This is a genomic window from Ignavibacteria bacterium (assembly GCA_013177855.1).
Classification (GTDB): Bacteria; Bacteroidota; Ignavibacteria; order Ch128b; family Ch128b; genus Ch128b.
The window spans coordinates 749,728-1,211,100 of sequence record JABLYA010000001.1; the positions used below are offsets into that span (position 1 = coordinate 749,728).

378 protein-coding genes, 1 tRNA gene, 1 other RNA gene and 1 pseudogene (2 of these 381 cut by a window edge) are annotated in these 461,373 nt (G+C 32.8%); 151 read left to right on the plus strand and 230 right to left on the minus strand.

Annotated elements, in window-relative coordinates:
- Both HPY57_03185 and HPY57_03190 read right to left on the minus strand, forming a co-directional pair.
- Positions 1–2,667: the 5' portion of a hypothetical protein gene (locus HPY57_03185; protein ID NPV10773.1), read on the minus strand. It extends 873 nt beyond the left edge of the window; only the first 2,667 of its 3,540 coding nucleotides appear in the window; the start codon lies at positions 2,665–2,667; its stop codon lies beyond the left edge, outside the window.
- Positions 2,668–2,689: 22 nt separating this feature from the next.
- Entirely contained in the window at positions 2,690–5,440 is a 2,751-nt protein-coding gene (locus HPY57_03190; GenBank protein ID NPV10774.1) for a TonB-dependent receptor, read from the minus strand.
- Between the two features lie 275 nt (positions 5,441–5,715).
- Here HPY57_03190 and HPY57_03195 point away from each other — a divergent pair, with 275 nt between their 5' ends.
- Positions 5,716–7,572, plus strand: a complete 1,857-nt coding sequence (locus HPY57_03195; protein ID NPV10775.1) for a T9SS type A sorting domain-containing protein — start codon at positions 5,716–5,718, stop codon at positions 7,570–7,572.
- 74 nt (positions 7,573–7,646) lie between these two features.
- On the opposite strand, the gene HPY57_03200 is transcribed toward HPY57_03195, so the two are convergent.
- Genes HPY57_03200 through HPY57_03215 form a run of 4 tightly spaced genes read right to left on the minus strand, consistent with a single transcriptional unit; the run spans position 7,647 to position 10,285 of the window.
- Entirely contained in the window at positions 7,647–8,345 is a 699-nt protein-coding gene (locus tag HPY57_03200) for a tetratricopeptide repeat protein (GenBank protein NPV10776.1), read from the minus strand.
- 14 nt (positions 8,346–8,359) lie between these two features.
- Positions 8,360–9,403 (minus strand): PHP domain-containing protein, encoded by a 1,044-nt coding sequence (locus HPY57_03205; GenBank protein NPV10777.1) that lies wholly within the window; start codon positions 9,401–9,403, stop codon positions 8,360–8,362.
- A 2-nt stretch (positions 9,404–9,405) separates the two neighbouring features.
- Positions 9,406–9,981, minus strand: a complete 576-nt coding sequence (locus HPY57_03210) for a tetratricopeptide repeat protein (GenBank protein NPV10778.1) — start codon at positions 9,979–9,981, stop codon at positions 9,406–9,408.
- A gap of 1 nt (position 9,982) precedes the next feature.
- Complete coding sequence (locus tag HPY57_03215) at positions 9,983–10,285, minus strand: hypothetical protein (GenBank protein ID NPV10779.1); 303 nt, start codon at positions 10,283–10,285, stop codon at positions 9,983–9,985.
- A gap of 281 nt (positions 10,286–10,566) precedes the next feature.
- On the opposite strand from HPY57_03215, the gene HPY57_03220 reads away from it, so the two are divergent.
- The 17 genes from HPY57_03220 (at position 10,567) to HPY57_03300 (ending at position 26,285) form a co-directional block, all read left to right on the plus strand.
- Complete coding sequence (locus HPY57_03220) at positions 10,567–11,250, plus strand: CDP-alcohol phosphatidyltransferase family protein (protein ID NPV10780.1); 684 nt, start codon at positions 10,567–10,569, stop codon at positions 11,248–11,250.
- 65 nt (positions 11,251–11,315) lie between these two features.
- Positions 11,316–11,882 carry an elongation factor P gene (gene efp, locus HPY57_03225; GenBank protein NPV10781.1) on the plus strand — a complete coding sequence of 189 codons (567 nt, stop codon included), beginning with the start codon at positions 11,316–11,318 and terminating at the stop codon, positions 11,880–11,882.
- A 2-nt stretch (positions 11,883–11,884) separates the two neighbouring features.
- Complete coding sequence (gene accB, locus HPY57_03230; protein NPV10782.1) at positions 11,885–12,391, plus strand: acetyl-CoA carboxylase biotin carboxyl carrier protein; 507 nt, start codon at positions 11,885–11,887, stop codon at positions 12,389–12,391.
- Between the two features lie 30 nt (positions 12,392–12,421).
- Entirely contained in the window at positions 12,422–13,774 is a 1,353-nt protein-coding gene (accC, locus tag HPY57_03235; protein NPV10783.1) for an acetyl-CoA carboxylase biotin carboxylase subunit, read from the plus strand.
- Positions 13,775–14,155, plus strand: a complete 381-nt coding sequence (gene gcvH / locus HPY57_03240) for a glycine cleavage system protein GcvH (GenBank protein ID NPV10784.1) — start codon at positions 13,775–13,777, stop codon at positions 14,153–14,155.
- A gap of 81 nt (positions 14,156–14,236) precedes the next feature.
- Positions 14,237–15,775 carry a glutamine-hydrolyzing GMP synthase gene (gene guaA / locus HPY57_03245; protein ID NPV10785.1) on the plus strand — a complete coding sequence of 513 codons (1,539 nt, stop codon included), beginning with the start codon at positions 14,237–14,239 and terminating at the stop codon, positions 15,773–15,775.
- Positions 15,732–17,627 (plus strand): ABC transporter substrate-binding protein, encoded by a 1,896-nt coding sequence (locus tag HPY57_03250; GenBank protein NPV10786.1) that lies wholly within the window; start codon positions 15,732–15,734, stop codon positions 17,625–17,627. The genes guaA and HPY57_03250 overlap by 44 nt, the downstream gene beginning before the upstream one ends.
- Before the next feature lie 15 nt (positions 17,628–17,642).
- Positions 17,643–18,335 (plus strand): DNA repair protein RadC, encoded by a 693-nt coding sequence (gene radC, locus HPY57_03255; protein NPV10787.1) that lies wholly within the window; start codon positions 17,643–17,645, stop codon positions 18,333–18,335.
- Complete coding sequence (locus HPY57_03260; GenBank protein ID NPV10788.1) at positions 18,332–18,610, plus strand: hypothetical protein; 279 nt, start codon at positions 18,332–18,334, stop codon at positions 18,608–18,610. Before radC ends, HPY57_03260 begins: the two co-directional genes overlap by 4 nt.
- Positions 18,594–18,920, plus strand: a complete 327-nt coding sequence (locus HPY57_03265) for a hypothetical protein (GenBank protein ID NPV10789.1) — start codon at positions 18,594–18,596, stop codon at positions 18,918–18,920. The genes HPY57_03260 and HPY57_03265 overlap by 17 nt, the downstream gene beginning before the upstream one ends.
- A gap of 228 nt (positions 18,921–19,148) precedes the next feature.
- Positions 19,149–20,156: a PhoH family protein gene (locus tag HPY57_03270; protein NPV10790.1), complete on the plus strand. Its 1,008-nt coding sequence runs from the start codon at positions 19,149–19,151 to the stop codon at positions 20,154–20,156.
- Positions 20,153–21,049: a hypothetical protein gene (locus HPY57_03275; protein ID NPV10791.1), complete on the plus strand. Its 897-nt coding sequence runs from the start codon at positions 20,153–20,155 to the stop codon at positions 21,047–21,049. The genes HPY57_03270 and HPY57_03275 overlap by 4 nt, the downstream gene beginning before the upstream one ends.
- 1 nt (position 21,050) lies before the next feature.
- The gene (locus HPY57_03280; GenBank protein NPV10792.1) at positions 21,051–21,956 is read left to right on the plus strand and encodes a GNAT family N-acetyltransferase; all 906 of its coding nucleotides are present in this window, start codon (positions 21,051–21,053) and stop codon (positions 21,954–21,956) included.
- 204 nt (positions 21,957–22,160) lie between these two features.
- Positions 22,161–23,291, plus strand: a complete 1,131-nt coding sequence (locus tag HPY57_03285; protein NPV10793.1) for a 5-(carboxyamino)imidazole ribonucleotide synthase — start codon at positions 22,161–22,163, stop codon at positions 23,289–23,291.
- Between the two features lie 7 nt (positions 23,292–23,298).
- The gene (purE, locus tag HPY57_03290; GenBank protein NPV10794.1) at positions 23,299–23,790 is read left to right on the plus strand and encodes a 5-(carboxyamino)imidazole ribonucleotide mutase; all 492 of its coding nucleotides are present in this window, start codon (positions 23,299–23,301) and stop codon (positions 23,788–23,790) included.
- 51 nt (positions 23,791–23,841) lie between these two features.
- Entirely contained in the window at positions 23,842–25,284 is a 1,443-nt protein-coding gene (gene gatB, locus HPY57_03295; GenBank protein NPV10795.1) for an Asp-tRNA(Asn)/Glu-tRNA(Gln) amidotransferase subunit GatB, read from the plus strand.
- Between the two features lie 23 nt (positions 25,285–25,307).
- A complete protein-coding gene (locus HPY57_03300) occupies positions 25,308–26,285 on the plus strand; it encodes an asparaginase (protein ID NPV10796.1) in 978 nt (325 codons plus the stop codon).
- On the opposite strand, the gene HPY57_03305 is transcribed toward HPY57_03300, so the two are convergent.
- Genes HPY57_03305 through HPY57_03315 form a run of 3 tightly spaced genes read right to left on the minus strand, consistent with a single transcriptional unit; the run spans position 26,286 to position 31,087 of the window.
- A complete protein-coding gene (locus tag HPY57_03305) occupies positions 26,286–27,092 on the minus strand; it encodes a glutamate racemase (GenBank protein ID NPV10797.1) in 807 nt (268 codons plus the stop codon). It abuts the gene before it with no gap.
- Complete coding sequence (locus HPY57_03310) at positions 27,092–29,662, minus strand: HD domain-containing protein (GenBank protein ID NPV10798.1); 2,571 nt, start codon at positions 29,660–29,662, stop codon at positions 27,092–27,094. The genes HPY57_03305 and HPY57_03310 overlap by 1 nt, the downstream gene beginning before the upstream one ends.
- A gap of 39 nt (positions 29,663–29,701) precedes the next feature.
- The gene (locus HPY57_03315) at positions 29,702–31,087 is read right to left on the minus strand and encodes a tyrosine phenol-lyase (protein ID NPV10799.1); all 1,386 of its coding nucleotides are present in this window, start codon (positions 31,085–31,087) and stop codon (positions 29,702–29,704) included.
- A gap of 2,237 nt (positions 31,088–33,324) precedes the next feature.
- Here HPY57_03315 and rlmN point away from each other — a divergent pair.
- The 4 genes from rlmN (at position 33,325) to HPY57_03335 (ending at position 37,294) form a co-directional block, all read left to right on the plus strand.
- Entirely contained in the window at positions 33,325–34,407 is a 1,083-nt protein-coding gene (gene rlmN / locus HPY57_03320) for a 23S rRNA (adenine(2503)-C(2))-methyltransferase RlmN (GenBank protein NPV10800.1), read from the plus strand.
- Between the two features lie 14 nt (positions 34,408–34,421).
- Complete coding sequence (locus HPY57_03325; GenBank protein ID NPV10801.1) at positions 34,422–35,309, plus strand: carbon-nitrogen hydrolase; 888 nt, start codon at positions 34,422–34,424, stop codon at positions 35,307–35,309.
- A 69-nt stretch (positions 35,310–35,378) separates the two neighbouring features.
- Positions 35,379–36,437, plus strand: coding sequence for an agmatine deiminase family protein (locus HPY57_03330; protein ID NPV10802.1), 1,059 nt, complete (start codon positions 35,379–35,381; stop codon positions 36,435–36,437).
- Positions 36,434–37,294: a DMT family transporter gene (locus HPY57_03335; protein ID NPV10803.1), complete on the plus strand. Its 861-nt coding sequence runs from the start codon at positions 36,434–36,436 to the stop codon at positions 37,292–37,294. Before HPY57_03330 ends, HPY57_03335 begins: the two co-directional genes overlap by 4 nt.
- Positions 37,295–37,555: 261 nt before the next feature.
- On the opposite strand, the gene HPY57_03340 is transcribed toward HPY57_03335, so the two are convergent.
- The 5 genes from HPY57_03340 to secA form a co-directional block, all read right to left on the minus strand.
- Complete coding sequence (locus HPY57_03340; GenBank protein ID NPV10804.1) at positions 37,556–38,224, minus strand: ATP-binding protein; 669 nt, start codon at positions 38,222–38,224, stop codon at positions 37,556–37,558.
- 2 nt (positions 38,225–38,226) lie between these two features.
- Positions 38,227–38,967, minus strand: a complete 741-nt coding sequence (gene mtgA / locus HPY57_03345) for a monofunctional biosynthetic peptidoglycan transglycosylase (GenBank protein ID NPV10805.1) — start codon at positions 38,965–38,967, stop codon at positions 38,227–38,229.
- Positions 38,964–41,090 carry a tetratricopeptide repeat protein gene (locus HPY57_03350; protein NPV10806.1) on the minus strand — a complete coding sequence of 709 codons (2,127 nt, stop codon included), beginning with the start codon at positions 41,088–41,090 and terminating at the stop codon, positions 38,964–38,966. Before HPY57_03350 ends, mtgA begins: the two co-directional genes overlap by 4 nt.
- 107 nt (positions 41,091–41,197) lie before the next feature.
- The gene (locus tag HPY57_03355; GenBank protein ID NPV10807.1) at positions 41,198–41,551 is read right to left on the minus strand and encodes a P-II family nitrogen regulator; all 354 of its coding nucleotides are present in this window, start codon (positions 41,549–41,551) and stop codon (positions 41,198–41,200) included.
- 14 nt (positions 41,552–41,565) lie between these two features.
- Positions 41,566–44,616 (minus strand): preprotein translocase subunit SecA, encoded by a 3,051-nt coding sequence (secA, locus tag HPY57_03360; protein ID NPV10808.1) that lies wholly within the window; start codon positions 44,614–44,616, stop codon positions 41,566–41,568.
- A gap of 268 nt (positions 44,617–44,884) precedes the next feature.
- On the opposite strand from secA, the gene HPY57_03365 reads away from it, so the two are divergent.
- Both HPY57_03365 and HPY57_03370 read left to right on the plus strand, forming a co-directional pair.
- Positions 44,885–47,716 carry a hypothetical protein gene (locus tag HPY57_03365; protein ID NPV10809.1) on the plus strand — a complete coding sequence of 944 codons (2,832 nt, stop codon included), beginning with the start codon at positions 44,885–44,887 and terminating at the stop codon, positions 47,714–47,716.
- Positions 47,716–49,620 (plus strand): DUF2723 domain-containing protein, encoded by a 1,905-nt coding sequence (locus HPY57_03370; protein NPV10810.1) that lies wholly within the window; start codon positions 47,716–47,718, stop codon positions 49,618–49,620. The genes HPY57_03365 and HPY57_03370 overlap by 1 nt, the downstream gene beginning before the upstream one ends.
- Before the next feature lie 80 nt (positions 49,621–49,700).
- Here the strand turns inward: HPY57_03370 and HPY57_03375 are convergent, their stop codons facing one another.
- The 7 genes from HPY57_03375 to greA are packed head-to-tail and all read right to left on the minus strand — an operon-like array spanning position 49,701 to position 56,876.
- The gene (locus tag HPY57_03375; GenBank protein NPV10811.1) at positions 49,701–50,789 is read right to left on the minus strand and encodes a DUF4837 family protein; all 1,089 of its coding nucleotides are present in this window, start codon (positions 50,787–50,789) and stop codon (positions 49,701–49,703) included.
- Positions 50,790–50,793: 4 nt separating this feature from the next.
- Complete coding sequence (locus HPY57_03380; GenBank protein ID NPV10812.1) at positions 50,794–51,447, minus strand: dolichol kinase; 654 nt, start codon at positions 51,445–51,447, stop codon at positions 50,794–50,796.
- A 4-nt stretch (positions 51,448–51,451) separates the two neighbouring features.
- The gene (locus HPY57_03385; GenBank protein ID NPV10813.1) at positions 51,452–53,530 is read right to left on the minus strand and encodes an ATP-dependent metallopeptidase FtsH/Yme1/Tma family protein; all 2,079 of its coding nucleotides are present in this window, start codon (positions 53,528–53,530) and stop codon (positions 51,452–51,454) included.
- Between the two features lie 12 nt (positions 53,531–53,542).
- Positions 53,543–54,100, minus strand: a complete 558-nt coding sequence (gene hpt, locus HPY57_03390) for a hypoxanthine phosphoribosyltransferase (GenBank protein NPV10814.1) — start codon at positions 54,098–54,100, stop codon at positions 53,543–53,545.
- Entirely contained in the window at positions 54,084–55,484 is a 1,401-nt protein-coding gene (gene tilS / locus HPY57_03395) for a tRNA lysidine(34) synthetase TilS (protein ID NPV10815.1), read from the minus strand. The genes hpt and tilS overlap by 17 nt, the downstream gene beginning before the upstream one ends.
- Positions 55,485–55,486: 2 nt before the next feature.
- Positions 55,487–56,389 carry a serine hydrolase gene (locus tag HPY57_03400; protein ID NPV10816.1) on the minus strand — a complete coding sequence of 301 codons (903 nt, stop codon included), beginning with the start codon at positions 56,387–56,389 and terminating at the stop codon, positions 55,487–55,489.
- A gap of 13 nt (positions 56,390–56,402) precedes the next feature.
- Complete coding sequence (greA, locus tag HPY57_03405; protein NPV10817.1) at positions 56,403–56,876, minus strand: transcription elongation factor GreA; 474 nt, start codon at positions 56,874–56,876, stop codon at positions 56,403–56,405.
- Between the two features lie 334 nt (positions 56,877–57,210).
- On the opposite strand from greA, the gene HPY57_03410 reads away from it, so the two are divergent.
- The 3 genes from HPY57_03410 to clpP all read left to right on the plus strand — a co-directional run bounded on the left by HPY57_03410 (position 57,211) and on the right by clpP (position 59,231).
- Positions 57,211–57,292: transfer RNA gene (locus tag HPY57_03410), tRNA-Leu, on the plus strand.
- 43 nt (positions 57,293–57,335) lie between these two features.
- The gene (tig, locus tag HPY57_03415; protein ID NPV10818.1) at positions 57,336–58,604 is read left to right on the plus strand and encodes a trigger factor; all 1,269 of its coding nucleotides are present in this window, start codon (positions 57,336–57,338) and stop codon (positions 58,602–58,604) included.
- A gap of 12 nt (positions 58,605–58,616) precedes the next feature.
- On the plus strand, positions 58,617–59,231 hold the full coding sequence (gene clpP / locus HPY57_03420) for an ATP-dependent Clp endopeptidase proteolytic subunit ClpP (GenBank protein NPV10819.1): 615 nt from the start codon (positions 58,617–58,619) through the stop codon (positions 59,229–59,231).
- Positions 59,232–59,233: 2 nt separating this feature from the next.
- On the opposite strand, the gene HPY57_03425 is transcribed toward clpP, so the two are convergent.
- Genes HPY57_03425 through prmC form a run of 6 tightly spaced genes read right to left on the minus strand, consistent with a single transcriptional unit; the run spans position 59,234 to position 65,068 of the window.
- The gene (locus HPY57_03425; protein NPV10820.1) at positions 59,234–59,839 is read right to left on the minus strand and encodes a sigma-70 family RNA polymerase sigma factor; all 606 of its coding nucleotides are present in this window, start codon (positions 59,837–59,839) and stop codon (positions 59,234–59,236) included.
- 11 nt (positions 59,840–59,850) lie between these two features.
- Positions 59,851–60,663, minus strand: coding sequence for a hypothetical protein (locus HPY57_03430; protein ID NPV10821.1), 813 nt, complete (start codon positions 60,661–60,663; stop codon positions 59,851–59,853).
- Positions 60,657–62,858, minus strand: a complete 2,202-nt coding sequence (locus HPY57_03435; GenBank protein ID NPV10822.1) for a ComEC family competence protein — start codon at positions 62,856–62,858, stop codon at positions 60,657–60,659. Before HPY57_03435 ends, HPY57_03430 begins: the two co-directional genes overlap by 7 nt.
- Positions 62,848–63,759, minus strand: a complete 912-nt coding sequence (locus HPY57_03440) for a metalloenzyme (GenBank protein ID NPV10823.1) — start codon at positions 63,757–63,759, stop codon at positions 62,848–62,850. The genes HPY57_03435 and HPY57_03440 overlap by 11 nt, the downstream gene beginning before the upstream one ends.
- Positions 63,756–64,226: a D-tyrosyl-tRNA(Tyr) deacylase gene (locus HPY57_03445; protein ID NPV10824.1), complete on the minus strand. Its 471-nt coding sequence runs from the start codon at positions 64,224–64,226 to the stop codon at positions 63,756–63,758. Before HPY57_03445 ends, HPY57_03440 begins: the two co-directional genes overlap by 4 nt.
- Positions 64,223–65,068: a peptide chain release factor N(5)-glutamine methyltransferase gene (prmC, locus tag HPY57_03450; protein ID NPV10825.1), complete on the minus strand. Its 846-nt coding sequence runs from the start codon at positions 65,066–65,068 to the stop codon at positions 64,223–64,225. Before prmC ends, HPY57_03445 begins: the two co-directional genes overlap by 4 nt.
- Before the next feature lie 44 nt (positions 65,069–65,112).
- Between prmC and waaF the strand changes: the two genes are divergently transcribed.
- From waaF to HPY57_03480, 6 genes are read left to right on the plus strand one after another with little or no spacing between them, the layout of a single operon-like run.
- The gene (waaF, locus tag HPY57_03455; protein NPV10826.1) at positions 65,113–66,123 is read left to right on the plus strand and encodes a lipopolysaccharide heptosyltransferase II; all 1,011 of its coding nucleotides are present in this window, start codon (positions 65,113–65,115) and stop codon (positions 66,121–66,123) included.
- A 2-nt stretch (positions 66,124–66,125) separates the two neighbouring features.
- On the plus strand, positions 66,126–67,127 hold the full coding sequence (locus HPY57_03460) for a glycosyltransferase family 9 protein (GenBank protein ID NPV10827.1): 1,002 nt from the start codon (positions 66,126–66,128) through the stop codon (positions 67,125–67,127).
- A gap of 5 nt (positions 67,128–67,132) precedes the next feature.
- Entirely contained in the window at positions 67,133–68,278 is a 1,146-nt protein-coding gene (locus HPY57_03465) for a glycosyltransferase family 9 protein (GenBank protein ID NPV10828.1), read from the plus strand.
- Positions 68,265–69,146 carry a homocysteine S-methyltransferase family protein gene (locus tag HPY57_03470; GenBank protein ID NPV10829.1) on the plus strand — a complete coding sequence of 294 codons (882 nt, stop codon included), beginning with the start codon at positions 68,265–68,267 and terminating at the stop codon, positions 69,144–69,146. Before HPY57_03465 ends, HPY57_03470 begins: the two co-directional genes overlap by 14 nt.
- Positions 69,143–69,958 (plus strand): 4-(cytidine 5'-diphospho)-2-C-methyl-D-erythritol kinase, encoded by an 816-nt coding sequence (ispE, locus tag HPY57_03475; GenBank protein NPV10830.1) that lies wholly within the window; start codon positions 69,143–69,145, stop codon positions 69,956–69,958. The genes HPY57_03470 and ispE overlap by 4 nt, the downstream gene beginning before the upstream one ends.
- Positions 69,952–70,560 carry an N-acetylmuramoyl-L-alanine amidase gene (locus HPY57_03480; protein NPV10831.1) on the plus strand — a complete coding sequence of 203 codons (609 nt, stop codon included), beginning with the start codon at positions 69,952–69,954 and terminating at the stop codon, positions 70,558–70,560. The genes ispE and HPY57_03480 overlap by 7 nt, the downstream gene beginning before the upstream one ends.
- Positions 70,561–70,664: 104 nt before the next feature.
- Here the strand turns inward: HPY57_03480 and HPY57_03485 are convergent, their stop codons facing one another.
- On the minus strand, positions 70,665–73,172 hold the full coding sequence (locus HPY57_03485) for an ATP-dependent Clp protease ATP-binding subunit (protein NPV10832.1): 2,508 nt from the start codon (positions 73,170–73,172) through the stop codon (positions 70,665–70,667).
- A gap of 389 nt (positions 73,173–73,561) precedes the next feature.
- Here HPY57_03485 and HPY57_03490 point away from each other — a divergent pair, with 389 nt between their 5' ends.
- The 15 genes from HPY57_03490 to HPY57_03560 all read left to right on the plus strand — a co-directional run bounded on the left by HPY57_03490 (position 73,562) and on the right by HPY57_03560 (position 98,119).
- On the plus strand, positions 73,562–74,389 hold the full coding sequence (locus HPY57_03490) for a hypothetical protein (protein ID NPV10833.1): 828 nt from the start codon (positions 73,562–73,564) through the stop codon (positions 74,387–74,389).
- A gap of 54 nt (positions 74,390–74,443) precedes the next feature.
- Positions 74,444–74,917, plus strand: a complete 474-nt coding sequence (locus HPY57_03495) for a DUF4783 domain-containing protein (GenBank protein ID NPV10834.1) — start codon at positions 74,444–74,446, stop codon at positions 74,915–74,917.
- A 5-nt stretch (positions 74,918–74,922) separates the two neighbouring features.
- Positions 74,923–78,807 carry a HAMP domain-containing protein gene (locus tag HPY57_03500; GenBank protein ID NPV10835.1) on the plus strand — a complete coding sequence of 1,295 codons (3,885 nt, stop codon included), beginning with the start codon at positions 74,923–74,925 and terminating at the stop codon, positions 78,805–78,807.
- Positions 78,807–82,421, plus strand: coding sequence for a UvrD-helicase domain-containing protein (locus HPY57_03505; protein ID NPV10836.1), 3,615 nt, complete (start codon positions 78,807–78,809; stop codon positions 82,419–82,421). The genes HPY57_03500 and HPY57_03505 overlap by 1 nt, the downstream gene beginning before the upstream one ends.
- Before the next feature lie 228 nt (positions 82,422–82,649).
- On the plus strand, positions 82,650–83,537 hold the full coding sequence (locus HPY57_03510) for a DMT family transporter (protein ID NPV10837.1): 888 nt from the start codon (positions 82,650–82,652) through the stop codon (positions 83,535–83,537).
- Between the two features lie 46 nt (positions 83,538–83,583).
- On the plus strand, positions 83,584–84,561 hold the full coding sequence (locus tag HPY57_03515; protein ID NPV10838.1) for a hypothetical protein: 978 nt from the start codon (positions 83,584–83,586) through the stop codon (positions 84,559–84,561).
- A 13-nt stretch (positions 84,562–84,574) separates the two neighbouring features.
- A complete protein-coding gene (locus HPY57_03520) occupies positions 84,575–86,077 on the plus strand; it encodes a sigma 54-interacting transcriptional regulator (GenBank protein ID NPV10839.1) in 1,503 nt (500 codons plus the stop codon).
- Entirely contained in the window at positions 86,055–87,638 is a 1,584-nt protein-coding gene (locus tag HPY57_03525; protein ID NPV10840.1) for a serine/threonine protein kinase, read from the plus strand. Before HPY57_03520 ends, HPY57_03525 begins: the two co-directional genes overlap by 23 nt.
- Before the next feature lie 14 nt (positions 87,639–87,652).
- Positions 87,653–88,930: a T9SS type A sorting domain-containing protein gene (locus HPY57_03530; GenBank protein NPV10841.1), complete on the plus strand. Its 1,278-nt coding sequence runs from the start codon at positions 87,653–87,655 to the stop codon at positions 88,928–88,930.
- On the plus strand, positions 88,931–89,773 hold the full coding sequence (locus HPY57_03535) for a hypothetical protein (GenBank protein NPV10842.1): 843 nt from the start codon (positions 88,931–88,933) through the stop codon (positions 89,771–89,773).
- A 177-nt stretch (positions 89,774–89,950) separates the two neighbouring features.
- Positions 89,951–92,107 (plus strand): T9SS type A sorting domain-containing protein, encoded by a 2,157-nt coding sequence (locus tag HPY57_03540; protein NPV10843.1) that lies wholly within the window; start codon positions 89,951–89,953, stop codon positions 92,105–92,107.
- Between the two features lie 87 nt (positions 92,108–92,194).
- Positions 92,195–93,052: a WYL domain-containing protein gene (locus HPY57_03545; GenBank protein ID NPV10844.1), complete on the plus strand. Its 858-nt coding sequence runs from the start codon at positions 92,195–92,197 to the stop codon at positions 93,050–93,052.
- Between the two features lie 85 nt (positions 93,053–93,137).
- Positions 93,138–93,917, plus strand: a complete 780-nt coding sequence (locus HPY57_03550) for a hypothetical protein (GenBank protein ID NPV10845.1) — start codon at positions 93,138–93,140, stop codon at positions 93,915–93,917.
- Positions 93,918–94,367: 450 nt separating this feature from the next.
- Complete coding sequence (locus HPY57_03555; GenBank protein NPV10846.1) at positions 94,368–95,735, plus strand: sigma-54-dependent Fis family transcriptional regulator; 1,368 nt, start codon at positions 94,368–94,370, stop codon at positions 95,733–95,735.
- Complete coding sequence (locus HPY57_03560) at positions 95,732–98,119, plus strand: PAS domain S-box protein (protein NPV10847.1); 2,388 nt, start codon at positions 95,732–95,734, stop codon at positions 98,117–98,119. The genes HPY57_03555 and HPY57_03560 overlap by 4 nt, the downstream gene beginning before the upstream one ends.
- Here HPY57_03560 and HPY57_03565 read toward each other — a convergent pair.
- The 14 genes from HPY57_03565 to HPY57_03630 all read right to left on the minus strand — a co-directional run bounded on the left by HPY57_03565 (position 98,116) and on the right by HPY57_03630 (position 111,917).
- Positions 98,116–98,820, minus strand: a complete 705-nt coding sequence (locus tag HPY57_03565) for a response regulator (GenBank protein NPV10848.1) — start codon at positions 98,818–98,820, stop codon at positions 98,116–98,118. The two genes, HPY57_03560 and HPY57_03565, sit on opposite strands and share 4 nt — an antisense overlap.
- Before the next feature lie 7 nt (positions 98,821–98,827).
- A complete protein-coding gene (locus HPY57_03570; GenBank protein ID NPV10849.1) occupies positions 98,828–99,196 on the minus strand; it encodes a response regulator in 369 nt (122 codons plus the stop codon).
- Positions 99,197–99,208: 12 nt separating this feature from the next.
- Positions 99,209–100,441 (minus strand): hypothetical protein, encoded by a 1,233-nt coding sequence (locus tag HPY57_03575; protein ID NPV10850.1) that lies wholly within the window; start codon positions 100,439–100,441, stop codon positions 99,209–99,211.
- Entirely contained in the window at positions 100,438–101,331 is an 894-nt protein-coding gene (locus HPY57_03580) for a hypothetical protein (protein ID NPV10851.1), read from the minus strand. The genes HPY57_03575 and HPY57_03580 overlap by 4 nt, the downstream gene beginning before the upstream one ends.
- Positions 101,331–102,863 (minus strand): hypothetical protein, encoded by a 1,533-nt coding sequence (locus tag HPY57_03585; protein NPV10852.1) that lies wholly within the window; start codon positions 102,861–102,863, stop codon positions 101,331–101,333. The genes HPY57_03580 and HPY57_03585 overlap by 1 nt, the downstream gene beginning before the upstream one ends.
- Complete coding sequence (locus HPY57_03590; protein NPV10853.1) at positions 102,860–104,128, minus strand: PilT/PilU family type 4a pilus ATPase; 1,269 nt, start codon at positions 104,126–104,128, stop codon at positions 102,860–102,862. Before HPY57_03590 ends, HPY57_03585 begins: the two co-directional genes overlap by 4 nt.
- A 2-nt stretch (positions 104,129–104,130) precedes the next feature.
- Positions 104,131–105,918 carry a type II/IV secretion system protein gene (locus tag HPY57_03595; GenBank protein NPV10854.1) on the minus strand — a complete coding sequence of 596 codons (1,788 nt, stop codon included), beginning with the start codon at positions 105,916–105,918 and terminating at the stop codon, positions 104,131–104,133.
- Positions 105,919–107,295 (minus strand): type II secretion system F family protein, encoded by a 1,377-nt coding sequence (locus HPY57_03600; GenBank protein NPV10855.1) that lies wholly within the window; start codon positions 107,293–107,295, stop codon positions 105,919–105,921.
- A gap of 216 nt (positions 107,296–107,511) precedes the next feature.
- Positions 107,512–107,895: a hypothetical protein gene (locus tag HPY57_03605; protein NPV10856.1), complete on the minus strand. Its 384-nt coding sequence runs from the start codon at positions 107,893–107,895 to the stop codon at positions 107,512–107,514.
- 224 nt (positions 107,896–108,119) lie between these two features.
- Positions 108,120–108,503 carry a hypothetical protein gene (locus tag HPY57_03610; GenBank protein NPV10857.1) on the minus strand — a complete coding sequence of 128 codons (384 nt, stop codon included), beginning with the start codon at positions 108,501–108,503 and terminating at the stop codon, positions 108,120–108,122.
- Positions 108,504–108,589: 86 nt separating this feature from the next.
- On the minus strand, positions 108,590–109,717 hold the full coding sequence (locus tag HPY57_03615) for a hypothetical protein (GenBank protein ID NPV10858.1): 1,128 nt from the start codon (positions 109,715–109,717) through the stop codon (positions 108,590–108,592).
- 18 nt (positions 109,718–109,735) lie between these two features.
- The gene (locus HPY57_03620; GenBank protein NPV10859.1) at positions 109,736–110,848 is read right to left on the minus strand and encodes a hypothetical protein; all 1,113 of its coding nucleotides are present in this window, start codon (positions 110,846–110,848) and stop codon (positions 109,736–109,738) included.
- A gap of 8 nt (positions 110,849–110,856) precedes the next feature.
- Positions 110,857–111,429: a hypothetical protein gene (locus HPY57_03625; GenBank protein NPV10860.1), complete on the minus strand. Its 573-nt coding sequence runs from the start codon at positions 111,427–111,429 to the stop codon at positions 110,857–110,859.
- Positions 111,430–111,431: 2 nt separating this feature from the next.
- Complete coding sequence (locus HPY57_03630) at positions 111,432–111,917, minus strand: hypothetical protein (GenBank protein ID NPV10861.1); 486 nt, start codon at positions 111,915–111,917, stop codon at positions 111,432–111,434.
- A gap of 78 nt (positions 111,918–111,995) precedes the next feature.
- Here HPY57_03630 and HPY57_03635 point away from each other — a divergent pair, with 78 nt between their 5' ends.
- Complete coding sequence (locus HPY57_03635; GenBank protein ID NPV10862.1) at positions 111,996–112,454, plus strand: 8-oxo-dGTP diphosphatase; 459 nt, start codon at positions 111,996–111,998, stop codon at positions 112,452–112,454.
- On the opposite strand, the gene glgP is transcribed toward HPY57_03635, so the two are convergent.
- Positions 112,448–115,003, minus strand: a complete 2,556-nt coding sequence (glgP, locus tag HPY57_03640; GenBank protein NPV10863.1) for an alpha-glucan family phosphorylase — start codon at positions 115,001–115,003, stop codon at positions 112,448–112,450. The genes HPY57_03635 and glgP overlap by 7 nt on opposite strands.
- Positions 115,004–115,173: 170 nt before the next feature.
- On the opposite strand from glgP, the gene HPY57_03645 reads away from it, so the two are divergent.
- Together HPY57_03645 and HPY57_03650 are read left to right on the plus strand one after the other, a co-directional pair.
- Positions 115,174–116,229, plus strand: coding sequence for a hypothetical protein (locus tag HPY57_03645; protein ID NPV10864.1), 1,056 nt, complete (start codon positions 115,174–115,176; stop codon positions 116,227–116,229).
- 17 nt (positions 116,230–116,246) lie between these two features.
- Positions 116,247–118,052: a M28 family peptidase gene (locus HPY57_03650; protein ID NPV10865.1), complete on the plus strand. Its 1,806-nt coding sequence runs from the start codon at positions 116,247–116,249 to the stop codon at positions 118,050–118,052.
- An 89-nt stretch (positions 118,053–118,141) separates the two neighbouring features.
- On the opposite strand, the gene nuoF is transcribed toward HPY57_03650, so the two are convergent.
- The 9 genes from nuoF to HPY57_03695 all read right to left on the minus strand — a co-directional run bounded on the left by nuoF (position 118,142) and on the right by HPY57_03695 (position 126,174).
- Positions 118,142–119,476, minus strand: a complete 1,335-nt coding sequence (nuoF, locus tag HPY57_03655; protein ID NPV10866.1) for an NADH-quinone oxidoreductase subunit NuoF — start codon at positions 119,474–119,476, stop codon at positions 118,142–118,144.
- The gene (nuoE, locus tag HPY57_03660) at positions 119,473–119,970 is read right to left on the minus strand and encodes an NADH-quinone oxidoreductase subunit NuoE (protein NPV10867.1); all 498 of its coding nucleotides are present in this window, start codon (positions 119,968–119,970) and stop codon (positions 119,473–119,475) included. Before nuoE ends, nuoF begins: the two co-directional genes overlap by 4 nt.
- Positions 119,971–119,972: 2 nt before the next feature.
- Positions 119,973–121,229, minus strand: a complete 1,257-nt coding sequence (gene nuoD, locus HPY57_03665) for an NADH dehydrogenase (quinone) subunit D (GenBank protein NPV10868.1) — start codon at positions 121,227–121,229, stop codon at positions 119,973–119,975.
- Positions 121,230–121,231: 2 nt separating this feature from the next.
- Positions 121,232–121,714 carry an NADH-quinone oxidoreductase subunit C gene (locus HPY57_03670; GenBank protein ID NPV10869.1) on the minus strand — a complete coding sequence of 161 codons (483 nt, stop codon included), beginning with the start codon at positions 121,712–121,714 and terminating at the stop codon, positions 121,232–121,234.
- On the minus strand, positions 121,698–122,222 hold the full coding sequence (locus tag HPY57_03675) for an NADH-quinone oxidoreductase subunit B (protein ID NPV10870.1): 525 nt from the start codon (positions 122,220–122,222) through the stop codon (positions 121,698–121,700). The genes HPY57_03670 and HPY57_03675 overlap by 17 nt, the downstream gene beginning before the upstream one ends.
- The gene (locus tag HPY57_03680; protein NPV10871.1) at positions 122,213–122,581 is read right to left on the minus strand and encodes an NADH-quinone oxidoreductase subunit A; all 369 of its coding nucleotides are present in this window, start codon (positions 122,579–122,581) and stop codon (positions 122,213–122,215) included. The genes HPY57_03675 and HPY57_03680 overlap by 10 nt, the downstream gene beginning before the upstream one ends.
- A 257-nt stretch (positions 122,582–122,838) precedes the next feature.
- A complete protein-coding gene (locus HPY57_03685) occupies positions 122,839–123,756 on the minus strand; it encodes a hypothetical protein (protein ID NPV10872.1) in 918 nt (305 codons plus the stop codon).
- Positions 123,743–124,951 (minus strand): hypothetical protein, encoded by a 1,209-nt coding sequence (locus HPY57_03690; protein ID NPV10873.1) that lies wholly within the window; start codon positions 124,949–124,951, stop codon positions 123,743–123,745. Before HPY57_03690 ends, HPY57_03685 begins: the two co-directional genes overlap by 14 nt.
- A 317-nt stretch (positions 124,952–125,268) precedes the next feature.
- Positions 125,269–126,174 carry a hypothetical protein gene (locus HPY57_03695; protein NPV10874.1) on the minus strand — a complete coding sequence of 302 codons (906 nt, stop codon included), beginning with the start codon at positions 126,172–126,174 and terminating at the stop codon, positions 125,269–125,271.
- A 239-nt stretch (positions 126,175–126,413) separates the two neighbouring features.
- On the opposite strand from HPY57_03695, the gene HPY57_03700 reads away from it, so the two are divergent.
- Complete coding sequence (locus HPY57_03700; GenBank protein NPV10875.1) at positions 126,414–126,599, plus strand: hypothetical protein; 186 nt, start codon at positions 126,414–126,416, stop codon at positions 126,597–126,599.
- Positions 126,600–126,682: 83 nt separating this feature from the next.
- Here the strand turns inward: HPY57_03700 and phoU are convergent, their stop codons facing one another.
- From phoU to HPY57_03725, 5 genes are read right to left on the minus strand one after another with little or no spacing between them, the layout of a single operon-like run.
- Positions 126,683–127,351 (minus strand): phosphate signaling complex protein PhoU, encoded by a 669-nt coding sequence (gene phoU, locus HPY57_03705; GenBank protein NPV10876.1) that lies wholly within the window; start codon positions 127,349–127,351, stop codon positions 126,683–126,685.
- Positions 127,352–127,360: 9 nt separating this feature from the next.
- Positions 127,361–128,119, minus strand: a complete 759-nt coding sequence (locus HPY57_03710) for a phosphate ABC transporter ATP-binding protein (GenBank protein ID NPV10877.1) — start codon at positions 128,117–128,119, stop codon at positions 127,361–127,363.
- A 20-nt stretch (positions 128,120–128,139) separates the two neighbouring features.
- On the minus strand, positions 128,140–129,048 hold the full coding sequence (gene pstA, locus HPY57_03715; GenBank protein ID NPV10878.1) for a phosphate ABC transporter permease PstA: 909 nt from the start codon (positions 129,046–129,048) through the stop codon (positions 128,140–128,142).
- The gene (pstC, locus tag HPY57_03720) at positions 129,045–130,118 is read right to left on the minus strand and encodes a phosphate ABC transporter permease subunit PstC (protein NPV10879.1); all 1,074 of its coding nucleotides are present in this window, start codon (positions 130,116–130,118) and stop codon (positions 129,045–129,047) included. Before pstC ends, pstA begins: the two co-directional genes overlap by 4 nt.
- A 20-nt stretch (positions 130,119–130,138) precedes the next feature.
- Positions 130,139–130,963: a phosphate ABC transporter substrate-binding protein gene (locus HPY57_03725; GenBank protein NPV10880.1), complete on the minus strand. Its 825-nt coding sequence runs from the start codon at positions 130,961–130,963 to the stop codon at positions 130,139–130,141.
- Between the two features lie 155 nt (positions 130,964–131,118).
- Here HPY57_03725 and HPY57_03730 point away from each other — a divergent pair, with 155 nt between their 5' ends.
- Both HPY57_03730 and prmA read left to right on the plus strand, forming a co-directional pair.
- Positions 131,119–132,114, plus strand: a complete 996-nt coding sequence (locus HPY57_03730) for a M28 family peptidase (GenBank protein ID NPV10881.1) — start codon at positions 131,119–131,121, stop codon at positions 132,112–132,114.
- Positions 132,111–132,965 carry a 50S ribosomal protein L11 methyltransferase gene (prmA, locus tag HPY57_03735; GenBank protein ID NPV10882.1) on the plus strand — a complete coding sequence of 285 codons (855 nt, stop codon included), beginning with the start codon at positions 132,111–132,113 and terminating at the stop codon, positions 132,963–132,965. The genes HPY57_03730 and prmA overlap by 4 nt, the downstream gene beginning before the upstream one ends.
- A gap of 99 nt (positions 132,966–133,064) precedes the next feature.
- Here the strand turns inward: prmA and HPY57_03740 are convergent, their stop codons facing one another.
- From HPY57_03740 to HPY57_03755, 4 genes are all read right to left on the minus strand, one after another.
- Positions 133,065–135,620 (minus strand): T9SS type A sorting domain-containing protein, encoded by a 2,556-nt coding sequence (locus HPY57_03740; protein ID NPV10883.1) that lies wholly within the window; start codon positions 135,618–135,620, stop codon positions 133,065–133,067.
- A gap of 200 nt (positions 135,621–135,820) precedes the next feature.
- Positions 135,821–137,107 (minus strand): hypothetical protein, encoded by a 1,287-nt coding sequence (locus HPY57_03745; protein NPV10884.1) that lies wholly within the window; start codon positions 137,105–137,107, stop codon positions 135,821–135,823.
- Positions 137,108–137,353: 246 nt separating this feature from the next.
- Positions 137,354–138,157, minus strand: a complete 804-nt coding sequence (locus HPY57_03750; GenBank protein NPV10885.1) for an NRDE family protein — start codon at positions 138,155–138,157, stop codon at positions 137,354–137,356.
- Between the two features lie 2 nt (positions 138,158–138,159).
- Complete coding sequence (locus tag HPY57_03755) at positions 138,160–138,942, minus strand: SDR family oxidoreductase (GenBank protein ID NPV10886.1); 783 nt, start codon at positions 138,940–138,942, stop codon at positions 138,160–138,162.
- 76 nt (positions 138,943–139,018) lie between these two features.
- Here HPY57_03755 and HPY57_03760 point away from each other — a divergent pair, with 76 nt between their 5' ends.
- The 8 genes from HPY57_03760 (at position 139,019) to HPY57_03795 (ending at position 146,366) form a co-directional block, all read left to right on the plus strand.
- Entirely contained in the window at positions 139,019–140,209 is a 1,191-nt protein-coding gene (locus HPY57_03760) for a hypothetical protein (GenBank protein NPV10887.1), read from the plus strand.
- Positions 140,210–140,386: 177 nt separating this feature from the next.
- A complete protein-coding gene (locus HPY57_03765; protein ID NPV10888.1) occupies positions 140,387–140,812 on the plus strand; it encodes a MerR family transcriptional regulator in 426 nt (141 codons plus the stop codon).
- The gene (locus HPY57_03770; protein NPV10889.1) at positions 140,809–143,013 is read left to right on the plus strand and encodes a molybdopterin-dependent oxidoreductase; all 2,205 of its coding nucleotides are present in this window, start codon (positions 140,809–140,811) and stop codon (positions 143,011–143,013) included. Before HPY57_03765 ends, HPY57_03770 begins: the two co-directional genes overlap by 4 nt.
- A 1-nt stretch (position 143,014) precedes the next feature.
- Positions 143,015–143,554 carry a 4Fe-4S dicluster domain-containing protein gene (locus tag HPY57_03775; protein ID NPV10890.1) on the plus strand — a complete coding sequence of 180 codons (540 nt, stop codon included), beginning with the start codon at positions 143,015–143,017 and terminating at the stop codon, positions 143,552–143,554.
- A 15-nt stretch (positions 143,555–143,569) separates the two neighbouring features.
- Positions 143,570–144,526, plus strand: a complete 957-nt coding sequence (gene nrfD, locus HPY57_03780; GenBank protein NPV10891.1) for a polysulfide reductase NrfD — start codon at positions 143,570–143,572, stop codon at positions 144,524–144,526.
- 12 nt (positions 144,527–144,538) lie between these two features.
- Entirely contained in the window at positions 144,539–145,114 is a 576-nt protein-coding gene (locus tag HPY57_03785; GenBank protein NPV10892.1) for a YeeE/YedE family protein, read from the plus strand.
- A complete protein-coding gene (locus tag HPY57_03790; protein ID NPV10893.1) occupies positions 145,111–145,716 on the plus strand; it encodes a YeeE/YedE family protein in 606 nt (201 codons plus the stop codon). The genes HPY57_03785 and HPY57_03790 overlap by 4 nt, the downstream gene beginning before the upstream one ends.
- Positions 145,713–146,366, plus strand: a complete 654-nt coding sequence (locus HPY57_03795; protein NPV10894.1) for a rhodanese-like domain-containing protein — start codon at positions 145,713–145,715, stop codon at positions 146,364–146,366. The genes HPY57_03790 and HPY57_03795 overlap by 4 nt, the downstream gene beginning before the upstream one ends.
- Before the next feature lie 78 nt (positions 146,367–146,444).
- Here HPY57_03795 and HPY57_03800 read toward each other — a convergent pair.
- Positions 146,445–146,760, minus strand: a pseudogene (locus HPY57_03800) (carboxymuconolactone decarboxylase family protein).
- Positions 146,761–146,797: 37 nt separating this feature from the next.
- Between HPY57_03800 and HPY57_03805 the strand changes: the two are divergent.
- The 16 genes from HPY57_03805 to HPY57_03880 all read left to right on the plus strand — a co-directional run bounded on the left by HPY57_03805 (position 146,798) and on the right by HPY57_03880 (position 163,309).
- Positions 146,798–147,190, plus strand: a complete 393-nt coding sequence (locus HPY57_03805) for a ubiquinol-cytochrome c reductase iron-sulfur subunit (GenBank protein NPV10895.1) — start codon at positions 146,798–146,800, stop codon at positions 147,188–147,190.
- Complete coding sequence (locus tag HPY57_03810) at positions 147,183–149,885, plus strand: hypothetical protein (GenBank protein NPV10896.1); 2,703 nt, start codon at positions 147,183–147,185, stop codon at positions 149,883–149,885. The genes HPY57_03805 and HPY57_03810 overlap by 8 nt, the downstream gene beginning before the upstream one ends.
- Positions 149,886–150,059: 174 nt before the next feature.
- The gene (locus tag HPY57_03815; protein NPV10897.1) at positions 150,060–150,548 is read left to right on the plus strand and encodes a MerR family transcriptional regulator; all 489 of its coding nucleotides are present in this window, start codon (positions 150,060–150,062) and stop codon (positions 150,546–150,548) included.
- Complete coding sequence (locus HPY57_03820; GenBank protein ID NPV10898.1) at positions 150,545–151,774, plus strand: NAD(P)/FAD-dependent oxidoreductase; 1,230 nt, start codon at positions 150,545–150,547, stop codon at positions 151,772–151,774. The genes HPY57_03815 and HPY57_03820 overlap by 4 nt, the downstream gene beginning before the upstream one ends.
- 1 nt (position 151,775) lies before the next feature.
- Positions 151,776–152,498 (plus strand): DUF1641 domain-containing protein, encoded by a 723-nt coding sequence (locus HPY57_03825; GenBank protein ID NPV10899.1) that lies wholly within the window; start codon positions 151,776–151,778, stop codon positions 152,496–152,498.
- 16 nt (positions 152,499–152,514) lie between these two features.
- Positions 152,515–152,832 carry a TusE/DsrC/DsvC family sulfur relay protein gene (locus HPY57_03830; GenBank protein NPV10900.1) on the plus strand — a complete coding sequence of 106 codons (318 nt, stop codon included), beginning with the start codon at positions 152,515–152,517 and terminating at the stop codon, positions 152,830–152,832.
- Positions 152,833–152,852: 20 nt separating this feature from the next.
- Complete coding sequence (locus tag HPY57_03835) at positions 152,853–153,347, plus strand: hypothetical protein (protein ID NPV10901.1); 495 nt, start codon at positions 152,853–152,855, stop codon at positions 153,345–153,347.
- 459 nt (positions 153,348–153,806) lie between these two features.
- The gene (locus HPY57_03840) at positions 153,807–154,949 is read left to right on the plus strand and encodes an alanine--glyoxylate aminotransferase family protein (protein NPV10902.1); all 1,143 of its coding nucleotides are present in this window, start codon (positions 153,807–153,809) and stop codon (positions 154,947–154,949) included.
- Positions 154,946–155,197 (plus strand): hypothetical protein, encoded by a 252-nt coding sequence (locus tag HPY57_03845; protein ID NPV10903.1) that lies wholly within the window; start codon positions 154,946–154,948, stop codon positions 155,195–155,197. The genes HPY57_03840 and HPY57_03845 overlap by 4 nt, the downstream gene beginning before the upstream one ends.
- The gene (locus HPY57_03850) at positions 155,194–155,700 is read left to right on the plus strand and encodes a hypothetical protein (GenBank protein ID NPV10904.1); all 507 of its coding nucleotides are present in this window, start codon (positions 155,194–155,196) and stop codon (positions 155,698–155,700) included. Before HPY57_03845 ends, HPY57_03850 begins: the two co-directional genes overlap by 4 nt.
- Positions 155,701–155,703: 3 nt before the next feature.
- Positions 155,704–156,786, plus strand: a complete 1,083-nt coding sequence (locus HPY57_03855; GenBank protein ID NPV10905.1) for an N-acetylmuramoyl-L-alanine amidase — start codon at positions 155,704–155,706, stop codon at positions 156,784–156,786.
- 8 nt (positions 156,787–156,794) lie between these two features.
- The gene (locus HPY57_03860; protein NPV10906.1) at positions 156,795–158,411 is read left to right on the plus strand and encodes a spore maturation protein; all 1,617 of its coding nucleotides are present in this window, start codon (positions 156,795–156,797) and stop codon (positions 158,409–158,411) included.
- Between the two features lie 84 nt (positions 158,412–158,495).
- Complete coding sequence (locus HPY57_03865) at positions 158,496–159,455, plus strand: D-glycerate dehydrogenase (protein ID NPV10907.1); 960 nt, start codon at positions 158,496–158,498, stop codon at positions 159,453–159,455.
- 111 nt (positions 159,456–159,566) lie between these two features.
- Positions 159,567–161,714: an HDIG domain-containing protein gene (locus HPY57_03870; GenBank protein ID NPV10908.1), complete on the plus strand. Its 2,148-nt coding sequence runs from the start codon at positions 159,567–159,569 to the stop codon at positions 161,712–161,714.
- 2 nt (positions 161,715–161,716) lie between these two features.
- Positions 161,717–162,631 (plus strand): site-specific tyrosine recombinase XerD, encoded by a 915-nt coding sequence (xerD, locus tag HPY57_03875; GenBank protein NPV10909.1) that lies wholly within the window; start codon positions 161,717–161,719, stop codon positions 162,629–162,631.
- Positions 162,632–162,649: 18 nt separating this feature from the next.
- The gene (locus tag HPY57_03880) at positions 162,650–163,309 is read left to right on the plus strand and encodes a site-2 protease family protein (protein ID NPV10910.1); all 660 of its coding nucleotides are present in this window, start codon (positions 162,650–162,652) and stop codon (positions 163,307–163,309) included.
- A gap of 71 nt (positions 163,310–163,380) precedes the next feature.
- Here HPY57_03880 and HPY57_03885 read toward each other — a convergent pair whose 3' ends face one another.
- The 4 genes from HPY57_03885 to HPY57_03900 form a co-directional block, all read right to left on the minus strand.
- Entirely contained in the window at positions 163,381–163,863 is a 483-nt protein-coding gene (locus HPY57_03885) for a methylglyoxal synthase (protein ID NPV10911.1), read from the minus strand.
- A 210-nt stretch (positions 163,864–164,073) separates the two neighbouring features.
- Positions 164,074–164,913: an SDR family oxidoreductase gene (locus HPY57_03890; GenBank protein NPV10912.1), complete on the minus strand. Its 840-nt coding sequence runs from the start codon at positions 164,911–164,913 to the stop codon at positions 164,074–164,076.
- A gap of 89 nt (positions 164,914–165,002) precedes the next feature.
- Positions 165,003–166,595 (minus strand): T9SS type A sorting domain-containing protein, encoded by a 1,593-nt coding sequence (locus tag HPY57_03895; protein ID NPV10913.1) that lies wholly within the window; start codon positions 166,593–166,595, stop codon positions 165,003–165,005.
- Positions 166,579–167,511: a hypothetical protein gene (locus HPY57_03900; protein ID NPV10914.1), complete on the minus strand. Its 933-nt coding sequence runs from the start codon at positions 167,509–167,511 to the stop codon at positions 166,579–166,581. Before HPY57_03900 ends, HPY57_03895 begins: the two co-directional genes overlap by 17 nt.
- Before the next feature lie 208 nt (positions 167,512–167,719).
- On the opposite strand from HPY57_03900, the gene HPY57_03905 reads away from it, so the two are divergent.
- Entirely contained in the window at positions 167,720–168,613 is an 894-nt protein-coding gene (locus HPY57_03905; protein NPV10915.1) for an EamA family transporter, read from the plus strand.
- A 188-nt stretch (positions 168,614–168,801) separates the two neighbouring features.
- Here the strand turns inward: HPY57_03905 and HPY57_03910 are convergent, their stop codons facing one another.
- Complete coding sequence (locus HPY57_03910) at positions 168,802–171,033, minus strand: adenylate/guanylate cyclase domain-containing protein (protein ID NPV10916.1); 2,232 nt, start codon at positions 171,031–171,033, stop codon at positions 168,802–168,804.
- Positions 171,034–171,163: 130 nt separating this feature from the next.
- On the opposite strand from HPY57_03910, the gene HPY57_03915 reads away from it, so the two are divergent.
- From HPY57_03915 to HPY57_03960, 10 genes are all read left to right on the plus strand, one after another.
- A complete protein-coding gene (locus tag HPY57_03915) occupies positions 171,164–172,570 on the plus strand; it encodes a VCBS repeat-containing protein (GenBank protein ID NPV10917.1) in 1,407 nt (468 codons plus the stop codon).
- Between the two features lie 36 nt (positions 172,571–172,606).
- Positions 172,607–172,816 (plus strand): T9SS type A sorting domain-containing protein, encoded by a 210-nt coding sequence (locus HPY57_03920; protein NPV10918.1) that lies wholly within the window; start codon positions 172,607–172,609, stop codon positions 172,814–172,816.
- 63 nt (positions 172,817–172,879) lie between these two features.
- Positions 172,880–173,248: a thioredoxin gene (trxA, locus tag HPY57_03925; protein ID NPV10919.1), complete on the plus strand. Its 369-nt coding sequence runs from the start codon at positions 172,880–172,882 to the stop codon at positions 173,246–173,248.
- Positions 173,249–173,461: 213 nt separating this feature from the next.
- Positions 173,462–174,157 carry a GntR family transcriptional regulator gene (locus HPY57_03930; protein ID NPV10920.1) on the plus strand — a complete coding sequence of 232 codons (696 nt, stop codon included), beginning with the start codon at positions 173,462–173,464 and terminating at the stop codon, positions 174,155–174,157.
- A gap of 17 nt (positions 174,158–174,174) precedes the next feature.
- Positions 174,175–175,098, plus strand: coding sequence for a diaminopimelate dehydrogenase (locus HPY57_03935; protein NPV10921.1), 924 nt, complete (start codon positions 174,175–174,177; stop codon positions 175,096–175,098).
- Positions 175,099–175,112: 14 nt separating this feature from the next.
- On the plus strand, positions 175,113–175,544 hold the full coding sequence (locus tag HPY57_03940; protein NPV10922.1) for a hypothetical protein: 432 nt from the start codon (positions 175,113–175,115) through the stop codon (positions 175,542–175,544).
- 29 nt (positions 175,545–175,573) lie between these two features.
- Positions 175,574–177,040 carry a hypothetical protein gene (locus HPY57_03945; GenBank protein ID NPV10923.1) on the plus strand — a complete coding sequence of 489 codons (1,467 nt, stop codon included), beginning with the start codon at positions 175,574–175,576 and terminating at the stop codon, positions 177,038–177,040.
- A gap of 175 nt (positions 177,041–177,215) precedes the next feature.
- On the plus strand, positions 177,216–177,455 hold the full coding sequence (locus HPY57_03950; protein NPV10924.1) for a hypothetical protein: 240 nt from the start codon (positions 177,216–177,218) through the stop codon (positions 177,453–177,455).
- On the plus strand, positions 177,452–179,263 hold the full coding sequence (locus HPY57_03955; GenBank protein ID NPV10925.1) for a cobalamin B12-binding domain-containing protein: 1,812 nt from the start codon (positions 177,452–177,454) through the stop codon (positions 179,261–179,263). Before HPY57_03950 ends, HPY57_03955 begins: the two co-directional genes overlap by 4 nt.
- Positions 179,260–180,303, plus strand: a complete 1,044-nt coding sequence (locus tag HPY57_03960; GenBank protein NPV10926.1) for a hypothetical protein — start codon at positions 179,260–179,262, stop codon at positions 180,301–180,303. The genes HPY57_03955 and HPY57_03960 overlap by 4 nt, the downstream gene beginning before the upstream one ends.
- Positions 180,304–180,352: 49 nt before the next feature.
- On the opposite strand, the gene HPY57_03965 is transcribed toward HPY57_03960, so the two are convergent.
- Entirely contained in the window at positions 180,353–181,723 is a 1,371-nt protein-coding gene (locus tag HPY57_03965) for a tryptophanase (protein NPV10927.1), read from the minus strand.
- Positions 181,724–181,853: 130 nt separating this feature from the next.
- Here HPY57_03965 and HPY57_03970 point away from each other — a divergent pair, with 130 nt between their 5' ends.
- Positions 181,854–183,212 (plus strand): YchF/TatD family DNA exonuclease, encoded by a 1,359-nt coding sequence (locus HPY57_03970; GenBank protein ID NPV10928.1) that lies wholly within the window; start codon positions 181,854–181,856, stop codon positions 183,210–183,212.
- On the opposite strand, the gene HPY57_03975 is transcribed toward HPY57_03970, so the two are convergent.
- Both HPY57_03975 and HPY57_03980 read right to left on the minus strand, forming a co-directional pair.
- The gene (locus HPY57_03975; protein ID NPV10929.1) at positions 183,213–183,959 is read right to left on the minus strand and encodes a hypothetical protein; all 747 of its coding nucleotides are present in this window, start codon (positions 183,957–183,959) and stop codon (positions 183,213–183,215) included.
- Between the two features lie 165 nt (positions 183,960–184,124).
- Positions 184,125–186,311 carry a S9 family peptidase gene (locus tag HPY57_03980; protein NPV10930.1) on the minus strand — a complete coding sequence of 729 codons (2,187 nt, stop codon included), beginning with the start codon at positions 186,309–186,311 and terminating at the stop codon, positions 184,125–184,127.
- 76 nt (positions 186,312–186,387) lie between these two features.
- On the opposite strand from HPY57_03980, the gene HPY57_03985 reads away from it, so the two are divergent.
- Positions 186,388–187,497 (plus strand): HAMP domain-containing histidine kinase, encoded by a 1,110-nt coding sequence (locus tag HPY57_03985; GenBank protein ID NPV10931.1) that lies wholly within the window; start codon positions 186,388–186,390, stop codon positions 187,495–187,497.
- Between the two features lie 328 nt (positions 187,498–187,825).
- Positions 187,826–188,200, plus strand: a complete 375-nt coding sequence (locus tag HPY57_03990; GenBank protein NPV10932.1) for a septal ring lytic transglycosylase RlpA family protein — start codon at positions 187,826–187,828, stop codon at positions 188,198–188,200.
- Between the two features lie 52 nt (positions 188,201–188,252).
- Here HPY57_03990 and HPY57_03995 read toward each other — a convergent pair whose 3' ends face one another.
- The gene (locus tag HPY57_03995) at positions 188,253–188,834 is read right to left on the minus strand and encodes a DJ-1/PfpI family protein (GenBank protein ID NPV10933.1); all 582 of its coding nucleotides are present in this window, start codon (positions 188,832–188,834) and stop codon (positions 188,253–188,255) included.
- Between the two features lie 127 nt (positions 188,835–188,961).
- Between HPY57_03995 and HPY57_04000 the strand changes: the two genes are divergently transcribed.
- The 4 genes from HPY57_04000 to HPY57_04015 all read left to right on the plus strand — a co-directional run bounded on the left by HPY57_04000 (position 188,962) and on the right by HPY57_04015 (position 193,869).
- The gene (locus tag HPY57_04000) at positions 188,962–189,807 is read left to right on the plus strand and encodes a hypothetical protein (protein NPV10934.1); all 846 of its coding nucleotides are present in this window, start codon (positions 188,962–188,964) and stop codon (positions 189,805–189,807) included.
- A gap of 89 nt (positions 189,808–189,896) precedes the next feature.
- Positions 189,897–190,862 carry an ROK family protein gene (locus HPY57_04005; GenBank protein NPV10935.1) on the plus strand — a complete coding sequence of 322 codons (966 nt, stop codon included), beginning with the start codon at positions 189,897–189,899 and terminating at the stop codon, positions 190,860–190,862.
- Positions 190,859–193,381: an LPS-assembly protein LptD gene (locus HPY57_04010; GenBank protein ID NPV10936.1), complete on the plus strand. Its 2,523-nt coding sequence runs from the start codon at positions 190,859–190,861 to the stop codon at positions 193,379–193,381. Before HPY57_04005 ends, HPY57_04010 begins: the two co-directional genes overlap by 4 nt.
- 8 nt (positions 193,382–193,389) lie before the next feature.
- Positions 193,390–193,869 (plus strand): hypothetical protein, encoded by a 480-nt coding sequence (locus tag HPY57_04015; GenBank protein ID NPV10937.1) that lies wholly within the window; start codon positions 193,390–193,392, stop codon positions 193,867–193,869.
- Positions 193,870–195,236: 1,367 nt separating this feature from the next.
- Here the strand turns inward: HPY57_04015 and HPY57_04020 are convergent.
- From HPY57_04020 to HPY57_04095, 16 genes are all read right to left on the minus strand, one after another.
- Positions 195,237–196,814 (minus strand): Rne/Rng family ribonuclease, encoded by a 1,578-nt coding sequence (locus HPY57_04020; protein ID NPV10938.1) that lies wholly within the window; start codon positions 196,812–196,814, stop codon positions 195,237–195,239.
- 410 nt (positions 196,815–197,224) lie between these two features.
- Entirely contained in the window at positions 197,225–199,342 is a 2,118-nt protein-coding gene (locus HPY57_04025; GenBank protein NPV10939.1) for a polyribonucleotide nucleotidyltransferase, read from the minus strand.
- Between the two features lie 13 nt (positions 199,343–199,355).
- Positions 199,356–199,622, minus strand: a complete 267-nt coding sequence (gene rpsO, locus HPY57_04030; GenBank protein ID NPV10940.1) for a 30S ribosomal protein S15 — start codon at positions 199,620–199,622, stop codon at positions 199,356–199,358.
- A 66-nt stretch (positions 199,623–199,688) separates the two neighbouring features.
- On the minus strand, positions 199,689–200,633 hold the full coding sequence (locus tag HPY57_04035) for a bifunctional riboflavin kinase/FAD synthetase (GenBank protein NPV10941.1): 945 nt from the start codon (positions 200,631–200,633) through the stop codon (positions 199,689–199,691).
- The gene (truB, locus tag HPY57_04040; protein NPV10942.1) at positions 200,634–201,344 is read right to left on the minus strand and encodes a tRNA pseudouridine(55) synthase TruB; all 711 of its coding nucleotides are present in this window, start codon (positions 201,342–201,344) and stop codon (positions 200,634–200,636) included.
- Positions 201,322–201,678: a 30S ribosome-binding factor RbfA gene (gene rbfA / locus HPY57_04045; GenBank protein NPV10943.1), complete on the minus strand. Its 357-nt coding sequence runs from the start codon at positions 201,676–201,678 to the stop codon at positions 201,322–201,324. Before rbfA ends, truB begins: the two co-directional genes overlap by 23 nt.
- Complete coding sequence (gene infB, locus HPY57_04050) at positions 201,662–204,436, minus strand: translation initiation factor IF-2 (protein NPV10944.1); 2,775 nt, start codon at positions 204,434–204,436, stop codon at positions 201,662–201,664. Before infB ends, rbfA begins: the two co-directional genes overlap by 17 nt.
- An 11-nt stretch (positions 204,437–204,447) precedes the next feature.
- Positions 204,448–205,704: a transcription termination factor NusA gene (gene nusA, locus HPY57_04055; protein NPV10945.1), complete on the minus strand. Its 1,257-nt coding sequence runs from the start codon at positions 205,702–205,704 to the stop codon at positions 204,448–204,450.
- 12 nt (positions 205,705–205,716) lie between these two features.
- Positions 205,717–206,172, minus strand: coding sequence for a hypothetical protein (locus HPY57_04060; protein ID NPV10946.1), 456 nt, complete (start codon positions 206,170–206,172; stop codon positions 205,717–205,719).
- A gap of 86 nt (positions 206,173–206,258) precedes the next feature.
- Entirely contained in the window at positions 206,259–213,158 is a 6,900-nt protein-coding gene (sprA, locus tag HPY57_04065; GenBank protein NPV10947.1) for a cell surface protein SprA, read from the minus strand.
- A gap of 196 nt (positions 213,159–213,354) precedes the next feature.
- Positions 213,355–214,056 carry a diadenosine tetraphosphatase gene (locus HPY57_04070; protein NPV10948.1) on the minus strand — a complete coding sequence of 234 codons (702 nt, stop codon included), beginning with the start codon at positions 214,054–214,056 and terminating at the stop codon, positions 213,355–213,357.
- Positions 214,053–215,399, minus strand: coding sequence for an acetyl-CoA hydrolase/transferase family protein (locus tag HPY57_04075; GenBank protein ID NPV10949.1), 1,347 nt, complete (start codon positions 215,397–215,399; stop codon positions 214,053–214,055). Before HPY57_04075 ends, HPY57_04070 begins: the two co-directional genes overlap by 4 nt.
- 12 nt (positions 215,400–215,411) lie before the next feature.
- Positions 215,412–216,533: an alanine dehydrogenase gene (gene ald / locus HPY57_04080; GenBank protein ID NPV10950.1), complete on the minus strand. Its 1,122-nt coding sequence runs from the start codon at positions 216,531–216,533 to the stop codon at positions 215,412–215,414.
- Between the two features lie 282 nt (positions 216,534–216,815).
- Positions 216,816–219,200, minus strand: coding sequence for a hypothetical protein (locus HPY57_04085; GenBank protein ID NPV10951.1), 2,385 nt, complete (start codon positions 219,198–219,200; stop codon positions 216,816–216,818).
- Positions 219,201–219,358: 158 nt separating this feature from the next.
- A complete protein-coding gene (locus HPY57_04090) occupies positions 219,359–220,057 on the minus strand; it encodes a FecR domain-containing protein (protein ID NPV10952.1) in 699 nt (232 codons plus the stop codon).
- Positions 220,058–220,072: 15 nt separating this feature from the next.
- The gene (locus HPY57_04095; GenBank protein NPV10953.1) at positions 220,073–221,098 is read right to left on the minus strand and encodes a hypothetical protein; all 1,026 of its coding nucleotides are present in this window, start codon (positions 221,096–221,098) and stop codon (positions 220,073–220,075) included.
- 149 nt (positions 221,099–221,247) lie between these two features.
- On the opposite strand from HPY57_04095, the gene HPY57_04100 reads away from it, so the two are divergent.
- The 4 genes from HPY57_04100 (at position 221,248) to HPY57_04115 (ending at position 225,533) form a co-directional block, all read left to right on the plus strand.
- Positions 221,248–222,465, plus strand: a complete 1,218-nt coding sequence (locus HPY57_04100) for a GAF domain-containing sensor histidine kinase (protein NPV10954.1) — start codon at positions 221,248–221,250, stop codon at positions 222,463–222,465.
- 2 nt (positions 222,466–222,467) lie between these two features.
- Entirely contained in the window at positions 222,468–223,763 is a 1,296-nt protein-coding gene (locus HPY57_04105; protein ID NPV10955.1) for a SpoIIE family protein phosphatase, read from the plus strand.
- A 70-nt stretch (positions 223,764–223,833) separates the two neighbouring features.
- Positions 223,834–224,184: an anti-sigma factor antagonist gene (locus HPY57_04110; protein NPV10956.1), complete on the plus strand. Its 351-nt coding sequence runs from the start codon at positions 223,834–223,836 to the stop codon at positions 224,182–224,184.
- A 17-nt stretch (positions 224,185–224,201) separates the two neighbouring features.
- Positions 224,202–225,533, plus strand: a complete 1,332-nt coding sequence (locus HPY57_04115; protein NPV10957.1) for a DUF4147 domain-containing protein — start codon at positions 224,202–224,204, stop codon at positions 225,531–225,533.
- A 216-nt stretch (positions 225,534–225,749) separates the two neighbouring features.
- On the opposite strand, the gene uvrA is transcribed toward HPY57_04115, so the two are convergent.
- The 16 genes from uvrA to HPY57_04195 form a co-directional block, all read right to left on the minus strand.
- On the minus strand, positions 225,750–228,521 hold the full coding sequence (gene uvrA, locus HPY57_04120; protein ID NPV10958.1) for an excinuclease ABC subunit UvrA: 2,772 nt from the start codon (positions 228,519–228,521) through the stop codon (positions 225,750–225,752).
- A 74-nt stretch (positions 228,522–228,595) separates the two neighbouring features.
- Complete coding sequence (locus HPY57_04125) at positions 228,596–229,618, minus strand: rhodanese-like domain-containing protein (GenBank protein ID NPV10959.1); 1,023 nt, start codon at positions 229,616–229,618, stop codon at positions 228,596–228,598.
- A 9-nt stretch (positions 229,619–229,627) separates the two neighbouring features.
- Complete coding sequence (locus HPY57_04130) at positions 229,628–230,440, minus strand: DUF4249 family protein (GenBank protein NPV10960.1); 813 nt, start codon at positions 230,438–230,440, stop codon at positions 229,628–229,630.
- Between the two features lie 10 nt (positions 230,441–230,450).
- Positions 230,451–232,766 carry a TonB-dependent receptor gene (locus tag HPY57_04135; GenBank protein ID NPV10961.1) on the minus strand — a complete coding sequence of 772 codons (2,316 nt, stop codon included), beginning with the start codon at positions 232,764–232,766 and terminating at the stop codon, positions 230,451–230,453.
- Between the two features lie 96 nt (positions 232,767–232,862).
- Positions 232,863–234,509, minus strand: coding sequence for a hypothetical protein (locus tag HPY57_04140; protein NPV10962.1), 1,647 nt, complete (start codon positions 234,507–234,509; stop codon positions 232,863–232,865).
- 11 nt (positions 234,510–234,520) lie between these two features.
- Complete coding sequence (locus tag HPY57_04145) at positions 234,521–235,528, minus strand: glycosyltransferase family 2 protein (protein NPV10963.1); 1,008 nt, start codon at positions 235,526–235,528, stop codon at positions 234,521–234,523.
- Positions 235,529–235,611: 83 nt separating this feature from the next.
- A complete protein-coding gene (locus HPY57_04150; GenBank protein NPV10964.1) occupies positions 235,612–238,242 on the minus strand; it encodes a PAS domain S-box protein in 2,631 nt (876 codons plus the stop codon).
- On the minus strand, positions 238,235–239,476 hold the full coding sequence (gene rmuC, locus HPY57_04155; GenBank protein NPV10965.1) for a DNA recombination protein RmuC: 1,242 nt from the start codon (positions 239,474–239,476) through the stop codon (positions 238,235–238,237). The genes HPY57_04150 and rmuC overlap by 8 nt, the downstream gene beginning before the upstream one ends.
- 61 nt (positions 239,477–239,537) lie before the next feature.
- Complete coding sequence (locus tag HPY57_04160; GenBank protein NPV10966.1) at positions 239,538–240,314, minus strand: hypothetical protein; 777 nt, start codon at positions 240,312–240,314, stop codon at positions 239,538–239,540.
- Position 240,315: 1 nt separating this feature from the next.
- Positions 240,316–241,305 carry a DNA adenine methylase gene (locus HPY57_04165; protein ID NPV10967.1) on the minus strand — a complete coding sequence of 330 codons (990 nt, stop codon included), beginning with the start codon at positions 241,303–241,305 and terminating at the stop codon, positions 240,316–240,318.
- 15 nt (positions 241,306–241,320) lie between these two features.
- Positions 241,321–242,205, minus strand: a complete 885-nt coding sequence (locus HPY57_04170; protein NPV10968.1) for a tetratricopeptide repeat protein — start codon at positions 242,203–242,205, stop codon at positions 241,321–241,323.
- Between the two features lie 79 nt (positions 242,206–242,284).
- The gene (locus HPY57_04175; protein ID NPV10969.1) at positions 242,285–242,782 is read right to left on the minus strand and encodes a (2Fe-2S)-binding protein; all 498 of its coding nucleotides are present in this window, start codon (positions 242,780–242,782) and stop codon (positions 242,285–242,287) included.
- Positions 242,772–243,641 carry a xanthine dehydrogenase family protein subunit M gene (locus tag HPY57_04180; protein NPV10970.1) on the minus strand — a complete coding sequence of 290 codons (870 nt, stop codon included), beginning with the start codon at positions 243,639–243,641 and terminating at the stop codon, positions 242,772–242,774. Before HPY57_04180 ends, HPY57_04175 begins: the two co-directional genes overlap by 11 nt.
- Positions 243,638–246,043 (minus strand): xanthine dehydrogenase family protein, encoded by a 2,406-nt coding sequence (locus HPY57_04185; GenBank protein ID NPV10971.1) that lies wholly within the window; start codon positions 246,041–246,043, stop codon positions 243,638–243,640. The genes HPY57_04180 and HPY57_04185 overlap by 4 nt, the downstream gene beginning before the upstream one ends.
- Positions 246,044–246,065: 22 nt before the next feature.
- Positions 246,066–247,403, minus strand: a complete 1,338-nt coding sequence (locus HPY57_04190; GenBank protein ID NPV10972.1) for an amidohydrolase family protein — start codon at positions 247,401–247,403, stop codon at positions 246,066–246,068.
- Positions 247,404–247,532: 129 nt separating this feature from the next.
- Positions 247,533–248,996: a pyridoxal-phosphate dependent enzyme gene (locus HPY57_04195; protein ID NPV10973.1), complete on the minus strand. Its 1,464-nt coding sequence runs from the start codon at positions 248,994–248,996 to the stop codon at positions 247,533–247,535.
- A gap of 244 nt (positions 248,997–249,240) precedes the next feature.
- Here HPY57_04195 and HPY57_04200 point away from each other — a divergent pair, with 244 nt between their 5' ends.
- The 3 genes from HPY57_04200 to HPY57_04210 all read left to right on the plus strand — a co-directional run bounded on the left by HPY57_04200 (position 249,241) and on the right by HPY57_04210 (position 254,192).
- On the plus strand, positions 249,241–251,469 hold the full coding sequence (locus HPY57_04200; protein NPV10974.1) for a PAS domain-containing sensor histidine kinase: 2,229 nt from the start codon (positions 249,241–249,243) through the stop codon (positions 251,467–251,469).
- Between the two features lie 81 nt (positions 251,470–251,550).
- Positions 251,551–253,527, plus strand: coding sequence for a T9SS type A sorting domain-containing protein (locus HPY57_04205; protein ID NPV10975.1), 1,977 nt, complete (start codon positions 251,551–251,553; stop codon positions 253,525–253,527).
- Positions 253,524–254,192: a hypothetical protein gene (locus HPY57_04210; GenBank protein NPV10976.1), complete on the plus strand. Its 669-nt coding sequence runs from the start codon at positions 253,524–253,526 to the stop codon at positions 254,190–254,192. The genes HPY57_04205 and HPY57_04210 overlap by 4 nt, the downstream gene beginning before the upstream one ends.
- Here HPY57_04210 and HPY57_04215 read toward each other — a convergent pair.
- The 6 genes from HPY57_04215 to HPY57_04240 all read right to left on the minus strand — a co-directional run bounded on the left by HPY57_04215 (position 254,189) and on the right by HPY57_04240 (position 258,365).
- Entirely contained in the window at positions 254,189–254,956 is a 768-nt protein-coding gene (locus tag HPY57_04215) for a carbon-nitrogen family hydrolase (GenBank protein ID NPV10977.1), read from the minus strand. The genes HPY57_04210 and HPY57_04215 overlap by 4 nt on opposite strands.
- Positions 254,957–254,964: 8 nt before the next feature.
- Positions 254,965–255,204 (minus strand): heavy-metal-associated domain-containing protein, encoded by a 240-nt coding sequence (locus HPY57_04220; protein ID NPV10978.1) that lies wholly within the window; start codon positions 255,202–255,204, stop codon positions 254,965–254,967.
- A 12-nt stretch (positions 255,205–255,216) separates the two neighbouring features.
- Entirely contained in the window at positions 255,217–255,372 is a 156-nt protein-coding gene (locus tag HPY57_04225; GenBank protein ID NPV10979.1) for a YHS domain-containing protein, read from the minus strand.
- A 369-nt stretch (positions 255,373–255,741) separates the two neighbouring features.
- Positions 255,742–256,236, minus strand: a complete 495-nt coding sequence (locus tag HPY57_04230; protein NPV10980.1) for a hypothetical protein — start codon at positions 256,234–256,236, stop codon at positions 255,742–255,744.
- Positions 256,233–257,258, minus strand: a complete 1,026-nt coding sequence (locus HPY57_04235) for a hypothetical protein (protein NPV10981.1) — start codon at positions 257,256–257,258, stop codon at positions 256,233–256,235. The genes HPY57_04230 and HPY57_04235 overlap by 4 nt, the downstream gene beginning before the upstream one ends.
- 111 nt (positions 257,259–257,369) lie before the next feature.
- Positions 257,370–258,365 carry a hypothetical protein gene (locus HPY57_04240; protein NPV10982.1) on the minus strand — a complete coding sequence of 332 codons (996 nt, stop codon included), beginning with the start codon at positions 258,363–258,365 and terminating at the stop codon, positions 257,370–257,372.
- Between the two features lie 240 nt (positions 258,366–258,605).
- Here HPY57_04240 and recN point away from each other — a divergent pair, with 240 nt between their 5' ends.
- From recN to HPY57_04275, 7 genes are all read left to right on the plus strand, one after another.
- Complete coding sequence (recN, locus tag HPY57_04245) at positions 258,606–260,312, plus strand: DNA repair protein RecN (protein ID NPV10983.1); 1,707 nt, start codon at positions 258,606–258,608, stop codon at positions 260,310–260,312.
- Between the two features lie 12 nt (positions 260,313–260,324).
- A complete protein-coding gene (locus HPY57_04250) occupies positions 260,325–262,142 on the plus strand; it encodes a hypothetical protein (GenBank protein ID NPV10984.1) in 1,818 nt (605 codons plus the stop codon).
- Between the two features lie 13 nt (positions 262,143–262,155).
- Positions 262,156–263,289: a radical SAM family heme chaperone HemW gene (gene hemW / locus HPY57_04255; protein ID NPV10985.1), complete on the plus strand. Its 1,134-nt coding sequence runs from the start codon at positions 262,156–262,158 to the stop codon at positions 263,287–263,289.
- Between the two features lie 23 nt (positions 263,290–263,312).
- Complete coding sequence (locus tag HPY57_04260; GenBank protein ID NPV10986.1) at positions 263,313–264,800, plus strand: dicarboxylate/amino acid:cation symporter; 1,488 nt, start codon at positions 263,313–263,315, stop codon at positions 264,798–264,800.
- Positions 264,801–264,815: 15 nt separating this feature from the next.
- Positions 264,816–265,604, plus strand: a complete 789-nt coding sequence (locus HPY57_04265) for an SDR family oxidoreductase (protein ID NPV10987.1) — start codon at positions 264,816–264,818, stop codon at positions 265,602–265,604.
- Positions 265,605–265,890: 286 nt separating this feature from the next.
- Positions 265,891–266,058, plus strand: a complete 168-nt coding sequence (locus HPY57_04270) for a hypothetical protein (GenBank protein ID NPV10988.1) — start codon at positions 265,891–265,893, stop codon at positions 266,056–266,058.
- Between the two features lie 412 nt (positions 266,059–266,470).
- Positions 266,471–268,114, plus strand: a complete 1,644-nt coding sequence (locus HPY57_04275) for an IS1182 family transposase (GenBank protein NPV10989.1) — start codon at positions 266,471–266,473, stop codon at positions 268,112–268,114.
- Positions 268,115–269,132: 1,018 nt separating this feature from the next.
- Here the strand turns inward: HPY57_04275 and HPY57_04280 are convergent.
- On the minus strand, positions 269,133–270,890 hold the full coding sequence (locus HPY57_04280; protein NPV10990.1) for a hypothetical protein: 1,758 nt from the start codon (positions 270,888–270,890) through the stop codon (positions 269,133–269,135).
- 93 nt (positions 270,891–270,983) lie between these two features.
- The gene (locus tag HPY57_04285; GenBank protein ID NPV10991.1) at positions 270,984–272,150 is read right to left on the minus strand and encodes a hypothetical protein; all 1,167 of its coding nucleotides are present in this window, start codon (positions 272,148–272,150) and stop codon (positions 270,984–270,986) included.
- A 755-nt stretch (positions 272,151–272,905) separates the two neighbouring features.
- Between HPY57_04285 and HPY57_04290 the strand changes: the two genes are divergently transcribed.
- The 3 genes from HPY57_04290 (at position 272,906) to HPY57_04300 (ending at position 276,529) form a co-directional block, all read left to right on the plus strand.
- Positions 272,906–273,661 carry an ABC transporter ATP-binding protein gene (locus tag HPY57_04290; GenBank protein NPV10992.1) on the plus strand — a complete coding sequence of 252 codons (756 nt, stop codon included), beginning with the start codon at positions 272,906–272,908 and terminating at the stop codon, positions 273,659–273,661.
- A 360-nt stretch (positions 273,662–274,021) separates the two neighbouring features.
- Positions 274,022–274,306, plus strand: coding sequence for a GIY-YIG nuclease family protein (locus HPY57_04295; protein NPV10993.1), 285 nt, complete (start codon positions 274,022–274,024; stop codon positions 274,304–274,306).
- A gap of 525 nt (positions 274,307–274,831) precedes the next feature.
- A complete protein-coding gene (locus HPY57_04300) occupies positions 274,832–276,529 on the plus strand; it encodes a hypothetical protein (protein NPV10994.1) in 1,698 nt (565 codons plus the stop codon).
- A gap of 334 nt (positions 276,530–276,863) precedes the next feature.
- Here HPY57_04300 and HPY57_04305 read toward each other — a convergent pair whose 3' ends face one another.
- The 16 genes from HPY57_04305 to HPY57_04380 all read right to left on the minus strand — a co-directional run bounded on the left by HPY57_04305 (position 276,864) and on the right by HPY57_04380 (position 293,830).
- Positions 276,864–278,624 carry a DNA polymerase III subunit alpha gene (locus HPY57_04305; GenBank protein ID NPV10995.1) on the minus strand — a complete coding sequence of 587 codons (1,761 nt, stop codon included), beginning with the start codon at positions 278,622–278,624 and terminating at the stop codon, positions 276,864–276,866.
- A 48-nt stretch (positions 278,625–278,672) separates the two neighbouring features.
- Entirely contained in the window at positions 278,673–279,401 is a 729-nt protein-coding gene (locus HPY57_04310) for an rRNA pseudouridine synthase (protein NPV10996.1), read from the minus strand.
- An 8-nt stretch (positions 279,402–279,409) separates the two neighbouring features.
- Positions 279,410–279,787, minus strand: coding sequence for a YbaN family protein (locus HPY57_04315; GenBank protein NPV10997.1), 378 nt, complete (start codon positions 279,785–279,787; stop codon positions 279,410–279,412).
- Positions 279,788–279,940: 153 nt separating this feature from the next.
- Positions 279,941–280,654: a SagB/ThcOx family dehydrogenase gene (locus HPY57_04320; protein NPV10998.1), complete on the minus strand. Its 714-nt coding sequence runs from the start codon at positions 280,652–280,654 to the stop codon at positions 279,941–279,943.
- 204 nt (positions 280,655–280,858) lie between these two features.
- Positions 280,859–281,998: a DNA polymerase IV gene (dinB, locus tag HPY57_04325; protein NPV10999.1), complete on the minus strand. Its 1,140-nt coding sequence runs from the start codon at positions 281,996–281,998 to the stop codon at positions 280,859–280,861.
- A 495-nt stretch (positions 281,999–282,493) separates the two neighbouring features.
- On the minus strand, positions 282,494–282,964 hold the full coding sequence (locus HPY57_04330) for a methylated-DNA--[protein]-cysteine S-methyltransferase (GenBank protein NPV11000.1): 471 nt from the start codon (positions 282,962–282,964) through the stop codon (positions 282,494–282,496).
- Positions 282,965–283,148: 184 nt separating this feature from the next.
- A complete protein-coding gene (locus HPY57_04335; protein ID NPV11001.1) occupies positions 283,149–283,376 on the minus strand; it encodes a T9SS type A sorting domain-containing protein in 228 nt (75 codons plus the stop codon).
- A 217-nt stretch (positions 283,377–283,593) separates the two neighbouring features.
- A complete protein-coding gene (locus HPY57_04340) occupies positions 283,594–284,901 on the minus strand; it encodes a hypothetical protein (protein ID NPV11002.1) in 1,308 nt (435 codons plus the stop codon).
- A gap of 70 nt (positions 284,902–284,971) precedes the next feature.
- Positions 284,972–287,107, minus strand: a complete 2,136-nt coding sequence (locus HPY57_04345; protein ID NPV11003.1) for an AAA family ATPase — start codon at positions 287,105–287,107, stop codon at positions 284,972–284,974.
- A 206-nt stretch (positions 287,108–287,313) separates the two neighbouring features.
- Positions 287,314–287,928: a transcriptional repressor LexA gene (lexA, locus tag HPY57_04350; GenBank protein ID NPV11004.1), complete on the minus strand. Its 615-nt coding sequence runs from the start codon at positions 287,926–287,928 to the stop codon at positions 287,314–287,316.
- A gap of 145 nt (positions 287,929–288,073) precedes the next feature.
- Positions 288,074–289,015 carry a DUF72 domain-containing protein gene (locus tag HPY57_04355; GenBank protein NPV11005.1) on the minus strand — a complete coding sequence of 314 codons (942 nt, stop codon included), beginning with the start codon at positions 289,013–289,015 and terminating at the stop codon, positions 288,074–288,076.
- Positions 289,016–289,139: 124 nt separating this feature from the next.
- On the minus strand, positions 289,140–290,972 hold the full coding sequence (locus tag HPY57_04360; GenBank protein ID NPV11006.1) for a T9SS type A sorting domain-containing protein: 1,833 nt from the start codon (positions 290,970–290,972) through the stop codon (positions 289,140–289,142).
- A 26-nt stretch (positions 290,973–290,998) separates the two neighbouring features.
- Positions 290,999–291,292, minus strand: coding sequence for a T9SS type A sorting domain-containing protein (locus HPY57_04365; GenBank protein ID NPV11007.1), 294 nt, complete (start codon positions 291,290–291,292; stop codon positions 290,999–291,001).
- A gap of 9 nt (positions 291,293–291,301) precedes the next feature.
- Complete coding sequence (locus tag HPY57_04370; protein ID NPV11008.1) at positions 291,302–292,048, minus strand: hypothetical protein; 747 nt, start codon at positions 292,046–292,048, stop codon at positions 291,302–291,304.
- 486 nt (positions 292,049–292,534) lie between these two features.
- A complete protein-coding gene (locus HPY57_04375; GenBank protein ID NPV11009.1) occupies positions 292,535–292,849 on the minus strand; it encodes a hypothetical protein in 315 nt (104 codons plus the stop codon).
- 126 nt (positions 292,850–292,975) lie between these two features.
- Positions 292,976–293,830 (minus strand): T9SS type A sorting domain-containing protein, encoded by an 855-nt coding sequence (locus tag HPY57_04380; protein NPV11010.1) that lies wholly within the window; start codon positions 293,828–293,830, stop codon positions 292,976–292,978.
- Between the two features lie 610 nt (positions 293,831–294,440).
- On the opposite strand from HPY57_04380, the gene HPY57_04385 reads away from it, so the two are divergent.
- A complete protein-coding gene (locus HPY57_04385) occupies positions 294,441–295,664 on the plus strand; it encodes an alkaline phosphatase family protein (protein ID NPV11011.1) in 1,224 nt (407 codons plus the stop codon).
- A 50-nt stretch (positions 295,665–295,714) separates the two neighbouring features.
- On the opposite strand, the gene HPY57_04390 is transcribed toward HPY57_04385, so the two are convergent.
- The 6 genes from HPY57_04390 to lysA form a co-directional block, all read right to left on the minus strand.
- Complete coding sequence (locus HPY57_04390; GenBank protein NPV11012.1) at positions 295,715–296,641, minus strand: site-specific DNA-methyltransferase; 927 nt, start codon at positions 296,639–296,641, stop codon at positions 295,715–295,717.
- Between the two features lie 477 nt (positions 296,642–297,118).
- Positions 297,119–298,726, minus strand: a complete 1,608-nt coding sequence (locus tag HPY57_04395; GenBank protein NPV11013.1) for an acetaldehyde dehydrogenase (acetylating) — start codon at positions 298,724–298,726, stop codon at positions 297,119–297,121.
- A gap of 108 nt (positions 298,727–298,834) precedes the next feature.
- The gene (locus tag HPY57_04400; GenBank protein ID NPV11014.1) at positions 298,835–299,920 is read right to left on the minus strand and encodes an LD-carboxypeptidase; all 1,086 of its coding nucleotides are present in this window, start codon (positions 299,918–299,920) and stop codon (positions 298,835–298,837) included.
- Positions 299,917–300,426 (minus strand): TlpA family protein disulfide reductase, encoded by a 510-nt coding sequence (locus HPY57_04405; GenBank protein NPV11015.1) that lies wholly within the window; start codon positions 300,424–300,426, stop codon positions 299,917–299,919. The genes HPY57_04400 and HPY57_04405 overlap by 4 nt, the downstream gene beginning before the upstream one ends.
- Positions 300,419–300,988, minus strand: coding sequence for a thioredoxin family protein (locus HPY57_04410; protein ID NPV11016.1), 570 nt, complete (start codon positions 300,986–300,988; stop codon positions 300,419–300,421). The genes HPY57_04405 and HPY57_04410 overlap by 8 nt, the downstream gene beginning before the upstream one ends.
- A gap of 34 nt (positions 300,989–301,022) precedes the next feature.
- The gene (lysA, locus tag HPY57_04415; GenBank protein NPV11017.1) at positions 301,023–302,288 is read right to left on the minus strand and encodes a diaminopimelate decarboxylase; all 1,266 of its coding nucleotides are present in this window, start codon (positions 302,286–302,288) and stop codon (positions 301,023–301,025) included.
- A gap of 58 nt (positions 302,289–302,346) precedes the next feature.
- Here lysA and HPY57_04420 point away from each other — a divergent pair, with 58 nt between their 5' ends.
- A complete protein-coding gene (locus tag HPY57_04420) occupies positions 302,347–302,712 on the plus strand; it encodes a cupin domain-containing protein (protein ID NPV11018.1) in 366 nt (121 codons plus the stop codon).
- Positions 302,713–302,728: 16 nt separating this feature from the next.
- Here HPY57_04420 and HPY57_04425 read toward each other — a convergent pair whose 3' ends face one another.
- A complete protein-coding gene (locus HPY57_04425; GenBank protein ID NPV11019.1) occupies positions 302,729–303,805 on the minus strand; it encodes a hypothetical protein in 1,077 nt (358 codons plus the stop codon).
- Positions 303,806–303,901: 96 nt separating this feature from the next.
- On the opposite strand from HPY57_04425, the gene HPY57_04430 reads away from it, so the two are divergent.
- Positions 303,902–304,375, plus strand: a complete 474-nt coding sequence (locus HPY57_04430; GenBank protein ID NPV11020.1) for a hypothetical protein — start codon at positions 303,902–303,904, stop codon at positions 304,373–304,375.
- Between the two features lie 424 nt (positions 304,376–304,799).
- On the opposite strand, the gene HPY57_04435 is transcribed toward HPY57_04430, so the two are convergent.
- The 14 genes from HPY57_04435 to HPY57_04500 all read right to left on the minus strand — a co-directional run bounded on the left by HPY57_04435 (position 304,800) and on the right by HPY57_04500 (position 323,174).
- Positions 304,800–305,432, minus strand: a complete 633-nt coding sequence (locus HPY57_04435) for a response regulator transcription factor (protein NPV11021.1) — start codon at positions 305,430–305,432, stop codon at positions 304,800–304,802.
- Complete coding sequence (locus HPY57_04440) at positions 305,429–307,918, minus strand: PAS domain S-box protein (protein ID NPV11022.1); 2,490 nt, start codon at positions 307,916–307,918, stop codon at positions 305,429–305,431. Before HPY57_04440 ends, HPY57_04435 begins: the two co-directional genes overlap by 4 nt.
- Positions 307,885–308,355, minus strand: coding sequence for a hypothetical protein (locus tag HPY57_04445; GenBank protein NPV11023.1), 471 nt, complete (start codon positions 308,353–308,355; stop codon positions 307,885–307,887). The genes HPY57_04440 and HPY57_04445 overlap by 34 nt, the downstream gene beginning before the upstream one ends.
- Positions 308,356–308,510: 155 nt before the next feature.
- Positions 308,511–308,831, minus strand: a complete 321-nt coding sequence (locus tag HPY57_04450) for a hypothetical protein (GenBank protein NPV11024.1) — start codon at positions 308,829–308,831, stop codon at positions 308,511–308,513.
- A gap of 218 nt (positions 308,832–309,049) precedes the next feature.
- Complete coding sequence (locus HPY57_04455) at positions 309,050–309,667, minus strand: hypothetical protein (GenBank protein ID NPV11025.1); 618 nt, start codon at positions 309,665–309,667, stop codon at positions 309,050–309,052.
- Between the two features lies 1 nt (position 309,668).
- Positions 309,669–310,499: a purine-nucleoside phosphorylase gene (locus tag HPY57_04460; protein NPV11026.1), complete on the minus strand. Its 831-nt coding sequence runs from the start codon at positions 310,497–310,499 to the stop codon at positions 309,669–309,671.
- Complete coding sequence (locus HPY57_04465) at positions 310,499–311,026, minus strand: DivIVA domain-containing protein (protein ID NPV11027.1); 528 nt, start codon at positions 311,024–311,026, stop codon at positions 310,499–310,501. The genes HPY57_04460 and HPY57_04465 overlap by 1 nt, the downstream gene beginning before the upstream one ends.
- Positions 311,027–311,029: 3 nt before the next feature.
- Positions 311,030–311,725, minus strand: a complete 696-nt coding sequence (locus HPY57_04470) for a YggS family pyridoxal phosphate-dependent enzyme (protein NPV11028.1) — start codon at positions 311,723–311,725, stop codon at positions 311,030–311,032.
- 134 nt (positions 311,726–311,859) lie between these two features.
- Positions 311,860–314,298: a DNA gyrase subunit A gene (gene gyrA / locus HPY57_04475; protein ID NPV11029.1), complete on the minus strand. Its 2,439-nt coding sequence runs from the start codon at positions 314,296–314,298 to the stop codon at positions 311,860–311,862.
- Between the two features lie 283 nt (positions 314,299–314,581).
- A complete protein-coding gene (gyrB, locus tag HPY57_04480) occupies positions 314,582–316,633 on the minus strand; it encodes a DNA topoisomerase (ATP-hydrolyzing) subunit B (GenBank protein NPV11030.1) in 2,052 nt (683 codons plus the stop codon).
- Positions 316,634–316,638: 5 nt separating this feature from the next.
- Complete coding sequence (locus HPY57_04485) at positions 316,639–316,926, minus strand: DUF721 domain-containing protein (protein NPV11031.1); 288 nt, start codon at positions 316,924–316,926, stop codon at positions 316,639–316,641.
- Complete coding sequence (locus tag HPY57_04490) at positions 316,916–318,031, minus strand: DNA replication/repair protein RecF (GenBank protein ID NPV11032.1); 1,116 nt, start codon at positions 318,029–318,031, stop codon at positions 316,916–316,918. Before HPY57_04490 ends, HPY57_04485 begins: the two co-directional genes overlap by 11 nt.
- A gap of 56 nt (positions 318,032–318,087) precedes the next feature.
- A complete protein-coding gene (dnaN, locus tag HPY57_04495; protein ID NPV11033.1) occupies positions 318,088–319,200 on the minus strand; it encodes a DNA polymerase III subunit beta in 1,113 nt (370 codons plus the stop codon).
- Between the two features lie 200 nt (positions 319,201–319,400).
- Positions 319,401–323,174 carry a PAS domain S-box protein gene (locus HPY57_04500; GenBank protein NPV11034.1) on the minus strand — a complete coding sequence of 1,258 codons (3,774 nt, stop codon included), beginning with the start codon at positions 323,172–323,174 and terminating at the stop codon, positions 319,401–319,403.
- Between the two features lie 143 nt (positions 323,175–323,317).
- Here HPY57_04500 and HPY57_04505 point away from each other — a divergent pair, with 143 nt between their 5' ends.
- Positions 323,318–323,560 carry an NrdH-redoxin gene (locus HPY57_04505; protein ID NPV11035.1) on the plus strand — a complete coding sequence of 81 codons (243 nt, stop codon included), beginning with the start codon at positions 323,318–323,320 and terminating at the stop codon, positions 323,558–323,560.
- A 24-nt stretch (positions 323,561–323,584) separates the two neighbouring features.
- On the plus strand, positions 323,585–323,860 hold the full coding sequence (locus HPY57_04510; GenBank protein NPV11036.1) for a co-chaperone GroES: 276 nt from the start codon (positions 323,585–323,587) through the stop codon (positions 323,858–323,860).
- A 1,098-nt stretch (positions 323,861–324,958) separates the two neighbouring features.
- Here the strand turns inward: HPY57_04510 and HPY57_04515 are convergent.
- The 27 genes from HPY57_04515 to HPY57_04645 all read right to left on the minus strand — a co-directional run bounded on the left by HPY57_04515 (position 324,959) and on the right by HPY57_04645 (position 360,647).
- A complete protein-coding gene (locus HPY57_04515) occupies positions 324,959–325,903 on the minus strand; it encodes a mechanosensitive ion channel (GenBank protein ID NPV11037.1) in 945 nt (314 codons plus the stop codon).
- Position 325,904: 1 nt separating this feature from the next.
- Entirely contained in the window at positions 325,905–330,431 is a 4,527-nt protein-coding gene (locus HPY57_04520) for an AAA family ATPase (protein NPV11038.1), read from the minus strand.
- Complete coding sequence (locus HPY57_04525; protein ID NPV11039.1) at positions 330,428–331,660, minus strand: hypothetical protein; 1,233 nt, start codon at positions 331,658–331,660, stop codon at positions 330,428–330,430. Before HPY57_04525 ends, HPY57_04520 begins: the two co-directional genes overlap by 4 nt.
- A 56-nt stretch (positions 331,661–331,716) precedes the next feature.
- Complete coding sequence (locus HPY57_04530; protein NPV11040.1) at positions 331,717–332,829, minus strand: hypothetical protein; 1,113 nt, start codon at positions 332,827–332,829, stop codon at positions 331,717–331,719.
- 249 nt (positions 332,830–333,078) lie between these two features.
- Complete coding sequence (locus tag HPY57_04535) at positions 333,079–333,972, minus strand: hypothetical protein (protein NPV11041.1); 894 nt, start codon at positions 333,970–333,972, stop codon at positions 333,079–333,081.
- A gap of 13 nt (positions 333,973–333,985) precedes the next feature.
- Positions 333,986–335,326 carry a glycine--tRNA ligase gene (locus HPY57_04540; GenBank protein ID NPV11042.1) on the minus strand — a complete coding sequence of 447 codons (1,341 nt, stop codon included), beginning with the start codon at positions 335,324–335,326 and terminating at the stop codon, positions 333,986–333,988.
- Positions 335,327–335,382: 56 nt separating this feature from the next.
- Positions 335,383–336,243, minus strand: coding sequence for a DUF2520 domain-containing protein (locus HPY57_04545; protein ID NPV11043.1), 861 nt, complete (start codon positions 336,241–336,243; stop codon positions 335,383–335,385).
- 11 nt (positions 336,244–336,254) lie between these two features.
- Positions 336,255–337,085, minus strand: a complete 831-nt coding sequence (amrB, locus tag HPY57_04550) for an AmmeMemoRadiSam system protein B (GenBank protein ID NPV11044.1) — start codon at positions 337,083–337,085, stop codon at positions 336,255–336,257.
- Positions 337,075–337,647, minus strand: a complete 573-nt coding sequence (amrA, locus tag HPY57_04555) for an AmmeMemoRadiSam system protein A (protein NPV11045.1) — start codon at positions 337,645–337,647, stop codon at positions 337,075–337,077. Before amrA ends, amrB begins: the two co-directional genes overlap by 11 nt.
- Positions 337,648–337,655: 8 nt before the next feature.
- Positions 337,656–338,480, minus strand: coding sequence for a DUF4905 domain-containing protein (locus HPY57_04560; GenBank protein NPV11046.1), 825 nt, complete (start codon positions 338,478–338,480; stop codon positions 337,656–337,658).
- Between the two features lie 155 nt (positions 338,481–338,635).
- A complete protein-coding gene (locus tag HPY57_04565) occupies positions 338,636–339,127 on the minus strand; it encodes a cytochrome P460 family protein (protein NPV11047.1) in 492 nt (163 codons plus the stop codon).
- 106 nt (positions 339,128–339,233) lie between these two features.
- Complete coding sequence (locus HPY57_04570) at positions 339,234–340,178, minus strand: nitronate monooxygenase (GenBank protein ID NPV11048.1); 945 nt, start codon at positions 340,176–340,178, stop codon at positions 339,234–339,236.
- A 223-nt stretch (positions 340,179–340,401) separates the two neighbouring features.
- On the minus strand, positions 340,402–341,403 hold the full coding sequence (locus HPY57_04575) for an NAD(P)H-dependent glycerol-3-phosphate dehydrogenase (GenBank protein ID NPV11049.1): 1,002 nt from the start codon (positions 341,401–341,403) through the stop codon (positions 340,402–340,404).
- 2 nt (positions 341,404–341,405) lie between these two features.
- Positions 341,406–342,086 carry a glycerol-3-phosphate 1-O-acyltransferase PlsY gene (gene plsY, locus HPY57_04580; protein NPV11050.1) on the minus strand — a complete coding sequence of 227 codons (681 nt, stop codon included), beginning with the start codon at positions 342,084–342,086 and terminating at the stop codon, positions 341,406–341,408.
- Positions 342,087–342,156: 70 nt separating this feature from the next.
- The gene (gene ispD, locus HPY57_04585) at positions 342,157–342,831 is read right to left on the minus strand and encodes a 2-C-methyl-D-erythritol 4-phosphate cytidylyltransferase (protein ID NPV11051.1); all 675 of its coding nucleotides are present in this window, start codon (positions 342,829–342,831) and stop codon (positions 342,157–342,159) included.
- 85 nt (positions 342,832–342,916) lie between these two features.
- Complete coding sequence (gene queA, locus HPY57_04590; protein NPV11052.1) at positions 342,917–343,981, minus strand: tRNA preQ1(34) S-adenosylmethionine ribosyltransferase-isomerase QueA; 1,065 nt, start codon at positions 343,979–343,981, stop codon at positions 342,917–342,919.
- Positions 343,982–344,105: 124 nt separating this feature from the next.
- Positions 344,106–346,907 carry a pyruvate, phosphate dikinase gene (locus HPY57_04595; GenBank protein NPV11053.1) on the minus strand — a complete coding sequence of 934 codons (2,802 nt, stop codon included), beginning with the start codon at positions 346,905–346,907 and terminating at the stop codon, positions 344,106–344,108.
- Between the two features lie 4 nt (positions 346,908–346,911).
- On the minus strand, positions 346,912–347,610 hold the full coding sequence (locus tag HPY57_04600) for a gamma-glutamyl-gamma-aminobutyrate hydrolase family protein (GenBank protein ID NPV11054.1): 699 nt from the start codon (positions 347,608–347,610) through the stop codon (positions 346,912–346,914).
- The gene (lpxK, locus tag HPY57_04605) at positions 347,592–348,635 is read right to left on the minus strand and encodes a tetraacyldisaccharide 4'-kinase (GenBank protein ID NPV11055.1); all 1,044 of its coding nucleotides are present in this window, start codon (positions 348,633–348,635) and stop codon (positions 347,592–347,594) included. The genes HPY57_04600 and lpxK overlap by 19 nt, the downstream gene beginning before the upstream one ends.
- Positions 348,628–349,251, minus strand: coding sequence for a lysophospholipid acyltransferase family protein (locus HPY57_04610; protein NPV11056.1), 624 nt, complete (start codon positions 349,249–349,251; stop codon positions 348,628–348,630). Before HPY57_04610 ends, lpxK begins: the two co-directional genes overlap by 8 nt.
- A 1-nt stretch (position 349,252) precedes the next feature.
- Positions 349,253–350,374: a lipid-A-disaccharide synthase gene (lpxB, locus tag HPY57_04615; GenBank protein ID NPV11057.1), complete on the minus strand. Its 1,122-nt coding sequence runs from the start codon at positions 350,372–350,374 to the stop codon at positions 349,253–349,255.
- Between the two features lie 173 nt (positions 350,375–350,547).
- Complete coding sequence (locus HPY57_04620) at positions 350,548–351,132, minus strand: isoprenylcysteine carboxylmethyltransferase family protein (protein ID NPV11058.1); 585 nt, start codon at positions 351,130–351,132, stop codon at positions 350,548–350,550.
- A complete protein-coding gene (locus HPY57_04625) occupies positions 351,133–351,855 on the minus strand; it encodes an MtnX-like HAD-IB family phosphatase (protein NPV11059.1) in 723 nt (240 codons plus the stop codon). It lies immediately after the preceding gene.
- Positions 351,852–353,759 carry a hypothetical protein gene (locus HPY57_04630; GenBank protein NPV11060.1) on the minus strand — a complete coding sequence of 636 codons (1,908 nt, stop codon included), beginning with the start codon at positions 353,757–353,759 and terminating at the stop codon, positions 351,852–351,854. The genes HPY57_04625 and HPY57_04630 overlap by 4 nt, the downstream gene beginning before the upstream one ends.
- A complete protein-coding gene (gene smc, locus HPY57_04635; protein NPV11061.1) occupies positions 353,752–357,333 on the minus strand; it encodes a chromosome segregation protein SMC in 3,582 nt (1,193 codons plus the stop codon). Before smc ends, HPY57_04630 begins: the two co-directional genes overlap by 8 nt.
- 3 nt (positions 357,334–357,336) lie before the next feature.
- The gene (locus HPY57_04640) at positions 357,337–359,805 is read right to left on the minus strand and encodes a hypothetical protein (protein ID NPV11062.1); all 2,469 of its coding nucleotides are present in this window, start codon (positions 359,803–359,805) and stop codon (positions 357,337–357,339) included.
- An 80-nt stretch (positions 359,806–359,885) separates the two neighbouring features.
- Entirely contained in the window at positions 359,886–360,647 is a 762-nt protein-coding gene (locus HPY57_04645; GenBank protein NPV11063.1) for a triose-phosphate isomerase, read from the minus strand.
- Positions 360,648–360,733: 86 nt separating this feature from the next.
- Here HPY57_04645 and HPY57_04650 point away from each other — a divergent pair, with 86 nt between their 5' ends.
- The 16 genes from HPY57_04650 to HPY57_04725 all read left to right on the plus strand — a co-directional run bounded on the left by HPY57_04650 (position 360,734) and on the right by HPY57_04725 (position 376,053).
- A complete protein-coding gene (locus HPY57_04650) occupies positions 360,734–361,399 on the plus strand; it encodes a hypothetical protein (protein NPV11064.1) in 666 nt (221 codons plus the stop codon).
- Positions 361,396–362,184 carry an alpha/beta hydrolase gene (locus tag HPY57_04655; GenBank protein NPV11065.1) on the plus strand — a complete coding sequence of 263 codons (789 nt, stop codon included), beginning with the start codon at positions 361,396–361,398 and terminating at the stop codon, positions 362,182–362,184. The genes HPY57_04650 and HPY57_04655 overlap by 4 nt, the downstream gene beginning before the upstream one ends.
- A gap of 129 nt (positions 362,185–362,313) precedes the next feature.
- On the plus strand, positions 362,314–362,538 hold the full coding sequence (locus HPY57_04660) for a hypothetical protein (protein ID NPV11066.1): 225 nt from the start codon (positions 362,314–362,316) through the stop codon (positions 362,536–362,538).
- Position 362,539: 1 nt separating this feature from the next.
- A complete protein-coding gene (locus tag HPY57_04665; protein NPV11067.1) occupies positions 362,540–363,307 on the plus strand; it encodes an ABC transporter permease in 768 nt (255 codons plus the stop codon).
- A gap of 5 nt (positions 363,308–363,312) precedes the next feature.
- Positions 363,313–364,041: an ABC transporter ATP-binding protein gene (locus tag HPY57_04670; protein ID NPV11068.1), complete on the plus strand. Its 729-nt coding sequence runs from the start codon at positions 363,313–363,315 to the stop codon at positions 364,039–364,041.
- Positions 364,042–364,055: 14 nt separating this feature from the next.
- Positions 364,056–365,105 (plus strand): MCE family protein, encoded by a 1,050-nt coding sequence (locus HPY57_04675; protein ID NPV11069.1) that lies wholly within the window; start codon positions 364,056–364,058, stop codon positions 365,103–365,105.
- A 79-nt stretch (positions 365,106–365,184) separates the two neighbouring features.
- Positions 365,185–365,394: a 50S ribosomal protein L31 gene (rpmE, locus tag HPY57_04680; protein NPV11070.1), complete on the plus strand. Its 210-nt coding sequence runs from the start codon at positions 365,185–365,187 to the stop codon at positions 365,392–365,394.
- 60 nt (positions 365,395–365,454) lie between these two features.
- On the plus strand, positions 365,455–366,198 hold the full coding sequence (gene nagB / locus HPY57_04685) for a glucosamine-6-phosphate deaminase (GenBank protein NPV11071.1): 744 nt from the start codon (positions 365,455–365,457) through the stop codon (positions 366,196–366,198).
- A gap of 11 nt (positions 366,199–366,209) precedes the next feature.
- Positions 366,210–367,472 (plus strand): glucose-1-phosphate thymidylyltransferase, encoded by a 1,263-nt coding sequence (locus HPY57_04690; GenBank protein ID NPV11072.1) that lies wholly within the window; start codon positions 366,210–366,212, stop codon positions 367,470–367,472.
- A gap of 213 nt (positions 367,473–367,685) precedes the next feature.
- On the plus strand, positions 367,686–369,041 hold the full coding sequence (rsmB, locus tag HPY57_04695) for a 16S rRNA (cytosine(967)-C(5))-methyltransferase RsmB (GenBank protein NPV11073.1): 1,356 nt from the start codon (positions 367,686–367,688) through the stop codon (positions 369,039–369,041).
- A gap of 68 nt (positions 369,042–369,109) precedes the next feature.
- The gene (locus HPY57_04700) at positions 369,110–369,910 is read left to right on the plus strand and encodes a DUF4115 domain-containing protein (GenBank protein NPV11074.1); all 801 of its coding nucleotides are present in this window, start codon (positions 369,110–369,112) and stop codon (positions 369,908–369,910) included.
- Positions 369,891–371,936 carry an NAD-dependent DNA ligase LigA gene (ligA, locus tag HPY57_04705; GenBank protein ID NPV11075.1) on the plus strand — a complete coding sequence of 682 codons (2,046 nt, stop codon included), beginning with the start codon at positions 369,891–369,893 and terminating at the stop codon, positions 371,934–371,936. The genes HPY57_04700 and ligA overlap by 20 nt, the downstream gene beginning before the upstream one ends.
- Before the next feature lie 13 nt (positions 371,937–371,949).
- The gene (locus tag HPY57_04710; GenBank protein ID NPV11076.1) at positions 371,950–372,471 is read left to right on the plus strand and encodes a hypothetical protein; all 522 of its coding nucleotides are present in this window, start codon (positions 371,950–371,952) and stop codon (positions 372,469–372,471) included.
- Between the two features lie 9 nt (positions 372,472–372,480).
- Positions 372,481–372,831 carry an STAS domain-containing protein gene (locus HPY57_04715; GenBank protein ID NPV11077.1) on the plus strand — a complete coding sequence of 117 codons (351 nt, stop codon included), beginning with the start codon at positions 372,481–372,483 and terminating at the stop codon, positions 372,829–372,831.
- 13 nt (positions 372,832–372,844) lie between these two features.
- Entirely contained in the window at positions 372,845–374,281 is a 1,437-nt protein-coding gene (locus HPY57_04720) for a sodium/solute symporter (protein NPV11078.1), read from the plus strand.
- Between the two features lie 23 nt (positions 374,282–374,304).
- A complete protein-coding gene (locus tag HPY57_04725; GenBank protein ID NPV11079.1) occupies positions 374,305–376,053 on the plus strand; it encodes a Na+:solute symporter in 1,749 nt (582 codons plus the stop codon).
- A gap of 164 nt (positions 376,054–376,217) precedes the next feature.
- Here HPY57_04725 and HPY57_04730 read toward each other — a convergent pair whose 3' ends face one another.
- The 11 genes from HPY57_04730 to HPY57_04780 form a co-directional block, all read right to left on the minus strand.
- Positions 376,218–377,015: a YIP1 family protein gene (locus HPY57_04730; GenBank protein NPV11080.1), complete on the minus strand. Its 798-nt coding sequence runs from the start codon at positions 377,013–377,015 to the stop codon at positions 376,218–376,220.
- A gap of 431 nt (positions 377,016–377,446) precedes the next feature.
- A complete protein-coding gene (locus HPY57_04735) occupies positions 377,447–381,028 on the minus strand; it encodes a T9SS type A sorting domain-containing protein (GenBank protein NPV11081.1) in 3,582 nt (1,193 codons plus the stop codon).
- A 447-nt stretch (positions 381,029–381,475) separates the two neighbouring features.
- Positions 381,476–382,318: an alpha/beta hydrolase gene (locus HPY57_04740; GenBank protein ID NPV11082.1), complete on the minus strand. Its 843-nt coding sequence runs from the start codon at positions 382,316–382,318 to the stop codon at positions 381,476–381,478.
- A 1-nt stretch (position 382,319) separates the two neighbouring features.
- The gene (locus HPY57_04745; GenBank protein NPV11083.1) at positions 382,320–383,270 is read right to left on the minus strand and encodes an alpha/beta hydrolase; all 951 of its coding nucleotides are present in this window, start codon (positions 383,268–383,270) and stop codon (positions 382,320–382,322) included.
- 9 nt (positions 383,271–383,279) lie between these two features.
- On the minus strand, positions 383,280–384,815 hold the full coding sequence (locus tag HPY57_04750; GenBank protein ID NPV11084.1) for an alginate export family protein: 1,536 nt from the start codon (positions 384,813–384,815) through the stop codon (positions 383,280–383,282).
- 172 nt (positions 384,816–384,987) lie between these two features.
- Positions 384,988–385,488, minus strand: a complete 501-nt coding sequence (locus HPY57_04755) for a hypothetical protein (protein ID NPV11085.1) — start codon at positions 385,486–385,488, stop codon at positions 384,988–384,990.
- 12 nt (positions 385,489–385,500) lie between these two features.
- Positions 385,501–387,027 (minus strand): long-chain fatty acid--CoA ligase, encoded by a 1,527-nt coding sequence (locus HPY57_04760; GenBank protein NPV11086.1) that lies wholly within the window; start codon positions 387,025–387,027, stop codon positions 385,501–385,503.
- On the minus strand, positions 387,024–388,493 hold the full coding sequence (locus tag HPY57_04765) for a sodium:solute symporter (GenBank protein NPV11087.1): 1,470 nt from the start codon (positions 388,491–388,493) through the stop codon (positions 387,024–387,026). The genes HPY57_04760 and HPY57_04765 overlap by 4 nt, the downstream gene beginning before the upstream one ends.
- Positions 388,494–388,504: 11 nt before the next feature.
- Complete coding sequence (locus tag HPY57_04770; GenBank protein ID NPV11088.1) at positions 388,505–389,527, minus strand: ketoacyl-ACP synthase III; 1,023 nt, start codon at positions 389,525–389,527, stop codon at positions 388,505–388,507.
- Complete coding sequence (fabG, locus tag HPY57_04775; GenBank protein NPV11089.1) at positions 389,527–390,270, minus strand: 3-oxoacyl-[acyl-carrier-protein] reductase; 744 nt, start codon at positions 390,268–390,270, stop codon at positions 389,527–389,529. Before fabG ends, HPY57_04770 begins: the two co-directional genes overlap by 1 nt.
- 48 nt (positions 390,271–390,318) lie before the next feature.
- Positions 390,319–390,813, minus strand: a complete 495-nt coding sequence (locus HPY57_04780) for a MarR family transcriptional regulator (protein NPV11090.1) — start codon at positions 390,811–390,813, stop codon at positions 390,319–390,321.
- A 165-nt stretch (positions 390,814–390,978) separates the two neighbouring features.
- Between HPY57_04780 and HPY57_04785 the strand changes: the two genes are divergently transcribed.
- Positions 390,979–392,400: an aldehyde dehydrogenase family protein gene (locus HPY57_04785; protein ID NPV11091.1), complete on the plus strand. Its 1,422-nt coding sequence runs from the start codon at positions 390,979–390,981 to the stop codon at positions 392,398–392,400.
- Positions 392,401–392,585: 185 nt separating this feature from the next.
- Here the strand turns inward: HPY57_04785 and HPY57_04790 are convergent, their stop codons facing one another.
- Complete coding sequence (locus tag HPY57_04790) at positions 392,586–394,520, minus strand: PAS domain S-box protein (protein ID NPV11092.1); 1,935 nt, start codon at positions 394,518–394,520, stop codon at positions 392,586–392,588.
- 105 nt (positions 394,521–394,625) lie between these two features.
- Here HPY57_04790 and HPY57_04795 point away from each other — a divergent pair, with 105 nt between their 5' ends.
- Together HPY57_04795 and rsmI are read left to right on the plus strand one after the other, a co-directional pair.
- Positions 394,626–395,708 carry a branched-chain amino acid aminotransferase gene (locus tag HPY57_04795; protein ID NPV11093.1) on the plus strand — a complete coding sequence of 361 codons (1,083 nt, stop codon included), beginning with the start codon at positions 394,626–394,628 and terminating at the stop codon, positions 395,706–395,708.
- A 3-nt stretch (positions 395,709–395,711) separates the two neighbouring features.
- Complete coding sequence (gene rsmI / locus HPY57_04800) at positions 395,712–396,398, plus strand: 16S rRNA (cytidine(1402)-2'-O)-methyltransferase (protein NPV11094.1); 687 nt, start codon at positions 395,712–395,714, stop codon at positions 396,396–396,398.
- A gap of 1 nt (position 396,399) precedes the next feature.
- Here the strand turns inward: rsmI and HPY57_04805 are convergent, their stop codons facing one another.
- The 6 genes from HPY57_04805 to rlmD form a co-directional block, all read right to left on the minus strand.
- Positions 396,400–396,780 carry a response regulator gene (locus HPY57_04805; GenBank protein NPV11095.1) on the minus strand — a complete coding sequence of 127 codons (381 nt, stop codon included), beginning with the start codon at positions 396,778–396,780 and terminating at the stop codon, positions 396,400–396,402.
- Positions 396,777–398,291, minus strand: a complete 1,515-nt coding sequence (locus tag HPY57_04810; protein ID NPV11096.1) for a hypothetical protein — start codon at positions 398,289–398,291, stop codon at positions 396,777–396,779. The genes HPY57_04805 and HPY57_04810 overlap by 4 nt, the downstream gene beginning before the upstream one ends.
- The gene (locus HPY57_04815; GenBank protein ID NPV11097.1) at positions 398,292–400,187 is read right to left on the minus strand and encodes a glycosyltransferase; all 1,896 of its coding nucleotides are present in this window, start codon (positions 400,185–400,187) and stop codon (positions 398,292–398,294) included.
- Entirely contained in the window at positions 400,138–400,974 is an 837-nt protein-coding gene (locus HPY57_04820; protein NPV11098.1) for a hypothetical protein, read from the minus strand. Before HPY57_04820 ends, HPY57_04815 begins: the two co-directional genes overlap by 50 nt.
- Positions 400,967–403,069, minus strand: a complete 2,103-nt coding sequence (locus HPY57_04825) for a hypothetical protein (protein ID NPV11099.1) — start codon at positions 403,067–403,069, stop codon at positions 400,967–400,969. The genes HPY57_04820 and HPY57_04825 overlap by 8 nt, the downstream gene beginning before the upstream one ends.
- A gap of 63 nt (positions 403,070–403,132) precedes the next feature.
- The gene (gene rlmD / locus HPY57_04830) at positions 403,133–404,545 is read right to left on the minus strand and encodes a 23S rRNA (uracil(1939)-C(5))-methyltransferase RlmD (GenBank protein ID NPV11100.1); all 1,413 of its coding nucleotides are present in this window, start codon (positions 404,543–404,545) and stop codon (positions 403,133–403,135) included.
- Between the two features lie 579 nt (positions 404,546–405,124).
- Here rlmD and HPY57_04835 point away from each other — a divergent pair.
- Positions 405,125–410,494 (plus strand): T9SS type A sorting domain-containing protein, encoded by a 5,370-nt coding sequence (locus tag HPY57_04835; protein ID NPV11101.1) that lies wholly within the window; start codon positions 405,125–405,127, stop codon positions 410,492–410,494.
- 118 nt (positions 410,495–410,612) lie between these two features.
- Here the strand turns inward: HPY57_04835 and HPY57_04840 are convergent, their stop codons facing one another.
- The 4 genes from HPY57_04840 to HPY57_04855 all read right to left on the minus strand — a co-directional run bounded on the left by HPY57_04840 (position 410,613) and on the right by HPY57_04855 (position 416,354).
- Positions 410,613–411,059, minus strand: a complete 447-nt coding sequence (locus tag HPY57_04840) for a hypothetical protein (GenBank protein NPV11102.1) — start codon at positions 411,057–411,059, stop codon at positions 410,613–410,615.
- 181 nt (positions 411,060–411,240) lie between these two features.
- A complete protein-coding gene (locus HPY57_04845) occupies positions 411,241–413,097 on the minus strand; it encodes an MFS transporter (GenBank protein ID NPV11103.1) in 1,857 nt (618 codons plus the stop codon).
- A gap of 83 nt (positions 413,098–413,180) precedes the next feature.
- Positions 413,181–414,140: a hypothetical protein gene (locus HPY57_04850; protein NPV11104.1), complete on the minus strand. Its 960-nt coding sequence runs from the start codon at positions 414,138–414,140 to the stop codon at positions 413,181–413,183.
- Positions 414,141–414,221: 81 nt separating this feature from the next.
- Positions 414,222–416,354: a carbohydrate binding family 9 domain-containing protein gene (locus HPY57_04855; GenBank protein NPV11105.1), complete on the minus strand. Its 2,133-nt coding sequence runs from the start codon at positions 416,352–416,354 to the stop codon at positions 414,222–414,224.
- A 457-nt stretch (positions 416,355–416,811) separates the two neighbouring features.
- Between HPY57_04855 and HPY57_04860 the strand changes: the two genes are divergently transcribed.
- From HPY57_04860 to HPY57_04895, 8 genes are all read left to right on the plus strand, one after another.
- Positions 416,812–417,288 (plus strand): hypothetical protein, encoded by a 477-nt coding sequence (locus tag HPY57_04860; protein ID NPV11106.1) that lies wholly within the window; start codon positions 416,812–416,814, stop codon positions 417,286–417,288.
- A gap of 27 nt (positions 417,289–417,315) precedes the next feature.
- Entirely contained in the window at positions 417,316–418,677 is a 1,362-nt protein-coding gene (locus tag HPY57_04865; GenBank protein NPV11107.1) for a T9SS type A sorting domain-containing protein, read from the plus strand.
- A gap of 409 nt (positions 418,678–419,086) precedes the next feature.
- Positions 419,087–419,530: RNase P RNA component class A (gene rnpB, locus HPY57_04870), an RNA gene on the plus strand.
- Positions 419,531–419,551: 21 nt separating this feature from the next.
- Positions 419,552–421,282: a single-stranded-DNA-specific exonuclease RecJ gene (gene recJ / locus HPY57_04875; protein ID NPV11108.1), complete on the plus strand. Its 1,731-nt coding sequence runs from the start codon at positions 419,552–419,554 to the stop codon at positions 421,280–421,282.
- 14 nt (positions 421,283–421,296) lie between these two features.
- Complete coding sequence (locus HPY57_04880) at positions 421,297–422,028, plus strand: YebC/PmpR family DNA-binding transcriptional regulator (GenBank protein NPV11109.1); 732 nt, start codon at positions 421,297–421,299, stop codon at positions 422,026–422,028.
- 2 nt (positions 422,029–422,030) lie between these two features.
- Positions 422,031–422,567 (plus strand): crossover junction endodeoxyribonuclease RuvC, encoded by a 537-nt coding sequence (gene ruvC / locus HPY57_04885; protein NPV11110.1) that lies wholly within the window; start codon positions 422,031–422,033, stop codon positions 422,565–422,567.
- 3 nt (positions 422,568–422,570) lie between these two features.
- On the plus strand, positions 422,571–423,173 hold the full coding sequence (gene ruvA, locus HPY57_04890; GenBank protein NPV11111.1) for a Holliday junction branch migration protein RuvA: 603 nt from the start codon (positions 422,571–422,573) through the stop codon (positions 423,171–423,173).
- Between the two features lie 1,151 nt (positions 423,174–424,324).
- Positions 424,325–425,179: a cation transporter gene (locus tag HPY57_04895; GenBank protein ID NPV11112.1), complete on the plus strand. Its 855-nt coding sequence runs from the start codon at positions 424,325–424,327 to the stop codon at positions 425,177–425,179.
- Positions 425,180–425,195: 16 nt separating this feature from the next.
- Here the strand turns inward: HPY57_04895 and HPY57_04900 are convergent, their stop codons facing one another.
- The 3 genes from HPY57_04900 to HPY57_04910 form a co-directional block, all read right to left on the minus strand.
- Positions 425,196–427,055, minus strand: coding sequence for a DUF2723 domain-containing protein (locus tag HPY57_04900; protein ID NPV11113.1), 1,860 nt, complete (start codon positions 427,053–427,055; stop codon positions 425,196–425,198).
- A gap of 63 nt (positions 427,056–427,118) precedes the next feature.
- Positions 427,119–430,508 (minus strand): hypothetical protein, encoded by a 3,390-nt coding sequence (locus tag HPY57_04905; GenBank protein ID NPV11114.1) that lies wholly within the window; start codon positions 430,506–430,508, stop codon positions 427,119–427,121.
- A 15-nt stretch (positions 430,509–430,523) separates the two neighbouring features.
- Complete coding sequence (locus tag HPY57_04910; protein NPV11115.1) at positions 430,524–431,180, minus strand: DUF4159 domain-containing protein; 657 nt, start codon at positions 431,178–431,180, stop codon at positions 430,524–430,526.
- Positions 431,181–431,331: 151 nt separating this feature from the next.
- Here HPY57_04910 and HPY57_04915 point away from each other — a divergent pair, with 151 nt between their 5' ends.
- Positions 431,332–431,934, plus strand: a complete 603-nt coding sequence (locus tag HPY57_04915) for a sigma-70 family RNA polymerase sigma factor (GenBank protein ID NPV11116.1) — start codon at positions 431,332–431,334, stop codon at positions 431,932–431,934.
- A gap of 3 nt (positions 431,935–431,937) precedes the next feature.
- Positions 431,938–432,753 carry a hypothetical protein gene (locus tag HPY57_04920; protein NPV11117.1) on the plus strand — a complete coding sequence of 272 codons (816 nt, stop codon included), beginning with the start codon at positions 431,938–431,940 and terminating at the stop codon, positions 432,751–432,753.
- 2 nt (positions 432,754–432,755) lie between these two features.
- Here the strand turns inward: HPY57_04920 and HPY57_04925 are convergent, their stop codons facing one another.
- The 3 genes from HPY57_04925 to HPY57_04935 are packed head-to-tail and all read right to left on the minus strand — an operon-like array spanning position 432,756 to position 435,201.
- Positions 432,756–433,436 (minus strand): hypothetical protein, encoded by a 681-nt coding sequence (locus tag HPY57_04925; GenBank protein ID NPV11118.1) that lies wholly within the window; start codon positions 433,434–433,436, stop codon positions 432,756–432,758.
- Between the two features lie 8 nt (positions 433,437–433,444).
- Entirely contained in the window at positions 433,445–434,281 is an 837-nt protein-coding gene (locus tag HPY57_04930; protein NPV11119.1) for an ABC transporter permease, read from the minus strand.
- Positions 434,281–435,201 (minus strand): ABC transporter ATP-binding protein, encoded by a 921-nt coding sequence (locus HPY57_04935; GenBank protein NPV11120.1) that lies wholly within the window; start codon positions 435,199–435,201, stop codon positions 434,281–434,283. Before HPY57_04935 ends, HPY57_04930 begins: the two co-directional genes overlap by 1 nt.
- A gap of 426 nt (positions 435,202–435,627) precedes the next feature.
- On the opposite strand from HPY57_04935, the gene HPY57_04940 reads away from it, so the two are divergent.
- On the plus strand, positions 435,628–437,016 hold the full coding sequence (locus tag HPY57_04940) for a hypothetical protein (GenBank protein NPV11121.1): 1,389 nt from the start codon (positions 435,628–435,630) through the stop codon (positions 437,014–437,016).
- 11 nt (positions 437,017–437,027) lie between these two features.
- Positions 437,028–437,396 (plus strand): sulfite exporter TauE/SafE family protein, encoded by a 369-nt coding sequence (locus tag HPY57_04945; GenBank protein ID NPV11122.1) that lies wholly within the window; start codon positions 437,028–437,030, stop codon positions 437,394–437,396.
- Here the strand turns inward: HPY57_04945 and HPY57_04950 are convergent, their stop codons facing one another.
- From HPY57_04950 to HPY57_05045, 20 genes are all read right to left on the minus strand, one after another.
- On the minus strand, positions 437,397–438,776 hold the full coding sequence (locus tag HPY57_04950; GenBank protein ID NPV11123.1) for a ferrous iron transporter B: 1,380 nt from the start codon (positions 438,774–438,776) through the stop codon (positions 437,397–437,399). It lies immediately after the preceding gene.
- Positions 438,773–439,555, minus strand: coding sequence for an iron transporter FeoB (locus HPY57_04955; GenBank protein NPV11124.1), 783 nt, complete (start codon positions 439,553–439,555; stop codon positions 438,773–438,775). Before HPY57_04955 ends, HPY57_04950 begins: the two co-directional genes overlap by 4 nt.
- Position 439,556: 1 nt before the next feature.
- The gene (locus HPY57_04960) at positions 439,557–439,790 is read right to left on the minus strand and encodes a ferrous iron transport protein A (GenBank protein NPV11125.1); all 234 of its coding nucleotides are present in this window, start codon (positions 439,788–439,790) and stop codon (positions 439,557–439,559) included.
- Positions 439,787–440,446, minus strand: a complete 660-nt coding sequence (locus HPY57_04965) for a metal-dependent transcriptional regulator (GenBank protein NPV11126.1) — start codon at positions 440,444–440,446, stop codon at positions 439,787–439,789. The genes HPY57_04960 and HPY57_04965 overlap by 4 nt, the downstream gene beginning before the upstream one ends.
- A gap of 124 nt (positions 440,447–440,570) precedes the next feature.
- The gene (locus HPY57_04970; protein ID NPV11127.1) at positions 440,571–441,494 is read right to left on the minus strand and encodes a YihY/virulence factor BrkB family protein; all 924 of its coding nucleotides are present in this window, start codon (positions 441,492–441,494) and stop codon (positions 440,571–440,573) included.
- Positions 441,491–443,716: a phosphoribosylformylglycinamidine synthase subunit PurL gene (gene purL, locus HPY57_04975; GenBank protein ID NPV11128.1), complete on the minus strand. Its 2,226-nt coding sequence runs from the start codon at positions 443,714–443,716 to the stop codon at positions 441,491–441,493. Before purL ends, HPY57_04970 begins: the two co-directional genes overlap by 4 nt.
- Positions 443,713–444,411: a 3'-5' exonuclease gene (locus HPY57_04980; protein NPV11129.1), complete on the minus strand. Its 699-nt coding sequence runs from the start codon at positions 444,409–444,411 to the stop codon at positions 443,713–443,715. Before HPY57_04980 ends, purL begins: the two co-directional genes overlap by 4 nt.
- The gene (locus tag HPY57_04985) at positions 444,408–444,866 is read right to left on the minus strand and encodes an acyl-CoA thioesterase (GenBank protein NPV11130.1); all 459 of its coding nucleotides are present in this window, start codon (positions 444,864–444,866) and stop codon (positions 444,408–444,410) included. The genes HPY57_04980 and HPY57_04985 overlap by 4 nt, the downstream gene beginning before the upstream one ends.
- A 31-nt stretch (positions 444,867–444,897) precedes the next feature.
- Positions 444,898–445,938: a low-specificity L-threonine aldolase gene (gene ltaE / locus HPY57_04990; GenBank protein NPV11131.1), complete on the minus strand. Its 1,041-nt coding sequence runs from the start codon at positions 445,936–445,938 to the stop codon at positions 444,898–444,900.
- Entirely contained in the window at positions 445,913–447,562 is a 1,650-nt protein-coding gene (gene lnt, locus HPY57_04995; GenBank protein NPV11132.1) for an apolipoprotein N-acyltransferase, read from the minus strand. Before lnt ends, ltaE begins: the two co-directional genes overlap by 26 nt.
- Positions 447,537–448,163, minus strand: coding sequence for a DedA family protein (locus tag HPY57_05000; GenBank protein ID NPV11133.1), 627 nt, complete (start codon positions 448,161–448,163; stop codon positions 447,537–447,539). Before HPY57_05000 ends, lnt begins: the two co-directional genes overlap by 26 nt.
- A 6-nt stretch (positions 448,164–448,169) precedes the next feature.
- Positions 448,170–448,658 carry a 2-C-methyl-D-erythritol 2,4-cyclodiphosphate synthase gene (locus HPY57_05005; GenBank protein ID NPV11134.1) on the minus strand — a complete coding sequence of 163 codons (489 nt, stop codon included), beginning with the start codon at positions 448,656–448,658 and terminating at the stop codon, positions 448,170–448,172.
- Positions 448,655–449,326, minus strand: coding sequence for a hypothetical protein (locus HPY57_05010; GenBank protein NPV11135.1), 672 nt, complete (start codon positions 449,324–449,326; stop codon positions 448,655–448,657). The genes HPY57_05005 and HPY57_05010 overlap by 4 nt, the downstream gene beginning before the upstream one ends.
- Positions 449,323–450,606 carry a hypothetical protein gene (locus HPY57_05015; protein ID NPV11136.1) on the minus strand — a complete coding sequence of 428 codons (1,284 nt, stop codon included), beginning with the start codon at positions 450,604–450,606 and terminating at the stop codon, positions 449,323–449,325. The genes HPY57_05010 and HPY57_05015 overlap by 4 nt, the downstream gene beginning before the upstream one ends.
- Positions 450,607–450,612: 6 nt before the next feature.
- Positions 450,613–450,885: an acylphosphatase gene (locus tag HPY57_05020; protein NPV11137.1), complete on the minus strand. Its 273-nt coding sequence runs from the start codon at positions 450,883–450,885 to the stop codon at positions 450,613–450,615.
- Positions 450,882–451,358, minus strand: a complete 477-nt coding sequence (locus tag HPY57_05025) for a SnoaL-like domain-containing protein (GenBank protein ID NPV11138.1) — start codon at positions 451,356–451,358, stop codon at positions 450,882–450,884. The genes HPY57_05020 and HPY57_05025 overlap by 4 nt, the downstream gene beginning before the upstream one ends.
- The gene (locus HPY57_05030; protein NPV11139.1) at positions 451,348–452,271 is read right to left on the minus strand and encodes a DMT family transporter; all 924 of its coding nucleotides are present in this window, start codon (positions 452,269–452,271) and stop codon (positions 451,348–451,350) included. Before HPY57_05030 ends, HPY57_05025 begins: the two co-directional genes overlap by 11 nt.
- A gap of 12 nt (positions 452,272–452,283) precedes the next feature.
- Positions 452,284–453,195 (minus strand): GTPase Era, encoded by a 912-nt coding sequence (era, locus tag HPY57_05035; GenBank protein ID NPV11140.1) that lies wholly within the window; start codon positions 453,193–453,195, stop codon positions 452,284–452,286.
- Between the two features lie 160 nt (positions 453,196–453,355).
- On the minus strand, positions 453,356–453,838 hold the full coding sequence (locus tag HPY57_05040) for a peptidylprolyl isomerase (GenBank protein NPV11141.1): 483 nt from the start codon (positions 453,836–453,838) through the stop codon (positions 453,356–453,358).
- Between the two features lie 97 nt (positions 453,839–453,935).
- Positions 453,936–455,372: a DUF5009 domain-containing protein gene (locus tag HPY57_05045; GenBank protein NPV11142.1), complete on the minus strand. Its 1,437-nt coding sequence runs from the start codon at positions 455,370–455,372 to the stop codon at positions 453,936–453,938.
- A gap of 142 nt (positions 455,373–455,514) precedes the next feature.
- Here HPY57_05045 and HPY57_05050 point away from each other — a divergent pair, with 142 nt between their 5' ends.
- Positions 455,515–456,246 carry an SIMPL domain-containing protein gene (locus tag HPY57_05050; GenBank protein ID NPV11143.1) on the plus strand — a complete coding sequence of 244 codons (732 nt, stop codon included), beginning with the start codon at positions 455,515–455,517 and terminating at the stop codon, positions 456,244–456,246.
- Positions 456,247–456,255: 9 nt separating this feature from the next.
- Here the strand turns inward: HPY57_05050 and HPY57_05055 are convergent, their stop codons facing one another.
- From HPY57_05055 to trxB, 7 genes are all read right to left on the minus strand, one after another.
- Positions 456,256–456,690 (minus strand): hypothetical protein, encoded by a 435-nt coding sequence (locus tag HPY57_05055; GenBank protein ID NPV11144.1) that lies wholly within the window; start codon positions 456,688–456,690, stop codon positions 456,256–456,258.
- 3 nt (positions 456,691–456,693) lie between these two features.
- Positions 456,694–457,239, minus strand: coding sequence for a toxin-antitoxin system HicB family antitoxin (locus tag HPY57_05060; protein ID NPV11145.1), 546 nt, complete (start codon positions 457,237–457,239; stop codon positions 456,694–456,696).
- Positions 457,236–457,532, minus strand: a complete 297-nt coding sequence (locus HPY57_05065; protein NPV11146.1) for a hypothetical protein — start codon at positions 457,530–457,532, stop codon at positions 457,236–457,238. The genes HPY57_05060 and HPY57_05065 overlap by 4 nt, the downstream gene beginning before the upstream one ends.
- 51 nt (positions 457,533–457,583) lie before the next feature.
- Positions 457,584–458,033 carry a CBS domain-containing protein gene (locus HPY57_05070; GenBank protein NPV11147.1) on the minus strand — a complete coding sequence of 150 codons (450 nt, stop codon included), beginning with the start codon at positions 458,031–458,033 and terminating at the stop codon, positions 457,584–457,586.
- Between the two features lie 27 nt (positions 458,034–458,060).
- On the minus strand, positions 458,061–459,155 hold the full coding sequence (locus HPY57_05075) for a DUF362 domain-containing protein (GenBank protein ID NPV11148.1): 1,095 nt from the start codon (positions 459,153–459,155) through the stop codon (positions 458,061–458,063).
- Positions 459,156–459,257: 102 nt separating this feature from the next.
- Positions 459,258–460,673 (minus strand): DUF5010 domain-containing protein, encoded by a 1,416-nt coding sequence (locus HPY57_05080; protein ID NPV11149.1) that lies wholly within the window; start codon positions 460,671–460,673, stop codon positions 459,258–459,260.
- A 93-nt stretch (positions 460,674–460,766) separates the two neighbouring features.
- Positions 460,767–461,373, minus strand: partial view of a thioredoxin-disulfide reductase gene (gene trxB, locus HPY57_05085; GenBank protein NPV11150.1) — the 3' portion only. It continues 344 nt past the right edge of the window; the window shows 607 of its 951 coding nt (coding positions 345–951); its start codon lies beyond the right edge, outside the window; the stop codon is at positions 460,767–460,769.

The following is a 461,373-nucleotide window of genomic DNA, read 5'->3' on the forward strand; positions in this document are numbered from 1 at the left end:
TTCGCCTCTTAGATATTGACTTTGATAAACTGGATAATAACGATATTGAACTGTGTACTTCTTATTCAAGCTCATTGAGCTTGTTGATGTTCTTCGAATAATTCCTCTTTCAAAGTCAACAACAAAGTCAACATTTTTTACATAAACATTGCCCTGTTCATCTTTTACTTCTAAATAGCTGTCATCACTTATAAATGGATGTGAAAGTTTTGTAAAATTCGTATCGTAAAAAGTAATGTTTCTATCTATCACTGGAGTGAGTTTCAGGACAGAATAATTTTTACCGGCTGTCCATTTTTTGTTGATATAAAGGCTGTCTCTAAAATAAATCCGATACTCTGAATTCTCTTCAACTTTTAAATCATTCAAAACTTCCAGAGTAACTTCACCATTTCCAATTCCGCTTTCATGAACTAAACTTTTTGTACTGGTAGGTGTGATAATATATCCATTTACTCTTGGTCCTGGAATTACCATTACAGTATTTACATCAAATTGAAGTTTATTGGTGATTGGATCAACTGTGATTTTCTTACTCGTTTCAGTTGGTGGAATTCCAAGTGAATCTCCGTGATCATAAGCAACAACAGCATAATAGTATGTTTGCCCATTTATTACATTATTGGAATCGACATAAGAGTGAACTAATCCTCTATTATTTCCAAGATAGTAATGAATACCTCTGCCTTGAAATTCAACTGGATGATAACCTTTCCAGTAATCAGGTGCCTCAGGATCCCACTGACCATTTCCATTCATATCCACATAAGGTTCGCCAACATCGTATTTGAAGTTTGAGTTTAAATCAGTATAAGGTTCGGGGCGAACTGAAACATCCCATTTGCATTCGTTACCATAAACATCTTTAAGCGGCTCATACAAAAATTTAGCTCCCTTGCCGTCGGTAATAGTTTGGATATCGTTAAATGTTGGATCTGTACTTCGATAAATCACATAACCTTCAAAATCTTTTCCTGTAATTGGATCAATACTTTCTTCTGCTCGAGTATCCCAGTAGAGTGTAACTTTTCTATCACCAGGGACAGCAACAACATTTGGTTTTAATGGAGGTCTGAAAAATCTGTAATTAGCATTGTAAATTCTTTGAACAGTTTCAGCTGTCGTTAAAAGATCATCAAAGTTTTCACCAAGTAAAAGAGCTATTGAGAATCTTTTAATTTCACCTTTAGAAAGAGAAATAGGACCACTTCCATAAATAAAGACTATATCTTCAAGTTGTCGTATCTCACCAAAGTTTCCGGCTTGAATTCTAAACCACATTGACTCATCATTCGCGACTTTATCAGTATTCCAGGTCCAGCTGTTGAAACTCGTTAATCCAATTTGATCTGATTCATCAAGGTCAGTTAATTCAAAATTCGGTTCACCAGGATAAAGCGGATCCAGTGAACCATCAGGTAGTCTTTTACCAGCAGTTGGAACTCCATCTCCTTCACCATAATCGCCTGTATTTGGAATACCATCAATTCCGACATCATCAACCAGAGGATTCCAGTCTTTATCATTATCAATTCCATCATCCTGTCGTTCATCTATCATTCCATCACCATCATCATCAAAATTATTTCCCGGATTGCTTGGGCTTTCAAGATATTTACAGCCCAAGTAACCTACAGGCAATCCGAGATGACCTTTTCCATCATCATCCCAGAGGTACATCATACTTCGTGCGTAAACAGGTACGGAATAATTATGTGGATCAATAAAAAATCCGTGATCGTCACGAACTTCATCACCGGGATCAGCAGGCAATCCACCACCAACATCTGGATCACCATACATTCCAAAATAAACTGAATCAAGATTCTTATCACTCACATTTGCAATTGTGTAAACAAAGAAGATTGTATTTTCTGCAAGAGCGTTACTCCATTGCAAAGCTCTTCCATCAACCTGAACTCCTAATCCTCTTCGTGTTGAATCATTTATGAATGGCCAGTAAGGAAATTCAGAATTATCTCTGTCATCCATTGCCCAGAATACTTCAAGATCTGCATTTGTTGCATCTTGAGCCAGATAACCAGGCCAGACATATTTACCTAAAGTCGGATTATACCATTCACGAGGCCAACTGTCGGGCTTACCATCGTTATTTTTATCTTCAGCAGGATTTGAAGCCATAAATTCTTGATCAGGATCTGCATAACCTGGGAGAGGCTGCCATGCCCAGAGTGTATCGCCAGTCGGACTTACATCTCGCAAATTCGGATAATCCCATACACCATCAGAAACAATGTGAAGTCTTTGCGTTGAATCATAACCACTCGGAACCGATGCTGCAACAAATGGACAGAAAGTGAAAACATAAGATACACCACGCCAGACAACATTATTAACATTTCTTAATAACCCATAACCTGGAGCAATTCCACCGTAGTTATAAATCTCTGTGCTGATCTTATTTCCATTCATAAAGTAATGTTTTCGATCAGCGTGGGTTTTTGTCTTTTCAAGCTTTTTAATTATGCCCTTTTGAAAATCATAAATTGTTGTCTCGGTCTTATAATTTTTTGAACTATTTAATTTCGATTGAATTAAATCCTTAACCTTTTGATGTTCCTGTTCTCGCAATGAATTATTTTGCCCGAATGAATTTTGTAAAAGTAAACTTATTAACAGAATTGAAATGAATGAGAATGTTCTCATAATTTTTCTCCTCTCAACGATTTTAGAAGTCAATTTCAAATCCAAGTCTCACCTCTCTTGGAGGTTGATAGTAATGAGGACGGGTAAAGTATTCCTCAGGTGAGTGAACGAGAGGAATTCGCTGTGAAAGTTCTTCTGCAGATTTTGCACCACCACTTGTGTATAGCAATGTATATGTTGCGCGGCCCGTATCGTCGTAAACCAGTCTTTCAATTAAGTTATCAAATAGATTAAAAACTTTTGCAAAGGCTGTAACTTTAAAGCCAAGCAACTTAAAAACTTTTTCTGCAAATAAATTCACAACAAATTGAGATGGTCTTCTTCCACTGTTTGTTCGTACATAAACTTGTTTTCCAGTAATCTGAGGAGTGTATGGCAAACCTGTTCCAATTTTGTTGACGATGGTTACAGTCCAGTCATTAATTTTACCAAAAGTCACTGTTGTATTTAATGAATGAGTTTGATCCCATGCAAGGAATACAGGAATTTTTTCACTTTGTCTTCCTGAAGATAGATCGAGGAAGAAAGCATCTGGATCTGTATCGTTTCCTTCGGCAATTTGAAAAGTATAATCAACAGTCACGCCCACCGGACTTGAAGGGCTTCTCCTTTTAACAAGTGAAAGAGTTATCCCTTTAATATTGCCATAATCTTTGTTTACATACTTGAGATAAGTTCGATCACCGCTAACACGAATTGTTTGAAGAGCTAACAAATCACGAACATCTTTATAATAACCGGTTACATTCATTGCTAAATCGTCGAGTAAAAGCTGTTGCAATCCAATTTCGTAAGTAACTGTTTTCTCAGGATTAAGATTTGCATCACCGAATATTGGAGTTCCTGTTGCATAACTCGATTTGAAATTTGGATTTGTATAAAGGTATTGGAATGGGGGCATCTGGAAAAAATGTCCATAACTAAAATGAATGATTCCCCGATCAGTTATTGGGAAAGAAAAACCAAATCTTGGACTCAGTTGATGTTTTGGTGTTGCATCTGCGAGTATAGAATTTTTATCAACATAAGTTGGAAGTGACGGATCATTTGGTGATGGCCACAATGTGTTGGTTGAATATTTCGATCTTGAATTAAAGTAATCGTATCTCAAACCAATATTCATAATAAAATTTGCATACTCCATCTTATCTTGAATGTAAAATGAAAATTGAACCGGTTTTTTAGTATAAAGATCGTGGTCTGGTGTGTTTAAGTCTGGTATAGTTGGAACTAAATATCTGACTGTGTCCCTTTTAATCACAAAGCTTTCATAATCCAGAATGTGAGTTTTATTCTCTGAACCAAATTTAATTTCATGTTCATTTGAAAGCTGGCTTGTGAAGTCAAACTTCAGTCCATAAGTTTTTGCTCTTTCGTAGCTGTGGCCATTTCTCGTTCCGCCAAAATAAAATGTGTAAGTAACTGGTCGGGTTAATTTTTCAGTTGGTTGGTATCGAGGATCGGGCTTTAAGTTTGCAGTCCCCATCCCGGGGTAATAATCAACTGGATTTCCATTTTGATCTAAAAGTGGATAAAGATATTGTTTGTAATCATTAAAGTTATACATCAATTTTAATGTGTAAAATGTGCGTGAGCTTAAAGCATGTCTGAAATCAATTGAATTAACATATCCTTTTTCATAGTAATTATAATCTGCATCGGGGTTGTATTTGAAATCATGTGAATAATATTTGAAGTAATTATTCGAGTAAAGAAGATCATAATTAATTTTTATAGTTGAAGTAGGTTTAATTGTAAGTTTGAATGTTCCGCTAAATTTTCTACTTGGATTCATTGGAACGATTGCATCATCTCCCGACTTAGCAATTCTGATATCATTTGGATTTGCAGGATTAATATAAACTGAATCCCACGGATTGTGTTCTCTTACTCCAAACAACCATCCTTTGTTATCTTCATTTCGAGCGGAGATAAAGAAATTCAGTTTATTACTTGAGAATGGAACAGGTCCACTGAAGGTCAATTCCGTTACATTGTTACTTAAAGGATTTACATCTTCGACATTAAAAAAGATATTTTTTCGTGTGCTTAGAAAGTCGCCAGTATAAAATGAGATATGTGCACGATACTCATTTGTTCCTTCTTTTGTAATTGTATTAACAACGCCGCTTAGTGCATTTCCATATTCAGCGTTGAAAGTCCCGCTAACAACGGAAATTTCTTGAACAGCATTTGTGGCTATTTCAACCATTGGAGTATTATCAAAAGGATTTGAGATTGCAACTCCATTCACAGTATAAGCAATTTCATTTGTTCGACCACCACGAATATGAAGCTCACCGCCCACACCTTGAGTTATTCCAGCCTGAAGTGAAAGTATCTGATGAATACTTTCAACTGGTAAAGCTTCTATTTGACTTGCATCTATTGTAGCCTGAGTTGAAGTTAGGTCTTCACGAATCAATGGTGATTGAGCTTCAACTACAATTTCTTGAAGTTCAACTGCTTCTTCACTTAATTCAATATTTAATTTCGTTGTAAAATCTGCCGAGACTTTTACATTCTTAATTATTTTCTTTTCATAACCAATTGCGGAAATAACTAGCGTGTAAACGCCGGGTGGGACATTATTAATTACATAAAACCCATCGATGTGTGATGCAGTGCCAAAGTTGGTTCCTTCAATAATGATATTAACTGAAGGAATTGGCTCTCGAGTTTTAGCATCAATTACTCTTCCCGTAATCTTTCCTGTGGTTCCAGCAAATAATAAATACGGGAATAAAATAAGAAGGTAAATAATTCTTTTCATAAGTCCTCATATTTTTTGTGGTGGGTTGAATATGTTTTAATTAAATTCATCCTAACCGAAATTTTTATTTCAAAATATTAATAGAAAAATTTTAAATCAAATCACAATAGTCAAGCAATAGATTGAATAATTTAGAATTCTTGATATTCTTTTAACAATTTTTTTAAGTTTGTAATAAATTACAGTTTGAACAAAACAATCATCCTGTGAGGTGATAACTAAATGAAAAAACCTTCTAAAAAAATCAAATCAATCAACAAATCATTGGAGGTAATATGAAAAAACTCACATTACTAATTGCGTTGCTTTTAATCGGAGCAACAGCTTACTCACAGGTTCGCCTTTCAACTTACTATAACTATCCACTTCTTTCAGCAGGTACCTATATGGACTCAGTCCTTAATGGTTTAAAAAGTATTCGAGGCTGCTGGTTTGATAAAGATCTGGATGGTGATGGTAAAGCAGAAATACTTGTAACTAACTACAATGATCTTGGTCATGTTAATGTTTTCGAAGTAGTTGGGAATGACTCAATTGAACTTGTCTGGACATCACCTAAGGTTACAACTGGTGGCGGTGGTTCAACTCCAAGATATGTTATTACCGGAGACTTGGATAATGATGGTAAAAAAGAAATAATATTCCAATCTAATAATAATGGAATCTTCATTTTCGAATGGGATGGTGTTCCTGGAAGCAACAATTTTGGAACTTTGCCTTCACAGGTAATTAACTCAACTACTTTACCGGAAATGACAGGAATCTCTGGAAACACTGAATATATGGAAATTGGTGACCCAGATGGCGATGGACAAAATGAATTATTAGTCTTCTACAATTCAACACCAAATGCTAATGATAAATTTTATATAATTAGCGCAATTGGTGATTGGAGTACTGGTGATCCTGGCTTTTCAGGGTTCCAGGCTGAATATGCAAAGAGCAGAATTGATCTGGCAACCTGGGATATGAACGCTGGAACACCTTACTCAATGCATATCGCAAATTTTGATGGTCAAGGAAATCCAGAGCTTCTTTTCCAGGCTTGGAACTTCAAAGCTGTTACTCCTTTGAGAGTTCCAGCAGCTAATACTTATGTTGAAGCCGATACAACCAACGGCAAGCAAAGCTTAAGATTAAGCAATGCAGATGATGTCGCTCTATTCGGCGGTGGAACATTTGATATTGATGGTGATGGCAGAGAGGAAGTTTATCTGCCAAATTATCATTCAACAGGTAGTAATTATGTAGGATGCATCCATGTCGTTCATTATCCTCAGGGAAGTTCTACTGCTGAAATTGATTCTACAAATGTTTTTGTCTTGAACTTTGCTCAAGCTGGTGTCCTTGATGAAGGACTTGTAACTTTTGGTTTTGGTTATGGTGATATTGATAAAGATGGAAAACCCAATATATACACATCAAGCACTTATGGTACAACTGGATGCAATGTAGTAACAGCAGAATTTCAAGGCGGAGATAAAACTAACCCAGCAAACTGGACTTTCTCAAAACTTTATCCAGGTGACCCATCAATTTATACTCAAAGAGTAATTAGAGATTCAGCTGGAGTAGTTGATACTGTATTTACAATTGATAATTCATTTGCTTCTAAAATTTATGGCAGATATACAGATATTGATAAGGATGGTTTCGAAGATATTATTCTTCCATACCAGGCTTTATCTGATAGCGTAATTCATAAATCAATTCAATGGAATAGCTCCACAAATGAATGGGTTACGGTTGATTCTGGCAAAGTTGCAAATCCAAAGAGATGGGGTTTAAGAGTAATTGAAGGTACAATCGGAACCGGTGTTGAAGCAAAAGATCTTACAATTATTACTCCTGATGATTATAAGCTTTATCAAAACTATCCAAATCCATTTAACCCATCAACCAAGATCTCATTCTATCTCCCAGTCGATAAGAAAATCTCTCTTAAGATTTACAATCAACTTGGCCAGGTTGTAAAAACATTAATTAATGATCAAATGTATGAAAGAGGTTCTCATGAGTTAATCTGGGATGGAAAGAATGATGCAGGTAAACCGGTCTCGAGCGGTATTTACATTGCTCAACTCAAGTTTGGAAACTTCTCAAAAGAAATTAAGATGATGTTGGTTAAGTAAGATTTGCATTAACAGAACAAAAAAGGCTGTCACTTCGACAGCCTTTTTTGTTTTAAAGATATGAATTGTAAAAATTATTCTACTGGTATTTGGAATTCAACAATATATCTTTCGTAATCTCTGGCTTGAGCAGAGTTTTGATATTCTTTTTTGATCAAATCAAGTAATTTTTTAGCTTCATCTTTTTTGCCAAGTTCAGCATTTAATCTTGCCGCATAAAGCAAGTATTCAGGTGTTGAAACTTCACTCGCAGCAACCTTTGCAGCTTTAACATATAATTTTGCAGCTTCTTCCTTGTTACCTTTTAACTCATAACAAGCTGCAGCACCGGCCAGAGCAGTTGCCTGAAATAATTTATTATCTCCATCATAATCTTCATAATATTTCAATGCTTCATCAATTTTTCCTAATTGATAATATGAATTTGCCAGAAAAATTTTTGCAGCCTCTCCGCTTTCTGTATTTCCATACTCATCGGCGATATATTTTAAACCTCTAATTTTCTTTGCAGGTACACCATCAATTGCTTGTTGGTATTGTCCCTGATCATAAAGATTAATGACATTACCAAGCATTGTAGTAGCTTCAATTTCCCGCTCTCCGGATCTTCTTACAAAATAAATTATAAGAAAAACTATTACTACAAAACTTCCCAATCCGATAAGGATGGTTTTCTGATTTTCTTCAAAAAAAGTTTTTGCTTTGAAATAAGTTTCAACAAGTTTATCCTGTTTAATCTCTTTTTTTGAAATTTTTTTCTTTGGTGCTAACATAGATTACTCCTTAATTAAATAAATCTGATATGATTTGAATAAATCCAGGGCTTATCTTCAAAGTAAACTTCAACTCGATAAATACCTCTGTTAACAACATTCCAGGTTGCTTCATCACCAATGACAGTATCAATTAGTTCTCCATTTTTAATCAATCGAATTGAAGCAACAACTTCAGGGATTTTAACTCTCAATCTCAATTCTGAAATATCAGATGGGATTGTATCGCCCATGTGAAAAACTTTACCTTTAGCTTCAGCAAAAAATCGAAATCCTTTTGGATCGGCATGATAAAAATTTGAGACATAACATCTTCCAGATTTCAATGCTTCGTAAACGAGTTTTTTGTTGTATTCGAGCTTGCTTTCATCCCTAATTAAAGGTTCAGATGTAAATAAATTGGTACGTACTGATTTAAATAAAACTTTGTAAGGGAAAATCTCTACTTCAAAAAAACCAAACATATTCTGTTTGTAAGCGTGAGCATCCACACCACCAATTCCAACGACCTTTCTTTCAAGTGATTTTTTGTCCCAGAGTTTTAATGCTTCTTCATTTGGTCCTTCGACTGTTCGCAATGGATGCATAAATCTTTGAAGTTTATTTTGCTCGGTCAATCCTTCCATCCATTCTGACATATGATTCCAAATTTCAATTCCATCATAATCATCGGTTGACCAATCAGTCCATGGATAAGGTGGATGCTCTTTCATATGTTGTCTTTTTTCAAATGGATGAGCGATAAATCCAATCCCACCCTCTTCTTTAACTTTTCTCACATATTCTGCTGCAGTCAAACGATTATCAAATGTGTTGTTTATCCCAAAAGCCAGATAATGATTTTGATTTTTTTGATCGTTTATTTCTGTACCAATTAAAACAAGGGTCGATCCATACCAACCTTCAAGTCCATCTTTTAAAGGTCTTAATGTATTATGGTCAGTCATCAGTACAATATCAACACCCACTTCGCTTGCATAACGTGCGATTTCCGGAATTTCACCTGAGCCATCTGAATAATTGGAGTGAACATGAATGACTGAGCTATATTCGTACATTCTTACTGCAAACCTTCAAGCGATTCCTTTGCCATCTTGCCAAGATCTGAGTTAGGATTACTTTTCACTAATTCTGTCCATACTTTCCTTGCCTCATCCTTCTTACCTTGCATCACATAAACAACACCAAGGTTGTATTTTGCAACCTCATTATTCTTTTCAAGTCTGATGATTTTTTTAAGGTAACTTTCAGATTTGTCAAACTTTTGAAGGTTAAAATTAACCTCAGCTAAAACATTTAATACATCAAGTCGATCAGGATTAATCTTCAACAAGTTCTCAAAATAAGTTTCAGCTTCATCAAATTTGTGTGCCTGCAGCAAGAAAAATCCGAGATGATTTAAAGCAATTGTATCCTTGGGATTATTATTTACGATTTGTTTGAGTGAATCAATCTTGCTAAGCAATTCCTTATCCATTTGCATTGATTGCTTATTTCTTAAACCTCGATGTATCTCATCATCAGGTATTTGAGTTTGGTTTGATTTTTCAGCTTCTTTTGAAACTACGAAATATGCTATCATTCCTACTACAACCAAACCAAGAATTAGATATAAATATTTTATCTGGAATTTCATTTTAGTCTTCTACCTCAACAAGTGTTTTATAGTTTAGTTTTTTATTTACTACATAATTATTTGCAATTTCAAAAATAATGCTGCTTGCTTCCTCGTTTGCTGCATCGTCAAATGCTTCAAAATCCTCTTCAGAATCAAAAACATAAATTTCTTCAAATTCGTAAGGATTCTTTTTATCTCTATAAACTGAATACTGATAGCTCTCTTCTGATAAAAGCGCCTTTAGATAAGAAATTTTCTTAAGATACTTATCAATTTTATCGGAATATACAGAATAACTTATACTAAAAATTACTTTAGGCATTGATATAACTCCTTAATAATTTGGTTTAACTCTACAAATTTACAAAGGACTAATCTCTAAGACAATGAAATTTTTAGGTTTTTCATTTTTTTTAAAAAATCATCAACAAATTTTAATATTCTTTTTACCTATATGAATACAACCCTTTGAAAATTACGAAGTCTTTCCAAGTTGCTTTTTTCCTTCCATTTTTGAATACAATTATTCAAAATCAAAAACTCATAGGTTTTTTAAATTCAGCGCATATTAGTTACATTTGAATATCTATTAAGGAATTTTGAATGAGTAATGTTGAAACACATAAAAGAGAAACTCAAACTTTATTATCATTTATCGAAAAACCAGCCTTAATTTGGCTTGCCAAAAATCTGCCTTCTTACTTTACCCCTGATGTGCTTACTGTTTTAGGTTTGATTGGTTCATTACTAACTGGACTTGGATATTTTTTAACCCTCTATAATAATTATTACCTCTGGCTTGCAAGTTTCGGATTGCTCGTGAATTGGTTTGGCGACTCTCTGGATGGAACAGTTGCTCGTTTCAGACACATTGAGAGACCTAAATATGGTTTTTTCATAGATCACACACTTGATTCAGTGAGTATGATTTTAATTGGTTTTGGTGTTGGACTTTCACCTCATGCACGGTTTGACTTCGTACTTCTGGCATTAGTTGGTTATTTATTAATGTCAATTCTTGTATACATTAAAACAGTTGTTCATGGTGTATTTAAAATTTCGTACTTCGGGTTCGGACCAACTGAGGTAAGATTATTTATCATTTTAGTGAATATTATTGTCTTTTACTTTGGTTCAGGTGATTTTCACATTTTTGGTTTCGAATTAACATTCATAGATATTGCTGCAGCATTTTTTGCAATTGTTTTATTTATTTTCTTCTTTGCATCATTAATAATCGAAGGTAAACAACTAAAATTAGTCGACGAGAAAAAACTAAAAGCTTAATTCTTGTATTTCTAAGGTTCAAAAATTAAATTGTCCCTTCGAAGTTCAACAAAAAGAGAGAGAGTATGGGATCAACACAAGATTTTAGACCAGGGTTAATTATAAGATTTAATAACGAACTATATCAAATCGTAGAATTTCAACATGTAAATCCCGGTAACTGGCGTGCATTTGTCAGAACAAAATTAAAGAACATAAAAACAGGACGAGTTATTGAAAATCGTTTCCGCGCTGGTGAAAGCGTCGATATTGTTCGTGTCGAGCGTCATCAATTTCAGTATCTCTATAAAGATGGCGATATGCTTGTATTGATGAACACCGAAAATTTCGATCAGATCAATGTTCCTGAGGAAATTTTAGGCGAAGGCACAAAGTTTCTTAAGGAAGGGATTACTCTGGATCTTTTAATGGATGGCTCCACAATTGTATCAGCAGAGCTGCCGATCTTTGTGGATCTGGAAGTTGTTCAAACAGAACCTGGAATTAAAGGCGATACAGCAACAGGTGGTTCAAAACCAGCGAAATTGGAAACTGGAGCAGTTGTATCTGTGCCTTTATTTATCGATGAAGGTGATATAATTAAAATTGATACCAGAACAGGTGAATATGTCGAACGAGTAAAAGAGAGGTAAAAATGGATTTAAATTATCTTAAAAAATTATTAAAGATTGTTGATGATAGTGGCGTGGATGAAGTTGAAATTGAAGAAGAAGGAACTCGAATAAAAATTAAAAAATCACCAACTTATAAAAGTGACTCGCAAAATGTTTATCCTTATGTATTTCCACAGAATTTTCAAATTCCAGTTCAACCTCCAGTAACTCAAACACAAGTTCAAATTCCTCAAGCTGCAGTAACAGAGGAGAAAAAAGCAGTTGAGGAGAAAAAACCAGAAAAGAAATATCATGAAATCAAATCTCCGATAGTTGGAACTTTCTACCGAGCTCCATCACCAGATGCTGAGCCATATGTAAAAGTTGGTGATACTGTTCAAGTTGGACAGGTTCTTTGTATTGTAGAAGCGATGAAACTAATGAATGAAATTGAAAGTGATGTGAATGGAAAAATTGTTCAGATACTGGTCGAAAACGCCCAGCCGGTCGAATATGGGCAAACTTTATTTTTAATCGAGCCATTATAAAAATAACTTGAACAAATCGGGTAAAAATAAGTGTTCAAAAAAGTTTTAGTTGCGAATCGAGGTGAGATTGCACTTAGAGTTATTCGTGCTTGCAAAGAATTAGGTATCAAAACAGTTGCAATTTATTCCGAGGCTGATAGATATTCATTACATGTTAGATTTGCTGATGAGGCAATTTGTATCGGACCTCCACCAAGTAAAGAAAGTTACTTAAACATTCCAAGAATTATTGCAGCTGCAGAAATAACTGGCGCCGATGCAATCCATCCAGGTTATGGTTTTTTAGCTGAGAACGAAGATTTTGCAGAAATTTGTGAATCCTCTGGCATTAAGTTTATCGGTCCATCAGCTGAAAGCATTCGTCTGATGGGTGACAAAGCGACTGCAAAAGATACGATGAAAAAAGCTGGTGTGCCTGTTGTTCCAGGCAGCGAAGGAACAATAAGTAATTTAAATGAAGCATTGCATGTTGCCAATAAGATAGGTTTTCCCGTCATTATTAAAGCAACCGCTGGCGGCGGCGGCAAAGGAATGCGTGTAGCAAAATCCAGCGAGGAATTTGAAAGATTATTCATTCTTGCAAGAAACGAAGCTGAAGCCGCTTTTGGCAATCCCGAAGTCTACATCGAAAAATATATTGAAGAACCTCATCATGTTGAAATTCAAGTTCTTGGTGATCAGTACGGTAATGTAATTCATCTTGGTGAGCGTGATTGTTCAATCCAGAGAAGGCATCAAAAATTAATTGAAGAATCACCATCCCCTATTGTTGATGAAGAACTTCGTGAAGCAATGGGTGCAGCTGCTGTTGCTGGTGCAAAAAGCGTAAACTATGAAGGCGCCGGCACAATTGAATTCCTCGTTGACAATAAAAAGAATTTTTACTTTATGGAAATGAACACGCGAATTCAGGTTGAGCATCCTGTGACTGAGGAATTGTATGGGATAGATTTAGTTAAAGAACAGATTAAAATTGCCGCCGGTGCTCGAGTAAAAAAATTTAAAGTCAAACCTAAAAACTGGGTTATCGAATGTAGAATTAATGCTGAAGACCCAGATAAAGATTTCAGACCTTCTCCCGGTACAATCACAGTTTTTCACCAGCCCGGCGGAATTGGTGTAAGAACCGATACTCATGTTTACGCGGGATACACTGTGCCTCCTTTCTATGATTCTTTAATTGCAAAGTTGATTGTTAAAGGCTCAGATAGATTTGATGCAATTAAAAAAATGGAAAGAGCTCTTGAAGAATTCATTATTGAAGGAGTGAAAACTACTATTCCATTTCATCTCAAAGTTATGAGAGATGAAAACTATCGAAATGGTAAATTTGACACTCACTTCATTGAACATTTTAATTACAAAAATTCGGAGGAAAAATAAATGCTAATTCCAGAAGATCTTAAATACACAAAAGAACACGAATGGGTTCGTGTTGAAGGAAATATCGGGACAGTCGGAATTACGGACTTTGCCCAGAGTGAACTTGGTGATATTGTTTTTGTCGATTTAAATAAAAACTTAACAGAAGTTACTCAAGGTCAAGTATTTGGTACTGTTGAAGCAGTAAAAACAGTTTCCGATTTATTCGCACCAGTTTCTGGTAAAATTATTGAGTTTAATAATGATCTTGAATCAAATGCCGAAGTAGTTAACAAAGATCCTTACGGTAAAGGATGGATGATCAAAATTGAAATTACCAATCCTTCTGAACTGGATAACTTACTGGATGCCAATGCATATAAAGCCCTTATCGGCAAATAATTTATTATTAGAACATAGAAATATTTAGAGAGACGGACTAATTCCGTCTCTTTGTTTTTTAAACAAATCTGAAATTTAGAGATGAATGTAGATAAAATTTTAATTATAGATTTCGGCTCTCAATATACTCAGTTAATTCTGAGAAGAGTTAGAGAGAACAAAGTTTTCGCAATTCTAAAATCGAACGAAATCTCAGTGTCAGAAATTCTTGCTGAGAATCCAAAAGGAATAATCCTGTCAGGTGGACCCTCATCCGTTTATGATATAAATGCACCTCAAATTACACCCGATATCTTGAAATTAAATATTCCAATTCTTGGGATATGTTATGGCTTTCAACTAATCTCAAAATTATCAGGCGGAATTGTAGAAAGATCTGAAAAAAGAGAATTTGGTTTAGCTAAAATAAATATTAAAAATAGAAATCAGTTATTTGATGGTTTACCTGAAAGTTTTAATGTTTGGATGAGTCATTCAGATAAAGTAATTCAACTGCCCCCAAATTTTATCACCCTTGCTTCAACAATTAATACTGAATATGCTGCGGCTTGTAATCCTGATCAAAAAGTTTATGGTGTCCAATTTCACCCTGAAGTATTTCACACTGAATTTGGAAATGAAATAATTAAAAATTTCCTATTCAAAATTTGCGATTGTCAACCTAACTGGCAGATGAAAAATTTTGTTCAAGAAAAACTTAAAGAGATAAAAGAAAAAGCAAATGATAATTTGGTTGTCTGTGCTTTAAGCGGTGGAGTTGATTCGACAGTTGCTGCTGTTTTGGTTCACAAAGCTATTGGAAATAAGCTTCATTGCATTCATGTTGATACTGGATTGATGAGAAAAAATGAAAGCGAAAATATAATCAATTTCTTTACTCAGAATTTTAAATTGAACTTGCATTTCATCGAAGCATCCAAAATTTTTCTGGAGAGATTGAAAGGTGTAATTGATCCCGAAGAGAAAAGAAAAATTATCGGTAAAACTTTTATCGAAATCTTTGAAAATGAGATCAAAAAAATTGGGGAAGTGAAATTTTTAGTTCAGGGTACTTTATATCCCGATGTGGTCGAGTCAGGTGCATTTTCAAAACATTCAAGCGTAATTAAAACACATCATAATGTTGGTGGACTCCCAGAGAATTTAAAATTTGATTTAATAGAACCACTGAGGGAGTTGTTCAAGGATGAAGTAAGAGAACTCGGTAAAGAATTACAAATTCCAGAAGAATTTTTAAAGCGTCATCCGTTTCCTGGTCCTGGTCTTGCAGTAAGAATCATCGGAGAAGTCAATTACGAAAATTTGCAATTACTTCGTGAAGCAGATTCAATTTTTATAGAAGAATTAAAAAAGCATAATCTTTATGACCGCGTCTGGCAAGCTTTCGCTGTTCTTTTGCCAGTCAAGAGTGTCGGAGTTATGGGAGACGAAAGAAGTTACGGAAATACAATTGTCTTAAGAGCCGTCACAAGTGTAGATGGAATGACAGCTGATTGGGCAAAATTAGATTACGACTTTTTGAATCTTGTTTCTAACAGAATCATTAACGAAATTAAAGGTGTTAATAGAGTTGTTTATGACATTACTTCAAAACCTCCAGCAACTATTGAATGGGAATAAATTAATACTGTTCTTTTCCATTCTTATTTTCCAACAAATTTTTGCTCAACAATCTGATTTCGAAAAAGGAATAAATTATTTCAACGAAGGGAAATACGCTGAAGCTATAAAATTACTCGAAAAATTCGTAATCAAAGAAAATGATCATTCTGAAACAGCAAATCTGATTTTAGTTTTAAGTTTTTTCAAATTGAATAACTTTGAAAAAGCTTCAATCCTTACCCAAAGATTTATTACAAATTACCCTGCTTCTAAATCATTACCTGTAATTTTAGAGACACAATTAGCAATTGCTATAAAAGAAAAGAACTTCTCAGAAATTGAATCTGCTCTTCTAAAACTTGATAAATTTAATCTCAGCAAAGACCAGCTTGATGAATTCTATGGCGTCTTTACCCAATTACTTACCGTACTCAATCAAAATCAAATGGAATATCTTGAGAATAATTTAAGAAATCCTCTCTTGAAATTTGCTTATCATAAAGCTTTGCTTGTTAAATCTATAAATGAACTGAATCCAAGCTCGATTAAAAAACATTACAGCTCATTAATCCAGACTGGATTACATTCTGACTTGCTTACGATTAGGAAAATTGGAGTTTTAATTCCAGCCTCACAAAAAACAGCAGCGACTGAAAAAAGTATAATCGATGGTCTCAAGTTAGCGGTTCATAAATTTAATAACGAGGAAGAAAACAAAATCGAAATTAAAATCTACAAAGGTGACGAAAAGTTTTTAGAGAAAGCTCTTATCGAACTGGCAAAAGACCCTGAAGTTTTATGTGTAATTGGTCCGCTTTATTCGAGTCAGTTTAAAAATATTGCGATCCTTGCTGATAAATTGAAAATTCCGCTAATAAGTCCAACAGCAACAGCAGCAGATATCTCAATAAAATCCAAATTTATTTTTCAATTTAATCCAACTCTGGATGTTCGCGGTTCAGCAATGGCAAAATTTGGAATTGAAAAATTAAATTCATCACGAATTGGAATTTTAAGCTGCGATAATTCGACATATAAACCAATTGTAAATGAAATCAAGAAAAAATTGAAATCTTCGAAAGCTGAGATTCTAATTGATTTAAACTGGAATGAAAATAAAAAATCATTACCAGCAAAAATTAAAGAAATTAGAAAAGCTGCTGTCAATCGTGATCTCGTCTTAAGATTTAATCAACTTATGGATTTTGAAACCGAACAAAAATTAATTGCACTTGGACTTACCCATGAAATAATTGACTCACTAAAAAACATCGAAGCTGAAGTCAGTATCTTTGAAATTTTTGGAAAAGATGCAGAAAAAGTTTGTAAGACAAACAAACTATCATATTACAAAAGAAGTCAATCAATAATTGACGATTTAAACATACCTGTCTATTCTTTAGATGCATTGTTAATTACAATTTCAAATCCAGACTTAATTCCAGAAATTACAAACGAACTTCAAAGACAAAATATCATCACACAAATTATTGGTAATGATCTCTGGAATTCTTTAGATGACTTATTAAGAGGCTATCCATCAACAGATGGAGTATTCTTTACATCAGATTATTTCGTAGATCAGGAGTCAAAAGAAATAAATGACCTGATATTTGAAACTCAAAGTCTAAAGATTTCTCAACCCAACAGAAACTTTTTTTATGGTTTCGAAACTATGAATAAAATTCTTCACAATTGGGATTCTAATATCAACCGAGAAAATTTTTACGATTATCTGATTGGTGACAGAGATTATGAAGGATTTAGTTCAGATATAATTTTAAATCAAAATGGAGTGAATTGCTCTGTTTTTATTCTACAATATAAAAATCGAAAAATCAGAAAGATTGACAGAATAATTTCAAATTAATTAAAGGAGGGCGCTATTAGAGTCAAAGATTTACCCATCGACGATAGGCCAAGAGAAAAATTAGAACTCAAAGGTCCAGGAGCATTGAGCGATGCTGAATTGATGGCTATAATTTTAAGGACTGGTAAGAAAAACAAATCGGCAATTGAAATAGCAAAAGAACTCCTGAGAAAATTTGGCAATTTGAAAGAACTTGCAAAAAAAGACTTTCGAGAAATCTTAAATGAATTTAAAGGTGAAGGAATTGGTAAAACAAAGGCGATAACTCTTCTCGCTGCAATTGAATTAGGAAAACGAAGCACTCAACTTGATTTCAAAAACGAGGAAGTTCAAGTCCGTGAGCCAAGAGTAATTTTTGAAATTATGAATCCTATACTCTCCCATTTGAATGTTGAAGAGTTTCATATAGTCATCTTAAATCGGAAAAATGTCGTGCAAAGTCATCAGCTTGTCACCCGAGGAATTCTTGATTCGAGTTTGGTCTCTCCACGAGAAGTTTTCAAGATTGCAATTGATCATAGAGCTTCCAGTATAATTCTGGTTCATAATCATCCGAGCGGCAACCTCGAACCAAGCAAAGAAGATATTAAAGTAACTGAACAACTTTATCAGGCTGGGAAATTACTCGAAATCCCGGTACTGGATCACATTATTATCGCTAATAACTCATACACAAGTTTTCTTGAACGAAATTTAGTTTTCAAATGAAAAATTATTTCAGTCCCGCTCAATTCTTTCTAAATGTAAAACTTCTTATCACAGTTTTTTGGTTAATATTTTTCTCTGGATGTTCATTCTATGCCTCCGATGAGGAGATAAAAAATCTGGAAAATTTCAAAAAAGAAGTATTCACACTCGAAGAAGAAGTCAAAAATTTGAAGTTACGGCAGTTAGAATTGTTTAAGGAGAAATCCGAACTGACAAAAAAACTCAATGAATGTCAAAAATTAAGAGATTCACTGGCAAATGCAGGTAAAAATTAGAAACAGGAACAAATCAAGCCAATCTTTGATTAAAACTTGTGGAATTTTCTTTTTATTCATCCTTTTTTTGACTATAAGCGGCTGTTCAAAATCTGAAAGATTATCTAAAAAAGACTGGTTTTATTTGATGGAAGATTTAAGATTACGAAAAAACAACCTTGAACTTGAAAAAAGTTATCTGAAAGAAGTATTAAAAGATTCTTTGTTAGTTGACTCGCTTAGAATTGAACTTAAAAATTGTAATGACGAAATCGAAAAGTTCAAAGAATTTGATTCAAGTCAGGTAGGAAAAGGATTTTTCATTGACTGATTTTCAAAATATTTGCTCAAGTGCAATCGGAAATTTTAATTGGTTTAACTAATTTGCATCAGGTTTTAGACAAAATTCATTTGATTTTTTATATTAAACTATGATTGATAAAATTTTCAAAACAAACTGAAAGGAGCTAAGTCAAAGACAGATGTTAAATTTAATCGATACTTTTTATAATCCTATTACCCCATCCTTTACTAATGGGGTATTTTTGTATTTAAAAAGATGGAGGGCAGAGAAAAAGTGACAGCGATCGAGAAAAAATTGAAATTAAGCAATGTCGATATGATGACTCTCTTGGGAGTTAATGACCAGAATATTTCATTAATCGAATCTTATTTTACTACAGTTATCTCAGTTAGAGGAGAAAACATTTTACTAAGAGGAACTCCTGAGGAGATCGAAATTCTTGAAAAAGTTTTTAATGAGCTTGCTTTCCTGGTGAATAAAAACAGACAACTGACTCAGCAAGACATTGAACTTGTAATTCAACTCGCAAAGAATGGGAAGGAAGTTGTTTCAGATACTGATATTGATGCGGCTATTCTCTTTACGAAAAATGATGTTATAAAAGCAAAAACACCCGGCCAATTTGAATTCATTAAAGTTGCAAGGAAAAATGATATAGTTTTTGCAATTGGACCAGCGGGTACAGGCAAAACTTATTTGTCAGTTGCTCTGGCAGTTGCGGCATTTAAAAATCATCTCGTCAGTAAAATAGTCTTGTGCCGTCCAGCAGTTGAAGCTGGTGAAAGTCTTGGATTTTTACCTGGCGATTTTCGAGAAAAAATTGATCCATATCTGCGTCCGCTTTATGATGCTCTCGAGGATATGATGCCTTACGAAAAATTAAAATATTATCTCGAAAGAAACCAAATCGAAATTGTTCCACTCGCATATATGCGTGGAAGAACTTTGAACAATGCTTTCGTAATTCTCGACGAAGCTCAAAATGCAACTGCACTTCAAATGAAAATGTTTTTGACAAGACTCGGTGCAAATTCAAAAGCAATCATTACCGGTGATGTTACACAAATTGACCTGCCGAGTAAAAAAGAAAGCGGATTAGTTCAGGCACAAACAATTCTTGCTGGAATTGATGGCGTCGCATTTGTTTATTTCACAAAACAGGATGTTGTTCGACACAAACTTGTCAAAGATATTTTAAATGCTTATGAAAAATATCAAAACGGGAATAACAACGAAAAACAAAATTCTGAGGTGAACAAGTGAAATATCTAAAATTAATCTTTATTGCTTCGGCTTTTTTCTTTACAAATGTTTTTTTGTTAGCTCAGGAAGAAGATGTCTTTGAAGACTCGGTACAAACCGTCGAAGTTTATTTAATTGATAACTACTTGAAAAGCGATAATGAAAAAGTGCTTGTCCTAAGCTGGATGACAAACCTTCCTGTGAAATCGCAAGTTGAAATTGAAGACATAGGCTTATTCAATGTAAGCGATACTCTGACAGACTTTCATCAAACAAGAATTGATTTAAGCAGCTATCAGTTCAAAAAAGAAGAATATTACTTTAAAATAATTTCTGAACTCGAGGATGGAACCAAACAAGAAAGCGAAGAATATTCTTTCCTTGTTCCACTCAAAGAAAAGATTACAACTCAAAGCTCTACAACAACTTCAACAAAAACATCAAGCTCTTATTATTTGTACAATTTTGTATTAGGAATGTCACTCTGGCTTTTGCCTTCTCCAGCTATTGCAATTGAAGATGGTCAATCAAAATTTGCAATTCTAAAAGACTTTCCTCTTGTCAGTATAGGTTCTTCTTCTGCATACAAAACTTTTCCCTATGTTTATTTTTATGCTGGTTATTTACACATTCCAGATGGTTTCATTAAAAATTCTTTTCGATTAGGAACAAAATATTTGTATGAAATTTCCAACCTGAAACATTTTGTTAGTGTTGGAATTGGAGGATTTACAAACTTCAAAGGGAAAAACGGAATTAATGGTGAGATAGGTTTCAGTTTCCTAAAAATACTGAGAACTTTTGAGCTGACAGCAAATTATTCTTATAACTTTCTTCCTTCATCAAAACACCACTTCCATTTATTTAGTATTGGACTATTCACCTCATCCTTCTCACTAAATTTGAATTACTAATATGAACATACAACTACTAAATCCAGCCGATTTGAAAGAAGCAGCTAAATTTTGTCGTATTAATATGAAATACGACATTATGCCTGATTTTCTTTTCAAAGAAAAAGCATTTGATGACCCGGATTTTGATCCAGAACTTGCTTTAGTCGTCAAAGAAGGTGAAGAAATAATCGCCTTTATGATGGGAGTGATTCGTAATCATAAAAAAATTGGTAAGATAGGATACATTAAATTGATGGCGGTAAAACCATCAGAAAGAAGAAAAGGAATTGCAACCAAACTTTACAAAATTTTAGAAGATAAATTCATCAAAGAAGGTTGTGAAAAAGTAAGAATTTATGAATCACATCCAAATTATTTTCAACCAGGAATTGATCCCTTATACACCGAAGCAATATGTTTCGCTGAACGACTTGGCTTCAAAAAATTCAACGATACTGCAAATATGATTTGCAATTTGGTCGGACAAAATTTCGATACCTCGAATGATGAACAAAGACTGCTCAATGATGGGATTATTATCAAAAGAGCTGAGAAAAACGATTACGAAAACACAATGAAATTTATCCTTGAAAATTTTGAACTCTGGGAAAATGAAGTCAATATGGCTTTCAAGAACAACCCGATTTCAATTCATATTGCAATTTATCAGGATCGAGTGGTTGGATTTTCAGCTTATGACACAAATAATTTGAACACAGGTTGGTTTGGTCCAATGGGCACAAGTCCAGAAATGCGCGGAAAAAATATCGGCGGAGTCTTGTTAAAAAGATGCTTGAAAGATCAACAAGCTCAGGGACATCAATTTGCAATTATACCGTGGGTTGGACCAATTCCATTTTATTCACATTATTGCGGAGCAAAAGTTCAAAGAGTTTTCTGGAGATATGAAAAGTTGCTGAAGTAGTAAATTTTTATTACGATAAATTAAGCTTTTAGATAATCGAACACTTTTGTTGAAATCAATTTTCATTATCCTTTAAAATTTTAGAAAAGGATATTTGAATTAAGTGATTATTTAATTTAAATCACATCCAGCGTCACTTCTTCGCTCAAAGTGATTTTTTCATTAATTTTGCATCAAAATCTGATAAGATTGAAAATCTGATATATGTCTTATACAATTGGAATTTTAGGTGGCGGGCAGCTTGCCAGAATGTCTGCTCTCGCAGCATATCGATTGGGCTTCAAAATTAATATCCTCGAAAAAGAAAAAAACTCTCCTGCCGGTCAAATAACGTCAAATGAGTTTGTTGGTTGGGTCGATGACAAAAAACTGCTCAAAAAATTTATTGATAGTTCAGATATAATTACCCTCGAAAATGAATTCATCGACAGCGAGCACCTCAGCTGGATCGAAAATCAAAATAAAAAAGTTGTCCCATCAGCAAAGACAATTAGTTTAATTCAAGATAAATTAATTCAAAAGCAAACTTTCAAGAAATCAAATCTACCAGTACCAGAATTTATTGAAGTAAAAGCTAATTCAACTTATAACGAGTTGAATAAAATTTTTGGAAATAAGTTTCTTCTTAAATCAAGAAAATTAGGCTATGATGGATACGGCAATGCAACAATCAATAATGAGTTTGACTTCTCAAATGCAATAAAAAAATTGACCAATCGTCATTACGACTTGATGGCTGAAGAATTTATTGATTTCAAGAAAGAACTTGCAATAATGGTAGTTAGAACCAAAAAAGAAATAAAGACTTATCCTGTAGTTGAAACAATTCAGAAAAATCATATCTGTCATCTTGTAATCGCTCCTGCTCAAATTGAACCATACCTGATTGACGAAGCAAAAGAGATAGCTGTTGAAGCTGTAAAATCAATTAAAGGTTACGGTATCTTTGGAGTTGAATTTTTCCTTACAAAAGACAATAAAATTCTAATCAATGAAATAGCTCCAAGACCACATAATACTGGACATTACACAATTGATGCCTGCATCACATCCCAATTCGAAAATCATATTCGAAGTGTTTTGAATCTTCCACTGGGTTCAGCTGAAATGATATATCCTTACGCTGTAATGATCAATCTTCTTGGTAAAGTTAATCGAGAAAACAAAAAAATTAATCTCACCAGAGTTTTAAAATTTGAAGATGCCCATCTTCATATTTATGGTAAAAGGTTCTCACGAGTTGGCAGGAAAATGGGACACATCACATTCTGCGGAAAAGATCTCAATTTAATTTACAAAAAAGCACTTGAAGCAGAACAAGAAATAATCATATAGGAGAAATATGAAAAAGAAACCTCAAGTTGCAATAATTATGGGTAGCGATTCTGATTTTCCAATAATGCAGGAGGCAGCAAATGTTCTAAAAGAATTTGATGTTGAATATGAGTTAAAAATTGTTTCAGCTCATCGTACACCTGGATTTATGGCAAAATACACAAGCACAGCACACAAAAGAGGAATAAAAGTTATAATAGCTGGTGCTGGAGGTGCAGCGCATTTACCTGGAATGTCAGCTTCTTTTTCTCCCCTGCCAGTAATTGGTGTTCCAATTAAAACAAAATCGATGGATGGTCTTGATTCCCTCCTTTCAATTGCTCAAATGCCTTCTGGAGTTCCAGTTGCAACTGTTGCAATTAACAACGCTCGAAATGCTGGATTACTCGCTGTTCAAATTCTGGGAATTTGTGATAAAAAGCTTTTCAAAAAAGTCGTTGAGTACAAAGAAAAACTTGCAAATGAATCAATGAATAAAAATAAAGTTCTCGCTAAATAAGTCTAAATTTCTTAAACAAATTTCAAACAGTGAAAGAGAGAAAAATTTTTGATGAACTTCGAAGCAGTAATTGGACTTGAAATTCACGCACAGCTTCTGACAGACTCAAAACTTTTCTGTGGATGCTCAACAAAATTTGGCAATCCGCCTAATACAAATGTTTGTCCTGTTTGTATGGGCCATCCCGGAGTTCTGCCAGTTCTGAATAAAAAAGCTGTTGAATACACAATTAAAATGGGATTGGCTACCAATTGCACGATTAACAGAAAATCTGTCTTTGCGAGAAAAAATTATTTTTATCCTGATTTACCCAAAGGTTATCAAATTTCTCAATATGAATTTCCTCTTTGCTCAAATGGTTATCTTGAATTAGAAATCGAAAACGAAAAAAGAAAAATCAGAATTAACAGAATCCATCTTGAAGAAGACGCTGGCAAATCCATTCATGATCAAGGTCCTTATACTTTACTTGATTTCAATCGGTGCGGAGTTCCACTAATCGAAATTGTTACTGCACCTGATTTGAGAAGTCCAGAAGAAGCCGGAAAATTTTTAACTGAAATTAGACAAATCGTCAAATATCTGGGCATTTGCGATGGAAATATGGAAGAAGGAAGTTTGAGATGCGATGCGAATGTCTCTATCCGCGAAAAAGGCTCTGATATTTTAGGTACAAAGACAGAAGTAAAAAATATGAACTCAATTCGATACGTTGTTGAAGCATTGAAATGTGAAATCGATCGACAGATTGAAATTTTATCAAATGGTGGCAAGATTGAACAACAAACACTTTTGTGGAATTCGGATAAACAAACTGTTGAACCGATGAGGTCAAAAGAAGAAAGTCACGATTACCGTTATTTCCCCGAACCTGATCTGCCACAACTTGAACTTGATGAAATCTGGTTAGAATCAATTCGCAAAACTTTGCCAGAACTTCCATCAATTAGAAAACTGCGATTAAAATCTCAATACAATCTTCCCGATTACGATGTTGAAATTCTGACTACTGAAAAAGAATGGGCTGATTACTTCGAGGAAACAGCCAAACATACAAATGATTATAAAGCCATTAGCAACTGGTTTATGACGGAAATTTTAAAAATCATAAATGAAGAAAAAATTTCTATCCAAGACTTTGTGATCAAACCAGAATGGCTCGCAGAATTAATTAACTCAATAAATAATCAAACCATTAGTGGTAAAATTGCGAAGGAAGTCTTTAATGAAATGTTGAGCAATCCACAACCTCCTCAGGAGATAATTAAGAATAAAGGGCTAGTGCAAATAACAGATGAAAATGAAATAATTAAAGTTGTTGAAAAGGTTTTAAATGAAAATCAAAAACAGGTTGAACAATATTTGAGCGGTAAAGAAAAAGTGTTTGCTCATTTTGTCGGACAGGTAATGAAAGAGACAAAAGGTAAAGCAAATCCAGGTCTTGTAAATAAAATTCTAAACGAAAAATTAAACGCCTTGAAATCAAAAAATTAATTCAAATCAATAAAGAAATTCCAATGAAGAAAAAAGTAGCTTTGATTTTTACCGGCGGAACAATCTCAATGAGAATTGACGAAAACACCGGCGGTGCAGTTCCTTATCTCAGCGGCAATGAATTAGTTGAATTAATTCCTTCGCTTCGTGATTTAGCAGAAATTGAAATCTATGACTTTGGTAAATATCCAGGTCCACATATGACATTGGACTTAATGATGCAATTGAAGGATGTCGTAAAAAATTATTTAGACCGTGAAGACATTACTGGTGTTGTAATCACTCATGGAACAGACACACTCGAAGAAACAGCATACTTGCTCGACTTAACCATAAACTCACCTAAGCCGGTTGTTTTGACCGGTTCAATGAAAAACACATCTGAACCTGACTGGGATGGCGAAAAAAATTTAATTGATTCAATTATAGTATCGATGAGCGAAAATTGTAAAGATTTAGGTGTACTTGTTTGTATGAATGGAGAAATCAACGCAGCCAGCGAAGTTTCAAAAATTTATTCAGATGAAATTGAATCTTTCAAAAGTCTTGATTTCGGTTCACTTGGATTTGTTTCTAAAAATAGAGTAATAATCAATCGATTGCCAAGAAAAAGAGAATACATTCCATCAAATAAGATCGAAAAAGATATTGATATAATTTTAGTTCATGCAGATATGAGCGACAAATTTTTCCGTTTCAGTGCTGATAGCGGTGCAAAAGGAGTTGTGGTTGAAGCACTCGGCGTCGGCAATGTTCCTCCAAAGGCATACGATGGAATTAAATATATTCGTGAGAAGGATATTCCAGTAGTTTTAACATCTCGCTGTCCAGCTGGTGAGACGATGGACATTTACGGATATTATGGCGCTGGCAAGTGGCTAAAAAAAATTGGAGTGATCTTTGCCGATTACTTAAATGGTCAAAAAGCAAAAATCAAATTGGGTCTTTTACTTGGAATGGGCTGTTCATATGAAGAATTAAAAAGATGGTTTGAGGAATAATTATAGATCAACTTTGACAAGATTTTCAATCTGTCTTCCCAGAAACATTTCCCCAACTTCTCTAAACTTTTGAGGCAGGTCACTTACAAAAAATGAGTAATTCGGTTTCAAAGTTGATTGATTGATTAAATTTTCTTTTTCAAGAATTTGTTTTACTACTCGAGCAGTTTCGACTCCGCTGTCTACTAAGATTACATCTTCACCGATCACTTTTTGAATTGTATCTTTCAATAGTGGATAATGTGTACATCCGAGCACCATTGTATCAATCGATTTTTTCTTAAGTTCACTTAAATACTCTTCAGCTGCGAGTTGAGCAATTTTATGATTTGACCAACCCTCTTCTACAATTGGAACAAACAAAGGACAGGCTTTCCCATAAACTTCAATTGATGGATCAATCAATTTAATTTCTTTTTCATAAGCTTTGCTCTGAATTGTAGCAGTTGTCCCAATTACAGCAACTCTTTTATTCTTTGTGTTCTTTACTGCCGCTTCAGCTCCTGGTTTAATCACACCCACAACAGGCAATTCAGTCATAGATTGAATTTCACTCAATGCAACTGCCGAAGAAGTATTGCAGGCAATTACAATCAATTTTACATTTTGAGAAAGTAAAAATTTTGTGTTTTGAATTGAATACTCTTTTATGGTTTTTTCTGATTTTGTCCCGTAAGGTACTCGAGCTGTATCGCCAAAGTAAACAATACTCTCATTAGGAAGGATTTGCATTAATTCTTTTACAACAGTCAATCCACCAATTCCTGAGTCAAAAACACCGATTGGATTTTGAGGAGAAATTTTCATCAAGAACTAAAAGCCCTCTCAAAATTCAATAAAGTATCTATTAATTCTTTTTTTATTTCATCAAATTTGTAGGACGGAATTTTTTGATAATTTGAATCCAGAACATAAAAACTATCGAAAGCACCATTTAATTTTGTTCCGATCTTGGCAAAGTAGATATTCAAACCAAGCTCTGTTAACTTTTTAGTTATCAGGTATAAAAGCCCAATTCGGTCAGAAGCGTGAATATCTATTATAGTATAAACTGGATGTGTTTCAAATTTAATTTCAACATCGATTGATGCAAATTTTCTTTTATCCAATCTCTTCCATTTATCTCTGTGTTCTTCAAACGCTTTTTCAAGATTATAATTTTGCAAAAGGACACGAGTAATTGTTTCCGCAAGAATTTCAAAATGATCTTCCGTCAAAGGTTTTTGTGTAACAAAATCGGTGATCTTAAAAGTATCAATAATTATGTTGTCCTTTCGAGTAAAAATACTTGCATCGTGAATGTTGCAATCACTTATTGAAATGGAGCCACAAATTTTTGAAAGCAAGCCTCTCGAGTCCTGAGTGATAACTGTAAGCTGAGTAAAGTCTTCAGTATTGTTGTGAAGAATTGAAAGAACATTGCCTTTTTTAATTTCATTAATGTGTGAAGCAATCTCTTCTTCTGAGAATGTGTATAAATAATTTGTATCATTTATTTTTTCGATATGATCAAGATAATCTTTTTCATCAATCGTAAATTTTGCAAAATCAAATTTTTCAATCTTGGGACTTAAGAGTTCTTCAGCGGTAATACCGTATAAAATCATTTCCTTCGTTTTAGTATAAAGTTCATTCAATAAAGAACTTTTCCAGGTTGTCCACAAACTTGGATTAACTGCAGAGAGATCAGCATAAGTCAAAAGGTAAAGAAAATCGAGCTCTTGAAGACTTTTGAATTTCGATCGGAATGAATTCAATATGTTAACATCATTGAGATTTCTTCTAAATGCTGTTTGCTCCATCAAAAGATGATTTTCTACAAGAAACGAAACCATTTCTATTTCATCTTCAGAATAAGTAAATCTTTGCATCACATTTTCAGCTATTTGAGAACCAATTAACTCGTGGCCAGAGTGTGTAATCGGTTTTGCGATATCATGAAAAAGAACAGCAAGGATTAAAAGCTCTTTGTTCTCATATTTCCTGAAAATTTCTCCGATCAAAGAATTGTCAAATTCAAGATTATATAGATTTTTTATTGCCATCAAAGTATGTTCATCAGTAGTGTAAATATGATATGCATTAGGCTGGAAAAACAATTTTAGAGCATCGAATTCGGGAATTAAAAATCCGAGTACTCCGAGTCGATGCATATTTACAAGTGCATTACTCAGATTTTCAGATCTCTGGAAAAACTTTCTAAAAGATTTTTTCACATTAAAATCTATTACCTCAGTACCATCAAAATATTCAAGACTATTTTTTATGCGCTCATCAAGTTTGTTATCAAAAATTGCATCGTATTGCGCTTGAAAATGAAAAGCATCTAAAATTTGCGGTAAAGTTAACCTCTCATCTTTCTGCTGGAAGATAAATTTTCCACAAAGAATAAAATCTTCATTAAGCTGATAAGCTTTATAACTTGAACAAGGATGAATAAATTTCAAAGCTTCTTTTCGGAATGAATCAAGTAAAGAATTCAATTTCAGGGAAGACTCAAAATACTTTTTCATCATCTCGATATGATTTTCATCGAGTTCTGAACCTTCGGGATATAAATACCTTACAATATTCAATTGAGCCTGAAAATCTAACCTATCCCTTGAGTTCGAATTAACAATATGAAGTGCATTTCTTACTTTTATCAGGTAATCATAAGCATTGTAAATCGCTTCTGCTTCTGATGTAAAGAATGAACCGGAATTAACAGCGCTTAATAAGAATTGATTAACCGCTGTATCAAATTTCTCAAGTACTGGTATCTCATTTTTCAGAAGGTAGTAAATCCACGCAGCTGAATGTAAATCTCTAATTCCACCTCGAGTATTTTTTATATTCGGTTCAAGAATTAATGGTGAGTTCCCGTAAGAACTATGCCTCTTTTCAATATCACTTAAATATGAATCCAGAAGATTTCTTTTGAGTTCTGAATTAATGATGTTTCGAAGGTTATCCAAAAATTTCAAAAATATTGCTTGAGAACCGGATATAAATCTCATTTCAAGTAATTGAGTAAAAGAGAGCAAATCATTCTCAGCAAATTGGTAGATCTGATTAAATGTCCTGATCGAATGAGAAACATTAATTCCTGTATCCCATAACTTTTGAATAGTTCTAATGATGTAATCTTTATGCTCGTCAATAGAATTAGTAATGAAAATTAAATCAATATCTGAGAAAGGCGAGAGTTCCATTCGACTCAATCCGCCAATTGCAGCAACTGCTAACTCATCGGGGCAATCTTTTGTCAGACTTTGAATTTTATCGTTGTAGATTTGGGATAATTTAAGTGAGAATTCTAATCCAGAATTAAAATTCTTAAAATCATCAATTAATTTATTAATGTTCTTTATAAAAGATTCCTTTGTCTCTAACATAGTTCATCAAAAATGATTTGTTTCGTTCAAATTAAGGATTTATTTCAATCGTTCAAATCTTGCCTGGAAAAATCTCAGATACTTAGGCTCATAAACCATTTTCAATCCTTTGATTTCTTTTCTTCTGTTATAAACTTCAACAATCGATTCAAATGTTACATCCATATGAGCCTGAGTGTAAACTCTCCGTGGAATTGTCAATCTTACAAGCTCAAGTTTTGGATAGTTATGATCGCCTGTCTCTTTATTTCTTCCAGCAGATACAATTCCTCTTTCCATTGCTCTCACACCTGAATCAATGTAAATTTCTGCAGCAAGAGTTTGAGCTGGGAATTGAATTTGTGGAATATGAGGTAAGAACTTTTTCGCATCAAGGAAAATTGCATGACCACCAATTGGTTTTACTATTGGAATTTTAGCTTTGATCAATTTATTACCGAGATACTCAACCTGACCGATTCTAGCTTTAATATGATCAAGCTGAACCATCTCCTCAATTCCACGAGCCATAGCTTCCATATCACGACCAGCAAGCCCGCCGTAAGTATGAAGTCCTTCATAAACAACAACAAGATTTCGAGCTTCTTCAAAAACTTTCTTATTTCGAGTCGCTAAAAATCCTCCAATATTAACAAGACAATCTTTCTTTGCACTTACCCAGATTCCTTCAAAGTGAGAACAAAACTCTCTTAAAATTTCTTCAATTGATTTATTCTGATAACCTTTTTCACGGACTTTAATGAAATAAGCATTTTCAACTGCACGTGTTGCATCACACCACATTTTGATACCGTGTTTCTGGCAGAAAGCTTTTACTTCACGAACATTTTCCATAGAGATTGGTTGACCGCCTGCCATATTCACAGTTGCTGCAACTGAAATGTATGGAATTTTCTTTGCACCAACTTTCTTAACTAAAGCTTCAAGTTTGTTCAAATCAATATTTCCTTTGAATGGATGTTCATTTTCAGGATCGTGTGCTTCATCGATAATTACATCAACAAAAGTTCCGCCAGCAAGTTCTTGATGTAATCTTGTAGTTGTAAAATACATATTGCCTGGAATGTAATCGCCTGGCTTAATTAAAATTTTTGAAATAATATGTTCTGCACCCCTACCCTGGTGAGTAGGGACAAGATATTTAAAACCATAATATTTTCTTACAGCATCTTCAAGATGATAATAATTTTTACTGCCAGCATAAGCTTCATCGCCTAACATCATTCCAGCCCATTGATAATCGCTCATTGCGCTTGTTCCGCTATCGGTTAACAAATCAATATAAACATCTTCAGATCTTAAAAGGAAAGTATTGTAGCCAGCTTCTTTAATTGCTTTTAATCTATATTCTTTAGTTGTCATTTTAAGTGGTTCGACCACTTTAATTTTAAATGGCTCGGCCCAGGATCTTCTTGTTAATTTCATTTTTGACCTCTCATTTGTTTAAAAATTACCTACAAAAATAGGTAAAATGGGGATGGAATTAAATTAAAATTTGTAGTGAAAGTGTTTCGATTGATGCTGAAAAAATAAGAATTGCATATTCTATAAATACTTTTACCATATTACACCATAAAATAATTTATCAAGGCTTTCAGTACTGATGAAACTTCTTTTCGGAATTACTCTCTTCTTTATTTACTTTGTGTATCTTTTGATTAGATTATTTGACCTTATTCTTCTTGAGATACGCTTTTCAAATTAATGGAGAATTAAATTAATTGAACTCCTCGATTAGACGCCTACAACCACGAAGTGGTGAAATTATTGTAGAATTTCATTTACACATAAAACAATCAAAACTCTGAAGGAGTGATATTCTAAAATCAATGATAAAATTATATCAATTAAATATTTCAATCATTTCTTTGTTTTAAGATAATGTCATCCCTTCAGGATTTTGCAATTTTTTGTGCCTGCAATTTTATCTATAATAATTTCATCCCTTCAGGATTTTGCAATTTTTTGTGCCTGCAATTTTATCTATAATAATTTCATCCCTTCAGGATTTTTTTATTTAACGTGAGTTCTTTTTTATTTATAATAATTTCATCCATTATGGATTTTATAATTTCTTATGCCTGAAATTTTATCTCAATTAGATACCTACAACCACGAAGTGGTGAAATTATTATAGAATTTCATTTACACATACAACAATCAAAACTCCGAAGGAGTGACATTTTAATTTCAATCATCGAATTCCATTGATCTGAAATTTTGTGCTTTTATTATGTTAATAATAATGTCATCCCTTCAGGATTTTGCAATTTTGTGTATCGGTAATTTTACCTATAATAATTTCATCCATTTTGGATTTGATTCTAGGTTTCCTTAAATAATTAGGAATTCGACTACAATTATTTTTTTATCATTAACTCCGAAGGAGTTTAATTTGATTGGCCCCGAGTTGCACTCAGGGAATATTGTCAAAAGAAAATTACAACCCTGAAAGGGTTGAATTTGGGTTAATATTTTTGTTTGATGTCTGTTCTGCAATTGAATTTATAGGATCGTTTAGAACAATTTCTGTTATAATTGAACCCTTTCAGGGTTCTTTGTTTCTTTGTTCTCATTTACCCCCAATGCGATTGAGGGCTATCCATATTTAACCCCTTCGGGGTTTTTGTATTTTTTTGTGTAATTGTTTTTTCTATTACAATTTCATCAATTCTGGATTTGTTTTTTGCGGAACATAATTCTTTCTACAAATAGGTCGTCGCTACGCGACTTTTAACTTTGGCTGTTAAATATTTTTCCTACAAATAGGTCGTTGCTACTCAACTTCATATTTTTATAGCTCATCATTTTGGTTTTCAAACAGGTTATCGCTATGCGATTTCTTTAAAAAATCTTTAACAAAATTTTAGACGATTGCTATTAAAGTTTTTGTAGATATTTTTTTGTTTTTATTGAACTTAAAAAAGCTTTGTTAGAAGCGACATATTTGTAGAGAAGACAAAAGAAAAAGAATTATCAAAGCCCCATCGAAGCGACCTATTTGTATAATTAACCACGAAGTGGTGAAATTATTGTAGAATTTCATTTACACATAAAACAATCAAAACTCCGAAGGAGTGACATTCTAATTTCAATCATCGAATTCCGTTGATCTGAAATTTTGTGCTTTTATTATGTTAATCATAATGTCATCCCTTCAGGATTTTGCGACTTTTTGTGCCTGTAATTTTATCTATAATAATTTCATTCATTCTGGATTTTTTAACCATTTGAAAACTAACCAAATCTTGTTTTAATTGATTTTTGTCAATTTCGTGGGAGATGAATATGATCAGTCTCGAGTTAAATTCATGAAATAAAATTTCAAAAGAAAATTCCAATCCGGATGATTTTAAATTTAATTCATTTATCCCTCAATTCGCTATTGAGTTTTCTTTATTTATCCCCATACTCCCCATTCCTTCGAAATAAAGAATTATGTTTAACTCGTTGTTTTGATTAGTTTATGTTTTTCAGCTAAAAAAATTCTGCAAATTCATAGTTAGTTTCCCTCTTAAATTTGAATTTATGATCATAATCAAATCTTCAGATGAAACTTAATGCAAAATTCTCAGGGGAATCAAGCTAAACATTAAAGATTAATTTGGGGAAACAAACTCTAAATTTGTTTTCTTATTTTTGCATCAAATTTAGCTGAGACTATGAATATCAAAAAGATCAATCTAAAAGGAAAGACTTTAGAAGAACTTCAAATATTTTTTGAAGAGATTAATGAAGATAAATTCAGAGCCACTCAGGTTTTTCAGTGGCTTTATCAGAAACGCGTCTCTTCATTTGATGAAATGACAAATCTTTCCAAATCCCTCAGAAACAAACTAAAACAAATCGCAAGTATTGATCAATTGAAACTTGTTGAGACGCAGACTTCATCTAAAACTTCGACAACGAAATTTGTCTTTCAATGCGAAGATGGTTCATTGATTGAATCGGTTTTAATTCCAGATCAGGATAGATTAACATTATGTTTATCAACGCAGGTCGGTTGTCCTCTTGATTGTCAATTCTGTGCAACTGGTCAGATGGGTTACAAAAGAAATTTAAGTGTTTACGAAATTATTGATCAATTTATCCAGACAAGTAATTACTCAGATCGTCCTATAACTAACATCGTTTATATGGGAATGGGTGAACCTTTCCTGAATTATGAAAACACAATCAAATCACTTTCTATTTTCTCTTCTGATCTAGCGTTTGATATCTCAGCAAAAAAAATCACCGTTTCAACTGCTGGAATTCCTGATAAAATAATTGACTTTGCTCATCAACCATTTAAAGGCAAACTTGCATTTTCTCTCCATTCAACCGATGAAGAAGTAAGATCACTTATAATGCCAATCAACAAAAAGTATTCACTTAAACAAAACATCGAAGCTCTTGAATATTTTTACAAACAAACGAAGCGACGAATAACTTTTGAATATATTTTGTTAAAAGGAATTAATGACTCTGATAAAGATATTCAAGGATTGGTTAAACTCTGTCGAAGAATTCCAAGCAAAATAAATATCATTCCTTTTAATTCAATTGCCCATACAAATCCAAAAGGACTCGGCGCAACACTCGAACCAACTTCTCAAGAAGAGTTTGATGAGTTTGTTGAAAAATTAAGAAGAAATAATATCACCGTTTTTGTTCGAAACACAAAAGGCAGCGATATCGCTGGCGCCTGCGGACAACTTGCAACAAAAATTATTCGCAAATCTCAACTAAAACAATCAATTTGATTCAGGAGAAACAAATGGAAAAAGAGAAGACTCGAATTGCTCTGATTCAAATGTCAATGGAAGAGAACACCTCAAAAAATTTAAACAAAGCAAAAGAATTTGTTACTCAAGCTGCAAAAAATGGTGCAAAAATTATTTGTCTCCCAGAAATGTATAAGTCACTTTATTTCTGTCAGAAAGAAGAACACGAGTTCTTTAAACTTGCTGAAAAGCTTGAAGGCGAATCTTTTGAAGTTTTTTCAAAAATTTCAAAAAAATTTAAAGCCATTATAATTGTTCCAATTTTTGAAAAAAGGACAAATGGATTGTATCACAATAGTTTGATTGTAATTAATGAGAAAGGCGAACTGACAGGATTTTACAGGAAAATGCATATTCCTGATGATCCGCTTTACTACGAAAAATTTTATTTCACTCCTGGAGATACAGGCTTCAAGTCTTTTAATACAAAGTACGGAAAGATTGGAACATTAATATGCTGGGATCAATGGTTTCCTGAAGGAGCGAGAATTACTGCACTAAAAGGTGCCGAAATTTTATTGTATCCAACTGCAATTGGCTGGCATCCTTCGGAGAAAGAAAAATACGGTCAAGCACAAAGAGAAAGCTGGATGATAATCCAGAGAAGTCACGCAATTGCAAATGGAGTTTTTATTGCAGCAGTTAATAGAGTAGGATTTGAAAAAGTTGATGAAAAAAGTGATGGAATAATTTTCTGGGGCTCTTCATTCGTCTGTGATCCACAAGGGAAGATCATTGTTCAAGCATCTGAAGATAAAGAAGAGATAATTTATGCTGATGTTGACTTCAATAAAGTTGATGTCTTTAGAACTCACTGGCCCTTTCTTCGCGACAGAAGAATTGACGCTTATGATGATATAACAAAAAGATTTGTCGATTAAATGATTAATAAGAATTTCTGAATTCTCTAATTTCTTTTTAAATCATCATATCAATTATTGAAAACTTACATGAAGGTAAAAAACATGAAATTTCGATTACCAGCAGAGTGGGAAACACACGAAGCAACCTGGATAGGTTGGCCCTACAATAAAAATGATTGGCCCGGTAAATTCAGTCCAATTCCTTATGTGTTCGCCGAAATCGTAAAAAAACTAGTTGAAGGTGAACAGGTTTATATAATTGTTCAAAATGAAAATCATAAAAAATCAGCAATTCAAATTTTAAAGAAAGTTGGAGTTGATTTCTCTCAAATTTCCTTTGTAACTGCAAAAACTGATAGAAACTGGCTGCGTGATGCAGCACCTTTTTTTGTAAAGAACGAATCCGGTAAAGTCGTTCCAGTAAAATTTAATTTTAATGCCTGGGCTAAGTACAAAAATTTCAAACTTGATCGAAAAATTCCTGAAGTGATTTCAAAAGTTATCGGTAAAGAACTTGTTGATGCGACTTACAAAAACAATTTAGTTACCCTTGAAGGTGGTGCAATTGATACAAATGGTAGAGGGTCTCTCATCACAACTGAAGAATGTTTGCTGGATAAAAAAACGCAAACAAGAAATCCCGGCTTTACAAAATCCGACTATCAAAAAGTTTTCGAGAAATATCTTGGTATAAAAAACATCATCTGGCTAAAAAAAGGAATTGTTGGTGATGATACACACGGACACATTGATGATGTCTGTCGCTTTGTTAATGAAAAAACTTTACTTCTCTGCATTGAAAACAATCCCTATGATGAAAATTATAAAATCTTAAACGAGAACAAAGAAATTTTGCAAGATGCCCGTCTCGAAGATGGAAGCAAAGTAGAAGTGATTGAATTACCTATGCCAGAACCATTATATTTTGAAGGACAAAGACTTCCTGCAAGTTATGCAAATTTCTACATCTCAAATTCTTATGTCTTAGTTCCCACTTTTAATGATGTAAAAGACCGAGTTGCGCTTGGAATTTTAAGCGAATTATTCCGCGATCGAAAAGTTGTGGGAATTCATTCAGTAGATTTGGTCTGGGGACTTGGAACAATTCACTGTCTTACTCATGAACAACCAGCAGTATTAATATGATGTGGATACCATTAGCATTTGGTGTTGCACTTTTTGATTCTCTTAAAAATGTTCTTGCAAAACACACATTAAAAGATATTGATGAATATACAGTCGCCTGGGCAAATTCATTTTTTTCTGCAATATTTTTAATCCCAATTCTATTCTTCGAACTTCCTGAAATCAAACCAATGTTTTTTGTTGGGCTAATTGTCAGCGGAACACTCAATATTTTAGCTTTGATTTTTTTTATGAAGTCGATTAAAAGTGGAGACCTTTCGAATACTGTTCCGCTTACAACTTTATCTCCTCTTCTGTTGTTGATCACATCACCGATCATTGTTGGGGAATTCCCCTCGTTTCAAGGTATGCTGGGAATGATAGCAATTGTAGTTGGTGCTTATCTTTTAAATTTCAAACAAGATCAAAAAGATTTTTTGAGTCCCTTTAGATCAATCTTTAAGGAGAAAGGTCCGAGATATATGCTTTTGGTTGTTTTAATCTGGGCAATTACTGCAAACTTTGACAAGATCGGCGTTGTGAATTCTTCACCTCTTTTCTATTCATTTTCTGTTCAGTTGTATATTGGTGTTTTAATGTTGACTGTAGTAATTCCACGATTCGTAAGAAATCCAAATCCGATAAATAGAAATCTTAAATCTTTAATTGGAGTTGGTTTCCTTTCTACATTAACAATAATCTGTCATATGCTTGCGATCAGTTTGACAATAGTACCGTATGTAATTTCAATCAAGCGGACGAACTCTATCTTAAGTGTCGTTTTCGGTAGATTATTTTTTAAAGAAGGATACATGAAGGAAAGATTTTCTGCAGCTGTTTTAATGTTTATTGGGGTTTTATTAATTACATTTTCTTAAGATTTGAATTTTCACTCTTCATCATTAATTATCCAGATGGATAAGCGCAAAATTTTCAAAGTCGATTTAAGCAACCCGCCTGAAGTATTTTAAAGAAGGAAATTCAGAATAGTTAAATGGGATTAATTTTTTTTAGTTGGTTGTACATTAGACCTTTTATAATTATCGCTTAAATCTTTTGATAGGAATTAAAAGAAATTCTACTTAATACATTTCAGGGAAGAATGGATCGGACCGGTCTAATCATTAATCAATCAAGCTTCACTCATTCAAAGAAAAATAAATAGTACCATTTTCTTCTTGATGCAAAAACAAAACACCCAGTCTGACAAGTTTAACTAAAATTCTTTGAGCTCTTCTTTCAGAAATATTAACAAGCCGGCAGAATTCCCGTGTATTAATTCTTTCATTTTTTTCAAGATAATCAAACAACGCTTTCTCTTTTTTACCGAGACGGAATTCTGTTTCATTATCATCATTGTAACTTGTATGCAAAAGTTTGATCATCTCCTTAGATGCTTGAACCGATTTCGATTTCATTCTTATAAAAACTTTCGCAGTCCTGTAATTCAAGTTCGGTTGATAGTCCTGAATACGATGCGGCTTTTTTAAGCTTTCTTTTACTTCACCAATTACAACATCTTTACCGTCTATTTCAAGGACATAAACTCTCAAATCGATCTCTGGTTCACAATAATTTTTAGTTGTTTCGAGTAGCAATTCTTCCGTCTCTTTTTCACTTTTCACACCAACTATTTCACCGTTATCATCAACACCAAAGAAAATTAATCCACCTTTTGAATTGGCAAATGCGATAAGCTCTCGAGCAATTTTTTCAAAGGTGGTGAATTTTCTTTTGAATTCAACTTTTGAACTCTCACCTTCCGAAATTAATCTTAATGCTTCTTGTTCGTTAAGTTCGATATTCATTTTCATTCTGGTAAAATTGCTGATGACATTCGACTTAAAGCTAAATTCTTTCTTCTAATGACAAAACGACTGTTATCATTTGGTTTGTGTTTTAATGGTGAAGGTAAAATTGCAATTATTCTTGCAACTTGATCACGATTTAATTTATCTAAATCAGTATTAAAAAATTTTCTACTCGATGCTTGAATTCCGAAAATCCCCTCACCAAGCTCTACTATATTAAGATAATGTTCAAGAATAGTTTGTTTAGGAAGCTCTTTTTCCATTCTAATTGCAGCTAAAATTTCTTTTGCTTTTCTAAAATAACTTCTTTGCGTGGTGAAATAAATATTTTTTGCAGTTTGCATTGTGATTGTACTTCCGCCGCGTACAATTTTACCTCGTCTTAAATTAATTCGAGATGCAAGTTGAAGGCTTTCCCAGTCAATTCCTCGATGAGATGCAAAACCATCATCTTCCATTACCAGTGCTGCTTGTTTGAATGAAACTGGAATTCTATCGTAGGATATCCAATGTTGTGCTGGATAAAATATCAAAAAATTTTCTAATGCCCGTTGTTCCATTACTCCCGAAATCCTTGTCCTGGTAATTTCAAGTGAGGGGATATGAAATGAAGGAATAGCGATGTAAAAAATAAGAATAGAAAAAATTACTAAAAATTTTAATCGCGACTGTTCAAATTTCTCTTTCAAAAAGAGATAAAGGAATTCAATCTCAAGTTTTTTGTCAAAATACTCATTCACTTTCGTCTTATTCGATTATTTTCCTGTTCTTTTCGAATTGTTGAGTCTGGTTTAATTTGTTCTTCAATTTTTAGTTCTGGGTTCTCTTTCTTTTCGTCATTCTCTAAGATTTGATTCTCATCTGGTTTTGTTTCAGGTTTTTTATTTGAATTTTCAATACTATCCTGAATAGCTTTTCGCTCCATTTCTTTGCGCTGTAGTTCACTTTCATAAGCGATTAACTTTGAATTGATTCTCTGAGTATATAGAGATTGTGGAAATTTTTCCTTCAGTTGTTTATAAACAGAGTAAGCCGAATCAAATTGAGATAATTTATTTTCATAAATGTAACCAATCATTAAAAGAGATTTTGGTGCATAATCTGTTTTTTCGTACTCATTATAAATTTCTTGTAATTTATTGATTGCTTCTTTGTATTTCTTTTGCTCAACTAAATTTTCAGCTTCTCGATATTTTAGATCTGGTAAATCTTTACTTCCAACTTTTATCGGTAGCTTCAATTTTTTTGCAGCTATTTTAGAAATTTCGGTATCGATAAAGTTTTCATAAATATATTGATAAAGACTATCAGCTTTTTCTTTTTCACCTTTGATCTCATAATAACTAGCTAAAGCATAGATAGCTCTCTCACTAAAATCTTTATCAGGATATTTTTCAACTATTGATTTTAAATGGACATAAGCAGAGTCGGGCTTTTCATAATCAATCATAAATAATGTAGCCAGATCAAATTTCAATCGAGCTATGTTGACTTCGAGTGAGTCTGCTGTTTTTAAATTAGCCTGATATGTGAGTGAATCTCGTTTCAATTTTTCAGCATACAAACTATCTGCTCGTTTTTTTTCAGCAAGATATTCTTGCAAATCTGCTAGATACGCTGAGTCGTTAAGCATTGATGAATCAATTTCAATTTCCTGAAATTTCGGATAAGTCGTATCCACGGGGAATGTTCTAAGTATTGGAATTTGTTTCTCCAGATTTCGAATTGATGTCCATAAATTTTTATAACGATTTAAAATATTTGATTTAAACTGAGCACTCTTTTTCAAATTATCGGGCAGCTGGGAACGAAGACTTTTATCATAATAATATTTTGCTGAATCAAAAATACCAACAACATTTTCTAAATAATTGGCAATCTCGTACTGTGCGATACCGGCTGTCTCTCTGGTTTGATAGGTTGTGTCAACTTTCACAAAATAATCAAGAGCTTTTGCGGTATCCTTCTCACTTAAGTACAAATAAGCATATTCAAGCTCGATATAATCTTTATATTCATCAAACAAAGATTCAGAGTAAAGATCCTTTAATATTTTCTTTGCCTCATCAATTCTATTCTTTTCTCTCAAGATTTTTGCAAACTCCAGTTGAGATTTGAAAATATAGTAATAGTCAGATGTATATTTTTTAACTTTTGAATAATTTTCAAGAGCTTGATCGAGCTGACCTAATTTTGCGTACGAATTTCCTATTTGCATCAAAACTTGAGCTCTTGCTTCATCATCATCTGAAATTTTTACAAATTCCTGACCAAGATTAATTATACCTTCATAATCATTCCGCTTAAAATAAATCTTAATTATTTCAAGAAGAGCAAGGCTCATAACCTCTTCTTCTTCTTGATCTTTTGCGTCTAAATAAATTTCGTTCAGAAGTTTTAATGCTCGGTCTGTTTCAATTGTTTGAGCATATGAGCGTGCGATCCATAATTTCGCTTCAAGTGCGTATTTACTATCAGGGAATGTTGCCAGCAGCTCAGAGAATTTTCTAATCGCACTTGGATATTCCCGCTGGTAATAATAAGCTTTGCCAATCATAAAAAGTGCATCATCAACCAAAGAGCTATTTTGATGATATTGAAGAATCTTTGAACATTTTTCGATTACTTGAACTAATTTGTTTGTAACATTTCCTGAAGGTGCAATTACTTTTGTGGTAAAAATGTCCTTTTGCTGTTTTAGTAGTTCTTGTTCAGCCTCAGAAAAAATTTTATTTGCATTATAGTAAATGTTGAAGTAAGTCGTAAAATTTTCAAATCCTTTTTTCAAAAAGTCTGTGACAGCACAGGAGCTAAAAAATAGTGATAATAAGAAAATTGGAAGGAATGATTTTAATCTATTCATTAATCGAACCAATATTTAATTATTTTGAAATAGAGTATCCAGATCGCATTTGTAATTAAGCATAATTTCAAAAAGCAAAAAGGTCCTTTTTATTGAATATTTAAATTTCAAAGTGCATTTTTCCCTGACTCTTCAGTCCTAATTCGAATTGCATCCTCAATAGTTGAAATAAAAATTTTTCCATCACCAATTTGACCAGTTTTTGCTGCACGAATAATTGTATTTACAACGGTTTCCTGCTGGGATTCAAGACAAACAATTTCAATCTTAATTTTTGGAACGAATTCAATTCTATATTCACTGCCACGATAAATTTCCGAGTGCCCTTTCTGTCTGCCGTAACCTCTAACTTCGGTGATTGTCAATCCCTGAATTCCTTCTTCAAGTAATGCATCTTTCACATCATCCAATTTAAAGGGTCTGATGATTGCTTCAATCTTTTTTAACTTATGAGACTGCATAAATTACCTCTCAATTATCTACCATGACAATGTTTATATTTTTTACCGCTTCCACAGGGACAAGGATCATTTCTTCCAATTTTTTCACCAACTCTGACCGGTTGTGGTTTACCGGCTGTCTGCGGTGACGATTGCACTGCTCCCTTTTCCTTCGCAACCTGTAAACCATCAACAGATTGATGAATTGTTTGAATTCTTTCAGGAACTCGTCTTCTTCTTTGCAGCTGTTCTGGAACTTCAGGGAACCATTTAAAGACGAATTTCAAACTTTCATCTCGAATTGCTACAAGCATATTCATAAATAATTCATAAGCTTCTGATTTATATTCAATCAATGGATCACGTTGACCGTAAGCACGAAGTCCAATTCCCTCTTTCAAATCGTCCATATCACGGAGATGTTCTTTCCATTTCTCATCGATTACACTCAGCACTGCAAATCTTTCAAGATTAGCCATTAATTCACTGCCGAGCATCTTTTCTTTTTTATTATAAAAATCAACCGCAGCTTGATAAATTTTTTCAGTCAAACCATCTTCACCAAGTTCTTGAAACAGCTGGGGAGTAATTTGAATATCAATTAAAAGATTTCTGATCAATTCTTCTCGTAACTGATCTATTTCTGCTTTTTCATAATACTTATGAACTGTGTCAGAAATAAATTCAAACAAATCTTCAAGTAATCTTCCTTTTAATCTTTCGCCCTTCAATGCCTGCATTCTCTTTGCGTAAATAACCTCACGCTGCGAGTTCATCACATTATCATATTCAAGGAGTCTCTTTCGAATGGCAAAATTATTTTCTTCAACTTTTTTTTGAGCTCTTTCAACGCTTCTTGTGATTAATGGATGAGTTATTACCTCACCTTCTTTGACACCTATTCGTTCCATAATTGAAGCAATTCGATCGCTGCCAAAGAGTCTCATTAAATCATCTTCAAGTGAGAGATAGAATTTCGAAGAACCTGGATCGCCCTGACGACCGGCACGACCTCTCAACTGACGATCAATTCTTCTTGATTCATGACGAGTTGTTCCAAGAATTGCAAGTCCACCGAGTTCTTTTACACCAGGACCAAGTTTAATGTCAGTTCCACGACCCGCCATATTTGTTGCAATTGTAACTGCGCCTCTCAATCCAGCATTAGCAATTATCTCTGCCTCACGTTGATGATGCTTTGCATTCAAAACATTATGAGGAATTCCTTTTCTTTTCAGCATTCTGCTCACGGTTTCAGATGCTTCTACCGAAGTTGTACCTACAAGGATAGGTCTGCCGATTTTGTGAAGTTCTTCAATTTCATCTAACAATGCATTGTATTTTTCGCGCATTGTTCTGTAAATAACATCATCATAATCAATTCTAATGCAGGGTTTATGGGTTGGAATAACTACAACATCAAGTTTGTATATTTCCCAGAATTCAGCGGCTTCTGTTTCTGCAGTACCGGTCATACCCGCAAGTTTTTTATAAAGCCTGAAATAATTTTGAAGAGTAATTGTGGCTAAAGTTTGAGTATCTTTTTCAACTTTTACATTTTCCTTTGCCTCGATTGCTTGATGCAAACCATCTGAATATCTTCTTCCTGGAAGTAAACGACCAGTAAATTCATCTACAATCATTACTTTGCCATCATCAGTCACAACATATTCAACATCTTTTTCATAAAGTGCATAAGCTCGGAGTAATTGCTGAACAGTGTGAATTCGATCGCTTCTTTCTGCATAAAGCTGATAAAGTTTATCTTTTCTTTTTGCTTTCTCTTCGATTGTTAGACTTTTATCATTTTCAATTTTGCTGATTTCAGTTCCAAGATCAGGAAGAACAAAAAAGTCTTTATCTTCATTGATGTTCGTAATAAACTCTCTACCTTTTTCTGTTAAATCAATAGAGTGATTTTTCTCATCAATTCGGAAATAAAGCTCATCGTCAATTTCGTGCATACGTTTTTCCTGCTCGCGCATATACTCGAGCTCGGTTTCCTGCATTAACTTTTTATTTGAAGGCTCGCTTAAAAGCTTCATTAATTTTTTGTTTTTTGGGTAACCACGATGAGCCCTTAAAAGCAATACTCCAGCTTTGTGATAGTCAGGTTCAGGTTTGTTTAATTCATCTTCTGCTTCTTGAACAATCTTAGCAACAAGTTGAGCCTGAGCACGGACAAGTCTTTCAACCCTGGGTTTTAATTCTGTGAATTTTTGTTCAGAACTCTCAACAGGTCCGCTGATAATCAAAGGTGTTCTCGCTTCATCAATTAAGACCGAATCAACTTCGTCAACGATAGCGTAATTATGTCCGCGTTGCACAACCCCATCTAATGAAATTGCCATATTATCTCGGAGATAATCAAAACCAAATTCGTTGTTGGTTCCGTAGGTTATATCGCACTGATACATTTTTTTTCTTTCTTCAGGCGACATATGATTAAGTATCACACCAACTGTTAAACCATGAAACTCAAAAATCTTACCCATCCATTCACGGTCACGCTGAGCCAGATAATCATTAACCGTTACAAGATGACAGCCGCGACCTGTCAATGCATTTAAGAACAAAGGCATCGTAGCTACAAGCGTTTTACCTTCACCAGTTGCCATTTCAGCAATCTTTCCCTGATGAAGCACAATTGCACCCATCAATTGCACATCGAATGGGATCATATCCCATGTGATTTTTCGACCAACAACTTCCCATGATTTACCAACGAGTCTTCGGCAGGTATCTTTCACTATTGCATATGCACGAGGCAGAAGTTCGTCGAGGACTTCTTCATAAGTTGCATCAAGCTCTTCGTTTAATTTTTCGAGTTCGTCGTAAATTTTTTGTTGTTCGTCAGCAGGCAGGTCTTCTTTAAGTCTTGCCTCAAGAGATTCAATCTGATTTCTTAAGTCCTGTGTTCTTTCGTTAATGATTTGTTTTAATTTTTGAGTTTCTGCTCTTAATTCATCATCAGTTAAATCTTTTAATGTCTCATAAATTTGATTAATTTCAGCAACAATGGGTTTTAATGCTTCGATATCTCTTTTATGCTTATCGCCAAAAATTTTCTTCAATAACTTTAACATTTTACCTCTTCAATATTTTGTTAAAACTAATTAAATGGGTTTTGAAAAACAATTTAAGTATAAAAATAAATTGACTGAATGCAATTTAAACCTATTAAACAAAAAGTTGAATGGAACTTTTGAGTTTTCAAATCTCAAAGCCCCATTTTTATTAATTTTTGCTCTATTACTTAGCAGATTAAAACAAAGTTTCATAAGCTCTCAATAAAACTTGATTTAAGAATATTTCGCTCAATGTTAGAAAAGTTTTCTATCACAATTACTAAATTTGCACGTGTTTAAAAAAGAGCTAAAAAAATATCTTTTAGAATTATCAGCCAGGTATTTTTCATCAGGCAAAGAAAAGTTAATCGCTCAAAACATAGATAAATTGCTTGATTCAATCTTTGTTTCCCAAAGAGTTATCAATAATCTTAAAAGAATTTCTGAGAGCGATTATTATAAGTCTGTTTATGCTGAAAAAGTTGAATCCTTTCTGATCTATCTTGAGGTCATTCTAAAAATCTCGGCTTATTCAAATTACTTAACCGATATCGTTGTTCGTAATCCTGAATTCCTAACAAGATTTCTATCATCAGATGAACTACAGAGAAATTTTTCCTCAGAAGATTACAGCGATGAGCTAAAATCACAGCTTCAGATTTTCAAATCTTTCGAAAAGAAAATTGATGCAATCAGGCGATTTAAAAGAATGCATATTCTAAGAATTGGATTGAGAGATATATTGAGACTTTGTGATATAGAACAATCGATGCTTGAATATTCTGAATTAACAAGAACAATTTTGGAAAATGTTTTTGAATTAGTCCTTTATCAACAAAAACAAAAAACGAATTTAGTATCGATACCCGAATATACACTGATTGCTCTTGGAAAATTTGGCGGTAATGAACTTAATTATAGTTCAGATGTCGATTTGATTTGCGTTTACGACAATCCAGAAGAAAAATTTAATTCAGAAGTGCTCGAATTTTATGATAAAGTTATTAAGGATTTCATTCAAGTTTGCAGTGAATTGAAAGATGGAAGCTCGCTTTACCGAATCGATTTTAGATTAAGACCTGATGGGAAATATTCACCTCTTGCTCGTTCGCTCGCTTACTATCAGATTTATTATGAAACTTATGGTCGAGACTGGGAAAGGCAAATGCTCTTAAAAATGAATTATTGCGCTGGGAGTAAAAAACTTTTTGATAAATTTTATTCAATGCTCCAAAACTTTGTTTCTCCCCGAACACTATTTGAGCCACCCCAATCTTTCGTTAAAAAATTCAGAGAAATTCAAAAAGAAAAATTCGATCAGGAAAGTTTATCAAAAAATTTAAAACATTTTGAAGGCGGAATTCGAGATGTAGAATTTTCAATTCAGGTAATTCAATTACTTCGAGGCGGGAAATTAGTTGAATTACGAACGCCGAATACAATTGAAGCAATTCAAATGCTCCAGAAAAATAAACTAATTCAGCCAAAACAAGCCAGAGAGTTGATTGATGCTTACAAGTTTTTAAGAAGAATTGAAAATTTTATTCAATTGATGGATGATCGTCAAACTCACTCAATTCCAGATGATGAAGACAAATTGCAAAACTTAATCAAATTTCTTGGTTTCAAATCCATAAGTGAGTTTAATAAAAAGCTTGATCAAACAAGGAAACTTGTTAGAGAACACCACGATCAGGTATTTGAATTTTATGGTGACGAAGAAGATACTATTAAAATCAAATCCAGCATAAAAACTTCGAACTTTATTGATTTTCAAAACAAATTATTTATGGTTAAAAATTTAATTCTTAACAATATCACCTTTAGAATGTTGCAAGTGAGTGATGATGCAATAAAAAGTTTTGAAAACACATTGGCTAAACATATTGAAAAATCACAAGACCCCGACCAGTTTATTTTAAATCTGCTGAAATTCTTAATGCAGGTAAAAACTTCGAGTCACATAAGCGAGCTTCTAAATAACAAACCACTCGCAAAATTGCTTTTTGAAATTTTAGAAAATTCAGAGCCTCTTACTAATAAATTAATTTCCAATCCTCTGATTTTTGATTTCTTTTTTTCTGGTAGAGCCTTCGATAAAATAATTGTAGATGAATATTTTAATTCTTTCGATGAAAATGAAGTTGAGCGTTTTCTTTTTTCATTGATGATTAATTATTTCAATCAAACGATTTCGCCTGATGAAATTGGAGAATTACTTTCTAAATTTATTGATGAGCTAATTGTAAATATTGTGTCTCGAAATTTGAAGTCACTCAAATTGAAAGAAGATGATTTTCTTATCGTTGGTCTTGGAAGTTATGGTACAAAGGAAATGCATTTTAAATCAGACATTGACCTTCTTTTCGTTTTTGACCCCAAAATTAAAATTGATAAATCCGAGAATTTTTCACGAAAAATTTTAGCTGCCATTCGAGATAAATTCAAACTTTACGATTTCTTCAATGCCGATTCGAGACTGAGACCCGAAGGCTCAGTTTCTAAGTTAAGCTGGACAATAGATGAACTCGAAAAGTACATAAGTGATAGAATGAGAATCTGGGAATTTCAATCTTACACCAAGATGAGAATGATTACCGGCAATCAAATGCTTTTCAAGAAATTAAAAGATGTTTTAATGAAAAAGATTTCAATGCTGGATAAAGATTTTGTTGCACTGGAAATTAAACGAAATAAAGATCTTATAAAAAAAGATAAAATCCAGATTGAACCAGATGAAATTGATTTAAAGAACTCATCCGGCGGATTAATGGACATTCAATTTTTCATACAATATCTGATACTTAAAAATCCAACCAAGTTTTTTATGAATGGCAGAAGCAACAATGAATTGCTTGTTCTTGCAAGCAAAAATTTAAAGGAGTTTAGCTCCAGCTTAAAGATTCTTCAAAAACACTATTTGTTAATCCGGAAATTGATTCTATATCAACAAGTTTTGAGTGGAAAAAGAAGTTTTATTCTAAGTAAAAAAGTTAACTTGAAAATTTTAGACAAAATCTTTCGCATTAAAAAATCACACAATATATTTGATTACTTTCATAATTTGATGAAACAAAACACTGAAATCTTGAAACAAATTAGTCCGGAGATTTTCTGATGAATAAAAATTTATTGTATTCGATTTCGATCATTTTCGTTTTCGTTGTTTATTTAATAACGCTTGCCCCAGGAATTGTTCAAATTGACTCGGGTGAACTTGCGGCAGTTGCCTCAACTCTTGGAATTGCTCATCCGACAGGGTATCCTCTATTTACAATTATTGGTTATTTATTCACAAAGCTTGTTTTCTTTACATCAAAAATTTTTGCATTAAACTTATTATCAGCTATTTACACTTTAGTCGGATTTTACTTTATCATAAAGATCAATCAAATTGTTTTAAATCAGTTAAAAACAAAAACTTCGGGCGGGAAAAAATCGAAAAAGAAATTAAGCACTTCTGTTGAATTTTCTAAAGATCAAATTTTAGTTATCGCTGTTACCGGCTCTTTAACAATTGCATTCAGCAAAACATTCTGGCTTCAATCTACTTCTGTGGAAGTTTACTCACTTCACATCCTTTTGATTAGTTCTTCAATCTATCTTTTTCTGAAGGCATTTTTCAACGAGAATGATTCCAAATCAAAGGAAGTCAAAACAGTTACAATTGACTGGTTAAAATTTGCTTTTGTTTTTGGTCTTTCGTTTACAAATCATATGACCAGCATTTTATTAATACCTGGATTTACCTATCTCTATTTTTCAAAATTTGGTTTTAATAAGTCTGCATTCAAAAATATTCTTATTATGTTAATCCCTTTTCTTTTTGCATTATCAATCTATATTTATCTTCCTCTTTCTGCTGCTAAAAATCCAGCGATAAACTGGGGAAATCCTGTCACATGGGAAAATTTTAAAAGACACATAATGGGCTGGCAATATCAAAGCTGGATTTTTTCATCAACTGAATCTGCTTCAAAACAATTCAAATACTTTACCCAGATTTTTCCAATTGAATTCGCTTATATCGGATTGATTTTAATTCTACTTGGATTAATAGAACTTTCAAGATCAAATAAGAAAGTTTTGACTTTTTATCTCGTTTTGTTTTTCACCTGTCTGCTTTACTCTATTAACTACGACATCAATGATATCGATTCTTACTTTTTACTTTCTTTTATTTCAGCTGGATTAATTGCCACTGCTGGTTACTTTTACATTGCTAATATTTTTCTTAAAGAAGGGAAAAATAAAATTTATGCTTTTCTAATCATTCCGCTTGTGATTCTCGCCATTAACTTTGAAAAGGTAAATCAGAATGACAATACACAATTTCAGGAGTATTCAGTTTCAGTTTTAGAATCAGCCGACAAAAATTCTATAATTATTTCATATCTATGGGATTTTCTGATTTCACCTTCTTATTACTTACAATTTGTTGAGAACAAACGGAAAGATGTTTCAATAATTGATAAAGAACTTGTGAGAAGGAGCTGGTATTTCAATCAATTAAAAACTAATAATTATTTGATTTATGAAAGATCAAAGGAATTAATCGAAGGATTTTTGCCTGAACTCGCAAAATTTGAGCGAAACGAAAATTACAATTCACAAATTCTTGAAAAATATTACAGAGAAATTATACAAAGTTTTATAATTAGAAATATTAACGATCGCAGTGTTTACTTAACACCTGAGATGGTTTCAGTAGAGTTAAAAAATGGCTGGCTTGTTTTACCAGATTCGTTAAGAGTAATTCCAGATTTGTTTCTCTTTAAAGTCGTGAAAGATACTGTTTACCATCCTCTTAATCTTAAAGATTACTCTATCAACTTCAAAGAAGATAAAAGTTATTATACAGAGACATTAAAGAATTTAATTGTTACTGCTCACATTAATCGAGCATTCTATGAAATACAGTTTGGAAAGAAGGAAGAAGCGAAGAAGTTGATCGAAAAAGTTTTGAAGATAAATCCTCAGATACAATTACCAGAACAATTGCTCTCTATTCTAAACGAATGAAATTATAGGGAGCTTAATTTAAATTTTTGATTATTAAAATAAACTTGAAGAAAAAAACTTTGATTTTTTTTACTGTCAGATCACTTCAAATATTTTAATAAATCATTTATTTCTTCTTTAGTTAGCTCGTCAGCTGTTTTGAAAGTTTTGAGAGTAATATCTACCTGTTGGATTAAAGATTTCTTTTCGTAACGAGGCGAGAAGACTGATCCATCTAACATATACAGACGATTCTTTTTAGTATCGAGGAAGAGATAATTAACAAAAGGTCCACCCATACTGTAATCATTCATTCTCCACAAGCCTTGAGTGAATATTGCATACTTACCATTGAAATTAATTTCAGTTTGGTTCAGATATTCTTTTGCAATTTCAACATAGGCTTTGTCATCTGTTGTTCTTAAGAATTTTTTTGTAATTCGGTTTCTTATTTCAATCACGCTGTCTTTGTTCAACCATTTCGCATCAACAGAATCGATCCAGTGAATGAAAATCCATCTTTCCATATCTGAATTGGGTGAGCGTCGCAGCCAGACAAATTTATCTTCCTTATTGTTAATTGCTTCGAGAAAATCAGCCTGAATATAAAGTTTCCAGCCATATTCTTTCAGATATTTAGCTTCCAGATCCTTCTTTTCATAGGTTGGATTGTAAAGATTTTTCATTACCCGTTCATCAGATGCTGATTGGAAGTAATACAATAAATTATCTTTATTCTTTAATGCTTTTATTCTTAACTCCTCAATAGTGTTTGAAACTAAAATTACCAAGACTTGATTTTTTGCCCATACATCTTTTTTCTTGATTACAAATTCTTCACCATTTTTAATCAAATTCAGAACAGAACTGTCTAAAATTGCTTTCACATATTTTGTGACTTCATTATCTCTATCAAGAGTTGTAACAATCAAGAGGTTCTTTCTATTTTGATATTTCTTAAAATCTGAGAAATCCTTTCGAGTAAGATAAAACAATTGCTCAGGTTGCGGTGTGATTATTTCCTTTTCAAAAATTGCTGAAAGAAAATCATAATACTCATTCCATTCAGTTGAATCAGCGAAAACAATTATCTCATCTTCTTTTCCAAATGCTGGTTTTAAATTACTTTGACAGCCAGTGTTAACAATCAAAAAAATAAATAGTGGAATTAACAAGTATAAATTTTTCATATCCTCACCCGAAATAATAAACATTTATTTGTGGTAGAAGTAATGTATAGAGTATCCACATTACTGTTCCAATTGTTATTGGTATTGATAAATTATCATCGATCTCAAACGACATACTCTCAGCAATTGTTCCAAAAAAGGCAGAGATAATTGCAATCACATACTCAAGGAAATGATGTTCAACTTTTGGAGTGAAAAAAATTACAATTACAGCTGATATAAAAAACGCAGCTGATCCTTCGAGACTTTTCGCAAAGAATTTTCTTTTCCCAAATTTTCTTCCAATCAATGCTGATGATATATCTGAAATGATTAAAATAGAAAATGCTGTCACAAAAATTAGTTTTGGAAAAACAATAACGCAGAATAAAGCTGAAAGCAGAACATTCGTTGCACCATTCAATCTTTTCTTTTTATCGTCTTTTTCTTTTTTCCTAAGAAGAAAACCAAAAAATTTATAAAACCAGTCAGCTACCTGCGGATTATAATAACGAACTATATCGACCACAAGAAATGCAAAGGTCAATGGAATTAGAATAGTTAGAGCGAGTTGTTTTTCAATGTGATAATAAATAATTGGAATAGAGAGAGAATTCAAATGGATTAATTTTCGAATTACCTCATATTTATAATCAATTGTTGCAGCTTCGTGAAGCACAGGGTCAGTTTCCTTCGGGACTTCCACTATCCGAAGTTTTCGCAGTGTCTGTTTCACCATCGTTCTTACCTTTTCTCATTTCCATAAGCTTTTGAACATGCTCAGGAATTTCTTCGTCTTTTGTTCCATTATTATTTTTCTTAATTGGAGGCAGCTCCTCTCCACGAATTATCATATCAATCTCTTCATTATCAAGAATTTCTCTTTCGAGCAAGTTCTTAGCAAGCCGATGTAAAGTATCAATATTTTCACGCAGAATATTTTCCGCTCTTTGCATACAACTGTTAACAATATTCTGAACTTCTTCATCAATTAATTGAGCTGTTTTCTCACTAATTTCTTGATGACGAGTAATTTCTCTTCCGAGGAACAATTCTTCTTCTCTGCTGCCATAAGCGATTGGACCGAGTTTTTCGCTCATTCCCCATTCGCACACCATTTTTCTGGCTATTTGAGTAACTCGCTCAATATCATTACCTGCGCCTGTTGTTAATTCATTAAATATTAAAAGTTCAGCAGCACGTCCGCCAAGCGCATAAGTCATCATCGCAAGCAGATATGATTTAGAATAAGTATGTTTTTCATCCATTGGCAAGTATGTTGTAACTCCAAGAGCTCGGCCTCGTGGAATAATAGTTACTTTATGAACCGGATCAGCTTCAGGAATCATTTTAGCAACTAAAACATGGCCACTTTCGTGATAGGCTGTCATTTCTTTTTCTTTCTCGGAAATAATCAAACTCTTTCTTTCCATTCCCATCATTACTTTATCTTTGGCTTCTTCAAAATCTTCCATATCAACATATTTTTTATTTTTTCTGGCGGCTAAAAGTGTAGCCTCATTGACAAGATTTGCTAAATCAGCACCTGAAAGTCCTGGAGTTCCTTTTGCAATTACAGCTAAATCAACATCTGGCGCCAAAGGAATTTTTCTTGTATGAACTTTTAGAATCCCTTCTCTTCCTTTAACATCAGGTCGATCAACAACAACCTGACGATCAAATCTTCCTGGTCTTAACAAAGCTGGATCAAGAATATCAGGTCTATTGGTTGCAGCAATAATTATAATTCCATTGTTTGGTTCAAATCCATCCATTTCAATTAATAATTGATTGAGTGTTTGCTCTCTTTCGTCATGACCACCGCCAAGTCCTGCACCTCTCTGTCTTCCAACCGCATCAATTTCATCAATAAAAATTATACAAGGTGCGTATTTTTTACCTTGTTCAAATAAATCACGAACACGGCTTGCTCCAACACCAACAAACATTTCAACAAATTCGGCACCTGAGATTGAAAGGAATGGCACACCAGCTTCGCCTGCAACTGCACGAGCTAAAAGTGTTTTTCCGGTTCCGGGAGGTCCAAGCAAGAGAACTCCGCGTGGAATCCTTGCACCGAGTCTTTGAAATTTCGATGGCTCTTTCAGGAATTCAATAATTTCTTGCAATTCTTGTTTTGCTTCATCACAACCGGCAACATCTTTGAAAGTAACTTTTGGAAGGTTTTCAGTAAAAATTCTTACACGACTTTTACCGAAGTTAAAAATTCCTTTTGTTCCACCTGCACCACCCTGCATTCTTCGCATAAAGAAAATCCACAAACCAAAGATAATGACCCAGGGAAGCAGAGTTAATAAAGCATTCCACCAGACTGAATCTTTTTCTTCGAAAGTAAATTTAATGCCTTTCTCATTCCAAACTTTAATATTCTCAGGTGAACCTGCTTCGGGTAAAAACACAACGAATTTTTTTGTTCTAATTGTCCTTCCTGTTCCGACGCTTAATGACTCTTCCGTTTTAAGTTTGCCGTGAAAATAATAGTTGTTGATCTCGGACTTTTTTATCACAGCACTTTCAATTTTGCCTTCATTTAAAAGTCTTTGATATTCGTTGTATGTAATTTCGACTTCAGCCATATCGCCAGAACGAAACATTTGCATTACAATAAGTGCTGCAATAATTACACCGCCCCATCCGAAAACCATTCTTAAAATTTTTGACCAGTCGAATTCTTCGTTGTTTTTATTTGGCTTTTTATCGTCAGGATTAAATTTTATGTTTTTTTGTCCTTTGTCTTCCATAATTTCTCCAATTCAATTTTTAAGTGCGTAAATCGATCTCAAATTTCTATATTTCTGAGTATGGTCTAGACCATATCCGATTACAAATTTATTTGGAATTTTAAATCCAATATAGTCAAGTTTGATATCATATTTTGTTGCATCAGGTTTATGAAGTAATGTGACTACTTTAATGCTCGCTGGATTTTGAGATTGAAGCAGTCCCTTCATATAAACGATCGATAATCCAGTATCGACAATATCCTCTACAATAATTATATCCCGATCTTTGATATCTGCATTTAGCTCTTTAATCAATTTTACATTTCCACTTGAAATTTTGGCGTCTCCATAACTTGAAAGTTTCAGAAAGTCTACTTCACAATTAATTGAAATGTTTCTAATCAAATCAGCGAAGAAAATTACAGAACCATTTAGAACACCAATAAAAATTGGAATTTTACCTTCATAATCGCGACTAATTTCTTCACCGAGCTCGGCAACTCTTTTTTGAATTGCATTTTCATCAATTAGAATTTCAAAAGTTTCACCATTAACCTGAATTTCTTTTGCGTTAAATTTCGAAATCATAATTAATTCTCGCTTTAATTACTTTCTTTGTTTCACTTGTAACTTTGTATTTTTCAGAAAGTCTGACACCAACCAACCAGATAATTTCTGGTCCATCACAGAGGACAAGAATTTGTTTTTTGAAGATCGAAGGAACCTTTACATCAGTCAAAATATCGCTGACCTTCTTAGAATATTTCATTCCAAGAGGAATAAACTTATCACCAGGTTTCCAATTCCTTAAAATTAATTTATGTTTAATTTTATCCGCATCGAAAAATTCTACCAATGGATTGTCAGATAACTTTGCTTCTTTAACAGAGGCACTGCTAATTTTAAATTCAAAATAACTGCCATAATATTTTTGAAGCTTTGAATCAAAAGTTACAGTCACATTTACTTCTTCGAACTCGGGTTCTACTAAAATTAAAATTGAATTGCTTTCTCTTAATGCAATTATCTTTTCATTTATCTGGATTGAGGTTCCTTTATCTTGCTTTATGAGATTTATAATTTCTTTAGTTTTTTCATAACCAATTTGAATGTTGAAAACTGAATCAATTTTCTTACGAATTAAATCCATCATCAGGTAATTTTTATAATCAATATTTGATTCAATTTTGATGCGGAGGAATTTTTCAGACTTCTTTGTTAGGAATAATTTTTCAAACTTTGTTTCTTCAGTTTGTATGTACTTTTCGAGTAATCTTAAAAGGTCAGAAGTGTAAGATAAAGTTTCATACAAATTTGGATTTAGCTCGAGTAACAATGGAATGACTTTGTTTCTGATAAAATTTCGAGAATAATCTTCTTCAAAATTAGTTGTGTCGATTCTAAATGGAATATTTTCTTCTTTAAGGAAATCTAAAATCTCTTCTTTGGTCAATCCCATCAAAGGTCTAATAATATTATCTCTCTTCACCGGAATTCCTCTTAAACCCGAAACACCGCTTCCTCTTATAAAATTGAAAATCATTGTCTCAATGTTATCGTTTAATGTATGACCAGTTGCAATCTTATTTGCTTTAAATTTTTGTAAAGCTTCGTTGAAAAGTCGATACCTTTCTAATCGTGCAGTCTCTTCGATGCTTCTTTTAGTTTCCTGTGCAATCTTTTTAATATCACTTGTTTCAATCAAACATTCAATTTTATTTTTCTTGCAGAATTCTTTTACAAACTCCTCATCCTCATCTGATTGCTTGCCCCTTAGTTTATGATTTAGATGGGCAGCATAAATTTTAAGATTAAATAAGTTTCGGATGATTAAAAAAAATTGAATCAAAAATGTCGAATCGGGACCACCGCTAAATCCTACTACAATAGAATCCCCATTTTTCAAAAGCTCCTGATCCCTAACAAACTTTAATGCCTTTTGCACAATAGCTGTAGAGATTAACTTTTTCATAGTTATTCTGTCATATAATCATAAATGAGTTTGGAAATTCTGGCGATTGTTTCTATACCTTTTTCATTATTATCAAGATCTTTCGATAAAATAACCAGAACATACTTCCTGCCATCGGGCAAAAAGATAACCCCGCTGTCATGTTCAACTTTCGAAATGCTTCCAGTTTTGTGAGCTACTTTCACATTGTCTGGAAGATATCTGGGAATTTTTTCTTTGAATTTCTGATCAAGTAAAATCTTAATCATTTCTTCACAACTTCGATCGGTCAAAATTTTGTTTGTTGCAATTAATTCATACAACTTCATCAAATCTTTTGCAGTCACGGTATTGTTCAATCCAAGTTCGTAAGCCTTAATATCTTCAACACCTCTTAAGACTTTTATCCCGTGCAGATCATATTCTTCCATTGTCTTTGTCACATTAGCAGGACTTACCAGATCAATGAGCAAATTTGTTGCAAGATTACTGCTGACTGTAATCATATCGTAGACTAAATCGTAAATTCTTCGTTTCTTACCAATCAATGAATAAATCTGATCGTCACCATCAGCTTTGACATCAAGTGAAAAAACAGAGCCATCAACGATACTCTTAAATTCGTTACGAACTAATAGCGAATCATCAAGTGAAACTTTACCAAGAATAGCTTGTTTGAAAACCTCAACCATCACTGCTGTCTTCATTGTACTGGCAGCATGAAAAACTTCATCACCATTTATTAATAGTTGATTTGCATCATTGTTAATTTCTTTAAAGGCAACAGCGAAAGTACCCTTTGAAGCTTGAATTTCGCTTTCAAGTTTTTCTTTTAATCTGGAGAGTTTAGAATTTTCTTTTAAGTTTTGTCCGTTCACCGCAATTCCAATGAAGAAGAAAAAAATTATTAAAATGAAATTTCTCATGAATAAAAAAGCTCTATCTGGAAATTTCTAAAATCTCAAGTTCAATCATTCCTGCAGGAACATTAACTTTTACAATATCACCAACTTTTTTTCCTAAAAGCTGTCGACCAATTGGACTATTAATTGACATTTTACCGTTTTCAAAATCAGCTTCTTCGGGTGAAACAAGATGATATAATTGTATTTTGTTTGTCTTTAAGTTTTTGACTTTTACTTTTGTTAAAACTCTAACTTCATCAGTAGAGATTGAGTTTGCATCAATAATTTTTGCTCGCGCAAGCATACTTTCAAGTTTGGCAATTTTAAGTTCAAGTAATCCTTGTTCTTCTTTTGCTGCATCATATTCCGCATTTTCGGAAAGATCGCCATGGGCACGAGCTTCTGCTATTTTTTGAGCAATTTCTTTTCGACCGTTAATTTTTAGATCATTTAATTCTTTTTCTAATTCTAATAATCTTTCGCGGGTCATATAAATATAGTCGTTCATAATTACCTCATTAATGTTTGTCGTTAATTTTGATTGGTTATTATATAAAAAAATTAGCCACTTCCGTTTAGGGAAATGGCTAATTCTTATTACAAACTTAGTGATTGATCGGTTCTCAAGCAAATGATTTTGAAGCCCCCAGATGTACCTGAATTAAAAATGTAAATCTGAGTTACAATTATTGATATTAAAATAATGAATTAATTGAGCAAAAGGGATAAAAAAGTTTAATGATATACTTGAAATTGAAATGATGTGATTTACTCTCAACTTACAATCTGTTTTTCAAATTTTTTCGAGCAGTTAAATTTTCATATTTTTGCATTGCTTTTGAGCGGAAGTGGCGGAATTGGCAGACGCGCTAGACTTAGGATCTAGTGAGGCAACTCGTGGGGGTTCGAGTCCCCCCTTCCGCACAACAATTTGAAATCAAACCCATAACTAATCAGAGGATTAACATTGAGCAGTCAAATTCAAAATATTAACGATTCGGAACGCAAAATATCCATTGAAATGGCTAAAGAAGAAACTGAAAAATATTTCGAAGAAATTCTTAAAGAAGAATCAAAAAAAATAACAATACCCGGCTTCCGAAAAGGTAAAGCTCCGCTGTCGCTTGTTCGAAAAATGTATGGTGAAGCTTTATTCTTCGATAATCTCGATAAAATCGCGCAAAATCGCTTCTGGGACGAAATCGATACGCTCGGATTAGAAATTATTGGTGTCCCTAAAATTACAAATCTCGACCTCACTGATGACAAAGGTTTGAAATTCGATATTGAATTCGAAGTCCTACCTGAAATCGATTTATCCAACCTTGATGAAAAATTAGCTGATGCGTCAATTGAACAAAAAGAATTTGAAATTTCGGATAAATATTTAGAACAAGTCCTCAAGGAAATTCAATTTCAAAATAGAAAAGAAGAAGTTGTAGAAAGTGTTGACTCAAATGAGATAATAATTGAAGTCAGCAGAAAAGAGAAATCAGATGCACCTGAGGTATCACCTCAAAATTTTGCTATATATCTCAATTACGAGAAGATAAATCCGCAGTTCAGGGAATTATTCCTGAATAAAAAAGAAGGTGATAAAGTTGAAACAGATTTATCTCCATTTGTTGAAGATGAAAGCAAAGAGGATAAAACTCTACCAGTTTATGAATATGAAATTAAAAAAATATTAAAAGTTAACCTGCCTGAGTTGACAGATGAAACTGTTAAAGAAATTACAAAAGGTGAATTTGAAACCCTTGAAGCATTCAAAAAATATTTAATTCAGGAAGAATTAAATTACTACCACTCTCAGGAAGAAAAGTCACTCAATAAAAAAATAGAAGATCTCTTAATTGAAAAATTTAAGGTTACTCCACCTCCATCAATGGTTGAAAAATCAGTCAAAGGTTATGTTCAAGAATTGAAAAAACAAGATACATACAAAAATTTAAGTGATGAACAATTGATAGAATTGGTTAAACCCATTGCCGAAAAGAATGTAATCTGGTTTCTTCTCAAGAAAGCTGTAATGAAGCAATTTAATATTGATTTAACTGATGATGAGATTAATGAATATGCTAAGAAACTCTCAGAGAAATATCAATTACCCTTAGATCAGGTTGATAAATATTTAAGAACTCGCGGAGTAAACTTACTTGAAGAATTGTTAGAAGAAAAAATTTATAATTTCTTTAAACCCAAAATCAAAATCACAACTAATAAGGTTGTTTTATAAAAGGAGTTGAAAATGAAAAATTTAGATTTTTATAATCAGCTTGTTCCATATGTAATTGAGCAAACTGGACGCGGTGAAAGAGGAATGGATATATTTTCTCGTTTATTACGAGAAAGAATTATTATGATCGGAACACCAATCGATGATCATATTGCAAGCTTAGTAATTGCTCAATTAATCTTTTTAGAATCAGAAGATCCTGATAAAGACATCAATCTTTACATTAATTCACCTGGTGGAAGTGTGAGTGCAGGACTTGCCATTTATGATACAATGCAATATGTAAGATGTGATGTCGCTACTATTTGTATTGGAATGGCTGCAAGTATGGGAGCAGTCTTACTTGCTGGCGGGACAAAAGGTAAAAGAACGGCACTCCCAAATTCAAGAATTATGATTCACCAACCCTGGGGTGGTTTTCAAGGTACTGCGACCGACATTTCAATTCAAGCAGAAGAAATTTTAAGAATAAAGAGAAGATTAAACGAGATACTCTCATTTCATACCGGAAAAGATGTTGAACAGATTGAAAAAGATACAGATCGTGATCGTTATTTCAGCCCCGAAGAAGCCAAAGAATACGGATTGATTGATAATATTTTAGTTAGAAAAGAAAAGAGAAAATAATCTTAAAGAAATCTTAACTTATCTTTGAGATATTTGTTCAAAAGCTCGCGTGCTCTGAATAAGTGAGCTTTAACCGTCCCAATTGGTAAATTCAATATTTCAGAAATTTCTTCGTAAGAGAGCTCTTCCTTATGGCGGAGCTCTATTACTTTTTTATACTTTTCAGGGAGTGAATTTATTGCATCATTAATTATTTGTTGCCGTTGTTCCAGAATAATATTTGCATCAGCAGAATAACTTGAATCTGGAATTTCAAATTTTGGTCTGTCATCATCCTCTTCGCTATCAATATCAATTGAGAAAGTTTCAAGTTTCTTTTTTCTTAAGTAATCAATTGTATTGTTGATTGCAATTCGATATATCCAGGTTGAAAAAGCATATTCCTGACTGTAATTTCTAAGAGAGTTAAAAGCCTTTATAAATACTTCCTGTATTAAGTCTTCAATTTCATTTTTATCGCTGACCATTTTGTATATCAGATTTTGTAATGGTCCTTTATATTTTTTCATCAACCACGCAAAAGCATCCTGATCACCGCTTAGTGCTGCATTGATATGACGAATATCTTCGGCTTTGGAAATCTCATTTGCTTTTTCGCGTATCTTCATTTTCTCTAAGATTATTTTTCTTGAAATTTATTAACCTCTATCGTGAAGTAATATTTATAAAAAATGATCATTACAAAATATTGAAATGGGTTTGTAATCAAAAATAGTATAAATGTTAATAACAACCAGATTTGAAATTCAAATAATCGATTAGCAATAAAGAAAAACACTTTTCCAGTAATCAAAATTTTCACGAACTCATATACGATAAAAAATGAAAATGTTGCAAAGACAGGAATTAAAACAGTTATAAATCTCGAAAGAGCAGAAAGAAGCAGTGCTCGTAAATTCAATTTCAAAGCTTTTGATAACTTTAAATTACTTTGAATTCCCTGAAACTTGTCTATGGCTGATGTAAAAATATCGTAATAGAAATATTCATTCAGTATTATAAAAGTCAATAAAAACAAAATGAATGCGTTTCCCCCAAATATGGAAGCGATCATTAGAATAAAAAGAACAAATCTTAATGTTGAAAGAAAGATTAATGAGATTTTAAATTTCCAATCACTTAATTCAAGACCATTAAAAATTAAAATTTTAATTGATTGATAATTGGCATTAGAAATATTGCCAACCACTAATAAGAATACAATTAAAATAAGAATTTTCCCTTCAATAGAAAGAAAATAGGTTAGATTAAATTCACCATAAAGACTGATATACAAAAAATAAACAAGTCCGATTGAGATAAATTGTGGGACTAATATTCTTTTCAAAATAAGTCTGAAGTTCTTTAAATAGGTTAAAAATGAATAAGCTAAAAAGTCAGTAAAACTTTTTAAGTAAAGATTAGTCATCAAAAAATTTGTTTCTCTTACCATTTGATTTCTTTCAATTCTTCTGATGCAATTTCAAAAATCTTCATTCTTTGATTTTTAAAATCAAGAGGAATGGTATCAGTTATCACATCATTATTTTTTACAAACATTGTATCAAGTCTTGGATTAATATAGACGAACTTAGAATTTTTGTTAGACTGTTTTTGTATAAATTTTTCAAATCTTACAGGGCTGATGATAAAGTTAACTTCTCCTAATCTGATTAATTCAGTAAATGAGTTTGGAATATAATTATAGTGAAATGAACTCATATTTTTATTCATTTCATTTTGACCGATATCACCAAATAACCAAATTTTTTCATCAAGTCTTTTTATCTGTGATTTATTCAACTTACTCATTAAGTTATTACTTAAAAAAATTGCAGGGGACGAAAAACTCGCAAGTTGAATTTTATCAAAATTATAATTCTCCAATATTTGATTTAGTTTATTTAGATCTTTCCTAATATGAAGCAGCGAATCACTTCGTTCAAATAATTTTAAGAAAATCTTATTATCAAAATGCGCAACAATTCCATTTGAATTACTCATCTGAAGAAGCAGTAAATAATTCTTATTTCCATCAACCAAATTATCATCAACTAAATCATAATGATAGACATAATTAAAAACTATCAATGCAATTGAAATAAATTTAAATGCAAGGCTAAACCTTGATTTAATTAATAACAATGCGGAAAAAACAACTCCATAATAGAAAATGGAATTTAATAAAGAAAAATTTCTAATAGTGGTGTAAGCAAAGGGCAAAGTCCCAAAAAAGTTTACAACGCTGAAATTTAAATTTATAATACTTTCAAGTGCGATCTTATAAATTGGAAATAATGATGGAACTAGGTTAAGAATCACAAGATTCAAAATTATTCCACCAAGAATGATCCCTGTGAGTGGAATTACAATCAAATTTGCAATTAATGAAACAACAGAGAATTTTTGGTAATAACTTGCAACAAAAGGAAATGTACCAATTGATACAGCAATTGAAATCAAAATCAAATCAATCAAATATTTTTTGAAACCTGATAACTGGAATTTCTTTAAATAGTCATTAAAAACCGGATAAATTAATGCAATTGATAAAACTGCAGAAAATGATAGTTGAAAACTTGGATTCAAAATATCAAGTGGATTCATAATTAGAATAATCAAACCAGCAATTGATATTGAGTTCAATAAAAAAGTTTTTCGCTCAGTTAACAGGTTTAATAATACAATAACGCTCATCAAACTTGCTCTAATAACAGATGGAGATAAATTTGCTATATGAGCAAAAATGAAAAGTCCAATTGAAACCAGAATTATTTTTATCGTTAATTTCATCCTTCCAAACAAAGCCAAGAGTATTAAGACAATGTAACCCGTGTGCAATCCAGAAACTGCCAGAACATGAATAACTCCAGAATTAATAAAATCACTTTTAATATTTTCTGGAATGTCGCTCCTTTCGGCGATAAATAATCCTTTAATATAAGCTGCCTCAAGTTGACCAAAATTTTGTTCGATCTGAAATTTAATCTTTTGACGAAGTTTGCTTAGATACCTTTGATAATTAAGTATTGATTTGTTTGCTTCAATCAGATTTAGTTCATCAAAATTATTTGAACTAAGAATGTAGCTGATATTTTTGGACTTGAGATAAACTCTCAGATTAAAATCACCAGGATATAATGGCTCAGATGGTTTAGATAACGTTCCACTTATTCTGATTACATTCCCAATCGAAATTATCGCATCAAAATAATTCAAAGAAAATGAACTTTCTCTCAAGTCTAAATTTACAAGGAGTTTTTGTTTTACTGGAAATGAAACTTTTCGATAAACAACTGAATCAGAGTTGAACTCAAAAGAAATTTTATCTTTATCAAAGTATTCAATATTTGAAACTCTTCCATAGAGCAAAACTTTTCTTTTTTGCAACACATCAAGAATTTTCATTTCGTTTTGATTGCTGAAAAAGCTCAGTGAAATTATAAAAGCACCAAAAGTAATTACTGTCAGAATTGAGAATAAATTTCTCAATGATTGATTTTGTTTTTGAAAAATTAGAACCAGGGAAATGCATAGAATTAAAATAGTCAAAAGGATATATAAAGGAATCTTTGCAACATACCCGAATAAAAAACCAATCAGAAAGAGAGACAAAAATTTTATGATTGGATAATCACTAACTCTCAATGTAGCTGATGATATTCTTTTTTAGTTGATAAAGATAGTTAACCTTTTGATAAAATATTTTATGAGCAGCACCGACAAAAACCCCAATGGCTGGATTTCTTGTATGACCTTTAACTGACAAATCTTCAATATTTCCATGATCAGAGATTACAATCAATAAATCTTTCTTCAAATTCATATTCGAAATAACTCCTTGAAGAAAACCATCAAGTTTCACTAAAACATCTTGAGCATAATTAAAATCCTGACTATGTCCAGCGTAATCAGTTAAAAAATATTCAAATAAATTAAAATGATAATCCTGACTTATTTCATAAAATTTTTTACCAGCCTTTTGTGGACTTACGACCGGTAAATCGTAACCAAGTTTTGAATTCCATACTTCATTTGTGATTTCGGCTGTGATTGCTTTACCGTCAAGCAACGTTTGCAGGTCATTTAATTTTTTACCAGCTGCTAGATAAGAAAAAGTAGTTACGCTTAAAGTTCTTTTCCCATCTCTCAAGTAATCAAAAAATCTTTGAGGATAAGCATTTGAAAAATAAGTTTTGAATTTTCGATTTTCCAATTCAGTAAAAATATTTTTTTTATGAACCAGTGGCTTGAGTGTTGAATAGATATAAGGACCAAAATGTCTACCAATAAATTTTGACGCATTAAATCCACAGAATATTGCCGTTTGTCCGGTGCCGCTTTGTGGTAAACCTTCAACTCCCATTGTTGCATTTATAGGTCGAATGCTAAAATATTTTTTTTCTATTCTACAATTTCTAAGAGTTGGGACCTGTCCAAAAAAATCATTGAAAAATTGCATTCTAAATCGAACAAGCGGATTAATCTGAGGATTATTTTTACCGATGCCTAGCCCATCTACAAAAATCATCATTACACGTTTTGTCATTTTTCAGACAAAGTTTTGTTGTAATCAGTGTGAACAATAATTGTAACTGGACCTTCGTTGATTATTTCAACTGTCATCATTGCACCAAAAATACCTGTCTTAATTCGATCTTCTCCGAGAATATTTTTGCACTCTTTAACAAACATTTCATAAAGTTCATTTCCCTTCTCTGAATTGGCTGAATCGGTAAAACTTGGTCTATTACCTCTTTTGCAATCACCATAAAGTGTAAATTGAGAAATGATAAGTAATTCACCATTAATATCATTAATAGAAAGATTCAATTTTTCATTTTCATCGTTGAAGATTCTCAGGTTACAAATTTTTTCTGCCAATTTTTTTGCATCAGCTTCAGTATCATCTTTGTGAACACCAAGAAGCACAACCAATCCTGCACCTATTTCTCGATAATAATCTTCCCCAATCTTCACACTTCCTCGACTAACTCGTTGAACGACTGCTCTCATTTTTCTTTAACTCCCCAAATAATTCTGTTTAGATTTGCAAAATCTTTTTTGATTGAAATAGAAGCAAAATTTTTTTCTTTCATCAAATCAAAAACTTGCTGCGATATCTCATTATCAATCTCTAAAAATACTCTTCCTTTATTCTTTAACGAACCATCACTTAACTCAAGAATTCTTCTATAAAATTTTAATTCATCGTCAACAAACAAAGCTATTCGTGGTTCATAAAGTCGAACTTCTTTTTGAATTTCATTTTGCTTTTCAATTGAAATGTATGGAGGATTTGAAACAATCACATCATAAACTTCAGAGAGTTGTTGTTTCAAAATATCAAGTTGGATAAAACTCACATTCTTTACATTTAATCTTTCTGCATTCAATTTCCCTATTTCAATTGCTTTCTCGGAGATATCAATACAATCCACTATCGAATTTGGAAAAAATTTTGCCAGAGTTATTCCAATATTCCCACTGCCCGAACATAAATCAACTATTTTTAAGCTCTCATTTTTATCAAATGAATTAATCACTTCTTCAACAAGGAGCTCGGTTTCTGGTCTGGGAATTAAAACATCTGGAGTCACTACAAATTCAAGTCCATAGAAATATGCCTTGCCGGTAATGTATTGAACAGGTTCACCTTTTGCTCTTCTCAAAAGGAAATCACGAAATTTTTGAATTTCTTCATCCTTTAGAGGTTTTTCGAAATTCGTGTATAATTCAAGTCTTTTACAATTCAGAATTTCTGAAAGCAAAAGTTCGGCATTTAATCTTGGATTCTCGATTTGGTGTTTTTCAAGATACTCTTTGGCAAGCTTTAGTGACTCAAGAACTGTAATCATATTTTAGTAACAAAATCGTTTTTTTTAATTTAGTTAAAAATTGTATGACTATAAACAAAAATACAATCAAAAAGATTTTAATCATCAAGCCTAGAGGAATTGGTGACTTAATTCTTTCCACAATCGTTTTAAAGAATTTGAAGAATGAAATCCCTGATTGCAAAATTCATTATTTAACCGAAAGTTTTGCTTCTCCAATTTTAAAATTTAATCCTTACATCACTAAAATCTATGAGTTCAAAAATTCTTTTTTTGAAAATTTAAGATTGATCAATCGATTGAGAAAGGAAAACTACGATATAATTTTTGATTTCTATTCAAATCCAAGAACGGCTCAGTTCACATTTCTGACAAGAGCTAAAATCAAAATTGGATATGATAAACGCGGTAGAAAATATGCTTACAACTTGAAAGTGAAATTGACTGATCCAAATTTACACAGTGCTCTGGCGCATCTTGAGTTTTTGAAGATTTTAAACTTTCGAAGTGATCAGAAAGAATTACTGTATTTTATTACTGAAGAAGAGAGAAATTTTGCTGATAAATATTTTGTTTCGAATCAAATTTCAGAAAATTGCATCGGCATAATTCCCGGAGGCGGTTGGAGTTCAAAAAGATGTGAACCAGAAAAATTCGCTGAAATTTGTCAGCTTGCACATCAAAAATTCCAATCTGAATTTTTAATACTTTACGGAAATGAAGATAAGCAAGACGCACAAAAAATTTATGAATTGACTTCCAATATCTCTCATCTCGCTAAGGAAACATCAATTCGAGAAATGGTGGCTCTAATATCAAAATGTCGAGCAGTTATTGCAAATGATTCTGGTCCAATGCATTTATCTGCTGCAATTGGCATCCCAACTATTGGAATTTTTGGTCCGACAAATCCTTATGCACATGGTCCATTTGGTAAAAATTGTTTTTGGGTCAGAAATGAAAATTTGGAATGCATTCAATGTAATTTGAGAGAATGTAATCGCAATCATGAATGTATGATTGATCTAAATCCAGAGCTTGTAATTGAAAAACTTGATCTAATTTTTAAGAATTAAAAATGATTAAAATTAACTATAATCAAATTAACAAAGTTTTGATTTTAAGAATTGGTAGGATCGGTGATATAATAATTTCATCCTTTGTATTCAGAGTTTTGAAAGAAACCAATCCTGAGATAAAGATTGAATTAATAACGCTAAAAAAAAATAAAGATGTCCTGCGATGTAATCCTTTTTTAGATAAAATTTATTTTGTTAACAAAAATGTTTTTTCATTGCTAAAAATTTTACCCTTGTATTTCAAGAATTACGATTTAATAATTGATTTAAATGACAATCCATCAACAACTTCCTCAATTTTATTGTCAATAACCCGAGCACAACACAAACTTGGATTTGATTTTAAAAAGCAAAAAAGATTTTTGACAATTCCAGTTGCTTATCCTGGCAAAGACAAAATGCACCTTATTGATAGATATGCTTATTTACTCAGTTCAAGCGGACTTGAAATAAATCCAGAGCAAATAAAACTTGAGCTCTATCTTGATCCTGAAATCAATAATTCAATCAATCAACAATTCTCAAAAATTAGAGAGCACAGCAAAATTATCTCAATTAACATATCGGCAAGTGCGGATATAAGAAAATATCCTTCCACAAAATGGATTGAATTAATACAATCACTGAAAACCAGATTCCCTTTTCTCAAATACTTGATTCTATACGATCCAGCTGATAAGTATGAAGCTAATTCAATCATTAATTCAATCGATAAGCAATTTTTAATTTTTTCTGAAGGTACATCATTCCAACATTTTGCGGCAAAGATCAAAAATTCTGATCTCCTTATTACTCCCGATACTTCTGCTGTACATATTGCCTCAGCATTTCAAGTTCCTGTAATTGCTCTCTATCCGAATGTGGATTGGAATTTTATTAGTTTTGCACCTTACAAGACAAAATTTAGAGCGATTAAATCATCATCTGAAGAAATAAAATCAATTTCGGTTTCAGAAATTGAAAAAGCACTCGAAAGTTTAATTCAAGAACTAAACTGGTGATATGAATGGAAAAAACTCGTTTTGAAATTCCGAAATGCAAAAATTTTTCTGGTTATAAACCTTGCTTTCCTTACTACAATTGTCTTGAAAATGGATGCAAAGAAAATAATCCTATTGGAAAGAATATTTTAATCATTAACCTTGATGCAATGGGCGATGTGATAATGACAACCGCTCAATTACCTGGATTAAAAAGGAAATATCCAGAATCAACTATTTTCTGGATCACACTCAAAAATGCTTTCCCGCTTCTGTTACACAATCCACTAATCGATTATCCACTCGAATGGAATTTTGAAAATATACTGATACTTCAACAAATGGAATTTGATATTGTATTAAATGCCGACAAATCTCAGAGATCGTGCGGTTTGCACAAATCTATCAATGCAAAAGAAAAATATGGTTTTACTCTTAATGAAGATGGAAAGATAGTCCCAGAGAACGCTTTTGCTGATTATAATTATTTACTCGGCATTGATGATTATTTGAAGTTCAGAGTCAATCAAAAAACAGGACAGGAAATTTTAGCCGAAACATGGAATAACGATTATCAACGTGACCGTTATATTCTTAATCTCACTGATGAAGAAAAAAATTTCGTGAGAGATTTCCGAAGTAAAATTTTAGATCATCCTGATCAAACCATCGTTGGATTTAATACTGGTTGTTCAAATCTTTATCCAAATAAGAAAATGACAATTGAACAACACGTCTATCTGATTAATGAATTATCAAAATTCCCTGAATACAAACTGGTTTTATTAGGCGGACCTGAAGACACTGAACGAAATCAAAAAATCAAAGAACTTGTTGGAGATAAAGCAATTTTAACTCCAACAACAGAAGGTTTGCGTAAAGGACTATGTTATATCGATGCTTGTGATGTTGTTATAACTGGTGATTCATTTGGAATGCATGCATCTATCGGGCTCGGGAAATATGTGATTGTCTGGTTTGGTGTCAGCTGCTGGACTGAAATTGACCTTTACGACTATGGTAGAAAATTTTATCAAGAAGATCTTGAATGTTCGCCCTGCTGGAAAAAAGTCTGTCCTTATAATCTTGAATGCATTCAAAGAATAGATCTCGAAGGAATGATTAGAGAAGTGCATAAGTTTCATCGAGAAATTAAAAATGCAGCTCGATAGAAATTTCTTTTTGAATTTAAATAAACCGTTAGTGCTTGACGGACCAATGGGTACATTACTGATTGAGAGAGGAGTAAACTTAGGCTCAAAATTGTGGTCTGCTCTTGCATTGATAAATAATCCAGAAGAAGTCAAAAAAATTCATAATGAATATATCCAATCAGGCGCTGATATAATTACAACAAACACATTTCGAACAAATCCTTATGCTGTTAAATTAAGCGGCACAAATTATTCATCTCAGGAATTAGTTAGAAAAGCTGTTCAGCTTGCAAAAGAAAGTATTAATGCGGCTAATAAAAAAATTTTAATTGCAGGCTCAAATGCCCCAGCGGATGATTGTTATCTTACGAAAAGAATAATGTCAAAAGATGAACAAATCGAAAATCACTACTTACACATTCAATATTTAATCGAAGCCGGTGTTGATTTTATATTAAACGAGACATTTGGTGATAAAGAAGAGATTGAGATTGTTTGTTCTATTTGCAAAGAGTTTCATTTTCCCTTTGCCGTGAGTGTTTTAATCAACTCTGAATTAAAAACTTTTTTCGGTCAGAATTTATTAGAAACTATTGAAATGATTTTTAATTATGAGCCGAATTTTATTTCACTAAATTGTTCTCGACCTGAGTTTATCCTTCAAGCATTAGAAATTTTAAATGAATTCAAGCCATTTGGAGTTTATCCTAATTTGGGATCGATTGAATCATTTCAAAGCGGAAAACTTGTTCGTGATTTTACTGATAGTCAATTGAATGATTTTGTAAAAAAATTGATTGATAATGGTGTCAGAGTAATTGGTGTTTGTTGTGGTGGTAATCCAAACGACATAAAACTTATAAGAAAAATTGTTGACAGTTTATGAAAGAATATCTTTCCCCTGCCAAAATTAATATCGGATTAAACATCGTTTCGAAAAGAGATGATGGATACCATAATATCGAAACAATTTTTTATCCCATCAATCTCTTTGATAGACTGATATTCAAGGAATCGAAAATTTTTGAAATTGTTTGTTCAGATCCATCAATCCCTGTTGATGAGAAGAATCTAATTTATAAAGCTAAAAATGTTTTGTCTGAATTTGTTCAAAAACCTTTGGATATAAGAATTGAACTCGAAAAAACAATCCCTGTTTTTGCTGGTCTTGGTGGTGGAAGTTCTAATGCTGCCATCACACTCATTGCCTTAAATGAAATTTTTGAATTGAAATTATCAAACGAAACTTTACTAAGTCTCGCTTCAAAAGTTGGAAGTGATGTTCCATTTTTTATCTTAAAATCACCTGCTTATGCTGAAGGTCGAGGTGAAATTCTTCAACCATTACCAGATTTCAAATTGAACTATAAAATTATATTAATTATTCCAGAAGTGAAAATTTCAACAGCCTGGGCGTATTCTAATTTCAAATCATCGAAAAAAGCAATTGAACTCTCTCTGATCAAAACAGCTCAGGATTTCGAAAAACATAGAGATAAAATTACAAACGATTTTGAAGAAATTGTCTTTCCAGTTTATCCTGAACTAAGAGCAATTAAAAATCAGCTTCTTGAATTAGGAGCTGTATTTGCTTTATTATCAGGGAGCGGCTCAGCAATTTATGGTTTATTTGAACCGAACTCTGAGGTCGATTTGGTAATTAATCACTTTAAAAACTTTCGAGTGTTTATATGCTAAAAAATTTATTCAAAACAATATTCATTTTATCTTTCATTCTTTATTCGGGATGTTCAACTAACTTTATTGCGAAAGAAAATAAAATCATTATTCATCCAAGAAATACTTGGGGAGCCAATTATCCTAAACCTTTCAAATCACATACAACAGTTAGAATAACCATTCATCACGAAGGAACATATTTCCCGCAGGATAGCCTTGCTTTTAGACACATTAAAAATATCCAAATCTGGGGAATGGGAGAAAAGAAATGGGCAGATGTACCATATCACTTTTTTATCGATGGATTTGGAAATATTATTGAAGGCAGAAATATTTTTACCGCAGGAGAAACAAATACTTCATACAATCCTGAAGGGCATATTTTAATCTCGATTATTGGCGAATATCATAAAAGCCAAAAATTAAACGCTGATCAATACAATTCACTAATAAATCTAATTACTCATCTCTGTAAAAAATATCAAATAAGTCCTGATTCGATTCGTGGCCACAGAGATTATTGCAAACCCAATGAAACAGATTGCCCTGGAGATAATATCTATCAATTTATTGAAAGTAGAAAAATCATTGACGATGTAAAGAAAAAAATTAAAGAATAGATTTGTTCGAACTAATCAAATAACAAATTTGGATTCCTGTTTCAAATGATTTAAAACAAAAAAGGCTGCCAGATTGGCAGCCTTTTATTCGCAGAGGTCAACACTCAGGGATTTATTTTTTCCTCAATCTCTTTATCCTCAGAAGGTAATTCCTCCGAGTTTGTCATTGTAAATGTTAATTCGTCTTGACCACTAATATGATCAACAAGAAAGATTGAGGCCCCCTTAACAATTCCCTTAAGCATTACCTCTGCAACAGGATCTTCAAGATATTTTCTCAAAGCTCTGTTCAAAGGTCTTGCTCCAAATACAGGATCATAACCTTTTTCAACAAGGAAATTTCTTGCTGCATCAGTCAATACAAGCTTGAAGCCCTGATTTTTTAATCTTGCCGTTATATCGCGCAACTTAATATCAATAATCTGGTTAATATGTTCTTTCGTTAATTTATGGAATATGATATAATCATCGATACGATTAAGGAATTCGGGATTGAAAAGTTTTTTCATCGAATCTTCAATTGTTTCTTTCATTTTTTCATAATCATCATCTTCAACTTCCTTTTGACCAAATCCCATTTTCCCAACTTTTTTAATATCTCTTGTTCCAATATTTGAAGTCATAATAATGATTGTATTTTTGAAATCGACTCGTCTACCAAGTCCATCGGTCAGAATTCCATCATCAAGAACCTGGAGTAAAATATTGAAAACATCGGGATGAGCTTTTTCTATCTCATCAAGTAAAATTACAGAATAAGGTTTTCGTCTGACTTTTTCCGTTAACTGTCCACCTTCTTCATAACCAACATATCCCGGAGGTGCACCAATTAATCTACTCACCGAGAATTTTTCCATATATTCTGACATATCAATTCTCACAAGAGCATCTTCGGAATCAAACAAATATTTAGCAAGGACTTTGGCAAGTTCAGTTTTACCAACACCAGTTGGACCTAAGAAAATAAAGCTTCCAATTGGTCTCTTAGGATCTTTTAAGCCTGCTCGAGCTCTTCTTATGGCTTTTGAAATTTTTTCTATTGCTTCATCTTGACCGACAACATATTGCTTCAAATAATCTTCCATATGCAGTAACTTTTCAGACTCAGATTGAGCAACTCTTGTTACAGGAATACCTGTCATCATAGAAACAATCTGTGCAACATCTTCTTCGGTTACTTCATGAACAATTGTGCTTGATTCAATTTCCCATTGTTCTTTTAATCTCTCAAGCTCAGCCTGCAGTCTTTGTTCCATATCTCTCAATTTAGCAGCCTCTTCGTAATTCTGACTCTTCACAACCTGAATTTTTTTCTGTTTAATTTGAGCTATCTCCTCTTCCAGATCCAAAATTTCTTGAGGCACAACAATATTATTTAGTCTTACTTTTGCTCCTGCTTCATCCAGCACATCAATTGCTTTATCTGGAAGATGGCGGTCAGTAATGTATCGATCACTTAGAATTACACAAGCTTTAATTGCTTCATCGGTATAACGAACATTGTGATGTTCTTCGTATCTGTATTTAATGTTTCTTAGAATTTCAATAGTCTCTTCGACAGTAGTTGGCTCAACTAAAACTTTTTGAAATCTTCTGTCTAATGCACCATCTTTCTCAATATATTGCCTATACTCGTCAAGAGTTGTTGCACCGATGCATTGTAAATCCCCTCTTGCAAGTGCCGGCTTAAACATATTTGAAGCATCAAGTGAACCAGAAGCTCCGCCAGCACCAACAATCGTATGCAATTCATCAATAAATAAAATTACATCTTTAGCTTTTTCGAGCTCATTCATTAAGGCTTTCATTCTCTCTTCGAATTGTCCACGATATTTAGTGCCTGCAACAAGAGCAGCTAAATCAAGCGTAACAACTCGTTTATCATACAAAACTCTCGGAACTTTCTTTTGAACAATTCGAAGAGCAAGTCCTTCGGCAATAGCTGTTTTACCAACACCCTGTTCACCAATCAAAACTGGATTATTTTTCTTTCGTCTGCTTAAGATTTGTACAACTCTTTCAATTTCTCTTTCACGACCAATAACTGGATCAAGCTTATCTTCAGCAGCCAGTTTTGTTAAATCTCGTCCAAAATTATCAAGAACAGGTGTTCTTGTTCTTTCAACTTTTTTCTCAGCTTTTCCCATAGGTGGTATAAAATCATTATATCCTGATTTACCGCTAATTATATTATTTAATTCAGCTCTAACTGCTTCATAATTAACATTAAATTGATGTAAAATCTGGCAGGCGATGTTCTCTTCATCACGAAGTAATGAGAGTAGAAGGTGTTCTGTTCCAATAACTTCTGATTTATAAATTTTTGCTTCAATCTGAGAAATTCTTAAAACTTTCTCAGCAGATTTAGTAAATGGAATATTTCCAATCGTTAAAGTTCCACCAGTTGATTTTACTGTATCTTCAATAGCTTTTTTAAGTTTATGTAAATCAACACCAAGATTTTTTAAAATCTTTATCGCAATTCCTTCACCTTCTTTAATAATTCCAAGAAGCAGATGCTCGGTTCCAATATAATCATGACCGAGCCTCAAGGCTTCTTCTCGACTTATTCTAATTACATCGTGTGCTCTATTTGAATAATTCGGTTCCATATCTGAATTTTTCCTTTCCTCTAAAATTAGTTTGCAAATTATCTATTGAAATTTAGTCAAATAGTAATAACTATTCAAGCATATATTTTATTAGTTCTAAATCTTGACCTTTTTTACTCATTAAATCTCGAATTGTTCATATTTTCAAGGCTTTATCAAAGAATTTCACACTATTAAACAATAATTAATTTATTAATGTTCGACCTTCTGGACTTTATTTTCGAAACATTTCTTTAATTGATAAATTCTTCTACTTAATAATGAGTCAGTTCCTTCGAATTTGTCCAAAAAAATGTACTGAGCCTTTTACAATACATTCAAAAATAAGCTAAAAATCACAAAAATTTAAGGTATAATCTTTGCTGATTTTTGGGAAAAAGGTTAGAAAAATGAAAGCAAAATCTTTAATAATCCTGATTTCCCTTTTATTCTCTGGCTGCATTATCGAAACTGATATTTCTAATTACCGTGATAACATTCCGCCAAGTCCGCCCAAAAATATTTATTCAATTACTGGTGATAACATAGTCGAGCTTTACTGGCAGCACAATTCTGAAAAAGATCTGGATGGTTATAATATTTACCGAAGTTTTTCCTATTATGGCAGATACGAGTTCATTGGTTTTACTTCAAACAATTACTTTGTTGATTATACTGCAAGGAATGGAAATACTTACTACTATGCTCTTACGGCTGTAGATTATTCTGGGAATGAAAGTGAACTTTCAACCGATATTGTTTATGATACGCCTCGACCTGAAGGATACAATCAAGTGATTTTTGACTTTAGAAGATTTCCAAACAATTCGGGCTATGATTTTTCAAATTACTCGGTTGTGCCTTACAATGATGATAACTGCGATATGTTTTTCGATAACGACAATGGTAAATATTATATGGTCGTTTACGATGATACCGATATTCAGGATATGGGATATACAAACGATTTATACGAGATTGATAAAGCTCCTATTTCTGGCTGGAGTCCCACTAAGGATGTAAGACTTTATGTCGGACATACTTATGTAGTATGGACATATGATAATCATTTTGCAAAATTTAGAGTAAAGTATTTAAGTAATGAAAGAGTAGTTTTTGATTGGGCTTACCAGCTTGTTGAAGGGAATCGTGAACTGAAAATTTCACCAAATCTAAAAACTGGTCAGAGGGATATGAAGAAACAAAAAACTTTCGATAGAATTAGCAACCGCAATTAAATTTTTCTGTTTTGATTTCTAAATAATTCTAAAATTATATAACTTAAAAATGGTATGAGAACGAAAATTTATTTAATGATTATCTGTTTAATGTTTACACAACTGGTCAGTGACCTGGCCGCACAGAAAAGGTCTAAAATTATAAAACAATTTTCTCAGGAAAATCAGAAAATCGAAAAGTCATTTCCTCTTCCTGAAACTGAATTTGAAAACATAATTAATGGTTTAAGCAGCGGCGATATCAATAAAATCTCAAGGCATTTTGCTCCTCAAATTTATCTCAGCTTAAGGTCGGGTGAACGGGGATATCATTCAAGCAATCAAGCTTATTACTTAATTGATAATTTTTTTAGAATTTATTCGCCTATTAATTTTCAAATAATTTCAAGAATGATGGAAGGATCGATGCCTTATCTCTCTGGCAAATTATTTTGTCGTTTCAAAGGTTCAATTGAAACATATCAAGTTTATTTGAATCTGAACTGGAACGGCTCGAAATGGGAAATCACTCAAATTTCAATTAACTGAATTTAATGAGAAGTTACTTATCTCGACTATTTCTTAAAGAAAACAGACTTCAGCTATTAATCATTTCTGGTTTTTTGCTTCTCATTTTATCCGCTTTAATTTTCCCTTATTATCAAAGTTATGTTGATGAAAATTGGGAAACATTTGTTGAGGATAAAATTGAGAATTCTGCTAAAACAATTCAGAAATATTTTGATGAAAAACAAAACGAGTTAATAAAAGAAAATAATTTTATAAAAGACAAATTATCCCCTATACTGCTCGACCATAGTATATCATTCTTTAAAAAGCAAGATGAAGTCTTTAAAATCTTAATCCAACTAAAAGACAACGACTTTTCGCATCAGATTTTTGACTCGAGCTTCAATTCATTTGCCTGGTCTGATTTCCTAAAAACTCTGGACAAAAATTTAATTATTGATAATCTGAATAACATTCAATTAGTCAAAGAAAATTTTAGAACTTATCTGGTTTATGGTGAAAAAATCGCTGATGAGAATGATGTCTTTTATCTTTTGTCATTCGAAAAGCTTGAAGAAGATTACCAAATCAGGAATGAATTTATTCAACAAAATTCTCTTGTCAATTTTTTCACTCAAAAACTTAATCTAAAAGTTTCTATTCTTCTGGATACAATTTATTTTTCATTCAAGACAGATCAGCTTTCGAATAGTGCTTTAACTTTCAAACCAATTAAATTTCTAAATGGTAAAACAGCGTTTTACGTTTCTATTCAAAAACCTGAAAAATTAATTTACCTTCAAAAGCTCAGCTCAGATTTCGGACAAATTCAAAAAATTATTTTTCTCATCATTCTATCAATTTTAATCTATTCACTATTTAAAGATTTAGCTTCAATCCAATCACGATTGATTCAAGCGTTAGCAGTGAGTGTTCTATTCTGGCTCTATCGAATTGTCTTATTAATTTTAGATTTTCCAGCTTCAATTCTTGAAGGGAATATTGTTAATCCATCGATTTATGCATCGAGGTTTTTATTTGGTCTTGTAAAATCCCCACTCGAGTTATTTATCACAGCCTCAGTCCTCTCACTAAACTTAATAATCATTCTTGTTCTTTATAAAATGCATTTGCTGGAACAAAACAACAATCACCAAGAAACGAAATTTCGAAATAAAATTTTAGCCATCTTTCCAGCCTTGATTTTTGTAATTATTAGTCCTGCGGTATTAAGAGGTTTCGGTGCATCTTTTAGAAGTTTTGTGTTTGATTCTACAATCAAATTTTTCGAACAACCTTCCCTTATCCCAGATCCAATTCATCTGATACTTTATTATTCAGTATTTGCAACAGGAATTTCACTCGTGCTTTATTTAATGTTCGTTGTTTACATAGTTTATAGATCGCTCAGATTTTTGAATGTTCAAGATAAATTAAGAACAAATCTAATTATTCTTCTTGCATTAATTATTCCTGTTTTGATTTTTTATCTCTCTGATAGTAATCCTCAATACAGCATACTTACAAGTTTTTTGCTTATTATTACTGTAGTTTTAATTGCATACTACTCACTTAAAGAAACTACAATCTTTACTTTTCGAACTATTTTTTTGATTCTCATCTGCTCATCGATTTTTTCATCAATTTTTATTTATGAGAAAAATGAAGAACAGAAGAAAGAATTACAGAAAACTATTGCAAGTGAACTCTTAAAACCAAGAGAAAAAATTATAAACTTTGCACTCAATCAAACCTTAGCGCAAATCGGGACAGATATAGAACTGAGTAAACTTTTCTACATCGAATCTGGAGCAGGCTACAATAATTCTGATTTTAATTTCTTAGCCTATCGTCTGTGGATTAATAGTATCTTAAGCGACGAGGGATTAAACTCTTATCTATTCCTATTTGATAAATATGGCAAACCACTAGGCTCATTTGGTTTTGGAATGAGTGAACCCGATTATCTTAGCGAATATTTTGAGCCAAAGCTTGTAAATGAACTAACAATCTTTTTGATAAAATCTCATTCACCAAATGATTTGTTTGGGGTGATCCCAATAAAGTTTAAAAATACAATTGTTGGTTATTGTGGAGTTGTAATCAGACTAAGTCAGGAAAATTTTCAACCCGCTGTATCGAATACACTTTTCAAAAATATCAAGTATGAAAAAAACCCGTTTAATCTTTTACCTGATGCTGTCGTTTATGTATATAAAAACAATCAACTCGAGCTTTTGCAAGGTGATGAACTTCCTCTAACAAGAGAAATAGATGCAGGTTTAATCAACAACGCATTAACTGACAACAAATTCGAGTTGTGGCTTGAAGAACAAATTGATTCAAAAAAATATCAAACTTACATTTTAATTTATAACTCAAACCAACCAATAGAATTAATTACGGTAAGCATTCCAAAGGACAGTTTTATTTTAGTATTGTTTACCCTTTTCAAATTCATACTTGTTCATATAATTATTTCGCTGATTATTTTAATGATTGGAACTTTAATTCTTGTGATAAAAGGTTACAGGTTCATATTAAAATTTAAGACCCGACTTTTCATCGGCTTGTTTTTTGTAACTCTAATACCAATTATAATTTTAGCTTATTTCACCCGTGAATCTGAAATGACGAGATGGAAAAATTATCTTTCTAATGAATTGAAAAAAGATCTCGATATCTTGAGTCTTCAATTAAATCCTAAAACTAATTTCAATGAATTATCTAACTTAAGTCAAAAAATAAATCTTGATTTCAATATCTATAAAAATTATGAGCTTGTTTATTCAACTCAAAATAAACTTTATCAGATTGGATTTTTCCCCAATTCAATATCCGCAAGTGTATTTGATGGTTTAATTATAGAAAATAAAAATTACACTTTTGATTTTGAGTATATTTCAGATTATCAATATCTGGTTGGTTATAAAAAGGTAAACTCTGAAAATGAAAATTTAATTATTTCAGTTCCGACTCTTTATCAACACGAAAAAATTCAAAGAGAGCTTGGACAAATTGATACTTTCATTTTTGGTGCATACTCATTAACGCTTTTATTAATCTTCCTTTTTGGGAATTTATTCTTCGAAAAATTAACCCGACCAATTTCGGAATTAACTGAAGCAACGAAAAAAGTTTCAAGCGGCGATCTTAGTGTTAAACTCGAGCCAAAAGAAAGCGGTGAAGTTGGCGATTTGATTGAAGCTTTCAATAAAATGATTTCTGATTTAGAAGAATCTCGTAAAAATTTAGCCCGAATTGAAAGAGAGCAAGCGTGGAAAGAAATGGCAAAGCAAGTCGCCCATGAGATTAAAAATCCGCTTACCCCAATGAAATTATCACTACAACATCTTCAGTTTCTCTATAAAGAAAACCGCAAAGAATTTGCACGAATTTTTGGAAAAGTCTCAACTACTTTAATCGAACAAATTGAAACTCTTACAAAAATCACAAATGAATTTTCTCATTTTGCCCGAATGCCAGAAAGAAAAATCATCAAATGTGATCTTGAAGAAATTTTGAAAGAGGTTATTAATTTATTCTCTGCAGAAACCAAAGTTGAATTTGAATCAGTTCCGAATGAAACATTCTTTGTTAATGCAGATAAAGAAGAGCTTAAAAGAGTTTTCATCAATATTATAAAAAATTCTGTTCAGGCAAATTCGACTGAAATTAAAATAAAACTTTACAAAGACGCTAATTATTGTTTTATCAACATTGAAGATAACGGCTCAGGTATTCCTGAAGAACTTTTGGACAAAATTTTCGATCCTAACTTTTCAACTAAAACAGAAGGAGCTGGATTGGGTTTGCCAATCGTGAAAAGAATTTTAACTGATATCAATGGGACTATTGAGATCAAGAGCGAAGTTGGAAAAGGCACAATTGTGATGATTGCAATTCCACAAATTAAATCAGAAAACTAATGCACGTTCTAACTCAACAGCAGCTCAAAGCACTCAATCTGAATATTTATACAATCGTTACAGCAAATGCTGGTTCAGGCAAAACATTTATCCTGACCAGAAGATTTATCGATACAATTCTCAATAAAGATATAAAGTTCAAAGAAATTGCAGCAATTACTTTTACCGAAAAAGCTGCTTCTGAACTTGTCTACAAAATTTCAAATGAGCTTGATAAAATTTTAGAAACCATAGATCCGAGACATCACAAAAAATTAAAAGAATTCAGAGAGCATATCCTTTCCGCAAAAATTTCAACAATTCATTCTTTTTGTTTTGATCTTTTAAGAGAATTTCCAATTGAAGCTGAAATTGATCCTTCCACAGAAATTATTGATGACTTACGAAAAATAGAATTAATCGAAAAAAGCGTTGAGGACACTCTAATTGAATTTTTAGACAGAGATGATCAGGGAGTTCGTGATCTACTACGAATGTTTGGGAAAGAAAATTCGATTGAATTTTTAAAGAGATTAATTGAAAAAAGATATTTCACCGATCAATTAATTGAAAAAATTTATTTAAGTAATGGTCAATTCGATTTTCAAGATTATCTTAAAAAAATTAAACAAGAGGCAGAAACTTATTTTAAGTCGATTTATGAAGGAAAAATTCGAGATGCTCTAAAACTTCTACCATTAATCAAGAATGAAATAACGGCAAATAAAAAACAAGAAATATTGGATGGGATTGATGAAATCATCTCAAGTTTGAATTCATTTCTAAATGATTACGATTTTTCGAAGTTACAGAGGATTATAGGATTAATATGCTCTATAATTCTCACTCAAAAGTTTGAAATTAGAAAATCTGTTTTCAAAAATTTCGATGAAAGTTCAGCAGTTTTTCAATTTCAGAAAATCATTTCTGAGATTTCTGATTTTTATGATAAAGTAGACTTTTCTGTTAACCTTGAAGAAACGAGATTTAATCACATTAAATCTTTGATTGATATTTATAATACTGCAAAAAAGAAATTCTCAGAATATAAAATCCTGGAAGGCGTTTTAGATTTTGAAGATTTATTGATCCTTGCTGACAAACTTCTTGAGAATGAAAAAGTTAAGAAAGAGATATCCAATCGTTTTAAATTTATTCTTGTAGATGAGTTTCAGGATACCGATTCAATTCAATTTAACATTATTAAAAAAATCACAAATGACTTTGACGATGAACATAATGTCTTCGTCGTAGGTGATGAGAAGCAAAGTATCTATGGTTTTCGAAATGCACAGTTAAGTGTATTTCAGAATTTCAAAAAAGAAATTTCTGATCGTTACACTCAGTCTGGTGAAAAAGGTGTCGTTACACTCAGCACAAGTTTTAGATCAACACCTTCCATTGCTTCATTTGTAAATGAAATCTTTTCAAGATTATTTATTCAACAAACAAACTCTCAGATAAATTATCATCAGGAAGTTGAATATTCTGAATTACAGGTAGGGCGAGAAACTTTTTCTGATGAAAATATTCTTTTTTTAGTAAGCAAGCTTGATAAAGATGATAAAGATAATCTATTTCAAAGTGAAAATGTCGCTAATTACATTCTTGATTTAGTCAACTCAGGAAAAGAAATTTTTGATCGCCAAACACAGAAAACAAGAAAAATAGAATTCGGCGATATCGCCCTGCTCTTCCGAACAAACCGAGAAATGAAATCTTATGAAAATGTATTTATTAAAAAAGGAATTCCTTTCGTTGTAAGCGGTGGAAGAGGATATTTTCAATCAGAAGAAATACGAGACTGGTTAAATTACTTGAACTTCCTTGCCAATCCTAAAAACGATGACTCACTAATTGCAATTCTTCGTTCACCATTCTTTTCTTTAAGCGATAATTTGATTCTTGGTTTAGCTCTTGAAAACAATAGACTTTCTTATTTTGAAAGGTTGAAGATTGCAGCGAATAATAATGACAATAATCTGATCAAAGAAGTTTACTCGCTACTAAATCACCATATTCAAATTGCTTCAAGATATAGTTTACCTGAGTTATTGCAGAGAATTTTAATTGATACAGATTACTACGGCAAGATCGATGGTCATCCAAAAAAATTTCAGATCATCGCAAATATTGAAAAGCTTATTAATTATGCTCACAGTTTTATTTCAAGCGGATTAGAAGATTTGCGAACTTTCTCTGATTATTTTAAAGAAGCATTTGAAAAGGAGCAAACAGCTGAGGCGGTAATAAGTGAAATTCGTGGCAGTGTTCAATTAATGACAATGCATCAAGCAAAAGGTCTTGAATTTCCAATTGTCATTCTTCCTAACTTTGAAAATAATTTGAAACGGCAGAGTGATCGGTTCGGTGAAATCTCTATCAATGATTACTTTGGCTTTTGCTTTAAAATCTTCAATAAAGAATTAAACGAATCAAAAGAAAAGGACAAAGGCAAAAACATTCATACACTTTCATCTTTCTTTGGAACAAAAATTAACGATGGTATTGATTACAATGAACAATTGAGATTACTTTATGTAGCTTTAACTCGTGCGACAGAAAAATTAGTAATTTCATTCAGACATAATTTTGAAAGCAATGAATCCGATAAAACATTTAGCTTTAAGAATATCTTATTAAGCAATCTTCCACCAATGAATTTTAATGAAAATAATAACCTGACAATTCCAACTAAATTGAAATTTCTAAAAATTGAAAACGATAACCCAGTCGAGTTCGAGCAAGCTTTCGATCTTAAAATTGAAGTTTTGAAAGATTTGCCAGTTCAAACAATCGAAACTATCGGACAAAGTAAAAATGAAATTTCGCAGCAAAAAAATTTAATAATTCAAATTGATCCAATTCAGACAGGATTTAATAATGAAATTTTCACAGCAACTCAATTAAATGTCTATCAATTCTGTCCCGCAAAGTATCTGCTAAAATTTATCATTGGCTACAATCCACATAAAACTTATCTCTCAGAAAAAATTGAAGATGATGAAATTTCAGGTGCTGACTTTGGACTTATATTTCATCAACTGATGGAAAAATTGAACAAAGCAGATTTAAAAGAAGCTGAAAATATACTTCAAGAAATTCTATTACCTTATCCCGAATCGATCAGGGGGAAATTTAAGTCCGAAGTTTTAGAAAAACTTAAGAAGCTTTTTGATGAAGATAATTTTGTTAATATTCTTAATCATCAAAATTCATATAGGGAATTCGAAATAAAAGTAAAATTTAAGAATCACATTTTACTCGGAATAATTGACAGACTGAATTTGAATGATAATGAAATTACGATCATCGATTACAAAACAGACAGTTTCGAAGAAGAAGACTACAATGCAAAAGTCAGAGAGTACTTAAACCAGATGGAATTTTATGCTTTAATATCTTCAATCTATTTCAATACTGATAAGATCAATTTGATTTTATATTTCATTAATTATCCAGAGAAACCTTTTGAAAAGAAATTTACACAAGAAGAATTATTACAAATAAAAATGAAGTTTGAAGCGTTACTTGAAAAGTTAAATATTAACAAATTCGAACTTAATGAAAATAACTGCCCCAAATGTGAATACTCCATCAATTCAAAATGTATCTTAAAGAGAACCAGTTCTTAAATGGCTTCAACTTTTGTTATTTAATTGCAATTTCTTTCTTCACTATTTATAAGCAAATGTTTCTAAGAATCAAAAAATTAAGTTGATAATCTTTCCTGTTTATGATGAAAGAGTGAATAAATGTATTTTGTCATTTAAGCATCATTAAATATTCGCATTTCTTATATCAATAAAATCTGAACTTCAAAAAAATTAAATTGCAAGTCGATTAATTAAAATTGGTAGAGTATGATAGGTGAACTTTCAGCATTATTAACAGCATTCTTATGGTCAATTACATCATTATTATTTGCAAATGCAGTTTCACGAATTGGAAGCGTTCAACTTAATGTTTCAAGACAAATTATAGCTTTAATCTTTCTTTCAACAGTCATTTTTTTATTTGGATTTGATTTATCACTTACCGCACGACAAATTTTATTTCTCGGTTTAAGCGGTTTTGTTGGATTGACCTTCGGCGATACATTTTTATTCCTTGCTTATAGAGAAATTGGTGCAAGAATCAGTATGCTTATAATGTCGCTTTCCCCTGCAGTTGCAGCGGTACTGGCATTTTTTCTTCTTAAAGAGAAACTAAGTTTTTTAACAATTATAGGAATGACTGTAACTCTCTCAGGGATTTTGCTTGTAGTATATGACAAAAACGGAAAACAAGAAAATGGAATTAATTATTTAGGATTATTTTTTGCATTTCTTGCATCAGTCGGTCAGGGTATTGGACTTGTCCTGGCGAAAAACGCTTTTTTAGAATCAAATAATTCATTGAATGGATTCGTCGCTACCTTCATACGACTTTTTGCATCAATTTCAATCTTGTTGCCAGTTTCGCTTATAATGAAAAAGTTTAAAAATCCAATAATTGTATTTCAAAAAGATCCGAAAGCTTTTCTGTTAACTGTCGGCGGTTCAATCGCAGGACCATTTTTAGGAATTACTTTTAGTTTGATAGCTGTCTCGCACACAAAGGTAGGAATTGCATCAACTATAATGGCTTTACCGCCTGTTATTATGCTTCCTTTGGTAAAATATTTTTATAATGAGAAATTAAACTTTCGTGCGGTGGTTGGTGCGTTTATAGCTGTCTTTGGTGTTGCGATATTGTTTTTAAGAAATTAATTAAATGAATAAATTATATTTGATATAATTTTGAACTACAAACAAAATGTCTAAGATTTACAAATTTCTTTTTACGATTAATACAATTATTATTTTTTCATTGCTGAATTTTAGCTGTGATGCACCACATATAAACCCACTTGATCCGCAAAATCCTTCAAAAAAATCTTACAGCATAGAGGGTTATGTTTATTCCTATTCATTACCAAGAATTTCAATCCCAAATGCTCTTGTAATATGGCAAAATGAAAACAAAGCTACTCTGACAAATTCCAATGGTTACTTTAAAATTGATGTAAGCAATCTCAAAGATGGCTGGTTAAAAGTAATAATTAATGGATACAAACAAGATTCAGTTTTTGTAGTCTGGAATTCAACTAAGTTTTATAAAGAATTTTTTCTCAATCAAATTCCTGTAATTGATAGTATTGAATTTTACTCTGTTTTATTAAACCAATATCCAAATTTACAGTCAACTACCTTGAACATTAGAGTTAAGATTAGTGACCGTGACAATGATATAGACTCAGTATTAATCGAAAATCCACTGACTAAATCTAAATTTTCATTGATATATAATTCACAATCCAGATTTTATGAACGAACCTTTGACGAGCTCGATTTTAATGTGGACGATTTCTCTGAAATTATTGGGTTAAAATTCAATATCTATGTAAAAGATTTTTCGGAGGATATCTTTAAAGTCGGAGAAGAAAAACTTAATCGAATTATAAAAAATGAAATTATTCTTGAAACACCTTTGAATAATGATACTGTCTCATCGAAACCTTATTTACAATGGAGGAGATTTAATCCAGGATTTAAATTTTCTTATTCAGTTGAGATATTGAATGACGAATTTCCTCCACGAACAATTTGGTCAAAAGATAATATTTCAATGGAAGAAACAGGAGTTCAGGTTGATGCGAATTTACCAGCTGGAAACTACTTTTGGGTTGTCTGGTGTGTTGATCAATTTTTAAATAGAGCTCGTTCTAAACCTGGTTCATTTGTTGTAAAATAAATTTAAAATTAAGATGGCATTAGTTGAAGAAATTAAAAAGATAAAATCTATAACTCGAGAGCAATTCGAATTGCTTTATAATATTAGTCGAAAACTTAATTCTCTCGAGTACGAAGAAGGTCTGATAGATGAAACATTGGATCTTGTCATAAATGTTGTAAATGCCGAAAGAGGTTTGTTTGCAAAATACGATACAGCGAAAAATGATTTTGAAATTATTGCTGCAAGAAATGTGAAGAAAGAATCAATTCAAGATTTATCATCATTTTCGTCTGGAATACTTCAAAAAGTTGTTCAAAACAAAAAACCATTTCTTTACCACGATGTTCAAAGTGACCCTTCTCTCTCACAATTTGATAGTGTTCAAATTCATAGAATAAAATCAGTACTTGGTGTTCCAATTATTAAGGACGGTAATGTTTGGGGAGTTATTCTTGTCGATAGTCAAATAAATCGTAAAGAGTTTACGGAAGAGAATCTTATCTTTTTAGATTTCTTTTCTAATCTTGTCTCTCTCGCACTTGATAAAATTTTGAATCTGCAAAAACTTGAAAAAGAAAATCTTTATCTTAAAAATCAGCTGCAATCAACACAAAAAATTCCTGAGATTGTTGGTGATAGCCCCGCAATTAAAAAACTATTTCAATTAATTCACAAAGTTGCTTCAACTGACGCAACAGTTTTAATTTTAGGTGAAAGTGGAACTGGAAAAGAGCTTGTCGCAAGATCAATTCACAATTTAAGTCAGAGAAAAGATAAACCTTACATTGCTCAATTTTGCGGTTCGATTCCTGACACTTTGCTTGAAAGCGAATTATTTGGTTACAAGAAAGGAGCTTTTACAGGCGCTACTTCAGATAAAAAAGGTTTGTTTGAAGTTGCAGATGGCGGAACATTTTTCCTCGACGAAATTGCTGATATCTCTCCAGCACTTCAGGCAAAGTTATTGAGAGTTTTGCAGAACAAAGAAATAACTCGATTGGGCGATACCAAACCAATTAAAGTTGATGTCAGAATAATTGCAGCAACAAATAAAGACTTGAAGCAGCTTGTCAATGAGAACAAATTCCGGGAAGATTTATTTTATCGATTGAATGTTTTTCCAATTGAAATTCCACCGCTTCGAGAAAGAAGAAGTGATATTCCTCTTCTGGCACATCATTTCATTAAAAAATACTCAAATCGGGAAATTACAATTACACCACAAGCTATGAAAAAGTTAGAAAATTTTTATTGGCCCGGTAATGTTCGTCAACTTGAAAATGTAATTCAACGAGCCCTTATTTTATGCGATTCAAATCAGCTGACACCTGAACACATTATCATAGAAGACGAAGAAAATCTGCTGGACTTTAAAGGAACACTTGAAGATTTCGAAAAACTTTTACTATTGAAACGATTAAAAGAATATGACGGGAATCGAACTCAAACTGCTAAATCGCTTGGAGTCTCGGTAAGATGGGTTCAGATGAAATTAAAAGAAATCAATTCAAATGAATTTAGAGAAGATGAGTGAATTAAAAACCCTTTTCGAAAAATTTGAAATTGTCGAGACTTTGAAAAAGGATTCACAAACTGGTGTCTATCTTGCAAATCATATCTATTTGAATAAGAAAATTATTTTAAAATCTCTCGATACATCAAATTTAACAGACCAAACAATCTTACATCGTTTTAAGAGAGAAGCAAAAATACTCGCACAACTTGATCACCCAAACATTATTAAAGTTCTCGATTTCGGCACATATCAAAACTACTTTTATATTTCATTTGAATATTTTCAGGGAGAATCACTTAGAATTTTTTTGAAAAAGAAAAAACTTGATTTAAATGAATTTGAAATCATTGTTGCTCAAATACTCTCAGGGCTTGATTATGCACATTCACAAAAAATTATTCACAGAGACTTGAAACCCGACAACATTCTAATTGATTCGAATCTTAAAGTTAAAATAGCGGACTTTGGACTTGCATTAAGTGAAGATGAGGTTCAGGTAACGAGGAAAGAATCTATCGTCGGAACACCAGGTTATATGTCACCAGAACAAATTCGAGGTGAGGAATTAACAGCTTCAAGTGATATTTTTTCTTTGGGAATTATTCTCTTTGAAATGCTGACCGGATCAAATCCTTTCATTGGTAAAGACATCACAACAACAATCAATAACATTCTTTTCTTAGACAGAGAAGTTCTCGAACAAAAACTCATTAATGTTCCAGAAAAGTGGTCAAAAATTATTCTTCGATGCCTTGAAAAATCAATTGATAAGAGATATAAATCAATCTCTGAAATTTCAAATGACGCAGACTTGGCTTTTGAAAAAAGTTTAACTTCAAAAGACAAAACTAAATTTGAATTAAAATTTTCAACACCAATCGTTTTATCATTCAGTATTATCTTAATCTTAGCAGTGAGTGTAATTTTCTTTATTGAGAAATCAGCAAAAGAAAAATCAAAAGAACCTTCATTAGCAGAAAATCCTATATTTAATGTAGTTCCTAATACTCCATCTGATCAAAAAATTTCAGAACAATTATTGAAAAATCAAAAACAAATCGAAGACACCAAAAACGAAAAACTCATCTCAACACAAAAGTTGAACGAGTCAAATCAAACTGAACTTAATACGGTAAATTCAGATGGTGAATTATTCATAACCTGTTCACCCTGGGCTGATATTTACATCAATGATGAAAAGATAGAAACTACTCCATTACAAAAACCCATAAAACTTAAAACAGGCAAATATCAATTGAAACTTATTCATCCAAATTTTCCACCAATAGATCAAACAATTGAAATACAACCTGATAAACTGCTGAAATTGGATTTTAACTTTTATGAAAATTTTGGATACATTGAATTTCAGATTATTCCCTGGGGTGAAGTGAAAATTAACAATAAAAATTATGGTACATCCCCTTTTCAAAAACCTGTGATTCTAAATCCGGGGAAACAAATATTAACTTTTCATAATCCAAAATTTGGATATTTTATTGATACAATTTTTTTACAAAAAGGTGAAACTCTAATTTATCGGTTAAACTTTAATAATGTCAAAACACTGGCACAATAATTGACTTATTTAGAATGATGAGAAAGTTAATTTATACATACTTGATTGTCTTACTGATTGCTGTTGAAAGTTTCAGTCAGAATCTTCAATGGCAGGAAATTGGCAGGATGCCTGTTCCAGTTAAAGGCCACCGTGCTGTTGTGATGGATTCTGTAATTTTAATAATTGGTGGTTTTTCTGATTCTTTGAATATGCCCATTGATTTAATTCAAGAATTCAATCCACAGCAAAACTCGTGGCGGATAATCGGAAATACAAAATTTAAGAGAACAAATTTCTTTGCGGGCAAATTACATGACAGCTTAATTATTTTTGGCGGAGTCTACCGAGCACCAACTAATTTAGATTACTTTTCACTTGAGATCTGGAAAAAAAATTTTCTACCATACATTTATAGATATAATCCAATTTTTAACAGAAGATTCTCCTCCGGCTTTTTAACAGAAAATAGACTGTTTGTTTTAGGCGGGAAAAAAATTCCTGTTCATATGGATACTACTAAACTTAATTATTTAATTGAATACGATGTGATAAAAGATTCAATTGTTTTTGTAATGGAAAAACTCCCGGGCACCACCGAAATTCCATTCCATCAAGCAATATGTAAAATGAATTCGGATGCTTTTATTTTCGGAGGTGTTTCAACTGGACTTCTCAACCGAATTTATAGATTTGATATAATTAATAAATCTTTGAACAGGTTGCCAATCAATTTACTCCAGTCAAGAGCTGGCTCTGAGGCAGTTCAAATAAACGATTCCAAAATTTTAATCATTGGCGGTTACAATGAATATTTCAAAGCATTGAAAACAACCGAAATTTTTACTCAATTCGGCAATTACTTTTCAATTGAATATGGACCGAGTTTAAAATATGCAAGGAAAGAATTTGCAGCAGTTCGTTATAAAAATTCTATCTATGTTTTCGGTGGTGAAAATCAATTCGATGAAACTGTACCTTATGTTGAAAAACTTGACCTACTAACGGATGTTGAAGATTCACCAAATGTGATAAATGATTTTTCACTTGACCAAAACTATCCAAATCCATTTAATCCCAGCACCACAATTTGCTTCAGAATTCCGCAAAAATCAAAGGTTTTTCTTGAAATTTTTGATATTTTTGGAAACCGCATCAAAACTCTAATTAATAGTGAACTGGAAAGTGGTGAATATAAAATTGTTTGGGATGGTACTGATGAATATAATAATCGGGTTGCATCAGGTGTGTATTTTTACAGGTTGAGTAGCGCTAAAATCTCTCTCACGAAGAAAATGGTATTGTTAAAGTAAATGTTTAAGAAATTTTCTGTTATCATTTTTCTAGTCTTTGAATTTTCAACCTTAGCTTTTTCACAAACCTCTTCAAGTTTTGAAACAGTTTTAAAACAGAAATTTGAAAATTTTGATTACAACTCTGTCATAAATCTTGCTGATTCAATTCTAAAGAATGAAAAAAAATTAAGTCACGAAGATTCTTTAGTTATTCTCTACTACAAGGCAATATCAAGTTTTACTATTTGGGATATAAAAACAAGCGAACAATCCTTTAGAATGATTCTGACACTGGACAAAAATTTTACTCTGGATTCTATCAATGTTTCGCCAAAAATTATTTCCTATTTCAACGACTTAAAATCAAAATTTGTTAATGAGAACAGAACCGAAAAACAAAATAATTCACTCAACATTGATTCTCTATTATCTTTAGAGAGAAGAAAATATTCTTCTGAATTTGCTTCTTACAGACAGGCTCTCTGGAGAAATTTAATTTTACCTGGTTGGGGCGATATCTATCTAAATAATAATTTTAAAGGCTATCTATTCTCAGGAACTTTCACATTATCTTTTATATCAAGTGTGTATTACATTTTTGATACGAAGAAAAAAGAAAATGATTATTTGAATGAAATTAATCCAGATTTGATTTTAGAAAAATACTCGAAGTATAATTCTTCTTACAAATTAAAAAATATCTTTATTGCTTTGACATTGTTCGTATATATTTATTCGCAGGTAGATTTTCTTATTTCAAAAAATTATTACATTCAATCTAATCATTATCCAACTTTATCAAGTTCAGAAGATTCTTATTCCACCATCAAAGTCTCTTTTTCGCTTCCTATAAAGTTCTAAACTTAAATTTAACCCTACGAAAAACTATCCCTGACTGCGAAAAATTTTCGCTTCAAAAACAGATATCAAAATTAAAGATGGAAATACATAAAAAATTGTTTAATTTTTACAAGGAAAAAAGGAGTTTTACTCTGGCATAAAAAGTGCCTTTTAATTGAAAAAATAAAGAGGTGTTGTATGAAAAAAATTAACATTCTTTTCGTTCTCTTGTTAATCTTAGGTGTTAATTTAGTTTCAGCTCAGGTTCCAGCTCCAACTAATTTAACAGCCGAATTTAAACAAGAAAACCATCCCGGTATGATGGGCTATGGATATGTGGAGTTAAAATGGCAAATGCCCCAAACTCCATCAACAGGATATCTGTTCAAAGTTTTCCGAATGGGACCAAATGATACAAGCTACAAACAGATTGCAGCTTTTGTCCGTGATAAAAAATTCATTGACCACAACATTAGTCCACAGAGCACTTACTCTTACTATGTTGTAGCTTATAATAATCAAGGTGTAAGTGATCCAAGCAACACAGCATCGGTCACAACTCCACCTATTCCAGATATTGTGAGATTTGTTACCTTCCCAATTAAGCTTGCATCGCTTGGAGTATTGTATTCATATGATGCTGATGCAGTAAGTAATCAACCAGACGCAGTACTCACATATTCATTAGTTGAAGGTCCAGCAGATTTGAACGTAGATGCGCAAAGCGGACTTGTAACGTGGACTCCTTCAGTTGCTGGTTACTTCAAAGTTAAAATTAAAGCAGAGAGTAATTTAGGTGGGAAAGCATATCAGGAATGGACCATTAAAGTTACAGGTCCGACAGGTACTATTTCTGGGACGGTCACTAACGCTTCAGATAACTCTCCATTAGCTGGTGTAAGTGTTTTCTTTATCAACACAAATTCGACAAAACACGAACTTGCTTTAACTGACGAAAATGGACAATTCTCAAAACAACTTGTTGAAGGCAACTACAAAATAAGATTCTATAAACGAGGATTTATTCCAGAATTTTATGACAACAAAAGCTCGATTGATTCTGCAGATGTTGTTACAGTTTCAGCTAATTCTTCAGTTGTTGTAAATGCTGATTTACAACCAGTTCCACCACCAGTAGTTTACAATATTTCTGGAAGTGTACTTGATGTAAACGGATTACCTGTTAAATCAGTTGTAACTGCATTCCTGGTAAAAGATACAACATTCCCGATTCTTCCACCTTCAATTATGCATAATAGAAAAATGACTACCGTGACTGATAGTCTAGGAAATTATCAACTAACTGTTCTCGGTGGATTTGAATATGTAGTCTACGCAAAACCATTTAATAGAAATTATTATCCAGAATTCTGGGATAATAAGAAAACTTTCCAGGAAGCAGATAGAATTTTAGTTAACTCAGATGTGAACAACATAAACTTCGTTCTCGAGCAAAAACCAGTTTACAATAATGGAATTGCAGGACTTGTTAAAGATTTCAATACCGGCGAACCTGTTGAGGCAGTTGTCAGCGTATTCAAATTGACCAATGGCAGATTCAAAGCATTCAAATCAACAAGAACTGACTCACTGGGTAATTATTTGATTGAAAATCTCATTCCTGGAAATTACATCGTATTTGCAAAACCAAGACTGCCTTACTTGCCTGGGTATTATAAAGCAGATACTGTTGCATTTAGATGGAGAGATGCGGATACCGTTATTGTAAATGAAACTGGTATAGTTGAAAATATCAATATTAATTTAGTTCCTCGACCGGATACAGGATTTGCAAAAATTAGTGGATTTGTAAAAACGATTTATGGTGAACCCGTTTCTGGTGCTTTGGTTCTAACCTACAACTTGAATGGAGAAATAGTTTCATATTCAACTTCAAGCAACGATGGTTCATATCAAATTGAAAATTTAACCGCCGGTGATTATACACTTGTTGTTGATGCAACAGAATATGACAATGCTGATAATAACAATTCGGTCAATCTGAATTATGGTAGCAATCCAACTGCATCAAAAGATTTATACTTAAGCCCAGCAACAACAACTGGTGTTTCAAACAATTCACCTGTTCCAAGTAATTACACATTATCTCAAAACTATCCAAACCCATTCAATCCATCGACTCAAATTAAATTTACGATTCCAGAGAAAACACAAGTTAAGCTTGAAGTTTACAACTTAATTGGACAGAAAGTAGCAGAGTTAGTCAATGGTGAATTGAATGCAGGTGAATATAATATCACATTCAATGCAAGCGGATTAAGCTCAGGAATTTATCTCTATAAATTACAGGCTGGCAATTTCTCAAGTGTTAAGAAAATGATATTGATGAAATAAAATCTCTCTCTCCGAACGAACTTAGTGCTGCTTCTTTAACAAGAGGCAGCACTTTTTTATTTTAAATAAAATTTTGAATGGAGAATAATGTCAGAATACATCAGGAAAATTAAAAGACAAATTGAAATTGTTGGTAAGGCTCTTTCATCAGTTGAAAAATTCACTGTAACAGATTTAGCAGTCGAATATGATGTAGAAGAATTAACCATTAAAAGAGATCTTGCTGAATTACGGTCAAGAGGTATCGATATTCACTCATTAAAGAGAGGCGGAATAAAAATTTTACACCCGATTAAAGAGGAAACTCTTAAAGAATTTATTCTTGAATTTATTGGTTTCTCCTACTCAGAAGATTATCCTGATAAAGCAACCTCAATACTAATTCAAAAGTTAGGTCCAAAAGCTCTCACATTTATCACAGAAATTCAGAAAGCTATAGAAAAAAATTTCATCACCATCATTGATTATAAATCAACTGCTAACACATTAAAGAAGAATGTTTACATTCACCCTTTAAAAATATTTCAATCTCAAGGAGAATGGAGATTACTTGCAGTTAATCAGAATTTGATCAAACAATATTATATCTCCAAAATTCAAGATGTAAGAGTTACCGATGAGAAATTTAAGCCTTTGAAGAAAGAAAAAATTGATTCACTTTTTTCATCTTCACTTAAAAGTTGGATTGGACCTGAACAATTTTTAATTAAAATTCATTTTGACAAGAATTGGGCTGAGGTAATTAAAAGCAAAACTTATCTTCTGAATCAAAAAATAACTGAAATGGAAGATGGTTCGGTAATTTTTGAAGGCAATGTAAATTCAATTGACGAAGCCGCAACCTGGGTCTTATCCTTTGGTAAAGGAGCTAAAGTCCTTGAGCCTGAACAATTGAAAACTAAAGTTATTCAGCTCGCAAAAGAAGCACTTTCCAACTACAAATAAAATTCCCCTCAAAAAAATATCATTCATTGATACTCTTCTCACTCCTTTCAATTTTATGTTTGAACAAAAATGAAAGGAGTAAAAAATGAAGATCAATCAAATTTCTCAGCTACTCGGAATGAAAGTTACAAGTCAAAATAAAAAAGAAGTTGTTGAAATTTCAATTAATTTACTTTCTAAAATTATAGAACTCTTTAAGAACCGTCAATTTGGATTATTTACTTTTTACGGCATCAATCCGCAAAACTATAAGTTTCAACAACAAAGACTTATTGATTGCGAAAATTATTTGACTTCAAAAGGTTTGAATTTTATTAAAATCGTTGCTCAATGGAATTTAAAGTTTAAGGAAGTCAATAGTTTTAAGGAAATTGGATATTTTATTATTGAACCAGAACTCAACGATATGATTGAAATAACAAAAAGATTTGAACAAGATTTATTTGTTTTTTCTTCTGATAAAAAAACTAATCTATATTATTCGAATGGCAGTAAAATTGAACTTGAACAGGACAAAACTGATTTTGGAAATCTTATAAACAAAGCTGTCATTTTAAATTTCGTCGATTTCAAACTCTTCGTGGATTCAATACTTGATTTCAATTTCCATTTTAAGAAAAAGAATGAAGTTCACATTTCAGATCATCTTGTTGTATTTGCAAAGAATAAGCTAACACTCAATACACACCTTGAAGTAATTGAGGTTTATGATATTAGACAAAACGGCATCATATCATTTGAACGCTCAAAAATTTCTCCTGCTATCTCTCCAAAGGTATTTCATTTTGATGAGATAATCTGGATGTTCAATATTAACAAGAATTGGATCCAGTCAAATAGTAAAATTTATCGAAAAGCTGTTTAATCAGATTTTTAAGTAAATATTTACAGACATTAAACATCTTTTTCGAATTTAGGATGAAAAATGACTTTTAGTTCAATTTAAATTTTTGTAAAAATCGTTTTAAGCAATACTTTTAATGCAAAGAATTTCTACTTAATAAAGCGGTCCATTTGAAATGCGTTTTTTAATCTCACTGTCAAATAAAAGAATTGAGATTAACTTTTCGATTAAAAAATTTCACTCACAGAAAAATTTATTACAGAATTCAATATCAACTTTACTAACGGTCTAAGTGAGTGCCAGGAGTAGTTTTAGGTTTCTAATTCTTCAAATAAATATCAACTCTATAAGTAAAAACTTTTCACATAACTAAGGAATTAATCAAAATTTAATTAATCCTTCCATCTAAATTTTTCCAAAATCACAGATAAAATATTTTTATATTTATAACAAAGCAATGTGAGTTGAAAAGTGGAAAGAGGAAAAATACTTATCTGTGATGATGATCAAGTTTTGGCTCAAATTCTTTCAGATGAATTACGAGCAGAAAATTTCAATACAGTCATTACCAATTCTGGTAAAGATGCAATTGAAGAACTGAAAATCAATTATTATGATGTCCTTTTGCTTGATCTTAATTTGCCTGATATAAAAGGCTCTGAAGTTCTTAAATTTTCAACAGCTAATTTCCCCTTTACTCAAGTGATTATGTTAACCGGCACTTCTGATATTTCTGATGCCGTAGAATGTATGAAACTTGGTGCCTATGATTTTATTACTAAACCTTATGATTTCAACGAACTTCTCCAGGTAATTTTTAAAGCAATTGAAAAGAAAAATCTTATTACAAATAACATTGTTCTTTCAAAAGAATTAAATCAATTACTTGGTTTTGAAATAATTGGAGAAAGTAAATTATTCAAAGAATTACTTGCGCTGGCATCAAGAGCTGCTCAATCTGATTCCCCAATCTTAATTCAAGGTGAAACAGGAACAGGAAAAGAAGTTTTAGCTAAATACATTCATTCAATAAGTCCGAGAAGTTCAAAACCAATTGTTACTTTAAACTGCGCATCGCTCCCAGACACATTGTTTGAAAGCGAATTGTTTGGTCATGAGAAAGGTTCATTTACCGACGCCAAGCAAACAAAACCCGGACTCGTAGAAATTGCAAATGAAGGTTCTTTATTCTTAGATGAAATTGGTGAGCTCTCTCTTATCATACAACCCAAATTACTTCGTTTCCTTGAAACTGGAGAATTCAGACGAGTTGGCGGATTAAACAATCGTAAATCAAATGTAAGATTAATTGCTGCGACAAATAAAAACCTCGTCAACGAAGTTAAAGAAAAAAGATTTCGGGAAGATTTGCTTTTCAGATTAAATGTAATTCCTTTAACAATCCCGCCATTAAGAAAAAGGAAAGAAGATATCATTCCACTCGCTGAATATTTTCTCAAACAGAAAAATAAAACGAGAAAACCAAAAATTCTTTCAGATGAAGCAAAAGAATTTTTACTGAATTATAACTTCCCTGGAAATGTTAGAGAGCTTGAACATTTAATCGAAAGAAGTTTAATCTTTTGTGATGGCGAAGTAATTTATCCAAAGCATTTTAATTTAATGATGTCACCGATCTATTCAGTTTCGGAAGTTGAAGAAGAAATAAATAGAACAACCGGCAAACCATTTCACGAACTTTCGGCTGAAGAGCTCGAGAAAATACATATTAAATCTGTTCTTGATGCAAATAACTGGAATAGGGAGCAAAGTGCGAGAGTTTTGGGAATTAGTCTAAAAACTCTTTACACAAAAATTAAAAAGTATAACCTTCAATGATCGATAAATTCTTAAACAGAGCTGGTAAAGAATTTATTGAACTATTAACTAATTCGGGCTACGGGCTCTGCATAACTGATGAAAATTTAAAATTGATCTGGGCTAATAAAAATTTTGAAAGCTGGTTTGAAACTGGCACAGATAAATATCTTTTTGAAATAATCGAAGAAAAAGAAACAAAAGAAAAATCAGAGATTTTTCAAGCGATACAAAAAAGCGATAAAATTAGAATTGAAATAAAAAATCCATCAACCAAACGATGGTTTATCGTAAGTTCCATTTCAACACAAATTGAGAGTGATAAAAATTTCTATCTTTTTCTTCTTGACGATACGACAGAGAAAAAAACAGTATTTGAAAATTACATTTCCCAACTTGAACTTCTTGATAATGTCGAGGACGGAATTTTTTCGACCGATTTTAATAACAGAGTGACTTACTGGAATAAAGGTGCAGAAAAAATTTATGGTTATTCAGCTAATGAAGTAATCGGGAAAGTTATTAATCAAGATTTTATTCTATACGACCCAATTGATATAGAAACTCAAATCCAGATAACACAAGAATTAGAAAAATATCGAACTTATTATTTCAAACGAAGGGAGTACAGAAAGGATCAGATAGAAATATGGGTTGAAGGTAATGTAACTCTAATAATTGATACAGGAGATAATCCGGTCGGTTTAATCTATATTGTCAGAGATATAACTGCTAAATTAAATTCCGAAATTTTAAGTTATCTTAATGCAAATCTTCAAAAAACTTTAAGAGAAATAACAGCGAATCTGTTAAGTGATTTTTCGTTTTCAGATATAAATCTTCAATTAACTAAAAAATGCAAAGAGCTAACTGAGAGTGAAATTTGTGCAATATTTAAAATTAATGAACATAGAAGCGAGATAATTGAGCTAATTTGCGAAAAAGAATTAAATCAAGAACAATTGGACCAGTTAATTGAGTGTTCTTTTTCAATTTTAAGCTGGCTTGAATTAAATAGAAAGAGTCTTGTGAGTTTTAATGAATCGTATCCTGAAATAATTGGAAAGCTGAGGAATATCCTTAACCTAGATCAATTCATTATTTCTCCTGTCATTATAAAAAATGAAATCCAGTATTTTCTTCTGATTGGGGCTAATAAATTTAATCTACAAAATTATAAAGTAGAAATATTGAATTCGTTTGCTTCTCATTATTCATTTATTGTCAGTTATTTTGAAAAGAAATTACTTCAAGAAACTCTTGAGGAAAAACTCAAGCAAACACAAAAGTATGAGCTCACCAGTAATTTAATCAGCGGCATAGTTCATGATTTCAAAAATTTATTGTACGGTTTGAAAGTTTCAAATGACTTAATTAAACAAAAATATTCTAGTGAAATTCCTAAAAATGTTATAGAAGAGATTGATACACTTCTAAACCGTGGTCTCGAATTATCAAAAAGTCTACTTGAAATAGGGAAACCACTCAAACCAGTAAAAACTCACTTTAAGTTAGTTAAGTTACTTGATGAAGTTTATAACTTAGCTGTAAAGATTTGCCCATCCAATATTTCAATCAAAAAATATTATAAACCTGATCTTCCTGAAATTTATGCGGATTACACTCAACTCCATCAAGTATTTATGAATTTAGTTATCAACGCACGTGATGCAATGCCCAATGGCGGTGAATTATCAATTATTGCAGATGAAATTTCAATCACTGAAAAAGATTATCTGCAACAATCTAAATTAAAACCTGGCAACTATCTTATCATATCTTTTTCAGATACGGGACATGGAATTCCAAAAAAATATCTTGATAAAATTTTCGAACCGTATTTTACGACCAAAGATCAACAGAAAGGAACTGGCTTGGGTCTTTTTATATCCCAAAACATAATCACGAAACACAACGGTTTGATAACAGTTGAAAGTGAAATAGGGAAAGGCACAACATTTAAAATTTACTTGCCCTTTACTAAAACCGAAATTCAAGAACAAAAGAAAATAATTCAAACAAAAGTGAAATCAAATCCAACAATCCTTATCGTTGATGACGAAGATTCGATTCGTAATTTGCTAGCCGAAATGCTAAGCCTGCAGAATTTTCAAGTTCTTGACGCTTCATCAGGTGAAGCAGCTAAAGATATTTTTCTTAAAAATCAGAATATCATAGATCTTGTTATTCTGGATTTTCATTTAAAAGATATGACAGGAGAAGAAGTTCTCAGATTTATTCGGGAAAGAGATAAAGAAGTCCCTGTCTTCATTGCCAGCGGTATAATTGATAATGAATTAACCGAGCGACTTAATGAATTATTGGCAGATAAAATTATTGAAAAGCCTTACGAATTTGATGCGTTGATAGAAAGCATTAATAATTACATAAAAATTTCATCTTAATCTTCATGCAATTCTTTTTTTAGCTCATCGACACTGACCATTTTAACATCTTTCTCTTTGTTGTACTCACCAATTTGCTCCGATTGTTTTATTGCGTTTAACTTATTTAGTACCGTAGTAATTTTTTTAATTCCCTCTTCAAGATAGTTAATCTTTTCACTTAAAAATTTTTTATCAATGTTTTCTTTGTTTAATTCTCTTTTAATTGCATTTATTGCTAAAGACATTATTGTTAAAGGTTGCTTAATTTCATGATTTGCTGTTAAAACGGTTGCTTCAAAAATCTGGTATTTCTCCTGTTGAATGGTTTTTCTTTTCATCTCAGCGAATCGAAGAGCGGAGTTTATACGGGCAATCAGTTCAATTTTATCAAATGGTTTTTTGATATAATCAAATGCTCCAACTTTCAGTCCTTCTTCCACATCTCTTGCATCAACTTTGGCTGTTACAAGAATAATAGGGATATCTTTTGTTTGTTCATCATTAGTTAAAATTTTGCAGACTTCGTAACCATCCATACCAGGCATCATAATATCGAGGAGGATTAAATCGGGCTTTTCAGTTTTTGCTTTTTCAATTCCTTCAGGTCCCGAAAAGGCACTGATCACAAAAAAATTTCCTTGCTGAAGTCGTGATTGTAGATAATAGACATTATCAGGTCTATCGTCAATTACAAGAATTTTGTAAGTATCTTTTACCATATTTCACTCAAGAATGTAAAACTTTTTGAATAGTGATTAACAATTCATCTAAATCATAAGGTTTGGAAAGAAAATCATCGGCACCTAATTTTTTAGCCATTACAGCATTTTCCACATCTGCATAAGCAGTCATAACAATTATTTTTCCAGGATAATTTTTTGCTCTTAATTCTTTTAAGATGTGAAAACCATCAACTTGGGGCATTTTTAAATCAAGTAAAATTAAATCATAAAATTCATTTTGCAAACGATCTAATGCCTCTGAACTATCATTCATTACTTCAACTTCGTATCCAACAGACGAAAGTTCCTCTCTTAGAATTTTTGTAAGAGAGACATCATCATCAATTATCAACACTGATTCAAGAGTTGCCACTTTTCATTCCTTTCATTTTTCTTCTACCGGGTTAATTTGATAGATTTTTATATCCTTCTGATACTGTTCCCTGGTTTTCTCTATCAAATTTTCACTCTTCCTGCGGGAAGTAAACCTTTCTTTCAAAGTTGGTACTAATTTAGCTTTAAGAACAATAATTAATTCTTTTTTAGTATAAGTCTTTTTATCAAATCCTGTGAGATACCTGATGCCTAAAACCCACCAGGGCAAATCTTTTAATATTGGAATACCACTTCTTTCTATCTTTTCTTCTGTTATGTATAATCCTCCTATCACAGTTTCTTCACCATCAACAAGCAAAACATCTGTTTTAGCTTTTGTCTTTTTTATTTCAGTTGAAAGTTGACCAGGTATTGCGTTACTCCTCTCTGCCTCTAAATCAATCAGAATGTAATTCTTTCCATCTTCTTCAAAAATATATGGAGTAACTCGAATAATTGTACCTGTGGAATAAAATCTTTCTACTGTATTACCGGCAAAATCTTTTTCTCTTGTAGAGAAATCAGCACCGACCTGTATTTCACCTCTTACTCTGTCTCTAACCGTGATTTGAGGGCTTGCAATAACTTCGCCAAGTTGATTTTGCTCAAAGAAATTAAACAAAGCAGTTGCGCGTCCAAGAAAATCACCGAACTGTCTTTCGCCATATAATCCAAGATTAAATGTTTTTGTTTGATCAGTCGTAGGTGGTGCATTTAAGTTAAAGATTGTATTATCCGTTTGTCCTAACTGACCGGCAACATCAAAATCTTTGTTATTTGTAAGAAGCCATTTCCAATTTATACCCATTTCTCTTGATTTAGCAACATCGAGTTCAAAAAACACAGCAGAAATATTTACTTCGCGGGTAGTAAGATCAACTCCTTTCATTGCATCGGGCAGAGGTGGTTTTTCTCCTTTACGCGGAAGAATTTTAATATACTCCTCAGTCTCAGTGAATTCGAGATTGTGATATTTAAGTATTAATAATAATGCTCTGTACCAATTCATCTGTATTATATCAATTCCAATCGGATCGGTTATATCTTCACTTAAAACAATTATTTTGTTCAAATACTGTTTGCTTAATTTACTTAGCATTTGCATTGCCTGATTAAATGGCAATGACCCTGAAAGAGAAACGAGCTCTTCTGGTGAACTTGAAAGCATTCTTTGAAATTCTCTCTGACTTTGAGCGTAACAACTCAAAGCAAAAACTAAAATAAAGAATATTAATTTTTTCATTTTTTAAACTCCTTAATATTTGCGCTTTTAAGTTTCAGAGTAACTTTCTCAATGATACCTCCTTTATTAAGCAAGAATTCACATTGCTGATTGTCGTAATCAATTCTTGTAAGATAACCGAGATAAACGGGATCTCCTTCCGATAGTGTGTATGAATTTCCATTTTTATCCATGATAAATACTGCATCAGGTATAATTGCTAATAATGTTGCCCCATCGACTTCTAACAATGCATCGTAATTTGGCGGAATATCTGGTCTTATTAATGGGAAGAATAAATTTTTTACTGGTTTAATTTCTCTTGGTTGAATATTTTCATAATTGAGGGCAAGGTTCGTGTCGGTTGTAAAGTATGATTCAAGTTTAATTTCAAATTCAACCTGATATAAAATTTCACCCTTACCAGTTGTTAAGGTTGCATTTCGTAATTCGAGACCTTGAATTTTATAAAGTTTCTTTGATTTTTCGAGCTGGTAGATCAAGCGAAAAACATCTTCAAATTCACCTTGACCGCTAATTACAAAATAATCAACAGAGGCTGCTCCAATAGATTCAGTTTTTTGATACTCGATATTCACTCTTGTATAACGAGAAAAATTCTTTGTAATATTTAAGATGTCATTATAAGTATCTGTGATAGAATAACGGAACGGAATTGCTTTAGCCATATTGTATAAGATCGAATCAACTTTTTCTGATTCTTTTTGAAGTGAATCGTACATTGCCGCCAAAGTTTTCACATCAAGAAATTGTTGATTCAGGTTTTCTAATTCCATTTGTTTTGCTTTAATCTGCTTTGGTTGAAAAACCAAAACATAATAACCTCCAATTCCAACAAAGAGAATAAAGAAAACAAATAGGATAAGAGCATTTCTTGTTGTATTGCTCATTATTGTACCCCTTTATATCCGTACTTTTCAGGGTTTAGTGTAATTTCGAAACGGTTAATTTCTCTATCACGTAATTCCTGACTGATCATACTTTTTAGTAGTGCTTTATCAAGATGATCAGAAAAATCAGGGATTGTATATTTATTAATTCCTACTCCCATTATTTTTACACCTTCATCTGAAGCAGCAAATGAAGTTAACCAGATTCTCCTTTTATCAGGTTGATATTCTTGAATTTTCATTAGTATTTCTGTCCATCTTTCAGCGCCAAGGATTAATGTATCAATCGTTCTTTGAATTTTTAATCCAGCATCAATTCTTTGGGAAAGTTGATTCACTTTATTAACCAGTTCAGCATTTTCGGCAATCAGGAGTTGTTTACTTTGAATTTCAGTTTGAAGAACCTGGATCTTATTTTTATTTACAATATATTTTTGGGTAAAGAAAACAACTGCTATAAATATTAAAAATAAAAGCGCATATCCAACAGGACTTAATTTGAAGATCTTTTGCGCTTCAATTAAATCATACGGTAATAAATTTACTCTTGGAACTTTTGATTTATCTTTCATCAATAAGAAAAACAATGGAGCAATGCTAAAGGCATAAACTGGAGCTTGTTCTTTTTTCTCATCAGGAAGGGCAGTTAAATCCAGCTCATCAAACTTAATGACCTCAACTTCTGCAAGAGGGAAACTACCATAAAAAGTTAACTGCACGGTTGTTTCAACTACTTCACCAGCAAGAAAGATTTTATCGATTTCTGAAACCTGTGCAATATCCATCTCTAGATTAATTTTACTAATAATTATATCATGGAAACCTACAGTCTGAACTCCAACTCCGAGATAACTTGAGATATGTTTAATTGTTTTATTTGAGATTAAAATAATTCTACTGGAATCAATTCCTACATAAACAATCAAGTAATTTTTATCTGGTTGTATGTTATATTTATTAAGGACATAACTTGCCAGACAAATATCGCCGCCCGAAATAAATGGAATTCTGGGCATTCTCATTTTCCAGAAACGAGCGAATTTTTCAATCTGGTCGAGCACTGGATAATTTTCATTAATATATATGGTTAGATAGGTATCCTCAGAGTATTTATAGTATCTCAAATTTTTTTCGTCTATTGATGAGACTTTTGTATCAAGCCATCTATCGATAATATATTGTTTTAATTCTTTCTCTTTAAGTTTTGGAACATTATTCAGAATTAGATAAGATATCTGAGGTTCTGTTACAACCGGGACAAAAATGATATCTTTTATATTTTTAACCTTACCACTTAAAACATTTGAGAGCATTGGCTCTTCGAGGTCTTCCCCGCTCTCTTCACCTGGTTCAAAAAGAATAGTGTCTGAGTCTACTTCTAATTCAGATTTTGGTGGTCCATAAAATTCCTGGGGACTTCCTTTTAGTCCATAGGTTACAATGTCTTCGAGTTTTAACCCCCTCGAAGTTTTAGAGACTATTGCGATTTTAGTCTCTGGACCATCAACAAAAATTCCAACATATTTTTTCATATTTTACTCGTAAGTAATTGTTGGATTCTTGATTTATTATTGGCAAAAGCGATCGCTGTTTCGTAAGTAATTTTTCGTGCTTTAAATAGTCTTGCCAGATCCTGTTCCATAGTGTTCATTCCAAACTCACCACCCTGATGGATCATTTGATAAATCTCGCTTGTGTTGTTGTTTTTAATAGCCGCCTTAACTGATGGAGTTACTACAAGAACTTCTTTAGCAAGTGTTCTTTTTCCATCAACAGTTGGGACTAATTTTTGAGAAACAATACATCTCAAAACATCTGCAAGTCGCATTCTTACTCGTTCCTGTTCCTGGACTTCAGTTTCTCCAATAATTCTATCAATTGTTTCGACAGCAGAAGATGTATGAAGAGTTGAAAATACTTTATGACCACTATCGGTAACATCAAGTGCAGCAACGATTGTTTCAGGATCTCTTAACTCACCAATAACAATTATATCGGGATCCTGTCGAAGTGCTTGTATTGTTCCTTCTTTAAAAGACAAGACATCTCTGCCTACTTCTCGATGTCTAATTAAACATCTTTTAGACTGATGAACATATTCGACGGGTGAGCTTATGATAATGATATGTGCATCACAGGTTCGATTATTTTCATCAATTATTGCATCAAGTGTTGTTGATTTTCCAGAACCCGTAATACCAGTAATCAATATCAATCCTTCTTTCATATAATTTAAATTCATCAACTGAGCTACATAAGGATGAAAGCCAAGATCAGAGAAAGGTCTTAACTGGGAGAGAATAGCTCTACAATTTAATGACAACTCATCGAGTTCAAAATAAGCATCTGCTCTATATCGATAAATTCTTAAGTATGGTTTTGTCTCTCTAATTTCAATTGAAAAATCAAGATTTCGTTTAGAAATCAAATACTCAATTTGTTTTTCACTTAAAATATTCAGTATTAGGATACTTGATTCTGTCGTATTAAACTCTGGTAGTTCATTTAATGGTTTTTTATTCCCATGAATTCTCATCCAGAAGCGATTCAAACTGCCAGGTCCGCCAAAGTCAAGATCAGACGCTTCCACCTTATGCATTTCAAACAATAAGCTTTCGAGAAAAGAACGCAATAATTCTCGTTGTTGATTGTTTAATCCCTCCACAAAACTTTTCAGGTAAAGGACCTTGTCAATTCCTTTGATATATTCCGGGACAAGTTTAAGTCCTTCTCCAATAATTTCTTTTACTTTTTGAGTAAGATTTTTAAAATCATTCGATTTAATTTCTATGAACATGATTAATCTTCCGTTGTTGAAGCTATTACTTCTTCAATTGTTGTAAGTCCTGCTTTTACTCTTAAGAAACCCGACTCTCTCAAAGTCAACATTCCTTCTTTCTTTGCTTGAGCACGAATTGCTTCTTCATCTATTTCAGTACCAGATTTAACAATTAATCTTCTTATTTCTCGACTAAAATAGAGTGCTTCGTGTATTGCCATTCTTCCTTTGTAACCAGTGTTAGAACAAGCTGGACACCCAACTGCTTCATAAAAAGTCGTTTCTTTAATATCTTTTTCACTCATTCCAGCTGCAATTGCAATATCCTTATCAAAATTTTTTGCAACACGTTTACACTTATCACAAAGTTTTCGAATTAATCTTTGAGCGACGATAATATTAATTGCATATGCAATTAAAAATGGTTCAACGCCCATCTTAAATAATCTGGATATTGCACTAGGTGCATCATTTGTGTGTAATGTTGAAAAAGTTAAGTGACCAGTATTAGCAAGTTTAATTGCAATTTCGGCTGTCTCCTTATCTCTCATCTCTCCTACTAAAACAATATCAGGATCATGACGCAAAATAGCTCTCAATGCTTGCTCAAAATCCATCTTTGGTCCAATTTTTAATTGTCTTGCACCTCTTATGACATATTCAACTGGATCTTCAACGGTTAAAACATTTACAGTTGGATCAATCACCTGATACAACGCAGCGATCAAAGTTGTACTTTTACCAGAACCTGTTGGACCAGTTAATATCACCATTCCTTGAGGTTTACTAATTGCTTTCATAAAGAAATCAAAAGCAGGTCCATCGAAACCAATCTTTTTAATATCAGTGATAACTTTTCTATCATCAAGAATTCTTATTACGCACGATTCGAATTTTGAACTAAGTTCAGTTCCAACCATTGGAAGAATGGAAACACGAAAACGAATAATATGCCCATCGATATTTCTTTGTATAAATCCATCCTGTGCCTTTTCTCTTTCAAATCTATCAAGTCCCCTTGCCCTGTCCTTAATAACTGATAAAACTGCTTCAGGATAAGTGTTTTCCTGAACATACCATAGAGTTAGATTTCCATCAATTCGAAAATGTATTTCTGTTTTCATTCCACTTTGAGGAACAAAATGAATATCACTTGCTCCTCTTCTAACTCCTTCCACAAGAGCCCCTTCAACTAAATTTATCAAAGCACTTTTTTGAATTTCCGCTTCTAATAAAGATTCGTCTAAACCTTCCTCTTTCTTCGTTTCAACACTTATCTCTTCGGGGACTTCTTCAAGCATCTTAAGAAAAATATTTTCTGGCGGAAGGATTTTATTTAGCAACTCATCAAAGTCTTTTCTCCTCACAAATATCACTTCATACTTTCTAAAACCTAAACTTGCTGGAATTTGATGCGTCAATCGATTTGTTGGATCCGTTGCAGCAATTATTATTTTATCCTTTTGTTGAGAATCAAATTTTATCGGAATTATTTTTGCTCCAAGACAAAGATTCCTTAATTCTTCAGAAGCCTTGTTCCATAAGTTTCTGATCTTTTCTATATCATCATCTGTCAAATGGTATTTTTCAGGTGAGTAAACATCAAATCTGTATACAGCTGCAACTTCTTCAAAAATTAAATCATGATCAAACTTAAAATCCTGAACTAAAATTTGAGCGAGATTTCTTCTTGCTTTATCTGTCTTTTTAACTTGTAATGCTTTTTCTAAAGTGGTTAAATCAATTAATCCTTTTCGAAGTAACCAGTAACCAACTTTATCTGTTTGTTCTAAAGATTCAACGGCCATTTAAAGTAACCCCTGAATTAAATTAATTATAAAAGACATACCAGGATATTTTGGACGAATTGTTGCGGTTTCCGCAGAAATTAATGTAAGTGCCGTTATGACAATCATAATAAACATAGCAATTGCAAGCTGAATAGCTTCAATTAAGAATTTTAGTTTGTGAGTAGTCTCACTTTCATAATAATTTGCAATTTGAAGAGCAACATTTCTAATCGTTCCAGTCTCCTCACCAGCGTGAAACCTTGAAATTGCAGTTTTAGTAAATACCCCAGCTGCTTCGAATGCTTCAGTTAAACCTTTACCCTCTCTAATCATAATAGGAATGGCAACATTTTTAATTCTATCCTCAAAATATTTATTGCCAGTTGCTTCCGCTGCAATCCTGATGGGTTCAATATTTTCTGCTGAACCAGTGTAAAGTGAATAAAATACCCTACAGAAGATTTCAATCATTGATTTATGGACTATATTTCCCAGAACAGGTAATTTTAACAACCATTTATGCAGAACAATCTTACCCTTTGTTGTCTGAGAATAATAGAATAAAAATAAGAATGGTGATGCCATTAACAGAATGATGTAAAGAAAATTATTCTGTAAGAAATGACTTAGTTTTAATGTAGCAGCTGTTAATGGAGGTAATTCGATATCGAATCTTAAAAATAATTCAGCAGTTGCAGGAAATACTTTAGCAACATAATAAATTACAGTTAAAATTAATGCAATGACAGTAATAGTCGGTGTAACTAGCGCACTCCTTAAATTTTTACGGAACTCTTGATTTCGTTCAAGAAATTTAGCAGTTGCCAAGTAAATTTCTGCCATATTACCGCTTTTACTCGCAAGGCCTAACATATAAGCTGTAAATTTACCAAGCACATGCTCATATCTTCTAAAAACTTTTTCACTGTCCTCACCTTTCTTTAAATCATTATTAATATCTTTCAACGCATCGCGTAATGTTTTATTGGTAACATCATTAATCATTAATTGTAGAATTTCTCCGTAAGACATCTTTTCTTTTAATAGATCAGCACTAATTCTAACAAAAGATACAATTTCAGATGTGGGTGGTTTTAGTTGAAAATCAAGTAACTTTTTTCTAACAAAAATAACTTCGTAACCCAGCTTTCGAAGTGCTTGCTCAACTTCTTCAGCGGTATAAGCTTTTTGTTCTCCCAGTATTGGTTTAACAGTTCCAGGTTTTTTCGCTTTATAGAGAAATATAGACTTTTTCTCAATAGACCTGATACGTAGCTGGTTTTTCTGCGCAATCTCATTTATTCTCTGACGAGCACTAAAAATATTGCTGGAATGAATAATTCCAACAACTGTTTTTCCTGAAGATGATATTGCACTAAAACGATATTCGGCCATCTTTATCTGAATTAATTATAAGTCTTTTTTTCAATCTTATTATATGGAATTTTAAAGAGTTATGCAAATCTTTTAAACCATTTTTCTAAATGCAATTATATAATTTTTTTGAATAAATAAAACACATTCAACATAAAATTATTTATGAAAAAAGCCCTGAAGTTTAAAATAAAAAAGCCGTCGAAAATCGACGGCTGTAAATTAATTCAAAATTTCTTAGTTATTAATCGTAACAGTAATATTATCTGGCGTCACTACTGCTGTTGCTTTAACTTTGTTTTTTCCATCATTACCGGTTTCATTACCAGTACCAACTATAGTTACAACAGTTGCAGCCACTGTGGCGGTGTAAGTACCATTACCGGTCTGTGTCAAAGAAGGTGGAATAGTAAAACCAGTAAATGAATTCCCGCCACCACCAAGTGCGGTTGGCTTTCTATAATATTGCTGTGCAAATGCACCAATATTATTTAAGTCAGCAATTACCGCGTCTCTATTTGCACTTTGTGCGCTAGTACTTGCCAGGTTGATGCCTACCACAATGGCGATACCCACAATGATTACTCCAATTACGATTAGAAGAAGTTGTTGTTGACCCATAGTTTTACTCCTTATTTTTTGTTTTCAATTTTTTTGAGAGAATTTTTTCTACTCTCATATGCAAATATGCATAAATTAAAATAAAATTCAAGTGATTACGAGACTTTCTGATTTTGTTCATAGAATTGTCGAATTTTTAAGTTAGTTTTTAAATAAAAAAGTGCCGAGATAATTACTCGGCACTTAATGAATTCTTAGGTTCTAAATTTTATTTTCTTTTTGAATTAATTATTAACCGTGACAGTGATTCCTGTCGGAGTAACGACCGCAGTTGCTTTCACTTTGTTTTTACCATCATTGCCTGTTTCATTACCAGTTCCAACTAATGTCACAACTGTTGCACCGACCGTAGCAGTATATGTTCCATTAGCTGTTTTGGTTAAATTTGGTGGAATAGTCCAGCCAGTAAATGAGTTACCACCACCACCCATCGTTGTTGGTTTACGATAGTATTGTTGAGCAAAAGCTCCAATATTATTGAGATCAGCAATAACCGCATCTCTATTTGCACTTTGTGCACTGGTACTTGCTAAGTTAATACCAACTACTATAGCGATACCAACAATGATTACTCCAATTACAATTAATAAGAGTTGTTGTTGACCCATAGTTTATTCCTCCATTTTTTGATTTTTATTTAAGTTGTTTTTATTTGGTAGCAATTAAATAAAATTGAGTAAAAGAATCAACATGATTATTCATAATAGTGAACCATCTTCACCTGAACAATATTATTTCCTGAACCTGTACCCCAAACTGGTTTAGTTAAAACTTCGTTTGCAGGTTTATAATAAATATTTACATTTCCATTAAAATTTATCTGTTGACGAGAAACTATATTTCCATAAACTTTAACATTTCCGTTCAGTATTGTATTCTTATTTGAAAAGATTTGAGCATTTAGAGTTACATTACCATTCACAATTAAATCTCCACCTGAGTACAACCCTACATTGCTTACATTTGGATCAGGAGAATTTAGCCTTACATTACCATTAATAATTGTTTGCCCTTTACTGATAAAAATACCATACCCTGTAACAGTTCCATTAATTATTAAATCACCAGTGACAAAAATTATTTTTGGATTTTCTTTTGTCCCTAATGTAATATTTCCATTAAAAGTTTTATTGCCATAATAAATATCCGTGGCTTTACTTAAATATTGGTCTGGATCAAAGGACGGAATGTTTATTTGTGAAGTTTGAAAGTGCTTAGGTAAATTTTCAGGATTTGAAATTGGATTGATACGATTATTTAGTGCACTTGATGGATTAGAGGAGGCATATCCTGTATAAGTTAAAAATCCATCAATTGAGTTGTTACCATTCATTGTGAAGTTCCCGTTAACATGAACATTGGCATTAAGATTATTTCCTGCGTGTGTAATTTCTACCCCACCATTTAAATGCATATTATTACCACTGAAAACAGCATACTTCATAAACGGAGGTAGTCCTCCACCACCAACTGACTCAATTGACATAAATGCTTCGGCTGTTTTACTTGTATTTTCATAATTAGCAACGACACTTATTTTTACTAATCTTGATGATCCAATTAAGGTATCCACAACTCTGTAAAAAACTTTTCCACCCATCAATTTCTCTTGTTCGAAATTCTGGACTCGATAAGCAGTATCTTGAGTTAACTTTAATTTTAGAATATCTATCATTGAATTTGCGATATTCTTCGCATAAAAATCTCTATAATATTTTGATGAACTTTCGCCTGCTTGAGTAGTTGTCCGGTTAACCTGTATAGAATAAATACCAAAAATGATTATTACAATTAACAAGACTATTAAGACGGTTCTTCCCACTTTAATTCCTCCAAATATTTATTCAAACAAATAAAGTAATGATAAAGAACGTTTACCTCCACCAATACCAGTCTGTCCACTTACGGAGTTTGCAAAGAAAGTTGCGTTCTTAATCGCAGCTGAAGAATAGTATATTTTGTGATCATTGTTTCCTTTGCATTCTTTTGTTAATTCTAAATTAGGCGAAAGCAAAATCAATCCACCTAAAATATCAAGATGAAGATGAAACATATAATCACCAATAATAAGTCCTTTAAAAGGCTTTGATGATTTTAACTGAGTTACTGTCGTTGAACCTGTAGAATTATGTACAACAAGAATCCCCCAATTATCTGACTTCCCTAAATCAATTTTTACCTCAGCTGGAGATAATTCTAGATAAGTTACACCACTGAGTGGATATTTTAGTTGGGAAATATTTGTAACATACTGGCTCCCATTTACTTTACTTTGAGCAATGCTTTTTAATGTTCCTTCTGGATAACCTAGAATTTGATCAGGACTGGTAGGGAACGATCCACCCCAATTATAATTTTGTTCAATCACACGTGGATCTTCAGGATATTTTGGCGGATAATCAACACCATTGACAGTGCCTCCGATCATAGCGCCTTGTAAATTTGAAAAACTCGTTCCAGACGAAACTCCATAAATTCCATTTTTGGGAATTAAATTGCCATTTAAATCATGATCTCGGCCATCAATTATCATATCACTAATAGTTTTGTTTAGATTAGCATTTGCTGTAACAACTCCTCGTAAGACGGGCGGAACGAATCCCGACCCAAATGTTACATAAGCAATAGATTCTTTTTTTATTCCTTCGTATTCTGCTAATACTCTAATTTGAACAACGCTATCACTTCCAAGCACAGTGTCTTTGATAGTAAAAGTTGCAGTTCCACCAAGAAGACTCTGCTTTTGTTCTTGATTGACTCGATAGTTTGAACTATCAGCTAACTTCGTCATCAAAATATCAATCATACTAAGTGATATATTTCTGACATAATTGTTTCTATAGGATTCGAAAGATTTGTTATAGGCTTCTTTTTCTGATTTCATTGATGATATTGTATATAAGCCAAAAATCACCAAAGCCCCAATTAAAATTATTATTACTGCTCTACCCATATTCGCTCCTATAAATTTTTGGGACGAACTATTTTTTTAATTTCTGCACCCGGATAATAACCTTCAATAGGATATAGGGACTCAACTTTGATATAATACTCAATTGATTTTATTCTATCCCGCTGCGTCTGACTAACCAATGATGAGTAATTAATTTTAATATTTGAAGAATCATAATAAGTAAATTTAAAGTCAACAACTCCCAAATTTGAGCCCCGCAATGGCTCATTATTTAGTATTCGATACAAAATTCTATCATTTGGATTTGGAGTTGAGGATAGATCAGCAGGGTTTCCTAGTAAATATCTAATTGTATCTACTTTACCATTATTATCAATATCTGAAAGAAAAGTTAATCTTGTTGAATCTGCTAAAAGAATTTTGCTTCCCGATACCCGAAATCCAATTTTATATAAATCATAATCGAGTACTTCAGAAATTTCTTTTACATTCATTTGAGCGATATTGGCATTATTAACTTCTTGGGCAGAATTCTGGATATAAAAAGAAATTCCAATAATCATCAAAATTAAAATTGCACCAATGAAAGTGGCAGTTATAATGTCTAATAAGCTCGACATAGCTAATAAGAAATTATTCTATATAATTTGATTGTATCTGATATAAAATTATTTGTAACAAAAACATCAACCCTTTTGTAGAATGTTCTGCTCAGACTTTTCAAATCTGGATTACCTGAACTCACATAATATACACTTACTCGAGTTTTGAAGTTTCCAAGTCGGCTTAAGCTATCAGTTTTTTGGAAATTATTATAATCATCAATATCGTCAAATTTAGTGGGATCATTTTCGCCCACATCTGGCCCGAGAGCACTTACAGGCGTTAAAGAATCAGGAACAGAAACTACTCCTGAAACAGTTTTTTCGTCAAAAGATTTCTGCGAAATTTCATCAATCATAGATTGAGCGATTGCTGTTCCCGAAATTATTGCTTCATTGGCAATAGCGAATGCAAATCGGGATGATGTGGTTCGGTAAACTGTTAAAACAAATATTGTGAAAAGTAATAAGCCAACTGTTACTAATAGGGTTTGTCCAGTATTCATATATCTTTTTAATAATTATCGATAAATTGCAAATGTATTTTAAAAATTAAATTGCTATAAAACAACGAGGTTTTTGAAATGAAACTTGCAACACTTTGTTATGTTTTTAAAGGCGATAAAGTTTTAATGATTAATCGAAATAAAAGAGAAAACGATATACATCTCGGAAAATGGAACGGACTAGGCGGTAAATTTAATCCCGGCGAAACTCCTGAAGAATGTGTAATTCGTGAAGTCTATGAGGAAAGCGGCTTGTTAATTAAAAATCCAAAACTAAAAGGTTTTCTTACATTTCCAGCTTTTGACGAAGAAGAAGATTGGTATGTATTCGTTTTTACTGCAAATGAATTTAGCGGCAAATTAACTGAATCGAATGAAGGTGAACTTGAGTGGATTGAGTGGGAGAGGATTACCGAACTCCCACTCTGGGAAGGTGATAAATATTTTCTTGAATGGTTAAATCAGGAGCGTTTCTTCTCAGCAAAATTCATTTACAAAAACTCGAAGTATATTACTCACTCGGTTATTTTTTATTGAACCCAATAAATTAAACCCATTTCAAATTTATTTGTGAACATTGAATTTTTGGGTAAAACTCGAATTGTATATCCTTTCAAACCGGTTATATCGTTTGGAATTTCTCCCTCATACTCATAATAATTATCTGACTTTTTCAGGGCTTTCATTTGAGCAATACTTCCTGATTCAAGTGTGTCTGAGCCATTGAGTTTTCCATAAAAAATTTCTACCGAAACATCATCTGGAGATAAATCACCAAGAAAAACATTCGCCTTGACTTTAACATTTTGACCAACGTAAACTTCGCTATTACAGGAACATTGCACATTCTCGACTCGAATACTTGTCCAATTCTGCCGAACCTTATTTTTCCATTGAACGAATTCTTTAATTTTAACAAAGTCATTTGCACAACAATCGAGTTTATTTTTAGCGCCGGGTAAATAAAATTTTTGTAAATATTCTTTCATCATTCTGTGAGTATTAAAATATCCCGGTAATTTCTTTAAAGAGTTTTTCATCATCTGAACCCATTCCCGAGGAATATCATCCTGACTTCGTTTATAAAACATTGGAACAATTTCTTTTTCTAAAATCTGGTAAATCAAATTCGCTTCAACTTCATCCTGATATTTCAAATCTTCATATTCCTCTCCAAGACCAATTGCCCAACCGAGTTCTGGACTATATCCTTCACACCACCAACCATCAAGGATACTTAAATTCAAACAAGCATTAACAGCAGATTTCATTCCGCTTGTTCCACTTGCTTCCAGTGGTCGTCTTGGCGTATTTAACCAAATATCACAACCCTGAACAAGATATCGGGCAATATTCATATCATAATTTTCGAGGAATACTATTTTTCTCCTAAACTCGGGAAGTTTGCTCATTTGGTTGATTTCTTTAATTAGTTTTTTACCTTCTTCATCCTGAGGGTGGGCTTTTCCTGCGAAGATAATTTGAACTGGAAACTCTTCATTACTCAAAATCTTTTTTAATCTCTCAATATCTTTAAAGATCAATGTTGCTCTTTTGTAAGTTGCAAATCGTCTTGCAAATCCGATTGTAAGTGCTTTTGGATCTAAAACTTCGTTAGCTTTTTCAATTTCGCTGAATGAAGCACCCTGTCTGATAAGTTGTTTTCTAAGATTTTGTCTGGCAAAAGCAACCAAACGCTCTCTTCTTCTTTCGTGTGTTCGCCATAATTCGATATCGGGAATCTTATCGACTTTTTTCCATAATTCCTGATCATCAATGTTATCAATCCATTCTTCACCGAGGTATCGATTAAATAAATTAATCATATCATGAGATAAATGAGACTGTAAATGAACACCATTAGTAATTGCATGAATTGGTATTTCATCTTTCGGGACACCTTTCCAGCCAAAAGCCCACATATTTTTTGAAACCTGACTATGGAGTTTACTCACACCATTGATATGTCCGCTCATTCTCATTGCAAGATGAGCCATATTAAATGAATCTTTTTTCTCATCATCAAGATTTCCAAGCCTCATAAAATCTTCATAGGAAAGATGAAGTTCTTCTCTGATATGCTTGAAATATTTTTCCATCAATTCACCAGAGAAAATATCAAATCCTGCGGGAACTGGAGTATGTGTGGTAAATACATTTGTCATATAACCGATTTGTTTTGCCTCTTCAAAGGTAAGATGATTTTCTCTCATTAAAATTCTGATCTTTTCAATAGAAAGAAACGCACTATGACCTTCGTTCATATGACATATTTCAGGACAATAACCCATTGCCCTCAACGCACGAATTCCTCCAACACCTAGAATAATTTCCTGTTGAATTCTTGTTTCAATAGTTCCTCTATAAAGACCATTTGTTATTGAACGATAATCATCTGGATTCTCCGGAACATTTGCATCGAGTAAATAAAGGGGTACTCTCCCAACTTGAATTTTCCAGATTTGAACTTTCAACTCTCTATTGGGGAAGTCAATTGAAATTTTAAGCGGCTCACCATTTTCCTCTCTAATAAGCGTCATTGGCAAATTATAAAAATCGTTTATTGGATAGGTCTCCAGTTGCCAGCCCTCTGAATTCAAATATTGTTGAAAGTAACCTTCTTTATATGCAAGTCCAACTCCTACGAGTGGTAATCCAAGATCACTTGATGATTTTAATGTATCGCCAGAAAGAACACCGAGACCACCGGAATAAAATTTCAAACAATCAGTCAATCCATATTCCATCGAAAAGTAAGCATAAATATGTTTATTGTTCTTACCGTATTTTTTCTGAAACCAGGTTTCCTCGAGCAGATATTCATTCAATTTATTGATAGACCTTGCATAATGAGAGAGGAAACCTGAGTCCTCTGCAAGTTCATTTAATCTTTGCTGTGAAATTAACCCGAGCATTAAAACAGGATTGTGCTGTGTCGATTCCCATAGATCTTCATCAATTCTTCTAAACAAATCAAAAATATCTGGATTCCATGTCCAGAATAAATTATAAGCTAATTCTTTTAATCCAGAAATTTTTTCAGGGATAATTGGTGTAACCTGATAACTTCCAATTACTTTTGGCATAATGTTCTTTTACCTCTTTCTTTTTTCATATCATCATAATCTCAATATAAAAAATCGGATGGAAAGAATTTTGGTAACATTTACATTAAAATTTGATTTTGGGTTGAATTTATTTCACTTCCTAAACCTTCTTATTTTATTAAATTCGAAAAATAAAAAATGGAGATTATATGAAAATATTTTTGATGATTTTGCTTCTTGCTTTTTCAAATTTGTTTTCACAAACAGAAGACATAAATAAAACCACAAATGATCCATATAGATTCCCTGAAGAAAAGCGTCTCAAAAATATTCAGATGCTTACAAACGGTGGAGAAAATGCAGAAGCGTATTTATCATTTGATGAGCAGAAGATTGTTTTTCAATCAACCAGAGATAACTTAAAATGTGATCAAATTTTTATGATGAATATCGATGGGACAGAGCAAAAGTTAATTTCTACTGGAATGGGAAGAACCACCTGTGCTTATTTTCTTCCTGGCGATACTTTAATCCTTTATGCATCAACTCATCATTATGATAAAGATTGTCCGGAACCACCAGACAGAAGCAAAGGGTATGTATGGAAATTATATGAAACCTTTGATTTGTTCGTAGCCGATCTTAATGGGAATATTGTTCGTCAGTTAACCTGTGATTATGGATATGATGCTGAGGCAACAGTATCACCCAAAGGCGATAAAATTGTTTTCACATCAACAAGAACTGGAGATCCAGAACTTTACACTATGAACATTGATGGTTCAGATCTTAAAAGAATTACATTCGAAAAAGGATATGATGGCGGAGCTTTCTTTTCTTGGGATGGAAGCAAAATTGTTTTTAGAGCAAGCCGTCCAAAAAATGAAAAAGAATTAAAAGATTATGAAGAACTTGTAAAGTATGGTTATGTTCGTCCAACCAATCTCGAAATTTTTGTTTGTGATGCGGATGGTAGTAATATAAGACAAGTTACAAATAATGGAGCTGCTAACTTCGCACCATTCTTCCATCCAGACGGGAAAAGAATTATTTTCTGCTCGAATGTAAATAGTAAAGACAAGAGAAACTTTGATCTTTATATTATTAATATCGATGGAACTGGACTTGAACAGGTAACATTCAATGAGACTTTTGATGGTTTCCCAATGTTTACCCGAGATGGTAAAAAATTAATTTTCTGTTCAAATCGATTTAACACAAAACCAGGTGAAACAAATGTTTTCATCGCTGATTGGGTCGATTAAAATTTAGGAGTAAAAAAATGAAAAGATATTATCAAATTATTTCTCTTATTTTAGTTTTTATTGTTTCTTGCTCAACCTTAAAAATCCCACAAACAAATCCAGATATAGATCAAAAGGACTTATTCAATCACTTAAGTTTTTTAGCATCAGATGAATTGAAAGGAAGAGGTACAGGAACACCAGAAATCGACAAAGCAAGCGAATATTTAGCTAAATATTTTAAGAATCTTGGATTGAAACCGAAGGGTGAAGATGGATATTTCCAAAAATTTAAAGTTACTACTGATTTAAAATTAAAAGAGAATAATTCGCTTTTTGTCAAATTAAATTCTCAAGAAATCAATTTTACACTTAAAGTAGATTATCAACCAACTGGATTTTCCGGTAATGGTTCTGTCGAAGGTGAATTAGTATTTGCTGGTTATGGTATTGAAGCCGAAGACCTCGGTTACAATGACTATTCTGATATCGATTTGAAGGATAAAATTGCCTTAATAATGAGATATTCCCCAGAAGGCGATAAACCTGATACAAAGTTTGGTTTCAAAGTTCAATCAAATTTCAAAGTATCTGCTGCAAAAAATAAAGGTGCCAAAGCAGTTATTCTATTTACAGGACCAAATACGGTTGAGAATGACAAGCTCATTTCTCTTGTTCCGGATCCTGCTGCAATGAATGCTGGTATTCCTGTTGTATCGATAAATACAGAAAAAGCGAAAGAGATTTTCGAAAAAGCTGGATTGGATTTATTGGCAATTCAAAAAGGGATTGATTCTTTGCAGAGACCAAATTCTTTTAAGCTTCAAAGTTCCTACGCAAAAGTAACTGTTGAACTTGAACCTGTGATTAAAGAAACCAGAAATGTAATTGCATTTCTTGAAGGGAATGATCCACAATTAAAAAATGAGATAGTTGTTATCGGTGCTCATTATGATCATCTTGGAATGGGTGGACGTGGGTCTCTCGCATCAAGTAAAGAGCCTCAAGTTCATAATGGAGCCGATGATAACGCATCTGGAACATCAGGAGTCTTAGAACTTGCTGAATATTTTTCAGCAAGAAAGAATCAATTAAAAAGAAGCCTCTTATTTATTCTTTTCTCTGGAGAAGAACTCGGCTTACTTGGTTCAAAACACTTTGTTGATAATCCAACTGTTCCTATCAACCAAATTGTTGCAATGATAAATATGGATATGATTGGGCGGTTGAACGAAAATCGGCTCACAGTTTATGGAACTGGAACTTCACCAAAATGGAAACCTCTGCTGAACAAATTGAACTCTGATTCATCATTCAAATTTAATTTCATTGACGGCGGATTTGGACCAAGTGATCATTCATCATTTTATTCTAAAAATATTCCTGTTTTGTTCTTCTTCACCGGAACACATCAAGACTATCACAAACCAAGTGATGATGTCGATAAAATTAATTTTGCTGGAATGGAAAAAGTTCTAAAGTTAGTCTCTGGTGTTGTAACCGACTTAGTTAGTAATCCAGAAAAAATTGAATTCACTAAAGTTCAAGGTGAGGCGCCCCAACAGGGAAGAAGAATGAATATTCGCGTTTATGTTGGAACAATCCCCGATTACTCAGAACAGGTTGAAGGTTTTAAAATTGCAGGTGTTAATGATGGAAGCCCGGCAGAAAAAGCAGGTTTGAAAGCTGGTGATATCATAATCAAATTTGGAGATAAACCAGTAAAAAATATTTATGATTATATGTATGCAATGCAAGGCTACAAACCTGGCGATAAAGTGGATGTTGTTGTATTGCGAAATGGTCAGGAAGTAAAAGTTGTCATTGAGCTTGGAAGCAGATAATTAAATTAATCAGCTATAAGTTTTAATTATTTCAAAATAAAAAACCCCGGAACTTCCGGGGTTTTAAGTTTTAAATCGAAAAACAACACTTAATTATCATTAATCTTTATTTCATTGAGTGGAATTACTGTTTTTCTCATTGAGTGAACTTTATTGGGAATATCAATCTTAATTGACTTATTTACACGAGCTTCAAATTCATCTCTAAATCTTTCAATCATAAATTTAACTGGCCATGCAGCTGCATCGCCTAAAGCGCAAATTGTATGACCTTCAATATTATTTGCGACATCAATTAATAAATCAAGATCTTTGCTTGTTCCTCTTCCATCAAGAATGCGATTCAAAATTTTCAACATCCAGCCTGTTCCTTCACGGCAAGGAGTACACTGTCCACAGGATTCATGCCAGTAGAATTTTGTAATCCGCGCCAAAACTTTAACCAGATCTGTGTCTTCATCCATTACGATAATTCCGCCAGTTCCAATTGCTGAACCAACTTGTTTAAGCGATTCAGCATCCATTTTCAAACCTTCAATTTGATCACCGCGAATTGGCGGCATTGATGTTCCACCAGGGATAACACACTTAATTTTTTTATTTCCCGGAACACCACCAGCATATTTGTAGATGATATCAGTCAACAAAGTACCGGTAGGTAACTCGTAAACTCCAGGTTTATTGACATGACCACTTACACCAAAAAGCAAAGTACCAGGATGTTTGGGTTCTCCAATGCTTGCAAACCATTCAGCACCATTTTTAATTATCGCCGGGACATTTGCTATTGTCTCAACATTATTAATTGTTGTTGGATATCCCCATAAACCATACTGAGCTGGAAAAGGCGGTTTTACTCTTGGATATCCTCTCTTACCTTCAATTGAATTCATCAAAGCAGATTCTTCTCCGCAAATGTAAGCGCCAGCACCACGATGAATGTAAATATTTGTGTAGAAATCAGTATCAAAAGTTTCTCTCATCTTCTCACCAACGAAACCTGCTTCATAAGCATCGTCTAAAGCTTTTTGCATCAAACGAATCCATTTTACATACTCACCACGAATGTAAATGTAACAGGTTTGTGCACCAATTGCATAAGCTGAAATTAAAATTCCTTCAATTAATTGATGAGGATTAAATTCAAAAATTTGTCTGTCTTTAAATGAACCAGGCTCACTTTCATCTCCATTGATACATAAAAACTTAGGAATGTTTTTATCCTTCGGCATGAAACTCCATTTTAAACCAGTTGGGAAGCAAGCACCACCACGTCCCCTCAAGCCTGATTTTTTTACTTCTTCTATTATTTCGTCAGGAGATTTTTGAAGTGCTTTTTTAATCGTCTCATAACCACCATGCTGACGATAAACTTCAATTTTGTGATAATCTGGTATATCCTTTAATAAAATTTTTATGCTCATAATGTCTTATTTCTTAATTCTTGAATAATTTGAAGTAATTTTTCTTCATTCAGATTTTCATAATAATCTTCATTGATCTGAACTACAGGAGCAGTTCCACAGCTTCCAAGGCATTCCACTTCTGAAATCGTGAAAAGTCCATCTGAAGTTGTTTCGCCCTTTTTAATATTCAATTCATTCTCAAGTTTTTTTAGAAGATCATAAGCACCTTTAAGCATACACGAGACATTAGTACAAACCTGAAGATGATATTTCCCAATTGGTTTTGTATTGAACATTGTATAAAAAGTCACAACACCAAGCACCTGCTCTTCAGTAATTCCAAGCAATTCAGCGGCGTATTTCATCCCTTCCTGACTTATATAGCCATATTTTTCTTGTAATAAGTAAAGGACTTCTAAAATAACAGAGTCAGGTTTAAGATATCGTGTCTTTAAATTTTCAATTTTTTGAAGTTCTTGTTCGGTGAATTGAATTTCCACAGTTGTCTCCATTTTCATTTATCCGCCTCTCCCATCACAGGATCAATACTTCCTATGACGGCAACAATATCTGAAACCATATGTCCTTTAATTAAAAGTGGAAGACTTTGAAGATTTACAAATGAGGGAGATCTTATTTTTAATCTCCACGGGTGTCCTGTTCCATCACTGACAATATAAAAACCTAATTCCCCTTTTGGATTTTCAACACTCGAATAAACTTCACCAACTGGTGGTGTTAATCCAAAATTTACTAACATAAAATCATGTATGAGTTCTTCCATCTTGGTATAAACATCAAATTTTTTAGGAAGAACATTTTTAGGATCATGTGCAAGAATATCACCGGAAGGCATTTTCTCAAGACATTGTCTCAATATTTTGGCGCTTTCTCTCATCTCATCTACTCTAACCCAATATCTTGCAAGCGAATCGCCTTCTTTGTAAGTAATGACATTGAAATCAATATTATTATAATCAAGATATGGAAAAGCACGACGAACATCGTAATCTACACCTGTTGCTCTTAAATTTGGACCGGTTAATCCCATTGCAATTGCTTGCTCAGCTGAAATAACTCCTATTCCTTCAGTTCTTTCAAGAAAGATTCGATTTGTATTTAATAATCTTTCCATCTCATCTAAATTTTCATCAAAGTGCTCAAGAAAATCTTCGAGCATTGCAGTGCATTGAGGCGTCCAATCGAGAGCAACTCCTCCAATTCGAGTAAAGCTTGTAGTAAATCTTGCACCGGTTAACAAATCCATTATATCTTGAAGTTTTTCTCTTTCGCGGAAAGCCCAGAGAAGAACTGTAAGAGCGCCAACATCCATTGCCATTGTTCCAATAGCAACAAGATGCGAAGCAATTCTCGCCATCTCTGAGATGATCATTCTTATATATTGAGCTCTCTTAGGTGCTTCAACGCCAGCTAATTTTTCAACCGCTAAAGCAAACGCAGTATTGTTACTTAATGGTGCAAGATAATCCAATCTATCAGTGTGTGGAATAAATTCATGATAAGTTGAATTTTCAGCTATTTTCTCATAACCACGATGTAAATAACCGAGTTCTGGAACACAACCGATTACTGTTTCACCATCCAGATGAATTAATAATCTCAGAACACCATGAGTAGCTGGATGCTGAGGACCCATATTGAGAACCATTCCGTTCTCAAGCGTATCCTCAATGACTACATCAGTAGCTTTGGTTAAAAGCGTTTCTAAAATTTTACTTTTGTAAGATGATTGTTCTTGTGGTGTATTCATATCTATTTCTTTGGTAGTGATAATGATCCTGGAATTCCTAACAGTGGAAAATCTTTTCGAAGTGGATGATATTCAAATTCTTCAGGCATATACATTCGTCTTAAATCAGGATGATTTCTAAATGTAATGCCAAACATATCGTAAGTTTCTCGCTCATGCCAGTTCGCTGTTGGATAAACTGAAGTTACAGAATCAACAACACAGTCTTTTTCATCAACCCTGACTTTCAGTCGAATTCTATATTTGTTTTTCAAACTTGTGATGTGATATACGACTTCAAACCTATCTTTTCGTTTTGCACGATCTACGCCGCACAAGTCAACAAGCAAATCAAAAGCAAGCTCATCATCTTCTTTGAGAAATTTGCAGATCTCGACGATCGAATTTTTATCGACTAAAAAGGTTAAGTCGCCTCTAAAGTCATTAACTTCTAAAATGGCTTGTGGGAATTTTTCGCGAAGTTTTGATTCAATTTTTTCTTTCATTGATCACCGGAAGTTCAATCATTGGTTTATCGTCAAATTCAAAAGTGCTGGTTTTACCAACTTTCTTTTGGATTTCAAGAATTGCATTAAGTAAATTTTCTGGACGTGGGGGACAGCCAGCAACATATACATCAACAGGAACGAATTGATCGATCCCCTGCACAACTGAGTATGATCTAAACATTCCACCGCTTGAAGCACAAGCACCCATCGATATGACCCATTTCGGTTCGGGCATCTGGTCATAAATTTTTCTAACAACTTTAGCCATTTTATACGTGACGGTTCCAGCGACAATTAAAAGATCACATTGACGTGGAGTAAATCTCATAACTTCACTACCGAAACGAGCAATATCAAATCGAGGATCGGCAGCTGCCATCATCTCAATTGCACAGCAAGAAATTCCGAGAGGCATAGGCCACAAAGAATTTTTTCTTGCCCACTTGATAACTGCATCTATAGTCGTTGCAATGTATGGAACATTAAGCTTTGTTTCTAATCCCATTTCAATGCTCCTTTCTTTAGCAGATAGAAATAACCTGCTAAGAGTATTATTATAAATACAAACATCTCAGCAATTATAAAAAATCCAAATGATTGACTGAGATTTTTCAAATTAACTGCCCATGGATATAAGAAAACCACTTCGATATCAAATACAATAAAAAGCATTGCAACGATATAAAACTTAACACTGAATCTTTCGCGGGCAGTTCTTACGGGTTCCATTCCGCTTTCGTATGTTGAAAGCTTTTCTGGATTTGGTCTCTGAGGTCCAAACCATGACGATGCTTTGAGCATCACGACTGAAAAAACAAGTGCGATGAATATTGCGAGAATAAGTGGTATATATTGTTCAATCATATCAAAATTTTTTTCAAAAATAGATATTGATTGAAGTAAAATCAATTTACTAAAAATTACCACTTCAAAATTTTTTGATTAAAGATTTGCTTAGCTTAAATCTTCAATAAAATTAATTTGAAATTAAATACCTCTTTTATTGAGTGCGAAAGGCATATGAACGATTTTCAGATTTACATCGGTGAAATTGATAACAAATTCTGGTCAGAGAAAATTCTTCAAACACACTTAAATAACAGCAAAAAAAATGTTCACTATTAATTTTCTAAAATAGTCTGAAAGAATTTTTCAATTATTGCAGAATTTAATTTAGGATTATCATTCCTTAGAATTTTATAATTCCTATGATTTACCTTTTGCTCTTCAAACCAACGAGACCAATATTTTTTCAAAATATCAAAATCTTTTGGTGATGAAGAGATGGGATTAAACTGCGCAGCAATTATATACAAGTTTGAAAGATCAACTCCTGTATTGATCAAACCATAATCTTGTTTATTGAATATATCTTCCCAGTCTGGTCTATTTCTAAAGATTTGAATATGCGCTGATTTCGGCGCAAGATAACTGAAACGATTTCCAATCTGATATTTTGCATTTTCATGATAGATGTATCCATCTGTCAATATCAGCAATACATTGAGATAACTTGAATCATCGATAATGCAATCATCAACTAGTCTATGTTTAAAGTAATTGAATAAATCGGAGCCAGGATATTCAGACATTCTTGATGCCTTATCATAAAGTTTGTTTAAATTTTTATTGAAATTTTGGATGAGAGTATTATAAACATTTTTTCTTTCAACAAAACTCAGTTTAGCAAAATCGATATTCAAACTATCAATAATTGAATTCATTGTATCTGAATCAACTTCAGGATAATATATCACTTTGATTTTGTCCTCTGAATATACAACCCCTTTCTCGGCTAAATATTTCTTAAAAATTTCTAACACATTGTTAATTAATTTTATATCGCTATTTGCCTGGCCTGGATTTAATCCCTCAGAAATTCTATCGGATAAATCTATGAGGATCGTTAGGTTAATATTCTTGTAATTTTTTTGAGAGACTTTTTCATCAGTTTGGTTTTTATCAGAATTTGAGCAACCAATCAAAGCAAAAAGTAAAGTAATGATTACAAATTGGAATAAAATTTTATGCTCTTTCATTGCTCAAAACTCCTTTTGTTTCATAAAATGCTTTTAATTCATTTTCAATCTGTTTAACATCATCTTCAGTGCAGCCTGAATTTGTTAGAAAAGATATCCAGCCAATAGTATATTCAGATAAAATATTCTTAAGCTCGTGTAAATTATAAGAAATAACTTCAGGTTTTTTTCTAAGATCTGTTATCTCGCTTTCGTAAGCTTGAATTTCTGATTTTATATCTTCAACTTTTTTGCGTAATTCATTTAACTTCGTTTCTGTAATCATAATTTTTGATTTTAAAGCGTTTTCGACTTTATCAAATTCATTTTTAAAAGTTCGCTGCTCGTTGAATAAGGAGAAAATCTTTCCAAACAAGATGTAGACACAAAAACCTAATCCAATTATTATCCAGAAATCTAAATTTTGTAAAGCCAATCCTAAATTGAAAGGTTCAACATTTCCATAAACATTAATTGCTTTTGATTCATAAATTCTCTCTGAAATGTGATAAGCAAAAAGTGCATCGAGTAAGAATGTAAAAACTAAACCGGCGATGTATCCCCATTTTATTTTTCTTTTTGATCTATGCTTTATTGTATCTAATAAAATACCTAATGCTAGAAAAACAATTGAGCTTAAAATTACGATCATCCCTGAAGTAAAACCTAATTTAAAGGCCTCTTCAATTGCTCTTGGATAAAAAATAGAATTGTACCAGGTCATTTTATCGAGTTTGATCTCTCTAAAAAATGCTGAAAAGATAACAGATGAGTAATAAAAGAATAAGAAAATGCTTATGAGAATCGATAAACCACCGTAAAGCCATAACATAAATTTATCTTTCTGAATATTTACAAACTTTGATGGATTTTGTTTGAAATCTTGGTAATCGTCATTCGCTTTTTGAAATTCTTTCTGTGCCTCTGGAATTATATTACTCTCTAATTCTTTTAGTTCTTTATTTTTTATATTAATTTTTTCCACAAGTCTCGAAATTTCATCTTCAACTTGCTGGTTGTGTTTTTTTATTTCATCCTCTTCGGAAGTTCTATCAAGCAAAAGAGATGAATAAAATTTCTCGAGGCAAAGGTTATATGCAACCAATGAGCCTCTTACTTTTGCAGCATCGGAGAAACCGATTAATGAATAGTCTGGCTTTCCATTTTTTGGTTCTATCATTTTAGTAATTCCGTTTATTAGTGTTTTTTCTAACATAGTTACGCTTCCTTTAATTTTTTTTATTACTTGCGTTCTAAAATAAATTGAGTATGAGTGACTGAAATTTTCCAAAAATTTCTCACAAAGGAAGGATAAAAAATTTACTAATCACTGTAATGCAAATTCAGGATATGAGATATTAGATAATAAAGATGAAAGAGTATTTAATTTTTTTCTAATTATAGGTCCATTCTAATTTAGAAATACATTGGAAAATAAATCTGTAACTAATACTCTTTCAGAGAATTTGTATCTAATTCACTGAGAGAAATTCAGAAATTAATTTTCTTTCGAAATGAGACCTTAAACCAAATCTATTTGGTTACCTCCCAGCCATAGTCAATATATTCAGCAGAGATTTGATTGCCTTTAATTCTTAACAAAACAAAACCTTCTTCGAGTCCTTCATTAGGACCAGTCCACCATCTTGATGAAACTGCTCCGCCTGTTATAAATCTTATCCTATTTTGAATGTTTATGTCTTCATAAAAATGTAGATGACCCTGTAAAACTAATCTTAAATTATGCCGCTTAAATAGATCTAAAACTTCTTTTGAATTTTCAACAACAAGGCCTCTATCATTGGCTGCCATTGAACCATTTCGTATTTGACTAAATGAAGTTAAAAGCGGAATGTGTGAAACAACAATCAGAAAAGTAGATGTGTCAGTTTTGCTTAATTCATTTTTTAACCAATTTAGTTGATCTTCATTTACATATCCGTAATATCTCCCCTTCTCAGGAAGTTCTTCTATTGAGTCAAGAACAAATAATTTGACATGCTTAAGATCGGCCGCATAGTAAGTCTTTCCAACTTTAGCTTCGAATAATTTTTTTCCGAAATATTTATGCTCTCTCGGTACCCCACTTTTTTCATACCAGCCGAAGATTTCGTGATTGCCCATCGTATTGTAAACAGGTGCTTTGATTAATTTTACCAATTCATTGTAAATATTGAACAAACTATCAGCTCTCTCAAAATTTACAGCCAGTGCATCAAAAATCAGATCACCGCCAGTTATTACATAATCTGGATTGATTTCATTTACTTTCTGAATTGCTTTCTTAAAGCCCTCAATTGCATTCCGTTCAGGTTGTACATGAATATCTGTAAGAAACGCGATAACAATTTCATCATTGGATTTATTTTGAGCTAATAGAACATTTAACTGTATAAAAACTAAACTCAAAATAAACAGAGTGGAAATTCTTCTTAACATTTTATCCTCCTTTAGTTTTTCAAATATAAAAGTTTAATGTTAAGAATTCTTTAAGAATATTTATTTAATACATCTGAACAAAGTTTTAGATTAACTTAAGTTTCTTAATCAGGAAATTTATGAGTGATGTAAATCAAAACACGGTAGATGATTTTATTAAATCAAATCCTGCAGAAGAAAAACTTCTAATTGTTAATTAAATCACTTGATTTTATCTTAGACTAAAAATGAGGACAAAAATGAAAAATCAGAAAGAAGAACTTTTAACGGTTGGAAAAATAGCAGAACAACTTTCAGTTCCTGCGGCAAAAGTTAAAAAAGCAATTCAAGAGTTGGGTATTCAGCCGACAGCTAAGAAAGGTGCATGCAGTTATTTTTCAAAAAGTGATGTGCCCAAAATTAAAAAGGCATTAACTGCCAAATAGAAATGTATTGCATATTCGTTAGTGCTTAAAAACTAGATGAAATAAAATTAAAAGAGCTTGGTTAAAAACTTGAATTAAAATCCTTACTGATGTCCTAATTTGTGCTTATGTGAGACTATTTCTGCATTGACCATAAAAATTACATCTTCAGCAATATTGGTCGAGTGATCAGCGAGTCTTTCAATGTGACGGGATAAAATCATCAGATGAGATGCGGGTTCGATCAATTCATTGTTAGTTTTCATTTTATCAACTAAAAAACGAAAGATATTTTTGTTATAACTATCAACAATATTGTCCTTATCACCTATTTGTTCAGCGAGTTTTGAATCACGATTAATAAAAGAGTCGATTGCATCTTTAAACATTTGTTTTGCAATTTCTCCCATTTCAAAAACTTTTGATTCCTCGAGAAGAAATTTATAATCCATCAAAGGTTTAACTCTTTGAGTGATGTTAACTGCAATATCACCACATCTTTCAAGTTGATTATTGACCATTAAAGCAGTTAAGATAAATCTCAAATCGATAGCAAATGGTTGGAACAGAGCAAGAATATTTTCACATTGCGTTTTAATTAAATTATCGTATGCATCAATTTCACGGTCACGAGCCTTTATCTTTTTACACAATTCAATATTGCTTTCTTTGAGTGCAATAAATGCTTCCTCAACCATTTCATCGACCAGACTTGCCATTTTAGTGATGTTGGTCTTGAGAGATTCTAATTCGGTTTCAAAATGTTTATGCATTTTTGTCTCCTATCCAAATCTTCCAGTGATGTAATCTTCAGTTTGTTTTTTCTTTGGTGCTGTAAACATAACCTTTGTATCATCGAATTCAACGAGATGACCCATATAGAAGAACGCTGTGTAATCACTTACTCTTGCAGCCTGCTGCATATTATGTGTGACAATGACAATTGTATAATTCTGTTTAAGTTCAAAAATTAAATCTTCAATTTTAATTGTTGATATCGGATCCAGTGCACTTGCTGGTTCATCCATTAATAAAATTTCTGGATTTACTGCCAGAGCTCGTGCAATGCAAAGTCTCTGCTGCTGACCACCAGAAAGGGATAACGCACTTTTATTTAGTTCGTCTTTAACTTCATCCCAGAGAGCTGCTCGCTTAAGACTTGTTTCAACTATTTCATCTAAAATTTTTCTATCTCTGATTCCCTGAATTCTCGGTCCATAAGCTACATTGTCATAGATAGACTTAGGAAATGGATTTGATTTTTGAAAAATCATACCAACTTTTTTTCTTAATGCGACAACATCAATATTATTTTTATAAATATCAATTCCATCAATCAATACTTCACCTTCAACTCGCACATCATCAATTAATTCATTCATTCGATTTAATGTGCGTAGGTAAGTTGATTTTCCACAACCTGATGGTCCAATCAATGCAGTTACTTTTCTTTCAGGAATTTCCAAGGAGATATCAAACAAAACTTGTTTCTTCCCATAAAAGAAATTCAAATTACGAGTGATAATTTTTGTGTTTTCCATACTCCTCATTAGCAAATCTATTAACTAAATTTCGCTTTTGTTTTTCTCAATCTATATCTTAAAAAGATTGCAGAAAAGTTCAGAGCAAAGGTTAGAATAAGCAAGACCAACGTAGTTGCATATTGAATTGGTCGAGTTGCTTCAACATCTGGTGACTGGGTGCTCATAATGTATATATGATAACCAAGTTCCATAAATTGATCTGAAAGTGAAGTCGGTAGATAAGGTAAAAAATATGCAGCTCCAGTAAAAAGAATTGGAGCAACCTCACCTGCACCACGACTTACTGCTAAAATTCCTCCAGTTAATATTCCAGTAATTGAATTTGGTATAATAACTTTTCTAATTGTTTGCCATTTGGTTGCCCCGAGTGCAAAACTTGCCTCCCTTAATTCCCTTGGAACCGCTCTAATGGCTTCTTCGACAGAAACAATAACAACTGGTAAGGTTAGTAAAGCCATCGTAAGACTTGCCCAGAGAATATTGGGTTGTCCCCATCGTAACATTTCACCACCATACAAAACATTATCCAAACCTCTTCCAACAAATTGAACAAAAAATCCGAGTCCAAATAAACCAAATACGATTGCAGGAATTCCAGCAAGAGTATTCACAGAGAACCTTATCACTTTATAAGTAAATGATTCTTGCTTAGCATACTCGGTAAGATAAATTGCAGAGATAGTTCCAATTGGAATTCCAAAGATTGACATTATAATAACGAGCAAGAATGTTCCAAAAATTGCTGGGAAAATTCCTCCTTTAGTCATTCCCTCCTCTGGTGCGGTTGTCAAAAATTCCCAGGTAATGTGAGACCAACCGCCCAGAATAATATTTCCCATAATAACAATAACCATCAATAAAATAAGAAAAGCGGCAAGAGCTGTAATTGATTTTACGGAAAGATCATAAATCTTTTTCGTTTTCATTTAGAGCCACCAATTCTTCTCAATAATCTGTTTCGAATGTAAAATTCAGCGATTGCATTGAGAGAGAAACTAAAAAGAAAAAGGATTGAACCTAACAAGAACAAAACATTGTAATGCAGTTCGCCAAAAATTACTTCAGCCATTTCAGCACCAATAGTAGCGGACATTGTTCTGACAGGTTCAAAAATTGACGCAGAGATAATTGGAGCATTTCCCGTAGCCATCATTACAATCATTGTTTCCCCGAAAGCTCTTCCAATTCCAAGAAGGACGGCAGCAAAAATTCCAGGTGCAGCAGCCGGTAAAACGACATAAATTGCTGTCTGCCATTTCTCAGCACCGAGTGCAATACTTGCCTCAATATAAGATTTAGGTATAGCCGAAAGTGCATCTTCAGTAACCGTGTAAATAATAGGAATGACTGCAAGAGATAATGCAAGACCACCGACAAAAGCATTTAACCTGTATTGATATCCAAAAAGATTCTGAAGAAAAGTGGCTAACACAACAAGAGCAAAAAATCCAATCACTACCGAAGGAAATCCAGCTAAAATTTCAATTGCCGGTTTCAAGATTTCTTTAGCCCATTTAGGTGCAAAAGTAGAGGTGAATAATGCCGCAAGAATTGCAATTGGCGCAGCAATCAGTATAGCAATTAAAGTGACTTTTAAACTCCCCACAATTAATGGAATTATTCCATACCTTGGATTTTTTGAAATTGGATCCCAGACTGTTGAAAAAACACTTTCCCAGACTGATTGTAGTTTTATTTGGTCATCATTTCTGGGTGTAATTTCAATTTGCTCTTTCGTGTTTGATAATTTTTCTTCTTTCTTTTCAATTTGATTATTTAAATCATTATAAACTTGCATCTGCAATTCTTCATCAGTGTAAGTTTCAACTTCAGGTGTGTAATTAAGAATTGGTAAAGCTTCACGAAATACAAATACAAAAATCAATGCGATTGAAATAAAGGAAACTATTGAAACCAATGTTATTACAATTCTTGCAAGCCAATCAGAGAAATAAAATCTTTTTTTCAGCAATTCGTTTTTGAATTGTTCGTCCATATATTCCTAATCTTTAATTTTTAATTTAGGGGGAAGTAACCAACTTCAGCAACAATCTTTTGTCCTTCTTCGCTTAAAATCCAATCGATAAATTTTTTAATTTCACCTTGAGGCCATTTGCGAAGGTACATATAAAGATATCTTGAAATTGGATACAAACCTTTTTTAATATTTTCTGCAGTCGGTGCATAAGCTGGAGAGTTAGGATCTTTTTTGACCTTCACATCTTTAATTCCAACTCCATAAGCTGCACCACCATAACCTATTCCATTTGGATCCTTCGCAACTGCATTGACAACAGCTGCTGTTCCGGGTAAATATTGAGTTGTTCTATCGAAATCCTGTTTTTTCAAAACTTCATCCTTAAAATAGACATAAGTTCCTGAGTTATTTTCCCTTGAGTATCGAATGATTTGAGCATCTTTGCCGCCAACTTCTTTCCAATTGTTAATTTTTCCAGTGTAAATTTCTCGAATTTGTTGAAGGGTTAATTCACTCACAGGATTTTTTTCATTCACATAAATTGCAAGCCCATCAATTGCAACTCTGACTTCAACACCGGTTGTACCGTATTTTTTCTTTAGTTTTATTTTTTCTTCTTTTTTGATTGGTCTGGAAGAATTACAAATATCAGTTGTTCCATTAATAAGTGCAGAAATTCCCGTCCCGCTTCCTCCGCCAGTAACTTGGATTACGACATTTTTATTTTTCTTCATATAAATTTCAGCCCATCGTTGAGCTAAAATGACCATTGTATCTGAGCCTTTGATTGTGATCACATAATTTGCAAAAACGCTCAAGAAAAGAGTAACTAATAAAATGCTTATCAAAGTAATTTTTTTCATTTAGGCTTAATGATTTTTATACATCCATTGCAAATATAAAAATGCAATGTTAAGAAATTGTTAAGAGCTTTTTGATTAAGATGTTTTAATTTCTCAAATAAAAAATTTAAGTCAAATTTTGAAAAAGTTTATTTTAGTAAAAATCAGGTAACAAAATGAGAATCACTTTAGTTGTATTAAGCTCTTTGCTTTTATTCACATTAATTTATTGTAAAAAGAAAGACGAACCAATAAAAACAACAGAAGTCGTCTGGATGCTTGAATACAACCGAACAATTCCAAATTTTGATGAAAATCTTACCTATGAATATATATTAAAACAACTATCATTCGGACCAAGAAATCCAAATTCATCAGGTCATAAACTTGCAAAAGAATTTTTATTCAATGAACTGAAAAAATTTGCTGATACTGTTTATTTTCAGAATTTCAGTTATCCAGGTTATGATGGCGAGATTTTAAATTGTTCAAATATCATTGCTTCGTTTAGACCTGAGAGTAAAATACGAATTTTACTTTGCGCTCATTGGGATACGAGACCAAGATCTGATGAAGACAAAAACCCTGAAAACCAAAACAAACCAATTTTAGGTGCAAATGATGGAGCAAGCGGAGTTGCTGTACTTTTAAGTCTTGCCAAAATTTTAAGTGAACACAAACCTGAATTTGGAATTGACATAGTCCTTTTTGACGCCGAAGATTATGGAAGAAAAAACGATTTAATGAATTATTCTCTCGGTTCTAAATACTTTATACAGAATAAGCCAACTTACATTAATCCGCAATTTGGAATTCTCCTGGATATGGTTGGAGATAAAGAAGCGGTTTTCAAAAAGGAACCTAACTCATACCAGTTTGCACCAGATGTTGTCGATAAAGTCTGGCGACTTGCATCTGAACTAAATTTAAAATCTTTCTCCAACGAATTTTCAAATCCAATTTATGATGACCACATTCCACTCGGAGAAATGGGAATGAAAATTATTGATATTATCGATGCCGATTTGATCGGAGCGGATTCACCAAACCCACGAAGAAATTACTGGCATACACAAAACGATACAATTGAAAACATAAGCAAAGAAACATTAAAAGAAGTTGGGAAATTAATTACTACTTTAATTTATTCAATTAAATTTACAGAAAGATGAATCAGAAAATTTATTACGAAGTAACGATCAAAACTTTTCCATTCGTACCAGAATTGATTACTGGTATTGTAATGCTTCTTGACTTAATAGGAATTGAAGAAAATGACAACGAATTAGTCTGTTATTTCGAAAAGTTCAATGAAGAAGATTACAATTTCTTGACGAACGCTCTGAACAATCTCAAAAAAGAATCAATAATCGAAAGATTTGAAATTTATCAATCAACCCTCGAGCAAAAAAACTGGAACGAAGAATGGGAAAAAACTATTCAACCAATTAAAGTCAGTGATAAAATTGTTATAAAACCTTCATTTCGAGATTATCAAAAACAAAACGACGAGATTGTAATTACAATTGACCCCAAAATGTCATTTGGAACCGGTTATCATCAATCTACTCGTCTAATGCTCAGGTTAATGGAGAAGTATGTAAAACCAGGAACAAAGATTCTTGATATTGGAACAGGAACAGGCATTTTAGCCATTGCCGCAATAAAACTTGGTGCAGATTTCGCTGTCACCTGCGACAACGATGAGAATGTGAAAGATAATGTGATTGAAAAGTTCGAAAAAAATGATGTAAAAGATAAATGTTCTTTCATTGTTGGAACTATCAATGAAATTACTGAAACAGGATTTGATTTAATTTTAGCAAATATCCAGAAAAACATTTTGATGGACATTGCTGAAGAAATTCAAAAAAGAATTAAGAAAGGCGGATTTATAATTTTATCGGGATTATTGATAGAAGATCAGAAAGAAATAATTGAAAAGTATGAATCACTCGGCTGTAAGCTAATTGAAATTTTAATCGAAGATGAATGGATTGGAGTCGTTCTGGTAAAGAATTGAAGAATTGGTTGAAATAAACTTATTTATTTTTAACTCTAACAAAAAAAGCCTTCAAACTATCTTCAGTTTGAAGGCTTTCGTTATTTTTTAATGATGAGCTTACTTCAACAAAGTCATTTTTTTAGTCTGAACAAAATCATTAACTCTGAGTGAATAAACATAAACTCCGCTCGGCAGTTTACTTGCATTAAAATTAATCTCATATCTTCCAGCTTGTTGCTTTTCATTTACAAGAGTTGTGATCTCCTGCCCAATTAAATTATAGATTTTTAATTGTACCAAACCATCTTCTTTCAATTGATACGAAATTAAAGTAGAAGGATTGAATGGATTTGGAAAGTTTTGATAAAGCTCGTAAGTGGCAGGAAGATTTTCAAGTTCAATTCGAAGCTTCGAGTAGTTATCTTTAATTACAATTTCATTCCCTTTTGATTTTCCAACTAAATCTCCTGTAACTGGATCGTAAATTTTAAGAGCTCCATCCAAATTTTCTGATTTAATTTTAAGGATTGAATTAATTCCCTGCAATGAAACCAGATAACTTTTTTGGTCTAATGCCTCAACAAAAGAATTACTCTCAAATCGAACATCAAAAATTTGAGATGGAGGTATTGGCGGTAATTCAAAATAGCGTTGATAAGATTTTTCAGTCAAATATAAAATACTTTCATTACCTGCATCATCAGAAAAGATTATTCTTGGAGAAGAATTTAATTCATTCAAAAGTTGAATTAAATCAATTTGGCTACTTGAATAATTCTCTTTCGAAAAAGTTGATGGAATAGACATCGTTCCATTTGCAGAGACTTTTACCCAGTAACCTTTTCCTTTTTCAAGAGTTGTGGCTGTTTGGTAACCATTGTTATATCCATAGAATAAAGATGAAATTATATTTGGCGGATTCGTTGTAATGTTTCCAATTGGAATATTATTATGCAATGGACCAATTATATTCCATCCATTTTTTACATTAATTTGAATTGAGCTTTGCGGAGTTCCTGTCAAATTTTTATTCAATGGTTGATTGAATTTCAACCAATAACCTTTTCCAAGCTCAGCAGTAACAGCTATCTGATATCCATTATCATAATAATATGCATTAGAAGTCGCTTCTGGAAAGATTGATGAAAAGTTCATATTAGAAAGAGTAATCGGCACGCTCAATAAATTCCACCCTGCATTTAAACTCACAGATGTTGAAAATGAAGTTTGCTCAGTGATCGAGTAAGTAAAAGTTGGTCCTGTATTTCCTGATACAACTGCAACACAAAGTCCCGCATATGAAAGTTGATTATTCGGAATTGGAATCAAGTAGCTACCATCGTTATTTGCATCAAGAGGAATCTCAAAAGATTGGACAAGTCCTGATGTATTGCGAGTTACCACTGTTACTTTAAAAATGTGCGGAGAATTAGCACCATTAAAGTTAATCATTAAATTATTTGAATTTGAAGGTGGATTAACTCTAATGAAATTGGCAGAATATTTTGTGATTGAACAGTTGCTTCCATTGTAAGGATAAGAAGTTACAGTTGCGCAGAGTGCGGCGAGTGGATACTGTGCTGCTTCACCATATCCGGGATGTGTAGTAGTTGCTCTCGAGTTAGTTAAAAAATTCCAGACAACATATTCTCTAAATGCATTTTGAAAATTTGATGAATAAAAAGTTGAAAGAACATAATTGAAAGTTGAAAACATATTCTCAGATGGATTGGATTGCCTTCGCTGCCATATTCTTTTATTTATATTGACTTCAAATTTTTCACTCAAGAAATGCATCCAGTTACAATCTTCGTAACCACTTCCCGCATCAAGTGATTGACCTGGCGAAGTAAAAGGCGAGCCAGATGAAGTAATGTAATTGTAATAATCATTTACATAATCATAAGCAATATCTTCCATCCAGGTTGCATCGAGCTCGATATACCAGGAAGGTTCATTCCAGTAATTATACATAATCTGAGTTGCATGTTTGAATTCATGAGCAGCTGTTACTTTTGCTGCACCTTTCACATTCCCTTCAGGATCTTGATTAGGCGGAAAACCAACAAAATTTCTGTGCATTACAATTCTCGTTAACTGTCCGCTTACAACTGTTGTATAACCATAAGCGCTCATCTCTTCAAATCCGATTTGATATTTGCCTGTTCCGATTGGAGGAGGTAAAAATCCAAGCGTATCCATTTCAAATGCCCAGCTATAATCGAAATAACTTGCGACCCACTCGACGTAATCTGGAACTCCGTTGCCATTGTTATCAGCAGTGGGAACTGCATTTGGACCTGTTGTCTCGTAAGTTAAGCGAAATTTTCCTCCTGGTGAATCGTAAGTGAATGCAGTTGGTGAATTTAGTTTTTCTGGATTTATAAAAGATTCAATTTCATCAATTGCGGATTGATCAAGCAGGTGTTTATTTCTTTGATACTCAATTATCAATGATGTTGCGCATTTGACTGGATAATCGTTTTCAAATCTAAATCGTTTATCCAGCTTCTGTTTATTGAATATGAAATAAAATTTATTTAGGAGATTTTCCTGGTAAGAAATTTTTCCTTCTTCATAAAATTTCTGAATCAAATTGAAACCTTTTGACTCAAAGTTATCGGCAAAAAGGAGTGTAGAAATTGAGAGTAATATAATTAAAAAGAATTTCATAAATCCTCCTGGTTTTGATTTCTTTAATTTTGAACATCACCAATAAATTCAGACGATGCCCAACAAATTTATTAATCAATCTCAAAAGTCTCAAAAGTAAAAATTATCAACCCAATAAAATTTTTGACATAATAAAAAACGGAGCCCGAGTAAAACTTAAGGCTCCGTTTGATTTTGAGAGAGAGAATTTGAAAAAGTTTTTACCGTCGCTCTTCTCTGGAACGAGTATTTTCTAAAACCCTCTTACGATTATCTTCTCGATTTGGTTCAATCCTTTGATTTCTTTGTTCAGGTAAATTTCTTATTTGCTCTCTTCTAAATTCTGGAGTTGATCTTTCAATTCGTCTCTCCTGTATCTCATTTCTCGAGTCTACTTCTTCCTTTCTTCTTTGAAATTCATATTGGTCAATTTTCGGTTCATAAGTTCGTTTATCAACTTCAATTTTTCTTTCTCTGGGTTGCAAATCAGGCTTTCTCTCAATTTCTAATCTTCCGCGAATATTTTCTTCTCTACTTCTTTGATAATTCTGATCCCTTGAATTCCTCTCATCTCTCTCTATACTTCGATCAAAATCATTTATTCTTTCATTTCTCTCATACCTTTGAGAAGACTCTAAATTTCTGTCTCTTGATTTGAAATCGATATTTGTTCTCTGAGTTTGAATTTTATCAACTTCGAGAGAAATATTTCTCTCAGCTTTTCTGAATTTATATTCCACATCTCGATTTATTTCTCTATCATCTGGCTTGTAAATTATAACTCGATTATCTCTCTCATTAAACTTTCTTTCAGAAAAATCACGAAGTCGAGTTGTCTCTTCAATTCTAGCTTCAATAATTCTCCCGCCTTTTCTTTCCACGAAATCTCTTTCGATGCCTGAATTAATAATTCTATCTCCTTCGTAACGATATCTTACTGAATGTCGAGAGTCTGAATAAATTCTATACTTATACTTCGGTCCGACTACATACTTATGAACTTCATATCCAGAGAAATATCTAATTGGAACAAAATTCCAATAATAGTATGGTGAATACCATCTTACTGAATAATGAATTCCAATAGTTATCGATACTCTTGCATAAGGCGGAAGCGGTGCCCATCCAATGTAAGCATCAGAATATCGCCATTCTACCCAAGCAGGTGCCCATTCATAATCTGGAATCCAGATCCAGCCATAATAATCATCATAATACCATCTTCCATAATGATAAACCGCCCACCCGAACGGTTCAAATGAGTCCCAATACCAGCCATAAGGAGTCCAGACCCATCTTCCAATCAAGTATGGAGACCATCCAGCTCTTACATATAAGGGCCTCCACGCGTAAACTCCATAATCAATCTCAATCCATTCGCCATAAGGTTGAAGTGAAGTGTAAAAAATTGTGAATGTAACTCTTGCATAAGGTGCTGGATTTTTAGCTTCTGAAATCGAAAAGCTTAATCCAAGAATTAATGTTATTAGAAGAATTAGTTTTTTCATTTTAAGCCTCATTGATTTTCATAACATAACTCAACAGCTGTGCCTGAATAACTTTATCAAATAAATCTAAAAAATTCATAATTCCCCCTGTTTGATAAGAATAAGTTGTACATTCAAATAAACAGTAAGATGAATTTTAAGAACAAAATCAAAAACGAGTACGAAAATTTGGAAGATGAGACATAAAAAAATTCAGAATGTTTATAAAAGGAAAAGCCCAGTTCTAATTTTCTTTTAAGTGGGTGATTAAATATTTAATTCAAACACTTGATCAAAATAGTTTTCATGATTGTAATTCCTTTCAATAAATTTAATGTTGTTATTGTAATCAACTAGAATTATTGTTGTTGATCTCGTTCCATATATTTCGCTTTTTATAAAAATTGAAGAAAGTAACCTCTCTCTTTCAATTCCAACTCCCGTATCTGGAAGCAACTCGTCATCAAATTGAGAATTATCAGTAAATAATTCGAATAAATCATCGATAAGATTATTTGAATTCTGGATAATATCAGAAAATCTGAGTTTTGCCCAGTGCACCTTGGGCCAGGGAATATCTAAAAAATTATTGCTTAAACCGTGTATTCCATTTGAAATCAATTCAAACCTATTATCCACATTTGTGAAGTAATACAGTTCATCGAAGTTGCCAAAAATTAAATTGAAAGGATTAAAATTCTTTGAATTAGAAAATAGAAAATCAATAAAATCTCTAAAACGAGTTTCTGTTTTAGCAAAGGGAAAATTTGACTGAAGAAAATCAGCAACAAGTTTACCACGAGACCAGAGTTCTGGATTTTCTTTGAAATGATAAAAGTCTCTAAAATTTGTTATCACCGCAAAATCTCCAGCAGGAATTGAATCACTCCTTTCAATTGTAACTCCAAGCCAGGTTCCATTTGATTTCAGATCAATTCCAGATAAAATTTTTACATCATCACCCCAGATCGATGCTGGTTTAGTTGGTCTTGAGTAAAATTCGTCTCGATTCCCAGCAAATATGAATTTATATTCTGGATGGGATTTCAAAGCAAAAACCAGAACACACATAATCAATCTTTCGAGTTGAACTTATGTAGAATTGAAAGTATGAAAGACTCAGGAGCAAACCTTACAATTTTAGTCCCAACTTTATTCATAAATCCTGGAATTACAACTTTCTTACCTTTCATTAAACCTTTATAACCAACTCTGGCAACTCTTTCCGCTGACATATAAGGAATTAATTTTGAACGCTCAAGATTAATATTTTCCATTCGAGCTCGTTTCTGAAATTCTGTTTTTGTTGGTCCCGGACACAATGCAGTTACCGTTATACCTTTATCTTTCAATTCTTTATAAAGTGCTTTTGAAAATGATAGAACAAATGCTTTTGTTGCATAATAAACCGCCATATTTGGACCGGGCTGAAATGCTGCTGTGGAAGCAACATTCAAAATTTTACCACTGCCTCGTTTAATCATTGATGGAAGAATTAAACCTGTTAAATGAACAAGTGAAGTAATATTTACCTGAATCATATCAAGTTGATCTTTTAAGTCTAATTCAGCAAAAGGACCTAACAAACCAAATCCAGCATTGTTTACAAGAACATCAATTTCAATTTTATCATACACTAACTCATCAAAGATTTCTTTAGGAGCTTCTGGATTTGATAAATCTTTTACTAATGTTTTTATTCTGATATTATTTTCACGTTTTAGTTCCGATTCAATTTCGTTGAGTCTTTCTCTGTTTCGTGCAACAAGCACAAGGTTATATTTTTCATTTGCAAAAATTTTTGACAGCTCATAGCCGATCCCAAATGAGGCTCCAGTAATAAGTGCTGTTTTCATAAATCCTTTCCAGATTTTGTTTGTAATAATTACTTTTGTGTAAGTTTATTAAAAAGCATTTTCATTTAAAAGCAATATGCATATAAAAAAGTTCAGAAATGAATATCTGGCTCTGATAATTTCATCTATTATAACCTTAATACTCTTTTTGAAAATTGATACATTGGATTATAATCACCCGCATTTTAAACTTTACTGGGATCATCACAAATATTTATGGATGGCTCTTCACAATCTGGATTTTCATATCGCTCCATTTTGTTGGAGAATATTTGTTCCTTTCATTGCATCAATTCTACCTTTTGAAATCTCGATTAATTTCAAAATCATTTCTCTTCTGTCAGTCGCATTAACGGGATTTTTCGTTTTTAAGATTGGACAGAAATTATTCAATGAGACCCTATCATCATTTGCGTTAATGTTCGCTTATTTTTCTATAAGTTATGTTAGCAAATTTGTAATTTATGACTACTGGCTGCCCGATGCTTTTGCTTATCTATTGATCACATTAAGTATTTATCTAATTCTTATTAAAAATGATTTTTTATTTTTAGTTGTAATAATTCTTGGTGCTTTAACAAAGGAAACGGTTCTATTTGTTCTGCCTCTTTATTATACATTCAATGCAACCAGATTTTTTGATATAAAAATATTGAAAAAGACAATTATCATCTCAATCTTACCTCTAATAATTTTTATAGCTGTAAGAATTCTAATTCCGCCATTAAATGATGATCTCAACTATCTTAACTCAATTGCACCTCAACTTAGAATTGTCCAATTTGATGAAAGTACATATAATTTGAAATATTTAATTCATAAAATTGGATTAAAGCGATTAAACGAGTTTTCACTTTCCTTCCTTTACAGAATTACCATTTATTCATTTCTTATACATTTCATATTTGCCTTTATTGGTTTGTTTAATGCTGGAATGATGTTTTTAAAATTTCTTCCCTTTATAATTCTATCCTATCTACAAATATTCTTTGCAATAAATGAAGAACGATTGGTAGTCGCAGCATTTATTCCAATAATAGTTCTTTCCATAATTGGACAACAGAAAATTTTCTCAAGACTCGGAAGTTTTAAAATTCCAATTCTAACTTTAAATCTTATTTTACTTCTAACTATAATTCCATCCGGTCTATTTTATGGAAGTTGGTTAATTATACGACAAATCTTTTTAAGTTTAGTGATTTACATCATTACCTTAGTTACGATTAAAATTAAACTTAAATATTTTTCTACTCGCAACAACTATTAATACCTTCCAATAATTCTTGATATTTATAAATATCAAGTTTGAGAAACCAATCAATTAATTTTCACAATATTGAAAAGATAATACCATACAATTAACAATTTTTGGTGTTTTTGTTCTTTTTTTCACTGGCAAGGATGTTGAGATTTATAAATATCAATTTTTTGGAAAGTATTGAAAATGGAACAGTCATATAAAATAAGCGAAGTTGCAGAAATACTGGGAATTTCAATTCATACTTTAAGAATGTACGAAAAAGAAGGTTTAATAATACCCGAAAAAGGAGAAAATAACCAGCGTAGATATACAGAAAATGATATTAATCGATTAAGGTGTATTAGAAGATCAATAAATGAACATAAAATCAGCATCCGAGGCTTAAAAGTAATTTATTCACTCATCCCCTGCTGGGAAATCATTAAGTGTTCGGAAGAAGATAGAAAAAATTGTCCCGCCTATGTTTCAACTACAAAACCTTGCTGGATGACAAAAGGGAAGGAAACAGTATGCGGAAATTTGAGCTGCCGTGAATGTGAAGTCTATAAAACACTGAGTGACTGCACTAAAGTTAAAGACATAATTAAGAAAACTCGGAGTGTCAGATGAACACAATTTCAAGAAGAAAATTTTTAAAAATAACGAGTGCAACAATTGCAACCGCCGCAATTTTATCCGGTGGAGGTAAACATATCATAAAGGGTGCAGAAACAATAAATTCAAAAGTGATTAAAGGCGTTCAGAAAATACCAACCTACTGTGATTTATGCTTCTGGAAATGCGGTGTGATTGCTTATGTAAAAGATGGAAAACTCTGGAAACTTGAAGGTAATCCTTTAGATCCTCTTAGTAAAGGCAGATTGTGCCCAAGAGGAACCGGAGGTGTTGTTGCACATTACGATCCTGAAAGATTAAAATCACCTCTAATTAGAAAAAATCTTCGAGGTGAAGAAAAGTGGGTTGAGGTCACCTGGGACGAAGCTTTGAATTACATCGCTGATAAAATGATTAAGATAAAGAATGAATATGGGCCTGAATCAATCGCATTGTTCTCTCATGGAATTGGTGGAACATTCATTAAACATCTTTTAAGAGCTTATGGCAGTCCAAATGAAACTGCACCTTCATTTGCACAATGTCGTGGTCCACGCGAAGTTGGTTTTGAATTAACATTTGGTGATGTAGTTGGTTCGCCAGAAAGAACTGATATAGAAAACGCAAAATGTCTTGTCTTAATTGGTTCTCATCTCGGTGAAAATATGCACAATACTCAAGTGCAGGAATTTTCAAAAGCAGTTGAACGAGGTGCATCAATTATAGTTGTTGACCCACGATTTAGTGTTGCTGCAAGCAAGGCAAAATATTATCTGCCAATTAAACCTGGAACCGATCTCGCTCTACTTCTTGCATGGATGGGAGTAATTGTTCGAGAAAAATTATATGATGAAGAGTATGTAAAAAAATATGGTTACGGATTTGAAAAATTTGCTCAGGAAGTTTCTCAATACACTCCCGAGTGGGCTTATATCGAAACAGGAATTAAACCAGAATTGATTGTTGAAACCGCTCGTGAAATGTCAAGATACAAACCAGCAACATTAATTCACCCGGGAAGGCATACAACCTGGTATGGTGATGATACTCAAAGAAGTCGAGCAATTGCATTATTAAATGCTTTAATGGGAAGTTGGGGAAGAAAAGGCGGTTTCTATGTTCCTTATTCAATGAGCATCCCCAAATACCCATATCCACCTTATCCAGAATTAAAGAAAGAACCAGTTGATAATCCAAATGGAAGATTTCCATTTGCAACTGGTGAACAAATTTCAACTGGAATAAGAGAAGCTACAATTACAAGTAAACCATATCCAATTAAAGGCTGGTTTATTTACGGTACAAATCTTCTTCAAGCTCTGCCAAATAGGGAAGAAACGATAAAAGCGATCCAAAATCTTGATTTAATGGTTGTAATAGATGTTATTCCAAGTGAAATTGCCGGCTGGGCTGATGTTGTGCTTCCTGAGTCAGTTTATCTTGAAAGATATGATGAATTAAATAACTCACCTTTTAGAGAAGGTTTTGTGGGAATTCGTCAACCTGTTGTAGAAGAACCAGCCAATCAAAAACCAAATTGGTGGATTGCCAAAAAATTAGCTGAGAAACTTGGGCTCCAACAATATTTCCCTTGGAAAGATATCGAAGAATATCTTCAAACAAGATTAAGTCTTGCTGGACTTTCTTTTGAAGAATTAAAAGAAAAAGGAATTATAAAAGCTCCATCACAACCAATTTATTTTGAAGATGGCGTTGAACCAGTGTTTGAAACTCCATCCGGTAAAATTGAATTTTATTCAGATCAACTTGCTTCAGCGGGCTTTGATCCTGTTCCAAGATATACAAAACATCCAGATCCACCAGCTGGTTATTTCAGACTTCTCTTTGGAAGAGCTCCTGTGCATACATTTAGTAAAACTCAATCGAATCCACTGCTTCGAGATATGATGAGCGAAAATGAAGTCTGGGTAAATGCTGATGTCGCTGAAAGGTGGGGCTTGAAAAATGGTCAGAAAATTAAACTGAAAAATCAGGATGGTGTTTTGAGTGATCCAGTTAAAGTTAAAGTGACTGAAAGAATAAGAAAAGATTGCGTTTATATTGTTCATGGATTTGGTCAAAAATCACGAGCATTGCGTTCCATTTACCGAAAGGGCGCAAGTGATGCAGAACTTATAACAAAATATACAACTGACCCCTTAATGGGTGGAACAGCAATGAATGTAAACTTTGTAACTTTTGAATTGGAGGTTTAAAATGCCAAGATATGGAATGGTCATCGATACCAAAAAATGTGTTGGCTGTCAGGATTGTGTACTCGCCTGTAAAACTGAAAACAACATCCCTGAAGGTTACAACCGAGATTGGATTGTAACTGAAGTACACGGCAAGTTTCCTGACTTACATATGGAAATTAGAACTGAAAGATGCAATCATTGCACGAATACACCCTGTGTTTCTGTTTGCCCAACAGGCGCAAGTCATATTCACGAATGGGGTGGAATTGTCTTAGTAGATAAGGATTTGTGCATTGGTTGCAAAGCTTGTGTAGAAGCTTGTCCATACGACGCAAGATATATTCATCCCGATGGTTATGCTGATAAATGCACTTTTTGTATTCACAGAGTTGAAAAAGGATTACAACCAGCTTGTGTTGAAGTTTGTCCAACTCATTGCATTTATTTCGGAGATTTAGATGATCCAAATAGTGAAGTAAGTCAATTGCTTAAATCTCGTAAATGGCATGTAAATCTCCCAGAAGCTGGCACTGAACCAAATATCTTTTATTTAATTTGAAAGAGGTAGATAGATATGCAAGATTTACTTGAACTTACAACCACTCGCCATAATCCTCACATAGATCCGTATATGTCAATGTGGGAGTGGCAGATTCCTCTTTATCTTTTCCTGGGCGGAATTGTCGCTGGAATGATGATCATAAGTGGATTCTTTATTTTCAGTAAGAGATATAAAGAGACAGATTGTGCGTGTTTCTCAACTCCGTTAATTAGTTTGATATTAATCAGTCTTGGTATGTTCTTCCTCTTCCTTGATTTGTCTCACAAACTTTATGTTTGGCGCCTCTATACTACTTTTAAAATTAATTCACCAATGTCTTGGGGCGCCTGGATTCTTCTACTTGTCTATCCAGCATTGATACTGAATTTACTTTTAAAGCCACCATTGTTCATTCAGGAAAAAATTAAATCAATTGCCAATATCAGTTTAAAAATTTCATCGCATCCATTTTTAGTTAAGATTACTGGTATTGCTAATATGCTAATTGGCTTGATGCTTAGTGCATACACTGGTGTTTTATTAAGCGTAATGGGTTCAAGACCTCTCTGGAATTCTTCATTGCTCTGGTTTTTATTTTTAGTTTCAGGACTTTCAACAGCAGCAGCATTTGTTCACTTATTTGCAAAGAATAAATACGAAAGCGAATTACTTGCAAAAGCAGATAATGGCTTTTTAACTCTTGAACTCTTTGTCATTTTTATGTACATAATTGGATTGCTTTCTTCCGCAAAACCGCATAAAGAAGCTGCAACTTTGTTAATTAATGGTCCTTTTGCTCCAGCATTTTGGGTCTTAGTTATTTTGATGGGGATTTTAATCCCACTTTTTATTCAATTACTTGCAGTCAATCATAAAATAAAACATACACCTGTCGCGCCAATTTTTGTCATCTTAGGTGGAATTATTTTGAGATTTATCATAGTCGAAGCTGGACAATACAGTCATTGGTTTAATGCACATTTTAAGTAAAAGGAGTAAAAAATGACAACACTTGCAAAAAAGATTTCTGAACTTTTTACTAAAGACATTGAACTTGTTGAGGCAAAACCCAAACCTTATTCAAATCCTTACTTGACTGGAATTGGTTTGGGAATTGTTCTTCTTCTCTCATTCGTCATAATGGGTCGAGGCCTTGGTGCCTCTGGTGCAATGTCTTCACTCATCGCATACGGAGTTTATAATATCTCTCCAGAACATGCTTCATCAAATGAATTTTACAAAGAATACATTGGTGATGGGACTACCAATCCATTAAAAGACTGGCTTGTTTTTGAAGTTCTTGGTGTCCTTGTTGGTGGATTTATCTCAGGCACTTTAGCTGGTAGAGTCAGAAAAAGAGTAGAGAAAGGACCAAATATTTCAAAGGGTAAAAGATTATTCTTTGCCTTTATTGGTGGTGCTTTGATGGGTTTTGGAGCTAAACTTGCTCGTGGCTGCACAAGTGGTCAGGCACTTACCGGCGGTGCTTTACTCAATCTTGGCAGTTGGATATTTATGGTGATGGTTTTTGCCGGTGGTTATGCTTTTGCATACTTTCTAAGGAGGCAATGGTTATGAACGCACCATTTTTCAAATTCGGATATTTCAACACTGAAATAAGTCTTGTGATTGCATTTTTAATTGGAATTGGTTTCGGTTTCGCTTTAGAAAGAGGTGGATTTGGAAGTGCAAGAATCCTAGCTGCTCAATTTTATCTTTCTAATATGCGAGTTCTTAAAGTAATGTTTAGCGCAATAGTAACAGCAATGCTGGGAGTGTATTACTTAGGAGTAATTGGATTTCTTGATTTGAAATTAATCTATATGACTGAAACTTACATTCTCCCTCAAGCTATCGGTGGACTTATTTTAGGAATTGGTTTTATAATTGGCGGCTATTGTCCGGGAACATCTGTCGTTTCATTTGCCACTGGTAGTATTGATGGATTAATGTTCATTCTTGGAGCCTTATTTGGAATATTTACATTTGGTGAAATTTATCCACTCATTTCTGATTTCTATAATTCAACAAATTTAGGAGTTGTCCGTTTACCTGAAGCTCTCCATCTACCTTATGGGCTTGTTGTTTTTTTAGTTGTTGTTATGGCAATTGGTGCTTTCGCTTTGGCAGAATGGGCAGAAAAGAAATATGCTTTCAGAAATCCGGAGAATGAAAAATGAAAAAGTTATTCTCTAAATTATCATTAAATCAAAAGCTGGCTTTGGTTGCTATTCTTCTCGGAGTAATTGCGCTTCTCGCAGGAAATCCTTTCGATAATGATATAGTTGAAGTTAACGTTAAAGATTTAGCTTTATCTACGGTAAAAGATTCGGATAAAATTAAACCAGAAGTTATTGCTGATTGGTTAATTCAAGGAAAAGCAGATTTTGTTTTAATTGACTTAAGAAATCCTGAAGAATTTGAAAAATATTCACTGCCAGAAGCTGAAAATATTCCACTTGTTTCATTACCTGAAGCAGAATTGTACAGAAATCAAAAATTAATTCTTTACGCTGAAGATAATTTAAGAGCTGCTCAAGGATGGTTTATTTTAAAATCTAAAGGTTTCAAAAATGTTTACATACTTGACGGCGGATTAGAAAGCTGGAAAAACGAAGTGTTATTTCCAAAACTCAGCTCAAATCCGTCCAAAGAAGAATTAAGCCTTTTTGAAAAAAAGAAAGCAATTGCAAAATATTTTGGTGGTCAGGCAATTACTGGTAATGCTTCAGTTGAAGAAAAAACTGAAATATCTTTACCTTCACCAACATCGACACAAAAAGCAACTGGCAGTATACAACCAAAGAAAAAGAAACGAGAAGGTTGTTAATGTCTCTCCTAAAGCTGTCTCATTCTTTAAGTGTATGCAGATTTAGTTGGGAGGTGGAATGAGACAGCTTCATAATATTTATTTCGATTCAATTACATCTTCAACCCAGCTTAGAGCTGCCATCGCTCCTGGAAAACCAATTGTTGGAATTGCCAGAAAAACAACCTGTAAAATTTCATCTTTAGAACAACCACATTCTAAGGCTTTTCGAGTATGGGAGTGGACAGCACCTTCAAGTCCTGCTTCAGCTGAAATTGCAAGCTTAATTAACGCTCTTGTTTTTTTCATCAATTGGTCCTGAGCTGTGAACAGCTTTCCCGAGCTGTTCATAAGCTTGATAAATTTCTGGATATTTTTCTTTGAAATTTTTAAAGTGCTCTGGTAAGTTCGTCATAGTTTAATCTCCATAAATTTATTTTACATATAAAATTATGGAAATAAATCGAAGAAAGTTTTTGAAACAAATAAGCAATTTAATCTGGATTGGATTTGGTTTTCTCATCTTCAAATCGTCAGAAAAAAATTTGCTTAATTCAAAAAAAGGAAAAATCAAAACCTATGAAAATAACTTCCCTGAAGGAATAACTGTTTTAGATGGACTGATTATTTCAAAAAGTGGAAATGAATTAAAAATCTTTAAATCAACCTGCACACATCTTGGGTGTAATGTGAATTTATCATTTGATCAAAATTTAGTTTGTCCCTGTCATGGTTCTAAATTTAAATCTAATGGTAAAGTAATAAGCGGTCCAGCCACAAAAAACCTTGAAGAAGTTCAGTTCGAACTTGACAGGCTAAAAAATCAAATTATAGTTTATGTCTGATGCTTTTGACAATAAAAATTCTTTTTTATTCAAATTACTCAAATTCCCTTATGGCGAGATAGCAACTTCCCTTTTTTACATTTCAATAATTGGCGGAATTGGAATTTCTCTTTCTTTTGATGCAGAAAAACCTCTTCAGTCAATTTCTGAAATTTTAATTTTAGACTATTTTGGATCTTTCTTAAGAAATATCCATTACTGGTCATCTCATTTATTTTTAATCTTTTCAATTCTGCACATAATCGAACATTTAATAAAGAAATCTGAGCAGAAAGTAAAAAATGTCATCTGGCTTCATCTTACTTTTTCTATTTTTTTAATTTTTTATGTGATGCTAAGTGGTTTTTTATTGAAAGGCGATTATGACTCTTTACATGCTTTTAAAATTTTTTCAACTATAGCCCGAAGTATTCCATTTGTCGGAGATGAGATTTCTTTTTTCCTTCTCGGAAATGAGAATAATTTCAAAATAATTTTCTTTCAACACATTGGAACATCGACAATAATTTTACTCTTTATTATTCTTGAGCATTCAAGAATTTTTCTTCCAAGAAATGATAGATTTTTAATTGCTGCCTTATCTGTTCTTATTCTAAGTTTTCTTTTAACGCCGCTTCCAAATGATTCTTTTTCAATGATTATAAAAGGACCCTGGTATTTAGCAGGACTTCAAGAATTTTTGCATTGGTTTTCAAATCCTGTAATCGTAATCGTAATCTTAATTTTAATATTGTTCCTCTTTTACTTGATTAAAATCGTTTCAAATATTTACAGAAAAATCTTATTGATAACGCTTTCAATAATAATTTTATCTCTTACAATTCTAACTGTAACTGGTTTATTCTTCCGTGGTGAAAACTGGCAGCTTACTTCACCTTCTTATAAAAACATTAATGTAAAATTTGAGTTTTTGAAATTCTTAAATCCCTCAACGAAAGAGGTTGTGAATGACTCTTTAAAAGTAATTGAGGGAAGATTTGAAGGTTGTTTAAGCTGTCATAATATGAAAGGCTTAACCTCTTCACATAATCCAGAACAAATTGGATGCTTTAGTTGTCATCGTGGTAATGTCTATACTTTAAATAAGAATTCTGCCCATCGCGGTATGATTTTGATTCCAGGAAATCTTTCAAATGCAAAATTAACTTGCGGTAATTCTAAATGTCATCCAGATTTATTGTATCGTGTTGAAAGATCTATTATGTCTACACTCAGCGGGATGATAAGCGTCGATAAATTTACTTTTAATGAAATCAAAACTCCAGAAGGAAGTTTTAATGTCAAAGATTTAAAGTATTCGGCTGCAGATACTCATTTAAGAAATCTCTGCGTCTCCTGTCATTTAGGAAACGAGAAAAATGAATTTGGCAAAATTGATGAACTTTCAAGAGGAGGAGGCTGTCTTGCATGCCATTTAAATTACAACAATGAAACTGAAGAACAATTAAATCATTACAAAAAATCAAAAGAGCAACTTCCAGTTCTGCATCCATCAATTGATTTGAAGATATCAAATGATCATTGCTTTGGTTGTCATAGCCGATCAGGAAGAATATCCACAAATTATGAAGGTTGGTCAGAAATACTTCCAGATGAAGTAAACTTTAAAAACATAGAACATCGAAGCCTCAAAGATGGAAGGATCTTCATAAAACAAATACCTGATATTCATTTCGAAAAAGGAATGGATTGCATCGATTGTCACATTTCACTAGAGTTAATGGGAGATGGAAATGTCTATGAACATAAAGAGCAACAAATTAAAATTAGCTGCGAAGATTGTCATACAGAAAAACTCAATCTTATCCCTTTAAACGAAATAGATTATGAAACTAAAAAAATTTTAACTCTTAGAGACACCGCTTATTTTAATCAAGATAATAAATTAATTGCGCTTAAAGGAACTAAAATACCGTTTACCAACAAAATTGAAATTTCAAATGGTAAAACTTTTTTCTTCACTAAAAATTCCAACAGAAAACTTGAACTAAAGAAACCAGCTCCTGAATGCACAGCTAATTCACACAAAAATCTGAGTTGTGAAAGTTGTCATACAAATTGGGTAACGAGATGTAATGGTTGTCATACTAAATTTGATCCAAACGAAATTGGTTTTGATCACCTGACAAATCAAGCAATAAAAGGAAGCTGGATTGAAGAAGCTCATAACTTTGAAGTTGGACAACCCACTCTGGGCATAATCAAAATAAAAGACAAAGAAAAAATTTCGAGCTTTATACCAGGAATGATTATCAAAATCTCCGATCAAAAATCAAAAATGATAAAGTTTAATAGATTATTTGCCCCAACTTTTCCTCACACAATCCGGAAAGAAGTGAGAAGTTGTAAAAGTTGTCATCAATCATCAACTGCTTTGGGATATGGCAAAGGCAAAATTGGTTTCAGTGAAGTACTTAATAAATTTAAAATTGACTTTACACTGGAAGATCAAATTAATCCTATCGATTTACTTCCAAACGATGCATGGATAAAATTTTTAGATGAAGGAACAAACCCCAACTCGACTCGAACCTATGCAAAAAACCTCCCTCTTGAAAAGCAGAAAAAAGTTTTATCGGTTGGAGCTTGTTTGAACTGTCATAAGGAAAATTCAAAAGTTATTAATGAATCCCTAATTAATTTTGAAAATACACTAAAGAATCGCTCACCTAAATGCATCCTGCCTAAATTTTAATGCTCTTAATTTTTTGCAACTGAAATAATTGTTTATATTTATAAGTATCAAGTTTGAAATAAAACACCAACATGTTTTTCATTTTTGATAAACTTGATATTTATAAATCAAGAAATTATTTAAAAAATCGATTTTTTTATTTGGCCTATTAGTTGCTAAATATCAATAGTAATTATGATAACTATAATTGATATGAGCCAATCAAAACCAAAATATAAAATTAGTGAAGCTGCAAAGATACTTGGGATTTCAGTACATACTTTAAGAATGTACGAAAGAGAAGGACTAATTATTCCATATAAAAAGTCTACAAATCAAAGATTATATTCTGAAGAAGATATTCATCGTCTACGATGCATTAGGAATGCAATCAAAGAAGATAAAATCAGCATTGAAGGCATTAAAAGAATTTTTTCACTAATACCATGTTGGGCAATTGTTAATTGTTCGTTGCAGAACATTGATTTTTGCAAAGCTTTGAAATCTTCAAATAGGCCTTGCTGGACATTCAAACATGAAAACAATTTTTGTTCAGATAAAGACTGCAGAGAGTGCGAAGTTTACAAGATTTTTAATAACTGCGAATCAATTAAATCAAAATTAATTGAACTAACTTTTAATGGGATTTATCAAAAAGAAGAATTAAAAGAGGAACGAATATGAGAAAACTCGTAATCTTAGGTGCTGGTACTGCCGGCACAATGATGTTAAACAAATTATATAATGCACTTGATTTAAAAGATTGGAGCATTACAATTGTCGATAAAGAAGAAACACATTATTATCAACCTGGATTTTTGTTCATTCCATTTGAGATTTACACAAGGCGGGATGTTATAAAACCAAAGCGAGATTTCTTTCCTTCTGGTGTTGAAGTCATTATGAGCGAGATCGAAAGAATTGAACCAGATAAAAATAGAGTGATACTTGCAAACAACAGAGTATTGCCCTATGATTATTTAATAATTGCAACAGGTTCAAGAGTTGATCCAAATGAAGTTGAAGGGATGAAAGATAAACTTTGGTACAAAAATGTTTTCGACTTTTACACAATTGAAGGTGCCTGTGCGTTAGGAAACCTCTTTAAACATTGGGATGGTGGAAGGCTTGTTATTCACATAACTGAGATGCCAATCAAATGTCCGGTTGCTCCACTTGAATTTGCATTCTTAGCAGATTGGTATTTTACTGAAAGAGGAATTAGAGATAAAGTTGATATTCATTTTGTTACTCCTCTGCCCGGTGCATTTACAAAACCAAGAGCTTCAGCCATTCTTGGTGATTTCCTTGAGAAGAAAAACATTAAACTTGTCACTGACTTTAATATCGCAAGAGTAGATAACGACGAGAAAAAAATTGTCAGCTGGGATGAAATCGAAGTTCCTTTCGATGTGCTGGTAACAATCCCAACAAATAAAGGTGACGAAGCAATTGCTCGAAGCGGTATGGGTGATGTATTGAATTTCATTCCTACTGATAAACACACTCTTCTTGCTGAAGGTTTTGATAATATCTTCGTTATTGGCGATGCAACAAATCTTCCAAGTTCAAAAGCTGGTTCGGTAGCCCATTTCCAATCAGAAATTTTGTTTGAAAACTTTTTGGATGTAATCGATGGCAGAAAACCAACAGCAAAATTTGATGGTCATGCTAATTGTTTCATTGAAAGCGGGTTTGGCAAAGGTATATTAATTGATTTCAATTATGATACAGAACCACTTCCTGGAAAATTCCCATTACCTGGAATTGGACCATTTTCATTATTAGAAGAGACAAAGATGAATCACTATGGCAAAGTAATGTTCAGATGGATGTACTGGAATTTCTTACTCAAAGGAATTGAACTCCCAATTGAATCCCATATGACAATGGCTGGAAAGAGGTTGTAAAATGGAGAACAAAGAACTTCAACTTCAACTCGAAGAAATAAACAAGAAGCTCAATGTAATAATGGAAGAAATTGAGCTTCAGCGAAAACATCGCCAGGAGATGCAGGATTTGAAAGATGACCTAATGCGTGTTGCTAAAGATGTATATCTCACATCATTAGATGAGCTCGAACAGGTTCACGATTATCTTAAAACTGGCGATATAATGCATCTTTTCAAAAAACTTTTAAGAAATGTAAATAACCTGACAAAATTATTTGAGCAGCTTGAAAATCTGCGAGACTTTGCAAAAGATTTTGGATTGATTTCTAAAGGAATGTCAATTGATTTAATGAACAAATTAGATGAGCTTGACCGCAAAGGATATTTTGCATTTCTAAAAGAAACTCAAAAAATATTTGATAACATTGTAACTTCTTTCACGGTTGATGATGTCAAAGCTCTGGGTGATAACATTGTTACAATCCTAAATACAATTAAAAATCTCACTCAACCCGATATGCTTCACGCAGTAAATAATGCTCTAAATGTTTATAAAAAACTTGACATTGAAGTGAAAGAAGATATTTCAATATTAAAACTCGTCAAAGAATTAAATCACCCTGAAACTAAAAAAGCACTTTACTTTGCACTACAATTTTTGAAGAGTTTATCTGCAATTAATTCAAATGGAAACTCAGTCAATAAACAAGAGAAAATAATTTCAACAAACACAAACAAATAAATAAGGAGAGACAATTATGCCAACAAGAGAAATCTTAGGAAAAATGATCGAATTTGATGATGATGGACATCTCAAAAATCTTTCTGACTGGAACGAAGATATCGCCCGTGAACTCGCTAAAGAAGAAGGAATTCCAGAATTAACAGAAAGACACTGGCTTGTGATCAATTATATGAGACAGGAATTTCAGAAAGTTGGTGATGCGCCTTCAATTAGAAAATTAACAAAGGAAAGCGGTGTAGATACAAAAGAATTGTATCAACTCTTTCCGAAAGGTCCAGCAAAGAAAGCTGCTAAAATAGCTGGATTACCAAAACCAAAAGGATGCATTTAAAAAATATAGGAGAGAGTCATATGTCAAATCAAAATGAAGAAATCAAAAAAGTATCCATAATCGTTTCTCGAGGTTCACTCGATGGTGTCTATCCCGGTTTAATCCTTGCTAATGGAGCAAGAATGGAAGGGATTGATGCAAATCTTTTCTTTACATTTTTCGGTATGGATGCAATAGTTGACAAACGAATGGATAAACTTTCAATTGCAACTGTTGGAAATGCTGCAATGCGACTCCCATGGGGACAAAAGATGCCAACCTGGCTCGGAATGATTCCCGGAATGGCTTCGTTTGCAACATGGATGATGAAAAAGGAAATGGAAAAACTTGATGTCCCGCCAGTTCGTGAATTCTTACAAATGATTAAAGATTCTGGCGGAAACATATATGCCTGTAAACTTGCGATGGATATGTTCCACTTAAAGAAAGAAGATCTATGGGAAGGTGTAGATGATATTTTAACCGTTGGTGATTTTTATCAGAAAGCTGCAGGCGGAATTGTATTGTTCACTTAATTGACTTGAAGATTAATAAATTCAAAAAAGAATTCTTAACTGAATAAAAATTATAACTGAACTTTAGACAAAAAGATTGCCGGTCAAAGTTTATCGAAGACTGGCAATCTTTTTTATCTTCAACATTAAAACAAATCTCTATCTAATATTTTAAGTCTAAAGCATTCCTTTGGTTAATCTTCATTTTCGTTTTCATCTCAATAGTTAATCTAAATTCATCACTTATTACACAAATCCTCTATTGATGATGAAAATAAAAGTCCGTCAACAACAAAAATTAAACTCAGTCCTGAATAAAAAAGCAAAACTATTTTTGAATAAGAACTAGTAATTACAATTTGTGATGCATTATGATTAAATCTTTAATTTACTTTTATTAACAATCATCTCAACTTACTGAACTCAACCAATACTTTATCAGTCAAATCTCTTAATTTTGTAAAAAACTTGTGAGGAAAAATGTTTAAACGAAGATTGTTCACTCCCGGACCGACACCAGTTCCAGAAAAAATAATGCTCAAAATGTCTGAGCCAATAATTCACCATCGTAATCCGGAATTCAAAGAAATATTTGCTGAATTAAATTCAAACATTAAATACTTATTTCAGACCAAACAAAATGTTTATACTTTAACCTCAAGCGGAACTGGTGCAATGGAAGCTGCAGTCGGGAATGTAATTTCAGATGGTGATAAAGCCATTTTTGTTAACGGTGGAAAATTCGGCGAACGATGGGGACAAATGATTAAAACTTTTGGTGGAATTCCAATTGAAGTAAAAAAAGAGTGGGGCAAACCTCCATCGGTAGACGAGATTATTGATTTAGTCAAAAAAGATCCTGATGTAAAAGCTATCTACCTAACTCACAGCGAAACCTCCTCTGGCACTGTTACCAATGTCCGGGAAATTGCAAAAGCTGTTCACGAAATTTCTGATGCCTTGATTGTTGTTGATGGAATAACTTCCGTTGGCGCAATTGAACTTAAAATGGATGAATGGGATCTGGATATTGTTTTAACCGGTTCACAAAAAGGATTAATGATTCCTCCGGGACTTTCGTTCATTGCTGTTAGCGAAAGAGCCTGGCGAAAAATTAATGAAACCGAAAATCGAGTTTTTTACTTTTCACTAAAAAAAGCACAAAAAGCTCTTGAAAGTGGAGACACTCCCTGGACACCAGCAATTACACTTGTCATTGGAGCTAACGAAGCATTAAAACTTATAAAAGAAGAAGGTCTGGAGAATATCTGGAAAAGACATCACAGGCTTGCTGAAGGAATTAGAATTGGTGTGAAAGCACTTGGATTAAAATTAATGAGCAAAAATCCTTCTAATGCAATTACCGCTGTCTTCATTCCTGAAGGGATCGAATTCAAAAAATTTAACGATGCCCTTAAGTATGAATTTGGAATTACCGTTGCCGGCGGTCAAGAGCAATATAAAGGGAAACTTTTCAGGATTTCTCACCTCGGTTATTACGACGAACTTGATATGATTACGATGATCTCCGCCCTCGAGTTTGCACTTAAAAAAGCTGGGTATAATTTCCAAGCTGCTTCGGGCGTAAATGCAATTCAGAATTATTTCTTGATGAACTTATGAATAACGAAATAATCCTCTATACCACCGAGAATTGTGGAAATTGTAAAATCGCAAAAATGATTTTAGAACAATACAATCTTCCATACATCGAAAAAAGAGTTGATGAAAATAATGATGTAACACTTGAATTCGAACAAATCACCAATGGACAAAAGTTTGTTCCAACAATTGTGGTAAACAATAATGTTTATGTAAATATCAAACCACACGAATTACTCGAGCTTGTAAAAATTTTAAACTCAAAATGACAGATCAGGAAAGAGTAAACAATCTAAGTCTATTTTTTGCACGAGCACTTGCGTTTGCAGTTGATAATTTAATTATTCTTTTATTTCTAATTTACGTTTACCACATAACCAACATAACAATTAATGAAAATGTATTTTTTATTTTTTTACTCCTTATTTTTTACGAATTATATTTCGCAGTCTTTGAATGTATTTTTCATCGAACACCTGGTAAATTAATTTTGGGGCTTAAAGTTGTAATTAATCGCAATCACGCCTCAGAACAAAATTCCATAAAATCTTTTCTCTCAAATTTTTTTGAAGTACTAATTCGAAATCTAACCAGAGTTTTAACCTTTATTCCACCGCTCTTCTTTTGGAACGAAATTTTATTCATTCTTTTCTCAAAAGGGAAAAATGTCAGAGATTTATTTACATCAACTTCAGTAGACTTTTCAAAAAAAATGGTCACTGAAATCTACAAGGGAAACTCACTTATCACCCAAAATTCAATTGAGGGTTAATTTATGAAAAAGAAATACATAATTTTTTTGATCGCAATTTTAATTTTTACAATTGCAGGCTGCTTCACCAAAAAAATTGTCTATAACGTTTATTATGTTAAACCTTTTGACTGGCATCCGAAAGAAAAGCAAGACTCAACTATCAATTTTTACTCTCCCTACTTCAAAGGATTAAAAATTTTTCTTGATCCAGGTCATGGCGGAACTGATAGAAAAAACAAAGGTCCAGCTGGTCTTGCAGTCGAAGCTGATCTAAATTTGAAAGTCGCATTGTATCTAAGAGATTACCTTCAGAGAGCTGGTGCGATTGTAAATATGTCGAGAGACAGAGATACATTTATTTCTTTGGACGATCGTTCAAGACTTGCAAATGAATGGGGAGCCGATATTTTCATTTCCATTCATCACAATGCACCGGGAAGACCTGGCGATATTTATACCAATTACACATCGACTTATTATCATGCAACTCCAAAAGATTACGAATATGACCACTCAAGTCACGATATTGCCAGATATGTTCAACGAGATTTAGCCTATGCAATGGGTAACAGCGGCGGACTTGGTTCATTTGATGGAACTTACTCAGACTATTGGATTTATCCGAAAGCTGGATTCTCTGTTCTCAGAAAGACAAACGCACCAAGAATTTTAATTGAATGCGCTTTTCACACTTCAGCTTATGAAGAGCAAAGATTAATCATCGATGAATTTAATCAAATTCAAGCCTGGGGAATTTTCAAAGGTCTTGGACGCTACCTTCGACAGGGAATAGTTACATTACAACTTGAAAGAGATACAATCAATTTAAGAAATGACAAAATTTTAAGCGTCACAATAAATGACAATAACATTGGGATAGATACAACTTTTTACATCGCACAAATTGATTCACAAGATGTTGAAGCAAAATTTGCGATTAATAAGATTTCCAAAAAAATTCTCATCCCATTGAATCAAAATTTAGAAGCTGGAGATCATGAGTTAAAGGTTGTAGTAAAAAACATAAATGGCAATCACTCATTTCCTTTTAGACCCAAATTCTATGTAATAAATTCACAGAATAAAACCCCCATTAAAAAGTGAGGTCTTAAATGCTAAACTATGTCTGGATTGCCCTCATAATCCTTGGAATTGGAACAGCCCTTTATTTTGATATCAAAGATACATCAGAAAATAAATTTCGAAACAAAGAATGGATTGAATTCAGCTTCCAATCGAAAACGAAAAATTTTTATAAAGAAGCCGAAGGATTAATTTACATTAATCGAGAAAACTTCAATCAATTCTATAATTCACAAATTCAGTCTGATGTAAATCTTCCAGCAAAAGTAATTTTGACAGGTGAAAACAAAGGGCGAATTATTATTAAAATTAATGATGCATCTCCGGAAATCTGGAAAATAATGGCAAAAGCTTCCGGAGAAAAAGATGATCTGATTGGTGATTTCATCATAGAAAATAGCGGTGAGTCAGAGTTAATGATAAAAGTAAAATTCGAGGAAGTAAATTTTGTAAAAATGAGAAATGTAACAAATGGTTTACTCGATATTGTAAATACTGCAGTTCAAATAGCTTTAGGACTAATTGGAATTATGGCGCTATGGCTTGGAGTTATGAAAGTTGCCGAAGAAGCAGGTTTGATTAAACTAATTGCAAAATCTGTTAAACCAATTACAAAATTTCTATTTCCCGATGTTCCGCAGGATCATCCTGCAATGGGTTCAATGATTATGAATATTTCAGCCAATATGCTCGGGCTAAGCAATGCTGCAACTCCATTTGGTTTAAAGGCAATGGAAGATCTTCAAACACTTAACCAACAAAAAGACACCGCAACAGATGCAATGTGTATGTTCCTTGCTGTTAATACTGCTGGACTAACTTTAATTCCAGCAACTGCTATTGCAATTCGAGCAGCGTCAGGTTCCTCTGATCCTGCTATTATAATTGGGACTTCAGTCTTTGGTGCAGGTTGTGCAACATTAACTGGTATAACAGCAGCGAAAATTTTCGCCAATTATCCCAAAATGAAAGAAGATTTTTCCGGCTGGATAAAGTCAAGAAAGAAAAGTCTCAGCATAATTTTCTCGCTGATTTTGCTAGTTATACTTTCATTTACTACTGGACTCGGAAAAATTTTTGGACATATTTTTAGTTTTATTAATCCTGAATCATTTAAACTCGTTATTGGTTACATTTCAATTCTTGCAATTCCCCTGCTGATTTTTTCATTTTTAACATACGGATTAATAAAAAAAGTCAAAGTGTATGAAAAGTTCGTCGAAGGAGCTAAAGAAGGATTCAATGTTGCTGTAAGGATAATTCCTTATCTAGTTGCAATGCTTGCTGCAATTGGAATATTCCGATACGGAGGTGCAATGGATTTACTCATATATGTTCTTACACCTGTGACGAATTTAATTGGAATGCCGGCTGAAGCATTGCCAATGGCTTTGATGAGACCACTTTCTGGTTCTGGTTCACTTGGAATTATGACAGAAATTATAAAAACCCACGGTCCCGATTCGTTAATTGGGATTTTAGTTTCGACTTACTACGGAAGCACCGAGACAACATTTTATGTTTTAGCTGTTTACTTTGGTTCAGTAAATATTCAAAAAACAAGATATGCTCTGCCAGTTGGATTAATGGCTGATGTCGCTGGAATCTTAGGTGCAACGTTTATTGTCAATATGTTATTTAGATAATTTTTTGATGACTAAAATTTTAAAAGAATAAACCCTAGAATATTTAAAGAGGTTTTCATTAAAGAAAAAAAGAGGGAGAGAAATATGAAGGTTTTCGTTACTGCCATTGTCCCGGAAATCGCTATTAATATCTTAAGAGAAAATGGAATTACAGTAATTGAGAATAAAAGCTATTTACCACTTGAACCAAAAACTTTGATCAAAAAAGCAAAAGAATGTGATGGACTTTTGTGTCTGCTTGCTAATAAGATAAATAAAGAAATTATAGATGGTCTTCCAAAACTAAAAGTCATTGCAAACTATGCAGTTGGTTTTAATAACATCGATGTGGAATATGCAACTCAGAAAAAAATTTGGGTAACCAATACTCCAGATGTTTTAACGAATGCGACAGCAGATTTAGCATTTGCATTATTACTTGCCTGTGCTAGAAGAATTGTGGAAGCCGATGAATTCACAAGAAAAGGTAAATTCAAAATTTGGCAGTCCGATTTAATGTTAGGGAAAGAATTAAATGGACACACAGTCGGAATTATTGGCGCTGGTAGAATTGGTCAGGCATTTGGCAGAAGAGCTAAAGGTTTCGGGTTGAAAATTCTTTATCATGACAAAAAAAGAATTCCAGATTTTGAGAAAGAAACTGGAGCTAAATTTTCTTCACTAAACCAATTGCTTAAAAAATCAGACTTCATTTCCCTCCATACACCTCTTACAAAAGAGACTTATCACCTTATTGACAAAGAAGAATTCGAATTAATGAAAGATGGTGCAATTCTAATAAATACAGCAAGAGGTGAAGTTATCAACGAAAAAGAATTAGTGAATGCTTTAAAATCCAATAAACTCTTTGCAGCTGGGCTTGATGTTTATGAGTTTGAACCAAAAATCACAAAAGATTTATTAAAGATGAAAAATGTTGTTCTCCTGCCCCACATCGGAAGTGCGACTTATGAGACACGGAATAAAATGGCTGAACTTGCGGCAAAAAATATCGTGAATGTTTTGAAAGGAAAGAAACCCATTACTCCTGTGAATAAAATTTAATTAACAAAAAAATTTTTGACTAAATTTCAAACTGAAAAACAATTTCTGCGAATCTTAGTTTTCTTCCAGCCGATTTATTGTAATAAAATTCATTTATATTAATTTTGAGATATGAAATCGAAAAAGAAAAAAATCAACTACAATAAATTAATTCGTCTGGGTGTTGTTTTTATTACCATTCTCATTATTTCTTTCATTTTTCCTAAAAGCGAGTCAATTGAGCGGGAAGTAAAAGTTGGCGATATCTGGACATCAAAAGATTTAATTGCTCAATTTTCATTTCCTGTCTTAAAATATCCGGAAGAATATGAAAGAGACTTGATTGAAGCGGAAAACTCAGTCCTTCCCATATTTGAATACAACGATACAATTCAATCATTCTGTTATTCATCATTAAAAATTTTTACAGAAAATTTGAAACGAGACTTTAAACTTTTGGCGACCAATCCTTTAATCAGCGATTCTATATTAAATTTATATTCGATTGAAATTGATACTATAAAACTTCAAAAAATTTTAAAACAAATTACGCCAGAATATTTCAACTCTTTCGAACTAATCACAAAAAATTTAATTGAATACATTTACAGCATTGGTTACATAAATATCCCTAAACAAGAGATTCAAAAAGATTCAATCTTTGTAAGAAGAAAAAACGAAGAAAAAAAATTTGAGAAAAATAATTTTCTTGATCAAAAAGATGTTGAACAAATAATTCTTCAAAGTCTTGAACAATTTAATGATCTTAGAGAGCTGTCTATTCCACTGCTTCGAAATTTTGCCAATGAATACATTAAGCCAAATATTATCTTTAATGATGAAGAAACTCAACTAGCCATTGAACAAGCCAGATATAAAGTTTCTAAAAATGTTGGGATAGTCCTTGAGAACGAAAGAATTGTTGCAAAGCACCAGAAAATAACAGAAGATATCAAGCGAAAAATAGATTCGTACAGAAGGATAAAATTTGAAAAAGGTGAAAAATTTGATTTTATCCTTCAGTACATCGGGAAATTTTTACATATCACAGTTATTATTCTTTTGCTTGGGATATACATTTATCTCTTCAGAAAAAAGATTTACAATGATACCAGTAAAATTTTAATTCTTTCTATCATCTTTATTTTAATTTCATTTTTTGCTTTTGTTACTTCAAGAATTGAAACTGATTTGCCTCTCGAGTATCTGATCTTAATTCCCACTAGCTCAATGCTGGTTACAATTATTTTTGATTCGAGACTTGGATTTTATGTAACCGTTGTGATTTCATTAATCATTGGAGGAATTCGCGGGAATGATTACACAATTACAACTGCAAACATCGTAGCTGGAGCACTTGCAGTTTATTCTGTTAGAGACATAAAGAACAGAGCACAAATTTTTCGATCTTTAGTTTTTATCTTCTGCGGCTACTTTGCAGCAATAATTGCTTTTGGTTTTGAAAGGTATTCTCCAATAATTGAGATGGGAAATGAAACAATCTTTGCACTGATCAACTCAATCATTTCACCTATCTTAACTTATGGCTTGTTAATATTCTTTGAGAGAATTTTCAAAGTCACAACTGATTTAACGCTAATCGAGCTTGCCGATTTTAATCATCCTCTTTTGCAAGAATTGAAATCAAAAGCGCCAGGAACATTCCATCATTCTGTTAACATTAGTGTTTTATCAGAAAGTGCAGCAAAAGCAATTGGTGCAAATACAATTCTCACAAAAGTTGGCGCGCTTTATCATGATATAGGTAAAATCGTTGAACCAAATTATTTCATTGAAAACCTGCGTGATGAAAAAAGTGAACATGAAGATCTTAATCCCGAACAAAGTGCTCAAATAATCTTAAACCATGTTGAAGAAGGAATTGAGCTGGCAAGAAAATATAATTTGCCAGAAGAAGTAATTGATTTTATACCAATGCATCACGGAACAACTCATGTTCAATATTTTTTAAAAATTGCCAAACAACTCGGTAAAAAAATTGACGAAGATAAATTTCGTTATCCTGGTCCAAAACCGCAATCAAAAGAAACTGGAATAGTAATGTTAGCCGACGCAGTTGAATCTATGAGCCGTAATCTCGAAGTAGTAAATGAAAATATTCTGAACCAATTAATTGATGAAATAATTCGTAAACGATTTCTCGAGGGCCAGCTTGATGAATCAAATCTAACACTTCGAGACCTTAATTTGATTAAACAAAGTTTTGTTGAGACTTTGCTAGGTGTATATCATCAACGAATTAAGTATCCTGAAAACTGATTATGGCAATTCATTTATTTGATAGTCTTCTTAAAGAATTTCTAACATACTTAAAACTAATGAGAGGCTACTCAGAAAATACAATTGATTCTTATAAAAGAGATATTCAACGGCTTTTCGATTTTTTAGAAAGCAAAGGAATTGATGATTTAAATGATGTAAATAAAAATATTTTAAGCAGCTTTTTCTCAACCCTAGATACGCTTGGACTTTCAACAAAATCTATCGCACGAAATTACTCATCAATTAAAAGTTTTTTTAGATATCTTCTGTCAAATGATTTTATACAAAAAAATCCTGCATCGAAATTTAAAGGACCAAAAGTTTCTGTTCATCCTCCTGAAATTTTATCACTATCAGAAATCAATAAAATTTTAGATCAGCCGAATCCAAAGACTTTACTTGGAATAAGAGATAAAGCAATGCTCGAATTTGCGTATGCAACTGGAGTAAGAGTATCCGAATTAATTAATCTTAAAATGAACGATTTATTTCTGAAAGATGAAGTTGTCAGGATTTTCGGGAAAGGTTCTAAGGAAAGATTTGTTCCAATAGGTTCACACGCAATTTATTGGCTAAATCAATACCTTACAAAAGTTCGTCCAGCTCTTGCAAAAAAGCTTGAATCAGGTAATTATGTTTTTCTTAACAGCCGCGGGAAAAAATTAAGTCGAATGGGCTTCTTTAAAATTTTACGCGAATATGTAAGACAAGCAGGAATTGACAAAAATGTTCATCCTCATACAATCAGACATTCATTTGCAACTCACTTGCTTGAAAGAGGTGCTGATATAAGAGTTGTGCAGGAATTACTTGGTCATTCTAAAATTTCAACTACACAAATTTACACTCACATTGATCGAACAAGATTAAGGGATGTTCTCATAAAATATCATCCAAGAGGACAGCTAAAATAAATTTATTTCGAGAAAAGAATGGAAAACATAACTGTAAATTACAAGCTGATTTTATTTTTACTTTTTATACCTATATTTTTAATTTCAATTGCAATTCATGAATTCTCTCATGCTTTCTTCGCATACAGGATGGGTGATCCAACAGCTAAAAATGCTGGTCGACTAACACTAAATCCAATAAAACACATTGATTTGATCGGAACAATCATAATTCCAATTGCTGCATTTTCATCAGGAATTGCATTAATCGGCTGGGCTAAACCTGTCCCAATCAATCCGAACAACTTTAATAATAAAAGAGTTGGAGATGCGATAGTTTCTTTTGTTGGACCTTTTTCAAATTTTTTATTTGCTTTTGTTCTGCTGATACTGATTCTAATTCTTCCCGAAGTGATAATCTTTGAAACAAATCAAAGGGAAATTCTTCTTTCTACAATTCTGAAGTATGGAATTTACATAAATCTGTTTCTTTTTCTTTTCAACCTACTTCCAATTCCTCCACTCGATGGAATGCATATAGTTCACTCCATTTTCAATTCAAGGTTTACTGAAAGATTATTGAGTTATAGTTACCTTGGACCAATTATTCTTTTAATATTTATTTACAGCCCATTATGGAAATATTTTAATCAGGTGCTTCAATTTTTAATAAAAATTTTTCTTACACCTGTTTCATAAACGAATTGATATTCTGACGGGAAGAGATACTAAAAGAATTTTTTGGATTTTTAAAAAATTTTGGACTTCACTCAATCCATATCAATCGTTCTTTGAAGATAATCACTGTAATCATTCATAATTGGTTTGTAATCTTCGTTCATTAGTGGTGATGAAATAATAAAATCTGCTGTTGAGCGATTACACGCTGTCGGAATATTATAAAGCACAGCAATTCTAAGTAGAGCTTTCACATCTACTTCATGTGGATGCGGCTGCATTGGGTCCCAGAAAAAAATCAAAATATCAATTTTACCATCTGCAATCATTGCGCCTAATTGTTGATCTCCGCCAAGAGGGCCTGACTTCAATTTTTTTATTTCGATTTTCTTTTGAGTTTTCTTGAATTCTGATTCTAATTTTTTCTGCAAAGTTTCTTCAATAAGTTTTCCAGTGGTTCCAGTACATACAAGATTATGTTCGATCAAAATTTGCCAGTTCCATTCAGCCCATTCAATTAAATCTTTTTTACAGTTGTCGTGAGCAACAAGACCAATTGTCTTCTTAAGCTTCATTATTGCCTCCAATTTTAGTTAAAGATTAAATTCTAGTTGATTTGTTCAAAGATATGGAAACTTAAAAAAGTTAATTATTAAAGAATTGTTAAGTCTTTGAGTTTTGCATTTAATAAATTTTTTAAGGAAAGAAAAAATCTAAAAATTTGAGGAAAAAGTAATCTAATCAAGAACTTAAGTATAAATGTCAATCAATGTAGAAGCAAAGAATTAAGAAGAAAACTTATTCTCAACCTCTTCTTTATTCAACCCAAGTAATTCAATTGAAATATTCCACAACTCTTCCTGAAGCTTCTCATCATAAGAAATTTTTGATGATTTAACTGGCTTTTTCTTAATAAAATATTTACCACTTTCATTTTTTACTTCTTCAGATGTTGCAAGAAAAACAGGCGTTTCAGCTCCAACTGAAAGCGGACTTCCAGAAATTCTAAATCCTTCATAAAGTAACTTTGTTGAAATAACCCCAGGATGAAGAGCAAAAACTTTTAATCCTAAATCCTTAACTCTTCGATGAAGTGCATAAGTGAAAAGCAAATTATGAAGTTTTGAATTTGCATATGCTCTGTAACCTGAATAATTTTTCTCAAGCATCAAATCTGATAAATCATTATCAGCATTTTCGTGAGCTATTGAGCTGACATTGATAATTCTACCATCATCAGACTTTTTCAATAAATCAATTAAAAGATAGGTTAGATAAAAATGACTCAAGTGATTAATCTTAAATGTCAGTTCAATTCCTTTTTCATCAACTATTCTTTTCTTCAAGTAAACACCAGCATTGTTAATTAAAACATCTAACCGATCATATTTTGATTTAATTTCTTCAGACATTTTTTTGACTTCATCTAAATTTGAAAAATCAGCAACAACAAAATCTATTTTTTGATTTCCTGTTTTTGATTGAATTTCCTGATAAGTTTTGAAACACCTTTCTTTATCCCTTCCATGAATAATAACTTGATGATTTAGCGAAGCAAGTTCTAATGCAGTTTGTTTCCCAATTCCATCTGTTGAACCAGTTATTAAAATAATTTTTTCTTGCATGTATAATAACCAATTATTTTAGTTCTTACTGATAAAAACTTTAAAATTTTGATGATTAGATTTTATCACAAGTCAGACCTTTATCCAGATCACTTAAGTAAAATCATTTTCTTGGTACTTGAAAATTTTGGGGTGACCATTTGATAGAAATAAATTCCCGATGGTAAATTACTCGCCTCAAATTTTATCTGGTAGGACCCAATTTTAAGATAATCATTGATTAATGTTGTAACTTCTCTGCCATGCAGATCATAAATTTTCAAGTTGACAAATTGATTTTCAGGTAGATCAAATCGAATTATTGTTTCTGGATTAAATGGGTTTGGATAATTCTGATATAATTCAAATTTTTCAGGCACAATCGAATAGTCTTCAACTGAAGTTGGTTGTGATTGAGTTTTAAATCTTAAGATAAATGGGTCTCCAGGAATTCCATCTCCATTACCGTCTAACTGTATTCCGCCGACTGATTTTGCTGAAGAATCTATTTTGACCGTGTACCATGTATCATAAAAAAGTGGCTGTGATGGAAAAACAAAAAGAAGAGTTCCACTCGAAAGCCATGCGAATGAGTAAGAGGTTGCCGGTGTAATTGAAAATGCTTTTCTCACCGAAGCAGTATCCATTGATCTTGAAAACCGTATACCAATGTAATTTGTAACCCTAAAAGTTGTATCATTATTAACTGGTTGAGTTGCTGTAATTACTGGTGGAACGTTTACAATTAAATTTTTATCAACAAAATGAAGACCATTTACAGAAACATTCAGGTTCGTTGAATCAGGAACATAATTAGGTGTTTCAAATTTTATAGTGTGTGATGTTGGCGGGACAAAATCAAACATGTAAAATCCATTATTATAATAATCACCATAATAAACCCGATTCGCTGGAAGTAGTCTAACTATTGTTCCATTTTTTGGTTTTAATGAATCTGCATCCGTTTGAATTCCAGCTATGATTGCAAAAGTATCGGAGACTACATTATAGAATTGCATAAAAGCTTTCATTATTGCAAACGCTTCCATTTTACGATAAGCCTGATTCATCAATCTTCTTGTCTCTGGGAAATAATCATGAAACGAGCCCTCAGAAAGTTGGCCAGGCATTTGAAGCGGCCTCAACACACCAAGCCCAGCAGTTCCCCAATCAGGATAAAATGACCAATCACCTCGAACATAATAAGTAGAAGTTCTTAAATGATTTTTTATCTGTGGTGCAATGTATGAACTCATAGTTTTTGCGTCGGGAAATACAGGTTGATTATCGTAACCTCTAAAAAGAATTAGTGTGTAGTTAGTCCCGCTATTTGTTCCACCCGTTGCATTGCTGTGAATTGAGTGAAAGAAATGAACATTGTTAGCATTTGCAATTGCAGCGCGAGCTGAAAGGCTTGGTTCCTGACTGTCGTCTGGATAATCATTGGTGTATCTTGTCAGAATCACCCAAGCATTTTTTTGCTTAAGAAGAGTATCAAGAAGAAGAGCCTTTTGAAAATTACTTTCCGATTCCCAGAAATCTATTCCAGGATCAGGGACAACATGACGATCATTTGCTGGATTATGTCCACCATGGCCTGGATCAATGCAAAATTTTAATCCTGAAAAATCGGTCCTCTGTTGAGAAAATAAAACTAAAGGGAAAAAGAGTAATGCGATTAAAAAATTATTCTTGACTTTCATCTATTTTTCTCTCACCATAGTTATAGTTAATAATAAAGATTTCACCACCAATAGATGAACAAACAATTTTGTTTTCTGTTGGTGAAGTATGGGGATACATTTCAATTACATTTGGTGTTGAAGTTAACTGAAATTTTTCTTTTCCATCTGGTGTAATTGCCATAATCTCTGATGATAGAATGAAATGTCCATCGTCTCGATCATCCATATAAATAATGTACTTGCCATCCCTTGTCCAGACTGGTGCATCAATTCTTCCGAGCCTTGCAATGATATTTCCATCAAGATCACAAACAAATGCACCACGATCAGCTTCATAAGCAACCAGTTTTGTTTTATCGGGCGAAAGTGAGGGCCATATGTAACTGCCATTTCCAAATGGATCTAAGACTTTTCTTTCTCCGTTATGAAGAATGACAATTTTTGTGTTTTCGATACCTATTATTTTTGTCTCACCTGATAACTTTGCTTTTTCTGAAATTACTGTTTCAAAGCCAGAAGTATACACAACACTCGATTTCACAAAAGTTGGATTAGAAATATCCGAACCTGAAGCAATTTTTTTCTCAGATAAGGTTTTGAGATTTATTTGATAAAGTTCTTGAGTTCTTTCTCTTGTTTTTTCATCGTAAGTAGTTTTTCTATAAACAAGTTGACTCCCATCATCCGATATTATAAAACCGTAACCAGAACCAGGCGCATCTGTAATTTGTCTTAATTTATTTGAAGATAAAGTGTATTCCCAAATTCCATTAAAAGTTGAATTGGTGAAATAAATCTTTTTTCCATCTGGTGAAAAAACAGGATTCGACCATTCCTGATTCGTTGGCAGCGGGAGTTTCTCAATTTTTTCAGTGAATATTTGAGCTATTCCAACCGAATAAATTAAAAGTATAATTAAAATTGGTCTCCTCACAGCGGGTTCCTTTCATTTTTGTTTATTTCATTTACAAAATTAAATGATTTGAATTTAAAAATTGCTGAAAAAGTTTGTCGCATATCAAAAATCTTTCACTTATTAAAACATAGGTGCATTTAAATTACTATTAAACTTTTTGGTTAATTCTGTCAATTTCAAATGATACAATAAAAATTTAACTTCGAAATAAAAAACTAAGAAAAAAATGTATAGACTTGCACCAATTGCTATAATCGTTGCAGCTGCACTCTGGGGACTCGATGGAATTGTTCTTCGTCCATCGCTCTATACTCTTCCAGTTCCACTTGTAGTTTTAATTGAAAGTTCAATTGTCGCATTGCTTCTCACTCCATTCTTTATTAAAAAAATTCAATTTCTTAAAAATTTGAAATTGCGAGATTGGCTCTCATTTTTTGCAGTTGCACTTTTTGGTGGTGCACTTGGGACAATGGCAATTACAAAAGCTCTATTCTTTGTAAATTATGCAAATCTTTCTGTTGTAGTCTTGATTCAAAAACTTCAACCTGTATTTGCAATCTCTCTTGCAGCAATTCTTTTGAAAGAAAAACTTCAAACTGAATTTTACCTCTGGGCGGGAATCGCATTAATCGGTGCTTATTTGATGACATTTGGCTTTCATTTACCTGCTCTTAGTTCTGGTGATAAAACACCAATTGCCGTTTTGTTCTCACTCATTGCTGCAATCAGTTTTGGATCTTCGACGGTTTTCAGCAAAAGAGCCTTAAAGAATGTTGGTTTTGAAATGGGAACCTATCTTAGATTTTTAATTTCTTCAGTAGTGATGATAATTATCGTTTTATCAACCGGCGATTATCAAAGCATTTTGAAAGTTAGTCAGATGCAATGGATTGTATTTCTAATTATTGCATTTACAACTGGTGGACCAGCTATTTTTCTTTATTATTATGGATTAAAATCTGTACCCGCATCGGTAAGCGCAATTTGCGAACTTTCATTCCCATTAACGGCGGTCTTACTTGAATATTTTGTTCATGGCAATATGCTTGATTTAGTTCAATGGGTGGGTGTAATACTTTTAATTGGCGGAATCTTAAAAGTATCTTCTCTTTCTAAGTAAAATTACAAGTTTGTGATTTCTTCTATCAGATGTTTTGAATTAACAATTCAATTATATTTTTCAAAGGATTTCAGAAAACCTTAAACCTTTCTAAAATTTTTATACTGCCCAAACGCTGAATTTAAAGACAATGTTCTTTCAATACAATTTTTGCAATGCACTTTGATCAAGCAAAAGCAACATCATAATCATTTTATTTTGGATTCAAAAACCCCATTCCAATCGTCAGGTGGCGGGGAATTTAAAAATTCAAAACATCTGTCAATAAAAACTCGAGTGGGATAATCATCGGGATTTACGAGAAGAACTTTTTCAAATTCTTCAATTGCCCTACTAAACATTTTTTCACGATATAAATTCAATCCAGTTTCGAAGTATTCTATAAGTTTCAATATTTCTTTTTGGTCATCATTCGAAAAGATTAATCCTTCTTTTAAATCAATAAGTTCAAAGATCCTGACAGGAATAGTTTTACCTTTTACAAGTATTAAATCAAGTTCACGAGCAATTACTCTATCTTTGATTTTATTATAAATGCTTTCACTTATAACTATATCGGTTCCATAAATTTTATTGATTCCTTCAAGCCTTGATGCAAGATTTACGTTATCACCCATCACGGTATAATCAAATTTTTTCTTACCTCCCATATTACCGACAATCATTTCACCTGAATTTATTCCAATTCGAATACTAAATTCCTGACCAATGATAGCTTTCCAATCAAGCTTTAGTTCGTTTACTTTCTTTTTCATCTTAAGCGCACACAGTGCAGAATTGAAATGATGTTCTGGATCATCAAGGGGTGCATTCCAGAAAGCCATTATTGCATCACCTTCAAACTTATCCAGAGTTCCATTGGTTTCAAAAATTATTTCAGTCATCTCATCAAAGTAATGATTTAGAAGCTCAACTAAAGTTTCTGGATCTATTTTCTCTGAAATTGTTGTAAAGTTTGCCAGATCAGAAAAGAGAACTGACATTTCTTTTCTTATTCCACCGAGTTTTAATTTCTCAGGGTGCACAACAAGTTCATCGACAAGTTTAGGATTCAAGTACTGACTGAACATAGCTTTTATGATTAATTTTTGTTTTCTCTCTTTTAGATAGTTTGAAACTGAACTAACTGTGTATGCACTTACTACCGCCAGAGCAGGTGGAATAAACATCCTGATTAAATGGAGTTTTAAAAATAGATAATAATAAATTTCATAGATACCGACGATAAATAAAATTAAAATCAAAAAGTTTATTAACTCACCAATTAGACTGGTCTTAAATTTAATCGAACGTATAAATTCGAATAAATTCATACAAAGAAAAATTAAAACAAAAATTATGGCAAATCTCACCGTTAATGAACCGCGATGTAGAAAATTTTTATCAAGTATCATTTGAACAACATTAGCGTGAACTTCAACTCCAAACATCAAATTTCCAGAAATGGATTTACTTTCTTTCGGTGCAATACTCACGGGAAATAGATCTTTATCCTCTGGTTCAATAGAACCAATTAAAACAACTTTATTTCTAAAAATATCTGAATACAATAATCCAGTTAATGAGTCATTAAAAGTATTAATGTCTACTCCTGTCTCAAGTTCTGTCAAAGTTTGGAATTTTGAATCATCAATTATATCGATAAAATTGATCGTCTTGAATGTGCCCGAAGGTCCATAAAAATTTATTAAAAATGAGTTTGATGTAAATTCAGGGATTTTGAAGAAACCATAATCAAAAGATTTTTCAATCTTTTGGGGAGTAAAAAACATATCTAGATTATAGTAACGATTAATAACTGCCAGAGAGAATGTTGGTATTTTAGTTTTCGTTCTTGCGTCAAAGTAATAAGGAAAATATCGTCTTAAGACTCCATCATCATCTGGCAAAACATTGACAATCCCGATAGAAGAATCACTTTTTAAATAAACATTACCAAAATTTTGTCTTGGAGATTCTTCTGCTTCATATCGCCAATCGAATTGTTCAATTTTTCCAGCAAGGATAACATTTTTATATTTCTTAATTACACTTACCAGAGCGCTGTCATTCTTTTTTGAATATTTATCAAATTCGTTGAAAAGCAAATCAATCCCAATAACTTTCGCACCAGCTTTATTTAAATTTTCAATCGCTTTAGCAAATAAATTTCTTGGAAGAGGCCAAACATTAAATGGTGGTGGAAGTTCATTTAGTGTCTCGTTGGAAATTCCAATGATTATCACATCAAGGGAATCGGGATTATTGATAATTCCCCTCCGATTAAAATTTAAATCAATAATCTTGTTTTCGAGTGATGTAAAAGGTTTGAAATTAATTATTTCTGACGAAGAAAAAATAAAAATCAATAGAGCAAAAATTATTGAAGAAACTAGATGATATTTATCTTGACCAAAATATTTCTGAATCTTATTCAGCATAATTAATTAACTCTTTGTGGATTAAGTTAAAAAATTAATATGATTGTTTCGAGTTGTTCATAGCTCATTGACATTTTCTATATATTTTATTTATTTATAAATAAATCTTAAACAAATTAGTGAGGGACCTATGAAAAAAATCTTTTACTTTCTCTTTCTTATAAGTTCTATAATATATTCGCAAAACGAGTATCATTTAACATGGAAGTTAAGTCAACTTCCTTTTATGGCTCCGCAGGCTGCTTCGGAAGTCGCAATTGTTAAAGCTGGTTTTGACACTGATAACGACGGCAAGAAAGAATTTCTAATCGCCTGGACAGATATGGATGAAAACTACATTATAATGTATGAAGCAAATGGGGATAATACATTTGATACAGTCTGGACTTGGAAATTTCCAGTACAATCGAATTCATTTGCAGGCATTGCTATTACCGATCTTGATGGCAATGGAAAACAGGAAATAATTGTTACTCTACCTTCAGTAGTAGGAACAATTCCAAATCCGCCTAGATTATGGGGGTTTGAATGGAATGGTACTGTTGGAGAAAACAAGTATGGAATTTACACTTCTGGTGCTGGACCACTTCCTCATTTGGAATGGAATTTTAACTTACCAGATAATATCGATTTTAGACCTTATTCACTTGTCGCTGAAGATATTGATAACGACGGTAAACAAGAGCTAATTGTTGGGGTTCGACAGGGAGGAAGGGAAAGAGAAGTTTTTGTTTGTTCACTTGAGGGTGAAGTTGCTGGTTTTTCTTCCTGGATAATTGAATACAACTTGCAGGGACTTACCGGTGGTTCACTTTATAGTGTAACAACTGGTGATCTTGATAGTGACGGTAAAAAAGAAATTTATGCGTTTATATGGAATCGTTTTACTCTTTATATAATTGAATGTACTGGACCAAATCAATTTCAGGTGGTAGACAGTTTGAAACAATTATTTACTATAGATTATGGTGCACTCGACGGTGTCCGTGTCGCTGATGTTAATAACGATGGAGTAAAAGAAATGTATATAGCTGGTACTGAAGGAGACAACACAATATTTGTTATATCAAATATAAATGATGTTTCTCAAATTGATTCTTCAAATGTAAAAATTTTAATGCAAATTCCACCTAAAGCAGGTACTCTCGGACGATTAAGAGCAATGTATATAGCTGATATGGATGGAGATGGAAAACTTAGTTTAATGATAGCAGGTGAAAGAAATGGTCAAATCTTTGATGTTGAATATAAAGGAACAGGTGATCCAACTGACAGCTCAAGCTGGGATGTAAAAGTTGCATTTGATATTTATGAGTATTCTGGCATTTCTCCAACTGGTAGCCCGACTATCACTCCACGTCTATTTTATGGTTATCCTGGCGGTGACTTGGATGGTGACGGCAAGAATGAATATGCCTTTGTTAACTACTCATCGGATTTCTCAGTTTGGCAAGACGATGGATATGCATTTATAATTGAAAATCAAACAGTAACAAGTGCAGATGATGATTTTGAATTGAAGAATTATGCTCTGTAGCAAAACTATCCAAATCCTTTTAACCCCTTAACAAATATTGAATTTCAAATTGCCCAAGATGGATTTGTGAATATTGCTCTTTACGATTTAATGGGACAAAAAATTAAAGATATTGTAAATGATTTCAGAAAAGCTGGGAAATATTTAATCCAGCTCAATGCTTCGGATTTATCAAGCGGCGTTTATTTCTACAAAATGAATGTCAATAATTTTTCACAAACCAGGAAACTTATCGTTATTAAGTAATTATGATTTTGAAACTAAATTCAATAGTTTGCATCAAACTCAATAAAACAAGGAAAGGAAAATATGTTAGAACATTTAACTAAAGAAACTTTTTTGCAAAAAGTCTTTGATTATGAAAATAAACAGGAATGGGAATATCAGGGTGAATTGCCAGCGATAATTGATTTTTATGCTGATTGGTGTCAACCCTGTAAAATTGTTGCACCAATTTTAGAAGAACTTGCTGAAGAGTATAAAGACAAAATCGTAATTTACAAAGTGGATACAGAAGAAGAGCAAGAACTTGCTGCCGTTTTTGGTATTCGAAGCATTCCTTCACTATTATTCATCCCAATGAATGATAGGCCACAAATGGCAGTTGGTGCACTTCCCAAGGAAGCATTCAAAGAAATAATTGAAGATATTCTTTTAAAGAATAACTCTCTGAACTAAGTTAAATTCAAATCTTTGAGAATTTAGAACGGAATCTTCGTTGATGTAATTCGACGAAGATTCCGTTTTGCATTTTAAAATTCCTCACTTTATCTACCATTTTTTTAGTAGCTGCAAACAGCATTAATTAAACAGACTGTTAGACGTTTTGAAAATATCATTATAATTTGATAATTTTGGATTGAATATTGTATACAATATACAGTATAATTTATGAATGAAAATTCACAAGTAAACATTTCATTAAATCTCGAAGACTTAAAACCACTTAGAGATAAGATCGCCTCTTCAATAAGAGAATCAATACTTACTGGTAAATTGAAACCTGGCGAACGATTGATGGAATTAGACCTTGCCAATCAACTTGGGATCAGTCGTACACCAGTTAGAGAAGCATTTCTTCAGCTCGAATCCGAAGGTTTCGTTCAAGTGATTCCACGAAAAGGAGCTGTTGTAACTGAAACTTCTTTTAATGATGCTAAAGAAACTTATGAAATTAAAAGCGTTCTTGAGGGACTTGCCGCTAAACTTGCAACCTCATTTTTAACTGAAGAACAAATTGACGAACTCGTAGAATTAAACAATCAGATGAAGAAAATCTCAAAAACAAAAGAAAAAGATTATCAAAAGTTTTTACAGCTTAACTCAAAATTTCACAAAATAATTAACGAAAGCTGCGGCAATTCAAAACTTATAAAATTAATCCATAACCTGCGACATCAAACTTTCCGCTATAACTATTTATTCCTTTCTCTTATTTCCCATCTTGAACATTCCGTTCAAGAGCATGAAAAAATAATTATGGCTATAAAAAAACGAAATCAAAATCTGGTTGAAGAACTGGTCAAAAGGCATAATGAAAACGCAAAAGAAGCATTAATCAAGTTTATTAAAAACAAAAATCCATAAAACCATAGAGGTGAGGTATGAGCAAAATTAAAGTTGCTCTTGTGGGGTTTGGTAATGTTGGATGCATGGCTTTAGATGCAATTACAAATGAACCTGATATGGAGCTCGCAGGAATTGTCGAAATTCAGAATATTGAGAAAATAAGATCGACACTGACTCCACAAAAATGTTGTCAATTCGGGAAAACCAAAATTGTTAGTGATGTCCGCGATCTTGATGAAGTTGATGTTGCTTTAATTTGTGCTCCATCGAGAAAAGTAAAGGAAATTGTATCACAATATTTAAGGTTTGGAATCAACACAGTTGATAGTTTTGATATACATTCTGAAATTCCTCAACTAAGAAAATATCTTGATCCAATAGCAAAAGAAAACAACAAAGTTTCAATTATTTCAGCTGGCTGGGATCCTGGAATTGATTCGGTAATTCGCGGTTTATTTTTGACAATGGCGCCAAGAGGGATCACTCACACCAATTTCGGTCCCGGTATGTCAATGGGACACACTTGCGCAGTAAAGGAAATTCCAGGTGTAAAAAATGCGCTTTCAATTACAGTACCTGCTGGAATGGGAATTCATCGCAGAATGGTCTATGTAGAACTTGAACCCGACGCTAACTTTGATGAAGTTGAAAAAGCAATTAAAACTGATCCTTATTTTATCAAAGACAGAACCTATGTTTTTCAAGTTGATGATGTTCAAAAACTAATTGATATGGGTCACGGTGTCGTGATGGAAAGGAAGGGTGTCTCTGGTGCAACTCACAATCAAATCTTCAAATTCGAAATGAGAATTAATAACCCAGCACTGACGGGACAGATAATGGTTTCGGCTGCAAGAGCAGCAATGAAACAAAGACCGGGATGTTATACTATGATTGAAGTTCCTGTTATCGATTTCCTTTATGGCGAACTCGAAGATTTTATACAAACTTTAGTTTAATTAAAGGTGAAATTATGTCCGACCCTTACTCAAGAAATTTAATTCAAAAAGATTTTTATTTCAGCAAAACGGAGATAAAAGGAAAATTTGTAGTCGTACTTGATGGTAAATTGGAAAATCGTGCATTGAATGTGATACCTCAAATGTCTCGTGCTTTCCCACAAAATTCAATCATAGAATTAATAGGAACAGACGAAGAAAATATTCAGCAAGGCTCAATCGTTAATAAAATTGCATACATAGGTTTTGTTGAACTTTTAAATGGAGGAGTTTTACTTGTCGGTGACAGAATTTTATGGAATGATAAAGAAATTGGAGTGATAGCAGGATTTGATGATACTCATATGCCTAACCATCAAAATGTAATTGTGAAGATGAAAGAAAGAATTTCAGGGAAAGAATTTGGAATAAAACTAAACGATCAAATTACACTTCCAGGATTTTAAAAAAGAAATAAATGAAAGGACAAAGAACAATGGCAAAGCCTAGATTTAAATTTGAAATGTATAAAAGACTTCAGCAAAGAATCCCTCAAATTTATGCTGACGCAAAAAAGGCAGCTGAAAAACTAAATATTCCCAGTGAATTAAAAGGAGCCTTCGGTTTAACCGGCGCAATTTCAGGTTGTCCCTCACCTTTGAGAGATGACATTGAACATTTTCTTGCACAAGAATCAAAGAAAGTAGTTCCTCTCTCAGTTTACGTTGAAGAAATTCGAGCGATTATCAAAGAAGTTTACGGAGATGAATTTGACGCAGCACCAGTTAATACTTGCGAAGGAGGCCTCTGGATTACATTTGATACTTTGTTTACTCCACCAATGCAAGGCCGCGGTGATAATTACAGAACAAGATACATCGCTCCACTCGAACGACATATTCATCATCAGGCTGGATATGGAAGACCATTTCCACCAAAATATAAAGACATCTTAGCTGACAGAGGCTGTACAGCTGGTGAACTTGGATTTTACGGTAAAAGACAAAACAACCTTGATACAGTTTTTGTCCCACTTGAAGGTGCAAAATACCCTGTGCATGGAATTAATTATCATCCTGTCCCGCTATTAAAAAATGTTGATGTTGAAGCTTCGTTGAAAAAAATTGAAGAAGTAGCTGAAAGACATCAAACTTTACTTTCGGGATTCGCATCTCTTGGTTACGACACACCCGGCTACGGTTATGGCGATAAAGATGAAAATGGAATACCAAAGCTTCAAAAAGGAATCGCTCAAATCGCCAAAAAATACAATGTACCTTATGTAATTGATAATGCCTGGGGAATTCCAATAATTGGTAATAATATTAAACTAATCGATGCTGATGTGATGATTTACAGTATGGACAAAGCAACAGGTTCTGCAACATCAGGATTGATAATTGGAAAAGAAGAAGTAATGGTGCCTATTCGTAGAGCTCTCGGTTATCACGGCAATCGATATGGTACAACGGCATCTTATGGAAAAGCTGCTTATGTAACAATGGATCCAGGTAAAGAAGGATTATGTGGTCAACTCGCTGCTCTTAGAGCTCTTAAAGAAAAACCTGAAATCATCAAAAAGCCAATTGACGATTTATATGAAATAGTTGTTGATGAGTTTTCCAGAATTGACGAACGAATTCGCAATTACTTCGAGATTTATAAGAGTTATAATTCCGGAGCAATTGAAGTCAATTATGAGGAAAGCTGGGAAAGTGGAAAACTCGGTATCCCAATTTTTACAATTGAAGATATGTATTCTGGTTCAAACTTATTCCAGGATGGATTAACTCAGATGGGAATTATTCCAACAATTGGATATGATGCGAATATCTTCATTTCTCCAGGATTAGGAACTACAGATAACAATGGTCAAATTATCGAAGAAAGAGCTCGAATGGTTGTTCGTGGATTGGTAATGTTAATCGAAATAGTCTGCGAGCATGCTGGAATATTTGAGTAAAAGGATATTCGATATTTTCTCTAAGCTGCCGTACTTACTTAGCTACGGCAGCCCTTTATAATTTGAAATTTTTTATCAGACGCATAAAGTTCACAAAATTTTTCAGAATGATGGTCAATCTTTAGGTTGCTTAATTTAATCAACCTGTATTTGAAAATAATATAAAGGTAAAATTATGAATTCAGCTCTTGATCATATTTTAGATGCTATTGACATTGAAACATATCTTGTTTGCAGCGACGAGAATGAAGGAAAAAATCTTGCCCTTCAACTCGGCAAAGAATTAAATCTTGGTGAAATTGATATAATGTATCAGGAGTTTGATGGTTACGGTATCAGAGTTCGTCTTCGAAAATACATTTACAAACCTGGAAATCATTATAAATATCTGACCAATAAAAATTCTGAACTGTGAAAATGAAAAAACGAATTTTATGTGTACCTCTCGATCCTGTTCACGATGTTGGAATTAAAATTATTAAAAATGAACTTGACAAGAGAGGTTATTTAACGGAACTTCTCCCGCCCGATTTACCACTCGAATCGATCGTGAAAATTGCTGCTCAGGGAAATTATGATTTCATTCTGGTGAGTAGAACAATTGGTTATGGTGTTGCTGAAATGTTGGCTCGCTTTATTGATATGCTTGATGCCGCAGGAGTAAGAGAAAAATCTAAGATTGTTATTGGCGGTAAACCAATTACTCCTGAATTGGCCGCTGAGCTCGGTTTTGATAAAGGTTTCGGTGAACACTCCACAATCGAAGATTTAATTTCTTACATCGAAGGTAAAGAGGTCTCTGCTAAAATCACTGGTCTTAATCGAAATAAAAAAGATATTACATCAAAATATGATTACAAATTTTTGAACAAAGAAATAGAAGAACTCTTAGAAATTATTACTGATAAATTTCTGAAATTTATTTCCAATAAAACTTCTGCTGGTATTGAGCGTGCAAAAATACGCGAAGAAATATTCCAGACGGAAGATGAAGCAAAGAAAATCTCTCTGAAAGAAAAATACTTATCATACTGCGATACTGAAATTATCAGAAGTGTAAAAGACAAGCATTTTATAAAAAATGTTCGGGAAGTTACTTCAGAAGAATTAGAATATTTGAAAAATTATCTGAGCCACCATCTTCCTCTGTATCCTAAAACAATTCAACATAATGAAGAACAGCCAATTGTATTTAAGTTTCTAGGAAGTGGATGTCCTATAATGGATTTAATTCACGGAAAAATTTGCGAGCGTTATGGAATTAATGGATTTCTAATAATCAATCCATCGTGGGAAGCAAGGTATGAAGGATTGCTTGAAGGTTATCTGACACACGAAAATGACGGCACAATCACTTCGTTTGATAATGTAAAATTAATTCGAGATAATCTTGATAAAAGCACATTGCTTTCAATCAGAGCACATCGTGGATTAAATACACCCGAGACTGTTTTAATTGCCGGCGAAGCAAATGCTGATCTTGTTAAAATAAATCTTGTGTATGGTTCGCTCGGTGCTGGAACTGATCCTTTACGACTTGCCGTCGATGGTGTTGAAGCAATAAAACTTGCAGCAAAATACAATCTTCCATTTGATATTCCAGGTAATGATGAGTTAAGTGGTGTCCCCGCTTATAAAACTCTCGCAGGACTTCTAATCAATTTGATGATTGGAATTAAATTAAATGCAAAGCCAATCTTAAAACCACTTTTCTGTTATGGTCCTCATATTGTCATCAATGATTTAATGAAACAAAATTTTATTGATTACAACGCAGCAAAAATTTTTGCACTCAGACAAATAGTGAATGCACCAATTTGGCCCGGTGAACCAATTGCTTTTATGACTCAATCAGAAGAAAGAGTTCAATCAGCAAACTCAACTTCTTACCATGCGGCACTTGCTGCATCATTAAAAGTTGATGCAATAACAGTTGCGTCAACAGATGAAGCATATTCAAGAGGACCGATTGCAATAACTTCACGAATTGATACAATTAATGCCGTCTCAGATGCATTCAAGTTCATTGGTAATAGTGGCTTTCAACCCACTCCGCAGGCTCAAGAATTTACCGAGGATTTGATTAAAAAAATTACAAATATTTTGAAAGAAGTTTCTCAAAAAGAAAATCTTCCTCAAGCTATTTATGATGGAGTGCTCGGGAATAAAGAAGATGGGGCTTATCCAGGAATTTTTGGCAGAGGCACAGTTAAAGAAAAATGAAAACTCTCGGAATAGTCGGTACCGCAAAGAATACTGGAAAAACCACTACCCTTTCTTACATTTTGAATGGATTTCAATCACAAAAATTAAAAGTTGCCGTAACTGGAATTGGTTACGATGGCGAAGAATTTGATAATATAACCAACCTTCCAAAACCAAGAATTTTCTTCAAAGAAAATTCAGTAATTATCACTTCAGAAAAATGTATTCAATCATCGAAATTAGACTTTGAGTTAATTGAGAAAACTCCTTTCCGCACTGCTCTCGGGGAAATTCTAATTGTTCGTTTAATCGAAGCTGGAAAAGTTGTGATAGCTGGACCTAACACGACAAAAGGCTTAACGGAAATTAAATCTTTAATTGAAAGAAAAACTGACACAGAATTGTTAATCGTTGATGGCTCTCTCAATCGAATTACACCTATGTCGATTGTCGATAGATTAATCTTTACAACAGGTGCTTCGAGAAGTCAAAACATAGATCAGCTTGTAAAAGAAATGATAATTATCGAAAGGCTTTTTAATTATCCAAAATATTCCTTTGACTTTTTTCAAGGTGAATTTGTTCAGATTTCAACTTTGAACGGATTGATAAAATTAAATCTTAACTCACTTGTTGATAAGAGTGATTTTTTGGAAATCAAAAAATTTTTAGACCACTCTGCCGACAAAATTTTTATCCCCGGCTTAACTTCCACAAAAATTCTTATTGAATTAATTGATACGATTAAATTAAGCTTGAATAGACCAATCCAATTAATTTTTTATTCTCCTCTACAGATCTTATTGACCGATGATCTTTTTAAAATTTCTGAATTAATCGAAAGATGTGAAATAAACAAAATTGATATAGCTTACATTTACAAACCAGAACTTGCAGCAATTACAATAAATCCATTTTATCCAAAATCTGAGAATTTTTCATTTAAACCAGCCTACATAAATAAAGATGAATTATTTGAAAAAATGTCAACCAACCTCAGAACTCCTGTGTTCAATATTCTTGAAGCTAACGCAAATAAAATTTTTGAATTGATTTGATTTAAGGATCAAAGCGAGTTAAACTTTATCATGAATTAATCAATTCAAATCATACATAATCAAATTTTGCAGTGAAATGCCTTAAAACTGGAGCTTCCTCAATAATTTTCATTCCTCTTAATTTGTCTCTTTTTGCATATACTTCTTGAATAACTTCAATTACATAATCAATATGGCTTTGAGTGTACACTCTTCTTGGGATAGCAAGTCGGACAAGTTCAAGTTTTGCAGGAATGAGTTTTCCATCTTTATCATATTTACCAAACATCACACTTCCAATTTCTACAGCACGAATTCCGCCTTCGAGATAAAGTTCACAAACAATTGATTGACCAGGATATTGTTCAGGTGGAATATGAGGAGCAAATCTTTTTGCATCGAGATAAATAGCGTGACCGCCCGGTGGTTCAAGAATTGGAACTCCGGATTGAACTAATTTCTCACCGAGATATTCAACTGAACGAATTCGATATTTCAAATAGTCTTCTTCTAAAACTTCTTCCAGACCTTGAGCGATTGCCTCAAGATCTCTTCCAGCAAGTCCGCCGTATGTTGGAAAACCTTCAGTTACTATCAAAACATTTCTACATTTCATTGCAAGTTCATCATCATTCATTGCAAGGAAACCGCCAATATTAACGAGTCCATCTTTTTTTGCGCTCATTGTGCATCCATCGGCATAAGAAAACATTTCTTGAGCAATCTCTAAGACTGATTTATTCTCGTAACCTTTTTCTCTCTTTTTGATAAAATATGCATTTTCAGCAAATCGACAGGCATCTAAGAAAAGTTTTAAGCCATACTTGTCACAAACTTTCCTTGTCTGACGAATATTTTCCATTGAAACAGGTTGTCCTCCGCCAGAATTATTTGTAACAGTTAACATTACCAAAGGTATGTTCTCTGGCCCAACTTGATTAATAAATTTCTCAAGCTGTTCAATGTCCATATTACCTTTGAAATCAGCTCGAATTTCTGGATGAAGTCCAATTTCGTTTAATAAATCAACTGCTTCCGAACCAACAAATTCGATGTTCGCTCTGGTTGTATCGAAATGTGTATTGCTTGGAAAATATTTTCCTTCTCCACCTAAAACACTAAATAAAATTTTTTCAGCTGCTCTTCCTTGATGAGTTGGAATAATGTGCTTAAAGCCGGTGATCTTTTTTACAACTCTTTCGAATCTAAAAAAGCTTTGTGAACCGGCATATGCTTCATCGCCTCTCATAATTCCAGCCCACTGCTCTGAACTCATTGCAGAAGTACCGCTGTCGGTCAATAAATCAATAATCACATCTCTTGAATGAATGTTAAAAGGATTGTAAAAAGCTTCTTTAAGAATTTTTTCCCTCTGTTCTCGCGTTGTAAAGCGGATAGTTTCAACAGATTTGATTTTGAAAGGTTCAATGATAGTTTTCATAGTTCAAAGTTATTTTTTGTTATTTGAAGTTGCAAGAAAATACAAACCATTATTCAGAATAAATGGAAGAAATTAACCACTGATAAACATCAACAATTTTTTTAACTTGCAAGAAATTTTGGAAAGAAAAATGATAGATACTCACTGCCATTTATTTTTTGATGAACTTTACAATGACCTGGACAATGTTATCAGGGAAGCTAAAGAAGCTGGAATAAAATATTTCATTTGTCCTTCTACAAATCTTGAGACCGCAAAGAAAACACTCGAAATTGCCGATGCATATCCGAAGGTTTATGCTGCAATTGGTGTCCATCCTCATGATACTTCAAACTTTGATGAAAATACTCTGATTGAATTAGAAAAACTATTAAGCCATCCAAAAGTTGTAGCAATCGGTGAAATAGGACTTGATTATTATTACGATTTTTCTCCAAAAGATAAACAGCAATTCGCTTTCAGAGAGCAATTGAAACTCGCAAAAAAATATAAACTTCCAGTTATCATACACAATAGAGATTCAAGCGAAGATCTAATGAAAATATTTGAAGAAGAAGCTGATGGAACACTTTACGGTCAATTTCATTGTTTCAATGGTGATTACGAAATGGCTTATAGAATTGTTGAACTGAGATCATTTTTATCTTTTACAGGAAATATAACTTATCCTAAGAACGAAGAGCTAAGAAAAATTTTGAGTCGGATTGAACCTGAAAATCTTTTGCTTGAAACTGATTCACCTTTTATGTCCCCAGTTCCATTTCGAGGAAAAAAGAACAGGCCTGCTTATTTGAAATATACTGTTGAAAAAATCGCTGAAGTTCAAGGACTAACAGTTGATGACATAATTCGCTCTACCAATTTCAGCGTTTATAAACTTTTTAAGATTGGACAAATTCCAGAGGTTTCGTTTACCTATCAAATTGGTCGAGCTCTCTACATCAATGTGACCAATCGTTGTAATGCAGATTGCGTTTTTTGCGATCGAAAAGGTTATGCATCCGTTGTTGGATACAATCTCAAAATGCCGAAAAGTATGGAGCCACCAGCGGAAGTTTATATAAAAGAAATTGGTGATCCTAAAAATTATTCAGAGATAGTCTTTTGCGGATTTGGTGAGCCGACTATCCGTATGGACATTATCAAAGAAGTCGCAAAATATGTAAAAGAAAATGGCGGAAGAACAAGACTCAACACCGATGGCCACGGAAATTACATTAACAAACGAAACATCTTACCAGAACTTCAAGGTTTAATTGACTCAGTTTCAATTAGCTTGAACACTGCAGATCCAGATCAATATGCAAGACTTATGCAGGTTGATAAATCTCTCTTTTATGAAATGGTTAATTTTACTAAAGAAGCTAAAAAATATATACCTGAAGTAGTTGTAACGATTGTTGATTTAAGAGAAGTAGATAAAGAAAAAGCTCGCAAATTTGCTGAGGAAGAATTAGGAGTAAAATTTAGAGCAAGAGAATACTTCTGATTAAAACTGCGATTTGATTGAGTTGAAATCTTTCATATAACCTACATTAAACCTGATTGTCGTTGGAATATAACCTATCCAGAAAATATTAGAACCCGATTGATATGATAAAACTGGTGAAATTCCTCCGGGTAAACCCAAACTTACCTGAAATGCAATTAATTTATTCTTATCAAAATAATAAGAAAGATAAGGGAACACATTAACTAACAAATTAGCAAACCCATCTTCATTACTTATTACACCTTGTTCAGCTGCATCAATTCGAAATGAATAATAGTCACCAAATTCAAGGATAAACATCGGCTCTAAACCAATTCCAAGCCTGAAATCACTAAAGTTGAAATTAATTCCCGACTTAAAGCTTGCAGTTGCACCAAAAGCCCATTTAAATCCATCGTAATTAATTGCAGTAAAATTACCGCCAGAATATGGCCCTAATCCAGAAACTAAATATCTACCAGCGTAAGCTGATAAATGCAAATTAAAAATTGAATGTTTCTTTGTTGATGTTGAAGTGTAATAAACTCTGAAAATATCAACCTTTTCACCTTCAAACTGACCCCGAATATAGCCATAATCAATTCCGCCGAAGGTTTTAATTTTTGAAGTATCTATTTCAACTTCGTAAACTAAAGGTGTTGCCGAATCGAGTTTCATTAAATTATAATAAGCTCTTTTGCAACCACTTCCAAAAATAAAAAGTACAGATAAAGCAATCAGACTTAGATGACTAAAATAACACATTACAACCTCCCATAGACTTTTATTTTTGTTCAAAATTCAATTCAGTGTTTTTTGTTTTTAATAAAATTTTTTTAAGCACCTTTTCAAAAAAATAAAAAAGTCAGGTTTGATTCTTTCAAACCTGACTGTGAACATCAATTATTAGCAATGAAGTTTTAATAAAGATTATAAATTTTCTTTAATGAAATTTGTAATTAATGTAAATAGCTGCAATCTTGTTTTACCGCCGGCTATTCCATGATCTTTACCAGGATAAAACATCACATTGAATTGCTTGTTTGCCTTTATCAATTCATCTACTAATACAACAGTATTCTGAAAATGAACATTGTCATCAGCCGTACCGTGTATTAAAAGTAATTTTCCTTTCAGTTTATCAGCTTTGTTTGTCACAGCACTTTTTTCATAACCTTCAGGATTTAATTCTGGAGTCGACATATATCTTTCAGTGTAGATTGTATCATAAAATTTCCAGTGAGTTACTGGAGCTACCGAAACTGCACATTTGAAATATTCATTTCCTTCAAGAATAGTCAATGCTGAAATGTATCCGCCATAACTCCAGCCCCATATACCGATTCTTTCAGGATCAACATAAGGCAATGACATTAAATATTTAGCTGCTTCAACAAGATCATTAACTTCCCAATGACCTAAATTTTTATAAACAATATTTTTGAAAGCTTTACCACGTCCGCCAGTTCCACGATTGTCAATCATAAAAATAATATATCCCTCTTGTGCGAGCATCTGATGCCAGAGATATTGTGTCCCGCCCCAAATATCTCGCACTATTTGACTGCCAGGTCCTGAATAATTATAAAACAGAACTGGATATTTTTTCTCAGGATCAAAATCGGCTGGTTTGATCATCATCGCATTTAAAACTACACCATCACTGGTAGTGAAGGTAATAAATTCGGGAGTTGAAAAATTATATTCAGTCAGAACTTTCTCAAGGTTTAAGTTATTTATTAAAGTATCTAAAATTTTGCCTTTATTATCCATTAAAAAAGTTTTTGAGACAGATTTAACCGATGAATTAGTGACAATGAAATATTTAAAATTTGGTGATGAATTAATGAAACTTGTCCCCTCAAATGGAGTCAATCTTGTTAGCCCTTTACCATCGAGACTAACTCTATAAAGATTTCTGATTAATGGATTTCCAAGTCCTGATGTGAAATAAAGAAGATTATTTTTTTCATCCACTTCGACTAATCTATCAGCTTCCCATTGACCTGAAGTGATTTGCCTGATCAATTTCCCCGAATAATCATATAAATAAAAATGCTTAAATCCGTTTCGTTCCGATGAGATCAAAAAATTCTTTTTGTTATTGAAGAAATAAAGATCCATAAATTCGACATCAACCCAGCAAGAATCGGTATCTGTGTAAATCACTTTTGAATTTCCTGTACGTGTATCAGCAAGCAAAAGTTCAAGTTTATTTTGAAGTCTATTCAAACGAATTATAGCCAGTTCATTTTCTCGTGTAGTCCAATAAATTCTTGGAATGTAAATATCTTTTTCATCACCAATATTCATCCATTTAATTTCACCTGAGCTTAAATCAACAACTCCAATTTTTACAATTGAGTTGTGCGCCCCTGCTTTTGGATATCTCATTTTTATTGAATTAAAATAAAGCGAGTCAAATTGTTGAATTTCAATTTCAGGAACCGGTGACTGATCAAGCTGCCAGAACGCAATTTGTTTCCCATCGTTTGAAAATCGCCATCCATCAATAATTGAAAATTCTTCTTCATAAACCCAGTCAAAGTGGCCATTGATAATTACTCCATTCCCATCGAATGTTAATTGTTTCTCCGTTCGAGTCTCAATATCATAGATAAAAAGATTATCATCTTTCACATAACCAAGTTTTTTGCTGTCAGGAGAAAATTTCACATTTATTACTGAATTTTTTGTTTCAACTTGAAAAAATCCTTTTGTTTTTAAGTTATAAAGGAAGATATTTCCACCCGATTTAATTGATCTCGCAGGAAGAAGTCCGGTAAATAGGATATAATTTTCATCAGGAGAAAATTCATAATTCATTATCGTAAACTTTGAATCTGAACCATCAGCTTTTAATTCGTCTGAAGAAAGTAAAACTGACTTTGATTTTGTTTTGATATCATAGACAATAATATTGGTAGTTCGTTTTTGAAAATCTGGCTCAAGATATGTGAATTTTTCCCCGCCATTTATCCATTTAACCATTCTTAATGATTGAGCTGAAAATTTTGAGCTACCCCAGATTTCCTCAAGTGTAAATTTTTTAGAATTTGTTTGAGCTAAAACTGTTATGGAAAAAATTAAAATGAACAGAGTGATAAATTTTTTCATTTCAACCTCATTAATTTATTCATTTAATCTAAATTAAGATTTTTTTAAGTTTGAGTGAAAAAATTTGAGATGAAAAATGGCAACTTATTATTTACCAGCTGAAACCTTTCCTATTGAGAAAGTTTTAGAGCAAAAATCAAAAATTGAAAAACCTGAAATCTTCAAAGAAATCATAGAAAAAATTCCTTACCCTATTCTTGTATTAAATTCTTTAAGACAAATCGTTTTTTACAATGAAGCCTTGATTGAAAGTTTTCCAGATATTCGAAATAACCAACTTCTCGGAGCCCGACCTGGCGAAGTTTTTCGATGCGAAAATTCAACCATTGAAGAAGGCTGTGGAACCACAATCTTTTGTCGAACCTGCGGAGCGGCTAAAGCCATCGCAACAAGTTTAGCTGGCCGTGATGACATTCAAGAATGCAGAATTACAACAATAGAGGATGAAGCCTATGACTTCCGAGTCTGGACTTATCCCAAAATTATCGATGGAGAGAAGTACTCAATTTTTACACTAATTGATATTTCTCATGAAAAAAGAAGACAGATACTTGAAAGAATTTTTTATCATGACATCTTAAACACTGCAAATGGAATAATTGGACTATTAGAACTTTATATGCCATCTGAAGGAGATCAAGAGAATTTAATTAAGACCTCATATTCCTTTGCCAAAATTCTAGCTGATGAAATTAATTCTCAAAGATTGATTACACTTGCCGAAGCCGGTGAATTGGATATCGAAACATCTAAATTTTCAATAAATGAACTAATAAATGAAATCATAACGCTTTATTCATCACAACTATCCTTTAAAGATATTAACATACAAATCAATATCCCTGAGGACTTTCATATAATTTCTGATAAAACACTACTTAGAAGAATTGTAATCAACTTGCTTAAAAATGCTCTTGAAGCCTCTCAAACTGGCTCTATTATTCGAATAACTGCTCACAAAACTAATAATCTAAATGTTGTAAAGGTCTATAACCAGGCTGTTATGCCGGAAGAGGTTAAATTACAGGTTTTCAAACGATCTTTCAGCACAAAAGGTAAAGGCAGAGGATTGGGAACCTACAGCATAAAATTACTAACTGAAAAATTTCTAAAAGGAAAAGCCTCTTTCATTTCAGAGAAAGATTATGGAACCGAATTTACAATCGAAATACCTGATTTGATTTAATCGACTTGCCAATCAAATTTATTTCACACCAATTAAAATCCTATTCGAATTGAATTAGTGAATTATAATTTGAAATCCTCAATAGTTAATAACCGCAACTAATCTATTGGATATTAGCTCAGCCTTACCTAACTTTGTATAGCATTGAGGGACATAAGCAAGACAATATCAATAACAAATTAATGGAGGATACTTGAAGTTCGCTGATCGAATTATTTTGATACTGGTTTTGATTTCATTGTTAGGATTTTCGTATGTGGTGAATGATACAGAGACGAATGAAGTGCTTAAATCAAAAATAAATTTGAACTTAAATAACCAGAATAATATGCCTCAATATTCCATGATGGTGCCTGTAATCACATACAAGCCGATTGGTTTAATGAAGGCAAGCTGGTATGGACCCAATTTTCACGGAAAGCAAACTGCAAACGGTGAAATTTATAATCAATATGAACTAACTGCCGCACATAAAACTTTTAAATTCGGAACTCTTCTACGATTGACCAATCCTGAAAATAACAAATCAATAATTGTCCGAATTAACGATCGGGGTCCATACATCGAAGGCAGAGAATTAGATTTATCGTATGGTTCTGCAAAAGCTCTTGGCATTATTAAGCCTGGGGTGAAAAAACTAAAGGTAGAATTAGTTCAGATTACTGACTCTTTAGAAATTGTTGAGAATAATTCCAATCTTTAAAACAAAAACTGCCCTTTTCAAGGGCAGTTTTTTGTAACTCACCTTAACAAAATCAATGCGTTATTTTCGTCCCTAAAACTTCAAGGAATTTAGCAAGCCACTCAGGATGAGCGGGCCAGGCTGGTGCAGTAACAAGATTTCCGTCAACAAAAGCTTTATCGACTGGGATATCCTGATATTCTCCTCCAGCAGCATTAACTTCGGGTCCAACTGCAGGATAGCAGGAAACCTTTCTTCCCTTTACTCCGCCGGCAGCAGCCAAAAGCTGGGCACCATGACAAATTGCTGCTATTGGTTTCTTATTTTCAACAAAATGTTTTGTGATTTCAATAACCTTTGGATTTAATCTGATATATTCTGGTGCTCTACCACCTGGAATTACAAGAGCATCATAATCAGCTGGATTTATATTATCAAAAGTTGCATTCAAGGTAAAGTTATGTCCCAACTTTTCACTATAAGTTTGGTCACCTTCAAAATCATGGACAGCTGTTCTTACTTTTTCTCCTGCTTTCTTACCGGGACACACAGCATGAACTGTATGACCGACCATTTGCAGGGCTTGAAAAGGTACCATGACTTCGTAATCTTCAACGAAGTCTCCAACTAACATTAGAATTTTTTTAGCTGCCATAATGACTCCCTTTTTTTCAAAAATAAATTTAGAGAACCAGAAGGTCAATAATTAAACTACTAATCTTAGATAATGAAAAGTTGATCGAACTCATTAATATCGTAATGTAAAATCTTTGGTTAAACTTATGAAAAAATTTATTCCTTTTAAGCTGATTGCTTTAATTACTATCATTATGACATTTTCAGATGTAAAAATTCTATCTTGCCAGGAAATAAATACAAACCGGACATATCAATTACAAAATGGCGAACTTTTTATTCCAGCTGTTTCTGAATTAAATAAAGACAAAATTACACTTATAATCCACCTCCACGGAAAAACAAAATTTATCGAAGAATTATATTTAAGGACCAACCTACCCTATCCTTTAATTTCATTGCATCTCGGAATGTTATCCGGTCCATATCGAATTGCCTTTTCGGATACAAACTTTTTAAGAAAAATTTTAGATGAAGCACTTGGTATAATTAAAAAGGAAACACAGAAAGAAGTGAGTTCTTTCAAACTAAATCTGATCTTTACATCATTTAGCGCAGGTTATGGAGGCATCAGAGAAATTCTAAAAACTAAAACTTACTATGAGATGACTTCCGCCATTATTCTCCTCGATGGTTTACATACAGATTATGTTTATGATAATGGAGAGAAAATTGTAAATCCAGAACAAATGAAAGATTTCTTAAGATTTGCAAGAGATGCAGTAAAGTTTACGAAGCAATTTATAATAACCCATTCCGAGATTATTCCAGAAGGATATTCAAGCACCACAGAGACTGCACAATATTTAATTGACTCTACATTTACAGAAAAAATTTCAGCTGAAAGAAAATGGGCTGATGATTTTATTCAAAAATATTATGCCTTTAATGGCAATTTCAGAGTTTTTGGATTTTACGGCAATACAGCTAAAGATCATATGCAGCATCTTTATAACCTGCCCCAATTTTTAAAGATGATAAATTTCAAATAAAATCAATGATAACTCAATTTCAATTTCGATTTACAACAATCTTAATCATATTCATTTAATTAAATTTGTATGATAAATGGATTGTTTTAATGAAAAAGAAAAAATTCATAATCGGAATTGATGTCGGTGGAACATCAATAAAATTTGGTTTAGTTGAAAAGAACATCATCCGTAAAGAATTTTCATTACCGACTTATGCTTTTGAAAATCCTCAGAAAGTTTTGGGTCAAATTGAATTAGGTCTTAAACAATTACTGAATAAAATTTCTAATGAAGATATTGAAGGAATTGGTATTGGTTTTCCCGGAAAAGTCAATGCAGAGAAAGGAATTGTAACCTCTGCACCTAATTTTAATAATTGGAAAAATATTCAGGTCAGGAAAAAACTTTTAAAGTTTGGTTTTCCTGTTTTCATTGATAATGATGCAAATTGTGCAGCTCTCGGGGAACTATATTATGGACGCGGAAGAAAACTTAATAATTTTATAATGGTTACTCTTGGAACTGGCGTGGGTGGAGGGATTATCATTAACAAAAAATTATTTCATGGAGATAGCGGCGGTGCCGGTGAAATTGGTCACATCACGATTGATTATTCTGGACCATTCTGTAAATGTGGTAAACGAGGTTGTGTCGAAGCCTATGCAGGTAATAGTTACATTAAGCAAAGAACAATTCAAAAACTTCACGAATATCCCGAATCATTAATTCTTAAACTTGTAGATCATAACTTAGATAACATCGAACCAAAAATTATAAACGAAGCTGCTCAGAAAGGTGATGAACTCGCTATTAAAATTTTAAAAGAAACAGGTTTTTATATCGGAATTGGTCTCGCCAATATTGCGAATACTTTAGATATAAAGAATTTTGTGATAGGCGGTGGAATTTCAAACGCTGGTCCGATTTTGCTTAAGTCAATTGAAAACTCAATTAAAGAACATGGAATTAGGGATATTGTAAAAGATGTAAAAGTTTATTCGGCCCAATTAAAAAATAAAGCAGGAATACTTGGTGCTGCATCACTTGTTTTAGGTAATATGAGTAAAAAATGAGAAAAGTTTTTTTCGCTTTCATTTTTTTAGCTTTTGCTTCAAATTTAATTTCACAACAGGATACAACTGCAATTTCAGATTCAACAAGAAAAAAATCTTCTGTTGATGATATTATTTTTTATTCTTCCTCTGATTCAATTATTTACAACATTAAAAATCGAAAAATGTTTTTGTATGGCAATTCCGAGATTAAATACAAAACAATGGACTTAAAATCTGCTCAAATTGATATAGATTGGAACTCAAGCATTTTAAGAGCCTATGGAATTTATGACAGAGATTCGGTTGATACAAATAAACAGGTATTGATTAATCCACCAATTCTAAATGACGCAGGCGAAGAGTATAAAGGCACAGAAATAAAATACAACTTTCGGACTCAGCAAGGTTCAATCTCACATGCAAAATCTGAAAATGATGGACAGGTTTATTATGGTGAGAAAATTAAGAAAATAGAAAGCAAGGTATATTTAGTTCGAGACGGAGTTTATACAACCTGTAATGCCGACGAACCGCATTTCTATTTCTTCAGTCCTGAAATGAAAATAATTCACCAACAACAAATCATTGCTAAGTGGATTTGGTTCTATGTAGAAAATATTCCTTTCCCGGTTCCCCTCCCCTTTGCTGTATTCCCAAATCAATCTGGAAGACGAAGCGGAATTATCACACCAGCATTTGGATATCGTGAAGATCTCGGCAGATATCTTTCGCACCTTGGTTACTTCTGGGCTATCAGCGATTATATGGATTTAGCTGTGTTTGGAGATTTTTACACAAAAGGCGGTTATGCAATCAATTCAAGATATCGTTATATCAAACGATATGATTTTAATGGTCAGCTCGAACTTTCCTATGTTGATAATGATTATGGAGAACCGACAGATCCCGATTACAACCGAAGAAAGGAATACAGAATTTATTTTGGCCACAATCAAGAAATTGATCCGACTTCAAGAATTAACATTAATCTTAATTTTTTATCAAATAGTTTTTATCAAAACAAAAGCTCAACATTATCCGAAATACTAAACGATCAGGTAAACTCTTCTGCAAGCTACACTAAAAATTTTGAAGATGAAGGAATTAATCTCTCTCTCTATTACAATCGGAATCAAAATCTCAGAACCGGAGACATAAGAGAAAACCTTCCCGATTTGAGAGTTTCTTTTCAACCATTTTATCCATTCAAAAAAGACATTAAGAAAAAAATTAAAGAAGGGAAATTACTCGAAGAAGCCTGGTATGAAAAGATTGGAATTAACTATGGACTTCAATTCTCAAATAGACGAGAAGTTTTAAATCGCAACTTAAAAATTAGAGGCGGTGTTAATCATAATGCTTCAGTCTTTATTTCAAATAAATGGGGATATTTCAACATTACTAATTCAATCGGTTACACTGAAAATTGGTACAACAAGAGAATTGAAAAAATTGCTTATATAAGTTCTACAGGGCAGGACTCGATAGTTACGAATGATGTAAAAAAATTAAGTGCAGTCAGAACTTTTAGATTTAGCACCGGCATAAACACAAAAATTTACGGAATAATGAGACCAAACATTCTTGGAATAACTGCATTCAGACACACTCTAACTCCATCATTAAACTATTCTTACCAACCAGATTTTTCAAAACCATCTTGGGGATATTACGGAACTTACATTAACTCAAAAGGACAGGTGGTTAAATACAGTTTCTATGAGAGAGAAATTTTTGGCGGTCCAGGAATTGGCGAAGTACAAAGTCTCGGATTAAATATTGGCAATAACTTTGAGATGAAAATTAAACCATCAAGAACTGATACATCTCAGCAGGAACGAAAAATACAACTAATGAATGTGAACGCAAGCATTGCTTACAATTTCGCTGCGAGTGAGTTTCGGCTTTCAAACATTAACGTCAGTTTTTATTCAAATGTTGGAACATTTTTCAGTATCAATGGCGGTTTAACTTATGATCCTTATGTTTATGATAAAAACTTAAAACAAAGAATTAACAAATTAATGATCAGTGAAGGTAAAGGACTTGCCCGATTAACTAATATGAATTTAAGTTTTAATCTTAATCTTACAGGTGAACAACTCAAATCAAAGAAGAAAGAAGAACAAACCGATACAACTGAGAGCATACAAGAACTGCCGGTTGGATTTTATTCATCAACAAGAAGAGAAGAGATCCCTGATTACTCAATCCCGTGGAATTTATCGCTTGGATTTTCCTATTCTGTGAACAAACCGACTCCTGATATTTCTTACAGAACTGCCAATATGAATTTTGCTTTGAGTTTTAATCTTACTTCGCAATGGAAATTCTCCATCAATGGAGGTTATGATTTTGAGCAAAAGAAATTAACTGCCCCATCGGTTAGGATATCGAGAGATTTACATTGCTGGAATATGAATTTTGATTGGTATCCTACTGGATTTTACCGTGGTTATAGATTGGAAATCAGAGTTAAAGCACCACAACTTCAAGACTTAAAAATTACCAAACAGGGTGGAATATTTACTCGTTAGGATAAAATATGAAAACTTATCTTATCGATGGCAATAATGTAATTAGAGCTGAAAAAGAATGGAACAAATTATTTCTTGAAGATCCCGAAAGAGCAAAAAATTTGCTGGTTCAAAAAGTAATCGATTATTTCTCCAATAAAAACAATAATGCAATAATTTTTTTCGATGGATTTAATTTTATTCATTCTCATTCGAAAGTAAGCAGGAATGTTGAAATTAAACATGCAAAGAATAAGACAGCTGATGAAACAATTCTGATAACAATTGAAAAAAACAACAATAAAAAAAATTTAATCATTGTAAGCAATGATCAAGCATTAAGGAATAAGGCAAGATTATATCAATGTGGAGTTGAATCTTCCGAGGATTTCATCATCAAACTGCATAACCAAAAATTTTTTTCAGGTGAAGACTCCAAACCTGAACCGACTCCTGATGAAATTAATGAACTGTTGAATTTATTCAAGCGAGGAAATAAAGAAGAATAATTAAGTCTTTGATCAGTCTAAGCCTGACGAAAACTTTTAAATTAAAATTCATTGAGGTCACCCTTCTATAGGAGGCTACGTCGCAATTGTCTTAAAGAAATAAAAACTCCGCAATGATTTAATTTGAATAACCCCAAAATCGCATTGGGTGTAAATTAGAACAAAAAACAAAGAATCCTAAAGAAATTTAATTATTACAGAAATTATTCTAAACGATCTTAAAATTAAATTGCAGATCAGACATTTAAATAATTTTGAACCTCACATTCAACCCCTTTGGGATTGAAATTTTCTTTTAACGATATTCCCCAAGTGCAACTCGGGGCTAATCATATTCAACTCCTTCGGAGTTGGTGAAAATCAATCAGAATAAGATATTGATTCAATTTCGATTAATTGAAAACCTAATCCAGAATGGATAAAATTATTATAGAAAAACAAGCGTCCACAAAAAAACAAAATCCTGAAGAGCTGACACTGTCTTAAAACAAATAAAAATAATTTCACATAAAACAACAAAATCCCAAAGGGATGAAATTATTATAGATAAAATCGCAGGCCCACCAAAAATCAAAATCCCGAAGGGATGACATTATCTCAAAATTATAATTTGATTAAAATATATGATTGATTTTTCATTGATCCTAAAATGTCACTCCTTTGGAGTTTTTATTTTTTTCTGCGCAACTTTAATTCTATAATAATTTCACCACTTCGTGGTTAATTATACAAATAGGTCGCTCCGATGGAGCTTTGATGTTCTTTCGCATGTTTCCTTCTCTACAAATAGGTCGCTTCTAACGAAGCTTTTTTAAGTTCAATAAAAACGAAAAATTACCTATAGACTTTTAAAATAAATTGTATAAAAATTGTAAAAATAATTCATGAAAGAAATCGCATATCGCTGAAACAATTGTAGAAATATTTTAATGTGACCTAGAAAACTAAAGTTGCGTAGCAACGACCTAATTGTAGGTAAAATAGTCAAGAGCAAAAATAAAAGTCACGTAGCGACGACCTATTTGTAGAAAGAAATATGTGCCGCACAAAAAATCTAATCCAGAATGGATGAAATTATTATAGAAAAGACAATCAAACATAGAAGACAAAATCCTGAAAGGATGACATTATCTTTGACAAGCTAAGTATTACATTCCCTTTGTCGAGGTTCAAGATGACATTTCATTGTAAGGCTGAGCATGTTGAAACCTAACAGCAATGAAATTTAAAACGTTCTTTTGGGTCACCCTTCGACAAAGGCTCAGGATGAAAATGCCTTAGATAGCTCTGTAAGCACACTTAAATTGAATTGAATTAAAATAATGCAGGTAAGGTCGAACAATAATCTTATAAATGATAATTAAAACTCAATAATCAGTCGTTATATCCTTACCAGTTACTGGATCAAAAAATCTAAATTCATCAACTTTCAACGAAACATCCAATTCGACATTAAGACGAACTCTGAATTTAAAGCTCCATCGAATATATCTTGGAATAAAACCTTTTAGAATTTCGTTTTCTAAAAAAGGATTGATCTTCAAAGTAACTTTGGGTAAAAATTTCCCAAGCTTGAATCTTCTCAACCAATGTTCAATATCTTTGAGAAGACTCTCTTTTGAAATTAAAATTCCTGTCCCGCCGCAGGTTGGACAAACATCCCTTGTACGCTGAAAAATACTTTTTCTAACTCTTTGTCTTGTGATCTGAACAAGTCCAAATTCTGTCATTGGTAGAATTGAAACTTTAGCTCGATCTTTTCTAAACTCTTTCTTTAATTCATCAAAAACTTTCTTTTTATTTTTTTCTTCCTCAAGGTCGATGAAATCAATAATTATAATTCCGCCTATATCACGCAATCTTACCTGACGGCAAATTTCTCTTGCAGCTTCCAGATCAATTTTTAGAGAATTTAATTCCTGATGCATCGAGGCAGCGTATTTGCCAGTATTTACATCTATTACCGTCATTGCTTCTGTTTGATCAATTACAATATGTCCACCGCTGGGCAAAGGGACTTTCCGGGACATTGCAATTCTTAACTGAGGCTCTATCCCAAATACATCAAAAATTGGTTCCTTACCTTTATAAAGTTCTATTCTATCCTCAAGCTCTGGATGAACCTGATGTAAATAATCTCTCAACTGCTTATAAACTTTTTTCGAATCAACTATAATCTTAGAAACTTCGTAGTTAAATAAATCTCGAATCACGCTCGATGTGGTACTTGCATCTTTATAGACAAGTGCGGGAGCTTTTTCGTTTTTAATTGTTTGTTCAATTTCTTTCCATGTATTTAACAAACGATTGAGTTCTTCTTTTATTGTTTCTTCATCTTCGTTGGCAGCTACTGTCCTAACGATTACTCCAAATCCTTCGGGAATTATTGAGCGGACAATTTTTCTCAGTCTTTTTCGTTTTCTCGGATCGTGTATTTTTTTTGAAACTCCAATCTTATTATCAAAAGGAAGAAGAACTAAAAATCTTCCAGGTAAAGTTATTCTTGTAGTTACTCTGAAACCTTTATTGCCAACTGGTTCTTTTGTAACCTGAACAATTATTTCTTTCCCTTTTTCAAGCTTTGGAAGATTTTGAATTGACCTTTGATAATTAGAATTAGTTTGAATTGGAATTTTATCGAGATTTGATTCTTCCTCTTCTTCTTCTAAATCGACATCTGTGTCTTCGTCACCAATTAATGCATTTAACTCTTCTATTTTAGGATCGATATCTGAAAAGTGAAGGAATGCATCCTGTTTGTGCCCGACATCAATAAATGCAGCTTTAATACCGGGAATAATTTTAGCTACACGCCCAAGATAAATATCCCCTACCGACCTTTGGGCATCGGCATGCTCGACAAAATATTCTGTAAGCAAGCCATCTTCTGTAATCGCAATACGCGTCTCGTCGCCAATTGTGTTTATAATTATTTCTTTGTTCATAAATCAATAAAAACCCTTTGCTTGTTTGACTTCTAAAATTCTTTTGAAAAACTCTTTGACTAATTGTTAAAAAAACTTGCAAATCTCTTTTTTGAAGCTCAATTAACCTCTGAAACGCTGAAAGTAATTTCAACTTTTCAGAGGATAAAAATTTGTGAAAAACTCTGTGTAAAAAACCTGTAAGTTTTGAATTAAGAATTCTCTTTTTCAAAAATCCTCTAAAAATTTTAGAGATTAAATAAGAATTTGAATTGCAAACCCCTTTACAAATAATTGAAGAGAGAGCAGCTAAAAGCTCTCCCATCAATTGAAAAGAATTGAACTTCGATTTTATTTTTTCTAAAACGAAAAAATGATGCGCTATTTTAATAGTAAGCTTTTCATTTACAACCATAAAGTAAAATCATTTTTTACTTTTTTGGTGGTTGTGATTTGGGCGCTTCAGGTGGTGGAATTAAAATTTTTCTGCTGAAAACTAATCGACCATTATCTTCAATCTTGATTAGCTTTACTTCAATTTTTTCACCAACCTTAAAGTAATCTTCTATCTTATTTACTTTTTTGTGATCAATCTGCGAAATGTGAAGTAATCCCTCCACACCTGGAGCAATTTCCACAAACGCACCAAAGTCAACAATTCTTTTGACTGTTGCTTTATAAACTTTGCCTATCTGCGGTGGTTCAGTCAATAATCTGATTCTCGAAATTGCCTCTTCAATTCCTTCTTCATTCGTTGATGCAATATTTACAACGCCATTTTCTTCAATTGCAATTTCTGTCTTTGTATCTCTTTGAATTGACTGAATAATTTTCCCGCTTGGTCCAATTACTGCACCAATTTTATCAATTGGTATTTTAATTTGAACAAGATGAGGAGCATATTTAGAAATTTGTGATCTTGGAGCCGAAAGAGTTTCATTCATCTTGGAGAGAATAAACAATCTTCCTTCTTTCGCTTGAGCTAAAGCTTCAGCCATAATCTCATAAGAAATACCTTTAACTTTTATATCCATCTGAAAGCCAGTAATTCCATCTTCCGTTCCAGCGACTTTAAAGTCCATATCTCCAAGATGATCTTCATCACCAAGAATATCGCTTAAGATTTTATATTTACCATTTTCGAGTATTAATCCCATTGCAATACCTGCAACAGGTTTTTTAAGAGGAACTCCGCCATCCATCAATGCAAGTGAACCAGCGCATACAGTTGCCATTGATGATGAGCCGTTCGATTCAAGAATATCTGAAACTACTCGAATTGTGTATGGGAACTCTTCATCCTTTGGCAATAAATTCTTCAAAGATCTTTCAGCCAAGTTTCCATGACCAATTTCTCTTCTACCCGGACCAGTATATCTTCCAATCTCGCCAACGCTAAACGCTGGGAAATTATAGTGAAGCATAAATTTCTTTGTCGTTTCTTCGGGTAAAAGACCCTCAACAAGCTGCTCATCAAGCTTAGTTCCGAGAGTTAGAGTTGTCAAGCTTTGAGTCTCGCCTCTTGTGAAGAGAGCCGAACCATGAGTTCGAGGTAGAAGTCCAACTTCACAATAAATTGGTCTAATGTCTCTTGTACCTCTTCCATCAAGTCTTACACCTTCTTCAAGGATCATTTTTCGCATCAACTCACGCTCAAGATCATGAATTGCGGATTTAATAAGAAATTCTCTTTCAGGGAATTTTTCTTTTAAGGCTTCAATTGTTTCAAGATTGATTTGTTTTAAGCTGTTCCTTCGTACTTCTTTTGTTGAAGGAGTGTGAATTACTTGATTAATTTTATCATAACAAAGCTCACGAACAGCTTTGATAATTTCTTCTTCTTCAGGGAATAACTGAACAGCTCTTTTGGTTTTTCCAACTTCTTCAACTAATTCTTTCTGCAATGCTACTAACTGTTTGATGTACTCGTGACCAAATTTGATAGCTTCGAGCATTGTTTCTTCGGAAACTTCCTTCGCTTCACCTTCAACCATCAAAATTGAGTCTTCCGTACCTGCGACAACAATCTCAAGTTTAGCTTCTTCAATTTCTTTATAAGTTGGATTTACAACAAATTGATCGCCAATAAGGCAAACACGAACTTCACCTATTGGACCTTCAAATGGTATATCTGAAATTGCAAGTGCGGCTGAGGCACCAACCGCACCAATTACATCAGGATCATGTTCCTGATCGGAGGAATAAACCTGAACAATCACCTGAGTTTCTGTCATATAACCTTTTGGGAAGAGAGGTCGAATAGGTCTATCAATCAATCTTGCAGAAAGAATTTCTTTCTCGGTTGGTTTTCCTTCTCTTTTAATAAAGCCGCCGGGAATTTTTCCGACTGCTGAATATTTTTCTCTGTATTCAACTGAAAGCGGAAGAAAATCCTGTCCTTCAACCTGTTCATCAGCAGCTACAGCAACAGCAAGAACTTTGGTATCACCAAAACTTACCATTACAGCGCCATTTGCCTGACGCGCAAATCTTCCTGCTTCGAGTGAAAATGTCTTTCCATTTATTTCAATTTCTTTAAGAACGATCATACTTTTAACCATTTTACTTTCTTAAGTTTAGTTCTTCGACTATCTTTCGATATCTTTCAATGTCTTTGTTTTGTAAATATCTGAGAAGTCTTCTTCTTTTACCAACCATTTTGATTAATCCCATTCGGGAATGTTTATCTTTTTTATGTTCCTCAAAATGTTGAGTTAATTCGTTAATTCGTGCAGTAAGAATTGCAATTTGAACTTCTGGTGCACCAGTGTTTTTTTCACTTCCACCGTATTTCAAAATGATTTCTCTTTTTTGTTCTTTAGTTAACATATCTTTACTCCTTTCTTTTAATATAATACCAGAATTAACCAGTATTAATTTTTAGTGATTCATTAATTACTTAATTGAGTGTAGTTCATCAATTCGTTTGAAACACTCCTGTTTATCAAATTGAAGTTGACTTTTTAACTCTTCAATAGTATTAAATTTCTTTTCATCCCTTAATCTTTCAATAAAACGAATGGTAATTGGTTCATCATATATATTCCCATCAAAATAAAAAATATGAACTTCAAGCATAAGTTCACTCGTATTATTGAAAGTAGGTCTATAACCAATGTTCATCATTCCATAGAAACTTTTTTCAACCAGATCAACTTCAACAAAATAGACACCACGAGCAGGAATTAATTTATCTTTACTATTAACTTCAATATTAGCAGTTGGGAATCCAATGGTTGCCCCTCTTTGATTACCTTTTACGACTTTACCCTTCAAAACATACTTTTTGCCAAGCATCTCATTAGCAAATTTGACATTTCCATTCATCAGTGCTTTTCGAATTCGTGTACTGCTAATTTTTTGACCGTCTAAAATCAATGGCTCAACTTTTACAACATTGAAGTCAAAAGCTCGTCCGAGCTCAGTTAAAATTTCTGGATTGCCTTCACGATTTTTTCCAAAGTGATGATCAGTTCCTACAACAACCGTATGTAATCCAATTTTATTCACAAGATAATCTTCAACAAATGCCCTGAAGTCTAATTGAGAAAATTCTTTTGTGAAATTGATTACCAGGACATTCTGCACAGCCAGATAATTCAAGTATTCTAATTTTTCATCAAGAGTTGTTAATATCCTGATAGAATTTTCTTTTGAAAGAACAATTTGTGGATGCGGGTCGAAAGTGATTACTAAATTCCTGCAATTGTTCTCAACTGATTGATAAATCATTTCATTAATAATTTTTTGATGTCCAAGATGAACACCATCAAAAGTACCAACCGTCAAAATCGTATTCTTATCTTTATTTATTTCATTTATATCGTAATAGACATTCATTTAATTCAAACTCTTTTGAATTAGATTTTGTAATTCACTTATATTCAATGCATCATCAACACTAAAATTACCAATTTTGGTTCTTTCGAGCTGATACAAGAATGCACCGCATCCGAGTTTCTGACCAAGATCATTTGCAAGAGAACGGATATAAGTCCCCTTTGAACAAACAACTTCAAATTCTGCAATGGGCGGATTAAAATTCAAAATTTCAAATTTAAAAACCTGAACTTTTCTTGGTTTAAGATTAAAATCCTTGCCTTTCCTTGCCAGTTCGTATGCTCTTTTGCCATCAACCCAGATGGCAGAATAACTCGGCGGAACCTGTTCAATTTCTCCAATAAATTCTTTTGCTTTTTCTCGAATAAGATCAATATTAAGATAAGAGATGTCTTTTTCTTCACTCGCCTGTTCTATCGATTCCATATCCATAGTTGGTGTGGTTTTGCCAAAATAAATTTTACCTCGATACTCTTTAATCTGATTCTGAAACTCTTCAATATTTTTTGTCAATTTACCCGTGCATAAAATTAAAAGTCCCGTTGCCTTTGGGTCGAGAGTTCCGGCGTGTCCGACCTTTTTAATTTTTAAGATTCTTCTAACTTTATCAACAACTTTAAACGATGTCCAGCCTTCGGGTTTATTTATAAGGATAACAGCGCCTTCATTAAAATTCACACCATCTAAATCAATTGTTTTCTTCGTTATCATTTTCATGAATTTTCTTAATCAATCGGTTAATATTATCAACATAATCAAGTGTATCGTCATAGAAGAAAGAGAGTTCAGGTACTCTTCTAATTTTAATTCTTCCAGCAAGTTTAGAACGAAAATGTCCTTTCGCGTGATTTAATCTTTCAAGAGTAATTTTTCGTTTTTCTTGATCAAAGATGGAAATGTATACCTTTGCATTTTGCAAATCACCCGAAACTTTAACTGAAGTAATAGTCACAAATCCAAGAGCGGGGTCATTTGTTTCCCGCAGTAAAATCATACTTAATTCTTTTTTAATAAGTTCAGCAACTTTTTCAGTTCTTACCGACATTTTCTAATGTTCTCTGTTTTTCTACAATCTTAAACGCTTCGATTATATCGCCTACTTTAATATCGTTGAAGTTTGCGATTTTAATACCGCATTCCTTGTTAGCTTCAACTTCTCTCACATCGTCTTTGAAACGTTTCAAGCTTTCGATATCGCCTGTGAAAATAGTAATTCCGTTTCTTACGACACGTACTTTATTATTTCTTTGAATTTTTCCATCCTTAACAAAACAACCAGCAACAGTTCCAACACCTGAGATTTTGAAGACATCCCGCACTTCAACGGTTGCAGTTATTTCTTCACTTATTTCAGGTTCGAGCATTCCAGCAATAGCGCTCTTAATTTCATTAATTGCATCATAGATAATGTCATAAGTTTTAATTTCAACTTTTTCTTTTTCAACTAATTTTCTTGCTTCAAGATTTGGGCGGACATGAAAACCAATTATAATTGCTTCAGATGCAAGGGCAAGATTTACATCTGTCTCTGTGATTGCTCCTACACCTTTATGAATTACATGAATTTTAACTTCATCATTGGAAAGTTTAAGCAAAGAATCTGAGAGAGCTTCAACTGAACCATCCACATCACCTTTGACAATCAGTCTAAGATCTTTAATCTGTCCAAGTTTTGCGCTCTTGGAAATATCTTCAAGTGTAATATGTCGAACAGCTCTTAGTTCCTGCTCACGTTTAATTTGCATTCGTTTATTTGCGATCTCTCGGGCTATTTTTTCTGATTCTACACAAACAAATTCATCTCCAGCTTGAGGCATTTCATCGAAACCAAGGATCTGGACTGGAGTTGAAGGAGGCGCTTCGTTTATTCGATTCATTCGTTCATCAAACATTGCACGAACGCGGCCGAAACCTACTCCAGCAACAAATGGATCGTTAATTCTTAATGTTCCTTTCAATATCAAAACATTGGCTACAATTCCTCGTCCTTTTTCGAGTTTAACTTCTAAAACATAACCTCGAGCTTTACGATTTGGATTTGCTTTTAAGTCTAGTAATTCAGCTTCGATCAAAATTTTTTCAAGTAACAGGTCAACGTTTTTACCGGTTTTAGCTGAAATTTCAACCGATTGATATCTACCGCCATACTCTTCAACCAAAACATTCTTTTCAGCTAATTGTTGTCGAATTCTCTCGGGGTTTGCTGTCGGTTTATCAATTTTATTTATTGCAACGATAATTGGAACACCAGCAGCTTGAGCGTGATTAATTGCTTCAACAGTTTGAGGCATTACTGCATCATCAGCTGCTACAACCAATACAACAATATCTGTTACTTTTGCACCTCGAGCGCGCATTGCAGTAAATGCTTCGTGACCAGGTGTATCGATAAATGTAATTTGTTTTCCATCTGGAAGTTCAACTTTATAAGCACCAATGTGCTGAGTAATTCCGCCAGCTTCACCAGCAACAACTTGAGTATTTCTTATATAATCGAGCAAAGATGTTTTACCATGGTCAACATGACCCATTATTGTAACAATTGGCGGTCTTGGTTTTAATGTTTCTGGCGGATCGGGTTCATCATCAATTACCGTGGTTATTGCTTCATCTTGAAATTCGACACTGTATCCGAAATCATCTGCTACTAATTGAATTGTATCTTTTTCAAGGCGCTGGTTAATTGTTGCGACAATTCCATAACTGAAAAGCTTTTTAATAATCTCTGATGCTGGGACATTAATTAAATTAGCCAGTTCACCGACAGTTACAAATTCAGAAACTTTTAAAATTGTCTTTTCTTTTTCTAAAATCTCTTCCTGCTTTTTCATCTCTTCGAGTCGTTCTTTCTTTTTCTTTTTTCTTAGAGCAGCTCTGAGTGAAAGAGACGACTCATCCATAGCTTCAAGAGTTTTACGAATGCTTATTTCAATCTCTTTCTCATCAATATTTTTAATTTTACTTTTTTTAGCCTTCTTTGCTTTAGCAGGTTCTTCTTCAACAACCGATTTTTTCTTTAGTTGTTCTCTGAGTTGTTTTTTCTTTGGCTTCTTCGGTTTCTTCTTTTTGCCATCCGACTTTTCTTCTTTTTCTGCTGGTATAACTTCCTGAGCTACTTTTTCCTCTGGTATTTCACCTTCTTCGGGTTCAGTTATGGAAACTTTGCCGATTATCTTTGGACCTTTTCTTTGAGTCTTTAATTCATCCAGAGTAGTATGAGCCCTTTCAGTTTCTTCTTTTTTCTCAATTACTTCTTTTGGCGGTTCTTTTTCTTCTGATTTAGTTGTCTGCTGAGTAACTTCTACAGCTTTCTCTATTGTTTCTTGAACTTGTTGTAATTGTTCTGTTTTAATTTCTTCGCTGGTTGAAATTTCTTGAGGTTCTAATTTTTCTGTTTGAGCTATTGGTTGAACTAATTCAGATTCAATGACAGGTTTCTCTTCTACCTCTATTTGTTCTATAGCAGGTTCTTCAATTTTTTCTTTTTCAATTTCAGGTTCTTCAACCTTCTTCTTAGTTCTTATAGTGAAACCATCTGGTTTCTTCTCTTTTGGTTTTTGAGTTTTATCATCTTTCTTAACTTTTAGCTCAGCAAGCTTTTTATCTTTTGCTTCAGCAGACTGTTTTTCTTTTTTGAATTTTTGGAGAATTTTTTGATAAGCATCCTCATCAATTTTAGAGGCAGGAGACTTTACATCAAGTCCTAAATCTTTCTTACAAAATTCAATTAGTCGTTCAACGCCGACATTAAGCTCAGAAGCTACCTTAAAAAGCTGATATTTTTTTGGTACTTGTTCAGACATAAATTTCCTAATTAAGTTTCTTCTTCAAATCCTTCTTTCAAGATAGTGAAAATTTCTTCAACTTTTTCATCATCAAAACCTTCAATCTCTTTAATTTTTTCTTTACCTGCTTTCAGAACATCTACAGCAGTATCATAACCAGCATTAATCAATTTTTCATAAACTTCCTGTCCAAGCTCTTCTTTGAAGTCAATGAGTTCGATATCAATTTCATATTCTTCAATTGGTTTTTCAACACGAATAACTTCGATATCCATTCCAATTAACTTTCCAATTAATCTAACATTCTGCCCGCCCTTACCAACAATCATAGAAACCTGATCAGCATCTGCCCAAACAAATATTTTTTTGTTGGCTTCATCAATTTCAACTTTTTTGATTTTAGCAGGATAAAATGCTCTCTTTAAGAATTGCTCTTTGTCGTCGTACCAGGGAATTACATCTATATTTTCATTATTTAATTCTTTTACAATTGAATGAATTCTAACGCCTTTCATTCCGACACAGGCACCAACTGGATCAATTCTTTCATCGTTAGAAATCACTGCTACTTTTGCTCTTTCACCTGGTTCACGAGCTATAGCTTTAATTTCAACAACTCCATCGAAGATCTCTGGAATTTCCATTTCAAACAGACGAGCTAAAAACATATTATCAGCACGGGAGATAATGATCTTTGGACCTTTCTTATCTTTAATAACCTCTTTTACAACCGCACGAATTACGTCGCCTTTACGATATTTTTCTTTTGGAATTTGTTCTTCCCTTGGCAAAATCAATTCATTCTTATTGTGATTGACTAAAATCTCATCTTTTCGAAGTTGATAAATATCACCGACAACAATGTCCCCAATTTTCTGCGAATATTCTTTATAAATGATTTCTTTCTCTATTTCTCTCAGTTTCTGATTAAATAATTGTTTTGCCTGATTGATTAACCTTCTATCGAAAAATTTACCAAACTGAGACACATCAATTTCTTCGGGATAAATATCACCAATTTCAAAATCTTCATCAGTCTTTTTTCTAACTTCTTCCAGCGATATTTGAGTCTTTGGATCTTTAACTTTTTCTACAATCTCTTTTTCGAGAAAGATCTGTATTTCGCCTCTCTCGAGGTTCACAATAATTTCAAATTGAGCCTTATCACCAAATTTTTTTCGTAACAATGCGGCAAAGACTTCTTCGAAAATTCCTACCAGAATATCTTTATCAACACCTTTCCCTTTTACCAACTGCGTAAAGGCTTCAACAATTTCTTGACTCATAATATTAACCTCTCACTTAAATTTTATTAATGTTTTTGCTTTGATAATGTCTGAAAAATTAATTTCTAAAATATTACCTCGATCATCAAAAATTAATGTTTCGTTGACTACATCTTTCAGAACCAGTTCTTTTGTCAAAGTCAAATCATTTTTCTTGAAGGTTACAGAAAAAAGTTTTTCTTTATGCTTGGGATATTGTCTTAAGTATTTCAATGGTCTATCAACCCCGGGCGAAGAAACCTCAATTTGATCGCTTTGCGAAATCAAGTTTTCATCCACCAAAACTTTTTCTAATTCCCGACTTACAACTGAGCAATCTTCAACAGTTACATAAGTATCTTTATCAATATAAAAAATGTATTTATTTGCATTCTTGACTTTCGATAAAGTCAGGTCAATTAAATAAACATTAAGTTTATCTAAAACTGGTTCAATTCGTTCTTTTATTTTTTCTAACATTTCGTTCATAGATAAAAAAAATTGCCCATTAAGGGCAAAAATTCTACACAATAATACGGAAAAATTTGAGGTTATTCAAGCTGACTAAAAAGTGATCAAATTGTCAAATTGATATTTAATCCAGCCTCGTTTGTTGTAGTTGGAGGAATTTTTGAAGCTCCTTCAGGCTCTACTTTAGTCCTTCGGTAATAGATTGCAATAGTCAATCTTGAACTGATTACATAACGAATCCTTGGTTCAAGCGTGGTTCTAATTGTCCCATCCTGCGGAATACCTTCTTCTTTAAAATTCAACATATCATAAAGGACTGTGGAGTTTCTCATTTGAGTGTAAGAAATAGAAATATTCAAATCATTTTTAAGAGAGATTCCTAAGAATGGCAAATCAAAACCGCTTTTAGTGTAATTGATTGAAAACGAAATATCCCTTGAAAAAGTTTGAGTAATATTTTTAGACTGAATTCCCATATCATAGGAGACCGTATTTCCAATTTTAAATTGTCCGCCAAGATTTCCCCCGCCCCATGGTTTGAAAGTAATGCTCATTCCAATCAAAGGTTGGAAACCATAAGTTATTTTTTGACTTTGAGTTTCTTCAATTCCATCTGGATTTAATCGCCAGGCTCTTGCAAAGGATGATTGATAACTATGCTGTAGTGAGACTCTATTGGCAAAAGAACTAAAGATGGAATATTTTTCTAATCCATCCCAGGTAATACTCCAATTTGGTCGCGGAATGTATTTAGCAAATTTTTTAACCAATGGAAGTTTTCCAAGAATAGGTAAAGTTTCAAATCCTTCAATAAAAGCAGCTGACAAATTTTCTTTTGGATTTGGCGAAGCGGGATCGTAAAGTTCATGAACTTTTTTAATATCATTTTTGAAGAAGCTGAAGATTAAAAATGGTGGTAATGTCAAAAATGATCTGTCAATTGTTCCTGCTGCTGCAATATTGGTGACTTTTACATTTCCGAGCGAGTCGGTCTGAATGGTTGTAGTTCGATTGAAACTCCAGTTCAATTTCCACGAGAGGTCAATTCTTGCACCCTCCCAGAGCGGTCGGGATGTTCTTAAATCAATTGAGTTTGATTGAGTAATTTGATCAGAAAGATTTCCATTTTTAGCTCTTCTGCCAGGATTAGAACTTAACCCAAGTTGATATAATCTTGGTGGACCGTTTTCATCTTTATTTGGAATAAAGAAATTCCAGAAATTGGTAATACCGCTGTTCATTCCAGCCAGACCGTTATTCATTGAAGTATTTCTCTGCGAGAAGTTGATTGTGAAATTATCATAGTCAAAGAAAATCCATCTCACACCCGATTTGAATGCCGAGAATAAAATTTTTAATGAGGATGGTTTGGCAGTAACTGTATCCGATTTTGCTTGCTGTGTTTTTTCCTGCTGAACCATACCTGGATATTCGCTTGGTTTAGCATCATCTGGAATATCTTTTATTTGTCTTCGACTTCTTGGATCGACAGATGGTGCACGAGGAGTTGTTGGTGATGTAGTTTCCTGAAATAGTGGATCCCATATTTGTTTCCAACGAATAGTTAAGCCTGTAGTGATATTATTAGCAAAGCTTGCTGAACGGCCTAATTCAACTTGCTGGAAATTATTCTGCCATCGATAATCGACTGAATATCCGAGTTGAAGTGTGAGATAATTATTAAGATTTAAGACCGAAGGGAATCTCGGTTGTGTTCTAAACTCAACCCTTTGACTGAATGAAAAATCTCTTCCGAATAGATTTGATTTGAAGATATCTCTAAAAATTTCTCTGTCAGTTCTTTGCACTTCAAAGACGCTATCTCTGCCTGATGCAGTTTTAACTGAATCGAGGTAAGTTTCAAGATGCGCGTAACTGCTTCCAAAATCAATTGAATAGAGGAATGAAGGATTTAAAAATCCTCCTTCTGTGATTTTCCAGCCAAATTGAAAACCTCGGCTTGCTCTAAAATCTCTTTGAACATTTGGTCTTGTTGGATCTGTCCTGTAAACACTAACAGCCCTGTTTCTACTTAAATTGAAATTCATTCCTAAGTTTGAAGGAGAATAGAAAAATCTCCAATTCTTCAAATCGGGAATTATCTCAAACAGATCACCAATGAACGGAATACTTGTTCCCTGAACATAATTTGTGGGCGAGAACATATAAGAGTACTGAGCAGTGAAATTCCATTGCCAATCTTTTTGTGATTCAAGCGCTGGTGATCTTGCAAACCTTCTGCTGAAATTAAAACCAAAACCAAGATTATTCCAAACATCTCTTATTAAGAAAAATTGAGAAGGAATAAAAAGTTTAATAGAAGGAATTGACCAGGTTTCATTTTGTGAAAATGTTTGAGATGCTGTTTTTAAGCCATCTGCCGCTCTTCTTGCACTTTGCTCATCATAACCTTTTTCAAGATATCTCTGGTAAGTCTGTTCAACTGCTTCATCCACTACAATATCAGTGCTCGGTAAGTAAAGTGGTTTATCAATTTGCTCATTTCTTGAATAATTAAGAGTTAATGAACTGTTCTTCATTTCTGATGGAAGAAACTTCGTGAAATCAATTGAACCGGAGAATCCCCAATTTGTTCTTAAAACTCTGTCACCAAATCTGCTTTCAAGCGAATGGAAAAATGGATTTCTCCTGCTATAATTAAAATTAAGTCTTACGAAATCACCGAAGTTCAATGCGAAACTTGTTGTATATGCCCAGCCTTCTCTGTCATCAGCGCCAATAAGACGAAGTTCATTAACCCACAGTTCACCATTTAAGGTATTCAAAGTATCGGATGGATTTTCAGCTCTTTCGTGCACAACTCCAATTAAAAACATCTGTACTTGGGTTAAACTCGGATTCCCCTTAAGTCCATAAAACGATCCTTCAGGGCCATCGGGAACAGGAATTCTAATAATTTGAGTGAGCGAGTCTCTTTTTTGTTTGATTGCAGTTAAATCTGAAAATTTAATTGCGATATTATTCCAGTCTTCTTTGATTGGTTCTCGATATTCATAGTAATTATTTGAGTCAATACCAAATCTTACAACGATGTCCCCATTTTTTAATTCCTTTTCTCCGTGATAGTACAATTTCATTTCACGATAATTGAAGACATCCATTGGACGATATAAAACTTTAACAGCAAAAACAGACTCCTTATATTTCAAATTATTTATTCGCATTGCCAGAGATTGTTCATTTTTATAAATCTTTTCTGTTCCTGTTGTCTGCTGAGTTCTATCAAGTTCTCTACCAACATCTGGTGGACTGTAATAGTATGGCGAGTTATCCTCAATGTTTACAACAGAAAGATTTATTCTTTGATCGTCTTTAATTGCTTTTCTCCATTGATTACCGACGAGATTGAACTCAGCAATCCTGATATGCATTGAATCATCAATACCTGTAAACCATAATCTAATCATATCAATATTGGTAAAACTTGGATCACCGATTTTCTTTTTAAAATCATTTAAAGGTATTCTGAACTGATACCATCTAGTTTCAACGCCGCCGCCAACAATGTAAGGGTTGGTTGCTGTATTCGTATCGAGTGGAATTTCATATTGAAAATATGAATTAACAATATCCAGAACACCATTTCGATTTAAATCTTCAGTATCTGGAAATCTTCCCGCTTCGGTCAAAGATGCATTTCCTTCTGTTCCATTTATTCCAGAGTAATTTTGTGTTCCAAGATTAAAGTAAAAATTATCGCCGCTCGGATCGGCTCCTAATTCTGGATATAGCTGCCTTTCAATTTCGTCAGGAATTCCATCAAGACCAACATCTTCTCCCTGATCGATTAATTCGTTGAAGTTTTTATCTTCAGTATCAAGTTTTTTGTTTGGTATTACATCTTCAGAGATTTTTCCAAGATCGATGTAAAGCTTTGCGTTTTGCGGAACTTTAGTGGGTAAAATCCAGAATTCAATAAATTCAATATTTTGATCCAGAAAGTTGCTCGCTGTTGAAGAAAGCAACTTCATTAAACCGCCCCAATTCATATCTGGAAAGGCAAGATCAGGATAATAATTAAATTCACCTCTTAAAAATGGTGAGTAAATTACATCAAGCACTGTTACTTGTTCATTACCGCGTGCAACTGTCTTTTTAGGCCAGATTTGCTGAACAAGTACATCACTGGGCAAACGGTTATACCAGAAAGTTTTTGCTTTGCGCTTCATTATCAAAGTATCAACATCGGTATAAGGATAACCCTTTGGCGGTGATGCATATTTCCAGCTTGTATAATTTACACCAATTGACATTATTTGTTTTGAACCTTCAAAGTCATCGATATACGCAACGCTTTGACCACGATCACTTGCAATTGTACTTTTCTTTGTATTAGGATCAGGATTGATGTATGCCGCCTCACCTTTGATTGAAAGAATTGACATTTCCTTTGTAGAAATGAAATAATTCAAAAAGTTTGTTAAGAATGGCAACTCAAATGAAGTCTGAGCATCAATACCATAAATGGTATTGAGAATTGGTTCTTCTCCTACTCTAACTTTATCGGAAAGAGTTTGCTGGTTCAATGTAAGCATTGAGAAGCCGAGTTTGGTTTTTGGATTAATATCGAGCTCGCCTCTCAAACCGAAAAGTGACTTAGCTGCAAGCTGGAATAAAGTATTTTCTTCGTAAGAAATTCTTAAATCAGCATTTGGAAGCAAAGCTTGTTCATTTCGAATTATTAATTGACCTGTATTGTAATCAACAATGTAATCAACATTTGGAACAAGTTCTCTTCCACCAAGTCTTACTTTTACACTTCCTTCAACAATGTTAAAACCAAGGTTAAAAGTTGATGCAGAAGTACCAGATGATTTTCCAACAATCACAAATTTATCTCTTGCACTGTTCAATCTTGCAATGCTTGCTAAAGTATCATAAACATCAAGATACATTAGTGAGTCGGGTAAGTTGGAAGGAAGATTTCGACCAAATGGCTGAAGAACTGGAAAGATAACTTCACCTGTTTCAGTATTGATTGTTAGTGAAGGGCGAAAATCAAATTTTCCATCAGGGCGTGGATTATCAGAATCATCAACTTTATCTAATCCAAATGCATTTAAAAATTTGATTCCATTCCAGTCATTTCTTGGTTCCTGGCCTGGAATCTCGTATTGAATATCAAGCTCAAATCCTTCTTTCTTAATATTTCTAATACCGAGAGGATAAATATTTCTCAACTGAAGTTTCCAGGCGGTTTTGTATTGCGGTTGAAGATTTGCAGGTTTGATTAATTTCAAAATCAAAGTGACTGTATCAGGTACATCAGCTACAAATTCACCATAGAAAATATCATTCTCATTACCCGGATCACCTTCAATTCGATAAGCAACTGCAATTGCGTCTGTCTCATTTATTTGAGTTTTGAAAGTAATGTAACCTGTTTCGTAATGAACAACATATTCTGAAGGATCAAGTTTGATAAATCTACCAACTTCAATTTGTCCGGGTACTGCATCAATATTTGCTCGAAGATTTTCAGGATAAGATTGATTTCTCTGTCTTGGATTTAGATAAATGTAAGCATTTACTCTTCGTTCTTTCGGATTAGGTAATCCGGTAATTGTTTTCCACACTTCAATATCTTTAATACGATAATAATCAACTGGAATTGGTGTTGGATTACCATACCATTTATTAAAGATATTCAGATTTTCAGAAGTATCAGCATAGACAGTGTCGACAAAGTAATGATTGGTTGAATACTCATAAACTCGCTTCTTAAATTGCTGGGCTTCTGCACCACCAGATAATACTTTTTCTTTTACTTCACCTTTCTTTTGACTTGCAATAGCTGTTAACCATAAGGGGCCAAGCTGCAATCTTGCTTTGACGCCAAATAAAGCTTCACCACCACCAACTAATGGTGAAGTTTGAAGCGAGACATTACCAGCTTCTACACTTTGAACAATTTCATCAGGATAACCAGTATATTTTATTTTTAGTTGATTTTCATATTCAAAAGTATTTTGTGTATTCCAATCTGCCATAATGGTGAGTTTATCACCAATTGTACCGCTGATGTTTATCTGAACATCTTGTTTGAAATTAGGTTCATTTCGAACATTTCCGAGCAACGAAGCAGTTACGCCTTCAGTCTTTTCATTCCTCCAGCTTCCATCAATTGTAACTGCACCATTAATTCTGAGATTAATCTTCGGCGGACCAAAAATACTTAAAACAGGATTCGAAGGAATTGGAATATCGATATTAGTGATCTGAGCTAATACATCACCGAGTTCTTTTTTACCGAGCTTTACATCATATTTATATGCAAGCTCTTCCCAATTTTTGCGTTGTATATAAGCAAGCCTGAGATTAATGTATTGTTCAATAGGAATAGTTGCTCTTACTTTCCATTCTTTTCCGTCAATGGTTTCTTTAATTATTACAAATTGTCCGGTCGAATCGAGAGAGACACTTCTGCTAACAAGTGCATCAGGTACTTTCAAAAAGTACGGATTTTTTCTTTTTTCAAATAAATTAACGAAAGGATAATCTTTTCTCTTATATTGAAAATGTTTTATTCGAGCGGTTGAATCAATTGCAAGCGAATCAACTGAAAGCAGGGAATCTTTAATGGTTAAAGAGTCTGTAATAATTTGGGAAGTCTTTTGTTGTTCAAGAATTTTATTTCTTTCTTCTTCTTCCTGTATCCATTTTTCAAGGTCATTTGTATCCGCTTGTTGAATTGAATAATCGGTAAAACTTGAACCAAATGATTTATCATCGTTAAGATTTATGTTTTGTTTTTTTATAAAATCCAATGGAAGCGAAATGTTTTTTCCCGCTGATGAAATTTCTGTTAACGCATTATTGTCAGTTTCGTTATTTTCTGAAGAACTTTGATTAAGAGAACCTGGCATTACTTGATGAAATGCATCAGAAAATCTAAAATCTTCGGGGTTGTTAAACTTACTAAGATCAAAAAAGTAAGATCGGGCAACGCTTTGATGCTTATCGTTATCAGAAAATAATATCATAAACCCGCTGAAAAGCAGGGCACTTAACAATAGAAACACGGAAAAGAATGACGACTTAATCTTCATTTAGAGTATCTTATCAAATTTTTCAAATGTAAATTTAATAATCTGTAGAGTTTACTCGATAAGATACTCCTCTTTACTATGGTGGGTGATTGAGGTGTTTAGTAAAATTTTATTTATTGAATTTTTCATTTTAGCTCTGCATAATATCTTCTGGGAAAACTGGAACTTGAATTTGATCAATAACTTTGTTGTCATTTACAATCACTGCTGTTAATTTGTTTCCATAAGCGCAACCAGTATCAATATAGTAAACATTTGAGTTTTTTTCATAAAGAGTTTCAAACCTACGCGTATGCCCTACAACTTGAAGTTTTCCAATATTTATCAAATTATCCCTTACCCATATTATTGAATGATCTTTTTCAAGATCAGGAGATAATAATTTTTCAATAAAAGCATCATGTGAACCATCGAGCTTATATTGAGCAAAATATTTTCTATAAACTTTTGAAATTCCTGCATGACAAACAAATGCATCTGGAGTATTGTAGAACAATTTTAATTTTTCAACAAAATCCAGGTGAGGCTCAAGTGATTCGGGATTATTCTTGTAAGAATTTATTGTTGTGATATGACCATTATAAACCCAAACTCTTGCCATTGCAGAGAACGGCTCACGGAAATATTGCAGAAACATAAAATCATGATTGCCCAAACAAACTTTAATATTATTTGAAATACAGAAGTGAATTGTCTCGCAAGCAAAATTTCCTCTATCGACAAGATCACCGACTGAATATACCTCAATATCAGAATATTTTGCCTTAATTTGTGCGTAGAGTTCCTTCAGTGTATTAAAGCAACCGTGTATATCTCCAATAACTGCTATCATATGTAATTATTTTTCTTTGCGTAAAATTTCAGCTCATCTCTGAAGTCAGGGTGAGCGATGTTAATTAATTGATGTACTCTTTCTCGAATACTTTTACCATGCAAATAAGCAACGCCATATTCAGTCACTACATAATGTACATCAGCACGATTTGTAACAACACCAGCTCCCGGCTTTAAAGTCGACACAATTCTTGAAATTTTAAAGTCCTTTGTCGTAGATGGAAGCGCAATAATTGGTTTACCACCTTCTGATCTTGCAGCTCCGCGAATAAAATCTACCTGACCGCCAAATCCAGAATAGAATCTTGAACCTATAGAATCTGAACAGACCTGACCTGTGATATCTACTTCAAGGGCTGAATTGATTGCAACCATTTTGTAATTCTGAGCAATTACAAATGGATCGTTTACATATTCCTGAGGATGAAATTCAATTGATGGGTTGTTATCTATGTAATCATAAAGTTTTCGACTGCCTAAAACAAATCCAGCGATCGTTTTACCAACATGAAGTTTTTTTCTTTTATTAGTAATGATCCCTTTATTGACTAAATCGATAATACCATCAGAGAACATTTCTGAGTGAATGCCGAGATCTTTTTTAGTATCCAGAAACCTTGTAACCGAATCAGGAATTGCACCAATACCCATTTGAAGCGTAGATCCATCTTCAATTAGCTCAGCAATGTTTTCACCAATTTTTCGATATACTTCCATCATCTCGGGGGTTGTGTCTTCTTTAATCTGTGGTAATTCGGCAATTGGTTCATCAACTTCAACAATGTATGTTAATTTGTTAATATGTATAAAGCTATCACCCAGAGCTCTTGGCATTTGTGGATTTATTTGAGCAATAATTATTTCAGAATTTTCAGCAGCTGTTTTTATCAATCCAACTTCAACCCCAAAGCTGCAAAAACCATGTTCATCTGGAGGTGAAAGATGAACGAAAGCAATATTTGGTTTGATAATGCCTTTTGCAAAAAGTAAAGGATATTCGAAAAGATAGATTGGTGTAAAATCTGCTCTGCCTTCATTTACAGCTTTTCTTGCAGCCGCACCCATAAAGAATGAAACGTGTTTAAAAGATTTTTCCATTCCAGGATTCAGATAAGGCAAATCACCAACTGTCAATGCGTGAAGAATTTGAACATTTTCAAGTTCGTCTTTTCTGGCAACAAGTGCATTAATCAAAGTCATCGGGAATGCACAATTTCCATGCATTACAATTTTATCACCGGATTTAACAACACTAACAGCTTCTTCCGGTGTTCGTAATTTTGATTTATAATTCTGCAACCAGAATGATGATTTAATATTTTTAGTAATTATATCCTGCATCACAAATCCACCCTAATTTTTTGAGAAGAAAAACAACTTTTTAAATTCAATATCAAATAATTCAGACAGCGTTTCATTTGTACAATTACCTTCAAAAGTACAAACACCTTTTGACAAACCATTATTGGATTTCAATGCTTCTTCAATTCCTTTTTCTGCAATCTCGAGCACATAACCAATAATCGCATTATTTAATCCATAACTCGCTGTTCTCGATACAAGTGCTGGAATATTAGGTACACAATAATGAATTACATTGTGTGCAATATAAACAGGATTTGAAATAGTCGTTGGACGACTTGTCTCAACACAACCGCCCTGATCAATCGAGACATCAATTATTACTGAACCGGGCTTCATCGTTTTAACCATTTCTTCGGTAACTATATGTGGAGTTTTTTCACCTTTGATTAGAACTGCACCTATCAAAACATCTGCAAATTTAACAGCTCTTTCTATCGTGTATGGATTTAGAACGACAGTCGTAATTGATTTACCAAGAAGATCCTCAATTCTTTTTAATTTCTTAATATCTTTATCGAGCACAATTACCTGAGCGCCAACTCCAAGTGCAGTACGAGCAGCATTAGTACCAACTGTTCCTGCTCCAAGAATAACTACAGCAGCTGGTGCAACACCTGAGATACCACCAAGCAACATTCCTCGACTGATATCAAAACTTTTCTCCAGATATCTTGCAGCAATTTGAATAGACATCTGTCCCGCTATTTCGCTCATAACGCTTAAAATTGGCAAGTTTCCGTCTTCATCTTCTACAAGTTCAAAACCAATTGATGTAACTTTTTTTTCCAAAAACAATTCTAAAATTTTCTTTCTCATAAAAAGATGGAGAAACGAAAAAACAATTTGATCGGGATTTAATTTCGAAGCTTCATCTTCTGTAAAAGGAGCAACTTTTACGATTAATTCAGAGCGATTTATTGCTTCATCAGAGGAATAGACAATTTTAGCTCCAACTTTTTCATAATCATCATTTGTAAATCTGCTTTGCAATCCCGCATCTTTTTCAATAAAAACCTGATGACCATGATCAACAAGTAACTTAACCCCAGCAGGAGTTAGGGCAACTCTTTTTTCTTCAAGTTGAGTTTCCTTTAAAATCCCAATTCTCATTTTTTATCTCAATTTTGTTTTGCTTTGCGTTCAATTTAAATAAAATTTAATATTCTTAGAACTTGTAAAATTCACAGTTGAAGTAATTAAAAATTTAGATTATCAGCATAAATAATTTTGAATTACACAGATGAAAGAGGAATGAACTTATTGGAGTCTTATGAATGATCAGGTTTTTCCTTAACCAATTTTGAAACAATTAATTTAATAAGAACCGAATTGTTAGTTAAATAATTTTTTTTCTGACAAATCCACATAAGACTGACACTTTAATTACTCAGATTAAAACTCATATTGAGCTGTAAAATTCAGTATGGATTCATTTTTTAATGGTCTTGAATTAAAAAGATATCTCAAGCTAAAAGTAATTGAGAAATTTTGTCTCAAGTAATATTGATTAAAGAAATCAAAAATTGTTCGCTTGAGATCTCCGAATGATGGATTAATCGAAATGGTCGTTCTTAATCTATCCTTAAATGAATTTATTCTTGATCCAGCTGTAAAAGAATAATAACCATACTTATTATTTGAAATTTCAGAGCTATTAATGGTTGTTCCCCAGAAAGTTGAAAATCTTTTGTTCCAAAAATTCTGAATAGATAAATTTATTGCATAAAACTTAGCAGACAAATTTCGAAAAGAATAATCCTTCTTCCTGCTCGTAATTACATTTAATAAAATTCTGTGTAAAACCTGCCAACGCAAATCATAATTTGACGAAAAAGAGATCTGATGAGTTATATCATTAAGATAATTTAGCCGACGAATTGAGTCTGCAGTAACAGGATCAATATCATTTTTAACTTTATAATTTGAATAGCCAAGTGTGAGATTAGGGAAGTTCTTTCTTAAATAAAGTGAAATTGAGCTTTCAAAATTTTGAAAGTTGGTTGTGGTAATTTTAGTCTTCTGAAGATTATCATTTAAATTTTCATAACTAACTGAGAAGAAAACTCTGTTTTCAAATAAACCAATTCTATCCATCAATTGAAGTCCTTTAATATCATTCCGCAGATAATTCTGGCCAAATGAAGTATATTCATTCCCACGATAAATGTAAGCAGTTCTAAAATAATTACCGAAATAATTTAAACTCAAACTTGCTTCAGCTGCCAGTGTCGGAAGTTCCTGCGGGTTCAGCGGAATAATAAATTGATTTACCGTTATGAAATTTTTCCCAATATCTCTGACTTTTTTTATCAAATCTGGGTCACCACCAAAAGGCTTATCGGGACCGAAAAGTGAATCGATTATTTTATCTGTAAAGTTTCCTGTTGAGATATCATTATTTAAAAGTGAAAATGCACCTTGAGCTCTAAATAGGATTCTCTGATTATCAATTCCAATCAAAAGATCAGATCCAACTACAACATTTTCTTTTGGTCGAGCACCAAACTCAATTGAAGTCATATTATCTTTTGAATGCAAATAAGTAAAACCAAGTTGAAAGTTTTTGCCCTTACCGAAATATGGTCTAATTGCAAAAAGTCTCCTCTGATATGTTCCAAGATTTACTCTTGCAAAAGGTTGTCCAAATTTTGCTGAATCAATTGGAATTACATTGCTTCCAATTACTGCACTATCTCTTGAATATAATTGAATTAATTCGCCCTCAACTTTTCGTGTAATTTCTCCATAAGAAACTAGCAGATTAAAAAATCCAAGTTCAAGATTACCCGTCACGCCTCGTAATCTTTTTCCATTCATAATTAAAGTAGGATAGTTAGGATAATGATCACCTAACAATAACTTAAAGACATCGGCATCGAAACTTAAAAGAAATCTATTTTGCGGTTGTAAATAACTTTTCTCTTCATTAGTTACAAAGATATTGAGGTTTGAATTGATACTTCCGTAATTACCAGAAAATTGGGCATTCAACCGATTAAAATTAAAATTACCTGTCCGCATCGATTCATAGTTTGACTCAAGCTTTGCGATACCGTTGTATTTGAATTTTCTTTTCTCAACTACAAATTTCTCTTCGAATGGAATTATTCTAAAATTAAAATTTGAAATGTGTAAAGGTTTGCCGGAAGAATCATACAGAACAATTTTAAGATTATTATTTCCAACAATTAAATTTTTATAAAATCCCTGAGGGAGATAAATCAAGTCATAATTAAAAGAAAGAAGTGAAGTGATTTCATCATTATTTATCCAAATGCGAGTAAATTCTTTTTTTACTTTCGGGCTAACTCTAAGTAGAGAAATTGCAAGAAAAAAATCATTTTTCGTTGTTGGCTCTTCCGGATCGGGACTTAATAAAATAATTGTTTCATCAGTCTGTTCTTTTTTCTTAACATTTATTCTATAAAAATTACCAGTCTCAACGGCTCTGTACGGATAACTTAAAACATTACCTGTGGTTGTCAAAACTTTTATATAATACTCAACATAAGGAAACACAACATAATCGGGTGGAATGATTGCAGAAATTGACCTCCCCTGAATGTTCATTTCAACAACTGAGACTTCAACTCTTCCAAAAGTCCTGTAATATAAAAACGCTTGTTGAATTTCAACATTATCTACAACTTCGAAACTTATTTTTATTGGTTGATTTTCGAATACCTCCTGCTGCTCATTTAAATTAAGAAATTCTTGTTGAGCGAAAAGAGAAACGCCCGCACAAAAAAACAACAAAACTAAAACCTGCTTAAACAATTTATGAACCTCCTTTATTCGAATACAATTTTAGTAAAAATTCAAACAAATTAAATAGAACATCAAAAAATTTGGCTGTCCAAAGAAAATCATAAACTTGTAAGCATTAAATAACTTTCTTTGAACAGCCTGATTAATCGTTTAAATATTTTTAATCTTTACTCAAAATCCAGATAATAAATTCTAAATGTACCCTGAGGCGTTTGAATCTGTAAGTATTTCTCATTTGTTCGTAAGGTATTTCGAGATTCATTCTTTTCTTGTTCAGTTGAAGCATTAATAAACACATTACCCTCTCTATTTATAAAAGAAGAATTACCTGCACTAACTGAACCTGAGCGTTGAGCACCTAATGTTGCTCTTACATCAACAATACCACTTTCAACCACAAGTAAAGTTTGTCCATCTTCATCAACATTTATAAAACCTGAAGTGCCCCGTATGGTTGCTACGGCCGTTGGTGTTGTAATAATAAATTCATCCTCTTCTTGCTGCTTTTCAACATCAAATCTCATTTTACCGAGATCAATTTTTGTGTTCTTTATTAATCCTCGATCTTTTTTATCAGCGAAAATTGTAATTGTAGTATTTTCTCTAACTCTTAAAGTGCTTCCATCAACAAACCTAATTACTGCAACTGATTTATTCCCTGTCTTCAGTTGATCTGCTGTTTCGAGCTGAGTAGCAGGTTTTGTTTGAACCCAATCAGCAGTAGGCTTTTTATGTTTTACATCCTGAATTACTTTCAAAACAATTGCGGCATTATAAGCCGAAGGACTTTCTGGTAATGGGATAAAACCGGCAAAAAGTACAAAAGAGAAGATCAAAATAGTAGAAAATAGTTTCAATCGTTTCATAATTTCCTCCTCCTCTTAATCTTTCGTAATTCTTGTAATGTTGTTAGCATTCATTTCGAGGAAATTAATCAGCTCTTCAAATGTCATAATTGTACCATCCTCGTTTCTGATCTGAATTTTCGAAGGATCAAGCTGACCGCTTTGTAGCAATTGTAATAATTCATTTTGCCCCAGACGATTGAGGACATTATTCAATCGATTAACTAGTTGTTGGTAATATTGCGACTCTGGATTGAAGATTTTAAAATTTATTATCTCGCTGAAAATTCTTCGTCCCCCTGCGGGACCAGAAACATTTGCAGAAACCTGTAAAACAACTTCACTCCCAGGTCTTAACTCTCGCTCGAGTATATCTCGTAAGTTTATGCTGCTAACTACACCAACATTTCGATTATTTACCAAAGGTGTTCCTCTTTGGAGAGCTTCTTCAAGTGATTGATTTGGATCATTTCTCTCACTTGCCTTTATGTAATATTCCGAAGCTCCTGAAATTGGTGTCCACTCAACTAAAATATTTCCTGCATCATAAGATTGATTCGGACGAGGGTTAATGATTGTAAGTGTCTGAGAAGGATTTAGAAAGACCAAATTCTTAGTATCACTTGATAAAAGATTTTGTCCCGTGCTGTCGTAAAGTTCAACGGTCAGCCTATATTCTCCAGTTGGCTTGCCATACCTGATATTTTCTTCAATTAGTGGTGTGTTTGCACGATGATCGTAGATTCTGACATCGACCTTACCTATATCATCATTACATAAAGTTCTGGCTAAGAAAGGTCTCGTAATGAACCAGGCAACTTCCACAAAATCTGAACTGCCTACTTTTTTCCATTCTATTCTGCCAGCCATTGTAACTGTTTGATTTGGAGCATAAATCTCAGCACAAAAAATTCTTGGGGCTCCTTGTAAATCATTTAATGTGGCAAACGAAGCAAAATCAGTCGTAGTTAGTTCGGGAAAAACTATCAATCTTATTGATGGCTGAGCTGAAATGGAAGCAAAGAAGAGGAACATAAACAAACAAATTTTAAGGATTTTCATAAACCCTCCATTATTTTAATCAAAAATTTTATTAGCTAAATTATATTATAAAGAACAAAGAATTATCAGAAGGATCATTTTTAATATAAATTTTTTCGGTCAATTTTCAAGAAAAGTTTGTCAGTATAAAAAGAATTTAGAGTAAGAAAATGCTTAAAAAACTAATTGAAATTTCAATTAAACTTACTTCGGAAAAAAATTTAGACAAACTACTCGAATTGATAATTAATTCAGCAATTGATTTTCTGCAAGCAGAAAGAGCAACTGTATTTTTACTTGACGAAAAAACAAATGAACTTTATTCAAGAGTTGGTACAGGATTAAATTTTTGTGAAATAAGGTTCCCCATTGATAAAGGAATTGCTGGTTATGTTGCAAAGTCTGGCGAAAGTTTAATAATTGAAAATCCTCAAGATCATCCGCTATTTAATAAAGAGATTGATTCAAAGACTGGCTTCGTAACTCGAGATATACTAACCGCTCCTATGAAAAATATAGAAGGTAAGGTTATCGGAGTTTTTCAGGTTCTCAACAAACTCAATGGTAAATTTACTGAGGAAGATAACGAATACGCATTAGCATTTGCATCAATTTCTGCAATCGCAATTGAAAACGCAAAACTAATAGAAGAACAAAAAAGACAGTACGAATTACTTCAAAAAGCATATAAAGAACTTCAAGCCGCTCAAGAGACAATAATCAAACAGGAAAAATTTGCGACTATCGGACAGCTGGCGTCGGGAATTAATCACGAAATAAAAAATCAGCTCGGCGTTGTTATGGCAGTTGAAGCAATTAGAAAAATGTATCCAGATAATCATAAAGTTCAAATGTATACTGAACTGATACTTGAAGCTCGTAATCGAATTGTAAGTTTACTTGATGAAATTCGTGATTTCTCGAAAAAGAAAGATTACGAAAAAACTGAAATTAATTTAATCGACTTAATCAATCATACATTAAATATCTGTCGTTTTGATAAAGATTTAGATACGATGAAGCTTATCTTTCAACCAGCTGAAAATATTAAGCCAATGGTAATGGTAAATGCAGATAAAATTCAACAGGTTTTAATTAATCTAATTAGAAATGCAGGTCATGCTTCTGAACCTCGAAGTAAAATTGAAATTGAGATTGAAAGTCAGGAGAATTTCTGGCTAATCAAAATAAGAGATTATGGAAAAGGCATACCTGATGATATAAAGGAAAAAGTTTGGGAACCATTTTTCACTACTAAATTATCTGGAACCGGACTTGGATTAGATATTTGTAAAAAAATAATAGAAAATCATAATGGCGAAATCTGGTTCGAATCTGAATTAGGGAAAGGGACAACTTTCTTTATCAAATTACCGGCAATAAACTAATTATGCATAAAGCAATTCAAAAACTTTCTCGTAAAAGTCTTGAGGCTTTAATTGAAGCTTTTGAATATATCTCATCTCCGCTTAACCCTGATGAGATTTTAAAGCTGGTTCTGGAACAAATTTCAAATCTCTTAAATGCCGAAGCTGGATCAATTTTTTTAATCAATGAAAAAACTAAAATGCTGGAACTTAAAGTTGCAACAAATTTGAATTCCGATGAGATTGAAAAAATTAAAGTGCCAATTGGAAAAGGACTTGCAGGATATGTAGCCGGGCACGATGTACTTGTTAACATAAAAGATGTAGAAAAAGACGATCGATTTTATTCGAACATTGATTCAATTACGGGTTTCAAAACTAAAAATATTCTCACGGTTCCTCTTAAAACTTCACAGAAGTTAGTTGGTGTAATTCAAGCATTGAACAAGAAAAACGGAGAAAATTTTTCAGAAGAAGATGAAATTCTTTTAACTGAATTTTCAAGATTGGTAGGTTTGACACTCGAAAAAGCCTGGTTTCTTTCACAATTAATTGAAAAACAAACAATAGAAGCTGATCTTGAAATCGCCAGCAAAATTCAAGAATCACTTTTGCCAAAACACGAATTACGCATTGATGATAATCTTGTCAAAGGTTATTATAAACCAGCGAGATACATAAGTGGTGATTATTATGATTTTTTTGTTCTGAACGATGACGAAATTTTAATTGTATTAGGCGATGTCGCCGGCAAAGGAGCTCAAGCTTCATTGATAATGGCATCTGTTAAAGCTTATCTTTCTGCTGCAATTGAATCTCATCTTAACTTCACAACAATCTCAAATAATCTTAATAAATTTTTAGCTCAGAATACACCCAATGATAAATTTATCACAATCTTTCTTGGTTTAATTAATCTAAAAGAAAATAAAATTACTTACATAAACAGCGGGCATGAACCAGGAATAATTTTAACTCAAGAAGGAAAACTAATTTACCTTCATTCAAACAATATAATGATGGGTGTACTTGAAGATTTCGAATATATTCCAACAGAGCAAGAATTTCCGAAAAACTCTTTCCTTTTTATCTATACCGATGGAGTAACTGAAGCAAACAATAAAGAAGATAACAGATTCGGAAATGAGAGATTAATCGAATTAATCTTCAAAAATTCAAAATCCCCTTTAAATATTTTTGATGAACTCCCCCAGGCCATTATTGAATTCGCTAACGGGAAAGAGCAATTCGATGATATTACATTCCTTATGGTTGTAAGAGGTAATTATTTAATCAATCCCAAAAGCAGCGTTAACTGAGTAGTTAGCTCACTTTTAAGCAATTAAAATTTTAGAATATTAAATTAGAATAAACAATTCAGAGTTATTTATGAATGAACAAATTAATGTAGTTCAATTACAAAATTACTGCAGGATAGAAGTCCTCGCACATATGGCAACAGCACCATTAACTATTGAATTTAAAAAATTGATTGATGAAGTAATCCAGAAAAACAAATGCAAAAAAATTTTATTTGATTTAAGTCGAGTTGAGTTCGTTGATAGTTCATTTATTGGAGCGATTGTTTATGCTTATAAAAACCTAAATGATATTGGTGGTAAAATTGCTGTTTTAATTAAATCATCAATGGTGTATGATCGATTCTTAGTTTCACAACTCGATAAAATTTTTAGAATATTTTCAAACTCTGAAGAAGCAGAAACTTACATCGCAGAATGAAAGATTTGAATAAATGAATGGATGAATTATTTCGAGATTTTAACATCATTATCAAGGAGGCTCTAAGGTCAATCTCCCCCGCTGAATTATTCAAAGAAAAAATTTTTATTGACACCAATCAAATCATTTGTCAAAATAATTCTTTCCAGTTAGATCAATTTGCAAATATTTATGTAATAGGATTTGGGAAAGCGTCATCGGCAATGGCTTCTGAAATCGAGAAGTATTTATCAGAAAAAATCACTGATGGAATTGTTATCACTAAATATGGTTTTAAAACCCCGACACAAAAAATTAAAGTCTTTGAAGCTGGACATCCATTGCCTGATGAGAATACATTAATTTTTTCAAATGAAATTATGAATTTACTCACCAGAACAGGTAGTAATGATCTTGTGATATGTCTAATCTCTGGAGGCGGATCTTCACTTTTCGAAGTTCCCCTTGATGGAATTGATTTGCAAACATTACGGCTCTTTAATGAATTTCTTATCAAACAAAAAATACCTATTCATAAAATTAATTTTTTTAGAAAAGCCATTTCAAAAGTAAAAGGCGGAAAGCTATTAAAATTTATTTACCCATCAACTTGTATTTCTTTTATCATTTCCGATGTTATTGGTAACGACATTTCTGTAATTTCATCTGGACCAACCTGTTTGGATGAAATGGAAAGTTTTATTGAGGATGATGATGTTCCCAAAGTAAAAAAATATTTTTCCAAAGAGGATGCTCTTCATCAACTTGAAAGATTGATAAAATTCAAAAAATTTTCTAATGAATTGATTGAATATCATAACAACAAAGTTTTTAATTTTATAATCTCATCGAATAGAACTGCTGTAGATAAGGCAATCGAAGAAGCCGTAAAACTTGGATATGAGATTCATTCCTTTAAATACGATGTTTCAAAATCTGTTGAAAAAATGAAGGAAGACTTCATCAATGAATTCCTTAATCTTAAACGAAGCAATGAGAAAATCAAGAAAGCCATAGTGTATGGCGGCGAAACATTTTTAGAAGTCAAAGGAACAGGCAAAGGCGGCCGAAATTCACATTTAATCCTTTTGATATTAAATGAATTATTAAAGAGCAAAGTCGAAATAAATTTCAAATTTTTGATTTCATCTTTTGCAACTGACGGTAATGATGGAAATACTGATGCTGCAGGAGCCTATATAAATAACCAAATCATTGAAGAAGTCAAAAATTCTAAATACTCACCAGAATCTTATCTTCAAGATTTTGATTCTTATAATTTTTTTGATGCCTTTAACTGCCTCATAAAAACCGGTCCGACATTCAATAATGTGGCTGATTTCTTTATTTGCCTGACCTCATTTGAATAGATTTCTTTATTCGAATAGATTTCGCATAATTTCGCATTGCCATAAATGGCAATGACTTGCAAACAAATCATCATGAATGATGATAAAAGGTGAGGCTTCAAAAGCGATAATTGGAAAAAACAATTTAGCGGTGAAATTTTGTACGCCCGTTTAATTTCTGCAAACAAATCATCATAAATGATGATGTTTTGTGAATTTTTATAATCTAATAATTAATTATAAACCCAAATATCTTTTTAGATATTGCCCCGTGTATGATTTTTCGCATTTAATTATTTCTTCAGGTGTGCCGGTCACCACAATTTCGCCGCCATTATCACCAGCTTCGGGACCTAAATCAATAATGTAATCTGCGTATTTAATAACATCAAGATTATGCTCAATTACAAGAACAGAATTCCCACGATCAATTAACGCATCAAAGCATTTCAATAATTTTTGTATATCATGAAAATGTAGACCGGTAGTTGGTTCATCAAAAATGTACAATATATGTTCATAATTTTCTCGAGGGATTAATTTTTCGGCCAATTTAATTCTTTGAGCTTCACCTCCAGAAAGTGTTGTGGATGATTGTCCGAGTTTTAAGTAGCCAAGTCCGACATCATAAAGTGGTTGAAGTCTTTGTATGATTTTCTTTTGATCTTGAAAGAATTCCAGTGCTTCTTCGATTGTCATATTTAAAACATCAACGATGCTCTTCCCTTTATAAAGAATTTCCTGAACTTCTTTCTTAAATCTTGTCCCCTTACAATCTTCACAGACAAGATAAATATCAGCCAAGAATTGCATTTCAATTTTTACAAAACCTTCGCCCTGACAGGTTTCACATCTGCCGCCAGGAATATTGAATGAAAAATATCCAGGAGTATATCCTCTTGATTTTGCAAGAGGCCTTTGCGAATAAAGTTCACGAATGAAATCAAATGCTTTTGTGTATGTTGCTGGATTTGAACGAGAGCTTCTACCAATGGGTGATTGATCTACAATTTCAGCATCAGTTATATAGCCTAATCCATCGATGTGAGAATATTTTCCAACAGTTACATTCTCATTATGTTTTAATTTTCTTATTGCAGGATAAAGAATATCATTCACAAGTGTACTTTTACCTGAACCGCTCACACCTGTAATGCAAACAAAGATACCAAGCGGTATTTCGACATCAATATTTTTCAGATTATTTTCTCTTGCGCCATAAATTTTAATTGATGGGATTTTACGACTTCTCCGTTTTTCAGGAAGTGGAATCTTTAATTCGCCAGAAAGATATTTCCCGGTTAATGATTTATTATCTCTTAACAGCTCATTAAATTTCCCAAAGAAGATCACTTCCCCTCCATGAATTCCAGCACCAGGGCCCATATCAACAATGTAATCTGCTTCTTTGATCATTTCAGGGTCATGTTCAACAACTAGCACAGTATTGCCAAGATTTTTTAACTGGTGAAGAACTTTTATCAATTTAGAATTATCTCTCGGATGCAAACCAATAGATGGCTCATCTAAGATGTAAATTGCACCAACCATCTGAGAGCCTAAAATTGACGCAAGATTAATCCTTTGAGTCTCTCCACCAGAAAGCGTACTTGAAAGTCTATCAAGAGTCAAATAACCGATACCGACATCAACCAAAAATCTTAATCGCTTGATGATCTCATCAATAATTCTTCCTCCAACTCGCCAATCATATTCTGAAAGCTCAATTGTTTCAAAAAATTTTAGAACAGAGTCAAGTGAAATTGTCAATAAATCAGAGATTCGTTTTCCACCAACGCGGACATTCAAAGCATCTTTTCTTAATCTTGAACCGCCGCAATCGGGGCAGGTAGTATATCCTCGATAACGACTTAAAGTTATTCTGTAATAAATTTTATATGATTTTTCTTTGAGCATTTCAAAAAATTTATTTAAGCCAATAAAGCCTCTCGCTCCTTCAAAAATTATTTTCTTCTCTGCGTCTGTTAATTTCTCAAAAGGAACACTTACTCGAACACCGCTATTCAATGCAGCACGAATTAATTCTCTTTGAAATTGTGAGAAGTGTTTTTTAGTGAAAGGATCAATAGCGCCATCTTCAATTGATTTCTTTTTATCAGGAATAACGAGATCCCAATCTATTCCTATTGTTTTACCAAATCCCTGGCAGGTTGGGCAGGCACCAAAAGGATTATTAAAAGAAAACATTCTTGGTTCTGGTTCTTGATAAACTTTCCCATGACATTCAAAAAATTTTGAAAAGCGAAAGACTTCTTTGGTTTCATAATCTACAATTGCAAGTCTGCCTTCACCTTCACTAAAAGCTGTTTCGATTGAGTCAGAATAAGCTGTTTCTACATTGTGGAGGTCGAGAGAAACTCGTTCAACGATGACTAAAATTTTTTCTTTTTCTATTTTCAGATTTAGATTTTCGTTCAGGTCAAAGATCTCACCTTCGTAATAAATTCTCTGAAATCCTTTGGAAAGAAGATATTTTAATTCTTCTTTAACACTTCTTTTTTCGTGAGGGACTAAAGGAAAAGTGATGAGCAGTCTTTTACCCTCAGGAAATTTTTTTAATTTCTCAATTACTGATACCGTTGAGTCTTTCTTAACAACTTCACCACACACTTCGCAATAAGTTTTTCCAATTCTGCCGTAAAGCAAACGAAGGTAATCGTAAATTTCTGTAGTAGTTCCGACAGTTGATCGTGGATTTCTTGAAGGAGGTTTTTGTTCAATTGCTACTGCTGGAGAAATACCTTGAATATAATCAACATCAGGTCTATTCATTCTTTCCAAAAACTGACGAGCGTAAGAAGAAAGACTTTCAACATATCGTCTTTGACCTTCAGCATAGATTGTATCGAATACAAGACTCGATTTGCCTGAACCGCTAACGCCAGTGAAAACAATTAATTTATTTCTTGGTAGTTCTAAATGAATGTTCTTGAGATTATTCTGCCTTGCACCATGAATTATAATCTTTCTTTCAACTGGCTTGTTCATTTTTTCTTTTCAAAAAATGTTAAAAAATCTTCTCATTTTGTTTGTGAATAAGAGTCTAAGTTTTTAATCTAATCTCAATTATCACCAGTAACAAAAGGATAATTCATAATATCCGACGATTTCAATCTAATTATTCGAGTTGAAATCATTTGATCTTCACCAATCATTCCATTTGCACCAAGGTTGATTGAATACGCATCATAACCAAGAGTTCTGAGATACGCAACAACATACGCTGAAATTTCTCCAGTATCATCATAAACCGCAATAGGTTGATTAACTGGCAATGTTTGCAAATAAGTTGTACTTCTTAAATCTTCATTAGGTGAATATCTCACAGCGGTTGGCGGATGTCCATTATCTCTGATGTTATATAACCTCGTCGGTGCATAACAAATAACAAAGTAATTGAGCTTACCAGTCTTTGAATCGTAAGTTTTCATAATTTCATCAATATCAATCCTGACTTTTTCAAAACCCTCTGCGAGTAATTTTTTAATCCGAGTTTTTACAAGTTCATCAGTTGAACCTGAACCGAGTTCTACATCCGGTAATTTTGTGTAATAAGGTTTCGGATAATTCTGAAAATTATATCTGCCTACGAGAAAACTATTCTTGACCAATTTATACCATTCATTCGAAAAAACAGAATTCCACGAAGCCATTCCCCATTGCAAAGAATAAACATTATTAAATCCTGCAAGTCGAAGAAGTGAAGTTGAATACGCAGCTGATTGGCCTGTCGAACTGATAATCACAATTTTTTGGTATCCCGAATCTTTTCTGGAATTAACAAAATCGAATAAATCTTTCATTTCAACATTATAAGCACCTTGAATATGCCCCTGAACATATTTTTCTTTTGACCTTATGTCAATGAGTAAATAGTTCGATAAGTTTTGATATACCTCAGAAGCTTTTACATAAGAAGGGACATTTGTTGAATTTATATAATCACCATTGGTCTCAAAATAAACTAAAAGCTCTGCCGAATCACTCATATCTCGCATAGGTTCAGATGGATTATCTTTCAAACATCCTGAGAATAAAATCATCATTAAAAAAGAAATTATGAAGCTTAATCTAAATTTTTTCATCGTCATTGCTCACCTATTGACTTTTAGAGTTGTTGTTGAGTATCCAATAAAAAGACCTATGCCGTCTCCTCTGACATTCCATTCGACATCACCACCACTCTGAACGAAAGAATCCTTGATTGGCTGGCTAAATCTTTTTGTCTTGAAATAATCTTTGTATTGTTCATCAAAGGCAAAGACTTTAATTGAAAAACTATTTTTAAAAGAAAGCAACGCTTCATTTGGTATAACAGGAGTTCTAACTTTGATAATGCTTCTTGGATCTTTATTAGGTTCCGAAACTGAATAAAGATCTTCTGATTCAAAAAGAACTGAGTTTCCTTCCATCGCGACCGCTTTCGCTCCAAAGATAACCCCAACTTCATTTTGAATTTCTGCTTGAATGTAAGTGCCAGATCCATCAGTTAGAAAATACGCATTTACTATCTTTGGATTGGCAGGAATGTAAGTTTTTGCATAAACATTTTTATCCCGCCATTTGGCAAATAATTCAAAGGTTGAACCCTTCTGAGGAATAAAGGATGAAATCGGTTTGTAAACTCCATTTCGATCATACTTTAACGGAATGATTCTAACACCGCTTTGAATGTAAGCAACTACATCTTTTAATTCAGCTTTGGATATTGAATAAACTTCGTCAAGTGGAAGTGTTCTGGTAAATGTAATTCCTGATAAAGGCTTGTTCTCTTCCAGCAAACCCTGAACGACAAGTTTTTCATGATACGGCAGGTTTACCTCAACCACATCTATTTTCTCACAAGCTGAAAACAATAGTATCAATGAAATTAGAAAAACAAAATTTAGAATTTTCAATTTTAACATTTTCATCTCCTTAAAATTGAGCACTGATTGAAAAAGCTGGAATAAACGGGAATAGAGTTAACTGCTTGAGCTTAGGAATTTTTTCACCCGTCGAAGGATCAACTTCATAAGTTATATATTGAGCAAATGGATTTTTTCTATTATAAAGATTGAAGAAACTTAAATTAGCCTGACAGCTCATTTCTTTGATTTTGAATTTATATCCAATACTTAAATCAAGTTTATGATAATCTGGGAGTCTGTAAGTATTTCGACTCAAATAATCAAATCTTAAGTTTTGATTTGATTCACCCACTTCAGAAAAACCGAATTGACCTGTCGGCAAAGTATATGCTTGACCAGTTCCGTAAATCCAGGTTGCCGAGATATTCCAATCATTCAAAAGCGAATAAGAAAGCACAATCGATACATCGTGTCTTCTGTCATATCTTGGATAATAAATTTTTCCTCGATTGATTTCATCAAATTTTCTTTTTGTCCAGGAAAGTGTATAACCAATCCAGCCATTTAAATCACCTGCTCTTTTATTTAATAGAAACTCTACACCATAAGCTTCCCCTTTTCCAACCTCAAGCTGATCTTCAATTTTTGTGGAAAGAGAAAACTTGGCTGCTGGATTAAATTCCAAAATATTATTAAGTGTTTTATAATAACCTTCAACTGAAACTTGATAGACACCATCAAAGAGAAAAGTTTCAGCACCTAAAACAAATTGATCGGACATTGCTGGTTCAATTTTCTGATTCGATGGATACCATAAGTCTGTCGGTAAAGAAATGTCGTTTCTTGTAATCATATGTAAAAATTGATGTGCACGAGCGTAAGCAAGTCTAATGTAAAAATCATTTACTGGGATAAATGATAATGACAGCCGAGGCTCGAGACTTAGTCTCTTTCTCTCCTTAAAATAATAAACTCTCCCGCCAAGATTTGTAGAAAACCAGTTGGTTAGTTTTAATTCATTAGTTGCGTAAAGGACACCTTCAAGAGAAATTTGATCGTTATTTAGATTTGATTCTCTGTCAACCTCATCGAGGTAAAAATCACTTGAAGTTAATTTGAAATTATGAATAGAAACTTCGGCACCAAATTTTACCAGATTTGATTCGGATGGAAAAAATTCCGTTTCTCTTTTCAGAGAAAAATCTGTCAAATCACTAAATGTAAAGTAATTTGATGAAGCTCCTAATCGATCTTCGATAAAAACCTGAAATTTGTAATTAGTATAACTGATCGAGGTTGTCGAGAATAAAATAGGCGAAGAGATTGATGTCCATCCTACACTTAGTGTTTTATTCCCCCAGTTTATATCATATCCGATTGCTCCTTTATCGGAAGCATAAAGCTTATCGTTTCCAAAAAATCCGCTAATAGTTAACCAATTAGATTCATTCAAATTATAAGTTAATTTTCCATTGAAGTCATAGAAATTATATCGCGGCAAAACTGAAGATGAATAAAACAAATTTTGAAGTCTATCATAATACATTCTTCTGCCCGAGAGCATTATAGTGGAATTTTCAGCGAGGGGACTTTCAAATAAGAAATTGCTGCTTATCATTCCGAGCCCAACCTTAGCTTTTGATTTATCTCTTGAACCTTCACGTAATTTTATATCGATTACACTTGAAAGTCTACCGCCATAATTTGCAGGAAAAGCTCCTTTGATTAACTTGATATCACTTATTGCATCTGTATTAAATGTGCTTGCAAAATTTCCGAGATGGGAAGGATTGTAAACGATTACTCCATCAACAAGTGTTAAAGTTTGATCTGGAGAACCGCCGCGAACATACAAACCATTTGAAATTTCAGTCGATATTTTTATTCCTGGTAAAAGTTGAAGAGTTCTGAATAAATCAACTTCTCCACTCATTGAAGGCAAAGACTTAATTAATTCTGGAGAAACATTAATGACGCTGATCTGATTAGCAATTTCACTCTCTCTTTTATCTTTAATCACTACTTCTGGCAGTACCAATTCTGATTCAAGAAGCGAAAAATTAAGTCTCAACGATTTTTGATTTTGATCTATTTTTACTCTCATTGAAATAGAATTATAACCAAGACTACGAACTAAAATAAAATACTCGCCAGCTGGAATATTTGGAAGTGAATAAAATCCATAACGATTTGTGATTGTTCCACGATACGGTGCACTATTAAAATTTGTGTCTGTAAAAACTATTACACTGGCTCCGATTACTGCCTGACCTGAAATGCTGTCTTTTACAACTCCAGCAATTGTGCAGCCAGTTGATTGGGCTAAGATTATTTTAGATGTTAAAAAAACTAAGAAGATTACTTTGAAAATTTTATTTAGCATAGAACATATCCATTTAAGTTTTTTATATGAATTCAAAAATACAAATCATTAATGAAAATTGGTTTAGGCAACAAATAATTCAAAAAGGTAATAACCTTACTTGCCCATTTGATCGTAACGAATTCGGTATAATACTGAAGGTGGTTCAATTGTATATGTTACAACTTCAAGCTCTGTTTTTGGAATGTTTGGATCTATCAAATAATAAAATTTCTGCTGTTCAGCACGATTGTTTGTGTAAGAAAGCAAAGTGTTTACTTCAAATGCACTGACAAAGAAATATTTAGCGTTTTTACTCTTCATCCAGTTGATTAAGCTATCATAAGTGGTTACATATGGAAATTTCCAGTAAGTCATATTTAAATAATATGCAATATGAGGTTTACGAGCCACAACAATATTTTCTTCGGTTTTAATTGGATCAGGAACTTGCTCGGCAACAGCTAGAATTTCTTTTGGACCAATATCAATTTGTCTTGAATTGTATAAATAAGCATCATAAACTGACCATAGAAAAATTATTACAAAAATAATTTGACCTGCGCCGATTGAACCGAAATTTATATTCCTTAAAAAATTATGAGTTAGAAAAAGCATAACAATTGAAGAATATCCAACTAGAAGAAATAGCGAAAATCTTTCTGAATAAAACGCAGGAAGTAAAACTAAGAACGCAAAGAAAATGTTTGTAAAGAAAAATACTTCATTCTTTAAATACTTCCTTTTGAAAAGAAATATAATCCCAATCACAAGAAATATTGCAAATGGCAAAGACAAAAGTTTATCAAGATCCGAAACAAAATGCTCGTAAAAATTTTTGATTAAAATTTCATAAACAAAATGAACGGGATCTCTCAATATTACATCTTTGAACGAATGAAATTTCAGCGACTCAACCGATTGCCAGTAATCCCAGCTCATTTTTCCTTTGCCATATAATTCCCATGCAGTATTAGTAAAATTGCGGTCGTAAAACGGATCGCCTGTTTTTATGTACTTGTAAATTGACCAGGGTATATTGAGAAGCGCAAAACTTAAAATGTAAATTAGACTATGTTTTATTAGAACTGAATATTTTTTTGATGAAAATTTAAAAATTAAAAAACTAACAATCGCAGCAGCAGGTAAAAATAATCCATTGGTTCTTGTAAGAAATGCAAGAGATGCAAAGATACCCGATAAAACGATATATGAATTTTTTAATCTTTCACCTTTTACTAAAAAGTAAATTGAAACAATTGAAAGTGCTGCAAAAAACAGATCAGTCCCAGCTGAATACGAATATTGAATAAAAATGGAGTTGCTTAAAATTAACAGAATACTTCCAAATGCGACGTCAAAACCGAATATTTTATGAAGTGTTTTAAACGAAAAGTAGAGAAAAATACTCGCCGAGATTGCACACAATACAACACCAACTCTAAAAAAATCACCAAATACGAACCCAAGCAGTGCAAGCACAATTGGATAAAGAGGACCTTTGTAACCTTCAATTATTAAATTACCTTTCAAAAATTCTTTTGCTTCGTAAACCATTCCCTCATAAAAATCGGTCTCAACTCCATAATCACCAATTTTGTGATAAACAAGAGCTGAAATTAAAATCACAAAAAAATAAATCCCAATTACAGCAACTGGAAGGTATTTTAATGTCTTTTCGTCTCGGATACGAAAAAATTCGGATAAATATTTTTCTTTTGGAAGATTTTTCTTCTTCTCAGCTTTTTTGATTTTCGATTTCATGTGAATTGAGATTAAAGTTTTAAAATCTTGATATGATAATCTTCAACTCTTTGAGCATGGTGGGCAATCATTTCACCAATTAAGCCAATTGCAATTGTTTGAACACCGAGGAGAATTAACAAAATACCAAGCCACAACATCGGTCGATTAGTTAGATATTTCCCATAAAACGCCCATTCGATAGCTAAATAAAGATCAATAATAAATCCTGCCAGAAACAACAGAAATCCAATTGTTCCAAAAAAGTGAAGTGGTCTTCTTAAATATCGTGTTGTGAAAAGAATTGTGATCAAATCGAGAAAACCTTTAAGAAAACGACTGGCACCAAATTTTGTTTTACCATACCTTCTCGGATGATGACGAACAACAATCTCACCAACTCTGAATCCATTCCAATGTGCAAGGACAGGCAAGTAACGATGCATCTCGCCATAAACTTTGATACTCTGAGTAACCTCCCTTCGATAAATCTTTAATCCGCAATTGAAATCATGAATTTTTATTCCTGTTAGAAGTGAAGTGACAAAGTTGAATATCCTTGAAGAATATTTTTTAATGAATGGATCAAATCGAATCTTTTTCCAACCCGAGACCAAGTCGTATCCTTCGTCAATTTTTTTTATGAGATTTGGAATTTCGTGGGGATCATCCTGAAGATCTGCATCCATTGTGATAATTAAATCGCCAGTTGCATACTTAAATCCAACTGAAAGTGCAGCTGATTTACCATAATTTTTCTGAAATGAAATTATCTTAAATCGATCATCTTCTCTTTTAATTTCATTTAAAACTTTTAGTGAGTTATCGGTACTTCCATCATCTACAATTATTACTTCAAACTCATAGTCTCTTAATTCATTAAAAACTTTCTTCAACTCAATTGCAAGCGGTCTTAAGCTGTCTTCTTCGTTGTAGGCAGGAATTACCACAGAAACCTTACGCTGTCTTTTCTCCTGTGGAGTAAAAACTCTTTTCTTCAGTTTTGGAATAATATTTTGTCTCTTTCTTCTTTCAATCATACTCTATCAAACTTTAAGTTTTGTTGATTAAAAATGTCCTTGAACTCTCACAAAGATAGTCAGTGAGATTGAAGGAAAAAAAATTAAGACCAGTATTTTTTCATCTGTTTTGCAATACTTTTCTGCTGATCAAGTTCAAATTGAATTTTATGAATTTCATTCTGTAAGAAAGAAATTAATTCGTTTGGTTGTGTCCACTTTATTCCTTCAATTTCTCTTTGAGAATTATTTGAAACCACAACCAAATTTTTTGTGGTCTTGTAATTATTCAACAAACTTTCAATTAAAGACTCCTTGAGTTCTTTTTCATCAATCGTTATAAAGAAGTAATAGTCTTCACTTAAATGCGTTTCAATTTTGTCAATGTTTTTCCTGACAAATTTGTATCCATTTAAATTTTGCTTAAGAAGGTTGATGTTAATTTTAATTTTGTCTGAGATTAAAACCTTCGGCTCAACTGTTTTGACATCAAAACTTACGATTGTTCCGACTGGTTTTTTGCTAACAAATTTCACTGGACTTTCTATCTTTAAGCTTCCACCAAGAATCTTGACCATATCTTTGCAAAGTGAAAGTCCGAGTCCTGTGCCTCTTTCTCCCGAAGTTCCGTGACGACTTACTTTTTCCTTAAATGTGAAAAGTTTTTCAAAAACTTCTTTATCAATTCCGATTCCATTATCTTTAATTGAAATTTCAATTCTTGAATTATTAAGCAGTTTTGTACTTATCCAGATTTTACTTTCAGGATAACTGAACTTGATTGCATTGGAGACAAGATTAATTAAAATTCTGCTAAATAAGTTAAGGTCAATCAAAACCAACGCTGAATGAACTTTAATCTCAAGTTTAATTTTCTTTTGATCCAGCAAACCTTTAACCGAATTCAATGAATTATAAACAGCGTACTCAAGGTCTTTTGGTTCTATTGTGTAGTTAAATTTTCCAGATTCGAGTAGTGACCAATCGAGCAAATTGTTAATAAGATCCAGCTGATATGTCGAAGCACTCTTTATTAATTTCAAATAGTTTTGAATTTCTTCTTTGGTAAGATGTGAGTCTTCAAGAATTGCATTAACAATTCCAATAATACTTGATGTTGGAGCTCTTAAATCGTGAGATAAAATATAGATTAATCGATTCTTTGTATCGTTAAGATTGCGAAGATTTTGTTCACTCTTTCTAAGTTCATCTTCAGCAAGTTTTTCTCTCGTAATATCCCTTGAGATTGAATAGATTAATTTTTCACCATTTTCAAAATCAATCTTAATTAGATTTTCTTTAATTATGCGGTTGAGTGAGCCCGTCTTTAATTTATATTCGAAGCTCTCACTTTTTTTACTTGAGTTAATAAAATCAAGGAGTATTTTTTTGTAGTCAAATCCTTTGTATTTAATCTGTATATAGCTGCCTTTATCGATATAATCATTAAAATATTCGCGAGCAACTTTATTCATCATCAAAATTTTTCCAGAGTTATCAAACAATTTCAGAGCATCATTAGACTCTTCAAAAAGTGTTTGAAATCTTTTTTCTGTTTCCTGAATTTTTTCGTCTTTAATTTTTTCCAGCGATCTATCCAAAATTGAAATTATTGCCAGTGGCTCTTCCTTAATACTGATTTTTGTAATGTGTACTTCGAAAAATTTTTTCTGCTGCCCTGAAGATAAATTCAAATTAAAACTTTCTGGATAAGTTGAAACAGGATTTTCAAAAATTGATTTGAGATCACCAATGTTTGTCTCTAAATTTTTGAAAGAATTTAATTCGTAGATTTTCTTACCAATCAACTCTTCTTTTTTTTGTCCAAACAATTCTTCAGCTTTATTGTTACACTCAGTTATTCCCCTTGCTGATGAATAGATTAAGATAGCCGAAGCAGAATTTTCGAGGAGGCTTCTTAAAAGTTTTTCAACATTTTTATATTCTTCCTGAATTGATTTTAAATCACTTATATCGTGAGCAACAAGATAACAGCGAATAAACTTACCATTAATATCAAATAAAGGTCTTGCAGTAATAACAGAAAAAAGGAAAGTCCCATCTTTTTTAAGAATCTGAACCGGGAAATTTTTAAGCTCGTCATTAACTAATAAATCTGGAAAAGATTTTAGTGCCAGATTGGAATTCGGCTCAATAATAAAATAATCTTTCACATTTTTACCGATGAGCTCTTCTCTTTCAAAACCTGTCTTCGTAATCCAGTTTAGATTTGCATCAATAATTTTACCATTTAAATCGATATTGGTCATCATCACTGGAGTGTGTTTAAAAAGCTCTTCATATTTAAGTTTTTCGTTTAAGACCGATTGAATGAAAAAGGACTTGTCAATTGTTTCGAGGAATAAACAACAAGCCATTGATTCAGCAATTTTCCACACACGAATTGCAAAACTTCTCTCACGACCTTCTTTTTCAATTCGAACTGAATCAAGGTTTGAAGTCTGATTCTTTCTAATTGCACTCACAATGCATTTTCTGAAATCATCCCAGGATTCTCGTGGCCAGAAAAGTCGAATTTCTTTATTAATTAATCGTTCAAGGGGAAGAGCAAAAATTAATTTCGCTTCTTCGTTGAAGGAATGTAAAACATATCGATTGTGCTTGTCTCGATTTATAATAAAAACAGGAAGAGGAATTTTTAAAAAGTTCTGATAAAGATCAGAAAATGCTGGAGAATGTTCAGAATTCAATTTTTTTTGATCGCTTTCATTCATCATCTAAATCTAAAGATGCTGATTTTTGATCAATCCCATTTGAAATTAATTTTCCGTTATCTATTCCGAGTTTGATGCCTGCGGCTTCTCTTAGTTCTTCAATTTTCTTAAGTGGTTTTTCAAGTTGATTTTTTCTTGTTGTGGTTAATCGTTCGAATTCTTTTTTTGCGTCGTCAATTTTTTTGCCCATATTTTCAAGCGACTTCAAAAATTCATTCCATTGCTTGTGAAATAATCCCATCAGTTCAATAATTTGAGAAGCTTTTTGTTCAAGACTGAAATTATCAACTGCCTGACGGATAATTGCAAGTATCGCGTAAAGAGTAATTGGCGAACAGAGAATTACTCTTTGCTTTAATGCTTCATCAATAATATTTGGATCATTTTCCATTATGAACGCATACATATATTCATTCGGAATAAAAACCAGGACATAATCGACTGTGTTTTCTGCAGGATTAATATAATCCCGAGTTGTAACTTCTTTAATTCTTGATCTCACATCTTTAAGAAAATTTTGTTTGTAAGTTTCCCTTTCAGCATCGCTTGATGCATTTTGATAATTCATATAATTATCATAAGGGAATTTTACATCCATATTAACTTTAAGTTGATTAGGCAAAAGAAATGTATAATCAGGTCTTGTATTTCCACTTTGAATTGCTTTTTGTTTTAAGTAATTAATACCTTCTTTCAGTCCGCTTAGTCTCAGAATATCTTCAGCCATTCTTTCGCCCCATTGACCACGAACCTTAGAACTCGCAAGAGCAGAAGTCAATCTACTTGTTGTTTCATTTAATTGTTGAATAATTTTTTGAGATTCAGAAATTCTTTGAGTTAACATTCCAAATTTTTCTACTCTATCCTTCTCGAGCTCCTTGATTAAATTTTGAACTTTGTTTAATTCTTCCTGCATTGATTGAAGAGTCTGATCAATTAGTTTCTTCTTTTCTTCAAGTGTCATTGAACCGCTTTGTAACTGGCTTGATAAAGTTTGACTTGCAAGCTGAAGAAATTGTTGTGTGCTTTTATTGAGAGCTTCAAGTGAAAGATTTGCAAAAGAATTTTTGAGATAATCTATTATTTGCTGACGTTCTTTTTCTTTCTGTTCTTCTGTTTGACTAACGATTTGTGTGGTAATGTTCTCGAAATCTTTTTTTCTTAAAATAAAAAACAACGAAGCAATCGCCCCGCCAATTACAAAACCGAGAAGAAAAATTATTAAAGTGTCCATTTAATTGACTCAAATAATTTTTTCAAATTTTAATTAAAATTAAAATCTGAGTTTAAATTAGTTATGAAGAAAATCTTTTCATCAACTTACTGATTGATTTACCGTAAAGAATAAGTTTCGGATTAATTTCTTTCTTTTTTGTAATCTCTTTATTTAAAAGATTAAAAATAAGATTCTTATCTAACCAAAATTTAATTTCTCTGTAATGAATATCACTATCATTCCTCATCTCTATTTCACCAAAAGTTTTATCTCTAACTTTAAATACAACTTTTTGAAAATCTAATTGATTTCTATTACGAGCCATTGAATTCATCACATTTAAAGAGTTTGATAATAAATTAACCACATCTTTACTGTAAAAAACATGAAATTTTTCATCCTGTTTAATGACCAGAAAATCAACTTCACCACTATTGAATAGAGCCTTATCTAAGAATGCCTGCAGCAAATATTTATTACTTAGTTTTTCCTTTAAAGCTATCATCACTTTTTGAAGTTTAAGTTTAAATTTTTTCTTGTTTCTAAGGTATTCAGATCTTTGTTCAGGGAAAATATTTATACAATCTAAAAAGAGCTTACCCAATCCATTCATACCCTTGAATGTATAATCTTTTTCAAATCTTGTTTTCCCATATAAAAATATCTGCCACTTTTTCTCTCCACTTTTAACCGAGTATGAGTACCCATTTACATCAATCACATCTTTTTTGGCTTGAGGTTCACTTTTAAATTCTTTTCCAATTCCAAGCACCTCTGCAAATTCTCTGGCATCCTGATGACCTTTTAATTTAACCTGGCTTGCCTTCTCTGAGGACATTGCCCGTTTTTTCGACATATTAGTCATTTTTGATAATTAATAATTCCTTAGTCTTTTTTATGTGATTACGATTATCTTTAATTCTGTTAACCCCTATCCTTGTTTCACCCTGACCCATTGTATAATGTATAGGTAATTCTATTATTTCAAAATCTTTATACCACTGGCGTATTGTTGGCGAATCATTATAAGATAGTATAAATCCGTTTTTATGGTTATACAACAAATCCCTTAATAATTCGTGATTGAAATTATTATGATGGATAGGAAAATTTCTCTGAGGATAAAGGCCTCGGAATAATGTACTATCTTCGCCCAGATAATACGGAGGGTCACAATATAGAAAATCATTCTGGAAATTTGGTATTACTTGCTCAAATGATGAACATTCAACTGTCAAATTTTTAACATAAAAATTTCTGACTCGTTCGAGTAATCGATTATATGTTTCTTGATTTGCATAAACACTTGACATCCAACCAAGAAATCCTGGACCATAAGACAGATTGTGATTAAAGTAGTAGTAAGCAGCTAATTTGAGTGATGGTAGAACTATCTCACCTTTCCAATGTTTTTTAAGTATCTCTTTTATCTGATTATAGATTTTTTTATCAGGTTTTAATTTTTTCAGTTCTCGATATAACTCTTCGGGTTGTTCAATCTGGACTTTCCAATAATTAACGAGAATATCAAAAAGTTCAAAACCAAAAACTTCTACATTTAATTCTTTGGCGACAGCTATTTCAATCGACCCACCACCAAAAAATGGTGAGATTAATCTTTTCAGATTAGAAGGCAATTTTTCAATAACATAACCTACAGCCCAACTTTTCCCGCCAGCATATCTTAAAGGAGATCCAAGATATCTCTTATATTTTTTCCCTTTACCTTTTAATTTATATAAGAACTCTTCTTTTAGATCTGTCAAAAACAAATCAGGTTGAACAATTTTAGAATCAATAACCAATATTTCTGATAAACCTAAAATTTGAGTATTTGTTTTCTTCATATCCAAGATTACTCATTACCTTCTTTCTTCAAGTTCTTTTGCTTTTCGATAATAACTCTCAGCTGTCTTAAAATTGCCAAGTTGTTCATGACAGTAAGCTAATCTTCTATAAGTCTCTGGAGTAACCTCATCTTTTAAAGATTTCAGATAATACCAAATCGCAGTTGCATGGTCTCCCATACTCTCATAAGACAAACCGAGATTAAAATTAGTCAATGGTTTTTCATAAACAAAGAAATTTGGAACTGAGTAATTTTTTACTTCAGTAGATTCCAAAATTTCTCTTACACTGTTGATTTGAATCGCAAAGTTCAAATCCTTATCCATATATGAGCGAGAAGAGATAATACCAATCACATCACCATTTTCATTTAATAGAGGACTTCCTTCCATACCTTCGGTTGTCGGTCCTGTAAATTGAAAATAAACCTTACCAGCTCCAAAATCTCTTTTAGCGCTGATAATACCTTCAGAAAAAGATCTTTCGAAGCCGAGAGGATTACCAATCGTAAAAACTCTATCACCAATTTTAACATTATCAGAATTTGCAACACTTAGAAAAGGCAAACCATTATCATCAATTTTGTAAACAATCACATCCCGCCGACGATCAATTTTATAAATTGCCACTGGAACATATTCCTTGTCATTCACTTTGATTTTGACATAAGTTCCGCCATTAACAAGATTGTATGTTGTAACTATTTGACCATCAGGAGTGTAAGTAAAACCAGCTCCAATCCTCATTAAATTTCTATTCTCATCGTAAACATTAATAATGGCTACAGCATTTTTAGCCTTTTCAAATATTTGATAACCAGATGGGTATTGTTGTGAATAAAGATTAGATAAGATCGCACACAAGAGAACCAGCACAAATGTGGAAATGTTTTTCTTCATAAGTTTGATTCCTTAAAGTTTTTCTCAATTAAATTAAATATAATCTGAAGGATTTTCAATTAAATTTGTTGAAAAGTGTTTATGATCGCTCTTCAACTTTATCCATTGATGTTTGTTTAATAGCCTCTATAATTTGTTTATAACCAGTGCAACGGCAAAGATTACCTGCTATTGCTTCTTTAATCTCTTCTTCATTTGGATTCTTTTTCTTCAATAGAAGAGCATAAGCAGAGAGTATCATTCCAGGTGTACAAAAACCACATTGAACAGCTCCATATTTAAGGAAATTCTCCTGCAATGGATGTAGGTTACCATTTCTTGCAATTCCCTCAATTGTAATTACTTCAGCACCATCAACTTCACCAGCTAAAACTAAACAAGAGTTTACAGCTTTGCCATTTACAATAACTGTGCAGGCACCACACTCACCAATTGAGCAGCCTTCTTTTGTTCCGGTTAAACCAAGATCATCTCTCAAAATGTCGAGTAGTCTTTTATTCGGCTTTGTCTTTAATTCAATCTTTTCCCCATTAAGTACAAAACTAATCTGAATTTCCTTTAATGATTTAATTTTCATATTCATTCACCTTTTCGAGTAGGAGATAAAAAACTTGCTGCAAAACAGGAAGTTTATATTCCGATGACCATCTTAATCCTGTTATCTCTAAAACTTTTTCCCCAAGTTTAATTGCAAGCTCTTTGAACGTTTCAGAATTTGCTTCTTTACCTTTTGCAAATTTTTCAAGCTCATAAAGACGAGTTCCAATTGGAGTAACTGCACCACTGGCAATTCTAATTTCATCGATTAATAGATTTTGTTTATTCATTAGAACAGCGAGTGAAATTCTACTGATTGCAACAGCTCTTCTCCTGCCAAGTTTGTAAAATTCTCCGGCAAAGTTTTTGTTTGGTTTTGGAAGAATGATTTTAGTTACAATTTCTCCTTTCTTCAACGCGGTGGAATAAGGTTTAATTAAAAATTTTTGAAGCGAGATTTCCTTGATTCGATTTAATGATTGAATTTGAATCTTAGCATCATAAACAAGTAAAGGGGGAACACTATCAGCGCAGGGTGCATTGTTCACAAAATTACCAACAATTGTTGCCCTATTTCTGATTTGAACACTACCAACACTTTCGGCTGCTTTGGCAAGAAGTGGAAAATATTTTCTTATGATCTCATTTTCAGCGATTTCAGAGAAAGTTACGCAGGCACCTATTTCAACAGAATCTTTTTTCTCTCTAACTAAATGAAGATTGGAAATTTTTTTAATGTCCACGAGTAATTCAGTTTCAACAAACCTTCTTGATTCAATATGAAAGCCAGGCAAGATATCTGTACCGCCAGCCAATATTTTTGCATTTTTATTTTTAGATAAAACTTTCAAAGCAGTGCTTAAAGTTTTAGGAGCGACATAATTAAATTTTTGAATCATAAACTTCCTCGCTTCAAATCTTCCGGCTTTGGCTTTCTTTTGAGGATAACTTCTTCAAGATTGATTGGAAGATTAAAATATCTTTCACCTACGGCATTTCGTATTGCATTATTAATTGCAGCAGATGTTAATTCAAGAGTTGGTTCACCAAGAGATTTTGCTCCCCACGGACCAAGTTCATCTTTTCCTTCAACAAATATTGGAATAATTTCTCCTATATCTTTACTTGTCGGAATGATGTATTGATCAAAATTTAATTCTCTCGGAAAACCATTGTGCTTATCCAGCTCTTCAAAAATTGCGTATCCAGTTCCTTGAGTAACTCCACCATAAACTTGACCAAGTGCACCAAGCAAATTTATAACTTTACCAGGGTCATGAACTGCAGTTACTCGATCAACATAAACTTCTCCTGTCACAATGTTCACACGAACTTCAGCAACCTGACAACCATAAACATAAGTGAAATAAGCAGAACCTTGACCATTTTCTTCATTCCAATGAATTTTTGGTCCTGGGTACCAACCAATTGTTGCCAGACAAACTGAATTTTTATAAGCGATACTTACAAATTCAGGAAAAGAAAGATTGAGATTTTGTTTTCCTTTTACAAACACCTGATTGTTTTCAAAAGCAATAACATCTTCATTACTCAAATTCCAGAAATCTCTGATGAAATTCTCAAATCTTTTTCTCAAAACTTCAGCAGCATTTTTTACAGCACCACCACCCATTATTGTAGAACGAGAAGCAACAGTTGGTCCACTATCTGGAATGTGCGCCGTTGTCAGTTCAAGGTAGTAAATATTTTCAACCGGAATGCCCAGAATTTCTGAAACAATAATTGCATAAGTTGTTTTCATTCCCTGACCATTTTCAGCAAGTCCACAAAGTAAATAAGCACTTCCATCATTTTGAATAGATAAATATGCAGCAGCTGCGTCAACACCTTCCGCACCAAGTGAACTTCCTCGAAAGCTGACCGCAAGTCCAATACCTTTTTTCCATACGTCTTCCGGGTGAACGAATTGTTCTTTCTCAAGAATCAAATTGTGCTTCTTTATTTTTTCTTTGAATTCGATTGTTGGAATTCTACGATTGTGATGTTTCTCATTCTCAAGCCATTTTTCTCTAAAGTTAGTTGCATCACAAGCTGTTTCAAGAACTTTAAGAAGATTAACATCGTGATTTTCGAGTCTCTGCCCGCTTGCAGTAATTGAACCTGGTCTGTAACCATTTATTTTTCTTATTTCATCCGGCGTCATTCCAAGACTAACAGCGATATCATCCATCAATGATTCTTGAGCAAAGATGATTTGAGGTGAACCAAATCCACGCATTGCTCCGGTATAAGGATTATTTGTGTAAACCCCACGAACATCAGTCCAGACATTTTCAATTTCATAAGGTCCAGTTGCTTGCACAACTGAACGCCATGTAACAAATGGAGTCATTGAACAATAAGCACCACCATCGGCAAGAATATCAATTTTCATTGCCTTAATTTTTCCATCACGATTGTAACCAACTTTATAATGCATTATGTAAGGATGACGTTTATATGATTCGATAATTGATTCTTCTCTTGTGTATTTAATTTTAATCGGGCGACGAATTTTTAATGCGGCAACTGCTGCTCTTGCAGATAAAATACACATAATATCATCTTTTCCACCGAAAGAACCTCCGAGCTCTGCTTGTTCAATTTTAACTTTATTTAAAGGTAAGCCTAAAACTTCTGCAACAATTCTTCTTGCAGTAAATGGATTCTGAATGCTTCCAATTATATGAACACCTTTATCGCCTTCAAGTGGAATGGCAGTTACACACTCTGGTTCAATATATGCGTGTTCGATGTGTGGAGTTGTGTATGTCTGTTCAAGAATAAATTCAGATTCGGCAAATCCTTTATCAATATTACCTTTTCTCAACGGATGATGAACAATAAGATTAGTTCCAAATTCAGGATGAATTAATGGAGCATCTGGCTCAAGTGCTTTGCGCGGGTCTGTCAATACGGGAAGTTCTTCCAGTTCCACTTTAACTTTTCTGGCGAGTAATCGCAATTCATCTTCATCATTACCAACTAACATTGCCACAACATCCCCGGGCGTTACAATTTTATCAAATGCAAAAACAGGTTGATCTTTTCTAATCAATCCAGTTTTTTTCAAGCCCTTAATGTCGTTTGCATCGACAATCGTAATTATTGATGGATGATTTTTAATTTCTGAATAGTCAATCTGCTTAATCAAAGCATGAGTGGCTTTTGTCCTTACCATTACTCCGAACAACATATTCGGGAATCTGTAATCATCGGCGAATTTAGCTTCGCCTGTTACTTTTTCCTTTCCATCGGGACGAACAACAGGTTTTCCGACAACATTAAATTTTTCTTTCATTGTTTTAATCTCAATTCTTTAATCAAATTTCACTTTCAAATTTTTCTTTAAGTCGAATACCTTGTTTAGCAATTTCACGATTAATTTCATCTTCATTGAACTGTAAATGAAAATCTTTCATTAAAAATTTTCCATTCTGAACAACTGAAATTGGACTTCTTTCAAGCAATGCATAAATAAAATGACCCCAGAAATTTTCAGCAGTCAAATTACTAACTGGCACATAATCCCAGATTACAAAATCTGCTCTATCTTCAGGATTTAAGTTTGTGAAATCTTCAAAATAATTTTTGATGAACTTAAGCTGATCAAAATAAATTTTTTGTATCCATTGAAAAGCATCGGACATACTTTCTCCAGAATGTCGATAAAGCAAGAATAATTGTTTAAATGTTTTTGCAATGTTTGAATGCATTCCATCGGTTCCGGGGATAATTATTAAGTCAGATGGAATTTTTTTGTATTTCGGTAGTCCAACCGAATTGTTCATATTCGAATCTGGATTAAAAGAAAGAGCCGCTCCAACTTCAGCAATTTTCTGATATTCTTTTTTCTTCAAATGAATTCCGTGAGCTAAAATTGACTTCGAGTTTAGGAGATTAAATTTCAGTAACCTTTCCAATGGAGAAGCTTTAAATTTCTTTTCACTAATTTCTCTGTCAATTTTATCTTCACAAAGATGAATGTGAATTCCAGTATCAAAATCTTTGAGAAGACTTGAGACAAATTTTAATGTTTGATCTTTCAGAGTAAAAGAAGCGTGAAGTCCAAACATTCCTTTGAAATTTTCAGATTGATTTTCAATAAAATCATAATTTTCTTGAGCGGCGAGTTTAGTTAATTCAATTCCATTTCGATCTGTAGTTTCGAAACAAATCGTTCCACGCAAACCGAATTGTGAAAGAGTCTCTGAGATAATTTTCAAACTACCCTTTGTAAAATTTGGTGATGAATGATGATCAAAAATATACGTCGTACCTGTTCGGATCGATTCCATTGCCGCCATTAAAGCAGAAGCTCTTACCATTTCTTCATCAAGTATTAAATCAAGTTTCCACCAGAGGTTTTTCAATATTTTGTGAAAGTTTCCAAGTGAACCTTTGATGGATAATCCTTTTGCAAGTCGAGAATAAATATGTTCATGAAAATTTATAAAAGGTACGGTTGCAACCCTTCCTTTTGCATCGTAGACATTTTCATCAAGGGCTTCTTCTATTTTACCATTGACATAATCTTCAAAGCTTTTTGGAAAAATTTCTTTAATCCTTCCTTCTTCAATATTTAAATCGCAAAAGATAGGTACGGTTTGATTTTCTATAATCTGAATGAGAAATAAATTTTTAATTGAAATATTAGCCATAAAAACCTTCTTTATTTTGTATTAAAATAATAGGAATTTTTATCATTATCATTACTTCTGTAATCTTCGTCAGAAATTAATGGCTGTACCCCAAACCACCTACTCTAATAAATCTGGCATATAAAATAATTAACCATTTTTCACTCTTTCATTAAACTCATCGATCAACTTGTCCCACAGCTCTATGGTTTGGTATCTTTCTTTCCAGTAATTTTCATCATACCATTGAGCATTCAATTCATCAACCGACTTGCCTTGCTGTTCTATCCAGGTAAAATATTTCAGGTTATGAATTGTCTTTTTATCGTAATAGTTGAGCTCTTTCATAAAATCAATTGATTGATTTTTTATACAGACATTCCAGTCGATTTCAGCTTGTTTCTCAGAGTACTCACCCCATTGTTCATTCATTTCTTTTAATCTTGAACGATACATTTCAACTGAATCTGTAAAAACCGTAAAGATCACATCATTTTCATTCATCTCAAACCATTTTGCAAATTTAATTGAACTCAAAAGATTGCTGATTGAAGAAATCCCAAGCCATGAAAGTTTTTTCAAAACTTCTTCTTTAATTCCAAGCGAAGATAAAAATTTCAAACCAGTTTCTTCGTTGAAAAGCCTTAAAATTCTAAGTGGATGTTCATCGTTAATTGCAGTAACCAGATCTGTATTTTTAACATTGTGAATCCAGGGAATATGTTTATCGCCAATTCCTTCTATTCGATGACCTCCAAAACCATTCATTAATAAAGTTGGACATTGCAATGCTTCGGATGCAACTATTTTAATCTGCGGGAAAATTTCTTTCAAATAATCTCCTGCTCCAATAGTGCCTGCAGAACCAGTTGCGCTTACAAATCCGCTAAGTCTTGACCTATCGTCTTTAATTTTATTAAAGACCTTCTCCACCGCAGAGCCAGTTACATAATAATGAAAGCAAGAATTACCGAATTGATCGAATTGATTGAAGATAAAATATTCATCACTTGTCTTTTCAAGCTCATGACACTTATCATAGATTTCTTTTACATTACTTTCACATCCTGGCGTTGCATAAATTTCGGCACCGATATTTCTTAACCACTCAAATCTTTCCTTACTCATTTCTTCTGGAAGAATTGCGACTGCATGAACTGAAAGCAGTGCTGAATTAAAAGCACCACCACGACAGTAATTTCCTGTTGAGGGCCAAACAGCTTTATGATACTCTGGATTAAATTTTCCTGTAACTAAATAAGGAACCAAAACTCCGTAGGTTGCACCAACTTTATGTGCACCAGTTGGAAAAAATTTTCCTACAAGCCCAATTATCCGAGCTTTAATTCCTGTTATTTCTTTCGGAATTTCCAGAAAATTTATTTCACCAATTCCACCACTTTCTGGATCATTCTGCCAGTTAATTCTAAAAAGATTTAATGGATGAATTTCATCCATCCCGATGGTTTTCAATTTTTCTTTAATCTCAGCAGGAATTGTTTCAGGATTTTTAAGTTCATTGAATTTGGGTAGTATTATATTTTTCTCTTTGCACCTTTGAATAGTTTTTTGTAGAAAGGTTACGTTCTCAATTTTCCAATCCCATTTTTTCATTTTGACCTCTCAATATTTATTTAGTTTTTTCAAAAATAATTTATTTATCAGATAGAATTTTGAGTTTTTAATGAATCAAGCGAGTAAAATACAAAACCAAACTTTACAATTGATCGAGAAAACCAAAAAGATGTAATTCAAATTCGAAAATTTGCTAAATAAGATTTCTGGCAGCTCAACACTTTATTACTTGATTTTAAGTGTTAATAAATTCAAATTGAGTCAGCAATAATTCATTTTAAAAATGAAAAATCTCTGGGATATTAATTTAATACATTTGATTCTCGAAAAGCTTCCAATTGTTTTCTGGACTGTAGACAGAGACTTAGTTTTTACTTCATCATTTGGCGGTGGACTGAAAGATCTGGGTTTAGAAGAAAATCAAGTCGTTGGACTAAGTTTATTTCAATATTTTGAAACTAAAGACAAAAACTACCCGCCTATTGAAGCACACTTAAAAGCTCTCAATGGCGAAAAATGTGAGTTCAAACTTCATTTCAAAAATCTCACCTTCAAAGCTTATACTGAACCAATTTATGCTGAACAGAATCAAATAACTGGTGTAATTGGATTTGCAATTAATATAACAGAACAGGAAAAAATTTATGAAGAATTAAAAGTTAAGGAAGAAAAATACAGGATATTATTTGATTCCGCTGACGATGCAATCTTTTTAATGGATGAAGAAATTTTTATTGATTGCAATCAGGCAACTCTCAAAATGTTTAATTGCACTAAAGAAGACATTATAGGACAATCGGCTTACAAATTTTCACCACAAACTCAACCAGATGGAAGACTTTCTGAAGAAAAAGCAAAAGAGCTAATCCGAAATGCTTTAAATGGAATTCCTCAAACCTTTGAATGGGTTCATCAAAAACTCAATGGTGAAATTTTCTATACTGAAGTTACATTAAATCGCGTTTCTATTAATGACAAATATTTTATTCTCGCAATTGTGAGGGATATTACTGAGAGAAAGGAAAAAGATAGACAAATTTATCTTCTCGCTCGGGCACTTGAGAGTATTAATGAATGTGTTTCAATAACAGATTTAAATAATAATATTATTTATGTTAATTCTGCCTATGAAAAAATCTACGGCTATAAAAAAGAGGAATTAATAGGTAAACCCATTTATGTTCTTCGCTCCGAAAAAAATACTCCTGAAATGTTTAAAGATATTTATTCTAAAACTCTCGAAGGTGGTTGGACAGGAGAATTGTGGAATAAAAGAAAAAATGGCGAGGACTTTTTAATTAAACTTTCAACTTCACCAGTCTACGACGAAAACAAAGAAATAATTGCCTTAATTGGAGTTGCGATTGATATTACAGAGGAGAAAAAACTTTTCAATCAAATTAAATATGACGCAGAAAGACTAAAAATTCTTTTCGAGAATGCACCTGATGCAATTTTTGTATGTGATTATGAAGGAAAAATTGTCGAAGCGAATCGAGCGAGCGAAGAGTTAGTTGGATGGAGTAAAGAAGAAGCACTCGGAAAAACATTCTTTGAGCTTAATCTTTTTGACCGATCAAATTTCTATAAAGCTGCAAAAGTGTTTTACAAAGCATTAAAAGCCCAACCAACAGGTCCCGATGAAATAGTAATCCGAAATAAACACGGTGAAACGATATACATTGAAGTTTCAACATATCCAATTGTAATTGAAGGTAAAAAACTAATTCTCTGCACGGCTCGAAATATAACCGAAAGAAAGAAGATACTTTTTGAGCTTGCCCGTGCAAAAGAAGAAGCTGAAAAAGCCAATCGAACTAAAACATTATTCTTTGCTCAAATGTCTCACGAGATAAGAACACCCATCAACGCAATTTTAGGTTTTAGTGATGTATTGAAAGAAATATTCTATGAAACTTCAGATAAGGAGGTCAGAGGCTACTTTGATATTCTTCAAAATGCAGCAAACACACTTCTCAATACAATTAATCAAATACTGGATTTTTCCAGAGTTGAATCAGGCGCTTATAAATATTCCCTGAAACCAATCTCATTCAACAAAACAATAAACGAAGTTTTTGAGATGTTAAAAGTCCTTGCTGATAAGAAAAATCTAAAACTTGAAACCGAATTACCTGAGGAAGATGTGATTGTTTTTGCTGATCAATATACACTAAACGGAATTTTAATTAATCTTATTAATAACGCTATAAAATACAGTGATAAGGGAACTATTAAAATTAGACTTCAAAAAGATTTGAATTTTGGAATTTGTGAAATTAAAGCTGAAGGCATTGGTATGTCAGAAGAATTTCAAAGAAAACTTTTCACAAGTTTTGAAACTGAAACCAGTGATGGTAAAAAGAGGAAAGAAGGGACAGGACTGGGACTTGCTCTTACAAAAAAATATGTTGAATTGAATAAGGGTGAAATTTCAGTCAAAAGCAAGAAAGGATTCGGGACAACAGTTACCTTCAAAATTCCTCTGGCTAAAATCAACCATACTTCATAATTCATTTAATAAATTAATTCAATCTAATATTTATATTTGAACAGCCATTTGAATTATTCATCAAATAATCGAGTTAGAAGTATGAAAAAATTTTTCTTCACTTTAAGTTTTCTGATTTTGATTAGTTCAATTTATTCGCAGCAAACAGATTCAAATTTCTTATTCGAATGCAAAAAAGACATTCAATTAGCGAAGAATGAAAAATCTTTCCAGCTAAGCAATTCCGCTTTTGATTTTGATATTCTTTATTATGACATAACTCTCAACTGGTACAATGTTCTGAAATTTGGAAATGTTAATTACAATGGAAGTGTAAGAGTCACAGCTAAAGTTGATACTCTAAATTCAACTTCACAGCTGAACTTAGATTCCTATCTAACAGTCGACAGCGTACTTTTAAATAATTCTAAATTAAATTTTTCAGTTTCATCTGGTATTCTCACAATAAACTTAGATAGAAGTTATAACAAAAATGAAACGGTTGATTTAATTATTTATTTCCGAAGAACAAGAACAGATAATTTAGGTTTTTATTATTATGGCAAATCGTCTCAAACACTTGAAAATCTTGCCTACACAATGACAGAACCGAGCGACGCAAGATACTGGTTCCCCTGCTATGACGATCCCGCAAACAAAGCTGATTCAATTAGAATTAGGATTATTGTTCCACAGGGTTTTGTTGCAACAGGAAACGGTATTTTAGAGAACATACAAACTATTGGAGATTCAATTATTTTTAACTGGTTTGAGAGGCATCCCATAACAACTTATTTAATTGCAACTGCAGCGACTAAATATTCTAAGTTCGTACAAAACTACACAAGCAAATATCCGCCATTTGAAACCATAGAAATTCAGAATTATCAATGGTCAGCTGACTCTTCAAGAAGTGTTTATGTGATGAGAAATATTGGTTTGATGCTCGAATGTTTCGAAACTTATTATGGTAAATATCCTTTTGATAAGTATGGTCATGCGGTTGTCTCTCCTTTCAGTTACGGCGGAATGGAACATCAAACGATTTCAACAATTCATCGAAACTGGCTGACTAGTGACAGTCAAAATGGCATTGCTCACGAACTTGCACATCAATGGTGGGGTGATCTTGTAACTTGCAAAACCTGGAAAGATATCTGGCTCAATGAAGGCTTTGCAACTTTTTCAGAAGATCTTTATAAAGAATATACGCAGGGCAAGAGTGCTTACTTCAGCAGTATGAACGCTCGAGCAAATTATTATTACAATTATAATCCCGGTTATCCAATTTATAATCCTCCGCAACTTTTCAACGCAGCAATTTCTTACTACAAAAGTGCTTTGGTCTTAAATATGCTTAGATATATGCTCGGTGATTCTCTTTTCTTTCTGACACTCAGTAATTATAGAAATCAATTTTCTTATTCAAACGCAACAACAGAAGATTTTAAGAATATCATTAATCAAACTACAGGCTCTGATTATTCATTTTTTATTGATCAATGGATTTATCAACCAAATCATCCTTATTATGTTTACAACTGGGGCGTATCTCAAACTTCTAATAATTATCAACTGAAATTTTTCCTGAAACAAATTCAAAATCACTATAATGTTTATAAAATGCCGATTCAATTACTTGTTAAATTATCCTCCAAAGATACGCTCATAACTTTCTGGAATACTCAAAGAGAAGAGTCGTTTTCTTTTATATTTAATGAACCAATCATTAATGTGACTGTTGATCCACAGAATTATATTCTCAAACAAATAAATCGTGATAATTCACTTGAAGTCGCTGAGACGAAATCTCCGATGAGTTTTCGGCTTTATCAAAATTATCCTAATCCTTTTAATTCACAGACGACAATCAGTTTTTCTATCCCAGTTGAAGATTTTATCACTATAAAAATTTATGATATAACCGGGAATGAAATCAAAACTTTAATTAACGAAAATCTTAAAGCCGGTTATCACTCGATTAAATTTGATGGAAGCGACCTTTCAACAGGAGTTTATTTTTACAAACTTGAATCTAAAAATTACCATTCAACTAAAAAGCTTGTTTTAATAAAATGAAATATTTTTTATTTCTAATTTCACTAATGATTCTTTCAAATGAGGATCAATTACTTTTCAGTCAGGGCTTTGATTACAATTTATATAAATCCTCTATTCAATATGTTCTGAGAAAATATCCCGAGTCAACTTTGATTGATCTTTACAAGTATTTCTATCAAAGTCGATTCGGTCCAGAACATTTTATTAAAGATTCGCTCATAGCTTTAAAAATTCTTCAAGATGAATTAGAAAACGAAGAGATATCGACCTATAAATCGAAACCTGATTCATTTTTAATTGAAGTGCTTCATCCCGAGAAAAAATATGTAAGGATTGATTTAAGCCTGGTGAAAGATAGAATTATTCCAATGCAATTATTATTTACAGCATTTCTTCAAAGCTCATCCAAAAACGACTCGACCGATTATGAGAAATGGAAGAATGATTGGAGAGAAATAATCAGTTTGATCGAGAAAGAAAATTTTAAGATCAAAAATTTTTATGAAGATAAAAGTAAAATTGAAGCTGCTTTAAAACAAAACAAGTTAGTTTTCAGTCATTCTTCTAATTACAAAAATTATTATAAACCTCATTACAGAATAATTGAATACAGAATCTTTAAAACTTTTCTACTGCCCTTAATCCAACAGTACCGAATAAAATTTATTGAGCCCAGCGATTAAATCAGTCTGATATCATTCAAAAAAGGGAATTGCGCCCTCACTTTTTGAATTTCATTTAAATCAATTTCAGCTGAAATTAATTTTTCTTCATCTTTTACATGCACTATTTCATTGCCTAATGGATCAAAGATTGAACTTCGACCATCGTAATGTTCTTTACCGTCAGAGCCAACTCTATTTACACCAATTACAAAACATTGATTTTCAATCGCTCTTGCTTTAAGTAAATGGACATAGTGTTCTATTCTTTTTGTGGGCCAGTTTGCAATGTTAATAATTAAATCAACTCTTGACTTAGCATAAACTCTAAACAATTCCGGGAATCTTAAATCATAACAAATTGATAATCCGATTTTTAATTTTTCAATCTCTGCAACGACAGGTTCAGTACCTGCTTTATAAAATTTTTCTTCTCTAGCGAAACTGAACAAATGTATTTTTCTGTACTTTGAAATTATTTCGCCGGTTCGATTTATAAAAAACAAAGTATTAAAAACATTTTCATTTTCTCTTTCAATAAAACCAGCGGCAATGTTTGTCGAATAATTTTTTGAAAGTTCGGAGAAAAATTGCAAGGTCGGACTTTCATTGATATTAAAAGGTTCAGCCAGCGAAGTATTCATTGAAAAACCAGTTAAGGTCATTTCAGGAAAGACAAAAAGATCAAATTGGACACTGCTGCCTGAAAGAATCTGATGGATTTTGTTTTTGTTTTGTTCTTTATCTTCCCACTCTGGAGAATATTGAAGAATTCCAACTCTCATAAAATCAATCAGGATCGAAATTCATCCAGATCATTCAACTCAACTTGAGTGGAAATAACTTTGTAACCTTCATCTTCAATCGCAGCAATTATGCTTTCTTCATCAAGAAGATTTTCGTCAAAGGTAACAGATGCACTTCCAATTTGGACTGAATAATTATCGATGCCGAGAGATTTTAATGCGCCCTCGACTGCTTTTACGCAATGATGGCAAGTCATTCCATCAATAAGAAATAAGACTGTTTTCATATTCAACTCTCTTTATTGTTTAATAAATTTTTTCCCATCTTCACTTAGATTTTTCAAATATTTTTCCGGGTCTTTCTTAAATTTTTTGATGCAACTTTTACAGCAAAATCCAATCACTTTACCATTATATTCAACAGTTTGAACTTCAGGATCTACAGGTTCGCCCATAACAGGACAAACTTCATTCCAGATTTTTTTAGCGACTGACGGCTGAACTTGTTTAAGTTCAGATTTAATTTCTTTCTTTGTCTCAGTCTTAGCTTTTTTATTTTCTTTTTCCTGAGCAAATGGAATATTGTAAAAAATCAAAACTGCAAGAAGGATTATAAAACCAAATTTAATTTTCATCTTTACCTCTAATGTTTGTAAATAGTTAAAAATTCGGCAATAAAACTATATAAATCAGATTAAAGTTTCAAAAAATAATTTTTGAACTTAAAAACTTTTCTAAATGGACTTCAAACGATGAGATGAATAGATTATTATTCAAGAATTATCTATCAGTTTTTTAAGGATAATTTTTGAAATTAAAAAAACTTAATCGAAGCTTGGACACCACAATTCATATTTTTCATCGAGATTATATTTGTTTATTACATCGTTTAGAAGTTTATCTCGAATTACAAAAATTAGCTTACCATCAAATGATTCAATTTTATTAAAGATTTCAGAAATTGCCGGTTCAAGTCCACTACCACTTAGTTCGAGTGGACCAATTTCATCAATTACAATCCAACTGTATTTTTTTTGGAAATCTCGTTTTAGAATTTCTTTTGCTTTATCAAAACCATTCTTTAAGAAGTGATACTTACCAATTTTAATCAATTCATTTTCGGGAAATGCTTGTGATTGCTTCTCTGAGATTTCTAATTGTATTAAAGTTTTATCAACAATTGAATAAATATATCTTTTATCTTCAACCACAGGTTGGAGAATTCCGGAAACTGAATTTTGTTTAGAAATCCATTTGAAGAGATTTGTTGTCTTTCCACTTTTAATTTTGTCAGAATAGATTAGAATTTTTTTGTTCATTTCATCAGAAGTAAGATTGAATCTTTTATAAATCTAAATACTCTTTTTGATCTCGGATAATGTGAATTGATTTTCCAGCTAAATGCAATAATCTTTTTTAATTCAGGAAAGATTGATGTTATTTCTTCCAGCTGTGTCATATCATACTTTTTACTTATAGATTTCATAAAAACTTTCACTGCGAACGGAGAGATTACATTAAACCACAGATAAATTATAATTATTGCTCGGACAATCATCGAAATCACATCAACTAATTTAATCTTTGCAAGTTCAGGGTTAACATAAGTAATCAATGCAATAGAAAGTAAGAAGAGAACCAGTATAATCCGGGATGGTTTCTTGTACCATCTCCGTTTTTTCATTTTTTGAGAATTGGAATTATTTAAGTTCAAATCATTATTAAATTCTGAGTACCTCAACTTAATATGATTATATTTTTCTTCATTTCTCTGGAGGAAGATTGGAAGTTTAATCGCAAGTCTTGCAAAGAAAACTGCGCCCAAAAGATGGATTAAAAGATAAATTGCGATAAGAATTATACTCATACTAAATTCTTTATCAACATCAATTCCAAATGACTTCAAAACATAAACTGAAAAAGAATCAATCGAGTACCAGAAATTCATTCCAAAGATTACAGTTGTTACAATTATTTTTTGAGAGACTGACCACAAAGCTGTGAAGAAACTTAACAAACTAATTGCCAGAATTCGATTTTTAATTATGGAAAAAAATAGAAATGCAAAAAGTCCCTGTAACATTACGGCAAGATATGCGGTTAATGGAGTATTTGGGGACATCATAAACTTTATTGCAATTACAATCAAAGTAACTTTTATCAACTCACTTTTTTTATCGACAAAATTTGCAATCGAAGAAAGAATGATGATGGCAAATCCACCTAAAAAAAGTCCAGTGAATGGAATTTTTAATGCATGTAAAATCCCTCCAAAAACAGATTCACTGAAAGCCCAGATGGCTGTATACTTTTGTCTGAATTTTAATTGATCGATATCCATTTTATCGTTTTTAATTAGACAAAATAATTTTTCAAAAATATTGAAAATTCTATGAGTTATTAATCGTAAATGAAAAATGGGATAGTTAATGCCTGGCTGGCGGACTTTCTACTAAGATTGAAGATAATATTTGGCTATTTCATTCTTAAAAATTTTTATAAGATATTCAAACTGCGCACGATAACTATCACGATATTCTTTCATAGTTAAGTTTTCATCATAAACTTTTAAGTACTCAAAGTAATTTTTAATTTGATCGCCTTCAAGCAGGTCATAAGCAATATCGGTCAATGCTTCACGGAATATTGTTAAAGTTTTTTGATCATATTTTTTCTTTTTCTCACCAAGCTTTTTAAGCTTCCTTTCAATTTTATTTAAACTGATTAAAATCCCTTCCTGAACAAGATATTGAATTTCTGGATCGGGCAAAACATTCACATCTATTTTCTGAGCAGCTGTAAGTTCAAATTTAATTTTCAAAGCAAGTGCATTTACAGGAAGTACGGGTGAATATTCCGTAAAATCGTCTATGGCTTCGAAAATCGCATCAATCCAACCTTTTATATAATTATTGTCCGGAAATTCTTTTACACCTAAAACTATTAATTCATCTTGTGGAATAATTTTGAATTCTTCATTCTCATTCAATTCAATGTACGCAATAAATTCAGTATCAAGCCTTGAGAAGATTTTATATTTACTTTTATCTGCTCTTTTGATTTCCTTTAAAATTTTTGCAAAGAGCGGATCAAGTTCTGAGTATTTTTTTGCAATAGTCTGATAAATCGATTGATCAATTAATTTACTCACGAAATCCAATGCTTCTTCTTCGTTGGTTACAGGTGGATCCCAATTTAAAAAAGAATTACGAATATACTCGAGATAATCGTTTTCATTGGTGCTCAAAAGATTGGAAACAGCTTCAAGTGCAATGTCATCCATAGAGATTTCATTTCTTTCAAGCGAGAAATATTTCAAACGAGAAAAGAAACGAATCCTTATCCGTGAAATTTCGATAAAAATTTCGAACAGGTGATTTTTCTCAAACTCAGTTGAGTCACTTAACAGAACCTTCTTAAGTATGTCGAGTAGTTTTCTTTCGCTCAATTTAATCTACCGTTAACAATTCAAATTATCGGAAAAATAAATCTCCGCTGAAGTTCTTTCAATTTGAATTTACGATTAAAATTAAACTTATTTCAAGTCATACTTTCATAAAATTATAAGTAATCCAGAGATATTTCGGCTTCAAATAAAATCTGGGTTTAAGAGCTACTTTCAAATAAAAAATTAATAAAGTATAAATGAAAAAATTTTTGTATAATATTTAATGAGAGAGAGTTTTTTATGATAAAAACACTTACCATTAAAGACTACATTCTAATCGATAAAATCCAGATTAAATTTGAATCTGGTCTAAACATCATCACAGGTGAAACCGGCGTTGGAAAGTCTATCATCATTGACGCAATGAATCTCCTGATAGGCGAAAAAGCATCTACCGATATCATAAGAACTGGTGCGGAGAAGGCTATAATTGAAGGTGTATTTGATGTCAGCGATAATCAAAATGTAATCAACTTTTTAGGAGATAATAATTACGACATAAGCGATGAATTAATCATTCGTCGTGAGATTTTAAGAAAAGGAACTTCCAGAAGCTTCATAAACGACTCCCCTGCTTCACTATCTCACTTAAAAGAACTTGGGAAATTTTTAATCGATTTACACGGTCAACACGAACATCAATCACTTCTAAGAACTGATACTCACATTCACTTACTGGATAATTTTGGTAATCTCGAAAAATTAATTGAAGAATACAGAACACATTACAATAAATTAAAAGAACTCTTTTCACGCCTCGACGAATTAAAAAGTATCGAAAGTTCTGCAAAAGAAAAGAAAGATCTTTACGAATTTCAGGCAAAAGAAATTGACGCAGTAAATCCAAAACCCAATGAAATCGAAGAACTTCAAAACAAATTAAACATTTTAGAAAACAGCGAAAGACTTTACGAATCAACTTCACGTATTTACGAAACTCTTTATGAATCCGAATTTGCGGTCTATGATCAATTAATAAAAGTTCGAAATCTAATTGACGACTTATCAAGAATCGACAAAACTTTTTCTGAATTAAAGAACGATATTACTTCCGCAATTTCAATTGTTGACGAATTAGCAAAATTCATACAGAGTTATAATTCAAGGATTGAATTCAATCCTGAATTGCTTGAAGAATATCGTGAAAGACTTGGCAGCCTAATCCACCTGGCAAAGAAATATGGCGGTTCACTTGAAGCAGTGATCGAACATCGAAATAAAATCGAAAAAGAATTACAACTTGCAGAAAATTTTGAAGAGGAAATTCAAAAAACTGAAGATGAGATAGAAGAGGTACGTAAACTTTGCAGTGAAGCAGCAGTTAGACTATCAGAGAAAAGAAGAGAAGTAGCGGAAAAGATTAGTAAATCAATTGTTACAATCTTAAAAGATCTTGGAATTAACAACGCAAAATTTGAAGTTGTTTTTAGAAACAAGAAGACTGAAAACAAAAGAGCTTTTGTAAAACTTGGTACAGAATATTATGAAGCCACACCTTACGGTTTTGATGATGTTGAATTTTATATTTCAACTAATCCAGGTGAAGAATTAAAACCACTTGCAAAAGTTGCTTCGGGCGGTGAAATTTCAAGAATTATGCTGGCACTTAAAACTATTCTTGCCAAATCAGACAAATTACCATTGATGGTTTTTGATGAAATCGATGTGGGAATCAGCGGTAGAATTGCTCAAAAAGTTGGGAAGGCACTGCGAAATCTTTCTGAATTTCATCAAATAATTGCAATCACTCACTTGCCGCAAATTGCTGGCTTTTCAAATGCCCATTTTGTTGTAGAGAAAAGGATTAAAGATGGAAGAGCAATATCGACAATCAAGAAATTAAGCGACGAAGAAAAAGTTTACGAAATTGCAAAACTTATAAGCGGAGAAGAAATAACTCCAGCATCAATCGAAAGCGCCAAAGAATTAATTTACAATTCAAACTAAAGCAGTGAGAAATTGAGAGAGCTTTTTACAAAATTAAAATCAATCTTACCTGAGAGACTTACTAATTTTCAAATTTTCATTATACAATTAGTAATCGCTTTCATTTTATATCATCCCTACATCACAAACGAATATTATGCAGATGATTACTTTTTCATTTCTATTTTAAAATCCAAAGAATTCAAATACCCAATTGCCGGCTTCTGGTCGATTGATATAAAAGATTATGAAACATTTCAAAACCTCTGGTGGAAGGATGAAAATGTAAAAGCAAAATTCTTCCGGCCTCTTCCTTCAATCTTTTTCAGTTTGATTTATTGGATTGACGAAACGCATTCAGCTTTAATACTTCATCTTTTTTCTATACTTCTTCACACTCTTGTATCTTTATCCGTTTTTCTTGTTCTATACAAATTCTCAAAAATGTATAGTCCGTCCTTCCTTGCCTCGCTCATCTTTTTGATCTCTGAAGATCATTCGATGACGGTTGGATGGATTTCAACAAATACAGATCTATTGGCTGTTTTATTCATAAATCTTGGATTGTATTATCATGTCAAACATCGTGAAACCAGTTTGAAACTTCATCGCCGACTTTCCAAATTTTTTATTTTCATTTCATTACTTTGTAAGGAAACAGCTGTCATTGGTCCGATTGCAATCATTTTATATGAATTCATCTTACTCGAGTCTCAGAGGAAGGAAAAAAACATATTCAAAAGATTTTTCAACAAACTGATTTTATTAATCAAGAACGAAAAATACTGGCGTTATCACTTCTTGTTATTAATCTTTTTCCTTGCTTTCTATAAACTTTCAGGTTTTGGTATAAATAATCTAATGTACATTGATCCATTCAAGCGCCCCTATGATTATATAAAAAATGTTGTAACAGGATTACCTACAATGTTAGTCGGGTTATTAACTAATGTTCCATTTGGATTTGTGATTTTTAATCAAAATTTGACTTATAGTTTTATGGCTCTGGGGATTTTGCTTTACATTATCTTTTCAATTTCACTTGTTCCCTATTGGAAAACACGAATGATTCATTACAGTTTTTTATTGTTTACAATTTCTCTGCTTCCTCAATTAATTACCGTTCCATCAGAAAGACTAATTTATTTCCCATTTGTATTTGGAAGTTTTTTAATTGCTTATTTAATACTGAATATCAATATCTTAAAAAAACATTTCTTCCCTAACAATCCAAAAGGCATAAAATTTATTGGGAATATTTTTGGATACTACTTAATTCTTTCGACAATCGTTATGGCTTTTTACCTTAGCTTGAAATTTCCAGATCAATTTAAAGATGAATTCAAAAGAATTACTTCAACTGTTAATCAGGCTAATGCTCTTATTGACGACGAAACAAAGAACATTTATTATTTAACTACCCCTTCGATTGTTTACACTTTCTATTTGAACGACATAACAAAAGTAACTAAAGACTTTAAAATTTCTGTTTATCCCCTTTCGAGCTTTAATGGTGATATGAAGATCAAAAAATTAAGTGAAAAATCTTTTTTGCTTGAAACAAATTCGCAAGGATGGTTAGATAATATTTTCGCAAAGGTCGCACGAGTTTATCCCAAACTTGAAGTCGGGAAAAATTATAAATTGCCTGTATTCACAGGAACAATTCTTAAAACAACTCTGGACAGCAAAGATTTGCTTTCAGCTAAGTTCGAATTCAATAATTTTTTGAGCGATTCAAAAAATCTTTTCGTTTATCATAACGGAAATAAAATGGTAAAATTGAATCCCGACACTCTTGCCTACAATACCTGGTATCTGCTGCGGGACAAGCTGGAAAGTTTATATTAATTGTGGAGGAAACTTGAAACCATTTTCAGTTTATGTTCACATTCCATTTTGTAATGTGAAATGCAATTACTGTGATTTTTATGTCGTAATTAAACACGATAAAAAAGGTTCGCTACTTTACTCCCTGCTTAGAGAGATTGATTACTTTGCTGAGATTTATCATGATAAAGGATATTTACAGACAATTTACTTTGGCGGTGGAACCCCATCACTTGTTGAACCGTCGTTCCTTTATCAAATCGTTCAAAAATTAACAAAAATCTTTAAGTATCCTGAAGACATTGAAGTTACAATTGAATCGAATCCAAATACAATTGACGAACAGAAACTTAAAGAATTTCTTTCAATTGGGATAAACAGATTGAGCATCGGCGTTCAATCTTTTAATGATGAAGATCTAAAATATTTAACAAGAGATCATGACAGTAAAACCGCTCTAAAAAGTATTGAAACAGCAGCAAAAGCTGGTTTCGAGAACATCAACATTGATCTTATGTTTTCAATTCCAGGTCAAACTTTAGATGACTGGAAAGAAAATCTTAAAATAGCAGTGCAACAGCCAATCAAACATATTTCAGCTTATAGTCTAACTCTTGAACCAGGCACAAGTCTTTACTACCAATCAAAGAAAGGAATAATTTATCTGCCATCAATTGAGCAGGACGCAGATATGTATGAATTCACAATGGACTTTTTACCTGAGCATGGATTTGTTCAATACGAAGTTTCAAATTTTTCGAAGCCCGGTTACGAATCAATTCATAACTTAAATTATTGGTATAGAATTAACTACTTAGGTTTTGGACCATCTTCTCATTCACTGTGGGATAATAGACGCTGGCACAACTTCAGAAACATTTCTCGATATATCGAAAAGGTTAACGAGCAAAAACACGCTATAAAGGATGAAGAATTTTTAAATCCGACTGAAATTTATAACGAACGGATTTATCTTGGACTGCGAAGCCGCGGAATTAACCTCAAACAACTTGAAGAAGAATTCAATATTAATCTGCTCAAACATGAAGAAAGATTTTTTAAAGAATTAATTGAAAATGGATTTGTGATTGTAGAAAATGATATGCTTCGGCTCACCAAGAAAGGCTACCTGCTGGTTGATGAAATTTGTGAACAATTAATGCTCTGATAACCAACTCACAAAGGTTTTCTATGAAAAAAATTAAACTAAAACTATACAATCAAATTATACTTGGATTGATACTTGGCGCAATCTTCGGTGGAATTTTTCACATCGACAAAAATAAAGTTGAAATAGTTTACCAATCTGAGGGAGTTCAAAAAAGCGAAATAATAAAATTTGATATCGTAGAGTTTATAATTGATGGTAATAAAGAAATCATAAAAGATCAAAACAAAATAATTCAGAGATTTAACCAGTTAAGCGAAACCGAAAAGAAGCGATTGGTTTTAGTTACAAGAGAGAAAAGTTATTCTAACATTCAAGAAATCAAAAAGGCAGGGACAATTGCAACTCAAATAAAACCAGTAGGAACAATCTTTATCAATTTATTAAATATGATTGCGATTCCACTTGTACTTGCATCATTGATAGTTGGGGTTGCAAGTCTTGGAAATGTAAAGAAACTTGCTCGCATTGGTGGTAAAACAATAGGTATTTATATTCTTACAACTGCAATCGCAATTACTATTGGTTTAGTACTTGGTAATGTAATCCAGCCAGGAAAACAACTAAATCCTCAAACTAAAGAAGAGCTTGTTACGGCTTATCAAACAGAAGTGGCGCAAAAAGTTCAAACAAAAATTGAGTTTAATATTGTAGATCAAATTGTAAATCTTGTACCGAGAAATATTTTCAAAGCTCTTGCTGATGCTCAGATGCTTCAAATAGTTTTCTTTGCTTTGATGGTAGGATTAGCACTTACTATGCTTTCACAAGCTAAATCCGAACCTGTAATAAAATTTTTTGATGGATTTAGCGATGCAATGATTAAGCTTGTTGATTTGATTATGAAAATTGCACCTTACGGAGTATTCGCTCTAATTTCGGCAACAGTTGCAGAATTCGGTTTTGAGATTCTTCAAACTTTATTCTGGTACATATTTACAGTTCTTGCTGGATTAATTATTCATACAATTTTTATCTATAGCGGATTAGTAAAATTCTTTGGTAAGCTCAGTCCAAAAATATTTTTCAAGGGAATTCGAAGAGCCCAGCTTGTGGCTTTTACAACAAGTTCAAGTGCTGCAACTTTGCCAGTGAATATGGAATGTTGTGAAGAAAATCTTGGTATCCCAAAAAGCATAACGAGCTTTACTCTTCCCTTAGGTGCAACAATTAATATGGATGGAACCGCTCTTTATCAAGGAGTAGCTGCTGTTTTTATTTCTCAAGTTTTTGGAATGGATTTAAGTCTCGGTGATCAACTGGTAATTATTTTTACAGCAGTTCTTGCATCTATAGGGACAGCACCGGTCCCGGGAGTTGGGATTATAATGCTCTTAATAATTTTAAAAGCAGTTCATATTCCTGAAATTGGAATTGCTTTAATTTTAGGTGTGGATCGAATTCTTGATATGTGTCGAACAATCACAAATATTACAGGTGATGCAGCGGTGAGTGTTGTAGTAGCCAGATCAGAAAATCAAATACAAAAAATTGATTTGACAGAAGCTTAAAATTCTGGAGGAAAAATGGAACTCGAATTAAAAGGGAAAAATGCTCTCGTAACAGCATCGAGCAAAGGAATTGGAAAAGCTTGTGCAGAAGCTCTGGCTGCCGAAGGCTGCAATGTGATGATCTGTTCAAGAAATTCTGAAAATTTAATTCAGACAGCAGATGAATTAATTCGAAATTTCGGTACCAATGTCCATTGGTTCAAATGTGATTTAAGAAATCCACAGGATATTGAAGAACTTGTGAAAGAAACTTTTCGCTCTCTCGGTTCAATCGATATTGTTGTAAATAATTGCGGCGGACCTCCTTCAAACAATATTTTTAATTTTACTGAGGATGATTGGAATAATGCATATCAAGAGATTTTACTTTCTGTAATTCGAATCACAAATCTTGTAATCGATCAAATGAAGAAAAATAATTTTGGTCGAATTATAAACATAACTTCTGTGACTGTCAAACAACCAATTCAAAGGCTTGTTCTTTCAAACTCATTAAGGAATGCAGTGATTGGTTATGCAAAAACTTTATCAAATGAAGTTGCACCATTTGGAATAACTGTAAATAATGTTGCACCTGGATACACTTTAACAAAAAGAGTTTATGATCTTGCAGTAGAACAATCAAAACTTACAGGTAAAAGTCACGAAGAAATTTTGAAAAGTTACACTCAGGATATTCCGATGGGTAGATTAGGTAAGCCGGAAGAGGTAGGAAGTTTAGTTGCGTTACTTGCCTCAGAGAAAGCAAGCTACATCACAGGGCAAACGATTTTTATCGATGGCGGGTATATAAAGTCAATTTAATTTTATTTTTTGGATTGAGACTATCGAAGAAAGAGTAAAAGCTCTTCTTAATGTCAGGCTAAGATTGTCGAAGCCTGACAGCAATTAAAATTAAAACATTCTTTAGGGTCACCCTTCGTCGGGGCTCAGGATGACATTTCCTTCGACGGGGCTCAGGATGACATTCCGCTGTCATACTGAGTTCATCGAAGTATGACAGCAAGTAAAAACATAATTTCAAAAATTAAAGTCACCCTTCGTCGGGGCTCAGGATGACATTACGCTGTCATACTGAGTTCATCGAAGTATGACAGCGAGTAAGAACACAAATTCAGAAAGTGAAGTCATCCTTCGACAAGCTCAGGATGACATTTCTTTCGACAAGCTCAGGATGACATTTCCTTTAAACAAAATTTTAATAGGTCGCTCCTATGGAGCTTTTGTATTTTTTGTTTGTTTTCCTTACTACAAATAGGTCGCTTTTACGAAGCTTTTTTAAGTTAAATTAAAACAAACAACTAATGGTATTTTATTTCAAAGTAAATCGTCTAAAATTTCTAATTGAATTTTTTAAAGAAATCGTATAGTGACGACCTCTTTGTAGAAAATAATTAACAAGCTCAGAACAAATTGAAGTTGCGTAGCAAAAACCTATTTGTAGGAAAAATTTTGAACAGCCAAAAATAAAAGTCGCGTAGCGACGACCTATTTGTAGATAGAATTATGTGACGCATAAGAAATTAAATCCAGAATGGATGAAATTATTAAAGAAAAATAAATACAGGTAAATCAAAAAAGAGCCTGTCCAAAAAGTTGGCACGAAAAATGAATTTATATTAAGTATGCAAAAAGAAATATTTATAAAAAGGGAAAAAAGAAAAATTTAGGTGAAGAATTATGATGGATTCTCTATTTGGAGAACAGGAATTTCAGAAATGAGAAAAAGGAAGAAGAAGAAAGGTGGTCGACAGGTATTTAAGGAATATAACCAGGCACAGCTGAAGTTGTTACCGCCATCACTTGATGAGTTAATTCCTCCAAAACACATAGTGAGAGTAATCAATCGGATAGTTGAAAATATGAACATCAAGGTTTTGGAGGCGACATACAAAGGAGGAGGAGCCAGTGCATACGATCCGAGGATGATGTTAAAAGTTGTAATATATTCATTTGTAAGTAAGATATATTCAGTTCGACAAATAGCTAAAGCACTAAGAGAGAATATTTGTTTTATGTGGTTAGCAGCTAATAATAAACCTGATTTCAGGACAATAAGTTATTTTATATTAAATCGATTAACTGGGGAAGTTCTTACAGAGATATTTACGGAGGTAATAATATATTTAATTAAGCGTAAATACATTGATATGAAGGAATATTTTGTAGATGGTTCGATCATTAAGGCAAATGCAAATAAGCATAGTTATGTATGGAGGAAGAATATTGAACGATATAGGGAGAGGATAGAATTAAAGATAAAGGATAGAATGGAAGAGATGATAAAACTAATCGAAGAGGAGAACTCAATTTATGGTGATAGAGATTTAGAAGAACTTGGAGAGTGGTCAAAGGATTTAACATCAGAAGAAGAACAAGAGAGTATAGAGAGATTAAATAAATTAATAGGTAAGATAGTCAAAGGGATAGATAGTCAAAAGGAGGTTAATAAAAGATTAGATAGAGATAGAGCCAAGCGAAGGAGACAGATAAAAAGTTTGAATAGAGAGATTAATAAGTTTGTAGAGAAGAAGAAGATATATGATGAATATCTCAGAGTGTTAAAAGATCGAAATAGTTGTTCAAAGACAGATTTGGATGCGACATTTACGAGCTTAAAGACAAAGGGAGTTGAACCGGCCTATATGGTAATGATAGGGACAGAGAATCAATTTATAATAAATGGAACAGTATGTAGAAGGTTATCAGAGGCAAAGGGATTTAAGGAACATATGGAAGAGTTACTTAAGAGAGGATTGAAGCCTGAGAGAGTGGTAGGAGATAGTGGATTTGGTTCAGAACAGAATTATGAATTTTTAGAAAAAGAAGGTATAGAGGGGTATTTGAAGTATAATACATTTAATAAAGAAGAGAAAGGGAATAAAAGACCAATTAAGGGATTTGTTAGAGACAATTTCAAATATGATAAAGCTTTGGATGTGTTTATATGTCCCGAGGGAAAAGAATTAAGATATATAAGAGATGAAGAGAGTAAAGTTGAAGATGGACATAAAAAGAAGTATCGTGTATATAGGTGTAATAGTTGTATAAGTTGCAGTTTCAGATGGGAGTGCATAAAATCAAATAATAATTATAAAGAGATAAGGTTAAACACAAAATTTGAAAGATATAAAGAAGAAGCTTTTAATAAATTAACTTCAGAAGAGGGAAAGAGGTTAAGAAAACGGCGGAATTATGAAGTAGAGAGTGTATTTGGTATTATAAAAGATGCTATGGGATTTAGAAAGTTTTTGAGACGAGGAATTGAAAAGGTTAAAAAGGAATTTAATTTAGTTTGTATTGCATATAATTAAAGAGATTAGCAAATTTTGAAACAGCCTCTTAAAGGTGTATTTTTTTCTCCTCATATTTTTAGAGTTTCAAATGTAATTTCTTCAACATTTTTGATCTGAAAAACTTACTTTTTGGACAGGCTCGAAATTATTATAGAAAAAATTGAAGGCACAACAAAAGACAAAATCCTGAAGGGATGACATTATTTCAAAACGAATACACGATTGAAATATTCGATTTGTGATATTTTTATCATTGATCCTAAAATGTCACTCCTTCGGAGTTTTAATATTTTCATCGCAAATTGAATTCTACAATAATTTCACCACTTCGTGGTTGTGGGTTGCTGATCTTTTAATTGAATTAATTTATTAATGAATTATTCGAAAAGATATTTGTTTGAAATAATTGAAATTAAAATTTGCGGTAATAGAAAATAAACAAAAAGAAGTTCAAAGTTAATGGTCACAAATCATATTGGACTAATGAAAAGAGCCAAATTTAAATAAACTCATAATGGCTTGATACGAATGACAGTGAATTTGAATGTAGGTGAATAAAAAAAGAATATAAAAACCCCACAGGGGTTTAATGTGAATAGCCCCCAATTGCATTGGGGGTAAATAGGAACAAAAAATCAAAGAACTATGAAGGTGTTAAATTATAAAAGAAATTGTTCTAAACGATCTTAAAAATTCAATTGCAGATCAGACATCAAAAAAATATTAACCCAAATTCAACCCTTTCAGGGTTGAATTTTTTTTGAACTTATTTCCCCGAGTTGAACTCGGGGCTAATCAAATTCAACTCCTTCGGAGTTGATGATTAAAAAAATAATAGTAATCTAATTGTTAATTATTAAAGGGAACCTAGAATTAAATCCAGAATGGATGAAATTATTATAGAAAAACAATTAAATATAAAACAACAAAATCCTGAAAGGATGAAATTATCTTCCACAAACTCAGGGCGACATTACGCTGTGATACTGAGTTCATAGAAATAAGTCAACAAGTAGAAACATTAAATTTTACTCCATCAAAAATTCACCAATTGTTTGAAAACCATATCATCAGCGATTTCTTCGATCATCTTAAACTCTTCATTAAGTATTTTCTCTGTGTTTTTATAAATGTTTTCGGCATCGTCAATCTGACTTGTTCTCATCGCAATTCTTGAATTTATAACTGAAAGTTTTTTCACAGTTACCGTATCTCCAAGCTCATTATCAACAAATCCTTCAATTAAATATGGCCCCATTGAGAGAGTTAGCGGCGCATATTTTTCATACTCTTTCGGAAAGATTACAGCTTCAAAAGTTCCAGTCAAATCTTCAAGTGATAGAAATTTCATTATATCACCTTTTCTTGTTCTAATTCTTTTCGATGTCATAAGCCAGCCAATAACTTTAACCTTACGACCCTTATTCAACGGCAATTCTTCGGCAGGAGTAATGGAAGGATCATTCACAAACTTTGAATAAAACTCGAGCGGATGACGGCTTACCATATAACCAAATGTTTCATATTCAGTCTTACAAACCTGAGCAATGGAATATTTTTTCACATTATTGATACCAATAATCTTCAGCAGTTCTTCAAAGTACTTATCATCTTCGAATAGATTAATAGTCTGATTATCTTTTAATTTTTTTCGATGGAGTTCGATATCGAGCAATCTCATTAGAATTGGACGAGCATAAAGAACAAAAGAATCATTTGACAATCTTTCGTCTGTTTTTGTTTGAGAAGTTTTCAAAAGTTCAAGTTTATTTGAATATTTCACCTGATAAGGAAAACCTATCTTTCTCAAACCATTGAATATCTGTTCAGCAAAGCAATCCATAGCTCCGCATTGAATTAAAATTGAACACTCGGCATAACCAATTCCAGTCCTCTGGACAAAATCCCGCAAAGATTTGTATCTCCCATTTTTCTTTCGCTCGCTGACAATTTTTTCCATTGATGAGTGGGAAAGGTTTTTAATTGCCATCAAACCAATTCTGATCCAGTCATCTTTTCCTGTGTATTCAATCTCGCTTTCATTAATATCTGGAAGAAGAATTTTGAGCCCCAGCCTTTTGCTTTCCTGAACATAAACAGCAGCTGAATAATACCCGCCTTGATTGGTGAGAATAGAAGACATAAACTCAGCTGGATAATGTGCCTTCAGAAAAGCATTTTGAAACGAAAGTAAAGCAAATGATGCACTGTGAGCTTTACAGAATGCGTATCCAGCGAAAGATTCAATTTGACGCCAGAGTTCAGCAGTAACTTCTTCTGAATATTTTTTTAAGCAATGCTCGAAGAATTTATCTTTCAACTTCCGCATAGCTTCGTATGAACGCATTTTTCCGCTCATAGCTCTTCTTAGCAAATCAGCTTCTTCAAGTGAAAGTCCCGCAACATAGTGAGCAACTTTTATCACATCTTCTTGATAAATCATTACTCCATAGGTTTCTTTGAGAAGAGGTTCAAGTTCAGGGACCAGATATTTTCTTCGTGAGGGATCGTGATGTCTTGCAATAAATTCAGCCATCATTCCACTTTCGGCAACTCCGGGACGAATAACTGAACTAATAGCGGTTAACATTTCAAATGTATCGGATTTCATTTTCTTAAGAAGCGAACGCATTCCTGGAGACTCAATGTAAAAACATCCAATGGTTTGCCCTTCTCTAATTATTCGTTTAGTTTCTTCGTCGTTGAAAATTTTCTGAAAGTTGTAAATATCAAAATCTTTTGTTTTTATTAGAGCAGGGAAGAGCTTGAAGATTTTTGGATTAGAGGAAATCATAATTATCTATTATGTTCTTTAACAGGGTAGAATTACTAAATTTTAAATAAGGGCTAACCTTTGAGTTGTTAGCCCTCAAAAGATAAAAAATCTTTATTGTAATTTAATTCGATAAAGCCCCTTGTTCTCTTTATTTTTAACAAAATACAGAAACTTGTTCTTAAAATCATAAGCTAAAAATGTTTTTCTATCTGTATCTGAAGTTAATTTTGACCAGGTTTGACCCCTATCCCTGGAAATATATATTACACATTTTGATGGATCAGATTTCAAATGGGCAGTAAAAACTATATATCCCTCTGGTGTCAATAATAAATCATTTACCTTCGAATAATCTAATGTATTCGGGTCAACCATTTTGAAAGATAAACCAAAATCGCTACTTATCAATACTCTGCTCGAATCTATGATAAAATCAAAATCTTTATTTGCCAGCGGTATATTAATTACTTTTAATACAACCATCTCATTATATATTCGAATTAGATCAGAATACCAATTATCTACTATATTTTTGGCAACCCAGGTATTTCCAAAATCTGAACTAATTGCTAAATCATTATCATCAAAATCGCTTATAATAGCTGCGAACAATACCCCACTATATAAATTACTCGTTGCAAAATCTTGAACAAGAACATAATCCCCAAAACTATAATACATTGATAAATCAATGGAATCAGTAAAAGACCTTCCGCCATTTGATGAACTATACAATCTTCCGTCGGCTGCCAAGCCGGATGGCATATCATATTTATTAGCAGTTGCGACTAAATAAATATAATTTGGGTCAAAATAATCAATAGCTATGGTTGTAATATGCTTATCCATTAAGTAGATATTACTATCTATTCCAGTCCAGCTCTTTCCATAATCATTAGTCTTAAGTAGAAAGGGAGAAAGAAAATTTTCAAAGATCATTCCAGCATTTTTTGCTAAGTAGGCAACAGATGGATTTTTGTGATCCCATACAATACACCTTGATCTTATTGAATCAAGTGTAACATTCCAGTTATTCCCATAATCTCTGCTAACAAAAACTTTTCTAATTGGACTGCCGGCAGAAACGATTATGTTCCAGGGTTGTTGTGGATTAACGGCAACTGCTTCTATAAATTGACCACTAAAACCAACCAAATCAATCTCCCCTTTTTGGGCAGGAGGGTTGGGAAAAACATTTCCTTCTTGAACTGGTGTTTCTGAATTACACCCTAAAAATGAAATTATTATTAATACTGTGACTATCCTTAATGCTTTCATAATTTCCCCCTCCAATATTATTTAAGATAAATAAGTTTTTTCTTGCTGTTATATTGTAAAATATAGCTTTGCAAAGTTGCATCAGAAACATTTGCCTTTAACTTTACACATAATTCATCTGCAGCAACCATAACTTGCTGACCGTTTATATTTACTGTCTTCAGTGGCGTCTGAGATAAGAGTATGGAGGAATTAAAGAGGCATATATATTATATATATTAACCAGAAGTGATGTAAATTTAATTTTTGTCATTTTACTCTCCTTTTTGTTTCCAAATGAATTTATTATTTTTTTAACAATAGTCAAATACTACCACCCTGCATTATATTATAGAAATCACTAAAACTCGAGAAACAGTATCAAGTTTTTTAAACGAGCTTAGACAATAATATTTTGTAACAAAAATCTGACCGCCAATTTAATTCGATAGTTTGTATTTTGAATTATATTTAAGATGTAAAAAACGAACCTCAGAGATATGACCTTTTAATTTAAATCAAAATAATTTGAACTACTTTAACCCAAAATCAATGTTATAGTTTACTGATTTCCCAGATATATCTTTGATTATAAATTTTAACAATCTCCTTATTGGCTTGAATCAACTATTATCAGAACAAATCCATTACAAAAATTTTACTCTTTTTGATTAAATACTTCGTTTTTGAATGACGACTTGTTGCTAATTAAAACTAAAAATGTCTTTGATTGCTTTTTAATTATTTATTATAATCAATCAAAATTTGAGTGTAAAATGATATCACTGCGAAATGTAACTAAGAAATTTGGAGAATTTACAGCCGTTGATAATCTCAATCTTGAAATTAAATCTGGAGAATTTTTTGGTTTTCTTGGTCCAAATGGCGCCGGTAAAACTACCACAATCAAAATGCTCACTGGACTCTATACACCAACATCAGGCAAAATTTTTATAAATGGGATTGACATTCAAAAAAATCCAATAGAAGCCAAGATGCAAATCGGTTACATTCCCGACGAACCATATCTCTATGATAAACTTACCGGACTTGAATATCTCTACTTCAGCGGTGGACTTTACAAACTCGATAAAAAATTTTTACATAAGCGAATTGAAGAGTTAATAGAAATATTTGAATTATCTGAATGGATGAACAAACTGACCGAAGAATATTCTCGTGGAATGAAACAAAGAATAGCAATTGCATCGGCATTAATCCATAATCCTTCCGTCATTGTAATTGATGAACCAATTGTTGGGCTTGATCCACATAGTGCTTTTATTGTTAAAAAAATTTTAAAAGATTATTCAAAGAAAGGTGCATCCGTTTTTATGTCAACACATTTACTTTCAATTGCTGAGGAACTATGCGACCGAATTGCGATCATAAAAAACGGGAAGTTAATTTTTGAGAGCCAGACAAATATCTTAAAGGAACTCAAAGAAAGTCACGATGGAAAACTTGAAGAACTATTTATTGAACTAACTCGTGAGAATCCTGCAACAGGTAATACCGATAATCGCTTTTGAAAGTTTGAACTTTTTTATGTCTTGGTTTGATGAATTCTATAAGACAGCGAAATGTTATCCTGAGCTTGTCGAAGGTAATGTCATCCTGAGCCTGTCGAAGGAAATGTCATCCTGAGCTTGTCGAAGGATGACTTTATTTTTTGAAATTATGTTCTTACTCGCTGTCATACTTCGATGAACTCAGCATGACAGCGTAATGTCATCCTTAGCTTGTCGAAGGAAATGTCATCCTGAGCCCCGACGAAGGATGACTACACTTTTTGAAATTATGTTCTTACTCGCTGTCATACTTCGATAAACTCAGTATGACAGCGAAATGTCAGCCTGACATTTGATCTTAATAAACACTAATAAAAACTTATGAAACAGTTTTTTGTATACATACTTAAATGTTCAGATGGCAGTTATTATATCGGAATAACGAATGATTTACAGAGAAGATTGTATGAGCATCAAAATGGCTTAATGAAAGGTTACACAAGTAGAAAATTACCCGTTGAACTTGTTTTTACTGCAAGTTTTACTGATGTAAACGAAGCCATTAGATTTGAAAAACAAATCAAAGGTTGGAGTAGAAAAAAGAAAGAAGCTTTGATAAAAGGTGATTTTGAACTTTTGAAAGCTCTTTCTAAAAAGAAAAAATAATTTTGTTTGTTGATCTATGCAATTGCTCTCATACTTCGATAAACTCAGTATGACAGCGTAATGTCATCCTTAGCTTGTCGAAGGAAATGTCATCCTGAGCTTGTCGAAGGTAATGTCATCCTGAGCCTGTCGAAGGATGACTTTACTTTTTGAAATTATGTTCTTACTCGCTGTCATACTTCGATGAACTCAGTATGACAGCGAAATGTCATCCTGAGCTTGTCGAAGGTAATGTCATCCTGAGCTTGTCGAAGGATGACTTCACTTTTTGAAATTATGTTCTTACTCGCTGTCATACTTCGATGAACTCAGTATGACAGCGAAATGTCATCCTGAGCCCCGACGAAGGATGATCCTAAAGAATGTTTTAATTTTAATTGCTGTCAGGCTTCGACAAGCTCAGCCTGACATTTGTATTAAAAAAATTCAGCTATACTTTGATAAATTCTATATAGCAACGAAAAACTAAAGATATCGTGAGTGTATTGAAACCTGACATTTTAGATAAATACAGTTTAAATAATTATGAACGAACTTCTACACATTCTTAAATATAAAATCATAAGTTTCTTAAACATCAATCGATTTTCATCAAGAAGTGCAAAAATTCGAGGGATTATTTCATCACTCATTTTCATTGGTTTTGGGTACGGAACATTTCTTTTTACAAAGTCAATCCTGAGTTATTTGCTTGAAGAGGTTCACATCGGATTATTTTTGCTTCATCGTTTTGTCTCAATGCTTTTATTTGTCTTTTTCTTTTCAATCAATGCGGGCAATATCGTGGTCGCTTATTCTATGATTTTCAAATCAAATGAAGTCTATCACCTGATGACAAAGCCCGTGCATTACATTAAGATCTTTGTCTTCAAGATGTTTGAAAGTATTCTATATAGTTCTCCAACTTTTTTATTACTTGGAAGTGCCGTTTTATTTGGTTATGGTTCTTACTTCCAGCTCGGTATTGAATTTTACTTTATCTCTATCTTTCTAATCTTCCTGCCATTTGTATTCACGGCAGCAATCCTTGGAATAATTTTACTTTTGATTTTAATTCAACTCGCAAAGAAAATTGGTCTTAAATCAACTATTGCGATAGTATTGATCGTTTACCTCGCAAGTGTTTATGGATTTTTCAAAGTCACCAATCCACGCAGACTTGTAAATGAAGTGATGAGATATTATCCAAATTTAAATTTTGATTTCAGTTTTCTTGATCCATTCTTCTCGATTTATCTGCCAAATCACTGGTTTGCTGAATCGCTTCACTGGTTCGTGAAAGGCAATAATTCTCTTGCATTACAATATGTGTTGATGATTTTTCTCGTTTTTGCATTGGTAGTTATTCTCGCAATTCTTACAGGATTAAATTTATACCATAGATCATATCTAACATCACTCGAACTTAAAGCACAGCGAAGTCTTGAACGAAGCAGAGATATAAAGAATTCTGGTTTCTTTAGTTTCAGCAAAAATTCATTTTATGATGCACAAACAGAGGTTTTGTTGAAAAAAGAATTCTGGCAATTTTTCCGTGAACCTGCTCAATGGTTTCATCTGAGTGTAATCTTATTTTTGATCTTAATTTTTATTGCGAGTATTTCAAAGGTTAATCTTTTTCAGGCACTGCCGTTTCTTCAGACCGTGACTTATCTTATTGTTTTTATTTTTAATTCATTCTTGATCTCATCGATTTCATTAAGATTTTTATATCCAATCGTAAGTATAGAAGCTGAAGCATTATGGAAAATAAAATCAGCTCCGATTTCAATTAAAAAATTATTGCTTGTGAAATTTTTACCGATAACCTTTTTAACGGTTATTATTGCAGAACTTTTGAATTTCTTTTCACACATACCAATTAAAAAATTTGATATGCTTTTGATTACATCAAGTATAAATATCTTTTTTGTTGCCATTTCTCTATCAGCTTTGAATTTTGGAATGGGAATGTATTTTCTTTCATTTGGTGAGAAGAATCCAGTCAAAGTAGCTTCATCTCAAGGAGCGACGATTTCCTTTTTGATTAATCTGGTTTATTTAGTTTTTTTGATAGCAACTCTAATTTATCCCGTTAACGATTATTTTTTCAATTCAACCCAAAATCTGAACTTGAAATACACACCTTTCATTATTAGCAGTACTTTAATTTTAATTGTGAGTTTGATTTTGATTTACTTTTCACAAAAAGTAAGTCAGAAAAAATTGTGTAATGATTATTGAGTTGACAAGCTCAGGGCGACATTTTCACTGTCAGGCTGAGCTCGTCGAAGCCTGACGTTAATTAAAATTAATAAATTCTTTAGGGTCATCCTTCGTCGGGGCTCAGGATGACATTTCCTTCGACAAGCTCAGGGTGACCTAAAATTTCCGCTGTCATACTGAGTTTATCGAAGTACGACAGCGAGTAAACGCACAATTTCAAAAGTTACAATCACCCTTTTACAAAAACTCAGGATGACATTTCCTTCGACAGACTCAGGGTTACATTTTGTTGTCATACTGAATTTATCGAAAACGAAATCATACTCGTAATTATCATTTCAAAAATCTGATTTCACTTAATTTTCTCGATTGTATCTTTCACCACAGCAAGAGATCTCTGACTCAAAAGATCAATCTTTACCAGACCAAGATCTTCGATTGGATACATATCAGGTTGAGTGATTATAAGACCCAGTCCTTTATTCTCAGCAAATTCAAGAGCAGTAAAGTTAGTAATTGGTTCTGGAGAAATTACAATTCCACCAGGATGGATACTCAAGTGATGCGGGAAACCAGCGAGACGCTGAGCAATTTTTACAATTGTCTGCATCAATTGATTATCAAATTTCAAATGACGAGCCTCCGGAAATTTCTCAGCAAGTTGAGGGAGATTTTCAGCGCTTGTCCAGGGAATAAATTGACTATACTCAGAAATCTCTGAATTACTTAATCCAAAAACTTTTGCAACCTCACGGAATGCGCTTCGAGCTCTAAAAGTTACAGTTGTCGAAATCATTGCAACTTTATCTTCTCCATATTTATCAAAAACATATTTTACAATTGCATCTCTTTCTTTCCATGAGAAATCTAAATCAATATCTGGCGGTGAAGCTCTTCCAAGATTCAAAAATCTTTCAAAGAATAAATTATGTTCAAGCGGATCAACCTGAGTAAGTCCCAGACAATAAGCTACAATACTATTCGCAGCAGAACCACGACCGAGCATCATCATATTCATTCGTTTTGCTTGTTGAGCGATATCCCACACAATCAAAAAGTAATCTGCAAAGCCGAGCTGCTCAATAACACTCAATTCTTCCTGCAATCGATTCACAGCCTGCTGAGTGATTGGTTTGTATTTCTCTTCGAGTCCTCTGAAGGCAATTTTCCACAGATAAGAGAAAGAAGTTTCACCTTCCGGCAGCGGGAATTTTGGATGTTTGTATTTTCCAAATTCGAGATCGACATTACATTGCTCAGCAACACGATAGGAATTTTCAATAGCTTGAGGTAATGCCCGCCAGAGATTTTTCATTTCTTCTGGTGACTTAAAATAGTTTTCTGGATTGGCAATTGTGTAAAGAATTTGCTTTCCCAAATCGTTCAATGCCGAAAATTTACTTTTGCCTATTTTTTTCGAATCTGCATCAGACTTTTTTCTTTCAATTAAAGATTCGATTCGCTCTTTGAGCAAATAGTCAATATGTGAGAGATTTGTGTTGAACTTAATTGCGATTAAAACTTTGTGAAGCAAATAATCCTCAGGCTGGAGAAAGAAGACTGGATTGGTTGCAACAAATTCAAGTTCATTTTCAATTGCAAAATTGTAAAGCTCGCGAGTTTTTTTCCTGATAAGTTGATACTCAGGATTATTTTTCGAGACTGCAAATAACTCGATAAACAAATCTTTAAATTTTATCTGTCCAGCTTTCTCTTTAAGATTTTTGAGCAACTTGATTGAGGAAGTCAAAATGAAAAGATCACTCTCACCACTGATGAAATAATTAAGAAGTTTATCAATCAAAGAAAATTTTTCATTCAGTTGTCTCTCGGTAATGATTTTACAAATTTTTGAATATCCGTTTCGATTTTTTGCAAGTAGAACCGAATTTATTTCAGGATCAATTGGATCGTTTAGATAGACACCTAAAATTGGTTTAATTCCTTCTTCTTGAGCGAGCTTTGCAAAATCAATCAAACCATACATTCCGTTGGTATCGGTCAGAGCAATTGCGGGCATATTAAATTTTTTTGCTTGAGCAATCAGCTCTTCAATTCTTATCGCGCCGGTCAGAAAAGAATAATTTGAGTGTGTGTGAAGGTGAATGAACATAGTTGAAAGTAAATTCAGCGGAATTGTTATTGAATTAAATGCTTATGTTTATCTTTCAAAAATTGATTCAATTTCTTTTTCCTGTAAAATTCTGAACTCTCCTTTCTTCAAATCACCAAGCTTCAAATTCCCGATTGATACACGAACAAGTCTCAAAACTTCGATATCCAAGCTTTCAAAAATTCTTCTGATATGTCGATTTTTTCCTTCGTCAAGTACAATTTCGAGCCAGCAGGTTTTTGTTCCTTCTCTTAAGATTTTTGCTGAGACAACTTCGAAAATTTCTCCATTCTTATCTTTAATTCCAGAATTAATTTTACTTACCAAATCATCGTTTACCTTTCGATTGAGTTTAATATGATATGTTTTATGAATTCGATTTTCTGGATCTAAAATTTTGTTCGCCCAATGAGTATCGTTTGTGAAAAGTAAAAGTCCCTCACTCGCTTTATCCAATCTCCCCACAGGAAAAATGTACGGAAGGCTATGACCTTCAAAACATTTATAAACTGTATCTCGGTTTTTTTCATCTTTAGCAGTGGTGACAAGTCCACGAGGTTTATTGAGCATAATGTAAGTAAACTCTTTTGGCTTGATAATCTTATCATCGACTTCAATTTTATCTTTCGTCAGTTTCACTCTAAATCTTAAATCTCTACAAACAATTGAATTTACTTTAACCCTTCCTGCTTCGATTAATTTTACCGCTTCTGATCTTGAGCAATAACCCAGTTTCGATAATGCCCTCGGCAGAGATACAACTTTATTCTCGTTCATACTTTAGCTTAAATATCTTTTGCAGTTGGAAAAGATAAAATTACAACTGTTCCAATTAGAGCAGCAAGTGCAATTATAAGTTTAACAATCGAACTTGCGTTCAAAAAAATGATTGACAGAATTACCATTAGCCACATTGCTGAAATGGAGTGAATTTTTCCGCGTAATGGAATTGTTTTGGTTTCAATAAAGTGCTTAACCTTTGAACCAAAAATTTTATTATTTATAACCCAGTTATAAAGTTTTTCATTACTTCTGATAAAGCAGTAAGCTGCTAAGATCATAAAAATTGTTGTCGGTAAACCGGGAACGAAAATTCCAATTAATCCAATTGAAACAAAGACTAATCCAAAAGCCATCAGTAAATATTTTTTGAGTTTTGTCATTTTTAGTTATTCCACTTTGATGTAAAATTTAGTTTTAAGCTTAAATATAAAAAGTTAACAATATTGTTAATTTAGTGTATTTGAATGTGAGAACAATATTGTAAATCAGACCTATCGCAATTCCTCAAAGTTTAACAGTAATTTAGACACTCCTTATCTCCCAACTGGAATTATATAAAGCGGCTGCTCATTCTCCGGAAGTTTCAAAGCCGCTTTCACCTTTTCATCGTAAAATGCACCAATTGGAACAGCACCCAGATTCAAAGCTGTTGCTTGTAAAAGCAAATTTTGAGCAGCATGTCCGACTTCAAAGTGAACATATCTTTCTGCACGGTTTCCATATTTACGAGATGTTCTCTCATAAACCGCCGCGATCACAAAATCTGCTGCCGCTTTAATAATTGATTCCTGCTGCAATGCTGAGTTGTAAAGAGCTTTTCTTTGATCGCCATCGATAACCTTCGTTAATGAATGGGTCTCTGGAATGTATTTATAAACTCCAGCTTCTAAATTTCTCACATTTCCAACAACTACATAAACTTCAAGCGGATACAAAGCTCCTGCAGACGGCGCTGTTCTCAAACCCCAATTCTTTTCTGTAATACCCTGTACCGACCACAGCAATTGGGAAATTTCATTGAGCAATAACGCATCGTTCTTGTATTCTCTAACAGATCTTCTTTTATTAAGAACTTCTTCAAGAGATATTTTACCTTTTATCTGAGGTGCAGGAAGCGTAATTGTTCCTTTTTGCAAATTCATTTTATCCTCCCCATTAATCTCTGCAGGTTTTAGAAATAAAAGTGTTGTTAGAAAAAATAAAATCAACAAAAAACCGTAAAGAAATTTGTGTTTAGAAAAATTCATTTTTTGACCTCCTTATTTCTGTCTTTTCAAAAACAAAAATATTTTTAATTAGCGTAACCATAAATGGTCACACTACCCAAACAAATACTGCTAAAGCAGTATGAAAATTTCAATCAAATCTCTTTTATTACATCTTTAAAATAAAATTAATGCGCTCACAATTCGAGTAAAATCATCTCAAATAAAAATCTGATTTAATAAATTCTAAGCCACCCCATATTTAATAATTTCCTCGCCAAATTTTGACTTTAATTTATCGATTATGCGTAGAATTCGACGCTCTTTTTCTTCTCGTGACGGGAACAAAGAAACCTGTTCTACTGACAGAACAAAGTTAGACAGATGAATACCAATCAATCTTATTGAGACTCTTCTTGTGTAAGCTTTGTGAAATAATTCTCTGGCAACAGAATAAATGATTTTGTCGTTATCAGTTGGTTCTCTGATTGTCTTTGTACGAGTAATTGTAACAAAGTCAGAGTATCTTAATTTAATTCCGATTGTTCTCGTAAGATAATTTTCTTCTCTTAATGAGTGTGCTGCATCTTCAATAAGTTCGAGCAAAGTTTTTTCGATAAACTCAACATCCGTTGTATCGGTATGATAAGTAGTTTCGCGGCTTATGCTTTTTTGCTCGTAATTTATATCAAATGTAGTTGAGCCAGTTCCACAGGCGTGGTCATGTAAAATTTCGCCATATTTACCAAAGATAAAAGAGAAATAAGATTTTGGTGTTTGTGCAATTTGACCAATTGTATAAAAGCCGCGAGTGTTAAGTTCTTTTTTCATCACTTCACCAACGCCGGGCATTGCTTCCACAGGAAGAGGTGAAAGAAATTCTGCTTCTTGACCAGGTACGACAAACGTTATTCCCTGTGGTTTCGCATAATCGGAAGCAACTTTTGCGACAAATTTATTTGATGCAATTCCAATTGAACAGGGGAGTCCGAGCTCATGTTTAATTTCAGTTTGAACTCTTGAAGCAAAAAAGTAAGGATGACCATAGATCCTTTCGCAGCCTGAAAAATCCAGGTAGAATTCATCAATTGATGCTTGTTCAACAACTGGGAAATATTTTTCAAGCAATTTCCTAACGGCTCGCGAAAAACGCACATATTCATCGTAATGACCGCGAATGTAAATTCCATTGGGACACAACTGATATGCTTTTCTGATTGGCATTGCAGAGTGAAGTCCATATTCTCTTGCTTCATAAGAGCATGCAGCAACCACGCCGCGTCCTTTTGGGTCACCGCCAACAATTACAGGTTTGCCTTCAAGAGATGGATCAAGGATTCGTTCAACCGAAATAAAAAATGCGTCTAAATCAAGATGAAAGATCATATCAATCTATGATTAAGAATGAATGATATAGGAATTAGAAATTTCTTTTTCAAACAGAGGAGAAAGTTATGATTTCACTCTTTCAAAGTTTTAATTAATGGATCTGGCAATTCCCCTATAATTAATTTCATCTCGTTGAGGTTTGATGCTTTTTTGAAATATCATTTGAAATGTTTTAAAATATGATAAAAAAGATTTTACACCAGAAAACAAAATCCTGAGAGGATGAAATTATTATAGATCAAAATCAACCACTCCACAATCCAAAATCCTGAAAGGATGACATTATCAAATTGTTCTTCTTATAAAAACTTATTTTAATCAATGTCTGAATAATTTAGCAGATAAATTGAAGTAATATCGAGATCTCTAATAAACTGTAAATTATCAGTCCAGTATTGATTCTAAAACAATCTCTCACCATTCATTTTTATTTCTAATTCTAATACTCTCGAGAATAGAAACGATTAAATTACAAACCTGGAATTAGGCGGTTTATAAAACTCCTTCAAGTTTGAGCAGCCATTTCTTGCGCCATAAACCGCTGGCATAACCTGTAAGACTGCCATCACTACCAATTACTCGATGACAGGGAATTACAATTGAAATTGGATTTTTGCCAATTGCCTGTCCAACCGCTCGAACTGCACTCTGATTTTTAATTCGTTTGGAAATATCTCCATAACTCAATGTTTTTCCATAAGGAATTTTCAATAACTCTTTCCAGACTCTTCGCTGAAATTCTGTCCCTGCAGGATTTAATTTTAAATCAAATGATTTTCTCCTGCCCTGAAAATATTCGTCAAGTTGTTTGATGCAATCCTGAATAATTTTACTGGATGAATCTTGAATTGATTTATCTTCTTTTTTCACAAAATCAATTCCTGTTATTCCTTTTTCGTCAGCAGAAATTTTCAGGATGCCGATTGGAGATTTGTAATAAGCAATTTCGATTGAGTCTTTCATAAAATTTTCCTTTTTGTTTCTCAAAAATAATTAGTTTAGGGAAGGCTATAAATTGAAATTTGAAATTTTATGGATATTAGTTTTTAATTTTCTCTCGCGGATTTCGCAGATTAACGCAGATAAATTTTTATGCAATTGCGAGCAACTCTTAATTTCATTTATATCAATTGCAATTGCTAAAACTTCACTTCATCAGAACAAATTTCTTCGATTGAACAAACGAACCACACTTTAACTGATAAATGTAAATGCCTGAAGTTAGATTGTATTTATTGGCATCAAACTCTATTTCATACTCTCCAGGTTGCTTTGTTTCATTCACAAGTGTTGCTATTTCACTCCCAAGTAAATCAAAAACCTTTAGATTTGTGAAATCGGAACTTGCAATCGAGAATTCTATCTCTGTTTCCAAATTAAAGGAGAACTAAACAATCAAATATCTTTTTAATCGTCTTTTTTATTTCAGTTTAACCTCAAAGGAAAAACAAAAAATTAATTTTGTGGAATCAATAATTTTAATCTATCTTAAAGCTTCGGTGAAATAACTGAAAGCATTTTCAGAAACTCAAAATCTTCAAGGAAGACACCAAGTATCGCAAAGATTAAAAAAACCTTATTATCTATCTTGCTCAATCTAGAGCTTTTATATTTACCGCACATTTTGTTAACTGATTCTTTTTCCTGTCAAAACTATCCTCAAGATAGAAGCTAACTTTTCTGCCAGTAGTTAGTTTTTCTTTTTTGCTTAAAAAATCTTTTGCCTTAAAGTAATAAGCTTTTTTGTCATCTGTCTCTATAAATCCAGATTTACCATCGGCGAATATATTTTTTATTTTTCCTGTCAATTGTGTTTGTCCTTCAAATCTTAATTTCTCCCAAAGTGGTTTAAGCTCTTTTAAAATCTCTCCTTCATCTCTGATTGAATTGACATTAATTTGATATTCATTAACCAGTTGAGTTAGTTTGTTATCAATTTTCCAATTATGTTTATTTCGTATAGAATAGATTAATTCAATATGAGGTTTAATATACTGATTGAGTTTTTTTACTTTCAATAAATCTATCAGCCAGCCATAAAGTTTAATTTTGCTTTTTGATTCACCGAAGTTAAGAGCGCTTTTAACCGCATACTTGAGAGCTTCATCATATCTTTTTTGGGCATATAAAATTTCCGAAATATCTTTTTCAATAAACCACTCTGGTTTAGTGGAATAAATATCCATAAGCAAGTTGAAAGCTTCTTCATAATCTTTTAATCCTGATTGAGCGAGTGCAATGTTTCTTTTGAGCCAGACTTCATTTCCATAATGAAGTTTGGAAAAAATATTAAGTGCCTTTTGGGATAACTCAATACATTCCCGATATTTTCCTTTTTCAAGGAGAATATCAGACTTGGTCTTATACCACTTCTCTTTATCCGAAGCTATTTCTCTTCCCGGGTTATCCTGGGAACTTACTTTTCTAACAGCTTCACTTAATTTGTCTGGATTTAATTTATCGAGCCACTCAGAAATTTTATCGGGATTATAATTAGGCTTATCAGTTAAATAATCGATTACTTTGAAACAGGTGATTGTGTATGGAGAAAATTTGTCATCTTGATTCGTTAATTCCGTTATTGCATTTGCTGCTTTTAAAAATTTTTCCTCGTCCTTGATTTCATCTTGTCTAATTTCTGTGTAATAGATACACCATGCGTAAGTATTTTTGATCTGATTAAAGTCAGGATAATGTTTATAAACTTCTCGACTTATTTTCAATCCTTCGTTGTATTGACCTGTTTTTTGCAGGCAATATGCATAACCCCAACCAATCCATTCATTGCAATCATCTCTAAAATTCTCCCATAAGTTTTTATAAATCGGAAGAGCTTCCTGAAATTTTTTCTCCTTTCGGAGTTGTTCTGCTTTCTGTTTCAACGAGTTAAAGTCTGACATTTTTTGCCCCTTAATAATTACAATAATGATTTGTTTAATGATAAAATGTAACAATGGATCAGGTTTCTTCTCACTTTACTCCACCCTGTAATAATTTTTGCATTTCTTCAATAACTCCCGTTGATCTAGTATAGAGTACCTCAAATTTCGTAAAAACTCCTTTGCCATTATAGTAAAACTTCACCACCATTGTTAAGCCCCCTTTGGTGAATGTATATATCTCATGATAACTTTTGTGTTCTATGCCGGCTATTTTAATTCCCTGCTCGTCTACTTTCTGTTTGATATTCTCATAAAATTCTTTCAGGAATGGTTTATCTTCGGGAAATTCAAAACTTGGTTCGTCGGCTGGAGTGCCTGAGTCCTCGTCTCGAACAATTATTCTCTTACCTTCCAGAGTTTTAAGTAATTCAAAAATTTTATTTATCCAATCGGTAATAGTTTTAGCCTCACATTTAACCTTGGATATTTTACCCTTATTGTTATAGTAAATTATAAAGAATGCTTCTTCATCCCTATAGGAAAAATAGTAGTGTTCACCATACTGATGATGTTTAATTTTTTCAATTGAAATTTCCTCATCTTTTATTAAATCAACAACAACATAAAAGATGTTTTTTAAAATCTCAGGATGATCTGGGAATTCAAAAGGAATCTCCGTCGGGAGATTTTTTCTGTCAAGTATAATCATATCTTTTTCATAGGTTATAGGAGATCTCTTTTCAACCTGAACGATTCCGGTATCTATTTTTAGATTAGGTTCATTAATCACATAAATTTTTTCTTTGCCCCTTGTTATAGCAGTGTAAAGCCATCTGAAATAATTTGAATTTCGATATCCAACGGGAGAACGACAATTAATAAAAACATTTTTCCACTCTCCGCCTTGTGCTTTATGACAGGTAATCGCATAACCAAATTTTAGTTGGAGAGCATTGAACCAGACATCATCTCTAAGCGCTTCTTTAAATTCAATAGATTGAGGTTTTAGCTCTGCGTTTCGCATTTTGAAGTCAACATAAAGCGCCTGCAATTCTTCCTTTTCAAGAGTCGGCTTATCTGAAAAGATTAGATTCTCTATCACCTTTGCTGAAATTTCATCTACTGAATAGTCAACTCGAGCCGTTATATCACGGAAGCATAATTCAATTTTTTGTTCTTTAATTTTTTCATGTTCATCCTTAATTTTAATTGTGACTGGAATTACTTGCCTATCCCCAACAGAGGTTATCTCAAGAAACTCTCCGTTTAACAAATCATACTTATAGTTATTTCTTACAACAACTACCCGATCACCAGGTTTTAGATCTTTATCTCCATTCCATAGATTTTCTCTTATCCAATTGTTGTACTCGTAAACCTGAGAATTCGTATATGCTATTATTATTGTATCGTTTTTGTTATAGCCATTGAAAATTCGGAAATACACTCTATCCATTTCACCGGCTTTTATACTTTGAACATCTCTATCATTTGAATCAATATAAATCTGACCAAAATTATTTTTCTTTAAATAATTACGAATTCGAAAAGCATTACTTAAAATTCCACTTTCTCTTTTCTGTCTTACGATTTCTGTCAGCTCAAATTCGTCGACTGTAATCCCATAATTTTCTAAGAGATAATCTTTATCCAGCGCCGGTGAAGTTGCCATATTGACAGGTGCAAGCTGACATTCATCACCGATTAGAATTAATTTTCGTCTTGATTTATAATCAAAATATTTAATGTATTTAATTAAATCTTTCAATACTCTCCCCGAACCAAATCTTAAGTAAACATCATCAGCGTATTGATCGGAGATCATTGAGGCTTCATCAACAATATAGACCGCATCTTGATTACTATTGTTTATTCTAATATCAAAATAAAATTTTATCGCCTCGGTCCCATCAATATCTTTATGTTTTTCTTCCTCTATGACCGTGGTTGAGTAAATCATTCTATGAATAGTGGAAGCATATTTACCCGTCCGATCTGACAAAATTTTTGCTGCTCTTCCGGTTGGTGCTGCAAGATGAAATTCTCGATTAATTGAATTGAGATAGTCCGTCAGACCTTTAGTGATAAAAGTTTTACCTGTACCAGCAGCTCCTTTAATTATGAAACAAAATGTATCGCCCTGTAAAAATTTGTCAAGGTTTTCTACTAATTCTCTTTGCCCCTTAGTGAGATTGTAATCTGAAAAAAACTTTTTTAAAGACATAGACAAAACATGTATGGTGAAAAATTTTTAAGCTCGGATTTAACTTAAAAAATTTATTTTGTTAATCAAATCGTTGGGGATGAATTTTCTTAGCTGAACTCAAGATGGATGAATTCCCTTCGCCACTGGAGAACTTTTTTGAAATTCATTGAAAAAATTAATCCAGAGCTTACTGGAGAGATCAATTAAAATAGTTTGCAAATTGGTCATTTCTTCATCATTCTATAAACTCCCACAACCGCGCCAACAATTTTGAACTTATCATAATCGGCTTTTATCTCAATCGGCTTGTAAGCTTTATTTTCTGATTTCAAAATTATTGTCCCATTTTGTCGGAAAAATCTTTTCACAACTGCCGAGTCATCAAGAATAGCAACCACAATTTGCCCATCGGTAATTGTCGCATTTGGATTGACAATGATTATGTCTCCATCAAAAATATAAGCGTCTTTCAAACTATCACCTTTCACTCTTAGAAGGAAAGAATCTCGTGGAATTCTCACAATTGACGGAAGTTCAACTGTATCAATTGCATCAGGATAAATTACAAGGGGATTTCCTGCAGCAACTTCTCCAAGAACTGGTCTGGGGATAAAAAGTTTATCAGAAATAGTCAATTCTATCCCGCGGGCAAGTTTTGGATTCCGTTTGATAAATCCTTTTTGTTCAAGTGATCTGAGATGCTGTTGAACTGTTGCTCGATTCTTATAGCCAAAATGTCGAGCAATTTCAGCCAGTGTTGGCGGAATTTGTTTTGTTGCAATCATATCAATTATGTAATCGAGAATTCTTCTTTGAATTTCTGTGAGTTGTTTTGCCATTTTCTCCTCCAGGGAAAATTTTTTATCACACCTATTGCCTTGAGGTTTATGCGAAAAACAAAGTACTGGGAAATTATAAAGTTATGTTTTGAATAACGAGTTTGAATTTTACTCGGACAATCCCGGTTAATTATGTTTCTCTGGTCTAATTTTCTACAATTGAATTCAATCTCGGATATGCTTTCAACATCGTTTCGGGAATCTTTACTTTCATTCTTTCATTAAGCAAATGCATCAATTCAAATGCATTTGCAACACCCTTACCCTGAGGATGATTGTTCATAATGATGAAAACTTCTTTCACTTTATCAAAGACTTCCTTTATCTTTTGTGATATTTCTACAAGTTCACCCATTGAATAAAGATAATCATATCTCAGGCTCTGTTGTTTGTAAGCTTCGTCAGGATCGTCCAATGTTTTTTCTTTTCCAAAGCTTCGTATGGAATGCAGCCAGGCTTCTTTGTTTCTTCCATGAAATCGGATGTATGCCCTGCCATTTGTAACAATTGGTTCAAATGGCAAAGCCTCGCCAATTTGCGGCTGATCAATTGTGCAAAAAGTGAGATCAAGTTCGTTGAAAAATTTATAAACATCTGGATTATTCCATGATTTGTGCCGCACCTCAACAAATTTATTGTAGTCTTGAAATATCTCACTGAGCTTTTGAAGATACTCAGCAGCTGCATTACTAAACGCAAACGAATAAGGAAACTGGATTAATATTCCCCCGAGCCGATTTGCTTTTGCAAGTATTTCAAGATTTTTTGTAAAAGCTTTGATGTTTTCATCGGTGAATTTTCTTTTATGAGTAAAATCCTGATGAAGTTTGATTGTAAAAACAAAATCATTTTTATCAGAAACTTTACCAACCCATCCTCTTGCTGTAGATGGAGAAACATAAGTGTAATAAGTGGAATTTACTTCAACACAATTAAAGTATTGAGAGTAGAACTCGAGCCAGTCATAATCTCTCGATTGTTGTTGTGAATAAAATGGTCCAATCCAATCTTTGTATGACCAGCCTGCTGTGCCGATGTGAAGTAACGAACGGGTATGCAAAGACGGAGGAACAGGAAAGTCTGCCATAATGGTTTAGTATGTTTAGTTATTTATCGAAAGTTAATTTAAGATTTTAATCGGCAAGAAAAAATTTTTGTAGAGGCACTCAGCCGAGTGTCTCTGCAGTGAAGTCTAATCTGTTAAGATTTTTTTACCTTAGGTAGACAAGCTTCTTTGTTGAACTAAACGAACCTGAACGTAGTTGATACAAATACACTCCCGAACTCAATCCATACTTACTCGCATCGAATTCAATTTCATATACACCAGGTTGCTTTGGCTCATTGACGAGCGTTGCTAATTCTCTACCGAGTAAATCGAAAACTTTCAAGGTAGTAAATCCAAAACCTGTGGTGAGTCCGCCTTGGTTGTTCGAACCATCTGAGATCGAAAATTTTATTTTAGTCGTTGGGTTAAATGGGTTAGGATAATTTTGGCTGAGGGAGTAACTATAATTTTTATTTACAATTTTATCTTCAACATTTGACAGTGTAGTATCTTCGAATATTGTTAAGTATTGGTTTACAGGCAAGTTATAAATGATTTGCCTTATACCACTTGGCCATTGAATTATAAGGCTATCAACTATATTTGAGTTTCCCAAGCCAAAATGAACAGGTAGCATACTCTGGGGTACATGTTTTGACCCTGCATATCTAACTTGTTGCAGATGCTTAATGCCTGCTGAGCTGTAAGAAGATAATTTACTCCCTATGCCATCGCGGTTACTTTTTATTCCAACTAAATTAATCACTATCCAATTGTTGCTACCATCATACCTATCTGAGAGGTTATTTCGGTACAAGAAATTTTCATAATTGTTATACGGTTGCAAAGCTTCATTCCCCGCATATATATCAAGGTCTCCATCACGGTCAAAGTCTAATATTACTGCATAACCGCCATGGCGTAAATTCCCGCTATCTGGTATTATATTTACAAAGGTGTTATTTTTTTTATTTATGAACAAGAAATCTAATGAATCATTTTGTGAAATATAGATATCCAGATAACCATCATTATTGAAATCAGCCATTGAGGGTCCACCGTAACTAACATTAATGTTAATTCCTGCAGCGGTAGTTATATCTGAGAACGTACCATCATTATTATTTCTGAAGAGTTTAATAACATTTGCCGGATTTGTAATTATAAAATCTATATCCCCATCATTATCGATATCACCAAAGTCTCTTTCACCCTTTATGAAAAAGCCAGCGGATGATAATGGTAGAAAATTTGTTGTTCCTTGGTTTAAATAGATATCAGTAACAAGATATCCGATTTGTGGAGGACGTCTTTGAAGCATTAAATCTGGTTTGATGTCATTGTTAAAGTCTGCCCAAAAAACTCTGAATGAATGTGGTAGCCCAAATTCAATAAGATTTTTATCCTCAAAGACATTATTTCCTTTATTGATCAAAACCATAGAATACTCTAATGATTGCCAAGGATAGTATGTCATTAGAATATCTACTAAACCATCATTATTCAAATCTAAAGTGTAAGCTCCCCTCGTGATATCCTGAGGAAAGTTAAAGCCATTAAGAATTTTAATTGGGGAAAAACTACCAATTCCGTTGTTTATATAAAGTGTATCATTTCCAATATATAAATCTAAATCACCGTCGTTATCATAATCACCAAAAGCTACACTATGGCCGTGAAATCCATGACGCCGGAGTCCGGATTCATCGTAAACATCCCTAAATGTACCGTTTCTGTTGTTGAGAAATAAATAATCATTCTGCCCACTACTTCCCCAAATATCTCTTGCAACATAAAGGTCTAAATAACCATCTCTATTTATGTCTCCTACTGCTAGATAGTCAGCAAACATTATATTTACCCCAGCTTGCTGGCTTATATTTGTAAAAGTTTGTGATTGTATTTCTGATATTAATAATATTAAAAATAATATAATCTTTAAACTAAACTTCATGGTAAAACTCCAATTATCTAAAATTAATTCAGAGGCATCCATGATAGATGCCTCTCTGAGTCAAAATATTACTTCGTTAGTAACATTTTTTTTACCGAAGTAAATCCGTTCGATGTTAATCGGTAAATGTAAGTACCGCTTGGTAGAGTTCCTCCATCAAACGTTACTTCGTATTTACCTTGAGGTTTTACTTCATCTATAAGTGTTGCAATGTGTGTTCCTAAAATGTCGTGCACGGTTAATAAAACTTTACCAGTCTCTTTTATAGAGAAACGTATCTTAGTCTGCGGATTGAAAGGGTTTGGATAATTACCGATTAAATTATATTCCAAGTTGCTAGCTACAAAACCCCTCTTCTGCATCGAATTTCCTCAATCCAATGAAACTGTGCTTGAAAACTCTGAGACGTGGTAAGTTCTATCAATTGCCTTGAGTTTATATTCAACATCGTAAGGACCAGAGCCTGCACCGTAAATGTTATAATCTGTATATGAATTAACATTTCCATTAGTTGTTGCAATACATGACCAATTTTCCCAATTGGTAATTTTTTTTCTTCTCCACAACTGATAAGTTCCATAAGGAAAATTGCTAACATCCTCTTCAGGGCTTAAGTTCCAAGTAACTTTTGCGAAAGACTCGCCCCCACTAACAACTGTAGTTACTTGAACATTCTCTGGTGTTGCCGGAGGTCCGTTCGATGCATATCCCCCAACAAAATCACTAAATTGGGCTGAATCGAAAAAGTATAAAAATAGAATATCTTCTTCAGCGGGTAATGTATAATTACCACTACCATTGAATGGTGAGCTCGGACCCAATGCAATATTCCATGTTAGGTTTTGATCATAGTTAGAATCTTTTCTTGCAATCGTAAATTTAATTGGTGTACCTGGTATTCCTAAATAGGTTAAATTCCACTGTGCATCGTAATTACCCAATCTTTGTCTATGAATCCTTCCAACACCTTCTTTTGTTCTTACAATTCTATCAGGGTATTTTAATTTATAAATTACAGTACCATACTCTGTTGAGATTCCTCCTGCAACATCTTGGGCATATGTGGAAGTATAGAATATTAATATTAGTGATGTTAAAAAATTGAAAAACTTTTTCACTTTTTCTTCTTCTGTAGTTTTTAATTATTATTTTGTTATCAAATTATCACCCAAAGATATTCATTCAGATAAATCCTGTCGTAAACCTACAGCAGTCACCTACCTCCGCTTTTGTGACTGAATAAAAATCGATTGTAGATTTTATAATTAGAATAGCATAAGAGAAAACTAAACATAAATAAATTAGTAGTAAGTAGTAAGTAGAACTCAACCCTATAGAAATTTTTTAAACCAGAGAGGGATAAAATAGAGTGAATATTTATCCGAAGTCTCCTTCGGACTATTTTCGTTTTCATTGCTTACCTTTGTCTTAAATAAATATTAATAAAGCAAAATTTAAACGCAAGATGGTTTAGTAAAAAAAATGACATTTTAGAAGCCCAACAAATTAATTTACTAGTCGGGCTTCTAATTTATCTACCGCAGGTAGACAAGCTTCTTTGTTGAACTAAACGAACCTGAACGTAGTTGATACAAATACACTCCCTAACTCAATCCATACTTACTCGCATCGAATTCAATTTCATATACACCAGGTTGCTTTGGCTCATTGACGAGCGTTGCTAATTCTCTACCGAGTAAATCGAAAACTTTCAAGGTAACCAATCCTTTATATTTAATTGAATATTTTATTTTTGTTGATGGGTTGGATGGATTAGGGTAGTTTTGATGCAATTGATAAGACAATACTTTGCTTGGACTTAATGCTTTTTCCACTGGTGGTCCATATACTCTTGTAGAAGCCACATCAGACGGTACAGATTCTTTACTAGTATTATCTACCGCAGTTACTTTATACAAAACAATGCGTTTATTCGCAATTGGCAGACCGGATTACTCTAGCCAAGATTTCTTCTTTCCCATGAGTTTACCATATATGAGCAAACTTCGTATCCAGAAAACATCGCCCAGAATGCGTGGCCTTGGTTATTTTACGCAAAGCATTTTTTTAGTTATTGAACCTTTTGGAGTTGTTAAGCGATAAAAGTATATGCCCGATGAGAATCCGCTAGCATCAAATTTAATTGTGTAATTACCAGGTCTTAGCAGTTCGTTTTTAAGTACTTTTATTCTTTCACCCAAACAGTTATAAACACTTAATTCGACAAATTCTTCCCTTAGAATTGTAAAAGATATAGTGGTCGATGAATTAAATGGATTAGGGTAGTTCTGGTACAATTCAAATTTATCCGGTTTATTTTCTTTTTCGTCATCAACATTAACAATAATGCCAATGGTATCTCCATCTATTACGCAGCCGATCAATGTTTTATATTCTACTTCCCATCCCCACCAAATTAGTCCAAGTCCATCTGCAAGCTCATCAGTATACATCCATTCTGTCGTTGGGAATGTTGTATCCAAGTTTGCATGATATCTAATATCGGCGACAGTAGTCAGTTTACCCCAAAATGAAATTGGAAAAATATCAACTACATGAGCTGTAATTGGAAATGTCCCAGTATCGTATTGAACTCTCCACCATTGCCCTCGATGTGTTATCGGGAATTTGTAGATTAACCGGTCAGGGTATCCACCACCCGAAATAAGTATAATACTATCTTTTGCTGGGCTGACTTTATATAATTCGCCACTTACCCAAAAATATCTATATCCATTTTCATCAATCGAATCTTGCCATACTTGTATTCGACTTAACCTTCCATCATCATACATATACTGCCAGATATTACCAACGGCAAGGGGAAAAAAGTTCTGTGTTGTATCTATTTTAGCGAATAAAGTACTCGTTAATATTAATAGCGTTATTAAGCTTCTCATTTAATCAACTCCAAAAGGTTTTATACAATTTTACTGATTCAATCTATAACTGATTTTCTTTGCTCAAGTAAACCCTGTCGTAAACTCACAACAGGCATCCACCTTCCGTTTTTAATTTAAAAACTAACTGGACATTTTGTCTAAAGGTAAAAAACGAATTGAGCACAAGCAAGTTTGAAATAATGTGTAAACAGCAAAACGCAACAAGAATTCCACCCTAAAGAATTTTTTTAAACCGTAGCAGTAACCCCCGCAGTGTTTATATACTGCTTTTGTTTTCACTACTAACTTCTTCTTGCGGCAAGTATTAAAAAGGGAGAAATCAAAGCACAGGACAGTTGAGTAAAAAGGACATTTTAGAAGTCCAACTAATTAGTCTACTAGTCGGGCTTCTAATTTATCTACCGTAGGTAGACAAGCTTCTTTGTTGAACTAAACGAACCTGAACTTAGTTGATTCAACTAAAGGATCTGAATATGGTGCATCGATACCAAGAACAAATTCCAAAATATATTTCTCAAATCTTAACTCTTTCTCAAAACTAACTTAATTTTGTAATGAAATTCTCTAAAATCTTTTTCAATTTGTATACAAATTTATGAGGTTAGAGATGAAGTACTTGACCAAACTATTTCTTCTTCAAATTTTAATTCTCTCATTAAGTCTAAGTCTTTATGCTCAAAACAAACCTTATGTAATTCTTATCTCAATGGACGGTTTCAGATGGGATTACATCTATCGAGGCATTACTCCAAATCTTAATAAACTCAAAGATGAAGGCGTTCACGCTCTTTCACTTCGACCGTCGTTTCCATCAAAAACATTTCCAAATCATTATTCAATTATCACCGGAATGTATCCAGAAAATCATGGAATAATTTTTAACTCGTTCACAAATATTTTCACTGGAGAAACTTACCGAATTGGTGATACTATTACAACGCGTCAAAGCAAATGGTACAAAGGCGAAGCATTCTGGGAAACAGCAAATCGTCATAACATAAAAACAGCTAGCTTCTTCTGGGTCGGATCCGAGCAGGATGTAAGTTACAAACAACCAACTTATTTTCATCCCTACGATCAAAAAATTTCTTTCGAAGAAAGAGTTAACGGAGTTATCAAATGGCTGCAGCTTCCCGAAAATGAACGACCACAATTTATAACGCTGTATTTCGAGGAACCTGATTCAAAAGGACACTCCTTCGGACCAAACTCACCAGAAACAAACAAAGCCATTGCATTGGTTGATAGCATGCTCGGGCTTTTAATCAACAGCTTAAAGAAAATTGAAATGGAAGATAAAGTTAACATCATTGTTGTTTCCGATCACGGTATGACTGAAGTAAGTGATAAAAGAATTATCAAAATCGAAGAAATATTGAAAGACTATAAATGCAAATTTTATGGAATGGGCACATCAATTATGATTGACGCTGAACCCGATAAATTAAACGAAATTTATCAAGTGCTGAAAAAGAACGAAAAAAATTATCGCGTCTATACGAAAGAGAATATCCCCGAATACTTTCACTTTTCAGAGAATCCATTCATACTCCCAATAATTGTAATTGCTGAAACTGGCTGGACACTTGTGACAGATGAGTATTTCAAAAGAGGCAGAACTTACAGCGTTCGCGGTGATCATGGCTTTGATAATCATCATCTTGATATGCATGGAATTTTTATCGCAAAAGGTCCTGCTTTTAAGTCAGGCTACCAAACGGGAACCTTATGGAATGTTGATGTATATCCTTTACTGTGCAAAATCTTCAACATCACACCAAATAATCTAATTGATGGAGACATTAACAGAATTGGATTTATATTGAGGTAACAATGAAAAAAGTTTTAGCTTAGCAAAAGAGATAATCCGATACTTCACAATTACTTTTTATTTAATTCAAACAAATTTGGCGAATTGAATTCCAGTGAAAACTCTCTAATTCTTTTCTCGGCTAACTTTACATAACTTTTGTTGATTTCATAACCGACAAAGTTTCGTCCAGATTTTAAAGCAGCAATTGCAGTTTGCCCGCTTCCCATAAATGGATCAAGAATAACCTCATTTTCAAAAGTATAAAGTTGAATCAAACGATATGGCAGTTCAACCGGGAAAGGAGCAGGATGCCCAACTTTTGTAGCGGGTTCTGCAGCAAATGTCCACACACTCTTTGTAAATTCAAGAAATTCTTCTTTTGAAATTGTGCTTTTTCTCTCCAGGTTTTCTCTCGAGTAAGTCCCTTTAGAAAAAACTAAAATATACTCGTGAATATCTCTTAAAGTCGGATTTTTAGCAGATAACCAGCTGCCCCATGCTGTCGAAGGGCTCCCGCTCGATGCTTTATTCCAGATTATTTCACCGCGCATTAAAAATCCTAGATCAAGTATATCTTCAATTAAGAAAGCATGAAGTGGAATGTATGGCTTCCTTCCGAGATTGGCAATGTTGATACACATTCTACCACCGGGCACCAGTACTCTTTTTGTTTCTTTCCAAACTTTTTTTAGAAATTTTCTGTATTCTTCAAGAGTAAGATTTTCATCATACTCCTTACCTACATTATAAGGCGGAGAAGTAACCATCAAATGAACACTACTATCAGGAAGTTCGTCCATATTTTCACTTGATTTGCAAAAAATTGTATTTATCAATTCCTTAGAAATTGAATTTTCTACATAATCTACAATTTCTTCCTTAGGTAATCCTTCATACAATCTACTTGAATAAAAAGAGGTAGAATCGTGATTAATTCTGCCAGGCGAGCCAAAAGAACTGGTTTTTGTTCCATTTTTCCTTTTGTTCACATTCATTGCTCTTCACTCCACATATCAATCCATTCAACAAGACGCTCATCTTCAAAAATTTCTGTTACTCTGCTCGATATTTTTTATTCAAATTTTACAAGCAAAATAATCTAAGTTTTGATTTATGCAAATTCTTAAATCCGATTGCACTCAGTTTTATCTGAACTTTTATTCCGCCTCTGCTTATGCTCTCGCCATCTCAGTCACAGAGGACTGATTTTTCTTTCCAATCGAGACTTAAAAATAATACCATACATTTGTATGGTATTTTAATAATTATTTGGGAATTTGTCAAATGGGAGATGAAAAAGGGAATTGAAGAAATTTTGTAAGGAAATAAATGATAATCTTAGAGAGAGACCTTAAGGGATTAAATTAAATGCTGGATGAATAAAAAAACTTTCGAGCACCAAACCGATACTCGAGAACTTTTAAAAATTCCTAACAGAAAAATTATTAGGCTTAAAAGAATAAACTGGTCAATTAACTCTTCTTGAATTCTCTAATAATTCTCTCAACTTCTTCTTCGGAAATTCCTGAACCAAGAGTTCCCGTTTTTGGTCCTGTTGGATACTTTCCTTTTTCGTAAGTGTAAGTTTCCTTTAATGGCGGATTGCCTGCTCGAATTCTCATTCTTTCTTCAATTTCCTGAATCCAACCTGTAGATGGTTTATCTGAATGAGAATGAGATACAAAACTTGCCCCAGTAAAAGAATTCAAGCTTGCACCTGAGTCGGGATTCATTGGGTTGGTTTCGAAGGCAAGTTTTTTGTAATTAAGCAAATGCTTTGCTGTTACATTTTCTGAGATAATCGAGCCGCCCCAGGTTCCTGGACCAAGCGTCATCGATGGATAAAGTGCTGTCGTGTAACCAACAGCACCAAGTGCTGCAACTGTATTGACAAGAATTCTAAACGTTGGCTTCTCTAAAGCAAATTTCATAATTATATCTTTATCATTTGAATGAATAACCAGTGTGTGACCCAATCCGCCAAATTCAAGAATATCAATGCAACGATGACAGGCATTTAACCAACCTTCCTCTGTATAAAAAGCAAGAATAGGAGAAAGTTTTTCCATTGAGAGTGGTTCTTGTTTACCAACAGAATTTAATTCACAGATTAGAACTCTGGTATTTGGTGGAACATTGAAACCAGCCTTTTGAGCAATTACCGGAGCTGATCTTCCAACAATCTCTGGATTAATTCTTCCATCTCTAACAAGAACGGCTTCGAGCATTTTCTTTTCTTCAGCGTTAACAAAGTAACCGCCGTTTCTTTTACATTCTTCAATTACTTTTTCACGAATAGGTCTGTCACATACAATTGCTTGTTCAGACGAGCAAAGAACACCATTATCGAATGTTTTGCCTGTAAAAATGTCGGCAACAGCTTTTTTGATATTTGCTGTTCGTTCTATAAATGCTGGTACATTTCCTGGACCTACGCCATAAGCCGGCTTCCCGGCACTATATGCAGCTCTCACCATCTGACTGCTTCCCGTAGCCAGAATAATAGCGACATCCCGATGCTTCATCAATTCGTTTGTCCCTTCAAGAGTTGGGATGGAAAGACAATTTATCAGCCCTCTTGGAGCTCCTTCTTTTACTGCAGCTTCTTCTAAAATTTTTGCTGTTTCAAGTGTACATTTTGCTGCTGCTGGATGTGGTGACGCGACAATTGAATTCCGAGCTTTAACGGAGATCAAAGCTTTGTAAATCATTGTTGAAGTTGGATTCGTGGAAGGTATTAGAGCAGCCACAACTCCCATCGGCTCGGCAATTTCAATTATTTTTCCATTCTCATAAACATTTACTACACCAACCGTCTTTAAGTCTTTTATTGATTCATAAACAAATTTAGAACCAAAAATATTTTTTGTGATTTTATCCTGAACATTTCCGAAACCAGTTTCTTCAACTGCCATCTTTGCAAGTTTTTCTCTGGCCTCATACGCAGCATCTGCCATTGCCTTGACGATTTTATCAACTTGCGATTGTGTGTAGTGCTTAAATTCCAATTGAGCTTCTTTTGCTCTCTTGCAGAGATCTCTTACTTCTTGGATTGATTGCAAATCTTTATCCAGCTGCATTTTTTATCCTCAAAATTTATATGAAAAATTAAATTTATAACTAACAAAAGGCAAACTGATTTTCAATCAATTTGTTATTCAAAAATAAACAAATCATTAAAATAAGATTTATCTAACTGCTGGCTCGAGCAATGCAAATTTTTCTTTTTCTACATCAATCATTGCTCTTACGCCAATGGGTAAAGTAAATTTATTTTTTATGTGACCGAATGATAATCCATAAATCACTGGAATTCTGAGGAAACTCAATCTATCAACTAATACTTCTCGCAAAGTAAATGAATCTCTAAATGATGGATTTTCTTTTTTCACTTCACAGTTAGAGAATACTCCCATTACAACTGCTTTGCATTTCCCAATTTTCTTTGAATTTATTAGATGAGTTAACATCCTATCAATTCGATACGGTTCTTCACCAACTTCTTCAATGAAAATAATTTTGTTTTCAGGATTAAAATCGAATTCTGTCCCGAGCAGACTTATAAGAAGTGAAAGATTACCGCCGACTAAATTTCCTTCTGCTTTGCCAGATGAAATTTTAATTATCTCGTTTCCAATTGACGATATTTGCTTTTCGTTTTCATCGAGTGTTTCAGGTTCACTAATCAAATCGACATAATCGCTTGCTTCGAAAAGAATTTGCTTCATATAATTTTTTGTAAAATCATTGAATGTCGAGATTCCAACGGGTCCATGAAAAGTTATCAAGCCAGTCTTCACATAAATTGCAATTAATAAAGCAGTAATATCCGAATAGCCAATAATTACTTTAGGATTTTTTCGAATTAAATCATAGTTTATCAAATGAAGAATTCTTGGTGTTCCGTATCCACCTCGTGCACAAAAGATTCCGGCTATATCTTTTCGTGCAAACATTTCGTGTAAATCTTCAACTCTTTCCTGATCAGCTCCTGCAAGATATCCTGTCTTTTTGAACAAATTTTTTGATGGAACTGCTATTAGACCAATATTTTCTAAATTTACTTTGATCTTTTCGAAATCTTCTTCTGTTATAAAACTTGCAGGAGCGATTATTCCAACTCGCTCACCTTCTTTTAATCTTTTCGGTTTGATAGATCTTTTTTCTTTTGACTTCAATTTGCTTTGAGAAAATAAAAAAGGTTGAGTGTATGAACTCAACCCTGAAGCAAAAAACGTAAATGCTGATGCAGCTAAAAATTTCCTTCTATTCATTTTGATGCAAGAACTTCCTGTATGGCTTTGTCAAAAAATTCAAAATCTCTCATTCCAATTATAAATTTTTTCTCATTACCATTCTTATCAAAAATCACAGTGAGTGGAATTGCTCCTTCCCATTTAGGGAAAAAGCTTATTAACTCTTCGATACTTTTGAAATTTTGAATGTAGATTTTAAAGTTAACCTCATTCTTTTGTAAGAAGGGAATTACTTCCGAATTTAAATCACTCTTATCATCAACACTCAAACCAACTATATCAACCTTAGAATTTTTATACTTCTCAGCAAGTTTAACCAAGTCTGGAAATTCTTTCTTGCACGGCGGGCACCAGCTTGCCCAGATATTTAATAACAGGACTTTACCTTTTCGATTTTTGATTAACTTCTCGAGTTTTGCTTTATCAATCTCTTCAACTACAATTTTTTTTGAGTTTTGAGCAAATAAATTTAGACTAAAAATTAAAACTAAACTAAGAATGATTGCTATTTTATTTTTATTCATCTTCTACCCTCTTAATTGTACAACCAAATGCTTTTGTTTCTTTTACTGAGACTTCTTTGCCCGCTAAGATTTCATCGAGAGCTCTTCTAAGGTCCTCGCTTTTGACATTGTTAATTTTTCTTGAGTCATCAATCCTGCCATGATAGAGCAACTCGAAGTTGGAGCTTAAGATAAAAACTTCAGGCGTGTATGATGCTTTGAATTTATCCGCAATCTTATTGCCATAGTCTTTTAAGATGATGAAAGTAAGATTATTTTTCTTTGAATGCTCATTAATTTCTTCAACTGTTTCTTCCTTGTTTGAATTTATCCCAAGAAAAGCGATGCCTTTATTTTTATAATCCTGATAGATTTTTTCCATCCTCGAATTATAATCGTTTGATACCGGACATCTAGTCGATATAAAAATGATTACTATTGCTTTCGAACTTTTGAAATCGGATAATGAATAGGAATTTCCTTTATAATCTTTAAGAGTAAAATCTTCATAAACTTTTTTTTCTTTCTGGGAATAGGCAAGCGAGAAGAAAAAAAGTAAAAGAACTAAGATATAATTTTTCATATTTTCTCCTTTTTTTTATTTGCAACAAACCTATTTAATAAAAAATTTCATCAATAATTTTTTCACCTCTAATTAAATCGTCAAATGTTTCTCGTTCGCGAATTATATAAAACTTATCGTCATCAACCAGAACTTCAGCAACTCGTCTTCGCGAATTGTAATTTGAAGACATACAGAAGCCGTACGCTCCTGCAGACATAATTGCAATCAATTCATCTCTGTTTGTCTGGATAAATTCTCTGTTTTTTGCAAAAAAATCGCCTGTTTCACAAGCTGGTCCGACTATGTCGTAAGTCAATTTTTCTCTTTCAGATTGGACAACCGGAAGAATTTCATGATAAGCATTATACAATGCAGGACGCATTAAGTCGTTTACTGCAGCATCTACTACTAAAAAGTTTTTTTCTCGATGATTTTTTACATAAAGAGTTTTTGAGATAAGCGCTCCAGCATCGGCTGTTAAATACCTGCCAGGCTCAAAAATAATTTTACAATTTGATTTCTTAAGTTCATCTTTAATTGTATTTGCATATTCAAATACATCCGGTACTGGCTCGTCATTGTATTGGACTCCAAGTCCACCGCCGACATCAAAATGTTCTATTTGGATTCCTTCATCTCTCAACTTTTGTATTAATTCATTCATTACAATAATCGCTTCACGGAAAGCAGATACATCGGTAATTTGTGAACCGATGTGCATATCAATTCCAAGGATTTTAATATTTGGTAACCTTGATGCAATTTTGAAAGCATCTAAAGCAGCTTCCTGATCAATTCCAAATTTGCTTTCATATAATCCAGTAGTGATGTATGGATGAGTTTTAGGATTTACATTAGGATTTATTCTAATTGCAATGTTTGCAACTTTGTTTTGTTTTTTGGCAAGCTCATTAAGTAATTCAAGTTCCTGCAGCGATTCGATTTTGAAGAGAAAGATATTATTTTTTAAGCCCATTAAAATTTCTTCATCAGTCTTTCCAACACCAGTAAAAAGAATTTTTTCGGGTTTTGCACCAGCTTTTAAAGCTCGATATAATTCCCCACCAGAATTTACATCCAGTCCTGCACCTAATGAGCAAAACAATCTTATAATGTTAATATTCGAATTTGATTTTACTGCGTAATGAGTTTGATGTGGAATGTCTTCAAAAGCTTTTTCAAAATCACGAAATCGGTCAACCATTGTTTTTTTACTATAAACATAAAATGGAGTACCGATTGCCTCAGCTAATTGATTTAGATCTACATTTTCACAATAAAGAATTCCGTTTTTGTAATTAAAATTTTCGTGTCTCATTTTTTCTTTTAAAATTTGTCAAAAATAAAAAAGATTAAACAATTATTAAGAGTTGGAAATGAATAAATATATCGTTCAAAGAAGTCCGTTGAGAATTCCAACCAACGATGGAAAAACAATACTTGAACATTTTGGAGTTCCTTCAACTGGAACAGATGAATTTAGTTTTGCTCATATGATTGCCCCTCCCAAATGGAGCGAGCCTTTTCAATCGCCTGAATTCGATGAAATTACGTTTGTAATTCGTGGAAAAAAACAAATTGAAATCGATGATGAGAAAATAATTCTTAATGAGAATGAAAGTATTTTGGTAAGAAAAGGTACCAGAGTTCGTTATTCAAATCCATTTGATGAACCTGTTGAATATGTTTCAGTATGTATCCCTGCTTTTTCAATTGAAAAAGTTCACAGAGAAATTGAATAACTTTTGCACTTATCTTTTAATACCAAAAATGAAATTGTAAGACAAAGCTATTGTTTTTCTCAACTTTTGGATTTTCAAGATTAATTCTAAACTGTGGTTTAATCTCAACAAAACTATATGGATAAAAGTCAAATCCAATTATAACATGAGATGAATAGTTAGTCTTAATATTTAAGTCACTCACCGCTCTGTCATAGCGTGCAACAAGATCAAGACCATTTCTAATCCGGTAAGATATCTCCATCATCCAAAATTGAGAATCAACGTTTTGTGAAACATAATTTGATGCATTAACAAATTCAGTTAAAAGGGAAAAACGTCTGAAACCCAACCCAGCAAAAACACTTAACAGATCAAATTTATTAGTAAAGTTTCTAAAAATACCATATGAACTACCAAACAAAAAGTTTACATTATATAACTCTGGCGTTAATTCAATTCTACCAATGTAAGATAAATCACTCCGAAAAGGAGATTTGTCCTGACCTGCGCTTAAGGTAATAAAAGAATAATCTGTTGGGAAAAAGCCCGCTTCAATACCAGTCTGAAAATAACCTGATTCAAATATCAATCCCTGTGAGGTAGATGAGCTCAAAAGCCCTGCATCTCCACTTCGTGTGTAAGCAGTATGATCATCTAAATGAACACCGAAACTTGGATAGAATGAACCTATTTTAATGTAACCCTCCTTCTGCAAAATGTTTAATATTCCGTAACCCTGAAAGTAACCTCGATACAAATCGTAAGTTGAAATAAAATTTAGCTTATCAGTTAATTCAAAATTCGAATAAACACTTCCAGCCATTTTGTGGAAATCTGTTTTTTTCAATTCTTGAGAGTATAGATATTGAAAACGAAAATCAAAACCAAGAGTTAAGTTTTCAGATAATTTATTGGTTGTAGTAGTTGTATTTGATCTCAAGAGAGTTAAATTATTTTTACCATAAGTCCAACCATCTTTATTTCTTATTATTCCACCAGTTGGATTAAAATGACAATCTTTACATTGATTACCCCGCATCAATGCAAATCTCGGAACAGAAAACAATTCAATTGAAAAAATAAAAAAGATGATTAAATAAATTTTTCTCATAATAACTCCGTTTTACTGTATAATAAAGGAATGGATAAATTTTTACAATGACTAATAATTCCGCATTAGATATTTTTATAAAAAAGCGGAGTAAAAATGAGCATATATCAACTTTATCCAATTATCCTTTTGTTTCATATACTTTCTGCCATCATTTGGCTTGGATTTTTCCCTGTCGAAATTTCTGTATTCAGATCGCTAAAAAAAGAGCACGACCAAACCAATAAAAATTTGCTTTTAACTAAACTTCTCTCGTTAACGAACTTAACAGGAATGATTGGCTCAATCGGAATTTTATTTACGGGAATTATATTGGTTTTAATTTCACCTTTTTATCATTTTTTTGAAATTAAAGCAAACCACTGGTTAACAACAAAGCAAGTTATTATTCTTATCATTCTCATTATCACTTTTACAGCTATAATCCCGATATCTCGAAAAATCAAAAATTCAGTCGATAAAGCTTTTGATGAAAAATCATTTAGAAAATTTGTGAGATGGGCATACACTGAAAAAATTTTGGTTTTAATAAATTTTCTTCTTGCATTCTTTCACAGATACTATTTCTGAAAGATTACTTGAAAAATCATTTGTCGTATCTCGAATTCAAAATATCAAACAAAGTTAAAAAAGTTAGAGCCCGTGCAGGCAAACGGGCTCTATTGAATAAGAGAGTAGAGAGCTGAGGTGGGAAACTTGAAAACTCTTATGGAATTACGATCATTAAAACAAGCAATATGATCAATAAAGCTGTATAAACTAACAGCTCTTTAATCTCTTTATTATTTTTTAATGTTGTCTCTTTCATTTGTCACCTCTTTAATTCTGATGCAAACATAACTTTTGCAACTTTTAGAGTAAGTCGGCACAAACCGAATTAATTGTAAGTTTTTCCTTGCAATGAAATAATAGGATAGATTAACAAAAGAGTGGTGAAAAATCTAAACCGAGTAGAGCTTAAACCTAATCACATTTTTTTAGTTTATGAATAAAATTAAGCATCAATTTCTATATTATGTTCTATACAATACCGAACCAAATCGGAATTACTATCTAAGCCCAATTTTTTCAATACTCTTCCACGGTAAGTTGTTACTGTTTTTTCACTGATTTTCAAATAATTAGCAATTTCTTTTGATCTCCAGCCTTTTGCGATTAATTTCATAACCTGAAATTCTCTATCAGAAAGTTTTAAATGAGGTTCTTCTAATTTTCCTTTTCCTTTGATTACTCTTTCTTTCAAAGCTTCACTCATTAATTTTTTGCCGGAAGCAATATCTTTTATTGCCTGAAGCACTTCCATTGGTGTTGTCTTTTTTGTCAGATATCCACTGGCACCCGCTTGAAGGACTCGCTGTTCATATTGCTCTTCAGGATGCATACTAAAGATTAAAACCGGTAAATCAGGGAACTCACTTTTAATTTGTTTTAAACAGTCAAGACCGCTCATCTCGGGCATTGACATATCTAAAATTACTACATCAATATTTTTTGACCTTACCATCTGGAGTGCTTCAATGCCATTTTCAGCTTCAGCTACAATTTTTAATTCTGGATCATTTTCAACCATTTTTCTAAATCCTTCACGCACAACAGCGTGATCGTCAGCAATTAGAATTTTGATCATTTTTTCGCTCCATTAATTGGTATTGTTAATGTGACTTTCGTTCCTTTTTTATTTTTTGATTCAATGTTTAATTCGCCTTTAATTGAATAAGCTCTTTCTTTCATTCCAATTATTCCAATAGATTTAGGATCTGAAAATTTCTCTTCTGGAATACCTATACCATTATCTTTGATGATCATTTTAAACTCACCATTTTGTAAACCTAAGTCAATGGAGACTTTGGTCGCTTCTGAATGTCGAGCAACATTTGTTAATGCTTCTTGCAATATCCTGTAAATAACAGTTGATTCAGATTTTGAGAATTCTAAATCATGAACTTTCTTTCTCAGAGTTGTTTTAATCCCAGTTCTTTTCTGAAAAGCTGAAACTTCCCACTCAATTGTTGGGATGAGACCAAGATGATCAAGAATTGCTGGCCGCAGTTCAGAAGAAATTCTTTGAACTGATTCAATCAACTGATCAATTAATTTATTTATACCATCTAATCTTTCCTCAATTGATTTTTTTGTCCAGTTACGCATTGTTCGAATTGATGATACTTCGAAATAAAGAGCAGTTAACTGCTGTCCGAGATGGTCATGTATATCTTGGGCAATCTTTGCTCTTTCTTCTTCTCTTATTGTTTGCAAATGTAAAGCCAATCGTCTGTATTTTTCTTCTGATACTTTAATTTTTCTTTCATATTCTTTTTGTTCTGATATGTCTCTAAAAATACTTAATAAAACTCTCTTGCCATCATGAAATTCAATAAATGAATTTGAAATTTCAACCGGTATTTCTTCTCCATTCCACAATTTTATGGTTGTAATCTGTCGAGTTGGAATTTGGTTATTTAATAAATTTTCTCTGAATTTTTTTATCTCCACTTCGTTACTTTCATTATAACAAATATTATAAGGCTCACCGATTAATTTTTCATAAGGCATCTGAACTAATTCACAAAATGTGCGGTTGACCAATTTAATTTTTGCATCTTCATCAACTAACCTCATTCCATCAGCTGAATTTTCCCAAACATTTCTAAACATCTCTTCATTTTGAATAAGAGCAAGTTCAGTAATTTTATTTTGAGTGATATCTTCACCAATGCTCGATAATCCAATGACTTCGCCTTTCTCATCGATAATTGGGGAGACAGTAAGATTAACCCAGAGTTGTTTGCCATTTTTATGATAGAACAAAACCTCTGTTGATTGTGTTCTTTTCTGTTCCTTAGCAATTAGACTAATATTATATAATTTTGACCTTGTAACCTGATCTTCTTCTTTAACAACAATACCAACAACTTTTTTACCAATTACTTCTGAAGCTTTATAGCCAAATAAATTTTCAGCACCTGAATTCCAGTATTTAATTACTCCCGATAGATCTACAGTTATTATTGAAATTGTAATTGAGCTTTCTAAAATACTAGATAAAAATATATTAGTCTCCTGCAGTTGCTTTTCAAATTGCATTAATCCAATAAGACCACCAATTGAACCAGCAGCAGTTTTTAGAACTGATTTTTCAGTCTCAGTCCATTCTCTTTCATTTGTGCAATCATCGAATCCAATAAATCCCCAGAAATGTTTACCAATGTAAATTGGGATAACTAAGATGGACTTTATGTTTTGTGGTTCAAGAATTTCTCTTTCTGCTTCAGACATATTTTTAACTACACCAGAATAGATGCGGCCATTTTGAATGTGATGAAAAAGAGGTTGGGCATAAGGATGAGAATAAGGTAAATTTTGTAAAAGCGGATTATCAATTTGTGGTTCTATGCCTTCTCGGCACCATTCAAACTTTTGACTCATTAAAAGCTCACCTGTAACTGGATCGTTATGATTTTCGAAAACATAAACTCTATCCACTTCCGTTGCCTCTCCCAGGATTCTCAGGACTTCATTTATCGCAACTTTATGATCTGGATGTACAAGTAAAAAGATTGAAGCATCAGCAACAGCAGAAAGCAAAGCATCTTTTCTTTTAAGTTCTAATTCAGCTTTTATTCTTTCCGTTACATCTCTGGCTATTCCTCTTATTGCACTCGTTAGATTAAACTCTTTTGCTATAGTGTTTTGATACTCAAAAATTCGTTCACGCCCATTCCTATCTTTTAGTTTAATAGTTCCAATTACAGAATTTTCATTGTCAAGTGAATGAATGTATTTGTAAAAAACATCATTAGGAATTTTGAATACATCCTGAAATTTCTGACCAATTATTTCATCGCTTCCATACCCGAGCAGCTTTTTAACAGCTTGATTTATTTTAAGAATTGTCCCATCAAATTGATGAATATAAACGAGATCTGAAACATTATCGAACAGATCGGCATACATTCTTTCCGATTTACGGAGCTCGTTATATTTCTCCTGTTGAACGCGCAGTAATTTCTTATTGCTAATTAAAACACTAACTATAATAAGTCCAATAAGAGTCAGCAGGACGATTATCCCAGCTAAAATCAGCCACCAGATTTCGTTTGATATCTCTGCCATATAAATGATAAAGTAAAAATTGACCAGAGTAATACAAGCAAAATATTATGAACTATCCAGATACTAAACTCATTGCTTAGTGCAAAGACAAACAAATTACCGCCAAAGTAAATCATAAAACCAATTGTCAATAAAAATCTGTAATCACGAATCTTAATAATCAAATTATCAGACAAATATTCTGTTAAATAAATTGATGATTGAATTAGCAATAAAATACTTTCCAATGTAAGCGTATAATTGTCAATCTTATCAATCGGTTCAAGAAACATTTTATTCAAAATTACACCACCTAAAAATACACCAATTATAATTTGTATAATCTTCTTAAAATATTTTTTTTGAGTTAAATAATAGAAATACGAACTAATAAGTAAATATTCAATTATCGTGTAAATGTGGAATAATGGAACGCTAGGTTTTTTATTAAAGACCAAAATTATATCCGTAAGATTAAAAATAAACCCTATTCCTAATAAAATTGAGATAATCTTTAAACTTTTGTCGAGATATTTAAAATTTAAAATTGAAACGGTAAAAGGTATCAATATTAGTAACGAAATAATAAGAAAAATGTAATTCATTTGTCAGCTTATTTTTGATTTAATTCAGAATCAGACCAGCAATATGGCGGACAGGGCCAGACTCTTTCGAGAATTACTCCTTCGGTTAAATCTCGACCTTCCTCAGTAACCCCAACCAGTACGAGTTCAGGTTTACCATCATCTGACTCGGCGTAATAAATCCTAACTCCGACACAATTCTCCTGATCAAGTAATTTTTGAAGAGCTTCTTTCCCTACATAATGTGCCCTGACTTCATCACCTTTTAGTTTTGATTGAAAATTAGATGTAAGTTTTTTCGCTTCTTCAAGAGAAATTATGTGATCCTCTTTCCCGGTAAAGACTGCCATTATTGTACCTCCAATTTTTTTGTTAATATTTTTTATTTAATTCAATTTAAAAGTATAAATCCAATAAATTAAATTCAAAATCATGTGAATAGCATCTGGTATTATCTTTAAAAGAAACACAGGTCGAAAGAAAAAAATTTTCAAACGTATTTTTAATAAAGCCTTTTAATTTTAAGCGTTATAAAGAATAACTCTAAAAGCCGCCCCTCAAATTTCAATCAATCTTTTAAGTTCTCTTCGTGCTTGTCCAGAACAGCAAGTTCTGTTTGAAGAAATTCACGTATCTTTATTTCAAGATCGCGTTTAAGTTTTTCGAGCTCCTGAACTTTTTTCTTTGCATCAAAAATTAGTTCGTTAGCTTTCACTTCAGCTTCTTTTTTTAAGATTTCAGCTTCTCGTTTTGCATCGAGAACATTCTGTTCATAAAATTTTATTTTTTCATCAGCCCTAACCAGTTCTTTTGAAAGAAAAATATTTTGCCAGATTAATACTCCCAATACACCAAACATAGAAGCTAAACCAACTTTTAAAATTTGAAGCGCGACATTAGCAAGAGAAGCATTTTCGAATTGAAAGGAACCTGGTTTAATCAGAACAATGAGTGACGATATTAATGAGATTGCTAAAAATGTCAGAAAAACTATCCATAATGATTTCTTCAATCCAAATAAATATGAAATAATAAATCCCAGACATCCAGCGAAAAACATCACAACAAACCAATAACCAAATCCATAAGGATAAAAGGTGATTACTTTGGTCTCACCAAAATTGGCGAAAAAAATGATTGCAGCATAGAAAAATACTGCTAACCAATAATAAAATGGTTTATTCATATTAAATTCTTTCAATGAGTTTTTTCATCAGCAAAGTCATTTTTGGTTCTGACTTGCTTGCAACTTCAATAACTTCTTCAACAGTCAATGGTTGAAGATTATCTGGATCGCATAAATCAGTTATGATGGTCATACCGAAACATTTCATTCCCATATGATTTGCAACAATATTTTCTGGAACAGTTGACATTCCAACTGCATCGGCACCAATTATTCTTAAAAATCTGTACTCAGCTCGTGTTTCCAAATTCGGACCTGTTAAAGCTACATAAACGCCTTTTCTAACTTTTATATTTTCTTCTTGAGCAATTTTTTCTGCAAGAGCAATCAATTCCTTTGAGTATGGTTCAGACATATCGGGAAATCTTGGACCAAGTTCCTCATCGTTTGGACCAATAAGAGGATTATCACCGAGCAGATTTATGTGATCTGTCATTATCATTAAGTCACCACGTTCAAATTCAGGATTTAATCCACCACCAGCATTTGAAATAAAGAGCGTTTCAACTCCAAGTCCAACTTTGTATGACATAACTCTAACAGGAAAAGTAATTTGCTGCATTGTGTAACCTTCGTAATAATGAAATCTACCCTGCATTGCTACAACTTCTTTTCCACCAATTCGACCAAAAATTAATTTGCCATGATGGGATTCAACCGTTGAAACAGGGAAATGCGGAATTTCTTCATAATCAATTACGACTTCCTGATCAATCTCTTTAACGAGTCCACCGAGACCGGTTCCTAAAATTATTCCTATTTTTGGTCTCATTTGAGTTTTTGTTCTGATGTAATTTACTGCTTCGTTTATTTTGTTTCTTAATTCTGTCATCATACAATCCTTGTAATTATTGATTCGACATCAATTGATTTATTTTTTTCTTCCTGTGATTGTTTTTGAGTTGTTTTGTTGTTTTCTGTCAGGATATTTAGTAATTGAATTTGTGCGTTGATAATTGCTTTGAGTCGAGTTATGAGAGTTCTTTTTCTCTCTTCGAGTTCCTGAACAGAATTTTGAATTGCTCTGGCTTCTTCCTGTGCTTTATCAATTATCTGTTTTGCTTTTAGTTCAGCTTCTTTAATCAGCAAAACTGCCTGTCTCTTTGATGCTTCCATTGCACGATTTGAAGTTTCTTGAGCTGCTAATAAAGTTTGTTGCAAACCCTTTTCTATCTGTTGATAATCTTGAAGTTTTTTTTGCAACTGAGTTACTTTTGCAGTCAACTCTTCATTTTGCTTTAATAATTGATCAAATTCATCGGCAATGATTTCAAGGAATGTATTGACTTCATCAGGGTCATAACCACGAATGTTTCGTTTGAATTCCTGTCGTTTTATACTGAGAGGTGTAATTTTCATTGCTTAATTCCTTTCTCCAAAAATTGCGGTTCCAATTCTAACAATTGTTGAACCTTCTTCAATTGCTATTTCAAAATCAGAAGTCATTCCCATAGAAAGTTCTCTCAAATCTATATTATCTGATTGAAAATGTGAATAGGTATCCCGCAGTTTTCTTAAAAGAGAAAAACAACGCCTTATTTCGGTTTCATCATCTGTCAAAGTTCCTATGGTCATCAATCCAATAAATTTAATGTTTTTTAGATTTTTAGCTTCATTCAGGAAATTTTCAAGTTCTTCAGGATTAAGGCCAAACTTCGTTTCTTCTTTTGCAGTGTGAATCTGAATCAATGCTTCGATTGATTTTTGTTTTTCACCAAATCGTTTGTTTACTTCTTGAGCTAATTTGAGGGAATCGATAGAATGAATTGATTCTACTTTATCAATTAAATATTTCACTTTATTTGTCTGAAGATGACCTATCATATGAAAAGATGCAGATGGATTCACTTTATCAAATTTTTTCAACAATTCCTGTACGCGGTTTTCTCCAAAATCTTTCAGTCCAAAATCAAAAGCAAGATTTATCGTCTCTGCGTCAACTGTTTTAGTAACAGCAATAAGTTTTATTTCTTGTGGTTTTCGTCCACACTTTAATGCAGCTTTTTCAATTCTTTCTAAAACTTGTTCTATATTCTGTCTTAATAAATCTGGCGACATATTTCCATTAAGACTTATTTCTCATTTTATGAACAAAATTTAAATCCACAGTTGATACAAAATAAAAAGGAACGATATAATTCGTTCCTTTTTACAATTAGTTCAATTGATTAACTAAAATTTGACTGAAATTTTTATTCTTCATCTTCATCCTCAGGGACTACTCTTGCGATTGCAGAGATCCTATCATTAGGACCTAGTTTGATCAATTTAACTCCCTGAGTATTCCTTCCCATTACTCTTAAATCTTTTGCATGTTGACGAATTATCATTCCTTTTTCAGTGATAATTACAATATCATCGTTATCATCGATTTCTTTTATATCAACCATCTTGCCATTCTTATCACTAGTTTTAAGTGTTCTTACACCTTTACCACCACGACGAGTAATTCTATATTCATCAATTTCAGTTCGTTTGCCATATCCATTTTCAGTGACGACAAGAATTGTTGATTTTCGTTTTGAAACGACCATACCGACAACTTTATCATTTTTATCGAGATTAATGGCTTTAACACCAGCGGCATTTCTACCCATATCACGCACTTCCTGTTCGTTAAATCGAATTGCCATTCCCTCGCGTGTTCCAATAATTATATCATCTGCGCCGTCGCTGATTTTTGCATCAATCAAGCGATCATTTTCATTCAAATTGATTGCAATAATTCCGGTTTTTCTTGGATTGCTAAAAGCATCCAATCGTGTTTTCTTAATCAAACCTTTTTCAGTCACCATTACAACAAATCGATTTGGATCGAATTCCCTGACAGAAACATAAGCACGAATATTATCACCCTTATCAAGTTGGACAAGATTCAGAATTGATCTTCCTCGTGAAGCTCTTCCACCTTCAGGAATTTCGTAAACTTTCAACCAGTGACATTTACCCTGATCTGTAAAGAGCAAGATATAATTATGAGTTGATGCAATAAACATATGCTCAATAAAATCGTCTTCACGAGTTGTTGCCGCTGTTACTCCTTTACCACCGCGAGACTGTCTACGATATCCACTAACTGGGAATCTCTTTATATAACCATTGTGGGAAATGGTAATTACAACATCTTCCTCAGCAATAATATCTTCGATGCTGAATTCAGAATAATCCTTGATCACTAAAGTTCTTCGTTCATCGCCATATTTCTCTTTGAGTTCAAGCAACTCATCACTGATAATTTGCATTCGTTTTGCTTTGTTAGCAAGAATGAATTTTAATTTTTCAATTAATTTAATTGTCTCACGATATTCATCTTCGATTTTCTTTCTTTCAAGTCCTGTCAATCTTTGCAATCTCATATCAAGAATAGCTTTCGCTTGAATTTCTGAAAGCTTGAATCTCCGCATCAAACCATTTTTAGCAGTCTCAACATCTTTTGATTTTTTAATTAACTGAACAATTTCATCTATATTGTCAAGAGCAATTTTGTAACCTTCAAGGATATGAGCTCTTCGTTCTGCAGCATCCAGATCAAACTTTGTTCTTCTTACTAATACTTCGTGACGGTGATCAATAAAATGCTGCATCATTTGTTTGAGAGTAAGAACAGTCGGAACACCATTCACCAGTGCAAGCATTATTACACCGAAAGTCACCTGCATATTTGTATGCTTGTAGAGTTGATTCAAGACAACCTCGGGCTGAGCATCTCTCTTTAACTCAATTACAACTCTTAACCCGTCACGATCTGATTCATCTCTTATATCTGATATGTCATCGATTTTACCTTCTTTGACCAGTTCGGCAATCTTCTCGATTAAATTTGCTTTATTAACCTGATAAGGTAACTCAGTTATGACGATGTTTTCTTTTCCAGATTTAAGAGTTTCAATGTTAGCTTTAGCTCTTATGATAATTTTGCCGCGGCCTGTTTTGTAAGCTTCTTTAACTCCTTCATAACCGTAAATAATTCCACCTGTTGGAAAATCTGGTGCCGTTACATATTTCATTAATTTCTCATCGGAGATTTCAGGATCTTTAATCAAAGCAACTAATCCATCGACAATCTCATTCAAATTGTGAGGTGGAATATTCGTAGCCATTCCTACAGCAATTCCACTTGCACCGTTGATTAAAAGATTTGGAATGTAAGAAGGTAAAACAACAGGTTCCTGCAAACTATCATCAAAGTTTGGGACAAAATCGACTGTGTTTTTATCGAGATCACGCAGCATTTCTTCAGCAATGCGTGAAAGTCGGGCTTCTGTATATCGCATTGCTGCAGGTGAGTCACCATCGATTGAACCAAAGTTACCCTGACCATCAACAAGTGGATAGCGCAAAGAAAAATCCTGAACCATCCTCACCATTGTATCATAAACTGCTGCATCACCGTGCGGATGGTATTTACCTAAAACTTCTCCAACTATTCTTGCCGATTTCTTAAATGGTTTATTGTGAAAAAGTCCCAGTTCATACATTCCATAAAGAACTCTGCGATGAACTGGTTTTAAGCCATCTCTTACATCGGGCAATGCACGGGCTACTATAACCGACATTGCATAATCGATGTAAGAGCCTTTCATTTCATCTTCTATCGTAACAGGTACAATCTTTTCAAATAATGTAGACATAAATTATTTACTTCCTCAATTTTATTTTACTCAAAATTTGATTCAACCTTTGCCAAACCTGGGTTGATAATGTTTTTCTCTGTAAAATTCATTTTATCGAAAAATTGCAGTGATCATTTTTTCAAGATTAAATTTCAGGTTGAACTTTTTGAAAGCTGAGTGACAAACATTTTTTGATAACGAATATCACTCATTATCAGGCTCAATCTGAAAATTATTTAACTAAATCCGTCATCATACTAAGTTTATCAAAGTACGATAACAATTGAGATTAAATTTCAAATTAAACATCAAGATTACGAACATACTTAGCGTTTTTCTCAATAAACTTTCTTCTTGGCTCAACAGCATCACCCATTAAAATTTCAAAAATCTTTTCAGCTGCAGCTGCATTCTCAATAGTAACCTGAAGAATTGTTCGAGTTTCTGGATTCATAGTTGTTGCCCAGAGCTGCTCGGGATTCATTTCACCAAGACCTTTATAACGAGACACAACAATTCCACCAGGTAATTTCTTTTCACCTTCACCTTCGGTCATTTCAATTTCCTCTTCTACTTCTTCATCCTTGGCTTTACCATTTGACTTAAGTCTTTTAATTATTTCATCTCTTTCTTTATCATCATAAGCATAATATTCTTCTTTCCCTTTTTTGATTCGATACAGTGGAGGTTGTGCAATGTAAACCTTTCCCTGTTCAATTAATTCTCTCATATGTCTAAAGAAAAATGTAAGAAGCAGAGTTCTGATGTGACTTCCATCAACATCAGCATCAGTCATTAAAATTATTTTACCGTAACGAACTTTTGAAATATCAAAGTCTTCGCCTATTCCACCACCGATGGCAGTTACAATTGCTCTAATTTCTTCATTCTCTAAAATTTTATGCAGTCGAGCTTTTTCAACATTTAGGATTTTACCTTTCAAAGGAAGAATAGCCTGAAATCTTCTATCTCTCCCTTGTTTGGCGCTTCCACCTGCTGAGTCACCCTCAACAATATAAATCTCGCAATGTTCAGGATCTTTAATTGAACAATCTGCAAGCTTTCCTGGCAAACTTGAATCATCAAGGGCATTTTTTCGTCTCACCAACTCACGAGCTTTTCTCGCCGCTTCTCTCGATTCGGCTGCACGAAGGACTTTCTCAATTATTTTCTTTCCAACAGATGGATTCTCTTCAAGATATTCTGAAAGCTTTTCGCCTATGAAAGTTTCAACAGCACTTTTAACTTCACTATTTCCGAGTTTAGTTTTTGTTTGACCTTCGAATTGTGGTTCAGCAACTTTAACACTCAAAACAGCTGTTAGACCTTCACGGAAATCATCTCCAATTAAAGTAATCTTGCCATCTTTAATGAGATTATTTTTGGAAGCGAAGTTGTTTAATGTACGAGTCAATGCTGTTTTGAACCCAACTAAATGTGTTCCACCTTCGTGAGTGTTAATGTTATTAACATAAGTGAAAATATTTTCTTGATAGCCATCATTGTACTGGAACGCTACTTCAATTGGAACACCATCTTTTTCACCTTCGAAATAAATAGTCTTATGAAGAGGTGTTCTTGTTTCATCAATGTATTTAATAAATTCAAGCAATCCACCTTTGTAATGATATGTCTCTTCTTCCTTTGTTCTTTCATCAATTAACTTTATCGTGATCTCTTTATTTAAGAAAGCAAGTTCCATCATTCGATCTGCCAGAGTATCGAACTTGAAATTTATATCTTTGAAGATTGTTTTATCTGGCAGGAACGATACTTTAGTACCAGTTTTCTTTTCAGGAACTTTTCCAATTACTTTAACAGGCTCAACCGGTTCGCCACGACGATATTCTTGAAAATAAATTTTACCATCACGATAGACTTCCACTTTCATCCACTCAGAAAGAGCATTAACAACCGAAACACCGACACCGTGCAATCCACCTGATACTTTATAAGTTCTTTTGTCAAATTTTCCACCAGCATGAAGAACCGTCATAACAACTTCAAGAGCAGAGCGCTTTTCAATTGGATGAATATCTACCGGAATTCCACGGCCATCATCTTCAACTGTAATGGAATTACCTTCATGAATTGTCACTATGATATTTTTACAAAAGCCTGCAAGTGCTTCATCAATACTGTTATCAACAACTTCATAGACAAGATGATGTAATCCTCTTGTCCCTGTATCTCCAATATACATTGCCGGACGTTTACGAACGGCTTCAAGTCCTTTCAGAACATGAATACTCTCAGCACTATATTCTTGAACAGCGTTTTTATCCTGATTTTTTACTTCGTCTTTTTTCACCTTTTCATTCACCTTTTTTGTTTTTGATTTTTGCTTAACCATTTAAATCAAAGAATGTTTATTTGTTTAACTAAATCTTTTCCAAATGATTTGTTAATTTTCTCAATAATTTGTTCACGTAATAAGAACAACTCATTCTTCCATGATGAGCTTTCAACTTTAATTTTCAATATTCCACGCTCAAAACTTAAAAACTCGACTTGCTTTGCAATTTGCTCACCTACAATCTCATTGAACTTTTCAATCAATAAGTTTTTCTGTATGATTTCATTGAGCTCGTATTTTTTTACGATTTCATTTAAAAGCTGTGAAAGACTTTTGATATCAGTTGACATTTACTACACTTCCATTTTGAATTTGAATTACACAATCCATATCTGTCTTTTGTAAATTCTTCATATCATTTAAATCTGTTAAAGTAATAAATGCCTGTCCAAGCTCACTGAGATGCTCACTGATTTTTTGACTTCTTTCTCTATCAAGATGACCAAAAACATCATCAAGCAAGAAAAATGGTGACTTCCCAAGTTTATTTTTTAAGTAAAAATATTCTGCAAACCTTAAAGCAACCTGAAAGGTTTTATGTTGACCCAGTGAACCAAAATCTCTCAAACTAATTCCATTAATAGAGAACTTAAAATCATCTTTATGAGGTCCAACCAGATTAGCAGCTCTCCTCAATTCATTTTCTCTCTGTCGCTCAAGCTCCGAATACAAAACACTTTGAATTTCATCATCTGAGTTGTGATTTATTGTCTGGTACTCAATAGAAGGTTCTTCGTTTCCATTTAGTATTTTTGCATAAATGTCTTTCACATAATCATTAAATTCAAATACAAATTTCTTTCTTGCGACTATCAGTTTTGAACCAACTTCAATCAATCTTGCATTCCACACATTAAGTTCATTAAAAAGCTCAGTGGAAAAGCTTTCTCTTATTTTAAGCAGAAGCGAACTTCTTTGCTTGAGAATTTTTTTATACTCAAGAAGATTTTCAAAGTAAGTTTTACTTAATTGTGAGATTACTGAATCAACAAACTTTCTTCGCTCCTGTGGAGCTTCTTCAGTAATTTTTGAATCAGATGGAGAAAGAAAAACCACGGGGAATCTTCCAACAATCTCCTTTGGCGAAGAAATCAACTTACCATTCAAAGAATAAAATTTTCGATTTTCAGATTTACTATACCTTACAATCATTGTATTCTGCGTCAGATCAAAAATATTTCCATAAATTTCAAAGTAATCTTCATTGAAATTAACAACCTCTGCATCAGAGTTTGAAGTAAAACTCTTTGTCGTTGATATGTAATAAATGGCTTCTAAGATTGTTGTTTTCCCCTGACCATTACCACCGATTATATAATTCAGCCCATTGCTGAACTGAATAGATGTATTTTTGTGAAGCCTGAAGTTAGTCAATTTTAAAGAACTTAAATACATTAATTTTTGAATTCCTGTCCAAAACTCCGTTCAAATCAATTCTCAACTTCAACGGGTTAAATGTTTACTCGCATTGGCATAACCAGGATCAACAAATTCTCATTTGCTTTTTGCTCTGAAGGTTCAATAATGCAAGGTTTTATTGGCGAATTGAATTTGAAAACTACTTCATCTGAATAAATATGTTCCATTGCATCAGCAATAAAATCATGCTTGAATGAGATCTGCATTTTTTCACCTTTGTATTCACACAAAATCTTTTCATTCATCTGAGTTCCGAGTTCGGGATTTTCTGCAGTCAAAGAAAGCATATCGTTAGAAATTTCGAGATCAATTCTTCTAATTTTACTGTGAATATAGTAGCTTGCTCTTCGAAGTGTCTTTAATAACTCGGTACGATTGACTTTCATCACATTATCGTTATCAAGCGGAATTACAGTTTCATAATTTGGATAAGTATCATCAATCAATCTTGTAAAATATAATCCACCATCGAACTCAAATTTTACAACTCTATCTCCAATGGTAACCAGTACTTCCTTCTCATCCAGAATTTTTGTCAATTGTTCAGCAGATTTTGCTGGAATAATCAACTGAGCTTCAAATTCCGGTTGATAATCTTCATAAGTCAACTTAACTAATCTATGCCCGTCAGTAGAGACAAAAACTAATTTATCTTTTTTCAAATCCATCAAAATTCCGCGCATTGCAGCTCGCTGCTCATCCTTACCGCACGCAAATTCTGTAAGATTGAATGCCTCTTTTAATCTCTCACCGCTGATTTTAAAGGTCAGCTTTCCCTCAAATTGTGGAAATTTGGGGAAATCCATCGGGTCAACATAACTGATGATGTACTTACCCGTATCTGTATGGATTACACATTTTTTCTCATCTTGATTAAAGGTAACCTTCAAGTCTGTATCAGGAAGGTTGCTAACTGTATCATTAAATATTTTCCCCGGAACCGCAACCTGTATTTCACCATCTGAAAAAACAGGCAATGTTTTCTGATAAGCAACATTAAAGTCTGTCGCAAAAATCGTTAGATGGTTATCCTTTAATGTTAAGAGGAAATGGTTCGTTATTTCAACTGTTGTTTTCGAGGGTAATACCAACGAAAGTTGAGATAAAATCTTGTCTAAATCTTTTGTGTTTATTTTGAATTCCATTCTCAAAATCCTTTATTATTCTTTGAAAATTACGAAAAAATATAGACCTTCTCAATTTAAAATTTGCCTGATTTTGATTGAAAAGCTTTAATTTTTTAAAAATTTTTGAGGTTTCTGATGAGATTTGGTGTAAATCAGATTATAAGCTAAAAATTTATGTTAATTTCTTATTCAACCGTAAAAATTTCTAAAAAGCAGTGTTAAGTTTTATGTATTGGTAAAATTACCTCGAATTCAGTGCCTTCTCCCTTTTTGCTCCAAACTTTGATTTCACCTCCCATTAATTCTACAAATGTTTTGGTTAATGCTAATCCGAGACCGGTTCCTTCATAAGGTCTTGCATAACCAACTTCTTCCTGACTGAAAGGCTGGAACAAGTGTTTCTGATACTCCTCACTCATACCAATACCATAGTCTCTAATTCTTAACGAAACCTTATCACCCAATTTTTTACTGGAAATTTCAATCTTTAAACCCGGAGAACTAAATTTTATAGCGTTATTAATCAAATTAAACAAAATTCCATCTATACAATATTCGTCTAATTTTAATTGAGGGATTGAGTTGTCGAGAGAAATTTCAAATTTTATTTCTCTGTTTTTAGCCAGAACATCAAGCTGGTTTATGATTTCTCTAATTTTTTGATTTATATCAATATCTTTTAATTTAAGATCAAACTCTCCAGCTTCAATTCGAGAAATATCAAGTATCTGATTAATTGTATTGAGCAGCCTTTTGCCGGCTTTCTCAACTGCCTCGAAATATTTAGAAATCTCTTCATCTTTTCCTGTATCGAATAATTCTCTAATTACATTATTAAAGCCGAGAATAACATTCAAAGGAGTTCTAATCTCGTGAGACATCATAGAAATGAATCCGCTCTTAAGTCGGTTCGCTTCTTCAGCTTCTTCTTTTGCACGAATGAGATCATCAATCAACTTCTTGCGCTCAGTAATGTCCCTGATTATTGCAAAATAAAGATTACCCTGATCTGTTTTTAAGACTGAAAATTTTGCATCTATCCAAATTTTTTTCCCATTGTGTAAGACAGCTTCACCTTCAAATTTCAGTCCAATATCACCACTTAAGAATTTCTTGAGATGAATTTGAAAAAATTGTTCTCGTATCTGTGGATGAAAAACTTTGCTGAGGGACGAGCCAATTAAATCATTTTCTGGTAAATCTACTAATTTGCAAAGAGCTTCATTTACCATTTTAATATTGCCGAACTGGTCTGTGATGATCATTGCATCTTTACTATTTTCCCAGACATTTCTAAAGAGTTTTTCAGACTTTGCGAGTTCTTCCGAAAGTCTTTTCCTTTCCGTTACATCCCTGAAGATTGCAAGGAGTAATTTTTTCCCACCGATATTGACAAAAGAGTTGGAGACTTCAAACCAAACTTTTCTGCCATTAAACAAAGTGACTAAAGTTTCTGTATGTGCTTTAACTTTTCCAGTCCTAAATCTTTCTTTATGTTTTCTTAAGATTTCATCTTTTCGTTCAGGAGAATAAATTTCAGATAACAATTTGCCTTCAATTTTTTCACTGGTTAACCCAACCATTTTACAGAAAGCAGAATTAACTAAAATAACTTTACCATCCTCGTCAGTAAGTCGCATTCCATCCTGACTGTTTTCCCAGATTAGTCTGAATTGCTCTTCGGATTTTTTAAGTTCTTCCTGAAGCTTTTTTTCTTCTGTTATATCTGAAAAGAAAGCAAATGACCCGATATATTTTCCATTATCATCATATATACCTGTAGCAGAAACTCGCGTCCAGATTACTGAACCATCTTTCTTCTTTAGTTTTATTTCATAAAGTCCAGCTATTCCCTGTTCTCTTTCTTTCTCTCTAAGTTTTTGTTTTTCTTTATCTTTCTCAAAAAGGAAAAATTCACTAAAATTTTTACCAATTATTTCGTCTTTATCATAGCCAGTCATTTCACAGAATTTTTTATTTACTTCTGTAAAGTTCGCATTAAAGTCAGCAATACAAATTCCTTCATTCGCTGTTTCAAAAATTGTTCTCCATTTTTTTTCACTTTCGATCAATTGTTTTTCAAGAAGTATTTTTTCTGTTATATCTTCGCAAATAGATAAAATTCCCGTTGAACCATCGGGAAGAATAAATTTTGTCTCTATCAGATGAAAAAACTTCCTAGAACCATCTTTCACTATTGATTCAACTGTATGATCAAGTATCTCACCACTTAAAATTCTCTGAATATGAGTACTTACTTTATCTCTGTTTTCAGGAGCAACAAACAAATAGACTGAATTTCCAATCAGTTCATCCCTTGTGTATCCAACAATTTCCTCATACTTCTTATTTGCATCAATTATAGTTCCTTTAGAATCTTCAATTAAAATTCCAACAGGTGCATTATTTACAATTGCTTTAAATCTCTCATTAGCTTTTTCAATATTTTCAATTGCTTTTTTTAGCGGAGTAATATCATAAGCTGTTCCGAGACCTGCCGGTTTTCCAAACCATTTAATTAAGCTTCCTGTAAAATCAACCCATTTTTCTTCGCCATATTTTGTAATTATTTTGAATTCGTAATTTATAGGAACAGGCTCGCCCCTCTGCCTTTTCAAACCTCTTTCTTTTACAAGTTCTCGAAAATCAGGATGTACTAAATCATAAAATTTTTTATTCTTTATTTCTTCAATGGTATAACCAGTTAAATTCACACCTGCCCTGTTCATATAAACAAAATATTCACCCTGATAAACAAAAATTGCAGTGGTAGTAGAATCTGCTAACTTCTCAAAATGTTCTTTTCTCTGTTTTAGCTCCTCTTGAAGTTTTCGGCTTTCAGTAATATCCTGAGAGGCACCATATATTTTAATTACTTTACCCTTATCATCAAAGATTGGAACAGCATAATCAATAACCCAGCGCATTTCATTAGATTTAGTAATCATTCTCCCTTCCATTCGATCTGGCACACCACTCAAAACTTTCTTTGCATGTTCGATCCAGTTTGGTAAATCCTCTTTGTACATTGCATTTTGCCAGCCGCCGAGCGCATCCAATTCTGTAATTGTCCATCCAAATGTTTGAATAAATGATTCAGATACCCATTCACCTTTCATATTGCCATTTTCGTCAACAATGAAAGAATAAGTGTAATCAGTAACAAGATTGGTAATGGTTCTAAATTTTAATTCGCTTTCTTTTAATTCCTCTTCTAATTTTTTTCTTTCCGTTATGTCTCGAGCAATACCTTCAATGGCAATCAAATTACCTTTATCGTCATAAATCGGTACGTTTTTTTGTTCAGTCCAGATTATACTTCCATCTTTTTTGATCCATCTAAAAGTTACAGGTTTATCAATGCTGATTTCTCCTTTAGCAATCTTTTCTAAGATATACCGATCATCTGGATGAACTATTTTAAATACTAAATCTGGATCTGCATAATGTTCTTCGGGTGTGTATCCTGTTATTGTAGTTGCCGATGGGCTGACAAAAGTAAATCCTCTTTTAGGGACAAATTCATATCTGTAAATTAAATCCTGAGCATTTTCTGCAAGTAAACGAAACCTTCTTTCGCTTTCCCTTAATTCTTCATAAACTTTTTTGTTTTCTTTTATAAGCTTATATCTAACAAGAGCCTCTTCAATTGCAATGGGGACTTTTTGCAAATGTTGTTTTAAGATATAGTCATAGGCTCCACGCTTCATACATAAAATACCAAATTCTTCATTGGCTGAGCCAGTTACAATTATGAAAGGAAGATCGGGATACATTTCATGAGTAATATGCAAGGCGGTTAAACCATCAAAACCCGGAATATTATAATCTGAAATGACGACTTCAGGTTTAAATTTCGAAAGTTTAATTATGAAATCTTTTCGGTTAGAGGCTGTTTCTATTAAAACTTCACTGAAATAGTTCTCTATCTCTCTTTTAATTAATTTAATATCCGACTGGGAATCATCTAAAATCAAAATTCGGAGTTCCATAAGTATCAAATCATTTTGTTGGGATATTTACATTAATTCTACTAAACAATTTAATTTTAATTATTTGAATTAAAAAATTCGCCTTCAGAAACTTTTCAAAAAAATTTTCATCAAATCTTGATGATAAAAAATGAGAAGGAGATATGAATCAACCAAAAGTTATTATCTTTACAACACCGACTTGCAGTTTTTGTAATGCTACAAAGCGATACTTTAGAGAAAAAAATATCCGATTTACAGAAGTGGATGTTTCTAGAGACCAGAAAGCTGCGATGGATATGTATAGAAGAACTGGTCAGATGGGTGTACCAGTAATTTTAATTAACAACAGGCCAATTGTAGGTTTTGATGTAAATAAAATTAATCAAATGCTAAACATAAAATAATGTCAAACAAAAAAGGAGTTAAATATGACCATAAAACCATTAGATGATCGTGTACTTGTTGAGATAATCGAAGAAGAAGAAACTAAAACCGCCTCAGGATTATATATTCCTGACACTGCCAAAGAAAAACCAAGAATGGGAAAAGTATTAGCTGTTGGAACCGATGAAGATTTAAGAGAAAAAGTCAAAGTTGGTGATATGATTTACTTTGCGAAATATGGTGGTGAAGAGATTGAATTGGATGGAAAGACTCTTAAAATTATTCCTCGCTCTGATATTCTTGCAATAGTCGAAAAATAACTTGAAAAACTGAAATCACTACCCATTCTTTTACCTTCAAATTAAGAAGCAATGTTTGAAATTTTTGAAACATTAATTAAATTTGTGGTGAAAAGTGTGTTCTAATTTTGAAGGTAGTGACTTCAGTAATCGAATTGAAAAATTGAAAATTAGTTCTTTTAGAGTTTGAAATTTGGAGATCGCAGAGTAGCCCTAACCGGTCACCTCACTTAAATCCCACCTCAATAACGATGCCCCTAACCCAATGCGATCTCCAAATTCTTTTTTTTTAAATATCTCCCTTCAGTTTAATCTCCGAATAAGTTTAAAATCATTATTCATTTGATAAACTTTTAAAGCAACTCTGTAAATTAATTCATTATTAAGTTTTCATTAATTTTCAAATTTGTATTTGTGAATATTTATCATTCAGAAATTCAGGAAATTCTGAAATGATATATCTCATCTCAAAAAATGTCAGATTTGTCTCAAAAAGAGTAATAGTTAAGTAAAAAAGGGCCAAGCGTGTATCGAGAAAACTAATACTTGATTGTAAAAGAACCAATAAGAATTAAAAAAAAGCCTTTTTTGAATGAAAAAGAAACATCGATGGGTCTAAAAGAGCCAATTTTGAGTGAAAAAAAACCATCGATGGGTCTAAAAGAGGCAATTTTGGGTGAAAAAGAACCATTTTTGTATGAAAGAGAACCTTTATTGAGTTAAAGAGAGTCATCGGTATATCTGTAAGAGGCAATTTTAGTTGTAAAAATCTTAACAGGGAGAAAAGAAAATTTATTGATAAATGAAAAGGAACAATCTTTCAATGAAAGAGACCTTAAGGCTGAAACATAAAATGCAATTCTTAAATGAGAAGAATTAACAATTGAATAAAAGTCGCTTTGCTCAAGTATAAAGTTTCTGTAATGCCTGAAACATTGTATGACCAAAGATGATTTTAGTCAAACAAAAAATTTTTAAAAGCTTAGATAATTTTTATTATATCTTACACAATAACAAAACTTTTGAGATTTAGTGAGGCTGTGAATTTGATCTGAGAGTATTTCGAATTAATTAAAAATCAAAATTTTTATGATGCACAAATTATCTGATTATAATTAATCAATTAACACCAAAAATCTCCGCAACTTTCTCTTGAACATCGGATTTGAATTCACTTTCAAACTTTGCATCAAAGACATAGGCTCTTACTTGAAATTCAAGGTTACCTTTATCATTCCTGCCTTTATAAATTACCTCAACTGGTTTATTGATTGAATTAAAAATTGAAAGCGATACAATTTCATTTAATGCAGTTTTGATTTTTGATATTTCAGCCCTGGGCGGTATCTCAATAATAAATGTCACCTGTTTATTCTTAGAAATAACATTTAAATTTTCAAAAGCCGATGAAATAAAAAGTTGATTTGGAATCTTTATCAACGAATCATCTTCAGTTATTATATCAGTCGTTCGTAAATTTTTTGAATGTACTTTACCTGAATAATTGCTGATCTTTATCCAATCACCGTACTCAAATGGTTTATCAATCAAAATCATAATTCCACCAACAACATTTTTCGCAAGCTCACCGATTGATATAATCAAAACAATGAAAACAAAAATCAAAAAGAGTAAAACTAAAATTCCCGATGTTTTCAAAATCACAAACAAAATAAAGACAACAGTAAAAGTCCATATTAAAATGTGCGAGATTACCTTTATTAAATCCGCATTCTTGAATTTTGAGGAGAGATTATATTTATTGTAGAAGTGATTCAATCGGTAGTTTAAAAATCCCATCAAAAAAACAACTAGTAAAATTAATAATATCTTCCAGCCAACAGGAATTATTTGTGAGATTAAATCATCTATAAATTTTTCTGACTTATTCTGTTCATTTATAAGAGGAGTATATTCTTTCTCCTTTATTACAATTTTTACTGTTTCTACTTTGGCTGGAGTAACGATTGTTGTGCTCGTATCGATTGGGAAGTCTCGATATGTTGTGTCCATCTGGACAACTTGAAAAACAAAATTAAGCAATAAAAACACAATCACTTTCATATCATTCAAAGATGTGTAATTTTCTTAATTCTATTTCAATTGGTTTATAGAGAGCTGGATTGATATAAAATACTTTTTCGCCTAACTCATTCAATTCAAAATGGACAAGATTTGCAGCGTTCAAGAAATTTAAGATCGTTTTCGATTTCTCTAAATCACAACTGAAAATTTCTTGATGTTCGGCAATAGTTAGACTACCATGCTGAATTAAATTTGAAAGCGTAAGCAATTTTTCAATTTCAAAGGTTTGAAGGAAACGAAAATCAAGTTTCTTAAACGGAGCGATGTAAATTTTATTATTCTTGAATTCCTTAATTGATTTCATCCAATAGAACATTGCCGAAGTAATATTGCCTTCACAGGCATCATATAAACGATCAAAGTATTCTTCTTCAAGATTTGATTGCCTGTCTTTATTAGAAAGACTTAATTTCAAATACTTATAAGATTTCAAATGTTCATCGGCTAAAAATTCAAGATCATATCCAGAGGTTCGATGTCGTTTTAGAATTGCTTCTTTGATTTGATCTTTTGTCAGTACTTCTGTTTTAATCTGAAATGGGAAGAAGTTACTGATATTTAAAATTCGATTTAACAATTCCCATGCATGATATGAAATTGAGACAACCCAGAAAATTTTATGATTAGTTTCAGAAATAATTAAAAGTAATTTCTTCATTGCTTCTAAATAACCATACTTACGGAGGAAGATCTTATGAATGTCTTCAAGAATTATCACTTTGTATTTTGGATTGATGTTCAGCTCACTTATCAATTCTTCGTAAGTTGCGATATAATCGAGCCCAAGCATTTTGGATAAAATATTTAATAACTCTTTTTCCGATTTAATTGTCTTTTCAAAAGTGTAACGATGTATTTGCGTATCTATTTGAGTTTTCATTAAAAATGAACTAATCAAGCTACTTTTACCAGTTCCACTTTCACCAATGATGGCAGTTGAACCAGGCAAGCCATTTAAAGTTCTTTCATAAGCTTTATGAAGAATTGATTTCTCTTTTTCTCTTCCAACGAGTATCTCAACTATTTCTGAAGAAGTGTAATCGAAGAGTTTTTTGTAAACGAAAGGAAGGGAATTATAAACATTCTTGTCGTAGATTGTTTGCTCATAAGAGTAAATTATAACGCTTTTACCTTCAAGATCAATTTCTAAAATATCCTTGACTTCTCTCAGGAGCGGTTTTAAAATTTGATTATATCTTCTTTTAAGAATTACCCATTGCTTTCTGAGTTTCTTTAGATTTTCTTTAAAAGAGACAACGACAGTGTCCAGTAATTCTTCGTATTTACTTTTCTTAATCCTCTTCTCAAGTTCAATTGTTAATTCTTTTGTAAATGCTTCTTTTATTGCAGTAATTTGTTTGTAGATTTTTTCTGTTAGAGCAAGTTCAATTTCTCTCTCGAATTTTTCAATTTGACGTTCCCAGACTTTAATTTTCTCTCGAACCAGTTTAGTAGTTGTCTTTAAAGTATCATCAAATACTTTCTGGAAGCTTTCACCAATTTGGTCTCGATCAATTTCTTTTTCTAATGTATTTATCTCTTCAATTGCGATGTTGAAATGATAATAAATCACATTTTCAATATTTTTTAATTCTAAGATTGAACTACTCAAATGGTCATTGACGATCTCATTGAGTTTGATAATCTCTTGGAGAATTTCATTTTCAAAATAACTTTTAATTACATCTGTAAAATGAAGAGTTTTAAGTTCAATGTATCTGGTTCTGGTTTCTTTAATCTCAAAATCTCGATCATCAAGAACTTTAATTTCGGTTTCATACTCTTTTATGAGCGAATTGAATCTTTCTTTAAGAGAATTTATTGTATTAATCAGGCTGTAAGTTTTTTTCAAATAGTTTAATCGGGCAATGCCTTTCTCATTTAAAGTTAAAATCACCTCATCACGATACTTTGAGATCAAATTTTTGATAATTGAAATCTTTTCAAAACTCAATAAACTTTTATTCTCAAGCTCCTTTTCGAATGATTTGAGAATTGTATTAATTTCATTAATTAATTCTTTTAGCACTTTATTGATCGTATCAGAATGATGAACCATCGTATCGTTTACAATAGAATTGATCCTTCCCGTAATCTCGAAAATTCGTGCATCCCGCTCACAAACTCCAAGAAAACCTAAGAAATAGTTGACCCAGAATCTAATCGTTTCAAGAGTTGTCTCTTTTGCTTTAAGCGATTCAGAATAAATTTTTGAGAAATGAAACTTTCGAATATTTAGTTCAATTGTTCCAGCTTTGAGAATCGCTTTCAGGAATTGATTGAAAGGATTGGCAAATGCATAATTTAATCTTGTACTGATATTTTGATTTGAGCTTTCGATTTCCTCACCAATTGAGGAGATTTCCTGTTTAAGCCTATCGTGAATTTCGTTCAATTTATCGATAGCAAGTAGCGAAACAGCATCTATATCTTTGTATTCAGTAATAAGATTGAGTAGCTCTTCGAGATTGTTAGTTACATCGTCGTAAATTCTTTTAACTTTTCTCAGTATGTTCAATCTTTCCATTCCCATTAAAAATGCAGCTTTTTCCATTTCAAGTGCAATCTGATACTCAAAGAAATACTTTACCAGAATTACATATGGTATCTTTCGTTTTAATACAAACTTTAAGCCTAAGAATTTTTTAATCTTTCTTAATAACCTTTTGTAAGATTTTACAAATTTGATTAAGTAGCTGTCATCTGATTCTGTTTCATACTTATCAAGCTCCTGTTCAACTACAATAAATTCAGGCACTGTTTCGGAGTATTCTTTCAGATCATCAAATAATTTTTGAAGCAGATATTCAGCATTTAGTATTTGTTGCTCAACAGATTTACGCTTGACGCTGAGCTCGGCAAACCAGGAAGAAATCTCCTGCTGAATATTTAAAACTTCTTCTTTTATTTCTTTCCCTGTAATCTTCCCTTTCGTGAATAAATTTTTAAGTTTTTGATATTCTTCGATGTATTTCTCAACAACCTGATAATAAAATTCAAGAGCATCTTCGCTTCGTTTGTTGATAAGATTATTTTCAAATTCCTTCAAATAATTAATTAATTTTTCTCTTAGAGAAATTATCAGATTGTTTAATTCAGGATCTTCGAATTGTGGGACATCAAATTTCTTTTGCGGGACAATATCTTTTCGAATTTTTTCTATTATCTTCTTTTCTTCCTTCTTCTCCGCAGTTTTAGAAACTCGATTAAAACGCTTTATAGCAATCTTAAATAACGCTGGACCAATCAATAGATTTAATCCAACTATTGAAACAATTATCGGTGTAATTAATTCTTGCACCTGATTGATATTTGATGTGAAGTAAATCATAAAACCCAGAGCCATTGCAGACTGAGAAACAAATCCGAGCCATAAATTATTCTGTAAAAGAGGTACTTCACTTGCAAGTTTTGCTGCGATTTTAGTGGAAGAATAGAGAAGAATTAATCTTACAACAAAGATTAAAATGGTAAGTTGAAAAGTTAAAACAAGAGCATTCAAATTTAAACCAGCACCGGCAATCGTAAAGAAGATTACATAAACAGGCAGAGAAAGTTTTTTTATTGGCTCTATTAAATCATCAGAATATTTCGAAAAATTTTTTACAACAATACCAATGGTGATGAATACAAGCAGAACATCGAGATGTAAAAGTTTACTTACTTCAGAAATGATTAAAATAGATGCGAGAATAAAAATTAGCAATTCTTCTTTGATATATTTTAAGTACAGAATTATCAAATAAGCAGCAGTTGAACCTGCAACAATGGATAAAACTATTTCCTTTAATCCATCTAAAAGCACACTTGAATTAAATCCTGCACCACCTAAAATACTTTTAGAAAAGGCTATTAGTAAGCTAATCAGAATAACCAGAATAATATCCTTAACAACTGCGATGCTTAAAACAAGTTGAGATAATTTACTTCTATCACCTGTTTCGTTCATCACAGCGATAGTTGCAGCTGGAGAAGTTGCAAGCATCAAAACACCAGTAAAAAGAGCGGTGATCAATATCACATTATAAGGTACATTATTAAAAATAGGAATATAAGGAGCGGTAAATAAAATTATACCTGTTAAAACTGCTGGTAATAAAATCAGTTTGAACAAAACTATTAGAGAAATAATTTTCTTTTCAGCCAGAAATTCTTTTAATACAATTTCACCGCCGGCAGAAATAGCAATTAATCCTACTGCTAAACCATTTAATAATCTTAAATCATTTACTGATGTATCAGTAAAAATACTTAATAGATCAGTTCCAAATATTACAGATGAATAAGGTCCGAAAATAATTCCAGCGATTAAATAACCACTGATTCTTGGAAGTCCAAGATAATAAGTTAATTCACCAAACGAATAAGCAGCGATCAGGATAAATCCTAGCGAAATTAAAGTATCGGCATGAAATATCTGGCCAGTGTCAACTTGAAGGACTTCGAAAATGTTTACTAAAAATATTAGGCTTATAATAATTCCAAGTTTTCGGATAAATGAAATCATTTTATTTCACTTAAATCTATCAATAAATCTTTTGTCAGTTTTGTTGAGAGTATTTCGTTAATTAGGACAGCAGTTATTATTACAGCAAATAAAGTATTTGTCAATGGATTATCATAAACCTGCTGGAAATTAACCATCATTGTAATTGCAATAATTCCCTGAGTGTTTAAACCCAAACCAATTCTTGGACTAAATTTATTTTTATCGAAACAAGAATGATAACTAAGCCACCCATTAAAGTATTTAATTACTACTCTGATTAATATATATAAGAACAAACCCGCGAAGAAAATCCAGAAATTATCAATACGAATAATTGCGCCAGCGTAAATTAAAATAATCACATAGAAAGGATGTTCTAACTTTTTAAAGACTGACACAAGTATATCTTTTGATTTAATAACATTCCCTATTACAAATCCTGCAAGCAAGTTCAAAAATAATGGTGAGAAATTCATATAATAGGCAGTCCCTGAAGAAAAGATTATAATTCCAAGCAAAGCCACTAGGAGTTTATTTTCATTTTCTTCTCTTTCAAGAAAAACGAAAAATAAAAATCCAATAATCAATCCAAGAACGATGTTCAATACAAACCATTCAACCGGAGTAATGTGAATTCCGCTTGTTTGTCCTTTGTGAAAAATTGTAAACATCAAACCAAGAAATGTAATTGCAAGAAAATTATTAATCTTTGAAATTCTTTGAAGTGTATTAAAATTAGTTCCTGAGACCTCAAACTTACTCTGAATTGATTCAAGAACTCCATTCGAAAAAGTCGAAGCAGAGATTCCAATGATCAATGAATTAGTAATTATGTTTTCAATTGATAAAATATTTTGAAACAGATAATACATCAAAAAGAAGCTAAGCCCGCTCATCGAAATTGTGGTGAGTATAATGTCATTAACAGCAAGTTTGAAATGCTCAATTGAATAGTTGAAAAGTTCTTTAATTCTAAATTGAAGTCCTACAGAAAAACCTACAGCACCTAAGATTGTTGCAATTATTGGTTTTAACTGAAGCAAACCTTCACTATCAAGTAAAATTGGAAGTTTGATATTAAATATTCCATTCAAAAAATTTATAAAAGGCTCACCAATAAAAATACCAATAAACAAGAATTCGAGTCCTGTAAGATAAAGTAATCGCTTTTGCAGTTTTTGATTTATAAAGTGAAAAGAAAGAAAGCCAAAAATGACAATTAAGATAAGAAGTAAAAATGTATTCATTGGCAAATATGTGTTTGTATCTGAATCATCACTTCACAAATATGCAAATGAATTAATTAATTTCCATAAGGAGTTTGAAGATATCTTTTAGCGGATGAGTGAGCGTCACTCCAATTCTTTATGGAAAGAACATAATTATAGGCTTCGATTGCTTCATCTCGTCTGCCCATTAAATCATAGACTATTCCTAAATTCAAAGCAGCGTAAGATTGAAAACCAGACTCATCCCCCTTTTTATCAATTTCCTTGCTGATATCTACGCATTTTTTAAAGAAATATGCAGAGGAATCGAATTTGCCCTCAAATCTATAATTCATTCCAATGTAATAAGCTGCTTCGCGCATCGCATTTTTGTTATAACCAGGGAGACCCGCTTCAGCTCTTGAATAAATTTCTGTAAAAACCTCTGAAGCTGTTTTGTAATCTCCAGCTCTGATATAAGTCCTTCCCAGATAACGATGAAAAATTGGATTCAACGGATATTTTTCATGAAGGATTGATGCGTAACGCCTCGCCTCGAAAATATCATCCTCATAATGATAATTAATGTAAAGTAAGAAATACATTGATTCAGTTGAGGCAAATTTTGCCTTTTCAGCTGCAGTTTTAAGCTGTTGAATTCCCAGTTTCTTATTCCCTTTTGGGAAAAAAATCATAAGAGGTTTGACATATGGAAATTCATCGGGGATTACTTCAGCAAAATAATTGTAAATGCCCATTCCAAAGAGTAAGTCATAATTAGTTGAATCAATTGACCAGGCAATTTGAAGAAGTGGTAAAGCTTCTCTTCCATCATCTGCAGCTTTGATCCAGCTGTCTCGCAATCCTCTTAATCGTCCACGAAAACCAATTGCACCTCCTTTAAAGAATATTGCGTCAAGATTTTTTTCATCGTTTTTTAAAATTTGATCACAATGGTAAATCACATCCTCAAGTTTTTCAAAAAATAAATTATCTAAGGATTCATTTTCAGGTTCAATCGCAATTCTCCACCAATCAATCATCGCAAGGAAAAATCTGCCTGCAGGACTATCCGGATATTCTAACATCAATTTTTTGAAAACTACCTCTGCCGAATCAAATTGAATATTATAAATGTAGTCAATTCCTTTTTTAACTCTTAACTCAAAATCTATGGTGTGAGCAAAGCGAGCAGAGTCTTTAATTATTTCATTAGAAAATGCAAATGTCAAGAAAATATGAACAAATAAAATTGAAAGGATTGCCCTTTTCATAGAAAATATGAGTTAGTTTCGATTTGTTGTGATCTTAAAGAAATCAAATTGATAGCTTCGAAAATCAATTATCACTTTACAATGAAAATCATTTTTTATTAGGGAAGACATTCTTTAAAACTTATGATTTAAAAAAGAAAATGCTCAGGTTGAGAAGGCACAACCTGAGCATTCAGAAAATTTTTATTTTTTAACTACTCTTAGATTTACAATTGGTTGAATTTTATATTCAAACTCAGCGGATTTGTAAGCATCAGTTCCGGAACCGGTTGTTTTAATATTTTTGACCCAAACTTTTACATAAATGCTGTCCTGAGTTTTTAATAAATACACATTATCTTTAACAACAGAAACTGCTGAAAGAGTTGGTTCTTCCAAACCTTCTACCAGGTCAAAACCTTCCTGTGCTGTTTTTGGAACAACAGCAAACTTCGTAATTCTTGCACCTGGATAAGCTGCTTTCACATTAGGTGAATAAAAAGTTAAAACATTGCTTGCTGAGTCCACTCTCATATGTAAATCGATATTTGGATAATATGTTTGACCGAATGAATATTGCGTTCCTGCACCTGTTGATGGATTCCATCCAAAACCCGATTTTGCTGCTCCTGTTAATTTGAACTCATCAATAACTCCTTCACCATAATAAACACCAGCATAAATCACAGTTCCGAATGGGATACTTCTTTTATTGTCCTGATTTACAGCATATATAAAAGTTTTGTATCTAATTCCTCTTTGAATGTTTTGAATAATCCTTCTTCTTGAATCAATTTTGGAAACAAATGCAGAATCAAATGTGCTTTGCGGATCACCCATCTGATTGACGACATAAGTTACAACAATGTAACCCTTGAAATTTGCATCATCATGTTGGGGTGATTTTTCCCAGCTTACGATCGCAAATGCATCACCTCCAGCAACTGCATCAACAACTACAGATACATTAGCTGGCGGATTTGGTGGATTGGAGATTGGCTGCTCAGGTTCAGTTGATTTACTGCAATCAGCTGCGGTAAATGCAAAATAAATTGTAAAAACTGTTAGAATGCTAATTAACTTTTTATAAGTATTCATAATTCCTCCCATTTTATTTTAATTTTTCTTTTAAGAATTCAGCAATTTTATTAATGTTAATCCTTATTTGTTCCATTGAATCTCTTTCTCTAATTGTCACTGTTTGATCTTCCAGAGTTTGACTATCGACTGTTACACAATACGGAGTTCCTACCTCATCCTGCCTTCGATATCTTCTGCCAACGGCACCTTTATCATCATAAAACACTCTGAAATCTTTTCGTAAATCTTCCGTTATCTTTCTTGCAATTTCCGGCATTCCATCACGATTAACCAACGGGAAAATGCCAACTTTAATCGGAGCGAGTTTTGGGTGTAATTTTAAAACAACTCGTTTTTCACCTCGAACTTCTTCTTCGTAATAAGCATCAATTAGAAAAGTCATAAAACTTCTACTGGCACCTGCTGAAGTTTCAATTATATAAGGAATGTACCTCTCCTTGGTCTCATCATCAAAATAATCAAGAGCTTTGCCTGAATAATTAGTGTGTTGAGTCAAATCGAAATTAGTTCTGTTATGAATTCCTTCAATCTCACCCCAGCCAAATGGAAATTCGTATTCGATATCAACAGCAGCGTGAGCATAGTGTGCAAGTTTATCTTCGGGATGTGGAGAAAATCTAAGTTTATCTTTGTTCAAACCAAGTTCGATAAACCATTTCATCCTTTCTTCTTTCCAGTATTCAAACCATTTCATATCCTCACCTGGTTTGACGAAATATTGCATCTCCATTTGTTCAAATTCTCTTGTCCTGAAAAGGAAATTCTTAGTGTTAATTTCATTTCGAAAAGCTTTTCCGATTTGAGCAATTCCAAATGGAATTTTTTGCCTGGATGAATTTAATACATTCAAAAAGTTAACGAAAATTCCCTGTGCAGTTTCAGGTCTTAAATAAACAATCGCTGCATCTTCTTCAACTGGACCGATGAAGGTTTTGAACATCAAATTAAATTGTCTTGGTTCAGTGAATTTTCCTTCCTGTTGACATTTAATTGCTTTTCGTCCTTTGTAAGCTGGATTACCGCACATTGCATCTTCCAGTTGATCTGCACGGAAGCGAGCTTTACATTCTTTACAATCAACCATTGGATCTGTGAAATTGGCAACATGACCTGAAGCTTCCCAGACTTTTGGGTGCATTAAAATGGCAGCATCAATTCCTTCGATATCTTCCCTGAAAGTCATTGATTGCCACCATTCTCTTTTAATGTTGTTTAATAGCTCAACTCCAAGTGGACCATAATCCCAGCATCCATTAAGTCCACCATAAATTTCAGATGATTGAAATACAAATCCTCTTCTTTTCGCTAATGAGACAATTGTTTCAAGGGATACGCTCAATCTTACCTCCAAATTTGTTTTAATTAAACATAAAATTACTTAATGATAAAGTGTTTACAAAATCAACCCTAATTTGAAAAAAGTTTTTTTATTTCCTGAAATGTTTGTTTATCAAGTTTTTGTTCGACAAGTTCTAAGCTTAAAAGTCCAAAACTTTTATAAATCAACTTTAATTCTTCGTTTAAATTTTCTATTGACGTTAGATTTCTTTTAATTGTTAAAACATCGCCTCTTATAACCGGACCCGTTAATGCATTCTCCACTCCTAAGTTTTTAAGATTTTGAATTGTAGAAAGTAATAAGTTCAAATAAGATTTGACTGCCTTATTACCGAGATATTTTTTTATCTGAAAAAACTGAGTTACTGTATAATTCGATAAAATAACGGCAAAAGCATGATAAATTGGTTTTTGATCTTTTTTAAGAATGATATAGTCCCAATTCATTTTTTTACAGAAATCTATTGCAAAATGCTTTGATATTTTTGAATCAGTCTCAATTGCAAATACACTATCATTAAAATTAATTAGATTATCTTCGAAATAGTCAGATGCAAAACTATAATTTGGATGAAAAGAAAAAACATTACAGCCTCTTTCGGCTAAATCAATTAATTCATCAGAGTTTAAAGAACCAGAAGTGTGAAATGCAAATTTCCCTTTCCAATCAGAAAAATTTTTTGACAGTTCCTGTGAAACTTCTTTTATGAATCTGTCTTGAACAGAAATAATAAAGAGATTAGTCTTTTCAGGGATTTCCGAAATTTTTTTTGAATAGTGGTTAGCCTTTACTTTTGCTGCTAAAGTTTTAGCTTTTTTATGATTCTTATCAATTATTGAAGTGATTTTGATTCTTTTCTTTTTCAACGAAACAGCAAAAGCGCTCCCGACTTTTCCAGCACCAATAATCGCAACCGATAAATTTTTCATCTACTGATTAGTTACTCCTTATAAAATACAGCTGATAGATAACCAACTACCTGATGTTTATCCCCGCTTGCTTCACTTGAATCATTTCTATAAAGGACTTTTGATTTATTTGCGCCAAGAAGTTTAGATGTTTTCATTACAGTTACAATTGGTCCGCCTCCGCAAGCCTGAACTTTTTCCTCTTCAAGTTCATCTATTAGTGTTTCATCATCAAATTTGTTTATTAAATGTTCTATTCTTGAATCAAGGCTATTTGCGACATCGTGAGAGAAATAATGTGAAAGATCTGAACTTGCAACCAGCAAAACATTTTTATTTTTTAGAACCTCAGCTAAAAGCTCTGCAAGCGAGTAAACAAATTCTTTGCTCTGATCACCCATTACAATAGGAAGTAATTTAAAGTCCTCCAACACCATTTGCAGGAATGGCAGTTGGACTTCAAGTGCATGCTCTCTTCCATGACCACGCTTTGAAAATTCAATGATATTATTATAATCTTTTAGCTCATCTCGAAGTTCAGAATCAATTGAAATTGTACCGAGCGGTGTCTGATAAGCAATACCGTTATAAATGGAAATTCCACGAAAATATTCATAATGACTTGGAGAAATAACAACGACAGAATTATATTTTTTACCTTTAATAAGTTTATAACCATAGGCTGCTGTTTTTGCTGAATAAAAATACCCAGCATGAGGTGAAACAAGTCCAATTATCTCACCTTCAATTTTAGGTGGATGAGCTTGATTTAAATAATTTTCTATTGCTTTTTTCAATCGCACTGGTTCTCTTTCATAAAACATTCCAGCAACTGCCGGTGGACGAATTTCACTAGTTAACATCTTGCTTCCCTCCTATTTCGTTTTCTGAAAAAACTTCCGCCGAAAAAATTTCTATTTTAGTTTGGGGATCTTTCCATTCATTTTTACTTAATCCTGCTTTTAAACATGTGTGTTCGAGAAACTCTTTAACTGTCCAATTGTATCTTGTGGCAACTTGCGGCAGAAGCAATCCGTGAAAAGGTCCCTTTTGAATTATTAAACCGTGTTCTCCAACTTTTATTTCATCAATCGATTTTATTCTTTTTGGTGGAGAAAGAACTGAAATTTCAATTTCGATATGATCAACTTCCTCCTTTGATAATGGATAAAATCTCGGATCCTCAAATGCTGATTTCTTTGCAACTTCATAAATTAATTCATAAAGAGGCTTATCACTAACAATATAACCTATGCAGCCGCGAAGTTCTCCATCAATTGTTAATGTGACAAATGCACCACATTTTTGCTTAAGCGTCTCAGAAAAATCTCGATTTAAATCCACAGTTGCTAGACCGAATTCCTCCTTTATCGAATCTCTTGCAATTTCTAAAAGTATCTTCTTTTCCTCATAAGTTAATTTCATGTTGCCTCCTATGGATTTATTCTATAACCAACGAGTTCCATTTTATCTTTTATAAAATATAAATCATCATCATACATAAAAAACGAGTCAGGAACTGGGGCAGGAGTAGAGCTATTAAGTGTTTCAATTAAAATTGGTTTTTCTTCTATCTTGTCGAAAACTATTAATCTGTTTATCAAACTGCGTGGTTCAATTTTATCATAAACATTAAAAATCAATAAATCTCTTCGATCAATATACTCACAAAAATTTAAGTATGAACTATTCGGTAAAAATCGATTGATTAAGCTGGAAATTTCTTCTTCGCCATCTGACCCGCTTAACATTTGCGTGAATTGATATCTGGAATAATCTTTTTCGTTAATAGAATTCAAAACTGCTCTAGCTTCATCATCGCCTCCGAGATTGCTTACAACTTTTCCATCTTCAATGGATAACTTAAAGAACTCGTTTTTATCAAACTGAGGAATGTAACCGTACACATAATTCTCATCGATGTTGAAAAAAGTTAAATCATCGTTCACCCATAATATTTCACCCGAGTTAAGATCAACATTTATAATTTTTTTGTGATTTGGCATATCAGGTTTTTCGAATTGATGAAGAATAAGATATTTAGAGATTGTGCTTTCAATACCAATCCAGAATTTCTCGTCGAGGAAGGTTTTATTTTTCCAGAAAAAATTTCCATTTACTCTGTCAATGCAAGAAAAGTAGACTTCCTTTTTTTGAACATCCCTTTCCTCAATTATAATCTGTTCAAGGTCAGTTAGAATAATTCTCCAGATATTTCTGCCCTGATTAAATGAAAATAGTTTTTGGATTTTGGACATATTACGCTCTCTTTCTTATAAAATTTAGAAATTTATCTTGTTTAATTCCAACTGAATTGAGAAAAATTTATTGCAAAGGTAAGAATTTCAAAAATTAAAGAAGCGAAGAGCTAGAAAAGCTCCTCGCAAAAGGACAGGCAACTTTTTGATGATTATTATTTTCTGTACTCACTGAAAACAAAATCTTTATCTTTTACCTGCATATGACAAGCGAAACATTCACCTTCCATATTTTTTACAACTCTCTCCCTCGTATCACCGGCAAATCCTTCAAATCCCCAGCCGCCAGTGTTTTTATATTTTTTCGAATTCTTTACCATTACGCCTACAACTTTCCTTTTTCCTTCTGTGATTGCATTGTCTTCTGAGACGGCTTCAAAAAGATCAAAGACAATCACTGAGCCGTCTTTGAACTTATTGCCAGATTTATACCCAGCGAGTGCGGTTTTATTTGCGTAGATGTGGTGAATTCCACCAAAGGCTTCATAGAGAGGATGCCCTTTTTCAAGAACCATTGATTTGATATGAGTCCATCCTCTATATCCCTCTGGATACGGAACATCTGTTCCACTTTGATTTAATGCTAAGAATCCAAAAGCAGTTAGAGCTATGAAAATATAGAAAAGTTTGTGTTTTAAGGTTTGCATAAGTCCTCCATTAATTTGGTTTTTATTATATTTTAGGATTCCTAATGATTATATCGATTGTAAATTTTCAAGTCAAGAGCTTTTTTTCACCCTGATCTTAGGTAAATTAGACCATTCTTAAGAGATTTAAGGCTGTCTGATCAAAATCCTCTAATAATTTCTCAAAAACTCTTTTTACAGGAAGAATTTCTTTAATCAAACCTGCTGATTGCCCTGCTTCAAGTGCGCCCTCTTCGGTATCACCTTCAAAAATGCCAAGTCGTTCTCGTTTTTCGCCCCAGATCTCCCTTAATTCTTTTTCATCGGCACAATTTTTTTCTGCTTCAATTGCTCGTAATGCAAAATTATTTTTAATCATCCTAACAAGTCCAATTTTTCTAAATCCAATCACCGTTCCATTATCTTCAGCTTCAACAATTTTTCGTTTATAATTTTCATGAGCTGATGATTCGAAAGTTGCAGCAAATCTTGTCCCGATCTGAACTCCCTCAGCACCAAGAGCTAATGCAGCAGCAATCTGTTTACCAGTTGCAATTCCACCAGCAGCAATTACAGGAATTCTTACACTTTCTACAAGCATTGGAATTAGACAGAAAGTTGTGATTTCATCAAAGCCATTATGTCCACCTGCTTCATATCCTTCCCCGACAATTGCATCGCAACCAACTTCTTCTGCTTTCTTTGCATATTTTACAGACGGAACAACATGCACAACTTTTATTTGATTTCTTTTTAATTTATCAATGAACTTTCCTGGATGCCCAGCCGATGTGAAAACAATCTTTACATTTTCTTCGATTACAACATTTATCAAGTCTTCTGCATCTCCGCGAAGCAGCGGAATATTAACTCCAAACGGTTTTGAAGTTTGAGCCTTTGCTTTCTGGATATGTTCTCTCAGAAGATCAGGTTTCATAGAACCTGCACCGATAAGTCCAAGCCCTCCGCACTCGCTCACTGCTACGGCTAATTTGTAACCAGAAACCCAGACCATTCCAGCCTGAATGATAGGATATTCAATTTCAAAGAGGTCGGTGATGCGATTTTTAATTTTCATTGCTCGTCCATTTTTTATTTAATTTACTAAAGTTTAATTATTCTCTATTCAATTAAATGAACTGGAATAGTTTTAAATGAAAATAACTTTAAACAAAGAGGTTTTGAATGTGATTTTAATTTATGATTGAAAATGAATTTTGAATTGGAATGCTAAGTCAATTTTATGATTATAAAAATTGAACAGGGAAGTTGAAAATTAAATTTTTATTCGGTTACTAAATACTTTCTTCTTTTGGTCTGCGGGTCATTAGTTCAGTTGTTGCAAGAATTGGATCTTTGTCTTCGTAGAGAATTCTATAAACTTCAATACAAATTGGAACATCGACATTAACTTTTTGTGAGAGTTGATAAACACTTTTAGCAGTCGTTACACCTTCAGCGACCATTTCCATTTCAGCTAAAATATCTTTTAATTTTCTCCCTTTGCCGATTTGTTCACCGACATATCTATTTCTTGAATATTTGCTCATACAGGTTACAATTACATCACCCATTCCAGATAAACCTGAAAATGTTTCAGGTTTTGCACCGAGAGCAACTCCCAATCGAGAAATTTCGGCAATACCACGCGTCATAATTGCGGCTTTAGTATTATCACCAAATCCAGCACCATCGCAAATACCAGCACCAATTGCAATTACATTTTTTAATGACCCACCGAGCTCAACTCCAACAATATCAGTTGTCGCATAAACACGGAAATAAGGATTCATAAATTCATTCTGAACAAATCTTGCAGTTTCAATTGATTTTGATCCGACAACAACTGCAGTTGGAATTTTTCTGGCAACTTCTTCGGCGTGACTTGGTCCTGAGAGTGTTGAAATTTGAGCCTCATCGATTGCGGGAAAAACATCCTTAATGATTTCAGATACTCGTTTTAATGTTGATATCTCTATTCCTTTCGCAACATTCACAATGACCGAATTCTTTATAGAATCATATTTAATTTTTTCCAGTACGCCTCTTAAGTATTGAGTTGGAACAGCTAAAACGATTATATGTCGGCTTTTTGTTGCATTATCAAGATTAGAGGTGATTTCAATCTCTTCGGGTATTTTTACATCGGGCAGGTAAATTTCATTAATTCTTTTCTGTCGAAGGAATTCAGCATAATCTGGTTTGTATTCATAAAGAGTTATTTTGTGTCCATTATCATGAAGCAAAATAGAGAGGGTGGTTCCCCAACCACCCGCTCCAAGAACAGCTACATTCATACTTACTCAGATTTTTTTTGAATGAGAGGTATTCTCTTTATTCGATTTTCCGTTCCTTCAATTAACCTTTTAATGTTAGAGCGATGAGTATAAATAATGAAGATTGCAATAAATATTGAAAAGGAGATAAGTGTAGTGTAACCTTCAATATGTACATGAAAGATATTTTCTCTAATGAAGAGAATTATTGGAAGAGCAACTGCTGCACTGATCGATCCTAAGGACACATATCTAAATTTAATCAACATTAAAAGAAAAACTGCAGCAGCAATTAAAACATCTATGGTCATTAAACTCGCTGCCATTCCAACGGCAGTAGCCATTCCTTTTCCGCCGCGAAAACCTGCAAAAACAGTAAACACATGACCTATCACAGCAAAAATCCCTGCAAGTAATTGGACAAAAGTAAAATCATCGAAGGGTGTTGGATTATCAAAAGGCATTTCGGTTAAGAAAAAAAGTCGTGCAATAAATACAACCGCAACTACACCTTTAAAAGCATCAAACAGCATAACAAGAATTCCATATTTCCATCCTAAAACACGAAAGACATTTGTTCCACCCGCATTTCCACTTCCATAATTTCTTATATCAATGCCGGCAGCTAATTTACTCACAATTATCGCTGTCGGAATTGAACCTACAAGATATGATAAAAGCAGAATCAATATTATTGTTAACATATTAACCTATTATTTTTTGAACTTATTTATTTTATAACTTATTCAATTAATTTTTATTTACCAAACTCAATTATTTAAGAAAAAGTTTAGCAAACTCTAAGTCTTTTCTCAAAGTGATTTTTCGATTTTCACTTTGAATTTGATAAAAGTAAACTTTAACTCCGAGTCTTTCAACAAGCGATGACTCATCTGTACCTAAAAAACCTTCTTCGTAAGCTTTGGCGAATGCTTCGCTCAGAATTTTATAAGTAAAAATTTGTGGTGTTTCAACAAGCCAGATTTTATCACGATCAAGAGTAGTTTCGACAAAACTAAAACCAGTTTTTACGGTATCTACAGCTTTTTTTGCAGCTATCACAGCTTTCTTTTTACTCGCAAATTCAATTAACTCATCAATATCTTTTGATGAAATAAGCGGTCGAACCGCATCGTGAACACAAATTAAATCATTAGGTTCAGCTTTGATAGACTTTAATGCTAAGTAAACTGAATCCTGTCTTTCCTTTCCACCTTCAACTATATCAATTACTTTCGTTAGCTTAAATTTTTTAATAAGCTTTTTACATCGATCAATGTAATCTTTATTTACTGAAACAATAATTTTATCAACTCTCTTAGCCTTTTGAAATTTCAAGATTGTATGAACAAGAATTTCTTTACCATTGATTTTCAAAAATTGTTTGGGGGTGTCGGACAAAAATCTTTTACCGGAACCAGCAGCTGGAATAATTACGATTGTTTTCACTTTTAACTCCTAATTAATACAAAAAGTCAGGCTGAAATTCGCCTGACCAAAAAAAATTAAAACTATTTTATTTGCACTTTTAATTTTACAAGATTAACATTGCATCGCCATAACTTAAGAAGCGATACCCATCTTTGATAGCTTTCTTGTAAGCTTTCATAGTAAAATCATAACCAGCAAAGGCAGCAACAAGCATTAATAAAGTTGATTCCGGTGCATGAAAATTAGTTACTAAAGCATCAACTATTTTAAAATCATATGGAGGAAAGATGAATTTATCTGTCCAGCCTCGATTAGGTGCAGATAGTCGGCTTGCTGTTACACTTGTTTCAAGTGCTCTTACAGTACTTGTACCTACAGCAAACACTCTTCCTCTGTTTAATTTTGTTTTATTGATTACTTCAGAAGTAGATTCTGGAATTTCATAAAATTCAGAATCCATTCGATGTTTGGTTAAATCTTCAACTTCAACTGGTCGAAATGTTCCGAGTCCAATATGCAAAATAACAGGAACAATTTTTACACCTTTCTTTTCGATCTTTTTTAATAGTTGAGTTGTGAAGTGCAATCCCGCAGTTGGAGCAGCAACTGAGCCAGCAACTTTAGCATAAACAGTCTGATAATTTTTCTTATCAGCTGGTACTGGATCACGTTTAATGTAAGGAGGAAGAGGTACTGTTCCAATTTTTTCAACTATTTCAAAAACATCTTTATCGGTTAAGAAGCGAATAGTTCTACCGCGAGATGTTGTATTATCAATAATCTCACAGACAAGTCCTTCGTCAAAATAAATTTTATTTCCTATTCTGACTTTTCTTGCTGGTTCAACAATAACATCCCAGATTTTATCCTGCGAATTTAATTCCCTTAGAAGTAGAACTTCTATCTTTGCACCTGTTTTCTCTTTCCTTCCAAAAAGTCTTGCAGGAAAAACTTTAGTTTGATTTACAACCAGACAATCACCTTTTTGGAAATAATCAACAATATCACTGAACTTTTTATCTTCAATTTCTTGAGTTTCTCTGTGTAATACCATCAAACGGCATTTGTCTCTCGGCGTTACAGGGAATTTTGCAATTAAGTTCTTCGGTAAAACATATTTAAAATCTGATAATTTTAATTCTCTATCGCTTAAATCAAATCCTGCCATAAGCTTCTCACTATTTTGTTTTTGATGAATTGATTCTTTTTCGAAAACACAGACTAATATCTGCTTAAACAAAAAATAGAGCTTTCAGCCGGAAATTGACTGAAAGCCCTATTTCAAATAACAATTATTTCTTTCCTGATTTTTTGTTAACGGTCTTTTTCACTTTAGCAGTTTTCTTTGCTACAGCTTTAGGCTGTGACATTTTTTCAAGAACAACTGCTCTTGCAGCAGCAAGTCTTGCAATTGGAACTCTAAATGGTGAACAGCTTACATAATCAAGACCAATTCTATGGCAGAACATAACTGAATCGGGTTCACCGCCGTGCTCGCCACAAATTCCAACTTTAAGTTTTGGTCTTGTTGATCTTCCTTTCTCAACACCAATTTTCATTAATTCACCGACGCCATTTATATCAATCGATTCGAATGGATCTCTCGGTAAAATATCATGCTCGACATATGCTGGCAAGAATTTTCCAGAATCATCTCTGGATAAACCAAAAGTTGTTTGAGTTAAATCATTAGTTCCAAATGAGAAGAATTCAGCGACCTGAGCAATTTCGTGAGCAGTAACGCAAGCTCTTGGTAATTCAACCATTGTACCAATTGTATATTCAATCTTCTCGCCCATTTCATTCATTACTTCTTCGGCAACTCTACGCACAATCTTTTCTTGAAGTTTCAATTCATTAACATGACCTACAAGAGGAATCATTATTTCAGGGAATACTTTAATTCCTCTCTTCTTCACATTACAAGCTGCTTCAAAGATTGCACGAGCTTGCATTTCAGTAATCTCGGGATAACTAATTCCAAGTCGGCATCCACGGAAACCTAACATCGGATTGAACTCTTTCATACTTTCAATTTTATTCTTAACTGCTTCGAATGACATTCCCATTCTATCAGCAAGTTCCTGAATGTCTTTATCTTCATGAGGCAAGAATTCGTGTAATGGTGGATCGAGTGTTCTAATTGTAACAGGTCTTCCTTCCATTACTTCAAAGATGCCTTCAAAGTCTCCTCTTTGAAGTGGAAGTAATTTATTAAGAGCAGCTTTTCTACCTTCAACAGTATCAGCAAGAATCATCTCACGCACTGCTTGAATTCGATCACCTTCAAAGAACATATGTTCCGTTCTGCAAAGTCCAATTCCTTCAGCACCAAAAGCAATCGCATTCTTGGATTGTTCTGGTGTATCAGCATTGGTTCTAACTTTTAATCTTCTCAATTTATCTGCCCAGCTCATCAGGTCGGCATATTTTTGATAAACTGGTGCATCTTTTGGATCAAGAGTTTTTTGAATCAGTACCTGAATAATTTCTGAAGGTTTTGTTTCAATCTTACCTAAGAAGACTTCACCAGTAGTTCCATCAAGTGAGATGTAATCGCCTTGCTTGATCACAATGTCTTTATTTTTAATTTTCATTTGTTGTGCAGTGTAATCAATTTCGAGATCACCGCAGCCGGCAACGCATACTTTACCCATTTGACGGGCAACAAGTGCAGCGTGTGAAGTCATTCCACCACGAGCTGTTAAAATACCTTCCGCAGCATTCATTCCTCGAATATCTTCTGGTGAAGTTTCAATTCTAACTAAAATTACTTTTTCACCTTTCTTTGCCCATTCTTCTGCATCAGGAGCACTGAAAACGACTCGACCGGTTGCTGCACCAGGACCAGCGTTTAATCCTTTTGCGACTAATCTTCCTTCTTCAATTGCTTTTCTTTTTTCATTGTGATCAAAGATTGGTCTTAATAACTGATTAAGTTGATCTGGTTCAATTCTGCGAATAGCTTCTTCTTTCGTGATTAATTTTTCATTAACCATATCAACTGCCATAGTAACAGCAGCAAATCCTGTTCGTTTTCCAACACGGCACTGCAACATCCAGAGTTTACCCTGTTGAACAGTAAACTCGATGTCCATCATATCTTTATAATGCTTTTCAAGAATTTTTCTAATTCTTTCAAGCTGGTTATAAATTTCGGGCTTGGTTTCTTTTAATGTTTTAATTGGAAGCGGAGTTCTAATTCCTGCAACAACATCTTCACCCTGTGCATTGGTTAAATACTCACCATAAAATTCATTTTCACCTGTGGCGGGGTCACGAGTAAATGCAACGCCAGTTAATGAGTCTTCACCCATATTTCCAAAGACCATTGCCTGAACATTAACAGCAGTTCCCCAATCTTCTGGAATGTTATTTAATTTACGATATGCTTTTGCTCTTTCGTTATTCCAAGAACCAAAAACAGCACCAATTGCACCCCAGAGTTGTTCCCATGGATCTGTTGGGAAATCGTGTCCAGTTTTTGCTTTTATTTCAGCTTTGAACTCTTCGACTAACTCTTTCAAATCGTCGGTTGTTAATTCAATGTCCTGAGTAATTCCTCGTTCGTGTTTCTTTCTTTCTATAATTGCTTCAAATGGATCAATTTCATCTTTCTTTTGAGGTTTCAATCCTAAAACTACATCACCATACATTTGCACAAATCTGCGATAAGAGTCGTAAGCGAATCTTGGGTTGTTAGTTTTTTTGATTAGTCCCTGAACGGTCTCATCGTTCAAACCAAGATTAAGAACTGTATCCATCATTCCTGGCATTGAAGCACGTGCACCAGAACGAACGGACACGAGCAATGGATTTTCGGGATCGCCAAATTTGGCTCCCATAATTTGCTCAACTTTTTTGAGAGCATCTTTAACTTGTTTCTCAAGTTCTTTTGGATATGTTTTATTGTGTTTGTAGAAATATGTACAGACTTCAGTGGTAATTGTAAAACCTGCTGGAACTGGTAGACCGATATTTACCATTTCAGCGAGATTGGCACCTTTACCGCCTAAAAGTTCTTTCATATCGGCTCTACCTTCGGCTTTTTTACCACCGAAGAAGTAGACATATTTTTTTACTGCTTTTGCCATACTATCATTCTCCATTATTTATTTGACAATTAATAAACCAGTTTAAAATTTCTTTTGAGAATGGATTTTCGTTCCGATCCTTCATTCTTTCAGGATGCCATTGAACAAGAAGAAGCGGTGATTTAATTGATTTATCTTTCCATTCGAGAGCTTCTACAATTCCATCTTCTGAAAACGCGGATGCAACTAAATAATCAGAAACTTTATCAATTGCTTGATGATGAGAACTATTGACTAAACCTTCTTCTAAATTTACAATTTCAAACAACTGAGAATTTCGATTTACTTTAACTGAATGAGTTAGATCTTCATCATTATCTGAATTACGATGATTATCAATATGTTGAAATAGTGTTCCGCCGAGATGAACATTCACAAGTTGAAAACCGCGACAAATTCCAAGAATAGGCATATTGTTTTTTAGTGCGACATCAATCAATTCTCTCTCAAACTTATCACGGATCTTACTTTCCTCATCAATTTTTGATAAACCCTTATTCTCCTGATTATAGTTTTCTGGATTGATATCCACACCACCTGGCAAAACCAGACTGTTGCATTTAAGTAAGTCTTCTGGTTTATTAGTGGAATGATGAAGCTTTAGAATCTCGACTTGATCAGATGAAGACTTAAGCCAATCAATATAATTCAGAATTTTTGAACCGTAATAAGATAAACCAATCGTCACTCTTTTTTCAGACATAAAATTTTCTGTATTAGATTCTCCTCATCAAAAATTCTTGCTGTGATTTTCGCATAATAGAGGAAAACCCCAGCTCTCTTAAACTCATTAATAAAGTTTGTAAGTCGGACAAAGTCCTTCTCAGTAGTTACAAGGTGATTGCACCCAAATTTTTCTACAAATTTAATCAATATTTCGAAATCTTGTACACCATAGCGGTGATGATCAGGGAAAATCTTTAAAAAAAGCGGCGAAATTTGAAGTTTTTCAAACAATTTCTTAAACGATTCGGGTTGAGCAATACCGCAAAAAGCTCCAAATTTTTTCAAATTTAAATCGTCTGATTGAAGAACATTCCCCTCAAAATCTTCAAAATATTCAAACCGATATTCTGACAGAAGAAAGTTTTGAGCGAGCTGGTTAGCTATCCCTTGTTCTTCAAACTTTTTATTGTAAATAACAAAATCATAATCAAATATTTTTTTCTTAGGTTCACGGAGATTTCCTGCAGGCAACAAAAATCGTTCAATTAAATTTTTTGAGTAAAAGTTTTTGTCAATTAAAACTATTTTCATGTCTTTGTGGAAACTCAAATTTTGCAATCCATCATCCAATAAAATGAAATCGAAGTTCCCATTCTCATCAATTTTTTGTAAAGCCATTGCACGATCTTCAGAAACAAAAACTTTTGCATTCGGAAGATTTTTTTTCAAGAGAACAGGTTCATCTCCATTTTTCTCAGTATCAAAAGAGACTACTTCAAAAAATCCTTTTGACTTTCTTCTATAACCTCTCGAAAGAATTGCAATCCTATTACCTTTCTCCAGAAGTTTTTTAGCAAGCTCCAGAACAATTTGAGATTTACCTGTTCCACCAACGCGAATGTTGCCAATGCAAATGACTGGAATCCGTGAATAATAAATGTTAAGCCCTAAAATCCTTTTAATAAAATTCGAATGATATGCAAACTCTTTGATCTTAATTGCTAAGAAATAAACGAATGAAAAAGGAAGTAAAAAAATTCTGAGATAATTTATCTTATTCATCGAAATTTTCTTTTGAAAGTTCTTTCAATTCAAATTCAAGTTTCTGGCGAATTTGTTCATATTCATCATTTGATAAACCTGATGGAAATAATTTGGGATCCGATAATCTAACTTTCACTCTGGAAAAGAATTTTGGTAATTCAAATTTATCCCAGCTTTTAAAAATTTTTTTCTTCTCGTAAGAAATTCCACAAAGCACAATTGGTTTTTGAGCTCGAACAGAAGCAATAAGTCCACCAATTTTCATTTCTTCTCGTGGTCCGCGTGGACCATCTGGAGTTATAGCAAGTGAAAAACCTTTTTTCAAAACTTCAACCATTTCTCTCATCACTTCTTTTGAATCTTTTGAACTTGAGCCGCGAATTAATTTAAAATTCCATCTCTTCAGTAAACGCGAGAGAATTTCACCATCTTTACTCTGACTTACAACAGCGTAAAAATTTTTATTTCTACCGAGCCACCAGCCAGCAAGCATTTTCCCATGCCAGAACATAAAAACAGCATTACCAGATTTCAATGCTTCTTTGTTTTCTATTTCGATTTTCAAAGTCTTCGTTAACAAATCCAGAATTGGAGGAAGAAGAAAAATTCCTAATTGTTGTATAAACTCTTTCATTTCAAATCTCTGATAAAATTATTTGAGCAGCTCTTTGAGAAGCACCTTTATCGCCCAGCAAATTTTTGATTCTCTTTAACTTCATTTTTATATGAGTTGATTTCTCTTCACTCACAAGTAATTCTTTAATCTCACTATAAATCTTTTGAGGATTGCAATCTTTTTGAATCAATTCTGTTACAATCTTTTCACCTGCTACTATATTGGCGAGAGATATTTTATCTATTTGAATCAAGTTTTTCCCGATCAAATAACTAAGAAATGAAGTCTTGTAAACAACAACAAACGGCAGTTCAAACAAAGCCGCTTCAAGGGTCGATGTACCTGATTTAATTATTCCTGCATCTGCATATTTCATTAGTTCATAATTTTTATTGAAGATTAATTGGAATTCATCTTTAAAATATTCTGTATAGACTTCAGGCGGGATTGTTGTAAGTCCTGCAACAGCAACATTCAGATCCAGATCTTTTTTTAATCTATAAGCTGCATCTGAAACGACAGGTAAAATTTTTTTTAATTCCTGTTTTCTACTGCCAGGGAAAATCGTAAGTAATTTTTTTGACGGATCGAGTGAATTTTGTTCAAAAAATTCTTCTTTTGAATCAAACTGATAATTTTCAATCACATCAAGAAGTGGATGACCAACGAAAGAAACATTAACATCAGCATCACGGTACATTTTTTCTTCAAATGGAAAGACAACAATAATTTTATGCACAACTTTTCTTATCAGATCAATTCGATTTTTCCCCCACGCCCAGATTTGCGGTGAAATGTAATAGAAAATCTTTTTACCAAGTTTGTGAAGTTCTTTTGCAATGCTAAGATTAAATCCAGGATAATCAATAAGTATTACCGCATCGGGATTTTTTTCATTGACCAGCCTTAAGATGTGACTTTTTACTCTTTTCAAATATGGAATGTGTTTGATAACCTCAATAAATCCCATAAACGAAAGCGAATTAATGTGATAAACTAATTCAACGCCGGCTTCTTGCATTCTATCACCGCCAATACCAAAGAATTTAATTGAAGGATTAAGTTGAATGATCGATTTTACAAGATTGCTTCCGTGTAAATCCCCTGAAGTTTCTCCAGCGATGATTAGAATATTTTTCATAAAATAATTAAAAGTTTATCTCATTAACCATTATTATTTTTTCACAGCTACAAGTATGTCGTAGCTTTTCCGCCGTTATCTTCAAAATTTTAATTTTTATCTAAAGCTTTAATTCAAAAATTTAAGGTTACTTAAAATATCTAAGTCAATTTTTCTTTGTCAAAAATAGATGATTAAACTCTTCTAATTAGCCAGATTAGAAGTAAAATTCCAATCACACTTAAAGATGCTTGAATTGAACGAACTTCTGACTGCCAACCTTTTTTCCAAGAAAACTCCGGCTGCTCGATTGATTGGTTTTGATACTTTTTTAATTTCGGCAAAAATCTATTCACATTTTTACAATAATCTTCATAAGCCTGACCAAATTTCGTCTTCAAAAAATTTTCTTCCTCTTTGACAATCGCATAATATTGATAAAGGAAGTATATCAAAGCAACAATCTGCAAGTAAGGAAATACCGCATTAGACATTATTCCAAGTCCGAAATAAATAATCACATTTCCAATATAGAGCGGGTTTCTTACATAAGCATAAGGTCCGCTGATAACCAAAAAAGTCCCGCCGACTCCACCAGTTGTTCGTGTTTCTGAACCAGCCCATGAGTTTGCCCAGATTCGGATAAACTCACCCACACAAACAAATATAAATCCAATAAGCATCGAATAAATGTTTGGATTGGAATACAAAATCATCAGTATGAGAAAAGGAAGTGGTGTGTAACTGCGATATTTAAAGAAAAATTGTCCTGCTGTCATTTAGGGCTCCAATAAATATAATTCTCTTCGTTTGAGGATGGCTGTATTTCTTTTTTTGATTCTCTTTTTACTTAAAAGTTTTTCGATTGCAAGTTTAACATCAGAAAAATTTTCAAAAGGTGAATAGGAAATTCGATTTATTTCACAATATTTCAACAAATGCTTTTTAGCAAAAATGTAATCAACATATTCAATCGGACATCGATCTGAATGTCCATCGCCAATGTAAATTGTTATGTCATCGTCTGAGGAATTATTGATGATGTGATTTCGTTTACAATTAGCGCATTTCAAACACACTGAATCTGAGTAAGGGAAAATCATCTCAGCTGTTCCATCATCATTAATTCGAATTGAATTTGCAAAGAATTTAATATCTAGGTTATATTTTTTTAAGATATAATTGATGTATAAATCAAGTCCATCACTTATGATAATCAAATCAAGATTTTTTTCTTTGCAGAATTTTACGAAGTCAATGAATGTTTCGTCAATTTTTTGTTGATCAATAAAATCGTAAGCTTTTTCGAGAGTTAGATTTCTAATTGTTCGGCATTCTGTACTCAGGCATCCGATTGAGGTAATTTTACCTTCTCTCCATTTAGATACAACATCGTCACAAATTTGTGGGTCACCAAATTCTCGATAGAATAAATTTCCGATATCTTCAACTGCTATTGTTCCATCGAAATCGCAAAAGATTTTGATCTCAGGTTTTTTCATTTTGAGTAAATCATTTTTTTAACATCATAAAAATTCGAAGCAAAAATTCTGTAAAAGTAAATTCCACTTTCCATTGAACTAAATGGAACAAATTCAAAATCGTATGTTCCGGGTTCAAAAATATCATTTAGAATTGTTCCAATTTCTTCAAGGCGTGAATTATATAATTTAATTACGACTTTTGTTTTAATTGGAACTCTAAAAGCAATTTTTGTTGATTGACTGAAAGGATTAGGTGAATTCTGAAACAAGTAAAAACCCTCAGCTGGTGGAACAACATCTACTTCAATTTCTTCTTTGAAAAATTCATTCCCTTCAGGGTCAAACCCAGTTAAACGATAACGCAAATTTTCTGAGTAAAGCACCTGATCATCATAGGACATTTGCTTTATTACAGACTTTTCATTTGAATGATAACTAAAAATTTTTTTCCACTCTTCATTTTCAGCTTCATTTCTTTCAAGAAAAATTTTTGTATTTGGTCTTTCATTAATTAAATCCCAACGAAGTTTCACAAGCCCATCAAAGTATGCAGCAGTAAAATTTTGAAGTTTTGGATTTTTGTAATCGCTCAAATCGAAAAGCAGAAAACTGATACTGTTTTTATTATGATAATTGTAAGCCACACATTCAACTGGATTATCTAGACTTAAATAAAATTTAGAAGCTGCATCAATATCATCATTGTTAATTTTTAATCCATCGGATTTTAAGATTTCGCCTTTGGTGGTAATCGTCTGGATGAATAATGAAATTTTATTTTTTTCATTATGATGACAGGTCCAGTAAATAAAAAATCCTTTGTCATCAATTTTCATTTCTGGTTTTTGATGAAAGTCACAGCCTGAATGAATTTTAATTGGATTTTTAAACTTAGGTTTTTCACCTTGACTAAAAATTTGTAAGTAAGCTGTCTGTAAGTTTTCCTGTTCTTCAATTAAAAACAAAACAGCTAAATCGTTGTTTAGAAATTGAAAAGCTTTTAATAATTCCTGATTTCCATTTTTCAAACAAATTTCTTTCCCATATTGACCGAATTTCTTTGCGCCTTTTTTAGAAAGTTTCTGAAAGTAAACTTTGCTTTTTTGGTCTCTACTTGTGTAGAAAATAATCAGCTCATTTCTGTGATTGGTAATAATATTTTGAGCTGTACAGTCTTCCATCGGATTGGAGATGAAAATTCCATACTCACCAAACGATTTTTTGCCTGCTGAATCAATTCGTTGAACATACAGCTTTTGTATTTTTAAGATTGCTTCGATCCAAGAAACAAAACAACCACCATTATCATCAGCCACAACTTCAGGATAAAATTCTTCTCCTCTCAAATTCGAGACAACAAGTCCATTTCTTTTCCAGAGTGAATTACCAAATAAATCCAGTTTCTGGACATAAATATCACCCTGAGGATCATCACGAAAATCCTGCCAGGCAACAAAAATATTTTTTGAGCTGTCAACACTAACAGATAGATTTCTTTGTTTTCCTTTTACTGTTGCGATTGGAATTCCACTGCCATCCCACAGAATTCCATTTTCATCAATCAATTGAGAATAGATATCTCCTTCTGCATCATCTCTAAAATCAACAAACGAGAGAAAAATTAGATTATTAGAGATGATTGAATATTTTAATTCATCTTGAAAGGTTGAAAGATTTGGAGTAATAAAAAACTCTTTTTGTTTTCTGGGATTATTTTTAGAAAAAACTTTGCATTTGATTCTTTTGTCAAAAAAAGTTGAGTCCTGATAGAAAACAAAATATTTCGAATTTAAATTGACAACCTCTAACAGATTAGTTTTATCTCTTGAAGAGTGAATATTATAAATTTCCTGTGCAAAAATTTGAGAGTGAAGAAAAAAAATTGAAATCAGGAAAAATGTTTTATAAATGTTTTCAAGCAACTGTTGCCTCCTCAGTAAATCTCACCGCCACAATTTTTGAAACACCTTCTTCTTCCATTGTAACGCCGTAAAGCGTCTGAGCTGCTTCCATTGTCAGTTTGTTATGCGTGACGATGATAAACTGGGTGTTCTCGGAAAATTTATTTATCAGCCTGATAAACCGTTTAATGTTTGCATCATCAAGAGGAGCATCAACTTCATCTAAAATGCAGAAGGGACTTGGCTTAACTAAATAAATTGCAAAAAGGAGAGCTGTTGCTGTTAATGTTTTTTCACCCTGTGAAAGTAAATCAATTGAAGTTGGTCTTTTACCTTTAGGCTTTGCAATTATTTCAATTCTTGCTTCAAGTGGATCGACACCTTCCTCAAGTTTTAAATCAGCTTCATCGCCTGGATCAAATAGAGTTCGAAATGTTTCAATAAAGTTTTGACGGATTTTTTCAAATGTATCGAGAAATTGCTTTTGAGCTGTTTGATTGATTTCTTCAATTACCTGCATCAATTCTTTTTCTGATTCAATTAAATCATTTCTCTGCTCGGTTAAAAATTCAAGCCTTTTCTTTTCTTCTTCATATTCTTGAAATGCAAGAGAGTTTACAGGACCAAGGGAACGAATTTTATTTTTCAAGAATTGTAATCTCTCTTCGGCTTCGGCAAAATTGAAAGTATCGAGGTCATCAAATTCTTTGTATTCAGGTTTGTACTGATATTCTTCATTTAAACGATCGATCAGAGTTTTTGAATTTAATTTACTTTCATTGATTATCATCTCGTCGGAGTGAATTCTTTCACTGACTGCATCAAGTTCGCTTCTTTTTTGATGAAGTATTTTATCGTTCTCCGAGACTTTTTGTCTGATTGCGTTTAATTCGCCAAGAATGATGTTTAATTCTTCGTTAAGTATTTTCTTGCCATCCTCAAGAGTTTTCTCTTGAAGATCAAGTTCCTGTATTAAATTTTTTAACTGAATATTTTCATTATTTATTTGTTCAATTTCTTTTTTGAATTTTTCGATATCTTGTTCTAAGGAAATTATTTCATTCTTATTTCTTTCAATTAAATTCCTGAGATTTACAACTTCACTTTCAAGTTTTGTAAGGTTAATTTTAGCTTCATTAGCTTTGACGAGATTCTTGTTATGAACACTTTCAATTTCTTTTATTTTAGCTGACTGTTCATTTAGTTCGCTTCTTTTTTGATTAATGACAAGTTGTCTGCTTTCTAACTCTTGATTTAGAATTTCTAATTTTTGATTAAGCTCGTCATTAATTTTCTGGAAATTTGAAATTTCAAGATTAAGTTTTTCAACTTCTTCAATGGCTTTGTTTCTCTCGAATTGAAGCTGCGAGAGTTGTTTCTCAATTGCAGCTTCATCATTTTTCATCATATTCAGATTGTCCTGGTAGGCTTTGATATTGATTGATTTTAATTCAGAATTTAAATCAGAAAGTTTGTTAGTCAATTGTTCAAGTTTGTAGGTCTCTTTAATAAAAATATCATTCAACTCAGAGAGGATTTTCTTTCTTCCAAAAGCAGTTTCAGTTGAAGCTTTTTCGCCGCTCACATCTACAAATCCAGACGACCGTATCACATCACCATCAATTGTCACAAAATCAAAGTGTGGATATTTTTCAACGAGATATTGTGCAGTTTCAAGTTTATCAACAATACAAACATTACCGAGTGCTCGTTTAAAAAATTTCTCCCAGCTTTTAGAGTATTCGATTACATCTACCAACCAGGAAATGAATCCATTTTCTCTTTCTAATTTTTTTCTACTTCTTTTTTGAGAGAATGAATTAAGTTTTTCCCAGAGATTTTGTTTTTGTTCAAATGGATAATAAAAATTCGCCTGACCCAATTGATTATTTTTCAGATATTCAATACCGCTTTTCAAATCTTCTTTGACTTGCAGAAGAATGTAACTCAAATAATTTCTAAGAGCATTATCAACTGCAATTCGATATTTCTCTTCAGTTGAACCAGCATCAGCAACCAGAATTCTTTCGCCTTTATTCCAATCCGATTTTAAAATTAACTCTTTTGTACCTCTCGTAATTCCTTCGAGATTATCAATTAAGTTCTGAATGAAATCTATTTTATTTTTAATAGCATTAAGAGCTGACCTTGTTTCAAGTTCTTCCTGTTTTAGTTTTGAAATTTGCTGTTCAATTTCAGCTTTTCGATCCTGAGCTTTTGAAAGCTCAATTTCAGCTTCACTTACTCGATTTTTAGCTCTGTAATGCTCCTGCGTTAATTCCTCGATATACTTGGAGAGTTTTTCAATTGTCTGTTCAGCTTTTGTAATTTTTTCATTGAGTGATTTAATACTATCAGAATTGTTTTGAATCCTGAGATTTAATTTTTCGTGTTGACTTTTAATCTCATTGTATTCAGAATAAAATTGTTGAAGCTCTTTTCGTTTTTCTTCTAACTCTTTGTTTCTTTCTTGTAGATAATTCTCATATTCAACCTTCTTCTCTTCGAGTTCTGCCAGAAGTTGTCGAGTTTCTTCGATATCAATCTGAGTTTGGTTGATCTTATTTTCTGTTTCAACTATTGAATTGTTCAGTGTAGAAATTTTTTCTGTATTATCGAGAATATTTTTATTTAGTCGATTAAGATTATTTTCGTTATTGTTCAGCCTTTCCCTATTTCTTATAATGTTTTCTTTGATCTTGTAAATATCTTCAGTGCTTCGAAGAATTTCCTCTCTTTTCTTTTCAAGCTTGACTTCAATTTCATCAAGTTGTTTGTAGAATAATTGCTGTTGATTATCGAGCTCATTTATTTCATTTATAAATTTTTGCTTTTCATCTTTAAGTAAGGAAAGATTTTGCTGAGCTTCTTCAATTCTCTTTTTCAGTCTAACCAGCTCTCGTTCGGCTAAGTTTATTTCAAGCTCTCGTAATTCCTGATATAATTTATTGAACTGTTCAGCTTTCTTTGATTGTCTTTCGAGAGAATTTACTTTCTTCTGAACTTCAGCATAAATATCATTAACTCTAACTAAATCCTGTTTAACTGCCTCGAGTTTTCGCAGAGCTGCTTTTCTGCGGTGTTTGTACTTATTTACACCCGCTGCTTCTTCAAATAAAACTCTTCTGTCGTCAGCACGATTGCTTAAAATATCTTCGATCATTTTTAATTCGATTACGGAATAAGCATTAGAGCTCATTCCAGTATCCATAAAGAGATTTTGAATATCTTTCAGGCGGCAGGGTGTATTGTTAATTAAATACTCACTTTCACCAGACCTGAATAACCTTCTCGTGATTTTTACTTCACTGTATTCGATTGGCAGGATGTGTCTATTATTTTGAATTGTTAAAGAAACTTCAGCCATTCCAAGAGGTTTGCGGCTTGATGTTCCATTGAAGATGACATTATCCATTTTATCACTTCGAAGGACACTTGTTCTTTGTTCACCAAGTGCCCAACGAATCGCATCGACTACATTTGTTTTGCCGCAACCGTTAGGACCGACAATAGCCGTTAATCCAGAATTAAATTTTATTTCAACTTTATTTGCAAAAGATTTGAAGCCAAAAATTTCTACTTTAGATAAATACATATCCTAAACGAAATACTCCATTAAATAATCAATTGACCTGTAATTAATCTGTAAATATAAAATTAAACTTGCAAGTGTAATAAAAATGAATATAAGAGCCACAAAATATACTTTGGATTTTTTCACTTCGAAGACAACCGAAATTCCCTTTAATGTTCTTGTGAAAGCCCAGAGATGAAAGATTATTAAAATTGCATAAATCAAAAGATTATATTTTTCAGTCGAAAGAATTTTGAAAATAACAATCCCAAAAGGTAAAAGAATAAGAAATGGAATTGCACTCCAAACAACAATTAGGAAAGAATGATTCAAGAATATTTTATTCCTTACAAAAAGATTGAAAAATCGAACAATAAGAGTTAAAAATAGAATCCAGAGAAACACAATTAATGTAAAATATAAAATTGCTTCAATTGGTCGCCAGGCAAGGTAGCTTATAAACTCAAATGTTGTCAATGAATTAAAGAGAGATACAAAGCGTTCAAAATTGATTTTATCTTTCCAGTAATAGAATAAACCAGAATATATCAAGCCAAGTGAGAGAGCAATATTAGCTGCAAGAATTACGGAATGAAATGAAGAAATAATCCAACCATCCCGAATATCAGAAAAGAAATTGTATGTCTTGAGAATTGCTCTCCAAACATTTTCTTTAAAGCGATGAGTTGAATTGATTGATAGAATTGTTAATGCAAGTAAGATCAATCCGGCGAAAGCATAAATATAATTAGCCTTTTCAGAGTAACTGCCCTGCATTATGATTGGCAGCTTATTGTCAGTGAAATAACTTCTGACAACTTGATACGAAAGTTTTCTTGAATTGCGATACTCATTAACCAAACCTGTCTTCATTAATGTATTATCAATTTTGCCAGAAATAATTGAATGATAAGGCAGACGATAATCAGCAAAGGTGTGAATAAAAACTGAAGCATTCCTTTCTTTCAATAATTCCAGAACATCAGAAAGAAATTTAGCTTGTGCTTGAATTGAATATGGATTCGAGTAACCTTCTTTCTCTTCAAGTCCGTGATTGTATCCTAAGGAGCTCACCAATAAAAGTTTGTCTTCAGTAAAATTCTCGATGAACTTTTTAATTTCTTCAAAATTCTTGTGTAAAAGATTGTAACCGATGAAATCAAATTTACCAGATTGATTTATCGTGAAATTATTAGTTTCAAAAAATCTCAGAATATTTAGATTTGATTGTTCCGACTTTTTAATTAATTGATGAAGACTTTGGATTTCTGATTCTCTAAAAATTAATCCAAAGTTTAAACCGACAAAGCTCGCATAATTTGAATAATGATTAAAAATAAAATCAAGTTTTTTATCTCGATCATAAGTTTGAAATGATTTTGAAGGATAAATTTTGCTGTCAAGATCAACAAAAACTAAAATTCCATTTTTCTCGCATTGTTGAATTAACTCATCGGAGGGTAGAGAATTTTTTACAAAAATTGCATTTACATTTAATTCTTTAATTAGTTTGATGTCTCTCTCATAATCACTTAATCTGTAGAATGAATTTTTCACTCCATTTGATTCAAAATAAGTTACACCATTCAAAATCAAAGAATGTTTGTTTAAGAAAATTTTGCCCTCTCGAACTTCAATATATCTAAAACCAACCTGCGAATTTATTTGATCAATAAATTCATTAGTGCTGAATAATTTTACTTCTAATCTGTAATTGTACGGTTTCTGAATTTCCCACAAAATTGGATTTTTGATTACTAATTCTCCATTCAGAACTTTAGACATTCCTGTGAAATTCAGATTAAATGTCATTGAACCAACTAAATTCGAGTTAGTTTGATCAAGGACATTAATTATCAACATTAAATTTTTTGATGAGTCTGCCTGTATCTGTCTTGATGAAGAGATTTCGATTCTAAAATTTATTTTTCCATTTGTGAGATTTTGATCAATCTCGGGTGTTAACTTTAAGTTTGTAATCGAAATTGAAGGGAGAATTTCAAGATAAACATCTTTATAAATTCCAGCTTTTCTTTCAGGCAATTCAACTTTACTTGCAAGAACATTTTGCTCAACCTGTCGCATCTTCTTTGAAAGAATAAGCTTAACAAAATTCTCTCCATTCTCTTTGACAATATTCGATGGTATCCTGAATTCAAATTCTTCTAATTCAACTGGATCGAAAGGAATTCTTTCATCATTAAAATATACTGCTTCAAGTCCGCGTATACCTTCAAATTTCAAATAATAATTGTAAAAAGTTTTTTGCTCATTAAGTTTGAATCTCTTCTCAATTATTAGTTGATCATCATCAACCCAGAATGGAACATTTAATTTCTTTGGTTCTTCATCAGTTTTATCTATCCAGTTTTTATTCAAAAGAACAAGTTTTCTTGTTTGACCTGAAGAATTTTCGTTGATTGAAAATTCAAGATTTTCTCCATAAACAAAATTTAAAGCAAGCAAAAAAAGAATTACTAAATATCTTGACACTTTAATTCCCTCTTAATTGTATCATCAAACAAAAATAATTTTTGAAGAGAGTTTATTCAATTTTTTCCTAAAGCCTGCAACTAAAATTGAGCTGCAAGAATAATTTCATAAAATGAATCTGCTTTCAAACATGCACCTCCAATTAAACCACCGTCAATATCTGGTTGCTTGAATAAATTTTTTGCATTATCAGGTTTAACGCTTCCACCATAAAGAATTTTAATTTCCTGAGAAATTTCTGAGTCAAAAAGCTCGGCAATTTTTCTGCGCAAAAAAGAATGAACTTCCTGAGCCTGTTCAGGGCTTGCTGTTCGACCTGTTCCAATTGCCCAGACTGGTTCATAAGCAATTACTATTTTTCGAAGGTCTAATCTTGAAACACCTGAAAGTCCTTTTGTAAGTTGATTTTCAACTACTTCAAAAGTTTTTCCTGCCTCTCTTTCTTCCAGTGTCTCTCCCAAACAAAAGATTGGTTTTATGTCAAATTCAATTGCTCTTTTGATTTTTTGATTTATAAACTCGTCACTTTCTTTAAAGTAAGTCCGTCTTTCAGAGTGACCCAAAATTACATATTCAACTCCGAATGATTTAAGCATTTTCGCTGAAATTTCACCAGTGTAGGCTCCCTCAATTTCAGTGTGCATATTTTGAGCGCCTAAATGAATCGGAGAATTTTTTATTAATTCACCTGCAAGTTCAATTGATGTAAAAGGTGGGCAAATTGCGATTTCCACATCAGGAGTATTTTCTTTTAGTTTTTCCTTCAATTGTGAAATTAATTCAGCTGTTTCGGATTTATCTTTATACATTTTCCAATTACCAGCAACAAGTTTCTTCCGCATTATCACTCCTTAATATTATTCTATTTTTGTTAAAAATTTTTGTAAAATTACAAAACAACTTAACGCTTACAAAGTGAGTTTGAATAATGCAGAATTATAATGGAATTCTCTCATTATTGATTTTTTGTATTGAGCTGGTTCTCTTGATCAATGTTCTTTATTTTTCTAAATCAAAACATAAAAATTTGAGCGTTGTAATTCTTGCACTTCTTGCACTTTATCAATTCTTTGAATTTTTAATTTGTGGTTTGGGATTTAAAGAAGGTTTTGCAGTTTATCTTGCTTTTGTCAGTATTTCATTTTTACCACCAACTGGACTTCTTTTAATCGCCAGAGTTAATAAAATTAATTTGAAAAAGTTAGAAGGAGTAATTTTTGCGCCTGCTTTATTTTTTACCCTCTATTATTTCTTCACAATTAAGCAATTTAGAGTTCGTGAGTGCAGCGTGATTTATGCATCTTACCATTATCCTCTCGGTTTTCTTTATGGTTTATTTTACTATTTGCCGATTTTAATTGCTCTCTATTTTGCAATTAAAAATTTAATCTCCTCAGAGGATAAAACACTAAAAAGGAAGAACTCAATTTTGATTTTTGGATATCTCTCATTTCTGCTGCCAATGATTGTAACGCTTTTAATTTATCCACAATCAATAAATTTTATCGAAAGCTTAATGTGTAAATTTGCTTTTGTTTTATCATTAACAATTTCTTACTTTGCACTGGACTTAAAAAGAAAGGGCAATAAATGAAATATAATGTTCCAAACTGTTCTCTTTTTGCACGAGTAGAGGGTGAAGGTGAGCCTTTAATTTTTATCCATGGGTTTCCTTTAAATCATAGAATGTGGGAACCTCAAATTCAATTTTTATCCTCATCTGGTTTCAAAGTCATTGCCCCAGACTTACGAGGTTTTGGAGATTCTTTGGTAGACATTCAGGAATGGACTATGGATGATTTTGCAAATGATATCATCTGCCTGGCAGATAATTTGGGAATACAAAAATTTGTAGTTGCAGGTATGAGTATGGGAGGTTATATAACCTTTAATCTTTTAGAAAGATTTGGTGATAGAATCTCCAAAGCGATTTTGATTGCAACTAAAGCACAAGCTGATGACGAAGCAGCAAAAAACCGACGCAATGAATTAATCCAGGCTGCAAAAACTTCTGGAAAAACACCTGTTATTGAAGCATTCAAGAAAATTTTATTTGCTCCAATAACCTGGGAAAGAAATATTAGACTTGTTGAGAAGGTCTCAATTCTAATGGAACGAGCAAGCTTAAATGGAATAATTGGTTCATTGGGTGCAATGAGAGATCGGAAAGATTATGTTGATTTTCTTGAAAAAATTGAAATACCTGTCTTGATAATCCATGGCAAAAGTGATCTTGCAAGTCCGCTCCAGAATGCTGAATTAATGGTAAGTAAAATTAAAAATGCACAATTTTATTTTTCTGATGTAGCTGGTCATATGGTAAACCTTGAAGACACTGATAATGTGAATCAGGCAATCTTACAATTTCTTAAGAACTAAGGTCATATTTTTACTTTTTGGGGCATAATCGATTAATTTGTTTCTTTAATTTCTATACAATATTAAAGTGAATTATTTAATTCCTTTAATTATTTTGTAAAAAATTGCATAATCAATCTGGATATTTTTATGGATTTCATCGAACTTCAAATTGCAGATGATATTCAAAAGCTCAAAGAGCTTGATACTTACACAATAAAACTCATTAAAATCATATACAATCCGAAATTACATTCACCAAAAGAACTCGAAGAATTTCAGCATTTCATTGAAAAATCTTTTTCGAAAATTCCAATAACTTTTGAAGAAAACCTTGAAGCAAAAAAAATTAGTTTTGCCTTAGGAATAGAATAAAATGAACCTGACGGAAAGAGTAAATCAATTTTTTCTAACAATCGGGGGTTTAACTGCATTTTCAATAAGATTTTTCGCAGAAGCTTTTCGCCCACCTTATGAAATTGGCGAAATAAAAAAACATATGGATGAACTCGGTGTAAAAACTTTTTCAATTGTTAGTGTAACTGGTTTTATCATTGGACTTGTTTTGGGGATGCAAACTCAGCCAGTACTCGCTCGATTTGGTGCTGAAATGTTTTTACCAGGAACAATTGCACTCTCTGTAATTCGTGAACTTGGTCCTGTTCTGACTGCATTAATCTTTGCTGGAAGGGTTGGTTCGGGTATTGGAGCCGAACTCGGTTCAATGAGAGTGACTGAACAAATTGATGCAATGGAAGTTTCTGCGGTTGATCCATTTAGATTCCTGGTTGTCACTCGAGTAATTGCAACGACATTAATGCTTCCATTACTTACAGTTTATGTTGATTTTATCGCTTTAATTGGCGGATATATTGCAGTAATAATTACACAAAATTTAACTTTTGCATATTACATTCAACTTGTCCTTGAAGCTGTAACCTTTTCTGATGTAATTCCGGGCATTGCTAAGACATTTGTTTTTGGTTTCATTGTTGGAATCGTTGGTTCATATCTTGGCTTCAATGCGAGCAAAGGAACTGAAGGAGTCGGCAAAGCTAGCACAACTGCTGTTGTAATTTCTTCTCTTTTAATTCTGCTTTTTGATTCAATTCTTGTTAGAATAACTCTTATAATTTTTCCCTGACTAAAATGATAAAAATTGAAAATCTTCACAAAAGATTTGGAAATTTAATTGTTCTTGACGGAGTAACTTTTGAAGTTCCTGAAGGAAAAACTTATGTAATTCTTGGTAGAAGTGGAACAGGGAAAAGCGTTTTATTGAAATGCATTGTGCGTTTGCTTGAACCCGATGATGGAAAAATTTTTATAAATGGTAATGACATTCTGAAACTTTCTCACAAAGAGCTTAACGAACTCAGGAAAGAAATCGGTTTTCTTTTTCAAAGTGCTGCATTGTACGACTCGATGTCTGTTAGAGAAAACTTGTCATTCCCTTTGATAAGACACACGAAAATGCGAGAAGGTGAAATTGAAGAAAGAGTTAAAGAAATGTTAAGACTTGTTGGTCTGGAAGAAGCTATAGATAAAATGCCTTCAGAGCTTTCAGGTGGTATGCGAAAAAGAATTGGACTTGCTCGTGCTTTAATTCTCCATCCAAAAATTATGCTGTATGATGAACCTACAACAGGACTTGACCCAGTTACTTCGAAAGAAATTGCTAAGCTCATTTTAGATATGCAAAAAAAGTTTCAGATGACCAATATTGTTGTAACTCACGATATGGTTGTTGCTTTAAGCACAGCTGATAAAATTTTACTTCTGGACAAAGGCAAATTCATTTTTGAAGGAACATCGGAGGAATTGATTAATTCTAATCTTGATATTGCTCAAAAATTTCTTTCAAATAAGTTGGACTAAAAAGGAGTTTTGATATGAATGGTAAATTAAAAGGAGCGAGGCTGGGACTTTTCACTTTTCTGGGAACAGTAATTTTAGTGATTGGAATTTTCATAATTGGTAATAAAGATTTTCTATTTCTCGAAACTTTTGAATTAAAAGCTTACTTCCCAACTGTCGAAGGTTTAAGAGTAGGTGCGCCAGTCAGACTAACTGGTATTGATGTCGGCTCAGTCAAATCAATTGAGTTTATTTCCGATACGACGAGTAAAATTTTAGTCACAATGAAAATCAGAAAAGATGTTAAACAATTCATTAAAAAAGATTCAAAAGCAAGCATTGAAACAGAAGGATTGGTTGGAAACAAAGTATTAATCATCTACGGCGGAAGTGGTCAGGTTCCTGCTGTTGAAGATGGTGATGTTCTTCCAACAAAGACAACTGTAACTTATGCCGAGATTGTTGAAGAAACTCAAGGTATCTTAAATTATATCAAAGAAATTGCTAAAGAATTTTCTATTACATTGAAAAAAGTTAACGAAGGCGAAGGAACCATTGGTAAACTTTTGAACGATAAGAAACTTTACCAGAGTTTAGATCAAGCAACTCAAACTGCCAATCAAACTATGATTGGCTTGACTACAAGTCTTGAAGAAATTACAAATGTTGTAACCGGACTTGGAAATAATCTTGTTAATGTTATTTCAGGAGTTGATTCGATTGTTAAGAAAGTTGATAATCTCGTTTTAAGAGTCAATCAGGGTGAAGGTGTGCTCGGTGCTTTAGTTAGTGATAAAAGTGCTTATGACTCAGTAAAAGCGATTATTAATAATTTAATTATAACAGCTAATCAGGCAAGGCTCGGAGCTGAAAGATTTGCAGATAATATGGAAGCCCTGAAACATAACTGGCTTTTCAAAGGCTATTTTGAAAGAAGAGGATACTGGGAACGATCAGAGTATGAACGAGAACTTGATATGAAACTTGAAGAAATTAAGAAACAACAAAAAGAGCTGGAAAAAAGGATTCAAGAATTAAGAGAGCTTGAAAAACGAGTGCCCCTGGAACCAATAAAGAAAGAATAAGTCCTTAAATTCTGGTCAAATTGTTTTTGCAAATCCTGTTTCGTATTTTGCAACGGAAATTTTAAAAAATGGAGTAAAAATGAAGAAAGGTATTCATCCAGTTTATAGAAAATCGGTTGTTACTTGCGTTTGTGGTAATACATTTGTTACAAGATCCACAGCGGGAGATTTAAAATTAGAAATTTGCTCAAATTGTCATCCGTTTTTTACTGGAAAACAAAAATTAGTTGACTCAGCAGGTCGCGTTGAAAAATTCATGAAAAAATACGGGAAAAAGGCTACTCAATAACCTTCTTTCACCGAGCTCATCTCTTACCAAAATAAAAATCAACAAAAATGGAGCGAACCGATGCTGGTTATCATAAAAGAAAATTACGACGAGATGAGCAAAGAAGCTGCAAAAATAGTTGCTGCTCGTCTTCGTCGTAAACCTAACTTAGTTCTTGGTCTCGCTACTGGAAGTACTCCCGTTGGGCTTTACAAAGAGCTCATCAGAATGCACAAAGAAGAAGGCTTAGATTTTTCCAAAGTCGTTACATTCAATTTAGATGAGTATATCGGTTTACCTCCGCACCATGATCAAAGCTATCGATATTTTATGGATGTAAATCTTTTTAATCATATCAATATTGATAAAAGATACATCCACGTGCCAAATGGAATGGCTGATGATATTGAAGCACACTGCGAATGGTATGAAGAACAAATCAAAAAATTTGGCGGAATTGATTTGCAAATCCTCGGTATCGGTGCAAATGGTCATATCGCTTTTAATGAACCTGGTTCTTCACTCGGTTCACGAACAAGAATTAAAACTTTAACTGAACAAACGGTTAAAGATAACGCAAGATTTTTCAAATCAATTGACGAAGTTCCAAGATACGCAATTACTATGGGCATCGGCACCATAATGGAAGCAAAAGAAATTATCTTACTTGCAAATGGCAAAAACAAAGCTGATGCAATAAAAGCAGCTATTGAAGGTCCAATTACTGCAATGTGCCCGGCTTCAATAATTCAAATGCATCGTAAAGCTTATGTAATTGTAGATAAAGATGCTGCTTCCAAATTAGAAAGACAGTACAACGGATAGGAAGGGCTTTTATGCACATTTGTATTTTTGAGGGCATCTATTATTCAAGATTATTACCTTTAGTTTACACACGCCCAACATACGAGTTGAGATGCGGAATCTTAACATTAAAAGATAAAATTTTAAGACACTTTCCAAATGCCAAAGTTACTTTGCATTGCAGAAATTACTTAGCCGAATATTTGACAGAAATTTATCCTCAATATGAAATTAATCAAATCAGCAGTGAGGATGTATGTTTATTTATTAATGGCAGAGTAATAGCTGATAACGATTTTCTTGAGAAAATTGACTTGAATAATCCTAATGATATTCTTTATGTGAATGGCGAATATATTATTGCGGCTAAAGTAAGTGGCTCAAAATTAAGTGATCTAAAAAATTCTCTCCATGATTTATTTACTCTTTCAGATTTTGATGGTCTATTCAAGCAACAGGTTGATGTAAAACTAATCAATTATCCCTGGGATTTAGTCAACAATAATGCAGAACAAATTGAAAAAGATTTTGAGTACTTAGTTAAATCGAAAGACAAAAAAATCAATGGAAAGATTTACAATGGCGTTCACCTATTAAATGAAGATTATATTTTTATTGATGAAGGAACAAAGGTAAAGCCCGGAGTAGTTTTAGATGCTGAAAATGGTCCCATCTATATTGGCAAAAATGTAACCATATTCCCAAATGCTGTGATTGAAGGTCCTGCTTTTATTGGTGATAAAAGTCAGATCAAAATATCAGCAAAGATTTATGAAGGAACTTCAATTGGAGAAGTTTGTAAAGTCGGTGGTGAGGTAGAAAACAGTATTATTCATTCTCATTCGAACAAACAACATGAAGGTTTCTTAGGACATAGTTATTTAGGAAAATGGGTAAATATTGGAGCCGATACAAACAACAGTGATTTGAAAAATAATTATGGAAGTGTAAAAGTTTATATTAATGGCGAATTAATTGACAGCGGTTCTCAATTTGTTGGACTTACAATGGGAGATCATTCAAAGACTGGAATTAATACAATGTTTAATACTGGGACTGTTGTGGGAGTATCTTGCAATATTTATGGTTCAGGTATACCGCCCAAATATGTTCCATCATTCTCGTGGGGCGGTGCAGATATGCTGACAACATATGATCTTGAAAGAAGTCTTGAAGTTGCAAAAAGAGTTATGGCAAGACGAAATATCACAATGTCTTTAGCCGAAGAAAAATTACTTCGTAAAGTTTTCGATTTGACACGAGAAGAAAGAAGAAAACGAGGAATGCCAAATTAGTTATTCCCTTTCTAATCAATACAAAGCGGAGTTCATTGTCTCCGCTTTTTTATTTTAAATCTTTCTTATCAACAAATTAGAACCCCACTCCCGATTATTTCCTAACTCATTGAAGAAACATTTAGATTAAAAACTTAAATATTAGTTTTTTAAATTTTAACTTTGCAATGCTTGAGAAGTTTTTTGTTGAATTAACTAAAATGTGAAAGTAAAATGGAAGAATTAAAAGATTTGTATGTTGGACCTCGCGGAATTGCTGTTAAAATTCTTAATCGAGTAGATAGGACTGATGCTTATTTAGATAAATTAATTGATATCGAACTCAAATACGGCGACTTATCTGGTCCTGATAAAGCATTACTTAATGAAATCGTACATGGAGTTGTTCGCTGGGAACGACGACTTGATTGGATTCTTCGAGGTTTTTATAAGGGAGAATTTTCAAAGTGCATTCCTAATCTAAAAAATGCAATGCGCGTTGCTCTTTATCAAATTCTTTTCCTTGATAACATTCCTGATTATGCAGCTGTCAACGAAGCAGTTGAATTTGTCAAAAAAATTCAAGGTGAAAAATCAGCAAATCTTGTAAATGCTGTTTTAAGAAATATCATTCGCACTATCGAAGAAGCAGAAATCAGATATCCTGACCCCGAACAGGATGAAATCAATTACTTAGGAACTTATTATTCTCATCCAAACTGGCTTGTAAAAAGATGGCTTAAAAGATACGGAAGAGAATTCACTGAAAAATTGATGGAAGAAAATAATCAAAGACCTAAACTTACTTTGAGATTTAACCGTCTTCTAACAAACCGTGAATCATTCATTAAAAAACTTGAAGAAGCAGAACTCAAATTTCGTCCTTCAAAATATCTCGAACATTTTTTCGTTCTCTTACATTTAACTAACATCACAGACTGGAATTACTTTCAACAAGGATACTTTTCAATTCAGGATGAAAGTGCAGGCCTCCCCTGCATTCTTTTAGATCCTAAACCTGGCGAGACTGTTCTTGATTTATGTGCTGCTCCTGGTGGTAAAAGCACTTATTTAGCTGAATTGATGAACAATGAAGGAAAAATTATTGCAGTTGATAAGTATCAAAGTCGAATTAAATTAATGAAAAAAAATGTAGAGAGATTAAAGATCACCAACATTGAATTTCTTGAAGCGGATAGTGAAACTTTACAAATACCTCCAGTTGATAAAGTATTATTGGATGCGCCTTGCTCTGGTCTCGGTGTCCTAAAAAAGAAACCCGAAATTAAATGGAAAAAAGATCTGGAAGATATAAAAAGACTTACTGCTACTCAGACAAAATTAATCAACAATGCTGCAACTCTGGTTAAAGTCGGCGGAGTATTGGTTTACAGCACCTGTACAATCGAACCTGAAGAGAATTTCGATATCATTTCAAAATTTCTTGAGACACATCCAAACTTTGAACTAGTTAAAAATCACCCAAATATTCATCCTGATTTAATTGATGAGAATGGCTGCATTGTAACTTACCCAAATGTTCACGATATGGATGGAAGTTTTTCAGCAAAATTAATTCGACTTTATTAATTTCAATTGTAGAGAGCTTTCTTTTTTAATAAAAGATTCAAAACAACAACTGGAGGTTCGGGAATGAAATGAATGATATTGGAAAAGAATTAAAAGAGCTTCGCCTCTTAAAAGGATTATCACTTAAAGAACTCTCCGACCTGACTCGCATCAATATCAAATATCTTGAATATCTTGAACAAAACAATTTTTCTTTTTTGCCAGAAGTTTATGTTCGCTCATTTCTTAAAACTTATGTAAAATTTCTTGGTGGAGATGAAAAAAAGTTTTTAGAGATGCTTGAGGACCATCTCCATCCAAAACCAAAAATCGAAGATGAGGGCGAAGAAAAATTTCATTTAGAAGAATTTAGAGATGAAAGAAAAGAAGTTAAATCAGAAAAATTCCTGATTGGAAAAACAAACATTCTCACATTCAAGAACTTAGTTTTCGTTGCTTTTGCCCTCTTCGGGATTATTTTAATGCTCATATTGTTGTTAAATAAAGAAAGCAAAACTCAGTCTGAAAAAACCTCTGATGCTCAAAAAGTAATGTTCGAAGAAAACCAGGAAAATAAAAACGAGAATTTTACTAATTTTGTATCGGATGACAGTTTGACATTGGGTATAAGTGCAAATGACTCAGTTTGGATACAAATAAAGATTGATGATTCAAAAATCGAAGAAGTTTATCTTAGAAATGGAGATAAAAAACAATTTAAAGCTAAAAATGATTTTCAATTATTATTGGGCAATGCTGGAGCGGTCGTACTTTATCTTAATGAAACTGAATTACCATTTACAGGCGTAAAAGGTTCTGTCAAAAGACTTAAAATTGATAAAGAAGGTTTTAAACTAATTCAGGTCAAAAATGAGCTCAAAAAACAGTAATCAGGAAATAGTTAGTCCTGAGATCATCAAACGAATAGAAGAGCTGAGAGAATTAATTCATCAACATGATTATAATTACTATGTTTTGAATGAGCCCACTATATCCGATCGTGAATATGACCTTCTGATGCAAGAATTAATTGAACTTGAAAATAAGTATCCTTTTTTAATCACTCCTGATTCGCCGACACAAAGAGTTGGTGGAGAACCAACAAAAGAATTTCCAGTTGTTGTTCACGATGTTCCGATGCTCTCTTTATCAAACACTTATTCGATCGAAGAACTTTATGATTTTCATCGAAGAGTAAAAGAAGGCTTACCGGAAGGCGAAAAAATTGAATACGTTACTGAGCTTAAAATTGATGGTGTTGCCATCAGTTTGAAATATAGGCATGGTTTATTTGTTCAGGGAGTCACTCGTGGTGATGGAACTCGTGGAGACGACATTACAAACAATTTAAGAACAATTAAATCTTTACCATTAAGATTAAAATTTAACGAAGTTAAAAGAAAAGATTTTGAAGATATCGAAGTCCGCGGCGAAGTTTATATGAATCGCGATGATTTTGAAGCGCTAAATCAAGAAAGAGCTAAGTTGGGTGAGAAACTTTTCGCAAATCCAAGAAATGCAACAGCTGGCACTTTAAAACTTCAAGACCCTAAACAAGTCGCAGAAAGACCATTGAATCTTTTCTGCTATTATTTAAGATCAAACACAAAAGAACTAAAATCACAATTTGAAAATCTCTCAATCCTAAAAAGCCTTGGGTTTAAGGTTAATCCTCATTATAAACTCTGCTCAACAATTGAAGAAGTAATCGAATATTGTAAAGAATGGGAAGAGAAACGCGAAACTTTACCTTATGATATTGACGGAATTGTAATTAAAGTAAACAGTTTAAGACAACAAGAAATTCTGGGAAATGTTGCGAAATCACCTCGATGGGCAACTGCTTTTAAATTCGAAGCAAAAAAAGCTAAAACCAAACTTAAAGCGATAACTTTACAAGTTGGAAGATTAGGAACAATTACACCAGTTGCTGAACTTGAGCCAGTATTTCTTGCTGGCACTACAGTTAGCCGAGCAACACTGCACAACTTTGAAGAAATTCAAAGAAAAGATATTCGCGTTGGTGATACTGTAATTATTGAAAAAGGTGGAGACATTATCCCAAAAGTTGTTGAAGTAGTTTTGGATGAAAGAAGCTCAAAATCCCAACCTTTCGAAATTCCTGATAAGTGTCCAGTCTGTGGAACTAAATTAGTCAATCCACCTGGGGAAGTTGCTTACTACTGCCCGAATTACGATTGTCCTGAACAGGTTAAACAGAGACTTGTTCATTTTGCTTCTCGTGGAGCAATGGATATTGAAGGACTTGGTGAAGCTATCGTAGACAAATTCGTTGAACTTGGATTTCTTTACTCTCCATCTGACATTTATCGATTAAAAGATAAAAGAGAACAATTAATTAAACTCGAAGGTTTTGGTGAAAAAAGCGTTGATAATCTTTTAAAAGCAATTGAGGAATCTAAGCAACAACCTTTCGAACGAGTTTTATTTGCATTAGGTATCAGACATGTTGGTGCGAGCGTTGCAAAAGACTTAGTTGCTCATTTCAAATCAATTGACGAATTAATGAAAGCTACACCCGAAGAGCTGCAACAAATTCCTGAAATCGGAGAAACTATAAGTCAGAGTATTGTCGAGTACTTTAAAGACCCAAGAAATCTAAAATTAATTGAGGAGCTTAAATCATTTGGATTAAACTTTTCATCAACGAAAAAAACTGTTTCAAACAAACTTGCGGGTAAAACGTTCGTTATCACAGGAACATTGAAATCAATGACTCGCAACGAAGCGAAAGAATTAATTGAAAAATATGGCGGAAGAACAACTGACAGCGTAAGTTCAAAAACATCTTATGTAATTGTTGGTGAAGACCCCGGCTCCAAATACGATAAAGCAAAAAAACTAAACATTCCAATTTTATCCGAAGAAGAATTTTTGAAAATGATAAAAGATTAACTACTTCCTTTCAATGAAATCACTTATTCAGCAACTCCTAATTTTTCTTCACTCAAAACAGAAATCTCAATTCGATTACTTCACTGCCAGAAACATTTTTAAGAATTCTTCAAATATTCTTGTTCTAATCCCTGAACAAAAAGAACTGCTGAAAGAAATTAGTTTTGTTATTCGAGTTCTTCAAAATTTTCCAAAGCAAATTTCCTTTCTAATTGAATCCTCTTTATTTAAGGAATTAAATTTTGAACCATCAGAAAATTTTATTCTCTATTCTAAAAAGGATAAAAATTTCATTGACCTTCCAACCAGAAATTTAATTGATCGTCTTCAACAAAGAGATTTTGATTTAGTCATTGACTTCAATCTCGATGCCTCTAATTTCCACTACTGGATCACTAAAAATCTAAATGCAAAGTTTAAGTTTGGATTATACAGGAAAAATTCTACGCTATTTAATAACTTAGTAATGAAAGTTAACAATATTGAAAATGTTCGATCTATTTATGAGAACTTCTTATTCCTACTAAAACTTTGAAGGAGCGTTATGAATTTCGAAATAAAGCACATCGACGATATAACAATATTCAAACTTAACGAGAGAAAAATGGACTCTACTCTCTCGGGATTATTGAAGGGTGAATTTACAATTCTATGTCAGGCAGAAAATGTAAGAAAATTAATAATTGATCTGGAACAAGTAGAAATTTGTGACAGCTCAGGCTTAAGTGCTTTACTTCTTGCTCAAAGACAAATTAGAGAAAAAGGCGGCGCAATTAGACTTATCAATGTAAACGAAAAAGTTCATAACCTCATTAAAATATCTTTCCTTGAAAATGTTTTACCAGTTTGCAATTCAAAGGAAGAAGCAATTGAAGAATTAGAAAACTTAGAGTAGCGAAGTGCAAAATATCCTTCCCTCCACTTTTGATTATATTATCATCATTGCTTATTTAATTATAATTACTGTAGTTGGTATTATCTCTGGCGGAAAACAGAAGTCAATAAAAGATTATTTCTTAGGTGCCGATGTTGTTCCTTGGTGGGCTGTTTGCTTTGCAATCGTTGCAGCTGAAACAAGTACACTGACTTTTATTTCTATTCCTGGACTTGCTTATCTCACCAATCTGAATTTCTTACAATTAACATTCGGCTACTTACTCGGAAGAATTATTGTCGCATTCCTTTTCTTGCCTGCATACTTTCAAGGAGAACTTTCGACAGCTTACGCTTTTTTAGAAAATCGATTTGGATATAAAACGAGAAGTTTCGCGTCAATAATTTTTATGTTCACAAGAACAGCAGCAGACGGTGTGAGACTCTTCGCAACTGCAATTCCTCTAAAACTAATGCTTAACATTGATTATCCGCTCGCAATTTTAATCATTGGTCTTGTAGCTTTGCTTTACACATCATTTGGTGGAGTGCGTGGAATCATCTGGGTTGATGTGATTCAATTTTTGATCTATATAGGCGGTGCCTTCGTATCAGGAATTTTATTGATCAATCTTATTCCTGGAGGATTCGAAAAAATCATTTCCGTTGCATCAGAATTCAAAAAATTTGATCTCATTAATCTTGGTTTATCAGATGGTTTATCTTCATTCTTTACCAAACCTTATACTTTAATTGCTGGAATAATTGGAGGGGCTTTCCTTTCAATGGCTTCTCATGGAACAGATCAATTAATAGTTCAGCGTTTACTGGCAACTAAAAATTTAAAAAACGCCCAGAAGGCAATCATTGGAAGTGGAGTGATTATAGTTTTTCAATTTGCAATTTTTCTTTTAGTTGGTGTGTTGCTTTTTGTTTACTATGGAAAATTAAATATGCGTTCAGATGAAGTATTCCCTTATTTTATCATTAATGTTATTCCTACTGGATTAAAAGGTTTAATCATTGCTGGACTTTTTGCTGCTGCACTATCAACTCTTGCAGGTTCGATCAGTTCGCTTTCATCAGCAACTGTATTGGACATCTTAGTCCCATATTTCAAGAAATTTGATGATGATAAGAAAAAGCTTTTTGCGTCCAGACTAATTACAATTATTTGGGCTGTATTATTAATCCTTGTTGCATTTCTATTTATGGAAAGTTCGCAAGCAGTCGTTGAAATTGCTTTAAGTATCGCATCTTTCACCTATGGCGGATTGCTTGGAACATTCTTGCTCGGTATACTGAATAAAAAAGCAAGTCAGGAAGACGCTCTCGCTGGATTTGTTGCTGGTATCTTTCTGATGATTACTGTAATCTCACTAAAATTGACTGCCTGGACCTGGTTCACTTTAATTGGAGTTACAGCAACTTTAATTATTGGTTCCTTCTTAGCTTCTTTACAAAAAAAATAGACAAATCTAAGTGAGGTGACGATATGGTTTTTATTGATTACTTTATAATCGTTCTTTATTTCATTCTTAGTTTTTCTATTGCAATTATTTATTCAAGAAGAGCTGGTAAAGATACAAGCGAGTTTTTCCTCTCCGGTAGAAATCTTCCATGGTATCTTGCGGGACTTTCAATGGTTGCAACAACTTTCGCAGCAGATACTCCTCTTGCAGTTACTGAATTAGTTGTTAAAAATGGAATCTCAGGAAATTGGATGTGGTGGAATTATGTTTTTGGTGGATTACTAACTGTGTTTTTCTTTGCAAAACTCTGGCGTCGAGCTGGAATTATGACCGAAGTCGAATTTGCGGAGATTCGTTATTCAGGTAAACCTGCAAAATTTCTTAGAGGATTCAGGGCTTTGTACTTAGGGCTTTTTATGAATGTGATAATTATGGGATGGGTCAATAAAGCAATGGTTACTGTTTTAGTTGGAATGTTTAATCTGCCCGAAGATTCTGTCTTTATTTATGTATTAATCGCTATGACTATTGTTGCAATTTATTCAGCACTTTCTGGTCTCTGGGGTGTTGTGATTACTGATGCAGTTCAATTCGTAATTGCAATGACTGGATGCATTATCCTTGCAATTTATGTTGTTAATTCGTCTCAGGTTGGCGGTATAGCTGGAATGAAAGCTCAATTGCCCGATTTTGTTTTTGATTTTTTCCCAAGAATCTCAAGTGAGGCTTCTACATTTGGAAATGTACTTGCTTTAACTCCAACAATGTTTTTAGCTTATATAGGACTTCAATGGTGGGCATCCTGGTATCCCGGTGCCGAACCCGGTGGCGGTGGCTATGTTGCTCAAAGAATGATGTCGGCTAAAAACGAGAAACATTCCCTTTTCGCTACTCTCTTTTTCCAGATTGCACATTATGCATTACGTCCCTGGCCCTGGATCTTAGTAGCTTTAGGAGTTATGATAATTTATCCTGAGCAGCTTTTGAAATTAAACCCCAAGATGGGTTATGTTTACGCAATTCGTGATTTCTTACCAGCTGGTCTAAAAGGTTTGTTGATTGCTGCATTCTTTGCAGCTTATATGTCGACAATTGCAACTCAGTTAAATTGGGGTACTTCTTATTTAATTAATGATTTTTATAGAAGATTTCTTGCTCGTGAGAAAAAAGAAAAACATTATGTTTTAATTTCAAGGATAGCGACAATTTTGCTGATGATTATTTCGGTTATTGTGACTTTGTTTATCGATAAAATTTCTGGTGCCTGGCAATTCATAATTGAATGTGGTGCAGGTTTAGGTTTAGTTTTGATCTTAAGATGGTATTGGTGGAGGATAAATGCGTGGTCAGAAATATCTGCAATGTTTGCTCCATTTATTCTGCTTCCAATTGTAAGATTATTAGGAATTGAATTTCCAACTTCTCTATTTTATTTAGTTGCGGGAACAACGATTATCTGGCTGATTGTAACTTTTTTGACTAAACCAACTGATGAAAAAGTATTAATTGAATTTTATAAAAGAATTCATCCGGGTGGAAAACTTTGGAAGCCTATTTCATCAAAATTGCCAGACATAAAAGAAGAAGCAAATTTTAGCAAAATGTTTTTGAACTGGATACTTGGAGTTATTTTAGTTTATACTACTTTGTTTGGAATTGGAAGTTTAATCTTAGCCGACTACTTCACAGCATTGATATATTTTGTTTTAGCTCTTATTTCAATAGTTATTATTGCCCGTAATCTTTCTGATGATTTTAAGTTGCTTGAATAGCTGCAAACAGATGGAAATTTATTCTATAAAATAAAAATGTCAGTCAAGCACTAATTACCTGACTGACATTTTTACTATCAAATTCGAAAAACAAAAAGTTACTTAAATCTCAACAAAATCAATTTCAGAGTAACAATTTATCCATCAAATAAATATCTAAGTTATTATGTCCCAAAAGATAAAAATGGGATAAACTTTCCAATCACAACATAAATTAACCACAGGATAAAAATTGTAACGAGAGATTTATTTTTCGGTACTGAATAAACTTTACCCAGCCCAACTCCAAGAACATACAACCACCAGAAAGTAAAAGGATTAATTTTTGAAAGAATGTAATTTAAGGTTGTGCCTTTCTCAAGATCAATAAATGCTGCAATACTAAAGCTGTTCAACAACTTAACCATCAGTAAAGACAAAATTGCAACAAGAATTACTTCAATCATATTAATAAACAAAGAAAGACCGTAAACACTTAAAGCGTGATTATAACTTCCCTCCCCTTTCAAAATAAAAATCCAGATTAAATAATAAACTGCCGCAAGCAAAAAGGTAAAAACAAACATAAAGATAACAATACTTACATATTGAATAACTCTCATTGCAGGACCTGAAGTAAATTTCTCAATCTGTTCCAATTGTTCTTCTTTTTGCTGCTGAGTGATTTTTCCTTCCTTAACTAATTTATCAAGCCTTTCCTCTGTCGCCTGACGAGTCCGATGGTCCAATTCTGCTTTAATTTCAGGATTTGATGTAGTTATGTAACTTGATAATATGACCAATACAATCAAAATTAATAATGGGAAGAACCAATCAGTGAATTTTGGACCAAATAGTTTTACATTCTCGAAAACTTTACTTGGTTCAGTTAGAACACCAACCATTTTGTCTGTAAAGGTAAGCTCTTCAACCTGAGTTGAGATTTCTTCGGATGGTTGTTGGTTTTGAATTTGTTCATCCATTTAGATCACTCCTTTTTCTTCAAATATAAAAAAATAAAGCAGGGAATTTTTGAGAGTAGGGATATTTAATTTTCTATAAAAAAACAAAAAGTTCAGAGAAATATTGCCAAATTTCTCTGAACTTTCCGGAAAATACATCCTAATTTATTTTAATTCTATCACGACCAGATTTGAGAAGATATAAAAAACAAAAAAGTTATTATTAGTACAATAACAAATAGAATTATATCCCCGGCCGAATTTCTTTGAGTAGTTGTATTTGTAGTTTTTCTTATCATTTCAAAACCATTACTTTAATAAGATCATTTTCTTAATCGATGTATATTCCGGTGTTTTCAATTGATAGAAATAAACCCCGGAACTGAACATAAACCAAATTATAAAGAAGTCAGCTTCACTTAAAGTATGAAGCTGACTTTCTTTGTTAATCATTATTTCATCAAAATCATCTTCTTAACCGACGAGAAATCCTTAGCTTCAATCTTATAGAAATACACACCACTTGGCAAATTATTCAAATTAACAGTTTTCGAATAACTACCAGCTTTTAAAAACTCATTATTAATTATAGAAATAACTTCTTGACCTAACATATTATAAATCTTCAACGAAACTGTCGCAGCTTCTGGTAAATCAAATTTGATCATTGTAGAGGGGTTAAAGGGATTTGGATAGTTTTGATATAAATTATACTTATTTGGAATATCAGGGTTAGAACTACTAACATCCGTAGCAGATTCAATTCCGAATCTACCAGTATTTGAATAGTATGATGATAAGCCATCGATGTTTCTTGATCTTACTCTCCAAAAGTATTGTTTACCTGCTTCAAGCGAACTAATAGAAATATGATTTGTTGATATATTTTCAATTTTAGTCGAATTTATGAAGTAAGGATTATCTGCATATTCTAAATCATAAGTTACATTTACAGAAACTGGCACAGGTAGGTACCATGAGAACTCTGGTGAAGTAATTTTCAATAGTACATTATGTGGACTTGCCACAACAGGTTGAGCGATTACTATCGATGAACCCCCTTGAATTGTAAAAGAAGTTACTGTTGAAAATGATGTATATGTATTATCAGCATATCGCGCTCTTACTCTCCAATAGTAAGTTGCACCATTTTCTAAACCACTTACATCATAATATTGGTGTGTAATATTGGAAACAGTCGTTGTTACACTTGGATCAAAAACATCTGATTGACTATAAACTAATTCATAATCAACTATACCCAGTGTAGAACCAACTATATACCAACTAAATCTAATTGATGTTTGATTGACAACTATTCCATCATATGGCCAATTGTTAACCACTGTCGTTGAACTTGGTCCGCCAACGACTGTAAAGTGACCTTGACCAAGAGGGTTAAATGTTGTAGTGCCAACTGCATACACAGCCCAATAATATGTTGCTCCATAGGTCAAATCAACATCAATTTGTTTACTAAATGTAGTAGAACTTAAACCAGTATATACTCCTCCATCAGCGTCATTGCTTCCCGGTGAATAAGTTAACCAATTGGCTGGTGGTGATGATTTTTTATATTTAACAATAAAACCAGTAATACCAAGATTATATCCTTCAAGATACCAGCTTAATTCGGGTCTATTTGTATATACTGTTACGCCACCTATTGGCCAATTAGCAACTGCGTATGTTGCTGTAGTTCCACCCGCTATTACAAATGATGCAGTTGAGGACCAAGCAGAGTTTGCCGGAACTGAATTAACAGATCTAACTCTCCAGTAATAAGTTTGACCAGGTGTTAACCCAGTTATTTGAACTTGCATAATTGATGATGTGTAATCTGGATTACCATCTAACCCAACTAATGATGTTGCAAAATCGATCTCATAAGTTAATCCAGATGAATAAGGATTCAAATACCAAGTTAAAATTGGATTTGTTGTGTAAACAGTTATTCCACCTGTTGGCCAATTAGGTGTTGGAACCACTAATGTTCCAGGTCCATTCGTCACAAAAGAAGCTACCGATGACCAGTTAGAAAATGCTTGTGGATCACCATCTCCGGGGGTTCCATCAACTAATTCATCAATTACTGCTGAATATGATCTAACCTGCCAGTAATAAGTTGTTCCTGGAGTTAATGTTGGAAGTGTTAAATATTTTTCCGATGGAAAAGAGGAAATCGCACTTGGATAATTAGTGGCATCTAGACCATCTAACATACCAGAACCATCAGTTGAAGATGATGTCGAATATCTAACCTGGTAACTTAATCCCGTACCATTTGTAGATAACACCCAATCGAGTCTCGGAGTATTTGTATATACTGATACACCACCTATCGGATAATTAGGTATAGGTACCTCTAATGTACCAGGACCGTATACCACAAAATCTTCTACTGATGACCAAGCTGAATATTCAGAAGTAGTTGAATAATATGCTCTAACCTGCCAGTAATAAGTTTGCCCAGGGTACAGAGTATTTGGAAGCGTTAAATATTGTACACTTGGAAATGACGCTGGATTAGTAGGATAACTTGTTGCATCCGCTCCATTTAACATTCCATCAACATCTGTTGAATTCGATGTGCTATAACGAATTTGATAAGTCAATCCACCAGTATAACCATTTACTATCCAATCGAATCTTGGATTATTAGTATATACATACGCTCCATCTTTTGGCCAATTTGGAGTTAGAGTTACCGTTGCACCACCGACAGTTACAAAATACTTATATGTCGTTGGTGAAGGATAGTGCACATACTCACCCGTTGAAGTTCTCTTAATTAACACTCTCCAGTAATATGTTCTACCAAGCACAACAGAAATTGTAGTAGAATAAGAACTGTTTCCACTTCCAACTACATTAGTTGAAATTGCACTACTCCAATTACTTTCTGTAGTAGGTGCTGATGTTGCAGCCATATATTGAATTTCAAATGTTAATCCATTGGCAGAATGACCCAAAGACCATTGTAAAATTACAGAAGTAGTTTGTATCTGTTGACCATTAGATGGAGAATCCTGACTTACTGTAAATCCAGGGGCTGTCGTGAAATGATATGTACTAGAAGCGAATTCATTACTATTATTATCTATGGCAGCAACCTTCCACCAGTACATCGTTCCATTAGCTAATGGAAAATTTGGGATTAACGCTGTAAACGTTTTGGAAGTATTTGTTCCCTCATTTGCCTCATAAATCGGTGTAGTAAAATTGTTCGCGTCATCTACATATAATTTATAAGAAACAGCACCCGGAACAGTATTCCAGGACATAGTGGGTAAAACCGATACACCGGTTAATCCATTGACTGGAGCAGTTAATGTAGGAGGTGGTAAAGTCATTGTAAAGGTAAAGATGGATGAGGTAGTTGTTTCACCATTATTTGGTGCACCACCATCATCAACTATTGCTTTAACTCTCCAATAATAGGTTCCAGCGTAAGAAATTGTAAAATTATGTGACAAACTACCGGGATTTATACCCGTCGTAAATGTTGAAATTATATTCGCATCAAAATTAACACCACCTTGTGTAGATAAGTCAATTGTATATTTTACATTTGACTTATTATCATTTTGTGACCATGTTACAGTGACTGTTGGAATATAGGTAAAGGAAGATCCATTACTTGGTGTAATAAGAAGAGGTGTTGCAAGTTCGGTTGTAAAACTATATGTATGCCAAGAACCATCTCCACCAGATCCATCAACATCAGTATCTCGAACCCTCCAATAATAAGTTTTATTATAATTCAGTGATGGAAGAGATAAATTAATGGCTGTAGTATTGTATGCAGAAGCATCAACACTACTAAATAGTGGGTCATCGTCGAATTCAACATCATAAGGACCGTTGCCATTACCATCATCAAAATCAGTCCATGATACTTGAGTCAATGTCTGCGATACATTTATTGCACCATCGTTTGGTGTAATTGGTGTCTGAGCGAATAATCCCTGGGCTAATATTATTATCAGCACAAAGAATAAAAATAAAACGAAAGATATAGATAATCTTTTCATAATTCCCTCACAAATTTATTTGTAAAAACTTTTTGTTGTAGATTTGAGTTTACCAATCTTATTATCCCTCCGGTGTTAATAAATATTTTCATTTTTCAGCTCCATATTTTTGATGAAGCAAAAAATAGAATGGAGACAATTACAATAATTGATAGCAGTAAATAATCTCCAATTGAATTCGTGCGTTGACGAGGTTGTCTGTTTTTTGTCATATTATCACCCTTTCTGTTTTGTTTGTAAAGTTAATTAGTTATTAATTAAATTTTTATAACTAAGTAACTACTCCCTTCCCGCATATGCATTATAGAACCATTAAATACATTTGGCGAAAAAATTAACAGCGATGCCTATTAATAAAGTTCCATTCAGAACATAGAGATTATTTTTTTTAGAAACAAATTATTAATGTGAGGAAATATTAATTTTTTATTAAGAAATCTCTTACAATTAAATAACTTTAATAAAATCTAAAACTTCTTTGTTGAATATATCTGGCTTTTCAAATTGAATGAAGTGACCACAATTTTCAACTAAAACTAATTTGCATTTTTTAAGCCTATTACATGCTTCATTTGCCAGTTTCTCAACCAATATGGGATGCAGAGCTTTATTGGGGATTAGTGCGTCCTGTTTTCCGAAGAATAATAAAGTTGGTTGGTTAATATATTGGAGGGAATCAGGTAAAGAATTTCTTAAAATATCTTGAAAAGCTCTTTCAACAGTTAAACAATAGAAATCAAAAGAAGGGTCGTTTCGGAGCTCAATTCTATCCGTAATCATAAATTCTGCTTCTGGAGGGAAATTGTAAAAGTTCAACTTTACATTAAATTTAATTTGCTCATCGCTCATATTTTTTATCGAATCAAAGGTAAAAATTTTTTCTAATCTTTTAATTTCATCTGATGTAAATTTTTCTAAACCTGCCGGAGCTGCTAAAATTAATGCCGCAATTAATTTAGGATAATTTAGGGCAGTCAGAATTGCAATCTGACCACCCATTGAATGACCGCATAAAATCACATCATTCAAATTTAAAGTCTGAACGAATTCTATTACTATATCAGAAAAAAATCTTAATGTCGAAGGATAATCTCCTTTCGATGAATTACCATAATTTGGCAGGTCAATTGCAATTATTCTTGCGTGTTGACTTAATTCATCAATATTTCTCAAAAAAGCTTTTTTATTGCTGCCAAGTCCATGAATACAGATTATTGTCTTATCGGAAATTCCTTTATCAAAATATGATATTTCAATACCCGATTGAAGTTTTACTTTAAGCTCTTTCATTTTAATTTTTTAAGAAATTAATTACCGCTTTGTTAAATTCATCTGGTTTTTCCATCATTATCATATGACCACATTTTTTTATCTCGTGCAAAATCGAATTTTGAATTTTTTGGTGACCAATCTTAAAGACATCAGCTGGAAAACCAGGATGTAAATATGGATTAGGTATAAGTCCGTCATTCTCGCCATAAATAATAAGTGTTGGAGATTTAATTAAAGCAAGTTTATCATAAGTTGGTTCGTCAATCATTCCTGCAACGGAACGAGTAACCGCTTGAGCGAATAAATCAAAATCTTTTGCTTTTGCCATTCTAACTCTTTCTTCGACCATCCATTCGAGTTCCGAACGCCAGTTGTAGAAATTATTGGAAAGATTTCTTCTCACACCTTCTTCGTTTGTGCTTTTTACACTTCGAATTGTTACTACACTTTTTAACCATTCACCTTCTCCACGATTGAATTTTTCAATTCCAGCAGTTGAAGCAAGAACAAGTTTATTAACTCTTTCCGGATATAAAATGGAGAACCAAATTCCAATCTGCCCACCCATTGAATGACCAATAAAGTTTACTTTCTCAATTTGAAGTTCATCGAGTAATTGTTTTAAAGTATTTGCGAAAAATTTCATTTTGTAAGAGTAATTTCCTTTATCCGATTTACCATAACCGGGCAGATCAACTGCGATCACTCTAAAATGTTTAGCAAGTTCTGGAATGTTGTATCTCCAGAAACCCAGATTGCTTGCAAGTCCATGAACCAATAAAATAACTTCACCTTTGCCTTCATCAATATAAGCTAATTTGGGTGAAGTGTGAGAATATCTTACATCAAAGCCGTAGTTAATCTCAGAAAATTCAAGCGGAGGCATATTAGTATAAAGAAAACCTGATGAACAGGCGGAAAAAATCAAAATCATCAAGATTGCCAATGAGTGGAAAATCATTTTTTTCATAATACCTCCTTAAAACATCAACCAATTTAAAGTAGTGAAAATTACAAATGGATTTTTAGGTCGTGATTGGAAATAAGTTGTGTTTGGTGAATTATAGAAATCGCCAAGGAATAGATATGCTGCACTTAAAGTCCAGGAAAGATAAACTTTGAGATTATATCTTAATTCAAGATTAATTTCATTTCCAATCAAAGTTCCACCACCTTGAGGAGCAACATTTGAAATTGCAGAAGCTAAACCAAATTTCCCGTTAAAGCGATTTGGTATAAAGTCTTTCGAGAAATTTATGAAGAATGCAGTCACACCTAAACCCATATTAGAAATATCGTGAACCGCAGAATAATATCTGTTCACCACCTGTGGATCTGGGAATAAAAGATAAGCTCGGTGAGCACTGTAAATTCCGACAGGAGATCCATAAACATTTCCAGTAATTACTGAATTAATTTTTCCATCCTGAGCATTATTTGCATCACCTGTTGAGAAAAGCATTTCAAGACTTACCTTATCATTAGCAGTCATTCCATACTTGTAAGAAACCATCGCATTAGCAGAAAGTCCGAATATACTTGCAGCCTTATAAGATTTATTTTCAAAAACAGAATCAACTTTCCCGAAATTTGTCATCACAAAGGCATCATACCACCATCTACCCATTAAAAAATCACGATTGTATGATAAATGACCACCAAGCCAAAAAATATCTGCATCATAAATTTGCGACTCACCTGGCAACTTCAATCTAAAAGCTCCATTATATTCAGCTAAAGCAGAATTTAAGCCCTGACCAAGTACTGAAATTCCACCTGCGCTTTTTGCTCGATCGTAGACATACCATAAATCTGCACCAACTTCAAGCAAAGGTTTAATTCGTGATTCAATATCGAACATCCATAAAACAACATCATCATCTTTTCTAATTTCATTTTCCCATAACTGAAACATTCCAAATCTTGCTTTTGTAACTGGATTTATGTTGAAGAACGAATTAATTCCAACTGCCTGCGTTCCCCAATAGGAAAGTTTATAAGAACTTGTTTGGAAAGTTTGAAGTGCATTTACATTTGGATCTCGAACATTATCAAAAAGTCGCTGAAGCCCTACAACAACATTCCATTCATCTGAGGGCTTAATTTCTACATTTGCCATCAAAGTTTGTAAATTAATTTGCCCTGCGTTAATCGCACCTCCACGATTATTTCCAACTCCATAAGCTTGATCACCCCATGTATAATCAATTTTGAATAGAGAGCGAAATGTTGCATATCCGTCTAAAATTTTTGGCTGATAAACAAAAAACGGAACAAATCGTTGTTCGACATATACGCACGTTTGAGGAACAGTATTAGTTGAGTTTTGTCCAAATAACCTTCCAATTACCTGACCTTGAAGGATATCATTGGTCGGCGAAATATTTGAAGCTGTCAGCCTTGTAAACGAATAACCAATAAATTGAAATTCGCGGATTGGGGTATCGTCTACAAAATCTTCTTGCGCTAATAAAAATAGATTTGAAAGAAATAAAAGGAAAAGAATTTTCTTCATAACGACTTCACTCCTTTTTTTACGAGGAGAATGTACATTAAAATTTTTGTTTCGAATAAAAACCAAAATGTTCTGATTAATTTAAAAGTGATAATGTCAGCCTCGACAAATTGGGCTGACATTATCATATGAAATAAGATTAAGTCCTAATTTATAGAGCTTAAAATTCCACTTATTGTTTTACAAAAACTTGAACCCAGGTTACTCCAAGCGGAACACCATTATATTTGGTACTTCCGAATCCTTCTTGAACCGTTGGTGGAGTAAATCCTTGAATTGGTGGATTAACCTGGATTACTTCATATGTCATCACATTACCTTTAATTTGGTAAATACCTTGAGATTGAAGTGCAACAGGATTTTGTTGATTTAATGTTATCGGATGGATTAAAGTATCAGTTACACCAGCAGATTGATAAGTTCCAGTATATGTAACTGAAACATTGTTGCTATCCGTTGCAACTACGGTATAAGTATTATTTTCATTAAAGGTTGCAACAATCTTTTTAGTTTTAAGAGTCATTCTCAAACCAATAGCAACATTATTGCCCTCTGAGACCCATGTTCCAACAATTGCATCTCTTGGAGCTGTGGGTCCCGACGAACTTTCTTCTTTTTTGCAAGCGGCAAAAAGAAGCGACAATGCAAGAAGTGAATAGAGTAGTTTTTTCATTGCTACCTCCGTTTATTTTTGTTTGTTAATTGATTTTAAGTGAATTTGAAGCAGAGTTTTCCGATCAATTTTACCGGTTTCACTCTTCGGAATTTCATCAATCATTTCAAAGTACTTGGGAATTTTATAACGAGCCAGATTCCCTTCACAATATTTTCTGAGTTCTTCTGAACTAATTGAAGCTCCTTCTTTTAATTTTATAAAAGCTTTTCCAACTTCTCCCCATTTTTCATCTGGAACTCCAATAACTGCAACTTCTTGTATCAAAGGATGAGTATATAAAAATTTTTCGATCTCAGCGGGATACACATTCTCTCCACCCGAGATGAACATATTTTTCTTTCTATCAACCACATAAAGAAAACCTTCATCATCTTCACGAACAAGATCTCCAGTATAAAACCAGCCATCTTTCAAACTTTCTTTTGTTGCTTCAGGATTGTTCCAATAACCTGGGGTAACTGATGGACCCTTAAGAATAAATTCCCCAACTTTCCCCTGTTTCACCTCCTCTCCATTATCATCAACAATTTTATATTTCAAATAAAAATTTATCTTTCCAATTGAACCTATTTTTCTAACTGCATCATCTTGATGAAGTGAAGTTACACTGGGACCAACTTCAGTCAAACCATAACCCTGACGGATTGGGACACCTTTCTTATGCCAGATTTCAATTAAGGGCAATGGCATTGGTTCACCGCCAATTATAAAATATTTAACTGAAGATAAATCTACTTTTTCGAAATAAGATGATTGAGCCATCATCGATAACATTGTAGGTACAGCCATAAACATTGTTGCTTTTTCCTCTTCAAGAAGTTTCAAGACAATTTCAGGATCAAATTTTTTCATCAAACATACATAAGCTCCGTGGTGCAAGAATGGGGTTGGTATTACATTCCATCCACCCGTATGAAACATTGGAGTACAACTAACTGATCTATCATTTGAAGTAATGTCCAATCTTAAAGCTGTATTGATACTATTCCAGAAAAGCATTTTGTGCGTGTAAAGTGCACCTTTGGGCACACCAGTAGTTCCACTTGTATAAAGAATAAATAAAGGATGATTTTCATCAAAATTTTCAATTGATTTAAATAAATGTTCGTGATTTTTTTCCTTTTCAATCAGACTAATAAAAGAATTGAAATCAATTTTGTTTCTTATTAACTGAAATGATTTTAAGCCCGAGATATTATTGAAATATTTTTCTTCATAAATAATCAGTTGTGGTTTCGAATCATTTAATTGATAATCAATTTCACGCGATGCAAGTCTGTAATTTAGTGGAACAAGGATTAATCCAGTTTTCTGTGCAACAGAGAAAAGCACAATATGTTCAAGTGAGTTTTCAGCAAGAATTACAATTCTATCTCCAGTTTTTAATTCTAATTCATTTAAGAAATAATTCGAAAGATAATTTGCGATGTTATTGAGCTGGCGATAAGTCAGAGTTCTACCCGTCTCAAATTCTTTAATAGCAATTTTCTCAGGATAGTAAACAGCCCATTTAGAGGTCCAATCGTATGGAATCATTTTTTAACCCTCTGAAAAATGATAGATATTAAAATAAAAGCACCACTGAAAATTAAAGCAAATGCTGCAGTTACACCAGGGTTATTATGATATTTAGTGATTTCCAGGTAATAAAAGCCAAAGTGCGTGAAAAAAGCAATTAGACTTGCAATAAAAACAGAACCCTTCGAAATTTTGGTTTTAAATAATCCAAGTAAAATAGGCCAGAAGGTTGTAACAAATAATCCATAGACACCATTCTGCGCAAAAATTGCAACCGATAAATTTGGATGATAAATCTGATCAATCGAGAGAAAATAAATAATTATAGCCAGAATAATTAAGAAAAGCTTCGATGAAATGAGCAGTGTACTCTTAAGATTATCTTCACTTAATTCTGGTTTAATTTTTACCAAAATTTCCTTTAAAATATTAACAGAGAAAATTGATGAAAGAGCAACAAGGATATTATCAAGGGTAGAAAATCCTGCCGATAAAATTCCAAGAGTTACAATTGCAAGTAGATAAGGTGGGAACACAGAATTAATATACTTTGAAATTGCTTGATCTGGTTTTAGCAATTCACTACCAAGTGCAACTCGAGCATATAATCCTGTGAATAAAACGAAAAAGAACAAAGTTCCTACTACAATTACTGTTATAAGATATTTATTTAAATCTTTTTCCGATTTTAAGTAAAGTGCCTTCGAAATAATGTGAGGTTGACAGATTATTGCAATTCCCACAAGAAAATTAGCAATAAAAACTTCAAAGAGATCTCTAAATAGTAAGCTTTCAGGATTAACAATGTTTACAAGATTGGGATTTATTTTTTCAAGCTCACCAAACAATTTGATAGGATTAAGACCTAAAAAAATTGGTCCCGAAATTAAAAACAAAATTGCTGTTACAATCATAAAGAAAGATTGGAAAGCATTTGAAAACAAAAGTACATTTACACCTCCGCCAAAAAATAAATAGATAACTGAAAAAAGCAGAACGAGCAAAAGAACAACCTCGTAAGATGCATTAAAAGAATTAGCAAGAACAATTGTAATTCCAACAGCAATTAAGACTGCAAAGGTGATTTGTAGTAATGAGATTAGAGCATAAAAAATTGTAAAGAATTTGTTTTGATACCTTTCACCTATCCAATGAGGTACAGTAAGGACTTTAGTTTGTTCACCAAATCTTAAAAAACTTTTTGACATTACAATCAATGCAAGAAAAATTCCGAGTGGCGCTGCAATCCCATAACCTAAAAAACCAGATATTCCATAAAGATAAATCAAGCCTGGATTGATGACGAAAGTTGCGGCGCTTGTCATTCCAACCGCAAGTGATAATCCAACAACTACTGGACTAACGGTTTTACTGCCGATAGAAAAACTTTCTATAGACTGTTTTTTCTTTTTACCAAGAATAGTAAGAATAATAATTCCAACTACATATATAATTACAGCTGAAAAGAGATAAACGTTATTCATATTCCACCTCACTATAATCTGAATAATGCTGATGCAAATGCAAGCCCTCCGCCTGAACCAACAAACACAGCAAGTTGATTTTTGCCAAGCTTACCATTCTTATAAGCATCATCTAAAGCCATAGGAATACAGGCAGAACCAGTATAAGCGAATCTATCCATTATTGTGTGAGCTCTTTCGAAAGGTACATTTAAATTTTCCATAGTCTCTTTTATTGAATTAATGTTGATTTGAGTAAATAAGAAATGGTCAATATCAAGTGGTGAAATTTCCATCTCCAAACAAATATTCTGAATCATTTCAGTCCAGGTCGTTGGATTAATTTCTTTTGGAAATTTTTTAACAAATTTCAGCAGATGATCTTTTCTTCTTATAACCTCTTCATTAACGGGCAAATGGGTTCCGCCAGCATAGATTCCCATCCAATCATGATATTGCCCTTGAGAAATTAAATCAGCTGTCAGATATCCACGATTAGTGAATTCCTCAGCTGAAAGTATAATAGCACCAGCGCCATCAGCAAAAAGCGTGACCGTTTTTTTATCAGTCAAATCCAAATATTTACTCATTGCATAAGCACCAATCACAAGAACATTTTTATATTTCTCATCTGCAATAATGAATTTACTTCCAACATTTAAGGCAGTAACAAATCCAGCGCAAGCAGTGTTGATATCAAAAGTTCCAGCATTTACAGCATTTAGTCTATACTGCACAACTGACGCTGTTGAAGGTGAAATATATTCTGGAGTATCTGTTGCAACGATTAATAAATCAATTTGTTCAGGCGAGAGCTTTGCATCTTTCAAAGCATTTTTTGCAGCTTCAACACATAAATCAGCAGTTGATTGATTTTCATTACACCATCTTCTTTCTTTAATAGTTAAATTTTCTTGAAGCCAGGTATCAACATCCTCACCAAGTAAATCATTAAAAAATTTATTTGTTAGAATTCTCTCAGGTGCGTAAGAACCAATTCCCTTAATAACAGCATTCCGTTTTTTAATTTCAAATAATTTTTTTGACTCACTCATCAAATTGTAATTCCTCCATCAACACTTAAAACTGCACCATTAATGAAATCTGCTTCTTCAGAGGCAAGAAACAGATAAGCATTTGCAATGTCTTCCGGTTTTCCGAGTCTGCCAAGTGGAGTTTTCTCTTTCATCATTTGGAGAACTTTCTCGGGCATCGTCTGAACCATTTCCGTTTCAATAAAACCTGGTGCGACTGCATTTACATTGATTCCTTTTCTGCCTAATTCTCGTGCCCAAACTTTTGTTAAACCAATTATTCCCGATTTAGTCGCCACATAATTTGATTGACCAAAATTTCCATAAAGCGCAACAACCGACGATGTATTGATTATTTTACCTTTGCCTCTTTCAACCATGAAAGGTGCAATTGCTTTAGTGCAATTAAAAACTCCAGTTAAGTTAACATTCAGGACAGTTTGCCATTGTTCTTCTGTCATCTTAAGAAGAGTTGCATCTTTTGTAATTCCAGCATTGTTAATTAAAATATCAATCTGTTTTAATTCATCAATTACTTTTTTAGTTGCTTCTTCAACATTCTGAAAATTCGTCACATCGACTTTTTGAAAAATACAGGAGTAATTTTGCACTCTCATTTCATTTTCTAATTCATGACCTTCTTTTTCAAGTAAATCCCAGATGACAACTTTAGCGCCTTCTTCACAAAATTTTTTGACTGCTGCCCTACCAATTCCCCTTGCTCCTCCAGTTATAACAACGACTTTATTTGTTAATCTCATAATCATCTCCTTTTTAATCGTTTGAAAATTTTAAAACACAAACCAAAAAAATTATACACGATACTTTGTTTTTATTTTATTCCATTTATCCAGAAACTCTTGATAATTTTCTACCATCACGGTATAAAATTCTTCCATTTCATCAAGTCGTTTTAATATCTCACCAATTGCTTCGTGATCCGATTTCTTTGCTTTACTTTTTAGCTCAGCGGCAAGTTTTTTGTTTTTCTTTATCAATTCGAAATTATTTCGAAATGCATTTTCAAAAATATCGGGATGAGCTTCATAATAATCTTTTCTGCTACCGGGAACCCAAACTTTACGCAAAAGATTTCGATCTCTTAATCTTCTAATAATTTGACTGACAGGTCCTTTGCTTCTTTTAAGTTGCTTACAAATATCATCAAGCGAGAGAGGATGAGGGGAAAAAATCATTAATGCAACAATGTGCCCCATCAATTTACTTAACCCAAAAGCCTTATAAGCTTCACCAAAACTCTGAATTATTTCTCGTTTTATTTTTTCATCAAGATTTAGTGTTTTCATTTTTTCAAACGTTTGATTTAGTTAAAACTTATAAAATTCTGATTTCATATTCAAGTTGTTAATCTCAATTAATTTGCCATCAGTTAAGTAATTAATTTTTTTAGAGTTGACAACCTTAAAACTTTTTTCTAATTAGAAATTGACAATTAAATTTTGGAGGTTCAGATGCAACATTATGGATTTGTAATCAATGGAAATATTGTACTGACATCAAAGAAATATAATGTCAAGAATAAATCTACACATCAAATATTTGCAACCTGTTCACTTGCTTTCGAAAACGATATTGAGAATGCAATAGATGCAGCAGCAAAAACTTTTGAGATCACAAAAAAATTACCCGCATATAAACGTAAAGAGATCCTATCTAAAATTGCATCTGAAATATCCAGACAGAAAGAAGAATTGGCTCAGTCAATATCTATTGAGACTGGTAAACCTATAAAATTATCTCGAATTGAAGTTGATAGAGCTGTAAATACTTTTCAAATCGCTGCTGAAGAAGTTGATAAAGTTTGCGGTGAAGTTTTAAACTTAGATATAACCCCTCAATCTGAAAACAGAATTGGTATAACAAAAAGATTTCCATTAGGGCCAGTTCTAGCAATTACACCTTTCAATTTCCCAATAAATCTGGCTGCACATAAAATTGCACCAGCAATTGCAGCAGGGAACACGATTATATTTAAACCTGCAACAGCTGCAATGTTAACAGGTACTAAATTGGCTTTGATAATAAACGAAGTTTCTGAAATTCCGGGATTAATTAATTCCATTAATTGCTCGGGTTCGATGATTGAAAAATTCCTTAATGACGAAAGAATCAAAAAAATTAGTTTTACAGGAAGCTGCGAAGTTGGCTGGAGAATAAAACAACTTGCAAGTAAACAAAAAGTAACGCTCGAATTGGGTGGAAATGCTGGAGTAGTCGTAGATAAAGATGCTGATCTCGAATTCGCAGTACCTAGACTTGTATCTGGTTCGTTTGCTCATGCGGGACAAATTTGTATTTCGGTTCAAAGGATTTTTGTCTTAAAGGAAATTTTTGAAAGCTTCATTCAAAAATTTGTAGATGAAACATCAAAAGTAAAATGTGGAGACCCGCTTGATGAAAATGTGATTGTCGGTCCGATGATTACTGAAAATGATGCAAAAAGAATTGAAGAATGGGTTAACGAAGCTCAGGCTTATGGTGCAAAAGTTTTAATTGGTGGAAAACGAAAAGGAGAATTTTATAAACCGACAGTTTTGACAAACACCAGACCAGAAATGAAAGTAAATGCTCTTGAAGCGTTTGCTCCAATCGTTACAATCGAACCAGTTGATTCATTTGAAGAAGGCATTCGACAAGTTAATAATTCAAAATATGGTTTACAGGCTGGTGTCTTTACGAATAATCTTAAAAATGCACTCTATGCAATGGAAAATCTTGAGGTCGGCGGTGTAATGATTAATGATTATCCAACCTTTAGAGTTGATAATATGCCTTACGGCGGTGTAAAAGAAAGCGGAACTGGAAGAGAAGGCTTGAAATACGCTATTGAAGATATGACTGAATTGAAATTGATAGTGTTTAATAAACTTTAAAAATTTATTAAGCTAAATTATCCTTTCATTGAGGTGCATGAATAACAGTTGATTTTTAAGAATTAAGCCCTCAAATACTTACCGAAGTGATAAAAATAAGACAAGATTAGAATATTCAATTATTACTTAAATCATTTAAGGCAATGAATCTTTAAAGAACTTGGAATCTGCTCTTGTAAAAAAAATTATTTAGTTTTTTGATCCTGAGAAAAAACTGTTATCAATGCATTTAACAAATCCGCTCTTCTAATTGGTTTTGGAATAAAAATAATTCCCATCTCCTCCATTTGTTCTTTTAATCCACTTAAAATATCCGCTGATGTTGTAACTATCTTAAGGTTCTGAAGTCTTTCTCGTTTTTTAATTTCCTTAATTACTTCCATTCCTGGAATGTCAGGTAATCTTAAATCAAGAACAATTCCATCATATTCTTCTGTGATTAATTTATTCAAAGCAAGCTTACCAGAAAAAACAGTTTCAACTTCACATTCTGTCAGCATTAATTTAAAGAGCTTATGATTGTACTCTTGATCATCAACGACAAGAATTTTTTTGCCTTTGATAATGGATAAATCTTTTGGAATTTGAACAACTTCAGCTTCTTCGATCTGTTCGGTTCGTGACGCAGGATAAGTAAAGGTTACTGTAGTTCCCACATTTTTCTTGCTTTCGATTTTAATATCACCTTTCCATAGATTTATTATTTCTTTTGAGATTGCAAGACCTAATCCTGAGCCGCCATATTTTTGAGAAATTTCTGGAGCCTGTTCAAAAGGAATAAACAATCGATTTAATTCTTCCTGAGTCATCCCAATACCAGTATCGCTTATCTTAAAGACCAGCATACCATCATTATAGCGAACATCAACAGAGATCAAACCTTCTTCTGTAAATTTGACAGCGTTATCAAGAATATTTAATAAAACTCTTTGCAAGTTATGAGCATCAATTAAAAAGTAAGCATCAGGTTCGATATTGGAATTATAATCAAGGGCAACTTTCTTTCCTATCAATTTCACTTCAATCATTGAAAGGACTGATTTCATCAATGCAATTAAATTATAAGGCTTCTCAATTATTTTAATCTTGCTGGCTTCTGCTTTAGAAAGATCTAAAATATCATTTAAGACTTTCAAAAGATGTTCAGCACTTTTTTGAATGTATGTAAGGAATTCTTTCAAATCACCATCAATATCCATACTGATAAGAATATCAACATAACCCAAAATTATATTGATTGGCGAACGAAGCTCGTGAGACATATTTGCCATAAATCTTGATTTAGTTGCAGCGAGTAAGTCTTTTTGTTTAACAGTTTCTTCGAGCGATTTGATGTAATCTTTTTCTTTTGAAACATCTATAAATGCAATTAGATAACAAGGTCTACGATGGTATGTAATTTCGGCTGGATATAAATTTGTCCAGATTTTCCTTTTATCATGATAACGTTGCATTTTTATTAAGTAAGGAGATTTGTCGAGAGTTAAGCCTTCATTAAAAATTTTTTCAAGAGTACTGATGCTTTCAGAGTCAATTAAATCCCAAATTTTTCTTCCAAGATTTTCACTACTGGAAATCTGAAGTAAATCCATTCCTTTCTTGTTGGTGAATAATATATCATAAGTTTCTTTATCGATGATCAACAAACCAATATTTACATTCTCAAGAATTTCAGTATGAAGATTTTGCAATTGATTGAATTTATCCTGAAAATTTTTTTCTTCAGTATTGTCTTGAACAACTAACAAAAAATATAGACTTTTTTTACCCTTGAGTTTGATTGGATATAGAGAAATATTTGTAAAGATTTCTGTTCCGTTCTTTGTCAATAAATATGTTTCGTAATCGATTAACGATTTCTCTGAGAGTATAGCTCTAACTAATACATTTTTATTTTTCTCATAATCAGATATTAATGCGCCTATATGTTTATTCTTTATCGATCGTTCGCTAAAGCCAAAGATACTGCCCGCTGCCCCTCCCCAGAATTCAATTAATCCACGATTGTTGACCAGTATGAATGCCTCTTTAGAATAATCGAGAAATGATTTAAAGAAAGAATAATCTTGATTAAGATTTAATTTAGTTGATGATTTTGTCTTTTTTTTATTCTCTTTCATTGTCATTTACCAATTGATTTTCAGTTTAAAATAAGAAATTTTGAATCCAGAGTATAACCTAGATTTTTCAGATAGTTCAATTTTGTTTATTTTTGGAGTAGAATTATGGAAACAAAAATTAAGAACCTCACCGTTATTAAAACCTCCAATCCTAAACCGATTCCAAAATCAAATGAATTAGGTTTTGGGAAAATTTTTACGGATCATATTTTCACAATGGACTATGATCCAGAACACGGCTGGCATAACCCGACAATTCAACCATACGATGCATTACCTATAGAGCCTGGAAATATAACATTCCATTATGGTCAAACAGTCTTTGATGGACTAAAATGTTATTATGGGATTGATGGAAAGATAAGATTTTTCAGGGTCAAAGATTATATCAAAAGATTTAATAACTCTGCTCGTGCGATGGTAATCCCACAATTTAATGAAGAAGAATTGATTGAATATCTAACAGAGTTAATTCTAATAGAAAAAGATTGGGTTCCAAAAGAATCAGGTACATCGTTATATATTCGTCCATTAATTATTTCAATGGATAATGCACTTGGTGTTAGAAGTTCTAATACTTATAAAATGTTCATCATCTTAAGTCCAGTTGGTTCATATTACGCTGAAGGTTTTAATCCCGTAAAAATTCTTGTGGAAGAGACATATTCAAGAACAGCACCGGGTGGATTAGGTTCTTGCAAAACTGCCGCCAATTATGCAGCCAGTTTATTTGGTGCCGAACTCGCAAAGAAAAAAGGTTTTACTCAAGTTCTCTGGCTCGATGCATGCCAGAAAAAATATGTTGAAGAAGTTGGAACGATGAATATATTCTTCCGCATTGATGATGATTTAATTACTCCACCACTTGAAGGTACAATTTTACCTGGAATTACACGCGACAGCATAATCAAAATTGCTAAGAAAGAAAATATGCGTGTTTGTGAGAGAAAAATTTCTATTGATGAAGTACTTCAAGCTCACCGAGATGGAAGATTAAAAGAAGTTTTTGGTTCAGGAACCGCCGCTGTCATTTCCCCTGTTGGATTACTGAGTTACAAAGGTGAAGAATTTATAATTAATGATTTTAAAGTGGGTGAATGGAGTCAATATTTTTATGATTTAATCACCTCATGGTATTACGGAATGGCGGAAGATCCGTTCGACTGGATTACCATAATTAAAGATTAAGTTTTGGCTGGTACTCTTTTCATCGTTTCAACACATATTGGTAATATTGATGATTTAACTTTCAGAGCAAGAAGAATTCTTGCTGATTGTGATCTTATTATTTGTGAAGAACCAAAACCCGCAAAACTCCTTTTAAAAAATTTAGGCCTTTTCAAAGAACTTATCTTACTAAATGAACACACCGAAAAAGAGAACGCTCCTTTAATCATTGAAGAATTAAAGCAAGGTAAGAATTGTTGTTTGATTTCCGATGCAGGAACTCCTGTTTTTTCAGACCCAGGTAAATATTTAATTGAGCTTGCACGAGAAAACAATATTCCTATTTCAATTGTACCGGGTCCCGATTCTTTAATTCCATCTTTAATAGTTTCAGGTTTTGATATCAGTAAATTTTATTTTGCTGGCTGGTTATCACCCAAGTCCGACGAAAGAAAAAATGAATTGCGAAAGTTAAAAAACATTAACGAAACTATTGCAATCATGGAAACCCCTTACAGACTTAAGCATTTGTTATCGGATATAATCGAAATTTTTGGTAAAGATACAATTATCTCTCTCGCCTGTGATATTACTACTTCAAATGAAAGAATAATTAGAGGTGAAGCAGATCAAGTTTATCAGAAAATCTTAAATGAGTATACTAAGTGTGAATTTGTGCTGGTAATTAACAATAAAAAGAAAAGGGAGTAATTTAAACTCCCTTCAATCCAAGTGCATCTTTCACTTTTTCCATTAAAGATTGGTATGAAACTGGAGAGGTTACGAAATAATTTGCACCAAGTTGAAAACACAATTCGACCACTTCTTTATCATTTAATGCAGAGGCAACGATTACTTTTGTTCTATCATTTTTAGGATTTGCACGAATTGTTTTTAAAACATCAAATCCACTAACTTCTGGCATCATCAAGTCAAGAATAACTAAGTCATAAGTTTTTTCAGCAATTTTAGCTTTTGCTTCTTTTCCATTAGAAGCTGTTTCGGCGTCCAGACCGGCACGCTTTAAGTAGTGTAAATGCATTTTAACCACTAAGGGGTTATCATCTACAATTAGTATTTTGTAATTATTCATTGTTCCTCTATTGGTATTTGTTGTTGCTGCATTAATGACTTATAAACTCTCCATTTCGGAGTTTGATATACTAATGTAGTAAATTCAAAGCCCTTTTCAAAAGCATCTGGATACATTGCTGTTAACTGATCAAAACCAGTATAGGTTATATCCGGTCGTGGAACAACTATATAATTAGCTGCAAATTGTGGTTTCTGAATTACTCTAACATAATCGTATTGATAAGGAAGATAAAATTGTTTCGGACTTGAATAGAAACAAACAATCGGATAACCAACAGCATCATCTATAAGTATCATATCGTTTTCCGTTGTATTCTCTTTTAAAAACTTTGCAACTTCTAATTCTTCTTTGAAAATATCTTCAACTGGTTCTCCTTTCAATACTGTTGCAAAATTTTTCTCTGTTACATCAACCGAATTATCCAATGATTTATAACTGAAATATAAAGAGAATGCCATTGCCACTATTACAACAAAAGCATAAGCTGGACGATAAAGCGGTGAATTAATGAAATAATACATTATTATTATGCTTAGTGGAATTAAAACTCCAAACCAGCTATATGTTAAAGCAGATATTCCAAGAAAGATTACGATAATTTGCAGGATTATAGGAGCAAATGCAGCTACAAAAATTGTGATGGTTCGAATTGTTGGAAGTGTAAAATAGTAAGCTGGATAAGTCAAGAAAGACATCTTAATTACAATCCATATTGCCCACAAAATATTACCTTTGCCCTCAGCTAATTCAGGCCTTAACAACATCTCCTTAGAAACTTGTTTAAAGTATGAGTAAGGACTGAAATAAAAATAAAATGGTTCTCCTGCAAAAATCCAGTTTAAGTAAACCCATGAACCAAGAACAATAAATGTTGGAAGAACAAGCATCAAAGTTAGAGCAAAGATTCTAACAACATTAAATTCAATTGTTTCACTAATTAAAAACGGAGCAAATGGAATTAAAGCTAAAGTCAAAAAGAATGTATCGTATCTTATTCCTGACATCGCACCAAGCGCAACACCCGAAAGAACAATGTAATATGGTATTCTTGTCTCATGGAATCTGAAGAAAGAGTAAACAAAGATTACAAAAAATAAAATATAAAGCGTCTGACTTGGTTGGGCAAAAATTAAATAAAGGAAAACTGGGTTAACAAACATTAAAATTGTAATCAACAATTTTACAAGCGTATTCCCTGGAATCCATCTTAAATATCTGATACAAAGAGCAACAATCAATGCACCCCAGAATGTTGAAATCACAAGAGAGGCAATAGGTGATGATGATATTGCAAGAGGCAGATAAAACAGGTATGGAAGTGGAGGATAAATTAATCCTAAATTTTCAAGTCTTGGTGGATTGCCCCTCATAGCAAGTTGAGCTTTCTCCATCAAGAAGATACCTTCTTGAGCATAGAAATTATAGTTGAGATAAAGGAACGTACCTATAAGGAAAAATCCAATCCAGAAGAGAAGAAAAACAATTATATCTCGTGGTTTTATTGCCATTTATACATTTCTCAATATTTCTGGTTTTTTGACTGTAGTTACACCATGAGTAGTTTTTTCCCAGTAGAACGGTTTAAAAATTAATTGCCATAACGCTTTATAGGCACCAAGTGAATGCAAAATCCAATAAAATGGATTTAACAAGGCATAAACCACAAGTCCGTATAATCTTCTTCTAAAGACTGCAAGCATATTCATATAAACAACCATCGCGTTTCCTATTAATAAATTGAACAAAGAAATATATAAAACCCATGCAGGGAAAATTTCCGAAATCCATTGTGGTCGGAAAATTAGCCATGTTATAAATAAAATCCATAAAGGCAAGTTGATTAAAAATGTTGCAGGAGTTCCACCAATAAAGAGGAAGAAAGCAAACATACCTCTGAAACCAATTTTTCTGTACAACTCAATCGGATTTCTCATATGCACGAGGAATGTTTGCATATAACCTTTAACCCATCGTGATCTTTGACGTATCCAGCTTCTAACTCTTTTATTAGCTTCTTCGTATGTAGTAGAATTAATAGTTCCAACTTTATAACCTTTTGCATAAGCTCTAACTCCAAGATCAGCGTCTTCGGTCACATTGAATGGATCCCATGCATTTAGCTCAACAAGTTTATCTTTAATAAAGTGATTACTTGTCCCTCCTAATGGAATAGGAACATTTAATCTATCCATACCTGGTAACATATAATCAAACCAATAAGAGTATTCAAGCGTGAACATTTTGGTCAAGAAATTCTCATTAGCATTGAAGTAATTTAATTGTGCTTGAATACAGATTACATCTTCCGGGAATTTTTTGAATCCAACTATTGCCTTCTTAAGTTGGTCGGGTTCAGGAATATCTTCAGCATCGTAAATTGTTACAATTTCACCTCTGCAGAATACAAGCCCATAGTTGCAAGCTTTGGGTTTGGTTTTGGGCTGCATATTTGGAACAACAATGCATTCAAATATCGAAGGAATATTCAAATTTCTGATTTTGTTTATTGTGGCAAAATCATCTTCTTCAAGTAGAATTTTTATATCTAATTTATCTTTCGGATAATCAAGTTGACTTAATGCATATATTAAAGTTTCTATTACTTCTGGTTCCTTATAGACAGGAAGTAAAATGCTGTAAACTGGTAAATCTTCATCATGAAGTTCTCTAATTTCAGCTTGCGTCACTGCTTCATAAAGCTCAAATCTTGCTCCCGCTAAAGTTAAGACAAACTTAAATCCAATTGAAAATAGATAAAGAAGGTTTACAACAGCCATTAAAATTGTAAACGTCAAAGATGTATCAACTGCAACACCAATTATAAACAGAGTTCCGAGTATTGCAATAGAAATAACTTGTGGAAGTGTGAAAGTTTCTATAGCAGAACTTCGTTCATCTTCAATAAATAAACTATAAACTGCACTTTCAGCTAATTCCTGGCCAAATGCTTTATGTAAAACCCATTGAATATCAACATCAGTTGCATAAAAAATTTTTAGCGGTGTTTGAACCCGTTCATAAATATAATCAATGGCTTCTTGATCAAGTGGATTGAGCATCGCTACGTAAAGATAATCCCCATTCCTTCTGAAAGGACAAATTAATCTATCCTGTAAATAAGTTTGATCAAAAGACATTAAGAGTTCATAATCTATCTCTTGAATTAATAAATCTACTTTACCAACAGGAATTGCTTTTCTTATAACAGCTTCATAATCCGTTCTTGAAATATATCCATAGAAAAGTAAAGCTTTAGGAAAGTATAATTTTTCTCTCTCAGCAAAAGCCTCTATTTCTTCAATTTTCTCCTGCGAGAAAATCTTTTCTTTAATTAATATTTTTTGTAACGCCTTTTTATGATTGGAACCAGATGCCGAGCTTGAAAGCTCTTCCGGCACCAACATCTCGTCCAAAGGCGTCCACGCTGTATCCGACATAACCTGATATATGTTTGTTAAACTTATAAATTATTGCAGGTTCAACTTTAAATAGTGAGAAGTCAAGATTTCTTAAAAAGATTTGACTGAATGTTAGATTTTGATCTACTTTATCTTGATTACCTAATCCTAATATCAAACTGCCTTGAAGTAAAAAAGACATTCGGGGTGAAATATTTAATCCCAAAGTGGCTCCAGCTCTCAATTGATCTGATGGCGCTTCGAACCTTTTTCTTATTCCTATATAAATTTCCCAGAATCCTTGAGACATTGTATAACCAAAAGGTGAACCGACTAACATTGTAACTTGAAGATCTACCTGACCATTACCTAATGGCGGATCGCCCGGATTTGTGTAAAATGGAAATGCAACAAGAAATTGCAATGCCGCTGTTGGAACATCATCAAGTATCTTGAATTGAATTCCAACCTCTTGATCTCCAAATCCACCGTTAGTTACCATCCCAATACTATCACGATAGCTTAATCCGTAATAAAATAAATTCGCTAAAAACATTACATCATTTTCAAGACCATATTCGTAATAAATGTTTGTTTCATACTTAGTAAAAACTCCCCCAAGTGGTAAAAAGAATCTTTCGCCATTTCTATTAAAAATTGTTTCCGAAGAATAAAATGACTGAGTTCCTGAAAGAAAATACCGATTCATCTTTTGCTGCCAGACACTACTATATGCTTCTGCATAAAGAGCAATAAGTAGAACAAGTATCAGGTTAATGATTCTTTTAACCACGAGCTATTCTAACTCCTCTTCTACTTCTTGTATAAAGTAAAATTGATAATCCTATAATAATCACCCACGCAAGAATAATCCAGACATATTTAAATTTATCCCACCGAATTTTTAGAGGTTCTTTCTGAACAGATTCAGTTGTATAAAATACCTTATCAAGAGCCTCAGCAGTTTTAAAGACAAGTGGATAATCTGCGCCACTCATAATCGCAACATTTCCATCTATCGTTCCAATTCTTTGGCTGAATTGATCAGCAAGTTTAACAAGATAGCCTTTTCCTTCTTGTCCATAACTTGAAACAAGCAAAACATTATTACTTGTTAGTGTTTTTGTTAATTGCATAACTGCAATTGGCATATTATCAGAATATTCAAACATAACCTGTTTAGTTGAACTACTTATTATTTTGAAATTTTGACTTAAGTCTAATGGTAAATACTCAAATGACTCTTTATTGTATCTAACATCAGACGAAACCACTATGTAATTATTATTTGAATTTTCCATTGTTGCAAACATCTCTGCAAAAGACATTATCGGAGGGAAATATTGTTCTTGTTTAGATATTTTTTGAATTGCATTAACAATGGAGGAAGCAGCCTGTATATGCTCTGGCAGTGGATTTGATTGAAAAACAACATAAGTATTTGTTAAAAATGCATTTGGGAAATTACTGAAATTTGAAGCCTTTCCAACATTTTCTGCGGTTACATCAAAGTAAGAGTAAGAATAAACTTCTCCAACAAATTGAGTTAAATCATCTCTACACTCACCTTCATCTGGGAAATAACTGAATTCAATCTCGAAAGTATTCATTTTTTTGAATAAATATTTGGGAAGTGAAACAAGCAATCCATTAATAGTCCCAGTTTGATCTAATCGTTTACTTTCAACTAAAACATCATTTAAATAGACATTAATGAAACCATTTTGAAATTGTTCTTTGACGGGTGTGTATTTTGAATAAAGATAGAAATCAACTGAACCGATGTATTTTGCCAATTCGAGTTCTGATATAAACATTGTAATTCTTAAACTTCCAATTCCTTTAGTCTGGATTCTTTCGAACCCAAGTTCATCTAAGGTCAATTTGTATTTATTGCCGACAAATGACTTTATCTTGAAAGGTTCTATGTATCTAATTAGAGAAAAATTTGATAAGAGCTTAACAAATTGTTTAGGATTGACAATGCTTGCAGCTGATTTCTGTACAGATTTATCATTATCCCCTGTTACATAAAGTATTTTTGTTCCATCATAGAGTTTAACAAATAAAACACCATCTTCGGTTGTAAATTGTTGCTTCGCAAGATTATTAATCTCATTTCTTTCAACTGAGAAAGGCACTGGTAGACTCATTAATTCATCAGTTTTTCCAATTGCTATTACATGACTAAAACTCTTTATCCTCATTGGGTCAATTTCTTCAAAGCTACTGTAAAATATATTTTCAGACTTAACGAGATCAAGTAATCTCGTGTTAAGCCACATAGTACTTCCTGCAAGATTTGGATTTATTCTTTTGGGTGTAAGAATTAAAATTTTCTCAAATTTATCGAAGAAGAAATCTGCTATTGTATTTTTTAATTGTTCTGAATAATTCAAGACAAGTTTAGATCTTTGTCGAATAACCATCCACAATCCCTGGGTTGCAAGATCTCTACATCTATCATCAGTTATGTTCAAATATCCACCGACCTCAATTTTAAGAAGAGGTTTTTCGCTGACCAATAAATCCTCAAGTTTTACATCATTTAATGGAATTTTAATTACGGGATTCGTTGATACATTTCTTACAAATGCTGTATAAACCGGAACATCGTTAACTGAAATTTTAATATTGGAATAATCGCTTAAAATTGTTGAAACACTCATATACAATTCAAAATAGCTGTTTTGAAAATCTATACCTCCTCTTGGAACTGGGAAAAAGAAAGTTTGGGCTGGTGTAATTCCATACAAAACTACATCCTTTTGATACCCAATGTCTTTCAACGAAATCTCCTTATAATTTTGAGCATTCATTCGTAAAGGAAAGAAAAAAATTAGAGCTAAGACGAGGCTAAATAAAATAAAGTAGATTTTTTTATTCATTACTTTAACTCCTTAATCTAACTACTGCATATATAAGGAGTTATTTATTAAAAGTCAAGTGGATTATGAAAAAATTTTGAGTATCACAATATTTTCTATATGGTAAGTTTGAGGGAACATATCAACTGGTTGGATCAATTCAATTGAATAATCATTTTTAAATTTAACTAAATCACGAGCTTGGGTATCAGGATTACAACTTATATAAATTATTTTTTCTGGTTTTATTTTTAAGATTGCTTCAATAGTTTTTTCGCTCATTCCTGCTCGAGGTGGGTCAGCTATCAAAGTAATATTTTTCGATAAATATTCGCTTGATATTGTGAAGCCTTCATTTAAATTCTTTTGAAAGAAATGAATATTAGAAACTTGATTCTTAGATGCATTTTTCTTTGCAGCTTCAACTGATTCTTTTATATCTTCAAATGATAAAACTTCTTTGAAATACTTAGAAAAAATTATCCCGATTACACCGACACCGCTATATAAGTCAATTAATATTGAATTATTTTTCTTACTATCATCAAAATTCGACTCAATATATTTTTTTACAACACCGAATAATTTTTCTGCCTGATTTGTGTTAGTTTGAAAAAATGTATTAGGATAAATCTCAAATTCATAATTAAATAATCTTTCGGTAATGTACCCTTCTCCGAAAATAACTTTGAAATCAAAAGGTAAAGTTGAGCTTAAATCTGGACTGCTTAAAACATTTACGAAAGTACTTGTTTCAGGGAAATTTATTTTTAATTCATTTCCCAGTTCATAAATTAATTCTCTTTCGAAGCGAGTTGTTACCAAAGCGACTAATTTCCCATCAGTGTTTTTAGCTTCTCTGATCACGAGAGCTTTTAGTAAACCATCTTTATTTTTTAATGAATGAATTGTACTATTTTTTCTAAATAAAAATTCTCCGACAAAGTTTTTTACTTTATTCGAATAATCAGATTGAAGATAACATTCATCAATATTTATAACTTTTTCATATTGCTTAGGGATATGAAATCCAAGAGCAAATTGTTTTTCTCTTTCATTGTAGATTTCACTTTCAAATAACCAGCGTTTTGCAAATGAAAATTCTATTTTATTTCTGTAAAAGTATTGTGTTTCACATCCAATTACATCATTGATACTAAAATCAGATATTCGTCCAATTCTTTTCAATGCTTCTTCAACAAAATTCTTTTTTATTCTTAACTGTTCTTGATATTCCAAATCCTGTAACTTACATCCACCACATAATCCAAAATATTTACATCTAGGCTCAATTCTAAATGGAGAGGGCTCCAAAATTTTTTCGGCCTTTACTTCTAAATAATCTTTCTTTACTTTAATAACTCTTGCTTCTACAAGCTCGTCAGGTAAACAATTTTCAATTAGTACAATTTTACCATCTAACTTGCCCAAACATTTACCTTGACTAATCATCTTTTCCGAACGAACTACAATTAATTCATTTTTCTTTATGTTCATCTCCATTCTAACCTGTATTTTTTACATTGATATGTAATTTTTTCCGTAAATAACTTTTAACAGTTGCAATTTTATTAAAATTTTTAAGATTTATTACCTGGCATTGATTTTGACTTTTCTGAAATAGAATTTAATGAATGTACTCTCCTGAACCTCCTAAATCCCGGATCAAATCCGGGATTTCTTTTTTAAATGCATTTCCAAATTAATCAACTAATTTGGTTAATCTTATTTTTAAGTTTATTTATTCAAATTGTAATAAACTTTAGTAAAGAATAAATCGAACAATACCTTAACTAACTAATTTTTACCTTCTTTACAAAATAAACTTAAAAGCAATAAAAAAATTCTTTCAAAGCCAAGTCCTCGATATTTCAAATTCATACACATCTCAATTTAATACACGGGCGAATAATAAAAGTTTATAAAATCCTTCAAAAATTAACTTTTTAATGGGGCATATAACTTGGCATTCTAAAATGAATGAAAAAGAGTTTTAATATTTAATAACTAAAAATCTCGGGGGTAGCAATGATTACAAATCTACAAAATCGGATATCAATAGTGAGGTTTTTTCTAATGATCTCACTATTCATCTTTTCCGTCATTTTCCCCAATTCTGTTAAAGCTCAAGGTAATTCCTGTGATTTGAGCAATTTCGTTACATACACTCAGGGTGGCTGGGGAAATAAAGGAGGGAAACTCTGCAATGGTGTAACTTTTATTACAGTAAAACAAATTGAAACTGGTGCAGAGATTTCTAAAGGAGATGGAACAAATAAATTAGGAGCTAATACAACTTTTACTTTTCCGAACGGAAAATCGGTTGTAATTCACACCTCATGTTCTCAGCCTATCTACATTGGAATGAGAGTTTCATCAGATGGATTTACTTATGAGATAACTCAATTAACAACTATCCCGTCTTCATCGGTAAATCCTGGGAATATTAGAGATTTATATTTTTCAGAAGTATTTCCTTCTGGACTACAAGTTGGGGGAAATTATACTCTTAAACTAACAAGCGCTAAAGCAGTTGAAAACTTTTTACCACAAGGTGGATCTCCTAAAGCACTTGACAAAAACTACATAGATCCCAAAAGCACTAAAGCTGGTGTTTTTGCTGGTCAGGTAGTAGCTCTCAAACTAAATGTCGCTTTTAGCGATGCTGGTAAAATTGGTACTGGTTCAGTTAAACTTGGTGAATTAATTGTTAATGCCGGTCCTCTTGCTGGTAAAACAGTCTATGAAGTTTTAAATCTTGCAAATATTGCCTTAGGAGGTGGAACCACTTCTTACACCATCACTCAATTAAATGAAGCAGTAACTGCAATAAACGAAAACTTTGATGGTGGAAAGGTAAACAAGAATTATTTAAGATGTCCTGATTTACCTCAACTTGGATCACTTTCAGGCACTGTATTTTTCGATGTAAATGGTAATGGAGTTTTTGACCTAGGTGAATTCGGATTACCCAATGTCAAAGTATATTTGTTTTCAAATTCAATCTTAATTGATTCGACATTAACAGATGCATCAGGCTTTTATAAATTTTCTAATTTAAATGCCGGGAACTATAGCATACAGGTTATTGATCCTTACTTATTAGTTCTTACAACTCCACCTAATCCTAGAAACGTATCTCTTACAAGTGGTGAAAATAAGATTAACATAAATTTTGGTTATAAATGTGGTCAACAACTTGCAAAGATTTCCGGTTATGTTTATGTCGACGCAAATAAAAACGGAGTAAAAGATGCAGGAGAATCACCACTAGCAAATGTGACAATTAAATTATACGACGAAAATGGTGCGATCATTAATACGACTACAACAAATGCAAGTGGATTTTATGAATTTTCAGGACTAATTCCTGGTTTTTATACAGTTGAAGAAATTGACCCTGATATGTATCGAAGCACTACTCCTAATTATATCAACATAACTCTTTCCTCAGGTCAGAATTCTCAGAACAATAATTTTGGGGATATTCTATCAGCAGATATCTGTGGATTAGTATTTAACGATGAGAATGGTGATGGAATAAAACAACCATCAGAACTTGGAATTGCTGATGTTTTGATAGAATTGTATGAAATGCCTTCAGGAAACTTTGTCGCCTCTACAGTCACTGGCGTTAATGGTGAATATTGCTTCCCATACTTAATTCCTAATACTTATAAGATTAAAGAACACGATTTGCCCGGTTATATTAGCACTACCCCAAATGAAATTTCTTTAACTGTTAATCAAGGTGACAAAAGTTACAATAATAACTTTGGTGATAAAATTCATACCATTCAAAAAGGTTCAATCGGTGATTTTGTCTGGAATGATTTAAATAAAAACGGCATTCAAGATCCTAATGAACCAGGAATGGCGAATGTTATAGTTAAACTTTACGATTGCAACAACAACTGGATCAAAGAAATTACTACAGATGCAAATGGCTTCTATAAGTTTGACAGCTTAAATCCAGGTTCATACCAAATCTTAGTACAATTACCAAATGGATTTACTTTCTCACCAGTAAATCAAGGCTCTGATGATACTAAGGATTCAGATATTGATCCATTAACCTGGAAATCTCATTGCATCAATTTAATGAGTGGACAAAACTTAACCAGCGTTGATGCAGGTATGTATGCTCTACCTACTTGTTCAATTGGCGACAGAGTATGGAATGATCTCAACAAAAATGGTATACAGGATCCATTTGAACCTGGAGTACCAAATATTAAAGTTAAGCTAATTGATTGTTCCAATTCAAATGTCGTTCAAACCATAACAACAAATTCAAATGGAAATTATCTATTCACAAATGTTGTGTCAGGAACATACAAGTTGAAATTTTATGACTTACCGAGTGGTTGGCAATTCACATCAAAAGATGTCGGTTCAAATGATTTAATTGATTCAGATGTCGACCCATCAACTGGTATGACCGTTTGCTTCCCAATCGATGTTTTCAATTGTGATAGTAATTCAACTCGTTGGGATGCTGGAATTTATTTTGAAGCTCCGCAACTCTATTGCTCAATCGGTGATAAAGTTTGGGATGATTTGAACAAGAATGGCATTCAGGATCCAAACGAACCAGGAGTATCAAACATCACGGTGAAGTTATTCTCCTGCTCAACATCAATCCCAATCGATGTAAAAATTACTAATGCTCAAGGAAATTATAAGTTTGATAATGTCCCTGCAGGAAATTATTACATTAAATTTGAAAATCTTCCTACGGGTTATGTTTTCACCGTTAAAGATGCTGGTTCTAATGATTTATTGGATTCCGATGTTGATCCATTAACAGGAAAAACTGCTTGCTTCCCAATTGATCCACAGAATTGTGACAGCAATTCAATACGCTGGGATGCTGGTATTTATTTGTGCCCGCCTACCTATGAAGTTAGCGGAATGGTATTTAATGATGTCAATGGAAATGGAATTAAAGATTTTGGTGAAGTTGGAATTCCTAATGTTCTAATCAAATTGTGGGGTACATCTGCTAATTTAATTGCAACCACTTTGACTAATACACAAGGTATGTTCAAATTTACAGGTGTTGTTCCTGGTGATTATCATGTGCAAGAGATAGATCCTCCAGGATATGTTAGTACAACACCAAATTCGTTCTTCATAACAGTTGCTGGTTCTAATGTAAGCAATATACTTTTTGGTGATAAAGTTAAACCACAGCCTGAACCATGTGACCTAACAAAATATAAGACTTATACTCAAGATCAGTGGTGCCTCGAACCAGCAAGATCATTATTACTTACAAAATTCTCTCAAGTATTTTCATCTGGAATGAAAATAGGCGATGCTGGTTCACCATATTCAATAACATTTACAAACGCTAATGCTCTGCTTTCATTCTTACCACAAATTGGCTCACCTGGAGCTCTTAATATGAGCTACATAAATCCAACTTCAACAACTGCTGGCCAATTTGCTGGTAATGTTGCATCATTAGCATTGAATATTGCATTGAATGATTCCGGCTTCCTTGGCTCTACTTCTACAACTAAACTTGGTAATCTTGTCGTTGCATCAGGTCCATTGAAAGATTACAAAGTCTATGAAGTTCTATTACTTGCAAATAAGGCACTCGGTGGTGGTACAACTCCATTCTCCATCCAGACATTAAACGATGTAGTCAGTTCAATTAATTACAACTTTGCATGCGATTGCAACTATGGATATTTGACCTGCCCGCCTCCACCAGATTCTTGCGGCGGTGGATTTGACGCTGGCGTTGAATCTAATGCAAATCTTGCTGACCTGTTACTACAAAGATTAACCAAGATAGAATATGGAATGACAACAAAGATTCTTAAGAATTCAAGATTTGTTTTCAAAGGTTCATTTGGATTACAAGAAATTTTCCCACAGGTTGGTCCAATGGGTTCCAGACCGGTTGAAACAACTCCATTCGATATTCTTGGAATTTCAAATGCAACTTCAGCTTATGCAGTTGACTACAACCTCTCACTTGCTAAGGGTGATGTAAGAGTTGCGAGCGTATTCGCAACAACTACAAATCCGCCATATATCTATGAACATACAAAAGCAATTTGTGACAGATTGATAAACGCTGAGCTGGATTATATTTCTCAGGTTAAGATCGATAACCACTACTTCTTTGCTTCAGTACTTGATAAGGTTGAAGAAGGAGTAAAAGATTATACAATTCATTTCAGCATCTATGAAGTTGGTAACCGATATTTGGTTGACTCGAGATGGTTAATTGAAGAATATGATGTTCCTTCAAGTGCAAACAATGTTTACAACTTCCAGGTTTGGGGTAACAATTTCCAGAATGCTATCTATCTAACTGAATTGATACTTGAACAATTTAAGGCAAAAGGACAAGTTGAATATCTAAATAGCAATCCAATTGCTCCATCATTGGTTTATGTGAAAAAAGGTAAATACAACCACAATGGTACCATCGAATTGATTATAAATAATGAACAGGTTGTTTCTGACAATATCACAATTAGATTTAAAGCTCGTGAAATTCAAGGTGGTGATAGAAATGAATTTGTGAGAATATATCAGATCAATCCTGGCTTGAACACATTAATTATTAATACAGGCATTCTCTCAGACGCAAATGTTTATATCTCATCCACCAATGGATTTAAAGATGAAATCTTTGTGAGCGGTGGTGCTTATACTTACTTAAATGGCAGTTCATCCAGAGTTGATGAATTTATAACAAATACATTCGTCAATCCTAACCTGAGCTCATTGCCAAAAGAATCAATGGTTCTGAGCGGTGGTGCAAGAGTTCGTGGACAGCTCGGCGATTGGATTACAATATTCCGTTCGCTCACTGCCAACACTGCACCTTATGATTTAAGTGATTACGATGCAGTTAGAATTACAATTCACGGATATGGAAAAGTTCAGCTTAGATTAGAGCAAGATGGTATAAAGAATTTCGATTTCCACATAAAGCAACTTACTCTTGATGGTTCTGAGCAAACAATTACAATTCCATTCAATGAATTCAAACAGATGAGTGGAAATAGTAAACTTGATCCAAGATTAATCAGAAAGATTTCGCTGATGATACTCAAGACCGATAATCCATCAATGACAAATGTAGATATTGAGATTAAGAACATTGCGTTCTTAAAGAATCACAGCGATGAAAATACTGGTGTTGAGATACCAAAAGAATTCAAACTTTCTCAGAACTATCCAAACCCGTTCAATCCAAGTACATTGATTGAATACTCGGTTGCAAAACCAGAACACATAACTATAAAAGTGTATAATGTTTTAGGTAAAGAGGTTGCAACACTTGTTGATGAAATGAAAGAACCAGGTGTCTATTCAGTAAGATTTGATGCAAGCAATCTAAGCTCAGGAATATACTTCTACAAGTTACAGAGTGAATCTTACAATGCTGTGAAGAAGATGATTTTGCAGAAGTAACTCTGCAATTAACGCTCCCTTCCTGCGGAAAGCCCGGGCAGTTTGTCCGGGTTTTCTTTTTTAAAGAGACTTTATAAAAACTAAAATTTCTAAAAAATTATATCCAGCAAAAAGAAATTTAATCCAGATTAAATTCTTGAGTTACCTCAGTCGTTTGACCGCCCAACAAATCTTTTCCACGAATTATTGCCTGGTATTTCCCTGGTGTATATGTCTTATCAAGCACAAAAGAGAGCTCAAGATTGACATATTTGTCGAACTTTTCTTTTTGAACAGCGATGGAGTCAATTTTAGTAATTCCATTGATGGTTTTATTGTCGGGTGTGATCAAGTCAATCTCGAGTTGAAGATGAAATTTATAATTACCCTCATTTTTTACGACTTTAAATCCCTCACTCTTTAATGAGACTATCACCTCTTGAGTTGTCCCCTCTTCATCCATAGGCATTGCAAATATATCAACATCATAAAATCGCAATTGAAGATTTTCTTTTTGGCAATTAATTGATAAGAACAAGAATGGGATTATAAGCATTAACTGAATTATTTTAATTCTAAAAGGCATATTCTCTCCTTCTTTTTCTGCAATAATTCATAAAAATTTTTGAAAATAAAATCGGGGAAATTCAGGGAGGGAAATTTTTAATTTACCAGCTAAATGATTAAAAATATTTTTATATCAAACCTACGGCTAAATTTTAATTCAAATCGATAAAACTTAAAGCAATAAAAATTTCCTAAACTAATTAATCTTTTTCTTTCTTCTTACCAAATTCTGGATCAACTTTTACAAATTTGACGACAAGAAATGAAGGTATAGTTGCAAGACAAACCCAGATAAAGAAATTCTTATAACCAATAATTTCCTGCAGCCATCCACTAAACATTCCTGGTATCATCATACCTAAAGCCATAATGCCAGTTGTAATTGCAAAATGTGCAGTCTTATGTTCCCCTTCGGATATGTAAATCATAAATAGCATATAAGCAGTAAATCCAAATCCATATCCAAATTGCTCAATTGCAACGCAAGCATTAATTATCCAGAAATTATCAGGAAGAGTTTGAGAAAGATAGACATAAACAAAATCTGGAAGATTTATTGCAGCAACCATCCACCACAACCAGTATTTCAATCCTTTCTTAGCAGCGACAAATCCGCCAAGTAAGCCGCCGAGTGTTAAAGAAATTATTCCAACTGTTCCATATACAAAACCAACTTGCCCTGTTGTTAATGCTAATCCCCCAGCCTCTCTAATATCAAGTAAAAATGGAGAAGCCATTTTCACCAACTGAGCTTCAGCAAATCTATAAAACAATAGAAATCCAAGTGCAGCAACAATTCCTCTTTTCTTAAAGAATAAGACAAATGTTCTGAAAAATTCGGTGAAGAAATTTTTCGATGGATCTTGAATAACTGGTTTATCATCCTTAGGATAAGGCAGAATGAAAAAGTGATAAACAAAGAAAATTAAAAACATTCCTGCAAGAACCAAAAAAGTTACTTTCCAGGCAAATGGAATGTCTCCTGATCGAACCTGAAAAACAGCTGTTGTCTGATAATTTAATTTCGGATCAAGTTGAATAACTGCAAAGGCAGGTTTATTCCAGTTACTTTCATTAAAAATAAATCTTGAACCTTCAATTAAATTAATGCTGTTATCACCTTTTTCTCGACCAAAATGAAGTATATATTCTTTGTCTGGCTTCTTAGTTAGATAGAAATAAATAATTCCAATATTTCCAGTATAATCAGATCTTTTTACAACTGGCTTCTTTTCACCAAAATTTTCTCGCAAAAAATTTTCAAGTGGTTTGGCAATATTTTTATCCCACCAGGAAGGTTCATTGTGTTGAACATTAGTTTGAGAGTTTGACTTTTCTACAGAATAAAAACCGTTCTTTAAGTTCCATTGTTTAATTATATTAACTATTGAATCAACTTCAGCTTTAAGTCTTGGTTGAGTTCCAATTTCAAGAAATTCAGCTGAGGATTTAACTATCAATTGATCTGTTTCAGTTAAAACCAAATTTGTATCAGGTAAAACAATTTGATTTACATAATTCGGTTTTGAAATCACATTTATTTCAACTGGAGATAAGCCTGTATGACTTTCCACATAACCTGCAAGTATAACCAGCAAACCCTGACCTGTAATCATCGCAAGTCGATAAAATGTACTTCGGATACCAACAAAAAAAGCTTGTTCATGCTGATTCAAACCAAGCATATAAAATCCATCAGCTGCGATATCGTGAGTGGCAGAACTGAAAGCAAGAAGCCAGAAAAACAAAAGTGTATACTGGAAAAATGTCGGTAATGGAATAGTTAAGGCAACTCCTCCAAGTCCAATAGCAATAATAAATTGCATTAAAATGATCCAGAATCTCTTGGTCTTTAATAAATCTACAATTGGACTCCACAGAGGTTTAATAACCCAGGGAAGATACAGCCAGCTCGTATACAATGCGATATCAGTGTTTGATACACCTAAACGCTTGTACATTATTACAGAGACTGTCATCACAACGATGTATGGAATTCCTTCAGCAAAATAAAGAGAAGGAACCCACAACCAGGGATTCCTTTTTTCTGGTTTCATTGAGGGTGATAAAAAATTTTTCATCAGTTCTCGCCTGAAAAATGTAGATAAAAATTTATTAAGATTTCAGATTGCTAATTACCCTAACCAGCTTCGCTTTCTAATGTATCCAATGCTAAGAGGACAGCACCATATGCTGGAGGATGCTCAGGTAAGATTACATTTACACCTTCGACTTTCTGAAGTATAATCTTTCTTAAAAGTTTTGAGTAGTAATTATCTGCAGAAAGTAATCCACCAATAAATGCGATATACACAGTTCTGACTTTAATTTTGTCTTTTATTGCTTTAATATGTAATACAAGTTCTTCGGCTTCTTTTCTTAAAATTTCTCTGCAAGCCTCATCACCTTCTTCGGCGCATCGAATTACGAGAGGTGCTATTTCAGCAAAATCAAGATTGTCTTTATAGACTTTATTAATCAAGTCTTCAGCAGAATTAATTCCATACTTTTCCTGTAATAATGAAAATAGTTTGGTTTCAGGTCCTCTGCCATCGAGCGATTTGGCAACAGCCTGAAGACCGAGTCTTCCAATTGAATAACCACCGCCCTCGTCTCCAATGTATCTTCCAAAACCACCAACTCGATAAAGTGTACCTGCTCTATCTTTTCCAAAAATAATCGAGCCAGTTCCAGCAATTAAAATAATTCCTGGTCTGCCAGAAAAAGCTCCTTCCAGAGCTATTCTAGCATCACTTGTAACTATTAAATTTTTCAAACTTGTTGAATAAGATTTTTCCCAATAATCAACTATAGCTTTTTTAATTCTTTCTGCATCTTCGGTTCTACCCGCTCCTGTTAAGCCAATACATATTGCTTCAATATTCTGAAAATTTACTTCAGCTTCATTACAAGTATCAAGAATTAAATCGCAAATGGTCTTTGCAACTTTATCAGTTCCAATAATCATAAAATTTGCTGGACCGGAGGATTTTTCAGCAAGAACATTACGGTTTAGATCTGCTAAGACAGCGGTTGTTTTAGTTGCACCACCATCGATGCCAATAACGTATTTCCCATTTGTATTTACAGTTTGCTCCATTTTATCACTCATTTTTCGTTAAAATTACAAAAAAATATTAGCATTTGATAGATGTTGGCTGAAAAAATTCCTGAATATGAATCAAATAACAATCAGCCAAACGAATTTTGTGAGCAAAGTTAAATCTTTGGTTTTCAATTTTTCTTCTGTTGATAAAAGATGATTTAAAACGATATAAAAGTTGCTTCCAATTTTAGGTTGCCACATAAACCTATAATTTATGTTCAACTCTTTCATCTCATTGTTCCATTGTGCGAAAATTGAACTGTAAGTCATAGTAGAGAAATCATATCGTAACCTCAAACCAAACTCTCGAGTGTAGAATCTCATCCCAGAAATTTCTATTCGATTAATATCAAAATCAGAACTAATTGATAAATGTTTCGAAAACATATAAGTAAGCTCAGATGAAATGTTTTTTCTTTTTCCTGAGTAGTATGTTCCGTCGTTGTAGCTTAGTTCCATAAATAAAGTTCGACTACGGGATGTATTCAAGTCAAATCCAATTGAATTAAAATTGTATTTACCAACCGGGATGTTGACTGTATCGAACAAAGTAAAATCACTTTCTACATAATCAAAATTTCTTTTGATCTCGATCTTGAAGAAATCATCTGAGTTAGTGATAAAACCAAAAGGAGAAATAGTTAGATTAGATGTTGAGAGTGTTTTATCTTCATTCCAGTAAAGATCTGATTCAAATAATGTGAAATTTAATTTTTTTATTCCCAGATAATTAATCCGTGGTGAAATTCTTAAATGAGATGTAACTGATTTAAATCCTGTTCTAAAGAAGAATCCCATCGCAGGATTAAAATCTCTCTGAGCTTCTCGATAACTCAAAAAAGCATTGATGAAATCGTTCGGAAAGCTGAAGAAGAATTTGTAAGCGTTATTTCTTCTACCGCCATTAGTTTCATCTGATCTGAGGGCACCACCGCCAATTGTTAAGGTTTGATCACCAAGAAAATCTGTAAAATTCAAATTAAAATCAGCTCCATAGACTCGATTAAAACCCTTTTTAGAAATTTTGTTTGTAATTATAAAACCAGCGTAAGATTGCTCGAACAAATCATATTTAATTCTGGCAACACTATAATTGGTTGCAGGTTCAGTTCCTTTAGCTGCAGTTTGAACATTTAAGAGTCCAATTTCAAATTCATTCATTCTGCCAACCAGTCTTGCACCAGCATTGATTGGAATTTCTTCTCCCTCGCTAATCCCAATTCTTCGACTATAAAAAACATTATTTCTGAAACCGAAAGTGTAATCAAAAACGCTTGAATTTTCTAAGAAAAATTCTCTCTTCTCGGGGAAGAAAAGTGGAAATCTTGTAAGATTTATTCTTGCTCGATCTGATTCAACTTGTGCGAAATCTGTATTAAAGGTTATATCGAGCGAGAGATTTTGGGTTAATCCATATTTAATATCCAGACCAGGCTTTATTAATGTTTCATTCTCACCGCTTGAAAATTGTCTGCCAAAGCTCAGGAAAGGTTTTAAATAAATTGGATCACCTCTTTCAATATTTTTTATCCCAATTAATTTACCTGCATAGGCAATTTTAAATAAGCCAAAATTTTTACCAACACCTGACCATAAAACTATTTCATTTAATCTTCTAATCTGTCTTTGAAAATTTATCCCCCAAATCTGTTCATTTTGTTTGTGAAATTTGAAAGTGGAGAACGGGAATTCAAATTCGATTGACCATCCAGAGTCAACTATAGCAGTACGAACATCCCAGATGCCGTTCCAATCTTCATTAAATCCTCTGAAATCCATTCCAGCTAATAAAGCATCATCTCGCATTCCAAGCGGATTTGTTCCAAACCAGTATGCTGATTTCTTATCATTAAAAGTATCAAAAAGAATATTAAAGTTATCATCACCACGAAGATTTCCATCGCTCTTTAATTCTCTTGCAATAATTTTCTCTGGTTCTGGGTCATAACACATCACACCAACATAGAGAGCGTAATCATTATAGATTATTCTGACTTCGGTCTTAAATGATGCTGGATTACCAGCAATTGGTTCTTGTTGGAGGAAGTCATTAACTGGTTTTGCAACCTGCCAGATTGAGTCATTTAATATTCCGTCAAGTTTTGGTTTTGTTGAAACTCTTTCGGCATAAATAATTTTAGAATTGGTTTGTCCTAAAATTGAAACTGGAATAATGAACAACAGTATCAGTAGAAAAATTGTTCTCATTTCACTCCAATTTTTTTTACAAAATTAACTCTTGTGATCAATATTTAGTGAACGAAGCTTAGAAAAATTTTAAGTCGCGTTTAAATAATTTTATCAAGTATAAAAATGAAAGAGGCATTTACCCTCATTAAATTTGAGACGATAAGAGAAATTTTAAAGTTTTGAGATGATAAAAATAAAACATTTAATAGAGTTAAAATTTTATCCATTTATTTAAACAACAAATTCTATTGAAAGAACAATAATAAAGATAAGAAAAGGTATAGATACGATTGGTTGTTTTGAAAACCTATCAAGTGCAGACAAGATTTTGTATTTAATCGTTGGTTTCAAAATTCAAGAGTTGTTTGGGTATGCATCTTTCAAAGAGGAACACAAATTTTTTGAACTAAATCTTTTTATAACTTTACTTGTAAAACTTCCTTTTTTTTTAACTTTTTATCAAAGGAAATTTTATATGAATAATTTAAAAGGCAAATTCCATTGGGGTTGGAATTGTGGAAGTGCTAATGATATTGATGTTCAATATTATTGGGGTGATAATGGTACATTAACAATTCAAAGGCATTATTTGAGAAAAATTATTTATAGCTGGCGTTTTTGTAATTCTAGAGATGGATGGATTGAAGAAACAAAAACTTTTTTGCTTCCACAACCAACTTCGGAACCATACACTTTTCCAGTAAATATCGCTTTCGGATATACTTTGGGCAAAAATTTAGAAGAAGGAGCTGATGAATATTGGGGTAGAAAATATAAAGTAGAAGCTAAACTGTATATTTTTTATGGTAAAGAAGCAATTTCTGACGAAGAATATTCAAATGTTGTTACAGGTTGCTTTAAACAAGGAGATTCTAATTTTAACCCTGATATGCAGCCAGGTTGTAATCCACCTGATGTTCAATGCGAAACCGGCGCTACTTATTGTGACTAATTATTATTAATTTATGTTGTGTTTATAATGATGAAAAACATTTTTTTAAGTTTTCTTTTGTTTTATAACTATACAATACCACAAAATAATTTTGTGGTTTTCAACTTAATGAATGCACCTTTTCCTACAAATAAACCATTTAATATTGTTCAAGATAAAGATGGTTCATACTGGTTTAGCTTTTTTTCCGAAAAACGTAATGGAATAAATTATCCCGGAGGAATTGCAAGGTTTGATGGATCTACCTGGCAAGTATTTACTAATCAAAATTCACCATTACCAACAAAAAGTGTCAATGTAATTGCCATCGATAGTTTAGGCAGAAAATGGATTGGCACAGATAGTGGATTAGTAAAATACGATGGAATGAATTGGATTATATATACTAAAGATAATTCACCATTGATGGAGGACATTATCTGGAATGTTACTGTTGAAAGGGATACTATAATCTGGATAGCCTCCTATACAACAGGTCTTTATAGATTTGATGGAATTAATTGGAATAGATGGCACACTGATAATTCTCCATTAATTTCAAATCAAATAAATTTTATTTTAATTGATGATGCAGGTATTAAATGGATTGGTGCTGACTATTCTCCACTATTTAGTTTTGATGGGACAAACTGGCAGCTTCATGGTAAGTTTCCATTTGCACCAGGACCTGGTGGTTTCGCTAATCCTGATGTTAGATCTATGGCAATTGATAAATATAATACGAAATGGATTTCCGGAGCTGGTTACTGGGGTGCAGGGCTTCCTCGATGGTATGCGATTGCAAAATTTATAGATACAACCTGGACGTTCTATGACTCAACTGTGATTGGATTTCAACACTACTCAAATTATTGTGGTGTAGCTATTGATAAAAATAATATTAAATGGTTCACTGATTTTAGGAATGGTCTAATAAGATATGACGATACAACTTTTTATCTTTTTAATCAAGAAAATTCACCGATAAGTAACAGCTGGGCAATAATAGTTGATAAATTTAATAATAAAGTTTTTTCTGCTGAATTAAATGAACAATTGCCAGATGGAACTTACCTGAGAGGGATAGTGTTTTACAACGAAAATGGAGTGGTGCTAAGCTCAGCAGAAAACTATTCACCAAAACCATTTGACTTTTATCTTGCGCAAAACTATCCCAATCCATTTAATGAAAAAACAAAAATCAGCTGGCACTCACCAGTCAGCGGTCATCAAACAATTAAAGTTTATGATGTACTTGGAAGAGAAATTGCAACACTAGTTGATGAATATAGAAATCCAGGAATATATGAAGTAACTTTTAATGCTGAAAATTTACCTAGCGGAATTTATCTTTATAAATTCAGCACTGGTTTACATTCTCTAACAAAAAAGATGTTGTTAATTAAATAAAAACTTCTACATCTCTAATCTCCACCAATCAACTACTTGAAGCATATAATCGACTACTTTATGAATATGATGTCTTAAGCATCTCTGCATTTATTAAAAATAAATTTATGAGCATATCAATTAGCTCAATCATTGCTTAAAGAGTATATCAAATATTAGTTTGATTTTGCATTACAAGGGAGGAACGAATTAAATCAATTTATATCTTGATGGAGATATAATCTTAAATATGATACCAAATATTTTCAAAAGCTTTTCAGAAATTATTTCGATTAACTTTAATTCATTTTCTGGAATATATTTGTAATGTTTATGAGTTAAAGTAAAAAAAAATTTCATCTTTAAGTATATTTACAAAAAGAATTGGGATTTTATCAATCAAGAAAAGTTTTTTGAAATTTTGAGAGATGGGGAATAAGAAAGGTAGTCGCTCTTCATCCTTCAGAGGATGAAGGGAGGAAAGTCCGAACTCCGTAGAGTAGGATACCAGGTAACGCCTGGGGGCTAAGAGCCAAAGCTCTTGGTCACGGAAAGTCCCGCTCTTGCGGGATCCCGATCAAATCGGGATGCAACAGAAAACACACCGCCCCGAGATTGTTTCGGGGTAAGGGTGAAATGGCGGGGTAAGAGCCCACCAGCATCAGGGTAACCTGATGGCTTGGCAAACCCTATCCGGAGCAAGGTCAAATAGGGGAGGAAGTGAGTTCTGGTTTTCTGCTCTAACTCACTACGAAGTTACTCGCTTCGTTATCACTCCCGGGTAGACCGCTGGATTCCGATGGCGACATCGGAACAAGATAGATGACTACCTCTCCTGCGGGAGAACAGAATTCGGCTTACTTATTTCCCATCTCTCATTAAAAATTTTTGAATTATGAAACAGAGATACAACTGGAAAATCCTAAATTGCCCCGATGAATTCAGTCAACAAGTTCTTGTTGATGATCTAAACATTCATCCATCATTAGCTAAGATTCTCATCCTTCGGAATATTGACAGCTATCGTAAAGCTAAACAATTTTTCAAAGGCACTCTCGATGATTTAAATGATCCTTTTCTTTTGATCGGAATGAGAGATGCAGTTAAAAGAATAATCAAAGCTTTAACCGAAAATGAAAAAATTATGATTTATGGTGATTATGATGTAGATGGTACCAATGCTGCTGCTATGCTTTATCTTTTTCTAACAGAAATTGGCGGGAATGTTCAAATTTATATTCCAAACAGATTAAAAGAAGGATATGGAATTTCACAAAGTGGAATAGATGAAGCAATTCAAAATGGAACCAAACTCATTATCTCAGTTGATTGTGGAATAACCGCAGTTGAAGAAACAGAATACGCAAAAAATCATGGGATTGATGTAATCATTTGTGACCATCACGAACCCGGAGAATTTATTCCTCGTGCAATTGCTGTTCTGGATCCATTAAAGCCTGGCTGTCCTTATCCATACAAATATTTATCCGGTGCAGGTGTAACTTTTAAATTGATACAAGCCATTTCGAGTTCGATCGGATCGAAAGACTTACCTTATAAATATCTCGATTTCGTTGCTGTTGCCAGCGCAGCTGATATTGTCCCTTTAACAGACGAAAATAGAATCCTTGTAAAATATGGACTTGAAAAATTAAATACTGATCCTCGGCCCGGTTTTAAAGCTTTAATTGAAAAAGCAGGATTAAAACCAGGAAAGATTACAAGTTCACATATTGTTTTTGGACTTGCACCTCGAATTAATGCTGTCGGCAGGCTTGGAGATGCAAATCGAGCTATTCAACTTCTTCTCTCAAAAGATTATGAAGAAGCATTACATTACGCTGAAATTTTAGATAAAGAAAATCGAAACCGAAGAGAAATTGACGAAGAGATTTTAAACGAAGCAATTCAAAAAGTTGAAAATGAAATCAATTTGGATGAAGAAATTGCTATCATTCTTCACAAGGAAGATTGGCATCTGGGTGTAATTGGAATTGTTGCATCGAGACTGGTAGAAAAATTTTACAGACCTTCAATACTTTTAACAAATGTTGATGGAATACTCAAAGGTTCAGCACGAAGTATCGCCGATTTTAATCTTTACGAAGCTTTGAAAGAATGTGAAGATGTGTTACTTCAATTTGGCGGACACAAAGCTGCAGCGGGACTTTCAATTCATTATGAAAAAGTTGATGAATTTAAAAGAAGATTTAACGAAATAGCAAAAATGAGATTGACCCCCGAACAACTAATTCCAACAATAGAAATTGAAGCAATCATTGAACTTAATACTATTACACCAAAATTCAGAAGAATACTTGAAAGATTTGCTCCTTTTGGACCACAAAACATGAAACCTATTTTCCTTACTGAGAAAGTTGAAATTTTTGATAAGCCAAGAATCAGCGGCAATAATCATATATTTATGAAGATCAGGAAAAATGGTTCTCCAGTTTTCGATGTTGTAGGATACAATTTAGGTGAATACGCTAAAGATTTACTTGATTTGAATGGTACAATTAAGAATACTTATATTGACATTGTCTATACAATTGAATCTACAACAATTAACGATATGGTATTTCCATTACTTAACTTAAAAGATTTTAGAATATCACAAAAATAGATGGAGAAATTTTTATGGCAGGACATTCAAAATGGGCACAAATTAAAAGAAAAAAAGCTGTTGTTGATGCAAAGAAAGGTAAATTATTCACCAAGCTAATAAGAGAAATTACTATTGCAGCAAGAGAAGGCGGTGGTAATCCAGATGGAAATCCAAGACTTCGTTTAGCTATTGATCAAGCACGAGCTGCTAATATGCCAATGGAAAACATTGAGCGCGCAATTAAAAAAGCTACGGGTGAACTCGAAGGCTCTAAATATGAAGAAATAATTTATGAAGGCTACGGACCAGGGGGCATTGCAATTCTAATTGAAGCCGTAACTGATAACAAAAACAGAACAGTATCTGAGCTGAGACATCTTTTCTCAAGACATGGTGGCAGACTCGCTGAGACTGGCAGTGTTAACTGGAAATTTCAAAGAAAAGGAATCATCACACTTGATAAAAATCAAATTGGTGAAGATGATTTGATAATGCTTGCTCTTGATGCCGGCGCTGATGATGTAATCACGGAAACAGATTACTATGAAATACAAACCGCAGTCGAGAATTTTGAGAAAGTTCGAAGAGCAATTGCTGATAAAGGTTTAAAAATTGAAAGTGCGTCTCTTCAATATGTCCCTCAAAATTTATTGAAGATTGATGCCAAGGAAAATGAAACAGCTATCAAGCTCCTCGAAGTTTTAGAAGATCACGATGATGTTCAGAATGTTTATACAGATGCAGACCTAACTGAAATAGAATAGTAATGATAATCTTAGGAATAGATCCCGGCACTCTCAAAACAGGTTATGGATTGATTGAATTTTCTAATGGCAGGGTAAAATTACTTGCTTCAGGAACAATTGAAAATAAAAGAATTAAGTCCCTGCCCCTTCGATTAAAATTTATTTATGATGAAATCTCCAAACTAATTGAAGAATATTTACCTGATGAACTTTCGATCGAGAGTGCCTTTTATGGTAAAAATGTTCAATCGGCTTTGAAAATTGGACACGCAAGAGGCGTTTCGATTCTTGCGGCAATCAACAAACAAATTCCCACTTATGAGTATTCACCAAGAGAAATAAAAAAATCTGTTGTTGGAAATGGAGCTGCATCAAAACAACAAGTAATGTATATGGTAAATCAAATTCTTGAATTGAAAAGGAAAATTACTAATTTCGATGAGACCGATGCTATTGCTGTTGCCCTCTGTCATCTTCAAAAAATTATGAGACCTGATAAAAAGCACAAAAATTGGGAAACATTTGTCAAAGAAAATCCACATTTAGTTATTGGATAAAAAATGTTTAATTATCTTTCAGGCAAGTTAATAAAGAAAAATCCGACCAATGTAATTCTTGATGTTAATGGAGTTGGTTATCAAATAAATATTTCATTAAATACTTTCGAAAAACTTCCTGAAGTTGAAAGTGATATTCGAATTTTTACTGTTCTAATTCCAAGAGAAGACTCAATTCAACTTTATGGTTTTTTTGATGAAGATGAAAAGCAGATGTTTGAACAATTACTCTCGATCTCTGGAATAGGTCCAAAAGTAGCTCAGAGCATATTATCGGGTATCAGTCCAGATGAATTAAGAAATCATATAATTCAGGGTAATACCTTAGCATTAACAAACATTCCTGGAGTTGGCAAAAAAACCGCTGAGAGGATGATCGTTGAATTAAGAGATAAGCTGACAAAGCTATCACCACCTGAAAAAATCATTTCTAAAGATGCAGAAGAAATTAGAATACAAGCATATCAGGCTTTGATTACGCTTGGTTATCAAAAACAACACGCCGAAAAAGCAATCCGCCTTGCTCTCAATGAAATAAATTCGAACAACGAAGAATTAAACATTGAGAATCTGATTAAGAAAGCTTTGAAGGAATTGAATAAGTAAATCGAGATAAAACTCAGTTCAATATTTTGAGTTTTTTATTGAAATAATTTTTGATCTTACCCTTTTCCCCTCTTATATAGAAGTTAGGTTTGTGCTCGAACTGAGTCCTCCGCCAATTGTAATTGAAGCCTCCTGGCTTCTGTAAATATCATTCTGAGCCTGTCGAAGGAAATGTCATCCCTTCGGGATTTTGCTTTTTGTTGTGCCTTCAATTTTTAACTATAATAATTTCATCCCTTCAGGATTTTTTTATCTGTATTTATGTTTCTATAATAATTTTATCCATACTTGATTTAATTTTTTATGCGTCACGTAATTCTATCTACAAATAGGTCGTCGCTACGCGACTTTAACTTTGGTTGTTCAACATTTTTCCTACAAATAGGTCGTTGCTATGCAACTCTAATTTTGATGTTGTTTAATATATTTCCTATAAATACTTCGTCGTTACGCGACTTCAATTTTAATCTGTTCGACTTTCTATCTGCAAATAGTTCGTTGCTGAGAAACTTCACATTTTTACAGCTTATTTTTTGGTGCTTCAACTAAGTTATCGTTATGTGATTTCTATTAAAAATTCTTTTAAAATTTTTAGGCGCTCTCATTTAAAATGTCCATAAGTAATTTTTTGTTTTTTATCGAACTAAAAAAGCTTCCTTGGAAGCGACCTAATTGTAGAGAAAACAAAAAACGAAAAAAATCAAAGCTCCATAGAAGCGACCTATTTGTAAAATTAATCACGAAGTGGTGAAATTATTTTAGAACGAAATTTATACGAAAAAAAACTAAAACTCCGAAGGAGTGACATTTTAAGATCAATCATTAAATTCCATTGATATAAAATTTTGCTCTTTTATTATGTTAGTCATAATGTCATCCCCAACTTGTCGAAGGAAGACATTATTAAACATTAATTTAATTCCTCATGCTTCGACATGGCTTAAACTGACAAAAGAGCAAAATTTTATACTTAACTTTATTGAAGTGAACGTCATCTTGAATTGAATTTTATTTAAATTCGAAAAACTTGCTTGAAGTTTTTTGCAATAAATTTCAAAATGCTGTAAATACCATGATGAATTATCACCATCATTCAAACTTTTTGGATTCTACTAAAATTTCTCTAAAATAGTTAACAATATAAATTCGATATGCAGCAAAAAGTAATAAAGGCCTCAAGGTTTTCACTTTTCTCAAATATTTTTCTTTTCATTATAAAACTTCTGGCAGGAATTCTTTCGAATAGTATTGCTGTAATTTCCGATGCAATTAACTCATTGTCAGATATACTTACAAACATCGCTGTTTACTTCTCAGTAAAAATTTCATATAAAAGCGCTGACTCAGATCATCAGTATGGACACCACCCTGCACAACCAATTGCAGCTATGATGCTTGCGATTTTTGCTGGTGTTGCTGGAATAACTGTTATTCGTGAGTCAATTATGCGAATCATTGAACCAACAATTCAAGATGTTTTAGTTTTTCCCGTTATCGTTCTTTCTATAACAATTGTTCTGAAATCTTTTATGTCTTATTACTTTAGAATTGTGAGTAAAAAGTATGATAGTCCAGCTGTTCGGGCACTTTCAATTGATAGTTTGAACGATGTTTTATCTTCATTAATCGCTTTGATCGCAATCGTAATTTCTACTTATAATCTCAAATATTTTGATGGTGTTGCAGGAATTTTAATCGCATTCTTCATCTTTAGAGCAGGTTATCATGTCGCTAAAGAAAACATTGACTATCTAATGGGCAAAGCTGCAAGTCAGGAATTAATCGATGAAATTTCAAATCGAGCGAAAAGCGTTAATGGCGTGCTTGGTGTAAGTGGATTAAGATCTCATCAATTTGGAAACAAGTATCATGTCGAAGTAAAAATAAAAGTCAATCAAAATCACTCAACAAAAGATGCATATAAGATAGCGCAGGAAGTTAAAGAACTTGTAACTCAACTGCCTGAAATTGCAGATGTATTTGTCCACATCGAACCTCACGATTAAAAAACTCTTTCCCAACTTACTCATTCAATATTTTCATCAGATCAGTGGGTAATTCATACTCGGGGAAATCTTTCTTCAATTTTTTCAAACATTGTTTCGATTTTTCAATATTCCCAAAAATCAACTCATAAACTGCTCTATTCAATAACATATTTATGATTGTATTTTTTATCTCTCTTGTTTCAAAAAGGTGACTTTTAGAAAAATCAAAATTATAATCAATTTGTTTTTCTTCAACATAATTTCCACGAGGAACAAGCTTAAATAAAAAGTGATATGGAACTAATTCATAGTTATGAGGAATTTTAACCTCACCCTGTAACTTTAATTTCAACATTTCAGGTGAAAAATAAACACTGCGATTTGAATAATTCAAAGAAACAACGGTATCTCTTAACTGTATCACCCCTGGATGAATTTTATTAAGCTGGGTATAATACCATTTCTGCTGAAGCAAATAATGTTCAGCAATTACGATATCTGACCTTACTCCTTCAACTAATTGATAATACAGACTTGGAAAATAAAATGATGATCTTGCACTTAACACTATTGAATTTTCATCGACAGAATTTAATAAAGTCAATGTATAATCATCCATCAATTTATGATCACTTAAATCAACCCTTGAATAGTTTTGATAAATCTCCATAGATATTGAGATTAAAAATACAATTGCAATTGTTATTTGCTTTGTCTTCTTACTCATTTTTATTGTGGTTAAATAAAATATTCCCAGCCCCGAAAAAATTGAAACCATCATAAATGCTGGTAGATAATAAGCATCAATATCAGGAATGTTATATAAAGCTGAAATAACCATAGTCGTTAGGAAGATCAATAAAAGTAATTGAAAAAGCTTTTTGAAATAGAAAAAAGAAACAAGCAATCCAAGAAAAGCGATTAAAATTACAATGCTAAAATCGGAACCTGAAAATTCAGAGTGATTAAGGTTAATCGTGAAAGAGTTTAGAAACTTACCAATATTAGAAATGTAATCGCCAAACGATGGAAATAAAAATTGATGATAAAGTCTTCCTGTAATGTGATTAATGAAACTTTCAAATGTTACCGGGTTACCCCAATTTAAGAAAGGTTGCATCTTAGCTCGAATTGGAATATAAAGATAAATAAGTGTAGTAATTGAAATCCCAATTAAAGCATAGACGACGAATTTTTGGATTTTAGGTTTACTAAAATTCCATTTGTAAAAATAAAGGAAAAGAAAAGATGGTATTATAAAAATCGTTGATAAGTGATTTGTAAATCCAAGCGAAAGAAAAATAAATGCAATAAACCATTTATCTCGGAAAAATGATGTTTCAATTTCAGAACGATTCGCTAAAAATGCTTTGACCATAAAATAGAAAATCAATGAAAAGAGAAAAATATGAAGTGTATAAACTTCCACAGATAGACTTTGAAACCATAGGGTTTTACTAAATCCGAAAACCAGCCCACCAAAAACTGCTGAAATAATTTTTATTCTTTCTCCAACATTAAATCTCTCATAAATATTTTCAGCATAGGATATTTTTGAAGAAACCCATTGTGGCAAAGTATTAAGTAAAAACTTTATTGTTATTGTCAAAACATAAATTGCACCAAATGACCATAAGGCCGTTAGTAAATTCAATTTTGTTATTGGTCTCAGCGGAAACGGTAAATGTGAAAAAATAAATCCAAGAATAGTAAAGAGCGGATAACCTGTTGGATGTGCAATCCCGAGTGTATATTGGACTGCAGCAAGTTCACCAGAGTCGGATTCAATTACGCCTGGAGCAAGAGTCCGTAAATAAAATATGAAAACAACGATTGAAGTAAGAATTGCATAATGTTTAAAAAACAAATTGGATACTCTTTCAGTAATTTTCATATTTCAAATAGAGATTAGTGATTGAATGTGAATATCTTAAAAGCGGCTCTACTCTTTTGTAATTCAACGCAAATTCAATCTCTGCTTTTGAAGAGCTTCAAAGTATTTGCGTATCAGAACCTCGTAGTCTTTTGCATAGCCTTCTTCAAGAGCTCTTAAAAGGTCCTGCCGAATTCGTGAAAGCATATCATCTTGATTTAATTTTAATTCATCTGGGGGCTTTGTTGTAAGCTGTTCACCTGGACGAGACTCTCGCCGCTTTTCGTAATCTCTTTCATTCATTGAACGTTGAGCATCAAGTAATCGGGTGAGAATTTTTTCCTGTTTTTGAATTAAATCATCACTAACATTATTCTGTTTAAGCTCTCGGACAACTTCCTCCATCTTCTTTGCAACATCCTCAAGATCACCGAGCAATCTGCTCGATTGACCACTTTCTTTCATTTCACGATTTAACTCTTCAAGTGATTTTCTAATCATTTCCTGCTCTGCTGCAAGTCTCTGCATCTGAGCAAGTTGTTCCATAGACAGCTGCCCCTGACCAAGCATTTGAGTTAGATTATTCAAATTCATTTGCTGCTGAGCCATCTGTTGAAGTCTTTGCATAAACGACATCATTCCACCGCCCTGACCTCCCTGCATCATATTTTGCAGCATATTTTGAATCAAATCGGCTGCCTCATTTAAATTTCCCATTGCCTCCTTTTGCGATTGAGATGATGAAGATAAATTTCTGTTCAATAAATTTTCAATTGATTCATTCATTCGCATCATTGCTTTACCAACTGCTCTTCCCATCTCTGGAGTTACCGCAAACGATTTATTTGAAAGCTCAACCATTCGATCAATAAGTTTTCTGAGATTTTCCATTAATTCTGCTTGCTTGCGAGTAATTTCATTTACCTGCTGTGAAGATGGATCAATATTGCTTGTTCTGTTTTTCAAGTTCTCTTGTTGTTTTGAAAGAGTTATCAAATCAGTGGTTAATCTTTGAAGTTGTATCATCGTTTGCATCATTTGATTACGCATCATTTCCTGCTTGAGCTGATTTAACCCTTCTTGAAGTTTACCAAAACTTGATTTCAAACTTTTCTGATTTTCTTTTGCACTCTTAACATCACCTTTTTTCATCTGCTCAGATGAACGACGAGAACACTGCTGCGGATTTTGTGAAGCAAATTCTTCGGCTAACTTTTTCATTTCTTCGGTTGGCATTTCATCTGGGAATTGCTCCATTTTATCAGACAATTCATCAAGGTTCTTTTCAAGATTTTCAATATCCTTTGTCAGCTGATCCTGTTGTTTACTTAATTCATTTAGTTTTTGCTGATCGTTTGGATTGGTATTGTTCAATTCATTCATCAAATCTTCAAGTTTCTGATTCATCTGATCCAATCTTTTGAGAGCTTCATCCATTTTTTGTTCAATTTGAATTCGCTTCAAGAGCTCAATTGTCCTTTCGAGGCTTGCACGAAAATTTTCTTCATTAAATTTAAAGTTCTTCAGCGCCTCCTGCATCATTTGCCGATTTAAAGATTTCAAAGCTTCATTTAATCGTTGAATAGCTTCTTTCAACTCTTTCGAATCGAGTTGGTTAAGAAGTTCTTGCAATTCCATAAATTTTTGAAGAGTCTCTTTCGACAAAGTTTTATTCTCATTTAATTTGTTTCGAAGGTCATTTAATTGTTGCTGAAGCTCGTCAATTTTTTGAAGTACTTCTTCGTGCTTTTTAACAATATCTTCTGCTTTTTTCTGTTCTTCCCAGCTCAATTTGTCCTGCTGTTTTAAATCCTTTGGTGTTTTTATTTCTTTATCCAGTTCTTCAAGTTTTTGTTTTAGTTCTTCAACTTCTTTTTGAATTGATCGTGCCTCTTCAATCGTATTCTCAAATTGTTTATTTCCTTCCGCTAAAATTTCGTCAAGTGATGGAAGTCGAACCTGCATTAAAGGTGTTTGAGCCGATTTTGGTCCAGAGATTAAATCATTATCGTAAACTTCTAAATAGTAGGTCACAACATCTTCGGTAACAAGATTTAGATTAGTCAAATTCCACACATAAGTCAAAACAGTATCAAGTGAATTTCCAAATGGTAAATCCACTTTTGTGTATTTTTCTTTTGGAGGTTCGAAACGAGAATAAGATAATTTATAATTTAAAGTCAATTTGCTAAATCCAAAGTCATCTTTTATTCTGAAGATCAAAGGAACACGCATATTGTCTGTTAAATTGACTGTTTCGGTTGGAGAAAGAAGAGATATTGACGGTGATAAATCTTCATTTAAATTAATTTGATATTCGACTGGATTTAAATTTGGATAACCTTCAGCGTCTAAAATTAAAATCTTGTAAGTTCCACTTTTCATTAATTTGAATCTTGCAGATGCTTGGTGTCCATTTACATTTAATTTAATTGAACTTGAGTCATCAAAAAGTATTCTGGCTTGATTTAGATCTTTGCTGCTTTTTATTACAAATTCAACTGTTGAACCTTTTATTGTATTAATATTACCATCATCCTCGAGTAGCTGAATTGGAATCTTTGTATAAGCAGGCGGAATAACTTTAATTTGTAATTCTTTAATGATTGGATAATTAACTACTTCAATTGTATAAAGACTACTTTTGACATTTCGGGCCTGAGCATAAATTCTAAAAGTCCTTGGCGGGGAAACAAATTTGTATTTAAATTCTCCTGAAGAATCAGCTTCAAGCGAAATTCTTTCAAAGATTTCCATTCCTTCGAAACTATAAAACAAATCAAGTTTATCAATTTCTTTACCAATAGTTTTAATTCTACAGAAGTAATTATCCCCTTTTGTGATCTTTGCATTTCCCGGCTCAATCACGATGTAAAAATCAGGTGGCTTTACAAAATCTTTGTTGAAGTTTATTATCCGATAAGAAGCAAAGGGCAAATCCGGAAATGCAAATCCAAAAATTATAAAAGCAGCGAAGGTAAAGACGAATATCTTCAAATACTTATTTAAGTTTTCTTTTCTTATGATTTCTTCGAGTTTAAAATTCTCAAAGTAGTTTAGATTTTGTTCAATCGCAGCAAAGGTTAATTCCTTCGAGTAGTAATTGTCTTTGTTGATATTAAAAATTAATTGAAGAACATTGACAAGTTTATCCTTAATCTCCTTGAAATATTCACCAATCAGCTTTCCAATTGATAAATAAATTTTCTCTTTGCTTGCTCTCTTGAATTTTATAAGTGGATAAATCAAGAAGAAAAAAATAAGTGCCGATAGCGTTAATAAAATTGAAATAAAAATTAAAAAGCGTATAGGTTTGTCAAAAGAAAAAAGAAACTCCAACAACGAAAAAACAAAAAACACAAATGTGAAAATCAATAAAGCCTTAATGAAACCTTCAAGCAAATTAATAAATGTTAGCTGCCTGGCTATGTTATCAAGTCTTTTGAAAAAATTCTGAATTTTCTTTTCACTCATTTCGCTTTAAAATTTTTAGTGTGTCAATGCATAAACAAGGATGTTTGTTCCCATCTTAAAAGCTAATTCACGAATTTCTGGAGGGTCGTTATAAACATCAGGCTCAACCCAGCCATCACCTAAATTACTTTCATAAGTGTAAAAAACAACAAGCCTACCATTCAAAAAATAACCAAATCCTTGCGGTGGTTTTTTATCGTGCTCGTGAATTTTTGGAAGTCCTCTGTCAAAGTGATAAAAAGAATGGTAAATAGGATGATTAAATGGAATCTCCTGAAGTTGCTGATCGGGAAAAACTTTTTTCATTTCACGTCGAAATGCTTGATCCATACCATAATCATCATCTGCATAGAGAAAACCGCCATTCTCCAAATACTTCCTTAATCTTTTTGCTTCGCTTTCTGTAAATGAGATATTACCATGACCTGTCATAAATAGAATTGGATAATTGAAAATTTTATCAGAATTAATGTCGACAAAAACATATTCAGGTTTGGTTTTAATTCCCGTAACAGATTGAACATACTTCAATAAATTCACCTCACCCGAAGGGTCATTATACCAATCACCACCTCCGCTATATTTTAATCGAGCAATTTGAACTTCGTTTTGCGAAATAGCTGAAGTTGTAAAGATAAGACCGAATAGTAATAAGAAAATACTCTGTTTCATAAAGACAATATATTTGCGAGCAAGTTAATTATCAATTTATTTTAGATCATCTTTTTTAATTAAGGCATCAAGATAAATATTTCATTCATTTTAATTTAAAACTGGCAAAAAGTTTTTATCATTTAATTAATTGGTTTAAATTTGAAACAAGATGCTTCAAGATAGTGAGAGAATAACCAGACCGCCAATAGAAAATCTGGATGAAGAATTCAGAAAAGAAGCCCTTCCTCATATGGATGCACTCTACAATTTTGCTCTGCAACTCACACAGGATTCCGATGATGCAGCAGATCTCTTGCAGGAAACTTTTATAAAAGCTTATCGCTTCTGGGATAAATTCGAGAAAGGAACTAATTGCAAAGCTTGGTTGTTTCGAATAATGAAAAATTCATTTATCAATTTTTACAGGAAGAACACTCGTTCCCCTGAAAAATTAGATTACGATGAAATCGAGGAGATTTACGAAACAATCAAGTCCAATGAAGAAAATCCACACAATCTTGATAGAGAAATTTATGATAACATTTTTGATGACGAAGTAATGGAAGCAATAAAGTCTTTACCTGAAGAATTCAGAACAGTTTTGATTATGTGTGATGTTGAAGGAATGACATACGAAGAAATTGCAGATTTTATGGATATTCCAATTGGAACGGTTAGATCGCGAATCCACAGAGCGAGAAAAGTCCTTGCAACAAAGCTTTATGAGTATGCAAAATCTCGCGGTTATAATGTGGACGAGCAGGGTGAATAAGGAATGAATTGCAAAGAATTTCAAGATTATTTATCTGCGTTCGTTGATAATCAAATTGATAATGAAATTAAACTTCAGGCACAAAACCACCTAAGCATTTGTCCTTCCTGTTTTTTTGACTATAATGTTGAGTTACTTGTAAAGAAAGTTGTATCAGAGAAATTCAAAAAGGCTGTCTGTCCTGATCATTTAAGAAATTCGATCATAGAAAAGCTTGCCTACAAAAGATCAATCAAAGATCTGATATTCGATTGGCTGGTAAATATCTTGGAAAGAAAAAGCTTTAAAATTTCTTTTGCTCTTGGATTAATTTTGATTATGTCTTTTTTAGTCTTTAATCCATTTGCTAACACTGAGGAAAAATATTACAAAGAATTTGCTGCTGCTGTTTATGAAAATTGTAAAAATATCCGAAACAGTAGATATCCTGATAAGACTATTTTTACCTCCAACAATGAAACTGTTGCGCAATTTATTTTATCAAACGGAATTAAAAATCCTGTGATGCCTAAAACTGACTGGCAAGTTGCTGTTGCAAGTATTGAAGAACAAAACAATTGTGTATTAGCCCATTTCCTTTTCAAATGTGAGGTGGATACAGTTTATATGATGGAATGTGAGGTGGACAACTTGAGATATTCAAATTACTCCAATCTATTTTATAAAATTCATGATGATTTAAGGAAGAAGAGTTTTGTTAAAGTTGATCATAAAGATTGTTCTGTAATTTTCAGACTTGAAAATAATGTTTTGACGGTCTATGCAATGCGTTCAGATAACCACCATTCCTTCGAAGAGTTGATTGCATCACTTGAATAATTTCATCTTTCCTTTTCAGTAAAAATTTTATCATCAATTCCCCTGTTTACAATGTAATTTGTGTAATTCAAAATTATTGAACCCGATTTAGGAGAGTCATCTAATATCTTTAAATCTTTATCTAATTTTCTCTGGCGAATCATTCTCAAGTTTTTGATTTCAAAATCAACTTTTAATTTTTCAGGCAGCCAATACTTTCCATCAATTAGTTTATTAAAAAACTCTGCCTCAATTTTACCTGATCGTGAATTTATGCCGCTTAACTTTCTTATTGTATAGTTAGATGAGTTTATCCATAAAGTTACTACTTCTTCACTTTCTGGATTATTTGGAATTACTTTTATTATGAAATGTTTTATGTTATCTATTTCCGTTTCACCGATGTATACACTTGAAAAATCTTGCTTAAACAACATATCGGGACCAAATCTAATTGCCTGCTTAGGCAAAAGCATAAAACTTTTTGATTCAACTTTGAATTTATCTGGTTTCTTAAAATAAATTTTCGCTTGAAGTTCTGGTATTACTGCATCTGGGAAATCAACTTTACCTTTCACATCAACAACATAATCCTGAATAACATCAAAATTCATTTTTACTTTTTCTAAGATCTTATCGGCATTTGTACTCTGCGCCAGAACAATTTGACTTAAAAGAATCAAAAATGTTAAAAACTTTTTCATACCGGTTCCTATGTTAGAATATCTTTTTTACGAAATGTAAAAAGTGTAATTGCAAAGAATAAAATAATATGTCCAATTAAAACCGAAATCGATTCTAAAATCTTTTTCCAATCAACTGGATACTCAAAAAAATCTAACCAAACAGTCATATACTTTGTAAACAAATAAGGCGAAATCTTTTCGAAGATTTCAAATGGGAGTTGATTAATTATCAGGAAAATTACAATTACAGCCATTGTTCCAACGATAGGACCAATTGCATTATTAACAAAAGATGAAAATAATGCACCAAGACTAACAACAAGACACATTGAAATAAAAGCAGAAAGATAAGCTAAAACAAACCTCCATAAAATGTCGTGCTCTGAAATAACGATAAATTTATCAATTAGAATTAATAAGTCACCAGATCCAAGTGAAACAAGAGAAGGAATTAGAGACATAAATGCAAAAAATAAAATGAACACAAATGCATAAATAAATCCAGCAATAAATTTTGAAATTACAATCATTTCTCTGCTTACAGGTCTGGTCAAAAGCATTCGATAAGTTCCTGCAGTCCCTTCACCAGCAAAAAGATCACCAGCAACAAGAGTAATAAAAAAAGGAACATGAACAATTATTAATTGAAAAACCAAGAAAGCGACAAACCAACCATTAAGCAAATTTCCAACTATTAAAAAGTCATCGCCAAGTGAACGACTCAAATTTCTTAAATAAAAGTTTCCGCTGATGCTTATTCCATAAATCATAATTGGAATAAATACACCAAAAGCAGCAAAACCTATATAAGTTCTCCACTTCTTGAAAATTTTATAAAGCTCAATTGAAATCAGAGAAAAAATCATTTTTCATTTCCTCGGGTAATTTCTAAAAAGAATTCTTCAAGTGTTCTTTGGGGTCGAAACCAATAAACATCAATACCATTTGTTACAAATATTTTATTTAAATCGTGAGCAGGTATTTTATTTGAAAGAATTTTTAATCTTCCATCCTCAATCTTGAAATCTTGTTCTTCAACTAAATTTAGACTTGACAAAAGCTTTAACGAATTATCCAGATTTGAAACTTCAAAGAGATATATTGATTTGCTTGCATCCAATAAATCTTTCACATTGCCTTCAATAACTTTCTTTCCTTTATTGATGATGATCATTCGATTCGCAACCTGTTCAATTTCATATAAAAGATGAGATGAAAGCAATATAGTCTTTCCTTTATCCCTGGAAAGTCTAACAATTAAATCTCGAATTTCTTTCATTCCAAAAGGATCAAGACCTGTTGTTGGTTCATCTAAAATTATAAGCTCGGGATCGTGAAGTAAAGCTTGAGCGATACCGAGCCTTTGCTTCATACCATGAGAGAAAGTTTTAACTTTACTATTCCAACGATTTGAAAGACCTACAAAATCCAGAATATCCATTATTTGTTTTTTTGTTGGATGAATTCCATAAAGGCGTGCAAGAATTTCAAGATTTTTGAAGGCAGTTAGATAGAGATAAAAATCAGGGCTCTCAACTATTGCACCAACTTTTCGAAGAACTTTTTTATTGGTTGGTGAAAGTTTTTCACCAAAAAGAAAAATTTCTCCATCATCAGGGTAAATTAAAGTCGTTAACATTCTAATGGTTGTACTTTTACCAGCTCCGTTTGGACCAAGAAAACTAAAAACATCACCTTTATAAACTTCAAGGTCTAAATTATCTACAGCAATAAGTTTTTTGAATCGCTTAGTTAATTTTTTGGTCTGAAGTACAATTTCCATATCGCAAAATTTTTGTTCCAAAGCTAAATAATTTTATAGTAATAAATAATGAAATAAAATTGACCTGATTAAATCATTTATTATTAGCATTAGCCATTCAAGAATAAATTTTCTCAGATCGTACTAAGATTATATATGTTTGATTCAACGCCTTTCTGATTTAGAAAATTTTTACTTTTAATTTATCGAATAGAAATTTGAAAAAGCATTTTGTTTCATTGCAAGAATGAACTAATAATTTATGACTTGCACGATATTCTTTGTAAATCATTTTTTATAAAATCACCTTAACTAATGTTTCAACATCTAATAATTTTAATTAGCAAAATATCATTGCGGTATTTTAAAAACAGCCTTCTAATCCTTGACATTCAATATAATCTATCATAAAATTGAATAAGATTAAAATAATTAAGGTTGATAAAGATGAAACAAAACAGAATCCTCGTCCTAAGTTTTATTTTCATTTTAATGCTTTTCTATTTTTCAAGTTGTGGTAAATCACCAACTCAACCAGAAACGCCAACACTTGAAAGTGTAACATTAAACGGTCAGGTTATTGATTTTGAGACTGGACAAGCAATCGAGAATGCAGCTGTAAAGATTTTAGCCGACACAACGCAATATGGAACAACCACTGATGCCAATGGAAAATTTTCCAAAACAATTCAGATATCAAAAAGTTTAGATTTAATTGTTGTAGCGTCAAAGGAAAATTATAAAAGTGATTCAACAAAAGTCTTTGCAGTCCCCGGAAGAACCATTGATGTTCCTACACTTAAAATTGAGAGAATAAAAACAACCTCAACGAGTGGACAACCTGCAAGCATTGTTTTAGTAAATCAAACCTTCCCTTCGATAGGAGTAAAAGAAAGTGGAGATAATGAAACCACAACTCTTACATTTGAAGTTCGTGATTCGAGTGGCAATCCAATAGGTATAGACAAATCTGTTACAGTTAATTTCACTCTGGGTGCGAATCCCGGCGGAGGAATTATTGTTGATCCTCCATCTAAAAAAACAAACAGCGAAGGAAAAGTGTCAGTTAATATTACAAGCGGGACCATTGCAGGAGTTGTACAAATTATTGCAGAAATAAATCTTGGGACAAAAATTATCAGATCAAAACCAGTAAATATTGCAATTCACGGTGGATTGCCCGATTACAATCATTTTTCAATTGCAGCTGAATATCACAATGTTCCAGGTTTAGTTAAGTATGGTTTTACAGATAATATAACTGCTTATGTTGGTGATAAATATTCAAATCCTGTAAAACCAAACACAATAGTTTACTTCTCAACCACCGGCGGGATAATACAAGGGTCAGCGATAACAAACGAATTAGGAACCGCAACAGCAACTTTGTTAACCGCACTTCCAGCTCCAATTCATCCAACACTTGGACCTGGATTTGCCACCATTAGAGCTTCAACTGCTGATGAAAATAATCAAACAATCTCAAGAGAAATTGTGATTTTATTTTCCGGGCATCCGCAATTAACAATTTCTCCAACTACAATTGATGTTCCTAATGGTGGTTCACAAACTTTCACATATACCGTAGCTGATTTGAATGGCAATCCAATTGCTTCAGGAAATACAATCTCAGTAACAGTTGAGGGAAATGTAAAAGCTCAGGGTGATGTAAGCATTAATATGCCCGATACTCAGAGCAGAAGCTGGACACAATTCAGCTTTACACTTATAGATGCTGATCCAGAAAAATTTGATCCTCAACCTGTAACAGTCAAAATTGAAGTAGATGGTGTGAATGGTAAAAACTCTATTTCTATTTCCGGTACATCAAGGTAATGGTTTAAACAATGAGTAATCTCATCCAAATTTTAATTTTAGTTTTAATCGGATTAATAACCGGAGGGCTTAGTGGACTTCTTGGCATTGGCGGAGGGATTATTGTAATTCCAGCACTTGTCCTTCTTCTTAACTTTTCACAGAAATTAGCTCAAGGAACATCTCTGGCTATGCTTTTACCTCCAATTGGTTTACTTGCAGCTTATAATTATTACAAAGCCGGATATGTCGATGTAAAGTCTGCGGTAATTCTAATTACAACTTTTATTATTGGAAGCTACATTTCTTCTTATTGGGCTGTAAATCTGCCAGAAAACATCATAAAAAAAATCTTTGCTGTCTTTCTGATAATTTATGCTGTAAAAATCTTGCTCGAATAATCACATAAAAAACATTCCAATACGATAAACTAGAAAACAAACAAAAAAGGCGATTGTTAAGGGTAAGAAGTTAGAGATAATTGTCCATTTCACACTTCGCGTCTCTTTGTAAATAGTCCAGGTTGTGGTCGAGCAGGGATAATGAAGAAGTGAAAAAAGCATTAAACAAATTGCTGTAAGAACTGTCCATTCATTTTGTAAGAATAATTCCTTTAACTGGGCAAGGTCAAGTTCAACCATTTTACTCTGAGAAGAGTAAATCATTATGATAGTTGGAATGATAATTTCATTGGCAGGGATAGCAATTATATAAGCTAAAAGAATTGCTCCATCAAGTCCAATGGCTTTACCAATTGGATTAAGAAAGTCAACACCATAGGACATTAAAGTTCTTCCATCAACACTAATATTCCCAAGCAACCAGATTAATCCGCCTGCCGGTGCAGCCATAGTAATTGCTCTTCCAAGAACAAAAAGAGTTCGATCAATGAAAGATGTGTAAAGTATTCGAAGAATCTGAGGTTTTCTGTAAGGCGGTAATTCTAATTTAAATGCAGAAGGTTCTCCTTTTAATAAAGTATTGCTCAATAATTTTGAGACTAAAAGAGTAATCAAAATTCCGAATAAAGTTACACCGACCACAGTCCCTGCTGCAACAAACGAAGAAATACTTGCTGGGAATGAGGCAGCGACAAAAATTGTTGCAAGCATAATGATTAGCGGCCATCTTCCGTTGCAAGGGACGAAATTATTAGTAAGAATTGCAATTAATCTTTCTCTTGGTGAATCAATTATTCTTGTTGATACAACACCGGCGGCATTGCAGCCAAAGCCCATTCCCATTGTCAAAGCCTGTTTACCATGCGCACCAGCCCATTTGAAAAGTTTATCAAGATTAAAAGCTACTCTTGGCAGGTAACCAGCATCTTCAAGAATTGTAAATATTGGGAAGAAAATCGCCATCGGTGGAAGCATTACTGAGACGACCCATGCAGTTGCTCGATAAACACCATCAACTAAAAATCCAGTTAACCAGGAAGGCGCATTAATGAAATTAAAAAACAATTTCAGTTTGTCTTCAATCCAGAACAATCCAGTTGCCAGTAATTCAGATGGATAGTTAGCTCCTTTTATTGTTAAGAAAAAGACGCCTGCCAACAAAAGAAGCATCAACGGAAAACCAAAATACTTTGAAGTTAAAAGTTGATCTAACTTTAATTCAAATTGATGAATACCTTCAGATTTTTTTCTTACGCTTCTCGAAACAACTTTACTTGCATGGATATAAATTTCTTCAACAAGTTCATCATCAATTTTACTGCGAATTATAGGATCACAACTATCAGCAATTTCAAGTATGATTTTGATTTCTTCTTTCATCGTAACTCACCGTTTCCATTAATTAGACCTTTATTAATTAATTCAAGTAAGTTTCCTTGTTCAATTGCTTTTCTAATTTTCAAGTCACCCTCAAGTAATCTGAGAGCAATCCACTCACTGGCATAAAGTCCAGGAAAAGTTTTTTCAATTAAAGGAACAAGTTGATTTAATTTTTCTTGTATTTCTTTCTTATGTTGAATTTTTATCGGTTTAGGTTTTAAAATTCTATTCGACACCAGATGAATTTTTTCTTTTAGTTCATCAATACCTTCGCCTGAACGTGCATTTGTCAAAATCACAGGAATCCCCAGTTCTTTTTCAAGTGTATCTTTATCGATCTCAATGCCTTTCCGTTTTGCTTCATCGATTAGATTCACACATAAAATACAGCGATTTGTGATCTGCATAATTTGAAAAGCTAAATTTAAATTTCTTTCCAGAACTGAAGCATCACAGACTATAACAGTTGCATCAGGATTACCGAATAGGATAAAATCTCTTGCAATCTCTTCATCTTCAGATGTTGAAAGCAAAGAATATGTTCCTGGCAAATCAATCAATGTATATTCTTCGTCCTGTATCTTAAAAACTCCTTCCGCTCTTGTTACAGTCTTTCCTGGCCAGTTTCCTGTGTGTTGCTTTAAACCTGTCAAACGATTAAAGATTGTGCTTTTCCCTGTATTTGGATTTCCAGCAAGTGCAATAACTTTATTTTCTCTTTTGGGCAAAATTTCTATTTGAACAAACTGTTCATCATTAACTTTCTTCTTCCAGAACATACTAATTAATTAACTCCACTTCTATTTTTTCACTTTCTTCTTTTCTTAAAGCTATGATTGTATCTCGAACAAGATATGCAACTGGATCACCAAGCGGACTTTCAAAAACCACCGATATAACAGTTCCAGGTATAAATCCGAGATCAAGCAGCCGTCTCCTGGTCAATCCGTTTAGATTTACACTTACAATCATCCCTTTTTCGCCTCTTCTCAAATCAGAAAGTTTTTTAGTCATTTTATTTTTTCGACAAAAATATTCTGAGATATTTTTTCGCTGATGCTGTGTTTTTTATTCTCAACATTAACAACCATTGAATTATCAAATGATCGTTTTTCGAGAACAGTAACTTTATTTCCAACAATCAGTCCAGAATCAAAAAGATATTTAAGCAAATCTTTACTATGATCATTTACTCTTTGAATAATACCTGATTCATTTTCGCCAAGTTTATCAAGCGAAACAGCTTTTTTTAGTTTAGGTATCTTACCATTTTTTGACGGAATTGGATGACCGTGAGGATCAAATTCAGGGAAATTCATAATTTCTTCCAATCGGTCGATTAAATCGTCTGAGGAACTATGCTCAAGATTTTCCGCTTCTTCATCAATTTGATGATATGGTAATCCAATGACCTTGTAAAGAAATGTCTCCCAGATTCTATGTCTGCGGACAAGTTTAACCGCTTCATTTTTCCCTTTTTCCAATAATTGAATTCCTTTATATGGAGTATAACTCACATATTTCTCTTTAGTTAACTTCCTTAACATATCTGTAACGGCAGCATTTGATACATTAAGCTGTTCAGCAATCATAGTTGGATTTACAATTTCCAGATCCTCAAGATTTTTATAAATAACTCTTAAATAATCTTCCTTAGAAATATTACTCATATTTAGTCTCCTTACATAATTAATTTAAGCTTACTTAAATTAATATTCAATGTAAACTTAAGTCTATTTTTGTAATTTATTGTTTAAGAATATGGGAGAGATTGGTTATTTAATTTAGAAATGATTAACTGAACAGCCCTTCACGAGTTTTGGTAGCCATAAGGTCGTGTTTTTCACGATAAGTTTGGCCAATAATTGCAGCAAGTATAAAAATTACAGAAATGATATAAAGCCACAAAGCTGTTACAATGACAAAGGCAACATTACCATAAATTCGGGAATAGTTTGCAATGTTTGTTACGTAATAAGTAAAACCTACTTGAGCCAGATGGAAAAAAACCGTTGCCCAAAAAGCCGATACAAAATAAACTCTTTTCTTCATCTTACGATAAGGAACAAGAGAATAAATTAAAAACATCATTAAAAAAGTTAGGATGTAAGGAAGAAGACCTATTAAAAATTTATCTAAAATTGAAAAGTCTATCTTATTTAAAATTTCAATCTTGCCTAAAAAAGCCTTAAATATCTGTATGAGCGGATTAAGGAGTATTACAACCAAGAAAAAAACAAGAGTTAAAATCACCATTCCCAAATCTCTTATTTTAGCGATCAAAATGTTTTTGCCTTTTTCAATTCCATAAATATTATTCAGGATAGTTCTTAAAGTTGAAAAAAGACCGCTCGCCGTAAAGAAAAGCCCAGCAATACCAAGTGAACCAACAAGCGTTTTATATTTTATGAATTCACCTATTCTTTCAAAAAGTATTTCTTTTACTTTGTCTGAGTAATCTGAAATTGGAATCATATCGTCGATCATTAAACTTATCTGGATAAGTAATTCTTGAGATTGAAGAATTGAACCTAAAACTGAAAAAACGATCAGAACCATAGGAATTATACAAAGCAAAATATTGTATGTCATTCCTGAAGCAAAAATAAATGCATGATGTTTATCCATCTTCTCGTAGATATTAACTGAATAAAACTTTAACCAATTCCAGAAATCTTTTAACTTTCTTTTCAAATTAAAATTGATTTTTAATTTCATTTACCTTCCATAGATCGCTTAAGTGAATTAAAGTAAGCATCATCAATTTCTTGGATTGATAAATCAATTAAATCATTAATCTTTAATCTATTTCCACCAACCTTACCAATTTTTTCAACTTTAATTCCAGTTGAATTAAAAAGTTCTTCAAATTGTATTTGATCTTCTGGATCTACAGTCACAACAAATCTTGATTGTGATTCAGAGAAAAGATAAAAATCTTTTCGGAAGTCAATCTTGAGTGATATTTCAGCTCCGACTTTCTTTTTTGGATTCATCACACAACATTCAGCAAGCGCCACCGCAAGTCCACCATCACTTACATCATGAGCTGACTTTATTAAGCCCGATCTAATTGCTTTTAGAAGTGTATCAATTGTTTTTTTCTCAAGTTTAAGATCGATTTCTGGGATTTCGCCTTCAATTCGATTAAAAATAGTTTTGAGAAACTCACTCCCGCCAATTTCATTTTTAGTTTCACCAATTAAATAGATTAAATCACCGTGATCTTTGAAATAAGACGATGTAATAAATTTTACATCTTCAATTAAACCAAGCATACCAATTACTGGAGTCGGATAGACAGTGTAATTTTTGCTTTCATTATAAAAGCTAACATTTCCACCAGTAACGGGCGTATCAAATTCAATGCACGCTTCTTTCATTCCTTCAATTGCTTCGCTGAATTGCCAGTAAATTTCTGGATCATAAGGATTTCCAAAATTCAGACAATTCGTAATTGCAATCGGTATTGCACCAGTACAGGCAACATTTCGAGCGGCTTCAGCAACTGCTATCATTGTTCCTCTTCGTGGATTGAGATAAACATATCTGCCATTGCAATCTGTTTTAACAGCAATTGCTTTGTTTGTTTTCTTAATTCTTAAAACTGAAGCATCGCAGCCTGGTTTGATTACTGTATTTGTTCCAACGGTATAATCATATTGATGGTAAATCCAGGATTTATTTGTAATGTTTGGTGAGGATAAAAGTTTAATTAATACTGAATTTAAATCATTAATTTCTGGTAAGTTGTCAAATGTTTTGTTTGTAAGTTTATCAATGTATTCAGGCTTTTTTATTTCACGATAATAAACTGGTGCACCTCCACCAAGAACAAGCGCCGAAGCAGGAATTTTTGCGACAAGTTTTCCTTCTTTATAAAATTCAAGTAAATCTTCATCAATTACTTCACCAATCTGAACACATTGTAAATCCCATTTCTCAAATACTTTCTTTATTTCATTCTCACATCCTTTCTTGCCGACCACAAGCATTCTTTCCTGAGACTCCGAGAGAAGTATTTCATAAGCTGTCATATCACTTTCACGAAGCGGGACCAAATCAAGATTAATTCTCATTCCACTTTTCCCTCGAGCGCTCATTTCACTTGTCGAACAAATGATTCCTGCAGCACCCATATCCTGTATTCCAACGATCAAATCTTTTTTAATTATCTCCAGTGTTGCTTCAAGTAATAACTTCTCGGCAAAAGGATCACCCACCTGAACATTTGATCTTCTTGACTCTGATTCTTCGGTTAATTCTACTGATGCAAAAGTTGCCCCGTGTATTCCATCTCTTCCAGTTGATGAACCTACAATGAAAACAGGATTTCCCTCTCCTTTTGCAACTGCTTTCGCAACGCGGTTCGTTTTTACTACGCCTACTGCCATTGCATTAACCAAACAATTATCAGTATAAGCTTCTTCAAAGTAAACCTCGCCAGCAACTGTTGGAACACCAAAGCAATTGCCGTAATCACCGATTCCTTTAATTACTCCATTGAGTAAATATTTTATTTTTGGATTTTCAAGATTTCCAAATCGTAATGAATCAAGTGCTGCAATTGGTCTTGCGCCCATTGTGAAGATATCTCTCAGAATTCCACCAACTCCTGTTGCAGCACCTTGATATGGCTCAACTGCTGATGGGTGATTATGACTTTCGATCTTAAACGCTATTGCGAATCCATCGCCAATATCCACAAGACCAGCATTTTCCTCTCCAGCTTGAACGAGTAATCTTTTCCCGCTTCTTGGTAATTTTTTTAATAGAGCAATAGAGTTTTTATAACTCGCATGCTCACTCCACATTACACTGAAACATCCAAGCTCGGTAAAATTTGGGACTCGACCGAGTATGTTTTTTATTTTTTCAAATTCTTCTTCGGTTAAACCATGTTCAAGAGCTAATTCAAGTGTAACTTCAGGTTCTTTCATTTTGAGTCAAATTCCAGATATTCTTTATAGATTAAATAGAGTTCTTTTGTAGCTATTAAATCTTGACTGCAATATTCTGCAATTTCTCTAAATCGTTTCTGATTATAAATTTCGTTGATGTTGTATCCAGTTACATCTCCCCTTTTTGGACTCTCAACTCCAAAAACTTTGCAATAGAAATCAAGATTATACTTTCGAGTAAGACCATAGAAAGTAAATTGTTCAAGTAAATCACAATGAAATTTTGAGTCGTACCGATAGGCAATTAAATTTTTAGATGGTTTTATCCTCAAAATTGCTGAGCGCAATAATAGAAAAGGAGCATCAAAATTCCGCCCATTGAAGGAAATAAAGCGATCGTACTTTTCAGCGATTTCCCAAAATTTTTGAATTAAATATTTCTCGTCGCCAGAATGAAAGGTAAACTCACCATTTTCTGTTTTATAATGCTCTTTTGTTTCTGCTTGAAATAAAACAAGTCCTTTTGACATTTGTAAGTCATATAATCCAATTGCAACAATTCGGGCAGTTAATGCACTAAGGTTAAGATAACGTATTGTCTCTTCAACTTTCTGTTGACGCTTCTCTTCTGTTTCTTCAAGATTTGCAAATCGAAGAAGATATTCTTGTTGATATTCATCAAAAGATTCAAATGGATAACCAACTGTTTCTATATCAAAGATTAATTCTTTCATCTTAAAATTTTTACTTCTTTATCGAATGTTTGGATTTCTTTGATCATTGAGTCAGGTATAGGTGAAGGATTCATTGTTATTGGATCAACATTCACAATCACACCACTACCACGAGCAATAAATTGATCAGTCGATTTATTAAAAATCAAGTGTTCGAAATTTAAACTCGAATTTTTTATGTAATCAATTCGAGTGAATATGATCAATTCATTTTCGAGATATGCAGGAGCAAAGTAATCACACTCATTGTGCGCGACAAAAAAGAGAAGTCCATCTGAAAATGTTCCATTCGGATTGAGGCTGTATCCCATCTTTTTTCTATAATCAATTCTCGCAAGCTCGAAGTAATTAAAATATACAGCATTGTTCACGACATTTTGAAAGTCAACTTCATAACTTCGTACTTGAATTTCAAGTTGAACCGGGAATTTTGAAACATCAAATTGTTTTTCCATCTTCATTCACCTTAAGTTTGGTTAGCTGCTTTTAATCGAAATGGGCTTTCAATATTTTAATTGCATCTTCGATATCATCATCATTGACATCAAGATGAGTGACGGCACGAACAAGATATTTTTTCCCGACAGACAAAAGTAAACTCATACCTGTTTTTGAAGAGTCTTTAACGATTTGACAAACTTCCGCAGCAGTTAAACCATCTACTTCAAATAAAATTATATTGGTTTGAACTGAATCAGGATCAATTTTAATTCGAGAGATTTTAGAAATTTCTTTTGCAAAATGTTTTGCTCTTCGATGGTCATCAGCGAGTCGTTGAAAATTGTGTTCAATTGCATAAAGTCCAGCAGCAGCTAAAATTCCAGCCTGACGCATTCCGCCGCCCCACGCTTTACGATAACGATGAGCTATTTTAATAAATTCTTTTGAGCCAGCGATAACAGAACCGACAGGAGCGCCCAACCCTTTTGATAGACAAACAGAAACGGAGTCAAAGTATTGAGCATATTCACGCAGACTAATTCCTGTTGCAATTGAAGCATTCCATAACCTTGCACCATCAAGGTGAAATTTCAAATTATATTTATCTACAACTTCTCTTATTCTTTTAATTTCTTCTAATGGGAAGATCGAACCACCACCACGATTGTGAGTATTTTCAACGCAAACAAGTCGTGTTTTTGGAAGATAATAGGCTTCAGGGCGAATTGCTTCCTCGACTTGCTCGGCTGTGAAAACCCCATTTTTTCCATTCAATGGTATTACCTGAACATGCGATAAACCAGCGATTGAACCAGATTCATAATTATAAATATGCGCATCTTTATCGCAGATCAATTCATCCCAGGGTTGAGTATGGGCTTTAATGCAAAGTTGGTTACCCATTGTTCCACTCGGTACATAAAGAGCAGCTTCTTTTCCTAACAACTCAGCAACCTTTTCTTGAAGTTTATTTACAGTAGGATCTTCACCAAATACATCATCACCAACTTCTGCTTTCATCATAAATTCTCTCATCTCTCTTGATGGTTTAGTGACAGTATCACTCCTCAGATCTATTACTCTCATTTCTTTTAACTCCAATTTTTTTTATCAATGTTATAATGAAAATTAAACCTGTGAAAATCAAAGAGATATAACTTATCAGATCTCGATATTGAACATAATAAGTTAAATCGTTATTCAAATAAATATCTTTAACAAAATAAGTTCTTTCAAACAAAGATGTCTCGTAGATTGTATTTCCATAAGGATCAATTATGCAACTGATTCCACCATTCGCTGAACGAACAATCCACCTTCTATTTTCAATTGCACGGAAGACAGCATATTGTTTATGCTGATAAGGTCCAGCAAGTTTTCCATACCAGCTATCGTTCGTAACTACAACTAAAAATTGTGCACCGAGTTTTACAAATTCTGCATTGAAAGATGGAAAAATAGATTCATAACAAACCACAGCAGAAAATTTTGCCGTATCCCCATCTTTCATTTTGTACTTAAAAACAGTTTGACTATCCCAGACACTCCAGTTGCTTATTCCAACACTCCATTTGATCATATCACCAAGAAAAGGAAGATATCGAAGATAAGGTGCACGCTCAGCAAATGGAACTAAATTCATCTTACCATATTCTTGAATTAAATCTGAGTCAGGTAAAAATAAAACTACTCCATTATAAGTATCATAATAATACGATGAATCTCTAGCAACTTTACTATCTCTTTTTGCCTGATCTTTAGAAAAATAGAAATGTACTAACGGCAAACCTGTTACAATTGCAACTTTTTTTTCTATGCAGAAATTTTTAATTCTTCTAACATCATCAGGATAATTTCCACTCAAGAGGTAAACTGGGAGAGCGCTCTCGGGCCAAACAATTAACTCAGCTCCATTTTGAGCGGCGCTGTCGGATAGTTGCAAATAAATATCAAGTTGAGAATTTACTTCATCTTCCCATTTTTCCCATGGATCAAAATCTGGTTGAATTACTCCAACTCGAACTTTCTTACCATCATAAATAGCGTCATTTAAAATCACTTTCCCATAAATAAACAGTGAAACTAAAATAATAATCACAATCGAAAGTTTATTTAATGAAAATCTGAAACTCTCGTATCGAAAATTTTTGTAAGCAGCATAAAGCAAAACATTAAACACAACAATTAAAAATGATAAACCATAAACACCAATGATTGAGGTTACTTGAATTATTGGCAAGTAGTAAGATTGAGTATTTCCAAGCGTCAACCACGGAAAAGCTGTCTCGTCAACTGACCTTAAATATTCAAGTGAATTCCATAGAAATGGAAATGAAAAAAGCGCCCATTTATCACTTAGATGTTTTTTGATGAAAAAGAAAATCACAAAAGGTATCCAGTAAAAAACTGGATGAACAAGAATCAATGCGACCGAGCCTATCATCATAAAAGGATCAGTCTTTGATGTCCATCCGCCAATCCAGAAAAGAGTAAGTGCATGAAAAATCAGCATACTGAAATAAGTGTATCTCAACAACTGGAGATAATTTTTTGCTCGATTAAGAAAAATTAAAATTGGGACTAATCCAAAATAAGCGAAAAATCCAGTTTTAAATGGCGGAAAGCTCAGAAAAAGAAAAATTGATGTAAGAATTGCAAGCGTTGTGTTCTTTATAAATTCAGGTTTATCTTCTATTCTTATTTTTAGCATTTGTATTTCGCTTTATGAAAAATCTGATTATAAAAATGGTTGCAATCACAATTAAAATTGCAAAAACAATTTTATTATATGTTGTAATGTAATAACTGATCTTTGAAAGATTATGACCAACATAGAAACCAACAAAAATTAAAATCAAATTCCAGATCAAGGCACTGATAGAACTTAAAATTATTGTTTTTTTCAAATTCATTTCACTCATTCCAGCAAAGAAAGAGATAATTGCACGTGTCCCTGCTAAAAATCTATTTGCAACAATTAACCAATAACCATATTTCTGGAACCATCTCTCTACAGTAAAAACTGCTTCAGGAGAAATAAACTTTATCTTACCAGCTTCCAGAATTTTATCACCAGCTAATTTCCCAATAAAATACATTACGATGAAACCTGTCGTACTTCCTGTCACAGCAAAGATTATAACAAGGAAAAGAGAAATATCGGCAACTGCAGCAAGTGCACCGCTAAATGCAACAATTACATCGCTTGGAAAAGGTGGAAAAATATTTTCGATGAATGCAATTCCAAACACCACAATGTAAATTAAGATCGGATTAATTGTCTTGAGGAATTCAATGATTTGTTCAACCATTACTGCTCATCTTTTTTTTCTGTAGAGAAGAGCAACTGAAATAGCTGCAATACCTTCTTGACGGCCAACGAAACCCATTTTCTCATTTGTTGTTGCTTTAATTGAAATTTGATCAGGATTTATTTTCAAAGTGGTCGCTATTTTACCTCTCATAATATCAATGTATGGTAGTAACTTTGGTTTTTCAGCAAGGATTGTGGAATCAATATTTCCAATTAAATAATTCTGTGATGCAATAAGTTCATTGACTTTTTCAAGTAAAATTAAACTGCTTATGTCTTTAAATCTTTCATCAGTGTTCGGAAAATGTTTTCCAATATCTCCAAGTGAAGCAGCGCCAAGTAAAGCATCACATATTGAATGAAGTAAGACATCAGCATCGGAGTGTCCATCAAGTCCTGCTTCAGATGGAATCTCTATTCCACCTAAAATCAATTTTCTTCCACTTACAAATTTGTGAACATCGTAACCGATACCTAGACGAATGTTTATCATATTAAATTCTCTTCATAAAGTATTTTAGCCCCATCCAAATTTGAATATAATCTTTTATTATCAGAATTAAATTCAAACTTTAAGTCCATTGATAATTCTTCCAGTGATAAAATTTTGAAGGACTTACAAATAAATACACTTTTGTTTCTTTTTGTTTTTCTTTCCATCTCGAAGGAGAGACAAAAATGAATTGTATCATAAATGACTTTAAATTCATCTGAGGGAGATAAATAAAAACTTCTTTGAGTTGTATTTAGATTTTTTTTATTAAATGTCTTACACTCTAAGTAATAAGGTTTATTCTTAACCCAAAATATAATATCTGGATAGCCTGTGGCTTTTTTTCTGTTTTTTGTCGTTGAAGGTGTATCGTTTTTAATCTTAAGATCTGTAAATGCTTTTTTTACAAAGGTTTCTATATCATTTCCGACTTCATTAGGTCTATTTCTACTTATTCCCTCTTTATTGATTAGAACAGAGGTTTTTCTGGCGACTCGTTTTAATATTTCTAAGGTTTCCTTATGCTCAGGTTCCTCATCATTAAATCTAATAACTTTTCTACCAGATAAGGCTTCTATAACCAAATTAAAAGGTACATCTTTTAATGGTTGCAACATTTGCTTAATAATATTCTCCAATCTTTGAGTGTAATTTGAATTTTTCATCATTTTATTTTCTTAAATATTAGAATATTTTCTTTTTTCATTACATTATAAAGGCCAAAAATCAATTTCAGAATATTTCTTTCGAGAGAAAATCCAATTGATGTCATATAGTCGATTGTAAATTCAACACTTTGTATTTCTTTACCTTGATATGTTGCATTTCCAATAACAATTACCGCATAAGCATTGGGTTTTAATATGCGGTAGAACTCTGTATAAGCTTTTTTCATATCTGCATTGTATAAGTCAACTTTATTTTTACCATTCCCTCTTACCCCGATAAACTCATTTCGTAGTGATTCTACATTATAGCCCAAATCAACCAAGGAATGTTCATCATTTTCGACATAATTCAAAGCAATTGAATATGGAGGTGATGTAATTATTCCATCAACAGAATTATCTTCAAGTTTAATTCTTCTAGCATCACCTATCTCAATATTGACCTTGCCCAAATTCAAATTAAGCTGAGAGGTTATATTTTTATAATCTTCAATCGATGCAATCATTAATTCCAGATTTTTTGAAAATGATTTTTCAAATTCTTTTCCCCTTCTTGCATTATCGCTAATTGCAACTAATCTTGCTAGTTTATAAAAATCTTTAACCTCTTCGTCATCAATCTCATTAATAACAGCATAGAAGTCTTTCTCATTATTAAAGAGATTTAAATTCAATTTTGATAGAATATAATTTTTGTATTCTTTGATTTTATCAAGATAAAAAAGAGAATTTGTCTTAACTTTTCCTTGTAAAACACACAAAGGGGAAATGTCAATACCATAAAAATTAACACCAAGCAGTTGTGCTTCGAGTGCAGTAGTTCCACTACCCGAAAACGGATCACAAAGCAAATCCCCTGATTGCAATCCAATAATATTAATTAAAGCACGAATCATTTGAGGATGAAATTTTCCTTTATAAGGATAAATCCAATGTGTTAGATATTGATTTACCGATTTAGTACGATTCTTTTGAATTATAAAGAAATAATCAGTTAATTCCCCAAATACAAGCTTAAAGTAAGCACTGCGTTTCTTGATTAGATTAATTAATTCATCGTTTTTATTTAAAATCCTGAATTCCCGTAAACCATTAGTAATTTCAAAATCAACTCCAAAAGATTTCAGCTCAAGTTCTGCAAGTGATAATTCATAAATAAATTGGACATTATCAAGAAGAACTAGATCTTTTTTTAATTCATCAACACTAATTTGGTAAGCCCATAATAAATCTTCAGTTCTTTCTAACATCGTATTTCCTTTATCCCGCAATTTTTTCATTGTTAATCACCAACCTTTTATCTGAAAATCTTTGAACTCGTTTTTATCCTCTTCCCAATCAACTTTAACATCCTTGACATAAGCTGAGCGTGGACCAATCTTTGCGTGTTCAATTAAAATATGAATTTTATCTTTCTCCCCTTCAACTACAATTTCAACATTTCCATCAAAAAGATTACGAACAAAACCTCTGAGCCCTAGCTCGGCAGCTTTGCGATAAATAAAATATCTGAAACCAACTCCCTGTACTAATCCAGTTACAAGTATGTGTGCTCTCATTTTTGTCTGACTGATTCGTGCAGACTTATAAGTTTCCATTGGCCTTCAAATTTACTAAGCACAGCAGAATTACGTATCGGGTAAAATCCTAAATTAAATCCATTTTTAAATTGAAGTCCTTTCGAAGAAAGAAAAATAACAACTGCTTCGCTTTTGGTTGGATTTACCCAGACAAAAGGGTTCCATGTAGTATATTCAACCTTAGCTACATCCTCGGACTGTTTCTTGAAATATTCATAGATATTTTCAAATCCAGTAATCGCACTATCTTTTTCCAGTGGGATGTAACTAATTTCTTGATCATCTCGCCAAAAGTTTTTGAAATTTTCAACTGTATTTAATGATACAAAATTTGTGAAATCTTTTAAGAATTGAACAACTTCTTGTTTCTCTTTTTCTGTATCGACTCTTGGTTTTTCTTTACAGGATATTAAAACTAAAAGCAAAAGGAAAATCAAATATCTAAACTTCATTTTTGCTCCTTTTATTTTTTATCATTTCATCTAGCAATTCAGATGTCAAAACACCAAGAATTATCAGAAATCCACCAATCACTCCAAAAATACCAATTGTCTCATTTAAAATTAAATAAGCCAGAATTGATGCAAGCAGCGGTTCCGATGTAAAGATAATAGCGGCTCGGGTTGGCAATGTATATTTCTGATATTTCGTCTGGAGGAAAGTTGTAATTATAGTTGCAAAAATTGAAGTGTAAAGAATCGCAAAAATTACCTGTGAGTTAAAAGTAAATTTTATTGTTTCAATTTGTAATGAATCAAAGATGACCATTAAAATAAAAGAACCAATAAGCGTGACTACAATTTGTAACCACACGACATCATTAAAATCAGTTTTATCAGAAATAATATCCAGATACACAATATATGCAGCAAAGAAAATTGCACAGATTAAAGTTAAAAGATCACCAATATTGAAATCCTTACCAATTGTTAAGATTAACTCAATAAAATTGTTTTCATTTGAAGAAAGAAAAAGCAATCCCGCAAAAACTAAAATTACACCCAAAATACTTCCAGGTTTGAGTGGTTTTCTTTCCACCAAAACCTGAAAAATTGGAGTAAACACTACAAATGTACCTGTAATCAAAGCCGATTTTGTTGCAGTTGTATATTTCAATCCAATTGTTTGAACCACAAATCCGACGAAAAGAAAAATTCCTAAAATGCTTCCCATTTTAATTGTAGGCATAGGAATTTTAAGAAGACGATCACGATAAATTAAAGTGAGAACAAGGGCAGCAATTAAAAATCTTATGGTCACAAAAAACAAAGGTGAAATAAATTGAAGAGTTGGTTTTATAATTACAAATGTTCCTGCCCAGATAAAAGTTATGAGGAATAGGATTAATTCAGCTTTTAATCTCATAGGAATGTTTTTTCAATATCCGAAAGTTTTTATCCAGCGAGGGTTATCTCTCCAATTTTCTCTTACTTTAACATACAATTCAAGATAAACTTCTTTACCAAGGAAATTTTCAATATCCTTTCGAGCTTTCTGTCCAATTCTTTTCAATGCCTCGCCATCTTTACCAATTATAATTTTCTTCTGTGATTCTCTTTCGACATAGATTTCAGCATTGATGTAATCTTTGCCTTTTGGTCGTTCCTTGTATTCAACCACAATAACTTCTGTTGAATAAGGAACCTCATCGCGATAAGTCTCAAAAATTTTTTCACGAATTATCTCAGCAATGAAAAATCTTTCTGGCTCCTGACTCAAAATATCAGTCGGGAAATAAGGTGGATGAACAGGTAAGTATTTTTTAATAGTGTTTGTCAACTCTTGAACATTAAATTGATGTAGCGCACTAACTGGAACAATCTCATCAAACTTAAATTTATCTTTCATTGAGTCAATAATTTGAAGAACTTCTTCTTTTGTAATTAAATCAATTTTGTTAATCACAAGAAAAATATTTTTCTTACCTGAAAACGGAAGCAAAAGAGGGATCAATTTGTTCTCAAAATTTTTTAAAACTTTTTCCGTCACATCAACAACCGCTAAAATTAAATCACACTCATCTAAAGCATTGTGAATTGCTTCGACCATTTTTTGTTGAAGCAGATACTTCGGTTCAATTAAACCTGGAGTATCAAGAAAGACAATTTGCGCTTCATTATCTGAGTAGATACCTAAAATTTTTCTTCGAGTTGTTTGAGGTTTTGGAGTTGTGATGGATAGTTTAGTATTCAGAACAGCATTCATTAAAGTTGATTTTCCAACATTCGGCTCACCGAATATTGTCACGTAACCAGCTTTGTAATTTTGATTGAGGTTATCTGTATTCATTTTCAATACACTTTATTTTAATTAGAATTTAATAAAAAGTTAATTATGATTAGTGGAATGATAAAAAAAGTCTGAAAAGAAGCTTCCAAGATTTAATTCATAATTAAAAACTGGAAAGACTTAAACTTTTCAGACTAAAATTTAAAGTTGCAGACAAGTTTTAATGATGATCGTGAGGACCATGCACATGCCCGTGAGCCAACTCTTCATCAGTTGCATCACGAACATCAACTAATTCTACTTCAAATTCCAAATTTTTGCCAGCAAGCGGATGATTAAAATCAATTGTAACTATATTTCCGTCAATTTGCTTAATTTCAAATGGCATTTGAGTTCCATCTGGAGCGCTTGTGACAAATTGCATTCCAACTTCGAGTTCAACATCAGCAGGAAAGTTTTCTTTATTAATATGATGAACAAGATCCTCTCTATATTCACCATAAGCATCTTCTGCTGATATAAAGATATTTTTCTTTCCACCAATTAACATAGTGTCAATTTCTTCCTCGAGTTTTGGAATCACCTGTTCGTGCCCTGTCAAATATGAAAAAGGCGCTGAACCCTGAGTTGAATCGAGTAGATTACCACTCTCATCTTTTAATGTATAGTGAATGGTTACAACTTTATTTGCACCAATAGGCATAAAAAATTACTCCTTTAATTAAACTTAGAACTTTTTTTCATAATACTGATAAATATTCAGAAAACAAATTTCACAAAAAATATAAAAACACAACTTTTTAGGTTCTCCAGAAAATTTTTAATCGTGTACACAGACTTACAAACAATGCAAGCAATATTGTAATTATTAATCCCTTCAAAAATCCCAGCCAGGGCGTGACTGCCATCATATTTAATAGTTTCATCAAACCAGTTAACGATAGTATTGGAATAATGAAATTATTTACACCCGCATAAGCAATCATTGGATTCTGTCCATTGTCAATCAATAACTGAACCCATTTCTGTTTTTTGAAAACATCGATTATTATAGAGAAGAAAATTATCGTGCATATTGCAAGTCCCGATGTAATGAAGTAATAACTTAAAGTTGCTTTGTCTTTTTTAATTCCTCCTTCGTAAGGTTCGAAGAATAATCCAAGCACAAGCCAGTAAATTGCCCAGTAAAATAACTCAAGATAAAGTCTTTCATTTGACGAGATGGGATTTTTCATCAAATAATAAGTCAAAAAAAGTAAAACAAAAGTTAATATTGTTGTCTCGATTAACCAGCGATTATACAAACCCACAAGTAATTCAAACACGAAGAAGAACATAAGAAAAGCGATGAAAATATATTGAACTCTTGACCAACCTTTTTCATTCTTTTCATCTCTGGTTTTCATCCACTTCAATAAAATGTCGCCGGCAATAGTGCCTGGGATCACAATGAATAAATATTGCAGATAATATAATCTATACATCCACGGAATTGGAGAGTAATTCCAGATTTGACTTACCCATCCTTCAATTTGATTTGGCATATTAGAAAGTCGAATGGCGATTAAAATACCCAGAAGACCTAACCTTACCAATAAATTGGATCGCGTTATCAACCAGATAAAAGATCCAAACACTGCCATATTTGTTAAAACCACAATAATGATATCACTTCTATATAATGAAAATCCAGAGCCATCGGGATACTTCAAATTAAATAATAAGAGCAAAGCAGAGATCCATCCAACTAACCTTAAACCAATCTTAAACCACATATTCCAATTTTCAGGAAGACGAGTATAAATTGGGAAGCACAAAAAGAAAGCCAGTAAAGCAATTAAGAAAGTTTCGGTTGTTGGCGATTTACTTATAACATATGGTCTTATTGCTTGAACATAAAGAGCAAAAAATCCGAGCAAAAATCCTCTTTCAAGAATTGACAGACTAATTTTCCATTTTGACACACCGCTTTCCAGTCTTCTTGAAAGCGCAAGCGGAAAAGCTGCACCCATTGCAAAAAGAAAAAATGGAAAAACTAAATCAACCCATGTAATACCAGGTAAAGTTGGGATCCACTTATGTTCTGGCGGCGGAACTTGTGCATGATACATCCACGCAGGTAAAGTATTGGTGTGAAAAGGAATTTGTCCAGAAAGAATCATTGTTAAAATTGCGAAGCCTCTTAATGCGTCGAGCGCAAGAGCTCGCTTGCTTGTTATATTTATTTTCGTTTCCATAAATAATCCAAATTTTTTACAAATTATCTTATTAAGCTTAATCTTTCCAGCAACTTTTTTTATAAAGCAATTTTTCTAACAAAAGCACTTGATTTGAAGAAAAATCAATAATGTTCTAAGTTGAAAGAAAAAGGAGTGCAAAATGATCTCAGATAATAAATACATCGTTCCATCTCTCATCGTTTCAATATTTTTTATTCTTGCTACGCTGATTATCAGTGAAACATGGCGAAATCACACAAGGACTAATCAAACGATTACCGTTACTGGTTCAGCAAAAAAATTAATCATTTCAGATTTAGGGATTTTGAAAATTACATTAACATCAACAGGAAACACCCAACAGGAAGCATTTAAAAATTTAAATCGACAGACTCCAATTCTTAAAGAATTTTTAACTAACAATGGAATAAGCCTCGATTCAATTGATGAAAAGAATCCATCAAGTTACCCTGTTTATGAAATTAGTTCATCAGGTTATCAAACAAATAAAATTTTATATTTTGTTTATTCTCAAAATTTTGATGTGCTTTCAAAAGATGTAGAAAAAATTAAAAAGCTTTCAATGGATTTGTCTCAACTCTTAGAGAAAGGTTTAAACTTTCAGCAAATTCAACCTGAATATCATTACACGAAACTTGGAGATTTAAAAATTGAAATTCAGGCAGAGGCAGCAAAAGATGCAATGGAACGAGCAAAGAGAATTGCAGAGTCGACGGGAAGTAGACTTGGAAATTTGAGGAGTGCAAGAATGGGAGTTCTTCAAATTACACCAAAGTTCTCGAATATGATTTCAGATTACGGGATTAATGATCTATCATCAATTGAAAAAGAAATAACTGCTGTGGTAAATGCGTCGTTTGAAATTAAGTGAGATATGTTTTTACTTAACTTTAAAGAGTGGGAGTGTTAAAGGTGGTACATTCATTCTCATAGTGATATTATTAACAAACTCTCTAAAATAAGGCCAGGTATTCAACTTTAAATTTATTTCCTTATAAATATTAAAGAAATCCTCAGAAAATTTTTCTTTTGATGTTAATCTGACTAAAAAAGTTACCTCTATCTGAATAAATCTTGATTTGGAATTTTTTTGTCGTGCATCAAGAGTATATTTTTGAAAAATCAAAACTTCTTCATCCGCTTCTTTAATCTTAAAATCTTCTTTTGAATTAATCGAAATGTTCAATTCCTTTGGTGACTTTATTTCGTGATTTAAATAACATTTTGCCTCCTTAAGTATAATTGAATTTAATTCTAAACCTTCTAATGTTTTTTTATAGTCCTCGGGAGAAATTTTTATTCTACTTTCACTCATTTTTTAACCCGCTTTCAAATAACTTTCTCTTTTGTCTTTTACTGATTTTATCTCAGAAAATAAACTAGAATAGGATTTAAACTCGAAATTCAAATCATAATTTGTTTCGGTTACTTGATGAGCATATTTGTAGAATACTTCAAAGAATTCATCAACTTTTTGTTCAAAAGTATCAATATAAAGTGCTTTTGTTAATAAATAATTTATATACTGATTCAAACTAATATCATTTTCTTTCGCTTTTTTAATCAAAGCTTTATGAAGCTCTTTTGGAATACGCACTAAAAATCTTCCACTAACATTCCCCAGATCTTCGATTTGAGCGGGCTCAGGGATTGGGATTCCTTTTCGGAATAATTCTTTAATGTATTCGTCTTTTAATTTTAAAACATTACTAATTGCTTCTTCAGCAGTAGCTCCATCCGATACAACCGCCAATTTACCAAGCGCGGGAATAGAAGCAGAATACCCGCCACCTTCGTCTTCTGGTATCTTTATAACCTCAATTGGATAATTTAAGTTTAAATAATATTCTAACTTTTTCTTCACTGTTTTAATTCCTCGATTTGTTTAATCACATCACATAATTTTTTAATGTAAAAATGTTTAATAAACTGTCCTTTCGAAACAGGAATAGTCATAAAACCTTCGGGGCCAAACACACTTGGACGTTCTTTAAAGAATGGATGATAAATTCTATAATTATGCGATCCTGATATTTCCCCGAATGTCCAACTATTAGGAAAAAAGTAATTAAGAATTGACTCAAGTTCTTCTTTTCTAACATTTTGCTTATAGGCTGGATTGCAAAGTTTTTTAAGTAATTTTTCAATTTTAGACATGAAAATTATTCTTTACGAATATACTATATATAGTATCATTTAACAAGCCTTTTATGGTTCGCTCATTTTCAAAATTGGCTTTGAATTGATGTAATTGTAAAGTGTCTCTATGGTCTCATCTTTTATATTAAGGTCAGCCTGAAGCAAATCGCGCATTGAGACTACACCTTTAAGTTTATCTCCCGATTTAACTATTATGTGCCGAATATTTGCTGTCTTCATCTTTGAAAGGCATTCTAAGTATGTTTCATCCTCATCAGAAATAATTAAATTAATTGTCATTACTTCTTCGACTTTTGTTTTATCGGGATCTTTTCCTGCAGCAACAACTCTTTGAAGCAAATCTCGTTCAGAGAATACTCCGACTAACTTGTCTCCATCGAGAACCGGGACAAGTCCAATTTTATTTTGAGCCATATACTCGCTTACCTGGCGGATGGTAAAATCTTTTTGCACTGAAAGAATTGGACGGTCACTAATAATTTCTTTTAAAGTTTTCATTTAGCCCTCCTTTTTTGGTTTTAAGATTTATTTAATTGATTCATATTGCTGAAAGAGCTTACCCCACTCAGTTTCGTTTAACCATCGCTTAAATACTTTTTTATCCTTAAATGGCCATCGGTAATAGTCATGATAAAATTCTGAACCAAAAATGAATAAATGAACAAGTGGAGTTCTAAAGAAGAAATTTTGAATTGACTTTAATGGACCAAACCACAATAAATCTCCAACCATACTTGCACCATTATCACCAACAAAGAAATTCCAATTTTCATTAGAAACATCGTCACCCACAATTTCAATGTCTTGCGGGCGGCCTATTCCAAGTCCCAACTCATCAGCTACACGAATATATTCAATGCTCATCGGGTCAAAGCCCATCATCTTTGCTGCAACTGCATCAATTGCAACTTGATCTCCGCTTGCCAATATCACATTCTTTACAACTGGAATCATTGTTCGTGGTCCTGGACCATTACCTGCAGTTGTTCCATCCATTACAGCAAAAATTCCAGTATGAATTTCCTTTTGAATTTGAAGCAAGTCAACAAGTGTTTTATGTATCCAGGAATGTGTGTAATGTCTTTTTGTATTCAATAAACCACCGAAAGCATTTTTCATTGCACCGGTTGTTGTCGTGTAAATATGACATTTAACAGTTGGAAGATGAACTATATTTTTTCCAATGAAATAATCAGGAATACGAATTCCTTCAGGATAAATGTGATCAAGTACAAGCATCTTTGCTTTAGGCTCGTACTTAATCCATTTCATATCTTCATCACGGAAGTTGAATAGAACCGGAATATTATATTTTTTAAAGATTGGTTTGTATTTGTTCAAATCTTCGCCTTTGAAAGCATCTGTCACTACAGTTTTATTTTGCACACAAACTAAATCGTTATAACCGAATCTTCTTAATCCAAGAATTGACCCTTCCAATTGCCAGGGAGTTGTGTTTGCTGCAGGGAATGGATAATGCCAGGATATGTTGTCTTTCAATATGGTTGTCGCGGATTTATCCAGATATTTTTCAACTTCTGCTAGTTCAAGTAATTTTTGATAATCTTCAAGTACAGTTTTTGGACTTGTCCTGAGGACAGCAACTTTTGATTTACTCATATTTGTGAGTTCTCCTTTTTATTAAAGATATTAAATTTTATGATTTTTAAAAATCTAATTTTTATCAGCGTCCTATTAATTAAAAAAATACGCTCAATAAGTCTACTTTTTACTTTTCCAGAGATTTGAGTATTTCCTTGTTAAATTTAAATAACGATTTTTATATTTTTTTGAAGGTTCAATGTAAGTGTGTTCCCACCATTCGTTCCAGGAGGTTATGAAAATCAAATCTGGATTGGAGTTAATTGCTGTTTTGAAAGTTTCTTCAAAATATTTACCTGAGTTTCGTTCTTTAAAAATTCCTTTTCTTTTTGGAATTCTTCTTTCGTCATAACCGGGCTGAACTGTTGCTGCCCATATTTTTCTGCCCATACCGAAGAGATGATAGTTCTTGACAATTTCCGATACTTGTTGATATTCCTTTTGCAGATCATCTATCAAAACAATTCCGTATTGATGAATGCCATCGAAAATTTCAAGGTTTGAAATATCGTAACCCATCCCAATAAAAGTTGCTTCAAGATTTTCTTTCTTGAGAGAAGAAATAATTTTTCTCCACCGCGCTATATCCATTTCATTCGATGCCCAAATTACAATCAATGGCTTTCCCAAAATGTTGATGAAAGATTTATCACTGCCATAAGTCTGAATTAAATATTTTAAATGATTATAAATTTCTTCATCATCTCTTGGTCCTTTTTCGGTTAATGTTTCATAATAAATAGCTGTTTTGAAATTAAGTTTATTGCAGAGTTTTAATAACTTCTTAAAGTTCTGATCTGAATATGAATTTGGGCCATCCCAGGATGTAATAAATCCATCAATCCCGTTTGCCTTTGCAAGTTTGATCTGATTTGTAATTGTCTTTTCATCATCGGAGGAATAAAAGTTTAATGGTTGATCATCCAGAGGAAAAATCTTCCAATTATCCTTTGTATACCATAGATAATAAAAGGCAAGAACTAATTTAGGAATTTTAACAGTCTGAACTTTTTCAGGAAGATATACATAATTTGAGTCAAAATTGAAGATAACTTGATTGGTTATTTTGTTTTCACTTAAATCTTCAAGAATTTTTTGAGTATGATTGAAAGCGTGAATTTGTTCAAACTGAAAATCTTTTTTTACCAGAATTTTCACATTCGTTTCACCGAGTTCTCCGCGCAAAAGAGAATAGCTCCATTTTTCATCTTTATCAGTTTTGATTAGATAATCCACTAAAATTTTTGAAGATTGATCTTGATTAAGAATTTTCTGAGCGAGTTTGATTTTATCATAAAAAACCTGGAACTCTGGATTTTTCCCCTCGACAGCAAAAACCCTCATTGTTTTTATTTGTGCAAAATTTTCCCACCTGAGAATTGTCCAATCTGAAGATGTTGAAATTTCAACTCTAATGTAGACAAGAGTTTCTTTTGATGGCTTCTTTTTTACTTGAGCAAACGAAAATTGAAAATTCAGAAAAGATAAAACAATAAGGAAAAGTTTAAAGGCTTTTGAAGGGAACTTAAAATTCATTTCTTCGACCTTTTTCCAAAAATAAAAAGTGGTTGAGTTTTACCCAACCACTTTACAAATAAAGCAATTCAGAAAATTAATTTTCAGATTTGATTAATGACTTTCGTGTTCTTCTAACCATCTTCCAGCATCAATTGCAGCCATACAACCCATACCTGCTGCAGTAACTGCTTGTCGATATACTTTATCTGTTACATCACCGGCAGCAAATACACCTTCAATATTTGTGTATGTTGTTCCGGGCTTTACTTTGATGTAACCAGCTTCATCGAGTTCAAGATAATCTTTGAAAATTTCAGTATTTGGTTTATGACCAATTGCTAAAAATACTCCATTAATTGGGAGTTCTGTAATTTCATTTGTCTTAACATTTCTTAGCTTTACACCGGTCACAAATTTTCTTCCGTTTTCATTTGTTCCGAGAATCTCTTCAATCACTTCATTCGTTCTAAATTCAATCTTAGGATTTTTCTTTGCCCGTTCTAACATAATTGCAGAAGCTCTAAACTGATCACGACGATGAACAATAATAACTTTTCGAGCGAACTTCGTGAGATACGTTGCCTCTTCCATTGCTGAATCACCACCACCTACTACTATCACATCTTGATCTTTGAAGAAGAAACCATCGCAAGTTGCACAGGCTGAAACTCCATAACCCATATATTCTTGTTCAGATGGAATTCCTAAAAATTTTGCA

Bases quoted from the DNA above. Each gene is read 5' to 3' on its own strand.
- HPY57_04260 (NPV10986.1), top strand. From the start codon at position 263,313: ATGAAAAAAATTAAACTAAAACTATACAATCAAATTATACTTGGATTG.
- nuoE (NPV10867.1), bottom strand. From the start codon at position 119,970: ATGGAGACAACTGTGGAAATTCAATTCACCGAACAAGAACTTCAAAAA.
- HPY57_04625 (NPV11059.1), bottom strand. From the start codon at position 351,855: ATGAAAAAACCTGAGATCAAAATCTTTTGCGATTTCGATGGAACAATA.
- HPY57_03535 (NPV10842.1), top strand. From the start codon at position 88,931: ATGTTTAAGAAATTTTCTGTTATCATTTTTCTAGTCTTTGAATTTTCA.
- HPY57_03965 (NPV10927.1), bottom strand. From the start codon at position 181,723: ATGAAAACTATCATTGAACCTTTCAAAATCAAATCTGTTGAAACTATC.
- accB (NPV10782.1), top strand. From the start codon at position 11,885: ATGGATTTAAATTATCTTAAAAAATTATTAAAGATTGTTGATGATAGT.
- HPY57_04710 (NPV11076.1), top strand. From the start codon at position 371,950: ATGAAATCACTTATTCAGCAACTCCTAATTTTTCTTCACTCAAAACAG.
- HPY57_04520 (NPV11038.1), bottom strand. From the start codon at position 330,431: ATGATTTCATTTATCCGAAAACTTGGAATTATTATAAGCCTAATATTT.
- HPY57_03625 (NPV10860.1), bottom strand. From the start codon at position 111,429: ATGTCGAGCTTATTAGACATTATAACTGCCACTTTCATTGGTGCAATT.
- HPY57_04795 (NPV11093.1), top strand. From the start codon at position 394,626: ATGGAAACAAAAATTAAGAACCTCACCGTTATTAAAACCTCCAATCCT.
- HPY57_04100 (NPV10954.1), top strand. From the start codon at position 221,248: ATGCTTAAAAAACTAATTGAAATTTCAATTAAACTTACTTCGGAAAAA.
- HPY57_04750 (NPV11084.1), bottom strand. From the start codon at position 384,815: ATGAAGAAAATTCTTTTCCTTTTATTTCTTTCAAATCTATTTTTATTA.
- HPY57_04215 (NPV10977.1), bottom strand. From the start codon at position 254,956: ATGAGAGTTGGAATTCTTCAATATTCTCCAGAGTGGGAAGATAAAGAA.
- nuoD (NPV10868.1), bottom strand. From the start codon at position 121,229: ATGAATACACCACAAGAACAATCATCTTACAAAAGTAAAATTTTAGAA.
- HPY57_04115 (NPV10957.1), top strand. From the start codon at position 224,202: ATGGATGAATTATTTCGAGATTTTAACATCATTATCAAGGAGGCTCTA.
- HPY57_04295 (NPV10993.1), top strand. From the start codon at position 274,022: ATGAAACAGTTTTTTGTATACATACTTAAATGTTCAGATGGCAGTTAT.
- HPY57_03545 (NPV10844.1), top strand. From the start codon at position 92,195: ATGTCAGAATACATCAGGAAAATTAAAAGACAAATTGAAATTGTTGGT.
- HPY57_04910 (NPV11115.1), bottom strand. From the start codon at position 431,180: ATGAAACAGAGTATTTTCTTATTACTATTCGGTCTTATCTTTACAACT.
- HPY57_03205 (NPV10777.1), bottom strand. From the start codon at position 9,403: ATGTACGAATATAGCTCAGTCATTCATGTTCACTCCAATTATTCAGAT.
- HPY57_03795 (NPV10894.1), top strand. From the start codon at position 145,713: ATGAAAAAGTTATTCTCTAAATTATCATTAAATCAAAAGCTGGCTTTG.
- guaA (NPV10785.1), top strand. From the start codon at position 14,237: ATGAATGTAGATAAAATTTTAATTATAGATTTCGGCTCTCAATATACT.
- HPY57_04075 (NPV10949.1), bottom strand. From the start codon at position 215,399: ATGCAGGATATAATTACTAAAAATATTAAATCATCATTCTGGTTGCAG.
- sprA (NPV10947.1), bottom strand. From the start codon at position 213,158: ATGATATTATTTTCTGATAACGATAAGCATCAAAGCGTTGCCCGATCT.
- HPY57_03440 (NPV10823.1), bottom strand. From the start codon at position 63,759: ATGACAAAACGTGTAATGATGATTTTTGTAGATGGGCTAGGCATCGGT.
- ruvC (NPV11110.1), top strand. From the start codon at position 422,031: ATGATAATCTTAGGAATAGATCCCGGCACTCTCAAAACAGGTTATGGA.
- HPY57_04740 (NPV11082.1), bottom strand. From the start codon at position 382,318: ATGAAAGAGCTTAAAGTAAAACTTCAATCGGGTATTGAAATATCATAT.
- HPY57_04920 (NPV11117.1), top strand. From the start codon at position 431,938: ATGAATTGCAAAGAATTTCAAGATTATTTATCTGCGTTCGTTGATAAT.
- purL (NPV11128.1), bottom strand. From the start codon at position 443,716: ATGAAAGAACCTGAAGTTACACTTGAATTAGCTCTTGAACATGGTTTA.
- HPY57_05065 (NPV11146.1), bottom strand. From the start codon at position 457,532: ATGTCTAAAATTGAAAAATTACTTAAAAAACTTTGCAATCCAGCCTAT.
- HPY57_04425 (NPV11019.1), bottom strand. From the start codon at position 303,805: ATGAGAAAAATTTATTTAATCATCTTTTTTATTTTTTCAATTGAATTG.
- HPY57_05055 (NPV11144.1), bottom strand. From the start codon at position 456,690: ATGAGTGAAAGTAGAATAAAAATTTCTCCCGAGGACTATAAAAAAACA.
- HPY57_04660 (NPV11066.1), top strand. From the start codon at position 362,314: ATGGATTTCATCGAACTTCAAATTGCAGATGATATTCAAAAGCTCAAA.
- HPY57_03510 (NPV10837.1), top strand. From the start codon at position 82,650: ATGATAGGTGAACTTTCAGCATTATTAACAGCATTCTTATGGTCAATT.
- HPY57_03190 (NPV10774.1), bottom strand. From the start codon at position 5,440: ATGAAAAGAATTATTTACCTTCTTATTTTATTCCCGTATTTATTATTT.
- HPY57_04010 (NPV10936.1), top strand. From the start codon at position 190,859: ATGAGAAAAGTTTTTTTCGCTTTCATTTTTTTAGCTTTTGCTTCAAAT.
- HPY57_03250 (NPV10786.1), top strand. From the start codon at position 15,732: ATGACATTACTTCAAAACCTCCAGCAACTATTGAATGGGAATAAATTA.
- HPY57_03635 (NPV10862.1), top strand. From the start codon at position 111,996: ATGAAACTTGCAACACTTTGTTATGTTTTTAAAGGCGATAAAGTTTTA.
- HPY57_03950 (NPV10924.1), top strand. From the start codon at position 177,216: ATGAATTCAGCTCTTGATCATATTTTAGATGCTATTGACATTGAAACA.
- HPY57_03690 (NPV10873.1), bottom strand. From the start codon at position 124,951: ATGTTAGAAAAAACACTAATAAACGGAATTACTAAAATGATAGAACCA.
- HPY57_04935 (NPV11120.1), bottom strand. From the start codon at position 435,201: ATGGAAATTGTACTTCAGACCAAAAAATTAACTAAGCGATTCAAAAAA.
- HPY57_04745 (NPV11083.1), bottom strand. From the start codon at position 383,270: ATGAAAAAAATGATTTTCCACTCATTGGCAATCTTGATGATTTTGATT.
- HPY57_05025 (NPV11138.1), bottom strand. From the start codon at position 451,358: ATGAAGTTTAGATATTTGATTTTCCTTTTGCTTTTAGTTTTAATATCC.
- HPY57_04200 (NPV10974.1), top strand. From the start codon at position 249,241: ATGAAAAATCTCTGGGATATTAATTTAATACATTTGATTCTCGAAAAG.
- ruvA (NPV11111.1), top strand. From the start codon at position 422,571: ATGTTTAATTATCTTTCAGGCAAGTTAATAAAGAAAAATCCGACCAAT.
- dinB (NPV10999.1), bottom strand. From the start codon at position 281,998: ATGATCTTTCATCTTGATTTAGACGCATTTTTTATTTCGGTTGAACGA.
- HPY57_03630 (NPV10861.1), bottom strand. From the start codon at position 111,917: ATGAATACTGGACAAACCCTATTAGTAACAGTTGGCTTATTACTTTTC.
- HPY57_05040 (NPV11141.1), bottom strand. From the start codon at position 453,838: ATGCCTATTGGTGCAAATAAAGTTGTAACCATTCACTATACATTAAAA.
- HPY57_04515 (NPV11037.1), bottom strand. From the start codon at position 325,903: ATGAAAGTGATTGTGTTTTTATTGCTTAATTTTGTTTTTCAAGTTGTC.
- HPY57_04265 (NPV10987.1), top strand. From the start codon at position 264,816: ATGGAACTCGAATTAAAAGGGAAAAATGCTCTCGTAACAGCATCGAGC.
- HPY57_04940 (NPV11121.1), top strand. From the start codon at position 435,628: ATGAAACAAAACAGAATCCTCGTCCTAAGTTTTATTTTCATTTTAATG.
- HPY57_03445 (NPV10824.1), bottom strand. From the start codon at position 64,226: ATGAGAGCAGTCGTTCAACGAGTTAGTCGAGGAAGTGTGAAGATTGGG.
- HPY57_04095 (NPV10953.1), bottom strand. From the start codon at position 221,098: ATGAAAATCCTTAAAATTTGTTTGTTTATGTTCCTCTTCTTTGCTTCC.
- clpP (NPV10819.1), top strand. From the start codon at position 58,617: ATGAAAAATTTAGATTTTTATAATCAGCTTGTTCCATATGTAATTGAG.
- HPY57_03765 (NPV10888.1), top strand. From the start codon at position 140,387: ATGGAACAGTCATATAAAATAAGCGAAGTTGCAGAAATACTGGGAATT.
- HPY57_03745 (NPV10884.1), bottom strand. From the start codon at position 137,107: ATGAAAAAACTAATTCTTCTAATAACATTAATTCTTGGATTAAGCTTT.
- uvrA (NPV10958.1), bottom strand. From the start codon at position 228,521: ATGAACAAGCCAGTTGAAAGAAAGATTATAATTCATGGTGCAAGGCAG.
- HPY57_03985 (NPV10931.1), top strand. From the start codon at position 186,388: ATGGCAACTTATTATTTACCAGCTGAAACCTTTCCTATTGAGAAAGTT.
- HPY57_03500 (NPV10835.1), top strand. From the start codon at position 74,923: ATGAGAAGTTACTTATCTCGACTATTTCTTAAAGAAAACAGACTTCAG.
- HPY57_03835 (NPV10901.1), top strand. From the start codon at position 152,853: ATGTCAAATCAAAATGAAGAAATCAAAAAAGTATCCATAATCGTTTCT.
- HPY57_04270 (NPV10988.1), top strand. From the start codon at position 265,891: ATGACAGCGAGTAAGAACACAAATTCAGAAAGTGAAGTCATCCTTCGA.
- lexA (NPV11004.1), bottom strand. From the start codon at position 287,928: ATGGCAAAACAACTCACAGAAATTCAAAGAAGAATTCTCGATTACATA.
- HPY57_04450 (NPV11024.1), bottom strand. From the start codon at position 308,831: ATGGCAGTCTTTACCGGGAAAGAGGATCACATAATTTCTCTTGAAGAA.
- HPY57_04105 (NPV10955.1), top strand. From the start codon at position 222,468: ATGCATAAAGCAATTCAAAAACTTTCTCGTAAAAGTCTTGAGGCTTTA.
- HPY57_03995 (NPV10933.1), bottom strand. From the start codon at position 188,834: ATGGCAGCTAAAAAAATTCTAATGTTAGTTGGAGACTTCGTTGAAGAT.
- HPY57_04390 (NPV11012.1), bottom strand. From the start codon at position 296,641: ATGAATGTGAACAAAAGGAAAAATGGAACAAAAACCAGTTCTTTTGGC.
- recN (NPV10983.1), top strand. From the start codon at position 258,606: ATGATAAAAACACTTACCATTAAAGACTACATTCTAATCGATAAAATC.
- HPY57_03610 (NPV10857.1), bottom strand. From the start codon at position 108,503: ATGGGTCAACAACAACTCTTATTAATTGTAATTGGAGTAATCATTGTT.
- HPY57_04315 (NPV10997.1), bottom strand. From the start codon at position 279,787: ATGACAAAACTCAAAAAATATTTACTGATGGCTTTTGGATTAGTCTTT.
- HPY57_03425 (NPV10820.1), bottom strand. From the start codon at position 59,839: ATGAAGATACGCGAAAAAGCAAATGAGATTTCCAAAGCCGAAGATATT.
- HPY57_04420 (NPV11018.1), top strand. From the start codon at position 302,347: ATGAATAAATATATCGTTCAAAGAAGTCCGTTGAGAATTCCAACCAAC.
- HPY57_04165 (NPV10967.1), bottom strand. From the start codon at position 241,305: ATGAAGAAAACAAATACTCAAATTTTAGGTTTATCAGAAATATTGGTT.
- HPY57_04150 (NPV10964.1), bottom strand. From the start codon at position 238,242: ATGAATGAAAGCGATCAAAAAAAATTGAATTCTGAACATTCTCCAGCA.
- HPY57_03930 (NPV10920.1), top strand. From the start codon at position 173,462: ATGAATGAAAATTCACAAGTAAACATTTCATTAAATCTCGAAGACTTA.
- HPY57_04205 (NPV10975.1), top strand. From the start codon at position 251,551: ATGAAAAAATTTTTCTTCACTTTAAGTTTTCTGATTTTGATTAGTTCA.
- HPY57_03265 (NPV10789.1), top strand. From the start codon at position 18,594: ATGCAGGTAAAAATTAGAAACAGGAACAAATCAAGCCAATCTTTGATT.
- HPY57_04305 (NPV10995.1), bottom strand. From the start codon at position 278,624: ATGTTCATTCACCTTCACACACACTCAAATTATTCTTTTCTGACCGGC.
- rmuC (NPV10965.1), bottom strand. From the start codon at position 239,476: ATGGACACTTTAATAATTTTTCTTCTCGGTTTTGTAATTGGCGGGGCG.
- HPY57_04955 (NPV11124.1), bottom strand. From the start codon at position 439,555: ATGTTCTGGAAGAAGAAAGTTAATGATGAACAGTTTGTTCAAATAGAA.
- HPY57_05070 (NPV11147.1), bottom strand. From the start codon at position 458,033: ATGAAAACTTTAAAAGAAATTATTAGTGACCGTCCAATTCTTTCAGTG.
- HPY57_04020 (NPV10938.1), bottom strand. From the start codon at position 196,814: ATGAACAAAGAAATAATTATAAACACAATTGGCGACGAGACGCGTATT.
- prmA (NPV10882.1), top strand. From the start codon at position 132,111: ATGAATCAGAAAATTTATTACGAAGTAACGATCAAAACTTTTCCATTC.
- HPY57_03710 (NPV10877.1), bottom strand. From the start codon at position 128,119: ATGGAAAACACAAAAATTATCACTCGTAATTTGAATTTCTTTTATGGG.
- HPY57_04650 (NPV11064.1), top strand. From the start codon at position 360,734: ATGCAGAATTATAATGGAATTCTCTCATTATTGATTTTTTGTATTGAG.
- HPY57_04765 (NPV11087.1), bottom strand. From the start codon at position 388,493: ATGAATAACGTTTATCTCTTTTCAGCTGTAATTATATATGTAGTTGGA.
- HPY57_04225 (NPV10979.1), bottom strand. From the start codon at position 255,372: ATGGGCGAACCTGTAGATCCTGAAGTTCAAACTGTTGAATATAATGGT.
- HPY57_03465 (NPV10828.1), top strand. From the start codon at position 67,133: ATGGAAAAAACTCGTTTTGAAATTCCGAAATGCAAAAATTTTTCTGGT.
- HPY57_03775 (NPV10890.1), top strand. From the start codon at position 143,015: ATGCCAAGATATGGAATGGTCATCGATACCAAAAAATGTGTTGGCTGT.
- HPY57_04915 (NPV11116.1), top strand. From the start codon at position 431,332: ATGCTTCAAGATAGTGAGAGAATAACCAGACCGCCAATAGAAAATCTG.
- lnt (NPV11132.1), bottom strand. From the start codon at position 447,562: ATGCTAAAAATAAGAATAGAAGATAAACCTGAATTTATAAAGAACACA.
- HPY57_03825 (NPV10899.1), top strand. From the start codon at position 151,776: ATGGAGAACAAAGAACTTCAACTTCAACTCGAAGAAATAAACAAGAAG.
- HPY57_03970 (NPV10928.1), top strand. From the start codon at position 181,854: ATGATAGATACTCACTGCCATTTATTTTTTGATGAACTTTACAATGAC.
- HPY57_04360 (NPV11006.1), bottom strand. From the start codon at position 290,972: ATGGATGCCTCTGAATTAATTTTAGATAATTGGAGTTTTACCATGAAG.
- HPY57_04465 (NPV11027.1), bottom strand. From the start codon at position 311,026: ATGAAAATTACACCTCTCAGTATAAAACGACAGGAATTCAAACGAAAC.
- HPY57_03285 (NPV10793.1), top strand. From the start codon at position 22,161: ATGTCTTATACAATTGGAATTTTAGGTGGCGGGCAGCTTGCCAGAATG.
- HPY57_03270 (NPV10790.1), top strand. From the start codon at position 19,149: ATGGAGGGCAGAGAAAAAGTGACAGCGATCGAGAAAAAATTGAAATTA.
- HPY57_04410 (NPV11016.1), bottom strand. From the start codon at position 300,988: ATGAAAAATTATATCTTAGTTCTTTTACTTTTTTTCTTCTCGCTTGCC.
- HPY57_04970 (NPV11127.1), bottom strand. From the start codon at position 441,494: ATGAAATTAAAAATCAATTTTAATTTGAAAAGAAAGTTAAAAGATTTC.
- trxA (NPV10919.1), top strand. From the start codon at position 172,880: ATGTTAGAACATTTAACTAAAGAAACTTTTTTGCAAAAAGTCTTTGAT.
- HPY57_04490 (NPV11032.1), bottom strand. From the start codon at position 318,031: ATGTATTTAAGTTCTTTAAAATTGACTAACTTCAGGCTTCACAAAAAT.
- HPY57_03565 (NPV10848.1), bottom strand. From the start codon at position 98,820: ATGGTAAAAGATACTTACAAAATTCTTGTAATTGACGATAGACCTGAT.
- HPY57_04790 (NPV11092.1), bottom strand. From the start codon at position 394,520: ATGAAAGAGAATAAAAAAAAGACAAAATCATCAACTAAATTAAATCTT.
- HPY57_04310 (NPV10996.1), bottom strand. From the start codon at position 279,401: ATGAACGAGAATAAAGTTGTATCTCTGCCGAGGGCATTATCGAAACTG.
- HPY57_03975 (NPV10929.1), bottom strand. From the start codon at position 183,959: ATGTGTTATTTTAGTCATCTAAGTCTGATTGCTTTATCTGTACTTTTT.
- ligA (NPV11075.1), top strand. From the start codon at position 369,891: ATGAGCTCAAAAAACAGTAATCAGGAAATAGTTAGTCCTGAGATCATC.
- HPY57_04610 (NPV11056.1), bottom strand. From the start codon at position 349,251: ATGAAAGAGTTTATACAACAATTAGGAATTTTTCTTCTTCCTCCAATT.
- HPY57_04845 (NPV11103.1), bottom strand. From the start codon at position 413,097: ATGAAACCAGAAAAAAGGAATCCCTGGTTGTGGGTTCCTTCTCTTTAT.
- HPY57_03305 (NPV10797.1), bottom strand. From the start codon at position 27,092: ATGAAAATTTCTCCTCAAAATCCAATCGGTGTTTTTGACTCAGGAATT.
- HPY57_03755 (NPV10886.1), bottom strand. From the start codon at position 138,942: ATGAAAACAGCACTTATTACTGGAGCCTCATTTGGGATCGGCTATGAG.
- HPY57_04460 (NPV11026.1), bottom strand. From the start codon at position 310,499: ATGACAGAATTAAGAAACAAAATAAACGAAGCAGTAAATTACATCAGA.
- HPY57_04145 (NPV10963.1), bottom strand. From the start codon at position 235,528: ATGATTGAAAGAAGAAAGAGACAAAATATTATTCCAAAACTGAAGAAA.
- HPY57_04900 (NPV11113.1), bottom strand. From the start codon at position 427,055: ATGAAAATTACTGAAAGAGTATCCAATTTGTTTTTTAAACATTATGCA.
- HPY57_04140 (NPV10962.1), bottom strand. From the start codon at position 234,509: ATGAAATCGAAAATCAAAAAAGCTGAGAAGAAGAAAAATCTTCCAAAA.
- HPY57_04035 (NPV10941.1), bottom strand. From the start codon at position 200,633: ATGAATGTCTATTACGATATAAATGAAATAAATAAAGATAAGAATACG.
- HPY57_03960 (NPV10926.1), top strand. From the start codon at position 179,260: ATGAAAACTCTCGGAATAGTCGGTACCGCAAAGAATACTGGAAAAACC.
- amrB (NPV11044.1), bottom strand. From the start codon at position 337,085: ATGTTAACTAGTGAAATTCGTCCACCGGCAGTTGCTGGAATGTTTTAT.
- HPY57_04700 (NPV11074.1), top strand. From the start codon at position 369,110: ATGAATGATATTGGAAAAGAATTAAAAGAGCTTCGCCTCTTAAAAGGA.
- HPY57_04470 (NPV11028.1), bottom strand. From the start codon at position 311,725: ATGTCGCCAGATTTATTAAGACAGAATATAGAACAAGTTTTAGAAAGA.
- HPY57_03700 (NPV10875.1), top strand. From the start codon at position 126,414: ATGAAAAATCAGAAAGAAGAACTTTTAACGGTTGGAAAAATAGCAGAA.
- HPY57_04725 (NPV11079.1), top strand. From the start codon at position 374,305: ATGGTTTTTATTGATTACTTTATAATCGTTCTTTATTTCATTCTTAGT.
- HPY57_04755 (NPV11085.1), bottom strand. From the start codon at position 385,488: ATGAAAAAACTACTCTATTCACTTCTTGCATTGTCGCTTCTTTTTGCC.
- HPY57_04505 (NPV11035.1), top strand. From the start codon at position 323,318: ATGAATCAACCAAAAGTTATTATCTTTACAACACCGACTTGCAGTTTT.
- truB (NPV10942.1), bottom strand. From the start codon at position 201,344: ATGATAACGAAGAAAACAATTGATTTAGATGGTGTGAATTTTAATGAA.
- lpxK (NPV11055.1), bottom strand. From the start codon at position 348,635: ATGAATAAGATAAATTATCTCAGAATTTTTTTACTTCCTTTTTCATTC.
- HPY57_03840 (NPV10902.1), top strand. From the start codon at position 153,807: ATGTTTAAACGAAGATTGTTCACTCCCGGACCGACACCAGTTCCAGAA.
- HPY57_03210 (NPV10778.1), bottom strand. From the start codon at position 9,981: ATGAAATTCCAGATAAAATATTTATATCTAATTCTTGGTTTGGTTGTA.
- HPY57_03485 (NPV10832.1), bottom strand. From the start codon at position 73,172: ATGGAACCGAATTATTCAAATAGAGCACACGATGTAATTAGAATAAGT.
- HPY57_03860 (NPV10906.1), top strand. From the start codon at position 156,795: ATGCTAAACTATGTCTGGATTGCCCTCATAATCCTTGGAATTGGAACA.
- HPY57_04895 (NPV11112.1), top strand. From the start codon at position 424,325: ATGCAGCAAAAAGTAATAAAGGCCTCAAGGTTTTCACTTTTCTCAAAT.
- ispE (NPV10830.1), top strand. From the start codon at position 69,143: ATGAAAGAATATCTTTCCCCTGCCAAAATTAATATCGGATTAAACATC.
- HPY57_04815 (NPV11097.1), bottom strand. From the start codon at position 400,187: ATGTTGGTGCCGGAAGAGCTTTCAAGCTCGGCATCTGGTTCCAATCAT.
- HPY57_03880 (NPV10910.1), top strand. From the start codon at position 162,650: ATGGAAAACATAACTGTAAATTACAAGCTGATTTTATTTTTACTTTTT.
- gyrB (NPV11030.1), bottom strand. From the start codon at position 316,633: ATGGTTAAGCAAAAATCAAAAACAAAAAAGGTGAATGAAAAGGTGAAA.
- HPY57_03300 (NPV10796.1), top strand. From the start codon at position 25,308: ATGAAGAAAAAAGTAGCTTTGATTTTTACCGGCGGAACAATCTCAATG.
- HPY57_03940 (NPV10922.1), top strand. From the start codon at position 175,113: ATGTCCGACCCTTACTCAAGAAATTTAATTCAAAAAGATTTTTATTTC.
- HPY57_04860 (NPV11106.1), top strand. From the start codon at position 416,812: ATGAATAATTTAAAAGGCAAATTCCATTGGGGTTGGAATTGTGGAAGT.
- HPY57_04130 (NPV10960.1), bottom strand. From the start codon at position 230,440: ATGTTAAAATTGAAAATTCTAAATTTTGTTTTTCTAATTTCATTGATA.
- HPY57_04985 (NPV11130.1), bottom strand. From the start codon at position 444,866: ATGGAAAAACAATTTGATGTTTCAAAATTCCCGGTTCAACTTGAAATT.
- HPY57_04690 (NPV11072.1), top strand. From the start codon at position 366,210: ATGCACATTTGTATTTTTGAGGGCATCTATTATTCAAGATTATTACCT.
- HPY57_03805 (NPV10895.1), top strand. From the start codon at position 146,798: ATGGAAATAAATCGAAGAAAGTTTTTGAAACAAATAAGCAATTTAATC.
- rsmB (NPV11073.1), top strand. From the start codon at position 367,686: ATGGAAGAATTAAAAGATTTGTATGTTGGACCTCGCGGAATTGCTGTT.
- HPY57_04840 (NPV11102.1), bottom strand. From the start codon at position 411,059: ATGCCTTTTAGAATTAAAATAATTCAGTTAATGCTTATAATCCCATTC.
- smc (NPV11061.1), bottom strand. From the start codon at position 357,333: ATGTATTTATCTAAAGTAGAAATTTTTGGCTTCAAATCTTTTGCAAAT.
- HPY57_04175 (NPV10969.1), bottom strand. From the start codon at position 242,782: ATGAAAATTAAATCATTAAAGGAAATTCAGATTAGTTTTGTACTTAAT.
- HPY57_04730 (NPV11080.1), bottom strand. From the start codon at position 377,015: ATGGATGAACAAATTCAAAACCAACAACCATCCGAAGAAATCTCAACT.
- HPY57_05020 (NPV11137.1), bottom strand. From the start codon at position 450,885: ATGAGAGCACACATACTTGTAACTGGATTAGTACAGGGAGTTGGTTTC.
- HPY57_03830 (NPV10900.1), top strand. From the start codon at position 152,515: ATGCCAACAAGAGAAATCTTAGGAAAAATGATCGAATTTGATGATGAT.
- HPY57_04960 (NPV11125.1), bottom strand. From the start codon at position 439,790: ATGACTAAAAAACTTTCTGATTTGAGAAGAGGCGAAAAAGGGATGATT.
- HPY57_03650 (NPV10865.1), top strand. From the start codon at position 116,247: ATGAAAAGATATTATCAAATTATTTCTCTTATTTTAGTTTTTATTGTT.
- HPY57_03585 (NPV10852.1), bottom strand. From the start codon at position 102,863: ATGAAAAAATATGTTGGAATTTTTGTTGATGGTCCAGAGACTAAAATC.
- HPY57_04880 (NPV11109.1), top strand. From the start codon at position 421,297: ATGGCAGGACATTCAAAATGGGCACAAATTAAAAGAAAAAAAGCTGTT.
- HPY57_03750 (NPV10885.1), bottom strand. From the start codon at position 138,157: ATGTGTGTTCTGGTTTTTGCTTTGAAATCCCATCCAGAATATAAATTC.
- HPY57_04980 (NPV11129.1), bottom strand. From the start codon at position 444,411: ATGAAAGAATTAATCTTTGATATAGAAACAGTTGGTTATCCATTTGAA.
- xerD (NPV10909.1), top strand. From the start codon at position 161,717: ATGGCAATTCATTTATTTGATAGTCTTCTTAAAGAATTTCTAACATAC.
- HPY57_05050 (NPV11143.1), top strand. From the start codon at position 455,515: ATGATCTCAGATAATAAATACATCGTTCCATCTCTCATCGTTTCAATA.
- HPY57_04405 (NPV11015.1), bottom strand. From the start codon at position 300,426: ATGAATAAAAATAAAATAGCAATCATTCTTAGTTTAGTTTTAATTTTT.
- HPY57_03370 (NPV10810.1), top strand. From the start codon at position 47,716: ATGAATAAAAATTTATTGTATTCGATTTCGATCATTTTCGTTTTCGTT.
- HPY57_03870 (NPV10908.1), top strand. From the start codon at position 159,567: ATGAAATCGAAAAAGAAAAAAATCAACTACAATAAATTAATTCGTCTG.
- HPY57_04395 (NPV11013.1), bottom strand. From the start codon at position 298,726: ATGCAGCTGGATAAAGATTTGCAATCAATCCAAGAAGTAAGAGATCTC.
- lysA (NPV11017.1), bottom strand. From the start codon at position 302,288: ATGAGACACGAAAATTTTAATTACAAAAACGGAATTCTTTATTGTGAA.
- HPY57_03460 (NPV10827.1), top strand. From the start codon at position 66,126: ATGATTAAAATTAACTATAATCAAATTAACAAAGTTTTGATTTTAAGA.
- HPY57_03815 (NPV10897.1), top strand. From the start codon at position 150,060: ATGATAACTATAATTGATATGAGCCAATCAAAACCAAAATATAAAATT.
- HPY57_03820 (NPV10898.1), top strand. From the start codon at position 150,545: ATGAGAAAACTCGTAATCTTAGGTGCTGGTACTGCCGGCACAATGATG.
- HPY57_03200 (NPV10776.1), bottom strand. From the start codon at position 8,345: ATGTTAGCACCAAAGAAAAAAATTTCAAAAAAAGAGATTAAACAGGAT.
- HPY57_04600 (NPV11054.1), bottom strand. From the start codon at position 347,610: ATGTCTGAAAAAAGAGTGACGATTGGTTTATCTTATTACGGTTCAAAA.
- HPY57_03490 (NPV10833.1), top strand. From the start codon at position 73,562: ATGAAAGCAAAATCTTTAATAATCCTGATTTCCCTTTTATTCTCTGGC.
- HPY57_03520 (NPV10839.1), top strand. From the start codon at position 84,575: ATGGCATTAGTTGAAGAAATTAAAAAGATAAAATCTATAACTCGAGAG.
- HPY57_04365 (NPV11007.1), bottom strand. From the start codon at position 291,292: ATGCAGAAGAGGGGTTTTGTAGCTAGCAACTTGGAATATAATTTAATC.
- HPY57_03260 (NPV10788.1), top strand. From the start codon at position 18,332: ATGAAAAATTATTTCAGTCCCGCTCAATTCTTTCTAAATGTAAAACTT.
- HPY57_04000 (NPV10934.1), top strand. From the start codon at position 188,962: ATGAAAAAATTTATTCCTTTTAAGCTGATTGCTTTAATTACTATCATT.
- rlmD (NPV11100.1), bottom strand. From the start codon at position 404,545: ATGAACATAAAGAAAAATGAATTAATTGTAGTTCGTTCGGAAAAGATG.
- HPY57_04675 (NPV11069.1), top strand. From the start codon at position 364,056: ATGAATGGTAAATTAAAAGGAGCGAGGCTGGGACTTTTCACTTTTCTG.
- secA (NPV10808.1), bottom strand. From the start codon at position 44,616: ATGTTAAAGTTATTGAAGAAAATTTTTGGCGATAAGCATAAAAGAGAT.
- HPY57_03400 (NPV10816.1), bottom strand. From the start codon at position 56,389: ATGAGAAATTTCATTTTAATAATTTTTTTCTTCTTCATTGGAATTGCG.
- HPY57_04110 (NPV10956.1), top strand. From the start codon at position 223,834: ATGAATGAACAAATTAATGTAGTTCAATTACAAAATTACTGCAGGATA.
- HPY57_04810 (NPV11096.1), bottom strand. From the start codon at position 398,291: ATGGCAATAAAACCACGAGATATAATTGTTTTTCTTCTCTTCTGGATT.
- rbfA (NPV10943.1), bottom strand. From the start codon at position 201,678: ATGTCGGTAAGAACTGAAAAAGTTGCTGAACTTATTAAAAAAGAATTA.
- HPY57_03495 (NPV10834.1), top strand. From the start codon at position 74,444: ATGAGAACGAAAATTTATTTAATGATTATCTGTTTAATGTTTACACAA.
- dnaN (NPV11033.1), bottom strand. From the start codon at position 319,200: ATGGAATTCAAAATAAACACAAAAGATTTAGACAAGATTTTATCTCAA.
- HPY57_03470 (NPV10829.1), top strand. From the start codon at position 68,265: ATGCAGCTCGATAGAAATTTCTTTTTGAATTTAAATAAACCGTTAGTG.
- HPY57_04965 (NPV11126.1), bottom strand. From the start codon at position 440,446: ATGAGTAATATTTCTAAGGAAGATTATTTAAGAGTTATTTATAAAAAT.
- HPY57_04735 (NPV11081.1), bottom strand. From the start codon at position 381,028: ATGAAAAGATTATCTATATCTTTCGTTTTATTTTTATTCTTTGTGCTG.
- HPY57_04945 (NPV11122.1), top strand. From the start codon at position 437,028: ATGAGTAATCTCATCCAAATTTTAATTTTAGTTTTAATCGGATTAATA.
- nrfD (NPV10891.1), top strand. From the start codon at position 143,570: ATGCAAGATTTACTTGAACTTACAACCACTCGCCATAATCCTCACATA.
- HPY57_04355 (NPV11005.1), bottom strand. From the start codon at position 289,015: ATGGCAGACTTTCCTGTTCCTCCGTCTTTGCATACCCGTTCGTTACTT.
- HPY57_04665 (NPV11067.1), top strand. From the start codon at position 362,540: ATGAACCTGACGGAAAGAGTAAATCAATTTTTTCTAACAATCGGGGGT.
- HPY57_03990 (NPV10932.1), top strand. From the start codon at position 187,826: ATGCCTCAATATTCCATGATGGTGCCTGTAATCACATACAAGCCGATT.
- HPY57_05000 (NPV11133.1), bottom strand. From the start codon at position 448,163: ATGGTTGAACAAATCATTGAATTCCTCAAGACAATTAATCCGATCTTA.
- HPY57_04925 (NPV11118.1), bottom strand. From the start codon at position 433,436: ATGAAAAAGTTTTTAACATTTTTGATTCTTTTAAGTCAAATTGTTCTG.
- HPY57_03430 (NPV10821.1), bottom strand. From the start codon at position 60,663: ATGGTAAGAGAAACAAATTTTTTGATGACTAATCTTTACTTAAAAAGT.
- queA (NPV11052.1), bottom strand. From the start codon at position 343,981: ATGGCAGGATTTGATTTAAGCGATAGAGAATTAAAATTATCAGATTTT.
- HPY57_03680 (NPV10871.1), bottom strand. From the start codon at position 122,581: ATGATTGAACAATATATACCACTTATTCTCGCAATATTCATCGCACTT.
- HPY57_03195 (NPV10775.1), top strand. From the start codon at position 5,716: ATGAAAAAACTCACATTACTAATTGCGTTGCTTTTAATCGGAGCAACA.
- HPY57_03590 (NPV10853.1), bottom strand. From the start codon at position 104,128: ATGTTCATAGAAATTAAATCGAATGATTTTAAAAATCTTACTCAAAAA.
- HPY57_04180 (NPV10970.1), bottom strand. From the start codon at position 243,641: ATGATTCAAAAATTTAATTATGTCGCTCCTAAAACTTTAAGCACTGCT.
- HPY57_04330 (NPV11000.1), bottom strand. From the start codon at position 282,964: ATGAAAGACTCAATCGAAATTGCTTATTACAAATCTCCAATCGGCATC.
- HPY57_04135 (NPV10961.1), bottom strand. From the start codon at position 232,766: ATGCTAAATAAAATTTTCAAAGTAATCTTCTTAGTTTTTTTAACATCT.
- HPY57_04290 (NPV10992.1), top strand. From the start codon at position 272,906: ATGATATCACTGCGAAATGTAACTAAGAAATTTGGAGAATTTACAGCC.
- HPY57_04220 (NPV10978.1), bottom strand. From the start codon at position 255,204: ATGAAAACAGTCTTATTTCTTATTGATGGAATGACTTGCCATCATTGC.
- HPY57_03310 (NPV10798.1), bottom strand. From the start codon at position 29,662: ATGTTAGAGACAAAGGAATCTTTTATAAAGAACATTAATAAATTAATT.
- HPY57_03575 (NPV10850.1), bottom strand. From the start codon at position 100,441: ATGAAAAAATTAATATTCTTTATTTTAGTTTTTGCTTTGAGTTGTTAC.
- HPY57_04865 (NPV11107.1), top strand. From the start codon at position 417,316: ATGATGAAAAACATTTTTTTAAGTTTTCTTTTGTTTTATAACTATACA.
- HPY57_03685 (NPV10872.1), bottom strand. From the start codon at position 123,756: ATGAAAGAGCATAAAATTTTATTCCAATTTGTAATCATTACTTTACTT.
- HPY57_03480 (NPV10831.1), top strand. From the start codon at position 69,952: ATGCTAAAAAATTTATTCAAAACAATATTCATTTTATCTTTCATTCTT.
- HPY57_03340 (NPV10804.1), bottom strand. From the start codon at position 38,224: ATGAATATCGAACTTAACGAACAAGAAGCATTAAGATTAATTTCGGAA.
- nagB (NPV11071.1), top strand. From the start codon at position 365,455: ATGCTGGTTATCATAAAAGAAAATTACGACGAGATGAGCAAAGAAGCT.
- HPY57_04780 (NPV11090.1), bottom strand. From the start codon at position 390,813: ATGAAAACACTAAATCTTGATGAAAAAATAAAACGAGAAATAATTCAG.
- HPY57_03215 (NPV10779.1), bottom strand. From the start codon at position 10,285: ATGCCTAAAGTAATTTTTAGTATAAGTTATTCTGTATATTCCGATAAA.
- HPY57_04855 (NPV11105.1), bottom strand. From the start codon at position 416,354: ATGAGAACAATTTTTCTACTGATACTGTTGTTCATTATTCCAGTTTCA.
- HPY57_03580 (NPV10851.1), bottom strand. From the start codon at position 101,331: ATGAGCAATACAACAAGAAATGCTCTTATCCTATTTGTTTTCTTTATT.
- HPY57_03595 (NPV10854.1), bottom strand. From the start codon at position 105,918: ATGGCCGTTGAATCTTTAGAACAAACAGATAAAGTTGGTTACTGGTTA.
- HPY57_03620 (NPV10859.1), bottom strand. From the start codon at position 110,848: ATGGGTAGAGCAGTAATAATAATTTTAATTGGGGCTTTGGTGATTTTT.
- HPY57_04645 (NPV11063.1), bottom strand. From the start codon at position 360,647: ATGCGGAAGAAACTTGTTGCTGGTAATTGGAAAATGTATAAAGATAAA.
- greA (NPV10817.1), bottom strand. From the start codon at position 56,876: ATGAACGACTATATTTATATGACCCGCGAAAGATTATTAGAATTAGAA.
- HPY57_04850 (NPV11104.1), bottom strand. From the start codon at position 414,140: ATGGAGCAAACTGTAAATACAAATGGGAAATACGTTATTGGCATCGAT.
- HPY57_04905 (NPV11114.1), bottom strand. From the start codon at position 430,508: ATGAGTGAAAAGAAAATTCAGAATTTTTTCAAAAGACTTGATAACATA.
- gcvH (NPV10784.1), top strand. From the start codon at position 13,775: ATGCTAATTCCAGAAGATCTTAAATACACAAAAGAACACGAATGGGTT.
- HPY57_04670 (NPV11068.1), top strand. From the start codon at position 363,313: ATGATAAAAATTGAAAATCTTCACAAAAGATTTGGAAATTTAATTGTT.
- phoU (NPV10876.1), bottom strand. From the start codon at position 127,351: ATGCATAAACATTTTGAAACCGAATTAGAATCTCTCAAGACCAACATC.
- HPY57_04070 (NPV10948.1), bottom strand. From the start codon at position 214,056: ATGATAGCAGTTATTGGAGATATACACGGTTGCTTTAATACACTGAAG.
- HPY57_04210 (NPV10976.1), top strand. From the start codon at position 253,524: ATGAAATATTTTTTATTTCTAATTTCACTAATGATTCTTTCAAATGAG.
- nuoF (NPV10866.1), bottom strand. From the start codon at position 119,476: ATGAGCATAAAAATTTTATTAAAGGATATACCAGATTATCACAAAATT.
- rpmE (NPV11070.1), top strand. From the start codon at position 365,185: ATGAAGAAAGGTATTCATCCAGTTTATAGAAAATCGGTTGTTACTTGC.
- HPY57_03790 (NPV10893.1), top strand. From the start codon at position 145,111: ATGAACGCACCATTTTTCAAATTCGGATATTTCAACACTGAAATAAGT.
- pstA (NPV10878.1), bottom strand. From the start codon at position 129,048: ATGAAAACGAAAAAGATTTATGATCTTTCCGTAAAATCAATTACAGCT.
- lpxB (NPV11057.1), bottom strand. From the start codon at position 350,374: ATGAAAAATATTCTAATCATCGCTGGAGAAACTTCAGGGGATTTACAC.
- HPY57_04805 (NPV11095.1), bottom strand. From the start codon at position 396,780: ATGAATAATTACAAAATACTAATTGTAGATGATAACCCCTTAGTGGTT.
- HPY57_04340 (NPV11002.1), bottom strand. From the start codon at position 284,901: ATGTCAGACTTTAACTCGTTGAAACAGAAAGCAGAACAACTCCGAAAG.
- HPY57_03335 (NPV10803.1), top strand. From the start codon at position 36,434: ATGATGTGGATACCATTAGCATTTGGTGTTGCACTTTTTGATTCTCTT.
- HPY57_03785 (NPV10892.1), top strand. From the start codon at position 144,539: ATGACAACACTTGCAAAAAAGATTTCTGAACTTTTTACTAAAGACATT.
- HPY57_03895 (NPV10913.1), bottom strand. From the start codon at position 166,595: ATGAAAGTCAAGAATAATTTTTTAATCGCATTACTCTTTTTCCCTTTA.
- HPY57_03220 (NPV10780.1), top strand. From the start codon at position 10,567: ATGAGTAATGTTGAAACACATAAAAGAGAAACTCAAACTTTATTATCA.
- HPY57_04785 (NPV11091.1), top strand. From the start codon at position 390,979: ATGCAACATTATGGATTTGTAATCAATGGAAATATTGTACTGACATCA.
- HPY57_03935 (NPV10921.1), top strand. From the start codon at position 174,175: ATGAGCAAAATTAAAGTTGCTCTTGTGGGGTTTGGTAATGTTGGATGC.
- HPY57_03560 (NPV10847.1), top strand. From the start codon at position 95,732: ATGATCGATAAATTCTTAAACAGAGCTGGTAAAGAATTTATTGAACTA.
- HPY57_03810 (NPV10896.1), top strand. From the start codon at position 147,183: ATGTCTGATGCTTTTGACAATAAAAATTCTTTTTTATTCAAATTACTC.
- HPY57_03330 (NPV10802.1), top strand. From the start codon at position 35,379: ATGAAGGTAAAAAACATGAAATTTCGATTACCAGCAGAGTGGGAAACA.
- HPY57_04565 (NPV11047.1), bottom strand. From the start codon at position 339,127: ATGCAAACCTTAAAACACAAACTTTTCTATATTTTCATAGCTCTAACT.
- HPY57_03645 (NPV10864.1), top strand. From the start codon at position 115,174: ATGAAAATATTTTTGATGATTTTGCTTCTTGCTTTTTCAAATTTGTTT.
- HPY57_04485 (NPV11031.1), bottom strand. From the start codon at position 316,926: ATGTCAACTGATATCAAAAGTCTTTCACAGCTTTTAAATGAAATCGTA.
- HPY57_04025 (NPV10939.1), bottom strand. From the start codon at position 199,342: ATGATCGTTCTTAAAGAAATTGAAATAAATGGAAAGACATTTTCACTC.
- HPY57_03945 (NPV10923.1), top strand. From the start codon at position 175,574: ATGGCAAAGCCTAGATTTAAATTTGAAATGTATAAAAGACTTCAGCAA.
- HPY57_04560 (NPV11046.1), bottom strand. From the start codon at position 338,480: ATGTCCAAAATCCAAAAACTATTTTCATTTAATCAGGGCAGAAATATC.
- ltaE (NPV11131.1), bottom strand. From the start codon at position 445,938: ATGAGAGTAATAGATCTGAGGAGTGATACTGTCACTAAACCATCAAGA.
- HPY57_04500 (NPV11034.1), bottom strand. From the start codon at position 323,174: ATGGAACTCCGAATTTTGATTTTAGATGATTCCCAGTCGGATATTAAA.
- prmC (NPV10825.1), bottom strand. From the start codon at position 65,068: ATGATTACAGTTCTTGAGTCACTAAAGCTTGCCAAAGAGTATCTTGAA.
- tilS (NPV10815.1), bottom strand. From the start codon at position 55,484: ATGAAAAAGTTAATCTCTACAGCTATTGTGCAAAAGGCATTAAAGTTT.
- HPY57_03885 (NPV10911.1), bottom strand. From the start codon at position 163,863: ATGAAGCTTAAGAAGACAATTGGTCTTGTTGCTCACGACAACTGTAAA.
- HPY57_03915 (NPV10917.1), top strand. From the start codon at position 171,164: ATGAAAAAAATCTTTTACTTTCTCTTTCTTATAAGTTCTATAATATAT.
- HPY57_04760 (NPV11086.1), bottom strand. From the start codon at position 387,027: ATGATTCCATACGATTGGACCTCTAAATGGGCTGTTTACTATCCTGAG.
- HPY57_04170 (NPV10968.1), bottom strand. From the start codon at position 242,205: ATGAAGAAAAACATTTCCACATTTGTGCTGGTTCTCTTGTGTGCGATC.
- HPY57_04525 (NPV11039.1), bottom strand. From the start codon at position 331,660: ATGAATACATTTTTACTTCTTATCTTAATTGTCATTTTTGGCTTTCTT.
- HPY57_04770 (NPV11088.1), bottom strand. From the start codon at position 389,527: ATGAGTGAGTCAAAAAAATTATTTGAAATTAAAAAACGGAATGCTGTT.
- HPY57_03845 (NPV10903.1), top strand. From the start codon at position 154,946: ATGAATAACGAAATAATCCTCTATACCACCGAGAATTGTGGAAATTGT.
- plsY (NPV11050.1), bottom strand. From the start codon at position 342,086: ATGTTAACAATAATATTGATTCTGCTTTTATCATATCTTGTAGGTTCA.
- HPY57_03515 (NPV10838.1), top strand. From the start codon at position 83,584: ATGTCTAAGATTTACAAATTTCTTTTTACGATTAATACAATTATTATT.
- HPY57_04195 (NPV10973.1), bottom strand. From the start codon at position 248,996: ATGAAAAAATGGGATTGGAAAATTGAGAACGTAACCTTTCTACAAAAA.
- HPY57_04655 (NPV11065.1), top strand. From the start codon at position 361,396: ATGAAATATAATGTTCCAAACTGTTCTCTTTTTGCACGAGTAGAGGGT.
- HPY57_04015 (NPV10937.1), top strand. From the start codon at position 193,390: ATGAAAACTTATCTTATCGATGGCAATAATGTAATTAGAGCTGAAAAA.
- HPY57_04280 (NPV10990.1), bottom strand. From the start codon at position 270,890: ATGATTTCCTCTAATCCAAAAATCTTCAAGCTCTTCCCTGCTCTAATA.
- HPY57_03325 (NPV10801.1), top strand. From the start codon at position 34,422: ATGGAAAAAGAGAAGACTCGAATTGCTCTGATTCAAATGTCAATGGAA.
- HPY57_04235 (NPV10981.1), bottom strand. From the start codon at position 257,258: ATGGATATCGATCAATTAAAATTCAGACAAAAGTATACAGCCATCTGG.
- HPY57_04835 (NPV11101.1), top strand. From the start codon at position 405,125: ATGATCTCACTATTCATCTTTTCCGTCATTTTCCCCAATTCTGTTAAA.
- HPY57_03725 (NPV10880.1), bottom strand. From the start codon at position 130,963: ATGAAAAAAATTACTTTGATAAGCATTTTATTAGTTACTCTTTTCTTG.
- HPY57_04535 (NPV11041.1), bottom strand. From the start codon at position 333,972: ATGAATACTTATAAAAAGTTAATTAGCATTCTAACAGTTTTTACAATT.
- HPY57_03675 (NPV10870.1), bottom strand. From the start codon at position 122,222: ATGGGATTAGAAACAAAGCTTAATGTTCCATACATTGCAACGACTATA.
- HPY57_04160 (NPV10966.1), bottom strand. From the start codon at position 240,314: ATGTCGAAAAAACGGGCAATGTCCTCAGAGAAGGCAAGCCAGGTTAAA.
- waaF (NPV10826.1), top strand. From the start codon at position 65,113: ATGACTATAAACAAAAATACAATCAAAAAGATTTTAATCATCAAGCCT.
- HPY57_04300 (NPV10994.1), top strand. From the start codon at position 274,832: ATGAACGAACTTCTACACATTCTTAAATATAAAATCATAAGTTTCTTA.
- HPY57_03375 (NPV10811.1), bottom strand. From the start codon at position 50,789: ATGAAAAATTTATACTTGTTAATTCCACTATTTATTTTTTTGATTGTT.
- HPY57_04715 (NPV11077.1), top strand. From the start codon at position 372,481: ATGAATTTCGAAATAAAGCACATCGACGATATAACAATATTCAAACTT.
- era (NPV11140.1), bottom strand. From the start codon at position 453,195: ATGAATACAGATAACCTCAATCAAAATTACAAAGCTGGTTACGTGACA.
- HPY57_04185 (NPV10971.1), bottom strand. From the start codon at position 246,043: ATGAAAGAAAAATTTAATGTTGTCGGAAAACCTGTTGTTCGTCCCGAT.
- HPY57_04230 (NPV10980.1), bottom strand. From the start codon at position 256,236: ATGAACAAAAAAATTCTAATCTATTCTGACAAAATTAAAAGTGGAAAG.
- HPY57_03550 (NPV10845.1), top strand. From the start codon at position 93,138: ATGAAGATCAATCAAATTTCTCAGCTACTCGGAATGAAAGTTACAAGT.
- HPY57_03910 (NPV10916.1), bottom strand. From the start codon at position 171,033: ATGCTGAATAAGATTCAGAAATATTTTGGTCAAGATAAATATCATCTA.
- HPY57_03890 (NPV10912.1), bottom strand. From the start codon at position 164,913: ATGCAAGAAAAAATTATTTTAATAACTGGTTCAACAGATGGAATTGGG.
- HPY57_03850 (NPV10904.1), top strand. From the start codon at position 155,194: ATGACAGATCAGGAAAGAGTAAACAATCTAAGTCTATTTTTTGCACGA.
- recJ (NPV11108.1), top strand. From the start codon at position 419,552: ATGAAACAGAGATACAACTGGAAAATCCTAAATTGCCCCGATGAATTC.
- HPY57_04435 (NPV11021.1), bottom strand. From the start codon at position 305,432: ATGATCAAAATTCTAATTGCTGACGATCACGCTGTTGTGCGTGAAGGA.
- HPY57_03670 (NPV10869.1), bottom strand. From the start codon at position 121,714: ATGAAAGAAAAAATTGAATCAAAACTTCGCGAAAAATTCCCACAAGCC.
- HPY57_05015 (NPV11136.1), bottom strand. From the start codon at position 450,606: ATGAAAAAATTGCGGGATAAAGGAAATACGATGTTAGAAAGAACTGAA.
- HPY57_04345 (NPV11003.1), bottom strand. From the start codon at position 287,107: ATGTCTTTAAAAAAGTTTTTTTCAGATTACAATCTCACTAAGGGGCAA.
- HPY57_04400 (NPV11014.1), bottom strand. From the start codon at position 299,920: ATGAATAGAAGGAAATTTTTAGCTGCATCAGCATTTACGTTTTTTGCT.
- amrA (NPV11045.1), bottom strand. From the start codon at position 337,647: ATGAAATTAACTTATGAGGAAAAGAAGATACTTTTAGAAATTGCAAGA.
- HPY57_04440 (NPV11022.1), bottom strand. From the start codon at position 307,918: ATGGCAGAGATATCAAACGAAATCTGGTGGCTGATTTTAGCTGGGATA.
- HPY57_04125 (NPV10959.1), bottom strand. From the start codon at position 229,618: ATGAAAAAATTTAGATTAAGCTTCATAATTTCTTTTTTAATGATGATT.
- HPY57_04380 (NPV11010.1), bottom strand. From the start codon at position 293,830: ATGAGAAGCTTAATAACGCTATTAATATTAACGAGTACTTTATTCGCT.
- HPY57_05045 (NPV11142.1), bottom strand. From the start codon at position 455,372: ATGGAAACGAAAATAAATATAACAAGCAAGCGAGCTCTTGCGCTCGAC.
- HPY57_04060 (NPV10946.1), bottom strand. From the start codon at position 206,172: ATGAACGAAATGTTAGAAAAAATAAAAGAACGAATTGAACCAGTTTTA.
- HPY57_05080 (NPV11149.1), bottom strand. From the start codon at position 460,673: ATGAATTTTAAGTTCCCTTCAAAAGCCTTTAAACTTTTCCTTATTGTT.
- HPY57_04285 (NPV10991.1), bottom strand. From the start codon at position 272,150: ATGAAAGCATTAAGGATAGTCACAGTATTAATAATAATTTCATTTTTA.
- HPY57_04575 (NPV11049.1), bottom strand. From the start codon at position 341,403: ATGAATGTAGCTGTTCTTGGAGCGGGTGGTTGGGGAACCACCCTCTCT.
- HPY57_05005 (NPV11134.1), bottom strand. From the start codon at position 448,658: ATGATAAACATTCGTCTAGGTATCGGTTACGATGTTCACAAATTTGTA.
- HPY57_04190 (NPV10972.1), bottom strand. From the start codon at position 247,403: ATGGCTAATATTTCAATTAAAAATTTATTTCTCATTCAGATTATAGAA.
- HPY57_03855 (NPV10905.1), top strand. From the start codon at position 155,704: ATGAAAAAGAAATACATAATTTTTTTGATCGCAATTTTAATTTTTACA.
- HPY57_03385 (NPV10813.1), bottom strand. From the start codon at position 53,530: ATGGAAGACAAAGGACAAAAAAACATAAAATTTAATCCTGACGATAAA.
- efp (NPV10781.1), top strand. From the start codon at position 11,316: ATGGGATCAACACAAGATTTTAGACCAGGGTTAATTATAAGATTTAAT.
- HPY57_03770 (NPV10889.1), top strand. From the start codon at position 140,809: ATGAACACAATTTCAAGAAGAAAATTTTTAAAAATAACGAGTGCAACA.
- HPY57_03760 (NPV10887.1), top strand. From the start codon at position 139,019: ATGCATATAAAAAAGTTCAGAAATGAATATCTGGCTCTGATAATTTCA.
- infB (NPV10944.1), bottom strand. From the start codon at position 204,436: ATGTCTGAACAAGTACCAAAAAAATATCAGCTTTTTAAGGTAGCTTCT.
- HPY57_04090 (NPV10952.1), bottom strand. From the start codon at position 220,057: ATGAAACGATTGAAACTATTTTCTACTATTTTGATCTTCTCTTTTGTA.
- HPY57_04620 (NPV11058.1), bottom strand. From the start codon at position 351,132: ATGACAGCAGGACAATTTTTCTTTAAATATCGCAGTTACACACCACTT.
- gatB (NPV10795.1), top strand. From the start codon at position 23,842: ATGAACTTCGAAGCAGTAATTGGACTTGAAATTCACGCACAGCTTCTG.
- HPY57_05010 (NPV11135.1), bottom strand. From the start codon at position 449,326: ATGATGAAAAATTCAAATTACACTCAAAGATTGGAGAATATTATTAAG.
- HPY57_04510 (NPV11036.1), top strand. From the start codon at position 323,585: ATGACCATAAAACCATTAGATGATCGTGTACTTGTTGAGATAATCGAA.
- purE (NPV10794.1), top strand. From the start codon at position 23,299: ATGAAAAAGAAACCTCAAGTTGCAATAATTATGGGTAGCGATTCTGAT.
- gyrA (NPV11029.1), bottom strand. From the start codon at position 314,298: ATGTCTACATTATTTGAAAAGATTGTACCTGTTACGATAGAAGATGAA.
- HPY57_04320 (NPV10998.1), bottom strand. From the start codon at position 280,654: ATGAATTTTTCTAAACACAAATTTCTTTACGGTTTTTTGTTGATTTTA.
- HPY57_04595 (NPV11053.1), bottom strand. From the start codon at position 346,907: ATGGCAAAAGCAGTAAAAAAATATGTCTACTTCTTCGGTGGTAAAAAA.
- HPY57_03540 (NPV10843.1), top strand. From the start codon at position 89,951: ATGAAAAAAATTAACATTCTTTTCGTTCTCTTGTTAATCTTAGGTGTT.
- HPY57_04385 (NPV11011.1), top strand. From the start codon at position 294,441: ATGAAGTACTTGACCAAACTATTTCTTCTTCAAATTTTAATTCTCTCA.
- HPY57_03695 (NPV10874.1), bottom strand. From the start codon at position 126,174: ATGTTAAGAAGAATTTCCACTCTGTTTATTTTGAGTTTAGTTTTTATA.
- nusA (NPV10945.1), bottom strand. From the start codon at position 205,704: ATGAGTCAAGAAATTGTTGAAGCCTTTACGCAGTTGGTAAAAGGGAAA.
- pstC (NPV10879.1), bottom strand. From the start codon at position 130,118: ATGGACGAACAATTCAAAAACGAATTGCTGAAAAAAAGATTTTATTTC.
- HPY57_03315 (NPV10799.1), bottom strand. From the start codon at position 31,087: ATGAAATTAACAAGAAGATCCTGGGCCGAGCCATTTAAAATTAAAGTG.
- HPY57_05075 (NPV11148.1), bottom strand. From the start codon at position 459,155: ATGAGTAAATCAAAAGTTGCTGTCCTCAGGACAAGTCCAAAAACTGTA.
- HPY57_03350 (NPV10806.1), bottom strand. From the start codon at position 41,090: ATGAATAGATTAAAATCATTCCTTCCAATTTTCTTATTATCACTATTT.
- HPY57_04825 (NPV11099.1), bottom strand. From the start codon at position 403,069: ATGAATAAAAAAATCTACTTTATTTTATTTAGCCTCGTCTTAGCTCTA.
- glgP (NPV10863.1), bottom strand. From the start codon at position 115,003: ATGCCAAAAGTAATTGGAAGTTATCAGGTTACACCAATTATCCCTGAA.
- HPY57_04950 (NPV11123.1), bottom strand. From the start codon at position 438,776: ATGAAAGAAGAAATCAAAATCATACTTGAAATTGCTGATAGTTGTGAT.
- rlmN (NPV10800.1), top strand. From the start codon at position 33,325: ATGAATATCAAAAAGATCAATCTAAAAGGAAAGACTTTAGAAGAACTT.
- rpsO (NPV10940.1), bottom strand. From the start codon at position 199,622: ATGTTAACTAAAGAACAAAAAAGAGAAATCATTTTGAAATACGGTGGA.
- HPY57_03600 (NPV10855.1), bottom strand. From the start codon at position 107,295: ATGGCCGAATATCGTTTTAGTGCAATATCATCTTCAGGAAAAACAGTT.
- HPY57_04545 (NPV11043.1), bottom strand. From the start codon at position 336,243: ATGAAAAATTTATCGGTTGCGATTATTGGTGCTGGAAAAGTCGGGAGC.
- HPY57_03505 (NPV10836.1), top strand. From the start codon at position 78,807: ATGCACGTTCTAACTCAACAGCAGCTCAAAGCACTCAATCTGAATATT.
- HPY57_03530 (NPV10841.1), top strand. From the start codon at position 87,653: ATGATGAGAAAGTTAATTTATACATACTTGATTGTCTTACTGATTGCT.
- HPY57_04455 (NPV11025.1), bottom strand. From the start codon at position 309,667: ATGAATAAACCATTTTATTATTGGTTAGCAGTATTTTTCTATGCTGCA.
- HPY57_03905 (NPV10915.1), top strand. From the start codon at position 167,720: ATGTATAGACTTGCACCAATTGCTATAATCGTTGCAGCTGCACTCTGG.
- HPY57_03865 (NPV10907.1), top strand. From the start codon at position 158,496: ATGAAGGTTTTCGTTACTGCCATTGTCCCGGAAATCGCTATTAATATC.
- hpt (NPV10814.1), bottom strand. From the start codon at position 54,100: ATGATTTCGAAATTTAACGCAAAAGAAATTCAGGTTAATGGTGAAACT.
- HPY57_04005 (NPV10935.1), top strand. From the start codon at position 189,897: ATGAAAAAGAAAAAATTCATAATCGGAATTGATGTCGGTGGAACATCA.
- ald (NPV10950.1), bottom strand. From the start codon at position 216,533: ATGAGAATTGGGATTTTAAAGGAAACTCAACTTGAAGAAAAAAGAGTT.
- HPY57_03605 (NPV10856.1), bottom strand. From the start codon at position 107,895: ATGGGTCAACAACAACTTCTTCTAATCGTAATTGGAGTAATCATTGTG.
- HPY57_03980 (NPV10930.1), bottom strand. From the start codon at position 186,311: ATGAAAAAATTTATCACTCTGTTCATTTTAATTTTTTCCATAACAGTT.
- HPY57_05030 (NPV11139.1), bottom strand. From the start codon at position 452,271: ATGAGATTAAAAGCTGAATTAATCCTATTCCTCATAACTTTTATCTGG.
- HPY57_03730 (NPV10881.1), top strand. From the start codon at position 131,119: ATGAGAATCACTTTAGTTGTATTAAGCTCTTTGCTTTTATTCACATTA.
- HPY57_03355 (NPV10807.1), bottom strand. From the start codon at position 41,551: ATGCAGTCTCATAAGTTAAAAAAGATTGAAGCAATCATCAGACCCTTT.
- HPY57_03740 (NPV10883.1), bottom strand. From the start codon at position 135,620: ATGAAATTCTTTTTAATTATATTACTCTCAATTTCTACACTCCTTTTT.
- HPY57_04430 (NPV11020.1), top strand. From the start codon at position 303,902: ATGAGCATATATCAACTTTATCCAATTATCCTTTTGTTTCATATACTT.
- HPY57_03280 (NPV10792.1), top strand. From the start codon at position 21,051: ATGAACATACAACTACTAAATCCAGCCGATTTGAAAGAAGCAGCTAAA.
- HPY57_03525 (NPV10840.1), top strand. From the start codon at position 86,055: ATGAATTTAGAGAAGATGAGTGAATTAAAAACCCTTTTCGAAAAATTT.